The sequence below is a fragment of the Pseudomonas sp. WPR_5_2 genome (assembly GCF_003634475.1).
GTDB classification, from domain to species: Bacteria; Pseudomonadota; Gammaproteobacteria; order Pseudomonadales; family Pseudomonadaceae; genus Aquipseudomonas; species Aquipseudomonas izuensis.
Map to the genome: position 1 here is coordinate 1 of NZ_RBLA01000004.1, position 461,373 is coordinate 461,373.

Sequence of the window (461,373 nt, forward strand, 5' to 3'; positions counted from 1 at the left end):
GAGTAACTTGTGATGCTGATAATCTGTTGACTAGCAGTCTGATACCACAAGCACCCACACGAATTGCTTGATTCAGTTGTTAAAGAGCGGTTGGTTAAGATCTTTCATCTCAACCGAGGCGCGCATTCTACAGCAGCCTCATTTGCTGTCAAGTGATTTGTTTCAGAAGTTTTCAAGGAATCCTTAACAACTTCAACCACTTGCGCTGCCGATCTCTCGTCAGCGGGAGGCGAATTCTACAGCGTTACTCGCTGCTGTCAACACCTCTTTTTCAACTTCCTTTCGGCTTCGATGACCTGAAGCAACTTGCTGTCGAAACTGCGTAACTCATTGTTTACCAAGGAGTTTTCCGTTTCGACTGCGCCGGAAGTGGGGCGAATTATAGGCTTCCAGAATCTGCCGTCAACACCTATTTTCATAATTCTGTCATACAGGTCAAAAAAGCTCCGAAAACAAAAAGGCCGACCCAATGGGTCGGCCTTCTACACCCTTCTACTTACAAGCTAGGGAACGCGAATTGGGAAGCTTCATGGCTCGCACGCTGCGGCCAGCGCTGCGTGATGGCCTTGCGGCGGGTGTAGAAACGTACACCATCCGGACCATAGGCATGCAGGTCGCCAAACAGCGAGCGCTTCCAGCCGCCAAAGCTGTGGTAAGCCACCGGCACCGGCAACGGCACGTTGACGCCAACCATACCAACTTCGATTTCATCGCAGAACAACCGCGCCGCTTCCCCGTCACGGGTGAAGATACAGGTGCCGTTGCCATACTCGTGATCGTTGATCAGTTGCATCGCCTCTTCCAGGCTGTTGACGCGAACGACGCACAACACCGGCCCGAAAATCTCTTCTTTATAGATGCGCATCTCTGGCGTGACGTTGTCGAACAGGCAACCACCCAGGAAGAAGCCTTGCTCGTGACCGGCCACGGTCAGACCACGGCCGTCCACGACCAGCGTCGCGCCGGCAGCTACGCCGTCTTCTACATAACCGCTAACTTTGTCGCGGGCTTGGCCCGTGACCAGAGGCCCCATGTCCAGACCGCAAGAAGTACCGGCGCCGATTTTCAGCGCCTGGATTTGCGGTACCAGTTTGGCCACCAGCGCATCCGCCACCTGATCGCCCACGCACACTGCCACCGAGATCGCCATGCAACGCTCGCCGCAAGAACCGTAAGCTGCACCCATCAGCGCGCTGACGGCGTTGTCCAGGTCTGCATCCGGCATCAGCACCGCGTGGTTCTTCGCCCCGCCCAGTGCCTGAACGCGTTTGCCACGCTTGGTACCTTCGGAATAGATGTATTCGGCAATCGGGGTCGAACCCACGAAGCTCAGCGCTTTGACTTCCGGCGCTTCGATCAGCGCGTCCACGGCTACCTTGTCACCGTGTACAACACTCAGCACGCCTTTAGGCAGACCTGCTTCCAGCAGCAATTGCGCGATCAGCAGCGTCGAGCTCGGGTCACGCTCGGATGGTTTGAGGATGAAGCAGTTACCGCAGACGATCGCCAGTGGGTACATCCACAGCGGCACCATCGCCGGGAAGTTGAACGGAGTGATACCCGCCACCACACCCAGCGGTTGGAAATCCGACCACGCATCGATATTCGGGCCAACGTTACGGCTGTATTCGCCCTTGAGGATTTCCGGTGCGGCACAGGCGAACTCGACGTTCTCAATACCGCGCTTCAATTCACCGGCAGCATCTTCCAGAGTCTTGCCGTGTTCTTCGCTGATCAGTTGGGCAATACGCGCCTCGTTCTGCTCCAGCAGTTGCTTGAAGCGGAACATCACTTGAGCACGCTTGGCCGCAGGCGTGTTACGCCAGGCCGGGAATGCGGCCTTGGCTGCGTCGATGGCGTGTTGAATGGTTTCGCGGCTGGCCAGTGGCAGCTTGTGGATTGCCTGGCCGGTGGACGGGTTGAATACGTCGGTGCTGCGACCGGTTTCGGTGACCAGCTCACCATTGATCAAATGCGGAATAACGCTCATGGAAGCTCCTGAAAAATTGTCCACAGGCACCCGTCAACGGGTGCTGTTATATAGAAGGAGAAATCAGTCGATCTTGCTCAGCACTTCGCCGACCGCGTCGAACAGACGATCCAGGTCCTGCGGTTTGCTGTTGAAGGTTGGGCCGAACTGCAGGGTGTCGCCGCCGAAGCGCACGTAGAACCCCGCTTTCCACAGCGCCATGCCCGCTTCGAATGGACGCACGATAGCGTCGCCGTCACGCGGCGCGATCTGGATGGCACCGGCCAGGCCGAAGTTACGGATGTCGATGATGTTTTTTGTGCCCTTGAGGCCATGCAGCGCATTTTCGAAATGCGGTGCGACTTCGGCCACGCTCTGCACCAGGTTTTCCTTTTGCAGCAGGTCGAGTGCTGCAAGGCCCGCGGCGCACGCCACCGGGTGGGCGGAATAGGTGTAGCCGTGGGGGAATTCCACGGCGTATTCAGGCGTGGCCTGGTTCATGAAGGTCTGATAGATCTCGGAACTGGCAATCACCGCGCCCATCGGAATAGCGCCGTTGGTGACTTGCTTGGCGATGCACATCAAGTCCGGGGTCACACCGAAGGTGGTGGCGCCGAACATGGTGCCGGTACGGCCGAAACCGGTGATCACTTCGTCGAACACCAGCAGAATGTTGTGCTGGTCGCAGATCTCGCGCAGACGCTTGAGGTAACCCTGTGGCGGAACCAGCACGCCAGCAGAACCGGCCAATGGCTCGACAAACACGGCGGCAATGTTCGAGGCATCGTGCAGTTCGATCAGCTTCAGCAGTTCATCGGCGAGGGCAATACCGCCCTGCTCTGGCATGCCGCGCGAGTAAGCATTGCTCGCCAGCAGCGTGTGCGGCAGGTGATCGACGTCCATCATCGCCTGGCCGAACAGCTTGCGGTTACCGTTGACGCCGCCGAGGCTGGTGCCGGCGATGTTCACACCGTGATAGCCACGGGCACGACCGATCATCTTGGTCTTGGTCGACTGGCCTTTGAGGCGCCAGTAGGCACGCACCATCTTCACCGCAGTATCGGCGCACTCGGAGCCGGAGTCGGTGAAGAACACGTGGTTCAGGTTGCCCGGGGTCAGATCGGTGATTTTTTCAGCCAACTGGAACGACAGCGGGTGACCGTACTGGAAACCTGGCGAGTAATCGAGAGTACCCAGCTGCTTGGCCACCGCTTCTTGAATTTCCTTGCGGGTATGCCCGGCGCCGCAGGTCCACAGACCCGACAGCGAGTCATAGACCTTACGGCCCTTGTCATCGATCAGCCAGCTGCCTTCGGCACCCACGATCAAGCGCGGATCGCGCTGGAAGTTGCGGTTGGCGGTGTAGGGCATCCAGTGCGCGTCGAGCTTGAGCTGGCTGGCCAGAGAAGTCGGGGCGTTTTCAGGCAAGTTCATCGAGAAAACCTCGCAAGGCAATAAGCGGCATAAGAATGTAAAACCGGCGATTGAACACCGTTGTTGCAGCTAAGTTGCCACGGGGATAAAGTCGGTGAAATCCAACTTTTCTAACCTTCAGTCAGCACCTGACTAAACTATTGGGTAAGAAACATGAGCAGCCGCCGCCCAGATCCATTGGCGCAAGTCAGCGACTTCGACATACGCCTGTTGCGGATCTTTCGTAGCGTGGTCGAATGCGGTGGTTTTTCCGCAGCCGAAAGCGTACTCGGCATTGGTCGGTCGGCGATTAGCCAACAGATGAGCGATCTGGAGCTGCGCCTCGGCCTGCGCCTGTGCCAACGTGGCCGCGCCGGCTTTTCACTGACTGAAGAAGGCCGAGAGGTTTATCAATCGGCGCTGCAGTTATTAAGTGCGCTGGAAAGCTTCCGCACCGAGGTCAATGGTCTGCACCAGCACTTGCGGGGCGAACTGACCATCGGCCTGACCGATAACCTGGTCACCCTGCCCCACATGCGCATTACCCATGCCCTGGCACAATTGAAGGAGCGCGGGCCGGACGTGCAGATCCAGATCCGCATGATCGCGCCCAACGAAGTGGAGCAAGGCGTGCTCGACGGTCGCTTGCACGTCGGCGTAGTTCCGCAGGCAAGTGCACTGTCCGGTCTGGAATATCAACCGCTCTACAGTGAACGTTCACTGCTGTACTGCGCAGTTGGCCACCCCCTTTTTTATGTCGATGACAAGCAACTGGATGACGGCCGCCTCAACAGCCAGGACGCCATTGCGCCGACCTTCCGCCTACCGGCGGAAATTCAGGCCCACTACCAGGTACTCAATTGCACCGCCAGTGCCTCGGACCGCGAAGGCATGGCATTCCTGATCCTGACCGGGCGCTACATCGGTTATCTGCCGGATCATTACGCCAGCCTTTGGGTGCAACAGGGTCGATTACGTGCGCTGAAACCCAAAGCGCGCTTCTATGACTTGAGCCTCGCCTCGGTTACGCGCAAGGGGCGACGACCTCATTTGGTGCTGGAGAGCTTTCTGGAAAGCCTGGCGGCGACACGTTGATCGCCACTGTCCTTGTAGGAGCTGAGCTTGCTCGCGATGGCGTCAGTTCAGTCAACATTAATGTTGAATGTGACGCAGCCATCGCGAGCAAGCTCGGCTCCTACAGGGATTGCGGTGTTCCTGGAATTATCACCTCGGGACTTGTCTGTAGCTTGTGGGTGCGCTATCAACGCTCTGGCCGCACTCATCCACTTTTTCGGAAGCGCCCATGACCTTTGAAGTCCCAGCTCACGGCAGCAAGCCTGCCAGCCGCATTCGTCAGAAGAACGAAGAGACCATCATCAAAGCCGCCGAAGACGAGTTCGCCCGTCACGGGTTCAAAGGCACCAGCATGAACACCATCGCCCTGAATGCCGGGTTGCCAAAAGCAAACCTGCATTACTACTTCGCCAATAAACTGGGCTTGTACGTGGCGGTGTTGAGCAACATCCTCCAGTTGTGGGACAGCACCTTCAACACCCTGACCGCCGAGGACGATCCCGCCGAAGCCTTGACCCGCTATATCCGCGCCAAGATGGAGTTTTCCCGACGCCAACCACAAGCCTCGCGCATCTTCGCCATGGAGGTCATCAGCGGTGGCGAATGCCTGACCGAGTATTTCAACCAGGACTACCGCACCTGGTTCCAGGGCCGGGCCGCGGTGTTTCAAGCGTGGATCGACGCAGGCAAAATGGACCCGGTCGATCCGGTCAACCTGATCTTCCTGCTGTGGGGCAGCACCCAGCATTACGCCGACTTCGCCACGCAGATCTGCCGTGTCAGCGGACGCAGCAAGTTGACCAAACAGGACATGGAAGATGCCGGCAACAACCTGATCCGCATCATTCTCAAGGGCTGCGGCCTGACGCCAACCATTTAAGACACTTATGCCTTTTACCCTCAGCGGCTTTTGCGAATACCGCGAAGAGATTCGAAAAAGTCGCTTCATTACTTACGCCGCGCCGATCAGCAGCCCCGCTGAAGCCCAGGCATTCATCGAGCAACACAGCGACCTGAATGCCACGCACAATTGCTGGGCGTGGAAACTGGGTGATCAGTACCGCAGCACCGATGACGGCGAGCCGGGCGGCACCGCTGGCCGGCCGATTCTGGCGGCGATCGACGCACAGGATTGCGATCAGGTCGCGGTGCTGGTAATCCGCTGGTATGGCGGCATCCAACTGGGCACCGGCGGACTCGCCCGAGCCTATGGCGGCGGCGCCAACAAATGCCTTCAGGCAGCGCCGAAGATCGAGTTGATCAGTCGGGTACCGCTACGTTGTGCCTGCGCGTTTGGCGAGCTTGCGTTGGTGAAGCTGCGGGTCGTGGAGCTGGGGGGCCTAGTGGTCGAGGAAACCTTTACCGCCAATGGCGTGGAATTGCAGTTGGCAGTCGGTGCCGGGCAGATCGATGCACTGCAAAGACAACTCGCCGATTTGAGCCGCGGGCGCATTCTATTGCAGCGTTGAGCTGCAATCTTTTGGGGCGATCCGACTTTCGATTGCACCCGACAGTTGCCCACATCTGCTGTGCACCCGGCTGTGGATAACCTGAGCACACTCCGCTGTAACCCTTCTGTCATGCGGCTTTGCGGGCTTTGTTCACTTTTCGTCCAATATGCCATCACAAAACAAAAATTCACGTTAAAACATACACTTAGGATGGTTTATCACCTTTAGAAGATAGCCGCCCCGCGCTTATGCCCGCCCCCTGCGCTTGCACACAAATACTGTGGAGCAATCTGTGGATAACCCGTTCATTCCTGTCGCGGCCCCATGACGGGCATGGCTCTCGCCAAACTGCTCGTTTTTTGATCAACTCGTGCAGGGCAACGGCATGGCCTGACCAGAGGCTTTGCCCTGAAGTGGTGCCAATCCCGTTTCGAAACGCCAACAATGGACTCGACGCAACGTATTGGACGTTGCAGCATAAACTCGGCCAATGATGTCCACTGACTCCCTGCCCCTCATTTATCAAGGAAGCTACTCATGTCTACGGCAAAAACCGCACTCATCATCGGCGCCTCCCGCGGGTTGGGCCTCGGGCTGGTGAAAACCCTGCTGGCCGACGGCTGGCAAGTCACCGCCACCGTGCGCAATCCGCAAAATGCCGATGCCTTGCAGGCCCTGGGCAAGGTGCGGATCGAGAAACTCGACATGGACGATCAGCAGGCGGTGATCGCCTTGAGCCAGCGACTCAAGGACGAAGTGTTCGATCTGCTCTTCGTGAATGCCGGGGTCAAAGGGCCGGATGTGCAGACGCCAGGTGGCGCGACGCTGGCCGAAGTCGGTCAGCTGTTTTTCACCAATGCCGTGGCGCCCATCAACCTGGCCCAGCGGTTCGTCGGCCAGATTCGCCCGGATACCGGCGTGTTGGCGTTCATGAGTTCGGTGCTCGGCAGCGTGACCATGCCCGACGCACCGGAACTGGCACTGTACAAGGCCAGCAAAGCCGCACTGAATTCCATGACCAACAGCTTCGTCACGCAGCTCAACGAACAATCGGGCGAGCAAAAACTCACCGTGCTGTCGCTGCATCCCGGCTGGGTGAAAACCGACATGGGCGGTGAAGGCGCCGATATCGATGTGGACACCAGTACCCGCGGGTTGGTCGATCAAGTGAATGCGTATGTCGGCAAGGGTGGGCATCATTTTGTGAATTACCGGGGTGAAACCATTCCCTGGTAACCACATTCCCCTGTAGGAGCTGGCTTGCCAGCGATGGTGTATCAGCTACGTCGATGTCGACTGACACACCTTCGCTGGCAAGCCAGTTCCTACAGGGGGTTGAATCGTCTGGTCGGGCAGGACTTGCCCGCATCGCACTTTTGTTCGACACTTCGCACCTCGCCTCCCCGGCGACCCTGGATCAGCAGACAGGGCAACACTGAGCTGGCAACCCTGAACCCAACTTTCAGAGGAGCCGGCCAACATGCCTGCGACCCGTACCTGGTTAAAAAATCCCCTCGCCATTTTCACGGCCAACGGTCTCGATGCCCGTGGCGGTCTGGTGCTGCAAGACGGTGTGATCGTCGAAGTGCTGAGCCTCGGCCAGCAGCCCTCCACACCATGCAATGATGTATTCGACGCCCGCGAGCATGTGATCCTGCCAGGGCTGATCAACACCCATCATCACTTCTATCAAACCCTCACCCGTGCCTGGGCGCCGGTGGTCAACCAGCCGTTATTCCCTTGGCTGAAAACCCTGTATCCGGTGTGGGCGCGACTTACCCCGGAAAAACTCGCCCTGGCCAGCAAGGTCGCGCTGGCCGAGTTGTTGCTGTCCGGTTGCACCACGGCCGCCGACCACCATTATCTGTTTCCGCAAGGTCTGGAAAATGCCATCGACGTGCAAGTCGAGAGTGTTCGCGAACTGGGCATACGCGCCATGTTGACTCGCGGTTCGATGAGTCTCGGTGAAAAGGACGGTGGGCTGCCACCGCAGCAAACCGTGCAGGAAGGCCAGGTAATCCTCGACGACAGTCAGCGTCTGATCGCCGAGTACCACGAACGCGGTGACGGCGCGCAAATCCAGATCGCCTTGGCGCCCTGCTCACCGTTCTCGGTGACCCCCGAAATCATGTCCGCCAGTGCCGAGCTGGCGAACAAACTCGATGTGCGCCTGCACACCCACCTGGCAGAAACCCTCGACGAAGAAGACTTCTGCCTGCAACGCTTCGGCCTGCGCACCGTGGATTACCTGGACAGCGTCGGCTGGCTCGGCCCACGCACCTGGCTGGCCCACGGCATCCACTTCAATCCGGATGAAATTACCCGCCTCGGTGCCGCCGGTACCGGCATCTGCCATTGCCCAAGTTCGAACATGCGCCTGGCTTCCGGCATCTGCCCGAGCATCGAATTGACCGACGCCGGGGCGCCGTTGGGTCTGGGCGTTGACGGATCGGCCTCCAACGACGCATCGAACATGATCCTCGAAGCGCGTCAGGCACTGTATATCCAGCGGCTGCGCTACGGCGCCGAGAAAATCACCCCGGAACGTGTGTTGGGCTGGGCTACCAAGGGTTCGGCCCAGTTGCTCGGTCGCAGCGACATCGGTGAACTGGCAGTGGGCAAGCAGGCTGACCTGGCACTGTTCAAGCTCGATGAGCTGCGTTTTTCCGGCAGCCATGACCCGGTGTCGGCCCTGCTGCTGTGCGGCGCGGACCGGGCGGACCGGGTGATGGTCGGTGGCAAATGGCGGGTGATCGACGGGCAGGTCGAAGGGCTGGATCTGAAGGGGTTGATTGCCGATCACAGCCAGGCGGCTCGGCAGCTAATCGCCGGCACCTGACACAACACCCATCAAACCTGTGGGAGCGAGCCTGCTCGCGATGACGGAGTGTCAGGCAACATACAAGACAACTGACACTACGCCTTCGCGAGCAGGCTCGCTCCCACAGGGGGTTGCGTTGTTTTTCAAAGACCCAGCAACGACAACATGATGAAGGTCGCAAACAGTACAAAGTGAGTCATCCCTTCGATGGCATTGGTTTCGCCATCGTTGAGGTTGATCGCGCTGACGATCAACGTGATGAAGACCATCACCGTCTGCACCGGGGTCATGGCCATCTGGAATGGCTGGCCGGTGTAGAGCGCCATCGCCTCCATCACCGGCACTGTCAGAATCACCGTCGACAGCGATGCACCCAAGGCGATGTTGACCACCGATTGCATGCGGTTGGCCAGCGCCGCGCGCAACGCGGTCAGAATCTCCGGCGCTGCAGAGATCGCCGCGACCAGGATCGCCGTGATCACCGGCGGTGCACCCGTGCCTTCCAGCCCCAGATCCAGGGTCTTGGACATCACTTCGGCCAATGCGCCGATCACCACCACGCCGAACACCAGAATGCCGACGGACAGCGTCAGGCTGATCGGTGCCGGCTCCACGTCCTGCGGTTCTTTCTTGCGGCGCTTGTCGGGATAGCTGTAGCTGAAAAAGTAACTGTGTGGCCCGACCTGCATGCGCAGGAACAAGGCATAAAGCACCACCATCGCACCAATGGTGAACGCCGAATAAAGCTTCCAGTTGGATTCGGGAATGAACTCGGGCACCACCATCGACACACCCATGGCGGTGAGGATCATCACACTGTAGCTGCGTGCCGAGTCATCGTTGTAGGACTGTTCGCCATGCTTGAGCCCACCCATCAACGCCGCCAGGCCAAGGATGCCGTTGATGTCGAGCATCACCGCCGAATAGATCGTGTCGCGTACCAGGGTCGCGGAGGCCTCGTTGCTCATCATGATCGCCAGGATCACCACTTCCACCAGCACTGCGGCCAGGGTCAGGATCATCGTGCCGTAAGGATCACCGACCTTTTCCGCCAGCAGTTCGGCCTGATGGGCGACGCGCATCGAGGCGGCGACGATGAACGCAACCAGCACCAGCCCGGCGATCAACGCAACGGCCTGGCCACTGTGCAGCAGCCAGTGTTCCAGCGGGAAAGCAACGATGGCGGCGATAAGGGCCAGCAGCAGAAAGGTTTCTTGCTTGAGGATCGTGAGCATGGCGCACCTTTTGCCATGGAGAAACAGATAAGCGACTGACTACGGCACGGCACTAACGTTTCGTTACACCTTAGCGCACCGGTCAATACATCCCGCCCGGCGCAATGAACCTTTCGGTCAGGTTCTGCCAATTGTTTCTGCAAGCACCTGTAGAATGCCCGTCATCTGCACCTGATGAGAAACGAATATGTACGACTGGCTGAACGCCCTGCCCAAGGCAGAATTGCACTTGCACCTGGAGGGTTCGCTGGAACCCGAGCTGCTGTTCGCCCTCGCCGAGCGCAACAAGATCGCCCTGCCATGGAGCGATGTCGACACCCTGCGCAAGGCTTACGCCTTCAATAACCTGCAAGAGTTCCTCGACCTGTATTACCAGGGCGCCGACGTGCTGCGTACCTCTCAGGATTTCTACGACCTGACCTGGGCTTACCTGTTGCGCTGCAAAGAACAGAACGTGATTCACACCGAACCGTTCTTTGACCCGCAGACCCACACCGATCGTGGCATCCCGTTCGAAGTGGTGCTGAACGGCATCGCCGCGGCACTGAAGGACGGTGAGCAGCAACTGGGCATCACCAGCGGTTTGATCCTGAGTTTCCTGCGCCACTTGAGCGAAGAACAGGCACAGAAGACCCTCGACCAGGCGCTGCCGTTCCGGGATGCGTTTGTCGCGGTCGGCCTCGACAGCTCCGAAATGGGTCACCCGCCGAGCAAGTTCCAGCGGGTGTTCGATCGTGCGCGCGGCGAAGGTTTCCTGACCGTCGCCCACGCCGGTGAAGAAGGCCCACCCGAGTACATCTGGGAAGCCCTCGACCTGCTGAAAATCCAGCGCATCGACCATGGCGTACGCGCTATCGAAGACGAGCGCTTGATGCAGCGCATTATTGACGAGCAGATCCCGCTCACCGTGTGCCCTCTGTCCAACACCAAACTCTGCGTGTTCGAGCACATGTCGCAGCACAACATTCTCGACATGCTCGAACGTGGCGTGAAAGTGACGGTGAATTCCGATGACCCGGCGTACTTCGGCGGTTACGTGACCGAAAACTTCCATGCACTGCACACACATCTGGGCATGACCCAGGATCAGGCCCGACGCCTGGCGCAGAACAGCCTGGATGCGCGGTTGGTAAAACCGTAAACAAGGGCACCATAAACCCAATGTGGGAGCGAGCCTGCTCGCGAAGGCGTTGTGTCAGTCACTGATGATGTTGACTGCAATGCAGCTTTCGCGAGCAGGCTCGCTCCCACAGGTTCAGAGGTAACACGCCAGCCATCAAAAGGTTCTAGAGCGCCATTTCCAGCTCGGTTTCCCTTGCGAACCGGTGAATTTCACGCTGCCCTGCAACGGTCACCTGCAAGGCCCGCGAATCGTTGGGCAGGCACAGCCAGCCGGACTGCATGAACAACTGCAACAACGCCGCTCCCAGTGATCCGCCCATGTGCGGGCGTCGTTCACTCCAGTCGGGACACGCGCACGCGGACTTGCCATTGCGATGGGCCAACGCCTGGATGAATACACCACGTGCCGCCAACGCATTGGCCCCCTTGAGCGTTATCGTGACCCGTTGATCGAACTGTTCGATCCAGCCCGCTTCCAGCAAACGCTGATACAGGTCGGCGGCCAGGGTGCCGCCCAGATGATCGTCGCAAAGCCGCGCGCGCAACAAAGACGAGCGCCTGGCTTGAGGCTTGGCGAGGGGTATGGTGTGTTTGAAGATATCCGGAGTTTCCCGGGGCGTGCTGGCCAGCGTCGCGCTTGCCAGGGCTTCGATCGCGGCCCCGACTTCGGGGGTGCTCAAACGGAAAAAGCGCTTGCGTCCCCGGGTTTCGACATTCAACAAACCTCCCGCGGACAAACGCCCCAAATGGGCGCTGGCCGACGATGGCGACAGACCGGCCAACAGAGCCAGCTCTTCGGCCTGGCGCGCCGATCCGTCCATCAAGGCCCACATCATCGCGCTGCGCTTTGGGTCAGCCAGTAAGGTGGCTATCTGGCTGATGCAAGGTGCATGTTCCATGAATTCACTCCCTGTTGAATCGTTCGTCTACTGCTCTGAGACATCTTGACCAGTCATGCGCCGTCGGCCAAGACGTGGAAATCGCCATACACCAGACAAAGTCATCGCTAACGTGAGCCAACACCGGACAAAGGTCGCCGGGGCCCGGCGATAGAGCACTGGACAAGGCTGGATCCAGCGTGGCTTCGCGCTTGCGAATGACGGTGCGGAGATGAGGCGATCGCTAGTATAGGCGGGTTGACCGTCGGTTCCTGCCCCCCGCAAACCGCTGGTGGTGATAGTTCCTGAGGGAAATTTCGCTTTTTTCCTGCGACTAATGACCGATTCTCGAGAACCCCGGAAAATGACTGCTCAACCGGGCGCATCGACTGGCAAGCATTTCCCGTAACAGGTTCACCGGCTTACTCAATTGTGCGCGATGGGCGCACAACAGATTCAGCGGTGCGCGCTCACAAAGCAGTTCAGGCATCAGCACTTTCAATCGACCGGCGAGCACATCGGCAGCCACATCAAGCCAGGACTTGTAAGCAATACCGGCTCCCGCCACGGCCCATAGCCGCACGACATCGGCATCGTCGCTGAAACGATCACCGCTGACCGTCAGGCCGACCTCGCGTTTACCGTCGTGGAAACTCCAGTGATCGTGGACCCGGCTGCCGAGCATGAACAGCAGGCAATTGTGTTGAGCCAATTGCTCCAGTTGCCGTGGCTCGCCGTGTCGGGCCAGATAGCTTGGCGCCGCACAGAGCACACGCCGGTTATGCGGGGCGATGGGCAAAGCCACGAGGCTGGAGTCTTCCGGTTCGCCGTAGCGCAGGGCAATGTCCACCGGTTGGCGGAACAGATCGGCGATACGGTCACCCAGCAACAAACGTACGGTGAGCTTGGGGTGCTCGCGTTGAAACTCGTCCAGCCAGGGCAGCAATAAGTTACGACCGAAATCCGACGGCGCCGACAACTGCAACACACCGCTGACTTGATCCTGGCTGCTGGCCAATAAACGCCGGCCCTCGTCGAGATTGCTCAAAGCCGCCCGGGCATACTCAAGAAAGCCTTCACCCTCGGCGGTCAGGCGCAGGCTGCGGGTCGAACGGGCGAGCAAACGGGCGCCCAAGTGCTGTTCGATGCGTTTCAATGCCGCACTGGCCACCGCCGCCGACATGTCCATGCCCCGTGCGGCCGCCGACAGACTGCCCAGGTCTGCCGCCCGAACGAACAGCTGCAAGTCATCGAAACGCAGCATTCAAAGTCCCTATTATCAAAAAAATATTGAAAGAGACTGCTCTTTTAACGGGTTTTATCCTCTGGAGAAATAGCCAATCATCTGCCCCATCGATTCTTTCTTTCAGTACCGTCCGGAGCTCCCATGAAAGCCATTGCCTATTACGCGTCCCTGCCGATCAGCGACGAAAAATCCCTGCAAGATATCGAACTGCCGGAACCGGTCGCCGGACCTCGGGACTTGCTGGTGGAGGTCAAGGCCATTTCGGTCAACCCGGTGGACACCAAGGTCCGTCAGAACGTCCAGCCCGAAGGTGGCACCGCAAAAGTGCTGGGTTGGGATGTGGCCGGCATCGTCAAGGCGGTCGGCAGTGACGTGACCCTGTTCAAAGCCGGCGACAAGGTGTTCTACGCCGGGTCCATCGCCCGCGCCGGCGGTAACAGCGAACTGCACGTGGTGGATGAGCGGATCGTAGGCCATATGCCGAAAACCCTCGGTTTCGCCGAAGCCGCCGCTCTGCCGTTGACCGCCATTACCGCGTGGGAATTGCTCTTCGAACGCCTGCAAGTGCGAGAAGGCAGCGTTGATGAAGGCCAGCGCCTGCTGATCGTCGGTGCCGCCGGTGGCGTCGGCTCGATCCTGACGCAGCTGGCGAAACAACTCACCGGGCTGAACGTCATCGGCACCGCTTCGCGTCCACAGACCCATAGCTGGGTGAAAGAGCTCGGCGCCGATCAGGTGATCGATCACAGCCAGCCGCTGAGCGAGGAACTCAAGCGTGCAGGCATCCATCAGGTGACCCACGTCGCCAGCCTGACCCAGACCGATCATCACCTGGATCAATTGGTCGAGGCGCTGGCACCACAGGGCAAACTCGCGCTGATCGATGACCCTAAATCCCTGGACGTGACCAAGCTCAAGCGCAAGAGCCTGTCGCTGCATTGGGAGTTCATGTACACCCGCTCGCTGTTTGAAACCGCGGACATGATCGAACAGCACAAGCTGCTCAATCGCGTGGCCCAGCTGATCGATGCCGGCACCTTGAAGACCACGGTCGGCGAGCACTTCGGCAGCATCAACGCGAGCAATCTGCGCCGTGCCCATGCGCTGCTGGAAAGCGGAAAATCCAAGGGCAAGATCGTGCTGGAAGGGTTTTAAGCCATTAGGAGCCGGCTTGCTGGCGATAGGGCCCTTGGATGGTTCAAGGACGCCATCGCTGGCAAGCGGATTGGTGCTGGCGGATACAACTGCGATCTTATGCCGTCAGTCCGACAGTTGACCCTTGTCACAATGGTGATCGTATTCAGGACTACAATCGAAATCTCTGCGAGACAATCTTTTACATGAGGAGGTCAGTAATGAAGATCCTGATAAAAGAATTGGCAAAATCCCAGTGGCAGGTCCGCCTGGACCAACATGCTGTAACGTTCCGCAGCGAAGCCGAAGCCCGAGCTTTCACCAATACCCTCGAAGCGCGACTGCAAGCTCCCCATCAGATTCCCGACCGCCAACAACGTGCTGCCGTTGGCTGAGCCCGTCCTCAGACCTGGGCTTGCGCCAGTGCCCGGGCATTCTGCAAACGCCGGGTGAGCATCGCCACGCTCACCACCAGAACTCCGCACAGGCTGATGACCATGGCCATCGGCATGGCGCTGCCATCGTGCAAAACACCCACCAGCGCGGCGGCGCCGGCGGCCACACTGAATTGCAGGCAACCGAGCATCGCCGAAGCACTGCCGGCCCGTGCACCTTGGCCATTCATCGCACAGGCCGAAGCGTTGGGAAGGATGCAGCCAAGGCTGGCGATGCAGATGAACAACGGCACCAGCAACGGCCACAGTTGCGCGGTGTGCAAGGCGCTGACGGCAAGCAGGGTCAGACCCGCGCCGAGGTAAACCCACACGGCGCGTGCCAACAGGAATGCAGGTCCGCGCCTGGCCAGTAACCGCGCGTTGACCTGGGCCACCAGTATGAAACCCGCCGCATTGGCACCGAAGAACCAGCCAAAATGTTCGGCCGGGATGCCATAGAGTTTGATGATGACGAATGGTGACCCGGCGATGTAGGAAAACATCCCGGCGATGGCGATGCCACCGGTCAGCGCATGGCCGAGGTACACCGGATCCTTCAACAGCCGTCCGTACTGACGCAACGCCCCCGACAAGGGTTGGCGTGGTATATGGGCCGGCAGGCTTTCCGGCAAACCGAAGGCAACGGCCAATCCCGCCAATGCACTGAAACCGGTCAACGCCAGGAAAATCGACTGCCAACCGGTGGTGTTGACCAGCAACCCGCCCAGCATCGGCGCGAGAATCGGTGCCAGTCCCATCACCAGCATCAATTGCGAAAAGACCTTGGCCGAACCCACCGCATCGCATTTATCGCTGACCACGGCCCGCGAGATCACCATCCCTGCGCAACCGCCCAACGCCTGGATAAACCGCGCGCCGATCAGCCATTCCAGGTTCGGTGCATAGGCGCACGCCAATGAGGCCGCCGTAAACAGCCCGACCCCGGTCAATAACGGGATGCGGCGCCCGAAACGATCAGCCACCGGACCGTAAGCCAACTGGCCAATGGACAAACCGAGAAAATACGCCGCCAATGTCAGCTGAACATGCTTTTCGTCCGTGCCGAAGGCGAGTGCCATGGCGGGGAACGCCGGCAAATAGAAATCGATCGCCAGCGGACCGAAAGCGCTCAAGGCGCCAAGAATGAGAATGGTACGGAAGTTCATCAGGCATCCAGTTGGACAGAAGTCGGCAGCCCGACAGTCTAGCCGCGCATGGACGCCTTGAACATTCCGATAGCTCGCTAACTATTAAAAAGATCAGGCCAGCTTCACGCCGTAACCTTCATCGCTGATCAGTGCGATCACTTGATCGGCGCTCAATGCCGACTCGACGCCGACTTCTTTCGCCGCCAGATCGACACGCACGCTGGCCGCCGGATCCTTGGCCTGGACGGCTTGAGTGATGGCTCTGACGCAATGACCGCAAGACATGCCTTCAACATTGAACACTTGCATGGGGACGACTCCTTTAATGAAGCTTTCGAGTGAGGTTGCCCCCAGTGTCGAGCTTGCCACCATGGCAAGGTCAAGTTCTGAAGTGTTCTGCCGGGCTGGCAATCGGCCGCGTGCTCGGCCAAGCTGCGTCCATCAATGACTCGACTTCGGGAGATTCAGCCATGCGCTGGTCAGCTTTCAGCCTGTTTGGCTTCCTCAGCCTTTTCGCCGCCCTGCCTGCGGCCCATGCCGCCGGGGAGGACTATGGCGTGTTGATCATTTCCCGCGAGCGGCTGGAAGTGGCGACGAGCTGCGAGATCGGCGTGTACATCCATGATCAGCTGTCGGCGCGGTTGTTCCAGGAGCAAAGCACTTCGTTCAACCTGCCACCGGGCAACGTTTCCCTGCGTCTCAAACTGCTGCCGGGCCAGGCGCCGGGTTGCAATCCGGGCATGCTGGCGCCGGGCTCGCAGAACATCACGCTGCGTGCCGGGGAAGTGCAAAAGTACCGGATAGCGATGACGCAGGAAGGGATGTACCTCAAGCGCGCGGGCCTCGGTTACTGACACAAATCCCTTGTGGGAGCGAGCCTGCTCGCGAAGGCGGCGTGTCAGTAAACGATGATGTTGATAGGACGACCGCTTTCGCGAGCAGGCTCGCTCCCACAGGGGAACGGCGGCAATTTGCGGATTGGCGCTTGACCTTGCCAGCATGGCAAGGTTGATCCTGTAGACATCTTCTACAGGGAGCGTGCCCCATGTCCGAATCCACCACTTTCGATCTGCCGATTGCCGGCATGACCTGCGCCAGTTGCGCCGGACGTGTCGAGCGAGCCTTGAGCAACGTCATCGGCGCCAGCGCCGTCAGTGTCAACCTGGCCACCGAGCAGGCGCGGGTTCAAGCGCCAATGGGCAGTCTTCCGGCCTTGATGGAAGCCGTGGAAAACGCCGGTTACAGCGTGCCGCAGCAGAGCCTGGAATTGAGCATCGACGGCATGACCTGCGCTTCCTGCGTCGGCCGTGTCGAGCGGGCACTGAACAAAGTGCCTGGGGTAAGGAGCGTCAGTGTGAACCTGGCCAACGAACGCGCCCATCTGGACCTGCTCGGGCAGGTCGATGCGCAAACCCTGATCGCCGCCGTGACCAAGGCCGGTTATACCGCCAGCGTCCGGGAAGCCGAACATCCGGCCACCGATACCCAACAGACCCGCCTGCACCGCGAACGCTGGGCCTTGATCGCGGCCATCGTCCTCGCCTTGCCGCTGGTGCTGCCGATGTTGTTGCAACCGTTCGGCGTGCACTGGATGCTCCCGGCCTGGGCGCAATTCGTGTTGGCCACGCCGGTGCAGTTCATCTTCGGCGCGCGGTTTTACGTCGCTGCATGGAAAGCCGTGCGCGCCGGTGCCGGCAACATGGACTTGCTGGTCGCCCTGGGCACCAGCGCCGGGTATGGCCTGAGTGTCTACGAATGGGCCACCGCCGACGGGCGCATGCCGCACCTGTATTTCGAAGCCTCGGCCGTGGTGATCGCCCTGGTGCTGTTGGGCAAATACCTTGAAAGCCGCGCCAAGCGCCAGACCGCCAGCGCCATTCGCGCCCTTGAGGCGTTGCGCCCGGAGCGGGCGATTCAGGTGATAGACGGACATGAGCAGGACGTCGCGATCAGCGACCTGCGCCTCAATGATCTGGTGCTGGTCAAACCCGGCGAACGCTTCCCGGTGGACGGTGAAGTGGTCGACGGCCAGAGCCATGCCGACGAAGCATTGATCAGCGGCGAAAGCCTGCCAGTACCCAAACAACCTGGCGATCACGTCACGGGCGGCGCGATCAATGGTGAAGGTCGATTGCTGGTTCGCACTCAGGCACTCGGCGCGGAAACCGTACTGGCTCGGATTATTCGCCTGGTTGAAGACGCTCAGGCGGCGAAGGCACCCATTCAGAAGCTGGTGGATAAAGTCAGCCAGGTATTCGTGCCGGTGGTTCTGTTGCTGGCCCTGGCCACCTTGATCGGCTGGTGGTTGTACGGCGCGCCCCTGGAAACCGCGCTGATCAATGCCGTCGCGGTCCTGGTGATCGCATGCCCATGCGCGCTGGGGTTGGCCACACCGACGGCGATCATGGCCGGCACCGGGGTGGCGGCGCGCTACGGCATTCTGATCAAGGACGCCGAAGCGCTGGAACGTGCCCATGAAGTCAGTTCGGTGGTGTTCGACAAGACCGGCACCCTGACCTCGGGCACCCCACGCATCGCCCACTTAAGTGCCGTCGACGGTGACGAAGCCAGCCTGTTGCAAGTGGCCGGTGCCCTGCAACGCGGCAGTGAGCATCCACTGGCCAAGGCGGTGCTGGACGAATGCGCGCAACGCGGCCTGATCGTGGCCGATGTCAACGACAGCCAGTCCCTGACCGGACGCGGCATAGCCGGTAGCCTCGATGGGCGACGGTTAGCCTTGGGCAATCGGCGTCTACTGGAAGAAAGCGGTTTGAGCGCAGGCGATTTGGCCGGCGTGGCCACCGCGTGGGAGACCGAAGGGCGGACCCTGTCCTGGCTGATCGAGCAACAGCCGCGGCTCCGAGTCCTGGGGCTGTTCGCTTTCGGCGACACGCTCAAGCCCGGCGCTCAGCACGCGGTGCAACAACTCAAGGCACGAAACATCAGCAGTCACCTGTTGACCGGCGACAATCGTGGCAGCGCCAAAGTGGTTGCCGATGCGCTGGGCATCACCAACGTGCACGCTGAAGTGCTGCCGGCGGACAAAGCCGCCGAGGTCGCGGCCCTGAAGAAAACCGGTGTGGTGGCGATGGTCGGTGACGGTATCAATGATGCGCCGGCACTGGCCGCCGCCGACATCGGCATCGCCATGGGCGGCGGCACCGACGTGGCCATGCACGCTGCCGGGATTACCCTGATGCGCGGCGATCCGCGCCTGGTGCCGGCGGCGCTGGAGATCAGCCGCAAGACCTACGCGAAGATCCGGCAAAACCTGTTCTGGGCCTTCGTCTATAACCTGATCGGCATTCCCCTGGCGGCCTTCGGCTTTCTCAACCCGGTGCTGGCCGGCGCGGCCATGGCGTTGTCGAGCGTCAGCGTGGTGAGCAATGCGCTACTGTTGAAAACTTGGAAACCCACGGATCTGGAGGACAATCGATGAACATCGGCCAAGCGGCTCGCCACAGCGGCCTGAGCGCGAAGATGATCCGTTATTACGAGTCGATCGGCCTGCTCCAGGCGGCTCATCGCACTGACAGCGGTTACCGGGTGTATGGCGATGAGGACCTGCACACCCTGGCCTTCATCAAGCGTTCCCGGGACCTGGGGTTTTCCCTGGAGGAGGTCGGCAAACTGCTAACCCTCTGGCAAGACCGCCAGCGTGCCAGCGCCGATGTGAAAGCCTTGGCCCGCCAGCACATCGACGAGCTGAACCAGAAGATCCGCGAATTGGGCCAATTGCGCGATACCTTGCAGGACCTGGTGGAGCATTGTCAGGGGGATCACCGGCCTGATTGTCCGATTCTCAAGGAGCTGGAATCGGGGTGTTGCGCTGAACCGGTGCGTGCCTGATTGAAAAACTAACCCTTGTGGGAGCGAGCCTGCTCGCGATGAGGCCAGCACATTCAACATCTCGAGTTACTGACACACCGCTTTCGCGAGCAGGCTCGCTCCTACAGGGTGCAGGTGTCGGGCACAAAAAAACCGGCCGAAGCCGGTTTTTTCGTTCAACCGATCACTGCATCCACGGCGGAGGCGGCTCTTCGGTTTTGCCCGGTGGCGCATCGTCCGCGGCGCGGGCCGCTTGCTTGCGTTCTTCATCCAGGCGCGCGGCCTCGATCTCGCGCATGATGCCGCCGACATCGGCCAACTCTTCCGGTTCGTCGAATTCGCCAGTCAGGACGCTGGCCGGGTGCAACGTACCGGCCTCGTACAAGGCCCACATTTCCTTGGCATACCGGGTCTTTTTCAACTCCGGCGCAAAACGCCCGAAGTAGGACGCCATGTTGCCCACGTCCCGCTCCAGCATGCTGAACGCGTGGTTATTACCCGCCGCGTCCACCGCTTGCGGCAAGTCGATGATCACCGGGCCGGTCGGAGTCAGCAAAACGTTGAACTCGGACAGGTCGCCGTGCACCAGGCCGGTACACAACATCAGCACGATCTGCGAAATCAGGTACGCGTGGTACTCGCGCGCCTGATCCGGCTCCAGGACCACGTCGTTCAGACGCGGCGCGGCATCACCGTACTCATCGGCCACCAACTCCATCAGCAGCACGCCTTCGAGGAAGTCATACGGCTTGGGCACTCGCACACCGGCATTGGCCAGGCGAAACAGCGCAGCCACTTCGGCGTTCTGCCAGGCGTCTTCGGTTTCCTTGCGGCCAAACTTGGAACCCTTGGCCATGGCCCGGGCCTGACGGCTGTTGCGTACCTTGCGGCCTTCCTGATACTCGGCCGCCTGACGAAAACTGCGTTTGTTCGCCTCCTTGTAGACCTTCGCGCAACGTAACTGGTTACCGCAGCGCACCACATAAACAGCTGCTTCTTTACCACTCATGAGTGGGCGCAGCACTTCGTCGACCAGACCGTCCTCGATCAGGGGTTCAATGCGTTTTGGAGTCTTCATCAGCTTTTATTGTGGGTCCTTTATTACCAAACACGCGAAAGTCATTCGTTATACGGCAATCCATCCATTCGGGGGAGGGGGTGCCGACGTACCGTTCGCAGGATTTTTCACATCAACCCTCAATTTCCGGAGGCAACAGCCGAAGCCCTGAGTGACAAACTGATTTGTCCGACAATCGTTTCCATAACAATAACGATGCCGCACTCACGGATCCGGGTTGATCAAGAACGTTTACGGCTGCCAATAAACCGCGAGTCATCTGCACTGCGTGGGCCTACAAGAAAATCTGGAGCGCGGATGAACATCAAACAGAAGTTGACCTGGGCGTTTGCAATCATCGCCTGCCTGCCCGTGGTGCTGGTCGCCACCCTCGTAGTGCTGAACTTGCGCAGTGATGCCAAGGACGAATTCGTCGACAACAGCGGTCGCGAAATCCGTCAGGTCAGTAATGCCATGCAACTGTTCTTCGACGGCATCAGCCAGAACGTCGAATACCTGGCCAGGCAATCGGTTATCAAGAACTCCGATGACAGCCTCAAGACTTACATGGACGCCAACGCCGCCAGCATTCCCCAGGGCGAGATGGACAAGAAAGTCTTCGCCTTCCTGCAGGAGCTGGGCAACGCCCATCCTTCCTACGCCTACGCCATCCTCGGCACCGCCGCCGGCGGTTACGTGTCGTGGCCGGACGATGCCAAGCTGGCCAACTACGACCCGCGTCAGCGCCCTTGGTACAAGGCAGCCCAGGCCAAACCAGGCAAGCCGTTCCGTACCGAGGCCTATTACTGGGCCGAAAACGATACGTCCTACGTCAGCACCGTACGCACCATCGACAACAAGCTGGGCACCAACGGCGGCGTGGTCAGCATCGACGTGTCGCTCAAACAGCTCACCGAACTGGTCAAACAGATCAAGCTCGGCGAAACCGGCTACCTGATGCTGCTGGAAAACTCCGGCACCGTACTGGTCGACCCGAAGCAACCGGAACACAACTTCAAGGCCCTGGGCAGCCTCGGCGAGGGTTATGCGCAACTGGCCAAGGCCGGCAAAGGCCTGGTTGAAGTGGAACTCAATGGCGAGCGCTACATGGCCAACGTCTGGCCGTCCGAGCAATTGGGCTGGACCTTCATCGGCCTGATCAAGCAAAGCGACGTGATGAGCACCGCGACCCAGCTGACCTGGTTGATCGCGATCATCGCCGCCGTACTCGCAGTGGTCTTCGCCATCGTCGGCGCCAGTTTCGCCAGTGTCATCGTGCGTCCGATCCGCAGCGTGGCCGATGGCCTGGAAGGCATTGCCCAAGGTGAAGGCGACCTGACCAAGAACCTGCAAATCCGTGGCAGCGACGAAACCGCGCAACTGGCCAACTGGTTCAACCAATTCCTGGCCGCGATTCGCAACCTGATCCAGAACATCGGCGGCGCCGCGAGCAAGATCCTGGCCACGTCCAAAAGCTCGACCCAGGTCTCCAGCGACATGGCGGAAGCCGCCGGGCGCCAGCGTGAAGCGGTGGACATGGTGTCCACGGCGTTCCACGAAATGGTCGCTACCGCCAACGAAGTGGCGCGCTCGTGCAGCCAGGCCGCCGAGTCTGCCGACAGCGGCCAGCGTCAGGCCCGCGAAGGCCAGCAACAGATCGATGCCGCCGTGAGCAGCGTGGATCGCCTGAGCCAGGAAATCGAACAGTCGGCCCAGTCGATGCAACAACTGGAGCGCGACAGCAATGACATTCAGTCGATCCTCGGCACCATTCGCTCGATCGCCGAACAGACCAACCTGTTGGCGCTGAACGCCGCCATCGAAGCGGCGCGGGCCGGTGAGCAAGGTCGTGGTTTTGCGGTGGTGGCGGATGAAGTTCGGGCGCTGGCCAAGCGTACGGCCGACTCCACGGCGGAAATCGACGGGCTGCTGGGCAACCTGGCCAAACGCACCAGCCAGGTGACGCAGCAAATGCATGCCAGCCTGGAGGTATCGCAGCAGTCGGTGACGCGCATCGGCGAAGCACGCAGTAGCTTCGGGCAGATTCGCGAGTCGGTGGACGTGATTCGCGACATGAACACCCAGATCGCCACGGCGGCGGAACAACAGCACCAGGTGGCCGAAGACATCAACCGGCACATCAGCCAGATCCACGGCGACGCGCAACTGGTGGCCGAACTGGCGAACTCGGCACGCCTGGACTCCCAGAGCCTGGCCGGGCTGTCGAATGAGCTGGATGGGTTGGTGCGCCGCTTCCGGACCTGATCAGGGGCCGCTTTGCGGCCAATCGCGGGCAAGCCCGCTCCCACAGGGTCCGCATTGTCCTTGTGGGAGCTGGCTTGCCAGCGATGGGGTCGTCACTGCCGAAACAACTCCCCCGGGGTAAACCCGAACAGACTCTTGAACGCCGCAATAAACGCCGACGTCGAGTCATACCCGCAGGCCAGCGCGGCATTGGTCACGCTGTCTCCCTCCTCCAGCAAACTCAGCGACGACAGCAACCGCATGCGCTGGCGCCAGCCGCGAAAGCTCAACCCGGTTTCGCGCTGAAACAGGCGCATAAGGGTTTTTTCCGACGTGCCCAAACGCTCTGCCCACGCTTGCAGAGTCACATTGCGCTCCGGATTTTCGATCAACTCGTTGCACAACCCCAACAACCGCTCATGGCGGGGTAACGGCAAGGAGAACCCGACTTCCGGCAACGCTGCCAGTTGATCCAGCAACACACTCACCAGTCGTGCTTCCGGGCTATCGCCCTGTGGATACTCCACGGGCAGCAGGCAAAAACTCTTGATCAGCTCCCGGGCCAGCGGCGTCACTTCCAACACCCGACAGCGCCCGTCCGCCCACTGGCAATCCTCGCGGCGCACATACAGGCTGCGCATCTCGGCGCGCATCGAGGTCACCACCTGGTGCTCAAGATCCGCCGGAATCCAGATGCCCCACTGCGGCGGCGCGAAGAAACTGCCTTCGGCGGTGTGCACGCCGAGAACGCCGCTGATGGCGTAGGAAAACTGCACCCAATCGTGGCGATGGGACGGCGTCCACGAACCGGCGTTGAGGCTCTCCACCCGTGCATACAGAGGGCGCGGTAGTGCAGTGAGTGGCGGGATGCTGCGTTCGAGTGACACTTGTCCGTTGGTCGGCATTGACGGGCCTTGTGTTGCGGGACGGCTGATGGGGCGACGCTAAGCCATGTCACAAATCTATTCAACACCGACAGTTCCCCCCTGTGGGAGCGGGCTTGCTCGCGAAGACGGAGTGTCAGTCGACAATGATGTTGGCTGACCCACCGCTTTCGCGAGCAGGCTCGCTCCCACAGGGATTCATTTCATATCGGGCAATCAACGTTCGATGATGGCGGTCACCCCCTGCCCACCCGCCGCGCAGATTGAGACAAGTCCCCGCCCTTTCCCCGCCGCATCCAGCAGCTTCGCCAGATTGGCAACAATCCGCCCGCCCGTGGCGGCAAACGGATGCCCCGCCGCCAGCGAGCTGCCTTTGACGTTGAGTCGGCTGCGATCGATCGAGCCCAACGGTGCATCGAGCCCGAGGCGGGTTTTGCAGTAGTCCGCATCCTCCCAGGCCTTCAACGTGCATAGCACTTGCGCGGCGAAGGCTTCGTGGATTTCGTAATAATCGAAGTCCTGCAGGGTCAGGCCATTGCGGGCCAACAGACGCGGCACCGCATACACCGGAGCCATCAACAAACCTTCGGCTCCGTTGACGAAATCCACCGCTGCCGCCTCGCCATCACGCAGGTAAGCGAGAATCGGCAGGCCACGCTCCTTCGCCCACGCCTCACTGCCCAGCAGTACCAGCGACGCGCCATCGGTCAGCGGCGTGGAGTTGCCCGCAGTCAGGGTGCCCTTGGCGCTTTTCTCGTAGGCCGGTTTGAGGGCGGCGAGCTTTTCCAGTGTCGAGTCCGGGCGCAGGTTGTTGTCGCGGGTGAGGCCCAGGTAGGGTGTGATCAAATCGTTGTGCCAGCCCTCGGCATAGGACGCGGCCAATTTCTGATGACTCTCCAGGGCCAGTTGATCCTGCGCTTCACGGGAAATGCTCCAGGTCTGCGCCATCAACTCGCAATGCTGCCCCATGGATAAACCGGTGCGCGGCTCGCCGTTGCGCGGGAACTCGGGGACCAGGTGACGGAGGCGCAATTGCAGGAAGGTTTTGAGTTTGTCGCCGGTACTCTTCGCGCGGTTGGCTTGTAGCAGAATCTTGCGCAACCCTTCGCTGACACTGATCGGCGCATCGGAGGTGGTGTCGACGCCACCGGCAATGCCACACTCGATCTGGCCCAGGGCAATCTTGTTCGCCACCAGCAGTGCCGCTTCCAGCCCGGTGCCGCAGGCTTGCTGAATGTCATAGGCGGGTGTCGAGGGCGAGAGCCGCGAACCGAGCACGCACTCGCGCGTCAGGTTCATGTCCCGTGACAGCTTGAGCACCGCCCCGGCGACCACCTCGCCGATGCGCAGGCCATGCAGGTTGTAACGCTCGATCAGACCTTCAAGCGCGGCGGTGAGCATGGCCTGGTTACTGGCGGTTGCGTACGGTCCATTGGAGCGGGCGAAGGGGATGCGGTTACCGCCGATGATCGCGACACGACGCAGTTGAGTCATGAAAAGCTCCTGATGAAATACCCGAAAGTTGAGCCAATTCCTTGTAGGAGCAAAGCTTGCTCGCGATGACGGTGGGTCAGCTACATTCATGTCAACTGACACACCATCATCGCGAGCAAGCTTTGCTCCTACAGGGATTGCGTTGCCATAACCTGAGCGTAGGCCTTATCTCGCGGATCGAACGACCGATCGCCATTGATGGTCCACACTTTGTATCCCAGCTACCGGAGCGCGTTCCATGTCTGACCGCTATATCGACTTCGCCAATTCGTCTATCGGCCATCGCCTTGTCGGGGCCATCGGCCTGCCTTCGCCGGTGCGCCTGGAACGCTGGCAGGCCGGCCGCCTGCGTCCGGTCGAGGGTGCGTTGCTGATCGGTGGCGGGCCGTTGGCGGAGAAAGTCAGCGCGTTCGCCAACCGCCTGACCGACGCGATCTACAGCTACGGCACCGACCCTTCGATGGCCACGGCATGGATCCCCGGCCACGGCCCGAAACTCAAAGCGGTGGTGTTCGACGCCAGCGACCTGGTGCAGACCGACCAGCTCAAACAACTGCGCGAGTTCTTCCAGCCCCTGATGAAAAACCTCGATCATTGCGCGCATCTGGTGATCCTGGGGCGTGACCCGCAGACCTTGAGCGACCCCTTCGCAGCCAGTACCCAGCGTGCCCTGGAAGGTTTCAGTCGTTCGCTGGCCAAGGAACTGCGCAGCGGCGGCACCCTGCAACTGATCCTCGTCGGCGAAGGTGCCGAAGACCAACTCGAAGGCCCGCTGCGGTTTTTCCTCTCACCGAAAAGCGCGTTCGTCTCCGGGCAAGTGGTCCGCCTGAACGCCTGCGCCACTCAGGTGACGGACTGGACCCGCCCGTTGGCCGGACGCAAGGCACTGGTCACCGGTGCCGCACGGGGTATCGGCGCTTCCATTGCCGAAACCCTGGCCCGCGATGGTGCCGAGGTCATCCTGCTGGACGTGCCACCGGCGAAAAACGATCTCGAAGCCCTGGCCGCGCGCCTCGGCGGGCGCAGCGTCACCCTGGACATCTGCGCTGAAGACGCCGCCACGCAGTTGATCGAACAGTTGCCCGACGGCGTCGATATCGTGGTGCACAACGCCGGTATCACCCGGGATAAAACCCTGGCCAACATGACCCCGGATTTCTGGGACGCGGTGCTCGCGGTCAACCTCAATGCCCCGCAGGTGCTGACCAAGGCCCTGCTCGACAAGGGCACGCTGCATGACAACGGCCGGGTGATTCTGCTGGCCTCGATCAGCGGCATCGCCGGCAATCGCGGACAAACCAATTACGCGGCGAGCAAGGCCGGACTGATCGGCCTGGCGCAAGCCTGGGCGCCGTTGTTGCAGGCACGGGGCATCAGCATCAATGCGGTGGCGCCCGGTTTTATCGAAACCCAGATGACCGCGCGCGTTCCGTTCGGTCTGCGCGAGGCCGGGCGGCGCATGAGTTCCCTGGGCCAGGGTGGCCTGCCGCAGGATGTGGCCGAAGCGGTGGCGTGGCTGGCGCAACCGGGCACCGGCGCCTTCACCGGACAGGCGCTGCGCGTCTGCGGACAAAGTGTTCTGGGGGCCTGAAGCATGACGACTGACTGGCACATGCTCACACGCGAACCCGGCCTGCCGGCGTTGTACGCAAAAGCCGCGACGCGGCGCAAGATCACCGGCACCTCCCTGCCCGACTCGGGACTGCGCTGCTGGGTCGATGTCGAACCGCAGCGGCTGGCGGCCTATCGCAACGTCTGCGGTTTCGACGACAACAGCCTGCTGCCACCGACCTACCCCCACATCCTCGCCTTCGCCCTGCAGATGCAGTTACTCACCGCCCGGGAGTTTCCGTTCCCGTTGCTGGGGTTGATTCACCTGGGCAATCGCATTCGAGTGTTACGCCCCATGGGTGGGCTCCATCGGGCGCGGATCGGCGTGAAAGTGCAGAACCTGCAACCTCATGCCAAGGGCGCGACGTTCGAGCTGGTGACGACCCTGGATGATCAGTTGGGGACGCTGTGGGAAGCCGAAAGCCAGATGCTCTGTCGCGGCGTCAAGCTGGAGGGCGAGCCTGTCGAAGAAGCGCTGGCTTCGACGCTGGCACTGACCCAGATCGCCCAGTGGAAAGCACCCTCGGACATCGGCCGGCAGTACGCCAGGGTCTCTGGCGACTACAACCCGATTCACCTCAGTGCGGCCAGTGCCAGACTGTTCGGATTTCCTTGTGCCATCGCCCACGGACTGTGGAACAAGGCGCGCACGCTCGCCGCGCTGGCGGATCATTTGCCGGCGGCGAACATCGAGATCACGGTGCAGTTCAAGAAACCGGTGCGCCTGCCCAGCCAAGTGGCGTTACTGACCAGCGCGGCGGGGTCCAGTGGTGAACTGCAGTTGATCGGGGACGTGGATCTGGAGCACATGGTGGGGCATTGGCAGCCGGTGACCTGATTCCCGACAAAACCTGTAGGAGCCGGCTTGCCGGCGAAGGCGTTCTAATGGTCAGCGCAAGCCTCAAGGACGCCTTCGCTGCGATGCGGCGCCCCGACAAGCCAGCGCCTACAGGGATGGAGGGATCACCCCTTGACCAGAAAAACCTGCGGCTGCGGAAACAGATTGTTCAGCGTCTCCAGCAACCGCACGTGATAGATCGGTTTGCGAAACAGATCCAGCACCTGCAAGCGCAACATGTCACTGACATCGTCCATGTCCGCGTGCCCGGACATCACAATCACCGGCAGATGCTGGCGCGACGTGTGCTCGCGCAGCCGTTTGATCAACGACATGCCGCTCTCCTCGGGCATGCGCAAGTCGGTGATCACCAGGGCGATATCCGGATGGCGCGTCAGATGATGCAATGCCAGCTTGACCGAGGTTGCCGTGAAACAGTTGAACCCTTCCCCCTCCAGCAACTCCGCCAGCTCAAGCAATGCGTCCTCTTCGTCATCGACCAGAAGAAGCTGCTGGCGCGGGGAAGCTGGAGCGATCATGGGCACCACCTGTGTGGGACTGGGCACTGACGTTGGAACCATGGCGAAAAATCAGCGGGCCACCGCCATCATGGCGCTGGCACGAGTTGATCCTTGATGATGGTGAAAATGCCCTTCACCGCCGTGGCAATGGGAGACATGAACGTCGCCAGAATCACCGCCGCCATTCCCGCGACGATCGCGTACTCGATACCCGAAGCACCCTCGGTGTCCTTGGCCAGACCTTTGTAAAAAGCGATTTCGGATTTGACCTTCTGAACCAGCTTGGAAAAAGACATGACGTATCTCCTGGAGCACCCGGGTGTTGCACAAACGCAACATGATTCCCCTATGCCAGCACCAGCATTGTCGGCATTCCCCCGACCAACAACTGTAAATACGCATTAACACGAAAGTATTAACCGTTTCGTTGACGTCAAAAAACCGTGTTACTTCATCTATCCCGCCCTGCTCGTTAGTTATTTTTGGTCAGCTAATGGCATTTTGCTCTACCTGCGCTACGGTCAAATAGCCAAATGATTTCATGTTCATAGCTGCCTGATTGCGAATATTTCTCGTTGTTTGAACGAGTGCTTGTAGCAGCAGGAAAGGGAGAGCCGTCATGAACAGTCGTGTCACCCTGGGCCTTGCCGGGTTGTTGCTGGTGGGCGCCCTTGTCGCCGGTTACTGGGGCCTGATGCTGAGCCGTCAACCCGCCGCCGAGCCCATCGTTCAACCTACTGTCACTGCACCTGCCGCACCCGCCCCGGCGCCTGCAACGGTGGAAGACTCCACGCGCCAGCCGGTGGTCGTGCTGGTCAATGACGTGGCGCCGTACACACCCATCACCGCCGCCGACGTCACCCTGGAAAAACTGCGTACCGCACCGGCCGGTAGCCTGAGCCGACTCGATCAAGCGATTGGTCGTACACCCTGGCGCGCCCTGGCCGCCGGCACCTGGCTCAATGACGAAAGCTTCGAGGCGGGCAGTAGCCTGGCGCGGATGATCCGTCCCGATGAGCGCGCCCTCGCGGTCGCCGTGGACGAAGTGATCAATGCCGGTGGCCAACTGACGCCGGGGGATTATGTCGATGTGCTGCTGTTTCTGCGCATGGACAGCAACAACCTTCAGCCATCGGCGCAGCTTGTGGTTCCGGCATTGCGGGTTCTCGGGGTGGGTGAACAATTGGGTTTGACCAATGATGGCCAGCCCTCGAGCCCCGCCCGCACCATCGAAGAAAAACTCAGGCAGGAGCAATTGCGCGCCAGCGCTCGCAGCGTTCTGCTCGCGGTGCCGGAGCAACTGGTGAGTCGCCTCATGCTCGCGACCCAGGCTGGCGTCCTGCGCCTGGCAGTACGCAGTGCCGATGAGAAACGCCTGTCACGTTATTGGGCGGGTGAAAGCGGTTCCGCAGCCAGCCTCGACAATGCCAATCGCCAGTTGCTGCAGTTCAGCCAACTGGCCATGACCCCGCCCCCCAAACCCGTCAGTGCCGTGGCAGCACCGCATAAGCGGGGGGTGGAAATCATCCGTGGCAACGAACTCACTCAACAAACCCCCTGAATCAAGCAAGGACGCTTCTCCCATGCACAGACGTTTTATGCCGCTGTTCAACGGCTTGATCTGCGCCACCTTGCTATGCGGTATGCCCGTCAACTCAGTCTCGGCGGCGGCCGGAAACTGCGCCGCGCTCGGTCCGTTGCCGGCGGTGCTGGAAGTCGGCGAAGGCCTGCAACAGGAACTGCAATCGCCAGTGGCGATCACCCGCCTGGCGGTGGGCGATCCGAAAATCGCCGATGTGCGGATCAACGGCAACCAGGCCTTGCTGCTCACCGGCATGGCCCCCGGCGCTACCAGCCTGATGGTCTGGACCGCCTGCGCCACTGCGCCGCGCCAGAGCATGGTATTTGTTCAGGGGCGAGCGACCGCCGCCATGACCCGCAACGCCAGGTTGCCATCCGATGACCCGTTACTGCCGTCGCAAGTACAGACCGATATCCGCTTCGTCGAGGTCAGCCGGACCAAACTCAAAGAAGCCAGCACCTCGATTTTCGGCAAGAGCTCGAACTTCCTGTTCGGCTCCCCCGGCACGGTCCCCAACACGGCCGTGACACCTCGCGTGTTTCCGCTGCGCAACATCGATCCACGCATTGCCGTGCCCAGCATTCCGCTGGCCAACGACATGTACAACATCGTCGCCGGTGGCGGCAATTTCCTGGCCATCATCAATGCCATGGAGAGCAGCGGCTTCGCCTATACCCTGGCCCGCCCCAGCCTGGTCGCACTCAGCGGACAGAGCGCCAGTTTCCTCGCCGGCGGTGAAATCCCGATCCCGGTGCCCAGCGCCAACAGCAACAGCTACTCCATCGAATACAAGGAATTCGGCATCCGCCTGACCCTGACACCGACCGTGATCAGCAATGACCAGATCACCCTCAAGGTGGCGCCGGAGGTCAGCGAACTGGACTTCAACAATGGCGTCACCATCGGCGGCACCAACGTTCCGGCATTCACCATTCGCCGCACCGATACCAGCATTTCCCTGGCCGATGGCGAGAGTTTTGTCATCAGCGGTTTGATCAGCACGCAAAACACGTCGCAAGTCAGCAAGTTTCCCGGGCTGGGTGATATCCCGATCCTTGGCGCGTTCTTTCGCAGCTCGTCGATCAACCGCGAAGAACGGGAGCTGTTGATGATCGTCACGCCGCACCTGGTGCAGCCATTGGCGGCCAACGCGCAGCTACCGTCGTTGCCCGGTGAAAAACTGCGTAACTACGACCCGAACTGGTATCGCCTGTACTTCCTCGAAAACGGCGACTTCGACAAACGCAGCGGGCTATCGCAATGAGTCAGAACCTGAGCCAGACCTTCCTCGCGATCACGCGCAACAGCACCGACCTCGAGTGGCTGCAAGGTGCCCTTGCTCCTTTGGGCCAGGTGGTCAGTGCCGGCGGCGGCAGCCTCGACGAATTGTTGGCGTTGGTGGACGTGACCTTCGCCAGCCTGGTGTTCGTCGGCCTTGACCGTGAACACGTCGTCACCCAAAGCGCACTGATCGAAGGTGCGCTGGAAGCCAAACCGATGCTGGCCATCGTCGCGTTGGGCGATGGCATGGACAACCAGCTTGTACTCAACGCAATGCGCGCCGGTGCCCGGGACTTCGTAGCCTATGGTTCACGTTCCAGTGAAGTGGCCGGCCTGGTGCGGCGCTTGAGCAAACGCCTGCCGCCCGTGGCACCGAACACGCATCTGGGTGGCCTGACCGTGCTCTATGGTGCGCAGAGCAATGCCGACGGTGCGCTGTTGGCCACTCACATGGCGCAAGTGGTGCAAAACAGCGGTCAGCACACGCTGCTGCTTGACCTCGGATTGCCGCGCGGTGACAGCCTGGCTTTGCTCGGTCTCGAGAGTTCGTTTCATTTCGGCGATGCGTTGCGGCACGTGCGACGCCTCGACGCGACGCTGATCGACAGCGCCTTCACCTGTTGCGACATGGGGCTGCGCATCCTGGCCTACGCCAGCAGCGACGAACCGCTGGAACACACCAGCGCCGCCGAGTTGTACATGCTGCTCAGTGCATTGCGCCAACACTTCCAGCACATCGTGGTGAACCTCACCGGCCAGCCGGACAGCGAAGCCTTGCGCACGTTCGTCAGCCATTGCGACAAGCTGCTGTGGTACACCGATCAGAACGTGCTCGACTGCCGGCGCAACCTGACGGTGCTCAACCTGTGGCGCGAAAAAGGCCTGAAACTCGATCACGCCAGGCTGCTGGTGGACCGTTACCTGCGCAGCGTCGCACCGGACTCCGACACCCTGGGTAAAAGCTTCGGCATGGAGGTCATCGCCACGCTCACCTACAGCCCGGAAGTGCGACTCAACGCCAAGAACCAGGGCGTGACCCTGTTTGAGCTGGCACCGCGCGAAGGCCTTACCCAAAGCTTGCGGGCCCTGGGCGAACGCCTGGCCAAACGCTCCGAAGGCCTGGCCAAACCCAGGATCGGCTGGTTCAACCGCTTGAGGGGTGCGCAATGAACGGCGAAAAACTGTTCGGCGCCCCCCAGCGCGCCGTGATCGGCAACACCGACCACGAAGGCCTGAAACTGGTGCTGCATCGCTACATCATCGACGCCATCGAAGAGTCCGGCAAAAACCTGCTGGAAGGTTCGCGGCAAGTGCTGGCGCAGTTCGTCATCGACAAGGTGGCCGAATACATCGCCCGATTGCACCTGGCGATATCCCGCTATGAAATGGAGCGCCTGGCCGAGGAAATCGTCGATGAGCTCACCGGCTTCGGCCCCTTGGAAGTGCTGCTGCGCGACACCGCGGTGACCGAAATCCTGGTCAACGGCCCGCACCGGGTCTTTGTCGAGCGCGATGGCGTCCTGCATCAAAGCGACTTGCGCTTCATCGACGCCCACCACGTCGAGCGCGTCATGCAGCGCATTCTCGCGCCCCTGGGGCGTCGCCTCGATGAATCATCACCAATGGTCGATGCGCGCCTGCCGGACGGCAGCCGGGTCAATGCGATCATTCCACCGATCGCCCTCGACGGCCCGTGCCTGTCGATTCGAAAATTTCGCCAGGACATGCTCAAAAGCAGCGACCTGATTGCAATGCAAACCATCGATCAGGCGGTCTTCGAGTTCATCCAGCAAGCCGTGGGCAGCCGTTGCAACATCCTGATCAGTGGCGGCACCGGCACCGGCAAAACCACGCTGCTCAATATCCTCAGTCAGTTGATCAACCCTCACGAACGGCTGGTGACCATCGAAGATGTCGCCGAATTGCAACTGGGCCACCCCCATGTCGTGCGCCTGGAAACCCGCCCGCCGAATGCCGAAGGCCATGGTGAAGTGAAGGCCAGCGACCTGATTCGCAACGCCCTGCGGATGCGCCCGGACCGGATCATTCTTGGCGAGATCCGGGGCGTCGAAGTGGTCGATGTGCTCACCGCCATGAACACCGGCCACGACGGTTCCATGAGCACCGTGCACGCCAACAACGCTCAGGATGCATTGCTGCGCCTGGAAACCCTGGTCGGCCTGACGGGCCGCACCATCGCCGACCGCACCTTGCGGCAGATGATCTGTGCAGCGCTGGACGTAGTCATCCAGTTGACGCGCATGCCCGACGGCCGCCGCTGCGTCAGTGAAGTGGTGGAGGTCATTGGTGTGCGCGATGACGTGTACGTCACCAACACCCTGTTCCGGCTCGACCGCCGTACCGGCTTCGGTTTCATGCGCGAGGCGGTCAACCCCGCCGGCGACAAACTGCGCCGCGAGTCGGCGCTCTCCCCATCGGCGTATTGAGGCCAGCGCATGCTCAAACCGCTGCTGCTCATCCTCGTTTGCCTGGCCCTGTTGGGGGTATCGGTGCGGCTGTTCTACAACGGGCTGCGCCAGAGCGGCACCGAGCGGATTCTGGGCCGCCTTAACCAGGGGCAGCCGCAACGGGTGGTGCAGAAAACCTCGTGGACAGGACTTGATCGCGCCTTCCTGCGGGCGGGTCTCGGACGGCCCACCGAACGGCTGGGCGCATGGCTGGCATTCTGGTCCCTCGCAGTGCTGATGGGGCTGGCCGTGGGTGGCTGGGTCGGCGCGCTGCTGTTGCTGTTGATACCACCGCTGGTGATGCGCCTGTATGTCGGCTGGCGTTATCAGCGCCGGCTCACGCGCATGATTGAACAACTGCCGTCCCTGCTCGATCACGCCGTGCGCAGCCTGAAGGCCGGGCGGACACTGGCCGATGCCTTACTGGGCGCCATCGACGCAGTCGAGGACCCGTTGAAAAATGCCATGGGCCGGGTTCAACGCAATGTGCAGTTGGGTGTCAGCCTGGCGGACGCCGTCTCTGACTTCGCCGAGCTGTATGAAAAAGATGAACTGCGTTTGTTCGCTCTCGGGCTGAAGGTCAACCACCGCTACGGCGGCAATGCCAGTGAGGTGCTGGAAAACCTGATCAAAGTGATTCGCGAACGCGAGCAAGCCGCTCGTCAATTGAAAGCCATGACGGGGGAAACCCGGGTCACGGCGGTGGTCCTGGCACTGTTGCCGGTGACACTCGCCGGGTACTTCCTGATCTCCAATCCGACCTACCTGCTCGCCATGTGGGACACCCACTCCGGCCAGACGATGCTGGCCACCGCCTTCGGTTTGCAGGCGGTGGGATGCCTGACGCTGTGGCGCATGTTGCGCAGCCTATGAAGATGCCATTGCTGATCAGTGCCCTGCTGTTTCTCGGCGCCGCACTCTTGCTTCTGGGCAGCCTGCTGGAACAGCGCTGGCGGGCCCGCCAGATCGTCCAGCGCCTGGATGGCAAAGTCTCTGGCGACCACCGTTTCAGCCAATGGCTGCAAGCGTTGGGCGCCAGCCGCATCGGACAGCAGACGGTCAACCTCGACAATGAAACCCAGACCCTGCTCAATCGCCTGGGCTGGCGCAGTGCACGGCAACGCACGCTGTTCGCCGCACTTCAGGTGGGCATACCGGTGCTGGCCCTGGCCTTGAGCCTGCTGATTCAGGGCCTGTTTTACCCGGTGGTGGAAAATCACTGGATCGCCCCGGCATTCGCCACCGGCATCGGCTACCTGTTGCCCAAACGTCTGCTGGCCGCCGCCGCACAACGCCGGCAAAGACAACTGGCCAGCGAGACCCCAACGTTCATTGCGTTACTGCGCATCCTGTTCGAATCGGGCATGGCCGTGGAGCAATCGCTGCGGGTCTTGAGCATTGAAGGCAAACAGCTGCTGCCCAACCTGACCCATGAACTGCGCCTGGTACTGGCCCGGGTCGATTCCGGCCTGGAGCTGGGCGAAGAACTGAACAAGACCACCCGTTTGCTGGGCGTAGACGAATTCACCGACACCTGCGTGATCCTGCAACAGTTGATCCATCAGGGTGGCGGCGCACTGAAATCCCTGCTGTCACTCAAGCAATTGCTCGACGACCGGCGCCTCACGCGCCTGCAGGAATACATCTCCAAAATGTCCGCCAAAATGTCCGTCGTGATGATGCTGTTCCTCTTCCCGGCGTTGATGATCGTACTGGCCGGCCCGGGCTTCACGGCCCTGGCACGAGCCTTTGCTTCCTAGAGGGAACCTGATGAAAGCATTGATTGCCGGTTTGAGCCTGATATTGCTGGGCGGTTGTGCGAGCACCGGCCAGACGCCCTGGGAAACCCTGACCCATACCGCCAGTTGCGGCAAATTGAATTCAGATGAACAACTGGCCATGAACCTCGCCGATGACATGGCCAGGGACGGCAAACTGCACGCCAGCCTGGCCAACCTGCAAAACCTGCCGGACAACCTGGCCGACGTGCGCCTGCGCAAGGCCAAGGTCTATCGACTGCTGGGCCGCAGCGAAGCCGAACCGCTGTACCGCAGCCTGCTGGGCAGTTGCATGGCCGCCGAAGCCGAACATGGCCTCGGACAACTCGCCGCCGCCAAAGGCGACAACGGCCAGGCACAGGCCCATCTGCTACGGGCCGCGCGCCTGGCGCCCACCGATGAAAAAATCCGCAACGACCTGGGGGTGGTGTACCTCAACCAACTGCGGGTCGAAGACGCCCGGTTCGAGTTCCTCACCGCCATCGAACTCAAGCAAAGCGATCAATTGGCCGCGGTGAATTTGGTGACCCTGCTGATCTACCAGGACGACTGGAGCCGCGCCGCCGAGCTGGTCAGCCGCCTCGGCCTGAGCCCCGCGCAGGTCACCGAAGCCCAGGCCCGCGCCGAGAAACTCAAGACCCCGGGCAGACCGGGCCCGAGCATGGCGGCCCAGGTCGCCGTCGTCACCCCGTCGGCGCTTCAATAGGGAGAACACAGGATGAAACCGACCACCCTCTACTGCCTCGGCCTGCTGGCCCTGCCCCTCACCAGCCACGCCATCGACGCCGGCCCGGCCTCACCTCAACAGCAGGAAACCGAAGGCTGGCTGCAACTGCAATCACATAACACGGTCGCCTCCCCAAAAACCCAGACCGCCACCGCGACTGAGCGTGAACTGGCGATGCAACGCTGGTTGAAGAGCTACCAGCATGAGATCCCGCAATACTTTGATCAGTATGAGGGGGGGAAGGTGGATACGGGGTCGCAGTAACGGGTTTGGATTTTACTGCGCCTGTCAGACCGCTTTCGTCGGAACGCCGCCCGGAGCCGGCTCGCTCCCACAGTTGAAATGCATTCCTCTGTGGGAGCGAGCCTGCTCGCGAAAAACGATAACGCGGTCTATCAGGCTGCATGCTGTTATGGCGGATCGAGATTATCCAACGCCCGATTCACCGCCAGCTCACCCAGCATGATCACCTGCGCAATCCCCAGCAGGGTGCTGCGTTGCGAGCCTTCCAGAAACGTCGCGAAATCACTGGCCATGACACTTGCCGAAGCAAGGGATTCGCAGGCGTGAGCCAACAGGGTTTCGGTATCGATATCGGGGGCGATGACGAACATCGTGCTGGGTTTGCGCACGACAGGAACGTTGTCGGTTTCGGGGGGATTTGGGGTTGGTTTGATCATGGTGAAGCTCCATTCGCAAGTAGGAGTTCGCCATCACTGCGACCAAGCAGAAGGGTGGCGAACTGTACGCAGGTTGGTCGACCAGGGAATGGAAACCCGGCAGGGCCTGAGCCCTCCCACGCACAGCTCGCCATTAAGCAAGCACAAAAAAACCGCTCGCGCGGCACTGTGCGCCATTCTAAACCCGGGCGACCAAACCCGATCACTGATTTTTTCAGTGACGGACAAAGGCTAGGGATCAGGCTTCCGACGGACAACCTGAAAAACGTGTGGGAAGGTTCTGGGGGTTTTATGGGTCGCTAAACATCTTCACCTGTTCCGCCGTCTTCGCTGGCAAGCCAGCTCCTACAGGGGACTGGGTACATCCGCACAAATCAGGTCGGCCGACAGGCCGCCTTCGCTGCGATGCGGCGCCCCGACAAGCCAGCTCCTACAAAAGCATGTACACCCGCTCCTCACCACTCATCAGGCCGAGCGTTAGCTCGCCTTCAGCTTTTGATTTTGATCCACCCGCCCCTTCGGGAGGCTGAGTGGAGGTGTTCATCCGGGGAGTGGCGCGCAGCGCCGTTCGACGCAGTCGAACACGCTGCATGTAGGTGCAGCGAAGCCAACCGGAGGGCAGTGTCCCCGGATGGATACCGGAGCGAAGGAACCCCGAGCCTTGGCGAGGGGCCGGACGCCGGGGCGAGACTTTTTGGTTCCTTTTGTGTCGTTTGACAAAAGGGACTCGCCGTAAGGGCGAAACCATAAGCAGCCGTTACCGCAGGAATGGATATGTACTCAGGCCGGCTTCGCTGGCAAGCCAGCTCCTACAGAAGCAAAGGCAAGTCAGTGCGCCGTGACTCTCTGCCGCAACCCGGTACTGCTGGGCGTAAGCGCCAACGCCAACTGCGTCCGATTATGCATATGCGTCAACCGCAACACCTGCGACACATACAACTTCACCGTGTTCTCGGTAATCCCCAACTCACAGGCAATCTGATAGTTGGTCTGCCCCTTGCCCACCAACCGCGCCACCTCCAGCTGCCGCGGCGAAAGCTGATTGAAAATCGCCGGGATCTCCATCCCATCCACATCGCGGGTATCGCCGTCATCCGATTCCGTCGATGGCGATGGATTCGGCGAACGCCGAACCTTGTCCAGGTCTTGATACAGGTCATCAATCGACTCGGACAGGTACTGCAGCTTTTGATGCAGATGCCCCAGTTGCAACGCCTTATGCCGCTCGTGCAAGGCCACTTCCTGGCGTTGCAGACCTTCGAGCAACTCATTCAGATCAATCGGTTTCTGGTAGTAATCGGCAATCCCGGCGCGCAGTGCCTTGATCACATCCTGCTTGTCCGCGCGACCGGTGAGCATGATCGCTTCGAACGCCCGGTGTTTTCCGGACAGGCGTTGCAGTTCCTGGACCAGTTGAATCCCGTCCAGGCCGGGCATGTGCAAATCGCAGAGCACCAGGCCGATGTCGGTGTCTTCATTGAAGCGTTCGATGGCTTGATGGCCGGAGTCGCAGGGGACACAACGGTAGCCGTTGCGCTCAAGAAATTCGCAGAGTTCTTCAACGATCAATGGCTGGTCATCGACCACAAGGACTTTTACTGCCGAGGTACGCTTGTTCACGTGCAACTCCCTGCCTGGTCAAAAACTGACCGTTCCCATACTCACAGCCATAAGCTGTACAACTCACTAAGAAAGTAGTCGCAGTTCCCGACTCTGTACACCTAGCCGAGCCAGGCAAATGTCAGCAACAACCCCACCAGCAGGAAGGGCGCAAAGGGTTGTTTTTTTGACATTCCCGGCTCCAGATAACGAACATGCGATCTAAACCCTTGACCGATATGAAGCCAGACGCTTGGCGCCAGCACCAGCCAGCACACACTGGCCAAAGCCGCGCCGATAAACACGCCCAGCACATGCCGACCGTCGGTCGCCAGACCCAGTGCGGTCATGAGTTTCACATCTGCCGCGCCCAGCCTGCCCTTCGCATAACCCGGCAATGTGAAGGCCAGCGCCAGCAGCGCAGCCCAGCCACCCTGCTCTGCCGTCGCGCCAAGCCACGTGGTGCCACTCCACAGCAACCAGGCCAGGGCCAGCACCCCGGCACCCAACGTCAGGCCATTGGCGATGTGCCGTTGCCGGGCATCCTGCGCTGCGCAAAGCGTCAGCCAGGTCAGTAGGACAAAACTCTGCATCGGGTAAAAAACGTCCTTTTTGGCTGAATGATTCTATGCTGACATTACGCAGTGATGGTCAGGGTAGACGCACTCATGAAAATCCACCTCCCCCACAAACAAAAAGGCGCCGCGGCCATTGAATTCGCCCTGGTGTTCATCGTTTTTTTCGCCGTGTTCTATGGCATTGTCAGTTACAGCTTGCCGCTGCTGTTGATGCAGTCGTTCAACCAGTCGACCGCCGAAGCCGTACGCCGAAGCGTGGCGCTGGACCCGAACATGCCGGGTTACGAAGCGGCGCTCAAAAACCGCGCCACCGCAGAGCTGACCCGGCAATTGGCCTGGATCCCCGCGGCACTGAACTTCAACGTCGCCACCGATGCCACCACGACTTATGTGGGTGGCGAGTTGAAGGTCGCCATTCATTACCCTACGAATAAAATCAGCGCCGTCATCCCGTTTCTGAACCTGCCGGGGGTCGGCCAGGTACCCAACCTGCCGGCGACGCTCACGGCCAGTTCGAGCCTGCAATTTTGAGTGCCGGAGATAAACTGTTCGGGCGCCTGCTCAACCGTCATCCACCGCCCACGCCGGTGCTGCCGGAGCATGTGCGCACGCACGGTTTCGGTTTGCAGTTACAGCTCGATGCCCAGGGCAATGTCGTTCACCTGACAGGGCCGCTGCGCCACTTGCTGGCCCAGCAGATTCCCGGCGCGCAAGCCCCTCATCTGCTCGACTTCGTTCTGCCCCACAGCAGTCTGAGCCTCGAGGGCGCGCCGGCCGACTGGCAGGGACAACAGCTCGATCTGGATTTCTACAGCCTCAATGGTACCCCGTTGCACCTACGCGGCTGGGTTCAACCCTTGGCTGACGCCTGGCTGTTGCAACTGCTGGACATCGGCGACTTGCTGCTGGAACGCCGCCAAGCGCGCAACCGTGAACAATGCCAGTTGCTCGCGATGCAGATGGCCGAACAGTTGCGCCTGTGCAGCCTGATGCGCCTGCCCGATGTGCTGGCGGAACAATTGCAGTCTCTGGCGCAGCGCTTTCAGATCCCGTGCGTGGCCCTGGCATTGCTCGATGAACAGGAGCAGGGTTGGCAGATTCACCAACACTATGCGGCTTTGGACGCACCACAGCTGTGGCGCAACGGTCAGCGCCTGGGCACGGGTCTGGACAGTTTGAGCGGTTCCGTACCGCAGCACCTGTCACTGCGTGAGCATCCACGCCTGCAAGCCACTTTCGGCAATGCCGATGGGTTCGCCGTGCCCTATCACGATGCTCAAGGCGTGGTCGCCTGGTTGCTGTGCGGTTTTTACCCTGTGCAGCAACGCCCGCCCGACATCAGTGAGCGCGACTGGCTGCAAGTCGTCGCCGCGCTCGCCGGCCCCTTGCTGGAGCGCCTGCGCGAGCACCGACATCACCTGCAACTGGAACGGCTGGAGTCGCTGCAAGCGATACTCGGCACGGGTTGGTGGGAAGTGTTCAGTGACAGCGCCGAGGTGCAGCTGGCACCCTCGCTGGCCTCTGCCCTGAACCTTGTCAGTGCGCGCCTGCCGTTGTCCGACTGGCTCGACCAGGTGCATCCTGCCGACCGCGAAGAGCTGCGCAGTCGTCTGCAAGCCTTGCAGGATGAAAGTCAGGCGCTCCTGTTGTGTGTGCGCTTGCACCGCCCCGACGATGCACTCGCGCCGGTCTGGTATCGCCTGCAAGGCCAGGCCTTGGGCGTCGGCAAGAACCGGCGCCTGGTAGGCTTCATGCTCGACATCAGCGACATCAAGAACCACGAACAACAGGCCGAAGTGGCCCATGCGCGGCTGGACAATCTGATCGCCCGTTCACCTGCCGTCATCTACGTGCAACGCTATGTCGAAGGCGCGCTGCAACCAACGTTTTTCAGTGACAGCCTGCTGCCGTTGCTCGGCTGGACACTCGCCGATTGCAGTGGCGCCGCGTTGGTCGAACGGGTTCATCCCGATGACCGCAACGGCTATTTCGAACGCACCCGCCAGCTGTTGCGCGAAGGTTCGGTGAGCGCCCGCTATCGGCTGCGCGACAGTCGCGGCGATTACCACTGGTTGCTCGACGAAGCCAGGTTGCTGCGCGATGACCTCGGCCTGCCGGTCGAGGCCGTAGGCTTGTGGCTGGATATCACCGAAGCGACCCTGGCGACCGAACAGGTCAAACAGAGCGAAGAGCGTTACCGGATTCTGGTGGAAGATTCGCCGGCGATGATTTGCCGATACCGCCCGGACCTGACCCTGACGTTCGGCAACAAGCCGCTGGCCTCTTACCTCGAATGTCCACCGGAGCAATTGCCGGGGGTCAACCTGGGCAGCTGGATGTCCGCGGAACAGCGCGACGCCTTCACCCGGCGCCTGAACCAGTTGAGCCCGGAATTTCCGGTCAGCACCGCCGAAATCAACCTGCAACTGCCCGGCCGGGAACATGCCTGGTGGGTCTGGTCGGATCGCGGGGTGTTCGATCAGCAGGGCCGGTTGCTGGAAATTCAAGCCGTAGGCCGCGACAACACTGAAGTCCGGCGTTCCCAGCAGCAGCTCACGCAAAGCGCGAAAATGGCCACCCTCGGCGAAATGGCCACGGGACTGGCCCATGAAATCAACCAGCCGCTGAACGTGATGCGCATGGCCATCGTCAACGTGCTCAAGCGCCTGGAAAAAGGCGATGCACAAATCGACTACCTGACCGACAAGCTCACCCGGATCGATACCCAGGTACAGCGCGCCGCTCGGGTGGTGGATCACATGCGGGTGTTCGGCCGTCGCTCGGAGATCGAACAGCATCCGTTCAACCCGGCCCAGGCTATCGAAGGCACGCTTTCGCTGCTGGCCGAGGGCATGCGCGGCAAAGGGGTGGATTTGCGTGTCGGCGAACCGGGGTTTGAGGTGCAGGTGCGTGGTCATGTCGATCAACTTGAACAGGTGCTGATCAACCTGATGGTCAACGCCCGGGATGCGCTGCTCGGCAAGCGCGAAACCGATCCGGCATTCAAACCGTGGATTTCGCTGTACGTCGAACGGGATGAACAGTCGGTGCGACTGTGGGTCGAGGACAACGGCGGCGGCATCGATCCACGTCTGCTGGAGCGGATTTTCGAGCCGTTCTTCACCACCAAACCGGTGGGTGTCGGCACCGGTCTGGGGCTGTCGGTGAGTTACGGCATCGTCGAGAACATGGGCGGCAGACTGAGCGTCAGGAACTCGGTCGAGGGCGCGCGGTTCTGCATCGAACTGCCCATTGTGCAGGTGGACTAGATGGTGAGGGCCGGGCGTCCGGGCGGCTTGCAGCTCAAGTTTGCGCCCACGTCGACCTTGTTCAGCGTTATCCCGAGGTTGGCCAGCAAGCCGTCGAGGATGGGGTCAACCAGGGGACCGAGCAATCCCTGGATCGCCAGTCCCAACGTCGTGTTGACGGCATTGAGCGTACCGGCGGCAGTGACGAGCAAGCCGCCCAGCAAGCTTGAGCCGGTGGGTTTGTAGGCCTCCACCTGAACGCCGCTCAAGGTTCCTTTCAGACTATTGACTATGCCTTGCGTTCCCACGCTGTAGTACATCGGCGGCTTCTTGATTTCCGGCGGCTGGTTGTAGACATGCGTGCTTTGGGTGCTGGCCACCGAAGTGTCGACTTTCACGCCGAGCCCACCGCCATAAAAGGGGACGCGGGTACTCGCGATACAGTTCCAGAGAACACATTTGATCTTGCCGATATCAATCAAAGCCAAGGGCTGCAAGGTCACATCGGCCGAGGAGGCAAAGGCATTGGCGGTATCGACTTTGCCGACTTTCAGCTTTACCAATGACGTGTTGGTCTGCGTGGTCAGTGTTTTTGTGGCATCGCTGGCGCAGGTGTATCCGGTGACGTGGCTATCGGCAGCGCCCACCTCCAGGGCGATGTCGATGGTCGGTGTGGGCAGGATTTGCAGATCGGTTTTGTCGCAGGTACCCAACAGGCAAAACACCGAGCCCAATGTACCGCCCAGATCAAGATTCAAAACACTGTTCAAGGTACTGGTGAGCCCGCTCACCAAGGCATTGTTGGTAATGGCGCTGGCCAGACCGCTGATACCGGACAACACCGGCAAGTTGAGCGACAGGACCGTGCGCACTTGGGCCGTGCGCACGAAAATCCGGTTGGGATCATTGAGCTGGCCATTGACCAACGCCGGATTGCCGATGGCCGACAATTGCGGCGGCTCGATGACTTTGACCTTGACCGTCCCATTGACCAGGCCCGGGATGTTCAACGGTATATTGGCGACCGCGGCATTGCGGCTGTTGGCCAGTTGCACGAATGCTTCCACCAACTGGAACACCTGCACATTGGTATTGAGTGCCGAAGAAGAGACGCCTGTCTGCAATTGCAATAACTGCCCCAGTACGATTGACGTGCTGCCTGCCGCGGCCTTGAGATTGGTCAGGCCGGTGACTGCCACGCTGGTGGTCGGGCCAGCGGCCTGGAGTACCGTGACGGCCGTATCCAGCACTTGAGTGAGCACGATGTTTTTGCTGAGCAGTTCGGTGTAGTTCCCTGCACTGACGTGCACGTCGACGGCCAGCTGGTTGAGGTAGCCGAGCAGGTTGATCTGGCTATCAACCAGCCCTTGCCACCCGGCAACGCTCAGGTTCAGGCTGCCACCGAGCATTTGCCCCAATAGCAGATTCAAGGCGGCCGACTTGCTGGCATCTACCACCAGCGTCGTACTGCCGATGGTCAACGACGCGAGCGGGGGAAGCACCGCCGGGGCGCTGACCGCTGTCGCTGTGAGCCGAGTGGTAAGCGCGGCAGGGCCAGGGCCCAACAGTGCGCCTATGCCCGCGGCGACGCTGGTCCGCACCGTATGGGTCACGATCACGCGAACAGCTTCTTTTTTGCTGGCATCGGCCACGAAGTATCGAAGGTTGTCGGCCCCCGTCTGCATCGATCCGCAGGCCGTTTGCAGCGTGCCGTCGCCGGCGCTGTAACCGTTGCGGGTCGCACTGGCGAGGGCGTAATCCGAGGCGCTTGATCCCGGCGGCAGGCAATTGCCGTCACGGGTGACCGCCTCCAGGGCCGCGACATCGGCCACCCGCTGCAACTTGCGCTGCTCCAGATAAAGCCTGCCGGTATCGACCACCAGCAACATGAATCCCAGTGCCAGCGTCAGGGTCAATGCCGCCATCAAGCCTATCGCCCCCCGTTGCCGGGCCGGGCCGCGAAACTGCATGCGAGGCGACATCGCGCACTCCTTTGCCGGCGCGCTGCCAAGCGCTACCTCCGTTGGTGTGAAGCAGTGTAGACAAGGGCAGACGAGACTGCTGGCATCTAGCCAGCTCATGCAACAAAAAACCCTGTAGGAGCGAGCTTGCTCGCGATGGAGGTCAACGATAACGCGCGCTTTCAGGCCGCACGCGTCGTCCTTGCGTCCATCGCGAGCAAGCTCGCTCCTACAGGGTGTTGTGGTGTTTATCTGGGTGGATAGTTGGCCAATATCCGGGCGACGGTTTCGCGTATCGCATTGCTGCGATCGGAGGGATTCGGTGTGCGGCTGAGCATCTGTTCGTCACTGCCACGCCACACCAGCTTGCCGTCCTTGCTGTCGAGCAGATCGATCTGGATGGTAGCCACTTTGTAGCTGACGTTGCGGGTTTCGTTGTACATCGGCGCGCCCCAGTAGCCGTTCCATGGGTTACCCCAACCTCCGCCGTAATTGGTCGTCACCTGTTGCTGGCGCTCTTCGACAATCAGGTAGGTCTGCACATTCAAATCACCCTTGGCGGCCGGGCGCAGGCCACGCTGGTCCAGTTGATCGGCCACCGACTGGCGCACCCTTTGCTCGGTCAGGTCGCTCTTGATCCGGGGATCATCGGGACGATATTGCAGGGCCGGTTCTTTCCAGCTCCAGCTGCGATAAGCGGTGAAATCGCGGCTGGCGTCGAAGTCATGATTGACCTGGTTGGCGGCGCAGGCACTGAGCAGCGCAGCCACTGCCAGTAAAGCGAAACGGCGGAACATGATTTTTCTCCGATTGAGAACATGAACCTGCGAAATGCTTCTTAACTACAGAAGCTAACTGGGAGGATACGCCGACATCGCCTTTTCCACAGCCTTGCGTATGGCATCCGCCTGCTCGGACTGGGTGCCCCGGTGGCTGGTTTCAGCACTGGAACTCCATACCGGTTGGCCGCTTTGCGCATCGAACATATCTACTTGCACGACCACGACTTGCTCCTGATAAGTCCGGATGATCGGCGCGCTGCCGTACATGCCATAACCCGGGCCATATCCATAGCGGTTGTAGCCACCATAACCGCCATAACCGTAGTCGTCCTGAACCTGGCGCAAGCGGGTTTCCAGACGCAGGTCGGCACTGACAAACAGGTCTGCCGGGCGATTATCGTGCAACGGTCGCAAGCCCCGTTGATCGAGGGCGTTGCTGACGGCTTCGGCGACCTGCGCCGAGTCCGCCCACGCGTTGCCCGGTGGCAGATGCCCATTGAGCCAGGTCCAACTTCGATAACGCCCGTAATCACGGGTCGGCGCCGGGTAGGCGCTGCGGTCGAAGGTGTTGGCCGCCTGTGGTGGCGCCGGGGGAATGGGATTGGAGGACGCCACATACGGGTTGCTGCCCTGACAGGCAGACAAACCCAGGCAGATCACCAGCAACCCCGAACGACTTTTCATTTCACGCTCCGATCAGACAGGCCGGCAGATCCAGTGCAGGTACCGCCCAAGCCCGGCAAAGCTTGGGTGACGGCGGTGCGCCAGTTCCATTTCGAGCAAGTCCGGCAACTCGGCGCGGGCCTGGAATTCCACGGGCATGTAGTCGTGAAAAACCCGTACCCCGCTCTGTATTTCGACCCGCCAAAGCCCCTCAAGTTGCGCCGCCAATTCCCGTGGATCCAGGGGTTGTTGCGGGGTCAGGCTCTGCTTCTCGCCGGCCATGTCGTTCTTGCGCATCTTGCGGAAATGGCCCTTGAGCAGGTTGCGATAAATCAGTGCATCGCGGTTGTAGAACGCCAGGGACAGCCAGCCATCCGCCTTCGTCAGTTGGTGCAGCACCGGCAGGATCGCGTGGGGTTCGGCCAGCCACTCCAGCACGGCATGGCACAGCACCAGATCGTAGGGTTCGGTGAGTTGGCCGAGCAGTTCCTGCCATGGCGCCTGGATGAACGTTGCCGTTTGCCCGGCCTCGGCGAAACGCTGGCGGGCACCTTCGAGCATGGGCTCGGCGGGCTCGGCCAGGGTCACCTGATGCCCGCGCTCGGCTAACCACAACGACATGTGGCCAAGACCGGCACCGATATCCAGTACCCGCAGCGGTCGGTCCGGCAGGGACTCGGCCAGGTCGGCCTGCAGCACTGCCAGGCGGATCGCGCCTTTGGCACCGCCGTAGATTTTTTCCGCGAAACGCGTCGCCAGTTGATCGAAATGACGGTCGCTCATCAGCTGAACCTCCGTTCACTGTCGGCCAGCTTGCTGCGCACTACGTCATTCATATCCAGACCCAGCTCACTGCACAGCAACAGCAGATAAAGCACGATATCGCCGATTTCCTGCCCGGCGTGGGCCAGTTTGTCCGCCGGCAACTGCCGCGACTGGTCTTCGGTCAGCCACTGGAAGATTTCCACCAGTTCGGCCATTTCGACACTCGCGGCCATGGCCAGGTTTTTCGGGCTGTGAAAGGGCTGCCAGTCATTGCGGTCACGGATGGCGTGCAGGCGTTCGGTCAGTTCAACAAGGTTCATCGGGCTCTCCTGAAGATGTATAGCTTCGGGGGGATGACGAGTGAAGGCAAGTGACAAAGCTTGAGCGGCCGGCCCTGTTTTTTGTGGGAGCGAGCCTGCTCGCGAAGGCGGTGGGTCAGACACCTCAATTTTGACTGCACCGCCGCCTTCGCGAGCAGGCTCGCTCCCACAGTTACGGTGCAACGCTCTATGCTTGTGTGGAACTCGCCACCGCGATTGACGGCCCAACTCCGTCAACCACGCTTCTTTTTGATCAGGACGCTCATTCCATGCAGGTAGAAGGTTTTTTCGAATGGCTCGGCCAAGCGCTAGGCACAGTCATCCGCTTCATCGTTGACGCCCTCAGTGGCCTGTTCCAGATGGTGAGCCGCGCCAGCAGCAACTTTGTCGATGGCCTGTCCCGTGCACTGGGCATGGACACCTCGATCATCAGCATCGCTGTCTTGATTATCGGCTTGGTGTTGCTATGGTCGGCCATCCGCGCATTCATGAATGCGGCGTTCATCATGGGAATCATCTGGTTGATGCTGGGGTTGTGGTTGCTGAGCTGGATCATGCACTGACACCACCAAACACTGTGGGAGCCAGCCTGCTCGCGATGGCGTCGGCACAACCTGCATTTTCCGGACTGACACACCGCTATCGCGAGCAGGCTCGCTCCCACGGAGATCTCATTGTTTTACAGGTTGAGTTCACCGCTACAATGCCCGCTCCCCCAAGGAGCCTGCATGTCCAACCTGATTGCCGACTGGCGCGACCGCCCTACCCATCGCCGGGTCTGGGCACTGGCTGCGCCGATGATTCTTTCGAACATTTCCGTACCGCTGGTGGCGCTGGTCGATAGTACCGTCATCGGTCACCTGCCCCATGCCCATCAACTCGGTGCCGTCGCGGTCGGGGCCAGCCTGTATACCTTTCTGGCCTGGGCCATGGGGTTTCTGCGCATGGGTTCCACCGGGTTTGCCGCCCAGGCCGCCGGCCGTGGAGATGGCGCGGCGTTGCGGCAGATTTTGTTGCAGGGCCTGCTGTTGGCCATGGGGCTGGCCATTGTGCTGGGTGCGGCGGGCGTGCCGTTGAGCGGGGTCGCCCTGCATTTCATGCAGCCGTCCGCGGAACTGGACCAGATGACCCGCGAGTTCTTCCATACACGGCTGTTCGGCCTGCCCGCGGCGCTGGCCAGTTATGCGCTGGTTGGCTGGTTCCTCGGCACGCAAAACGCCCGCGCGCCGCTGGTGATTCTGCTGAGTACCAACCTGGTGAACATCGCCCTGAACCTGTGGTTTGTCCTCGGTCTGGAATGGGGCGTGGTCGGCGCGGCCAGGGCCTCGGTGATCGCCGAGTGGACCGGCGCCCTGTTCGGCCTGCTGATGACCCGCCAGGCCCTGCGCGCTTACCCTGGCCACATCGCCTGGGCTGCCTTGAGGCTGTGGCAGAGCTGGCGCCCACTGCTGGCGGTCAACCGCGACATCTTCCTGCGCAGCCTGGCGCTGCAATCGGTGTTTTTCCTGATCACCGTCCAGGGTGCACGATTGGGCGATGCCACCGTCGCTGCCAACGCCCTTCTACTCAATGGATTGTTGTTGACCGCCCACGCGCTCGATGGTCTGGCCCACGCCGTGGAGGCTCTGTGCGGGCATGCCATCGGCGCTCGTGACCGTGATGCCTTGCGCCGCTCCCTGGTGGTGGCCTGCGGCTGGTCGTTGCTGGCGAGCCTGGGGTTTGCCGTGTTGTTTCTGTTTGCCGGGCACCTGTTCATCGAGATGCAGACCGACATTGCCAGCGTGCGCGACACCGCGTTCATCTACCTGCCCTACCTCGCCGCGCTGCCGCTGATTGCAGTCTGGAGCTACCTGCTCGACGGGCTGTTCATCGGCGCCACCCGCGCCCGGGAAATGCGCAACGGCATGCTGCTGACGGTACTGTTGCTGGCACCGTTCGCTTGGGCGTTGCAAGGCCTGGGCAACCATGGCCTGTGGATAACCTTCCTGCTGTTCATGCTGCTGCGTAGCATGACCCTCGGCGCCATTGCCTGGCGCCTGCGTCGCAACGACGGCTGGTTCGTCCGCGCGCACTGAACGGCGGGCGTTCAAGGTTGATTGTTCTGCCAGCGGTTGCGAAGGCAGTCGAGCCGTTCCTGCTGGGTTCTCCCCGACAGTGGCGGCACAGGCACAGCGTCGGGGTGCTGCAGGCGCAACCACAACCAGCCATCCAGCACCGGGCGCTCACTGAAGCCCAGCGCCAACCCCTCCTGCAAATGAGCCCACAGGCGGGCGTAATCCGTCGCCGTGGTCCGGCTCCAGTGCCAGGCGTGCTGTTCCATCAGGCAGGTTTGCAGCTTTTCCCGCTGGCGGGGCGTGAGGTCTTCTTCGACGGCCAGAGGGCGGACGGCAAGCCCGGGATTGATCAGTTGCTGCCAGCCCTGGCTGCCGATCGCCCGGTCGGCCCAGGTGCCGCCAAACCAGCGCAACTGGCTGATCGGCCCCAACCAGCGACTCAGCTCCCCGGCATCGCAGGCATCGAAAAAGTAGCTCGCGGTGTGCGGGTTGTAGTAACTCAGCAAGGCACGGTGGTGCAAACCGAAACTGACCGTGAGCATGCGCCGCAAGTGCGCCAGCAATGTTGACGTCGACGCCTCGCTGAACAGCAACAGGCCAGGCCAGAGCCGAGTATCGCGCTGGCTCGCTTCGGCCAGCAGCGGGCAGGTCCGCAGGTCGATCAGCGTCGGGCCTTGCTCGCGCAATACATGCCATTCGGTGCCTTCGAACAGCGGCAAGCACCTGGCCTGGGCAAAACCGTGTTTGAGCATCGCTCTCGCCTGGGGTGTACGCGGTACATCCAGCAACAACCATTGCGGGATCACTTCGGCCGGGTGCACGGCGATCATGCCGCACCGCTCTGGCCAAGCCGCACGGCCGCACGGCAGGTGCACAGCGCCTGCGCGCAATGATTGAAGCTGCCGCCACCGGGCAACAGACACAACAACATCAAGGGCTCCCCTGAACGCAACCAGTCCTGCACCCCTTCAGGCGGGCATTGGTCGGTACACGCCACGTTCGCCTTATCGCCCTCTTCAACAGGTGTTGGCAGATAAAGAATTCCGGTAATCAATGGCCGGTCCGGATCGCCTTCGATAAAGCTCACCACCACTTCCGCGCCTTCGGCCAACGAAGCGTCGCTCGCCGCTTGCAGCTGCGGCGCCAATGGCAGCCAACAGTGACCGGGCGTTGCCCCCTCGCCCTGATACGACCAGTCAAACTGCACGGCCACCGGCCGCGAAGGATCCGGTCGGGGCTCATCGACACTCACCACCCACGCCCGTTGCAGGCTGTGCATCCTGGGCTTCACCCAACAATGGCGAGGCTCGAACGACGCGGGCCAATGTATTGCGCGCGCCTTATTGCTGTAAGGGATGAGCGGATCCTGGCCGCCTTGATGATCGACATGGGTCAGCAACCACAGCTGATTCCAGTCGGCCACCGGGTGGTCGGCCAACGGCATCAGTTGACCACTGCGTAACGTCGCCAGATCCGTATGACATTGAGCACTGTCCTGCACACTGTCGACGCACCGTTGCACTTCGAAACGGCGCACCGCCGGTTGTTCGCCGTCACGGCTGAAAACCGCCGTTTCGCCCACACGAAAATGCCGCTGCCCATCGGCAAATACCATGCAATGCCCCTGCGCCCGGTGTTCAAAGTGGTAGTGCAGCCGTTCCTGGGCACACAGGCGCTGAAGAAACTGCAGGTCCGATTCGCGGTACTGCGTGCAGAAATCCCGCAGCGGATAGTTACCGTCCAGTTCGAAGCGCCGGTCCTGGCCGACAATTCCGTGCTCCCTGAGCACCTGGTCGATGATTTGAGGCACCGAGCGGGCACTGAAGATGCGCTGGCTGAAGCGCTGGGCAAGGCATGCCATTTTCGGCCCCAGACGCACGTGACAAAGCCTGACCGTCGAGCCATGGTCGCGCTGCACCAGTTCATGCAGTTGTCCATGGATGCTGCTTCCCGCTGGCCCGAAATGCAGGGAAGCCGGGCGGTACAGCAGGCTGGCGAGGTCGAGTGCGGGGTCATCGATCAGCAGATCCATATCAAACACGAATGGTTCGCTGATGGCTTCACTACCGGTAAAGGCCAGGACCTCGAAGGTGTCGGACAGACCTGCTACGTCCAGACGAAATGCGGGCTCGTTGACTGGATCGAACATCGGCGATTCTCTACAGGAGGGGCGGCCGTGGATTTTCGCCGAGAGAAATGGCCGAGTAGAGAGGCGAAATACAACTTAGGAAATGACCTACGCGAAAAGAAGACCAATGACTTGAAAAGCCGAAGACGTAGGTTGTTTCGCTTTGAAAAAGTGAGGTCGTCGCACCAGGTCATCCGAAATTTCCGCAGCTAGCGGAACATTTTCAGACAACCTGATGAGAGCGAGGCTTACGTCAAGAAGACAGGTAAGACGATCGGGTCAGGCCCAGACGCAAGGCGTCGAGGAACTGGGTGCGCTCGGTGGCACTGATTCGGGCACTGGCGCACTTGTCGCGGTAGTGGGTCATCAGCTCTTCCGGCGACAAGTGCACATAACGCAGCATGTCTTCGATGGTGTCGTGGGTTTCGATACCCGCGTGGTACACGCTGCCGTCGGCGTTCTGGTAGATGTTCACCGAGTCGGTGTCACCGAACAGGTTGTGCATGTCGCCGAGGATTTCCTGATAGGCACCGACCAGGAACACGCCCAGCAGGTAGTCTTCACCCTCATTCAATGCGTGCACCGGCAGGCTGGTTTCGATGCTCTGCTCGTCGACGTACTGATTGATCTTGCCGTCGGAGTCGCAGGTCAGGTCTTGCAGCACCGCACGGCGCAGCGGCTCTTCGTCAAGGCGATGCAGCGGGATGATCGGCAGTACCTGGTCGATGGCCCAGGTGTCCGGCAGGCTCTGGAACACCGAGAAGTTGCAGATGTACTTGTCGGCCAGCTTGTCGTTGAGTTCGTCGAGCACCTGACGGTGGGAACGCTGACGTGCCTTCAACGAGTTGTGCAGGCGACGGCACACGGCGAAATAGCATTGCTCGGCCAGGGCTTTTTCGGCCAGGGTCAGCTTGCCATCGGCGTATTGGGAGGCGACATCGCTCATGTAGTGCGTGGCGCGCCAGTAGGTTTCGGTGACCATCTCGATATCGGTCGGCCCCAACAGGTCAACCAGCCACTGCACGGTTTCCGGCAATGCTTCCTTGTTCTCGATCTGCGGCACGTCGTCGTTGTGTTTCTCGACGTCGGTCACCTGCACCACCAGCATGGCATGGTGGGCGGTCAGGGAACGGCCGCTTTCGGAGAAGATGTTCGGGTGCGGCAGGCTCTGCGCGTCGCAGAATTCCTTGAGCATCCCGACCACGACACCGGCGTAATCGTCCATGTCGTAGTTGATCGAACTGGCGTTACGCGAGTGCGTGCCGTCGTAGTCCACGCCCAAACCGCCGCCGACGTCGATGTGGTCCACCGGCAGGCCGAGGTTGCGCAATTCGCCGTAGTAGCGAATCGCTTCCTTGAAACCATGCTGGTAGTCCGCCAGGTTGGCGATCTGCGAGCCCATGTGGAAGTGCAGCAGGCGGATGCCCTGATCCAGGCCCGCGGTGCGGAAACGCTCGACCACCGACAGCAGTTGCGCCGCCGACAGACCGAACTTGGATTTCTCGCCACCGGTGTCGGCCCACTTGCTCGATGCCAGGGACGACAGGCGCACGCGCAGGCCGACCTGTGGCTTGACCTTGAGCGAGGCGGCCTCTTCGATCACCAGCCCGACTTCGGACTCTTTCTCGATCACGATGAACACGTTGTGGCCGAGTTTCTGGCCCATCAGCGCCAGGCGGATGAACTCGCGGTCCTTGTAGCCGTTGCAGACGATGGTGCCGCCCTTCGGCGCCAGTGCCAGCACCGCCAGCAGTTCAGGCTTGGAGCCGGCCTCCAGGCCGATGGACACGTTCTGGGTCGCGATGATGTTCTCGATCACCGCTTCCTGCTGGTTCACCTTGATCGGGTACAGCGCGGTGTACTTGCTCTGGTATTCCAGGCGCTCGATGTTGGCGTCGAAGGCGCCGGTCAACTGACGCACGCGGTCTTGCAGGATATCCGGGAAGCGCACCAGCAACGGCAACGACAGGCCGCTCTTGCGCAACTGGTCGACCTGCTCGAAGAGGTCGATGGGCGAACTGCTCGGGCCGTTCGGACGAACTTCGACGCGACCGGCGTCATTGATCGCGAAATACCCGGCCCCCCAATGGCGAATCCCGTAAACACTGCGGCTGTCCGCAACTGTCCATTGGCTGCCATCGTCTTTGCGTGTGCGTCGTACGGACATCGAAGTCCCCTATAAAGAAGTCATGGTGCGTCGCCTGGATTCAGGCCGGCGCAGTCTAAAGAATGAAAATGACGGTTCGTCAACGAGGGGGTAGACCCCGCCAACCGCAACGAGTTTAGAAACCGGTCATGAACAGGCTCTGTGAAAACCATGGTGACGACGCCAGGCCTGAAGGTTATCAGGGCTGGATCAAGCCGCAGGTGGTTTTCACAGAGGCTGCTAGCCGCCGGACTTCTTCGCCTTGAAACCGTGTTTGATCAACTCAGCCAAGAGTAGCTCGACATGATCGCCCTGGATTTCAATGACGCCGTCTTTCAACGCCCCACCGGTGCCACAACGTTTCTTCAACGTGGTCGCCAGTTCCTTGAGCGCGTCCTCGGGCAATGGCACGCCGGTGATGGTGGTCACCGTTTTGCCGCCACGACCCTTGCTTTCGCGACGCACGCGAGCGATGCCGTCGCCGGCCGGGATAACGGTCTGTTTGCAGATGCAGGCGTCCACCGGTTTACTGCATTCCGGGCAATGACGACCTGCGTCGGTGGAAAATACCAGGCCACCAAGGGCGGCGAAGGATGCGGCTTTTTTGGCCACCGGCAATCCTCTTGGGAGGACAAAGACTGGTCGCGGCAACCTGGGGCAGGTGCCATCGACCGCGAAGCCCCACTCAGGCAGGGGCAGCGCTACTGAAACGGGTGGATCTCCCTGTAGGAGTGAGCGTGCTCGCGATGGACGTCAACGATAACGCGGGCATCCAGTATGAACGCGTCGCCCTTGAATTCATCGCGAGCAAGCTCGCTCCTACAGAAGAAACAGCAATACCGGTTCAGTTTGAAAAGGTCGCGCAGTGTAACGGCAAAAACGCCGATTGCTAAGAGCCAATCGGCGCCAATTTATAGCTCTTTTGCGACGTCGGTTTGTCGGGACCGAAGATACCGCTTCAACGCCGCCAAGGAGTCCGGGCAATAAGGCTTTTCCTCGATTTCCCGCAACACTTGGTCTATGGGTAAAAAGCGCGCTTCGAGTACCTCTTCCGGCTGAAGGATCAACGGACCGTCCCACACCGCCGAAAACGCCGAACACCAGAGCCGATTGCCGGTGTCTTCGAAGAAAAAGTGGTCATGGGCGGTCAACTCGACCCCGCGCACACCCAATTCTTCTTCCAGCTCCCGCGCCGCCGACTCGGCATAGCTTTCGGTGGCGAGCACCATGCCGCCCGCCGCCACGTCCCAATATCCCGGATAAATAGCCTTGCTCAGGGTACGCCGGTGCACGCAGAGTTCGCCGGCGGAGTTGAACAACATAATGTAGGTGCCGCGTCCGATCAGCCCGCGCTCGCGCAGGTCGGAACGGACCAGGGCGCCCAGCAGGTTGTCCTGCTCGTCGACCCAGGCAATTTGCTCGGCGTCCGAGGCCGCCCGGTGGGCGGCCTCGCGCAGGTTATCGTTGGAACTATCGGCCATGGCTCAGCCCTGATTCAGCAGTTGACGCAAATCGATCACCGCCGCGTTGGCCCGGGAAATGTAATTGGCCATGACCAGCGAGTGGTTGGCCAGCACACCAAAGCCGCTGCCATTGAGGATCATCGGACTCCACACCGGCTCCTGCGAGGCTTCCAGCTCACGAATGATCTGGCGCACGCTGACCGTGGCGTTCTTCTTGGCCAGCACATCGGCGAAGTCGACTTCGATGGCGCGCAGCAAATGCGACAAGGCCCAGGCCTGGCCACGGGCTTCGTAGAACACGTTGTCGATCTGCAGCCATGGGGTTTCGACGATTTCCTCGTCAACCTGAGGCACCTGGCCCGGCGCGACGACCTCGGTCTTCAATGCGGTATTGAGTTTGACCCGACCCACGCTGGCGGACAGGCGTTGCGACAGCGATCCCAAGCGAGTGCCTACGTCACCCAGCCAGTTGTTCAGGTTGTCGGCACGGGCAAAAAACAGCGCGGTCTTCTGATTTGGGTCGGACAGGCGCGCCTGATAGCGGCTCAGGGAATTGATGCCTTCCTGGTACTCGGATTCGCTGGATGGCAGCACCCAGCTTTTGTTGTCGAAGTTGAAACGCGGCTCGGCCTTGGCCAGGTCGGCGTCTTCGGTAGACTGCGATTGCGAGCGGGCGAAGTCTTTACGCATGGCGCGGGTCAGGTCACGCACCTGGACCAGCACGCCATATTCCCAGCTCGGCGTGTTATCCATCCACAGGCCTGGCGGGAAACGGTCGTTGGAAATATAGCCGCCCGGCTTGTTCAGCAAGGTGCCGACAACCGTCTTGAGGGTCTCGACCGTGGTGTAGCCGACCACCATCTGCTTGCCTTCCTTCTCGGCAGCCATTTGCGCGTTTTGCTGAACCGGGAACAGTGCAGGCTCCTCGCTCCAGTACCAGCCCAGGGCAATGGTCACCAGCAGGTAGATGCCGACCAGCGTGGCCAGCGCCCGGCTGAACAACAAGCCGCCCAGATAACTGCGGGTAGCCGATTTCGGTTCAGCGGCACGTTCAGGCGCGCTACCGGCGCGGTTCTTCCAGTCCAGCATGGCGATATCCTTTCAATCACTTGGGTTCATCGGTTCGACCATAACCATACAACAACGTGCCTTGGCCCGGCACCCGCCGTTGGCTTTATCGCGCAAATTACCGCTCAAGCGCAGCAAAGGTTGTGACCCATGAAATCAAATGTCCATGCCAGCGCTAAACGCCGATGACCTTCATTGAAATCTGCCTTGTCTGCGGTGATGTAAAAAGATGGGCGATACCCTCGCCATCGGTTCTGCGCTCGGCAGCCTGCCCATCCACGGTCGCGATGTAACGCCGCTGCGCCAGGGGCTCGCCCGTTACGCTGTCGACGAGGCGGAAAATCCTCGGCGTTCGAGAGGGCTGCACCGGTGGATTTTTCATCAATTCAATGACCCTCTGATTGAAGGCCCGCTCCTGCACCGCCCAGTCGCCGTATTCGGCTTCAGCCTTGAGCAGGCACCACTCGCCTCGTTCAAGTTGATCCAGCACCTCGCTGTCGGCATCGAACAGCAGGCCGGCGCGCAATTCATCCAGGCCTTCGATGGGTTGTCGATCCTGCAAAGCCTGGCGGACAGGCTCCAGTGCTTGTTCACCGGAAAATGCATGCTGGCGTTCCCTCGCGGAGAGATACAGCGCCCTGACCAGTTTCATGCCTCGTGCTCCCCACTCCACTCGTCGGAGCCCATGGTCCGACTGATTTCATGCCGCCAGTAAATGCGCCGATAAGAGAAGTAAACCTTCTCCAGCTGGGTAAGGTGCGCACTCACGGAATCCTGGCAATGGGGCATGAGCACCTCTGCACCGATGATCAGCGCGTCCTCCAGCTCCATCGTATAGAAATGCTCCTGTGTGCCTTTAGCCGAAGTGCGATACCACTCGACGCGGCACTTGCTGAGCAACTCCCCGGAACACAAGGCGATGTTGATCAGCGGCGACGACTTGTCGATGGTCTTGGTGATGATCAAGGGCTTGTGCATCCGCCGCCCCACACCCGAACCTCTGGGTACAAAAATGCCATGGCTCAGGGCTTGCACCATGATCTGGTCTTCTCGGCCCAGTTGGTAGATGTTGCCCACTGACGCCTCGGTGAAGGCGCCTTTGCTGATGAGGCCTTGTCGTTGGCCATGGAGGGTCATGAACGCGGGGGTTGGCATGGTGGGGCTCCGTTGGTTTTTGTTGGGAACAAGGGGGTAACCGGGTTGGATTGATCCAACTCGATAAGCGCTTCTTCATCTCCGTCTTCCTCGAAAGGCGTCCACGGCTTGCCGATCGACAGGGTGATCAGGTAGCGCTCCTCGTCGGGTCGCTTGTCGTATTGGAAACGGTTCATAAACATCGTGACCTGGTATTTTTCGCCAGCCTTCCAGTAAACCGTTCCGCCTTTATTCACGTCTCGCAACCGAGCTCGCCATTCAGGTGTATCGACAAAGGGTGGATAGCTCGTCCTCCCGGCCACCCTCCATCCGCCCTGGAGCCACTGCTCTTGCAAATCCAGAGCGACTTTCAGGGCGTCATCGAGCAGCAACGGTTCAAGCTGTGGGGACATGCGGATGCTGCTAACGACAGTGTCGTCAAAAACAACAGTAAAAAAGCGCGCTCTTGGCGTGAGGAACTCGTACTGAGGATCGATGAGCCGAAGTCGCGCATCCGTCTTGGGCAGCCCCATCCAGACATGTCCGCGTACCATCGGGCTGAAGGGGACTGAAGAATACTTGCGCAAGGTTTCATAGGTGCCGCCCACTTCCAATGCAATTATCGGTTCCTGCGACAGGGACTCCACTATCTGATGAGTGCCCAATATCAGGACAATCAGAAGCAGCAAACCTGACCCAAACCGCCAGCGGCCGATACCTTGCCGCCAACTCATCCTGTTCCCTCCCCTGATGCGATCTCGGTGATCGACTGTTCAAGCACACTACGGTTCGTGTCGTTGAGCATCTGATCAAAGCGTGCGGCAGCCCGAAGTACGAACGGCATTCGCTGCTTGATATCCGATAAGTCCGCCAGCGGGTTATTACTAAAACCAATGGTGCGCCCATCATCAACACGCTGGCATTGGCTGGAAAGCGTCAACTCAATTGCTTGAGCTACGCCAGAAGGAAACCCGGTCACATAGGAAACATGGTTGCCACGCAGTAAAGCCACCAACTGCTGGTCCTGATAAATCGTGGGCTGAAGAATATTTTGCTGCTCATGCCACGCCAGATGTTCCACACTGCCGGCAACATTCCCGGCTTCAATCGCCTCAAACGCCCGAAAAATTTCGATGTGGTCCAGCCCGAATGTCAGCTTTTCCCGCCCCACCGGCCAAAGCACCGGAAACTTCGGATGCCCATAAATACGTTTCCGCACCTCCAGACACTTCTTCAACTCATCCAACCCACGCTTCGCATAAAACTCATGCAGCGGATAAACATCCAGAAACAGCGTGGTATTGCCCAACGCCATCATGTCGTGCACATGCCGGAATTGCTGTTGCACCAACGACAAGTCCTCCCCTGCCGGATGGAAATCCACAGAGGGCACAGGATTACGTGCATCCGCTTCTTTATATGCACGCAATGCCTCTGCCTGTTCGGGCATCCTGTCTGGCGTCAACAACCCATGTTCACTTCGGCTGTCCCGCAGTCGCTGCCTGGCCTCACGCTCTTCGCGGATGCGCTCGACACTGTCCGCCGCATGCAGCAATCCGCAACCGACCTGCTTGGACGCAAACGCCGCCAGCCCGGCCCACTGGAAACGCCGGTCGTGTAGCCACAATCGGGCGTAAGCGGCATTGATCGCGCGGTTTCGCGCTACCGGATCGGCAATCAACACACCCTCAGGGGCGACAATTTCTTCAGCTTCGCGCTGGTAGGTGCGCCAGAGGCATGCGCAGGTCAGTACCGGCACTTCGGTGACCATGGTCATGGCGCCATAGAGCCGTTCTTCTTTGCATTCACAGTCAGCGACGGGGGTGCTGTTGTGGTTCAGCCGCTGCTGATCGCCTGGATGATTTTTAAAACATGAAGTCATGAGACGGTGAGGGTCCTAGGGGAATCCCTGAACCCTATCAGCCGGAAACAGGCTCCGAATCAGGACGGCGAAAAATCAGAATCCCCTGACAGATGCGGCTTGCCATTACGTCGGAAGAGACCGAACCCTGCGTATGAAATCGCCTGAACCCCAGCGTTCACGGGCACTCATCCAGAACCATCAGCCAATTAAAGACCGAGCAGTCACAAACTGAATACCTGTGCGTTGCAGATTATTGACGTACAACACTCATGCAATCGAAAAGAGGTGCTAGCATAGAGCCACCACTCGTCCTCAGCGTGCCCCCTAATTAGTAGTCAGGATATGACCGAGCCAGAAGATCCCAGCCGAGAGCGCCTCAAGCATCACTTTGCCCAGCGGGTCATTCATCAGGCACGTCAGATTCTTGAGATATGGCAGCGCCTGCAACGCAGCGAGTGGTCCACCAACGACCTGTCGGAGCTGAGCGAAGCCAATTTGCGCCTGTTGCGGTTCGCCGAGCGTTTCGAGCAGCCGGAACACACGCAACTGGCACGCCATATCGGCCAGTCGCTGGAGGCTGTCGACGCCAATCGCGGGCGCCTGAGCAGTGGCCTGATCACCGATCTCAACCGTTTGATGCAGCGCCTGTCCCGCACTGGTTTGCGCCATGGCGATCAGCTCGATCAAACGTTCCTGCCGCCCCTGCGCAAGCCGATCTACGTGATGCTGCAGGATCACGACCGTGCCGAACGCCTGGCCAAGCAACTGGAATTCTTCGGGCTCACGGCCCAATCCCTGGACAGCGTGCCGGCATTTCGCTCCTCGATGGTCGAGCGTCTGCCGGCAGCCATTGTCATGGATGTGGATTTCAGCGGTCCCGGTGTTGGCCTGAAACTGGCCGCCGAAGCTCAGGAAGGCCTCGACCATCGTTTGCCGCTACTGTTCTTCAGCCTGCACGAGACAGACACCCCCACCCGCCTGGCCGCCGTGCGCGCCGGTGGCCAGGAGTTCCTTACCGGCACGCTCGAAGCCTCGAGCCTGCTGGAGAAAATCGAAGTCCTGACCTGCGTCGCCCAGTACGAACCTTATAAAGTGCTGATCATCGATGACTCCCGCGCCCAGGCCTTGCACACCGAGCGCCTGCTCAACAGTGCGGGGATCGTGACCCGGACCTTGATCGAGCCAATCCAGGCCATGGCCGAGCTGGCGGATTTTCAACCGGACCTGATCATCCTCGACATGTACATGCCGGCCTGCACCGGTACTGAACTGGCCAAAGTGATCCGCCACAACGATCGCTATGTCAGCGTGCCGATCATTTATCTTTCGGCCGAAGACGATCTGGACAAGCAACTCGACGCCATGAGCGAGGGTGGCGATGACTTCCTGACCAAACCGATCAAGCCCCGGCACCTGATCACCACCGTGCGTAACCGTGCGGCGCGGGCGCGTAACCTGAAGGCGCGAATGGTCCGCGACAGCCTCACGGGTTTGTACAACCACACCCACATTCTGCAATTGCTCGAAGACTGCTCGTTCCGCGCCCGTCGCGAAAATAAGCCGCTGAGCTTTGCCATGCTCGACATCGACCACTTCAAGCGGGTCAATGACAGTCACGGCCACCCCATGGGCGACCGGGTGATCAAGAGCCTGGCGTTGTTCCTCAAACAGCGGCTGCGCAAAACCGACTTCATCGGCCGCTACGGCGGCGAAGAATTCGCCATCGTCATGCCCGATACCGATCTCGAAGCCGCCTGGAAAGTGCTGGATGAAATCCGCCAGCGTTTTGCCGAAATCCACTACCCGGCCCAGCCGCAGGATCTGTGGTGCACCTTCAGCGCCGGGGTGGTCGAACTGTGCGAGGACTCTGACGGCCTGTTGATGGCCAGCCAGGCAGACGAGGCGCTGTATCGCGCAAAGGGCGCCGGACGCAACCGTGTTCAAGCCGCGCGGACGTAAAAGCAAAGTGCCACTTTTTCCTCTCGATCGAGCCCTTCCGTCATAACCCTGTAACAGAAACGCAATAACTTCAGGCACTTACCATTCTGCCGTTGGTAGTCCCGCGATGCGCCTGAAGCTGCTGACCAATCTCAACACCCTCCTATTAGTCGCCGTGTGCGTGGCCCTTGGCGCCACACTCTGGTGGTCGCAAAAAGCCCTGGAACGCCCTTATCTATTAATGGAGCGCTACCTGGGTTTGTCCCAGCAATTTCAAAACGAAGTGGCGCGTAATATCGAGGACTACCTGGCCAACGGCGATGCCCTGCGTTTGAGCAGCGCCGCCCAGGCCATCGACAACCTGCAAAAGGAACTCGCAGAATTGCCACCGGCCCTGGCTGAAACCCTGCGCCCCAGCCTGTCGAACCTGAACGAGTTCAGCAAAACCGACTTGCTCGCCGCCGGCAAACTCGCAGGCGACCCGCAGGCCCTGCTGCTGCAAGCCGAGCGCGAACTGGGCGCAAGCCTGGATCAACTCAGCCAGTACGCCAGCGGCAACGCGGCGTACCTGACACCATTGCTTGCCGCTTCCCAGCATCTGGGCAAACTGTCGCTGGCCCGGGACAAACTGGTCAGCAGCGGTCGCAGTGAACTGGCCGCCGATGTCGAGCGAGAAGTCACCAGTATCCGCACCCAGGCCGGACTACTGGACGCCCTGCCGTTGCTCGGCGTGGCAGCCAGCAGCGAATCGAACACCGATGATTACGCCGCGATGATGGGCCTGGAGAACACCGAAAAAGCCGTCACCGAAGATGCTGGCGTCGGTTACAAACGCGAGCTGAACAGCCTGCTCGGCCGCTACCCGGCGGAACTGGCACGCACCCGTGACCAGATCCAGAAACGCGCCGACCTCAGCACCGCGACCCACCTTAAAATCGCCGATGTACAACAGGCCATTGCCGGTCTGGAGCCTGTGGTACGCGCCCAGCATGGACAGATCCAGAGTGAAGTACGGCTGATGCAAGGGGTGATGATCGGCCTGATCCTGCTGATCGCCTTGCTCATCGACACCCTGCAACGGCGCCTGGCCCGGACACTGACCAACCTCGCGCCCGCGCTCTCGACCTGGGCCGAGGGCGACTTCAGCCAGGACATCCAGTTGGGCAAGACCAACCGCGAACTGCATGACATTGAAGCGTCCCTCAATCGCTTGCGCGCTTATCTGGTGGACTTGGTGGGTACCATCCTCCTCAACGCCGAGCAGGTGGCGGGCAGCAGCCGCACCCTGGCCGAACTGAGCAATGACCTGCACAGCGGCGCCGAACATCAGGCCGGCGACACGGCGTTGATCCGCGATTCCCTGGGTGAACTGGAAGCGACCATCCAGCAAGTCGCCGGCGATGCCAGCCAGGCTGCCGACGCCAGCCGTCATGCCGGACTGGCGGTGGAACACGGGCAGAAAGTCATCGGCTTGAGTCTGACGGGCCTGCATGCGCTGGTGGATGAAGTGCAAGGCAATGCGCAGATGATCGAACATCTGGCCGAAGAGTCCGCGACCATCGGCGGCGTGTTGACGGTGATCCGCTCGATCGCTGACCAGACCAACCTGCTGGCGCTGAACGCAGCCATTGAAGCGGCACGGGCCGGGGAAATGGGCCGTGGCTTTGCCGTGGTGGCAGAGGAGGTCCGCTCGCTGGCGCAACGCACCGCCGGCGCCACGGCCGAAATCCAGACATTGATTGCCGGCCTGCAAACCGCTGCGCGGCAATCGGTCGAAGGCATGCGCGCCCAGGTCGAGCATGCCGAAGCCACGGCCAACCAGGCCCAGGCGGCTGACGGCGCACTGGATAAAATCGTCGGCGCGATCCAGACCATTTCCGACACGGCCGTACGCATCGCCGATGTCACCGCCCAGCAAAGCGGCGCCGTCAGCGAGATCCGCGATCACAGCGAGCGGATTCACCAATTGGGCGGGGATAACTTGCTGCGCATCGGCGAAGGGCGCGAGCAAGGTGAAAATCTGCTGGTGTTGGGTGGGCGATTGCATACAGCCGTTCAGGCTTTCCGCGTCTGACAGATTGCTTTCGCGAGCAGGCTCGCTCCCACAGTGAATTTCCGCTGCTCACGGATCCAATGTGGGAGCGAGCCTGCTCGCGAAGGCGTCAGAACAACCACCACAAAACTCCCTGCCCTGCACACCCGCCCGCTGTCCGCTATCATGCCCCCAACTCCGATACGCGAGACCGACATGCGCCGTTTGCTCTGCCTTCTGCTTTTAATGCTCGCCCTGCCGGCCACCGCCGCTGGGTTGCTGGAGAGCCGCCCCAGTTCGACCCTGGGTTCAGTGAACAACAGCGCCGACTTCCTGCCGGTGCGCGAAGCCTTTCAATTGAGCCTGGTTGAAAGCACGCCGCTATCGATCAAACTGCGCTTCGTTGCCACCGAGGGGTATTACCTCTACCGCCATCGCTTCCAGTTCCGCGCCGACCCTGCCGATGTGCCCCTCGGCACCGCGCAACTGCCCAAGGGCGAACAGAAACACGACGAGTATTTCGGCGACGTGGAGGTTTACCACGGCATTCTCGATGTCGAACTGCCGCGTACCGATCAGCGCGCATTCACTCTGGCTGTGACCTATCAAGGCTGCGCAGACAAAGGCCTGTGCTATCCACCTGAAACCGAGCGCCTGAGCATCAATGGCGATGGCGCCACCCCCCATGCCTGGGGCTGGCGCGAGCTGGCGCTGTTCTTCCTCGCGGGCCTGGGCCTGACCTTTACGCCTTGCGTGCTGCCGATGTTGCCGATCCTTTCTGGCGTGGTGTTACGCGGCCAGGTCGGTGGCTGGCGCGGTTTCAACCTGTCGCTGGCCTATGTACTGCCAATGGCCGCCTGTTTCGCCCTGCTCGGCGCACTCATGGGGATGTTCGGCGCGCAGCTCAATTTGCAGGCACGGCTGCAATCGGCCTGGGTGCTGGTGCCGTTTGCGCTGTTCTTCGCGGTCTTTGCTCTGGCGATGTTTGGCGTCTTCGAACTGAAGTTGCCGCATGCCATCAGCAGTCGACTTGACCGGATTGCCGGCCGCACCGAAGGCGGTTCGTTGTGGGGCGCGGCAGTGCTGGGCGTGGTGTCCAGCCTGCTGGTTTCGCCCTGCGTTTCGGCGCCACTGGCCGGCGCGCTGCTGTACATCAGCGCCAGCGGTGATGCCTTGGGCGGCGGTTTGAAACTGTTCATGCTGGGGCTCGGCATGGGCGCCCCGCTGCTGCTGGTGGCCACAGGCGGTGCAGCCTGGCTGCCGAAAAGCGGGCCGTGGCTGATCTACGTGAAAAACGCCATTGGCGTGTTGCTGCTGGGGCTGGCCGTCGGCTTGCTCAGTCGGGTACTACCCGGCCAGATCACTTTGCTACTGATCGGTTTGCTGGCCGGTGGCGTCGGTTTGTTCATGGGCGCGCTGGAGTTCGTCTATAAACCGCCGAGGAAACGCCTGGGTCAATTGCTCGGCATGTTCCTGCTGTTTTATGCACTGGCCTGCTGGTACGGCGGATTCAGCGGCCAGAGCGACCCATTCAATCCGATCGGCCAGTCGCGCACGGTGGTCGCTACCGAGCAAGCCACTAACACCAGCGCCTGGCAAACCGTCAGTACCCCGGCGGAACTCGACCGCGTACTGGCCCAAGCCCGCGCATCCGGCACCCCGCTGCTGCTCGACTGGTACGCCGACTGGTGCATCAGCTGCAAAGTCATTGAACACCAGGTACTCAATGACGCCACCGTCGTCGAACGCCTCAAGGGCTATCGGCTGGTCCGCTTCGACATCACCGCCAGCACTGCCGAGCAGCGGACCCTGCTCGACCGCTACAAACTCTTCGGCCCTCCGGCACTGATGTTTTTCGGCAAGGATGGCGTCGAACGCGCCGATGTGCGGGTGATCGGCGAGATCGACGCCACGGACTTCGCCGAACGCGTCGCCAGGGCAAATGACCGGATTTAATCAAGCAGTCATATATTTCGCGCAAACATCGGACATCGTGCGGGCTTTTGCAGAGAACTGGACAGTCACAAAGGCTTTGCGGCATAGTCGCCGGGTTCTGACACTTGCACACTGATAACAAGGGAACAGCCGATGGCGACGCTACTGGTTCTGCACGGACCCAACCTGAACATGCTCGGCACCCGTGAACCGGGCACCTATGGCGCCACGACACTGGCGCAGATCAACCAGGACCTGGAACGCCGTGCCCGTGAAGCCGGCCACCATTTGCTGCACCTGCAAAGCAACGCCGAGTACGAATTGATCGACCGCATCCACGCTGCTCGCAGCGAAGGTGTGGACTTCATTCTGATCAACCCAGCAGCTTTTACACATACAAGTGTCGCATTACGTGACGCGCTGCTGGCGGTGAGCATCCCATTCATCGAAGTGCATTTGTCTAACGTGCACAAACGCGAACCTTTCCGCCATCACTCTTACTTCTCCGACGTAGCGGTGGGAGTGATCTGCGGCCTTGGCGCCAGCGGTTATCGACTGGCCCTGGAGGCCGCGCTAGAGCAGCTTGAACAACAGGCAACAGCTTGAACAACAAGTTAACCGCCCCCTGACCGACCCCTGGGAGTTGATGATTCATGGATATCCGTAAAGTTAAGAAACTGATCGAATTGCTGGAAGAGTCCGGCATCGACGAGCTCGAGATCAAGGAAGGCGAAGAGTCCGTACGCATCAGTCGTCACAGCAAGACCCCGGCTCAGCAGTACTACGCGCCGGCTCCAATGCCTGCTCCAGCTGCCGCGCCTGTCGCTGCCGCCGCTCCGGCTGCCGCTGCCGCCCCTGCTGCCGCAGCCGCACCAGCACTGAACGGCGCCGTAGCCCGTTCGCCGATGGTCGGTACGTTCTATCGCAAGTCTTCGCCAACTTCGCCGTCCTTCGTTGAAGTCGGCCAGACCGTGAAGAAAGGCGACACCCTGTGCATCGTTGAAGCCATGAAGATGATGAACCACATCGAAGCTGAAACCAGCGGTGTGATCGAATCCATCCTCGTCGAAGACGGCCAGCCGGTTGAGTACGACCAACCGCTGTTCACCATCGTTTGAACCGCGGAGAGCCTTTGATGACTGCGAAGTTGGAAAAAGTTCTGATCGCCAACCGCGGTGAGATCGCACTGCGGATTCTGCGCGCCTGCAAAGAGATGGGCATCAAGACCGTCGCCGTTTATTCCAAGGCTGACAAGGAACTGATGCACCTGGGCCTGGCAGACGAATCCGTCTGCATCGGCCCGGCATCGGCCGCCCACTCCTACCTGCACATCCCGGCAATCATCGCCGCGGCCGAAGTGACCGGCGCCACCGCCATTCACCCAGGCTACGGTTTCCTCGCGGAAAACGCCGACTTCGCCGAACAGGTCGAGAACTCCGGCTTCGCCTTCATCGGCCCGAAAGCTGAAACCATCCGCCTGATGGGTGACAAGGTTTCGGCCAAGCACGCGATGATCGCCGCTGGCGTACCCACCGTTCCAGGTTCCGACGGCCCGCTGCCGGAAGACGAAGAAACTGCTCTGCGCATCGGCCGTGAAGTCGGTTACCCGGTGATCATCAAAGCCGCTGGCGGCGGCGGTGGTCGCGGCATGCGCGTCGTGCACAAGGAAGAAGACCTGATTTCCTCGGCGAAACTGACCCGCTCCGAAGCGGGCGCAGCGTTCGGCAACCCGATGGTCTATCTGGAAAAATTCCTGACCAATCCGCGTCACGTGGAAGTCCAGGTACTTTCCGATGGCCAGGGCCACGCCATCCATCTGGGCGACCGCGACTGCTCGTTGCAACGTCGCCACCAGAAGGTTCTCGAAGAAGCGCCGGCACCGGGCATCGACGAAAACGCGCGAGAGGAAGTCCTCGCCCGCTGCGTCAAGGCGTGCATCGACATCGGTTACCGTGGCGCAGGCACTTTCGAGTTCCTGTACGAAAACGGTCGCTTCTACTTCATCGAGATGAACACTCGTGTCCAGGTAGAGCACCCGGTTTCGGAAATGGTCACCGGCATCGACATCGTCAAGGAGATGCTCAGCATCGCCGCCGGCAACAAACTGTCGTTCACCCAGGATGACGTGGTCATCCGCGGTCACGCGCTGGAATGCCGGATCAACGCCGAAGACCCGAAAACCTTCATGCCGAGCCCGGGCACGGTCAAGCATTTCCACGCTCCAGGCGGCAACGGCGTTCGCGTCGATTCGCACCTGTACAGTGGCTATGCCGTTCCGCCGAACTACGATTCGTTGATCGGCAAGCTGATCACTTACGGCGCAACCCGTGACGAAGCCATGGCGCGCATGCGCAATGCGCTGGACGAAATCGTGGTCGACGGGATCAAGACCAACATCCCGCTGCACCGCGACCTGACCCGCGACGAAGGCTTCTGCAAAGGGGGCGTGAACATTCACTACCTCGAGCACAAGCTGGCTGGCGAGAAGCACTAAGCTTCAACCGGCACATGACAAAGCCGCCTTCGGGCGGTTTTGTTGTTTCCGAGGGCTTCACAACCCCTTTGTGGGAGCGAGCCTGCTCGCGAAGAGGCCGCTACATTCAACATTGATGCCGGCTGACACACCGCTTTCGCGAGCAGGCTCGCTCCCACAGGTTTGGCGCCCGTCTCAAGCCACTCCCACAAACCCTCCGCGCTCGCGTAAACTTGCGCGCTTCTCGCAGCCCGCTAGGCTGCAATCAATATTTTTCAAAGGTGCCCGCCATGCCTTGGCTGCAAGTCCGTCTCGCCATCAGCCCAGAACAAGCCGAAACCTACGAAGACGCTTTCCTTGAAGTGGGCGCCGTGTCGGTGACCTTCATGGACGCCGAAGACCAGCCGATCTTCGAACCGGAACTCAATACCACGCCACTGTGGTCGCACACCCACTTGCTGGCCCTGTTCGAAGGCGGTACCGAGCCCGGCCCGGTACTGGCCCATCTGGAGCTGTTGACCGGCAGCCCGCTGCCCGAGCACCACAGCGAAGTGATCGAAGACCAGGACTGGGAACGCAGCTGGATGGACAACTTCCAGCCGATGCGTTTCGGTCAGCGCCTGTGGATCGTGCCGAGCTGGCACGCCGCCCCCGAGCCTGACGCCGTGAACCTGCTGCTCGACCCGGGCCTGGCGTTCGGCACCGGTACCCATCCGACCACCGCACTGTGCCTGGAATGGCTCGACGGCCAGGACCTGAAGGACTGCAACGTGCTGGACTTCGGCTGCGGTTCGGGGATCCTGGCGATCGCCGCTCTGCTACTGGGTGCCAAGCAGGCCGTAGGCACCGACATCGACGTGCAGGCGCTGGAAGCCTCCCGCGACAACGCCGGGCGCAACAACATTGCCGAAGAGCTGTTCCCGCTCTATCTGCCGGAAGATCTGCCGCAGGTTCAGGCTGACGTACTGGTGGCCAACATCCTCGCCGGCCCGCTGGTTTCCCTGGCACCGCAGCTATCAGGCCTGGTCAAATCCGGCGGTCGCCTGGCGCTGTCGGGCATCCTCGCCGAGCAAGGTGAAGAAGTGGCCGCCGCCTATGCCAAAGACTTCGATCTGGATCCGATCGCCAATCGCGATGGCTGGGTGCGCATTACCGGCCGTCGGCGCTAGAATGAGCATCTGCATAAACCGGATCGCCGCATGACCGACAGCTTCGTCACCCAGTGCCCGCATTGTCACACCAGCTTCCGCGTCAGCCACGCCCAGTTGAGCGTGGCGCGTGGCGTCGTTCGCTGTGGCTCTTGCCTGCAGGTGTTCAACGCTGCCAAGCAATTGCTTGAGCAGGCCGGCAAGGAGCCGGTCGCGCCGGTCGCGCCAACTGTCGCCGAAACGCCAGCACCCGCCGAGCCCAGGGCCATCAGCCAAAAACAATGGACCGCCGCTGAGCTGGATCTGGACAGCCTCGACCTCGACGAGGAACTCGCCCGGCTCGAACAGCGGGAAATCCAGCCGACCACCGAATTCGGCCGGCACCGGGAAGACACCCTTAGCGCGCGTCGTGATAGCCCCGAAAACGACGAAGAACCCTGGACGTCCGACAGCCTGTTCAGCGAACCGGCGACCGACCGCGCGCAAGCGATCACGGATCTTGATGACCTCGATACGCTCGACGCACTCGAAGCTTCGGACACCCCGGAGCCGATAAACGAGACAGGCATACTCGCGCGCACCGAACCGTCGCTCTCGCTGGAACCGGTAGACCTGGACGACGAATCACAGCCGCCACAACTTCGCCTGCACGATCCGCTGGACGCACCGCTTCATCACGGGCGCCTGTCGGCAACGGCAACCGATGAAATCGATGCCGACCTGCCCTCGGCCGAGCCACTTCGCAAACGCCGCGAACGCAACGAGCCAGGGGTTCGCGCCGACGTGCTGCAGGACCTGACCGATGACCCACTGCAACTGGACTGGCAAAAGCGCCGTTCGCCATGGGGTCGCCGGTTCTTCTGGCTGCTGCTGATCCTGCTCGGCGCTGGCGCACTTGTCGGCCAGTATGTCGCTTATCACTTCGACGAATTGGCGCGCCAGGACCAGTACCGACCATGGTTCCAGCAGTTGTGTCCGCAAATCGGTTGCACCGTGCCATCGAAGGTCGATATCGCAAAAATCAAAAGCAGCAACCTGGTGGTTCGCAGCCACCCGGAATTCAGCGGCGCACTGGTGGTCGATGCGATCATCTACAACCGCGCGCCCTTCTCCCAGCCATTCCCGTTGCTGGAACTACGCTTTGCCGACCTCAATGGCCATCTGATCGCCAGCCGTCGCTTCAAGCCTGGCGAATACCTCAACGGCGACCTCGAGGGCATGGTGGAAATGCCTCCGCAAACGCCGATCCACATCGCACTGGACATCCTCGATCCAGGCGCCAAAGCGGTGAACTACAGCCTGAGCTTCCACTCGCCAGAGTGAAACGATTCACTGATCTCAAATTGACGACGGCATTCCGACTTCGCCCACCCGGACCAAACCGCTGGCAATAACAGAATAACTGTTCAGATTTTGTTCAATTCAGCCTTTATCCAGTCATCGAGAGCGGGTATCATGCCAACCCTTTTTCGAACTCTCATGATCCGGCCCCACAACAGGGAAGCCCTATGTCGGCGGTACGCATCGGTCCATACACATTACACAACGGCTTGATTCTCGCCCCCATGGCGGGTGTCACCGACCAACCCTTTCGTCAGCTGTGCAAGCGATTGGGCGCGGGGCTAGTAGTCTCAGAAATGGTCACCAGCGACATGAGCCTGTGGAACACCCGCAAGTCGCGGATGCGCATGATCCACGAAGGCGATCCCGAGCCACGCTCGGTACAGATCGCCGGTGGCGACGCGCAGATGCTGGCGGATGCGGCCCGGGCCAACGTCGAATCGGGCGCGCAGATTATCGATATCAACATGGGCTGCCCGGCGAAGAAGGTCTGTAACAAGGCGGCCGGTTCCGCACTGTTGAAGGATGAAGCACTGGTAACCGAGATCCTGCAGGCCGTCGTGGCTGCGGTCGATGTGCCGGTTACCCTGAAGATCCGTACCGGCTGGGACCGGGACAACAAGAATGGCTTGACGGTGGCGAAGATCGCCGAGCAGGCAGGGATCACGGCGCTGGCGGTCCATGGCCGCACCCGTGCCGACCTGTACACCGGGGAAGCCGAGTACGACACCATCGCCGCGATCAAACAGGCGGTGTCGATGCCGGTCTTCGCCAATGGCGATATCGATTCGCCGGAAAAGGCCCGATACGTGCTCGACGCGACCGGTGCCGACGGCCTGCTGATTGGCCGGGCTGCCCAAGGGCGGCCATGGATTTTTCGTGAGATCGACCATTTCCTGCGGACCGGCGAGAAGCTCCCGGCGCTGGACCTGATCGAAGTGGAACGCATACTGCTAGAGCATCTGGCTGCGCTGCACGCCTTCTATGGCGACGTGATGGGCGTACGCATTGCTCGAAAGCATGTGGGCTGGTATCTCGCAACCTTGCCGGGCGCCAGGGAGTTTCGCGCCCACTTCAATCGTTTGGAAGATACGGAAGCACAATGCGCCAACGTTCAGGACTTCTTCACCGAACGTTACAAGAGCCTGACAGGGGACGGAGAGGGGGTGGCCGCATGACGATGATGACCGAGACTTTAGTGAGTGGAACGACACCCGTGAGCGACAACGTGAATTTGAAACAGCACCTCAATACCCCAAGCGAAGAAGGCCAGACCCTTCGCGGGAGTGTCGAGAAAGCGCTGCACAATTATTTCGCCCACCTTGAGGGCGCTGCCGTCACGGATGTGTACAACCTCGTGCTCTCCGAAGTCGAGGCTCCCCTGCTCGAGTGCGTGATGAACTACGTCAAGGGCAACCAGACCAAGGCCAGCGAGATGCTCGGACTGAACCGGGGCACGCTGCGCAAGAAACTCAAGCAGTACGATTTGCTGTAAGCATTCAATCAAACCAGAAAGGCGCCCGCGTAAAACCGGTCGCCTTTTTTGCTGACTCCTTTGCTTTTGATGGAAATTGAGATGACCGACCAGACTACCCGCCTGCCGATCCGCCGCGCCTTGATCAGTGTTTCCGACAAGACCGGGATCCTCGAATTCGCCAAAGAGCTTGAAGCCCTGGGCGTCGAGATCCTCTCCACCGGCGGAACATTCAAGCTGCTGCAGGACAACGGCGTTGCCGCCGTGGAAGTCGCTGATTACACCGGCTTCGCGGAAATGATGGACGGTCGGGTGAAAACCCTGCACCCGAAAATCCACGGCGGGATCCTCGGTCGTCGCGGTATCGACGACGCCATCATGAACGAGCACGGCATCAAGCCGATCGACCTGGTAGCGGTCAACCTCTACCCGTTCGAAGCCACCATCAACAAGCCAGGCTGCGACCTGCCGACTGCGATCGAGAACATCGACATCGGTGGCCCGACCATGGTCCGCTCGGCTGCCAAGAACCACAAGGACGTGGCCATCGTGGTCAATGCCGGCGATTACGCCAACGTCCTGGAAAATCTAAAGGCCGGCGGCCTGACCTACGCTCAGCGTTTCGACCTGATGCTCAAGGCATTCGAACATACCGCTGCCTACGACGGCATGATCGCCAACTACATGGGCACCGTGAACCAGGCCGCTGACACCCTCAGCACTGAAGGTCGCAGCGAATTCCCGCGCACTTTCAACAGCCAGTTCATCAAGGCCCAGGAAATGCGCTACGGCGAGAACCCGCACCAGAGCGCGGCGTTCTACGTGGAAGCCAAGCCGGCCGAAGTCGGCATCGCCACCGCGACCCAACTGCAAGGCAAGGAACTGTCGTACAACAACGTGGCCGACACCGACGCCGCGCTGGAATGCGTGAAGAGCTTCGTCAAGCCGGCCTGCGTGATCGTCAAGCACGCCAACCCGTGCGGCGTGGCCGTGAGCCCGGATGCCGAAGGCGGTATCCGCAAGGCCTACGACCTGGCCTACGCCACCGATACCGAATCCGCATTCGGCGGCATCATCGCCTTCAACCGCGAACTGGACGCTGAAACCGCCAAGGCCATCGTCGACCGTCAGTTCGTCGAAGTGATCATTGCCCCAAGCGTCAGCGAAGAAGCCCGCGCCATCGTGGCGGCCAAAGCCAACGTACGCCTGCTGGCCTGCGGCGAGTGGTCGGCGGATCGCGCCGCTGCCTGGGACTACAAACGCGTCAATGGCGGCCTGCTGGTACAGAGCCGCGACATCGGCATGATCGGCAGCGAAGACCTGAAGGTTGTGACCAAGCGTGCACCAACCGAGCAAGAGATCAACGACCTGATCTTCGCCTGGAAAGTCGCCAAATACGTCAAATCCAACGCCATCGTCTACGCCAAGAACCGTCAGACCATCGGTGTCGGCGCTGGCCAGATGAGCCGCGTGAACTCTGCGCGCATTGCTGCGATCAAGGCTGAACATGCTGGCTTGCAGGTCGCCGGTTCGGTGATGGCTTCCGACGCATTCTTCCCGTTCCGCGATGGTCTGGACAATGCGGCCAAGGCGGGCGTGACTGCTGTGATCCAACCAGGCGGCTCGATGCGTGATGCCGAAGTGATTGCAGCCGCTGACGAAGCCGGCATTGCCATGGTCTTCACCGGCATGCGCCACTTCCGTCACTGACACATAGATCAACTGTGGGAGCGAGCCTGCTCGCGAAGACGGCGGCACATTAAACTTTGATGTGACTGACACACCACCTTCGCGAGCAGGCTCGCTCCCACATAAAAGCATCCCCGCGGTGCTATCAAGAATTAGCGTCATCCGAGGTTTTTGAAATGAATGTTTTGATCATTGGCAGCGGTGGCCGTGAACACGCCCTGGCCTGGAAAGTGGCTCAGGATCCGCGCGTGCAGAAAGTGTTCGTGGCGCCCGGTAATGCCGGCACTGCCATTGAAGCCAAGTGCGAGAACGTCGCTATCGACGTGCTGGCCCTGGAGCAGTTGGCAGACTTCGCCGAGAAAAATGTTTCCCTGACCATCGTCGGCCCGGAAGTGCCGCTGGTCGCCGGTGTGGTTGACCTGTTCCGCTCCCGTGGCCTGGATTGCTTCGGCCCGACCGCTGGCGCTGCTCAACTGGAAGGCTCGAAAGCGTTCACCAAGGATTTCCTGGCTCGCCACAAGATCCCGACCGCCGACTACCAGAACTTCACCGAGATCGAGCCCGCACTGGCTTACCTGCGTGAGAAAGGCGCCCCAATCGTGATCAAGGCCGACGGCCTTGCAGCGGGTAAAGGCGTGATTGTCGCCATGACCCTGGCCGAAGCCGAAGATGCCGTGCGCGACATGCTGGCAGGCAATGCCTTCGGCGATGCCGGTTCGCGCGTCGTGATCGAAGAGTTCCTGGACGGCGAAGAGGCCAGCTTCATCGTTATGGTCGATGGCAAGAACGTATTGCCAATGGCCACCAGCCAGGACCACAAACGCGTCGGCGACGGCGACACCGGTCCGAACACCGGCGGCATGGGGGCCTACTCCCCTGCCCCGGTTGTCACCAGTGAAGTGCACAAGCGTGTCATGGACCTGGTGATCTGGCCGACGGTTCGCGGCATGGCCGACGAAGGTAACGTCTACACTGGCTTCCTGTACGCGGGCCTGATGATTGACAAGGCCGGTAACCCAAAAGTTATCGAATTCAACTGCCGTTTCGGCGACCCTGAGACCCAACCGGTCATGCTGCGCTTGCAGTCGAGCCTGGTCCTGCTGGTCGAAGCGGCCCTGGCACAGGCGCTGGACAAGGTCGAGGCACAATGGGATCCACGTCCGAGCGTCGGCATCGTGTTGGCGGCGGGAGGCTATCCTGGTGACTATGCCAAAGGCGTGGCCATCCAGGGTCTGGATGCAGCGGCGGCGCTGGAAGGCAAAGTATTCCACGCCGGCACTGCCCTCAAGGACGGCCAGGTGGTGACAGCCGGCGGTCGAGTGCTCTGCGCCACGGCCATGGGCACCAGCGTCGATGCGGCTCAACAGCAGGCTTACAAACTGGCGGCCAGTATTGATTGGGAAGGTTGTTTCTATCGCAAGGACATTGGCTACCGTGCCATTGCCCGCGAGCGTGGCGAAAATCAGGAATAAGCTACCCATTCGGCCGGGCAAGGGCTTCGAGCCCTTGCCTGACTATTCCGGCGCCGCGCATAGTTATATTCTGGCATCAACCTACGAAGGGATTTCGCCGTGCGCTGGCTCAGGATTGCCATAGGCTTCACCGTCACCTTGCTGACACTGCTCTGCATGCTCCCGGCCCAAGCCGGGCAAGGCAGTGGCTTGGCTGTATTGCTTGACGAACAGGGCGACCTGCAACTGAGCGATATCCGTTCCGCCCGCTATACCAACCAATTCAGTCCCATCGATCTGGAACGCGTCAAGGCAGCCGAGCCCGATGGCGCACTCTGGCTACGCTTTCGCCTCGCACCCGGCAAGCATGAACAAGTGCTGAGGGTGTTCGCACCCGACCTGCTGCAACTCAACATGTATGTGCTGGACGGCGACAAGCTGATAGAGCAGTCGACCACCGGTAACAAACAGCCCCTGGCGGACCGGCCACTGCCCAGCAGCGACTTCATGCTGCCGCTACCGCAAAACGAAAAGCCCCTCGACGTTTACCTGCGCCTGGTTTCCGAACATCAGCTGCGCCCCTATATCACCCTGGAATCGGCGGTCATGACCGCGGCCAGCCAGAACCAGTCGCTGATTTACGGCCTGTTGCTGGGCTGCATCGGCATGCTGATCCTGCACAACCTCATCCGCTACGCCTACACTCGCTCGCGCAGCAGTGTCTGGCTGGCAGCTTGTGAAGCCTTGTTGGGGCTCAGCCTTGTACTGTTGCTGAATCTGGCTGGGCCCTGGCTGCCGAATTGGCAAGCGGTGCAAACGCCGGGGGCATACCTCGCCCTGTTATTGACGGCCCCCTGTGGACTGATGTTCGCCTATCGCTTCTTCGCCCCCCTCGGTCCGCATCCGCTGAACAAGCTGATTCTGGGCGACATCGTATTCATCATGATCTGCGGCCTGCTGCTGCTCTTCGTCAACACACTGCCGCTGAATATCATCACCTACGGTCTGGTCGCCCTGGCAGGCTTGAGCATGCTGTTTGTCAGCGCCTATCACTGGCAGAAAGGCTATCGTCCGGCGCGGCTGTTCGTGGCGGCCATGGTGGTGTTCAACCTCGGCACTCTGATCATCCTGCCCGCCCTGCTCGGCCTGACCCTGATCGAGCCCCATGGCCTGATCACCACCCTGCTGGCATTCATCTGCATCAGCGGCCTGTTGATGAGCATTGCCTTGAGCGAGCGCCAGCGCCGTATCACTGAAGACCGTTTCAGCATCAGCCGCGACCTCGCGGCCAGCAACGCCGAGATCAACGCCAAGGCCGAATTCCTGGCGAAGATCAGCCATGAGATCCGCACACCGATGAATGGCGTGCTGGGCATGACCGAGCTGTTGCTGGGTACGCCACTCTCGGTCAAGCAGCGCGACTATGTGCAGACCATCCATAGCGCCGGCAACGAACTGCTCACGCTGATCAACGAAATCCTCGACATCTCCAAACTCGAATCCGGGCAAATCGAACTCGACGACGTGCAGTTCGATCTCAACGCACTGATCGAAGACTGCCTGAGCATCTTCCGCGCCAAGGCCGAACAGCAGAACGTCGAGTTGATCAGCTTCATTCAGCCGCAAGTTCCGCGGGTCATCAGTGGCGACCCGACACGCCTGCGCCAGACCTTGTTGAGCCTGCTTGAAAATGCCCTGAAGAAAACCGACGAAGGCGAAATCCTGATCGTCGTCGCGCTCGACGAACGCAGTGCCAAACCTCGCCTGCGCATTGCCGTGCAGGACAGTGGCGAACCCATGGACGCCGAAGAGCGCGATGCGCTGATGCACGCCGAACTGCACAGCAAGCACTTCCTCTCGGCCAACCGTCTGGGCGGCAATCTGGGGCTGGTGATCGCCCGACAGCTGATCCGCCTGATGCAAGGCGAGTTCGGCATCAAGAGCGGCAGCAATCAGGGCAGCACCTTATGGCTGACTTTGCCGCTGGACCCTGATCGCCTCGAGCACCCGACCTCCGACCTTGATGGACCGCTGCAAGGCGCCCGGGTTCTGGTGGTGGATGACAACGACACCTGTCGCAAGGTTCTGGTGCAACAGTGCAGCGCCTGGGGCCTGAACGTCAGCGCCGTTCCGTCCGGCAAGGAAGCACTGGCGTTGCTGCGCACCAAGGCGCACTTGCGCGACTACTTCGACGTCGTCCTGCTGGACCAGAATATGCCTGGCATGACCGGCATGCATCTGGCCGCCAAGATCAAGGAAGATCCGAGCCTGAACCACGATATCTTGCTGATCATGCTCACCGGCATCAGCAATGCGCCGAGCAAAATCATCGCGCGCAACTCGGGGATCAAACGCATCCTCGCCAAACCGGTGGCCGGCTACACCCTCAAAACGACCCTGGCCGACGAGCTGACCCAACGCAACAAGGGCCTCGCAGTCATGCACCAACCGCCGTCCGGCGGCCCCCTGCCGGTCAAGGTGCCCAGCGATTTCCGCATTCTGGTGGCCGAAGACAACAGCATCTCGACCAAGGTTATCCGCGGCATGCTGGGCAAGCTCAATCTGCAACCTGACACGGCCAGCAATGGTGAAGAAGCCTTGCAGGCCATGAAGGCGCAACGTTACGACCTGGTGTTGATGGACTGCGAGATGCCCATCCTCGACGGTTTCTCGGCTACCCAGCAATTGCGCGCCTGGGAAGTGGGCAACCAGCGCACCCGTACTCCAGTGGTTGCGTTGACCGCACACATCCTTGCCGAGCATAAGGAGCGCGCGCGCCAGGCGGGCATGGATGGGCACATGGCCAAGCCGGTCGAGCTTTCGCAATTGCGCGAACTGATCGAACACTGGGTTGCCCAACGCGATCTGCAGAACCGCACGGCGACACCCACGTCCTGAGCCGACAGACCCGGCAACGCCTGATAGACTCCCCCCTCGACCTCCCTCGCCAGTGAGCCTGCACCATGCTCCATGTGTTGTTCAGCGTTTACCTGAAGATGCTGGTGCTTTATAGCCCGTTCTTCGTATTGTCCTGCTTCATCAGTCTGACCCGCGGATACTCGCGCAAGGAACAACGTCGGCTGGCCTGGAAAGTGGCGATCGCCACCCTGGTCTCAAGTGTCTTGTTGTACCTGTTTGGCCGGGTGATTTTCAGCGTTTTCGGTATCACCGTGGACGCGTTCCGCATTGGCGCCGGCAGCGTGCTGTTCATCTCGGCGCTGGGCATGGCTCAGGGCAAGTCGGCGGTGCAGACCGACAACGTGCAGCAGGATGTGACCATCGTCCCGCTGACCATCCCTCTGACGGTCGGCCCCGGCACTATTGGTGCCTTGCTAGTGATGGGCGTGAGCCAGCCGCATTGGGATGACAAGCTCACGGCCATTCTCAGTATTGCCCTGGCCAGTTTCACTGTCGGTGTGGTGCTGTACCTGTCCAACCGCATCGAACGTATTCTCGGCGATCAGGGATTGCAGATTGTCAGTCGGTTGATGGGGTTGTTCGTGTGTGCGTTGGCGGCGCAGATTATTTTTACCGGGGTCAAAGGTTATCTGGTGCCCTGACCTGCCGAAACATGACAGTTACGAAAAGGCCTTGTCATTAAGACAAGGCCTTTGTTTTTTACCAGGGCAGATATTCAGAGCTTGAGTTTGTGCACAAGTAATCTTTCAGAGTAAGCCTCGATTTTTTCGTGCACCTGCGCACGGTGATCCTCAAATACTTTTCGCTTGAAGGCATACACACCACCGTCCGGGACAATCAGCACCCTTTTGTCAAACTCCTTCCAGAAGAAAAAATCCTGCTCTGTCACAGTAGTACTGACACGCATGCCAAAAAGACAGACAACCGTTTTGCCCGATGCCAGGCGCTCGCAAGGCGCACATTTGAGAATGCCCAGACCGCCGTGCATGACGTTACCGTGGAAAAACTCCCAAGCGAATTTGTCTAACTCCAACGCCCTGTAGGTATATTCGAAAAGCTCTCCCATGCGCTTGGAGCCAAGCCGAACAATGACCTCATGGCCAGTCCTCAGTAACTGGGGAACACTCGTCACCCGGAACGGTTCGGTGTGAACCATAGCTTCCAGGGTGAAACCGACTTCCAGCAATTGATTCTTGTAGCAATCGAACCAAACTTTCTGTGACGTGTGCTGTGGGTATTTATCGTTCGCCGTCAATTCGGAATATAGCAAACAGTCCTGTATATCCTGCTGGTCTTGCAAGTCGACTCTTGAATCAAAAGCAAGCAAACAACCACCCACCACAGCAGCATCTGCATGTACCGGCATATAAATACCTCGCCAGCCAAACCTTAATAACAACACAACAACTGATAACGTTACTGTAGGCCGTTAGCCCGCCAGCTTCTTGAATAGCCCATCACCAAACTGGTCAATATAACTGTACACCTGCTGGCGCTTGCGATCGAAAGCTCGCTTATTGAACTTTCGAATTCCAGCCGCCTGAAAAAGATGCACACCCTGAGTATTGAAGGTAAAGAACAAAAAGTCACCATTGTAATGCTTACTATAGACATCAAGCCCTCCCATGACCATCGCCATTCCACCACCTGGAGCAACGATGCAAGGGACTGCCTTGAAGCTGACGACTTGACTGTTCTTGCTTCCCGACTCGATTACCTTTAGGGCTGCCTGGTCTCCCTTCAGCTTTTCGAAGCCGCTGGCCACCAGATTCAGCACATTACCCGAACCAGCACTGATGACGGTCTGCAGCACCTGCAACAGTGCTTCATTCATAGTCAGCGTCAGTGTTTTGGAGTCATGAGTCTTGCGGGTATAGCTTTCGGTAACCCAGCCGAGCGCAGTCAATGCCTCGTTGTACGCGGCGTAGCGTTGCTCCTGGGAGCTATTGGCAGGCAATTTACGAACGACGGCTTCGGCAAAGGCCTGGCTATCCAATGCATCCTGCTTGTCGTCCTCGGAAAGACGCTCTTCGAACACTACGAGTGATTGACCAACAATGGATGCATCATGCTCTTGCTCTGTACGAGAAAACGCAAAATCGAAATCCCCACTGAAACCTCTGACGCGTGGTTGAGAAGAAGCCTCGGCCAACTGAGTTTCAATTCCTTCGAAATATTCATCTTGGGACAAGGGATCAAACAACAAGTCCGTGAAAATAAAATTATCCATCATTACTCCTTAGTTAGTATCAAGTCGCCTCATGCGACAAATCCAAACTAAAGCATTCACCCACAAGACTCAATTAACAATAAATAGAAACTCATACAACAAATTGCCAATTCAGACACAACAACAACAAGACACCAAACACAAGATGAGTGTCCACATTATTATCTGGGTAAAACGGCCCCGGAACGAGGCCGTAATCATCAACAGCCCGGTTTAGTACCGTACCAGCGCGGCGTATAAACCCATTCTCCGCCGTCGGCACGGGGAAAAGTGCATGTCGTGGAAGAACCGATCAACACCATGGTGCGCATGTCGACCTGATCCGGGGTCAACTGACCGAGGGTGATGACCCGCAAGGTCTGGCCTGGGCGGCCGATGTCCCGTCCCAACACGACCGGGGTCTGGGGCTCGCGATGGCGGGAAACGATATCCAGCGCCTGCCCAAGTTGCCAAGGACGTGAACGCGAGATCGGGTTGTAGAACGCCAGGGCCAGGTCCGCTTGAGCTGCCAGATCCAGACGTTTCTCAATGATCGACCAAGGCTTGAGGTTGTCCGACAGCGATATCACGCAGAAGTCATGCCCCAAGGGCGCGCCAGCCTGGGCAGCCGTCGCCAGTGACGCGGACACGCCCGGCAGGATTTCCAGATCAACGCGGTGCCACGCTGGATCGCTGGACTCATGCAACGCTTCAAGCACGGCGGCCGCCATGGCAAACACGCCCGGGTCGCCAGACGACACCACCACCACCGAACGCCCTTGAGCCGCCAGTTCAAACGCATGGCGTGCCCGCTGCATCTCTTCGCGGTTGTCGGTGCAATGCAGCACCTGGTCATCACGGAACGGTCCGGCCATCCGCACGTAGGTTTCATAACCCAGCACATCATTGGCGCGAGCCAGTTCGGACTTCACCGCTGGCACCATCAGTTCGGCGGCACCGGGGCCCAACCCTATCACCGCCAGACGTCCGCGAGGCCGACCAATCTGCAACGGATCCAGCGGTTGTTCAGCGACCACAATGGCAATGCTGTCATCACCCAGAACGGATACAGGCTGACTGATGGCATTGCTGACCAGCTCACCAACACCTGCTCCCCCGTTGGTAAAACGCAACGGCACACCCAACTCAAGGGCTGCTTCACGTAGCGCCGGGCTGGCCATATCGGTATCGGCCGCCAACAGGCAGGCCACCGATTGCACCGCGATGCGAGACTGATGCAAAGCCTCGCGCACCGCGTTCGGCAAATCTGTAATGCCGCCACTGACCGCCACCAACACACTGCGTGGATAGATCAGCAATTCATTGGCCGTGGGCACACGCTCGACGGGACTGACATGCAGCGCCAGTCGCGCCTGAGCATCCTCCGGCAACTGTGCTTGCGCCAGCCAGGGTGCCGCGCCTTCGATGCGCACCGTTTCACCGGCCAGCAAGTCGGAGACAAATCGCTTGCCCAGTTCCAGATCACCAAGGGCGTAGCCACTTGGAGGATTGAGCAGGCAAGTACCGAAGCGCAACTCACCGCTGGTGGTAATGGCGGGCGCCACGTTCAAGCCTGCGGCAATCTCCCGCGCCAGCACGTTCACACCGCCCAGGCCACCCAGCAATGGCACCACCGCACTGCCGTCTTCGGCTACCGCCAGTACGGGCGGCTCAGCGCCCTTTTCCAGCAGCAGCGGCGCGAGAGTACGGATCACGATCCCGGCAGCGCACAGGGCGATGATCGGCGTGTCCTGTTGATAAAGCTCGCGCAGGGTAGCGCCGAACTCGTGATAGACACGGTCCGCGCCCTCGACCCGTTCGGCCAGGCCGTGGATCAATGCACCGGGATACAGCTTCGCAATAGTACGTGCGGTAGCGAGGCTGCCATTACCGAGAATGACAATTGCCGGAACTGGACGAGTCATCAGCCTTGCCACCTTTCGCCCGGAACGATGATCAGCGAGAAGTACGGCGAGGACATCGGCTCGACTTGATCCAGCGGCACGATTTTCTGGTTGGCCATGGTCGCGCGCTCGACGTAAAGCGCGCGCTCGGCCAGCCCGAGTTCTTCCAGCACCTGGCGAACCTTGGGAAAGTTGCGCCCCAACTTCATGATTACCGCGGCATCGGCATCGGCCAGGCGGCGTTTGAGCTCATCATGGGGCAACACGCCGGACAATACCGACAGACTCTGATTGCGATACACCAGCGGCGCTCCGAGTACCGAAGCCCCACCCAGCATCGAGCAGACGCCCGGCACGACTTCGGCCTGATAGCGCTCGGCGAGCCGGTCGTGCAGGTACATGTAGGAACCGTAGAAGAACGGATCACCTTCGCAGATCACTGCCACGTCGCGACCCGCATCCAGGTGCACGGCCAGTTGCTCACCGGCGGCATCGTAGAAATCACTGATCACTTGTTCATAAGACAACGGTGCCGGCAGCGCCTCGGTGGTCACCGGGTAAACCAGCGGCAACAAGGTCTGGGCACCCTGCAAATGCGCCTCGATGATGCCGAAAGCATTGCCCTTTTTGCCCTTGGCGACGAAGTACGCCACAACCGGTGATTCACGCAACAGGCGCAAGGCTTTGACAGTAATCAGTTCAGGATCACCGGGACCGACGCCAAGGCCGATCAAACGTCCAGGTTGTTGCATCATTCGATCTCCGTGGCGAGGGCATTGACGGCGGCGGCGGCCATGGCGCTACCGCCCAGGCGACCTTGCATGATGACGAAAGGCACGCCACGGCTGTCCGCCGCGAGCATTGCCTTGGACTCGGCTGCACCGACGAAGCCCACCGGGAAGCCAAGGATCAGCGCCGGTTTCGGCGCACCGGCATCAAGCATTTCCAGCAAATAGAACAGCGCCGTCGGCGCATTGCCGATCACCACCACGCTGCCTTCCAGGTGCGGACGCCACAATTCCAGTGCGGCGGCGGAACGGGTGTTGCCCAGTTCACGAGCCAGCTCCGGCACGCTTTCATCACGCAAGGTGCAGATGACTGGATTGTTCGCCGGCAAACGCGCTCGGGTGATGCCCTCGGAAACCATCCGTGCATCGCACAGAATCGGCGCACCGGCCGCCAGCGCATCGCGCCCGGCCTTGCCCGCGCCTTCGGAAAATTGCAAACCGTCGATGGCGTCGACCATGCCACAGGCGTGAATCACCCGAACCGCGAGTTTTTCCAGATCGGTCGGGATTCGCGCGAGGTTGGCCTCGGTGCGAATGATCGCGAAGGAATTGCGATAGATCTCCTGACCGTCGCGGATGTAATCAAGCATCAAGGGGGCTCCGTGAGCGGGCGTCGAGCAAGGCTGCGACCGCTTCAATAGTAAGGTTGCGTGCATGCAGCGCGCCGAAACCGGACTGCGCTGCATCGCGAAAATAGAGGTCGTAGTGACCGGGGGCGACGGCCAGCAACGTCACCGGCGCCGTATGAGCGGCAGCGCAGGAACGCGGGCAACCGCTCAGATGAACGCTCAGGGCGTGGCGTTGTAGTAGTGCAGCCAGTTGCCGGGCATCGCCCTTGGTCTCGGCCAGGCTTTTGCCACAACCGTTTGAACCGGTGCACGCAATCATCCGGGTCAACGACTGATCGGCGTTGCATAGCAAGCCCAGTCGCTCCAGACCTCGAATGACTTCAGTGCCGTGTTCGTTGCGAATGTTGGGCAACAGCAGGCCTTGCCAAGGTGTGAACCGCAGGCTGCCATCGCCGAACGCGTCCGCCAGCTGTGCAGCTCCGCGCAATGTTGCGGGATCCAGTCGCCCCAGCGGTGGCACTGCCCCGACGTAGATAACCCCGGTCTCGGCCTGCGGATGAGCGCCAATGTGCAGAACACTCGAGTCCGCGGTGCGCCGCCCATCGGTCACGCCCTGGACGGAGACACGCTCGGCCAGTCGAACCAGAAAGTCTTCGATTGAATACTCGGCCAACAAATGACGCATCCGCGTTTGCTCGGGACGCGCCAGTTCCAGAAACAACTCAAGCACCGCCACCACCAGGTCATGGCCATCGTCGAGTGCAACCGAGCCTGTGGGCTGATCCGTGGGGCAACCGGCCAGACCAAACGCCAGCCGCAGCTCGCCGTCTCGCTCAAAGGCCGAGAGCCACAGGTCGTGGGGATGCTCGAGCATCGCCAAGGCCTCGCCGCCATCAAGCTGCACGGCAAACTTGGCGCTGAGGTCGTGGAAACGTTCGTGCCGTTGCACCGTGGCGAGAATCTGATCCGCCAGCGGTCGAGTGTCGAACAGCATCTGCCGATCGATCCCGGCAGCAGGGCTGAGCATCAGATTGCGCACGTCATCACCCGCCGCATCGCTTGGCCCCAACCCGGCGGCCAGCAGGCTGTCGATCAACGACGCCTGTTCGCGGCCTATCCCGCGGATCTGCAGGTTGGCGCGGTTGGTCGCCTCGATCACCCCACCGGCGTATCGCTCGGCTGCGTCAGCCACGGCAACCGCCTGCTGTGAGCGGATGGAGCCGCCGTTGAGTTTGATCCGGCAGATACCGCCGTCCAGAGCCTGGACGATACGCAACAACCCCGGGCAGGCCGAGGGGCGTAAGGCAGTGGTCAGCGGGCGTTCGTTCAAAGGAGAGACCGGGAATGTTGGAAAGGCGATTCGCAAGCAAAGGCGCGGTATTATGCCTGCTTTGTTCGACGGCATGAAAAGTCTGCCCGTCGGATCAGTGCGTTTGAGGAATATAGATGTCGCCCTGGCTGACGGTAGTGGGAATTGGTGAGAACGGCTTCAATGGCCTGGGCAAAAATGCCCGGCACGCCCTGTTGAACGCTTCGCGGATCATTGGCGGCCAGCGGCAACTGGATTTGTTACCCGCCTGCATCCGTGGCGAACGGCAATTGTGGCCCAGTCCTTTTACCCTTGACCCGGTCCTGGCCAGGCGCGGCGAGCCGGTCTGCGTCCTGGCCAGCGGCGATCCGATGTTTTTCGGAGTGGGCGCCAGTCTCGTCCGACAAGTCCCCGCCGATGAAATGCTGATACTGCCCACCCCCTCCTCCTGCTCCCTCGCCGCCGCCCGGATGGGTTGGCCATTGCAGGACGTGGTCACACTGTCGGTGGTTGCCCGCCCAGTCGCCGCACTCAGCGTCCAATTGTTCAGCGGCGCGCGCCTGCTGGTGCTGAGCAACGATGGCCGCAGCCCGGCCGCCATCGCCACGCTGTTGCGCGAGCGTGGTTTCGGCCCCAGCCGCCTTACCGTGCTGGAGCACCTGGGCGGTGAAGCCGAGCGGCGTATCGATGGCATTGCCAGCGACTGGACCGATTGCGCCATCGCCGACTTGAACCTGATCGCCATCGACTGCATTGCCGAGCCAAATACACCACGCCTGTCGCGCCTGGCCGGGCTGCCCGACTCGGCGTTCAAGCATGACGGCCAACTGACCAAACGCGACGTGCGCGCGATTACCCTGGCCCGCCTGGCTCCAGTGCCCGGCGAACTGTTGTGGGATGTCGGCGCCGGCAGCGGTTCGATCGGCATCGAATGGATGCGCGCCCACCCGAGTTGCCGGGCGCTGGCCATCGAGGCCGATAACGGGCGGCAGCTGTTGATCGAGCACAACCGCGATGCCCTCGGCGTGCCTGGCCTGCAACTGGTTCGCGGCCGAGCACCGCACGCCCTCGACGGGCTCGAACGTCCAGACGCCATCTTCATCGGTGGCGGTGTCACCCGCGAAGGCGTATTGGACAGCTGCTGGGCCGCGCTAAAACCGGGGGGCCGACTGATTGCCAACGCGGTCACGCTGCAAAGTGAAATGACCCTGATGGCATGGCGTGAACAGCATGGCGGGGAGCTGACGCGCATCCATATCGCTCAGGCGCAACCGCTGGGCGACTTCGATACCTGGCGCCAGGCATTGCCGATCACCCTGCTGGATATGACGAAACCACTCGATGCGTGACGAAACCGCCGAACAACCCGCGCCGCTGCGCAGTGGCTTGACCACGGGCAGCTGCGCCACTGCAACCTGCCTCGCCGCGGCTCGCCTGCTGCTCGCCGGTACCCCGGCGGACGCGGTGCAAATCGTCTTGCCCAAGGGCAAGCAGGTGCAGATGCGCCTGGAATTCTGTCGGCTGACGGACGACAGCGCCGAGGCCGGAACGATCAAGGATGCCGGCGACGATCCCGATGTCACCCATGGTGCCCTGCTCTATTCCCAGGTCCGCCTGCGCGCCGAGCCGGGCATTGGTTTCAATGCGGGACGCGGAGTCGGCACAGTGACTCGCCCCGGGCTGGTGCTGGGCGTCGGCGAACCGGCGATCAACCCGGTGCCGCGCAAAATGATCACCGATCACCTGACCCGACTAGCCGGCGAACTGGGCTATGGCGGTGGTTTCGAGGTCACGGTCAACGTCGAAAACGGCGAGGCCCTGGCGCTGAAAACCATGAATCCGCGCCTGGGAATCCTCGGTGGCCTGTCGATCCTCGGGACCAGTGGCATCGTCCGGCCGTTCTCGTGCGCGGCCTACATTGCCTCGATCCACCAGGGCATCGATGTGGCGAAGACCAACGGCTACCTGCACATCGCCGCGTGCACCGGCAACGCCAGCGAAGACACCATGCGCCGGGTCTACAACCTGCCGGAAATTGCCCTGATCGAAATGGGTGACTTCGTTGGCGCGGTGCTCAAACACCTGCGCAAGGTGCCGGTGGACAGACTCAGTATTTGTGGTGGCTTCGGCAAGATCAGCAAACTGGCGGCCGGGCACATGGACTTGCACAGTCGGCATTCGAGCATCGACCTGCCGCAACTGGCCGAATGGGCCGCGGCGGTCGGTGCCGATACAGCGTTGCAGCAAGGCATCCGCGAGGCCAACACCAGTCAGCAAGCCCTGGCCATGGCCAGCGCCGCCGGCGTTGCCCTCGGTGATGCGGTGTGCCGGCATGCCCTGGACTTTGCCCGCAGTGTGGTGCCGCCGCAGGTTCAGGTCGAAGTGTTTGCCATCGATCGCCAGGGCGGGATCGTTGGCCATGCCGGAGCTTTTCAATGAAACGCATTCTGTTGCTGGGCGGTGTCACCGAAGCCCTGGCCATCGCCCGCACCCTCGGCCCCGAACACATCTACAGCCTGGCCGGTATCGGTCGGGTGCCAACGGACCTGACCTGTCAGGTTCGCGTCGGCGGCTATGGCGGTGCCGAAGGTCTGGCGCAGTTCATCCGCGATGAACGAATTGACCTGTTGCTGGATGCCACGCATCCCTATGCGGCCAAAATCAGCCAGAGCGCCGCCAGCGCTGCGCACCTGAGTGGTATTGCCTGCTGGGCACTGCGGCGGCCGGCGTGGCAGCCACAAGCCGGGGACGACTGGCGCGAAGTCAGCGATTGGGCCGAACTGATCGAAGCGCTGAAGCCTTTTCGGCGACCACTGTTCACCCTGGGCCGCGAGCCCTTGCAACACCTGAACGAAATTCCCGAGGAACAATTCTGGACCTTGCGCGCACTGGACGTGTATCCGGGCAACGAGCGCTGCGAAGTGATCGGCGCACGTGGACCGTTCCTGATCGACGATGAACGTGAACTGTTCGAACGAAGGCAGATCGACGTGCTGATCAGCAAGAACAGCGGCAGCACCGCGACCGAACCGAAGCTGGAAGTGGCGCGTGAGCGTGGGGTGCCGGTGTTGGTGTTGAAGCGGCCGGCGTTGCCGGGGGTTGAGCGGGAGTTCGAATCAGTGACGGAGTTGTTGCGGGTAATGACAGAACAGCTATCAACTTGAGTATTGCGAACGCTTTAGCACGCCATCGCGGGCAAGCCCGCTCCCCCAGTTGATTTGATCGGGCAGAAAATTTGAGCCAGGCAATAAACCTGTGGGAGCGGGCTTGCCCGCGATGACGTCATGGGCAGCGATACAAAAGGATAACGATCATGAATGAAATTCCGAAGAATGCTTAAGCGACACTGGCATTTCGCTATTCGCGTCTATTCTGAAGTCTATGAAATCGCTGCGACACCAAACCGCACGCCGCTTTTTTACTTATCGGCATTGATCAGGCTAAATAGCCGCGCCTGATCGCCCACCCAATGGATCTGTCCCATGTCCCGACAACGGCTCGCAATTGCCTGGATAGCCTGCTTCGCAGTGCTGTTCAACCTGCTCGCCATGCCGATGTCCGGAGCGATGGCGCAGTCGGCTAAGTTGCCTGCCGAGCAATTGTTGTGGGGCAGTTTCTGCTCGTCCAGCGGCACCAGGATGGTGGCGGTTTCTCTCGGTGATATCGAGCAGAAAGCCCCGCAAAGTGATGTTCATTCCAACATGCAGCATTGCTGGTGTTGCTCCGGCTCGGCGCCGGTGGTGGCGTTGCCGGGGCACGTGCCCCAGTTGTATTTCGCGCAATTCGAATCCAATCGAAGCCTGCCGGCTGCCTCGCTCAGTACACCGACACCGCGCCAGCAATGGCCGAGCCTCAATCCCCGCGCATCCCCTCTGGTGTGATTCCATCTCGCAATTGAACTGCGTCCTGAATCGTTCTGGAGAACCACCATGTTGAACAAACTCATCGTTGTGGCAGCGTTGCTGCTGCCTGCCTGCTTTGCCAATGCCCACGAATACAAGGTCGGGGAGCTGGAAATCGCTCATCCCTGGTCACAGGAGTTGCCGCCCAACGCGCCAAACGTTGCTGCCTATTTCGTGATCAACAACGAAGGCAAATCAGCTGACCGATTGCTCAGTGTCGACTCGCCCATTGCAGGCGAAGCGCAACTGCACGAGCACGTGATGCAAAACGACGTGATGAAAATGCAGCACGTACCAAACGTGGAAATCCCCGCCGGTGGCGAAGTCACGTTTGCACCCATGGCCTATCACGTGATGCTGCTCAACCTGAAAGACCGGAGCCTGCTGAGCGACGGCAAGCGCTTCCCGATGACCCTGCACTTCGAGAAATCCGGTGACGTGACGGTCGAAGTGGCGGTGCAGAAGCAGGCGCCTGAAGACGGGCAAAAGCACGCGCACGCCCAATAACCGCTTGAGCTGAAAACGCCCATGCGCCCGTTTAGCGCCAGGCGATCCAGACCCCGTCGTCAGCCATCGAGCCTGACACGCGGCAGCTGGATCAGCCTGTTCGCCATGTTGATGATCTTTATCGGCCCACTGGTTTCCCAGTCGATGCCGATGGACTCGCACGCGTCCATGAGCGTGAGCATGTCGATGGGCCTGTCCATGGACATGCCGGCAATGGATCATGCCGGGCATGGTGCACAACCGGGCGCCGAACACAGCCCGCTCCCTTCGGGGCATCATGCGCTGTGGGAAAAGTGCGGCTATTGCAGCCTGTTGTTCAACTGCCCGGCGCTCACCGGTGGTGTGTCACTTACCGCGTTCGACACCCCGCCCACCAGTACTTTCACCTCCCCTTCCCCGCGCCTGGGCCATGCCCGGCAGACCTTTTTCCCCGGTGCCCGCACCCGCGCCCCGCCCATCATCACGTAGACCCGCAAACCCATAACTAAAAGATCCGAGCCACGCGGAGCACACGTGATGAAACAGCCCAAAGTGAACTTCTACAACCTGGCATGGCGCTGGCATTTTTATGCCGGATTGTTCGTTGCGCCATTCATGGTGATGCTGGCCCTCACCGGCACCCTTTACCTGTTCAAGCCACAACTCGACTCGCTGATGTACAGCAGTTTGCTCAACGTCCCCGCCGGCCATCACACCATCCCGGCCGACAACCTGCTCAACCGGGTGAAAGAAGCCTACCCACAAGGCACGATCAAACAATATCTGCCACCGGTGAACGCCGAACGCAGTGCCCAGTTTGTTGTGCTCGACAGCGGCAAAGAGCTGAACGTATTCGTCGATCCGTACCACGGCGACATCCTCGGCGAACAAGACGCCAAGAAAAACCTGCAAGCCATCGCGCGGGCGATTCACGGCGAACTGATGATCGGCACCGTGGGCGACCGACTGGTGGAATTGGCCGCCGGCTGGGGTGTGGTGCTGGTAGTGTCCGGGGTATTCCTGTGGTGGCCGCGGGGTCAGGCCGCCGGCATTCTGTGGCCACGCCTGAGTAGCCGCGGCCGGGTGCTGTGGCGCGACTTGCATGCCGTCACCGGGTTCTGGGGCGCCTCGCTGCTGCTGGTGATGCTGCTCAGCGGCATGACCTGGACAGGTTTCTGGGGCCAGCAATACGCAGCGGTGTGGAACGTCTTCCCGGCGGCGATGTGGGACAACGTGCCCAAATCCGATGTTGAAGCGCGCAGCCTCAACGAGGCTCATCGCCAAACCGTGCCATGGGCCATGGAAAACACGCCGATGCCAATGTCCGGTGACCACGCCGAACACATGGCCCACGACGGCGCTCACGCAGGTCCCGCGGCGCCGACCATCAGCCTGCAAGACGTGCAAAACATCGCGGCGCAAAGCAAGGTCGAGCCCGGTTACAGCATCACCCTGCCGAAGTCCGCGACCGGCGTGTTCACCATCTCGGTATTCGCCGATGATCCGCGCAACGACGCGACCCTGCATGTCGATCAATACAGCGGCAAAGTTCTGGCCGATGTGCGCTTCGAGCAGTACGGCACCGTCGCCCGCGCCACGGAAATCGGCGTGATGCTGCATGAAGGCAAAATGTTCGGCGTGTTCAATCAGATCGTCGTGCTGTTGATCTGCCTGATGATCCTGCTCAGCGCCGTCAGCGGCGTGGTGATCTGGTGGAAGCGTCGCCCGCAAGGCAAGTTCGGCGTGCCGCCGCTGCGCCACGACCTGCCAAAATGGAAAACCGCAATGGTTATCATGTTTGCCCTGGCGGTGGCGTTCCCGTTGGTGGGGGCTTCGCTGGTGGCGGTCTGGCTGCTCGACAAGCTACTGCTGTCGCGCTTGATCCGACAAACTGAAAGCGCCTCAACTTCATCATGAAACAGGCGAGATGCGCGGGGTTTAAGGGACTGTAAACTCCCCCGCGCGTCACTCTGACATTTCAGGGTTTCCTTTGCGGCCCTTTCGCTGGCAAGCCAGCTCCTACAGGATTTTCACGTCCCCTGTAGGAGCTGGCTTGCCAGCGGAGAGGCCATCAGCAACACCCCAAGAGCAACTGCATGACCTCGCTGAACCTCACAAACCTCACCTGGTCGCCACTGGGCCACGGCCACTGCCATCACCAATTTCAGCTGCGCAGTGCTTCGCTGCACGTGGCCGCCGGCGAGTTCGTCGGTTTGATCGGCCCCAACGGCAGTGGCAAGACCAGCCTGTTGCGTTGCGCCTGGCGCTTCAACAAACCGGAAAGCGGCGAGGCCAGGCTCGACCATCACAACGTCTGGACGCAATCTTCGCGCTGGTGCGCGCAACGTATCGCCGTGGTGTTGCAGGAGTTTCCCGATGCGTTTGGCCTGACCGTCAGCGAGGTCGTTGCCATGGGGCGCACGCCGCACAAGGGGCTGTTCGACGGCGACACCGTCGAAGATCGAAACCTTGCGACAAAGGCGATTGAATCCGTCGGGCTCAAAGGCTTCGAAGACCACGCATTCTCCACCCTTTCCGGCGGCGAAAAGCAGCGCGTGATCCTCGCCCGCGCCCTGGCCCAGCAACCTCAATTGCTGATCCTCGACGAGCCGACCAACCACCTCGACCCGCGCTACCAGCTTGAGCTGCTGCGGTTGGTCAAGCGCCTGAAAATCGGCACCCTGGCGAGCATCCATGACCTCAATCTGGCTGCCGCCTTCTGCGATCGGCTCTACGTGATCAACCACGGTCGCATCGTCGCCAGCGGCGCGCCGAAAGAAGTACTGACCGCCGCGCTGCTGCGCAACGTGTTTGGTGTCGAAGCGTTAATCGATGAACACCCCTTGCACGGCTACCCACGAATCACCTGGATAACCCGGCCATGATTTTGCGTTCCCTGCTGTACGTTTCCCTGTTGCTGGGCAGCGCCCAGGCACTTGCCGAGGCCACGCACTACCCGTTGACGATTCAGAGCTGCAACCGCGAGGTGACCTTCCAGCAAGCGCCAAAGCACGCGGTCAGTCACGACATCAACATGACCCAGATGATGCTTGCCCTTGGCCTCAAGCCACAGATGGCGGGATACAGCGGTGTGTCCGGCTGGAAGTCGGTGACGCCGCAAATGCACAGCATCCTCGAGGGATTGCCGGAACTGGCGGCCAAGTACCCGTCGGTGGAAACCCTGCTCGACGCCAATGTCGATTTCTTCTTCGCCGGTTGGGACTATGGCATGCGCGTGGGCGGCGATCTCACGCCACAGACCCTGCAGCCACTGGGCATCAATGTGTATGAGTTGACCGAGTCCTGCGCCTTTGTGATGAAGCGTCCACCGGCGACGCTGGAAGACACTTATAACGACCTGCGCAACCTCGGAAAAATTTTCGACGTACAGGATCGCGCCAACACCTTGATCAGCGAGATGCAGGCGCAGGTCGCCGGAGTCCGCAAAGGTCTGCCTGCCGAAAGACCCCGGGTGTTTCTCTATGACAGTGGCGAAGACCGGGCCATGACCTCGGGTCGCCTGGGCATGCCGCAAGCGCTGATCGATGCGGCGGGCGGACGCAATGTGCTCGACGACGTCGAAGCGAGCTGGACCCGGGTCAACTGGGAGAACGTGGTCGAGCGCAATCCGCAGGTGATCGTGATCGTCGATTACGGCGAAGTCACTGCCGAACAAAAAATGCAGTTCCTGCTGGATAACAAGGCACTGCAATCTGTCGATGCGATCAAGCACCAACGCTTCATCGTCATCCCCTACGTGCAGGCCACGCCGGGGATCGATAACGTGCTGGCGGTGCAAACCCTGGCCAAAGGCTTCCACGGCGGATGATCAATCGTCGCTACGCCTTGTTGCTGATCGCCCTCGGTGCGTTGTTGCTGGTGTCCTGCGTGGTGTCGCTGGGTTTCGGCCCGGCGCGGGTGCCGGTGGACGTAGTGTGGCGGATTCTGCTGCACAAGCTGTTTGGTTTCGGCGTGCCCGACTGGAGCGCCGGGCAGGAACACATCGTCTGGCTGATCCGCGTACCGCGCATGTTGCTGGGTGCATTGGTGGGTGCCGGATTGGCGCTGATCGGCGCGGTGCTGCAAGCGGTGACGCGCAACCCGCTGGCCGACCCGCATTTGCTCGGGGTCACGTCCGGCGCGACGTTGGGCGCGGTCATCGTAGTGCTGCATGTCGGCGAAATCGTCGGCCTGCTGACCCTGCCCATCGCCGCTTTCATCGGTGCATTGTCGAGCATGCTGGTGGTGCTGATGATCGCCAGCCGGCACGGTCGCCTGGACAGTGATCGTCTGCTGCTGTGTGGCGTGGCGGTGTCGTTCGTGATGATGGCGATTGCCAACCTGCTGCTGTTTCTCGGCGATCACCGCGCCAGTTCCGCAGTGATGTTCTGGATGCTCGGCGGGCTCGGGTTGGCGCGTTGGGAATTGCTGGCAGTGCCTGCTGCCAGCGTACTGCTCGGACTGGTCATGCTGCTGGGTATGGCGCGTTCGCTGAATGCCTTGATGGCGGGTGAGCAGACCGCCGTGACGCTGGGATTGAACGCACGGACAGTGCGGTCGTGGGTGTTTGTCATTGCCTCGCTGATGACCGGAGTACTGGTCTCCATCAGCGGTTCAATTGGTTTCGTCGGGCTGATGATGCCGCACATTGCGCGGCGATTGGTCGGGGCCGAGCATCGTCGGTTGTTGCTGGTGTGTGTGTTGATCGGCAGCGTTTTCCTGGTGTGGGTGGACGTTGCGGCACGGACAATGATCGCCCCAGAAGACCTGCCCATCGGCGTTGCCACCGCTGCCATCGGCGGCCTGTTCTTCATCGGCCTCATGCGCCGCCGCTGATACCACAAAACACCACGGAACCTGTGGGAGCTGGCTTGCCAGCGATGACGGCGGCACATTCAACATTTCTGTGCCTGTTCTACCGCTATCGCGGGCAAGCCCGCTCCCACAGAGGGCGGCGCTAATTGACATTCCTGCGCCCCGTTCTGGCGCAGAGGAACGCACCAACGCGCCAGGTGCGTCCCTTCATGGTGCGCCACCAACTCCGGCAACCGCTCTAAACCGACATTTCCCTGCCTTTTCCCGACCGGGCACAGCCCTTGCTAAAGACCCTTCAGTCGTCCGCATCTGCCAACCAGAAAAATTAAACGTTCATGGAGATCGCACAATGAAGCGTCGCAGTTTGATCAAGGCTTTCACACTCACGGCAAGCATTGCCGCGATGGGCATGACCTGGACTGTCCAGGCTGCCGAGACCATCAAGGTCGGGATTCTGCATTCGTTGTCCGGGACCATGGCGATCTCCGAAACGTCGCTCAAGGACATGGCCTTGATGACCATCGACGAGATCAACGCCAAGGGCGGCGTGAATGGCAAGATGCTGGAGCCGGTGGTGGTGGACCCGGCGTCGAACTGGCCGCTGTTCGCGGAAAAGGGCCGGCAGCTGCTGACCCAGGACAAGGTCGCGGTGGTGTTCGGTTGCTGGACGTCCGTATCGCGTAAATCGGTGTTGCCGGTGTTCGAAGAACTCAACGGCCTGCTGTTCTATCCGGTGCAATACGAAGGCGAAGAAATGTCGCCAAACGTGTTCTACACCGGCGCCGCGCCAAACCAGCAAGCGATCCCCGCCGTCGAGTACCTGATGAGCGAAGAAGGCGGTAGTGCCAAGCGCTACTTCCTGCTCGGCACCGACTACGTCTACCCACGCACCACCAACAAGATCCTGCGTTCGTTCCTGCACGCCAAAGGCGTGGCCGACAAGGACATCGAAGAGGTCTACACCCCGTTCGGCCACAGCGACTATCAAACCATCGTGGCCAACATCAAAAAATTCTCGGCCGGTGGCAAGACCGCCGTCATCTCCACCGTCAACGGCGACTCCAACGTGCCGTTCTATAAAGAACTGGCCAACCAGGGTCTGAAAGCCACCGACGTTCCGGTCGTGGCGTTCTCGGTCGGTGAAGAGGAATTGCGCGGTATCGACACCAAGCCGCTGGTGGGCAACCTCGCGGCGTGGAACTACTTCGAGTCGGTGGAGAACCCGGTGAACAAGAAGTTCGTCGATGACTGGAAAGCCTACGCGAAGAAGCACAACTTGCCGGGCGCCGACAAAGCCGTAACCAACGACCCGATGGAAGCCACCTACGTCGGCATACACATGTGGGCCCAGGCAGCGGAAAAAGCCAAGTCCACCGACGTCGACAAAGTCCGCGAAGCCCTTGGCGGCCAGACGTTTGCCGCGCCGTCCGGCTACACCCTGACCATGGACAAGACCAACCACCACCTGCACAAGCCGGTGATGATCGGCGAGATTCAGGCCGATGGACAGTTCAACGTCGTGTGGCAGACCGAAGGGCCGATCCGTGCCCAGCCGTGGAGCCCGTTCATTCCGGGCAACGACAAGAAGCCTGAGTATGCGGTGAAGAGCAACTGAGCCATTGGATGTCGGGTGTGAACACCGTGCTCATGCCCGACACAATTCCCTGTGGGAGCTGGCTTGCCAGCGATGGCATCACCTCGGTACATCAGACACACCGAGTCGCCTGCATCGCTGGCAAGCCAGCTCCCACAATGTCCGCGTCAAGGCGATCATCTATGCCCAGTGCCTTTTACCGACTTGTTCTTGCCATCGCATTTCTTTTGCCAATGGCCACTTTCGCCAGCGACGCCGAAGACTTCGTCGCCGCCAACCCCACACAGCAAGCCAAGCTGCTGGAGTCCTGGGCCGCGCAGCCCGACCCGGCGCGTATCGAACTGATCAACGCCCTGCAACAAGGCGAGTTGACCGTCGATGGCCAGCCGAAAACCTTGCGCCTGAACAACCGCCTTCGGGCTCTGATCGATACCGCGCTGGCAAGCCACCAATTACTCGCCACCGATACCAAACTCCGTCTGGCTGCCGCGCAACAACTGCAGAAAAGCGCCAAACCCGCGCAGCTGAAATTCCTCGATCAGCAACTGTCTGGTGAGAAAGATGAAAGCGTCCACGCCGCCCTGAGTCTGGCCCTGGCCAACCTGCAACTGGTAGACAACGACCCCGCCGTTCGCCTCGCCGCCGTGCGCCTGCTCGGCGAAACCGGCGATCCGCTGGCCCGCACCCGCCTCGAAAGCCTGTTGCAACCCGGCGTGGAAACCGACACCAACGTGCGCACCGCCGCCGAAACCAGCCTCGCTCAAGTCAAACGCAAACTGCTGATCGGCGAGCTGCTCGGCCAGGCCTTCAGCGGCATGTCCCTCGGTTCGATCCTGCTGCTCGCGGCGCTGGGCCTGGCGATCACCTTCGGCCTGCTCGGGGTGATCAACATGGCCCACGGCGAGATGCTGATGCTCGGCGCTTACTCGACTTACGTGGTGCAGCTGATGTTTCAGCGCTTGGCGCCGCAGGCCATCGAGTTCTATCCATTGGTCGCATTGCCGGTGGCGTTTTTCGTCACCGCCGGGATCGGCATGGCGCTGGAGCGTACGGTAATTCGTCACCTCTACGGCCGTCCTCTGGAAACCCTGCTCGCCACCTGGGGCATCAGCCTGATGCTGATCCAGTTGGTGCGTCTGGTGTTTGGCGCGCAGAACGTCGAAGTGGCCAACCCGGCCTGGCTGTCAGGCGGGATTCAGGTGCTGCCCAATCTGGTATTGCCGTACAGCCGCATCGTGATCATCGCCTTCGCGCTGTTTGTGGTCGTCCTCACTTGGCTGCTGCTGAACAAGACACGTCTGGGCTTGAACGTTCGCGCGGTCACCCAGAACCGCAACATGGCGGCGTGCTGCGGTGTGCCGACCGGCCGTGTCGACATGCTTGCCTTCGGCCTTGGCTCGGGCATAGCGGGCCTCGGTGGCGTGGCGCTGAGCCAGATCGGCAACGTCGGTCCGGACCTCGGCCAAAGCTACATCATCGACTCGTTCCTGGTGGTGGTGCTCGGTGGTGTCGGGCAACTGGCCGGTAGCGTATTCGCCGCTTTTGGTCTGGGCATTGCCAACAAGATCCTCGAACCGCAGATCGGTGCCGTGCTCGGCAAAATCCTCATCCTCGCGCTGATCATTCTGTTCATCCAGAAACGTCCGCAAGGTCTCTTCGCACTGAAAGGACGGGTGATCGACTGATGAACCAGCCCCTGCTCGTTACCGCGACACAGAAAGCCGGCCCCAAAGCCACGATTGCCGTCGGTGTTGTAGCCCTCGTTTTACTGCTGGCGCTACCGCTGCTGTCGTTGTTGTCTCCCGATAGCACGCTGCATGTCTCGGCCTACACGCTGACCTTGGTGGGCAAAATCCTCTGCTACGCCATCGTCGCCCTGGCGCTGGATCTGGTCTGGGGCTACGCCGGCCTCTTGTCCCTCGGCCACGGCCTGTTCTTCGCCCTCGGCGGTTACGCTATGGGCATGTACCTGATGCGCCAGGCTTCGGGCGATGGCCTGCCGGCGTTCATGACCTTCCTGTCCTGGACCGAATTGCCCTGGTACTGGACCGGCACCCAAAGCTTCCTCTGGGCCCTATGCCTGGTGGTGCTGGCGCCGGGATTGCTGGCGTTGGTGTTCGGCTTCTTCGCCTTCCGCTCGCGGATCAAGGGCGTGTATTTCTCGATCATGACACAGGCCCTGACTTTCGCCGGGATGCTGCTGTTCTTCCGCAACGAGACCGGGTTTGGCGGTAACAACGGCTTCACCAATTTCCGCACGATTCTCGGTTTCGGCATCACTGAACCGGGCACGCGTGCGGTGCTGTTTTTCGCCACGGTGCTGTTGCTGGTAGCGAGCCTGCTCATCGGCTGGCGCCTGGCCCGAAGCAAATTCGGTCGCGTGCTGACCGCCCTGCGCGATGCGGAAAACCGGCTGATGTTCTGCGGCTACGATCCGCGTGGTTTCAAGCTGTTTGTCTGGGTATTGAGTGCGGTGTTGTGCGGCTTGGCCGGTGCGCTGTACGTACCGCAAGTCGGGATCATCAACCCGAGTGAAATGTCCCCGACCAACTCCATCGAAGCCGCCGTGTGGGTTGCCCTGGGTGGTCGAGGAACCTTGATCGGCCCGTTGCTCGGCGCCGGTGTGGTCAACGGCATGAAGAGCTGGTTCACCGTGGCATTCCCCGAATACTGGCTGTTCTTCCTTGGCGCGCTGTTCATCGTCGTGACCCTGTACCTGCCCAAAGGCGTGATCGGTCTGCTGAAGAAACGGCCTTATGAAAAGAGAGATGAATCATGAGAGTCACTGCCACGGCTGAGTTCATGCTCGAACCGGCATTTTTTCCGCCCCTGGAGCCCAACCGCGATGCCGGTACCAGCCGCGATACGATCGGCCTCGGCCAGCGCGCCGGCAAAGGCCTGAACACCCGCCACGGCACCCTCCTGACCCTGGAGGACATCAGCGTCAGCTTCGATGGCTTCAAGGCACTGAACAATCTGAATCTGTACATCGGCGTGGGTGAATTGCGCTGCATCATCGGTCCCAACGGCGCGGGCAAGACCACGTTGATGGACGTCATCACCGGCAAGACCCGCCCCAGCCACGGCAAGGCCTGGTTCGGTGAAACCCTGGATCTGACGCAAATGAGCGAAGTGCAGATCGCCCAGGCCGGCATCGGCCGCAAGTTCCAGAAGCCGACGGTGTTCGAAGCCTTGAGCGTGTTCGAGAACCTGGAATTGGCGCAAAAAACCGACAAGTCGGTGTGGGCCAGCCTGCGAGCACGGCTCAACGGCGAACAACGGGATCGCATCGCCGAGGTGCTGCACACCATTCGCCTGACCTCTTCGGCCAATCGCCCGGCCGGCCTGCTGTCCCATGGTCAAAAGCAGTTTCTGGAGATCGGCATGTTGCTGATGCAGGACCCGCAACTGTTGCTGCTCGACGAACCGGTGGCGGGCATGACCGACGCCGAGACCGAGTTCACCGCTGAACTGTTCAAGAGCCTGGCTGGCAAGCATTCGCTGATGGTGGTGGAACACGACATGGGCTTCGTCGGCTCGATTGCCGACCACGTCACCGTGTTGCACCAGGGTAGCGTGCTGGCGGAGGGGTCGCTGGAGCAGGTACAGGACAACGAGCGGGTGATCGAGGTGTACCTCGGTCGCTGAGTCTGCGAACACCATCACTGTGGGAGCTGGCTTGCCAGCTCCCACAGGGTTCTGTGTGAAGCACAAGGAATTTGAACATGCTGCAAGTCGACAAGCTGCACCAATACTACGGCGGTAGCCACATCCTGCGCGGCCTGACGTTTGACGTGAAGGTCGGTGAAGTCACCTGCCTGCTCGGGCGCAACGGCGTGGGCAAGACCACTCTGCTCAAGTGCCTGATGGGTCTGTTGCCGGCGAAAGAAGGCGCGGTGAACTGGGAGGGCAAACCGATCACCACGTTCAAGCCGCATCAGCGGGTGCATGCCGGGATCGCCTATGTGCCGCAGGGCCGGGAAATCTTTGGCCGGCTGACCGTGGAAGAAAACCTGCTGATGGGCCTGTCGCGGTTTCCCGGCTCCGAGGCCAGGGAAGTCCCGGCGTTCATCTACGAGCTGTTCCCGGTGTTGCTGCAAATGAAACAACGGCGTGGCGGCGACTTGTCCGGCGGCCAGCAACAACAGCTGGCGATCGGCCGCGCACTGGCCAGCCGCCCACGCCTGTTGATCCTCGACGAGCCCACCGAAGGCATCCAGCCGTCGGTGATCAAGGAGATCGGCGCGGTGATCAAGAAACTCGCGGCCCGTGGCGACATGGCGATTCTGCTGGTTGAACAGTTCTATGACTTCGCCGCCGAACTGGCTGACCAGTACCTGGTGATGTCCCGTGGCGAGATCGTGCAGCAGGGTCGCGGTAAAAATATGGAAGCCGAGGGTGTGCGCGGTCTGGTTACGATTTAATCTGTAGCAACCTAACGATAATTAAAAACCATGAATTCACCTGCCTCCACAACGCTGTTCACCCCCAGCTGGCACGCCGAACTGGAACTCGGCTACGCCCGCTTCGGCGACACCACGCGCCCGGTCCAGCGCCGTCACCTCGGGCCCTTGCGCGTGCAGAAGCATTTGTATGCCGAGGGCCCCGAAGTCTGCCAGCACATCATCGTTCATCCGCCTGGCGGGATTGCGGGTGGTGATCGCCTGGACATATCGGCCAGTGTCGGCCGTGACGCCTGGGCACAGATCACCAGTCCCGGCGCAGCCAAGTGGTATCGCGCCGCGGGCCCCGCTTATCAGCACTTGAAATTGAAGGTGGCGGCCGGTGCGAGACTGGAATGGTTGCCCCAGGAGACGATCGTTTTCAGCGCGGCACAGGCGCAACTCAGCACCTCTATCGACCTTGAAGGCGATGCCCGGCTGTTCTACTGGGACGTGGTGGCACTGGGTAGACCGGCCAGCGGCGAGCGCTTCGACCTCGGGCATTTTCAGGCGCACCTGGATATCAGCCGTGATGGCCGGTTGCTCTGGCATGAGCGCCAGCGCATCGTCGGCGATGACGGCTTGCTGGACTCGCCGATCGGGCTGGATGGGCAGCCGGTGTTTGCGACGCTGTTGGTGACAGGCGAGATTGATAGTGAACTGCTGGAACAGTGTCGTTCGCTACCCCATGACGTGCGTGGGGATTTGACGCAGTTGCCGGGGTTGCTGGTTGCCCGATGCCTGGCCGGCGAAGCGCTGTTGGCGCGCGGCTGGTTGATTGAATTATGGCGATTGCTCAGGCCTGCACTGCTCGGCCGAGAAGCAGTCCCTCCCAGAATATGGAGCACCTGACACCGATCCCCTGTAGGAGCTGGCTTGCCAGCGAAGGCGTCAGTACAGACGCCAAAAAGCTTCGCTGGCAAGCCAGCTCCTACAGGTCATGTGTTCACACATTGAATGATTTTTTAACTGCCGAAACTGGATTTCTACGATGGACCTGACCCCTCGCGAAAAAGACAAGCTGCTGATCTTCACCGCCGGCCTCGTGGCCGAGCGGCGTCTGGCACGCGGCGTGAAACTCAATTACCCGGAAGCCATGGCCTACATCAGCGCCGCGCTGCTCGAAGGTGCCCGTGACGGCCAGACCGTTGCGCAACTGATGCACTACGGCACCACCCTGCTCAGCCGTGAACAAGTGATGGAAGGCATCCCGGAAATGATCCCGGAGATCCAGGTGGAAGCGACTTTTCCTGACGGCACCAAACTGGTCACCGTCCACCAACCGATCGCCTGAGGCCACGCCATGACTTACACCATTCGCGACGCAGTACATGCCGACCTGCCGGCAATCCGTGACATCTACAACGACGCCGTGCTCAACACCACGGCGATCTGGAACGAACAGGCTGTCGACCTCGGTAACCGCCAGGCCTGGTTCAGCGCACGGCAGTCCCAGCGCTATCCGATCCTGGTAATCACCGACGATGAGAACAACGTGCTGGGCTACGCTTCATTCGGCGACTGGCGGCCCTTCGATGGTTTCCGCCATACCGTCGAGCATTCGGTCTACGTGCGCAGCGACCAGCGCGGCAATGGCTTGGGCCCGAAACTGATGGATGCCCTGATCGAGCGTGCCAGGGACTGTGGCAAGCACGTGATGGTCGCCGCCATCGAAAGCGGCAATGCAGCTTCCATTCATTTGCACGAGCGCATCGGTTTCGTGACAACCGGACAAATGCCCCAGGTGGGCACCAAATTCGGCCGCTGGCTGGACCTGACCTTCATGCAACTGACCCTCAATCCGGGTGCCGAGCCACCGACCGCCAACAAGGAGTGATCGCCGATGAACCCCGCCCAACTGCGTCGCGTCAACGTTGAAAGCTTTGCGCACTACCGTCAGGGACTGATTGACCTGCTGCTCGATGCCGTCGGCTACGGCGCCAGCGTGGGCTTCATGGCGGACCTCGATGCAACCCAGGCCCGCGCGTACTTCGATGAAGTCCAGGAGAACCTGAACAAGGGCAACGTGTTGCTGTGGGTGGTGGTCAAGGATGAACAGGTGCAGGCCAGCGTGCAGCTCGGCTTGTGCCAGAAAGCCAATGGCCTGAACCGCGCCGAGGTGCAGAAACTACTGGTGCGCGAGCACGCGCGGCGTCGCGGGCTGGGCCAACAATTGATGACAGCGCTGGAGCAGGCCGCCCTGCAACACAAGCGCGGCATGCTCTACCTCGACACCGAGGCCGGCTCCCCCGCCGAAGACTTCTACAAAGCGCTGGGTTATACCCGCGTCGGTGAGATTCCCGATTACGCCTGCGACCCGAGCGGCCGCTACAAACCGACCGCCCTCTATTACAAGATTCTCCAAGGAGCCCATTGATGATTCCCGGTGAATACCAGATCCAGCCCGGCGACATCGAGCTCAACGCCGGCCGACGAACCCTCAGCCTGAAAGTAGCCAACAGCGGCGATCGACCCATCCAGGTCGGTTCGCACTATCACTTTTTCGAAACCAACGACGCCCTGACGTTCGACCGCGCCGCCAGCCGCGGCATGCGCCTGAATATTCCTGCCGGGACTGCCGTGCGTTTTGAACCGGGGCAGAGTCGCGAGGTCGAGCTGGTGGATCTGGCCGGGCATCGCCGGGTATTCGGCTTTGCCGGGCGGGTCATGGGTGACCTGTAAGTTTCACAGTGTATGTTCCGGCCCCTTCGCGAGCGGGCTCGCTCCCAAAGTTGATCGCATTTCCCTGTGGGAGCGAGCCTGCTCGCGAAAGTGAGCGCAGCGAACGATTTCAAATTCAATTGAACCCCAAGGCAAGCCCATGAGAATCTCAAGACAAGCCTACGCCGACATGTACGGCCCCACCGTCGGTGACAAGGTTCGCCTGGCCGATACCGAACTGTGGATCGAGGTCGAAAAGGACTTCACCACCTACGGCGAAGAAGTGAAGTTCGGCGGCGGAAAAGTCATCCGCGACGGCCAGGGCCAGAGCCAGCTGCTTGCCGCGCAAGTCGTCGACACCTTGATCACCAACGCGCTGATCGTCGACCACTGGGGCATCGTCAAGGCCGACGTCGGCCTCAAGGACGGACGCATCGCCGCCATCGGCAAGGCCGGCAACCCGGACGTCCAGCCCGACGTGAACATTGCCATCGGCGCCAGCACCGAAGTCATCGCCGGCGAAGGCATGATCCTTACCGCCGGCGGCATCGACACCCACATCCATTTCATCTGCCCGCAGCAGATCGAAGAAGCATTGATGAGCGGCGTCACCACCATGATCGGCGGCGGCACCGGCCCGGCCACCGGGACCAATGCCACCACCTGCACCTCGGGCCCCTGGCATCTGGCGCGCATGCTCCAGGCCGCTGATGCTTTCCCGATGAACATCGGCCTCACGGGCAAGGGCAACGCCAGCCTGCCGGAGCCGCTGATCGAGCAGGTCAAGGCCGGCGCCATCGGTCTAAAGTTGCACGAAGACTGGGGCACCACCCCGGCGAGCATCGACAACTGCCTGAGCGTGGCCGATCAGTACGACGTTCAAGTGGCGATCCACACCGACACCCTTAACGAGTCCGGCTTCGTCGAAACCACCCTCGCCGCCTTCAAGGGCCGCACCATCCATACCTACCACACCGAAGGCGCGGGCGGCGGCCATGCACCGGACATCATCAAGGCCTGCGGTTTTGCCAACGTGCTGCCGAGTTCGACCAACCCGACCCGACCTTTCACCCGCAACACCATCGACGAACACCTCGACATGCTGATGGTCTGCCACCACCTGGACCCGAGCATTGCCGAAGACGTAGCCTTCGCCGAAAGCCGCATTCGCCGCGAGACGATCGCCGCCGAAGACATCCTCCACGACCTCGGCGCGTTCTCGATGATCAGCTCCGACAGCCAGGCCATGGGCCGGGTCGGCGAAGTCATCACCCGCACCTGGCAGACCGCCGACAAGATGAAAAAGCAGCGCGGTGCACTACCGGGCGACGGCGCAGGCAACGACAACTTCCGCGCCAAACGCTACATCGCCAAGTACACCATCAACCCGGCGATCACCCATGGCATCAGCCATGAAGTGGGTTCGATTGAAGTTGGAAAGTGGGCGGATCTGGTGCTGTGGCGCCCGGCGTTTTTTGGGGTCAAGCCAACGCTGATTCTCAAGGGAGGGGCCATTGCGGCCAGCCTGATGGGCGATGCCAATGCATCGATTCCAACCCCGCAACCGGTGCATTACCGTCCGATGTTCGCCAGTTACGGCGGCTCCCTGCATGCCACCAGCCTGACGTTCATCAGCCAGGCGGCGCATGAAGCGGGCTTGCCGGAAGCCTTGGGATTGAAGAAGAGAATCGCCGTGGTCAAAGGCTGTCGAGACGTGCAGAAAACCGATTTGATCCACAACGATTATCTGCCGAACATCGATGTCGATCCGCAGACCTATCAAGTCAAGGCCGACGGCGTGCTGCTGTGGTGCGAACCGGCAGAAAGCCTGCCGATGGCGCAACGTTATTTCCTGTTCTAGGCAATCTGCCTGGCGCCAACCGTAGCGGCGGGCGCCAGGTTTCGATCAAGGTCGAGAGGCAGGACTCTCCTCGACCTTGAACGGAGTTTCGGCACGCGGCAATCTGGCGCGCTGCATGGCTTCGGTGGTCAACCTGCGGATCAGTGCCTGCTCTTGCCCTGCGATGGCTTCCATCTCAGCGTAGTACTGCGCGTCACTCATGACCGTGCCAGGCCTGATCTCACTGTCCGGCTTGCCGAGCAGTTTCGCCAACCGTACGACCTCCGAGCGCCAGTGAATCCTGTGCACCGCTGAATCGCTGTCGACCCACGCCTGTTGCGCGGCCTGCAAGTCCAGTGCGATCTCGCCCTTGTCGCGCAGCGCTTTGAAAAGCTCCGGGCTCGATCGCCTGAGGTAGTCAACCCAGAAGGGTTGCTCGATGATTCGCTGCTGCAACTGCGCACCCTGTTCCTTTTGCAGTACCCGATCATGCGCGCGCTCAATCATCTCGGAGGTGACCTCGGGAACCTGGAACCTCATCTCCCGGGACTGCCACGGCAGATCCAGACGCTGCGCCAATCGCGTGGGGTAGATCATATGGATCTCCACCTCATCGATATTCGAAACGGGCTGCCCCTGATTATCGAAACGAGGTATTGCCATACCTTGCTCATCATATTGGGGAAATTCGTGCCCCTCACTCAACAGCACGCCAATACGCTCGCGCGCAATCCTGCCCAGTTCGTCCAGGCGCGACTTGCCCTGGGCCAATTCCAGTAATGCGGTTTCAATCAGATCGTGTGCGTACAGCCGATACGCCTGATAAATCAAGACTTCCAGGCCCATGGCGTTGAACAGTTGCGCGCCGGCATCGACACAGGTCGTCGGAGCCGTGGCCATGCGAAAGAGTACTGTGCGAAGCGTGCTGTTTTCGGCAGCCGACTCGATCATTGTCCAGACCTTGTGGCACAGCTCCGCTTTTGCTGCTTCTTCAGGACTGAGGGCGTCTGCGGACTGTGCGAGTTTCCTCAGTTCCCTGAAGAACGGCTCGGACCCTGACTCATCTTCGAGACTGTCCCACACATTCTGTTTGTCCAGCCATTGCTCGTCAGTCAGGCCTGCTTTCCAATGAATACTGTCGAGCATGCCTCGGGGTGGATAGGGCCGATCCGGTTCCAGCCCGATTGACTGGCGATAGTCCCTGATGATTTGCAGATTCTGTTCGGAAACATAGCGAGGTTCGGGACTGATGACCGTGCGCGCCACCAACTCGGCCTCATCCGATCCGGATGCCACTTGCGGGATCTGCTCAAGCCTGTTGGCACTCAAATCCAGGACAAACGTCCGGCCCCGAGGCTGATCGAATATTCCTTCAGGCCAGGCATTCAGTCCGGTATCGCCCAACAACAGCATACTCAGGTCCGGCATCTGTCCTACATCAGGCGACAATCCCAAGGGATTGCCTTCAAGCCCGAGGAACTGCAGACGTGTCAGTCCGCGCAATCGGGCAACTGCCGGCAGGTCCAGTTCGATCAGGTTGTCGGACAGATCCAGTTCGGTCAGGTTGCTCATACGATCCACGGGTTCAGGCAACTCGAACAAACCATTGTTGCTCAGGTTCAACCGGCGCAGGCGCCGGAAATGGCGTAAAAACCCGTCCACCTCAACGTCTATACCCGCACCTGACAAATCCAGGTGGGTCACATGATCGAAATTGGCTGTCAACGGCGGCAGCTCAGCGAGCTGGCCCTCAAGATCCACATTGGATAAATCCAAGAATTGGCCCAGGGGCTGGCCGTGGATATCGAAGTCCAGCTCTCCCGTGCGTTGCCAGGCTTGCTTGAGAGCCTTGATGATCGCCAACCGTGCGTGTCGCTCCCGGGCAAAATCCTCTGTCCGGCGCTCTTCGGCAGACACCCCGTCCATCTGCGCTCGCTGCCAGTTTTGCAAGGTGTGATTGAGTTGCTTGAATTCACGTTCGCGGTTCCTCAGGATCGTTTCCTGCCGGTCCCCCATGCTCTCGATAAATGCCGTGACCTCCGCGGATGACATCACCGGATAAAGTGTCCGGACCCGCTCCTCGGCGATCTGCTCCCACTGACTCGTCCGGGGGTGATCGCTCAAGGGGTACCCGATGCGCTCGCCGGACAGACGCGTCGGTGGTTTGAAAAACAGTTGCCGGCGCGGTTGCATCTTCAGCAGCGGTCGAAGTTGATCAGGGGGTAACTGATGTTCAATGACTGTCGCCTTTAACAGTGCGCCCTGGGAAACCTCGGGCAGTCCGATGGACAAACGATGCCGATCGGGCAAGGCATGCTGAATCGAACCAAAGAGATCGTCGGTACCGTGCAGGTGTTCGTCCCGGTCATTGCGTGCCTCATAGCGACCGTCACCCACCCGCACCAACACCTTGCGCTCGGGAGCATCCTCGGCACCGTAACTGGCGCGCAGCTCACCCTCCAGCCCGCCTTCCCGTACTTCGAGACGGATACCGTTCACCCAGCCAGGCAGATTTTTCAATGAATTGAGCGCCAGGATTTCGCTGTCCTTGTCCACCAGTGCATCGAGGTGTAGCCCTTCGTAGGCCTGGGTCAGACGCAGTTGCTGCTGCAGCCGGCGCGCCCCCTCGGCCAGGCGTAACGGAATGCGCCTGTCGGTGTTCAGGGTCGCCAGCTCGGCGGGGGTGGCGTCGACCATCAATTCCTTGACCATCGCTGCGGACAAGCGACTGAATGCACGTTGTACAACAGCCACCGCCGTGTCTGCAGATGACTGCTCTTCGGTGTAGAGGCTGCGTGTCAATCGCCCCCTGGCGCTGACAGCCTGCTCTTGCAACTGCTTTTGCAAGGCGCTGATACGTTCCACCGGCGTTCTGGGCGTGTAGTTGGGCTGCAGCTGCTTGATATCTGCCTCATTCAGGAACCCGATGACGTGTTGAGGCAATCGGCCGCGCATCAGGTCCGAGCGAGAGACTTTGAGGGTGTCTTGCGGCTTGGCATCGGGGTTACCGTACTTGACCGAATCCCCGCTCAACGTTTCACCCGCAAAAGCTTCTATCGCCTTACCCGGTGGCCAGCCCGGCAATTCCACGGCCATGCTCCCCAGCAGGTGCATGGGCAGGCCATCAAGCCTCAGCATCTGCGGGCTGACAATACCGGGAACGTCCACCCCGACCGGTCCGGTCCTTTGCCAGCATTGCCTGATCGCCTTGTAAATCAGCTCTTTGGATCGCAGCTGCGCCATGCCCACCGGGCTCATCCGGGAAGCCAGGGACGGCGTATCCATCCAGACCCTGAACTTGTAGTTCAGCTCATTGAACTGCTCTTGCAGTTCAGTCACTCGTTGTTCGGCCGTCTCGCCAAATTCAGTCAGCAGCGTGGCGACTTGCTCCTCGGTGAACCCCGGATAGAGCGAGCTGAGCTGTCGGTGCAACATCGATTCTTCTACCCGTTGGCGATAGCCCTGCATGCCTCCGCGCAGTCGCATAAGCTGCGGGTCGTAAAACGGCTTGCGAATGGGATGTTTATCCAGCATCGATTCGAACTGCCCATGACTCAGCGGCGAACGTTGTATTGCCTGCCTCAGCCGTCCCCCTTCATAAATGTCATACCCAAGGGCCTTTCGCTCGCTGTCCGGCAAGGCGTGCAATACCGACGCATAGAAATCGTCAGTGCCATGCAGGTGCTGATCCTGTTCGTCCCGCGCCTCATACCGGCCCCTCTCATCGCACACCAGCACTTTGCGCACAGGCGCATTTTCCGGGCCGATGCTGGCTTGCAACTCACCACTGAACGAATACAAGCGAATCTCTATGCGCACATTGTCCGACCAGCCCGGCAAAGCAGCCACCGATGCCAGCTCTAGCCTGCGGGTGTCGTTGGTTGCCAACCGCTCAAAGTAAAGACCCTCATACGCCCGGCTCGATCGCACCTGTGCCAGGGCTTTTTCCGTCTGTTCCCGCAGCCGTAAAGGAAGGCTCTGTTTTTCTGTCAGGTGCCGCATATCCTCAGGCTCGGCGTTGAGCACCAGATCTTCGGCGACGCTGGCTGGCAATTGTGAATACTCTCCGATCAGTTGGTTGGCCCGCTGATCGGCGCTGACGTTGCCTTGTCTGTAGAGCGTATCGAACCGGCTGACGTCGCCGGTCTCGGTCCACAGCTTGAATCGCTTGAGGGTGTCAACCAGCATCGCCGGAGGCACTTCGTGCTCGACATGCAGACGGCGCAATGCATTTTCCGGTACGCCGCTGACGGTCATTACTTGCTCAAGGCTTTCATCGGACAAGCCCTGGGCCAATGGCCCCAGGCGGCGCAGCAGCCGGATCCTGTCCCATTCAAGCGGTTGGTCGAGTTCGGTTTTCCAGCTACCGGCACCGTTGTGCTCAAGCGCAGGCTGATAGGTTTCTGGCCGGGTGGGATGCTGAAGGCGGTATCGTCCGGTTTCCGGGTCTTGCGCAACGACATGGTGTTGGTCATCCAGGCGCAGCACCTGCCCGCTCTCGTGCGAGTAAAGCCCCAGGTCATTTGCCTGCGAGGCTTCGGGCAGGGTGATCGAATGCCGGTAAGGCGTCAGATCAGGGTTCCAGAGTCGCTCTTTGCCCTCGAATTGCACAGGTTTGAGATTTTCCACAAAGGGCGAAACCTTGACCGGCACCACGGTTCCCTTGGGCAACACGTGGCCTGCGCCCATCAAGGCCAATTGTGCGAAGTTGATCAATACCCCGTTGATGTGGGCTGACGCCTCTTCCCTGTCGCCCTTGCTCCAGTCCTCTAAACCCTCGACCAACTCCGCCAGCATTTGTGCGGCCATGATGCCCAGCACCACTTCGCCCACGCCGGGAACCAGCATCGCGGCGAAACTGAACACATTCCAGCCAATGTCCAGGTAGCTGGTCAGGCGTTTCCAGCGGGTGGCAGCATCTTCGTCATTGGTTGGCACGGCGATCTGCCGGGCGTCGGCCAGGGCTTTGTCCCGACGTTCCCGGAACAACGTGATCCACAAGTCGCCCTCGATGAGGTTGGTGACAGGTTCCGCGTTGGGGTTTTCGATGGCGGTCTCGCGCCACCACGGCCCCATGTCGAGCGGTTCTCGTTGTTGCCATCTGATGGTTTTCAAGCGTTCATTGACCCGCGCGAAAAATCGCCCCTTGTCCTTCTGCGCCACGAACCGGCTGAAAAAGGCCTGATATTGCGGGTCGCGCAGCTGGCCTATGAGGGTTTTCATGAAATCGGCCAGAGAGGCATATTCCCTCAGCGGATGATCCGGATCGTCGGGGATGTAGGCGATCAACGGGCCGCTCAAGCGGCTCTGTTGATAAATATCGTCATTGCGCAGCCATTCTTCCTTCACCCCCTCGGGCCCATTGGCAAAGAACGCCTGGAGGTATTTGAATTGCTCGTACTGCTGGCCCGGCAGAACGGGAATGCGTCGTGACCAGTCGATCCAGAACTTTAAAGTGTCAGGGGTCAGGCCATCGATGGCCTCTTTCACGATCGATGGCTCGCTCACCGCACTGAAAAGAACCACACCTGTCAGCCTGAATCCCATCAGGGACAGACGATGGTTGTGCAGGGGACGTCCATTTAGCGTGATACCGGATTGGCCATCCACCACTTCTCGAAGTCGGGCATAGGCGCGGGCACTGACTTCGCCTTTCAAGCGGGCGATAAACGCAGACAACTTGAAGGCGGCTTTTTCACTGACAACCGAACGTTCCTGCAAGGCGAGCCGCTGCTTTGTGTTTGACGGCGCCAATCGCGCCTTTAAATAAGTTTGATATTGCCCACCGATATCCAGCTTGCGGCACACACTGGCGAACTTATCCGGCGTAATGACACTGACGCATACCGGAGCTCCTTGAGCGTCATTTTTGTACACACCGGATCCGCTGCGAAACGCTCCAGCCAGGGTTTCCGCTTCTTCAAAATTATGCAGGGCCGCCGCAAGCAAAGAACTGCGGCGGACACGGCTGACGCCGGTGTCTATACCGAACACAAGGTTATCCGGCACATAAAGTTGCAGCGATAGATCCTCCGTTTTTTCGCCAATGTTGAAGTTTTCCTTCATTGCATTGGTGAGCAATGGCTTGGCAAAAACCTCAATCTCACGCTGCAGGTTACCCAGCAGCTCATCGAGTTCACCTTGTACACGCCAGCGTTCATCAATCAACGCTTTAAGATGCTGCCGATTCACCTCCCGTGTGTTCATGTACCAATCCGGCATCGCGGGATTCAAATTCAGCATGGACTCGAGCGTGGCATTCGATGCCTGTCTTATTGCATTGGGGATGACACTGGCCACTCGATGCGCGTGAATGCTTTTATTGACTGCTGGCACAGGTAAAGCGGTCGTCGAAGTGCTTCCTTGCAAATCGGCCATGGTTAAAACCTTTGTATGAAAAATGGAGTCATTAGCGTATTCGCGCGGCCCCAAAACAAAAGTCCAAATACCTGCTGGTTACAGGCAGAAAATCACCGCCTATCGTTCGAAAAGCAGGTTTACACATACATCTATGCACCACCTCGGCAAGCCCACATTGTGCTGCCTGTCTGCGTCGCTTTAATTCCAGCCCAAAGAAGCTAATATTTCGACTCGACCCGCCTTCACATGCTCAGGACTCCGCCATGCGCTTACCCGATTTCATCACGCAACAGGCGGACCGTATCGTCGATGAATGGGAGCAGTTCGCCAAAACCATCACTCCCTCGGCCGAATACATGGATCGGGTGGCCCTGCGCGACCACGCCAAGGCCATTTTGCTGGCGGCCGCGCAGGACATGACCAAGCCGCAGAGCGCCAATGAGCAAATGGCTAAAGCCAGGGGTGATGGGCCGGAGAAAACCCCGAGCCTCGACGAAGCCGGGGCCAGCCATGGCGAACTGCGGCATACCGTGGGGTTCGACCTGGTACAGATGACCAGCGAGTTCCGCCACCTGCGCGCCTGTGTGATTCGCTTGTGGGTCGAGAGCCTGGAATCACCGGACATGGCGTACTTCCAGGACATGATCCGTTTCAACGAAGCCATCGACGAAGCTCTCGCCGAGTCCACCGCGGCCTATGCCGAACAGGTCAATCGTTCGCGGGACATTTTCCTGGCGATTCTCGGCCATGACCTGCGCGCGCCCTTGCAAGCGGTGAGCATGTCCACCGAATTACTGATGCGCAAAGCACAGTTGGAGGGCGATGCACTGACCTGTGCCAACAACATCAAACGTGGCACGCGGCACATGGCGGCGATGGTCAATGATTTGCTGGAACTGGTGCGCAGTCGTCTGGGCAAAAGCCTGCCCATAGACCCGGCGCCCATGGACCTGGCTGCCGTGGCGCATGAAGCGATTGCCCAGGCCTGCGCGGGAAACCCGGAGTGCGATCCGACGCTGAACGTCGCGGGTGACATGCAAGGCAACTGGGATGCCGCGCGGTTGAGTCAGTTGTTGCAAAATCTTATCGGCAATGCCTTGCAGCATGGCTCGACCAAAGGCGATGTAACGCTGACACTTACCGGTGAGCCCGACACCGTTCGCCTCACGGTGCACAACTACGGCACTCCGATCGCCGAGCAGGACATCGGCACGATCTTCGACCCGCTGATACGCAGCGCCGACGAAGAACTAGGCCGGCCATCCACCAGCCTCGGGCTGGGGTTGTTCATCGTCAAGGAAGTGGTCGATGCGCACGGCGGGACGGTGGAGGTCAGTTCCAGCGAATTGGAGGGGACGCTATTTACCGTGGTGTTGCCGCGCAAGAACGGGTAGGACTTGCAGGAGCTGTGTAGGAGCTCCTACATGTCTCACTATCAGTTCTGCTAGTTCCCAGCCCTTTCTGGTCGAGTCAAACTGAGGGTGTTGCTCCGGGTTCCCTTACCAAGGAAGACGTCGCCATGCCCAACCTGCCCTCTGTTACCCAGCCACGCGCGATACTGCTGGCGCCCGACGACAAAAACTCGATACACGCCGAACTCGCAGGGGCCCAGCATAATTCCATCGCTTATTCCCCCTACGGTCGGCAGTCCGCGCAGCAGAAGATTGCCTCGCATCTGGGGTTCAATGGTGAATTGTGCGAAAGGGCTATTGGTTGGTATTTCCTCGGTAAAGGCTACCGCGTTTACAACCCAATATTGATGCGATTCCATAGTCCGGACAGTTGGAGCCCGTTTGGGAAGGGAGGGGGGAATGCATATGCGTATTGTGCGGGGGATCCGAGGAACTTTACGGATCCGACGGGGCACATGTTACGTGCACTGAAGCATTTTGGAAAAACGAGGAAAACTATAGCTGGAGCATCCAGTACGTCTAGCTTAAGTCCCCTTATCTCCGATGTCGCTGAAGTGGTCTCCACAGTTCCGTCCAAAACGAAATCCAAAACCATACCGGCACTCACCAGGGAAACTCTCACTGAGACTGTTGTGTCCGAACGCCACTTCATCGACTACGGATCTTGGCGTGATACGCCTCTTTCAATTCCGCCAAAACAAAGGCCCCCTGTTCCCCGTATAAATGACACCGGAGGTCAGGTAATTGACTCCACCTGGAGTTCAACCAACATCTGGAATAAAGAGACATTTCGATTCCCTACTGTGCCTCTACCTCCGATAAGAACACTGCCAAACGGTATCGAGTACCGTTATTCTTTGAATAACGTAAATGAAAGCTATCCCACTCTTAGTAGGCGTGAACTGATTGATTTGCACAAACAAGGGAGGGCAATCAGAACCGAAAAAAGTAGGCACTAGAAGTGTGACTCATCACGATAGCGGTCGAATGGTCCAGCTCATAGGTGAGCCTTACTCCGACAGGTTGATGACACCTGAAGATGCCTACTCCACCACCAACCGCCCCAACCGCTGCTTGAGCATCCGGTTCTCCGCCCGCAGCTGCTGAACCTCTTCAAGCAGGTCCAACGCCAGGGCAACCCCTTCCCAGTCCAGCTCCAGGTCATGGCGCAGCTTGGCGGCCCGTTTGGCCAGGGTCAGTTCGTAATCGGTGAAACGCCAGTCCTTGGGCACGGCGCCCTGAGGTTCGAGGATGCCGTGCTCGACAATCTCGATCACGTAGACGTCCGACAGCTCGGTCGCCTCACAGAATTCTGCCAGGTCCAGTTGAACGATCAGGGGACTGCTCATAGTCAGTAGCTCCTTGGTTCCAAATCAGAAGTGCTCTCTGGGGTCGAACGCGGCTTTCTTCGCCAGTTCCTGCCACAAGGCCTTGATGTCATCGTCGGATTTTTTCGGCATGACAGCCTTCAGTTGCACGAACAGGTAACCCCGCTCACCGGCCTTGTTCATCAAACCGTGCCCCTTGGCGCGCATGCGCTGGCCATTCTGGCTGCCGGCCGGGACCTTGAGGTTGATCTTGCCGGTCAGGGTCGGCACGGCGACTTCGGTGCCCAGCGCCAGCTCCCACGGTGCCAGCGGCAGCGTGATGATCAGGTTTTCGCCTTCGACGTCGAATTTCGGATGCGGCGCGAAACGAATCGTCAGGTACAGATCGCCGTTGACGCCACCGCCGACGCCCGGTGCACCCTGGCCCTTGAGGCGGATGCGCTCGCCGTCGGTCACGCCGGCGGGGATTTTCACGTTCAGGCTTTTAGGGGTGTTGCTCACGTGCTGGCCGGCCGCGTTGTATTGCGGCACCTGGAAGGTGACTTTTTTCGACTCGTTGGACAGGGTTTCTTCGAGAAAAACCCCCAGCTCCATTTCCACGTCCTGCCCTCGACGTCCGGTGCTGCGACGCGACTGCCCACCACCGAAACCCGGGCCACGGTTACCGAAGATCGAACTGAAGAAGTCCGAAAAATCGCCGGTGTCCTGGCCACCGCCGCCGAAACCGCCACGGCTCTGCCAGCCCGGTGGTCCCTGGAATGGCTGACCGTGCTGGCCATAGCGGCGCAAGTCATCGTATTCGGCGCGTTTGTCGGCGCTTTTCAGCGCTTCATAGGCTTCGGACGCATCCTTGAACTTGGACTCGGCGTCCTTTTCCTTGCTGACGTCGGGGTGGTATTTGCGCGCAAGCTTGCGATAGGCCGCCTTGATCGCCTTGTCGTCAGCCGTCGGCTCCACACCGAGAATCTTGTAATAGTCTTTGAAGTCCATCGCGGGAATCACCATCCGTTATCGAAGTCGCGCCACCTGCCACAGCATGCGCTCGTTTGCAGCGCAGAGGTTGACCGATCTCAAGGTTGTGACCGGGCAGCGCATCAGAAGTTTATCGGCAGCGGGCGGGGCGACTTGTGCTCGCCCCGGGGCTGTCCGGTTGATGCAGGGTAGTTTGGGGGTGATGGCGCGTCTTTCAAGCGGTGAACGGCAAGATTTAGCGGATAACCGGCCTTCGATTCTGTGCCGCTCTGGCATACACTGCGCGGCCGTTTTTTAACCGGAACTCGAAAGACATGAAAAACGCATCTCCAGCCCGTGCCGTGGGCATCGACTTTGGCACGTCCAACTCCACCGTCGGCTGGCTGCGCCCCGGCGTGGAAACGCTGATCGCGCTGGAGGACGACAAGATCACCCTGCCCTCGGTGGTCTTTTTCAACCTGGAAGAACGCCGCCCGGTGTACGGCCGGTTGGCGCTGCACGAGTACCTGGAAGGTTACGAAGGCCGCCTGATGCGCTCGCTCAAGAGCCTGCTGGGTTCCAAGCTGATCAAGCACGACACCAGCGTCCTGGGCACGGCCATGCCGTTCAAGGACCTGCTCGGACTGTTCATCGGTCAGCTGAAGCAGCGCGCCGAAGCCGCCGCCGGTCGGGAATTCGAAGAGGTGGTACTGGGTCGGCCGGTGTTTTTTGTCGACGACGACCCGATGGCGGACAAGGAAGCCGAAGACACGCTGGTGGATGTCGCGCGCAAAATCGGTTTCAAGGAAGTCTCGTTCCAGTTCGAACCGATCGCCGCGGCGTTCGACTATGAGTCGACCATCGAGAAAGAAGAGCTGGTGCTGATCGTCGACATCGGCGGGGGTACATCGGACTTCTCGCTGGTACGCCTGTCTCCCGAGCGTCGGGGTGTGGATAACCGTCACGAAGACATCCTGGCCACCGGCGGTGTGCACATCGGCGGGACCGATTTCGACAAGCAACTGAGCCTGCAGGGCCTCATGCCGCTGTTCGGCTACGGCAGCCGGATGAAGAGTGGCGCCTACATGCCCACCAGCCACCACATGAACCTGGCGACCTGGCACACCATCAACTCGGTGTACTCGCAAAAGTCGCAACTGGCGCTGGGCAGCATGCGCTACGACATCGAAGACACCGGCGGCATCGATCGCCTGTTCAAGCTGATCGAACAGCGTGCCGGGCACTGGCTGGCCATGCTGACAGAAGAAACCAAGATTGAGCTGACCCACGTCGATAGCCGTATCGTCCCTCTGGACCGCATCGAACCGGGTTTAAGCGTGGAACTGAGCCGTGCGCTGTTCGAATCAGCCATCGACAATTTGCTGGAACGCGTGCGCAACAGCGTCAGCCAATTGCTGGCGGATGCCGATGTGCGAGTCGATCAGGTGGATACGGTGTTCTTCACAGGCGGTTCGAGCGGTATTCCGGCACTGCGCAACAGTGTCTCGGCGATGCTGCCGAATGCGCGGCATGTGGAAGGCAATATCTTTGGCAGCATCGGCAGTGGTTTGGCCATTGAAGCGGCCAAGCGCTACGGCACCATGGACTGATCCGAAACCGAGGCGCGCCCTTCGCGAGCAGGCTCGCTCCCACAATGGAATGCAGTTCCCTGTGGGAGCGAGCCTACTCGCGAATAGGCCCCATCAGGCGCTACAAAGGCTTTATCAAACCATCCCCACCAGCTTCAACTCACTCTTCAAATACGCGTAATAAATCGGCCCCGCCACCACCCCCGGCAGGCCGAACGCGGCTTCGAACACCAGCATCGCCAGCAGCAACTCCCACGACTTGGCACTGATCTGCCCGCCGACGATGCGCGCGTTGAGGAAGTATTCCAGCTTGTGGATAAAAATCAGGTAACCCAGCGCCGCCACGGCCACCCAGATCGATAGCGACAGGCCGACGATGGTGATCAGGGTGTTCGACATCAGGTTGCCGATCACCGGTAACAGGCCGAGCAGGAAGGTCAGGACGATCAGCGTCTTGGTCAGCGGCAACTTGATGCCGAACAGCGGCAGGATTACGGCCAGGAAAATCCCGGTGAAGACAGTGTTGAGCAGGGAAATCTTGATCTGCGCGAAGACGATATTGCGAAAGGCCTGGACCAGCAGGTGCAGGCGATCGAACAGCGCGGCGGCCAAAGGCATGCGTTTGGTCAGGTCCGGCACGCGCTGCAAGGCAATGATCGCGCCGAGCACCATACCGATCAGCAACGTCACGAACATGTGCGCCGCGTCCTTGCCCACCAGTTGCAGGTCGCTGAGGTGTTTGCTCATCCACTCGCCAATTGCCACGCGAAACTCCGCAGCGCTGGCCGGCAGGTAGGCGTCGATGAACGGCGGTAGTTGCCCGCGGGCGCGATCGACCACGTGCATGAATTTATCGAGGGAAGCGCCGGGGTTTTCCGCCTCGTGCAGCAGAAAGCTGATGGCGCCGGCAAAGATCAGCGTCAACACGCTGACCACCAACGTCCCCAGCAACGCCACCGCCAGCCAGCGCGCACGCCGACCTTCAATCAGCCGCTGCAATTGCGGGGTGAGCATGTTGACCAGTTCGAACACCAGCAACCCGGCCAGCAGGCTGGGTAGCAACCGCAGTGGGATGACCAGCAGCAGCCCGCCAAAAATGATGACCCAGCTGATGACCAGCAATACATGACGCTGAGAAAACGTTGGCATACAGCCTCAAAACGAACGGCGTAAAAGGATTGGCAGTCTGCCAGCGATCCGGTGTGAGCACTAGGGATTGTGTGGGGCGACCTTGGTCGGGGTTACGATCAAGATTTGCAGCGTCCTTATCGGCCCCTTCGCGAGCAGGCTCGCTCCCACAGTGGAATTGTGTACACAGTACAAATGTGGGAGCGAGCCTGCTCGCGAAGAGGCCCTCACAACCACCACAGAACCCCGATCAATGCCTATTTTTTCTTCAGGCAATCACTCATGAACGCCTTGCGCGCATCCCCCTTCAGGGCTTTGGTCGCCGCATCGGCATTGCAGGTCTTCATCTTCTCTTGCTGCGGAGTCAAGGCTTTGCCGGCATCGTTCGCTGCCGGTGCCGCCTTGAGGCAAGTGCTCATGAAGGCTTTGCGCTCATCGCCCTTGAGGCTTTTTGCGGTGGCGTCGGCGTTGCAGGTGGTCATCTTGTTCTGTTGTTCAGTGGCGGCGAAACTCTGGGAGCAGAGCAGCAAACCGATCATCAACAAAGGGACACGCAACATCTTCATGGAGTTTTCTCCTTGTTGCCGCACCGAGGGGAACGGCCTCGCCATGGAGTGTAGACAACAGCTGTTACACCTTCCTGTTCTCCAGATGGCTACGTCGGTACTGCTCCGGCGTGCACCCGGCCTGGCGCTGGAACATCGCTATAAACGCAGAGCCGGTGCTATAGCCCATGTCGAAGGCGATTTCCTGAATGCTGCGATGGCTGTCCAGCGCTTCGATGGCCGCGAGAAACCGCAGGCGCTGGCGCCACTCGCCAAAACTCATGCCCAACTCACGGACAAACTGCCGCGCCAGGGTGCGCTCGCTGACATGAATGTGCGCCGCCCAACCCGCCAATGGCCGGTTATCCCCTGGCTCATTCTGCAGGGCTTCGAGAATGCCGAGCAGCCCCGCGCTGCTGGCGTAGGGCAGGTAGCACTCGTGTACCGGCGCCAGTTGCAGTTGATCCACCAACACCTGGGCCAGGCGCCGGTCCGCGTCCTGCTCGGGAATCTTCACGTCCCGGGCGGCGAAATCCTTGAGGATGGCCTTGAGGATGTCGCTGATGGCCAGGGTGCAGGCTTGTGGCGGCAATTCATGGCAAAGCGTCGGCGCGAGACAGACCGCGCGGTAGTTGATCGGCTGGTTGCTGTAGAAACTGTGCTCGGTCTGGGGCGGTACCCACACGGCGTATTGCGGCGGTGACATGAAGCGGCTGCCGCCGATCTCCATGTGCAACACGCCATGGGCCGAATATTCCAGCGTGCCCCATGGATGCCGGTGCGCCGAAGCAAAGCGGTGGGCATCGAAATCGGCATAACGAAAGTACACCGGGGCCGGCAGTTCGCTGAAATCCAGCAAGTCGATGTGTTTATGGGTCATGCTGTCCGGAATCAGGGGCGGGTTGTCTGGATCGAAGTATAGGCCTGTATCCAGACAGGGGATAATCGCCCCTCATTAACGTTATGGTTTTCCCCGATGCAATACGCTTATCCCCTGCTGGCCATTTTTATCTGGGCCGGCAACACCGTGATCACAAAAATGTCGGCCGGGGCGATCTTCCCCGCCGAGATCGGCTTTTACCGCTGGCTGCTTGCCGGACTATTGTTCACGCCCTTCCTGCTCAAACCGGTGATCGCCCACTGGCCGGCGATTCGCCCGAATCTTGGCAAGATTTTCATCCTCGGCGTGCTCGGCATGGCGGTCTATCAGAGTCTGGCGTACTTTGCTGCGGCCCTGACCTCGGCCACCAATATGGGCATTATCCTGTCGCTGATGCCCTTGATGTCCCTGGCCATGGCGATCATCAGCCTCGGCCAGCGCCTGACCGCCGGGGCACTGGCCGGTGCGGTCCTGTCGTTCGCCGGAGTTCTGGTGGTCGTTTCCTCCGGCAGCCTCGACGTGTTGCTGGAGCACGGGGTGAACCTGGGTGATGCGATGATGCTGGTCGCCACGCTGGCCTATGCGATCTACAGCACACTGTTGAAAAAATGGCAGCTGAAGTTGCCACCGCTGGTGTTGTTGTATTTGCAGGTGCTGGTGGCGGTGGTGGTGCTGTTTCCATTGTTCCTCGCCTCACCGAAAATCGGCCCGACCCTGCAGAACATTCCGCTGGTGCTGTATGCCTGCCTGCTGGCCTCGATGCTGGCGCCCCTGGCCTGGATGCAGGCCGTGGTGCGCCTGGGGCCGAGCCGGACCACGTTGTTCTTCAATTTGCTGCCGGTGATGACTGCGCTGATTGCGGCGGGGGTGCTGCATGAACAATTGGCGATGTATCACCTGGTGGGTGGGGTGTTGACGCTGGGTGGGGTGGTTCTTTCGGAGCGTTGGACGACGGTGTTGAGCAGAAGGGTCAGTATTGCCTGATCTGGCCCTTTCGCGAGCAGGCTCGCTCCCACATTTGAAATGCATTCCCCTGTGGGAGCGAACCTGCTCGCGAAGAAAATCACGCGGTCTAAAGCCCTGCTGCTTTTAACCGCGCCGCATGCTCGACAAACAACCGCACCGGCTCGCCCCCCTTGCCCACCCATCCCAGCGACTGATTGACGATGTCGAAGTGGTCCAGTGGATACTCATCGCCAATCACCGTCCCCAAGTGTGAGCTGTAGCGTCCGACCATCCCGTCGCAATGGCCGGCCTCGCGCACGAAGCTTCTGGCAAACAATCGGCAAGTGCGGTTGGTGCCGTCGAGGAGGTTGCGTCCGCGATCGGTCTTGCCTGGCTGCAAGGTGCCGGACCAAGAGTAATAACGCACGCCGTTCACCTCTTCTGCGCCCTGTCCGCCCCAGGTTTCGGGCACCCCCTGTGGATAACGCTGATTGAACAGCGCCACACCTTCAGTGGTGAGCGAGTGATGGGCCTTATGGATATCCACCGGAAGCTTTGGCCCGCGATAACCGGTTTCCAGCAGGCTCATCAACGCCCCGACCAGGCGCAGCAAAAAGCTCAGCAGCCTGCAACGGACACTGTCATGGGGATAGTGGTGATGCAGATAGTCCGCCAGCTCCGAGCCATGATTCGGCCCCGCCACCGACGTCACCGACGCCACCCGATCCGGTCGCTTGGCGGCAGCGTACCGAGCGGCCAACGCGCCCTGGCTGTGGCCAATCAAGTTGACCTTTTCGGCACCGGTTTCGCGCAGAATCTCTTCGATCCGCGCGAGCAATTGTTCGCCCCGCACTTCGTTGGAGTTGATCGGCGACACTTGCACCGCAAACACCACGGCACCGCCCTGGCGCAACGCCGAAACGATCCCGTACCAGTACGGATAGAGCAGCAACCGCACGTACCCGAGCATTCCCGGGACCAGCACCAAGGGGTAACGCGGAGCAAAACCTTGCGGCATGGGCGGACGTCCTGATGATCGGGGGTGACGCAAGGCGAGAGACAATTCACCCGCCAAGCATCGCCAGCGAATATGACAACTCGACGACCAGTCTATGACATCCGCCCTATTTCAACCCCACTACACCCGCCACGATCAGCCCGACCGACACCAATTTCACCGCAGTCAGGCTTTCACCCAGCAACGCAAAACCGAGAAACACCGTGCCCAGCGAACCGATGGCGGTCCAGATCGGGTAGGCGATACTCACCGGCAACTCACGCATCGCCAGGGTCAGGAAATACACCCCGCCCACTGCCGCCACCACGGTGATCAGCGACGGCCACAACCGGGTGAAGCCCTCGGCGTACTTCATGCCCATGGCAAAGGTGACTTCGAACCCGGCAGCGATCAGCAAAAACCACCAGGCCATCTAGAACTCCCTGGCCAGCGCGAGCAAGCGCTGCTCGGCCTCGGCTGCGGAGACTTCGAAGGTGCGGGCCTCGGACTCTTCACCCTCGGCGGCAACCACTGTGACATCGGTGATGCCGATAAAACCCAATACCGTACGCAGCAAGGGATCGGCATGGTTCATGGCTTCCAGCTCGCCGCCCGGACCAAAACCGAATCCGCCGCGACTGGTGACAATCAGCGCCTTTTTGCCTGGTACCAACGGCTCGTACTGGGCCACGCCGTTGTCCAGCGTGTGATTGAAGGTCAGCCCGAGCCGCACGATCTGATCGATCCAGGCTTTCAAACCGCTGGGTACGCTGAAGTTGTGCATCGGCGTGGAAATCACCAGCAAGTCATGGCCCAGCAACTCGCCAACCAGTTCATCGCTGAACGCCAGGTCGGCCTGCATCGTCAGCGGTCGGGCGTCGGGTTCGGGGTAAAACGCCGCGGCCACGAAAGCCTCGTTGACCGGCGGAATCAACGCCCGGCCGACTTCGCGGCGGGTCAGTTGCGCATGGGGATTGCGCGCCTGCCAGGCTGACAAAAACACTTCGGCCAAACGTCGGGAATGCGAGCGCTCACCACGTGGACTGGCATGTATCGCAAGAATTGTGCTCATCTGAATCTCCTTGGGACTAAACTCGAACAACGTGTGGCTTGCAGCTTCAAGCTTGCAGCTGCCCCTGTTCAACTGAGCAAAAATCAGTCTGGATGAATCTATTTCATCCATGGAGCACTCAATGTTCGCTTCCTTGCCGTTGACCGCCCTGCGCGCCTTCGAATCCGCTTCTCGCCTGCTGAGTTTCAAGGCCGCCGCCGAAGAACTTTCTGTGACCCCGACGGCGGTGTCCCATCAGATCCGCTCGCTGGAAACCTGGCTCGGCGTGCCGCTGTTCGAGCGCCTGCCACGCCAGGTACGCCTGACCGACTGCGGCGAACGGTTGTTCCACAGCCTGCACGGCGCTTTTCTGGAAGTGGCGCAAAGCGTCGATACCCTGCGCCCGCAACGCAGCGGCACGAGCCTGACGATCTCCACCACCGCCGCCTTCGCCGCACTGTGGCTGGTGCCACGCCTGGGTCGCTTCTACGCCCGCCATCCGAATATCAGCCTGCGCCTCGACACCCATTGCGAGGTCATCGATCTGCATCAGGACGCCAGTGTCGACCTGGTGCTGCGCTACAGCCTCGGTGACTATCCAAGCCTGTATGGTTTGTGCCTGTTCGACGAAACTTTCGGTGTCTATGGCTCACCGGAACAAGTGGCCCTGGCGGCAGCTCGCACCCCAGCGCTGATCAGCGTTCGCTGGCACAACTCCAGGCTCTACGCCCACGGCTGGGAGGCCTGGTGCGCGCAGTCCGGCGAGACCTGGCTGACGGGCCAGCCGGCCGTGCGTGAATACGACGAAGAGCATTACGCCTTGCAAGCCGCGATTGCCGGTCAAGGCGTGGTGCTGGCGAGCAATATTCTGGTGTCCGAGAGCGTGGCCAGCGGTGTGCTGGTGCCTTATCGGGGCGACGTGCAGGTGGAGGGCGCCGGTTACAGCGCACTGTGTGTGCCGGGACGGGAGCGACACCCGCCGGTTCGGGCCTTTTTTGCGTGGTTGCGCGAGGAGGCGTTGGCATCAGGACAGCGCTTGCACTCAAGTAATACCCAATGACTAACCATACTAAAACCGCATCAAAACCTTAATTTCCACTTATCACTTTTACGCACTTGAAGTTACAAACCCCACATAGACTTTTTTCAGGATGAAATTATTCTAGCAACCACAACCGACCGGTTGCCAAAACAATCAAGTAAAGGAATACATTTATGCTTCTTGAACAACGACTCGAATTCATCGACTCCCTGCCAGCGTTACCACCCATCATAATGCCACGAGCATTCGCTGCTTATCCAGACAACCAGCCCCCTCACGACGTCAGCAACTCCACTGCAAGTGTAATGCCTGACACGATAAATGCGTTTCTCCCAGGGGTTCCACAACAAATCATTGATGACGTCAATCTATGCAAGTTGGTCATGCAGCATGCCGCGACTAAAAAGTACCCTGAAGAGAGGCAGCTGTTTGAATGGTATAAAGAATATATTACTGGCCTGTCAAATATAGGCTGGACTTTCCAAAACAAGGATATTCAAGAGACGACCATCAGGAGAGTCGGCCTGACGATGGACCAGGTTGCCTTTGAGGTTGCCAGTAGCCTGCTCACCCCAGGTGCTGCGGCAGTCCTGTCAAAGGTCTCGAATCAAGCGGTAGAGTCCGTAAAAAACAACCCCAGGGCAATCGAAATTTTCAATCGTGATTCTAAACTCGGCACTCAGGCCAAGTTCGACATCGCGCCGGTTTGGGTCGATAGTCATGGTCAGGCAAACATGGTCCTTAACTGCATTTCCCTCGATGCGCGGGAAAGCACCCGTGGCATCCTGTTCTGGAAATCCACAAGACAATCCACCACCATCAAAACCGGCGCAGTGCGCATGTATCTAAGCAATCACACCTTCTCAGGAATACGCGCCAAGCTGATAAGCAAATACACCGATGCGGCCAATAAATATATTGACAACCTGCCTGACTTTTAAAATCACAGAATATTTGAATTGGCAAATCTGCCGATTCAAAAAAACTTCACCTGCGTATTTCGGGCCACCACACCATGGAAACATCAACGCATGACACTTACCTAATAAATGGCAATATCACCGTCTTTTGCGGACAACACGAAAAAGAATTTAAAAATGATATTTTAAACTCCAGCCTTCTCGCCGAACTCGTATCAACTTCGAAACACCAGGGCAGTCGGGAGCAGCTATTTTCAGAGTATGTAGCTACTGTGAATAGATTGGGCTGGATTGAAAAAAGTCGAGAGTTCCGACACTACGTTTTTTCAACGAAAAGCCTTTTGAACGTTATCGAATCAGGTACGGGATCTTCCCTGACAAAAGAGGAGAAACAAGCTGTACTTAACGCTTTTCTGCAGTTGAAAAAGCCGCCCACGCAATCACCGGTCATTCCGCTCATTCTCGATAAACTTCAGGCCAATACGTTTACATCAGGAATCGAGATTGATTGTTCCCACTCGATGAAAAAACCGGTTGCCACTTCAACCCGACTGACCATTGTTCGAAACAATGCAAGCATCATCACACTGCAGGTTGCATTCAAAGCAACCAATGGAATCAGCATCGACATCCTGGATCAACCCGTCCTCAACTCCATCCAGGATGGAAAGTCCAATGTGTGGTTGTGGGTCAGTTCGCTGGACGCGCGCGAATACGACAAGTTCAGAGCTACCGTGATAAAGAAAATCGGCAATCACATCAACACCGACTTAGTACATGCCCCAACACCCAACCGGGTGATTTGAAAAAATCGATGCCGTTTAGGTACGGCAACTGTAGGAGCGAGCATGCTCGCTCCTACAGAACATGAAATTCATGCATCAGTTCTTCACGGTCTTCGGCGCCTTGCCCGCCTTCATCTGCTCCAGTAAGGGCGCGCACTGATTCGTCTCGCCGCTGCTCGGCGCCACCAATGCCAGCAACCCCGCCGCCGGTGCGGCGATCACACCCAGTGCCACCATCCCCGCCCCGCGCAACATCAGGGGTACTGCTTTCACCCCGGCTTCGGGCTTGATGAACTTGCCCCGCACGTACAGCGGCGAACGCAATGAAATCAAGCGCCAGCCCTTGGACTCCGGGGTAATGGTCAAGTCCAGTTGCTCGGTCGCCATGTTCGCCGTGCCATCGATATAGACAATCGCGTTCTCGGTATCGAAAACGAACAGCCGAGTAGTAGCCAGACCCGTCTTGATGTCGAAGTCGGCAGCCGCGCAGTTGATCTTCACTTCCTTGTCACCAAAGATCTTGCCCACCACGTAGTTGCCGACGTTCAACCCGGCCAGCTCCATCAACTCGCGACTGATTGCGCCGTCGTTGATCAGCATTTTCAGATTGCCGTTGGCACTGCCCAGCAATGTGGCCACCGAGTTGCCGCGACCGGTGATATCGGCATCGCCATTGAGCTCACCGAAACTGGTTTTCATCGGTTCGAAAGTCGGAAACAACTGCTTGAGTTTGAAACCGCGCGCAGTGAGTTTTGCATTGCCCTCCAAGGGTTCAGTGCGACCGTTCAGGCGGATTTGCGCATCCAGCTTGCCGCCCGCCACGCTGAATCGCAGCGGTTCGAGGCTGAGCACGCCATCGGTGAGCACCAGGTGGGTGTAGAGGTCGTTGAACGGCAGTTTTTCGCTGTGGACGATGCGCTTGCCGGAGAACTCAACATCGGCGTCCATGTCGCGCCAGCGCTCGGTCTTGAACTCTTCAACCGGCAGTACCTTGTCCGCCGGCTGTTTGCTCTCGCCGCCACGGGCCTTTTGCTTGGCATTGGAATCAGCACCGATCAGCGGGGCCAGGTCGGCAAACAGCAGTTGATTGGAGAGCAATGACCCGCTGAGTTTCGGCCGCGGCTGGCTGGCGACGTAACTCAAGTCGCCATGGATATCGCTGGCGCCGATCTTGCCGTTGAACTCTTCATAGCGAAACACCGCGCCCCCCGGCTCATGCAGCTTGGCCATCAGGTGACCGTCGGTGGCATAGGGCGGTGTATCCGGCAGGGTCACACCGGTCAGAGGATAGAGATTGCCCAGGCTGGTACCGGCCAGCTTCAAGCGCAGATCCAGAGCGCCGAGGTTCATCGGGTCGGTCAGTGTGCCGGCCAGTTCGATGCTGGTGTCGGCAATCTTCACCTGAGCCTGCAACGGAAACGGTCGAGCCGCATCCTGTAAGGCCAGCAGCCCTCCGACTTTGCCCTCGGCCGTGAGTTTCTGACCGTGGTACTGGCCTTTGACCTTCAGGGCAAACGCATAGTCTTGCGGGGCCGCCCCCTTCTCCTGCGCGGCTTTCGCGGTTTTTTCACCGACGATGTCGCTGAATGGAATCGGTTTGCCCAGCGGGTCGATCAATAGATCGAGCTGCGTCTTCAGGTTCTGATCGTCGAGGGTGGCGTGGCCTTTATCGAAGCCGATCGCACCAATATCCACCACCCAGCTCGAGGGTTTGGCATTCGGGTCTTTCGGATCGAACTTGAAGGTCCAGTTGGCACGTCCGTCCGCCAGGCGTTGCAGCTCGGCATTGGGTTCGGTGAGGTCGATGCGCGGGATCACCACCCGTTGCGCCAGCAAGGCCAGGGGCGAAATGCGCAGTTCCACGCGCTTGAGGCTGGCCATCTGTGGCGTTTTCGACCAGTCCGGGTTGCCCAGGCTCAAATCTTCGGCCACCACATGCGGCCACGGCACCCACGCGCGCCAGCCCCCCTCTTCAAGCTCGCGCCGCCAGATCACCGCCAGGTTGCCGTTGATCGCGAACGGGCGGTGCAACTCCTCGGAAACCTTGGCATTGAGGGGTGGTTTGATCCGGTTCCAATCGAAGAACACGATGACCAGTACCAGCACCGCCAGCAGTACAACCAGGCTGGCGAAGGTCCAGGCGAAAATTTTACGAGTGCGCGTCATTGCACAGAGCTCCTGATACGACTGAGCGCCGGACTGCGACGCACATGAGAAACGCAGCGCCAGAACCGGCCCGCTATGAAATCTACGACTGAAAAACGGCGCGCAGGTTTAATCGAAAAACCGATTTTGCCGCAAACGACGGCCCGATTGCCGCCGTTCCTTCCTCCGGCGTTACCACACCCGCACTTTTGTGGGGTGCAAGTGAGTCGAAAATACCCACCTCAGCGCACCGCGAAGGCCCGGTTTACAAGGGCTGCAGCGAACAATCAATTCCGTTGATTATTAACATTGCGTTTATGAACTTTTATATCGACTTATCGAGAGTAGCATTGCCCTTGTACCCAATTTATCGCCGCCCCACGGAGCACCCAATCATGAAACGCCAACTACTGCTTAGCCTTACCCTCTCTATGTTGGCCAGCACTGCTTTCGCACTGCCGGCCGCTGACCAGGCTACTCCGCAAGTCAAAGACAACCACTCGGCATTCAGCCAAACCCTGGCCGAAGGCGGTAACGATCGCCTGAAAGAAAAAGGCCTGATTACTCAGGATGGCTACGACAAGACTCCACAAGGCCAAACCATTGCCGCTGATGGCTACGACAAGACCCCACAAGGCCAAACCGTTGCTGCTGATGGCTATGACAAGACCCCACAAGGTCAAACCGTTGCCGCTGACGGCTACGACAAGACTCCACAAGGCCAAACCGTTGCCGCTGATGGCTATGACAAGACTCCACAAGGTCAAACCGTTGCCGCTGATGGTGGTGACCGTGTCATCGAACGCAACAGCGCTATGAGCTAAGCCCATGGCGGCCCTGAAAAGAAGCCCAATCACCGGATTGGGCTTTTGACTTTCTGGCCACTCACCTTACAACGCCGTACCTTCTGCACTGGATCTCCCTTTCGTCGTTCGACGCCGGCAAAGCCGATTTGCTAGAGTGCGCCGCTCCCCTTCTCCAGAAAACGCCCTTGCGATGTTGCCCCGCGCCGAACAGAAACAACAAACCCGCAACGCCCTGATGGACGCTGCCCGCCACCTGATGGAAGGCGGCCGAGGATTCGGCAGTCTGAGCCTGCGCGAAGTGGCGAAAACCGCCGGCATCGTCCCGACCGGTTTCTACCGGCATTTCGCCGATATGGATGAACTGGGCCTGGTGCTGGTCAGCGAGGTCGGCCAGACCTTCCGCGAAACCATCCGGTTGGTGCGACATAACGAATTCGTCATGGGCGGTATCATCGATGCGTCGGTGCGGATCTTTCTCGATGTGGTTTCGGCCAACCGTTCGCAATTTCTGTTTCTTGCCCGCGAGCAATACGGCGGTTCACTCCCGGTGCGCCTGGCCATTGGCCGATTGCGCGAAGATATCAGCTCGGACCTGGCTGCCGACCTGTCATTGATGCCAAAGCTGCAACACCTGGACATTGCCGGTCTGAGCGTGATGGCGGACCTGATCGTTAAAAGTGTATTCGCCACCTTGCCCGACATCATCGACCCGCCGGCCGAGGCATTGCCCGAGCATCTGACGCCCCAGGCAAAGATCACCCAGCAGCTGCGGTTCATCTTTATCGGATTGAAGCACTGGCAAGGCCTCGGCAGCACCGAATAACCCTTGTGGGAGCGAGCCTGCTCGCGAAGCGGTCGTCCTCTCATATCAATGTGGCTGACTAGCCCCATTCGCGAGCAGGCTCGCTCCCACAAAAAAGCAAATCGCCTCAAGTTGGTGCAATACAAAAAATCTCGCACCATCGTCACTCACAACTCCTGTCCGAATCAGCTCCGCCCTACGCATCCCACAGGCATTTCCTACACACTCCCCCGATTGGCAAGCCCCTTGCTCTAGCCTGAGCATTGTCCATTGCTGGAAGCTTTCCGATGCTGGTGATTCATCGCAGAATCGACCCTCAACCCGTCTGGGTCGCCGAGTTGCACCTGACTTTCGAAGCGCGGAGCAAAAGCCGTTTGCGCTGTTTCAGTGCCGAGGGCGAAGACGTCGGGTTGTTTTTGGCGCGCGGTCAATCGCCACTGTATGACGGCGAATGCCTGCAAGCCGAAGACGGGCGCATCGTCCGTGTTTGCGCCCGTGCGGAACAGCTGCTGCACGTCACCTGCGCCAACGCATTCGAACTGACCCGTGCCGCCTATCACTTGGGCAATCGCCACGTCGCCCTGCAGGTTGGCGACGGCTGGTTACGCCTGCTCGACGATTACGTGCTCAAGGCCATGCTCGAACAATTGGGCGCCACCCCCTCGCACATCGAAGCGCCGTTCCAGCCGGAACACGGTGCGTACGGCGGCGGTCATCACCATTCGCGTCACGGCGACGAAGACTTCAACTACCCACCCAAACTGCACCAGTTCGGCGTACGCCCATGAACGCCGCCTGGGCGCTGCTGCGTCTGGCCAGTCCGCAATTACCGATTGGCGGCTACAGCTACTCCCAAGGCCTGGAAATGGCAGTGGAGAACAGCCGCGTGAACGATCCCGACAGCGCACGACGCTGGATCAGCGATCAATTGCTGCTCAATCTCGCCCGCTTCGAAGCCCCGCTGCTGCTCGCTCATTGCGTGGCCGCCTTCGAGGAAAACTGGGGCGAACTGCTGCAACGCTGCGAAGAACACCGCGCCAGCCGGGAAACCCGCGAGTTGCATCAAGAGAGCCGGCAGATGGGCTACTCCTTGCAGCAATTGCTCAACGGCTTGCCGGAGCTGGATACAACGGCCCGCGCTTTCCTTGAACAGCGCCCCGAACCGCACCTGGCCCTGGGTTGGGCACTGGCCGCTCGTGCCTGGCAGATCAGCCCCCAGGATGCATTGGCTGCATGGCTCTGGAGCTGGCTGGAAAACCAGTTGGCGGTGCTGATGAAAACCCTGCCGCTGGGCCAGCAGGCCGCTCAGCGCCTGACCAGCGAATTGCTACCGCTGCTGCAGCAAGCCCAGCACAACGCCACCGGCATCACCCCGGAACACTACGGCAGTGCCACGTTTGGCCTGTCCCTGGCGTGTATGGCCCATGAGCGCCAATACAGCCGCCTGTTTCGTTCCTAGCCCCTTATTTTGGCCGCCCTATATTGGAGAACCACATGAACACACAACCCCTGCGCGTCGGCATCGGCGGCCCGGTCGGCTCCGGCAAAACCGCCCTGACCCTGGCCCTGTGCCTGGCTCTGCGCGACCGGTACAACCTGGCCGTCGTGACCAACGACATCTACACCCGTGAAGACGCCGACTTTCTGGTGCGCAACCAGGCCTTGGCGCCGGAACGCATCATCGGCGTGGAAACCGGTGGCTGCCCGCATACGGCGATCCGCGAAGACGCCTCGATCAACCTCGAGGCCGTGGATCAGCTCAATCGCCGCTTTCCGGGTCTGGACCTGATTCTGGTGGAATCCGGGGGTGACAACCTCTCGGCAACTTTCAGCCCGGAACTGTCGGACCTGACCATTTACGTGATCGACGTCTCGGCCGGCGACAAACTGCCTCGCAAGGGAGGCCCGGGGATCTGCAAATCCGATCTGCTGGTGATCAACAAAATCGATCTTGCACCGCTGGTGGGGGCATCACTGACCCTGATGGACAGCGACACCACGCGCATGCGCAACGGCAAGCCGTTCGTCTTCAGCAACCAGAAAACCGGTCAGGGCCTGGAAGAAATCATCGCCTTCATTGAACGCCAGGGCCTGCTGACCGCGGCTTGACCTCCACTGATCAACAAGGAAGCTTACCCATGACACTCAAACGCATTCTGGGGGCCCTGGCCCTGCTGCTGTCCCCGGCCCTCGCCTTTGCCCACCCGGGGCATGGCGACAACGGCTTGATCGCCGGCATCAGCCATCCGATCGGCGGCCTCGACCACTTGCTGGCGATGCTCGCGGTCGGTCTGTGGGCAGCGCAACAAAAAGGTGTCGCGCGCTGGGCGCTGCCATGCACCTTTGTCGGCACCTTGTTGCTCGGCGGGTTGCTGGGGTTTGAAGGGCTGGAACTGCCGGCGCTGGAAAGCGGGATTGCCGCGTCGGTGCTGGCGCTGGGTCTGGCGGTGGCTCTGGCAGTACGTCCGCCATTAAGTGTGGCGGTGGGCGCGACGGCGCTGTTTGCACTGTTCCATGGTGTGGCGCATGGGTTGGAGCTGCCGGTTATGTCGAGCCCCTGGGCTTATGCAGCAGGGTTTGTGGCGGCGACGGCGGCGTTGCATGGCGCAGGTTATGCGCTGGTACGGGTGTTGCCTCAGGCGGCTGCACCATTGGTTCGGCTGGCCGGTGCAGTTTCGGCGGGGGCTGGGGTCTGGTTGTTGGCGGGTTGATTTTGTATTAATTGAACCGGCCTCTTCGCGAGCAGGCTCGCTCCCACATTTGGAATGCGTTCCCCTGTGGGAGCGAGCCTGCTCGCGAAGGCGGCCTGAAAAACACCACACCTCTCAGGCCTGCTAACATGTCGCGCAATCAACCCTGCCGTGACGACGCCAGCCAATGCCGCCTGTTTCCCGCTCCGCCTCCCAGCCCGATCTGACCGCTCTGTTCACTTCGGTGCAACAGCACTTCCTGAACGTGATCGTGCCTCTCTGGCAAGGCCCCGGCTGGAATGTCGACATGGCGTTGCCTTATGAAGCGCTGGATGCCGGGCACCAGCCGCTGCCCCCCCAGCGCTACCGGGCCATGGCCTGCGCACGACAGCTGTATCTGTTTGCCAGTCTGATCGGCCAGGTGCCAAAGGCCGAAGAGCGCGCCGCGGCACTGTTCCGCTCCTTGCAGCGGCATTTTCACGATGCCGAGCACGGCGGCTGGTTCTACAGCATCGACCCGCACGGAGCGCCGCTGGATCAGCGCAAAGACCTCTACACCCACGCCTTCATCCTGTTTGCCTGCGCCCATTACTGGAACAAAGTCCGCGAGCCGCTGGTGGAGTCCGTGCTCAATGCTGCCCTGGAAGTGATCGCACGGCGATTCGCGACCGGCGACGGCCTCTACGAAGCGTGCCTGGATCGCGACTGGGCAACCCTGAAAACCGGCCCTCTGCAAAACCCATTGATGCATCTGGCGGAAGCCTTCCTCGCCACGTTGTCAGTGCGCGAAGACCTCGCTGTGCAACGAGCGCTCGTCGAGTTATGCACAGCCATGCAGAAGCGTTTCATCGATCCGCAACACAGTGTGCTGATGGAGAAACCGCTGGGCGCTGTGGATAACTGGTTTGAACCGGGGCATCAGTTCGAATGGTATTTCCTGCTGGAGTCCTCCGACCTGCTACGCGGTTCGAAATTGCACGCTTCGCTGGAGCGCGCGTTTGCGTTCACAGAGCAATTGGGTGTCGACCAACAGACGGGGGCCGTGCGGGCCATGCTCGATCTTGGGCCGGATGGAGGCTTGCGGGACGCCACCCAGCGAATCTGGGCTCAAGCCGAGTACCTGCGTGCACTGACGCTACGCCCCAACAGCGAGGCCCCGGTGCTGCGCCAATTGCAGGCGCTGCAACAACGATCGCTGCACGCGGGCGGTTGGTATGAATGCCGTGACGAGCACGGTGAAGTGAGCCGCCTGGACATGCCATCGACCACGCCTTATCACTTGGCGACCTGCTATGCCGGGTTGGCTGAATATCTGCGTTAATGTTCAGATCGCTTTCGCGAGCAGGCTCGCTCCTACAGTTGATCTCATTCCTCTGTGGGAGCGAGCCGGCCGGGCGGCGATCCAACGATTGACCTCGAGGAGGTCAACGGCCTTCACTCAATCCACTTGCGATCCCCGGTAAAGCTGATCGTCAGCCATCGCGCGGCGTCCGGCTCGCCAAGTTTTGTGGAAATTTCCTCTCGCAAACTGTCCAGTTGACCCACACCGTCCAGCCAATAATCCTTCGGCAACACGACGTGAATCTCGATAAAACACGCACGACCGTGCTTCTGCACGTAGGAAATGTAGTCGTCGAAACCGTGCTCGATCTTGGCCTCTTCCATCACTTGGCGCACCTTGTCGTCCAATTGGTCCGGGGCAATTCCCAACACATCGCGCAACGCCGGACCGAGGATTTGGAATGCTGGAGGGAGCATGCCCAGGGCCAGCAGAATCAGAATCATCGGGTCGACATACAACGCCCATTTGTCGTAGCCCTGAGTCTTGAGCAGCAGCGCGATAAGGAAACTCACCAGCAGGCCGGCCGTGAGCATCGCGTCCACCAGCCAACTGATGTTGTCGAACTTGATCAGCGATGATTTGAGCGTGCGATTGCGATGGCGGACGTAGAAAAAATAGATGAGCTCGACGATGGTGAACACCGACGCGTAAAGGATCACCAGGCCGAGCTCGACCTCGCGGCCACCGCTGATGATGCCGAACACGCCGTTGAGAAAGGCATAAATGGCCACCAGCAACAGGAAACTGCCTTCGATCACCAGCACCATGGGTTCCAGGTGCCAGGAGCCGAACTGGAAGCGTTGATTGCTTTCCTTGGCGATCAGCTTTGCGGTGATCAGCATCAGGACCTTGATGAAGGCTGCCACCAGCGAGAAGAAGCCATCGAACAGGATGGATTGGGAACCCGAGACAAACCCGGTGATGATCCCGGCAAATGTCACCACCAGCATCAGGAAGGTCGATTGCTTGAGCAGCGCCTGCTCGCCTCGATTGCTCACTCGCTCTCCTCGATCAACCTTGAAACCGCCGGGTGCGGCAGGTTACTTGAGGGAGGAGTCTAGCTGATGTCCTGCGGCGTCTGTTCCGCCCCCTTCGCGGGCTAGCTCTCCCCCACAGGTTCAGCGCAATCCTTGTGGGAGCGAGCCTGCTCGCGAATGGCCGTTACGCGGTCTTAAGCCTTGCCACCACTGCGATCAATCGCAAACCCGGCCCAGGTCTGGCTCACTGGCATCAGCTCCAGGGTGTTGATATTGATGTGCGCCGGGGCATTGAGGACCCAGAAAATGGTCTCGGCAATGTCCTGCGGCTGGATCGGGTCGGCACCGGCATAAGTGGCGTTGTAACGCTCCTGATCACCGGCGAAGCGCACCAGCGAGAACTCGCTCTCGCACAGGCCCGGTTCGATGTTGCTGACCCGTACGCCAGTCCCTTGCAGATCGCAGCGCAGGCTCAGGGAGAACTGCTGGACGAAGGCTTTGGTTCCGCCATACACATGGCTGCCCGGATACGGGTAACTGCCGGCAACGGAACCCAGGTTGACGATACCGGCGCCACGACCGTGGGCAATCAGGCGCGGCAGCAGCAGGCGGGTGCTGTACATCAGGCCCTTGATGTTGGTATCGACCATGGTGTCCCAGTCGTCCAGACTGCACTTGGGCGCCGGATCAGCGCCAAGGGCCAGCCCCGCATTGTTGATAAGCCCGCGCAACTTGGCGAACGAAGGCGGCAAGTTGGCGATGGCTTCTTCCATGGCCTTGCGATCGCGCACATCCAGTACCAGGCCATGCACCTCGGTCTGCTTCGATAGCTCGGCGCACAGGGCGTTGAGGCGTTCTTCACGACGGCCGGTCAGCACCAGTTTCCAGCCGGCTTCGGCAAAACGACGGGCACAGGCTTCACCAAAACCGGAGGTCGCGCCGGTAATAAACAGGGTGTTGGACATCGTGTTCTCCTTGCTTCGGCCGATGGTCAGCCATTGGAATAGAAAATCAGCTGGCAGCATGCCCGGCCTTGCACGCACCGGCAACCACCGCACAAGCTGTACAAAAAACGATCAATCCTGGCAATGCCTTACGCACCGTGACCTGCAGCCATGTGCACGCACCTTATCCACAGCCCCATCCACACATTCCGGGGGCAAGTCGAAATGCTGCAAGCCGCTCTCCACAAGGCTTTGCGAGGGATTTGAAAACTTTTTCGCTTGACCCTCACAGGCCCGCCGTGTAGCCCATGGCCAATTTCTCGACCAGGCAGTCAACTCGACGATGGCCGCAAGCCAGTAACTACGGCCTTCAGCCGAGTCTTTCCAGAGTTTAATCACAGACTTATCCACAGGCTTGCATACCCCGATCCGGCGCACTTTCGTCATCAAGAAAAAAGTTGACAAAGCCACCCAGAGGCCTTGCAAAAACACCTGAGCAAAAAACAACCACAGCGCTGAAAGCCACGAATTCAAAGGCTCTCAGCCAGCTACACCCACGTTATTCACAGCCAGTTCCACAGTAAACGGGGACAAGTCAAAACCGTGACAAAACAACTATTTGCAGCGGCTTTATGTCGCGGTTACGGAGCTTGGGAATATTGTTTTCCACAATTTCATCGAATGCTGCAACCGAACCTGTGGGAGCTGGCTTGCCAGCGATGGCGATTTAAGATTCAGCACTAATGTTGATAGTGCCGGCCTCATCGCGGGCAAGCCCGCTCCCACAGGGTTTGGCGGTGTACTGGAGATATAAAAAAGCCCCGGAGCTTTCGCGCCGGGGCTTGTGCATAACAACGAAAACTCAGTGCCCGCCGAGATAGGCGTTACGCACATCTTCGTTGACCAGTAACTCCTTGCCTGTGCCGCTCATGCGGATCTCGCCGTTAACCATCACGTACGCCCGGTCCGACAGCCTCAGGGCGTGGTTGGCGTTCTGCTCTACCAGGAAGATGGTCATACCGGTCTTGGCCAGTTCCCGCAGGGTGGCGAAGATCTGCTTCACCACGATCGGGGCCAGGCCCAGGCTCGGCTCGTCGAGCAACAGCAGCTTCGGCCGGCTCATCAACGCCCGGGCGATGGCGAGCATTTGCTGCTCGCCACCGGACATGGTCATGGCCCGCTGGTTGCGCCGCTCTTCGAGCCGCGGGAACAGCTCGAACATGCGCTGCATGTCTTCCTTGGCGTATTTGTCGCCGATCGGAATGGTGCCCATCAGCAGGTTTTCCTCGACGGTCATGTCAGGGAACACCCGCCGCCCTTCCGGCGACTGCGCGATGCCGTTGGACGCGATGTAGTGCGACGATTTGTGGGTGATGTCCACACCCTGGTAGAGGATCTGCCCGTCCGCCGCCCGGGGCTGACCGAAGATCGACATCAACAGGGTCGACTTGCCGGCGCCGTTGGAGCCGATGAGGCTGACGGTTTCACCTTCGTTGATGTGCAGCGAGACTTTCTTCAGGGCCTGGATCGGCCCGTAAAACACGTCCAGCGCCTTGAGTTCGAGGATGGATTTACTCATACCACCTCCTCTTCGTCGGCGCCCAGGTACGCGGCAATCACTTTCGGGTCGTGGCGGATGTCATCGGGACCGCCCTCGGCGATGACGATGCCGTGGTCCAGCACCACGATGTGGTCGGAAATACTCATTACCATGCCCATGTCGTGTTCGATCAGCACCACGGTCAGATCGTGCTCGTCGCGCAGCAGCCGGATCATCGCGCTCAGCGCTTCGGTTTCCTGAGGGTTGAGGCCGGCGGCCGGTTCGTCGAGGCAGATGATCTGCGGGCGCGTGCACATGGCCCGGGCAATCTCCAGGCGACGTTGCTGGCCGTAGGACAGTTCACCGGCCAGACGGTTGGCACAATCCACCAGGTCCACCACTTCCAGCCAGTAGAACGCATGGTCCAGGGCATCGCTTTCAGCCTTGCGATAACCCTTGGTGTTGAGAATGCCGGCCAGCATGCTGCGGTTGACCCACATGTGCTGGGCCACCAGCAGGTTTTCCAGCACCGACATTTCCTTGAACAGGCGAATGTTCTGGAATGTCCGCGCCAACCCGGCACGGTTCACCAGATGGGTGCCGCCGAATGCCTTGTAGAACAACCGACTGGCAAAGGCTTTCGGCGAGACGAAATCGGTCGGCTTGAACGATTCGCCCAACAACTTGATGACGTTGGTTTGCTGGCCGCGCACGTTGAGTTCGATCTTGCCGCCAGAGGCCTTGTAGAAGCCGGTCAGGCAGTTGAACACCGTGGTCTTGCCGGCGCCATTGGGGCCGATCAGGGCGAAGATCGAGTTGCGCTTGACCTTCAGGCTGACATCGCTCAAGGCCTTGATGCCGCCGAAGTGCATCATCAGTTTTTCGACACTGAGTACGACTTCGCTCATGGCGCTACTCCTTTACGCGGGGTCACACCGGTACGGCTGATCCGAATCAGGCCGCGCGGTCGCCAAATCATCATCAACACCATCAGGATGCCGAACAGCAGGACGCGGTATTCGGCAAAGCCACGCAGCAATTCCGGAGCCACTGTCAGTACGAAGGCCGCGATCACCACGCCGATGGTCGAGCCCATGCCGCCAAGTACCACGATGGCAAGGATCAAGGCCGATTCAAAGAAGGTGAACGAGGTCGGGTTGACGAAACCCTGGTAGGTGGCGAAGAACACACCGGCCAGACCCGCTGTCGAAGCACCGATGGTGAACGCCGAGAGCTTGACCAGCACGTGGTTCAGACCCATCGAGCGGCAAGCGATTTCATCTTCACGCAAGGCTTCCCAGGCACGACCGACCGGCATGCGGGTCAAGCGATGCTTGATGTACAGCACGGCCAGAACCACCAGGAACAACACCGTGTAGATGAAGTAGTACTTCACGTCGGGGTTGTAGGCAATGCCGAAGAACTCATGGAACGGCACGCCGCCATCTTTCGCACGCTTGCCGAACTCGAGGCCGAAGAAGGTCGGCAACGGCGCCGGCATGCCGTTCGGGCCGCCGGTCAGGGACAGCCAGTTATTGAGGATCAGACGGATGATTTCACCGAAGCCCAGGGTCACGATCGCCAGGTAGTCGCCGTGCAGGCGCAGCACCGGGAAGCCAAGGATGCAACCTGCCAGGCCCGCGGTAATCGCCGCCAGCGGCAGCACCGTCCAGAACCCCAGTCCCAGGTACTGATAACCGAGCGCCAGACCGTAGGCACCAATGGCATAGAACGCCACATAGCCAAGGTCGAGCAGACCGGCCAGGCCGACCACGATGTTCAGGCCAAGCCCCAGCAGCACGTAGATCAGCCCGAGGATGACCACGCCCAGCAGATAGGAGTTGGAGAAGAACGGAAACACCACGGCGATGACGATCATCAACGGGATGATCCAGCGCAAACGTGATTTGTAATCGGGCGCCAGTACATGCACTCCGGAGCCGGTGGTTTCAAATCCTTCTAGGATTTTCAAGCCCTTTGGGGTTTGCAGGAATGTGCTCAAGGCAAAGCGGCCGGCCATGACGATGGCAACAATCCATGCCACCCGCTTGGTTTCCAGGTTGAAGCCGTAGCCATCGAGCACGATGCCGACAATCGGCCCGAACACGATCAGGGCGATGAGGCCGGCAAGAATCGCATCAACCAGACTTTTTTTGAGATCAATGGTTTTTTTAGTGGTTGAAGACATCGCTTACACCTTCGACACAAGAGGACGGCCGAGCAGGCCTTGAGGCCGAAAGACCAGAACGAGAACCAGCAGCGAGAAGCTGAAGACGTCTTTGTAGTCCGAGTTCACCAGGCCGGAGAACAGCGACTCGGAAATCCCGAGGATGATCCCGCCGAGCATGGCGCCAGGTAAAGAACCGATCCCGCCAAGTACCGCGGCAGTGAAGGCCTTGATGCCGATGACGAAGCCTGCGTAGAAGTCGAACGTGCCGTAGTTCATCGTGATCAGCACGCCGGCCAGCGCCGCCATGGCTGCACCGATGATGAACACGTAGGAGATCACGCGGTCGGTGTTGATCCCGAGGATCGAGGCCATCTTGCGGTCTTGCTGGGTCGCACGGCACATGCGGCCGAGCTTGGTGTACTTGATGACGTAGGTCAGCAGGCCCATCCCGACGAACGCTGCGACCAGAATGAAGATCTTGGTGTAGGTGAGCTGAACGAAGCCAGTGCCTACGTCAACGCGCCATGCACCGGTCAACAGTGTCGGAACACCCTGTTGGCGGGCACCCTGGGCGATCTGTGCATAGTTTTGCAGGATCAGCGAGATACCGATGGCGCTGATCAGCGGAGCCAGCCGGGTGGAGTTACGCAGGGGTTTGTAGGCGACGCGCTCGATGACCCAACCGTACACCGCCGTGACGACGATGGTGAAGATCAGGGTGCCGAGCATCAGCAGAGGGAAGGATTCAATACCGAAGTAAGCCAGCAGAGCCAGACTGATTGCCGCGAGGTAAGCGGAAATCATGTAAACCTCGCCGTGGGCGAAGTTGATCATGCCGATGATGCCATAGACCATTGTGTAGCCGATGGCGATCAGGCCATAGACCGACCCGAGGGTCAGGCCATTGACCAGTTGCTGCAGGAAAATACCATCCATAACGCAATCTCACGCATTTGAGAGACTGCACAGAAGCCGCTGGCGTCGGACCGGGGTTCAGCCGCCGGCACCATGCGGTTGTGTGCAGCTCTACGAGAAAAGACAGACGTGCCTTCTGGCCAATGCCAGTCAGTTAACGGCGAACACAAACTGTGTGGCGAGGGAGCTTGCTCCCGCCGGGTCGCGCGGCGCCCCCAACATCAGGACTGCTACGCAGTCCAACGGGAGCAAGCTCCCTCGCCACAGATCGGTCACACCCTCAAATCACTTCTGTTTTTCCAGTTGGTGGTATTTGCCGTCCTTGTCCCACTGGTAAACCACGTAGTCGGAGATTTTCAGGTCGCCCTTGCTGTCCCAGGTCTTCTCGCCCATGACGGTTTTGACCGGGTTCTTCTTCAGCCACGCAGCAGCGTCTTCGCCCTTGTTGGACTTGGCGCCATTGAAGGCGGCAGCCAGGGTCTGGACCGAAGCGTAAGCGTACAGGGTGTAGCCTTCAGGCTCGGTGCCGGCCTTGCGGAAAGCGTCTACCACGGTCTTGCTGTCTGGCAGCAGGCGTGGGTCGGCGCCGAAGGTCATCAGTACGCCGTCGACGTATTGCGGGCCGCCAGCGGTGGTCACCAGTTCGTCGGTCACGATGCCGTCGTCGGACATGAATTTCACGTCTTTCAGGCCTTCGGTACGCAGTTGTTTAACCAGTGGACCGGCTTCCGGATGCAGGCCGCCGAAGTAGACCACGTCGGCACCGGCCGCACGGATCTTGGTGACAACGGCGCTGAAATCTTTCTCGCCGCGGGTCAGGCCTTCGTACAGCACCGGCTTCACGCCGCGTTTTTCCAGCTGGGCCTTGGTGGCGTCAGCCAGGCCTTGGCCGTAGGTGTCCTTGTCGTGCAGCACGACAACCTTCTTGCCCTTGAGCACGTCGACGATGTAGTCGCCGGCCACGATGCCCTGCTGGTCGTCACGACCGCACATACGGAACATGGCGCTCAGGCCACGCTCGGTAACGGCCGGGTTGGTGGAGCCCGGGGTGATGGCGATGATGCCCGCTTCGTCGTAGATCTCGGAGGCCGGGATGGTCGACGAGGAGCAGAAGTGACCGACCACGCCAGCGACTTTCTGGTTGGTCAGGTCCTTGGCGACCGTCACAGCCTGTTTCGGTTCGCAGGCGTCGTCGCCCTTGACCAGCACGATTTTTTCCCCGTTCACGCCGCCCGATGCGTTGACCGCATCGGCCGCTGCCTGTGCACCCTTCATGTACTGCTCGCCAAATGCTGCGTTGGCGCCCGTCATTGGACCCGCTACGCCGATCTTGATGTCAGCCTGAGCAAACGCAGAAACACCCAACGCAGTTGCCACTGCGAGGGCCAAAAAGCCTTTTTTGTAAAACGTCTGGGACATGAGGTGGTGCTCCAAGGTTTTTTTTTAATTGGCACTGCGACTTCACTGAATGCTCAGAGCAAGGGCCGTGCCATCGGTTTTTTATTCTTAAAAAAGTCGCTGCTTTATTCTTATTTCGACTGTTTCGGTCCCATTTTCATTGGGTGTGCAACCGTCTAAACCGCGGAAGGTGAAACCATTTATTTTTCGAGGCGCAACCCTCCTGCGCCATCATTGCAACCGCGGCACCAAACGGTGTGCAACCAGCCTGTAACAACGTGCGTCACCTAACTGCACACTGCTGGTGCGGGACTGCTACAACCCGCACCATCACAGGCTAGTCGCTGCGCGAAAAAGCGCCGCTCCCAGCAACAAATTTCAACAATCAGATCACGATCCGCAAGCACTGGCCTGCGTGATACAGCGAGAATCCCGCCTCATACAGGCAACTGCGAAGGCCCACACCGGCCAATGGCTGCATGGGGGCGAACGGAATGGGTAGCGCTTGAGGATTTCCGTTACACAGGTAATCGGCAAAGGCCTTGCCGACCACCGTCCCCGTGGTCACGCCCCGACCGTTGTAACCGGTGACTGCCACTATTCCGGGCGCCGGTTCGAACAGGCGCATCAAATGGTCGGGCGTAAACGCGATGCGCCCGGTCCAGGTGCACTCCCACTCCACGGGTTTCAGGTAGGGGAAATAATGCTGCTGCACGCGATCGGCCCAGGCCTTGAGGAACCAGGCCGGTTTCTGATTGCCGTTGCCCAAACTGCCGAGCAGCAGGCGACCGTCTTTATCCCGACGGATACTGCTGAGCACCTGGCGGGTGTCCCAGGAGCCCTGGCCACCGGGCAGGATTTGCCGGGCGGCCTCTTCGGTCAGCGGTACTGAAGCCACTTGATAGTAATAACCGGGGAAGAAATTGCGCCGTAACTCGGTCCAGTCACCCTCGGTGTAAGCGTTGGAGGCGATCACCACTTGCTCGGCAAGCACCGAACCCTGGGCAGTCTGCACTGACCAGCGCGAGCCCTGACGCTCAAGTCGGGTGACCGGGGAATGGTCGAACAACTGACCACCCAGACCGATGGCCGCTTTCGCCAACCCCGTGGTGTAGGCCATCGGGTTGAGGGTACCGGCACGCCGATCGAGCAGCGCAGCAGCGATCTTTTTGGTGCCTGTCGCTTGCTCGCAAGCTTGCCCGGTCAGCAGCTCCACTGGCGCGCCGCGACGCTTCCATTGTTCTTCACGACTGCGCAGATCGGCTTCGCCACGGGCGTTGTGCGCCATGTGCAACGTGCCTTCGCGACGCAGCTGACAATCGATGTTGTATTTGTCGACCAGGCTGAACACCAGCGCTGGCGCCGCGCCCAGCATGCGGTTGAGCTGACTGCCGACCGCCTCGCCAAAACCGGCCTCGATTTCGTCGGGCGCAATCCACATACCGGCGTTGACCAGCCCGACGTTACGTCCGGAACCGCCATGACCGGCGCGATGGGCCTCCAGCACACACACTGTCTTGCCCTGCTCCAGCAGATGCACCGCCGCCGACAGCCCGGTAAAACCGGCGCCGATCACGCAGACATCCGCCTTCACCTCACCGTTGAGCGCCGAATGGTCGGGCCTTTGCGGTGTCAGTTTTTCCCATAGACATTCTTCGCGTAACGGCATTGCCAGACTCCAATCAGAAACCTAACCAACCCACACAAATCATTGTGGGAGCGAGCCTGCTCGCGAAAGCGGTATATCAGCCATTATTGATGTCGGCTGACAGATTGCATTCGCGAGCAGGCTCGCTCCCACAGGGATCACTGCTTGCCTGAAATATCAGTCAAACGTAATACCCTGGGCCAACGGCAATTCCAGCGAGTAGTTCACGGTATTGGTCTGACGGCGCATGTAACCGCGCCATGCGTCGGAGCCGGACTCGCGACCGCCGCCGGTTTCTTTTTCGCCACCGAACGCGCCACCGATTTCGGCACCGCTTGGGCCGATGTTGACGTTGGCAATGCCGCAATCGCTACCTACAGCCGACATGAACTGCTCGGCCTCGCGCACGTCGGTGGTGAAGATGCAGGACGACAAGCCTTGCGGCACAGCGTTGTTCAACCGCAGCGCTTCGTTGAAATCGCTGTAACCCACCACGTAGAGGATCGGCGCGAAGGTTTCGTGGCAGACCACATCGCTCTGCTCCGGCATTTCGACGATGGCCGGCGAAACGTAGTAAGCGTTAGGGAATTTGTCTTGCAACTGACGCTCACCGCCAAACACCCGGCCGCCTTCGCTCAACGCCTGCTCCAGCGCATCCTGCATGTTGTCGAAGCTTTGCTTGTCGATCAGCGGGCCGACCAGGTTGCCTTCCAGCGGATGGCCGATACGCACTTTTGAGTACGCGGCTTTCAGGCGGGTGACGATTTCTTCCTTGACCGATTCGTGGGCAATCAGGCGACGCAATGTGGTGCAACGCTGACCGGCGGTACCGACGGCGCTGAACAGGATGGCGCGAACGGCCATGTCCAGGTCGGCGCTTGGGCCGAGGATCATCGCGTTGTTGCCGCCCAGTTCCAGGATGCTGCGGGCGAAACGTGCAGCGATTTTCGGCGCCACTTCGCGGCCCATGCGGGTGCTGCCGGTGGCGCTGACCAGTGCGACACGCGGGTCATCGACCAGGGCTTCGCCGGCATCGCGGCCGCCAATGATCACCTGGCTCAGGTGTGCGGGTGCATCACTGAAGTTTTTCAGCACGCGATCAAACAGCGCCTGGCAGGCCAGTGCGGTCAGCGGGGTTTTTTCCGACGGTTTCCAGATCACCGGGTTGCCGCAAACCAGCGCCAGCGTGGCGTTCCAGGCCCAGACCGCCACCGGGAAGTTGAAGGCACTGATCACGCCGACGACGCCCAGCGGGTGCCAGGTTTCACGCATGTGGTGGCCAGGGCGCTCGGAGGCGATGGTCAAACCGTACAACTGGCGGGACAGGCCGACGGCGAAATCGCAGATGTCGATCATTTCCTGAACTTCACCCAAGCCTTCCTGGGTGATCTTGCCGGCTTCCCAGGACACCAGCTCGCCGAGGTCGGCCTTGTATTCACGCAGGATATCGCCCAGTTGACGCACCAGCTCGCCACGGCGCGGCGCCGGAACCTTGCGCCACAGTTCGAACGCATGATCTGCGCGACTGATGTGCTGCTCGACTTCAGCGGCACCTTCCCAGTTCACGGCGGCGATGCGACTGCCGTCGATGGGCGAATGCACTGGCACTTTGCCGTTCTGGTACAGGGCCGGGTTCACACCAAGACGATCAAGCAATGCGGCAACCATGGGTCACTCCTCAAGCAAAAAACGGTACGTGTGCAGCCGCGTGATCACGGCTGATCAGACCTGTAGTTTTAGCGCCCCGGAGGTTACTCAACAAACGACCTTTAAGAGAGATATCATTCCGTTTATTCATGCTGTGCATTGCTGGCAATAAAGAGACAAGAACAAAGGACCGCCCATGCTGAACAAACGCTATTTGCCATCGATCGCTGCCTTGCAGTGTTTCGAAGCCGTGACCCGGCATCTGAGCTTCACCCGGGCTGCCGAAGAGTTGAACCTGACCCAGAGTGCTGTCAGCAAACAGGTCGCGCAACTCGAAGAGCTGTTACAGCATCTATTGTTTCGCCGGGTACGCCGACGCCTGCAAATGACACCGGCGGGCGATCTATACCTGGTCGAGGTACGAAAAATCCTCACGCAGGTCGAGATGTCGACCCATTACCTGCGTTCCTACGGCGGCGAAACAGAAGTCCTGCGCGTCTCCACGCCTCCGACTTTCGGCGCGCGCTGGCTGGTACCACGGCTAAAAGGCTGGCGCCTGCGCCATCCGTCAATTCATCTGGACCTGTGCAGCGAGCAGGAAGCCGATGATCTGCTGCAAGGTCGCAGTGACCTGGCGTTCTACTTCGGCCAGGGCTCACGTCCCGGCACGGAATGCCTGAAGCTGTTCGGTGAGGAGCTGGTACCGGTCTGCGCCCCCGGCAGCCTGCCCGCCGAACCCTTCACCGACCCTACGCAACTCACCGACCTGGTCCTGTTGCAAAACGCCTCCCGTCCCCAGGCCTGGCATGACTGGTTCGACAACCAGGGCTACCACACCGAACACAGCTACCACGGACCGCGCTTCGAAACCTTCTATATGTGCATCCGCGCCGCGCAAGTCGGCTGTGGCGTGGCGTTGCTGCCACGGTTTCTGGTGGAAGAGGAATTGGCGGACGGCAAGCTGGTCATTCCCTGGCAGCATGCAATGCCCAGCACCGATGCGTATTACCTGGCGTACCCTGAGCATTCGGCGGAAGTGCCAAAAGTGCGGGATTTTGTGAAGTGGATGCTGGAGCAGGTCGACAGCCCTGCAGCGACCTGATGGGTACCTTCGCTCTGTAGGAGCTGGCTTGCCAGCGAATAGGCCAGCACATTCAACATCCAGGTTGACTGGCCTGACGCCTTCGCTGGCAAGCCAGCTCCTACAGAGGCCCGGTGTAGTCTAAAAAATGCTGGTAATCCCTGTCCCTGATATGCGCCACTAGCGCCATTGATCAATACCGCTGCAACGCCGGAGATTCCCGTTATGAGCGAGAGTGTGTTTGCCGATCGCATCGTGCAGAACCTGCTCGACACCGACTTCTACAAACTGACGATGATGCAGGCGGTGCTGCACAACTACCCGAACGTGGAAGTCGAATGGGAGTTTCGTTGCCGCAACAGCGAGGATTTGCGTCCGTACCTGGCGGAGATCCGTTTCCAGATCGAGCGCCTGGCCGAGTTGAGCCTGAGTGCGGACCAGTTGAGCTTTCTGGAGCGCATCACCTTCCTGAAGCCGGACTTCCTGCGCTTTCTCGGGCTGTTCCGCTTCAACCTGCGCTACATCCACACCGGCATCGAAAACGGTGATTTGTTTATCCGCCTGCGGGGCCCCTGGTTGCACGTGATCCTGTTCGAAGTGCCGATACTGGCGATCGTCAGCGAAGTGCGTAACCGCTATCGCTACCGGGAAATCGTCCTGGAACAGGCCCGCGAACAGCTGTATCGCAAGTTTGACTGGCTGACTGCCAACGCCTCGGCCGACGAACTATCAGAGTTGCAGGTCGCCGATTTTGGTACCCGCCGTCGTTTCTCGTACCGCGTGCAGGAAGAAGTGGTGAACGTGCTCAAGCACGATTTCCCCGGGCGCTTCGTCGGCACCAGCAACGTGCACCTGTCCCGGGAACTGGACATGAAACCGCTGGGCACCATGGCCCACGAGTGGATCATGGCTCATCAGCAACTCGGTCCACGGCTGATCGACAGCCAGATCGCCGCCCTCGACTGCTGGGTCCGCGAATATCGCGGCCTGCTGGGAATCGCCCTGACCGATTGCATCACCATCGATGCCTTCCTCGGCGATTTCGACCTGTTTTTCGCCAAGCTCTTCGACGGTCTGCGCCATGACTCCGGTGATCCAGTGCTGTGGGCGGAAAAAGCCATCGCGCACTATCACAAGCTCGGCATCGATCCGATGAGCAAGACGCTGACCTTCTCTGACAGCCTGACCCTGCCCAAAGCCCTGGAAATATTCCGGGCGTTGCGGGGTCGGATCAATGTGAGTTTCGGCATCGGCACCAACCTGACCTGTGACATTCCGGGTGTCGAACCGATGAGCATCGTGCTTAAAATGACCGCCTGCAACGGTGCGCCGGTGGCGAAGATCTCCGACGAGCCTGGCAAGACTCACTGCAAAGACCCGAATTTCGTCGCCTATTTGCGACACGTTTTCCAAGTACCTGCCCCATCAAGCCAACCTGGCAAGGAGTAAATTCATGCAAGCCGTACAGCGTGAGATTGCTGAGCAGCTCAAGGTCCAACCGCCGTTTGCCGATGAGGCCGCCCTCGAGGCAGAGGTCGCCCGGCGGATTACCTTCATTCAGGACTGCCTGGTCAATTCCGGGTTCAAGACCCTGGTGCTGGGCATCAGCGGTGGCGTCGATTCCCTGACCGCCGGCCTGCTGGCCCAGCGTGCCATGCGCGAACTGCGTGAGCGCACGGGTGACGACAGCTACAAATTCATCGCTGTGCGCCTGCCGTACGAGACCCAGTTCGATGAACACGATGCCCAGGCGTCGGTGGATTTCATCAAGCCGGACGAACGTCACACGGTGAATATCGGTCCGGCGGTCAAGTCGCTGGCCAACGAAGTGGCGGCGTTCGAAGGCAAGCATGCGGTCTCGGTGGATTTCGTGCTCGGCAACACCAAGGCGCGGATGCGCATGGTCGCCCAGTACACCATCGCCGGTGCGGCCCACGGGCTGGTGATCGGCACCGACCACGCCGCTGAAGCGGTGATGGGTTTCTTCACCAAGTTCGGTGATGGCGCTTGCGACCTGGCACCGCTCAGCGGCCTGGTGAAAAACCAGGTCCGCGCCATTGCCCGCAGTTTCGGCGCGCCGGAATCGCTGGTGGAAAAAGTCCCGACCGCCGACCTTGAAGACCTGTCTCCCGGCAAACCGGACGAAGCGTCCCACGGCGTCACCTACGCCGAGATCGACGCCTTCCTGCACGGCAACCCGGTGCGAGAGGAAGCGTTCAAGATCATTTGCAACACGTACAACAAGACCCACCACAAACGTGTGATGCCGTTTACGCCTTGAGGCGTGAGCGAATGAAAAAAGCCCGCTGAGGAGTGATTCTCAGCGGGCTTTTCTTTGACCATTGCATTCATTGATGCTGATGGCCCCTTCGCGAGCAGGCTCGCTCCCACATTGACGGCGCTAAACCTGTGGGAGCGAGCCTGCTCGCGAAGAACGATAACGCGGTGAGCCTGCTTACTTCAGGGTCACAGTGCCTTTCATCATCGAGATGTGGCCCGGGAACGAGCAGAAGAAGCCATATTTCTCGGCAGCATCAAGCTTCGACACATCGAAGGTCACCGAGTCGGTTTCGTTGGCGCCGATGACCTTGGTGTGCGCGATGATGCGAGCATCGCCTTCTTTCAAGTAGTTCTTGTCGATACCGGCACTCAGGCCGTCGGTGGCGATTGGCTGCATGTCGGCTTCTTTGCTCAGCACCCAGTTATGGCCCATGACGTTCTTCGGCAAGCTGCCGGAGTGGGTCAGTTCGACGGTGAACGTCTTGCAGCTCTTGTCGATTTCAATGGCCTTGGTGTTGAAGGACATTTGGTCTGTGGAGTCAACGGTGACTTTGCACTCCGCAGCCATCAATTGGCTGCTGGCCAGCGTCAACAGGGATACCGCAACAAGTTTGGCAAACATGGTGAATCTCCAAGGCAGGGTTAGTGAAAAATGCGAATGGACAGAAGACTGCCTGAAAACTTCGCAAGTTCATATGACTTGAATCAAAAATTGTATACAACTTTTGGGCTATGACACTGATCGAAACAATCTACCAGCCAAGCGTCTGGCCCGGGCCTATGATCGATCCATCATTACTTAATGGAGCGTCTGACATGTCCCTCAATAGCCTGTTGTGCAGCTTGCTTGCCGCCTATGCCTGCGGCGCCAGTGGTACGTACGAAACGTCCAAGCGGGAAGTTTAGCCCTTGGAGCGTTGCGCGCCTGCCTTTACTCTGTGGTCCTGATCGACCATGGAGGAAGGCATGTCTTTAGCATCCGTATGTGTATTTTGTGGTGCCAGCACCGGCACCCACCCGGCTTATCGCGAAGCAGCCGTGGCCCTCGGCCGGGCATTGGCCGAGCGCAAGTTGACGCTGGTCTATGGCGGCGGTGCCGTAGGCCTGATGGGCATCGTGGCCGACGCCGCCCTGGCAGCCGGCGGTGAAGTGATCGGCATCATTCCGCAAAGCCTCAAGGACAAGGAAATCGGCCACAGCGGCCTGACTCGCCTGGAAGTGGTCGACGGCATGCATGCACGCAAGGCGCGGATGGCCGAACTCAGCGATGCCTTCATCGCCCTGCCCGGCGGCTTGGGCACGCTGGAAGAACTGTTTGAAGTCTGGACCTGGGGCCAATTGGGCTACCACGGCAAACCGCTGGGATTGTTGGAAGTGAACGGTTTCTACAGCAAACTCACCGGTTTTCTCGATCACATCGTCGGCGAAGGCTTCGTTCGCGGGGCACACCGTGACATGCTGCAAATGAGCGAATCGCCACAGACGCTGCTCGACGCCCTCGATAGCTGGCAACCGACCGTACCGCCAAAGTGGGTCGAGCAAAAACCCGACTAACGACTCGGCACCGATACAGGGCAGAATACGCGCCGCTCAACCTCACCTTCGACCCCAGAGGATCGCCCATGGCTAAACCCAATTATTCCTTCGCCAAACGTCAGCGTGACTTGGCCAAGGAGCAGAAGAAAGAGGAAAAGCTTCAGCGCAAGAAAGCGATGGCTGAAGACGCGACACTGAACCCTGACGGTGACGTCGCGACAGAAGATGATGTTGAAGCACCGAAAGACCAGGCGCCCGACGCCTGAGACCCTCCGGGCCGGATGATTCAATTTCAGGCCCACCGGATCTGTGTCCAGGGTTGGCAGCCTTGCTGCCGGCCCTCACAGGTCGATCTGAAATACCTTTCCAGAAAATACCTGATATCCCTTTGTGGGAGCGAGCCTGCTCGCGAAGACGGCAGCACATCCAATCCTTTCCGTGACTGACGGACCGCTTTCGCGAGCAGGCTCGCTCCCACAGGGGTTCACCGCTAATCCAGTGGCATGACGGTGACGCGAACTTCGGGGACATGATTGCCGCCCCCCAGAATCACCCCGCGCAGCGGCGACACATCAGAAAAATCCCGCCCCCAGGCCAAGGTAATGTGCTCCAGTGCCGGCTGCACGTTGTTGGTCGGATCGAAATCTACCCAACCCAGCACAGGGCAATACACCGACACCCAGGCATGGGAAGCATCGGCGCCAATCAGGCGTGGCTGCCCGGGTGGTGGCTGAGTCAGCAAATAGCCGCTGATGTAGCGGGCGGCCAGGCCCCGGGATCGCACGCAAGCAAGCATCAGGTGGGCGAAGTCCTGACAGACCCCGCGCCGACGCTCCAGCACTTCCACCAGCGGCGTTGCCACCTGGGTCGCTTCGGCGTCGAAGGTGAATTCGCTGAAGATTTTCTCCATCAGTGCCTGCACACCCCGCAGCAGCGGACGGCCTGCCGGAAAGCAGCTGTCTGAAAACTCGACGAAATTGCGCTTCAAGTGCACGTAGGGCGATTGAAACCGATAACGGCAAGCTTCGAGCAACTCAGGCGAAAGTGGCTGGCTGCTGTAAGTCAGCGCGTTGCGGGTTTCCTCCCAGGCTGGCGACAGATTGAAATCCAGCGCAGGCCGGGGCAGCACTTCTATCGTGAGGCTGGCGTTGACCAGCAATTCATCATGAGGGCGCTCGAATGCCAGCCGGGTCAGCGGATTACCGAAAACATCCAGTTCATCACGGCGCGACGTCGGGTCCGGACTGATCTGCAACTGCTGCTCGGTACAACGCTGCCAACCGCAGACCCGCGGCCACAGGTGCGCCAGTTGCTGGGCCAGGGACACAGGGCTGTCGTAGTGATAGTGGGTGTCGTGGAAAATCTGGTATCGCGCATTCATCAGACGGACACCGTGCGCTGGCTGACATCATCGACATGGGCAAAATGACGCAAGGCCAGGCGATCGGACACGTGCCCGCTGGCATCGGCGATTTCTTGCAATAGGTCGGCCAGCCCTTCGAGCGCCGCGCGTACGCTGGCCTCACCGAACAGCGGGTTCTCCAGACAACCCAGATCGAAACACGCCAGTCGCTCCACCCATTGCGCCAACCCCGCTTCTCGCGGGGCAGCAAAGTCGTCGTTCAGGCGCTTGAGGGTACGGTTCACCAGTTTCAATTGAAACAGCACGGCGTGAGGGTTCTGCTCATCGAGCAACAACAGGTCGAGCACCGGGATCAACTGCGCCACCGCCAGATAACGCGAACGGTAGGTGATGCTGCTGTTGCCCAGTTCCAGCAACCATTCGAGACCGGCCTGATCGAACGCCCCGGCGCCCCGCAAAAACGCCGCCAGGCTGCCACTGAGAAATTGCAGGCGCTCGATTCGCCGACCGATCATCAGGAAGCGCCAGCCTTCGTCCCGGGTCATGTCGTCCAATGCAAAACCGGACAAAGCCGCCAGGGACATCACCAGACGGTTGAGAAAATCCAGCAGCTCGCCGAAGTCCGGCTCATCGGTTTCCAGTTCCATGGCTTCGCGCTGCAACTCCACCAGCGCCTGCCAGTTTTCCCGCGAGAGCTTGCCGCGCACCTGCGAAGCCGCCCACTGCAACCGCTGCAGGTTGGAACGCAGGCTGAACGGCCAATCATCGCCGAGTATTGCTGCCAGCAAACGCTCCGGCAGCTCACCTTCATCGGGCAACAGCATCAGCCGTTCACCAAGATCGACGGCCGCCTGCAGGGCCTGCGGGTCATCGCCGTCCACGTATCGCGCCAGCATGATGCGCAACAATCGCGCACTGTCATCGCAACGCTCGCAGTAACGACCGAACCAGAACAGGTTTTCCACCACCCGTGACGGCAGATAGGGATCGCGTCGCACCAGATCATGCACGCCGATATTGCGCTGGGTTTTCCATTGTTCGCCGCTGGGCGGGCGATCGCCCAGTACCCAGGTGTCCTTGCTCGCACCGCCACGCTGCATCGACACCACTTCGGCATCGGCCTCGGCGGCCACCCGGGTCAATCCGCCGGGCAATACCCGATAACCCTCGCGGCTGGCCACCGCATACACGCGCAGGCCGATGGCCCGGGGTTGTAACTGACCGCCATCGGCCTGCCAGATTGGCGCTTGGGACAACTGCGCCAATTCTTGCGCAACATAGGCGTAAGGCCGTGCCTGCATGCGCTCGACAAGCTGATGGCGCTGTTTTTCACTCAAGTCACGGCCAAACACCGGGGTAAAACTCTGGGACGGGAACGCCGGTTTGATTAGCAACTCCGGCAGTTTCTCCAACGCCTGCGCGAGCACCGGAGCTTCGCCGCACCACCAGGTGGCGATGGACGGCAGAATCAGGTCTTCACCGAACAGGAACTGACTGATCTTCGGCAGGAAACCCAGCAAGCCTGGGGATTCGAGCACGCCACTGCCGAGGGCATTGGCCACCAGGACCCGCCCTTGTCGCACGGCTTCAAGCAAGCCCGGTACGCCCAATGCCGAATCGGTACGCAGCTCCAGCGGGTCACAGAAATCGTCGTCGAGACGGCGCATGATCGCGTGCACCCGGCGCAGGCCACTCAGGGTTTTCAGGTAAACCGTGGCATCGCGCACTGTCAGGTCGCCGCCTTCGACCAGCGGATAACCGAGTTGGCGAGCAAGGTACAGGTGTTCGAAATAACTCTCGTTGAACCGTCCCGGCGTCAACAACACAACCAATGGCACCTCTTCATCGCTGGGCGCCTGGCGGGACAGGGTTTCCTGAAGCGTGCGGAAGAAGCCGGCCAGATGCTGCACTTTCAGATCGCGGTACAACTCGGGGAACGCCCGGGACACGATGGTGCGGTTTTCCAGCGCATAGCCTGCACCGGACGGCGCTTGAGTCCGGTCCGCCGTAACCCACCAACGGCCATCGGGGGTGCGCGCCAGATCCACGGCATACAGATGCAGAAAGGCGCCGTCAGGCGGTTTGATGCCCTGGCAGGGCCAGAGAAAGTTGTTGTGGCCGAACACCAGTTCGGCCGGTAGCAATCCTTCGGCAATCAGGCGTTGCGGCCCGTACAGGTCGGCCAGCACGGCATTGAGCAATCGGGCGCGCTGGGCGATGCCCGCCGACAGCTGTTGCCACTCGTCAGCGGCAATCACATGGGGTAGCAGGTCCAGTTCCCATGGCCGATCGGCGCCCTTGGGATCCGCGTAAACGTTATAGGTGACGCCGTTTTCCTGAATCTGCCGGGTGAGCAGTGCCTGACGCTGCGCCAGTTGCGCTGGCGTGCTGCGCTGCAATTGGTCGAACAATCGGCGCCAGTGCGGACGTACCGCCCCGCTGTCATCGAGCAGTTCGTGATAGGTGCCCGCCGTCAGCGGGTAGCGGTCTAGCAAGTCAGGCATGGAAAGCTCGGCAGACAGCATGGAACGGTCAGACTAACGCAGGCTCATGACGCCCGGATAGACGAAAGACCCGGGCGTCGCGTACGGTTTAGAAACGTCGTAAATCGAGTGTCATCGGCAGCTCGTCATTGATTTCCAGAGTCGGTATGGGAAGTTTCCCCGGCGTGTGTCCGATGCGGAAGAAACGCGCCATGCGCCGGCTCTCGGCTTCATTGGCATTGACCGGCAAGGTCTCGTAGTTGCGCCCGCCCGGGTGTGCGACGTGATACTGGCAACCGCCCAGCGACCGCTCCATCCAGGTGTCGAGCAGATCGAACACCAGTGGCGCATGGACCGGGATGGTCGGGTGCAGACAGTTCGCCGGTTGCCAGGCGCGGAATCGCACGCCTGCGACGAATTCACCTACACGCCCGGTAGGCTGCAATGGCACCGGAATGCCGTTGCAGGTCAGCACATAACGCTGGGGCGGCAGACCGGTGAGCTTGACCTGCAGGCGTTCCAGGGATGAATCCACGTAGCGCACCGTACCACCGACCGCGCCCTCCTCGCCCAGCACATGCCACGGTTCGAGTGCCTGGCGCAACTCAAGGGCGATGCCACTGACGGCGTAGTCGCCGACCTTGGGAAAGCGGAACTCCAGATGCGCCGCAAACCATTCGGCCCGTAGCGGATAACCGGCGGCATTGAGGTCGACGATGACGTCGGCAAAATCCTGCTCGATAAAGTGCGGCAACAAGAACCGGTCATGCAGCTCTGTGCCCCAGCGCGCCAGTTTTGGCGGTGCGTAAGGTTCGCGCCAGAACCGTGCGACTAACGCTCGCAGCAGTAATTGTTGGGCCAGGCTCATGCGCGCATGGGGTGGCATTTCAAAAGCACGCAACTCCAGCAAACCGAGGCGCCCCGTCGCGCCGTCTGGTGAATACAGTTTGTCGATGCAGAATTCCGCACGGTGCGTGTTGCCAGTGACGTCGATCAGCAGGTTACGCAACAGTCGGTCAACCAGCCACGGCGCGCACTCCTCGCCCGGTTCCGGCATCTGCGCAAAGGCGACTTCCAGCTCGTATAAAGCATCGTTGCGCGCCTCATCGACACGAGGCGCTTGCGATGTCGGGCCGATGAACAATCCGGAAAACAGGTAGGACAGTGACGGGTGGTTATGCCAGTAGCTGATCAGACTGCGTAGCAAATCCGGGCGACGCAGAAAAGGTGAGTCAGCCGGTGTCGCGCCACCCAGTACGAAATGGTTACCACCTCCGGTGCCAGTGTGTCGGCCATCGATCATGAATTTCTCGGTGGTGAGGCGAGTCTGTCGTGCTTCTTCGTAGAGAAATTCAGTGCGCTCGACCAATTCATCCCAAGTCGCGGACGGCTGCACGTTGACCTCGATCACACCGGGATCTGGGGTGATGCGAAAGTTGCACAAACGCGGATCGTTCGGAGGTTCATAACCTTCCAGTAGCACCGGGCAATGCAATTCCTCGGCAGTGGCTTCGATGGCGGCCACCAGCTCCAGGTAATCCTCGACCCGCTCCAGCGGTGGCATGAACAGGTACAACCGGCCTTCCCGCGCCTCGGCGCAGAACGCCGTACGCGTCAGCCAGTCGGCGGACTCGTCGATTTTCGGCGTGCGCTCTTGCGCCTCGGCAGGCTCACCATGGCTGTTCAACTGCGCGGTGTCGGGTAGCGACGCAAACGCCTGATTCGGGTCCTGCGTATGAATGAACGGGTACTCTGCCGCTTTCACCCAAGGTTGCGAACCGAGGGGCAGGCGATAGCCCAACGGGGAATCCCCCGGCACCAGACGGCAATGTTCGTCACGCAGATACCAGCGCCCGCTTTGCCACTGGTCGCCCTTGGCGGTGCGCGCCAGCGGCAGTACCTGGCCGATGACCTTGTCCAGTCCCTGACTGAAGACTTTGCGCAACCGCGCGCGCTCCAGCGGCTCGTCAAGACGCGAGTCTTCGGCGGTGACGTTCTGCGGTAAAGTGCCTTCGCGCCAGAGGTAATAGAAATTGTCTTCGTAGGCCGGAAACACAAAGCGTGTCGGAATTTTCAGGCGTTCGGCCACACTCGCCAGGAAACGCCCGGCCAATTCGCCATTGGCGCCGTAGTCTTGCTGTTCGTCGGCGATCAACGCGTTGTTATGCCAGATCGGCACACCGTCGCGACGCCAATAGCAATTGAGCGACCAGCGCGGCAATTGCTCACCGGGATACCACTTGCCCTGACCGAAATGCACCAACCCCTGAGGCGCGTAGCGTTTACGCATGCGCTGGAACAGTTCGGCGGACAGCCGACGCTTGTTTGGTCCCAGTGCCGCCGTATTCCACTCGGCGCCGTCCGGGTCATCAATGGAGACGAAGGTCGGCTCACCGCCCATGGTCAAGCGAACGTCACCTTCCAGCAGATCGGCGTCGATCTGTCGCCCCAAGGCCTGAATCGCCAGCCACTGCTCTTCGGTGTAGGGCTTTGTGACCCGTGGCGCCTCCCAAATCCGCTCCACCGACATTTCATGGCTGAATTCGCACTCGCACGGTTCCACCAGGCCACTGATCGGTGCCGCGGAAGACGGATCTGGACTACAGGCCAATGGGATATGCCCTTCACCCGCAAACAGCCCGGAGGTTGCATCCAGACCGATCCAGCCCGCACCGGGCAAGTACACCTCGCACCAGGCGTGCAGGTCGGTGAAATCCACTTCAGTGCCTGAAGGGCCATCGAGACTTTTCACATCGGCGGTCAACTGGATCAGGTAGCCCGAGACAAAGCGAGCGGCCAGCCCGAGGTTGCGCAGGAGTTGCACCAGCAGCCACGCAGAATCGCGGCACGAACCGGAGGCCTGTTCGAGCGTGTATTCGGGGGTTTGCACCCCCGGCTCCATGCGAATCAGGTAGTCGACGTCTTCGCTCAGGCGCTGGTTGAGGGCGACGAGGAAATCCACGGCGGGCAGAGGCGTACGGCCAATGTTGTCCAGATAGGCCTTGAACTTCGGCGTCAGGGGCAAGGTTTCCAGGTACGGCGCCAACTCCTTGCGCTCGTCCGCAGCGTAGTCGAACGGGATTTTTTCTGCGTAGGGTTCGAGGAAAAAATCGAAGGGATTGAAGATCGCCATTTCTGCCAGCAGATCGACTTCGATGCGCAACTCATCGGTTTTCTCCGGAAACACCAACCGCGCCAGGTAATTGCCCTGCGGGTCTTGTTGCCAGTTGATGAAATGCTGCTCGGGCGAGACTTTCAACGCATAGGACAGTATCCGCGTGCGGCTGTGGGCGGCCGGGCGCAGGCGAACGATCTGCGGACCGAGCTCGACGGCGCGGTCATAGCGGTAATGCGTGACATGGTGCAATGCGACATGAATCGACACGGCGTGCCTCCTGCGAGCCTTAAGCGTATTCGAAAGCGCGCAAGACTTATGCCATCCAGCGGTGCTGGCGCTTTCTCCGGTTACTGGAGGCAGTACAGCACCAAAATCGGGCGATGCAGGAAAATGGTTGGAGAGAGTTGCACGGATTTGTGGCGGCCGAGACTGCCAGCCTGACTTGCAGCGCCTGCACCGGCCTCATCGCGAGCAGGCTCGCTCCCACAGTTTGTTCGAGTCGTTCGCGAAACTTGTAATCGACAATGGCCCCTGTGGGAGCGAGCCTGCTCGCGATGAGGCCAGTCGCCCTAGCAAACCTTTAAAGCCTGAAATGCAAAACGCCAACCCGAAGGTTGGCGTTCTGTTCAGCTCAAGCGAGGCTTAGCGCGGTACGACCGGCTTGCGCGCAGGCTTGGGCCCCTTGCCCTTGGCCGCTTCCTTGCGCTCCTTGGCGGCCTGCTGGTTGCGGGCGAATGCCGCAGCCTTGGCCTGTTCACGTTTGTCCCACGGATTACCGCCATCGCTGGCGCGCGGTGGCAGGCCAGTGTGCTGGGTGAGGATCTTGGTGGTCTTTTCCCCTGCCACCTTGTGGCTGCCGGCCGGCGTCGAGTTCTTGCGACGGGCACTCTGGTAGCTGTCGGTGGACGGCTGGTGCAGCGGAATCAACTGGTTCTTCCCCGGCCCGATCAGGTCGGCGCGGCCCATGCGGGTCAGTGCCTCACGCAGCATCGGCCAGCCTTTCGGGTCGTGATAACGCAAGAACGCCTTGTGCAGACGACGCTGCTCTTCGCTCTTGACGATGGTCACCGCGTCACTCTTGTAGGTGACCTTGCGCAGCGGGTTCTTGCCCGAGTGGTACATCGCGGTAGCGGTGGCCATCGGCGACGGGTAGAACGCCTGCACCTGGTCGGCACGGAAGCCGTTGCCCTTGAGCCACAGGGCCAGGTTCATCATGTCTTCGTCGGTGGTGCCCGGGTGGGCGGCGATGAAGTACGGAATCAGGTACTGCTCTTTCCCGGCTTCCTTGGAGTACTTCTCGAACATGCGCTTGAACTTGTCATAGCTGCCAATGCCCGGTTTCATCATCTGGTTGAGCGGACCTTCCTCGGTGTGTTCCGGGGCGATCTTCAGGTAGCCACCGACGTGGTGGGTCACCAGTTCCTTGACGTATTCCGGCGACTCGACTGCAAGGTCGTAGCGCAGGCCGGAAGCGATCAGGATCTTCTTCACACCCGGCAAGGCACGGGCGCTTCGATACAACTGGATCAGCGACGAGTGGTCGGTGTTCAGGTTCGGACAGATGCCAGGGAACACGCAGGACGGCTTGCGGCACGCGGATTCGATTTCCGGGCTCTTGCAGGCGATGCGGTACATGTTCGCGGTCGGGCCGCCGAGGTCGGAAATGACGCCGGTAAACCCTGGGACCTTGTCGCGAATTTCTTCGATCTCGCGAATGATCGACTCTTCGGAACGGTTCTGGATGATGCGGCCTTCGTGCTCGGTGATCGAGCAGAAGGTGCAACCGCCGAAGCAGCCACGCATGATGTTCACCGAGAAGCGGATCATCTCATAGGCCGGGATTTTCTCCTTGCCGTACGCCGGGTGCGGAATGCGCTGATAAGGCATGCCGAACACGTAGTCCATTTCTTCGGTGGTCATGGGAATCGGTGGCGGGTTGAACCAGACGTCCACTTCGCCGTGTTTCTGCACCAGCGCACGGGCGTTGCCGGGGTTGGTTTCCAGGTGCAACACGCGGTTGGCGTGGGCATACAGAACGGCGTCGCCACGGACTTTTTCAACCGATGGCAGACGGATCACGGTCTTGTCGCGGGTCATCTTCGGACTGGCAAGAATCTGCACGACCTTGGCTTCTTGCGGATCCTCGACCGGACCCTTTTCCTGCTCGATGGCGCAGGCTTGAGTGTCCTGGGTATTCACGTACGGGTTGATGATCTTGTCGATCTTGCCCGGACGGTCGATGCGCGTGGAATCGACTTCGTACCAGTCTTTCGGCGTGTCGCGGCGGATGAACGCGGTGCCGCGCACATCGGTGATGTCTTCGATCTTGTGACCGTAGGACAGGCGCTGGGCGACTTCGACAATGGCACGCTCGGCGTTGCCGTAGAGCAGGATGTCGGCGCTGGCGTCGATCAGGATCGAATTACGAACCCGGTCCTGCCAGTAATCGTAGTGGGCGATGCGGCGCAGGGACGCTTCGATGCCGCCAAGTACGATCGGCACGTGCTTGTAGGCTTCCTTGCAGCGCTGGCTGTAGACCAGGCTCGCACGGTCCGGACGCTTGCCCGCCAGGCCACCTGGCGTGTAGGCATCATCGGAACGGATTTTCTTATCGGCGGTGTAGCGGTTGATCATCGAATCCATGTTGCCGGCCGCGACGCCGAAGAACAGGTTCGGCTCGCCCAGCTTCATGAAATCGTCTTTGGACTGCCAGTTCGGCTGGGCAATGATCCCGACGCGGAAGCCCTGGGACTCCAGCAGCCGGCCGATGATCGCCATGCCGAACGACGGGTGATCGACGTAGGCATCACCGGTGACGATGATGATGTCGCAGGAATCCCAGCCGAGCTGATCCATCTCCTCCCTGCTCATTGGCAGGAATGGCGCTGGCCCGAAACATTCGGCCCAGTACTTGGGATAGTCAAATAACGGCTTGGCTGCTTGCATGTCGATAACCGGTGTTGGCTTTCATTGAATTTCGCGGGCGCGGAATATAGCACAAATTTTGACCAATTCCGACGGCTGTGGTCGGAAATTAGAGGGTGTCTGCTATACCGCGTAATCGTTCATCGCGAGCAAGCATTGCTCCTACAGAGGTCTGCGTGCGACCTGTGGGAGCAAAGCTTGCTCGCGATGAGGCCCTGACAGGCGCTACATAAACTTACTCGTCGTCATCGAAGTTGTAGCTACCCGGCGCCAGGTTCTCGAATCGGGTGTATTTACCGATGAACGCCAACCGGATAAAGCCGATCGGGCCGTTCCGCTGCTTGCCGATGATGATCTCGGCAATGCCCTTGTGCTCGGTTTCCGGGTGATACACCTCGTCGCGGTAAACGAACATGATCACGTCGGCGTCCTGCTCGATCGCTCCGGATTCCCGCAAGTCGGAGTTCACCGGGCGTTTGTTCGGCCGCTGCTCCAGGGAACGGTTGAGCTGGGACAGCGCCACCACCGGGCAGTTGAATTCCTTGGCCAGGGCTTTCAGGGACCGGGAGATCTCGGAAATCTCGTTGGTCCGGTTGTCGCCGCTGGAACCCGGAATCTGCATCAGTTGCAGGTAGTCGATCATGATCAGGCCGACGTCGCCATGCTCACGCACCAGACGCCGGGTCCGGGCGCGCATTTCCGACGGGCTGATGCCGGCCGTATCGTCGATGAACAGTTTGCGGTCGTTGAGCAGGTTGACCGCCGAAGTCAGGCGCGGCCAGTCGTCGTCTTCCAGCTGACCGGAACGGACCTTGGTCTGGTCGATGCGCCCCAGGGACGACAACATACGCATGATCAGCGATTCGCCTGGCATCTCGAGGGAGTAAACCAGGACAGCCTTCTCACTGCGCAACACGGCGTTTTCCACCAGGTTCATCGCAAAAGTGGTCTTACCCATGGACGGACGGCCGGCGACGATGATCAGGTCGGCCGGTTGCAGGCCGCTGGTCTTCTCGTCGAGGTCGGTGTAGCCGGTGGACAGGCCGGTGATGGCGTTGTCGGTGTTGAACAGGGTATCGATACGGTCGATGGCCTTGGTCAGCAGTTCATTCACACCCACCGGGCCGCCGGTTTTTGGCCGGGCCTCGGCGATCTGGAAGATCTGCCGCTCTGCTTCATCGAGGATTTCTTCAGCGGTGCGACCTTCCGGGTTGAAGGCACTGTCGGCAATTTCAGTGCTGATGCCGATCAATTGGCGCAGGGTCGCGCGCTGGCGAACAATCTGCGCATAGGCCTTGATGTTGGCGACGGACGGCGTGTTTTTCGCCAGCTCGCCGAGATAACCGAGGCCACCGACTTGCGAGGTCTGACCTTCCTTGTCCAGTTGCTCGGCAAGGGTCACGACGTCGATCGGGGAGTTCTGATCGGCCAGTTTGGCGATCGCACGGAAAATCAGGCGGTGGTCATGTCGATAGAAATCACCGTCGGAAACTTGATCGAGCACGCGTTCCCAGGCGTTGTTGTCCAGCATCAGACCACCGAGCACAGCCTGTTCGGCTTCGATGGAATGCGGCGGCACCTTCAGCGCGGCGGTTTGCAGATCGTATTGCTCGGGAGCGGAGATTTCGTTCATGGCCACTTGGTTTTTTAGTAAAAGCAGGGGTTGAAAAACGGGCGTTACCAGAAAGACAAAGGGCACGACCTGTAAACAGGATCGTGCCCGATGTTACCGGCAAGCACCCGAGGGTGCCAGCCGACAAGTACTGCTTAAGCTGCTACCACGACAACGCGTACGGTGGCTTCAACTTCAGCGTGCAGGTGCACGGCTACGTCGAATTCACCTACGTTGCGGATAGTGCCGTTCGGCAGACGAACTTCGCTTTTTGCCACTTCAACGCCAGAGGCGGTCAGTGCATCAGCGATGTCGTGGGTGCCGATCGAACCGAACAGCTTGCCTTCGTCACCAGCGGTGGCAGTGATGGTCACTTCCAGCTCAGCCAGTTGGGCGGCACGGCTTTCAGCCGACGATTTACGGTCTGCTGCAGCTTTTTCCAGCTCAGCGCGACGCTCTTCGAACGCAGCCAGGTTGGCTGGGGTCGCGGCGGTAGCTTTGCCGTAAGGCAGCAGGTAGTTACGACCGTAACCAGCCTTAACGTTCACTTTGTCACCCAGGTTGCCCAGGTTGGTGACTTTTTCCAGAAGGATCAGTTGCATGTGAAAATCCTCTTAACTTTTAACCTTCACCGTTCGCGTTATCGGCGTCTTTCGACGCCAGACGACCGCGAAAATCAATCAGGCTGTCGACGATGGCCAGGACCACCAGCAACGGATAGATCAGCTGCATGAACAGCAACAGCGTGACGTACAACCCCACCAGCCAGAATTTGGCCAGTCGCTTTTGCGCCACCAGCCCGTGAATCAGGGCCAGCCCGGCGAAAACCAGCGGTACGCTGCACAACGGCACAAGCATGGACATCTGGGCACCGAAATTCGGTGTCACAACCATGCCCGCCAGCAGCAACATCGCGGGACCCAGCGGGATTCGGACGGCGCGAAACTCGCGACCGAAACCACCGGGGTTGTACAACAACGCCTGCCAGTAGCGCCCGACAATCAGGCTCAGCACACTGACGATTTGCAACAAGGCCGCAATCAGGCCGGTCAGGATTGGTGCAATCAGGGACGCGAAGCGCGCTTGCTCGTCTACCGACATCTTCTGGTAGACCTCACCGAGTAGCGACGGCATGACTTTGATCAAAGCCTGCGCCAGCATCTCGATCTGGGGACCAAAAGCCGTCCCCAGCACCACTGAAAACACCACTCCCATCGCTATGCTGACCAGCAGCACGCGGTTCCAGGACTCGCTTGCGCGCAAAACCAACGCAAGGCTCGCAGACCCCAGCAGCACCAGAAGCGCCCGTGGGTCGTCGGAGAAAAGCCACCAGATCAACGCCGGCAGCAGTCCCAGAGCAAGAACGCCCAAGGCGTCCTTCAATCCGCGCCGCAGGAGCACAAGGCATCCGGCGGCAGCACCCAACCAATACAACAACGGCAATGCCGCGCATCCAGCCACTACCAGAGTGGCCTGCATACGGCCCCGCATGATGAACTCAGCTAAGGCACGCATACATTCAATCCTTTGCTACGTGTCGACTGCCCGGTCTCAGCGGCCGTGGCTGTCGGTGTAGGCCAGCAGGGCCAGGAAGCGGGCGCGCTTGATAGCGGTGGCCAGCTGACGCTGATAACGAGCTTTGGTACCGGTGATGCGGCTTGGAACGATTTTGCCGGTCTCGGATACGTAGGCTTTCAGAGTGTTGAGATCTTTGTAATCGATCTCTTTCACGTCTTCAGCGGTGAAGCGGCAGAATTTACGACGACGGAAGAAACGTGCCATTTGATAGGCTCCTTAAAAGGTCCGTGGATTACTCGTCAGCGTTATCGCTGTTGTCGCTGTCATCACTGTCAACGCCTTCAGCGTCGGAGTGCTCAGGACGGTCGCGACGCTCACGGCGCTCACTGCGGTTTTCTTCAGCCTTGAGCATCTCGGATTGGCCGGTAACGGCTTCTTCGCGACGGATGACCAGGTTACGGATCACTGCATCGTTGTAGCGGAAGTTGTCTTCCAGCTCGGCCAGGGCCTTGCCGGTGCACTCAACGTTCAGCATCACGTAGTGAGCCTTGTGAACATTGTTGATTGCGTAGGCCAGTTGACGACGGCCCCAATCTTCCAGACGGTGGATTTTGCCGCCGTCTTCTTCGATCAGCTTGGTGTAACGCTCAACCATGCCGCCGACTTGCTCGCTTTGATCCGGGTGGACCAAAAAGATGATTTCGTAATGACGCATGAATGCTCCTTACGGGTTGTAGCCTGCCGCTCAAAAGCGGTCAGACAAGGAGTGAATGACACTTATGGACTTGCGTGGGTAAGGCACATGCGTGCCTGCCGTCACAGCAAGGGGCGCAATTGTAGAGAAGGGATGTGGGAGGCGCAAGGTAATTGGTGATTATTTGAACAACCACCAATCTTTGCCCATGCACAAAACATTGTGGGAGCGCGCCTGCTCGCGAAGGGGCATAACATTCGACATTGATGCTGAATGTTACTCCGCATTCGCGAGCAGGCTCGCTCCCACAGGGATTACAACTGGCTTAAGATTTTTTGGTCGCCGCTTTTGCGCCACGCTGACGCAAGGCCTCGAACAGGCATACGCCGGTCGCCACGGAAACGTTCAGACTGCTGACGCTACCGGCCATCGGCAGGCGCACCAGGTAATCGCAAAGGTCGCGGGTCAGGCGACGCATGCCGCTGCCCTCTGCACCCATGATCAGGATGGTCGGTCCGGTCAGGTCCTGGTCGTAAAGGCTGACATCCGCCTCACCCGCCGTACCGACAACCCACAAGCCGCGCTGCTTGAGCTTTTCGAGGGTGCGCGCCAGGTTGGTCACGGCGACCAGCGGAATCACTTCCGCCGCACCGCAGGCAACCTTTCGCACGACCGGCGTCAGGGTCGCGGATTTGTCCTTCGGCACGATCACCGCCAGCGCACCCGCCGCATCGGCAGAACGCAGGCAGGCGCCGAGGTTGTGCGGATCGGTCACGCCGTCGAGCACCAACAGCAGCGGTGCGCCCTCGGTGCGATCGAGCAGCTCGTCGAGCATCGCCTCGCCCCAGACCTGGCTTGGACTTACGTCCGCGACCACGCCCTGATGCACGCCTTCGACCCAGGCATCCATTTCCCGGCGCTCGGCCTGACCAACCTGGACACGGTTTTCGTTGGCCAACTCGATCAAAGTCTGCACCCGAGGATCACCGCGACCTTCGGCCAGCCAGATTTGCTTGACGCGCTTGGGGTGGTGACGCAGCAATGCTTCAACTGCGTGCACACCGTAGATTTTTTCCAACTGACTCATGGCTTGGCCTTAGGTTTACGCGCCCCGCCACTTTTGGCTGGGGCCGAGCCCGCTTTTGGCGGACCTTTACGATGTTTGCTCGGTTTGGCTGGCTTGCCGCCGACAGCCTTGTCAGGCGCCGACCGTCCGGTCTTTCCCCCAGACGCCGCTTTACCGCCGCTTTTCGCGTCGGCCAGCAAGGCCTTTTTCATTTCACGGCTTTTGCGCACTTCGGCGTTTTTCGCCGCTGCATCGCTCGGACGATAGGCTTCGACAGCCTTTTCTTTGGCAGGACGACGACCGGTTTTCGCCGGAGCCGGTTCTGCGACTGTTTTTGTAGAGAGGGCCGCAGGTGCTGCCGCTTCCGTTCCACGCTTTTTGCGACCGATCGGCGCGCTGATGGTTTTTTCGGCCATCTCGAAGTCAATCTTGCGCTCGTCGAGGTCGACACGCATGACACGCACTTCAACAGTATCGCCAAGACGGAAGCTGCGACCGGTGCGCTCACCGGCCAGGCGATGGTGCACAGGGTCGAAGTGGTAGTAGTCACCCGGCAGCGCGGTGACGTGCACCAGGCCTTCGACATAAATGTCGGTCAGCTCGACGAACAGACCAAAACCGGTAACAGCCGTGATCACGCCCGGGAACGACTCGCCGACGCGGTCTTTCATGAACTCGCACTTGAGCCAGTTCACCACGTCGCGGGTCGCTTCGTCGGCACGACGCTCGCTCATCGAGCACTGCTCGCCGAGCTGCTCCAGGGCCGCTTCGTCGTACGGATAGATGCGCGCCTTCGGAATGGTCATCGCACCGGCACGGCGAACGTGCGGAGTATCCTGCTTCGAATGGATGACGCTGCGGATCGCCCGGTGCGTAAGCAAGTCCGGGTAGCGGCGAATCGGCGAAGTGAAGTGCGTGTACGCCTCGTAATTCAGGCCGAAGTGACCCTGGTTATCGGCGCTGTACACCGCCTGGCTCAAAGAACGCAGCATGACGGTCTGGATCAGGTGGAAATCCGGACGATCCTTGATACCGGCCAGCAGTGCCTGGTAGTCCTTCGGCGACGGGCCATCCTTGCCTTTGTGCAGGGACAGGCCGAGCTCACCAAGGAAGGCACGCAATTTTTCCAGACGTTCCGGTGGCGGACCGTCATGAACACGGTACAGCGCCGGAATCTCGTGCTTTTTCAGGAATTCGGCAGTGGCCACGTTGGCCGCCAGCATGCATTCCTCGATCAGCTTGTGCGCATCGTTGCGCACGGTCGGCCGGATTTCGGCGATCTTGCGCTCGGAGCCGAAGATGATCCGGGTTTCCTGGGTTTCGAAATCGATCGCGCCACGCACATGACGGGCGGCCAGCAACACCTTGTACAGCGCATACAACTGCTTGAGGTGCGGCACGACGTCGGTGTACTCGCCGCGCAGCTTGCGGGCTTCAGTCGCTTTCGGCGTTTCGAGCATGGCACTGACCTTGTTGTAGGTCAGGCGCGCATGGGAGTGAATCACCGCTTCGTAGAAGCAGTAATCGGTCATTTCGCCGGATTTTGAGATGGTCATCTCGCAAACCATGGCCAGGCGATCGACTTGCGGGTTCAGCGAGCACAAACCGTTAGACAGTTGCTCAGGCAACATCGGAATCACGCGCTCGGGGAAGTACACCGAGTTGCCGCGAACCTGAGCCTCGGCATCCAGTGCCGAACCGAGTTTCACGTAGCTGGAGACGTCGGCAATCGCCACGTACAACTTCCAGCCACCGGAGAACAGGCGCAGCTTGCCTGGCCGGGCCTCGCAGTAGACCGCGTCATCGAAGTCGCGGGCGTCTTCACCGTCGATGGTGACGAACGGCAAATGACGCAGGTCGATGCGCTTCTCTTTGTCTTTCTCTTCGACTTCCGGCTTGAGCTTGCCAGCTTCCTTGAGCACGGCATCAGGCCAGACGTGAGGAATGTCGTAGGTGCGCAGGGCAACATCGATTTCCATGCCCGGCGCCATGTAGTTACCCACAACCTCAACCACATCGCCTTGCGGCTGGAAGCGGGGTGTCGGCCAGTGGGTAATCTTCACTTCGACGAACTGGCCGATCTGGGCGTTGGCGTTACGGCCCGGCGTCACCAGCACTTCCTGCTGGATCTTCGGATTGTCGGCAACGACGAAACCGATACCGCCTTCTTCGAAATAACGACCGACGATGCTCTCGTGAGCGCGGGACACGACTTCGACAATCATGCCTTCACGGCGACCGCGACGGTCCAGGCCGGAAACACGGGCCAGGGCACGGTCACCGTCGAACACCAGGCGCATTTGCGCCGGGCTCATGAACAGGTCGTCACTGCCGTCATCCGGCACCAGGAAGCCGAAACCGTCACGGTGACCGCTGATGCGACCCAGGATCAGGTCGAGCTTGTCCACCGGTGCATACGTGCCACGACGGGTATAGATGAGCTGAGCATCGCGCTCCATGGCGCGCAGGCGGCGGCGCAGGGCTTCGATCTGGTCTTCTGTGGTCAGGCCGAACTCTTCGACCAATTGTTCGCGGTTAGCAGGCGAACCCCGATCAGCAAGATGCTGAAGGATCAGTTCGCGGCTAGGAATGGGGTTTTCATATTTTTCCGCTTCACGAGCGGCCTCGGGATCGAGGGACTGCCAATCGGCCATTAGAGAGTTTTCACCTTGTCTATATGCGGGTTAGTTTGGCATAGGCGTAATGAAACGGGAAATTTCAGGCTAAGACGCCCCTTCTAAAGCCCTGTATCGACACTTCAAAGCTGATTTGCAGACCGCCGGTGAAATTTTTCAGGTTTTTTTGATGCCGGGGGTTTACAGTTAAAAAGACGCTCCGTATAGTGCGCGCCATCGACGACGGACAACGTTGCCGATACTGCCCAGATGGTGAAATTGGTAGACACGCCAGCTTCAGGTGCTGGTGACCTTACGGTCGTGGAAGTTCGAGTCTTCTTCTGGGCACCAATTTCGAGCTTGAGATTAGATCAATTTCAAGGCTCACACAAAAACCCGCGAAAGCGGGTTTTTTGCATTCTGGATGTCTGATTTATTAAATTTAAATCAGGGGTTTACAGATAAAAATACTCTCCGTATAGTGCGCCACATCAACAGCGGCAACGCTGAAGATGAATGCCCAGATGGTGAAATTGGTAGACACGCCAGCTTCAGGTGCTGGTGGCCTTACGGCCGTGGAAGTTCGAGTCTTCTTCTGGGCACCAATTCAAATTCACGGTCACGACCTTGAATTTCACAGAAACCCGCGAAAGCGGGTTTTTGCGTTTCTGGCATTTGAAAACCGCAACGACGAAACCTTTGTGGCGAGGGAGCTTGCTCCCGCTTGAGTGCGCAGCACTCACAAAATCTGTATCGCGCGAGAATCTTGGGGTCGCTTCGCAACCCAACGGGAGCAGGCTCCCTCGCCACATTGACACCCGCCTATCAAAACCCAACTCAACCCACAAGGCGCATTTGAGAAACAATATCGTTTATCATTGTTGCAAGTTTTTGCAATGCGACAGTGAGGAACCCTGCGAATGATGTTTCGAAATACCCTGCGCCGCGGCCTGACCTTTACCCTGCTAGGCCTGGCACTCGCCACTCCCCTCACCCAAGCCGCCGACACGGTTTCCCTGACCCTCTACAACGGCCAACACAAGGAAGTCGGTGACGCTGTCGCCAAAGCTTTCGAAGCCAAGACTGGCATTCACGTCAACGTACGCAAAGGCAGCAGCAACCAACTTGCCAGCCAGATCGTCGAAGAAGGTGATCGCTCCCCTGCCGACGTGATTTACACCGAAGAATCGCCGCCTCTGAACAAGCTTGGCGAACAGGGACTTCTGGCCAAGGCCGATGACGCAACGTTGGCGGTGCTACCCAGGGAATATGTCGCCGGCAATGGCACCTGGATCGGCGTGACCGCCCGGGTGCGCGTCGTAGCGTTCAACCCCAAGCTGATCGATGAAAAAGACCTGCCGAAATCGGTGATGGATTTCTCCGACCCCAAATGGCAAGGCAAGGTCGGCTTCGTGCCCACCAGCGGCGCCTTCCAGGAACAGGCCGTGGCAATCATCAAGGTCCACGGGATGGACGCTGCCGAAGAATGGCTGACCGGTTTGCGCGCATTCGGCAAGACCTACAGCAACAACATGGTTGCGCTCAAAGCTGTTGAAAATGGTGAAGTGGCCACCGTCCTGGTGAACAACTACTACTGGTTCGCCCTGCAGCGGGAAAAAGGTCAGCTCGATTCGAAACTGCATTACTTCACCGGTGGCGACGTCGGCGGGCTGATCACGGTTTCCAGCGCGGCCGTATTGAAATCCAGCAAACATCCTAAAGAAGCCCAACAATTGCTCGCCTACATGGCGAGCGAAGAGGGTCAGCGCGTGATCACCCAGACCACCGCCGAATACCCACTGCACAAAGGCATGGAATCGGATCGCGGCCTCAAGCCGTTCAGTGAACTGGAAGCGCCGAAAGTCACTCCAGCCGACCTCGGCAACGCCGAACAAGCCCTGGACCTGGAACGCGACGTTGGCCTGAACTAATGAGCACATCACTCCCCGCCTCCGCTCACGGCAACTACGTGCCACGGCGCAGGCAGCCATCGATCTGGTTGTTAATGCCGGTTTTAGCGCTGGTTGTACTCAGCCTGTTGCCGCTGGCCTATGTCGGACTCAAGGCCTGGCAAGCTGGCTGGGCCGAAGCACTGCACCTGCTGTGGCGACCCTATGTGCTTGGCTTGCTGCGCAACACCCTGTCGCTGATGATCGGCGTCACAGTGGCTTGCGGCGTGATCGGCCTGTCACTGGCGTGGTTGCTGGAACGCAGCAATCTGCGCGGGCGGCGGTTGTGGGGCGTGATTCTATGCTTGCCGTTCGCCGTACCGGCGTTTGTCAGTAGCTTCACCTGGGTTTCGCTCAGTGCACAATTCGAAGGACTGGGCGGGGCGATTCTGGTGATGACCCTGTCCAAATACCCGCTGATTTTCCTGCCGGTGGCGGCGACCCTGCGCAATCTTGACCCATCGCTGGAAGAGTCCGCACGTACGCTGGGACACAATCGCTGGGGCGTGTTCTTCAAGGTCACCCTGCCCCTGCTTTGGCCCTCACTGCTCGCAGGCTCACTTCTGATTGCCCTGCACATGCTGGTGGAATTCGGCGCGCTATCGATCATCGGCCTGCAAACCTTCACCACCGCGATCTATCAACAGTTCGAGCTGGAATTCAGCAACGCCAATGCGGCGATGCTTTCGGCTGTGCTACTGGTGATGTGTCTGATACTGCTGTGGCTGGAACTGCGCGTTCGCGGCAAGGGCCGGCATGTGCGCACCGGCCAGGGCGCGGCGCGACGGGCGGAGCAGGTGCGATTGGGGCCGTGGGCGGCTGCCGGGCAACTGTACTGCCTGTTGCTGGCGATCATTGGCAGCGGCATTCCACTGGGGATGCTGGCTTATTGGCTCGCTGCAGGTTCGTCGGCCGCCTTTCCGGTTGCCGCCATCAGCGAGGCATTGCTGTCATCCTTGGCGCTGTCGCTGGGCGGCGCGGCCTTGTGCCTGGTGCTCGCAGTTCCGGTAGGACTGCTGGTGGTGCGTTACAAGGGCCGACTGGCAATCTGGGCCGAACGCCTGCCGTATCTGCTGCATGCACTGCCAGGCCTGGTGATCGCCCTGACCCTGGTGTATTTCGCCCTTCACTATGTGCCGATGCTGTACCAGACGTCGGCGCTGCTGCTGATCGCCTATGCATTGCTGTTTCTGCCATTGGCCCAGGCGCCGATTCGCACGGCGCTAACCAAGGCGGCCCCACAACTGGAAGAGGCTGCGCGCACACTGGGAGCATCATCGCTCACCGCGTTCTGCCGGGTGACATTGCCGATCATCTTCCCGGCGCTGGGGGCGGCGTTTGCGCTGGTGTTTCTGGACGCGATGAAAGAACTGACGGCGACATTGCTCCTGAGTCCGACCGGGCTGAATACCTTGGCGACGGAAGTCTGGGCGCATACCGCGAATGTGGAGTTTGCGGCGGCGGCGCCCTATGCGGCGCTGTTGATCTTGGTGTCGGGATTGCCGGTCTATCTGCTGACGACGCGGATGTATCTGAGCCGCTGATAACGCTTTCGCGAGCAGGCTCGCTCCCACAAGAGAACGCATTCCATTGTGGGAGCGAGCCTGCTCGCGAAGGGGCCCGCTCAATCAAAGAAAATCTTAAGCCCTGAACTGCCCCAGGCTCGCCTTCAACTGCGCCGCCAACCCATCCAGCACCTTGCCGCTGGCCGTGGTTTCCACCACCGCCTGAGCCGCCTTCTCGGCCTGTGCATGAATCGTTTCTACGCGCCCCCGCACTGCCTGAGCCCCCTGCGCCTGGTGCGCTGCTGCCTGGGTCGCCAGACCAATCGCCGTATGTACCTGCTCAACCGATGCCTGCACCGATTGCTGCAAACGCGCACTGTCGCGTAACACCAGCAAACCTTCGCTGGCCTGACGCCCGGCCTGCCCGATCGCCGCCACCGCTTCACGTGCGCCTTGCTGCAACGCCACGATGTGCGCCTGGATATCGCCAGTGGAGCTTTGGGTCTTGCTGGCCAACGCCCGCACCTCATCAGCCACCACTGCGAATCCGCGCCCGGTCTCACCGGCTCGCGCCGCCTCGATGGCGGCATTCAATGCCAACAAGTTGGTCTGTTCGGCAATCCCGTGAATCACCGTCAACACCACTTCAATCTGTTCACTTTGCTGCGCCAGCCGCTCGATCACTTGCGCACCGGTCTCGACCTGACCGGCCAGAGCCTCGATAAGACTGCCGACTTTCGCCGAGGTCCGGGTGTTTTCATCGGTGGCCTGACGAATATCCACCACCTGCTTCAACGCCGCCTGCATGGCCTGGCTCTCGGACTGGGCCTCATCCGCCATTTGCGACAAGGCTCGCAGGCTCTCTGCCACTTCATCGCGCTGCATGCCCGCAGCCGCATCGGCTCCGGCATTGCGCAAGGTCATGGCGCCAATTTCCACGCCGGTGCGCTGGGCAACATCACCCGCCTCGCGCACGATCGGTTGCAACTTATCCACAAAGCGATTGACCGCCGAGGCCATGTCGCCGATTTCGTCCTTGCTGTTGATCTGTACACGCTTGGTCAAATCACCTTCACCGGCCGCCAGGTCATCCATGGCAGCAATCAGCATTTTCAGACGATTGACCACTCGACGCCCCAGCACCACCGCGAGCAACAGCAGAACACCTGCGCCGACTAGCGCCAGGCCCATGCCGATGCGCCAGCGCAAAGTCGCCGCCGCTTCCTGCACAGTGCTGGTGGTGTTGGCTTTCATTTCAGACGCCGTGGATTGTGCTGATTGCAGCCGTGTACGCATGGCTGTGGCGCTGTCGGCTGCCGCCCCCTTGAGACTGTCGCCTACCAGTTGGTCACTGTTGGCGATCAGGGCCGAGAAGCGCTTGTCGAGGGCTGCCAGGTCGGTTTCCACCGAAGCTGTCGAGATGCCCATCAAAACCTTGCCGATTTCCACACCATTGGGGTTGATCGAGGCTTCGAGGTAATAGACCGACGAATCGTTCTTCGCCGCGTCCAGCACCTTGTCCAGCGCCCGCTCGCCCTGGCCCTTTTCCAGCAGCGCCTTGTTGATCGGATTTTCCCGGTTGAGGTAGCGCGTCAAGTGTTGGCCCGTTGCGTCGTCGTAGACCACGAACAGCACATTAGGATTACGCTGCGCCCGGCGGGCGAATTCGGAGAGGGTTGGAACGTCGCTGTCCCACATGGCGCGAGGGGCGACCGAAGCGAGAAGCTGCGCCATATCATTGGCGGAGTCCTTCAGGTCCTTTTCCAGGGTCGCACGCAGTTGCGCCTGCTCCTCTTCCAATCGTGAGGACAACCCGGCGGTAAGACGCTGACGCGTGCTGGTGGAGAGGCTGTCGAGGCTCGACGTGACTTCACGCCCCGCCTGCTCGAGCTCGCCGGAAAGCTTTTGACTGTCCGCTCCCAGCCGCACACCCAAATCGGCTTCCAGCGCGGTCACTGTGCTCCTGGTCAGTGCAACAGCGACCAGCACCTGCACCAAAAGGGCGATACCGAGAGTAACGAACACAGGCCGTAAGAGACGGCTTTGTAACAGTGAGAGAACGGCCGACACTGGAAATCCCTCTGCTTTGGCGCCATTAAATTGATAGCACGCCAGAAGCAATGCTTTTTTAATGTTAGTAGCAAAGGTCGTGCCGTCCGACAGGCATAAACGACAAAGGCCCCGATGAAGGGGCCTTTGTTTTTTACATCAACGACTTATCAAGCGAACGGGTGACGCAGAACGATGGTTTCGTTGCGATCCGGACCCGTCGAAATAATGTCGATCGGCGCACCGACCAACTCTTCGACGCGTTTGATGTAGTTGCGTGCAGCCTGTGGCAGCTCTTCCAGCGTCTTGGCACCGAGGGTGGACTCTTTCCAGCCCGGCATCTCTTCGTACACTGGCTCCAGGCCGATGTAGCTGTCGGCGTCGGTCGGCGCGTCGATCACTGCACCGTCCTGGTTCTTGTAGCCAACGCAGATGTTGATGGTTTCCAGGCCGTCCAGTACGTCCAGCTTGGTCAGGCACAGGCCCGAGATGCTGTTGACGTCGATGGCGCGACGCAGGATGACAGCGTCGAACCAGCCGCAACGGCGGGCGCGGCCGGTGGTCGCGCCGAACTCGTGGCCACGCTTGGCCAGGAACGCGCCAACGTCGTCGAACAGTTCAGTCGGGAACGGACCCGAACCGACGCGAGTGGTGTACGCCTTGGTGATGCCGAGGATGTAATCCAGGAACATCGGGCCAACACCCGAACCGGTAGCGATGCCGCCAGCGGTGGTGTTGGAGCTGGTGACGTACGGGTAAGTACCGTGGTCGATGTCCAGCAAGGAGCCTTGGGCGCCTTCGAACATGATGTCCTTGCCAGCGCGACGCAGCTGGTGCAGCTCGGCGGTGACGTCGAGCATCATCGGCTTCAGCAGCTCGGCGTACTCCATGCATTCGTCCAGGGTTTTCTGGAAGTCGATCGCAGGCTCTTTGTAGTAATTGACCAGTACGAAGTTGTGGTAATCCAGCAACTCGCCCAGCTTGGCGGCGAAACGCTCGCGGTGGAACAGATCACCGATGCGCAGACCGCGACGTGCGACCTTGTCTTCGTAGGCCGGGCCGATGCCACGACCGGTGGTGCCGATCTTCAGCTCGCCACGGGCCTTTTCACGAGCCTGGTCCAGCGCTACGTGGTAGGACAGGATCAGCGGGCAGGACGGGCTGATGCGCAGGCGCTCGCGCACTGGCACGCCTTTCTCTTCCAGCTTGTTGATTTCCCGCAGCAGGGCGTCAGGTGCAACCACCACGCCGTTGCCGATCAGGCACTGCACGCCTTCGCGCAGCACGCCCGACGGGATCAGGTGCAAGACGGTTTTTTCACCGTCGATCACCAGGGTGTGGCCAGCGTTGTGGCCACCCTGGTAGCGCACTACGGCGGCAGCATGTTCGGTCAGCAGATCAACGATCTTGCCTTTGCCCTCATCACCCCATTGGGTGCCCAGGACTACGACATTCTTACCCATAACACTTGTCCTCATTCGCGCAAACTTGGTGCCGGCGGTAGCCGGCAGGAAAACTCAAGAAGCCAGTGGCGATACTTGCCAAAGCCCGTTCTGCTGAATCAATTGCCGGTCGCAGTCCGCTTCACGGGCGGCGGCCAAAGGTTGTCCAGGCAAGGCCTGAACGACACGCTGACCCTCACTGCGCAACTGGCAAACCTGCTGCCAGAGTGCCGCATCCGTACTGTCAGGCATCCAGATACCGCCAGACGGTAGCTCGATTTCAGCACGCCCCAGGGTCACCAGGGTTTTCAAATCGGTAGAGAAACCGGTTGCCGGACGGGCACGACCGAAGTCGGCGCCGATATCGTCGTAACGACCGCCCTGGGCAATGGACTGGCCAACACCCGGTACGAACACGGCAAACACTACACCGGTGTGGTAGTGATAACCGCGCAACTCGCCCAGGTCGAAATACAGCGGCAGTTCCGGGAACCGCGCGGACAAACGCTCGGCAATCGCCAGCAGGTCGTCCAGCGCCGCCGTCACCTGCGCCGGAGCCTTGGCCAGACGTTCGCGGGCAGCCACCAGCACTTCACGACCGCCACACAGATCGACCAACGCCCGCAGCATGTGCGACAGATCGGTCGGCAGACCTTCGGTCAAGGTAATGACCTCGTCGATGGCTTTACGTTGCAATGCGTCAAACAACTGCTGCTCGACTTCACCGGACAATCCGGCGGCGCGCGCCAGCCCGCGGTAGATGCCCACATGCCCCAGGTCCATGTGCACGTCAGGCACATCGGCCAGTTGCAGCATGGCCAGCATCAGGCTGATGACTTCAACGTCACTGCTCGGGCTGGCATCGCCGTACAACTCGGCGCCCAACTGGATCGGACTGCGCGAGGACGACAAGGCACGTGGCTGGGCATGCAGCACGCTGCCGGCATAGCACAGACGGTTCGGGCCTTCGCGACGCAGGGTATGCGCATCGATGCGCGCCACCTGCGGTGTGATGTCGGCCCGGAAACCCATCTGCCGACCCGACTGCGGGTCGATGACCTTGAAGGTCCGCAGATCCAGGTCCTGGCCCGCGCCGGTCAGCAGGGATTCCAGGTACTCGATATGGGGAGTCACGACAAACTCGTAACCCCAGCTCTGGAACAGATCCAACACCTGACGACGCGCGACTTCTATGCGCGCCGCTTCCGGTGGCAGTACTTCTTCGATGCCATCTGGCAGCAGCCAGCGGTCTACCGTTGCCATTACGCCATTCCCCTATGATCCGGGCGACAAGCCTTTGGGCGAGCCTTGAGTGAAGCAGAAAATGATTGGCTCAGCACAAACCACGCGCATGAGCGACGAAGCGAAAAGCCTGAAATGGGCTTCGCCAAGCACTTTCCTCGTAAAACCTGTCGAGCTTTTCAGCTCTCGCACCTGCACAAAAACAGCAATCAAACGTGCAGACGCAAAAAAGCCGGGAATTTCCCGGCTGCCGCATCATACACACGTTTTCCCAAAGGATCACCCCGCCAGAGGTTTTAGCCGCCCGGCGGGATGATTCGGGTCAACGTCGTATCAAGGCTTGGCTTTTTCCAGGTAGTGGAAGAAGTCACTGCTTGGGTCGAGGACCATGACGTCGGATTTGTTCGCGAAGCTTTCACGGTAGGCACGCAGGCTTCGGTAGAACGCGTAGAACTCCTGATCCTGACCGTAGGCCTTGGAGTAGATCGAAGCAGCCTGGGCGTCGCCGTCACCGCGAATCTCTTCGGATTCACGATAGGCTTCAGCCAGCAGCACGCGGCGTTGACGATCGGCGTCGGCACGGATGCCTTCTGCCAGCTCGTTACCCTTGGCGCGGTGCTCGCGAGCTTCACGCTCACGCTCGGTGCTCATACGCTCGAACACGCTGCGGTTCACTTCCTTCGGCAGGTCGATGGTCTTGACCCGGACATCGACAACTTCGATGCCCAACTCTTTTTCAGCCATCTTGTTCAGCGAAGACGTGATATCCGCCATCAGCGCATCACGCTCACCCGACACCACTTCGTGCAGGGTGCGCTTACCGAACTGGTCACGCAGGCCCGATTCCAGGCGACGGGACAGACGCTCGTCGGCAATCTGCTTGAGGCCGGAAGTCGCGGTGTAGAAACGCTCGGCGTCCTTCACGCGCCACTTGGCGAAGGCATCGACCATCACGGCTTTCTTTTCCAGCGTCAGGAAGCGTTGTGTCGGTGCATCCAGCGTCATCAGGCGTGCGTCGAATTTGCGCACCTGGTTAACGTAAGGCACTTTCACATGCAGGCCTGGCTGAACATCGGCCTGGACCACGCGACCGAACTGCAGCAACACCGCACGCTCGGTCTGAGCCACGATGTAGAAGCAGTTCCAGGCAGCGATCGCCACGACGACGCCGACAATAAGGGCGATCAGCGATTTATTGCTCATCAGCGACTCTCCCTGGTACGTGCCGGCTGTTGCTGCAGATCAGCTGCGGCACGTGCATTCGCTTCATTGCTGGTGGCTGCCGCACTGCTCATCGGCGTGCTGGTGCTGCGGCCACTGCTGTCGATCATCTTGTCCAGCGGCAGGTACAGCAGGTTGCTCTGGCCATTCTTGTTGCCGGTCACGAGAACCTTGCTGGTATTGCTGAAGACTTCCTGCATGGTGTCCAGGTACAGACGCTGACGAGTGACTTCAGGCGCCTTGCGGTACTCGGCGACCAGCTTGGTGAAGCGATCAGCCTCACCCTTGGCACGCGAGACGGTCTCGTCACGGTAACCATTGGCATCTTCGAGAATGCGCTGGGCCTGACCACGGGCTTCCGGCACGACGCCGTTGGCATAGGTTTCAGCCTGGTTGCGCGAACGCTGCTCGTCTTCACGGGCACGGATCACGTCATCGAAGGCTTCCTGCACTTCACGCGGTGCCGCTGCGCTTTGTACGTTGACCTGGGTAACGGTGATACCGGTGCGATAAGTATCCATGAAGCGTTGCAGGCGCTCCTTGATTTCGCTGGCCATCAATTCACGGCCTTCGGTCAGTACCTGGTCCATGGCGGTGGAACCCACCACATGGCGCAAGGCGCTGTCGGTCGCGTGCTGCAGGCTGATTTCCGGCTGATCGACGCTCAACACGAAGTCCTGCAGGTTGCTGATCTTGTACTGCACGGTCAGCGGCACTTCGACGATGTTTTCGTCTTCAGTCAGCATCTGGCCTTGCTTGGTGTACGCACGCTCACGCGTGACGTTTTCCATGTACTTCTTGTCGATCGGCGGGAAATAGATGTTCAGGCCCGGGCCGACGGTTTCGTAGTACTTGCCGAAGCGCAGCACCACGGCTTGCTCCTGCTCATCGACTACATAGACCGCGCTGTACAGCCACACGGCTGCCAACACGACCAGGCCAATGCCGAGCAGGCCGCCGAAGCCGCCACTCCTGCCCGGACCACCGCCGTCATCACCCCGTTTCTTACCACCACCGAACAACCCGTTCAGGCTTTCCTGCAGCTTTCGGAAGGCCTCGTCGAGATCTGGCGGCCCCTTGCGATCGCCGTTATTACGGCGCTTGCCACCCCAAGGATCCTGATTATTCGAGTTGCCACCCGGCTCATTCCAAGCCATAGCGCTCTCCATCTGATAAAGCAAAGACGCGCCCACGGCGCGCCGACCAATGCTACAGAATGCCTGTCACCACGACACAACCGCTTTCTCAGGCTTTTATTGCAAAGTGTGTTGCTCGATGAAGTCCAGCGGCTGCAAACCTTCGCGGCTTACCAGTCGATTCAATTCGACTCGCGGCAAACGAACGGCAAGCAAGCTGATGCCTTCTTCGTCGTGTTCTTCTTTCTGTACCGCACCGACTTCGAAAAACTGCGCACGCAGTCGAGCAAAACGTTGCGGCAAGCGCAAGGTACCCACAAACAAATCATCGCCGAGCAGTTCAGCAACGGCCTGCTTGAGAAGGTCAAGACCCGTACCGTCCTTGGCCGACAACCAGACCCGCTGCGGCTTGCCATCGGCATCACGCTGGATCTGCGGCTCGACACCCTCGAGCAAATCGAGTTTGTTGTATACCTCCAGGATCGGCAAGTCCTGCGCCCCGATCTCCCCGAGCACCACCATGACCTGCTCAATCTGGGCCATGCGCTCGGGCTCGTGGGAGTCGATGACATGCAGCAGCAGGTCGGAGTTGCTCGACTCTTCGAGCGTAGCCCGAAATGCCTCGACCAGTTTGTGCGGCAAGTGGCGAATGAAACCCACGGTGTCGGCCAGCACAATCGGCCCGAGGTCGTCGAGTTCAAGTCGGCGCAAGGTCGGATCGAGGGTCGCGAACAGCTGGTCAGCGGCAAAGACGTCGGATTCGGTCACCGAGTTGAACAGCGTCGACTTGCCGGCGTTGGTGTAGCCCACCAGTGAAACCGTCGGGATGTCAGCGCGCTTGCGGCCACGACGCGACTGTTCGCGCTGGCTGCGGACCTTTTCCAGGCGCCCTTTGATCTGCCGCAGGCGAACCCGCAACAGACGCCGGTCGGTTTCCAGCTGTGTTTCACCCGGACCGCGCAGACCGATACCGCCCTTCTGCCGTTCAAGGTGAGTCCAGCCACGAACCAGCCGCGTGCTCATGTGCTCAAGCTGAGCCAGTTCGACCTGGAGCTTGCCTTCATGGGTGCGGGCGCGTTGGGCGAAGATATCGAGAATCAGGCCCGTGCGGTCGATCACGCGACACTCGAAAATCCGTTCGAGGTTACGTTCCTGACTGGGCGTGAGGATGTGATTGAAAATCACCAGATCTACCTGCTCGGCTTTGACCAGGTCGCGTAACTCCTCGACCTTGCCGCTGCCAATCAGGTATTTGGCGGTTGGCCGATTACGCGGCACGTTGAAAAACGCGACGGTCTCGGCGCCAGCCGACATTGCCAATTCCTGAAACTCCTGCGGATCTTCGCGCGCCTCAGGGTCCTGACCATCCAAGTGAACGAGAATGGCTCGCTCACCACCACCGTGGCGCTCAAAGAACAAAGGAGACTCCTATCAGGCGTTACCTGGCTCAGCATCACCTGCTTCGGATTCGGTTGCGCTAGGCAGACGAATTGGACGAACCGGCACTACTGTAGAGATAGCGTGTTTGTAAACCATTTGGCTGACGGTGTTTTTCAGCAGGATAACGAACTGGTCGAAAGACTCGATCGTGCCTTGCAGTTTGATGCCGTTGACCAGGTAGATGGACACCCCAACTTTCTCTTTACGCAAAGTATTCAAGTAAGGGTCTTGTAGCGAATGCCCTTTTGACATGTGCCGCACTCCTTTAAGGATTCAATATAAAAAAATAGGTAAACAGATGGCTTGTGGCCGTCACACCCCCAAGGATAGACGGCAATTGCAAGGACTCAGCTCAATATGGAGATGGTCCCCAGGTATTTCAAGGCGCGCGGCAGATTGTCGCAATCCAGGCTGTCCAGCCAGTGTAAATCATCCCAACTGCGCAACCAGGTGAACTGACGCTTTGCCAATTGGCGCGTGGCAATGATTCCACGCTCCTGCATCTCGGCTAATGTCAGCTTGCCATCCAGGTAGTCCCAGACTTGTCGGTAGCCTACTGCACGTATAGACGGCAACCCGGCATGCAGGTCACTTCGCTTACGCAGGGCTACGACCTCGTCGATGAATCCCTGTTCCAACATTAAAGTGAATCTTTGTTTAATTCGCTCATGCAGTACCTGACGATTTGCCGGAGCAATTGCCAAGTTCGCGACAGTATAGGGCAATTGTTGCCGTCCCGAAGCGGCTGCTTCAGTACTTTGCGCAGATTGTTGCAGTCGTAGCTCAGTCATGCTTTGACCACTGACGCGATAAACTTCCAGCGCTCGACTGAGCCGCTGCGGATCGTTCGGATGAATACGCGCGGCAGAAACCGGATCGATCACCGCCAATTGTTCGTGCAAGGCTTGCCAGCCAAGGCGTGCAGCTTCTTCTTCGATCTGCGCACGCACATCCGGGTCGGCAGCCGGCATGTCGGCCAGGCCTTCGAGCAAAGCCTTGTAGTAGAGCATTGTGCCGCCTACCAGCAGCGGAATTTTTCCGCGCGCGGTGATGTCGGCCATGGCTTCGAGGGCATCACGGCGGAAATCTGCGGCCGAATAACTCTCCGCCGGATCAAGGATGTCGATCAACCGATGCGGAAACTGCGCCAAAAGCTCTTTCGAGGGCTTGGCGGTGCCGATGTCCATGCCACGGTAGACCAGCGCCGAATCGACACTGATCAGTTCGCAGGGCAGGACTTTGGTGAGTTCGATGGCCAAGTCGGTCTTGCCGGCGGCGGTCGGGCCCATCAGGAAAATTGCAGGTGGGAACTGGCTCATCAACGACCGCGCAAGAACAGTTTGTCCAGATCGTCCAGGCCCAACTGGGTCCAGGTCGGTCGGCCATGGTTGCATTGACCGCTGCGCTCGGTGTTTTCCATGTCGCGCAGCAGACCGTTCATTTCCGGCAGGGCCAGGCGCCGATTCGCCCGTACCGCGCCGTGGCAGGCCATGGTGCCAAGCAGTTCGTTCAGGTGTGCCTGAATGCGATCGCTGGTGCCGTACTCCATCAGGTCGGCCAACACATCGCCAACCAGTCGATTGGCTTCAGCCTGCTTGAGCAGCGCCGGAATCTGCCGGATGGCCAGGGTTTCCGGACCGAGGCGCTGCAACTCGAAGCCCAGGCGCTGGAACCAGGCGACGTGCTCCTCGGCGCAATCGGCTTCGCGCTGGCTGACCGCCAGGGACTCCGGCACCAGTAGCGGCTGCCCGCTCAGGCCTTCACTGGCCATGGCGACCTTCAGGCGTTCGTACATGATCCGCTCGTGAGCGGCGTGCATGTCCACCAGCACCAGACCCTGGGCGTTTTCCGAAAGAATATAAATACCCTTGAGCTGCGCCAGCGCATAGCCCAGCGGCGGGATGTCGCCTTGTCCGGCCGGCAGCGCGGCCGCATTGGCCTCGGGCAACGGCGCGAAGAATTCACGATAGGCGGCTTGCGCTTCAGCGGCGGGAACAGCGGACTGAGGACGCGGGGTGTATTGATACTGATACCCCGCTCCGGCGCCGGAGCCGGCGGGCGGGCTGAATGTCGGTTGCGCCTGGGGCTGCTCCAACAGTGCGTTCGCGGCCAGGCGCATCTCACCCTGAGGACCGAACTCGCCTGCTTCGAGGCCCGTAGGCCGCACAACGGCTGTCTCGACCGGTGCGGCAAGATGATCTTCCGGCCGCACATCGCCCAGGGCCCGGTGCAGCGTGCCATATAGGAAATCGTGGACCATGCGCCCGTCGCGGAAACGCACTTCGTGCTTGGTCGGGTGCACGTTGACGTCAACACCCGCCGGATCGACTTCGAAAAACAGCACGAATGTCGGGTGCCGGCCATTGAACAGCACATCGCGATAAGCCTGGCGTACCGCGTGAGCCACCAGCTTGTCGCGCACGGCACGGCCGTTGACGAAGAAATACTGCAAATCCGCCTGACTGCGGTTGAACGTCGGCAACCCGACCCAACCCCAAAGATGCAGGCCGTTGCGCTCGATTTCGATCGGCAGCGCCTGTTCCAGGAAACCGGGACCGCAAATCGCCGCCACGCGCCGGGCACGGGCCGCATCATCGTGGGCCTCATGCAGGCTGAGGATGGTCTTGCCGTTGTGGCGCAGATGGAACGCCACGTCGAAACGCGCCAGGGCCAGACGCCTGATCACTTCTTGCAGATGATCGAATTCGGTTTTCTCGGTCTTGAGAAACTTGCGTCGCGCCGGGGTATTGAAAAACAGGTCGCGAACTTCGACAGAGGTACCCACCGGATGCGCTGCCGGTTGCACGCGAGGCGCCATGTCACGGCCTTCGGTCTCGACCTGCCAGGCCTGATCGGCATCGCGGGTGCGGGAGGTCAGGGTCAGGCGCGCCACGGAACTGATCGACGCCAATGCCTCACCGCGAAAACCCAGGCTCATGACCTGTTCCAGGTCTTCCAGGTTGCGGATTTTACTGGTGGCATGTCGCGCCAGGGCCAGTGGCAGGTCATCGGCGGAAATGCCGCTGCCATCGTCGCGCACCCGCAGCAACTTGACGCCGCCCTGCTCGACATCGACATCGATGCGCCTGGCGCCGGAGTCGAGGCTGTTCTCCAGCAACTCCTTGATCACCGAAGCCGGACGTTCAACCACCTCACCGGCGGCAATCTGGTTCGCCAGCCGCGGGCTGAGCAGCTCGATGCGGGCAGCGTTGGTCAGCACCTGGTTCATTCCTTGGCCGCCAGTTCAGTGCCAGGGATGGTCAAGTGCTGACCGACCTTGAGCTCGTCGCTCGCCAGGTTGTTGGCACTGCGCAACGTGGCCGGTGATACCTGATAACGCACGGCGATCATCGCCAGCGTCTCGCCCGGGCTTACCCGGTGATCACGCGGACCTTGGGCGATCTTCCCGGAGTCCCGCAGCCACGCAATGTAGGTGCCCGGTGGCGGGTTTTGCTGGAAGAACTGGCGCACGCCACTGCTGATGGAGCGTGCCAGCGCCTGCTGGTGGCTCGACGCGGCAAGTTTGGACGCTTCATTGGCATTGGAGATGAACCCGGTTTCCACCAGGATCGACGGGATGTCCGGCGACTTCAGCACCATGAACCCGGCCTGTTCAACCCGTTGCTTGTGCAGCGGCGTGACCCGGCCGATGTTACTCAACACTTTCTGACCGACGTTCAGGCTGGAAGTCAGGGAAGCGGTCATCGACAGGTCGAGCAGCACACCCGCGAGCATGCGGTCCTTGTCGTCGAGGCTGACGTTGCCGGCACCACCGATCAGGTCGGAGCGGTTTTCACTGTCGGCCAGCCAGCGTGCGGTCTCCGATGTGGCGCCACGATCGGACAGGGCGAACACCGAAGCACCGAAAGCAGCGGCTGAAGGCGCGGCGTCGGCGTGAATAGAGACGAACAGGTCGGCGCCTTTCTTGCGGGCGATTTCGGTACGCCCACGCAACGGAATGAAGTAGTCGCCGGTGCGGGTCAGTTCGGCGCGGAAACCTTTCATGCCGTTGACCTGGCGCTGCAATTCCCGGGCGATGGCCAGCACCACGTCTTTTTCGCGCTGACCGCGAGAGCCGGAGGCGCCCGGATCTTCACCGCCGTGACCGGCGTCGATCACCACAATGATGTCGCGCTTGCCCGCCGGTGCCGGCGGTAATTTGATTGCAGGTTCCGTCGGCGTGACCGGCACGGCAGGCACCGTGGCCACCGACGGCGTCGGCGCAGGTGGTGGTGCGGCGTCGGACGGGTTATCGAACAGGTCGACCACCAGTCGGTTGCCGTACTGGGCATTGGGGGCCAGCGAGAAGCTTTTCGGAGTAACGGCCTTTTTCAGGTCGATAACCACCCTCAGGTCAGTCGGCGTGCGTTGGGCCGAGCGCATGGCAGTGATCGGGGTATTGGCGCTGTTTACATTCAATGGCGCTCCCAGGGTAGCGCCATTGATGTCGATAACCAGGCGATCCGGCGCCGTCAGGGTAAAGACGCTGTGCTGCACGGGGCCGGTCAGGTCAAACACCAGCCGCGTGTTGTCCGGCGCCCGCCACAGGCGAACACTGTTGACCTTTGTCTCGGCCACAGCGTCGACGGTCACCGCCAGAAACAGCACCCCTACGGCAGCAACCAACGCGCGAAAGCGCATACCTAACCCCATCATTTATTTGGATTCCAATGCCAAAGCGGCACACCACGACTCGCCACGCGAGCCCTGGGACAAAATTTTCAGCGAACGCCCGCTGCCTTGCGGGCTAATGGTAATGGTCAGGTCGGGCTTTGGCAAAAAGCCTGCACCTTTATCCGGCCATTCGATCAGACACAGGGCGTCGTCTTCGAAATAGTCGCGGATACCGAGGAATTCCAGCTCCTCCGGATCGACCAGGCGATACAGGTCAAAATGGAAAGCGCGAATATCGCCAATCTCGTAGGGTTCGACCAGGGTGAATGTCGGACTTTTTACCGCTCCGATGTGCCCCAGCCCCCGAATGATGCCCCGGGACAATGTGGTTTTGCCCATTCCCAGGTTGCCTTCGAGAAAGATCAGGCCGTGCCCTTTTGTGGTTTGGGCGATGCGAGCGCCAAACGCGGTCATCGCCTCTTCATCAGCCAGGTACAGGGTTACTTCAGACACGGTGCTTGCTCCTCCAACAACTGACGAATGGCTGGAATCAGATCACTGGCCGCCAGCCCACGGCCGAATTTGCCTTGTTGCTCACCCGCGTTGGCATGCAGCCAGACCGCCAGGCAGGCCGCATTGAACGCGTCCATCCCCTGGGCCAGCAGAGCGCCGACCAGACCGGCCAGCACATCGCCCAAACCCGCGGTGGCCATGGCCGGATGACCCTGATGACATACGGCCAGCCGCCCGTCGGGACTGGCGATCAGGCTGCCGGCGCCCTTGAGCACCACGACTGCTGCATATTTTTTACTCAGCGCATGAGCCGCCGCGGGGCGATCAGCCTGAATCTCGGCAGTGCTCATGCCCAGCAACCGCGCCGCTTCGCCCGGATGCGGCGTAATGACACAATCCTTGGGCAAGTTCACACGTTCCTCGGCCAGCATGTTCAGCGCGTCGGCATCCCAGACTTGCGGCAGGGGTGCGTTGGCGGCAGCGGACAACAAGCTGCGCCCCCAGGCGGACTGCCCCAGCCCCGGGCCGATCACCAGCACGGACACCTTTTGCAGCAATTCCATCAACTGATTGGCCGATGACGTGCCCAGCACCATCGCTTCGGGGATTCTGGCCAGCGCGGCGGGCACATGTTCGCTGCGCGTCGCCACTGACACCATGCCGGCGCCGCTGCGCAGCGCACTTTGCGCGCTCAGCAGGATCGCGCCACCCAGGCCGCGATCGCCGCCCACCAGCAGCACATGACCGAATTTGCCTTTATGGGAAGTCGGCGTCCGAGCGGGAAGACATGGCAGGTTGCCGGCCATCAGGCGAAGGGCACTGGTCGGCGCGCCTTCGAGCAGCTGCGGATCGGCATGCAGGTCGTTGAAAACCAGTTCGCCCACCACGTCCGCCGCGTCACCGGTGAACAATCCCAGTTTCAAGCCAATGAAGGTGACCGTCAGATCGGCTCGAACGGCACGGCCGAGGATATGACCGGTATCGGCGCAGAGCCCGGAAGGGATATCCACAGCCACCACTGGCCGTCCACTGGCATTGATTGCACCAATGACGCCGGCGTACGGTTCGCGTACGTCACCGGTCAAGCCGGTGCCGAGCAAGGCGTCCAGTACTATCCCACGACATTCCGATTGCCCGCTCCACGCTTCGATGCGGACGTTTTCGGATACCGCCTCGGCATGGGCCGACGCCGCATCACCGCGCAGTTGCAGCGGATCGCCTACCGCCAGCACCCGGACCCACCAACCGGCGCGCCTGGCCAATACGGCCACCAGGTAACCGTCACCGGCGTTATTGCCGTGGCCGGCAACCACTGTCAATTCACTTGCCGCCGGCCATTGGCGGACCAGCGCGCGCCAGGTTGCCCGCGCCGCCCGCTGCATCAGTTCGAAGCCCGGGGTGCCGGCCGCGATCAGGCTCGCATCGAGCCCTCGGACCTGCGCGGCGCTGTACAGCGCGTCGGGTAAATCATCTTTAGTGTGCGGCATGCGTCTTCAGGCTCCGATGTCTGGCAGAATTATACGCACCTCAGCTCCGGTTTCTCTCGCCTCATGCCCGCTATTACCACGGACCTGCCCGCCCTCGCCCAATCCATCAAGGACTGGGGCCGCGAGCTGGGCTTCCAGCAAGTCGGCATCAGCGGCCTCGACCTCGGGGAGCATGAGCAGCACCTGCAGCGCTGGCTCGATGCCGGTTACCACGGCGAAATGGACTACATGGGCGCCCATGGCAGCAAACGCTCGCACCCGGATGAGCTGGTGCCGGGCACTTTGCGCGTGGTTTCGCTGCGCATGGACTACCTGTCGGGCGACACCAAAATGGCGCAATTGCTGGCTCAACCGGAAAAAGCCTACGTCTCGCGTTATGCCTTGGGCCGCGATTACCACAAGTTGATCCGTAAACGCGTGCAACAACTGGCGGAAAAAATTCAGGCGGTCATTGGTCCGTTCGGTTACCGCGCCTTCGTGGACAGTGCCCCGGTGCTGGAAAAAGCCATCGCGGAAAAGGCCGGCCTTGGATGGATCGGCAAAAACACGCTGGTCTTGAATCGCAAGGCCGGCAGTTATTTCTTCCTCGCCGAATTGTTCGTCGATTTGCCGCTACCCGTGGACCCGCCACACGCCACCGAGCATTGCGGCCGCTGCAGCGCCTGCCTGGACATCTGTCCGACCAATGCCTTCGTCGGCCCCTATGTACTGGATGCCCGGCGCTGCATTTCCTATCTGACCATCGAACTCAAAGGCGCCATACCTGTAGATCTGCGACCGCTGATCGGCAACCGGGTGTTCGGCTGCGATGACTGCCAGATCGTCTGCCCCTGGAACCGATTCGCCAGCCCATCCGGCGAAGGCGACTTCAAGCCACGGCACAACCTGGACAACGCCAGCCTGGCCGAACTGTTCATGTGGGACGAAGACAAATTTTTAAGCAGCACTGAAGGATCGCCGCTAAGACGTGCAGGCTACGAAAGCTGGTTGCGCAATCTGGCCGTCGGGCTGGGCAACGCGCCTTCAACGATTCCGGTATTGGAAGCGTTGAAGGCGCGGCGAGAATATCCATCCGAGATGGTGCGTGAGCATGTCGAGTGGGCATTGCAGCAACATGCCGAACGTCAGGCTTCGTCGTTATAAACGAACTTGGGCATTTCCCAATGGAAACGGATCGCCAGCAAGCGCAACAGAAAGCCGCCAAATAGCGTGATCAGAATCGCCTGCTCACCCGGCACGTTCAGATACAGGCAAAACATGTAACACCACGCTGCCGCAAACGAGACGCTGGCATAAAGTTCGCGGCGGAAGATCAACGGGATGTCGTTGCAGAAAATGTCCCGCAGGATACCGCCGAAAACCCCGGTGATCACGCCGCTGACCGACGCAACCAACATGCCATGGCCCATTTCCAGGGCGGTCATGCAGCCAATCAGGGTGAATGCCACCAGACCGACGGCATCGAGCACCAGAAACAGCGAGCGCAGATGGCGCATCCAGCGGGCGGTGAACACCGTGAACATGGCTGCGATGGTTGTCAGGACCAGGTATTCCGGGTGTTTGACCCAGGTCAGCGGGTAGTGGCCCAGCAACACATCACGCACCGAACCGCCGCCCAATGCCGTAACACACGCAATCAGTACCACGCCAAACCAATCCATTCCTCGACGGCCCGCAGACAGGGCACCGGTCATGGCTTCGGCGGTGATGGCGATCAGGTAAAGCATCAACAACATGGTGGCGGTCCTTGCAGAAAGGCGCGCAGTCTAGCCATATAAGGTCAGCACCAAAAGAGGGCACCCGCACCTTTAGGAGCCGGCTTGCCGGCGAAGGCGTCCTCAAGGGCCTCTTCGCTGGCAAGCCAGCTCCTACAGGTCGCTGGTCAGGCTCAAGACTTGATGAAATGCTGGCGGTAGTGCTGCAACTCGGCGATGGATTCGCGGATGTCGTCCAGGGCCAGGTGGGTGCTGCCTTTCTTGAAGCTGTCGCGCACGTCCGGCGCCCAGCGCGCGGCCAGTTCCTTGAGGGTCGAGACGTCGAGGTTGCGGTAGTGGAAATAGCTTTCCAGGGATTTCATGTGGGTATAAAGGAAGCGACGGTCCTGGCAGATGCTGTTGCCGCAGATCGGCGACTTGCCTTTCGGCACCCACTTTTCCAGGAAGGCGATGGTCTCGGCTTCCGCTTCAGCCATGCTGATACGGCTTTCTCGCACGCGCTGAGTCAGACCCGAATTGCCGTGGGTGCGGGTGTTCCACTCGTCCATGCGAGCGAGGACTTCGTCGCTGTGGTGGATAGCGATCACCGGGCCTTCGGCCAGGGTGTTCAGGTCGCTGTCGGTCACGATGGTGGCCATTTCGATAATGACGTCGTTATCCGGGTCCAGACCGGTCATTTCCAGGTCGATCCAGATCAGGTTCTGCGAATTTTGCATGTGTCGGCTCCTAGGCAATGCTGCGCAGTTTAGCCTAGGCCGGTGGCCGGGCGTGCTAAACTCGCGGCCGTTTTACCTAATCGCTGCATTATTACTACGGAACACCCATGGCCAAACGCCAACTCAATCGTCGTCAAAACTGGCGCATCGAAAAGATTCAGGGCGAACGCGCTGCCCGCGCCGCCAAACGTGAGTCCTCGGCTGTCGAGGCACTCGAAGGTGGCGACCTGGGCCCGGAACAGCACGGCCTGGTGATCGCGCACTTCGGCGTGCAGGTCGAGGTCGAGGCCCGCGACGGCGAGCTGGCCGGCCAGGTGTTCCGTTGCCACCTGCGCGCCAACCTGCCGGCGCTGGTCACCGGCGATCAGGTGGTCTGGCGTGCCGGCAACCAGGGCATCGGCGTGATCGTGGCGCAACTGCCGCGCAACACCGAACTGTGCCGACCGGACAGCCGTGGCCAGCTCAAGCCGGTGGCGGCGAACGTCGACATGATTGTCATCGTTTTCGCACCACTGCCAGAACCTCATGCCAACCTGATCGACCGCTACCTTGTAGCTGCCGAACACGCGGGCATCAAGCCGCTGCTGTTGCTGAACAAGTTCGACCTGATCGACGAGCAAAACGCCCCGGCGTTGAATGCCCTGTTGGGTGTTTATCGCACGCTTGGATATCCGGTCCTGGAAGTGTCGGCGCATCACGGCAACGGCATGGAGCAACTGCAGAAGCAACTCGACGGGCGCATCAGCGTGTTCGTCGGTCAGTCCGGCGTCGGCAAGTCATCGCTGGTCAACAGCCTGCTGCCGGATGTCGAGACCCGTGTCGGCCCGCTGTCCGAGCTGTCCGGCCAGGGCACTCACACCACCACCACCGCACGCTTGTTCCACTTCCCCGGTGGCGGTGAGCTGATCGACTCCCCGGGTATCCGCGAATTCGGCCTGGGCCACGTCAGCCGCGCTGACGTCGAAGCCGGCTTCATCGAATTCAACGACCTGCTCGGCACCTGCCGCTTCCGTGACTGCAAGCACGATCGCGAACCGGGTTGCGCCCTGCTCAAGGCCCTGGAAGATGGCCGTGTGCAGCAGCAACGGATGAACAGCTACCGCTCGATCATCGCCAGCCTGCCGGAAAACGGTTACTGAGCCGTTTCGGGCAGACATGAAAAAGCCGCGATCATCTCGCGGCTTTTTTTCGCCTGGGCTTTTGTTGTGACTCGAACATTGCCTTCGCGAGCAGGCTCGCTCCCACAGTAGTGCGCGTTGCCCTTGTGGGAGCGAGCCTGCTCGCGAAGAGGGTGGGTCAGCCACCCCTCATTTATCTAAATCACTGCTTGGGCGCTTCACCCGGTTTCGGTGCCGGGTCATCGAACAGGTTTAGCCGTTCGCGCAGTTCGTGGGCCGGCAACGGCTCCTTGTCTGCCGGCAACGCATTCGGGTCGGCAGGCACTTCGCCCGGACCGCCCTGCCCTTGCGTTGGTTCCGGCGCCGGTTCCGCACCTTGCGAACCTTCGATGGCGCGCTGGGCTTTCTTGGTCAGTACGATGATGTCGATACGGCGGTTGACCGGATTGAATGGATGTTCGCGGTCAAACAAGGCCGACGAGGCATAACCGACCACCCGCGCCACTTGTGCATCCGGATAGCTACCTGCGACCAGCGCCCGGCGAGCGGCGTTGGCACGGTTGGCCGAAAGCTCCCAGTTGCCGAAATCACCCTGGCCGCTGTATGGCTTGGCATCGGTGTGGCCGCTGATGCTGATCTTGTTCGGCACGGCCTTGATGGTGTCGGCCATGGCCAGCAGGATGTCTTCGAAATACGGCTTCAGACGGGCACTGCCGGAGTCGAACATCGGCCGATTCTCGGCATCCACGATCTGAATGCGCAAACCGTCCGGCGTGATCTCGAACATGATCTGGTCTTTGAATTTCTGCAGCTGCGGATTTTCTTCGACCTTGTTTTGCAACTCTTGCAGCAACAGTTCGAGGCGCTCCTTCTCCACCATCTCGGCCATGCCTTCGACCTGTTCGGCGTCGACAGTCACCTTGTCCGGCTGCGGCTGGGATTTCACCTCGGGGTTGAGGGTTTTTTCCGGCGCCAACTCTGGCGTACCGCCCAGATCAATGATGTACGGCGTGCCGCTTTCGGTGAAGCCGATCGGGTCCTTGAAGTAACCGGCGATGGCAAGCTTCTGTTCCGGTGTCGCCGTGGACAACAGCCACAACACCAGAAAGAACGCCATCATCGCCGTGGCGAAGTCGGCGAAGGCGATTTTCCAGGCGCCCCCGTGATGCCCGCCGGCGTAGCGCTTGACGCGCTTGATGATTATCGGCTGATTATTTTCCATGACTTAACGGCCGCGAACCGCTTGTTCCAGCTCAGCAAAGCTAGGACGGTGCGCCGGGTACAGAACCTTGCGTCCGAACTCCACGGCCAGCGATGGCGGCATGCCGGAAGCCGAGGCAACCAGCGAGGCCTTGATGGCTTCATAGATATTCAGTTCTTCCTTGGCGTCGTGAGCCAGGGAATGGGCCAGCGGACCGAAGAAGCCGTAGGCGGCGAGAATACCGAAGAAGGTACCGACCAGTGCCGCACCCACGTGCAGGCCGATGGATTTCTGGTCGCCGTCACCCAGCGAGGCCATGGTCACCACGATCCCCAGTACCGCGGCGACGATACCGAAACCGGGCATGCCATCGGCAATGCCGTTGACGGCATGGGAAGGGTGTTCCAGTTCCTCCTTGAGGCTATAGAGTTCCATGTCGAACAGGCCTTCAAGCTCATGGGGGGCCATGTTGCCGGAGGACATGATGCGCAGGTAATCGCAGATGAACGCGGTCATGCGCTCGTCCTTGAGGACCGACGGGTACTTGGCGAAGATCGGGCTCGCGGCAGCATCTTCGATATCGCCTTCGATGGCCATCATGCCTTCGCGGCGACTCTTGTTGAGGATCTCGTAAATCAGGCCCAGGACTTCAAGGTAGTAGCCATTGTTGAAACGCGAACCGAACATGCTCAGGGACTTCTTGAGCACGTGCATCGTCATGTGGCCGGGGTTGGCCTGCAGGAATGCGCCGAGGGCCGCACCCCCGATAATCATGACCTCGAAAGGCTGGATCAGGGCGGCAATTTTGCCGTGGGAAAGCACGTATCCGCCGAGCACGCTCGCGAATACGACGATGATGCCGATTATTTTAGCCATAGGTAGGAGAGCACTTACTGAGTCGGGTTCAAGGTCATATTCGGAAGTTAAAAAATCTCTTCTTCTACTTATCGGCAAAACTGCGCCAGACTATAGCCAGTTCAGGCGAAAAGCTAATTTGACCCACTCCGGGCATAGGTAATCCAGACGATGATCGCCTCCAGACATGGCTAACGAAACGAACGTCCCGGCTCCAAAACCAACCACGCTCGAAGGCTGGGTCAAGCTTCTCGATGGCGTGCGCCTACCCATTCCGCAAGCCAGTCACGACCTTGTCTGCCGGGCGATCCGCGACAGTCGCAGCTCGCTGCGCGACATCGCCGAATTGATGCAGGACAGCCCGGCCCTGGCGCTGAGCGTGATTCGCGAAGCCAATCGACACACGCATGGCAGCATGAGCGAACCCGCGGAAAACCTTGAGGTCGCGCTCAATCGCCTCGGCCTGAAGCGCACCGAAGAATTGCTCGAGCGCCTGCCGGCCGAACCCATGGCCGAGATTCCAAAGGCGCTGCGTCAATTGCAGATGATCAGCCAGCACGCCACTCAACAGGCCAACGGTTTTTTTGCCAGCCGCCTCGCGCGCCTGTGGCAGGACATTCATTGGGGCAGCCTGCTGTTCCTCTCTCCACTGTGGCCCCTGGCACTGACCCACCCGCAATTGCTCGAAGACTGGGAACTGCGAGTCATCCATAAAGGCGAGTCGGCGCGCAAAGTCGAAAAGCAATTGTTCGGCGCTCGCCTGCTGGAAATCGGCCTGGCGCTGGTGGACATCTGGCGCCTGCCGATCTGGGTGCAACAGGGTTATAAACTGCTACTCACCGAGCAACGGGAACTGGTGAAAGTCCTGCGCATTGCCCGCGACAGCGAACATCCATTACGCCAGCAAAACCGCCTCGATGACGACCCGACCCTGCGCCGTTGGCTTAATCAGCCGGCCAACACAGTGCTGCTGGCCAACGGCCTGGCACTTTCGGCGCAACAGGCCTGGGACAGCCCGCACAGTGAACGCTGGCAGTACCTGACCAGTCTTTACCTGCAAATGCCAGTGGACGAGGTGCAACAACAGTTACACCAACAGGCGGCTAACAGCGGACGCCATCATGCGATGCCAGACCTCTGGCACCCTGCCGTTGCACTGATCTGGCCGTGGGGCACGAACCGTGTCCACGCCGGCCTGCTGCCAGCCCCGGCGCCAACCGCCGAAGACCTGGCCAAGTGGCGCAGACAATGCACCGAGCTGCTGATCGAACCGAGTCGTTTCACCAACGCCATGCACCTGACCACCTCCGCCCGTGACGCACTGGTCGCGTGCGGCATGCGCCGGGTCATGATCCTGATGGCCGACCGCACCCACGCCAATCTGCGGGTGCATCAGACTGCAGGACTACCGAAAGAGGTGGCCGGGCTGAATTTCACGGTCAGCCAGAGCACCGTGCTGCAACGCTTGCTCGCGCAACAGGCCCAGGTGCGCCTGACCCCGGATAACAACGCGCAATTCTCCGCCCTGCTGCCCAACAGCCTGCGTTCGCAGTTCAGCGGTGAACACTTGTTGCTACGATCACTGGTCAACAATGGCCGGGTGATCATGATCGTCGTGGCGGATCAGGGCGGCGGACCGTTTTCAGAGATCACCCTGCAAGCCTTCGGCAAAACCGCGCAGTGCATTGAGAAAGCCCTGCACAGTTTTAGCCGACGCGGCCAACAATAAGCTGCGCTACAATCCTCCCTTTTGTGCCCTGGAGACCTCACATGCCTGACTTCTCTGGCTTGCCGCTGGTGATCGAACCGAGCGACTTGCTCTCTCGTCTCGACGCCCGCGAACTGATCCTGGTGGACCTGACCAGCAGCGCGCGCTATGCCGCTGGGCATATCCCCGGCGCACGCTTTGTCGATCCGAAACGCACGCAACTCGGCCAGGCGCCAGCGCCTGGGCTGATGCCGCCGCAAGCGGCACTCGAAGCACTGTTCGGTGAGTTGGGACATAACCCTGACGCGGTCTACGTGGTTTATGACGACGAAGGCGGCGGTTGGGCCGGACGCTTTATCTGGCTGCTGGATGTCATCGGCCACAGCAAGTACCACTATGTCGACGGTGGCCTGACCGCCTGGCTGGCAGAAGGTTTTCCCATGTCGATCCAGATCCCGCCTGCGGTTGGCGGTCCGGTGGCATTGACCCTGCACGACGAGCCCACCGCCACCCGCGAGTATCTGCAAAGCCGTCTCGGTGCAACCGACCTGGCGATCTGGGACGCGCGCGGACCGCTGGAGTTTTCCGGTGAAAAAGTACTTGCGGCCAAGGGTGGGCACATTCCCGGGGCGGTCAATTTCGAATGGACCGCGGGCATGGACAAGGCGCGCAACTTGCGCATCCGTACCGACATGCCGCAGATCCTCGAACAACTCGGGATCAGCAAAGACAAAGAAGTGATTACCCACTGCCAGACTCACCATCGCTCTGGCTTCACCTATCTGGTGGCCAAGTCCCTCGGTTACCCGCGGGTCAAAGGCTACGCCGGCTCCTGGGGCGAATGGGGCAACCATCCCGATACCCCCGTAGAGAATCAAGGTTTTTAAGGACAGTTAATGAACAAGCGTCTGTTTATCGTCAGCCAGTACCTGCTGCCCCACAACCTGCTCTCGCGAATGGCCGGCTGCATCGCCGAATGCCGCGTGCGCTGGTTCAAGAATGCCTTCACCGCCTGGTTCGCCCAGCGTTACCAGGTGAACATGTCCGAAGCCCTGGTCGAAGACCTCACCGCCTACGAACACTTCAACGCCTTCTTTACCCGCGCCTTGAAAGACGGCGCGCGCCCACTGGACCAAACACCGGGCGCGATCCTCAGCCCGGCCGACGGCGCGGTCAGCCAACTCGGCCCGATCGAACACGGTCGCGTGTTCCAGGCCAAGGGCCACAGTTTCAGCGTACTGGAACTGCTGGGTGGCGATGCGGCGAATGCCGCGCCGTTCATGGGCGGTGATTTCGCGACCATTTACCTGTCGCCAAAGGACTACCACCGCGTGCACATGCCGCTGGCCGGCACCTTGCGCGAGATGATCTACATTCCGGGCCGTCTGTTCTCGGTCAACCAGACCACCGCTGAAAACGTGCCGGAACTGTTCGCACGCAATGAGCGTGTGGCGTGCATTTTCGACACCGAGCGCGGGCCGATGGCCGTGGTGCTGGTGGGCGCAATGATCGTGGCCTCGATCGAAACCGTGTGGGCCGGGCTGGTCACACCGCCGAAACGCGAACTGAAAACCTTCCGTTACGACGAAGCCGCCCGCGCGCCGATCCACCTGGAAAAAGGTGCGGAACTGGGCCGCTTCAAGCTGGGCTCGACCGCTGTCGTGCTGTTCGGGCCGGATCAGGTGAAATGGGCTGAAGAACTGGCTGCGGGTTCACCGGTGCAGATGGGCCAAGGCATGGGCTCACCAAAAGCCTGATCTGAAAACAATGGTGATCAATGTGGGAGCTGGCTTGCCAGCGATAGCGGTACATCAGTCGACATCAATGTTGAATGCCAGTAAGCCATCGCTGGCAAGCCAGCTCCCACAGGACCCGGTTTTCACACCGGGTTTTGCGGTATTACAGCTGTCCGTCCCGATCACGGAAGCCCAGCAGGTACAGCACGCCATCCAGCCCAAGGGTTGAAATCGCCTGCTTCGCCGACTGCTTGACCAGCGGCTTGGCGCGGAACGCCACGCCCAACCCGGCAATCGCCAGCATCGGCAAGTCGTTGGCACCGTCGCCGACCGCAATGGTCTGCTCCAGACGCAAACCTTCCTTGTGTGCCAGCTCTTTCAGCAGATCGGCCTTGCGCTGCGCATCGACAATCGGCTCGACCGCCACGCCGGTCACCTTGCCATCAACCACTTCCAGCTCATTGGCGAACACGTAGTCGATGCCCAGTTTCGCCTGCAATTGCTTGGCGAAGTAGGTGAAACCGCCCGACAGAATGGCCGTCTTGTAGCCCAGGCGCTTGAGTTCGGCGAACAGGGTTTCGGCGCCTTCGGTCAGGCGCAGCGAGGCGCCGATCGAGTCCAGCACGCCGACATCCAGCCCCTTGAGCAACGCCAGGCGTTCTTTGAAGCTGGCGCGGAAATCCAGCTCACCGGCCATCGCCCGCTCGGTAATTTCCGACACCTTGTCGCCCACGCCAGCCGCCTTGGCCAATTCGTCGATGACTTCGGCTTCGATCAGGGTCGAGTCCATGTCGAACACCGCCAGGCGACGGTTGCGACGGAACAGCGAATCTTCCTGGAAAGCGATGTCGACGTTCAGCTCCTGGGCCACGCTGAGGAATTCGGCCCGCAACGCTTGCGGATCGGCCGCTTCGCCGCGCACGGAAAACTCGATGCAGCCCTTGCCCTTGTCAGCCGGGGTATCCAGCGGCATGCGCCCGGACAGGCGATCGATATGGTCGATGTTCAGGCCATACTTGGCGGTGATCGAACTCACCGCCTGCAATTGCCCGGCAGTCACTTTGCGGGTCAACAAGGTCACGATGTGGCGTTTTTTACCCTGGTTACCGACCCATTGCTGGTAGTCCTCTTCGGACACCGGCGTGAAACGCACCTGCTGATCGAGCTCATAGCCCTTGAACAGGATGTCCTTGAGGACCGACTTGCCTTGTTGGGTATCAGGAATTTCAACCAGGATGCCGAACGACAGGGTGTCGTGGATCACCGCCTGACCAATGTCGAGAATGTTCACACCACCCTGGGCCAGAACGCCGGTAATGGCCGCAGTCAGACCCGGACGGTCGACTCCCGTGATGTTTATCAGGACGATTTCGCGCAAGGCGCACCCCCGCAGGTGGAAAAAAACCGCATTCTACCCACATTCAGTGACCATCGGGCACCGTGAGCGCTTTGCCGGCCTAGGGCCTGTCGCTATACTGCGCGTCAACTTCACGGACAAAAGAGCCGAGCTCAAGTGAACCGGCCCACGCCAGTAAAAACCGATAACTTCTTTCTGCTGATCTTCCGGGCACTGCGCCATCGCCGTGTACCGATTGCATTGCGCATCGCCAGCCATAACGTGATCCTGGTCGCCCTGGCCCTGGTGATCTATGCCGGTGTGATGGGTTTGCAGTTCAAGCAGGCCATGCACGAGCAGGCGGATGCGCTGGGTGAAAGCCTGACCACGCAGACCGCGACCTCAGCCACCGAACTGCTGGTGTCCAACGACATCCTCAGCCTCAACGTGCTGCTCAACAACCTGACCAAGAACAAGCTGGTGGCCCACGCCGCCATCTACAGCATGGATAACCGCATCCTTGCCGAAGCGGGTCAGCGTCCCAAGCACGGCTTGCTGGGCGAGGCCGAAGGCATCTATCAGAGCAAGATCACCTTCCAGGACGTGACCGCCGGCCAGTTGCGCATCAGCCTGGACATGGACCAGTTCCAGCAGCCAATGACCATCAGCCTGCAGAGCATGGGCATCCTGAGTGCGATTCTGCTGGCGCTGTCCCTGGCCTTGAGCCTGCGCCTGGGCCGGCACATCACTACGCCACTCCTGCAATTGCGGGTATGGCTGCGCCGCATCGACGAGCACACCCCGGGCATCGAGCGCCAGGACGAGATCGGCGACCTGGCGCGCCAGTTGCACGCCGACTTCGCGCCGGAACCGGCCGAACCCGAGCCCGTGCCGGAACCCGAGTTCGACGACGATGACGAAGCTGCCGAGCCGGGCTTCGAAGTGCGTAACCTGCGCGATCCGAGCTTTGATGAAAGCCGCCCGATGCCCGCGATGAAGGCTGCGCCACGACGCGCTGTCAGTACCGTCGAAGACGATGACGAAGATGCATTCGCGGACCTGCTCGACGATGCGCCAGACAGCGCCTCGAAACCGCTGGCCAAACCCGTGGCACCCAGCGCTCCTGTGCACAGCGCCGTACTCGCCGTACAGCTGGGTTCCCAGGAGCAACTACGTCGCCTGCCCCGTGCACGCCTGGAAGAACTGCTCAAACGCTACCGCGACTGCCTCGACCAGGCCGCCTCGCTCTACCAGAGCGAACTGCACACACTCAATGATGGCAGCACGCTGATGCTGTTCCATACCGAAGACAGCGGCGATGACTACCTGACCAACGCTATCTGCTGCGGCGAACTGCTGAGGGCATTAGGCCATCAGTTGCAGATCGAAGTCGCCGACAGCGGCATTACCCTGCAATTGCAACTGGGCCTGACCCTGGGCGACGAGTTGTTCGGCCTGAGCCAGATCGACCTGCTGCTGACCGACCCCGCCCAGGACGCCCTGGCACTGTCGCAACACAGCCGCAACCTGCTGCTGGTGGAGCGTAAGATCAGTGACGATGCGCTGATCCGCCAACGTGCACGTATCAGGCCGATTGCCAGCCCTGAAGGCGCGTGCTGCGTAGAGCGCTTGATGGAGCCTTACCCGTCAATGCTGGAGCGGCAACTGGCGCGGATGCATGAGCGTCGGTCGTAACAACCTCGTTATGAAAAGCCCGCACACGAGTGATCGTCTGCGGGCTTTTTGTTGCCTGTTCTGACCTCATCGCGGGTAAGCCTTGCTCCCGCAGGTTTTGTGTCGTTCATTTGACATGAGTGCGACACAAAACCTGCGGGAGCAAGGCTTGCCCGCGATGAGGTCATCAGCAGCACTGAAAATTCCATCCTGCAGGAACAACAAGGCCCGCATCAATGCGGGCCTTGTTCTGTACCAGTCCGGGCTTAGAAGCGAAACACTTCCATATCCGTGCGAATCGGCGCAGCCATCGGGATCTTCGGCTGCTTTTCAGCCTCTGCCGCAGGCGCCACAGGTTTCGCTGCCGGCTTTTTTGGGACCTCGGCAATCGGTGGCTGGTTGGCCAGTGGCTTGAGCGCGGTCGACAGCTGTTCGGCAAGTTTCTGCAACAACGCTCCCTGAGCCTGAACCTGGGCAGCCGTGGAGCCTGTGTGCTGTTCTTGCAGATGAATGATGCGGTTGTCGCGCACCTGGCCACGGCGGTCGATCAGGCGCCATTGCGCATCGAGGATCGCCGGTTGCTTCTCACCCGAGTCAAGACGGGTGATGGTCAGCAACACCTGAACATCCGGTGTGAAGCCAACGGTGGCCGGCGCCAGCACCACGCGCTGGCTATCCAGGTGGCCGGCGACCTGACGCAGCAACAGCTGATCGATGTCCGAGGACAGGCTACCGGCCCAACGACCGTCGGACGAGGCTTGCAGGCTGCCATCAGGCTGACGCTGCAACAGGGTTTCGCGCTGCAGATAGTCAGCAACGGTTACCGGGCCCAGCAAAACTGCCATGCCCGCGCTTTGCGCAGGCGGAACGGGACTTCCACTGTCCAGTTGATACAGCGACACCGGCTGGTGAACGCTGCAACCTGCCAGGCCAAGAACGCCGGCAAGCATCAAAATAAAAGGAAGGCGCAGAGCAGTCATCGTCCCATCCAGGTGATCGCCACAAGGCTGATCACAGTGAAAATACTCAATAAATATGAAGAACGCTCGGCCACGCCGGCGCTTGAAAGGCCATATCATCCGTGAATATGCGTTCCGACTCCAGTGCGAATGCGCCGATCTACGCGTTAAATCGTAGATCGGGCGCTCTAGGACGCCTAATTGAGGTTTTCGACGAGCAGTGCATCTACCCTCTGGAAGCCACGTGGCAACTTGTTACCACGACGCCCACGCTCACCCTTGTAGTGTTCGAGGTCGTCTGCTTTCAGTGACAAGGTACGTTTTCCAGCCTGAAGCACCAATGTGGCGCCATCCGGGATGACGGCAATGTCCGTGACATATTCTTCGCGACTGGCCACACGCTCTCCGGAGATCCCGATGATCTTGTTGCCTTTGCCTTTACCTAATTGTGGCAGATCGCTGATCTTGAAGATCAACAGGCGACCTTCGGTGGTGACCGAAGCCAGCCAGTTGTGCTCTCGATCAACCACCGGACGCGGCAGGATCACCTTGGCGTTGTTCGGCAGGCTCAACAGCGCCTTGCCCGCCTTGTTCTTGGCCTGCAGGTCTTCACCCTTGACCACGAAACCGTAACCGGCGTCGGACGCGATGACGTACAACGCATCGTCTTCCGGCATCAGCACGCATTCGAAGCTCGCGCCCGGCGGCGGTGTCAGGCGGCCGGTCAGCGGCTCGCCCTGGCCTCGGGCCGATGGCAATGTATGCGCCGCCACCGAATAGCTGCGACCGGTGGAGTCGATGAATACCGCAAACTGGTTGGAACGTCCGGCCGCCAGGGCCTTGAAACCGTCCCCTGCCTTATAGGAAAGCCCGGTAGCGTCGATCTCGTGCCCCTTGGCGGAACGAACCCAGCCTTTTTCCGACAAGACAACAGTCACTTTCTCGTTCGGCAGCAGATCGTGTTCGGTCAGCGCCTTGGCTTCAGCGCGCTCGACGATTGGCGAGCGACGGTCATCGCCGTAGGTTTCGGCGTCCTTGATCAATTCGGAGCGCACCAGCTTTTTCAGCTTGGCTTCGCTGGCGAGCAAGGCTTGCAGCTTGGCTTGTTCTTTGAGCAGCTCGTCTTGTTCGGCACGCAGCTTCATCTCTTCCAGGCGCGCCAACTGACGCAAGCGAGTATCGAGGATGTAGTCGGCCTGGATTTCGCTGAGGGCGAAACGCTCGATCAGCGCGGCTTTGGGATGTTCCTCGGTACGGATGATATGAATCACTTCATCCAGGTTGAGGTAGGCAATCAGCAAGCCGTCCAACAGATGCAGGCGACGCTCGACCTTGTCGAGGCGGAATTGCAGGCGGCGACGTACGGTCTGCACGCGGAATTCCAGCCACTCGACCAGTAAGGCCCGCAGGTTCTTCAGCTGCGGCTTGCCGTCCAGGCCGATGATGTTGACGTTGACCCGGTAGCTCGACTCCAGCTCCGTGCTGGCGAACAGGTGCTGCATCAGCGCATCGTGGTCAAAGTTCTTGCGTGCGCCCGGAATGATCACGATCCGGCACGGGTTTTCGTGGTCCGATTCATCGCGCAGATCGGCGATTTGCGGTGCCTTGGATGGCTTGGCCTGCATCATCGCGGCGATCTGTTCCAGCACCTTGGCCCCGGACACCTGATGCGGCAGCGCGGTAACAATGATGTCCCCGTCTTCGATGTGATACACGGCACGCATGCGCACCGAACCACGACCGGTTTCGTAGATTTTCAGCAGGTCGGCGCGCGGCGTGATGATTTCCGCCTCGGTCGGGTAGTCCGGGCCCTGGATATGTTCGCAGAGCTGTTCGACCGTGGCCTTGGGCTCATCGAGCAAACGCACGCACGCGCTCGCGACCTCGCGCAAGTTGTGCGGCGGTACGTCGGTGGCCATGCCCACGGCGATACCCGTGGTGCCGTTGAGGAGGATATTCGGCAAACGTGCTGGCAATACCAGCGGTTCGTCGAGAGTGCCGTCGAAGTTCGGTCCCCAGTCCGCAGTACCCTGGCCCAGTTCGCTGAGCAGTACTTCCGAATAACGCGACAGGCGCGCTTCGGTGTATCGCATGGCGGCGAAGGATTTGGGATCGTCCGGCGCACCCCAGTTGCCCTGGCCGTCCACCAGCGTGTAGCGGTAGCTGAATGGCTGGGCCATCAACACCATGGCTTCGTAGCAGGCCGAGTCGCCATGGGGGTGAAATTTACCCAGCACGTCACCGACGGTACGCGCCGATTTCTTGTGCTTGGAGTCGGCGTCCAGCCCCAACTCGCTCATCGCGTAAATGATGCGCCGCTGTACGGGCTTCAAGCCGTCGCCGATGTGCGGCAGGGCACGGTCCATGATCACGTACATGGAGTAGTTGAGGTAGGCATTTTCGGTGAAGTCAGCCAGCGATCGGCGTTCTACGCCATCTAAGCTGTCTGCAAGGATGTCGCTCATGCGGGCCTCATCGGTTCGTTGTCTGGCGCAGCAGCATGGTGCCACCGCGCTGGGTAAATTCAAGTTTGTTCAGTGCGCTCATACCGAGCAGCACCTGATCGCCATGCAGGCCGGGCGCCACCAGTGCGCGGACGTCCCGCAGTACGATGTCGCCCAGTTGCAGGCGTTCGATACGGGTGCGATAGCCCTGGCTCAGGCCATTGGCCGTGCTCAGGGTCACACCGAAACCTTCTTCGAGCTTCAAGCGTTCAGCCAGTTGCGCCGGGATCGCCACATCGGTCGCCCCGGTGTCGAGCATGAAGTCCACCGGCTGCCCGTTGATCAGGCCGCTGGCGACAAAATGCCCTTGGGCATTGCCGAGCAGTTTCACTTCGACGAAGCCTTCGCCCTGCTGTGAACTGACCACGGCGTTGGGATTTTGCTGCCGTTGTTCCCATTGACCAAAAAAACGCGTCGCCAGAAACAGCGCAGCGCACCAGGCCAGCACCATCAACACCCGACCCGCACGCTTGCCTGGCGTTTGCCGGCTCACGGCTTGGCGCCCCAGCCACCGTCAGGTGCAGCAAAGCGCCAGACGATCGGACGTACCTCGCCATCGGCGCGGGCGCCGTTGTTGTTGTCGACGCCGATCCAGGCGCCCTCGGCGTCCACCACCAGCGCTTCTGCCAGTCCAAAGGGTTGTGGATAACGACGATTTTCCTGCAAAGCCTCATCCGCGAACGACCAGCAGCGCTCGACCTTGGCCGTCACCGCATCGCGCCGGCAAATTTGGTAGACATTGCGCTCCAGTGTGAACAACTTGCCGTTGAACAGTGCCAGATCGGCGAAATCCCGTGGTCTCGCCCTGGCGCCAGGAAATTGTGCCGGTTGCATTTCCATGCCCGCTTCGCTCAGCAACACACAACCGCCGTCACAGTCCCAGACTGTTTGCTTGCGCTTGATCATCAGCAGACCGCGACCCTCGCGCTCAGCTGCCAGCCATAGCTGATCACCGGCCGGATTGATCGCCAGGCCTTCAAACACTGCATTGAAATGCAAAAGCAGGCCGCTGGCCCTTGCTTCGCGTACCAGCAGTGGAGAAATTTTCAACCACGATGCAGGGCCGGCAGGCGGGATTTGCAGCACCGCCGCGTGGGCCTCGCTGACAACGTAGCGGTTGCCAGCGTTGTCGCAGGTGATGCCTTCGAAATCCAGGTCACCGCCACGGATGAACGATGCCGCCCAGACCCGAACGCGTATGCCCCATGGCAATCCACTGTCTGGCACTGGAGGAACGTCGATCCCCACCGCTTGCGCGCGCCAAGTGCCATCGCCGGTTTCGAGGCGGTAGATTTGGTCATCGTCGCGGTCGGAAACCGTCCACAACTCCTTGCCGCACTGGGCCAACCCGGACAGGTTGCCACCGCGCATGCCATCGACGGCATGCTCGGACAACATCCGCAACTGCGGGATCGGCTCGGCGGACACCGTGATCGAGGTCAGCAGCAACGCACACGCCAGGGCAAAGCCCAGACGCATCAGCCCAGTACCTCGGCCAGGTTGCCCTTGGACTCCAGCCAGGTCTTGCGGTCGCCGGCGCGTTTTTTCGCCAGCAGCATGTCCATGATTTCCGACGTTGCTTCGAAATCATCCAGCGTCAGTTGCACCAACCGTCGGGTGTTTGGGTCCATGGTGGTTTCACGCAGCTGCGGCGGGTTCATTTCACCCAGGCCTTTGAATCGTGTGACCTGCGGCTTGCCGCGTTTCTTCTCGGCCACCAGGCGATCGAGGATCCCGTCGCGCTCGGCTTCATCCAGGGCATAGTAGATCTCTTTGCCGAGGTCGATGCGGTACAGCGGCGGCATGGCGACATAAACGTGACCGGCATCGACCAGTGCACGGAAATGCTGGACGAACAGGGCACAGAGCAAGGTTGCAATGTGCAGACCGTCGGAGTCGGCGTCGGCGAGGATGCAGATCTTGCCGTAGCGCAACTGGCTCATGTCCGCAGCACCCGGATCGACACCGATCGCCACGGCAATGTTGTGCACTTCCTGACTGGCCAGCACTTCGCTGCCGTCGACTTCCCAGGTATTGAGGATCTTGCCGCGCAACGGCAGGATCGCCTGGAACTCTTTATCCCGCGCCTGCTTGGCCGAGCCGCCGGCGGAGTCACCTTCGACCAGGAATAGCTCGGAGCGCATAGGGTCCTGCCCGGCGCAATCGGCAAGCTTGCCCGGCAACGCCGGCCCCTGGGTAATGCGCTTGCGCTCGACCTTCTTGCTGGCCTTCAAACGCCGGCCGGCGTTGTTGATCGCCAGTTCGGCCAGCAGCAGGCCGGTTTCAGGATTGGCGTTGAGCCACAGGCTGAAGGCATCCTTGACCACACCGGAGACGAACGCCGCCGCCTCGCGGGACGACAGGCGCTCCTTGGTCTGGCCGGAGAATTGCGGCTCCTGCATCTTCATCGACAGCACGAAGGCGACACGCTCCCAGACGTCTTCCGGCGCCAGCTTCACACCGCGCGGCAACAGGCTGCGGAATTCGCAGAATTCGCGCATGGCGTCGAGCAATCCCTGACGCAGGCCGTTGACGTGAGTACCGCCCTGGGCGGTCGGGATCAGGTTGACGTAGCTTTCCTGCACCGCGTCGCCACCTTCCGGCAGCCACAGCAGCGCCCAGTCCACCGCTTCCTTGTTACCGGCCAGGCTGCCGCAGAACGGTTCGTCCGGCAGACGCTCGAACTCGCTGACGGCGTCGACCAGATAGGAGCGCAAGCCGTCTTCGTAATGCCACTCGACTTTCTCGCCGGTGGCCTTGTCTTCAAAACTGACCAGCAGCCCCGGGCACAATACGGCCTTGGCCTTGAGCACGTGCTTGAGGCGGCTGATGGAGAATTTCGGCGAATCAAAGTATTTCGGGTCCGGGGCAAAGAACACGCTGGTGCCGGTGTTGCGCTTGCCAACCGTACCGACGATTTCCAGCTCGGTGGCCTTGTAACCATCCTTGAAGGTCATCTGGTATTCGTTGCCGTCACGCTTTACGCGCACCCGGACTTCAGTCGACAGGGCGTTAACCACGGAAATACCCACCCCGTGCAGACCGCCGGAGAACTGGTAGTTCTTGTTGGAAAACTTGCCACCGGCATGAAGCTTGGTAAGGATCAGTTCGACGCCCGAAACGCCTTCTTCGGGGTGAATGTCCACCGGCATGCCGCGGCCATCATCGCTGACTTCCAGCGAGTGATCGGCGTGCAGGATGACCTGCACCGATTTGGCATGCCCGGCCAAGGCTTCGTCGACGCTGTTGTCGATGACTTCCTGGGCCAGGTGGTTCGGCCGGCTGGTGTCGGTGTACATGCCGGGGCGCTTGCGCACCGGGTCGAGGCCCGAGAGGACTTCGATGGCGTCGGCGTTATAAGAGCTAGCGCTGGGAGTGGCCATGGGGTCTCGTCGTCCTTCAGTGAAAAGCTGTTCAGTAAAAAGGTTCAGTACAAAGGGGCCATGCGGCCCTGAAATCAGAGCGCCGCGAAATCAATCGCCTGATACACATCTGCGCCAATGCCGGCAAAGCTCAGCATGGCGGGAAGCTGTGTGGCGAACCCTTGATATCCATGGTCGCCACCGGCCTGGATACGCAAGGCGCAAGCCCGGTAATACTGCTGGGCGAGGCGATAGTCCAGCGTTTCGTCCCCGGTCTGCAACCACACCTGATAGCGATGCGGGTCCTGTGGCGCCGGCACTTCCAGCTCGGCCAGGGCCGTCACGTGGTCGTGGGTCAGCTCCCAGGTCTCATCGGTATACAGGTTTTTCTGCGTTCCCAGAAATCCGTCGAACATCCGGTGCGGGCTGACGGCAGGGTTGATCAACAGGGCTTTCAGGCCATGGCGCTCAGCCAAGTGAGTCGCATAGTAGCCGCCGAGCGAGCTGCCGACCAGTAATGGCCGACCGAGCCCGGCAATCGCCTGTTCCAGCTGACCGATGGCCTCACGGGGATGGTGATGCAAAGCGGGCACCCGCAGATGCTCGCTCAAGCCCAGCCGCTCCATCACTTCGCTCAACTGAGTGGCCTTTTGCGATGCAGGCGCACTGTTGAAACCGTGGATATAAAGGATCGAGCCGGACATTTGGACTCCCTGGGCGGCGGGTAAGGAAGGCAGAGTTTACAGGGTGTGGAAGGAGATGGGAGGCTTCTGTAGGAGCGAGCTTGCTCGCGATGGTCGTCAACGATAACGCTGGCAGCCTGATGCTCCGCGGCGTCCTTGCGTTTTTCGCGAGCGAGCTCGCTCCTACAGTAAAGCAGAGTGGTGTCAGTAGCCGTTGGAGCCGTAATCGACCTGGAAGTCGAACCCGGTGACGCGCTCCACGCCGGTTTCGAGCCGGCCATCGGGCAACAGCCGCAGCCAGCGATACCCCGGCGCCTGCTCGCCGACCTTGAAATCGTCGCTGCCCGGCTCGAACTGAATGCAGGTCGAAGGCGAAGCCATCAGACGCACATCGTTACGCATTTGATCGATTTCCTGGTGCACATGCCCCCAAAGCACTGCGCGCACCTGTGGAAAACGATCCAGTACCGCAAACAATGCTTCAGGATTGCGCAGCCCGATAGGCTCCATCCACGCACAGCCGATCGACACCGGGTGATGGTGAAAACACACCAGGTGATGCCGCTCAGGCGCCTCGCTCAAGGAGCGGGCCAGCAACTGCAACTGCTCGTCCTCCAAATACCCCGGTACCGAGCCCGGCACCGCCGAATCGAGCAGCGTGACCCGCCAGTTGCCGATATCCACTACCGGTTCCAGCAATGCACTTTGCACCGCGGCTTCGGCCATGATCCGCGGCTCGTCGTGATTACCGGGAATCCAGCGTGTCGGCGCGTCAAGCTGTCGGGTCAGCTCTCGAAACTGTTGATAGGACTCCAGCGTACCGTCCTGGGACAGATCCCCGGTCGCCAGAATCAGATCGATACGGGGTTGCTGCGCGCGTACCCGTTCGATGACTTTTTGCAGGCTGTCGCGGGTATTCATGCCCAGCAGCGTGCCGTCTGCCTCTGCAAACAGGTGGCTGTCGGACAGTTGCACCAGCAGCGCCGGATCGGCGGTGGTCAATGCGGATACGCTCGACAAGTCGTTCTCCCAGGGCGCGATCACGAGAATGAAGGAATGGCGCAATTATGCTGGGGGATGCTCGAAAGGGGAAATCGGCGAACCTGACGCAGTTCACAACTAACGTACGACTTCGTACTCATGCCCCAGCGCCAGGCAATGGCTCAGCCATTCGCCCAGAAACATGTTCAGCTGGGCTTTTTCGTCGGGCTGGTGCATCGAGGCGTTCGGGTAAGGATAGATCCCGCGAAAGCGTCGTGCATGCTCGGCACTGACTACTTCGGCCATGCAGGCGTCGTGATAGACCTGAACTTCCAGTTGAGGCACCGGCAGCCAGGGCAGGCTGTGTTCCTGGCGCACTTGCAGGGTCGTGGTGTACGGACAGACTTGCAGCACCTCCAGCGCCAGCACGCCTAGCATCTGCTCGCCGTGGGTCACGGCGATGCGCCGCGCCGCCGGCTCGCTGCGCATGTCCGGCAGCAGTCGCATCAGGCGCGCGTAGTTCGCCTCGCAGGACGCTTGCAGCCCCACCAGATCCACCCGATAGCGATCGCGCAGCTTGTTTACGACCATAACCCCCTCACTTCAACGCGATTCAAAGCCAGCCACTGCAAGGCAATGATGCTGGCCGCGTTGGAAATACGTCCGTCGCGTACGGCTTGCAGGGCATCTTCAAAAGCCCACACCGTGACGCGGATATCTTCTGCCTCTTCCTCCAGCCCATGCAGGCCGCCGACCCCGGTTGTCTCGCAACGCCCCAGGTACAAATGCACGAACTCATTACTGCCGCCCGGCGATGGAAAATACTTGGTCATCGGCCATAGCGCCCCGAATACAAGCCCAGCTTCCTCCTGCCCTTCGCGGTGAGCAACTTCTTCCGGCACTTCTTCCCTATCGATCAGACCAGCGACCAGTTCGATCAGCCACGGATTGTCGGTCTTGCCCATGGCGCCCACGCGAAACTGCTCGATCAACACCACTTCGTCGCGCTGCGGATCGTAGGGCAGCACACACACTGCATCGTGACGGACAAACAATTCACGATGGATTTCACGACTCATGCCCCCGGCGAACAATTCGTGACGCAAGTGCAAACGATCGAGCTTGTAGAAGCCCTCGAAACACTTTTCGCGCCGAACGATATCGATAGCGGTCGGAATGGCGTTGGCAAAATCGGTCATGACAATCCTCGTTACTTCACATCCGTTACGAGGCTCCAGCCTCGACTTCGCGCCATCCTAACGCGCCCGTGACGTTTGATGCAGCCCCTTTCCCGTCAGCGGGATAGACGGTGAGGACGAAACCCACTCTAATTAGCTTAGTGGCGAACTGACTGCTCCGTTAAGAGTCGAAGCGGGTAACTTTTTGCCTTTCCCTGTTTTATGAAGGACACCCATGTCGCTTTTTAAAATCGCTTCCATGGCCGCCATCGCCCTGACCCTGGGTGCCTGCCAGAGCCTGTTCCAGCCCAACTATCGAGCTCCGCTGGAAACCACCCGCGACGCTTCCGAACAGCTCAAGCCTGGCTGCACGGACCAGGATTGCCCGCTGGTGAACATCGACACCGTGCACTTCCCCGCCGAGCCTGCGCTTGACGGCATCATCGAAAAACGCCTGCTGCAAATGACCCGCACCTCGCCCGACACCCCGGCGGCGCCGACGCTGGCGGCCTATCGAGAGCAGTTCTTGCGCAACGCGGGCCCGCGCAATAGCAGCTACTTGCAAGCGAAGGTACGTGAACAGCATGACGGCTTGGTGATTGTGGAGTTGTCCAGTTACCTGGACACCGGCGGTGCCCATGGCACGCCGGGTCGAGGCTTCATCAACTATTCACGCCAACAGCATAAGGTGCTGACGCTGTCGGACATGCTGGTGCCGGGCCAGGAAGACGCTTTCTGGAAAGCGGCGCAGGTGGCGCACAACAGTTGGCTGATCAGCACCAAGCTCGATCAGGAACCGGAGTTCGTGAAGAGCTGGCCATTCCAGAAAACCCAGAACGTGGCGCTGACCTACGGTGGGGTGATCCTCAAGTACGAAACCAGCAGCATTGCGCCTTACGCGCTGGGCCATGTCGAATTGAAGATCCCCTACCCTCGCCTGAACGGCATCCTCAAGCCCGAGCTGTTTCCCGGCCGTAACTGAAGGCCCGACCCAACACCAGCTGTAGCATCCCTGCCAGGACCAGTGCCGGCAGGGTGGCGCCGACATCCGGATACAGGTTGGCCAACAGATGATAGGTGCTGATCCCGCCCAGCCAGGCAAGCAGTGCCGGCCAGCGCAGTGCAGCTGAGGCAACCTGGCCACTGCGCTTGCGCAAGATGAAGTGATCCACCAGCACCACGCCGAACAGCGGCGCGAACACTGAACCGATCAACAACAGGAAGTTCTGGTACTGAGCCAGGGGCGCCAGCAAGGCGATCAGGGTGCAGACCACACCGATGGCCAGGGCCAGGTGCTCGACCTTCAAGCGCAACAGAATCCCGCTGGAGACTGCCGCCGAGTGAATATCGGCAAAGGCGTTTTCCGATTCATCCAGCAAAATGAGCAGCAGCGGAATCCCCAGCCCGGCACCCGCCAGCGCCAACAGCAAGGCATTGACTTCACCGCTCGGCGCAAACGCCAGGGTGTAGGCCACGCCCAGGCTCATCAACCAGAAATTACCGATGAAGAAGCCGATCGCGGTGCCACCGAAGACGTTTGTCGCGCGCTTGCCGAAACGCGAGTAGTCGGCGATCAGCGGCAACCACGACAGCGGCATGGCAATGGCAATGTCAAAGCCCACGGCGAACGGCATCGAACCGTCACCGGCTTGCGCCCATAACGCCGCGAGATCAGCCTTGGCGAACAGGTTCCAGGTCAGCCAGGTGCAAGCGGCCAGCAACAGCCAGATGCCCCACTTGCGCAGGATCTGCCGCACGAAGGTCAGCGGGCCGCTGACGGCCAGCAGGGTCGCCAGTGCGCCGAAGAACAGCGTCCACAGCACCGGATTGGACAACAGGCTGCCTTCGCTGAAGGCGCGGGCGCCGAGCAGACTGGCGGCATCGCGCATGACGATGATTTCGAACGAGCCCCAACCGATCAATTGCAGCAGGTTCAGCACCGCCGGCAGACTCGCGCCCCTGGCACCAAGGCTGAGCTTGAGCGCGGCCATCGACGACAGGCCGGTGTCGCTGCCGATCACGCCGACCGAAGCCAGCAGCAGGACGCCGACCAGCGTACCGAGAAAAATCGCCAGCAACGAGCCGGACAGGCCAAGACCGGGTGCGAGCAAGGCACCGGTCTGCAGGACCATCAGGCCGATGCCGAGGGAAAACCACAGGGAAAACAGATCACGGCCGCCGAACACACGCTTGTCGGTCGGCACCGCGATATCGGGGGAGTAAGTGCTGGGTTGAATGCTCAAGGGTGTTATCTCAGAGGAACATTTGTTGTTGTGTTGATCGCCTTCGCGAGCAGGCTCGCTCCCACATTGGTTTGCGTCATTCACAAATCCCCTGTGGGAGCGAGCCTGCTCGCGAAGACGGCGGTGCAGGCACCGCCGAACTCACGTCAGATCAAACTTTCTGGTACAGCTGACTGCCTTCCTGCTTGAAGCGCTCGGCCTGTTCGGCCATGCCTTGGGCGACGTCCACGTCGACCGCTTCGATCCGTTGGTTGGCCGCGTATTCGCGCACTTCCTGGGTGATTTTCATCGAGCAGAATTTCGGCCCGCACATGGAGCAGAAGTGCGCGACCTTGGCCGAATCCTTCGGCAGGGTTTCATCGTGATACGAGCGAGCGGTGTCCGGATCGAGGCCCAGGTTGAACTGGTCTTCCCAACGGAACTCGAAGCGCGCCTTGCTCAGGGCATTGTCGCGGATCTGCGCGCCCGGATGCCCCTTCGCCAGATCGGCGGCATGCGCGGCGATCTTGTAGGTGATGATCCCGGTCTTCACGTCATCCTTGTTCGGCAGGCCCAGGTGCTCCTTCGGCGTCACATAGCAGAGCATGGCGCAGCCAAACCAGCCGATCATCGCTGCACCGATACCGGAGGTGATGTGGTCGTAGCCTGGCGCGATGTCGGTGGTCAGCGGGCCGAGGGTGTAGAACGGCGCCTCGTCGCAGCATTCCAGCTGCTTGTCCATGTTCTCCTTGATCAATTGCATCGGCACATGGCCAGGGCCTTCGATCATGCACTGCACGTCGTGTTTCCAGGCAATCTTGGTCAGCTCGCCGAGGGTTTCCAGCTCGCCAAACTGCGCTTCGTCGTTGGCGTCGGCAATCGACCCCGGACGCAGGCCATCGCCCAGCGAGAAGCTGACGTCGTAGGCCTTCATGATTTCGCAGATATCTTCGAAATGCGTGTAGAGGAAGTTCTCTTTGTGATGCGCCAGGCACCACTTGGCCATGATCGAGCCGCCACGGGAAACGATGCCCGTCACGCGCTTGGCGGTCATCGGCACGTAGCGCAGCAGCACGCCGGCATGGATGGTGAAGTAGTCGACGCCCTGCTCGGCCTGCTCGATCAACGTGTCACGGAACAGCTCCCATGTCAGGTCTTCGGCAACACCGCCGACTTTTTCCAGGGCCTGATAGATCGGCACCGTACCGATCGGCACTGGCGAGTTGCGGATGATCCACTCGCGGGTTTCGTGAATGTGCTTGCCGGTGGACAGGTCCATGACCGTGTCCGAACCCCAGCGAATACCCCAGGTCAATTTCGCCACTTCTTCTTCGATGGACGAACCCAGTGCGCTGTTGCCGATGTTGCCGTTGATCTTCACCAGGAAGTTACGGCCGATGATCATCGGTTCCAGTTCGGTGTGGTTGATGTTGGCCGGAATGATCGCGCGACCGCGGGCGATCTCGTCACGGACGAATTCGGGGGTGATGATTTTCGGCACGCTGGCGCCGAAGCTGTGGCCGGCGTGTTGCTGGTCCAGCAGGCCGGCGGCGCGGGCCACTTCCAGCTTCATGTTTTCGCGGATGGCGACGTATTCCATCTCGGCGGTAATGATGCCTTTGCGCGCGTAGTGCATCTGGCTGACGTTGGCCCCCTGCTTGGCGCGGCGCGGGTTGTTGACGTGAGCGAAGCGCAACTTGGTCAGCTCCGGATCGGCCAGGCGCTCCTGGCCAAAATTCGAGCTCAAACCGCTCAGGCGTTCGGTGTCGCCACGGGACTCGATCCAGGGCGAGCGCACGTCAGCCAGGCCTTTGCGCACATCGATGATGACATTGGGGTCGGTGTACGGGCCCGAGGTGTCGTACACCACCACCGGCGCGTTGACTTCACCGCCGAAGTCGGTCGGTGTCACATCCAGGCTGATTTCGCGCATCGGCACGAGGATGTCCGGGCGGGTGCCCTGAACATAGATTTTTTGCGAGCGGGTAAACGGCTGAACCGATTGCTGATCGACCTTGGCCGAGTCACTCAGGTTGGTGGCGATTTTTGCTTTTGTGGTCATCACGGGCTCTCCAGACAGCATCCAGGCAGTGGAATTTTGTCGGAGCGAACCTGTAACGAATGGACGCACGTGAACTGGGAAAACCAGCCGTGCTGTGCTCAGTGCTCGAGGGGTGTTCGATTGTCGAACAACATCCCGGACGAAGCACAAGAGGACTCGCCGGGTGACGAGAAATCTTGTTCCCTACGCAGGCGCTAACCTGATCAGGTTCAACGGGATCCGAAATTATTCGATCTCAGCCTCATAGCAAGGCACCCCGACAAGAACGTGGCCAGTCTAGACATAACTGGCAAAGAACGCCAACACCGCTGCAAACACCATGATGAATGGCGCAATTACCGGGAACGGCAGGATTGTTGCCGAACGAACGCACCACTACACTCGCAACGGCCATGCTGCACGTTGACGCTGCCTGTGCCGCGCCGTAGCCTTGGCGCTCAAATTATCAGTGTAATTTTCTAGGGATCGCCTCATGCTGCGCAAACTCTCACTGGCCGTTGCCGTGTCTTGTGCGTCCAATGGAATGGCCTGGGCAGCAGAAGCGCCCTTATCGACCAAAACCGACCTGGTCAGCGTCTACCAGGAAGCGGTGGACAATAACGCCGACCTGGCCGCCGCCGTTGCCCAATACGGCGCCCAGAAGGAAGTCGTGCCCCAGGCCCGCGCCGGGTTGCTGCCCAATCTGTCCGGTGGCGCCAATGTAGCCAGCGTGCGCACTGCGGTCGACCAGCCTTCGCTGACCACCAACCGTGATGCCCATTCGTATCAGGCGACTCTGGCACAGCCACTGTTCCGCGCGGACCGCTGGTTCCAGTTCCAGGCGGCCAAGGATGTGAATGAACAGGCGGCCCTGCAACTCTCGGCAACCGAGCAAAACCTGATCCTGCAAACCGCCAACAGCTATTTCAACGTGCTGCGCAGCCAGGACAACCTGGCCTCGACCAAGGCCGAGGAAGCCGCGTTCAAGCGCCAGCTCGATCAGTCCAACGAACGCTTCGATGTCGGCCTCTCGGACAAGACTGACGTACTGAACTCCCAGGCCAGCTACGACACCGCGCGGGCCAACCGCATCGTTGCGCAGCGTCAGGTGGATGATGCCTTCGAAGCCCTGGTCACCCTGACCAACCGGCGATACAACTCGATCCAGGGTATCAGCCACAATTTGCCGATCCTGCCGCCGGCGCCGAACGACGCCAAGGCCTGGGTCGAAACGGCGGCCAGGCAGAACCTCAATCTGTTGGCCAGCAACTACGCGGTCAGTGCCGCCGAGCAAACCCTCAAGCAACGCAAGGCCGGCCACGCACCGACCCTCGATGCGGTGGCGAAATACGAGAAAGGCGACAACGACGCACTGGGTTTCAGCAACCCGAACAACCTTCCCCAGGCGTATGGCGGCAACGTCGAGCAAACCACCGTGGGCCTGCAACTGAGCATCCCGATCTACAGCGGCGGCCTGATCAATTCCCAGGTGCGTCAGTCGTACGCCCAACTGGACCAGACCGAGCAGCAACGCGAATCCCTGCGTCGGTCGATCGTGGAAAATACCCGCGACCTGCACCGCGCGGTAAACACCGATGTCGAGCAGGTGCAGGCGCGCAAACAATCGATCATTTCCAACCAGAGTGCGGTGGAAGCGACGGAAATCGGCTATCAGGTGGGGACACGAAACATCGTCGACGTGCTGGATGCGCAGCGTTCGCTGTACACCTCGGTGCGTGACTACAACAATACCCGTTACGACTACATCCTCGACAATCTGCGCTTGAAGCAACAGGCCGGTACGTTGAACCCGGGAGACTTGCAGGACCTGGCACGCTGGTTGAAGCCTGACTACAACCCGGACAAGGACTTCCTGCCACCGGACCTGGCCAAGGCGGCGGCTGAACAACTCAAGGCCAGACCCTAAAAGAACCTGTAGGAGCAAAGCTTGCTCGCGATGGCGTCCTTGAGATCGCTATCGCGAGCGAGCTTTGCTCCTATGGGATTTGCGTACACCGCATTGTCGAGGCTTGATGCAAACCCCGTGGGAGCAAGGCTTGCCCGCGATGGCGTCCTCGAGGTCGCCATCGCGAGCAAGCTTTGCTCCCACAGGGTTAACGGTCGATCAACCGTCCTAATCCGTCGAGCAATCGCTGCAATGCGCCCTGATTGGTGCGCATGACCTTCAGCCCGGCCTCCGCCATGCGCTGCGCATCCCTCGGCAACTCAAACAGGCGCTGCACCGCCAACGCCAGGCCTTCCGCGTCTTCCACTTCCTGCAACGCCCCGGCGCTGCGCAGCTGTCCGGCGATTTCGAGGAAGTTGAACAGGTGCGGGCCACTGAGTACCGGTTTGGCCAGTGCCGCCGGTTCCAGCAGGTTATGCCCGCCATTGGGCACCAGGCTGCCGCCGACGAACGCGCTGTCAGCCAGGGCATAGAGGAACAGCAACTCGCCCATGGTGTCGCCCAGCAGCACTGAAGTGGCGGCGCTGACCGGCTCGCCGCTGGAGCGACGGACCGTGGCAAAACCCTGCTGTCGGCACAGCTCGAACACCGGATTGAAACGCTCCGGATGGCGCGGCACCAGAATCAGCAAGGTATCGGGATGGCTCGCCAGCAACCGGCGATGGGCCGCGAGCACCACCTCGTCTTCGCCCTCATGGGTACTGGCGGCGATCCACACCGGGCGATCCTGCGCTTGCCATTGTCCACGCAACTCGGCGGCGCGCCGCAACAGTTGCGGGTCGATGGTCAGGTCGAACTTGATCGAGCCGGTGACCTCGACGGTTTCATCCCGCGCGCCCAACTCACGAAAACGCAGGGCTTCAGCCTCGGTCTGCACCGCAAACAGGCTCATCTCGGCGAGCATCGGTCCGGTCAGTTTACCGAAGCGTCCATAGCCCCTGGCCGAGCGCTCGGACAGGCGTGCATTGGCCAGGGCCACGGGAATCCCGCGTTTGGCGCATTGATGGATATGGTTGGGCCACAGTTCGGTTTCCATGATCACCGCCAGTGTTGGCCGGACCCGATCAAGAAAACGCTTTGCCGCGCACGGCAAGTCGTAGGGCAGGTAGCAGTGCTGGATGCGCGGTTCATTAGCAAACAATGCCTGGATACGTTCGGACCCGGTCGGCGTCATGCAGGTCACGGTGATCGGAAGCGCCGGATAACGTTGCAGCAGGGCGCGAATCATCGGCGCGGCAGCAATACTTTCGCCTACCGACACCGCGTGCACCCAGATACCACCGGGCTTCATCGCCGGCATTCCGTAGGAGAAGCGCTCGCCGATACGTTTGGCATAAGCCGGCGCCTTGCGCGCCCGCAGCCACAGCCGAATCGCCACCAATGGCAGCCCCAGGTAAAACAGCGCGGTGTAGAGAGTTCTATTCATGGCGGCGGAGTTTATCGGTTTTTTCGCCGATCGCCTGCAAGTGCACGGCAAAACGTTCCGCCAGCCAGCGCGCCGCCGGCCCCAGTGGCTCATCGCGCCGCCAGACCAGCTCTACCACCAGGGCCGGCGGCGTCCATTCGCTGCTCAGCTCGACCATTTGGCCGTGATAGGTCGGGTACTGCACCACATGCCGCGGTAGCCAGGCCCAACCGAGGCCGCGCACCAGCCATTCAGCCATCACGTAAAAACTGTCGGCTCGCCAGACTTGCGGGCTGGCCGGCTCGCTGCCGGGGTATACGCTGGACTGGGTCGACATCAGCAATTGACGATGCTGCGCCAGTTGCTGGCAATCGACCTGCGTCTGCCCGGCCAACGGATGGTCGATACCGCACACGGTAACCATTTCCACACTGCCGAGTACGCGCCGCTCCAGCGCTTCGGGGATCTGGTCGTGGAAGAACAGCAAGCCCAGGTCGGCACGGCGCTCCACCAGTTTACGTGCGACCTCCCCCTGGGCGGCGCTGGTCAATTGCACTTCAAGGCTGGGAAAGCGTTCGGCCAGTGCTTCGAAGCTTTCGATGATCGGTTGATAGGGCATCGCCTCGTCCTGGGCCAGGCGCAGGCGAGCCTCCTGGCCACGCATCATCGCCAACGCCCGACCATTGAGGCGCTCGCACTGGCGCAGCACTTCACGCGCCTCTTCCAGCAAGGCATTGCCGGCTTCGGTGAGTTTCGGCTGACGGCCGCTGCTGCGGTCGAACAGGCTCACGCCCAGGTCTTCCTCCAGCAGTGCAATCGCACTGCTGACCGCCGATTGCGCCTTGCGCTGGTCCCGTGCCACGGCAGAAAACGAACGTTGTTCCGCGACACTGACAAACAAACGCAACTGCTCCAGATTCCATTGCATGTTCATGGCTCAACCCATCTTCCTGGCAGATAGGTAATGACTTTACCGCATCTGGAGAATCACTAGAATGCCGACCTCAGAGAGCAACACTTCATAGAGGATTGACCCATGACCGCTTACTACTACCTGGCCATAGCCATCTGCGCCGAAGTGATTGCCACTGTTTCGATGAAAGCGGTCAAAGGCCTGAGCACCCCACTGCCACTGCTATTGGTCATTGTCGGTTACGGCATTGCCTTCTGGATGTTGACCCTGGTGGTGCGCAGCGTGCCGGTGGGCGTGGCTTACGCTGTCTGGGCCGGCATGGGGATCGTGATGGTCAGCGTTGCAGCGCTGTTTATCTACGGGCAGAAGCTGGATGTGCCGGCGATGATGGGGATGGCGCTGATCGTTTTGGGTGTCGTAGTGATCCAGCTCTTCTCCAAAACTGCGGGACATTAAGAACCGAACCGCCATCCCCTGTGGGAGCGAGCCTGCTCGCGAAAGCGGTGTGTCAGCGACATTGATATCACCTGACACGCCCCCTTCGCGAGCAGGCTCGCTCCCACAGGTACAACAGCCTCTCCAATCTTTGAGTCTGTATACTGCGCCCTCGTCTTGAACACTGAGGTCGCTGCATGCCATCCGTTATTTCCACCGACGTTTTGATTGTCGGCGCTGGTGTCGCCGGCCTCTGGTTGAATGCGCGCCTGCGCCGCCAAGGCTTTTCGACTGTTTTGGTGGAAAATGCCAGTCTCGGCGGCGGCCAGAGCGTGAAGTCCCAGGGCATCATCCACGGCGGTGCGAAATACGCACTGCACGGCGCCCTGACCGGCGCTTCGGAAGCCATCGCCGACATGCCGCGGCGCTGGCGTGAGGCCCTGGCCGGGGACGGCGAGCTGGACTTGTCCGGTGTGCGCTTGCTGTCCGAAGCCCATTACCTTTGGTCCCCGGGCACGATCGCCGGCAACCTCACCAGCTTCTTCGCCAGCAAAGCCGTGCGCGGTCGCGTCGATCAGGTCAAGGGCGACCAACTGCCGCCCGCGCTGCAAGACAAGCGCTTCAAGGGCAAGGTCTATCGCCTGGCGGAACTGGTGATCGACGTACCGAGCCTGATCCAGCGCCTGGCCGACCTGGCCGGTGACGGCTTGCTTGCCGGACAGAAGATCGAACCGCTGCTGGACGGTGGCGTGCTGGTCGGCCTCAAGGTGGACGACCGCGAGATCCGCGCCCAACGCATCGTCTTGAGCGCGGGCGCCGGGACGGCGGCACTGCTCGAAGCACTGGGCCTGAGCCAGCCGGCCATGCAACGCCGCCCGCTGCACATGATCATCGCCAAGGGCCCTAGTCTCAAACCGCTGTACGCCCACTGCCTGGGCGGCGGCACCAAACCGCGCATTACCGTGACCACCCACCCGGCCGCCGACGGCCAGTGGGTCTGGTATCTGGGCGGCGATATCGCCGAAACCGAAGGCGTTGCCCGTGAGCCCGCCGAGCAAATCGCCACCGCGCAGAAAGAACTTGGCCAATTGTTGCCCTGGATCGACCTGAGCACCGTGCAATGGGCGACCTTGCGCGTGGATCGCGCCGAACCGCTGCAATCAGGGCTTACCCGTCCCGACAACGCATTTCTGGCCGAGGAAGGTCGGCTGCTGGTGGGCTGGCCAACCAAACTGGCATTGGCCCCTGACTTTGCCGACCGGGTAATCGCCAACCTGGCCCGCGATGGCATCCAACCCGGCCCGGCAGTGGCATTGCCACCCCTGCCAAAACCGCCGATGGGCGTCCCTGCCTGGGAGCAACTGCTGCCATGAGCCAGCCCACCCTGCACGACCTGCATCGCCCCTTGGGCAGCACCGGCCTGTTGGTATCTCCCCTGGGCCTGGGCACGGTCAAACTCGGCCGCGATCAAGGGGTGAAATACCCTAATGGCTTCAAGATCCCCGACGATGATGAAGCCCGAATGCTGCTCCAGCTCACGCGCGACCTGGGCATCAACCTGATCGATACCGCTCCGGCCTATGGTCGCAGCGAAGAACGCCTCGGCCCATTGCTGCGCGGACAGCGCCAGGATTGGGTGATTGTCAGCAAGGTCGGCGAAGAGTTTGCCGATGGTCAATCCCGCCACGATTTCACGGCGGTGCACACCCGACTGTCAGTTGAACGCAGCCTGCAACGCCTGGAAACGGACTTCATCGATCTGGTGCTGGTGCACTCCGATGGCAACGATCTGGCGATCCTCAATGACTGCGAGGTCTATGCGACCCTCGCCACGCTCAAGGCCGAAGGCAAGATCCGCGGCTTCGGTTTTTCCGGAAAAACCGTCGAAGGCGGCTTGAAGGCTCTGGAACAGGGTGATTGCGCAATGGTCACCTACAATCTGAACGAACAGACCGAAAAGCCCGTCATTGACTATGCTGCTGCTCACGGCAAAGCCATTCTGGTGAAGAAAGCCCTCGCCAGCGGTCATGTGTGCCTCAGTCCGGGGGTGGACCCGGTGCGCGCCAGTTTCGAGCTGTTGTTCGAACATCCGGGTGTTGCCAGTGCTATTGTCGGGACCATCAATCCGCTGCACCTCGCCCACAATGTCGCGACCGTTGCCCAGGTCCTACGTAGCAACTGATGCCGCCTCACGCGGCCTAAAGCAGGAGCCGACATGCCGCGTACGCTCATAAGAAAGAACCCGAGCAACTTCAAGACCCTACCGTTATTTGTCGAAGCGACTCCCGAAGGCCTCAGTTATCAAAGCGTCGGGAGGCCACTCAATTTCTCCCAGATCCTGCAACGACGCCGGCCGGTGACAGTCGCCGACACTGAGCGGTTCGCCCTGGAGCTGGCCAACCTCGGGGTGTCGGTGCGCCTGACGCTGCATTGGCAGAATCGCGATTACTGGGTATTGGTGCGCCAGCGCCGGCAGGACCGTGGCGACGTGGTGCTCAAATTGATCTCCGGCTATGTGCCGGCCCATGAATTGAACCTGCCGCTGCACACGGCGATACAGGAGATCGCCGAGGAATGCCTGCTGGAAACCCCGGAGGGCTGGCTCGGCGGACGCTTCCACGACACCTGGCTACCGGCTCCCTACTCGTCGGCCCTGCACTACCGTGAAGCCCTGCCGTTTCGCCTTACGTCACTGTCCGGTTCGGCACGGCCGGTGCGTTGCGCCAAACTGCCGCTGATCGAACGGCCACGGGCCTATGTGCACCTGCCGACGGCTTCCCTGCAGCTGATTTATGATTTGCGACTGGACGTGCCCAAGGAAGCCAAATCCCTGAGCCTGTTTCATGTCGACGAACGCCTGGAAGGTGATCAACTGGTGGCCCGCCTGGATCGCAAGCGCCCCGATCTGTACTTGATGCCCTTGCAGGATGGTCATCCTTTGGCCGAGCTCTACACCTTGAAGAAGGATCAACTGTACCCGGCAAGCACGCGCGGACTTTACCTGGCCGAAAGTTTTGCCCGGCAGGAGGGGTGGCTGGTGAAGGATGAACGGATTCGCTGGAAGGATTGGGTGAGGCAGCAGGGTTTGACCCCGCCGGGGAAGGATTCGGGCCTGGCGCTGCTACGCGGGAAGGCGAGGCAACTGCTGAAGAAGATCGTGCCGCGTAAGAAGGTCAGCTCCTGAAGGTGTACACATAACCCATTGGAGGAGCTGGCTTGCCAGCGATGGTCGTTAACGATGACGCGTATCTTCTGATTGAACGCGGCGTCACTGACTCCATCGCTGGCGAGCCAGCTCCTACAGAGGGTTGTGTCATTCAGACTTGCGGATCTTCTCGACAATCGCGGTCGTAGAGCTGTTTTCCACCAGCCCCAACACTTTCACCGTCCCGCCATACGCCGTCACGATGTCCGCGCCGACCACCTGATCGATCCCGTAGTCCCCGCCCTTGACCAGTACATCCGGCTTGACTTCGCGCAGCAGGTTTTCCGGAGTGCCTTCCGGGAAGCTGATTACCCAGTCCACCGCACCCAAGCCTGCCAGCACGGCCATCCGCCGGTCGACACTGTTGATCGGTCGACCCGGCCCTTTCAAGCGGCTGACCGAAGCATCGTCATTGACCGCAACGATCAACCGGTCGCCCTGCGCGCGCGCCTGCTCGAGGTACGTCACGTGGCCGGCATGCAGGATGTCGAAACAGCCGTTGGTGAAGACGATTTTCTCGTTGTGCGCACGGGCATCGTCGACGGCCAGTAGCAGTTGTTCCAGGCCCAGCACTCCGCGCTCCGAACCTTCTTCGCGCTGAATGGCACGACGCAATTCCGGCGCGCTGATGGCCGCCGTACCGAGTTTGCCGACCACGATGCCTGCCGCCAGGTTGGCCAGGCCGACCGCGTGAGGCAGTTCTTCGCCTGCGGCAATAGCCGCCGCCAGGGTGGAAATCACCGTGTCACCGGCACCGGTCACGTCGAACACTTCACGGGCGCGCGCCGGCAGGTGCAATGCCGGATGATCCGGACGCAGCAGGGTCATGCCGTGTTCGCCACGGGTCACCAGCAACGCGCCGAGTTCCAGGTCTTGCATCAACTGCGCGCCCTTGCTCACCAGTTCGTGCTCGTCGGCGCAACCACCGACGATGGTTTCGAATTCGCTGAGGTTCGGCGTGATCAGGCTCGCACCGCGGTAGATCGAAAAATCCTTGCCCTTGGGATCGGCCAATACCGGAATGCCACGGGTACGGGCGGCCTGGATCAACACCTGGTGATTTTTCAGCGCGCCTTTGCCGTAATCGGACAGCACAAGCACCTTGATGCCTTCCAGCAATTCGTCCACTTGCACGGACAATGCCAGGGCGTCGGTCGCGAACGGTTCTTCGAAGTCGATACGCAGCAGTTGCTGGTGACGGCTCATGACTCGCAGCTTGACGATGGTCGGCTGGTGCGCAACGCGCTGGAACAACGCCCGCACGCCGGCGCCCTTGAGACTGTTGGCCAGGCTGTCGGCGGCTTCATCGTCGCCGGTCACGCCGACCAGCGAGGCCGGCGCGCCGAGGGCGGCAATGTTCAACGCAACGTTGGCGGCACCGCCCGGGCGGTCCTCGATGTGATCGACCTTGACTACCGGTACCGGCGCCTCAGGGGAAATCCGTGAGGTACCACCATGCCAGTAACGGTCGAGCATGACATCGCCGACCACCAAGACAGGGGCTTGATCGAATCGCGGCATGGACAACTTCATGGAGCAACCCACATACAAAATGAACAGGGGCGCGATATTAACACAGGGTAGGCCCCCGCTTGTGCGAGCGCTGCAACAGGATGATCCGGCGGGATTTGTTGCTCATTTAATAGCCAACAAATCTGACAGACGCTGGCAGGCATCCGTGATGCCCAGCGCCCGTGTATCAATTTCGCACTCGGCGTTCAGCGGTGCTTCGTACGGGCTATCGACACCCGTAAAGTTCTTGATCCGTCCTTGCCGGGCCGCCAGGTACAAACCTTTGGGGTCGCGCTGCGCGCAAACCTCGAACGGCGTGCTCACATACACTTCGATGAAATCGCCCTCGGCGAACAGCCGGCGCGCCGCTTCACGCTCGACCCGGAACGGCGAGATCGCCGCCACAATCACAATCAGGCCGGCATCCACCATCAGTCGCGCCACCTCGGCCATGCGCCGGATGTTCTCCCGTCGACAGTCGGCACCCATTCCCAGATCACGGCAAAGACCGGTGCGCAGGTTATCGCCATCGATTAAAAAGGTGTGCAACCGGCGTTGATTAAGTTGCAACTCCAGGGCATTGGCCAGGGTCGATTTTCCCGCCCCGGACAATCCTGTCAGCCAAAGACAACGCGGCCGTTGCGACTTGAGTGCGGCACGGTCAGCGCTCGACAGCGATAGCGCATAAGGTCTGATCCCCGGGGTCGGTATCGACAGCACCTCATTCATAACCGAGCAACTCGTAATCGCGCTGGTACGCCCGGCGAACCAGACGACGCGTCCGCGCCGAGCAGAAATCACGGGCCGGCACAGGGCGTCGCTGCTGCGAACTGTTGACGTGGGGCAACGACGCCTCGTGCCCCAATTGCTCGCAGACCAGCCGGAAATCCCGCTCCAGATGTTCCTGATAGCCGATGAAGTCCAGTGCCAGGTGCCCCAGGGAGTCGGTGAGAAAATCCGTCTGCGCGGCAAAATGCAGTTGCCGCTGAATGGTCTCGGGGTGCAGCCAGCGTGCGACGAAATCGTCGAAGTCGCGGTAATGGCTGACCAGCTTCTGCGCTGGCTGATCGCGGCGGCCCAATGTGTTGCCCCGCAAATAGGCATAAGCGGAATACGCCCGCTCCAGCGGATCGCGGACAAAGGCAAACTTGAAACTGTCGGCAAACTGTTCGGGAAATTGCTGTTCGTACCAATACAACGGCAAGTGGCCTGGGGTCCAGCCGTCGAACAACGCGACACAGACACTACTGCCGGCGCATTTGGGAACGTGGATAAACAGGCAGGAACGTTGCGCAAATGGCCTGGGGTAACGCAAATTTGCCGACATCGACTTGTTGACCACCTGGCGATCCACGATCGACAGTCGATCCAGCAAGAAATGCCGTTGCGCCTTGGGCAACAGCTTCCAGAGATAACGTTGCAACATTGCAGCACCCGCGAGAAAGGGGTGACCCTCTCGATTGAAGTTAAAGTTCGCTCAAGAACCTTAACAAGCGCGCTGCCGGGATTTATTCAGGTTTGGTCAAGAAACGTAAGGAGATGGATACAAATCTGCGAGCGCATTGCACGCCCGAAGAGCAACAGGGTGAGCGAGGCCCACCCTGTGGCCGGGGTCAGGCGATGTTTTCGGCCGGAGCGTCCAGGCCCATCGCATGCAGGCGCGAGTAGTAGCCGTTTTGCGCCAGCAGCTGTGCGTGAGTGCCTCGTTCGACGATTTGGCCCTGGTCCATCACCAGAATCAGGTCGGCCTTTTCGATCGTCGACAAACGGTGAGCAATGACCAACGTGGTACGACCTTTCATGACCTGATCCAGCGCCGCCTGAATGTGGCGCTCGGATTCGGTGTCGAGGGCCGACGTCGCCTCGTCGAGGATCAGCAGCGGTGCATTCTTCAACAGCGCCCGCGCAATAGCCAAACGCTGACGCTGCCCGCCGGAGAGCAACACGCCATTTTCGCCGACCTGGGTATCCAGACCTGCAGGCATCTGCGAGATGAAGTCCATCGCGTAGGCATCGGTAGCGGCTTTTTCGATGTCCTCGCGGGGGGCGCCAGCCAGGTCACCATAGGCAATGTTATTGGCAATGGTGTCGTTGAACAGGGTCACGTGCTGCGTGACTTGCGCCACGTGCCGACGCAGATTGCGCAAGCGATAGTCTTCGATCTCAACGTCGTCGAGCAGTATTTCGCCGATGTCGTGATGATAGAAACGCGGAAGCAGACTGGCCAGGGTCGACTTGCCGCTACCGGAGCGACCGACGAGGGCGATCATCTGACCCGGCGCCGCCGTGAAGCTGATGTTCTTCAGCACTTCACGCTCGGTTCCCGGGTAGGTAAAGCTGAGGTTGCGCACCTCCAGATTGCCTTTGACCCGATCACGCTCGACCGTGCCATTATCGACTTCAGGTTCGACGTCCAACTGCTCGAAAATGCTTTCGGCACCGGCAACGCCCTTCTGGATGGTCGAACTGACTTCCGACAACTGCCGGATTGGCTTGGGCAACAGCCCCGCGGCGGTAATGTAGGCCACCAGATCACCAGCAGTGGCGTCACCGCGCAGGAACAGCACCAGGAACATCAATGCCGCCATGGCGGTGTAGATCACCAATTGCAGCATGGGCGTATAGACCGCACCGGTCTTGGTCATGCGCAACTGTTTGTCGGTGTTGCTCTGACTGGCGGCGGCAAAACGCTGCTCTTCATAGCCCTCGCCACCGAAGCTGCGTACCACGCGATAGCCCTGGATGGTTTCGGACGCCACATGGGTCACATCGCCCATGGCCACCTGGATCTTCTTGCTCTGCTTGCGGAATTTTTTGCTGGTATTACCCACCATGAAGGCAATCATTGGAAGGATTGCCAACATCACAAGGGTCAGCTTCCAGTTCATCCAGATCAGATAGGCAAACAGGAACACCACGGTGAGGCCTTCGCGGATCACCACTTTGATGGCATCGGTGGCCGCACCGGTCACCATGGTCACGTTGAATGTGATGCGCGAGATCAAATGCCCGGAATTGTGGGTGTCGAAATAGCGATTGGGCAGCACCAGCAGCTTGTTGAACAACTCGATGCGCAGGTCATGCACCAGCCCCAATGAAACCTTCGCCAGGTAATAGTTGCCAAGAAACGAGCCAAGCCCTTGCCATGCAGCGATCAAAATGATCAGCAATGGCACGGCCATCAGCAACTGCAAGTCCTTCAGATAAGGAACATTGGGAAAGAGCACCGCTTCCGGGTTGCTCAGGCCATCGACGAAATACTTGAGTATTCCTGCCAGCATCGGCTGGGTGGAGGCAAAGATCACGAAGCCCACGATACTCAGCAGGAACAGGCCGACATAGGGTTTTACATACCCCAACAGCCGAAAATAGATTTTCAGGCTGGAATCCTGTCCCGCGTCAGGCGGTGCATCACTCATCGTAGGGCTCACTGGTTAGGAAGAACGCGAAATTTTATCACAGGCGCCGGGATTGGCCCGCGCCCATACCAAAACACTGGCCAGACCAATGGGCAACCAGCTTACAAACCACTCAGGTCTCGGGCTTCCTGCCATGCTGGCGGCGTCGAATTGCATTGCCAGTGTTGAGAACAGCCAGACCCCAATGACCCCTCTCGCATAGAAAGTTTCCCGAACTTTCCAGGCCTCGCGCAGTACTGCAAGCCAAACCGTACACCACAATAGCAGCCCTGGCAGGCCCAGCCCGATGGCTACGTGGGTGAACAGGTTATGGGCATGATCAAAATACTGATCAGAGGCGAACACCCTATAGTCACTACCGAGTCCCAGGCCGCGCCACGGGTGTTCAGCGATCATTTGCAGGCTGGCCATCAGAATCTGTGGCCGATAGGACACTCCACGCGCCATGACCAGGGGTTCGAACAACAGGAAAGCCAGCATGGCGATGATCAATGCCGCCGCCGCGATCACACGACTACGCCGGTCTCCGCACCAGATTGGCATGGCGAGCAACGTGAGGAATAACGCCAAACCGGCTCCACGGCTCTGGCTGAGCAGTACGAATACACCCAGCAAACCCAGAGCAACCACCCAAACCGCTTGCATCCGGCCCGTTTGCGGAGTCCATATTGCCAGCCACACGGCTGCCAGGCCGATGACATAGCCCCCCAGGATCGGATGAGACAACTCACCCAGCCCCTCAAGACGCTCACCCAAGGCATTGCCATCGAGACCATAAAATTTGACGATGGCCACGACCGCGGTCACTGCCAGCCCAATCCCGCCCCACTGCATGATGCGAATCACACGCTCGGGCCGGCCATTGGCAAAAATCGGAAAAAATAGCAGGAACACCACGATATAAAGCAAACGCTTGGCTTCGCGGCTGATGTCCGGGGCGCTCGTCCAGGAAAGGCTGATCAGCGCCCAGGTCACGAGCCCCAGCAGCGGCAGATAGACCCAGCGTTGCTCACGAAACAATTCTGCGAGCCGAGCCCGCGCGGACCAGGAAAAAACCAAGGCCGGCAACCAGAGAAATGCGACCAATCCTTGCTGATAGATCTTGTTGGTAGGTGCAACCGCGATGGCAAACAAAAACCAAAAAAGACCGATAGACATCCACGCTTGCGCCCAACGTGTTTCCTGCATCAAATTGCTCCTGAGAGAGTTCACCCACCCAACCCGGCATGGTTAAAGCTGAAACTTTTCGGCATCATTGCCCGCTACAGTGCCACTGTTCTTCCCACAAGGCCTTCTTACGATGCAATGTTCTCGGCTGCCGCAAGCCGCTCTAAATCAAATGATCAACGGTGCCAGAGTGCTGGAGGCCGACAGTTACGGGCCGAAAGTCTACCTGTTGCAGGATGGGAATATTCTTAAACTATTTCGTCGCAAACGTTTTTTTTCATCTGCACTGGTCCGCCCGTATTCGAAACGCTTCATCGACAACGCCGTCGAACTGCAAAAGCTCGGTGTTCCGACCTTGCAGGTCCTGCAATTCTATCGACTGCAAGCTCCAGGCATGACGGCGGTGCTTTACCAGCCACTGCCAGGAGAAACCCTGCGCCAGATTGCCAATAAGGAAGGTTTCAGCTGGCCACAAGCCCTGCCCGACCTGGCCAACCTGATACGCAACCTGCATGATTCGGGGATCTATTTCAGGTCGCTGCATCTGGGCAACATCGTGATTACGCCCGATAACCGCATGGGCCTGATTGATGTGGCAGACATGCGATTCTTGCGTGCGCCATTGCCCCGGCATTTGGTCAAACGCAACCTTCAGCATTTCGCCCGCTATATTGCGCGCGAGAACCTGAACGAGACCTTTCCGATGCAAGCACTCGAACAGGCAGTACTGCCATCATGAGAGTAATGCGCGGGCGGTCTGGCTAAAGCTTAGCCATGATTGATCGGGGGCCAACGCCTGATATTGCTCCGCCGCGATGGTTTCAGGGGAGACGCTGAATGCTCGCGCGATGATATCCCGCCAGACGTCCACATTTTCTATAGGGGCATACCAGCCGGCATCCGCCAACTGCTCGCGAAACACATCCAGCTCACTGGACAGAACCGGAACACCTGCCATTACCGCCTCTTGCAAGATAAGCCCCAGGCCTTCGTTCAGCGACGGCATCGCAACCCAGTCGAATGCACGGTAGAGCTGCGCCACATCATCCATATGGCCCGGCAGCAAGACCTTGCCGCGCAACTGCAATTCATCGATCCGAGCTTCCAGTGCCGCACGGGCCGTTCCTTCACCCACAATCACCAGTTTCAGATCGGGCTTTTCAGGTAATGCTCCGGCAAAGGCATCGAGAAGACAGGCAAAACCTTTTCCCGCGACCAGACGCCCCACCGCCCCCAGCACCGGCGTTTTATCCAGCGGCAGGCCCAACCGGGTACGCGCTTGCTCTCGAGGAAGTAGTGCGGAGCGAAAAGCCGCCGGATCGAAGGCGCTGCGCAACGTCATGACCGGCACTTGCAGGTCTTCGCTCAGCGAAGCCGCGAGGGTTTTCGACACCGCAACCAAGGTCAGCCGAGAGGCCGGGAAACGCCCAAAGACCACTCGATCGACGGGATGAAGTCGCGTCGATCCATGAAAAATCACCACTGCACGGATGTGCGGCAAGGTTTCGAGTATCGGTAAGAACGCACGTGCCACTCCCAGGCCATCAAGCAGCAAGAGATGTGCATCGCTGTATTTGAGAGCGCTTCGAAACCTGGCTTGCATCCAGGGCTTGGTCAGCCGCCAGAAATGCCGTCCTTTCAGCCGGGAGGAGGACAACCCCCACTCCCGTACACCACCGACGCTCACCCCGCATTCCGACGCGTGCCCCTGAAGCAACCAGGTTTCAACCGGTACTGAGGGCGAGGCCTGGGACAATATCTGTTGATGCACCTTATGAGTTGAGGCGAACGGACCGCCGCTGGCCCACATGACATTAATAATACTCATAGGGCAAAAAGCCAGGACAAGGGTTTGCGGAAATGTGCGGCGGTGTCGAGCCGGTCGGCACTCTCGAAAGTAGCCCTGAACAGATCCAGCCGGCCACAACAGGTGACCATCAAGGTGATTTCACTTTCCTGGGAAAATTGCACCGAAGTCTCAATAAAGTAGTAGTCGCCAGCAATATCAATTGCTCTGCAACGCTTGTCAAATGCCCAACTTCAGGCGGATTTTTTCCATAAAGCCCAGAGGCGCTCGCGTACGCAATGCGGGCTCCAGCGCCTCGACGATCCGCTGGCCAATGCGCGCAAAACTGAACTGGCTAACCACCAGTTCGCGGCCATTATGCGCGATACGCTGCGCCAGTTCCGGATCACCGCGCAGTACGGCCAGTTTTGCCTGAAGCTGCGCTATGTCCTGATAGAACACAATGTTGTGCATATCCTTCAGGCCCAAAGCCTGACTTTCCCTCACACCCTGATCAAAAGCCAGCAAGACACAACCACAGGCCATAGCCTCGAAATTCTTGATCATGAACTCGCCCATTCCGACATCGGCACTGACGAAAAAGCGAATACGATTGAGCGTGTCGCAATACTCCTCACCGGAGTTTGTGCGAGTGACCACCAACGACTCGACGCGCCCCAGTTCATCGAGCAGGGCCTTGCGCCCGCTATAGGCAACGCTGTTGGTACTGCCGACGAACGCCAGTTCGATATCTCGTTCGCAGTGCCGGTCCTCAAGCTGGGTCTGGTCGTAGCCCTTGGGCACGAACACCGCGTCGAAACCCTCCTCGCGCAAGCGTTCGGTGACGACGAAACCGGAACTGATCACCCGTGCCCAGGGCAAGCGACGGTAATGCGCGCTGAACTTACCGGTATATTTGCAGGGGATGTAATTCTGGTAGGCATCGTGCTCGAGAATCACGAGGTTGGGTATCGTGCGGATAAATCCAACCTGACGAATCTCCTGCTTGAAACGCAGAAAAAACATGATACGGTCATACCGTGTCACATCGACTTCGCGCCGGAAATAGCTACGCAGGTTGCGCTGATCATTGCTGCTCAGCCACCGCAGGTCGCATTCGCAATGAGCTGCCACACCGTCGTACAAACGATCCAGAATGGCCCGCTGATCTTTCTGCACCAGAAATAGAACTTTCATCGTCTTCCTTGCCACAACAGCCAATCCGCCGAGCCACACCTGAACCCTGCCAGCCCGCAGGCAGGGGTACGCCAGGCCCGAAACACCTTACAGACGCCAGAACAGTTCATGGCGTCGTACAGCCTTGCGAAAGAATTCGTTTTCGCCATAGGGCGAACCGGAACGGCGTGCCAACAATCGTTGCAACAAGCGGCGTAAACGTCGTTTGAACGGGGCCCGGGGTTGCAAATCGTGCATCATTCCCAAGGCCATGGCTTTATCGCGCTGCTGCGCCGCAGAAAGCAAAAGGCAATAAGGATGGAGCTCCCGAGCCGAATCGAATACCGGAGGAAGTGCGATACCAGCGCCAGTGTCCCCCATCGGCCAGCGATCATTGTCATGCAGGTGATTGGCGTAACCCAGCAATGTCGGCTGCCATTCAAGCCCCTTCAGTGCTTCGAGAACGGCTTCCTGAGCACAAACATGATCGGGGTGGGGATCAAGTGTCGGGTGCGGCAGCACGATCACTTCAGGTCGCGCCCGCAGCAATAGCTCTCGCAGATCCGCCAGTAAATTGTTCCAGCTCGGTACACCGTCAACATCGCCCGGCAGGGTAAACGGGTTCATCTGGCGGAACAGTCGAGTGTCGCTCAAGTCTGCTTCACGCGACCCCACCGACTGCGCGGGGGAAGCTTGCATGGCTGCCAGTTGAAGGCAGAAATAGCCCAGTTGCGCGCAACGCGCCTCCGGCACCCCGGCCCAGCGCGGCACGGCAATACTGTCCCACGCTCGCAAACGGCCCTTGAGTCGCGCCGCCTCAACCTTGCTCAAACCCATCTGCTGATAGTGTTCGGCTTCGATTTCACCGGCGGTGAGCGTAACGATCCAGGTTTCGTCTGCCTGGCTGTACAAACCGTAAGCCGCCAGCTCGGCATCATCGGCATGGGGGGCGATCACCATTACCCGTTGCCGACGGTAATCCGGATGTTCCAGCGCCCACAGCACGGGCTCACCCAGCAATCGGCAGAAACGCCCGCGCAACCGCAGCTCGCCACGCGACAATACCTGCGCCTGACCACTGAGGTTGAGGTAACGCAGGCCATTCACCCCTCGCTCGAAGGTTTGTCGATCCGGGTTATCGCCTCCGGACAGCTCCACCACCGGGTCGAGGAAACGCCCCAGCCACGTGCTCTTGATTCGTAACGCCAACACCAGCGTTGCGTCGTCGACCAGCATGACGCCCTCGTCCAGCCGCAAGCGATCGCCGCTCAGATGAACCTTGGGTTGTGGCGTATAGGGTGGAAAACTGTATTGGTAATCATCTTTTGGCGAATAGAACAAATGGTCGGCAAACCAGGCCTCGTGCGCAATCCAGCCCAGAACAGCCAACACCAGCGGCAACCACCAGGCCACCCATACGCCGCAAACTATCAACACCCCCAGTGCGACCAACAGACCGATACGCTTGTTGCGTCGATGACGCTTGAGCAGTTGCTGTTTACGGCTCATGGGCTCACTCATACGGTGTAGACCGGCACAGGGTTGCACCAGCGATCCTTGTATTCCCGGTCGGCTCGACCGAAGGAAAAGCGCAAGGGCTTGTCCAGCGTCCGGGCATGTTCCCAGGCACTTTGGGTGTTGAGAAAACTCAGCACGCTACCGGGGCTGAATTCGCGGGTTTCAGGGTCGACGCCGCCATTGATGTACTCGACACTGATCCACTGCGGCGTCACGACGCGATACACCAGCTGAATGGCAATCGGTGCATCATTGAGGAAAATCACCGAGCCAATCAGTAAATCGCGCAGCAGCTCGATGACCTCGGCCATGCGTTCTGCGCCCGTCGCCGGGAAACCCCAGCGGCGCTGGAACAGGTCGCAGTAAATCGCTGCCAGCTCCGCACTGGAGAATTCGGACACCGGGCGCACCACGCCACCCGCCTCTTCCAGCAACCGGAGTTCACGGCGCTGGTTATAGCGGAATTTCTTCGACAGCTCTTCAGGTGTGCGAGCCATGGCCAGTTGTTCGGCCTGCAACTTGATTCCGGTGAAACGGCTTTCGTTCAGCGCCGACAAATAACGACCGCGATGACGCAAAGGGGCCTGGGCATCGTCGGCGGCCGGCAGGATAATCTCGGCATTGCCAAGGTCGAACAGGCCCTTTTTGCCGCAGCGCTTGAGAACGTCCTTGGACAAAGCAAGGTCGCGACCCCAGGTCGGGATCGCCGCCTTGACTTCCCCACGTTGCTCCCAGACCAGGTAACGCACCGGAATATCGGCCAGATGCGCCAGGCGTTCGACCACCATCGGATGAGTTGCGACGCTGCCGCCGTAACGTTGCCAGGCCTCGGCATAGGTCGAGGCATCGGCTACCGACCAGCCACGTTCGCGCCAGCCTTGAAATCGGTTGAGCATCAGCCCCTCGGTGCCAGTTCGATAACGTGTGGCAAATGCCAGAAAGCATCGCGTACCGCACGGTCGGAGAAGCGCTCACGCAAACGATCGAGCATCAGCTCGGCGCATTGGTGACGTTGCTGCTCGTCCATCGCGGCCAGATGCTGCAGCCCTTGCGCCAGGTGTTCGGCATCGCCCAGCGGGAACAGAATGCCCACGCCTTCGACCACTTCCTTCGCCCCGCCACACGCAGTGGCGAGCAACGGCACACCGGCAGCCATGGCTTCAAGCAGCACCATGCCGAACGGTTCGTGGTCGGAACTCAGGGCAAATACGTCGAAGGCACGGAAATAACGCCGCGCTTCGGGCACCTGGCCGAGGAACAGCACGCGATCGCCAATCCCCAGCTCGCGGGCCTGGGCCTTGAGATCCTGTTCGAGACGACCGCTACCGAGGATCACCAACTGACTGTTGGCCGGCAAACCCGGTAACGCCGCGGCAAAACCGTCCAGCAGCGTGGCCTGGTCCTTGTCCGGATGCAGGCGCCCGACGTTACCGACGATCCAGGCATCCGCCGCCAGACCGAGCACTTCTCGTGCCTCGCGCGCCGACAGCTGACTGTCTTGCAAGGCTTGCACATCGATACGGTTATAGAGTGTTCGAATCCGCGCCGCTGGCCATTTCGGCAGGCAACTGCGCATATCATCGCGCACTGCATCGGACACGCCGAGCAGGCTCAGGCGCTTGCGGAAGATGTGTGCGAACAGTTTGCGCGTGCCCCGTTTGTAATCGTCAAACGCGTGATGCACGCCAATGACCGGCAACGAGGTGCCGAGCAAGGCGATGTAGATCGGCTTGAAGCGATGGGCGATGCAGAAACTGAAATTGCGTGAAGCGGCGATCTTGCGCAGATCGCCAATGGCGCCCAGTTTCAGGCCACGAATGGCCCTGGAGCTGTATTCCATGAACAAGACTTCATCGGAGGCACAACCCGCGGCGACCTCGGCATCGGCAACCCCGGTGAGAAACACCGTGGTCACGCGATAGCCGGTCCCCGCGAACAGGCTGGCGTACTGCCGGGCGCAGTCCAGAAACGGCCCGTCATAGCCGTGGCAGAACTGCAGCACATGACGCTCAGCCGAGCGTGTCATAGGCGTTCGCGCCCTCTTTGACCACTAGGATGTCTTCCATGATCAGATACTGTAGATCGGAACCGAAGAACATGTTCAAGGCGTCTGTCGGCGAACAGATCATCGGCTCGCCACGACGGTTGAGGGAGGTGTTGAGCGACACGCCGTTGCCGGTCAGGACTTCCAGCGCCTTCATCATGTCGTAGTAGCGCGGGTTGTATTCGCGCTTGAGTACCTGGGCACGGGACGTGCCGTCTTCGTGGACGACTTCCGGCACACGGGTTTTCCACTCTTCAGCCACTTCGAAGGTGAACGTCATGAACGGCGCCGGGTGATCGATCTTGATCATCTGCGGAGCCACGGTGTCGAGCATCGACGGGCAGAAAGGCCTCCAGCGCTCGCGGAACTTGATCTGGTGGTTGATGCGATCGGCCACACCGGCCACGCTCGGGCAACCAATGATCGAACGACCGCCCAACGCGCGCGGACCGAACTCCATGCGGCCCTGGAACCAGGCCACCGGGTTGCCATCGACCATGATCTTGGCAATCTGCTCCGGCATGTTGTCGAGCTTGCGCCAGGTTGGCTTGTTCTCGTGACGGGCGCAGGCGGCAATCACATCCTCGTTGCTGTACGACGGGCCGAGGTAGACGTGTTCCATCTTCTCGACCGGTACGCCACGGGCGTGGGACACATAGGCTGCGGCGCCGACTGCAGTACCGGCATCACCGGACGCAGGCTGCACGAACAGTTCCTTGACGTCGTCGCGGGCGATGATTTTCTGGTTGAGCTTGACGTTCAACGCACAGCCACCGGCATAGGCCAGCTTGCCGGTTTGCTTGAGCACGTCACCCAGGTAGTAGTCGATCATCTGCAGCGCAATTTTTTCGAACAGCGCTTGAATGCTCGCGGCGTAGTGGATGTAAGGCTCGTCGGCGATGTCGCCTTCGCGCTTGGGACCCAGCCACTCAATCAGCTTCGGCGAGAAGTAGTAACCCTTGCCCTTCTCTTTATAGCGACGCAGGCCGATGACGTTGGCGTAGTCGGTGTTGATCACCAGCTCGCCATTTTCGAACGAAGCCAGGCGCGAGAAATCGTATTTGCTGGCGTCGCCGTACGGCGCCATGCCCATGACCTTGAACTCACCGTCGAGCATATCGAAACCGAGGAACTCGGTGATCGCGCCGTACAGGCCGCCGAGGGAGTCCGGATCGAAGAATTCCTTGATCTTGTGGATCTTGCCGTTTTCGCCATAACCGAAGAAGGTCGTGGCGTACTCGCCCTTGCCGTCGATGCCCAGGATCGCGGTTTTCTCTTTGAAGCCGGAGCAGTGATAAGCGCTGGAGGCGTGGGCCAGGTGGTGTTCGACCGGCTCGATCTTGATCTTCTTCGGATCAAAACCCAGTTGCTCCAGGCACCAGACGATCTTGTTGCGATAGCGCTTGTAGCGACGGTTGCCCATCAGGATCGCGTCGAGTGCACGGTCCGGGGCGTACCAGTAACGCTTGGCGTACTGCCAGCGGGCCTTGCCGAACAGGCTGATCGGGGCGAACGGGATTGCTACCACGTCAACGTCGGACGGCTTGATACCGGCCTGTTCCAGACAGAACTTCGCCGATTCGTAGGGCATGCGGTTCTTTGCATGTTTATCGCGTACGAAGCGCTCTTCCTCAGCCGCCGCGACCAGCTTGCCGTCGATGTACAAGGCTGCGGAAGGATCATGGCTAAGGGCGCCGGACAGGCCAAGAATCGTCAATGCCACAGGGGTCTAGCCTCTTTAGTCTGCATGCAGGCGCAGTGGCGCCTCAAAAAATGATGTGCCTTCGCAAGGAGCGCGAGGCAGCTAAAGGGCGGGATTATAGCTTAAAAGCAGCTTCAAACCTCTAGCGGCAAGCGGCAAGTGCACGCAGCTGCGATCCTGCCATTGTTTACCCGCGCGCAGGTCGCCAGTAGATGAGGATGTTGCCATCCACGGCCTGGCGGTAAACGGTGTACGGCAAGACAACCGTATCCAGTGTGCCGGACAAGGCCAGGTCCAGCAAAACGAACGGCACGAGTATTCCCGTGGGATCGGGTGGCGCGTTCAATACACAGAAATCGTAGGCCAGGCCGCTGTAGACCCGAGGGATGGACTGACAATAGGTTTTTTGCCTGCGAAGTCCCTGGGCCGCGTCGGCATCATCCTGCAACACTGTTGCGACGGTACCGCACCCGGTCAGGGCGAGTGAGATGACACCTGATGTGACTGCCATTTTTATTGTCAAAGTCTGCCCTCCGGGAACGTCAGGCAAACTAGCATCGTGGTCATTCAAGCCACAGTTCATGGCTTCTGAAGATCATGTAGGACGGATCACAAGACCTTGTCCCTATTTCCCGATTGGCTGTTCCGGGCTCTTCGCGAGCAGGCTTGCTCCCACACTGGATCTATGTCGAACACAAATCAATTGTGGGAGCGAGCCTGCTCGCGACAGGACCGAAGGTCCGATTCAGGCAGCGCCAGTGATGTCTTTGGGCAAACGCTGATCAATGACCTGATACAGCGCACTACTCTGCGGCCAATTGCGCATGAATCGCGCCCGATCCCGTGCATAAGCCGGGGCAAAGCTGCCGGGAGAGCTGTGCTGACACATCGAGTCCAGATCGATCAGCGCCCAGCGATCATCCTGCCAGAACAGGTTGTGTCCCTTGAAATCGCCATGGCTGATACGTTCGCGAATCAGTTCGGCAAACAGCTGATCCAGCGCCGCCAATTCCGCCTCGGGCGCATCGCCGCTTTCAACATAGGGGGCAAAGCGTTCGATGATGTCCGGCCCTTGCAGGTGCTCGGTAATCAGATAAGCGCGACTGCGCAGCCATAGAAAACGCTTTTCCAGCAATGCCAGGGGTTTTGGCGTGGCAATACCGAGGAATGCCAGGCGATTGCCTTCGCACCAGGAATGCCAGGCACGGCTCGGACGCCAGAAACGTTTGAGCCAGTGGGCGAAGCCCTTGATGTTGTAGCGCTTGATCACCAAGGTACGACCGTCCACTTCAACCTTGCCGACGCTCGCCGCGCCGCCGGTCTTGTACAAGTGACCCTGATCCAGCAAGGCGTCGGCCTGCTCCAATACCGGCAGCATCGCCGCCTCTTCCTCGCGGCGAATCGCCCGCAAGGCGAATGCGCCGCGCTGGACGCTGAACAACGTGCATTCGCGACCGACCTTGATCAGAAAATCCTTCAGGCGCCAGCTGCGCACCTTATCGATCTGTTTCTGCAACGCTTCCATGGGCAAGGCGTGCTCGCCGTTGCTCAGCAGGTAGTAAACCAGCAACTCTTCGGTGAACGGCTCCAGCGCCTTGGGCAACTGGGCAAAAAACACACCGAGATTTTCCAGGGATTTCTGCCGCGACAACGGCTGGCCAGGCGTTTCGGCGCGAATCCCGGCACCGTCGATCAAATACAGTCGACTGCCCTGGCGCAGCAGGTTGTCCAGATGCAGGTCTTCCTGCCACAGACCCTTGCGATGCATTTGCCCGATTGCGCCCAGAGCCTCCGCCAGAACTGTCGATTGTTCATCGGCCAGCACCGGCAAGTGTTCGACCTGTTGCCAGGCATCACCCAGGCTGGCGGCGCCTTCCAGAAATTCGAACAGCAGCCAGCCGCCCTCGCCGTCCTTGAGCCCGTCGGCCAACAGCAGCGGTGTGGTCAAGCCTTGCGCCGCCAGCAGGTGCACGCCATCCAGCTCCCGCTGAAAATGCCGTGCCGCTTTGCTGCCAACCAGCAATTTCGCCAGCACCGGGCGACCCCGCCAGACACCGGCTCCGACATAACGCTGCCCGGGCAACACCCGCAACAGGCTCAGCAGCTGCAAATCGGCCGGCCCGGCGGCATCGGCCAGCGACAGGCTCAGCGGCAGCGTCGGACTGCGGCCAGCGTTTTTCAGTTCGGACAAACGCATCAGCGTTTCTCCTTGTGGCTGCGCCGCACAGCCTGACACTTGAGGTAGATACCGTGACCTTCCAGGTCCAGTCGAGCGGCCAGAAAATCAGTCATTCACGTCCCTCGAAAAATCTCACCACATGCCGGATCCGTTTTTTGTCGCCGACTGTAAGCCGGTTCCGTTGACGGTATTGCAGGTAAAAGCGCAGGCGCTGGGTGGCCGACAGTTGATACTTGGCGACCTTGTCCAGGCACGCCAGGTCCTTGGTGATGCGGTATTTGAGCCAGAAGCCGCGCCAAAAATCACCGTTGGGGCAGTCGATCAGGAACAGTTTGGCCTGATCGTCGATCAACAGGTTGCGCCACTTCAAATCGTTGTGGGTAAAGCGGTGGTCGTGCATGGTCCGGGTATAGCCGGCCAACTGACGGCTGACGGTGTCGACCCAGGCGCGGTCCGCCAGCTTCGGATCGTGACGTGCGGCCAGCACCGACAGGTCTACGGTATGTGGCAGTTCACGGGTGATCATTGCCCCGCGATCGTAGGCCGCGCCACGCCGCTCCAGGCCCCAGGCCACCACTTCGGCGGTAGGAATGCCCCATTTGGCGAAGCGCTTGAGATTCTGCCATTCCATTTTCACCCGAGGCTTGCCCAGGTAGCGACGCAGGCCCTTGCCCGCGCCAACGTAGCGTTTGACGTAGTAGTTCACGCCATTGCGCTGAACGCGGATAACCTCGGACAGCAGGTCGTGGGTCAGGCGTTCGCCCTGAAGCGCGAATACAGCATCAAGACTGCCGAAGTCTGCGGCCAGATCGCTGTAAGCAGGTTCCAGCTTCCAACCCGCCATCAGAGCGCATCCCCGTATCGCTGTTTGCGGTCGTAGAGTTTGCCGGCCTTGCCTTCCAGCCAATTCAACAGCTCGGCTTCTTCACCAAGAATCTGCCGTAGCGGTTGTTGGAAATAGCCTTTGAGGAAACGCAGTTTGTCACGGCGGGTCAAGCCGATATCCAGGGCCGAAAAATACAGCGCCGCCAGATCCTTGTTACGCCAGCGGCGGGTGATGGCCGGGCGGGTCTGGGCGCGGTGCAGATCGATCACCGAGAGTTTGAAATCGTCCGCGGTCACCGGCTTGTCGGTGTGCAGCAGGAAGTGGCAGATGTAGCAATCACGATGGTTGACCCCGGCGCGGTGCATCATGCCGGTCATGCGCGCCACTTCGGCGATCAGTGCGCGCTTGAGTCTTGGCTCGGGCGGCTGCCTGACCCAGTTGATGCTGAAATCTTCGAGGCTGACGGTCGGCGCCAGCTCCTCGGTGACGATGAAGGAATGCTGGTCCGCCGGGTTGCTGCCCTTTTCGCCATAAGCAACGGCGGTCATGGTCGGCACGCCGACCTCTTGCAGACGCTGGATGGCCGTCCACTCCTGGCCCGCGCCGAGTACCGGCAATTTGGCGGTGAGCAGGTTCTTGAAGATCTCGCCCCAACCGATGCCGCGGTGGATCTTCACGAAAAACCCGTTGCCGTTCACCTCGGTGCGCAGGGTGCGGCGAGCTTCAAGTTCGCGGTACACCTCACCCTGCAAGTCCTCGACTTCGGCGAACGGATCACGTCCGGCCCAGAGGCTCTTGAACGGTTCAGCCAGCATCAACTTCATTTAAGCGTGCTCCGCCAGAATCACATCGGCCGCGTGCTGCGGCATGCTATAGAGGTCGGCCGTCTCGGCGAAGGCCAGACCATTGCGGCTCCAGGCCGCCCGTGCTTGAGCGTCGTTCAACATGCCGGTCAGGTACTGTGTCAGTTGGGCCTGCTCGAATGGCTCGTCCAGTACCAGGCCAGCATCGGCCTCGGCAATGTAATGGGCATAGCCACAGACCGCACTCACCAGCACCGGCAACCCCGCCACCAGAGCTTCAAGCAGCACGGTGCCGGTGTTTTCGTTGTACGCCGGGTGGATCAATAGATCGGCCCCCAACAGGAAACGCGGGATATCGCTGCGACCCTTGAGGAACGTCACGTTATCGCCAAGCCCCAATGTGGCGCTCTGCATCTGGAATAACTTGGGGTCATCCTGGCCAATTACAAACAGCCGGGTGCGCTTCTTCAGGTCGGCGGGCAGTGCCGCCAATGCCTTGAGGCTGCGATCGACGCCCTTGGTCTTGAACCCGGAGCCGATCTGCACCAACAGCAACTCATCGTCCTTGAGATTGAATTCGGCACGGAACCCGGCACGGATCTCGTCCGCATCCGCGGGCCGGCGGCGGTCCTGGGCGATGCCCGGCGGCAGCAAATGGAAACGCTTGAGCGGCGTGTCGTAATGCTTGATGAACAGCGGCTGCTGCACTTCGGAAATCATCAACACTTCGGTCTTTGCATCTTTGGCGAACACCGCGCGCTCGTACTCGGCGAAGTGGCGGTAGCGACCCCAGCGACGGTACAACGAATTTCGCAGGTTCTGCGCCTTGTCTTCGAAGCACCCGTCGGCGGCGTAGTAGACATCCAGGCCGGGCATCTTGTTGAAGCCGATCAGACGGTCTACCGGGCGCCTGGCCAGGTCCGCCTCCATCCACGCGCTGAGTTTTTCGTTGCGACGATGGTTGAAGAACGCCTTGACCGGTGCCACCAGCACCTCAAACCCGGGCGGTACGTCACCTTCCCAGATCAGCGTGTAGACACGGATCTGGTGGCCGCGCTTCTGGCACTCGAGGGCAATGCGCATGAAGTCACGCTGCAAGCCACCGAAGGGAAAATACTTGTACAGGACAAATGCCAATTGCATCAGCGCAGCTCCTCAGCCAGTAACAACGTGCTCAGTCTGCTGGCGACACGCTCGGGATTCAGACGCGTGAAGCACAGTGGCCACTCGCGCTTCAGGTCAAACAGACGGGCATCTTCGGCCGTCGGTTGATAGGTGCATTTCTTTTGCAGGCACGGCGCACAGGGGAAATCGCTCGCCAGGTGAATCTGCGACTTGCCGTAGGCACCGGTCAGGCCAGGGTTGGTCGGGCCGAACAGCGACAGCGTCGGCACGTCCAGCGCCGCGGCCAGGTGGCCCAGGCCGGTGTCCACCGCCACGCAAGCCTGCGCGCCGGCCAACACTTTGCCGACACCGGCCAGGTTCAGTTTGGGCAGCACTTCGACGTGCTTCATGTCCCTGGCGATGCGCTCGGCGCGGGCCTTCTCGATGGCGTTACCCCAGGGCAGCTTGACCCCGACCCCCAGATAACCAACGCGCTCGGCCAACTCGCGCCAGTAGGCTTCGGGCCAATGCTTGGTGTCCCAGGTGGTACCGTGCAGGAACAGCACGTATGGATTCTTGCGTGGCAATTCCACCAGGCGCTCGACGTTCAGGCCATAGTCGCCAAGGCCTTTGGGCAAGTCATAACCCAGGGCCACGGCAAACAGCTGACGCACCCGCTCCACCGCATGCTGCCCACGGGCCACGGCCAGGCGTCGGGAATAGAAGCGTGCGGCAATCGGTTCACGGGCGGAGTCTTTATCGAGCCCGGCGACAGGGGCTTTGACATAGCGGGTCAGCAACGCACTTTTCAGCAGGCCCTGGGCATCGATGACCAGATCGTATTTCGTGGCGCGAAGGCTTTGCTTGAAGCGCTTCCACTCACCGCTCTTGATGGTTTGCCAGATGTTCTTGCGCCAGCGACGGATCGCCACCGGAATCACCTTGCCCACCGCCGGGTGCCAAGTGGGGATTTCGGCGAAGCCTTCCTCCACCACCCAATCGAAGGTGATGCCGGGAATGGCCCGCGCCGCGTCGGTCAGCGCCGGCAACGCGTGAATCACGTCGCCCAGCGATGAAGTCTTGATCAACAGTACCCGCAAGCTATTTGACCTCGACCACAGTGCCCTGCAAACGCTGCAAGGCTTCGTTCACCGCTTGCGGCATCAGCTGGCGCAGGCAGTTGTAATGACCGAAACGGCACGTACGATCGAAGCACGGGCTGCATTCAATGCCCAGTCGCACGATCTCGACATGCTCGGCCAGTGGCGGCGTGAAGCCTGGCGATGTCGAACCGTAGATCGCCACTAACGGGCGGTTCAGCGCGGCGGCAACGTGCATCAGGCCGGAGTCGTTGGACACCACCGAATCGGCGCAGGACATCAGATCGATCGCCTCGGCCAGCGAGGTACCGCCACTGAGATTCACCGACTCTTCACGCAAACCGGGAATAAGCCGCGAACGGATGTCTTCGCCCACCGCGTGATCATTTTTCGATCCGAACAGCCAGACCTGCCAGCCCTCGCGAATCTTCGCCTCGGCGACCTTGGCGTAGTGCTCGGACGGCCAGCGCTTGGACTCGCCGAACTCGGCGCCGGGGCATAGCGCCAACACCGGGCGATCCAGCGCCAGACCAAACTTGGCCAGTGCCGCTTCGCGTGTCACCGGGTCGATCCGCAGGCTCGGTCGCGGATAAGGTTTGGGCAGTTCCAGGCCAGGCTCGTAAGCCAGGGCCATGAAGCGCTCGATCATCAGCGGATAACGTTCTTTGTCCAGCGTGCGCACATCGTTGAGCAGGCCGTAACGGAACTCGCCACGCCAACCGGTGCGTTTCGGGATGGCGGCAAAAAACGGTACCAGCGCCGATTTCAGCGAGTTGGGCAACAGAATTGCCTGGTCGTACTGTCCGGCCAGGGATTTACCGATGCGCCGACGCGTAGCCAACTCCAGCACGCCGTGACCGAGCGGGAAGCTCAAGGCCTGGCGCACTTCGGGCATGCGCTCAAGAATCGGCCGGCTCCACTCGGGGGCCAGCACGTCGATTTCGCATTGCGGGTGGCGCTGCTTGAGACACTGAAACAGTGTCTGCGCCATCACCATGTCACCGACCCAACTGGGCCCAACGATCAGAATTTTCATGTGGTTTCCAAAAACGAACCGGGGAGGCCTACGCCTCCCCGCCTCGAGAATTCTACAAACACTGCAGATCTACTGTGGGAGCGAGCCTGCTCGCGATGGCGGCGTGACAGTCAACATAAATGTTGTATATGACGACCTCATCGCGAGCAGGCTCGCTCCCACATTGGGTATTGGGTGTTTCTAATATCCCGATTCAGCTTAGCCCCAGCTCGCGCCAGATCCGCATGACCTGTCGCCGTTCGTCTGCGAACTGGTCGCCGGTTATCACCCCGGGGTCCTTCTGCAAGGCCTGCCGGTGGGCGGCGGAGCGGTAGGCCTTATAGGCTTCACGCAACAGGCTGGCATCTTCGGCGGGCATCAGCCCTTCGTGTTCCAGCTCTTCCAGAATGCGGATATTGTCAGTCCAGCGCAGCAATGGCGGGTGTGTTTCGGACCACGCCAGGGCCGCGTATTGCACCATAAATTCGATATCGACGATACCTCCGGCGTCCTGCTTGAGATCGAAGGGCGCCGTGGCCTCGAAGGCATTTGCCCCGGTGCCGGCCGCGGTGCTCTTGCTGCCCAGGTTATCGCGCATCTTCGCCCGCATCTCGCTGACGTCCTGGCGCAAGGCCGGCAGGTCCCGCGCTTTGCCCAGGATCGCCGCGCGAACCTGCTCGAACGCCCGACCGACGTCCTCGCTGCCCACCAACACCCGTGCCCGTACCAGTGCCTGATGTTCCCAAGTCCAGGCTTCGTTCTCCTGATAACGGGCAAACGCCCCCAGCGAACTCACCAGCAACCCCGACGCACCGGACGGTCGCAGGCGCATGTCCACTTCATAGAGCTGACCGGAGTTGGTCTGGGCCGTGAGCAAGTGAATGATCCGCTGCCCGAGCCGGGTGAAGAATTGCGCGCCATCAATCGGTTTGGGCCCGTCAGTCTCCGCCTGCGGATCGCCGTCGTGGATGAACACCAGGTCCAGGTCCGAACCATGCCCCAATTCCAGACCGCCGACTTTCCCATAACCGACAATAATGAAACCGGGATCGCACAAGGTGCCGTCGGTGCGCAACGGCGTACCGTATTTGGCCACCGTCTGGCGCCAGGCCAGGGCCAGCACTTGTTCCAGAATCGCCTCGGCGAGCCAGGTCAGGTAATCACTGACTTTCATCAACGGCAGGCTGCCGGCGATTTCCGAGGCCGCCACCCGCAAGCGGTGCGCCAGCTTGAAATGGCGCAAGGCTTCCATTTGTTGTTCAAGGTCGTCTTCGGGAATTCGTGTCAGGCGCTCACGCAACTCGGCGGCCAGTTCCGGGGCCAGAGGCGGCTTGAACAGCCGGCCTTCGTTGAGCAATTCGTCGAGTAGCAGCGGGAAGCGGGTGATCTGCTCGGCGATCCAAGGACTCGCCGCGCACAAGGTCAGCAAGCGTCGCAGCGCGCCGGGGTTTTCAGTCAGCAGCACCAGATAAGCTGAACGGCGCGCCACGGCTTCCACCAGTGGCAACACCCGCTCCAGCACCAGATCCGGATTGGCATGCTCCACCGCCTGAGCGAGCAAGCGCGGAATAAAGGCATCGAGGCGTTCGCGCCCCAGACGCTGCATCGCACGCAACTGCGGACTGCTACGCAGACTGGCCAGTGCTTTCAGCGCTTTGGGGGCGTCGGCGAAACCGCCCTCCTGCAACTGACGGCAGGCCGCCTCTTCATCCTGGGCCTCCTCCCACAATGGCAGCCACTCGCCACCGACCACCACTTCGCTTTCGACGCCCTGCTCCTCGTCGGGATCGGCGATCACCTGACCGAAGTGCCAGGCAACACGGCCGCGCCAAAACATCAGTTGTGCATGGAAGGCCGGCCAATCGGCGAAGCCCAGCATAAAGGCAATGCGCGCCTGATCCTGAGCGCCGTCCGGGAGCATCTGGGTCTGGCGGTCGGCAATCGCCTGGATCGCGTGTTCGGTGTAACGCAGGAATTCATAACCTTCGCGCAATTCGCTGATCACCGCCGGCGGCAGATAACCCTGGCCTTCCAGCGTACTCAATACCTTCAGCAGTGGACGTTGTTGCAGGCTCAGGTCACGACCGCCGTGAATCAGCTGGAAAGCCTGGGCGATAAATTCCACTTCGCGGATGCCGCCGGAGCCGAGCTTGATGTTGTCGGCCATGCCCTTGCGCCGCACTTCCTGCTGGATCAGCTGCTTCATGGTGCGCAGCGCTTCGATCGCGGAGAAATCCAGATAACGCCGGTAAACGAACGGCCGCAGCATGTCTTGCAGTTGCGCGCCGGCCACCTGGTCGCCGGCTACCACCCGCGATTTGATCATCGCGTAGCGTTCCCAGTCGCGACCCTGATCCTGGTAATACTGCTCCAGCGCGTTGAAACTCAGGACCAGCGCACCCGACGATCCATAGGGTCGCAGGCGCATGTCGACACGGAATACGAAACCGTCGACGGTCATCGGGTCCAGGGCCTTGATCAGGCGCTGGCCGAGGCGGATGAAAAATTCCTGGTTATCCAGCGGACGTTTCACACCGACGGTTTCGCCGCCCTCCGGGTAGGCGAAAATCAGGTCGATATCCGACGACAGATTGAGCTCCACCGCGCCCAGCTTGCCCATGCCAAGGACGACCATTTGTTGTGGTTCGCCGCTGCGCCGCCCCGTGGGTACGCCGAACTGCTGGCAATGCCGCGAGTACAGCCATTGATAGGCTTGATCGATGCTGGCATCGGCCATGTCCGACAGGTCACGGCAGGTCTGGACCAGATCGGCCTGGCGGGTCAGGTCGCGCCAGATGATGCGCACTTGATGACGCGCGCGCTGGCGGCGCAAGGCGCGACCCAGTCCGTCATCGGTTTCGGCCGCGCTCGCCGCCGCGGCAATCTGTGCGCACAACTCGCCCGGGGCAAAAACGCGGTCCAGTTCACCGGATCGCACCAGGTCGAGCAACATCAAAGGGTCACGAACACTCTGTTCAATCACGAAATCGCTGGCGGCGGTCACGCGGGCAAATTGTGCCCAGCGCTCAGCCGTCCAGGCAGACAAGCCATGGTCGTCATCCAAAGCAGCAACGGCGGCACGGAACGACTGCTCGGCACGGGTGACAAACGGCAGCAGAATGGCGGGCAGTTCGGCAAGCGAAGGAAGGCTCATGGTCTATCCTTGATCGGCGTGTATTGGCCCGAATGTAGTGAATTGTAGGAATGCACTACCTGGAGGAGTGTCGAACAAAAGTTAGAAATAGCTGAAATTTCTTCATTTTTGGCAGCCAGCATCAAACTTTCACCTTTTCGGATTGGTAAAAGACCAACCTTAACGATTATTCTCACAACGCAGCCGGGGGCCACAAGCCGCTCATCTGTAGTTTTACTACTCGTATATACATTAGTAAGGCTGAAATGCCGGAAGATTTGTAGTAAAACTACACACCGCCGGAACAACCTATCGGCAATCCAAGAATTCATAACGTCTGCCCACAAGGCCAGTCGCTAACTCAGGCAACCGATTCTGGTAGCCTTTCCGCCCTGGAGCAAGCCATGCAAGACCTCGATCCCGTCGAAACCCAGGAATGGCTGGACGCCCTGGAATCGGTTCTCGACAAAGAAGGCGAAGACCGTGCTCACTATCTGATGACCCGTATGGGCGAACTCGCGACCCGCAGCGGCTCGCAATTGCCTTACGCCATCACCACGCCTTACCGCAACACCATCCCGGTTACCCACGAAGCACGCATGCCTGGCGATCTGTTCATGGAACGCCGCATTCGCTCGCTGGTACGCTGGAACGCGATGGCCATGGTAATGCGTACGAACCTGAAAGATTCTGACCTGGGTGGTCACATCTCCAGCTTCGCCTCCAGTGCGACCCTGTATGACATCGGCTTCAACTACTTCTTCCAGGCCCCGACCGACGAACACGGCGGCGACCTGATCTACTTCCAGGGCCACACCTCGCCAGGCGTCTACGCCCGTGCATTCATGGAAGGCCGCATCACCGAAGACCAGATGAACAACTTCCGCCAGGAAGTGGACGGTCAGGGCCTGTCGTCCTACCCGCACCCTTGGCTGATGCCTGATTTCTGGCAGTTCCCGACCGTATCCATGGGTCTGGGCCCGATCCAGGCGATCTACCAGGCACGCTTCATGAAGTACCTGGAAGCCCGCGGCTTCATTCCGGAAGGCAAGCAGAAAGTCTGGTGCTTCCTGGGCGACGGCGAGTGCGACGAGCCGGAATCCCTGGGCGCGATCTCGCTGGCTGGCCGCGAGAAGCTCGACAACCTGATCTTCGTCATCAACTGCAACCTGCAGCGCCTCGATGGCCCGGTTCGCGGCAACGGCAAGATCATCCAGGAACTCGAAGGTGTGTTCCGCGGTGCTCACTGGAACGTGACCAAAGTCATCTGGGGCCGTTTCTGGGACCCACTGCTGGCCAAGGACGTCGACGGCATCCTGCAACGCCGGATGGACGAAGTCATCGACGGCGAGTACCAGAACTACAAAGCCAAAGACGGCGCGTTCGTGCGTGAACACTTCTTCAACTCGCCAGAACTCAAGGCGATGGTTGCAGACCTGTCCGACGACGAGATCTGGAAGCTCAACCGTGGCGGCCACGACCCGTACAAGGTCTACGCGGCGTACCACGAAGCGGTCAACCACAAAGAACAACCTACCGTCATCCTGGCCAAGACCATCAAGGGTTATGGCACCGGTGCCGGCGAAGCGAAAAACACCGCGCACAACACCAAGAAGGTTGATGTTGAAAGCCTGAAGCTGTTCCGCGATCGTTTCGACATCCCGGTCAAGGATTCCGAGCTGGAAAACCTGCCGTTCTTCAAGCCGGAACCGAACAGCGCCGAAGCCCGCTACCTGAGCGAGCGCCGCACTGCACTGGGCGGTTTCGTGCCACAGCGTCGCGCACAGAGCTTCAGCGTACCGACCCCATCGCTGGACACGCTCAAGGCGATCCTCGACGGTTCCGGCGACCGTGAAATCTCCACCACCATGGCGTTCGTGCGGATCCTCGCGCAACTGGTCAAGGACAAGGAAATCGGTCCGCGCATCGTCCCGATCATTCCGGACGAAGCCCGTACCTTCGGTATGGAAGGCATGTTCCGTCAGTTGGGCATCTACTCGTCCGTCGGCCAGCTCTACGAGCCAGTCGATAAAGACCAAGTGATGTTCTACAAGGAAGACAAGAAAGGCCAGATCCTCGAAGAAGGCATCAACGAAGCGGGCGCCATGAGCTCCTTCATCGCTGCCGGTACTTCGTACTCCAGCCACAACCAGCCGATGCTGCCGTTCTACATCTTCTACTCGATGTTCGGCTTCCAGCGTATCGGCGACCTGGCCTGGGCCGCTGGCGACAGCCGTACCCGTGGCTTCCTGATCGGCGGCACCGCCGGCCGTACCACCCTGAACGGTGAAGGCCTGCAACACGAAGACGGTCACAGCCACCTGCTGGCTGCCACCATCCCGAACTGCCGCACCTACGATCCAACCTACGGCTACGAGCTGGCGGTGATCATTCAGGACGGCATGAAGAAGATGACCGAAGAGCAACAGGACGTCTTCTACTACATCACCGTGATGAACGAGTCCTACCAGCAGCCAGCCATGCCGGCCGGTGCCGAAGAAGGCATCAAGAAAGGCATGTACCTGCTCGAAGAAGACACCCGCGAAGCGGCGCACCATGTTCAACTGATGGGCTCCGGCACCATCCTGCGTGAAGTCCGCGAAGCGGCGAAGATCCTGCGTGAAGAGTTCAACGTCGGCGCCGACGTGTGGAGCGTTACCAGCTTCAACGAACTGCGTCGCGACGGCCTGGCCGTTGAGCGCGCCAACCGTCTGCACCCTGGCCAGAAGCCTAAGCTGAGCTACGTTGAAGAGTGCCTGAACGGCCGCAAGGGTCCGGTCATCGCCTCTACCGACTACATGAAACTGTTCGCCGAGCAGATCCGTCAGTGGGTACCGTCCAAGGAATTCAAAGTCCTGGGCACCGACGGTTTCGGTCGCAGCGACACCCGCAAGAAACTGCGTCATTTCTTCGAAGTCGACCGTCATTTCGTGGTGTTGGCAGCCCTGGAAGCACTGGCTGACCGTGGTGACATCGAACCCAAGGTGGTCTCTGAAGCCATCGCCAAGTTCGGTATCAACCCGGAAAAACGCAACCCACTGGACTGCTGAGGAGAGATTCTGTGAGCGAACTCATTCGCGTACCTGACATCGGCAGCGGTGAAGGTGAAGTAATTGAACTGTTTGTGAAGGTCGGCGACCGTATCGAAGCCGACCAGAGCATCCTGACGCTGGAATCGGACAAGGCGAGCATGGAAGTGCCCGCGCCGAAGGCCGGTATCATCAAGAGCCTGAAAGTGAAGCTGGGCGATCGCCTGAAAGAAGGCGATGAACTGCTGGAGCTGGAAGTCGAAGGTGCTGCCGCTGCGGCCCCTGCGGCTGCCGCTGCGCCAGCGGCCAAGGCAGAGGCCAAACCGGCTGCTGCTCCAGCGCCGGCCGCCCCTGCTGCTGCGCCCGCTGCCGCTTCGGTTCAGCAAGTACACGTGCCGGACATCGGCTCGTCGGGCAAGGCCCAGATCATCGAGATCCAGGTCAAGGTCGGCGACAAAGTCGAGGCTGATCAGTCGCTGATCACCCTGGAATCCGACAAGGCGAGCATGGAAATCCCGTCGCCTGCCGCTGGCGTGGTCAAGGCCATCAGCGTCAAGCTCAACGACGAAGTCGGCACCGGCGACCTGATCCTGGACCTGGAAGTGGCGGGCGCTGCTGCGCCAGCTGCGGCTCCGGCCCAGGCTGCTGCTCCAGCTGCCGCCGCACCTGCTCCTGCTCCTGCGGCTGCTCCGGCTGCCCCAGTGGCTGACAGCGTTCAAGACATCCACGTTCCGGATATCGGTTCGGCGGGCAAGGCCAAGATCATCGAAGTCCTGGTCAAGGCCGGCGATACCGTTGAAGCCGACCAGTCGCTGATCACCCTGGAATCCGACAAGGCGAGCATGGAAATCCCGTCGCCTGCCGCCGGCGTGGTGGAAAGCGTTTCCGTCAAGCTGGACGACGAAGTCGGTACCGGCGACCTGATCCTGAAACTGAAAGTCAAAGGCGCGGCCCCGGCTGCTGCTCCGGCACCTGCCGCTGCTGCTCCGAGCGCTCCTGCTGCTGCAGCGCCTGCTGCCGCACCGGCTCCGGCTGCACCTGTTGCCGCCCCGACTGCTGCTCCTGCCAAGCCAGGCGCCAAGGTTCACGCAGGCCCGGCTGTACGCCAATTGGCCCGTGAGTTCGGCGTCGAGCTGAGCGCCGTTGGCGCCAGCGGTCCGCACGGTCGCATCCTGAAGGAAGACGTGCAGGTTTACGTCAAAGCCATGATGCAGAAGGCCAAGGAAGCGCCAGCCGCTGCTGCCGGCGCAACCGGTGGCGCGGGCATCCCGCCGATCCCGGTCGTGGACTTCAGCCGCTTCGGTGAAATCGAAGAAGTGCCGATGACCCGCCTGATGCAGGTCGGCGCTGCCAACCTGCACCGCAGCTGGCTGAATGTGCCGCACGTAACGCAATTCGACTCGGCGGATATCACCGAGCTGGAAGCGTTCCGTAACGCCCAGAAAGCCGTTGCAGAGAAGGCCGGCGTCAAGCTGACCATCCTGCCGTTGCTGCTCAAGTCCTGCGCGCACCTGCTCAAGGAACTGCCGGACTTCAACAGCTCGCTGGCTCCAAGCGGCAAGGCGATCATCCGCAAGAAGTACGTGAACATCGGCTTCGCCGTCGACACCCCGGATGGCCTGCTGGTACCGGTCATCAAGAACGTCGACCAGAAGAGCCTGTTGCAACTGGCCGCCGAGGCCGCTTCCCTGGCTGAAAAGGCCCGGACCAAGAAGCTCTCGTCGGACGAGATGCAAGGCGCCTGCTTCACCATTTCCAGCCTCGGCCACATTGGCGGCACCGGCTTCACGCCGATCGTCAACGCGCCGGAAGTGGCGATCCTCGGTGTTTCCAAGGCAACCATCCAGCCAGTCTGGGACGGTAAAGCCTTCCAGCCGAAACTGATGCTGCCCCTGTCGTTGTCCTACGATCACCGTGTGATCAACGGCGCCGCTGCTGCACGCTTCACCAAGCGCCTGAGCGACCTGCTGGCGGACATCCGCACCATCCTGCTGTAATCCCGACCGGCCCTCCCTCTCCCGGAGGGCCTGTTGCGTTTCACGTTTTCCGAGCGCCACGCTCGTACCTCAACCCCGCCAGTTTGGCGGGGCTTTTTTTGCCTGACGTTTCCCCAAAAGAATCCCTTCCTACATTTGTGGCTGATATCGCCCACAACTCATGTCCATTACGTCTCGATATTTTTTCGGACTCGGTAACTAGCCTTGGTTTAAGTCTGCGCAAAAACAGGCAATCACCTGCTTGCTCAGCTTCAACTAAATAGCGAATGGACTCGACTATGTTAAAACCAACTATTGGCCCTATTATCGGCCACACAACCACGCATCAGGCCCGTATCTTTTTACGCGGAAAAACGCAAAAGGATACGTTGGCATTTGCCGGCGTTCGCTTTCGGCGGTTCGGTGAAGAACACTGGAATAAAGGCGTTTTTACGCAACTGATCGACTCACGCGACATGTCCGGCGTCATCCTCCTCAATGACCTTGCCGCCGACACCCAATACGAATACCAGGCCGGCTGGTTCAGTCCGATGAACCCGATGCACACCGTGGAAACCGTTCAGGAACTGCCACTGCAATGGCCACGGGACATCTACCGCCTGCACACGCAGTCGAGTAAATCCATGCCTCGGGCCTATATCGTCGGTTCCTGCCGCTACCTGCGCATGACCGGCGGCGCACCCTCGAACCCGCACTGGGGCGACCGGATCTTCGCCTCGATCAACCACCTGGCGCAGCATGCGACACCGCCGATCAGCGCCATGCTGATGAGCGGCGATCAGGTTTATGTCGATGACTTGAACTTCATCGCTCCCGATCGGGAGTATCAGGAGATACTCGCCAAATACCGCGCCGCTTTCTCCCAACCGCATATCCGTCAGTTAATGTCCGGCATGCCTACTTATATGATCCTCGACGACCATGAAATCGAAGACAACTGGCCCGCCAATAAAAGCACCAATGATGAGCATTTATACAAGAACGCCATGACGGCCTATGAGTTGTATCAGGCCAGCCACAGCCCGGCTCATGAGTTGAATATTCATGGGCAACTCAATCAGCAGCTGAATCACTATTGGTATCAGTTTACCAACGGCGATATCGAGTGGTTTGTCACCGACAGCCGCACCCGGCGCAGTCTCGCGGCCAGCGACCGGCGCATTCTTGATATTGAACAGGAACAGGCGTTGTGCGACTGGCTCATCCATAGCCCGGCACGGGTCAAATTCGTGGTCACCAGCGTCATGTTCTACCCTGACCGCAAACGCCTGGGCGATGACGCCTGGAAAGCCTTTCCCGAACAACGACTGCGGCTGCTGGAGACCATTCGCATTCACAAAATCAAGAACGTCATCTTCGTTTCCGGCGATGTCCACGGCTCCTTGACCAGCCGCCTGACTCACAGCGAGGACCCGGACTTCGAAGTCCATACCATCGTCTCGTCCCCCCTGTGCAACAGCAAACTGCTGCCCTATGCCAAAGACTCCACCTTTATCCTTGACCAGCCTCTGGCTCGAACCGCCGCTGGCGATTATCGACATGAACTCACCGGTAAAGTGATCAGCCAGGACAACTTCGCGCATCTGATTGTGGATACGGAGCAGATTCGTGTGCGCTATCACGATCGGGATGGGAACCTGTTGCAATCGACACGGATTGAATTGCGAACCGGGGCTGAATTCCGTCAATAGCATGACTTTTTGCTATTAACTGGAGAAATCTTCGTGGCTGCCGACATATTCTTATAGCACTTGGCCTTCATGTCTCTTGTCAGTCGGTGTCGCAATGATGCAACCTTGCCGCAGGCAACAGTAAAGAGGGCGAGAGCCCGGCGCGTTCAGCAAATACGAAGCGAGTTTCCCTCCCTATGAAAAGCCAACCCGATGCCGCCAGCCGTATGGTGGCCGAGGTAGTGACGCAGTTGCCTGTGCCCTCGCGGCTCGGCATGCTGCGTTTCGAACGGCTGAATGAACCAAGCTGGGCGCTGCTGTTTCTCGATCCCAATTGCGAACGTCAATTCGGCTTGCCGGCCGTGGAGCTGTGCGCTCTGGTCGGCTCGCCCTACGCCAGCCTGATGGAGCCGGAGGCGCGTTATCAACTGCATGATGCGATCCAGCAACAACTGAGCGAAGGCTCGCATTACCTGATCCGCTACAGGCTGCACACCGCCACAGGCTCGCTGAACCTGCTGGAGTTGGGCGAAGCCTACAAACAACACAATCGACACCTGTTGCGCGGTTACCTGCTGGTCATCGACGGCCTGTTCGAAGATGACCCCCTGCTGCCGGCACTGGACCTGGAAACCCAGAACTCGCGCCTGCAAATCGCCCTGGAGCTCAACCAGCGCGCCCAGCTGGAACAACTGCAGCACCTGGACCGGGTGCGCGCGCAGCAGGACCTGATTCTGCTGCTGACCCGCCAGCGCTACAGCAGCAACAACTCCCTGCAAGAAGCCGCCGAACTGATCACCCGCAGTGCCTGCGAGATCTACGAGATCGACTGCGCCAGCCTGTGGCACCTGGAAGGCTCGATGCTGGCGCCGATTTCGGCCTTTCACCGCGCCAACCAGGAATACCTGTTGCCGCAGTCGATCGACGTCAGCAACTTTCCCGACTACCTCGACGCCCTGCACACGGGCCGCGCCATTGATGCCCACAACGCCATGCGCGACCCGCGCACCCGGGATATGGCCGAAAGCCTGCGCCCGCGTGATGTCAACGCGATGCTCGACGCCAGCATCCGCGTCGACGGTCAGGTGGTGGGTGTGCTGTGCCTTGAGCAGACCGGCGCCACCCGCGCCTGGCAGTCGGATGAAATCGCCTTCGCCGGCGAGCTGGCGGACCAGTTCGCCCAAGTCATCAGCAACCATAACCGGCGCACCGCCACCAGCGCCCTGCACCTGTTCCAGCGAGCGGTCGAGCAAAGCGCCAACGCCTTTCTGCTGGTCAATTGCGACGGTGTGGTGGAGTACGTCAACCCGAGCTTCACCGCGATCACCCAGTACAGCACCGAAGAAGTCCACGGCCAGCGCTTGGCGGAACTGCCGGCACTGGAAAACCTCAGCGAACTGTTGTTCGACGCGCCTTCTGCGCTGGCCAAAAGCAACAGCTGGCAGGGCGAGTTCAAGAGCCGCCGCAAAAACCTCGAACCCTACTGGGGCCAATTGTCGATCTCCAAGGTCTATGGCGACAACCGCGAACTGACCCATTACATCGGCATCTACGAGGACATCACCCAGACCAAGCTCGCCCAGCAGCGCATCGAGCGACTGGCCTACACCGATAACCTGACCAACCTCGGCAACCGCCCGGCCTTCATCCGCAACCTCGATGAACGCTTCGCCCGAGACAGCGATACCCCCATCAGCCTGCTGCTGGTGGACATCGACAACTTCAAGCGAATCAACGACAGCCTGGGCCACCAGACCGGCGACAAACTGCTGATCAGCCTGGCCCGGCGCCTGCGCAACAGCCTGAGCCCCAGCGGCAGCCTGGCGCGGTTCGCCAGTAACGAATTCGCAGTACTGCTGGACAACACTGACCTGCACACCGGCCAACAGATCGCCAGCCAGCTGCTGACCACCCTCGACAAACCGATGTTCGTCGATAACCAGTTGATCAGCGTGACCGGTTCCGTGGGCCTGGCTTGCGCCCCCCTGCACGGCCGTGACCCGCAAACCCTGATGCGCAACGCCGGGTTGGCGCTGCACAAGGCCAAGGCCAACGGTAAACATCAGGTGCAGGTATTCACCGAAGCACTGAACGCCGAGGCCAGTTACAAACTGTTCGTCGAGAACAACCTGCGCCGTGCCCTGACCCAGAACGAACTGGACGTGTTCTATCAACCCAAGCTATGCCTGCGCAGCGGTCGCCTGCTGGGCATGGAAGCATTGTTGCGCTGGGATCACCCGGAAAAAGGCATGATCCGCCCCGACCAGTTCATCAGCGTCGCGGAGGAAACCGGCCTGATCATTCCGATCGGCAAGTGGATCGCCCGCCAGGCCTGCCGCATGAGCAAAGAGCTGACCGCCGCCGGGCTGGGCAATCTTCAGGTAGCGATCAACCTGTCACCCAAACAGTTTTCCGATCCGGACCTGGTGGCGTCCATCGCCAACATCCTCAAGGAAGAAGCGCTGCCGGCGAACCTGCTGGAGCTTGAGCTGACGGAGGGCCTGCTACTGGAAGCCACCGAAGACACCCACCTGCAACTCGACCAGCTCAAACGCCTGGGCCTGACACTGGCCATGGACGATTTCGGCACCGGTTACTCGTCGCTCAGTTACTTGAAAAAATTCCCCATCGACATCATTAAGATCGATCGAAGCTTTATCCACGAAATCCCGGACAACCAGGACGACATGGAGATCACCTCCGCTGTGATCGCCATGGCCCACAACCTGAAACTCAAGGTCGTGGCTGAAGGCATCGAGACTGCCGAGCAGTTGTCTTTCCTGCGTCGCCATCGCTGCGACGTGGGTCAAGGCTATCTGTTCGATCGACCGATCCCGGGCTCCGAGCTGATCGAGAAGCTCAAACGCTACCCGCGCGGCCCGATCGCCTGACAGCGACTCAACACTCAGGCAAACTGCATTTCTAATTTTTTCAACCTGACTGAGAGGACTGATGATGGTTCTGCGCTCGGAAATTCTGGTGAACAAAAACGTGCTCCCTACCAAAGAACAAGCTCTGCCTGGCCGCGAAACCCCGATCAAGGTGCCGGACGAACATTTCGTCAATAAAAACCCGCTGCTGGGTCCATTCCCGGGCAATGTGGAATTCGCGATTTTCGGCCTGGGTTGTTTCTGGGGTGCAGAACGTCGCTTCTGGCAGCGTGAAGGCGTGTTCAGCACATCCGTGGGCTACGCTGGCGGCTTCACGCCAAACCCGACCTATGAAGAAGTCTGTTCGGGCCTGACCGGCCACAGCGAAGTGGTGCTGGTGGTGTACGAACCGGAGAAAGTCAGCTACGAAGAGCTGCTGAAGATGTTCTGGGAACTGCACAACCCGACCCAGGGCATGCGCCAGGGCAACGACATCGGCACTCAATACCGCTCGGTGATCTACGCCACCAACCCGGCACAGCTGGAAGCGGCGAAGAAGAGCGCGCAGGTGTTCCAGGCCGAACTGACCAAGGCCGGCCAAGGCATCATCACCACCGACATCGACGAAGCCCCGACCTTCTACTACGCCGAGGCTTATCACCAGCAGTATCTGGCGAAAAATCCGGAAGGCTATTGCGGCATTGGTGGCACCGGCGTCACCTGCCCGATCTAAATTTCGGACACTGAAAAGCTTCGCGGGCAAGCCTCGCTCCTACGGTCACACCGACCTGTAGAAGCGAGGCTTGCCCGCGAAGGCGTCCGATCAGACGCCAATAATGCAGCAGATCAACTCTCGGCAATCAACCAATCCATCTTCCACCCACCCTGGGTCTGCCCCAATTTCTCGGACAGCCACGGCAGCAACTCACGCAACTCTTCCTCCAGCCCCCACGGCGGATTGGCAATCGCCAGGCCGGAACCGTTCAGACTGTTGGGCGTATCCAACGGATGCACCAGCAACTCCACGCGCAACAATTTCGGTGCACCGGTGCCGGCCAGGTCCTGATAGAAGCGGCGCAATGCACGCTGATCCTTCACCGGGTACCAGATCGCCGCCACGGTTTGCCGCATCCGGCCAATCGCCTCTTTCAACGACGCCGCGCAGCGCTGCATCTCGTCGAGTTTTTCGAACGGCGGGTCGATCAGCATCACCGCCCGCTTCTCCGGCACCGGCAGCAACGCACGCGACACATGCCAGCCTTCGCCCAGGTGAACCTTGACCCGGCGATCACCGGCCATGTTGTCCTTGAGCAGCACGCCGTCTTCCGGGTGCTTCTCGTTGAGCAGCACGCGATCCTGCGGGCGGGTCAGGCGCCGCGCCAACTCCGGCGAGCCGGGGTAATAGCGCAACTGGCCATCCGGGTTCATCTCGTGCAGCACTTGCATGTAATCAGCGGTCAGGATCGGCAGATCCGGCTGATCCCACAAACGCGCGATGCCTTCCAGGTACTCACCGGTACGGCTGGCCTGATCGCCCTGAAGGTCATACAGGCCAATGCCGGCGTGCGTATCGAGATAGGCAAACGGCTGCTCCTTGCGCGACATCAGGGCGATGAGGCGGGTCAAGGTCAGGTGTTTGAACACGTCGGCGTGATTGCCGGCATGGAAGGCGTGACGATAATTCATGGCTGCTCCTGCGAAGGCCGTGAAGTTTACCTTTTACCGGCCTGCAAGTCAGGGGTTCGCGGCCGAGCGGCTGGCAATGAAGACGCAACCCTGTAGGAGCCGGCTCAGTCCAGCTCCTCCATCAGATAAGCCAACAATTCAGTTTTCGGTATGGACGGCAGGTCAGGCCCCGCGAGAAAATTCGCGACTTTACAGCGCAACACGCTCTCGGAAAACGCCTCGAAAACGTCCGGTTGCTCTTCGCCCAGCCACTGCAGCAGGTTGCTGATCCTGGTTGAATCATCTCCATCACTAAACCGTTGCAGTAGCGTTTCAGGCACCTCCCACCAGGGGAAAACCTTCGTTGCGCCTTGCCCGCCTCCACCGATCTCGACGGCCTGGCCATTGATCCAACACCGCCCGATCACTGGCAGCAGTTGCGCACAATCGACCTCGCCACACTGCAGCATCGGCAGCACATACCGCCCATCCCAGAAGCGAAAAAACGCCCTGCTGCCATTGGGCAACGTCACCTGCGTGAGGCTGCGCAAGTGTTCGACCAGCGCCTGTTGGCTCGCCGAAGAAACCGCCAGCCACCCCCAGTCACGAGACGCCGTGGTCGCCACCCATTGCAAAAACTCACTGTCCATAGCGACGGTTGCGACATAGGGCATCACCGCTACCCATCCGGCATAGGCAGTTTCGGACCAGATCGGGCTCGCCATTCTTGCGGGGGTCAAACGGCGCCAGGCTTCGAAAGGTTCGGGGGCACTGGCACTGCTGAAGATCGCGAACAGTTGTTCCGACGGTTTCGGCGGCTGGCGTTCCAGCCAGGCATGAGGTGACAGAAAATCAGACTGCACAGGCACCGTCCTCGCAACATACCTGGCAAAAAGGCGCAGCCCTTTTCAGGTTTAACATCTGCGCCATGCTCAGTGCCACGCCTTGCACAGGTGTGCTCGATGTACCCAGGGCCGGCATCAATGCCCCGCCAACCTCAATGGGTACGCTACTGAAAATCCCTTCAGGCCCAATATTGATCCAGTGCCCGCCCGCCTGAATGGTCGCGTGAACGCCACCGTCGATCACGATCTGGCTACCGGCATTGATGCGTATCTGCCCGCTTGCCTTGACGGTCTGGTTACTGACGCGGATATGCCGGTCACCTTCAACGTACAAGTACTCGTTTTGCCCGACTTGCACGTGCATATCGTGCAGGACCTGCTGATTCCAGTTGCGCTGGGCACGCAGGGAGATTTCCTCGGCGCCTTTGCGATCCTCGATGCGCAATTCGTTGTATCCACCGCCACCGGGGCTGCTCTGGCTGCGGAAAATACTACGGGTTTTGTCCGCGGGCAGGTCCAGCGGCACCGGGGTTGATGCATTGGGCAAGCACCCCATCACCAACGGCTTGTCGGCATCGGCATCGACGAAACCTACCAGTACTTCCATGCCGACCCGCGGAATCAACGCGGCACCGTAACGATCATGCGCCCAGCCAGTGGCAACTCGCAGCCAGCAACTGGAATGTTCGTTCAATGCACCGTCGCGATCCCACATCAACCGGACCTTGACCCGACCGTATTCGTCGCAATGGATTTCACTGTTCTTCGGGCCGGTGACCACGGCGGATTGATAACCGGCTACACGCGGTTTCCTGATCAGCGGTGGGCGGAAGAAAACATCCCACGGCGTTGCCAGAAAGGTATTGCGATAACCCTGGAATTCATTCGGATCGCCACTACCTGCCGACTCTTCAAGTACCTGCGGCTGCCGACCATGGTGTTCGATTTCCGTGAGCAGCCACAGGTCGTTCCATTCCCGTCGGGGGTGCCCGTCGAGTTGCAGCAAGTACCCGCTTATCAATGCGGATTGATCACTGCACCCCTGCACCCGACGGCAATCCATACGGCGACTTTCCAATGCTCGTTGCGCCAGATGCCTGCCGACTTCGGGATCGTTGAATTGCCCGGGAAAACCATAATCCTCCAGCACTGGCAGCTGCTTGCTGTCGAAACGGCTTTCCAGTTCAAGGCGAGGTTTACTGAAGTCATAGTCGCGACGGACTACCGCTGTGGTCCGGGCTTGCAGGGCGACATCGAAACGATTGATCACCGGTGTATCCCCCGCCATACCACTGCCGGGCAAATACAGTATCGACTCCTTCAGATGCAGGAAAACGGTCTGGTCATCGCCAAATACCAGCAGATGACCGTCAGGGCTGTGTCGAAAGTGGTAGTGAATGCCGATCTCTGCGCATAGCCGCTCGATGAACGCCAGGTCGCTTTCCGCGTATTGCACGCAGTATTCGCGCTCAGGGTAATCCGTGCCGAGCTGAAACTTGAAGACATCGCCGAGGATGCCGTGGTCCTTGAGGATTTGCGTGATGATCGCCGGCACGCTTTGGTGTTGGAAAATCCGCTGATTGATGCGCTGGCTCAGATAAGCCAGGCGTGGCACCAGGCTGATCTGGTAGCGCGTCAGGCGCTTGCCGCAATCGCCTTGGCCAATGCGAAATATCTGGCCATGAATACCCGAGCCTTGTGCATCAAAACTCAGAAACGCCTGACGGTGCAGGAGACTTTCGAGTTCGATGTCCGGCCGCTCGCTGACCAGTTCCAGATCAAAACGGTACGGCTGGCTGATGGCCTCCTTGCCCGTGAACTCAAGCACCTTGAGGTCATGGTCGGAACCTTCGACAGTCAGCGTAAAGCGGGGTTGATTAGCAGGAGCGAACATCCGGTGTGACTCTGCAGATTGGAAGCGGGCGATTCTGCATGAGACGCATGGGGGATGAACGAGGGGCTGGAAAAACAGAAATGCCCTACTCCACTTGAAGTTTTAACCTTCAAAAAACGACTCTTCCGGCTACAGACATTCCCTTCAGTAATGATGTGGTGAGGCGGATGACGCCTTCGCGGGCAAGCCTCGCTCCTACAGGATTGGGTGTGCTCCCGCGACGTTCGGAACGACACAAAACCTGTAGGAGCGAGGCTTGCCCGCGAAGACGGCAGCACAAACACTGGAACACTCACGCCAAACGCAAAAACGGCCCGCCTCCAACAGGAGGCGGGCCGTTTTCGGTCAAGCGCTGGCTTCGAGCAATTCGCTCAACCCATCACTTGTTCAGGCGGTAATCACCTTCAGCCGCGGCGAAGCGCTGCAGCATGCCGGACGTCGGGGCGCCCAGTTTGCTGACGATGTAGATCGCCAGGCTGGCAAAAATGAAACCCGGGATGATTTCGTACAGGCCCAGCAGTTGGAAGTGTTTCCAGACGATCACGGTGATCGCGCCGACCAGGATACCGGCCAGTGCGCCGTTGCGGGTCATGTCTTTCCAGATCACGGAGATCAGCACCACCGGACCGAAGGCGGCACCGAAACCGGCCCAGGCGTAGCTGACCAGACCCAACACGCGGTTTTCCGGGTTGGCAGCCATCGCGATGGCGATCAGGGCAACCAGCAGCACCATGGCTCGGCCGACCCAGACCAGCTCTACTTGGGAAGCCGATTTGCGCAGGAAGGTTTTGTAGAAGTCTTCGGTCAGGGCGCTCGAGCACACCAGCAGTTGGCAGCTCAGGGTGCTCATCACGGCAGCCAGGATGGCCGACAGCAAAACACCGGCGATCCATGGGTTGAACAGGATTTTCGCCAGTTCGATGAACACACGCTCGTGGTTCTCGCTCACCGGCATGGCCACGGCAGGATTGGCCGAGAAATAGGCAATGCCGAAGAAACCGACAGCGACGGTGCCGCCCAGGCACAGGATCATCCAGGTCATGGAGATGCGACGGGCATTGGCAATCGACTTCACCGAATCCGCCGCCATGAAACGCGCCAGGATGTGCGGCTGACCAAAGTAGCCCAAGCCCCAACCCATCAGCGAAATGATGCCGATGAAGGTCGTGCCTTTGAGCATGTCGAAGTTGCCTGGATCCTGTGCTTCGATGGCCAGGAACGTGGTGTCGACGCCACCGGTAGCCAGCAGCACGATGATCGGCGTGAGGATCAGGGCGAAAATCATCAGGGTGGCCTGTACGGTGTCAGTCCAGCTCACCGCCAGGAAACCGCCGACGAAGGTGTAGGCAATCGTTGCCGCGGCACCGGCCCACAGTGCCGTCTCGTAGGACATGCCGAAGGTGCTTTCGAACAGACGGGCACCGGCCACGATGCCCGAGGCGCAGTAGATGGTGAAGAACACCAGGATCACCACCGCAGAGATGATCCGCAGCAGGCCGCTTTTGTCTTCGAAACGGCTGGCGAAGTAGTCCGGCAGCGTCAGGGCATCACCGTTGTGCTCGGTCTGCACGCGCAGGCGGCCGGCGACGAACAGCCAGTTCAGGTACGCACCGACGATCAGGCCGATGGCAATCCAGCTTTCGGAAAGACCGGACATGTAGATCGCGCCCGGCAGGCCCATCAACAACCAGCCGCTCATGTCGGAAGCGCCGGCGGACAGCGCGGTGACGACGCTGCCCAGGCTGCGACCACCCAGGATGTAATCGGAAAGATTGTTGGTGGAGCGATAGGCCATGAAGCCAATCAGCACCATGGCTGCGATGTAGATCACGAACGTGATCAGGGTTGGATTCGTTACGCTCATTAAGTGACGCCCTGGCTTTGTTTTTATGTAGCGGCGCTGTTGAACCGGCCACAAACGATGACGTTTGACAGACGATTCGGGATCGCGCGCATTTATGACTGATGTTTCCCCAGGAAAGCCATCAGCCGGCTCAACCACGTCCTAGACGGGTTGCACCTTGTGGCGCGAATGCTAGTCAACAAAGCAAATAAGGTGCAACCCATTTCTTGAGAATCAGTTGCACCCGGATCACTTTCCCGTAACCAGATGTTTTTTACTCCCTTTTAGCGCAGTCCAGACGCTTTTCTAGAAGTAAAAGCGCCAAGCACTGGCGGCACACTCGTACCAGAATTCAATTCCCGACGAGGTGAAGATTATTCCTACAAAAAAAGGGTTGCACCCGGTTGCACCTCCTTCAGCGCACAGCTAATCTTGCCGCCAGCTGATGCCACGCAGTCGTGGCAAACATGAGGATAAAAACATGGCTACCACCACCCTTGGGGTCAAACTCGACGACCCGACCCGCGAACGCCTCAAGGCTGCCGCGACCTCGATTGATCGCACGCCGCACTGGCTGATCAAGCAGGCAATTTTCAATTACCTGGAAAAACTCGAGGGTGGTGCAACCCTGACCGAGCTGAACGGTTTGACCACCGCTGTCGCTGACGACGCAGGTGACGTCCACGTCGATCACGCTCACCAGTGCTTCCTTGAGTTCGCCGAAAGCATCCTGCCGCAATCGGTACTGCGCGCCTCGATCACCGCTGCTTACCGTCGCCCGGAACCGGAAGTGGTGCCGATGCTGATCGAGCAGGCACGCCTGCCGGCATTGATGGCCGAAGCCACCAACAAACTCGCCGCATCCATCGCGGAAAAACTGCGCAACCAGAAGAGCGCCGGCGGCCGTGCCGGTATCGTTCAGGGCCTGTTGCAGGAATTCTCCCTGTCGTCCCAGGAAGGTGTGGCACTGATGTGTCTGGCCGAAGCGCTGTTGCGCATCCCGGACAAAGGCACCCGCGACGCGCTGATCCGCGACAAGATCAGCACCGGCAACTGGCAACCGCACCTGGGCAACAGCCCGTCGCTGTTCGTCAATGCTGCCACGTGGGGCCTGCTGCTTACCGGCAAGCTTGTGTCTACGCACAATGAAGCCGGCCTGACTTCTTCCCTGAGCCGCATCATCGGCAAGAGCGGCGAGCCGATGATCCGCAAGGGCGTCGACATGGCCATGCGCCTGATGGGCGAGCAGTTCGTCACCGGCGAAACCATCGCCGAAGCCCTGGCCAATGCCAGCAAGTTCGAAGCCAAGGGCTTCCGTTATTCCTACGACATGCTCGGTGAAGCCGCACTCACCGAACATGACGCGCAGAAGTACCTGGCCTCGTACGAACAAGCCATCCACTCGATCGGCAAAGCCTCCCACGGCCGTGGGATTTATGAAGGCCCGGGCATCTCCATCAAGCTGTCCGCCTTGCACCCGCGCTACAGCCGCGCCCAGTACGAGCGCGTGATGGACGAGCTGTACCCGCGCCTGCTGTCGCTGACCCTGCTGGCCAAGCAATACGACATCGGCCTGAACATCGACGCCGAAGAAGCCGACCGCCTCGAACTGTCGCTGGATCTGCTGGAGCGCCTGTGCTTCGAGCCGCAACTGACCGGCTGGAACGGCATCGGTTTCGTGATCCAGGCCTACCAGAAGCGTTGCCCGTACGTGATCGACTACGTGATCGACCTGGCTCGCCGCAGCCGTCATCGCCTGATGATCCGCCTGGTGAAAGGCGCGTACTGGGACAGCGAAATCAAGCGCGCCCAGGTCGAAGGCCTGGAAGGCTACCCGGTCTACACCCGCAAGGTGTACACCGACGTTTCCTACATCGCTTGCGCCCGCAAACTGTTGTCGGTACCAGAAGTCATTTATCCGCAGTTCGCCACGCACAACGCCCATACCCTGTCGGCCATTTACCACATCGCCGGTCAGAACTATTACCCGGGTCAGTACGAATTCCAGTGCCTACACGGCATGGGTGAACCGCTGTACGAGCAGGTTGTAGGCAAAGTCTCCGAGGGCAAGCTGAACCGTCCGTGCCGCGTGTACGCACCGGTCGGCACCCACGAAACCCTGCTGGCGTACCTGGTGCGTCGCTTGCTGGAAAACGGCGCCAACACGTCGTTCGTCAACCGTATCGCCGACCAGTCGATCTCGATTCAGGAACTGGTCGCCGATCCGGTGGCCAGCATCGAGCAAATGGCGACGCTGGAAGGCGGCTTCGGCCTGCCACACCCGCGCATCCCGTTGCCGCGTGACCTGTACGGCTCCGAGCGCGCCAACTCCAGCGGCATCGACATGGCGAACGAGCATCGCCTGGCATCGCTGTCCTGCGCCCTGCTGGCCACCGCGCACAACCACTGGAAAGCCGCGCCGATGCTCGGTTGCGCCTCCAGCACCGAAACGCCGGCACCGGTCTTGAACCCGTCCGATCTGCGTGACGTGGTCGGCCATGTGCAGGAGGCCACCGTCGAAGACGTCGACAACGCCATTCAATGCGCCCTGAACGCCGCACCGATCTGGCAGGCCACCCCGCCAGCCGAGCGGGCCGCGATCCTGGAGCGTGCCGCCGACTTGATGGAAGGCGAGATCCAGCCGCTGATGGGCCTGCTGGCCCGCGAAGCCGGCAAGACATTCGCCAACGCCATTGCCGAAGTGCGTGAAGCTGTCGACTTCCTGCGTTATTACGCAGTGCAGGCGCGCAACGATTTCACCAACGACGCTCACCGCCCGCTGGGTCCGGTGGTGTGCATCAGCCCGTGGAACTTCCCGCTGGCAATCTTCAGCGGCCAGGTCGCCGCTGCTCTTGCCGCCGGTAACCCGGTGCTGGCCAAGCCTGCGGAACAGACGCCGCTGGTGGCTGCCCAGGCCGTGCGCCTGCTGCTTGAGGCCGGTATTCCGGAAGGCGTGCTGCAACTGCTGCCGGGCCGTGGCGAAACCGTCGGTGCCGGCCTGGTCGGCGACGATCGCGTCAAAGGCGTGATGTTCACCGGCTCCACCGAAGTCGCACGCCTGCTGCAACGCAACATCGCCGGTCGCCTGGACAGCCAGGGTCGTCCGATTCCGCTGATCGCCGAAACCGGCGGCCAGAACGCGATGATCGTTGACTCCTCGGCCCTGACCGAACAAGTGGTCATCGACGTCGTATCGTCGGCCTTCGACAGCGCCGGTCAGCGTTGCTCGGCCTTGCGCGTGCTGTGCTTGCAGGAAGATTCCGCCGACCGCGTCATCGAAATGCTCAAGGGCGCGATGGCTGAAAGCCGTCTCGGCAACCCGGAGCGCCTGTCCGTGGACATCGGCCCGGTAATCGACGCCGAAGCCAAGGCCGGCATCGAGAAGCACATCCAGGCCATGCGCGACAAAGGTCGCAACGTGTACCAGGTGGCCATCGCCGACGCCGAAGAAGTCAAACGCGGCACCTTCGTGATGCCGACTTTGATCGAACTGGAAAGCTTCGATGAACTGCAACGGGAAATCTTCGGCCCGGTGCTGCACGTGGTTCGCTACAAGCGCAAGGACATCGATCAACTGATCGCTCAGATCAACGCATCCGGTTACGGCCTGACCCTGGGCGTACACACCCGCATCGACGAGACCATCGCCAAGGTGATCGACACCGTCAACGCCGGTAACGTCTACGTCAACCGCAACATCGTCGGTGCCGTGGTCGGTGTGCAACCGTTCGGCGGCGAAGGCCTGTCGGGTACGGGTCCGAAGGCCGGAGGCCCGCTGTACCTGTACCGCCTGTTGTCGACGCGTCCTACCGATGCCATCGAACAATCCTTCGCTCGCGGTGATGCTGCCGTGGCACCGGACGTGCGCCTGCGTGACGCCATGAGCAAGCCGCTCAACGCTCTGAAAGCCTGGGCCGACAACAACAAGTTCGCCGACCTGAGCACCCTGTGCGTGCAGTTCGCCGCGCAATCGCAAAGCGGTGTGACTCGCGTACTGGCCGGCCCGACCGGCGAGCGCAACAGCTATGCGATCCTGCCGCGCGAGCACGTACTGTGCCTGGCGGAAGTCGAAGGTGACCTGCTGACCCAGCTGGCGGCGGTACTGGCTGTTGGGGGTTCGGCGGTCTGGCCGGAAGCTGAACTGAGCAAGGCGCTGTTCGCACGCCTGCCGAAGGAGATTCAGACACGCATCAAGCTGGTGTCCGACTGGAACAAGGACGAGGTGGTGTTTGATGCCGTGCTGCATCACGGCCATTCCGACCAGTTGCGCGCGGTCTGCCAGCAAGTGGCCAAGCGTGCCGGCGCGATCGTGGGTGTGCAGGGTCTGTCACAAGGTGAATCCAACATTGCGCTGGAACGCCTGGTGATTGAGCGCGCGCTGAGCGTTAACACGGCGGCGGCGGGTGGTAATGCGAGCTTGATGACCATCGGTTAAACCGCAATAAGAACGGGCAACCGCAATGGCTGCCCGGTCTGCAATATCCCCTGTGGGAGCGAGCCTGCTCGCGAAAGCGGTTCATCATCCAACATTAATTTTGGATGTGCCGGCCTCTTCGCGAGCAGGCTCGCTCCCACATTTGATTAGCGCTAGCCGCACCCTACCATCACCCTCATCAATCATCCTGTTCAGCCTCTATTCCCACGCCTAGACTCGGCCCATTCCAATAAAAGGTAGGCCGCCATGTCCGAGACGCTGCTCAGTTCCCGCAATCTGGCTTTCGAGCTGTATGAAGTCCTTGATGCCGAAGGCCTGACCCAGCGTGAGCGGTTTGCCGAGCACAACCGCGAAACCTTCGATGCCGCCATCGGCACCGCCCGCAGCATCGCCGAGAAATTTTTCGCGCCGCATAACCGCAAGGGTGACGAGAACGAACCGCGCTATGAGGACGGTCAGGCGATTCTGATTCCGGAAGTGAAACCGGCGGTGGACGCCTTCCTCGAAGCCGGTTTCCTCAATGCCGCGCGCAGTTTCGATGCCGGTGGCATGCAGCTCCCTACATTGCTGTCCCAAGCCTGCTTCGCGCATTTTCAATCGGCCAACGCGGCGTCGACCTCTTACCCGTTCCTGACCATGGGCGCTGCGAACCTGATCGAAAGCTTCGGCACCGAGGAGCAGAAACGTCGCTTCCTGCAACCGATGATCGACGGGCGTTTCTTCGGCACCATGGCCCTGACCGAACCCCACGCGGGTTCATCGTTGTCGGATATTCGTACCCGCGCCGAGCCTGCGTCCGACGGCACTTATCGACTCAAGGGCAACAAGATTTTCATCTCCGGCGGCGATCACCCACTGTCGGAAAACATCGTGCACATGGTCCTGGCCAAGTTGCCGGATGCACCAGCCGGGGTGAAGGGCATTTCGCTGTTTATCGTGCCCAAGTTCCTGGTCAACGATGACGGCAGCCTCGGCAAGCGCAACGATGTCCTGCTGGCCGGTCTGTTCCACAAGATGGGCTGGCGCGGCACCACGTCCACCGCGCTGAACTTCGGCGATAACGGTGAATGCGTCGGCTATCTGGTGGGCAAGGCACACCATGGCTTGAGCTACATGTTCCAGATGATGAACGAGGCGCGGATCGGCGTCGGCATGGGCGCGGTGATGCTCGGTTACGCAGGCTATCTGTACTCGCTGGAATACGCACGTTTACGTCCGCAAGGTCGTGTGCCGGACAGCAAGGACCCGAACACCGCACCGGTGGCGATCATCCAGCACGCCGACGTCAAACGCATGCTGCTGACCCAGAAAGCCTACGTCGAAGGCTCGTTCGACCTGGGGCTGTATGCCGCGCGACTGTTCGACGATACCACCACCCTCGGGACCGAAGCCGAACGCAAGCAGGCCCACGAGCTGCTGGATCTGCTGACGCCGATCGTCAAATCCTGGCCGTCGGAGTTCTGCCTGAAGGCCAACGAACTGGCGATCCAGATCCTCGGCGGCCACGGTTACACCCGCGAGTATCCGGTGGAGCAGTACTACCGCGACAATCGCCTGAACCCGATCCACGAAGGCACCCACGGCATTCAGTCCCTGGACCTGCTGGGTCGCAAATTGGCGCAGAACGGTGGCGCAGGTCTCAAGCAACTCATCCGCCTGATCGCCGACACCGCCGAGCGTGCCCAGGCCCACGATTCGCTGTCCGCCCTGCGTGAACCACTGGAAAAACTGGTGGCGCGCCTGCAAACCGTGACCATTGGTCTGCTGACCGATCTGGCTCAAGGCAAGGTCAACAGCAGTCTGGCGAATTCTGCGCTGTACCTGAAAGTCTTCGGCCACACGGTGATTGGCTGGCGCTGGCTGGAACAGGCGATCCGAGCCGAGGAAGGATTGGCCAAGGGCAATGCGGCGGATGTGGGTTTCTATAAAGGCAAGTTGCAGGCGGCGCGTTATTTCCTGACCTGGGAAATTCCGGGATGCCACCATGAACTGGCGATTCTTGAGGCGCGGGATGATGTTTGCCTGGGCATGCAGGATGAGTGGTTCTGACCATAGCCTTTCGGTGCTGCTGAAAACCAATCGCGGGCAAGCCCGCTCCCACAGTGATCTCAGTTGCTCACAATAATGTGTTCAACACACAAACCCTGTGGGAGCGGGTGCCCGCGATGAGGCCGGCACAGACAACGCATCAACTCAGCTTGAACCCACCCACCTGCCGCGCCAGGTCATCGGCCAACCGCTGCAACGTCTGACAGTCATCCCGACAAGCCCTGATCTCCCCCACCGTCGCCCGCGCCAGATCGGAAATCCCCTGCACATTGCGGTTGATCTCCTCGGTCACCGCCGATTGCTCTTCTGTCGCCGTTGCGACCTGTTGGTTCATGTCGCTGATGTGCTCGACCTGCCCGGTTATCGCCGTCAACGACGCTCCTGTCCTCTGGCTCGACTCAACACCGGTGCCCGTTGCCGCCTGCCCGGCATGCATCGATGACACCGCATTCTCGGCGCCCTGCTTGAGGCTGGCGATCATCTGCTGGATTTCATCGGTAGAGATCTGCGTGCGTCGAGCCAACGTGCGAACTTCATCGGCGACCACGGCAAACCCGCGTCCCATATCCCCGGCCCGCGCCGCTTCGATGGCCGCATTCAAGGCCAACAAGTTGGTCTGCTCGGAAATCCCGCGAATCACCGCCAGCACCTGATCGATCGACGCCACCTGATCGGCCAGCTCGCCCACGGCGCTGGCGGCGACACCGATTTCGTCGGACATGCTTTCGATATGGCGAATCGAGCCGCCCACCACCTCCCTCGCCTGCATGGCCTCATCACGAGCCGTCTGCGAAGCGAGCGCTGCATGGCCGGCGTTCTGCGCGATGTCCTGCACGGTCAGGCCCATTTCGTGGACCGCCGTGGCAACCATGTCGGTCATCTCCTGCTGACGACCGGAACGCTCGGCGGTGTTATCCACCACCCGCGCCACCTGGCCGACCGCCGTGCGCAAGCGCTCGCTGGTGGTCAGAACTTCGCCGATCATGTCGCGCTGGCTGTCGAGGAATCGATTGAAGCCGCGAGCCAGGTCACCCAACTCATCGGCGCGACTGGAATCCAGCCGCTGGGTCAAATCTCCACCACCGCTACCAATGGCGACCAGCGCGGCTGTTACCTGACGAATCGGCCGCACCAGCCCTCGGGCCAGCAACACCACCAGCAACAGGCATACCAGTGCCACCGCCAGGCCGATACCGCTACTCATCCACATGGCACGGCGTGCTTCGGCATAGATTTGCGACTGCGGCACTTCGGCCACCAGTGTCCAGCCCAGATCCCGCAGCGGCAGGCTTAGCGCCAGATAATCTTCGCCCTCGCGCACAAAGCTGCTGCTGGTGGCGGAAAGTTGACCCATGACCGCACGCGCCGCCGGCTCGCTGATTTGCTCGGCCAAAGTACGTTTGCCGCTGAATTGTGCTTCGGGGTGAACCTGGATCAAACCGTCGGAGCGCACGAGATAGACCTTGCCGCGCTTTCCGAAACTGAAGTTGTGGATCAGCTCCGACAGCTCTTTCATGCTCAGTCCGAGCCCGGCGACGCCCACGACTTTGCCGGCCTGTTCGACCTTGATGTCGATGAACAGCGCCAATTCTCCGGTAGCCGTGTCGTTGTCGATATTGAGGGTACGTGGCTGGCTGCTGTCGAGGAACGAGTAGAACCAGGCGTCTTTGGGATTGGAACGACTCAGGGTCCGGTCCAGACCTTTTTCGGTGATGTAATGGCTGGAAGCAGTCCCGATAATCAGCGCGGTAAAGGCCTTGTGCCCGGCGCGAATGCCTTCCAGATACTGTGCAAATGTGGAGGTCTGGCTACTGTTCTCACCCCCGGCCAACCAGTCGCGCACCATGCTATTGCTGGCGATGTCCTTGGCGGCGGTAAGCGGTTGAACGAGGATGCGCTCGATGTCGTTGCGCATCGCCTCGATGCTCGATGGCAGCGCTTGTTCGACCAGATAGCGCTGGGCGAGGCGGTTGACCACGAGGGTATAAATGCCAACCACGATCAGCACGCTGACCAGCAAGGCGGTGCCCATGCTCAAGATCAACTGCCATTGAATACTGCGTCGCCAGAACTGCATGGAGCACCCCCAAAGAATAAGAGGCTGAAACACTGCAACAGCCGTGCCGATTGTATACAACTAAACCGACAATCTATTCTTTGGTTGTGCGCAAAGCCGATCAGGCCTGATTGATCGTCTTGGAGATCACTTCAACCGTGGCGCTGACTTGCTCTTGGTAACGGTCGAGTTCGAGCTTGTGCTGCTTTTGCATTTCAATCTGCTGGGAACACAGATTCATCGCGGCCAGCACCAGCAGTCGATCACCGATCAGGGTCGGGTATTTCTTTTTGGTCTCTGCCAGGGCAGCCTTCAACATCAATGCAGCATCCAGCAGGGTCTGCTCTTCCCCGGCCGGTGCCTTGATCGAATAGTCCTCCCCCAGGATCGAGACGACTTTTACCCCTGGGCCGTAACTCATGCGCTGACTGGGCCAGCGCTGACGCGCTCAACCAGGGCCTGGATGCGTGCGGCGGTGGCGCCTTGTTTCTCTTCCTGTTCCATCAGGCTCAGTTGCAGGCTCTCGTTTTCATCCTTGGCCTGGGCCAGTTCGGCGCTCAGGGCTTGGTTGGTGCCGAGCAGGGTTTGGTTCTGTTGTACCAGGTCGCTGACCAGCTGTTCCAATTGGCTTAGGGATGCTTCCAACATTTTGATTTTCCAGGCATTTTCAAAGGGCGCGTACGATAAAGAAAAGTCACCGCGGATGCCAGGGTTAAACAGGCGCAAGGCCTTGATTTTCCTGACCGGTGACCTTCTCGCGAACTTTAAAGACTGTGATTGGCCGATCTGGTTCCTGCACTTCGTCGCCCGCCCCTTTTCCTTTTGCAGGAGCGAGCACGCTCGCGATGGACGTTAACGTTTACGCGGGCAGTCTGGATAAGCGCGTTATCGTTAACGTCCATCGCGAGCAAGCTTTGCTCCCACGAGGCTCAAGACTTCAGTCGCATGACCGATAAGTCGTTCATACGTCAGCCCCGGCACCGCTCAGGTGCGTTCCATTCGGTAAATACCATGTCCCTTCGTAATATGAATATCGCCCCTCGAGCGTTCCTCAGCTTCGCGCTGATCGGTGGCTTGATGATGGTTCTGGGAGTGTTTGCCTTGAACCAGATGAGCAAGATCCGTGGCGCCGCCGAAGACATCACCAACAACAGTGTGCCGAGCATCAAGAGCCTCGACGACTTCACCCAGCTGACCCTGCGTTTGCGTGTGCTCTCTTATCGTTTGCTGGTGAACCGTGAACCGGATGTTCAGCAAAAAACCATGGAACTGTTCGAACTGCGTAATCAGCAGATTCGCACGGCCCAGGCCACTTACGAAAAACTGATCGCCAGCCCGCAGGAACGTGCGGCCTACGATCAGTACGTGCAGCTGCTGGGACAATACCGCCAGATCGAAGACCGGATGAAGACCCTGTCACGCAATAATCAGGTCGACGAACTGCGCAGCCTGCTCAACACCGATTTGCTGAACAACTCCGAAGCGATCAACACGGTGCTGAACACACTGCTGGAGATCAACACCCGGCAGACCCTCGACACCAACCAGCAAGCCGCCGATCAGTACTCTTCGGCATTCAATCTGGTGATCACCCTGCTGGTGATCGCCACCGGCCTGACCCTTCTGTTCGCCTGGCTGCTCACCAACAGCATCACCAAACCGATCGCCAACGCCCTGAATGCCGCCGAGCAAATCGCCGAAGGCAACCTGACGCGCCCAATCACCGTCGATGGCGAGGACGAGGCCGGCCGCCTGCTGCAGGCGATGTCCAGGATGCAGGACAAGCTGCGCGACACCCTGCAACGGATTTCCGGCTCGGCCACACAGTTGGCCTCTGCCGCCGAAGAACTCAACAGCGTGACCGACGAAAGCGCCCGCGGCCTGACCCAACAGAACAACGAAATCGAACAGGCCGCCACGGCGGTCAACGAAATGACCAGCGCCGTGGAAGAGGTCGCACGCAATGCCGTCAGCACGTCCGAAGCCTCGAAGAACGCCACCACCTCCGCCGGTGACGGCCGTGACCTGGTGCAGGAAACCGTCAGCGCCATCGAACGCATGAGTGCTGACGTGCAGAGCACGGCCACGCTGATCAGCGATCTGGCCAATGAATCGCGCGATATCGGCAAGGTACTGGACGTGATTCGCGGCCTGGCCGACCAGACCAACCTGCTGGCCCTCAACGCGGCCATCGAAGCGGCGCGCGCCGGTGAGGCCGGTCGCGGCTTTGCGGTAGTGGCGGATGAAGTGCGGGCCCTGGCGCACCGCACCCAACAGTCGACCAGCGAAATCGAACGCATGATCGGCAGCATCCAGAGCGGCACCGAGCACGCGGTGGATTCGATGCGCAATAGCACCGAGCGCGCCGAGTCGACCCTGAACATCGCCCGCGGTGCCGGCATGTCGCTCGACACCATCAACAGTGCCATCGTGGAAATCAACGAGCGCAACCTGGTGATCGCCAGCGCCACCGAAGAACAGGCGCAAGTGGCCCGCGAAGTGGACCGCAATCTGGTGAACATTCGCGATCTGTCGGTGCAGTCGGCCACCGGTGCCAACCAGACCAGCGCGGCCAGTAGCGAGCTGTCGCGATTGGCACTGGATCTGAACAATATGGTCGGGCGATTCAGCCTGTAATAAAGGGTAGTCACCATCCCGTAGGAGCTGGCTTGCCAGCGAAGGCGACCTCAAGAACATCGCAATATTTGAGGGCCTCTTCGCTGGCAAGCCAGCTCCTACAAGGGGTCGGCTGTATTTGCAGATTGGGTTTTATTGATCTGCAAAACCTTTTTGACAGCATCACATTTCAACAGGTTAGAATCGCTGGCACGCAGACTGCATGGTCAGTTTGTGCCCGCCTTTCAGCTTTCTGGAGTACTGCCTTTGAATGCGACGACCATCAACAGCCTGTTCTTGATCGGCGCGTTGCTGGTAGGTGCGAGCATTCTGGTGAGTTCACTTTCTTCGCGCCTCGGCATTCCGATTCTGGTCATCATCCTGGCCGTGGGCATGGCCGCCGGGGTCGATGGCGGCGGCATCATTTTCGATAACTACCCCACAGCTTATCTGGTCGGCAACCTGGCACTGGCGGTGATCCTGCTGGATGGCGGTTTACGCACCCGGGTGTCGAGTTTCCGCGTGGCGTTATGGCCAGCCTTGTCGCTGGCAACGGTCGGCGTGTTGATCACCACCGGGCTGACCGGCATGGCCGCTGCCTGGCTGTTCAATCTGAACCTGATTCAAGGCCTGCTGATCGGCGCTATTGTCGGTTCCACCGACGCCGCGGCGGTGTTCTCATTGCTCGGTGGCAAAGGCCTGAACGAGCGGGTGACCGCCAGCCTTGAGATCGAATCCGGCAGCAACGACCCGATGGCGGTGTTCCTCACCGTGACCCTGATCGACATGCTCGCCAGCGGCCAGACCGGCCTGCACTGGAGCCTGCTGACCCACCTGCTGCGCGAGTTCGGTATCGGTGCCGTTATCGGCCTGGGCGGTGGCTGGCTCATGCTGCAATTGGTCAACCGTATCAACCTGGCCACCGGCCTTTATCCGATTCTGGTCATCGCCGGCGGCCTGGTGGTGTTTGCCCTGACCAACGCCCTGCATGGCAGCGGTTTCCTGGCGGTGTACCTGTGCGGCCTGGTGATCGGCAATCGGCCGGTGCGCAGTCGCCATGGCATTCTGCACATGCTCGACGGCATGGCCTGGCTGGCGCAGATCGGCATGTTCCTGGTGCTGGGGCTGCTGGTCACCCCCCACGACTTGCTGCCCATTGCATTGCCGGCATTGGGCCTGGCGCTGTGGATGATCCTGTTCGCCCGGCCACTGTCGGTAGTGGTCGGCCTGCTGCCGTTCAAGGCCTTCCATGGGCGCGAAAAGGCGTTCATTTCCTGGGTCGGCTTACGCGGCGCAGTGCCGATCATTCTGGCGGTGTTCCCGCTGATGGCGGGCCTGCCCAACGCCCAGCTCTACTTCAACCTCGCTTTCTTTATCGTACTGGTGTCGCTGCTGGTTCAGGGCACGAGCCTGCCGTGGATCGCCAAACTGCTGAAGGTGACGGTACCACCGGAGCCCGCGCCGATTTCGCGCTCCGCGCTGGAAGTCCATGTCACCAGCGAATGGGAGCTGTTCGTTTATCGTCTCGGCGCCGAAAAATGGTGCATCGGCTCGCACCTTCGTGAACTGAAAATGCCCGAAGGCACCCGCATCGCAGCCCTGTTTCGGGGTGAACAACTGCTCCATCCGTCGGGTAGTACGGTGCTCGAAGTCGACGATTTGCTCTGCGTAATCGGCCACGAACACAACCTTCCCGCCCTCGGAAAGCTGTTCAGCCAAGCGCCACAACGGGGCCTCGATTTGCGCTTCTTCGGCGACTTCGTGCTCGAAGGAGACGCCCAGCTGGCGGCGGTTGCTGCCCTGTACGGGTTGAAGGTCGAAGGCATCGATCCGGACATGTCCCTGGGCCACTTCATTGCCCAGAAAGTGGGCGGCGCACCGGTGGTCGGCGACCAGGTGGAATGGAACAACACCATCTGGACCGTCGCGGTCATGGAGGGGAACAAGATCGGCAAAGTGGGCGTCAGATTCCCCGAAGGAAGTCGCCCGGGTCCCGGCTTGTTCCTCTAAACTCCAATCTTCGTCCTGTTTTTTAATCGGTCTTTATGTCAAGCCTGCGCACTTTTTTCGTCCTGGTCCTGTTGGGCCTGAGTCTCTCCGTCGGCACGCTGCAAGCCGCCGAACCACCCACCCGCGAAACCGTGCAGGCGAGCCTGGACAAGATCGCCGACCGCAAACTGCCGGAGGCGGATCAAAAGGCCCTGCAATCGGTCCTGCAAGCCACGCTGACACAGCTCAACAACCGGCGTGATTACGAGCAAAAGCTCAGCGACCTCAAGCAGCGCCTGGCCACAGCCCCCAAGCAAACCGTCGAGAACCAGCGCGAGCTGACGCGTCTCAAGGCCAGCAGCGAGGTGCCGGTCGCGCAACGCTTCACCAAAGAGTCGATTCAGCAGCTTGAGCAAATGCTCACCGAGCGCTCGACCCAGCAAAGCGATCTGCAAAAGGCCCTGGCCGACGCCAATAGCCTGATCATTACCGCCCAGACCCGCCCGGAGCGCGCCCAGGCGGAAATCTCCACCAGCCAGACGCGCATCCAGCAGATCAACAATATCCTCAAGGCCGGCAAGGACAGCGGCAAGACCTTGAGCGCCGAGCAGCGCGACCAGCTCAACGCCGAACTGTCGGCCCTCAACGCCCTGATCCCGCTGCGTCGCCAGGAACTGGCCGGCAACACCCAGTTGCAAGACCTGGGCAACAGTCAGCATGACTTGTTAACGGAAAAGTCCGATCGCCTGGACCGTGAAATCCAGGAAATGCAAAACCTGATCAACCAGAAACGCCTGGCTCAATCCCAGGAGACGGTGACGCAGCAGTCCATCGAAGCGCAAAAAGCCGGCGGCAGCAGCCTGCTGGCCACTGAAAGCGCGGCCAACCTGAAACTCTCTGACTATCTGCTCAAAAGCACTGACCGCCTCAACGAGGTCACCCAGCAGAACCTGCAGACCAAGCAACAACTGGACAGTGTGACCCAGAGTGATGCGGCCCTGGACGAGCAGATCAATGTGCTCAAGGGCAGCCTGCTGCTCTCGAAGATTCTCTACAAACAGAAACAGGCCTTGCCGCGCCTCAGGGTCGACCGAGACCTGGCCGACCAGATCGCCGACATCCGCCTGTATCAGTTCGAAGTCAGCCAGCAACGGGAGCTGCTCAGCAACCCCGCCACCTATGTCGACAACCTGCTGTCGGCACAACCGCCCGAGCAAGTCACCCCGCAACTGCGCAAAAGCCTGCTGGAACTGGCCACCACCCGGGCGGATCTGCTGGAGCGGTTGAACCGCGAACTGAGTGCCGTACTCAACGAGTCCATCACCCTGCAACTGAACCAGAAGCAACTGCTCAGTACCGCGCAAAGCCTGCGGGCAACGCTCGACGAACAAATGTTCTGGATTCCCAGCAACAAGCCGCTGGATCTGGAATGGATACGCGGCACACCGGATCGCCTGAAACGTCAGATCGATGCGCTTCCCCTGGCCTCCAGTCTGAGCGAACTGATCGATGGCCTGACCCAGCGACCGCTGCTGTTCCTGCCGCTGGCGCTGCTGATCGGTGCCCTGCTGTGGCGTCGCAAGAACCTGTATGCACGACTGAACAAGGTTCACCAGGACATCGGCCACTTCAAGCGCGACAGCCAGTTGCACACCCCGCAGGCGATCTTGATCAACATTCTGCTGGCGATGCCGGTGTCGCTGGGCCTGGCGTTATGCGGCCTGGCCCTGCAAATCGACGCCCGAGGGCAGAACGCCTACATGGGCTCGGCCTTGCTGCAAATGGCCCAGGCGTGGCTGGTGTTCTACACCGCCTATCGGGTCCTGGCACCGGGCGGCGTGGCAGAGCTGCATTTCCGCTGGGAAAAACCTCAGGTCGAATTCCTGCGCGGTTGGGTCCGCCGGCTCGGCATGGTGGTGATGGCGCTGGTGGCGGTGGTGGCGGTTGCCGAGCTGCAACCGGCGGCCCTGGCTGACGACGTGATGGGTATGCCGGTGGTCCTCACCTGCTACGCCTTGATGACCTGGCTGCTCAGCCGCCTGCTGATCAGCAGCCCGACCCACGAACACGCCTCGCTGTTCCGCAAGTCCGTGGCCATCATGTTCACCGCCCTGCCGGTGGCCCTGTTCGTCGCCGTGTGCTTTGGCTACTACTACACCGCGCTGAAACTCAGCGACCGGTTGATCAACACCCTGTACCTGCTGATGTTCTGGCTGGTGATCGAAGCCACCTTCGTGCGCGGCCTCAGCGTGGCGGCACGACGCCTGGCTTACCAACGCGCGTTGGCCAAGCGCCAGGCCGCGAAGGAAGCCGGCGACGGCGAAGCGGTGATCGAAGAACCGACCCTGGATATCGAAAAGGTCAACGAACAGTCCCTGCGCCTGATCCGCCTGGCCCTGCTGGGCGGCTTCATGGCAGCGCTGTACTGGGTCTGGGCCGACCTGATCACGGTGTTCTCGTACCTGGACAACATCACCCTCTACGAATACACCAGTGGCACCGGCGCCAACATGAGCATGGTGCCGATCAGCATCGGCGACATGCTGGGTGCGCTGATCATCATCGGCATCACCTTTGCCCTGGCGCGCAACCTGCCGGGTCTGCTCGAAGTCTTTGTGCTGTCGAAGCTGAACCTGGCCCAGGGCAGTGCCTACGCCACCACCACGCTGCTGTCCTACGTGATCGCCGGGGTCGGCTTTGTCTCGACGCTCTCGACCCTCGGCGTCAGCTGGGACAAGTTACAGTGGCTGGTGGCAGCCCTCTCCGTGGGACTTGGCTTCGGCATGCAGGAGATTTTCGCCAACTTCATCTCAGGCATCATGATCCTGTTCGAACGCCCGGTGCGGATCGGCGACACCATCACCATCGGCAACCTGTCGGGCACGGTCAGCAAGATCCGTATCCGTGCCACGACCATCACCGACTTCGACCGCAAGGACATCATTGTCCCGAACAAGACGTTCATTACCGGACAACTGATCAACTGGTCCCTGACCGACACCATCACCCGCGTGACGCTCAAGCTCGGGGTCGATTACGGCTCGGACCTGGACCTGGTGAAGGAACTGCTGCTCAAGGCCGCCCGTGATAACCCGCGCGTCCTGAAAGACCCGGAACCTCACGTGTATTTCCTGAACTTCGGCGAAAGCACCCTCGACCACGAGCTGCGCATGCACGTGCGTGACCTCGGTGACCGTAACCCCGTGCTCGATGAGGTCAACCGCTTCATCAACCGCGAGTTCAAGAAGCAGCACATCAACATCTCGTTCCGGCAGATGGAGGTCTACCTCAAGAACCTTCATGGCCAGGAATACAAGATGGTGCCGATCGAGCCGGAAACCAAAACCATCGTGCCACTCAACGATGACAAGCAACCGCCGCTGGCACCGCCTGCCGCCAAACTCGACTAACCGGGCATTCCCCAGCAGAATGCTCGGACATTCTGCTGGAGACGGCCTTTGAAAGCCCTCGACGAACTGACCTTCGATAATCGCTTCGACCGCCTGGGCGATGCGTTTTCCGCCCATGTGCTGCCCGAGCCGATCGACAATCCGCGCCTGGTCGTGGCCAGCCCCGCCGCCATGGCGCTGCTGGATCTCGACCCGGCCGTGGCCGAAACCCCGGAGTTCGCCGAGCTGTTCAGCGGCCACAAGCTCTGGGCCGACGCGATCCCGAGGGCAATGGTCTATTCCGGTCATCAGTTCGGTTTCTATAACCCGCAACTGGGCGACGGTCGCGGCCTGTTGCTGGGCGAGGTGTACAACGAGGCCGGCGAGCATTGGGACCTGCACCTCAAGGGCGCCGGGCAGACACCCTTTTCGCGCATGGGTGACGGACGGGCGGTGCTGCGCTCCTCGATCCGCGAATTCCTCGCCTCCGAAGCCCTGCAGGCGTTGAACATCCCGACCACCCGGGCGTTGTGCGTGATCGGCTCCGACACGCCGGTCTGGCGCGAGAAACAAGAGCGCGCGGCCATGGTCCTGCGCCTGGCACCGAGCCATGTGCGCTTCGGCCATTTCGAATATTTCTACTACACCAAACGCCCCGAACAGCAGAAAGAACTCGGCGACCACGTCCTCGCCATGCATTTTCCAGAGTGCCTTGAACAACCGGAACCCTACCTGGCAATGTTCCGCGAGATCGTCGAGCGCAATGCCGAGCTGATCGCCAAGTGGCAGGCCTATGGTTTCTGCCACGGGGTGATGAATACCGATAACATGTCGATCCTCGGTATTACTTTCGACTTCGGCCCGTTCGCCTTCCTCGACGACTTCGACGCCAATTTCATCTGTAACCACTCCGACGATCAGGGCCGCTACTCCTTCAGCAACCAGGTGCCGATCGGCCAATGGAACCTCAGCGCCCTGGCCCAGGCCCTGACGCCCTTCATCAGCGTCGAGGCCCTGCGCGAAACCCTTGGCCTGTACCTGCCGCTGTTCCAGGCCCATTACCTGGACCTGATGCGCCGCCGCCTGGGTCTCACCACCGCTGAAGACGACGACCAGAAACTATTGGAGCAACTGCTGCAACTGATGCAGAACAGCGGCGTCGACTACAGCCTGTTCTTCCGCCGCCTGGGTGAAGAATCACCCGAAGCGGCTGTCCATCGTCTGCGCGATGACTTCGTCGACATCAAGGGCTTCGATGCCTGGGGCGAACTTTACGTAGCCCGGATTGCCCGTGAAGGCGAACTGGATCAGGAACAGCGTCGCCAACGGATGCATGCCGTGAACCCGCTGTATATCTTGCGCAACTACCTGGCGCAGAAGGCTATCGATGCGGCAGAAAAGGGCGATTACTCCGAAGTTCGCCGGCTGCACGCGGTACTGGGCAATCCATTCGAGGAACAGCCGGGGATGGAAAGCTACGCCGAACGGCCGCCGGAGTGGGGCAAGCATCTGGAGATCAGTTGTTCGTCGTGAGGCTGGCTAGATAAAGGTTTCCACCGACGTTCCGAAGCGCTCAGCCAGCCAGCGGATCTGCCGCAGGTTGAGCTGGCGCTTGCCGCTAAGAATCTCTGAAACAACTGATTGGGTACCCACACCGGGCAGGTCACTCTGAGTCAGCCCGTGTTCTCGCATCAGGTAGCCCAGAACATCAACACCACTGGCTTCTGCCATAGGGTGATGCTTGTGATCCCATTCCTCGATCCAGTCTCCAATGATGTCTACAAGACTCATCAGAGGATGTGATTCGTCATCGCCGGTTATCTCCAACAACTCATCCAGCGCAAGGGCCAGCCTGTCGTAGTCGTCTTCGCTCTTCGGTTTGCGTAGCAATGGCGCGACAAACTCCCAGTGCTCAGCGGCCTGTTTGATCAATGCACTCATTGTTTTCCCTCCTTCCATTTTCCTCGGTCATATTCGCGATGATCCAGCACGTCCTTGATGTACAGTTTCTGGGTTCTATACCGGACAAATGCGATCAACCGTAGCTTGTTTCCGCCGATATCGAATACATGAAACTCCCCGACCTTGTCGGTCGCAGCAAACAACGATTTCATGGCAGCAAAATCACAAGGACTATTGCGCTTGATTAGTCGAAACCAGTGATCGATCGCAGTCGCGGCATGTGGCCATTTTTCCTTTGATTCCCGAATTCGCTTTTCAGTGAACACACGCATGCAATTTCCTTATCGCATTTTGCTATGGAGGAGTTAAACACAGAGCGGAAATATCGCAAGTTGCGATATTTTTTACCGACCAATGGTTCATCGGCGCTCTTCCAGCCTAGACACGCTGTGCACTGCCGAACGATTGAAATATGAGCAAACGTCTCCAAGTAGGTGTTATCAGCTTCCAATTGGACATCGCTCATGACCGACCCACTCCTCATCCCCTGCCCCCACTGCAACGGCCTCAACCGCATCCCTGCCGAGCGCCTGAACGACCATCCCAAATGCGGTCGCTGCAAGTCCGAAGTCCTGCTGAATAAACCCTTCGAACTGAAGCAAGGCGATTACGCCAGCCAGATCAAGGGCGATCTGCCGCTGCTGGTGGACGTGTGGGCGGACTGGTGTGGGCCGTGCAAGTCGTTTGCTCCGGTGTTCGAGCAGGCGGCCGTGCAGTTGGCGGGCAAGTGCCGGCTGGCCAAGCTGGATAGCGAGGCTAATCAGCAGCTGTCAGCGCAATTGGGGATTCGTTCGATTCCTAGCCTGATTCTGTTCAAGAACGGCCGGGAAGTTGCGCGCCAGAGCGGGGCTTTTCCTTTGCCGCAGTTGATGAGTTGGTTGCGTAGCCAGGGGATCTGACAACCGCGTCGATCAAAATGTGGGAGCGAGCCTGCTCGCGATGAGGGCCTCATATTCAACATTTCTGTTGATCGGTCTACCGCTTTCGCGAGCAGGCTCGCTCCCACATTGATGGATCGTGCTAGTAGCAGGAATCAGGCGTTTTCCAGCAGGTTATGCAGCTCGACGAACTGTTGCGTCAGCTTGTGCCGCGGGTCGAGGTGGATCAGCGGCGTGTTGGCCTGGTGGGATTCGCGCATGCGTACCGAACTGCCCAGGTACACCGGCAGCACCGGCAAGCCTTCGGCAATCAATTCGTCGAGCATCTGCTGGGGCAGGCTGGCGCGGGCCTGGAACTGGTTGACTACGATGCCTTCGACTTCCAGCCCTTCGTTGTGGTCGTCCTTCAATTCGTCGATTTCCGCCAACAGGCCATAAAGCGCCTGGCGCGAGAAACTGTCGCAATCAAAAGGAATCAGCACGCGATCGGCAGCGATCAGCGCCGAAACCGCATAAAAATTCAGTGCTGGCGGCGTATCGAGGTAGATCCGGTCGTAATCTGCGTCAAGCTCTTCCAACAACTTACGCAGTTTGTTGATCTTGTGCTTGGCTTCAAGCTTGGGCTGCAAGTCCGCCAGTTCGGCCGTGGCGGTGATGACATGGAGGTTGTCGAACGGGGTTTCGTAAATATCGACCTTGCTCTTCTTCGCAAATGGCCCGGAAGACAAGGTCTGCTTGAAGAAATCGGCAATACCCATCGGAATGTCATTGCCGGTGAGTCCCGTCAGGTACTGAGTGGAGTTGGCCTGGGCATCGAGATCCACCAACAGGGTGCGATAACCCTCAGTGGCGCTGACCGCCGCCAGATTGCAGGCAATACTGGACTTGCCCACACCACCTTTCTGATTGAACACCACACGCCGCATGTCAAAACCTCCGTGTATCAATGAATGACCGAGTGTAGTGGTCCACGGCATGGCTTAGCTACCTCCCTGACACAGGGACTACGCGGTCATCGGCAATCTCCCACAAGAAAAGCGGCAAACGCGGGTGTGAACAGCCACCAGAGCCGACAGACGGGGCGCTAGCATTGTGAATAATTTTCAAACGCGCAGTTTTCACGAACTAACCGGCCCATCGCGCTGTGCAAAATGTAACCAGCATTTGCTACACGTTCGCGGCACCGGGATAATGCGCACCACTCGGCGCCAGGCGCCACGTAGAGTGAGTCGTGGTTTTCTACCACTCACCGCGTCAAGAAGCCCGCAGGGGCGGGATGAATGTCTGTGATCAACTTCAACATCGCCCAGTGGCGCGCATGGGCCCCGGGGCTCGAAAGCGTGGACGATTGGCAGGCCTGGAGCCGACGACCGGTCGTGCTGCCGGTCAGCGATGCCGCTCCCGACGTGTCGTTCCTGCCCGCCATGCAACGCCGACGCCTCAGTCGCCTGGCGCGAATGGCGTTCAGTGTCGGCTGGCCTCTGGCCGAAGGTCGTCAGGACTTGCCGCTGGTGTTTGTTTCCCGTCACGGTGAAACGCCACGCACCTTCGACATTCTCAGCGATCTGGCCGCCGATCAGCCGCTGTCGCCGACACAGTTCAGCCTGTCGGTGCATAACGCCATCATCGGCCTGTGGTCGATCATGCGCGGTGAAACCAGCGAAATGACGGCGCTCGCCGCTGCCGGTGACGGTCTGGAACACGGCATGCTGGAAGCGGCGGCCCTGCTCGATGAAGGTGCGCCCGCGGTATTGCTGGTGGTGACCGAGGACCAGCCGCCCGAGGCTTACTCGGCCTGGATCGACGATGTACCTTTTCCTTATGCCGTCGGCCTGCTGATCACACCCGGCAATGACTGGCAGCTGTCGCTGAACAGCCCCGCGGATGCGTTGTCCAAATCCCGCTGGCCGCACGCGCTGAATCTGTTGCGTGTGTTGCTTGGCCAGCAAACCACCTGCCAACATGCCTGGAAAAATCGTGTATGGACCTGGCAACGCAACCCGTGACCGAAAAGAATCGCGACGCCTATTACTGGCGCCTGCTGGCCACCGCCACGAGCTTCGCCCTGTTCGGGCTGGGCGGGCTGTGCCTGCGCCTGGTGGTTTTCCCTTTGTTGGGTTGCCTGCCGGGCGATGCCCAGACCCATCGGCTGCGCGCGCGGCAAACCGTCAGTCGCTGCTTCTGGTTTTTTGTCCGGTTCATGGCACGCGCCGGTGTGCTGACCTACGACATCCAGGGCGCGGAAAAACTTGGACGGCCCGGCCAGATGATCGTCGCCAATCACCCGTCGCTGATCGATGTGGTGTTTCTGATCGGCCTGGTGCGCCACGCCAACTGCGTGGTCAAGCAAAGCCTCTGGGAAAACCCGTTCACCCGCGCGCCCCTGCGCCGTACCGAATACATCAGCAACGACGGCAGCATGGACATGCTCGATGCCGCCGCCGATGCACTGAAAAGCGGCCAGACCCTGATCATCTTTCCGGAAGGCACCCGCACCCATCCGGGCCAGGCGCCAGCCTTTCATCGGGGGGGTGCGGCAATTGCCGTGCGGGGTGCGAAAATCCTCACCCCGGTGGTCATCAAGGTCAGCCCGACGACATTGACCAAGGCCGAGCCCTGGTATCGGATCCCCAAACGCCGCGTGCACTTCAGTTTCCGTGTCGGCGCCGATATAGACCCACAGGCGTTCGCCGTGCTGGGCCCGGCGCCTCAGGCCTCGCGCAAGCTCAACGATCATTTGCATTCTTACTTCATCAAGGAGCTCGCCGAAGATGAGCGATCTGAACACCGATAGCCTGAACCGGGACATCAAAGAGTTGATCATCGAAGCCCTCGGCCTCGAAGACATCAGCGCCGAAGACATCGGCGACCAACAGACGCTGTTCGGCGAAGGCCTGGGCCTGGACTCGGTCGACGCGCTGGAACTCGGCCTGGCCATTCAGAAAAAGTACGGCATCAAAATCGACGCCGACGCCAAGGACACTCGTAATCACTTCAGCAACGTGGCGAGCCTTGCGGCGTTCGTCACTGCAAAACAGGCAGCTTGAGACCGGACCATGCAAACTCGTGACGACATTTTCAACACTCTGCGCGATGCCCTGGTCGAGCTGTTCGAACTGGACCCCGAACGGGTGAGCCTCGAATCCAACCTGTACCAGGACCTGGAAATCGACAGCATAGATGCGGTCGATCTGATCGATCACATCAAACGTCAGACCGGCAAGAAAATCGCCGCCGAGGAATTCAAATCGGTGCGCACTGTCAGTGACGTGGTCGAGGCGGTCTATCGCCTGGTTCAACCGGCCGCATGAGCCGACTGATCGGCCTCGGCCTGCTGCTGGCAGGCCTGCTGTACCCCTTCGCGGTGTATTTCGGCATGGAACATTTTGCGCCATGGCAGTTCGGTTTGCTGCTGGGCAGTCTGTGGCTGGCGCGGGCGCTGACCGGACGGCGGCGACCGGGCAGCCTGTGGATGGCCACGGTGGCCATCGTGTTCTGCCTGTTGCTGGCGCTGTTCGACAGCCCGGCGTTATTGCGCTGGTACCCGGTACTGATCAGCGGGTTCATGCTGGTGCTGTTCGGGTCGAGTCTGATTTACGGTCCACCGATCGTTGAGCGCCTGGCCCAACTGCGTGAGGGGCATCTACCCGTCGAAGGCATTCGCTACACCCGCCAGGTCACCATCGCCTGGAGCGTTTTTTTTCTCTGCAACGGTTTGTGCGCCGCCGCCCTGACGCTTTGGGCGCCGCTGAGCTGGTGGACGTTGTACACCGGCCTGATTTCCTACGGATTGATAGGTCTGATGTTTGCCATTGAATGGCTCATACGACAACGGGTACGAGGCCACTCATGAATTGGATAAAACTTGAGCACCTGTTGCTCAAGGCTCAGCCGGAGCGTGCTGTAACGGCCGACCCGGCATTGAATCACGCGCAGTGGTGCGAACAGGCCCTGAGCCTGGCCGCCGGCCTGCAAGCCCTGGGCGTGCAACGCATCGCCGTGCACCTGGCAGACGCCGCCGACCTGGCGATTGCCCTGTTCGGCGCCTGGCGCGCCGGGGTCAGCGTTTTGTTGCCGGCCGACCTGCAAGCCCAGACTCGTCAGCGCTGGTCGGGCGAAGTCGACCTGTGGTTGACCGATCAGCCCAATGACGCCCATCTGAACGATTTCAGCCACCCGCCTCTCAATGCTGCGGCGCTGGATCTGGATCACTGCTCCCTGAGCCTGTGCACGTCCGGTTCCAGTGGTGAGTCCAAGCGCATCGAAAAAAGCCTGCGCCAGCTGGTCAATGAAGTCGAAGCCCTGGAACGGCTGTGGGGTGCCGACCTGGGCCCCGCCTGCATTATTGGCAGCGTCGCCACCCAACACATTTATGGCCTGCTGTTTCGGGTGTTGTGGCCGCTGTGCGCCGGGCGCCCATTCGTACGCCTGCAACTGGCCTTTCCGGAAGACCTGCAACGCACCAGTCGCGAACACCCGGCCTTCGCCTGGGTCACCAGCCCGGCACTGCTCAAACGAATGGGCGACAATCTCGACTGGCCAGCCTTGAGCGCAGTGCGTCGGGTATTTTCTTCAGGTGGTGCATTACCGGCCGAGGCGGCGCAGAGCCTGAACGAACGCCTGCATCAATGGCCGACCGAAATTTTCGGCAGTTCGGAAACCGGGGGCATCGCCTGGCGCCAGGGACTCGATCTGTGGCAGCCCTTCGCGGATGTCGCACTGAGCCAGGACAGTGACGGCGCATTGCTCATCACCTCGCCCTACTTGCCCGCCGGCCACGTCGAACACACCGCCGATGCCGCGCGAATCGCGGCGGATGGCCGTTTCGAACTGCTCGGGCGACTGGACAGGATCGTCAAACTGGAAGAAAAACGGGTCTCGCTGCCAATGCTGGAACAGGCGCTGGCGGCCCATGATTGGGTCTCTGAAGCGCGGCTGGGTGTTGTCCAGGAAAACCGGGCTTCACTGGGAGTGCTGTTGGTTCTCAGCGAAGCCGGGTTGCACGCCTTGCGCAATCAAGGCCGACGCAGCCTCACCGAGGAATTGCGCCAACACCTGAGCCAGCATTGTGAAGCTCTGGCCCTGCCACGGCGCTGGCGCTTGCTGCGGCAACTACCGCTGAACCCTCAAGGCAAACTGCCCCAGGCCGACGTCGAAGCCCTGCTGCTGGCACCGCGCCCCAAGGTGCCGCAGGTGCTGGAACAGATTGAAACCGAGGGCGAATGGAGCCTGCAACTGGCCGTGCCACCGGACCTGGCCTATTTCAGCGGCCACTTTCCCCGGGCGCCTGTGCTGCCGGGAGTGGTACAAGTGGAGTGGGCGCTGAACCTGGGCCAGCACTTGATGAACCTGCCGGCAAAATTCGCCGGCATGGAAGTGCTGAAGTTCCAGCAACTGGTGCGTCCGGGGGATGAAGTCCAGCTGCACCTGCGCTTCGACCCAACCCGCAGCAAACTCTATTTCACCTATCGCAATGAAACTGCCACCTGCTCCAGCGGGCGGATATTGCTGGAGGCAGAGCATGCTTAAGATTGGTGAGTGCTGCGCACTCATTCGCGAGCAGGCTCGCTCCCACACTGAGCGGGTGAGCACCACAGCCCCCCTGTGGGAGCGAGCCTGCTCGCGATGCAGACACCTCGATCCCTCAGGTGTACCCAAAGATGCATAACCCCTGCGCCGTCATCCCGGTCTACAACCACGAAACCGCGATCACCACCGTGGTCGACGCGCTGCTGGCCAGCGGCCTGCCGTGCATCCTGGTGGACGACGCCAGCGACAAGCCCTGCGCCACTGTTCTGGACCAACTGGCCCGGCGTGACAACATTCACCTGATCCGCCTCGCCACCAATCAGGGCAAGGGCGGTGCGGTGATGACCGGCCTGCGTGAAGCGGCGCGCCTGGGCTTCAGTCACGCCTTGCAGGTGGACGCCGACGGCCAGCACGACCTGCAGGACGTCCAACGCTTCATCGAACACTCACGCACCTATCCCGAGGCCGTGATTTGCGGCTATCCGCAGTACGACGCCAGCGTGCCGAAAGGTCGCTTGTACGCCCGCTACCTGACTCACGTCATGGTCTGGATCAATACCCTGTCATTGCAGATCCGCGATTCCATGTGCGGTTTCCGCGTCTATCCGTTGCCACCGGCCCTGGCACTGATCGACACCGCGAAGATCGGCAAGCGCATGGATTTCGACTCGGACATTCTGGTGCGCCTGGCCTGGCGCAATCAGCCGATGAAGTGGCTGAAAACCAAAGTCCATTACCCCCTGGACGGCGTTTCGCACTTCCGGATGTTCCACGACAACGTATTGATCTCGAGCATGCACACCCGGCTGTTTTTCGGCATGTTGCTGCGCTCGCCCCTGATTCTCTGGCGGCGGTGGCGAGCATGAACGCCGACAAGCAACACTGGGCCGATCGCGAGGAGCGCGGCAGCTTCTGGCTGATGAAATTCACCGCGTGCGCCGCCAGACTGCTCGGTCGCCGGCTGTTGAGCCCGCTGCTGTACGGCATCGTGTTGTACTTTTTCCTGTTCGGTCGCAGCGCCCGCCACAGCGCCTGGCAATACCAGCGGCGGCTCGCCGATTGGAGCGGTCGCAGCGAACTGCGCCCGACCCAGTGGCGAGTGTTCGGCCAGTTCATGGCCTTCGCCGACTCCATGCTCGACAAGCTCGACGTATGGAACGGCAAGCTGAGCATCGAGCAGATCGAAATCATCGACCCGGCGCTGCTGCGCAACAAACTGCGCGGCAGACGCGGGCAGATGCTGGTGGGTGCGCATTTGGGCAATCTCGAAGTCTGCCGCGCGCTGGCGGAGATTGGTGAGAAGGTCACGATGAACGTGCTGGTGCACACCAAGCACGCCGCACAGTTCAACCGGTTGCTGGGCGAAGCCGGTGCGACCAATCTGCGTCTGATCCAAGTCAGCGAACTGGACCCGGTGATCATGCTGCAACTGCACGAACGCCTGGAACGCGGCGAGTGGCTGGCGATTGCCGGCGACCGTGTACCTTTGCATGGCGGGCGCAGCGTGACCGTGGACTTCCTCGGCCACCCGGCAAAATTCCCGCAAGGCCCCTGGCTGCTGGCCGGCCTGTTGAAATGCCCGATCAACCTGCTGCTGTGCCTGAAAAAGCCCGACGGCGACTATCGACTGACCATTGAACCTTTCGCTGACGCCATCACCTGGAACCGCAGCGAGCGCGAGCAGGTCATTCATCAGTGGGCTTCCCGCTATGCCCAGCGCCTGGGTCACTATTGCCTCGAAGCACCTCAACAATGGTTCAACTTTTACCCTTTCTGGAAAACCGATGACGACGCCAACGCTTGAGCCGGTAACCTTCGGCGAACTCCCTTTGCGCATCGAAGACGTGTTGGCCCTGGCCAACCGCCAGGCGCCGACACAGTTGCAGGGTGATCCCGCGTACCGCGAGCGTATCGCCAAGGGCGCGCGCTTTCTCGATTCCCTGCTGGACAAGGAAGGCGTGATCTATGGCGTGACCACCGGTTACGGCGATTCCTGCGTGGTGGCGGTTCCGTTGCATCACGTCGAGGCGTTGCCCCGTCATTTGTACACGTTCCACGGCTGCGGGCTGGGCAAGTTGCTCGACGCCCAGGCCACCCGGGCGGTGCTGGCGGCGCGGTTACAGTCGCTGTGCCACGGCGTGTCCGGGGTGCGCGTGGAACTGCTGGAGCGCCTGCAAGCCTTCCTCGAACACGACATCCTGCCGCTGATCCCGGAAGAAGGCTCGGTAGGCGCCAGCGGCGATCTGACGCCACTGTCCTATGTCGCTGCCACCCTGTCCGGCGAGCGCGAAGTGATGTTCCGTGGCGAACGCCGTCAGGCGACCGATGTGCACCGTGAACTCGGCTGGCAGCCGCTGGTGCTGCGTCCCAAGGAAGCGCTGGCCCTGATGAACGGCACAGCGGTGATGACGGGGCTCGCTTGCCTGGCCTACGCCCGCGCCGATTACCTGCTGCAACTGGCGACCCGCATCACCGCGCTGAACGTGGTCGCCCTGCAAGGCAATCCGGAGCACTTCGACGAACGCCTGTTCGCCACCAAACCGCACCCGGGGCAGATGCAAGTCGCCGCGTGGTTGCGCAAGGATCTGGCGATCGACGCACCGACCGCGCCGCTGCATCGCCTGCAGGACCGCTATTCCCTGCGTTGTGCGCCCCACGTGCTCGGCGTGCTGGCCGACAGCCTGAACTGGTTGCGTTCGTTCATCGAGATCGAACTCAACAGTGCCAACGACAACCCGATCATCGACGCCGAGGCCGAACGCGTGCTGCACGGTGGGCACTTCTATGGCGGCCATATCGCCTTTGCCATGGACAGCCTGAAAAACCTGGTGGCCAACGTCGCCGATCTGCTGGATCGCCAGCTCGCGCTGCTGGTGGACGAACGCTATAACCATGGACTGCCGAGCAATTTGTCCGGTGCCAGCGCCGAGCGCGCGATGCTCAACCACGGTTTCAAGGCCGTGCAGATCGGCGCCAGTGCCTGGACCGCCGAAGCGCTGAAAAACACCATGCCAGCCAGCGTGTTTTCCCGTTCCACCGAGTGCCACAATCAGGACAAGGTGAGCATGGGCACCATCGCCGCCCGTGATGCGATTCGCGTGCTGGAACTGACCGAACAGGTCGCCGCCGCCACGCTGTTGGCTGCCAATCAGGGCGTGTGGCTGCGCGAACAGGCGGACGATGCACGACCGCTGCCACCCGCCCTGGCCGCCATGCACGAGGAATTGTCCAGGGACTTCCCGCCGGTCATCGAAGACCGCGCGCTGGAAGGCGAGTTGCGCCTGTGCCTGCAACGAATCGCCGAACAACACTGGAGGCTGCATGCGTAGCAAGGGAGTGCTCCACACCGATACGGAAATCCTCGTGCCGTTCTTTGACGTCGACAGCATGAACGTTGTCTGGCACGGCCATTACATCAAATACCTGGAAATCGCCCGCTGCGCGTTGCTGGACAAGATCGGCCATAACTACACGGCCATGTCCGAAACGGGCTACGCGTGGCCGGTGATCGACCTGCAACTGCGTTATGTGCGCGGCGCGGTGTTTGGGCAGCGGCTGAATGTGCGCGCCAATCTGGTGGAGTGGGAGAACCGCTTGAAGATCAATTACCTGATCAGCGATCTGGAAACCGGTGAACGCCTGACCCGCGCCGTTTCCGTGCAGGTAGCCGTCGATATGAGCAACCGCGAGATGCAACTGGCCTCGCCGAAGGTTTTCACCGACGCTGTCGAGAGGGCCCTGCCATGATTTTCTGCCACCCCCGCTCCCCTGTAGGAGCGAGCTTGCTCGCGATGGTGGTTAACGATGACGCTGGGCACCTGACACTCCGTGGCGCTCTCAGGTTTTTCGCGAGCAAGCTCGCTCCTACAGTTTTCTGTGTGTTGCTGGGTGTTCCTGGGCTGGCTCATGCCTTCGATCTGCAACAGCTCAGCGATCAACTGGCCAAACCCGACGTCATCCACGGCAACTTCGTCCAGGAAAAACACCTGCGCGCCCTGCCTCAGCCGCTGACCAGCAAGGGCACCTTCGTCCTGGCGAAAAACCACGGATTGCTGTGGCTGCTCAAAACCCCGCTGCAGCAGGATTACCGCATCACCGCCAAGGGCATCGCCCGACGTGATGCCGGCGGCTGGCAAATGCTGCCGGGCAAGAGCGCCGGTGCCGAGCAGAACCGCTTGTTTCTCGCCGTGCTGCAGGGCGACAGCAGTGGACTGCAACGGGATTTCGAGTTGTCCCTGAACGGCGACGCACAGCACTGGAAGCTGACGCTGGTGCCACGCTCGATGCTGCTCAAGCAGGTGTTCAATCAGATCAACATCACCGGTGGCGAACTGGTGCATAGCATCGAGCTGCTGGAAACCCAGGGCGACAGCACCCTGTTGCGCATGCAGGACAGCACCAGCAGCCAACCGTTGAGCGACGCGGAGCAACATGACTTTGCCGAGTGAGCGCAGTCTGCCGCGGTTGTTCCTGATCCTGCTGCTGGCAGTGCTGGCGCTCGCCGGTTGGCAATGGCGCGACGGTGCGCCGGTATCGGCCAACCTGATGGAACTGGTGCCCGGCACCGCGCCGGACGCCCTGGAACTGCGCGCCGAACAACGCATGCAAGAACCGCTGAATCGCGAAATGCTGGTGCTGGTTGGCCATGAACATCGCGAACAAGCCATCGCCATGGCGCAAAGACTGGGTGATCAATGGCAAGCCAGCGGCCTGTTCGAAAAGGTCCAGTGGAACCTGCAAGCCGACTTACCGGCGCTGCGCACGCAACTGCTGCAAGGCCGACTGGCGATGCTCTCGGCCGATGACCGGCAGCAACTGATCGAGCACCCGGACGCGTTTATCCAGCAACGGGTGCAGGCGCTGTTCGACCCCTTCACCGGTTTCAGCCTGGTGCCCAGCCAGGACGACTGGCTGGGCCTGACCGGGCGCATCCAGAACAGCCAGCCACAACACGGTTCGGTGCAACTGGACATCGGCAGCGGTGCATTGATTGCCGATGCCAACGGCAAAAGCTGGGTATTGCTGCGCGCGCGGAGCACCGGCAACGCCTTTGACATGAACCTGCCGCTGCAAGTGGCCAACCTGCTCCAACACAGCCGCGAGGAAGCCGCCGAGTCCGGTGTGCAACTGCTGGCGGCCAGTGGCCTGCTTTACGCCGCCAACGGTCAGAAGCAAGCCAGCCGTGAGATCACCTGGGTCGGCGGCGGTGCCACGTTCGGGATCCTGTTGCTGCTGTTGCTGGCATTCCGCAATTGGCGTGTGTTGCTGGCTTTCGTCCCCGTGCTGGTGGGCATGCTGTTCGGTGCAGTAGCCTGCGTGGCGCTGTTTGGCCATCTGCATGTGATGACTCTGGTGCTGGGTTCGAGCCTGATCGGCGTCGCGGTCGATTACCCGCTGCATTACCTGTCCAAAGGCTGGAGCCTGAAACCCTGGCACAGCTGGCCGGCCCTGCGCCTGACCTTGCCGGGCTTGACCCTGAGCCTGATCACCAGCGCCATCGGTTACCTTGCGCTGGCCTGGACCCCGTTCCCGGCACTGACCCAGATCGCGGTGTTCTCCGCCGCGGGCCTGCTGGGTGCCTATTTGTCCGCCGTGTGCCTGCTCCCGGCACTGCTCAAGGGTGTGGAGCTGCGGCCGGCACAGTGGCCATTGCGGGTGTCCGCGTTTTTGCTGGGACTGCGTGAAGCATTGCTCAAGCGCTTGCACACGCCGGTGCTGCTGGCGCTGTTGATTGCCTTCTGCGCCGGCGGCCTGTTGCAGCTCGAAACGAAAAATGACATCCGCCAATGGGTCGGTGCGCCGCAGCAATTGACCGACGAAGCACAAACCATCGCACGGATTACCGGCTATCAACCCACCAGCCAGTTCTTTCTGGTACAGGCGGCCGACCAACAGCAATTGCTCGAGCGCCAGGCCGCGCTCAGCGAACGCCTGGATCAACTGGTCAACCTGGAAAAGCTCCAGGGTTACCTGTCGCTCAATAAACTGGTCAGTCCGCCGAGCGAACAGCGTCAGGTGCGCGATGCATTGAACAGACTGCCGCAGTTCTGGCAGCCGTTGCTCGATGTCGGCGTGCCGGTGGAGGCGCTGCAAGCGGAGTTGACGACATTGCAGGCGCTGCCTGTCGAAGACATTGACGCTGCGTTGTCCGGGCCCCTGGCCGAGCCTTATCGCCTGTTGTGGCTTGGGCCGACCGCTGATGGCGTGGCCGCGATGGTCAGCCTGCAAGGCCTGAACAACCCTTCCCTGCTGCGGGTCCAGGCCAAAGATTTGCCGGGGGTGACGCTGGTGGATCGGCTGGGTGAATTGAACAACGTCTTCGCGGCGACCCAGATCAGTGCCGCCGAACTGAAGCTTGCTTCCTGCGTGTTGATCGTACTGGTGCTGATCCTGCCGTTCGGCTTCGGCGGCGCACTGCGCATCGTCTCCCTGCCGCTGCTGGCCGCGCTGTGCAGCCTCGCCAGCCTCGGTTGGCTGGGGCAGCCGCTCACCTTGTTCAGTCTTTTCGGACTGCTGCTGGTGACGGCAATCAGTGTCGACTACGCGATCCTCATGCGCGAGCAAGTCGGCGGCGCCGCCGTCAGCCTGCTGGGCACCTTGCTGGCGGCGTTGACCACCTGGCTGTCCTTCGGCCTGCTGGCGGTGTCGAGCACGCCGGCAGTGAGTAATTTCGGCCTGTCGGTCAGCCTGGGTCTGATGTTCAGTTTCATGCTCGCCCCCTGGGCCGGTCGCCAGGTGCAGGCGGCCACGGTCGCGGAGCCGACAGCATGATGATTGCACTGTTTTGGGCAATGGCCCTGACGCTGTTCGCCGTGGCGACCCGAATCGGTCGCCACTTCGGCTTGATTCCGATCGTCAGTCAGTTGCTGTTGGCGACCGTTGGCCTGCCGTTGCTGATGTACTTCTGGATCGAGCCGCAATGGCAATTGAGCGGCGCGGCGCTGGTGTCGCCGGTCTGGCTGAAAAACCTGTATAGCCTCAGTTTCGCACTGTTGCTGGGCTATATCCTCAGCGACGTGATCGACCTGCACCTGGACCGCCAGAGCCTGAAAATCGCCTTGCCGAGCTTCTGTATTCCGTTTGCCTGCGGCCTCGCCACGGCGGTCTGGCTGTTGCCGGCGCAACCCTGGATCAGCTCACTGGCGGTTGGCCTGTTGTTCGCGATAACCGCGATCCCGGTGCTGTACCTGTACCTGCGGCATATCGATTACCCCACCGCCGCCACCCGACGGCTGGTGCAGACCGCGATCCTCATCGACCTCACCTGCTGGACCCTGTTTGCCATCGCCCAGGGTACCCTGCACCTGAGCAGCCTTTTGCTGCCGTTGGCCGGCGCCTGCCTGCCCGTGCTGCTGAGACTGCTGGGGTTGCGCCAACTCTGGCTGTACAGCCTGAGCTTTTTCGCCCTGCTGGTGGTGGCCGAACACTACAAGCTCAATGCGCTGATTTTCGGCATTGGCTATGTGTTGATCATGGCCGCGTTGAAAGCGCCGCTGGTACTGCCGCTGCCGGCGATCTGGATGAGCCGCTTGCAGACCTACATGGCCATTCCGCTGATCCTTACCTTCGGCATCGTGCAAATCAACGTGCACAGCGCGTTGGACAGTCTCGGCTGGGTGCAACTGGCGGCGCTGCTGCTGTTGCCGATTGCCAGCAAACTGCTGGGCAACTGGCTCGGTCTCGGCTGGGCCGGCGCCTCGTTCCAGGGTGCCAGCCGCTGGCGGGAAAGCGTGCTGCTGAACATTCGCGGCTTGAGTGAGATCGTGTTTCTCAACCTGCTGCTGCAACAACAGCTCATCAGCCCGGCGCTGTACTTTGCGCTCATGCTGATGGGCTTGGTCGCGACCCTGCTGCCGGCATTGGCCGGCATGCACCGGATTCCCTTGAACGCTGCCGCTCCGGCAAGGAGGCCTCATGCCAACCGTTGAAACGGAACATCGCCAGATCGTGGTTATCGGCGCAGGCCCTTCGGGTGCCATCGCCGCCGCGCTGCTCAAGCGCAAGGGACATGATGTATTGGTGATCGAGCGCCAGCATTTCCCACGGTTTTCCATCGGCGAAAGCCTGTTATGCCACTGCCTGGATTTCGTCGAAGAAGCGGGCATGCTCGACGCCGTCAACGCTGCCGGTTTTCAGCTGAAAACCGGCGCCGCGTTTGCCTGGGGCGAGCAGTACAGCACCTTCGATTTCAGCGAAAGCTTCACCCATGGCAAACCGACGACCTTCCAGGTCCAGCGCGCCGATTTCGACCAGTTGCTGGCCGATCAGGCGGCGCTGCAAGGGGTGGAAATCCGTTACGGCGAAGCCATCGTCAGCGTCACTGTCGATCACGGCAAACCAGAGCTTGGCGTGCGTCGCGAGGACGGCAGCGAATACCGCATCGAGGCTGATTTCCTGCTTGACGCAAGCGGTTACGGGCGCGTCCTGCCACGCCTGCTCGACCTCGAAGCACCGTCGAACTTCCCGGTGCGCCAGGCGGTGTTCACCCACGTCGAAGACTTTATCGACAGCCCGGCTTTCGATCGCACCAAGATCCTCATCACCACCCACCCGACCCAGCGCGATATCTGGTTCTGGACCATCCCGTTCAGCAACGGACGCTGCTCGGTGGGCGTGGTGGCGGCCGCCGAGCACTTCGAGGGCCGCACCGACAATCTGGACGACTGCCTGCGCGGTTTCATTGCCCAAACACCAGGTCTGGCCAGCGTGCTGAACAATGCCGTATGGGACACGCCTGCGCGCACCATCGGCGGTTACTCGGCCAATGTCAAAACCCTGCATGGACCTGGATTTGCGCTGCTGGGCAACGCCGCGGAATTCCTCGACCCGGTGTTCTCCTCTGGCGTCACCATCGCCATGCGCTCGGCGAGCATGGCCGCCGGGGTGCTGCACCGCCAGTTACAGGGCGAGGCGGTGGACTGGCAAAAAGAATTCGCCGAACCGCTCAAGCGCGGCGTCGATACCTTCCGTTGCTACGTCGAAGGCTGGTACTCGGGGACTTTCCAGGATGTGATTTTCCATGAGGGCAGTTCGCCGGAAATCCGCCGCATGATCAGCTCGATCCTGGCCGGTTACGCCTGGGACGAACGCAATCCGTTCGTCAGCGAGGCCAAGCGTCGGTTGAAGGTCATATCCGAACTGTGCGCAAGGAATGCGACATGAGCTATTTGAGCGACAACTACGTCGAAGAAACCCGATTCGGCCTTTGGTTCCTGCGCAGCCATGCCTGGCAGCACTATGTGCTGCGCGTGGCGGTCAACGACTTGCGCAGCCTGTTCAGCGAAGCCCCACCAAGCCATCCGGTGCTGCTGGATGCCGGTTGCGGCCAGGGCAAGTCATTCCAGTACCTGCGCCAGACCTTCATGCCCGGGCGCTTGATCGGCGTGGACGCCGACCCGCACAGCCTGAACCGCAGCCGTGAAGAAGCGGTCAATCAGGGTATGACGGTGGAGTTGATCGGCAGCGACTGCGCCAGTATCAATGTACCGGACGCCAGCGTTGACCTGCTGTTCTGCCACCAGACCTTTCATCATCTGGTGGAGCAGGAGCAGGCACTGGCCGAGTTCTACCGTGTGCTCAAGCCAGGCGGCTATCTGCTGTTCGCCGAATCCACCGAGGCTTACATTGATACCTGGGTGATCCGCTGGCTGTTCCGCCACCCGATGCACGTGCAGAAAAGCGCCGCGCAGTACCTGGAGATGATTCGCCGGCAGGGTTTCGAATTTGGCCCGCGAAACGTGTCTTATCCGTACCTGTGGTGGAGCCGCGCCAAGGATTTTGGCCTGTTGGAATGTTTGGGCCTGAGCAAACCGAAGCCCTTTGGCCAGCGGGAAGAAACCCTGGTCAACGTGGTTGCGCGCAAACCCCTTGAAGGTGCTGTGTGATGTTCAACTTCAATCCCTGTGGGAGCGAGCCTGCTCGCGAAAGCGGTACATCCGCCAATAGATATGTTGGATGTGATGCCCTCTTCGCGAGCAGGCTCGCTCCCACAGGGGTCGAGAGTATTCTGCGATTTTTGTTGTTGGGTTTTGTTCTGCTGCTGAGTGCTTGCGCCAGCCGGGCACCGCTGCCCGAGCAAACCCCCAACCTGTCGCTGCCACTGCAATTGCACATCCAGCGGCTGCAAGCCGAACAGCGTCAGGACTGGGTGCTGGTGATCCAGCGTGAAGGCCCGGCCATTCGCTGGTCGATGATGGACTTGCTGGGCATTCCCCAGGCTCGTCAGAAACTGGTGGACGGCGAGTGGCGTGCTGATGGTCTGCTACCGCCCAATCCGGAAGCCCGTGAGCTGTTCGCTGCGTTGTTGTTTGCGCTCACGCCCAAGGACGAACTGTCCGGCAACTATCCAGCCGCCTGGCAACATGGCGCTCAACGCGCCTTGCCGGAGCGTTGGGACGTCCGCTATTCACAACCGATGAGCTTTGAATTGAACCTGCCCAAAGGTCCGAAATACCAAGTCACGCCACTGAGTGGGGAGGCACCATGACCGCCTACTTGAACGCCCTGGGGGTCATCTGCTCCCTGGGCCGTGACAAGCATGAAATTGCGCGCAACCTGTTTGCCGGCGATTGTTCCGGCATGCGCAGCGAAGCCGGCTGGGTGCCGCAGCGGTCCTTGCCGGTGGGTGCGGTGCGGGGCGAACTGACGGCGATTCCCGCCGGACTGTCCCGGCAAAACACCCGCAACAATCAGTTGCTAATGGAAGCCGCCCTGCAAATTCGCCAGGACATCGATCACGCGATCCAGACGTATGGCCGCGACCGTATCGGCGTCGTGCTTGGCACGAGCACGTCGGGCATCGACGAAGCCAGCCAGGGCCTGGCCCATTACATCCGCGAGCACCAATTCCCGGCGGAATACGACTACCAGCAACAGGAGCTCGGCGCGCCGGCCAGCTTTCTCGCTGACTGGCTGCAACTGAGCGGCCTCGCTTATGTGATTTCCACCGCTTGCACCTCCAGCGCCAGGGCGCTGATGAGCGCCCAGCGCCTGCTCGACCTCGGGGTCTGCGACGTGGTGTTGTGCGGTGGCGTCGACAGCCTGTGCAAACTGACCCTCAATGGTTTCTCGGCGCTGGAAGCGGTGTCCGATCAGCGCTGCAACCCGTTCTCGGTCAACCGCAACGGCATCAACATCGGCGAAGCGGCCGCGCTGTTCCTGATGAGCAAGCAGGCGGGTGGCAACCCATCGATTGCCCTGCTCGGCAGCGGCGCCAGCTCCGATGCGCACCACATTTCCGCGCCGGAACCTGCTGGGCGAGGCGCTTTGCAAGCGATGCACAAGGCGTTGAACCGCGCCGGCCTGCAACCGCAACAGATCAATTACCTGAACCTGCACGGCACCGCCACCCAGCACAACGACGCCATGGAAAGCCGGGCGGTGGCCACACTGTTCCCTGTCGGCGTGCCCTGCTCCTCGACCAAACCCATGACCGGCCACACCCTTGGCGCGGCCGGCGCGCTGGAAGCGGCGTTCTGCTGGTTGAGCCTGAGCGCAGACAATCATGAACACGCCCTGGCGCCGCATGTCTGGGACGGTCAACCGGATCCTGAGCTACCCGCCCTGAATTGGGTGACCCCGACCGATCGCCTGGCGTCCACAGGTCCTCGCTACCTGATGAGCAATTCCTTCGCCTTCGGTGGTAACAACGTCAGCCTGATTATCGGAGACGCCCCATGATTGACTGGCCGCTCGCCGAACTGCTGCCCCACGCTGGCGACATGATCCTCATCGACCGGATCCTGGCGTTCGACGAGGAGCAGATTCATACCCGCCTCACGGTCAAGTCCGACGGGCTGTTCAACCGCCCCGACGGCAGTCTGCCGGCTTGGGTCGGCATTGAGCTGATGGCCCAGAGCGTCGCGCTCTTCGCCGGTTGCCATGCACGCCAGCGTGGGGATGCGGTGGAGCTCGGCTTCCTGCTGGGCAGTCGCAAGTTCGAATGCAACGTCGAGAGTTTTCCAGCGGGGACCGAACTGACCATCCACGGCATTCGCTCGCTGGAAGACGACAATGGCATGGGCGTGTTCGAATGCCACATCAACGCACCGGACATTCACGCCACCGCCCGTCTGAACGTGTACCGCCCGCCTCAGCCGGCTCAATATCTTGATGAACCCCAAGGAACCCAATCATGACTGAATCCGTACTGGTCACCGGTTCCAGCCGTGGCATCGGCCGCGCCATCGCCCTGCGCCTGGCCCAGGCCGGACATGACATCGTGCTGCATTGCCGCAGCGGCCTGACGGACGCCATTGCGGTGCAGGGCGAAATCGAGGCCTTGGGGCGCAAGGCGCGCATCCTGCAATTCGACGTGTCGGACCGCACCGCTTGTAAGACCATCCTTGAAGCCGACGTGGAAACCCACGGTGCCTATTACGGTGTGGTGCTCAACGCCGGACTGACCCGCGACGGTGCTTTTCCGGCGCTGAGCGAGGATGATTGGGATGTGGTGATGCGCACTAACCTCGACGGTTTCTACAACGTACTGCACCCGGTGATGATGCCGATGATCCGTCGTCGCGCCGCCGGGCGAATTGTTTGCATCACCTCGGTGTCCGGGTTGATCGGCAACCGCGGCCAGGTCAACTACAGTGCCTCCAAGGCCGGTTTGATCGGGGCGGCGAAGGCGTTGGCGATCGAACTGGGCAAGCGCAAGATTACCGTCAACTGTGTCGCGCCCGGCCTGATCGACACCGCGATGCTCGATGAAAACGTGCCGGTGGAAGAACTGATGAAAATGATCCCCGCACAACGCATGGGCACCCCCGAAGAGGTGGCCGGCGCGGTGAATTTCCTGATGTCGGCGGAAGCCTCGTACATCACCCGGCAGGTTCTGGCCGTCAATGGAGGCCTGTGTTGATGAAACGCGTCGTCGTCACCGGCATGGCCGGCATCACCTCACTGGGCAGCGACTGGGACACCATTGTCGGCAACTTCGCGGCCAACCGCAGCGGCATACGCCGGATGGACGAATGGGATCGCTTCACCGAACTCAACACCCGCCTGGCCGGGCCCATCGATGATTTCAAGGTGCCGGGGCACTGGACCCGCAAACAGCTGCGCAGCATGGGCCGGGTATCACGGCTGGCGGTCGGCGCGGCGGAACAGGCGCTGGCCGACGCCGGATTGCTGGGCGACGAATCGATCAAGGACGGGCGCATGGGCGTCGCGTGCGGCTCGTCCACCGGCAGCACCGACGAGATCAAGGCATTCGGCAACATGCTGCTCAACTCAGTGGCCGAAGGCCTGAACGCCAACTCCTACGTGCGCATGATGCCGCACACCACGGCGGCCAATATCAGCATTTTCTTCGGCCTTACCGGCCGGCTGATCCCGACGTCCAGCGCCTGCACCAGTGGCAGCCAGGGCATCGGTTATGCCTACGAAGCCATCAAGTTCGGACGCCTGCCGCTGATGCTCGCCGGTGGCGCCGAAGAGCTGTGCCCGACCGAGGCCATGGTCTTCGACGCGCTCTATGCCACCAGCCTGAAAAACGACACCCCGCAGTTGTCGCCCCGTCCCTACGACAGTGCTCGCGACGGCCTGGTGATCGGTGAAGGCGGCGGCATGCTGGTGCTGGAAGAACTGGAACACGCCCTCGCCCGGGGTGCGCACATCCATGCCGAGATCGTCGGCTTCGGCAGCAACGCCGACGGCCAGCACACCACCCGTCCGGAGCAAGTCACCATGCGCCGAGCCATGGAACTGGCGTTGGAAGACGCTGGGCTCAAACCGTCGGACATCGGCTACGTAAACGGTCACGGCACGGCGACAGAGCAAGGCGACATCGCCGAAACCCTGGCCACCAGCAGCCTGTTCGGCGAACACATGCCCATCAGTTCGCAGAAAAGCTTCCTCGGCCACACCCTCGGCGCCTGCGGCGCACTGGAATCCTGGTTCAGCATCGAAATGCTCAACCGCGACCTGTACGTGCACACCCTCAACCTCGACGAGGTCGACCCGCACTGCGGCAAACTTGATTACCTGCGCGGCGAGTTCCGGCAGATGAGCAACCAGTTTGTGATGAACAATAATTTTGCGTTTGGTGGGGTGAATACGTCGTTGATTTTCAAGCGCTGGTCGTAAACAAACATCTCCCTTGTGGGAGCGAGCCTGCTCGCGAAAGCGGTAGGTCAGTCAACAGAAATGTCGCCTGTATTGCCGCCTTCGCGAGCAGGCTCGCTCCCACAAAGGTCCCGCCGGCCCAGACAATCAGGGTTGATCAAGGTTATCCAACACACGGTTCACTGCCAGCTCTCCGAGCATGATCGACTGCTGAATCCCCAACAGCGTGTGGCCCTGCGAGCCCTTCAGGTCTCTGGCGAAGTCACTCGCCATGACATTTGCCGAGGCCAGCGATACGCAGGCGTATTCCAGCAGGGTGTGGTTGTCGATGTCGGGGGCAATGAGGAAGATCGGACTGGGTTGGCGTGGCGCGTCCGGATCGGAGTCCGGTGGATTTGGCGTATGGGTCATGAGTCAGCGTCCTGAAAAAGAAGGGTGGCAGCTGTACGCAGGTTAGTAGACCGGTCCACATCAATCCGGCGCACCCGAAGGCGCCCTGCGCACAGCTACCGTCAAGGGCAGGTATGGACATACCTGCCTATCAGGAGCGCCAATGCGCTAGATATGAAAACGGGCTACTAAACCCGATCACTGACCATCAGTGACGCGAATCAAGTTAGCGACGGCCCTCAAAGCGCACAAGCCGGCGGATTCTGGAGTAGGTGTAGGCAGCGCCGCAAGGCGCTGTAGCCTGTCTGAGAGACTTCAGATATGTCCCACGGTCAGCGGTGAAGTTTCTGATAGATCACTGCTTTGCCTGAGGCGGGACATCGACGTTTTTTGGCGTTCTCGCGGACGCCATCGCGGGCAAGCCTTGCTCCCACAGGGGACAGCGGTGTGGACACGATTGTGGTCATGCCACAAAACCCTGTGGGAGCAAGGCTTGTCGGATCGCCGCATCGCCGCGATTGACTGCGAAGCAGTCACGGTTTCAACGGCTCAACCTTCCTCGTCAACAACTCCACAAACGCCTTGGCCATCGCCGACTTCTGATCCTTGCGCTGTACCAGCCACACCGCCGACACCGCTGCCGGATCCAGCAACGGCCGATACACCACGCCATCAATGCGCATCCGCTGATAAGACGCCGGCAGTACCGACACACCCAACCCCGCCGCCACCAACCCAATGATCGTCATCGCCTCCCCTGCCTCCTGGGCGAAGTGCGGGCTGAACCCGGCGTCCCGCGCCAGGCTGAGCAGTTGCGCGTACAGGCCACTGCCGTAGCTGCGCGGGAAAAACACGAAAGGCTCAAGAGCCAGGGCAGACAGGAACAAGCCTTCTTCACTGTCCTCGACCAGCGGATGCTTGGAGCTGAGCACCGCCACCAGAGGCTCGCGCATCAACTCGACCACACTGAGCGAATCGGGCAGCCCCAGCGGACGCATGATCCCGACTTCGATGGATTCATCTACCAGTGCATCGGCTACCTGGGTGCTGCTCATTTCCCGCAGGTTCAGGTGCACCGCCGGGAAGCGCTGGCGAAACGAGAAGATCGCCTGGGGGATCGTCGAGTTGAACGGCGCTGAAGAGGTGAAGCCGATTTTCAGTTCGCCCAATTCCCCCAACTGCGCCCGCCGCGCAACGTCTGCCGCTTTGTCGACCTGCGCCAGCACCAGCCGCGCCTCTTCGAGAAACAGCCGACCGGCCTCGCTCAGCTCGACCCGACGATTGGTACGCTCGAACAAACGCGCACCGACCTCCTGTTCCAGCGCCTGAATCTGCTGGCTCAACGGCGGCTGGGAGATGCCCAGCACCTGTGCAGCGCGGCCGAAGTGCAGTTCCTCGGCGACGGCAATGAAGTAGCGCAAATGACGCAATTCCATGGAAACCCCATTAGGTCGTTTAAGCTATCAAACAGGTCGAACAATATATTGGATTGAATCATTAGCCAGCTATATGCTTTTTTCATTGCCTGACCGGCTGCGCTCCTCCGAGGTCTACCGTGAAAACTGCTGTCGCTCCACTCACCCATGAAGTTTCTCCTGCCGCACAGGACGACGTGGTCGCTGAACTCAAAGAGATCTATATCGAAAAAGGCACGCCGGCGTTCATGCGCACGGTGCTGGCATTGTTCTGTGGCGGCTTCGCGACGTTCGCCCTGCTCTACTGCGTGCAGCCAATGATGCCGCTGCTGTCCCACGAATATTCCATCAACGCAGCGCAAAGCAGCCTGATTCTCTCGGTGGCCACGGGCATGCTCGCCATTGGCCTGCTGATCACCGGCCCGATCTCCGATCGCATCGGACGCAAACCGGTGATGGTCGCGGCGCTGTTCGCCGCGGCGCTGTTCACCATGGCCAGCGCAATGATGCCGAGCTGGCACGGCGTGCTGGTGATGCGCGCGCTGATCGGATTGTCGTTGAGCGGCCTGGCGGCGGTCGCCATGACGTATCTGAGCGAAGAAATTCACCCTCACCACATTGGCCTGGCGATGGGCCTGTACATCGGCGGCAATGCCATCGGCGGGATGAGCGGGCGATTGATTACCGGCGTGTTGATCGACTTCGTCAGTTGGCACACGGCAATGCTGGTGATTGGCGGCCTGGCCATGATCGCGGCGGCGGTGTTCTGGAAAATCCTCCCGGAGTCGCGAAACTTCCGCGCCCGTTCGCTGCATCCGCGCAGCTTGCTCGACGGCTTTACCATGCACTTTCGCGATGCCGGCCTGCCGCTGCTGTTCCTCGAAGCCTTTGTGCTGATGGGCGCGTTCGTCACGCTGTTCAACTACATCGGCTACCGCTTGCTGGCCGAGCCTTATCACATGGAGCAGGCGTTCGTCGGGCTGCTGTCGGTGGTGTACCTGTCGGGGATCTACAGCTCGGCGAAAATCGGCGCGCTGGCGGACAAACTCGGTCGTCGCAAAGTGCTCTGGAGCACCATCGCGCTGATGATCGCCGGCCTCGCCCTGACGATGTTCACGCCGCTGCCGCTGGTGATTTTCGGCATGCTGGTCTTCACCTTCGGCTTCTTCGGCGCCCATTCGGTGGCCAGCAGCTGGATCGGCCGCCGCGCCACCAGGGCCAAGGGTCAGGCGTCGTCGTTGTACCTGTTCTGCTATTACGCCGGTGGCAGCATCGCCGGTACCGCAGGCGGCTATTTCTGGCATCTGGGCGGCTGGAACGGCATCGGCATGTTTATCGGCGGGTTGCTGGTGGTCGCGTTGCTGGTGGCGTTGAAACTGGCAAAGCTGCCGCCGCTAGGCGGTGTAAAGGCCTGATACAAATCCCTGTGGGAGCGGGCTTGCCCGCTCCCACAGGGACCGAGTACGACCTGGTATCTCATACAAAAACGCCCGGCATGAGCCGGGCGTTTTTATTGGGCAGCAATCACTCGTGATACTGCGCCGACAACTCATGTACGGCCCGCAAGAAGGCGCCTGCATGTTCCGGGTCGACTTCCGGCGTGATGCCGTGTCCCAGGTTGAACACGTGGCCACTGCCCTTGCCATAGCTGGCGAGGATGCGACCGACTTCGGCGCGGATGGCTTCAGGCTTGGCGTAGAGCACGGTCGGATCCATGTTGCCTTGCAGGGCGACTTTGCTGCCGACGCGTTCACGAGCGTTGCCGATGTCGCAGGTCCAGTCCAGGCCCAGGGCATCCGCGCCAGCGTCGGCAATGCTTTCCAGCCACAGGCCGCCGTTCTTGGTGAACAGGATGACCGGCACTTTGCGACCTTCGTGCTCGCGGATCAGGCCGCTGACGATTTTGCGCATGTAGGCCAGGGAGAACTCCTGGTACGCCGCCGCCGACAGGTTGCCGCCCCAGGTGTCAAAGATCTGCACCGCTTGTGCACCGGCCAGGATCTGGCCGTTGAGGTAGCTGGTGACCGACTGCGCGAGTTTATCCAGCAGCAGGTGCATGGCTTGCGGGTTGTCGTAGAGCATGGCCTTGGTCTTGCGGAAGTCTTTCGACGAGCCGCCTTCGACCATGTAGGTGGCCAGTGTCCACGGGCTGCCGGAGAAGCCGATCAGCGGCACGCGACCATTGAGTTCGCGGCGGATGGTGCTGACTGCGTCCATGACGTAGCCCAGGTCTTTCTGCGGATCGGGAATCGGCAGGGCTTCGATGTCGGCCAGGGTGCTGACGACTTTCTTGAAGCGTGGGCCTTCACCGGTTTCGAAGTACAGGCCTTGGCCCATGGCATCGGGAATGGTGAGGATGTCGGAAAAGAGGATCGCCGCGTCCAGCTGTGGATAACGGTCGAGGGGTTGCATAGTGACTTCGCAAGCGAACGCCGGGTTCATGCACAGGCTCATGAAATCACCGGCCTTGGCACGGCTGGCGCGGTATTCAGGCAGGTAGCGACCGGCCTGACGCATCATCCACACAGGGGTGACGTCTACGGGTTGCTTGAGCAGGGCGCGCAGGAAACGGTCGTTCTTCAGGGCAGTCATGTCGGCATCCGGAAAAAAAGTGCGGGCATTTTCTCAGAGCCGGGCGCAAAAGGCACGGATGCAGGTCAGCCTTTTGTCTATCGGGTCAATTTGTCGCAATGGAATGCGGTTTTCGTCACACCACAAAACACTGTGGGAGCTGGCTCGCCAGCGATGCAAACACCTCGGTTTGTCAGGCAGACCAAGGTGATGCTATCGCTGGCGAGCCAGCTCCCACAGGTATCGCGGTGCAGCTTAGAACGGGGTTAAACGCCCAGGTAGTCGAGGATCCCTTCCGCCGCATTGCGGCCTTCGAAAATCGCCGTCACCACCAGGTCGGAACCGCGCACCATGTCGCCACCGGCGAAGATTTTCGGGTTGCTGGTCTGGTGCTTGTACTGGCCTTGTTCCGGCGCCACGACGCGGCCCTGGCTGTCGGTCTGGATCTCGAACTGCTCGAACCACGGTGCCGGGCTCGGGCGGAAACCGAAAGCGATGACCACGGCGTCGGCCGGGATGATCTCTTCGGAACCCGGGATCGGCTCGGGGCTGCGACGGCCACGGGCATCCGGTTCGCCGAGACGGGTCTCGACCACCTTCACGCCTTCGACCCTGTCTTCACCAACGATGGCGATCGGCTGGCGGTTGTAGAGGAATTTCACGCCTTCTTCTTTGGCGTTCTTCACCTCTTTGCGCGAGCCCGGCATGTTCGCTTCGTCACGACGATAGGCGCAGGTCACCGACTTGGCGCCCTGGCGAATCGAAGTACGGTTGCAGTCCATCGCCGTGTCGCCACCACCCAGCACCACGACCTTCTTGCCCTTCATGTCGACGAAATCGTCCGGCGACTTTTCAAAGCCCAGGTTGCGGTTGACGTTGGCGATCAGGAAGTCGAGGGCATCGTACACGCCCGGCAGGTCCTCACCGGCGAAACCGCCCTTCATGTAGGTGTAGGTGCCCATGCCCATGAATACCGCATCGTATTCGGCGAGCAGTTGCTCCATGGTGACATCCTTGCCCACCTCGGTGTTGAGGCGGAACTCGATGCCCATGCCGGTGAAGACTTCGCGGCGATTGCTCAGCACGGTCTTTTCCAGCTTGAACTCGGGGATACCGAAGGTCAGCAGACCGCCGATTTCCGGGTTCTTGTCGAACACCACCGGGGTCACGCCGCCACGCACCAGCACGTCGGCACAGCCCAGGCCCGCAGGCCCTGCGCCGATGATCGCAACACGCTTGCCGGTCGGCTTGACCCTGGACATGTCCGGGCGCCAGCCCATGGCGAACGCGGTGTCGGTGATGTACTTCTCCACCGAACCGATGGTCACCGCGCCGAAGCCGTCGTTGAGGGTGCAGGCACCCTCGCACAGACGGTCCTGCGGGCATACCCGGCCGCAGACTTCCGGCAGGGTGTTGGTCTGGTGCGACAGCTCGGCGGCGGCGAGGATGTTGCCCTCGGCCACCAGTTTCAGCCAGTTGGGAATGAAGTTGTGCACGGGGCACTTCCATTCGCAATACGGGTTACCGCAACCCAGGCAGCGGTGGGCCTGGTCGGCCGACTGCTGGGGTTTGAAGGGCTCGTAGATTTCCACGAACTCTTTCTTGCGTTGACGCAACAGTTTCTTCTTCGGATCCTTGCGCCCGACCTCGATGAACTGGAAGTCATTATTCAGACGTTCAGCCATTGTTAAAACCTCATCAAACTCTTCAGGCGCATATCACTGCGGGTTGGCACGGGTGCTGGAAAGCAACGATTTCAGGTTGGCAGCCTTGGGCTTGACCAGCCAGAAACGGCGCACGTAATCATCGAGGTTTTCGGCGAGTTCACGACCCCACTCGCTGTCGGTTTCCTCGACGTACTCGTTCAGCACGCGTTGCAAATGGCTACGGTAGGCTTCCATCGCCTCGCCGCTGATCCGCTGGATTTCCACCAGTTCGTGGTTGACCCGGTCAACGAAGGTGTTGTCCTGGTCGAGCACGTAGGCGAAACCACCGGTCATGCCAGAGCCGAAGTTGTAACCGGTCTTGCCCAGTACGCAGACGAAACCACCGGTCATGTACTCGCAGCAGTGATCACCGGTGCCTTCCACTACGGTGTGGGCTCCGGAGTTACGTACGGCGAAACGCTCACCCGCGGTGCCGGCGGCGAACAGCTTGCCGCCAGTGGCGCCGTACAGGCAGGTGTTGCCGATAATGGCACTGTCCTGGGTCTTGTAGACGCTGCCCTTCGGCGGAACGATGACCAGCTTGCCACCGGTCATGCCTTTGCCGACGTAATCGTTGGCGTCGCCTTCCAGGTACATGTTCAGACCACCGGCGTTCCACACACCAAAGCTCTGACCGGCAGTGCCTTTGAAGCGGAAGGTGATAGGCGCATTGGCCATGCCCTGGTTGCCGTGTTTGCGGGCGATTTCGCCGGAGATCCGCGCGCCGATGGAACGGTCGCAGTTGCAGATATCCAGGGCGAACTCGGCGCCGCTCAGGTCGTTGATCGCCGAAGTGGCCATCTCGACCATTTTCTCGGCCAGCAGGCCCTTGTCGAACGGCGGGTTGCGCTCAACACCACAGAATTGCGGCTTGTCTGCCGGCACGTGATCGCTGCCCAGCAACGGGGTCAGGTCCAGGTGATGCTGCTTGGCGGTCTGGCCTTCGAGGACTTCCAGCAGATCGGTACGGCCGATCAGCTCTTCGAGGGAGCGCACGCCCAGCTTGGCCAGCCACTCACGGGTTTCTTCGGCGACGTAGGTGAAGAAGTTCACCACCATGTCGACGGTACCGATGTAGTGATCCTTGCGCAGCTTCTCGTTCTGAGTCGCGACGCCGGTGGCGCAGTTGTTCAGGTGGCAGATACGCAGGTATTTGCAACCCAAAGCAATCATAGGCGCCGTACCGAAGCCGAAGCTTTCAGCGCCGAGGATGGCAGCCTTGATCACGTCGAGGCCGGTTTTCAGGCCGCCGTCGGTCTGCACCCGAACCTTGCCGCGCAAGTCGTTGCCACGCAGGGTCTGGTGGGTTTCGGCCAGGCCGAGCTCCCACGGTGCGCCCGCGTATTTGATCGAGGTCAGTGGCGATGCGCCGGTGCCGCCGTCGTAACCGGAAATGGTGATCAAGTCCGCGTAGGCCTTGGCCACACCGGCGGCGATGGTGCCGACGCCCGCTTCCGCTACCAGCTTCACCGAGACCAGCGCCTTCGGGTTGACTTGTTTCAAGTCGAAAATCAGCTGCGACAAGTCTTCGATCGAGTAGATGTCGTGGTGCGGCGGTGGCGAAATCAGGGTCACGCCCGGCACTGCGTAACGCAGCTTGGCGATCAGACCGTTGACCTTGCCGCCTGGCAGTTGACCGCCCTCGCCCGGCTTGGCGCCCTGGGCGACCTTGATCTGCAGCACTTCGGCGTTGACCAGGTATTCCGGGGTCACACCGAAACGACCGGTGGCCACTTGCTTGATTTTCGAGCTCTTGATGGTGCCGTAGCGCGCCGGGTCTTCACCGCCTTCACCGGAGTTGGAACGCGCACCGAGGCGGTTCATGGCTTCGGCCAGGGCTTCGTGAGCTTCCGGCGACAGGGCGCCCAGCGAGATACCGGCGGAGTCGAAGCGCTTGAGCACCGATTCCAGCGGCTCGACTTCGCTCATATCCAATGGAGTGTCGAGGGTTTTGACTTTCAGCAGGTCGCGGATCATCGACACCGGACGGTTGTCCACCAGCGACGTGTATTCCTTGAACTTGCTGTAGTCGCCCTGCTGCACGGCGGCTTGCAGGGTGTTGACCACGTCCGGGTTGTACGCGTGATATTCGCCACCGTGGACGAATTTCAGCAGGCCGCCTTGCTGGATCGGCTTGCGCGGGCTCCAGGCTTCGGTGGCCAGGGCTTTCTGCTCGGCTTCGATGTCGACGAAACGCGCGCCCTTGATGCGGCTCGGCACGCCCTTGAAGCTCAGGTTGCAGACTTCCTCGGACAGGCCGATCGCTTCGAACAGTTGCGCCCCGCGATAGGAGGTGATGGTCGAGATACCCATCTTCGACAGGATCTTGAGCAGGCCCTTGGTGATGCCTTTACGGTAGTTCTTGAACACCTCGTAGAGGTCGCCCAGCACTTCACCGGTACGGATCAGGTCGCCCAGCACTTCATAAGCCAGGAACGGATAAACGGCGGAGGCGCCGAAACCGATCAGTACGGCGAAATGGTGCGGATCGCGCGCGGTGGCGGTTTCCACCAGGATGTTGGAGTCGCAACGCAGGCCTTTTTCGGTCAGGCGGTGGTGCACCGCGCCGGTGGCCAGGGAGGCGTGGATCGGCAGCTTGCCCGGAGCAATATGACGGTCGCTCAGTACAACCTGGGTACGCCCGGCGCGCACGGCTTCTTCAGCCTGATCGGCGACGTTGCGGATCGCCGCTTCGAGGCCGACGCTTTCGTCGTAGTTGAGGTCGATGATCGCGCGCTCGAAGCCCGGACGATCGAGGTTCATCAGCGAACGCCACTTGGCCGGGGAAATGACCGGCGAACTGAGGATCACGCGCGAGGCGTGTTCCGGCGATTCCTGGAAGATGTTGCGCTCGGCACCGAGGCAGATCTCCAGCGACATGACGATGGCTTCGCGCAGTGGGTCGATCGGCGGGTTGGTGACCTGCGCGAACTGCTGGCGGAAATAATCGTACGGCGTGCGCACGCGCTGGGACAGCACGGCCATCGGCGTATCGTCGCCCATCGAACCCACGGCTTCGTAGCCTTGTTCGCCAAGCGGACGCAGCACCTGGTCGCGCTCTTCGAACGTGACCTGGTACATCTTCATGTATTGCTTGAGCTGATCGACGTCGTAGAACGCCGAACCGTGGTCGTTGTCTTCCATGGTCGCCTGGATGCGCAGGGCATTCTTGCGCAGCCATTGCTTGTACGGATGACGGGACTTCAGACGGTTGTCGATGGCGTCGGTGTCGAGGATCTGACCGGTTTCGGTGTCCACGGCAAAGATCTGGCCCGGACCAACGCGACCTTTGGCAATCACATCTTCAGGCTGGTAGTTCCAGACGCCGATTTCCGATGCCAGGGTGATGAAACCGTTCTTGGTGGTGACCCAACGCGCCGGACGCAGACCGTTTCGGTCGAGCAGGCACACCGCGTAGCGACCGTCGGTCATGACCACGCCCGCCGGACCGTCCCACGGTTCCATGTGCATCGAGTTGTACTCGTAGAACGCACGCAGATCCGGGTCCATGGTTTCGACGTTCTGCCACGCAGGCGGAATGATCATCCGCACGCCACGGAACAGGTCAATGCCACCGGTGACCATCAGCTCGAGCATGTTGTCCATGCTGGAGGAGTCGGAGCCAACACGGTTGACCAGCGGGCCGAGTTCTTCCAGGTCCATCAAGTCGTTGGTGAACTTGGTGCGACGGGCCACGGCCCAGTTGCGGTTGCCGGTGATGGTGTTGATCTCGCCGTTGTGCGCCAGGAAGCGGAACGGTTGGGCCAGCGGCCATTTCGGCAGGGTGTTGGTGGAGAAGCGCTGGTGGAACACGCAAATCGAAGTTTGCAGGCGCTCATCGCTCAGGTCTGGATAGAAGGCGGTCAAATCCGCCGGCATCATCAGGCCTTTGTAAATGATGGTCTTATGGGAAAAGCTGCACACGTAGTGGTCGGTGTCGGCGGCGTTGGCCACGGACGAGCGACGACGGGAGGTGAACAGCTTGACGGCCATGTCCTGATCGCTCAGGCCTTCGCCACCGATGTACACCTGCTCGATCTGTGGCAGGCGCTCAAGGGCCAGGCGGCCGAGGACGCTGGTGTCGATCGGCACTTTGCGCCAGCCGACCAACTGCAGGCCGGCGGCCAGGATCTCGCGGTTCATGTTCTCGCGAGCAGCTTCGGCTTTGACCGGGTCCTGGTTGAAGAAGACCATGCCCACGGCGTATTGCTTGGGCAGTGCGACGCCGAACGTTTCCTGGGCGATGGCTCGCAGGAACGCGTCCGGCTTTTGAATCAGCAGACCGCAACCGTCACCGGTCTTGCCGTCGGCATTAATCCCACCGCGGTGGGTCATGCAGGTCAGGGCCTCGATGGCCGTTTGCAAAAGGGTATGACTGGGCTCGCCCTGCATATGGGCTATCAGGCCGAAACCGCAGTTATCCTTGAATTCATCTGGTTGGTACAGACCTGCTTTCATAGACACTTTCTCACCAGGCTGCCTCTTCTCGAGGCAAATTTCTTTTCAATTCAACCACTTACCATCCGCGCCGAACGTACGCCAGCTTTGCGGGGGCAAAAGGGAGGTCATTGTACACACCGACACTTGGCCTCACAAATTTGACGACGAAATGTCGCAAATCTATGTCGCATTTGTGAAAGGTTTAAAGCGATCTGCTGTGCTAGTCAAAACTTTTTTAATTTTGACCGCAACGACTCAAAGACTACTGTGACGCAGACACCACAAAGCACGCGGCCTTGAGGGCGGCATGCCTTGCAGAAATTTTGAGGTGCCGGGAGAGGCGGCCTGGGTAAGGCCGCCGAATCTTCAGCGAGCTGTTGCCAGTTCCTGTTGGACGCTGGCGACAGAGCGAGGCCAAGGTTTACCAGCCTGAACCTTCGCTGGCAAGGCCTTGATGGCGGTAACGGCTGCATCGCGGTTGGCGAAGTTACCGTAGGTGATGACGTAAAGCGGTTTGCCGTTGAGGACTTTCTTGAAATAACGGTACTCGCCGCCCTGCTCCTTGACGAAGTTTTGCGCGGTCGCTTCGGAGCTGGTGCCGAGGATTTGCACGACGTAGTTGCCCGGTGCCTGACCGGCGTACCAGGTACCGCCAGCAGCCTTGGCCGCAGGGGCCGGCTTCTCGGCAGGTTTCTCGACAGGCTTGGCAGCAGCGGCAACGGCCGGTTTGGCGGGCGCTGGAGCAGGCTTGGCGGCTGGCGCTGGAGCCGGTGCCGGCTTGGCGGTAGCAACCTGAGTCGGTGCAGGTACCGGCTTGGCCGCTGGCGTCGGTGCAGGGCCGGCAGGGACGCCGGCAGGCGGTGCGATCGTGGTCACGGTCGGTGGTGTGGCGCTGGAACCTTCCACCGGCACACCATCATCGCCTTCGGTGATGCCACCAGCCGCTTCGGCGAGCGGTTTGCGCATGACCGGCTGTGAATTACCGACCAACGGCAGTGGCATCGGCTGAGTGTTACCTGCGAATTCGACGGCCGGAGCACCGCCGTTCGTCGAACCCTGGCCGAGCGGCAATTGCGCCTGCTCGTTGGCTGGTGCACCTGCGGTCGGTGCTTTACTGCGACCCGGCATCAACCAGGCGGCGGCCACCGCGACCACAACGACGGCGGAAATCGCCAATACGTGTTTCTTCGGCATATTGAACCCCATACTTGGACGCTTCACCGCTGAACGGCTTGCAATCATGGCTTCGATCATCGCATCGCGGGCGACCTGATTGATGTTGCCAGGCCAACCGTCGGAGCTTTCGTGAATATCAGAGATCTGATCCGCGGTGAAAAGTTCGATACCCCGGCCCGCCCCCTCAAGACGCTGGTCCAGATATTCGCGGGTTTCTTCTTCGGTGTAAGGCTGCAACTCGATGACGTGGAAGCGCTCTTCCTCGAGCTGCAAAGCCTCAAGCTGGGCAATCAGCGACGTCTCGCCGAACAGGAACACATGCGGGCGACCTTCCGGTGCACCGGCGGCCAGCGTCATCAAGGCCTCGAGCGCAGACTCATCGAGCTGCTCGGCGTCATCCACCAGCAGATAGACTTCCTGCCCGGTGAGTGCCAACTGCACCACCTGATCCAGAATGGCACCGGTCTCGGCCTGGGCAATGTCCAGCGCCTGGGCGACCTGGCGCAGCAGGCCGGCAGAGTCGCCAGCGCCCCGGGCGGAAACCACCACGCTCTGCACTGACTGCTTGTTGGTGCTGGCCACCAAGGCCTGACGCAAGAGGGTCTTGCCACTGCCTTGCGGGCCGGTGACCACCAGCAGCAACTGGCTGTAGCGCGCCAGGTGGTGCAACTGCCCCAGCACCGGTTTGCGCTGGGCCGGGAAAAACTTGAAGCCAGGCACCCGTGGAGCAAAAGGGTCGTGACTCAACTGGAAATGGCCGAGGAAAGCCTCGTCGGCATGCAAACTAGTCATCGCGTTCTTATTAACCTTTAAGCTGAGCCAGGGCGCGGTAATCCGCTCCCAGCGTGGCCTGTAGAACCTCTTTCGGATAATCGTCGGTCACCACCGCTTCGCCCATGCGGCGCAGCAGCACCAGGCGCAAACGACCGTCGATCACTTTTTTATCAATTGCCATGTGTTCGAGGAAATCGGCTTCGGTCATCTCTTCAGGTGGAATGACCGGCAGGCCGGCGCGCTGGAACAGACGAATGCCGCGGTCGCGGTCCTGTTCGCTGATCCAGCCCAGGCGTGCGGACATTTCCAACGCCATTACAGTGCCAGCAGCGACCGCTTCGCCATGCAGCCAGACACCGTACCCCATATGGGTTTCGATGGCGTGGCCAAAGGTATGGCCCAGGTTGAGCGTAGCCCGCACGCCAGTCTCTTTTTCGTCAGCCCCGACGACTGCGGCCTTGGCCGCACAAGAGCGTTCGATGGCATAGGTCAGGGCTTGCTGATCCAGACTGCGCAGGCGGTCGACGTTGTCTTCGAGCCAGCTCAGGAACGGCTCGTCGCAGATCAGCCCGTACTTGATGACTTCGGCCAGACCGGCGGACAGCTCGCGGGCCGGCAGGGTGTTGAGGGAGGCAGTGTCGATCAGCACAACGTTCGGCTGATAGAAGGCGCCGACCATGTTCTTGCCCAGCGGGTGGTTGATACCGGTCTTGCCGCCCACCGAAGAGTCGACTTGCGACAGCAACGTGGTCGGGACCTGGATGAAATCGACGCCGCGCTGGTAGCAGGCCGCCGCAAAACCGGCCATATCGCCAATCACACCGCCACCAAGGGCGATCACTGTGGTGCGACGATCATGCCGCGCGGTCAGCAGACCATCGAAAATCAGTTGCAGGGTTTCCCAGGTCTTGAAGGCTTCGCCGTCGGGCAGCACCACGGAAATCACCGAAAACTGCGCAAGGCTGCGGGTCAGACGTTCGAGATAGAGCGGCGCCACGGTTTCGTTGGAGATGATCGCCACTTGCCGACCGCGAATATGCGGGGCCAGCAGCTCAGGCTGATCCAACAGACCTTCGCCAATATGAATCGGGTAGCTGCGCTCGCCTAGATCGACCTTGAGTGTCTGCATGTGTCCCCACAGTGAAGATGGAATCAGGATTCCTGCCTTGAGTTAACGATCCACGGCCCCTGCTGGTGTGACGCCGTTTGATAGCCGTTCGCCACAACCTTGAGCGGTTGTGGCAGACGCCGAGGATAGCGCATTTCGCGCCGCGCATTAACGGGGAGGCAGCTGCTGCAAGCGTTCGAGAATATCGAGCACGACCATTCGCGGCGGCCGCTCATCGGTTTCCACCACCAGATCGGCAATTTCCCGATACAGCGGATCACGGATCGCCAGCAGGTCACGAAGGGTCTTGGCCGGATCGGCAGTGCGCAACAAGGGCCGATTGCGGTCGCGGGAGGTACGACCGACCTGCTGCTCGACGGACGCATGCAGATAAACCACCCGCCCACCGGCATGCAGCGCCCGACGATTGGCTTCGCGCATGACTGCGCCACCACCGGTCGCCAGCACCACACCGTCGTAATCGCACAGCTCGGCAATCATTGCCTGCTCACGGTCACGAAAGCCCGGTTCGCCTTCCTTGTCGAAGATCCATGGGATATTGGCGCCCGTGCGTAATTCAATTTCCTTATCGGAATCTTTGAATGGCAAGCGCAGCTCTTTGGCCAGCAACCGGCCGATGGTGCTTTTTCCAGCGCCCATCGGTCCTACAAGAATCAAATTTCGCACAGAATCAACGACTCACAGCAATCGCCTGGTTATTCATGATACGCGGAGTGAGAAACACCAACAGCTCGGATTTTTTCTCCGAAACCACGTCACGCCGGAAAAGGCGGCCAAGATACGGCACATCGCCAAGAAATGGCACCTTATCTACAACCTTGCTTTGAGTATTTGAGAAAACGCCACCAATGACGATGGTCTCGCCATCGTTCACCAGCACCTTTGCATTGACCTCGTTTTTCTTGATTGGCGGCACATCCTGCACCTTGTTCAGGTAGTCCGGCTCGTCCTTGGTGACCTTGACCTCCATGATGATCCGGTTGTCCGGGGTGATTTGCGGCGTCACTTCCAGCGACAGCGAAGCCTCCTTGAACGAGACCGAAGTAGCGCCGCTGGAGCTGGCTTCCTGATAGGGAATCTCGGTGCCCTTGAGGATTTTTGCGGTTTCCTTGTCGGACGTGACCACCTTGGGTTGCGAGACGATTTCGCCGTTGCCGGTTTTCTCCATGGCCGTCAGCTCCAGGTCAAGCAAGACGTTATCGGTGATGAACGCGATGCCGATCCCTGAGGTATTGGCCGCGGCCCCCATATCGACGAACGGTGTATTGGTGCTGGTGCTTCCCGGCGTGCCGATGGTGGACGACCCGTTGACGCCGTTGCTCACGCCTGACGTGTTCCAGTTGCCCTTGTTCTGGATCGAACCGCCCCAGCGCACGCCGAGGCTCTTGTCGTAATCGACATTGGCTTCGACGATCCGTGCTTCGATCATCACCTGGCGCACCGGGATATCCAGTTGCGCCACGATTCGCCGCAGCTCGTCGAGTCGGTCCTGGGTCTGGTAGGCAATGATGTTGTTGGTGCGCTCATCGACGGTGATCGAACCCCGTTCGTCGACTTTCGCCTCGGCACTGGTCACCGACTGGAACAACTTGGCGATATCGGCTGCCTTGGCGTAATTGACCTGCAGCAGCTCCCGGCGCAGCGGGGCCAGCTCGGCAATCTGTTTCTGCGACTCCAGCTCCTGGCGTTCCCGGGCGGCGATTTCATCGGCCGGCGCCACCAACAGCACATTGCCGATCTTGCGTTTGTCCAGCCCCTTGGTTTTCAACACCAGGTCCAGCGCCTGATCCCAGGGCACGTTTTGCAAACGCAACGTGATGCCACCCTGCACGGTGTCACTGGCCACCAGATTGAGATTGGTGAAATCGGCGATCAGTTGCAGTACCGAACGCACATCGATGTCCTGGAAATTCAGCGAGAGCTTTTCACCGCTGTAGGCGTAGCGGTCGGCGTTACGCTTCTGCAGGTCATCTACCGTCATCGGGCGAATGCTCACGGTCAGCTTGTTGTCGGTCTGATAGGTCGAATAATCGAAGGCACCGCTGGGCTCGATCGTGATCGTGGCCTTGTCGCCTGTGGCGCTGGCATTGACGAATTGCACCGGTGTGGCGAAGTCCTTGACGTCCAGGCGCACGCGCAGCGGCTCGGGCAATCGGGTCTTGGTGAAACCGAGAACGATCTTGCCCTCGCGCTCCTGAATGTCTGGCGCGATGGACGGATCCGACAAATCGATTACCACATTGCCTTCACCCTGAGTGCCGCGCTGAAAATCCACCGCGCGGATAGCCTTCGTCGTTGTTGCAGGTGCACGCGCCGGGGCCGGGGTCGGAGTTGGAACTACAGCGGCCGGCTGCCTGGGTGCTGCGCTTTTGGCGCCCTGGCCCACCACCACAAACAGGTTATTGCCTTCGACCCGTGTGTCGTAAGGGGTCAACTGGGTCAGATTGATGATCAACCTCGTGCGGTCCTTGACCTCGACCACCGTCGCGCTTCGGGCATTGCCACTGCCAAGGTCGCGAGTCTTGTTCGCCAGCTGACTGACGACACCCGGCAAGTCCAGTGCGATCCGTGCCGGGGACTCTGTCGTATACCCATGGGGCCTCGGAGGTTGCCCATCAAACGCCAGCTTCAACTCGACGCGGTCCCCCGGCAGCGCAGCGACATCCAGCGCCTTGAGGTTGGCCGCTTGTACCATCGGCGAAAGCAGCGCTATCCATAGCGACATACCGAGGGTGGAGAAAATCCTGTTCATTATTCGAGTTCCACTATGAGTGTTCTTTCAAAGAGAGGGTCCGCGGCCTCTCCAGCCAGGCCCCCTGGCCATCAGGGACGATTTCCACCACATCGACTTGCGAGGCGTTGATAGCGACGATCCGGCCATCGTTACGCCCCAGATAATCTCCGACTTTAAGCCGGTGTACCCCGCCGGCACCCCGTAGCAGCGCAAAGGAGCCGGACGCATTGGAAATCGTGCCGACCATTTCAAACTGCTCGATGTTGAAGCCCTCGAGGTACTGCTTGACCCTGTTGGGGTCCGGCTTGACGTTGCGCGAGCCGCGCGGCTGACCGGCCAGGTCGATCCTGACCTGCCGGGAAAACGGACTGCGCAGGTTGGCGGCGCTGTAAGTGAATGTCGGGTAAGACCGGAATGTCGGCGTTGGTTCAATCTTGCCCGGCGCCCGCAGGCGCATTTCGTTCATGTAGGCGTCCAGATCACTGAAGTCATTACCGCTACCACAGCCCGTCAGCTGGACTAACACCACGACCATGGAAAAAACACGAATCGGGCTCATGGGTGCAGCCCCTCGTCGTTGTAGCGATAGGTCCTGGCCAAAATGCTCATGCGCAATTTGGGGCCGCCGTCGGAACTGACCGGTGCCAGGTCGAAATCATGCAGGGTGACAATGCGTGGCAGTCCGGCCACACCGCTGACGAAGGTGGCCAGGTCGTGATAGGCGCCGGTGACGGTAATCTGGATTGGTAACTCGATGTAGAACGGCTGGGTGACCTCCGGTAGCAGCTTGATCTCTTCAAACTCCAGGCCGCTGCCCAGGCCGGTGCGGGTGATGTCTTCCAGCAGGCCGGGCACTTCGGTATCACTGGGCAGTTGCCGCAGCAGTACGCCAAAGGAGTTCTCCATTTCCTTCATTTGCTGGGTGTACAGCTCCAGATTCGCCGCCATATGAGCCTTGGTCGCGAATTGCTCCTTGAGGGTCGACTCTTCCTCGCGCTTGAGAGTGAGCTGGTTCTCGAGTTCACCTGTGGAAAAGCTGTAACCGAGCGCCAGCACCAGCACCATGACCAGTACACCCACCACAACCTTGATCGTCGGCGGCCAGGAACCGATGTTATGGGTGTCCAGATCGTTGATATCGATCTTGCGCAGGCCTTCGAACCATTCGGACAGACTCATTTCCCGCCCTCGACCGCTGCAGGCTGGGTCTGACGAACGGTCAGTTGAAAGACATTCGCCTGATCCAGCTGGCCGGCGGTGGTCGCCTTGACTTCCGTCAGGCTGGGCGCATCGAACCAGTCGGAGGCATCCAGATTGCGCATCAGGTCGGAAACACGGTTGTTGGATTCCGCCGCGCCAGTGATGGACAAGGTCTTGCCGACCATTTTCACTTCGCTGAAATAGACCCCGTCAGGCAGCGTCCGGGCCAGCTGATCAAAAATTCGCCCGCTGATAGGCCGATTGCCTTGCAGGTCCTGAATGATGCGCATGCGCTCGATCAATTGCTGGCGACGAGCCTTGAGGTCACTGATCTGCTTGATCCGCTCGTCGACCACGACGATCTGCTGGCCGATGTAATCGTTACGCGCAACCTGCCGGTCAATGGCGTTACTGATGACCTGGTTTGCGATCAAAACCGCACCGGTCGCCCCCACCAACACGCCGACCAGCGTCAACAAAAAGCGCTTGCGGCGCTCTTCGCGAAGCTCTTCGCGCCAGGGTAAAAGATTGATCCGCGCCATCAGTCGAAACTCCTGAGGGCCAGCCCGCAGGCGATCATCAGGGCGGGCGCGTCGCTGGCCAGCGCCATGGCGTTGACCTTGCTGCTCAGCGTCATGTTGGAAAACGGGTTGGCCACCTGCGTCGGCGTGCGTAATTGCTGCTCGATCAGTCGATCCAGACCGGAGACTGACGCAGTGCCACCCGCCAACAGAATGTGATCGACCGCGTGGTACTGGCCGGAGGCAAAGAAAAACTGCAGTGAACGCGAGACCTGCTGCACCAATGCCTCGCGAAACGGCTGCAATACCTCGCTGACGTAATCGTCCGGCAAACCGCCCTGCTTCTTCGCCAGCCCCGCCTGCTCGGTCGTCAGGCCGTACCGACGCTGGATCTCTTCGGTCAGTTGACGACCACCGAACAACTGTTCACGGGTGTAGATGATCCGCCCGCCAAGCAGCACGCTCAGCGTCGTCATGGTTGCGCCGATGTCGACCACCGCCACCAGGCGCCCCTCGGAGATTGCCGAGTGATTTTCCAGCAAGCCGAATGATCGCTCCAGGGCATAAGCCTCCACGTCGACCACGCGAGCGGTCAGGCCGGCCAGCGTCAGGGCGGCTTCCCGAACTTCGACGTTTTCCTTGCGGCAGGCCGCGAGCAACACATTGACCCGCTCGGGGTTGCGCGTTGACACACCCTGGACTTCGAAGTCGATGGCAACCTCGTCCAGTGGATAGGGGATGTACTGATCGGCCTCGATTTTCAGCTGGCTTTCCATCTCGTCGTCGGAAAGACCGGCATCCATCTCGATGGTCTTGGTGATCACCGCCGAACCGGCTACGGCCACGGCCACGTTCCTGAGGCTGGTTTTGGCCTTGGTCAGCACACGAGCGAGCGCCTGACCCACACCTTCGAGTTCGGCGATGTTCTTCTCGATAACCGCGCTGGCGGGCAGTGGCTCGACTGCATAGGCCTCGACCCGATAGCGCTCGCCCTGGCGGCTCAGTTCCAGCAGTTTTACCGATGTGGAGCTGATGTCGATGCCCAAAAGCGTATTGGCTTTTTTATTGAAGAGTCCTGGCACTAGCAATTCCCTATGACTATCCGTGAGTTACGGACTCTGTAATGTGTGTTGCGTTCCATCCGCCCGTCTTGACAGCAGCCGCCAATGACGCCTGCGACAGAAAAATGCTTATAATGCCGAGCGTTTTTTTCCGCTTTTTCTCAAGCGCGGGTTGTTTGCCTTTAGCCTGAACCCTGATGCCTAATTCATTTTTTGCCCTGGATATCCAAAAGCCTTGATTCGTCTGCTGAAATTTCTCGGTTGGTCCATCGTCGCGGTTTTCTGCGGACTGCTTTTGGGTCTGAGCGGGGCGTTTCTTTACCTTAGCCCCGGATTGCCATCCGTGGAGGCGCTGAGAAGCATCCAGTTGCAGATTCCGCTGCGGGTCTACAGCAGCGACAACAAACTGATTGCAGAGTTTGGCGAAATGCGCCGCACTCCCATCCGTTTCGCCGACATTCCCCCCAATTTCATCAATGCGTTACTAAGTGCTGAAGACGATAACTTCGCCAATCACTACGGGGTCGATCCCAGCAGCCTGATGCGCGCCGCCAGCCAACTGGTCAAAAGCGGCCACATCCAGTCCGGCGGCAGCACCATCACCATGCAGGTGGCGAAGAACTTCTTCCTGACCAGCGAGCGCAGTTTTTCTCGCAAAACCACTGAAATCCTTCTGGCCCTGCAAATCGAACGGCAGCTGACCAAGGACGAAATCCTTGAGCTGTACGTCAACAAGATCTATCTGGGCAACCGTGCCTACGGCATCGAAGCGGCAGCTCAGGTTTACTATGGCAAGTCGATTCGTGACGTCAGCCTGGCGCAGATGGCGATGATCGCCGGCTTGCCGAAAGCCCCGTCACGCTTTAACCCGCTCGCCAACCCGGCACGCAGCAAGGAACGTCGCGACTGGATCCTGGGGCGCATGTACAAGCTCGGCAAAATCACCGAAGCCGATTACACCGCCGCGATCAACGAGCCGCTGAACGCCAGCTATCACGTGCCGACACCGGAAGTGAATGCCCCTTACATCGCCGAAATGGCCCGCGCCGAAATGGTCGGCCGCTATGGCAGCGACGCCTACACCGAAGGTTTCCGCGTCACCACTACGGTGCCGAGCAATCTGCAGGAAATGGCCAATACCGCCGTCCACGAAGGCCTGATGACCTACGACCAGCGTCACGGTTATCGCGGCCCTGAATCACGCCTGCCGGGCAAGACCCGCGAGGCGTGGGCGACCGAACTGACCAAACAGCGCACCATCAGCAGCCTTGAGCCGGCCATCGTCACCCAGGTCGACAAGAACGGCCTGCAGGTCCTCACCCGCACGGGCAGCGAGCACGTAGGCTGGGACAGCATGAAATGGGCTCGCCCGTTCCTGAACACCAACAGCGTGGGTGCCAATCCCAAGCAGCCGTCGGACGTGGCGCAGGTCGGCGACCTGATTCGCGTGCAGCGCCAACCGGACGATTCGCTGAAATTCAGCCAGATCCCGCAAGCCCAAGGTGCGCTGGTGTCCCTCGACCCGCAAAACGGTGCGATCCGTGCACTGGTGGGCGGCTTCGCCTTCGAACAGAGTAACTACAACCGCGCATTGCAGGCCAAGCGCCAACCGGGCTCGAGCTTCAAGCCATTCGTCTACAGCGCCGCGCTGGATAACGGCTACACCGCCGCCAGCCTGGTGAACGATGCTCCAATCGTGTTCGTCGACGAGTACCTGGACAAGGTCTGGCGTCCGAAAAACGACACCAATACCTTCCTCGGCCCGATCCGCCTGCGCGAAGCGCTGTACAAGTCGCGCAACCTGGTGTCGATCCGCCTGCTGCAGGCGATGGGCGTTGGCAAAACCATCGACTACATCACCCGCTTTGGCTTCAACAAGCAGGACCTGCCGCCCAACCTGTCCCTGGCGTTGGGCACCGCGACCTTGACTCCAATGGAGATCGCTACCGGCTGGAGCACTTTTGCCAACGGCGGCTACAAGATCACCCCGTACATCATCGACAAGGTCGAAAGCCGTAATGGCGATACATTGTTTGTCGCCAACCCGCCGAGCGTTCCCAAGGGCGATGCCGCCAGCGACGGTATCGCCGCGCCAGTCGCCGGGGCCTTTACGGTCAACGCCACGCCGGGCGAAGCACTGACCGTCCAACCGGCACCACAGGCTCCGGCAGTGGCTGAGCGCATTGTCGATGGCCGCACCACCTATATCCTCAACAGCATGCTCGAGGACGTGATCAAACTTGGCACCGGACGTCGCGCCCTGGCCCTGGGCCGCGGCGATATCGCCGGCAAGACCGGCACCACCAACGAATCCAAGGATGCCTGGTTCTCTGGCTACAACGCCGATTACGTGACCACCGTCTGGACCGGCTTCGACCAGCCTGAAAGCCTGGGCCGCAAGGAGTTCGGCGGCACCGTCGCACTGCCGATCTGGATGAACTACATGGGTGCGGCACTCAAAGGCCTGCCGCCGCACACGCAACCAGAGCCGGAAGGCATCCTGAGCCTGCGCGTCGATCCGGTCAGCGGCCGCGCAGCGACTCCAGGCACGCCTGGGGCTTACTTCGAACTGTTCAAGGCCGAAGACACGCCACCGTCGGTCAATGAGCTGGGCAACGGCAACGCGCCGGGCAGCCCGCTACCAGCGGACGAAGCGGCGCCGATCGATTTGTTCTGATCCCATCGCGCAATGCAAAAAGCCCCGCTCTTCTCTGGAAGGCGGGGCTTTTTAGCACCCAGGTTTCCTGTGACACCGCCTTCGCGAGCAGGCTCGCTCCCACAATGGATCAGCGGTGCATATGAGATCCGCGAACAACACTAAACCCTGTGGGAGCGAGCCTGCTCGCGAAGGCAGCCGGACAGACACCACATAACCTGCAGACAACAAAAAGCCCCGACTCACCAGAGCCGGGGCTTTCGGTTGAAGCGCTACAACGACTTAGCCGTTGAACACGTCATCCACGCTTTTCAGCGGGTAGTGCTTCGGATACGGCAGGGTCGCCACGCCGGTCTCGATCGCTGCCTTGGCAACGGCGTCGGAGATCAGGGTGATCAGACGGGCATCCATTGGTTTCGGAATGATGTACTCACGACCGAATTCCAGCTTGATGCCGCCATAGGCGTCGCACACTTCCTGAGGAACCGGCAGCTTGGCCAGTTCGCGCAGGGCATTGGCCGCGGCCACTTTCATTTCTTCGTTGATGCGCTTGGCGCGTACGTCCAGGGCACCGCGGAAGATGAACGGGAAGCCCAGTACGTTGTTGACCTGGTTCGGGTAGTCCGAACGGCCGGTAGCCATGATCACGTCGCTACGGGTAGCGTGTGCCAGTTCCGGGGAGATCTCCGGATCCGGGTTCGAGCATGCGAAGACGATCGGGTTGGCCGCCATGCGCTTGAGTTGCTCGGCGCTCAGCAGGTTAGGGCCCGACAGGCCTACGAACACGTCGGCGCCTTCGATGGCGTCATCCAGCGTGCGCTTCTCGGTGGCGTGGGCGAATACGGCCTTGTACTGGTTCAGGTCGTCACGGCCAGCATGGATCACACCGGTACGGTCGATCATGAAGATGTTCTCGACCTTGGCACCCATGCTCACCAGCAATTTCATGCAGGAGATGGCGGCAGCACCGGCACCCAGGCAGACAATCTTGGCTTCCGGCAGGGTTTTGCCGGCGATTTCCAGGGCGTTGATCATGCCGGCCGCGGTCACGATGGCGGTACCGTGCTGGTCATCGTGGAACACCGGAATGTCGCACTGTTCGATCAGGGCGCGTTCGATCTCAAAGCACTCTGGCGCCTTGATATCTTCCAGGTTGATGCCACCGAAAGTGATGGAGATGCGTTTGACGGTGTCGATGAAGGCTTGCGGGCTTTCGGAATCGACTTCGATGTCGAAAACGTCGATGCCGGCGAAGCGCTTGAACAGCACGCCTTTACCTTCCATTACTGGCTTGGAAGCCAATGGGCCGAGGTTACCCAGGCCCAGAATCGCGGTGCCATCGGAAATGACTGCAACCAGGTTGCCTTTACCGGTGTATTTGTAGGCCAGTTCAGGATCGCGGGCGATTTCGCGAACTGGTTCGGCTACGCCGGGGCTGTAGGCCAGCGACAGGTCGCGGGCGGTAGCGGTGGCCTTGGTGAGCTCGACGCTCAGCTTCCCTGGACGAGGATTGGCATGATATTCGAGAGCGGCAGTTTTCAGATCAGACATTTTGGCATTCCGCTTTTACTGTTGGACAGACTGGTCAGCGAGGATACGCGCCTCGTAAAATCCCCACAAGACTGACCGGTCACCCCTGTCAACCGCCCTGCCCTACGACTTTTGGCCAAGAGCCGCGGAACACAAGGGATAGACTGTTCACAATCCACAGAAAAAATGTCTACAATTTTTTATCAGCGCGCCACTTCCAGCATTGCCGGATCCGTCAGCGGCAACATCCAGCGCGCCTGACCGTCCTTGAGTCCGCCGCGACGCGAGCGATCCAGTACCCAGCCACGCGCCTCGATCTGCTTGCCCTTGAGCCTTTCGAGCGAAGCCGCATCGAAGCGGGCGAGCACATTGGGTGCAACACGCAATACAACCGAATCCTGCAACTCGATCCAAACCCCGCCACGATTGCGCTGAACCTTGCTCACACGGCCGCTGAGCACGGCGAAACCGGACGCACTGATCTGATCCGCTTTCAGTACAGGTGACTGGCGCCACACGCCAAGCCCGGCCTGGCGGGCACTGCGTTCGGCGGCTTGCTGACAATCAACCAGATCGACATTCGGTGGGACCGCCACCAGAAATCCGAGGCCCTCGGCGAGCATCTGCGCTTCGAGGTTGTTGCCATCAGCGCTGTAGACGTGGGCGAGGGTCCGGCCGTAGTGGTCCTGGCTTTCTTTACCAGGCAGCAAACCAACCCGCCCGTCGCTCGCCGCCACCAAGGCTTCGAGGCGTTTGCGCGCAGCCACGGCGAACGGCTCGTCGGAACGACCTTTCTTGCCCAACTCCGGGGTATTCAAGCCGATCATGCGTACGCTGCGGCCATCGACCAGGCGCAGTGTGTCGCCGTCCACCACCCGCTGCACCGCGACGGAAGTCAGAGCGCCCGGCGCCGGGCAGAAGGCCTGGGCAGCGGATAGCCAAATCGCGGACACAAAAAAGGCGCCCACAAGGGACGCCTTTTTCATCAGCATGGAAAAACCGTAGCGGCTTCCCAAGTTGATCGGCCTTAGGCCTTTTTCGCGCCGAAAGCACCGAAACGGTCGGCGAAGCGCTGAACGCGGCCGCCAGTGTCCAGAGTCTTTTGCTTACCGGTGTAGAACGGGTGGCATTCGTTGCAAACGTCGATCGCCAGGGCTTTGCCGAAGGTCGAACGGGTTTCGAACTTGTTGCCGCAGCTGCAGGTAACAGCAACTGCTGGGTATTCTGGATGGATATCAGCTTTCATGGTGTCTTCCTCAGGCTAGCGTGCCGCCACCCAACACTATTGTTGAATACCGCACGTAATTAGGCCGCGGATTCTACCAGACAATCCTGATCACGCAAGCTGTCACTGAGACCGACCGTCTGCTAGGCTCCCGACCCTGTGGGAGCGAGCCTGCTCGCGAATGCGCTGTGTCAGACGACGTCAATGCTGCTGATACTCCCTCTTCGCGAGCAGGCTCGCTCCCACAGGGAATGTGATTCACCCCGTCTTCTGTTGCCGCTAATCGAGAATCCCCCGCGTGCCCGACGCCATTCTGCGCCTCGCCCTGCCTTCGCCCCTGCGCCGCCTGTTCGACTACCGTGCGCCGGCCGGTGTACTGCGCGCCCGACTGCACCCCGGCATGCGCCTGCGGGTACCTTTTGGCCGGCGGGAGATGATCGGGATTCTGGTGGAAGTCGCCGATACCAGCGAAGTCCCGGCGGAAAAACTCAAGCGGGCCCTGGCACTGCTCGACGCCACGCCACCGCTGCCACCGGCGTTGTTCAAGCTGTGCCTGTGGACCTCCCAGTATTACCAGCACAGCCTCGGTGACACCCTGAGCTGGGCACTGCCGGTGTTGCTGCGCCAGGGCGAACTGGCCGAAGCACGCCAGGAACGTTTCTGGTCCGCCGCCCCCGGCGCCAGCCTCGATGATCCGCGTATCGCCCGCGCCCCGCGCCAGCGAGAAGCCCTGGCGACACTGGCCCAACATCCCCACGGTGTCGCCCATCAGTTGCTGAGCAAATTGATGCTGAGCAAAGACAGCCTTGATCTGTTGCTGGCCAAGGAACTGGTGCAAGTCGAAGTCCGCAAGCACGCTCCCGGCGCGCGCCATGAACACTGGCTGGCCCAACCGGAGTTGCCGCTCAACCCGGAGCAGCGTGCAGCCTATGAGGCCATTCGCGCCGGCTTCGACAGCTATCACGCGTTCCTGCTGGCCGGTGTCACCGGCAGCGGCAAGACCGAAGTGTATTTGCAATTGATCCGCGAAACCCTGGAGGCCGGCAAACAGGCGCTGGTGCTGATCCCGGAAATCAACCTGGGCCCGCAAACCCTGGCGCGCTTCGAACAACGCTTCAATGCGCGCATCGCGCTGATTCACTCGGCAGTCAATGATCGCGAACGTCTCGATGCCTGGCTCGCCGCCCGCGACGGTGAGGCCGACATCATTATCGGCACCCGCTCGGCGCTGTTCACGCCGATGAGAAATCCGGGACTGATCATCATCGATGAAGAGCACGACGGCTCATATAAGCAGCAGGAAGGCCTGCGCTATCACGCTCGCGATCTCGCACTGGTGCGTGCCCGGCAGGAAAACATTCCGATTGTGCTCGGTTCGGCCACACCCTCTCTGGAAAGCCTGCACAATGCCTACACCGGCCGTTACGGCCTGCTACGCCTGAATGAGCGCGCCGGCGGCGCCAAACAACCGCGTTTCCTGCGCCTGGACGTGAAAAGCCGCCCGCTGGACAGCGGCATTTCCGGGCCGATGCAACAAGCCATCGGCCAGACCCTGGCGGCTGGCCAGCAAGTATTGGTATTCCTTAACCGCCGTGGTTTCGCCCCGACCCTGCTCTGCCACGACTGCGGCTGGATGTCTGAATGCCAGCGCTGCGATGCGCGCATGACCGTGCATCAGCGCCATGGCGAACTGCGTTGCCACCATTGCGGCTATGTCGAGCGCGTGCCGCGCCAGTGCCCGAAGTGCAACAAGGTCGATTTGCGTCCTGTGGGGGCCGGCACCGAACGGGCCGAGGAGCGCTTGGGCATTCTGTTCCCGGACTACCCGGTATTGCGGGTCGATCGCGACAGCACGTCACGCAAGGACGCGATGAATCAATTGTTCGCGACCATTCAGAAGGGCCAGCCATGTATCCTGGTGGGCACGCAAATGCTCGCCAAGGGCCACCACTTTCCAAGGGTGACTCTGGTGTCGATTCTCGATGCCGATGGCGGCCTGTTCTCCGGTGATTTCCGCGCCAGCGAGCGCATGGCGCAACTGATCGTGCAGGTCGCCGGACGCGCCGGCCGGGCGGAAGAACCGGGCAAAGTGATCATCCAGACGCACCTGGCCGACCATCCGCTGCTGGTGCAATTGACCGAACAAGGCTATTTCGCCTTTGCCGAGCAAGCCTTGAGCGAACGTCGCGCAGCGGGTTTGCCGCCGTTCGCGCACCTGGCGCTGTTGCGGGCCGAAGCGCACAAACCGGGTCAGGCCGAAGGCTTCCTCGATGAGGCGTGCAGCGAGGCCGAGCGTTTGCTGGCCGAACAGCATCTGACCGGCATTGAACTCCTGGGCCCGGTGCCGGCGCCGATGGAGCGCCGGGCCGGACGCTATCGTGCACAGCTATTGTTGCAGGCGACAGCCCGGGCGCCTTTGCATCGGTTGCTTGCCAGTTGGTTGCTGGTGCTGGAGCAGATGCCGAGTGGGCGGGCGGTGCGCTGGTCTTTGGATGTCGATCCCGTCGATTTGTATTGATTTTGAAACCGCCATCGCGGGCAAGCCCGGCTCCCAGAGGGATCGAGGCGTACACATATTCGGCGTCCTGCCACTAAACCTGTGGGAGCTGGCTTGCCAGCGAAGGCGATCTATTTGTCACCACATATCCATAACCTGCCCGCTATAGTTGGCAAGCCCGCCTTCGCCACGGATAATGCCCAGTTTTTCCACCAGCGCATCGAAGCGCCGCCGCGCCTGCGGTTGAAAGAGAAGACCATGAAAGACACCATTCGCCAGCTGATCCAACAAGCCATCACCCAACTCGTCAACGAAGGTGTGTTGCCTGAAGGCCTGTCGCCGGCGATCCAGGTGGAAAACTCCCGCGACAAGAAGAACGGCGACTTCGCCAGCAACATCGCCATGATGCTGGCCAAGCCTGCGGGCATGAAGCCACGCGACCTGGCGGAGAAAATCATCGCCGCGCTGCCGGCTGACGAAAACGTCTCCAAGGCCGAAATCGCCGGCCCGGGCTTCCTGAACTTCTTCCAGAACACCCAGGCCCTGGCCACACGCCTGGACGCCGCCCTCGCCGATGAACACATCGGCGTACGTAAGGCCGGCCCAGTGCAGCGCACCGTGGTTGACCTGTCCGCGCCGAACCTGGCCAAGGAGATGCACGTCGGCCATTTGCGCTCGACCATCATCGGCGACGGCGTCGCTCGCGTACTCGAGTTCCTCGGCGACGAAGTGATCCGCCAGAACCACGTCGGCGACTGGGGCACCCAGTTCGGCATGCTGATGGCTTACCTGCAGGAAAACCCGATCACCAGCGACGAGCTGTCGGACCTGGAAAACTTCTACCGCGCCGCCAAGCAACGCTTCGACGAATCCGAAGAATTCGCCGACCGCGCCCGTGGCCTGGTGGTCAAGCTGCAGGCCGGCGATGCCGATTGCCTGGCGCTGTGGACCAAGTTCAAGGACATCTCGCTGTCCCACTGCCAGAAAATCTACGAACTGCTGAACGTCAAGCTGACCATGGCCGACGTGATGGGCGAAAGCGCCTACAACGACGACCTGATCAACGTGGTCAACGACCTCAAGGCCGCCGGCATGCTGGTCGAAAGCAACGGCGCCCAGTGCGTGTTCCTCGACGAATTCAAAAACGCCGACGGCGACCCGCTGCCAGTGATCATCGTCAAGGCTGACGGCGGCTACCTCTACGCCACCACCGACCTGGCCGCCGTGCGCTACCGCAGCGGCAAGCTCAAGGCCGATCGCGCGCTGTACTTCGTCGACCAGCGTCAGGCCCTGCACTTCCAGCAAGTGTTCGCCGTGGCCCGCAAAGCCGGCTTCGTGACGCACCCGATGGAAATGGAACACATGGGCTTCGGCACCATGAACGGCGCTGACGGTCGTCCGTTCAAGACCCGTGACGGCGGCACCGTGAAGCTGATCGACCTGCTGACCGAAGCCCGGGAACGCGCCTACACCCTGGTGAAGGACAAGAACCCGGAACTGGCCGAGGCAGACCTGCGCAACATCGCCAAGGTCGTGGGCATCGGCGCGGTGAAATACGCCGACCTGTCCAAGCACCGCACCAGCGACTACAGCTTCAACTTCGACCTGATGCTGAATTTCGAAGGCAACACCGCGCCGTACCTGCTGTACGCCTACACCCGTGTGGCCGGTGTGTTCCGCAAACTGGGCAAGGATTTCAGCGAAGTCGAAGGCCAAATCGTTCTGGAAGCACCGCACGAGCACGAACTGGCCGCAAAACTCGCACAGTTCGGCGAAGTGCTGAACAACGTATCCGAGAAGGGCACACCGCATATCCTCTGCACTTACCTGTACGACGTCGCCGGTCTGTTCTCCAGTTTCTACGAGAACTGCCCGATCCTCGCCGCCGACACCCCGGAACAAATGCAGAGCCGCCTGCGCCTCGCCGCGCTGACCGGTCGCACCCTCAAGCAAGGCCTGGAACTCTTGGGTCTGGAAACTCTGGAGCGCATGTAAGTTGGCTGCCAAGAAAAAACCTGCACCCAAGCGTGGCGCCAGCCGTTACCAAGCTCCAGCGAAGCAACCGATCCCGGGCTGGCTATGGATGGCCATCGGCCTGACGGTCGGTGCCTTCATCGTGTTCCTGATGAAGCTGGAGCCGGGCAAAGGCAGCGATACGGTCAAGCGCGAGAAGGTCGAGCAGCAACAGAAAGCCACCAAGATCGCCGAGGCCAACAAGACCCCGCCGAGCCCTACGCAACCGGTGAAGCCGAAGTACGACTTCTACACCCTGCTGCCGGAGTCGGAAGTCATCGTACCGCCGGATGCCGTACCGGAAAAAACCCTGCCGACACCACAGGTGCCGGCCATACCGACCACGCCGGTCACCCCGGCGGAAGCAGCGAAGATCGACACTGCCCGCGCCCAGGCCGCCCTCGCCGGGATCACGCCGCCCCCAGCGCCGCCCGTCTCCAAGGCTGCGCCGGTGACCAAGTTCTTCCTGCAGGCCGGTTCGTTCCGCAAGCAAACTGACGCGGACAAGGTTCGGGCACAGATCATTCTGCTTGGCCAGGCTGTGGCGGTTGAGTCCGGCACGGTCAAGGATGAGACCTGGTATCGGGTCCTGGTGGGGCCTTTCAGCAACCGCGAACAACTGACCACCGCGCAGAAACAACTGTCTGGCGCCGGGTTCAGCAATCTGTTGTTACAACAACGCCAGAGCCGCTGACTCCACCAGAAAGTCCGCGTCATCGTTCATCGCGGGCAAGCCTTGCTCCCACAGGGATCACGCAAATCCTGTAGGAGCAAGGCTTGCCCGCGATGGCGCCAGAACAGACAACACAGCATTCCCCGTCCAACACCGCTCGTCCCCTCTCCCTCCCCGCAGTTGAAATCTTCTCCACCACCCCCATATGTATCGCCATAAGGCATTTTCGCCCCGCTGCGTGGAGACTCTTCCCTTGACCACCATCGTTTCAGTTCGCCGCCAAGGCAAAGTCGTCATGGGCGGCGACGGCCAGGTATCTCTCGGCAATACCGTGATGAAAGGCAACGCAAAAAAAGTTCGTCGCCTGTACCACGGTGAAGTCCTCGCCGGTTTTGCCGGTGCCACGGCTGACGCCTTTACCCTTTTCGAGCGTTTCGAGGGTCAGCTGGAGAAACACCAGGGCCATTTGGTTCGCGCCGCTGTCGAACTCGCCAAGGAATGGCGCACCGACCGCTCCCTGAGCCGCCTCGAAGCCATGCTCGCGGTCGCCAACAAGGACGCCTCCCTGATCATCACCGGCAACGGCGATGTGGTAGAGCCTGAAAACGGCCTGATCGCCATGGGCTCCGGTGGCGCCTATGCCCAGGCTGCCGCCAGCGCACTGCTGAAAAAAACCGACCTGTCGGCCCGGGAAATCGTCGAGACCGCCCTTGGCATCGCCGGCGATATCTGCGTATTCACCAACCACACCCAGACCATTGAGGAGCAGGACTGCGCCGAGTAAGCCCGTGCAGGCGCTATTGCGCCACGGCTCATTCTTGCTTGAGGTCCGCCAAATACTATGTCCATGACTCCCCGTGAAATCGTCCACGAACTCAATCGCCATATCATCGGCCAGGACGATGCCAAGCGCGCCGTCGCCATTGCCCTGCGCAATCGCTGGCGCCGGATGCAGCTGCCCGAAGAGCTGCGCGTTGAAGTCACCCCGAAAAACATCCTGATGATCGGCCCGACCGGCGTCGGTAAAACCGAAATCGCCCGTCGCCTGGCCAAACTGGCCAACGCACCGTTCATCAAGGTCGAAGCGACCAAGTTCACCGAAGTCGGCTATGTCGGACGTGACGTCGAATCGATCATTCGTGATCTGGCCGATGCCGCGATCAAGCTGTTGCGCGAACAGGAAATCACCAAGGTTCGCCACCGCGCCGAAGACGCCGCCGAAGAGCGCATCCTGGATGCGCTGCTGCCGCCGGCACGCATGGGTTTCAGCAACGATGACGCGCCGACGTCCGATTCCAATACCCGTCAGCTGTTCCGCAAGCGCTTGCGCGAAGGTCAGCTGGATGACAAGGAGATCGAAATCGAAGTCGCCGAAATGTCCGGCGTCGATATCTCCGCGCCACCGGGCATGGAAGAAATGACCAACCAGTTGCAAAGCCTGTTCGCCAACATGGGCAAAGGCAAACGCAAGAGCCGCAAGCTCAAGGTCAAGGAAGCGCTGAAACTGGTGCGTGACGAAGAGGCCAGCCGCCTGGTCAATGATGAAGAGTTGAAGGCCAAGGCGCTGGAAGCGGTCGAGCAGCATGGGATCGTGTTCATCGACGAAATCGACAAGGTCGCCAAGCGCGGCAACGTCGGCGGCGCCGATGTATCCCGTGAAGGCGTACAGCGTGACCTGCTGCCGCTGATCGAAGGCTGCACCGTCAACACCAAACTGGGCATGGTCAAGACCGACCACATCCTGTTCATCGCTTCCGGTGCGTTCCACCTGAGCAAGCCGAGTGATCTGGTGCCGGAGCTACAGGGTCGCCTGCCGATCCGCGTTGAACTCAAGGCGCTGTCGCCGCAAGACTTCGAGCGCATTCTGAGCGAACCGCACGCATCGCTCACCGAGCAATATTGCGCACTGCTGAAAACCGAGGGTCTGACCATCGAGTTCCAGCCGGACGGCATCAAGCGCATTGCGGAAATCGCCTGGCAGGTCAACGAGAAAACCGAGAACATCGGTGCCCGTCGCCTGCACACCCTGCTTGAGCGTCTGCTTGAAGAGGTGTCGTTCAGCGCCGGCGACCTGGCCAGCACCCACGATGACAAGGCGATCCAGATCGACGCCGACTACGTCAACAACCACTTGGGCGAATTGGCGCAGAACGAAGACCTGTCCCGTTATATCCTGTAAGCCATACCTGTAGGAGCGAAGCTTGCTCGCGAAGGTGTGTCAGCCACATTGATGTCGACTGATACACCTTCGCGAGCAAGCTTCGCTCCTACAGGGTTCCATCCATAAGGAACTTTGGCCATGACCCAGCTCCCCACCGACATCAAGCTGCACAAAGCCTCGAAAACCCTGACACTCAAATACGCGTCCGGCGAGGAATACACCCTGCCCGCCGAGTTCCTGCGCGTGCACTCTCCTTCCGCCGAGGTCCAGGGCCACGGCAAACCCATCCTGCAATTTGGCAAGATCAACGTAGGCCTGACCAAGGTAGAACCGGCCGGTCAGTACGCACTGAAATTGACCTTCGACGACGGCCACGACAGCGGCCTGTTCACTTGGGAATACCTCTATGAGCTGGGGCGACGTTATGACGCACTCTGGGAGGATTATCTGGCCGAGCTCAAAGCCGCCGGTAAAACCCGCGATCCGAACGAATCCATCGTCAAGCTGATGCTCTAGCCCAAGCCTCTCGCTCATTAGAGGGCATTTTCTAATTCCATCTGTTTGAATGCTCGGCTTCAGAGTCGGCGATTGGCCCGCTTGCGAAAAAAATTAAACTCGGGTAACCAATGGAACTGGCAAGTTCCCTGCAGTGCTCTCTGCGAACAAAAAGCAGCGATGCAGTATTAACGGTCACCTGGGCAGAAGTACCTGGTATTGGCTGTGTGACTGCACAGCAGGACCCCGGGTACTCGTGTCAGGACAATGGAGCGTCGTAGATGAGTAACAAGAATAACGATGACTTGAAGTATCAGGCCTCGGAAAACACCTTGGGACTGAATCCTGTCGTTGGGCTGCGTGGAAAGGATCTACTGGCTTCTGCTCGAATGGTGCTCAGGCAGGCCATCAAACAACCTGTGCACAGCGCCAAACATGTCGCGCATTTCGGCCTTGAACTCAAGAACGTGCTGTTCGGCAAGTCCGGGCTGCAACCGACCAGCGACGATCGCCGTTTCGCCGATCCGGCCTGGAGCCAGAACCCGCTCTACAAACGTTATCTGCAAACCTACCTGGCGTGGCGCAAGGAACTCCACGACTGGATCGACGACAGCAACCTCCCGGCCAAGGACGTGGCTCGCGGGCACTTCGTGATCAACCTCATGACCGAAGCCATGGCCCCGACCAATACGGCGGCCAACCCGGCAGCGGTCAAACGCTTCTTCGAAACCGGCGGCAAAAGCCTGCTCGACGGTCTCTCGCATCTGGCCAAGGACATGGTGCACAACGGCGGCATGCCGAGCCAGGTCAACATGGGTGCGTTCGAGGTCGGCAAGACCCTGGGCGTGACGGAAGGCGCGGTGGTGTTCCGCAACGACGTGCTGGAGCTGATCCAGTACAAGCCGACCACCGAGCAGGTCCATGAGCGCCCGTTGCTGGTAGTGCCGCCGCAGATCAACAAGTTCTACGTTTTCGACCTCAGCCCGGACAAGAGCCTGGCGCGATTCTGCCTGCGCAACAACGTGCAGACCTTCATCGTCAGCTGGCGCAACCCGACCAAGGAACAGCGCGAGTGGGGCCTGTCGACCTACATCGAGGCGCTCAAGGAAGCGGTCGATGTGGTCACCGCCATCACCGGCAGCAAAGACGTGAACATGCTCGGCGCCTGCTCCGGCGGCATCACCTGCACCGCGCTGCTGGGCCACTACGCCGCAATCGGTGAAAACAAGGTCAACGCCCTCACCCTGCTGGTGAGCGTGCTCGACACCACCCTGGACAGCGACGTCGCCCTGTTCGTCAACGAGCAAACCCTCGAAGCCGCCAAGCGCCACTCGTACCAGGCCGGCGTGCTGGAAGGTCGCGACATGGCCAAGGTCTTCGCCTGGATGCGCCCCAACGACCTGATCTGGAACTACTGGGTCAACAACTACCTGCTGGGCAACGAGCCACCGGTTTTCGACATCCTGTTCTGGAACAACGACACCACGCGGTTGCCGGCCGCATTCCATGGCGACCTGATCGAGTTGTTCAAAAACAACCCACTGATTCGCCCCAATGCACTGGAAGTGTGCGGTACAGCCATTGACCTCAAGCAGGTGACGGCCGACATCTTTTCCCTGGCCGGCACCAACGACCACATCACCCCGTGGAAGTCCTGCTACAAATCGGCGCAGCTGTTCGGCGGCAATGTTGAATTCGTGTTGTCCAGCAGTGGCCACATCCAGAGCATCCTGAACCCGCCGGGCAACCCCAAATCCCGTTACATGACCAGCACCGAGATGGCGGACAGTGCTGATGAGTGGCAGGAAAACGCCAGCAAGCACACCGATTCCTGGTGGCTGCACTGGCAGGCCTGGCAGGCCGAGCGCTCGGGCGAGCTGAAAAAAGCACCGTTGAAACTGGGCAACAAGGCTTATCCGGCGGGCGAAGCGTCGCCGGGTACATACGTACATGAGCGGTAACTGACACACCCCGCCTCCTCCTGTGGGAGCGAGCCTGCTCGCGAAAGCGGTCAAACATTCAACATTGAAGTTGACTGACCCGACGCATTCGCGAGCAGGCTCGCTCCCACAAAGGATTCGGGGATGAATTCATAAACAGGGCTGAAGCATGCCGCAACCGTTCATATTCCGTACCGTCGACCTGGATGGCCAGACCCTCCGCACGGCAGTACGCCCCGGCAAGCCTCACTTGACGCCCTTGCTGATTTTCAACGGCATCGGCGCCAACCTGGAGCTGGTGTTTCCGTTCGTCGCCGCACTGGACCCGGACCTGGAAGTCATCGCCTTCGACGTTCCCGGTGTCGGCGGTTCGTCGACGCCAAATCTTCCGTACCGCTTTCCCAGCCTGGCGAAACTCACGGCACGCATGCTCGATTACCTCGATTACGGACAGGTCAATGTGATCGGCGTGTCCTGGGGTGGCGCCCTGGCGCAGCAGTTCGCCTATGACTATCCGGAGCGCTGCAAGAAGCTGGTGCTGGCCGCCACGGCGGCGGGCGCGGTAATGGTGCCAGGCAAGCCGAAAGTGCTGTGGATGATGGCCAGCCCACGACGTTACATCCAGCCGTCGCACGTGATCCGCATCGCGCCGATGATCTACGGCGGCTCGTTCCGCCGCGACCCGACGCTGGCCGCAAGCCATGCGGCCAAGGTGCGTTCGGCGGGCAAGCTGGGTTACTACTGGCAGTTGTTCGCCGGTCTCGGCTGGACCAGCATTCACTGGCTGCACAAGATCAACCAGCCGACCCTGGTACTGGCCGGCGACGACGATCCATTGATCCCGTTGGTCAACATGCGTTTGCTGGCCTGGCGGATTCCCAACGCCCAGTTGCACATCATCGATGACGGGCATTTGTTCCTGATTACCCGGGCCGAAGCCGTGGCGCCGATCATCATGAAGTTTCTCGAGGAGGAGCGGCAGCGTGCGGTGATGCACCCGCACCCGTCGCCACTGGGCGGTTAATCCGCCGCGCTTTTCTCAAGAAAAGTGGACGGCAGGATGCCGCGCCGCGCAACAACCCGTTACAGCGTCTATGGTGTTCTGGTTCGGTGTGTTTGTATTTGGCCTGAAGACGAAGGAGTGTTGAGTCATGCGCGACAAACCAGCGAGGGAATCTCTACCGACTCCCGCCGCGTTCATCAATGCACAGAGTGCGATTACCGGCCTGAGAGGTCGGGATCTGTTTTCAACCCTGCGCAGCGTTGCCGCACATGGTTTGCGCAACCCGGTGCACAGCGCCCGGCACGCCCTGAAACTGGGCGGTCAATTGGGTCGGGTGCTGCTGGGCGAAACCCTGCACCCGACCAACCCGCAAGACAGCCGTTTCACCGATCCGGCCTGGAGCCTCAACCCGTTTTATCGTCGCAGCCTGCAGGCCTACCTGAGTTGGCAGAAGCAGGTCAAAAGCTGGATCGACGAGAGCAACATGAGCCCGGACGATCGTGCCCGCGCGCACTTCGCGTTTGCCCTGCTCAATGATGCCGTGTCGCCGTCCAACAGCCTGCTCAATCCGCTGGCAATCAAGGAAATATTCAACTCCGGCGGCAATAGCCTGATCCGCGGGATCAGTCACCTGGTAGACGATTTCCTGCACAACGATGGTCTGCCCCGGCAGGTTACCAAGCAGGCTTTCGAAGTCGGCAAGACCGTGGCGACCACCACCGGCGCCGTGGTGTTCCGCAATGAACTGCTGGAACTGATCCAGTACAAGCCGATGAGCGAAAAGCAGTATTCCAAACCGCTGCTGGTGGTACCGCCACAGATCAACAAGTACTACATTTTCGACCTGAGCCCCCACAACAGCTTCGTCCAGTTCGCGCTCAAGAATGGCCTGCAAACCTTCGTGATCAGTTGGCGCAACCCCGATGTGCGCCATCGCGAATGGGGTCTGTCGAGCTACGTTGAAGCGGTGGAAGAAGCCATGAATGTCTGCCGGGCGATCACCGGCGCGCGCGAAGTCAACCTGATGGGCGCCTGCGCCGGCGGCTTGACCATTGCCGCGCTGCAAGGTCACTTGCAGGCCAAACGGCAGTTGCGGCGGGTGTCCAGTGCGACGTACCTGGTCAGCCTGCTCGATAGCCAGCTGGATTCGCCGGCAACCCTCTTCGCCGACGAGCAGACCCTGGAAGCCGCCAAGCGCCGCTCCTATCAAAAAGGCGTGCTCGACGGTCGGGACATGGCCAAGGTCTTCGCCTGGATGCGCCCCAACGATCTGATCTGGAGTTACTTCGTCAATAACTACTTGCTGGGCAAGGAGCCACCGGCGTTCGACATCCTCTACTGGAACAACGACAACACGCGTCTGCCGGCAGCGCTGCATGGCGATTTGCTGGATTTCTTCAAGCACAACCCGCTGAGCCATCCGGGCGGCCTCGAAGTGTGCGGCACGCCGATCGACTTGCAGAAAGTCACCGTCGACAGCTTCAGCGTTGCCGGCATCAACGACCACATCACGCCGTGGGATGCGGTGTATCGCTCGACGCTGCTGCTGGGGGGCGAGCGCCGCTTCGTACTGTCCAATAGCGGCCATGTGCAGAGCATTCTCAACCCGCCGAGCAACCCGAAAGCCAACTACGTCGAGGGTGCCAAACTGAGCAGCGACCCACGGGCCTGGTATTACGACGCCAAGCAAGTCGACGGCAGCTGGTGGACGCAATGGCTGGGCTGGATTCAGGAGCGCTCGGGCGCACAAAAGGAAACCCTCATGACCCTGGGTAACCAGAACTATCCACCGATGGAGGCAGCGCCCGGGACTTACGTGCGCGTGCGCTGAAACTCAACACTCCACAGCCGGCACCCATCCCTGTAGGAGCGAGCTTGCTCGCGAAAAACGTTTGGGCAACGCGTTTATCCAGACAGCACGCGTTATCGTTAACGTCCATCGCGAGCAAGCTCGCTCCTACAGAGTTGGGGTTCGCTTGACATGATCATTAAGAAGACTGGATGAAAACCCGCGACCGCATCCTCGAATGTGCCCTGCAGTTGTTCAATCAGAAGGGCGAACCGAACGTCTCCACCATGGAAGTTGCCAACGAAATGGGCATCAGCCCCGGCAACCTCTACTACCACTTCCACGGCAAGGAGCCGTTGATACTCGGGCTGTTCGAACGCTTTCAGGCCGAGCTGGCGCCCTTGCTCGATCCACCCGCCGACGTCGAACTGGGCCCCGAGGATTACTGGCTGTTCCTGCACCTGATCGTCGAACGCCTGGCCCACTATCGTTTTCTGTTCCAGGACCTGTCGAACCTGGCCGGGCGCTTGCCGAAACTGGCAAAGGGCATTCGAAACCTGCTCAACGGCCTGAAGCGCACGCTGGCCTCATTGCTGGCGCAATTGAAGGCCCAGGGGCAATTGGTCAGCGAAACCCAGGCCCTGGGGCAACTGGTGGAACAGATCACCATGACCCTGCTGTTCTCGCTGGACTATCAGCGGATTCTCGACCGTGAAGGTGAAGTGCGATTGGTGGTTTACCAGATCATGATGCTGGTGGCCCCGCATCTGTTGCCGCCGATCAAAATAGCGACGGAGCGATTGGCGCTTCAATACCTGGAAGAACACGAATAATCCTGACCACAACATTCCCTGTGGGAGCGAGCCTGCTCGCGAAAGCGGTGTGACAGTCGCCAGGAATGCTGAATGGCATATCGCATTCGCGAGCAGGCTCGCTCCCACAGGGGGACTGCGGTGCTCTTGGGATTGTGCACAAACAAAAACGCCCGACCTTGGCAGGCCGGGCGTTTTCTTGAACCCTGAAGAATCAGGACTGACTGGTTGGCGTCGATGGAGCTGGCGCGACAGTCGGGGTTACAGCAGGGGTCGGTGCGGCAGCGGAGTTCGATGCGCTGACCGGAGCAGCCGGGGTTGCCGGCTTGGCGGCTGCCACTGCTGGTTTGGCTGCGGCGGCTTTAGGAGCGGCCGGTTTTTTCACTGCGGGCTTCTTCGCGGCAGCTGGTTTGGCTGCTGCGGTTTTTGCTGCAGGTTTAGCCGCAGCTTTCGCTGCGACCGGTTTGGCCGCCGGCTTGGCAGCGGCAGGTTTTGCAGCGGCAGTTTTGGCAGCAGGTTTAGCCGCCGCTTTGGCCAGCGGTTTGGCTGCGGTCTTGGCGGCCGGTTTGGCTGCCGCGGTTTTTGCCGCAACAGGCGCAACCTTGGCACCGGTCAGTTTTTCGATTTGCTTGGTCAGGGTATCGACCTTGCTGTGCAGTGCCTTGACCTCATTGCGGCTCGGTACGCCCAGACGCGAAATAGCGCTGTTCAGGCGCTTGTCGAAAGCCCCTTCCAGCTCATCCCACTTGCCCAGTGCGCGGTCTTTCACGCCGCTGATGCGCGACTTGGCCGAAGAAGCGGAGTCCTTCGCGGTATCCTTGGCAGTGTCGACTTTCTTGCCAATCGCCTTCTCGGCCTTCTCGCCGTCTTTAACCAATGCATCGAAGATTTTGCTGCCGTCAGTGTCGATCTTCGAGTACACGCCTAAACCAGCCAGCCAGATTTTTCGGGAGTAGTCTTCGACTTTCCCGATCCACGAGCTGCTTTCTTTTTCGGTGTTCTTTTTAACAGCCATCCCGTTCTCCTTAAGATTTACGCGCGACGCGTTCGAGCAGTGCCGTCAGCTCATCGAGTTTGACAGAGAGTGTCTCAACGTCATGTTTAGACGGAATGCCGATACGATTCAAGGCACTTGCGACACGCGAGTCGAACGCCTTCTCGACCTTGTCGAGTTGCAGTTCGACCCGGCCCTTGAAAGTGCTCACTTCAGTCTTGGCTTCGTCGATCTCGGCATTGGCTGCCTCGAGTTTCTCGGCGACTGCCTTTTTGCTTTTGTTTTCAACAGTTTGACCAGCCTTGATCAGCTCTTGAAAGTACTCGCTGCCCTCTTGGCCAACCTTGGCGTAGGCCCCCAGGCCTGCCAGCCAGATCTTGCGGGCATAGGATTTGACGTCGCTGAGAGCGGCGGTCGAAGCGTCGATTTTTTTCTTCAAAATAACTTTGGCCATGGTGCACCTCACGCGCAGAAGGTTTGAGGAACTGCCCGCGAAAGTGTCGGGCTCCGGCACAAAGTAGGGAGAAAAATTAGAAACGGCACCCTAACAACTGACATAAACAGCAGGTGCCGCAAACCTGTAGGAGCAAAGCTTGCTCGCGATGGCATCAACCCGGTGTAACTGAAAAACCGAGGTGCCTGCATCGCGAGCAAGCTTTGCTCCTACAGAAAAGCGCGAGCTACACCAACGCTTTATCCAGCCCCTTTTCGATTTCCGCCTTGATCATGCTGCTCATGGCCGACATCATCAGGCCCAACTCCACATCGACCCTGATCGAATCTTCGCTCACATGCACTGCACCTTTCACACCCGGACGCTTGAGGTTCAGGGTGTCACCGGACCATTGCGGCTCCAGGCCATATTGGTCGCAGAGTTTCTGCGCCAGCTTGTCGGCCTTCTCGCGCGCCGCTTCCTTACCCAGGCCGTGGACACGCTCAACACTAATACGGGCCATTGATTGACTCCTGCTTTTTGAATACAGCCATGAATGCTTGTTCGGTGATTCCTGACCGCTGCTGCGGCAAAACGTCCCGAGGTTGATCCATCTTACCTTCAGCCTTGCCAAGACAAAGCATCCCTTGGGGATTAGAATGTCGCGCATTCTCTTTTGGTGACAGCGATATGACTGATCAGCGCAAAGGCAGCGATGCCGAACCCACCACTCACTTCGGCTTCAAAAACGTTCCGGAAAGCCAGAAAGCGGAAAAAGTCGCTGAGGTTTTCCATTCGGTAGCCGCCAAGTACGACCTGATGAACGACCTTCTGTCGGGTGGCATGCACCGTCTATGGAAGCGTTTCGCGATCGAGCTGTCGGGTGTTCGCACCGGCAACCGCGTGCTGGACATCGCCGGCGGCACTGGCGACCTGACCCGCAAGTTCTCGCATCTCGTAGGCCCGACCGGTCAGGTAGTGCTGGCCGACATCAACGAATCCATGCTCAAGGTCGGTCGTGACCGCCTGCTGGACCTCGGTGTGGCCGGCAATGTCGAATTCGTCCAGGCCGACGCGGAAAAACTGCCGTTCCCGGACAACCATTTCGACTGCGTGACCATCGCGTTCGGCCTGCGCAACGTCACGCACAAGGAAGACGCCCTGCGCTCCATGCTGCGTGTACTCAAGCCGGGCGGCCGCCTGCTGGTGCTGGAGTTCTCCAAGCCGACCAACGCGCTGATGTCCAAGGCCTACGACGCCTACTCGTTCGCCTTCATGCCGTTGATGGGCAAGCTGATCACCAATGACTCGGAAAGCTATCGCTACCTGGCCGAGTCGATCCGCATGCACCCGAACCAGGAAACCCTGAAGTCGATGATGGTCGAGGCCGGTTTCGACCGCGTGACCTATCACAACATGACCGCAGGCATCGTCGCCCTGCACCGCGGCATCAAGCCCTGATGCTGCTCGCCGGCCTGCTCGCCAGCGTTGAACTCGGCCTGAACCGGGTGTTGCGTCTCGACAGCACGGCGCTGCCGCGGCTGGCGCACTTGAGCGGCAAGGTGATTGCCGTCGATTGCCGCAGCCCGGCACTGAAAATGTTCATCCTTCCCAGCGATGAAGGCCTGATGCTCGCCTCCCAATGGGAAACCGGCGCCGACTGCACTTTGCGCGCGCCGGCCTCCAGCCTGTTGAAACTGGCGATGAGCAAGGACAAGACGTCGGTGCTGCATGCGCCGCAAGTCGAGCTCGACGGCGATAGCGGGGTGCTGCTGGAACTGGCGGCCATCCTGCAGGACCTTGAGCTGGACTGGGAGTACGAACTCTCGCGCTGGCTCGGCCCCGTTGCCACGCAACTGGTCGGCGGCCACCTGCGCAGCCGCGCTCGCTGGTATCAGCAAGGTTTCGCCAGCCTGGGCCAAAATCTGGGCGAATACCTGGCAGAAGAATCACGCACCCTCGTCGGTCAACGCGAAGCCGAAGCCCGATTCAGTGAATTGGACCAGATCAAACTTGATCTGGAACGTCTCGAGGCGCGTTTCGAGCGCCTTTCCCGATCCCTCGACCCAAGCGATAACGCATGAAGCTGCTTGCCGTCCGCCGACTGTTGCGCATCCAGCGCGTCGTAATCCGCTACCGCCTCGATGACCTGCTGTTCGCCCTGCCGCTGCCCTGGTTCTTGCGGGCGCTGCGCTATGCCTTGCCGTGGCGCTGGTTCCCGCGCAAGACCCTCGACCTGAGCCGTGGCGCGCGATTGCGCCTGGCGTTGCAGGACCTTGGGCCGATTTTCATCAAGTTCGGGCAGATTTTGTCCACCCGGCGCGACCTGCTGCCCGAAGACATCGCCGATGAGCTGATGATGTTGCAGGACCGCGTGCCGCCGTTCGATTCGCAAGTGTCGATCAAGCTGATCGAAGACCAGCTCGGCAAGAAGATCAGCGAAGTGTTCAGCCGCTTCGACGTCGAACCCCTGGCCTCGGCCTCGGTGGCGCAGGTGCATGCCGCGCAACTGAAAACCGGTGAAGAAGTCGTCGTCAAGGTGATCCGCCCGGGCCTCAAGCCGGTGATCAAGCAGGATCTGGCGTGGCTGTTCATCCTCGCCCGCGCCGCCGAAAAAGTCTCTGCCGATGCGCGCCTGCTGCACCCGGTGGACGTGGTCAGCGACTACGAAAAAACCATCTACGATGAACTCGACCTGCTGCGCGAGGCGGCCAACGCCAGCCAGTTGAAGCGCAACTTCGACGGCTCGCCGCTGCTGTACGTGCCGCAAGTCTACTGGGACTGGTGCCGGCCGAAAGTGCTGGTGATGGAGCGCATCTACGGCATTCAGGTCACCGACCTGGCCACCCTGGCCGACCAGCGCACCGACATGAAAATGCTCGCCGAACGTGGTGTGGAAATATTCTTCACCCAGGTGTTCCGCGATAGCTTCTTCCATGCCGACATGCACCCCGGCAACATTTTCGTCAGCACCGTGAACCCGTGGAGTCCGCAGTACATTGCGATCGACTGCGGCATCGTCGGCAGCCTGACCCCCGAGGACCAGGATTACCTGGCGCGCAACCTGTTCGCCTTCTTCAAGCGTGATTATCGGCGCGTGGCGCAGTTGCACATCGACTCAGGCTGGGTGCCGGCCGAGACCAAACTCAACGAATTCGAAGCGGCGATCCGTACGGTGTGCGAGCCGATCTTCGAAAAACCGTTAAAGGATATTTCCTTCGGTCAGGTGCTGATGCGCCTGTTCCAGACGGCGCGGCGCTTCAACATGGAAGTGCAGCCGCAACTCGTGCTGCTGCAAAAAACCCTGTTGAACATCGAAGGCCTGGGCCGCCAGCTGTACCCGGAACTCGACCTGTGGAACACCGCGCAGCCGTTCCTCGAGCGCTGGATGCGCGAACGTGTCAGCCCAAAGGCCTTGTTCGGCAACGTGCAGAGCCAGATCGAGCAGATCCCGCACCTGGCCAACATGACCCGCGACTTGCTCGAACGCCTGTCCCAGCCCCACGCCAGCGATCCGCCGCCATCATGGCACCGACGCCGGGACGACTGGTTCCTGCGCCTGCTGGGCACCGCCCACCTGGCCGGCGGCGCCATCCTCGCCGCCGGAGGCCCGCTGAATCAGTTGGCCTATTGGCCAGCTGGCATCATGATGGCCGTCGGCTTGTATCTGGTCGTTCGCCGATAGCCAGTCGCGTCGCACGCTGGCACACTGTTTGAACGCCCTGATTTGTAATTTAGGCCACGGCTAAAGAAGTGCGGGCCGCATCGGAGTCGAAGATGAAAAACTGGCTGGACGAGATCAAGTGGGACGCTGACGGCCTGGTGCCCGCCATTGCCCAGGATCACAAGACCGGGCGCGTCCTGATGATGGCCTGGATGAACCGTGAGGCACTGGAACTGACCGCTGCCGAGAACCGTGCGATCTACTGGTCGCGCTCCCGTGGCAAGCTGTGGCGCAAGGGCGAAGAATCCGGCCATGTGCAGACCTTGCACGAGATGCGCCTGGACTGTGATGCCGATGTCATCATCCTGATGGTCGAGCAGATCGGCGATATCGCCTGCCATACCGGCCGCCAGAGCTGCTTCTACCGTGTCTACGAAAACGGCGACTGGACAACCGTCGACCCGGTCCTCAAGGATCCGCATGCCATCTATTCCGCAGGACACAAACATGAGTGACACTCTGACCCGTCTGGCACAAGTACTGGAAGAGCGCAAAGGCGCCGCCGCCGACAGCTCGTATGTCGCCAGCCTGTACCACAAGGGCTTGAACAAGATTCTGGAAAAAGTCGGCGAAGAGTCGGTCGAAACCATCATTGCCGCCAAGGATGCCGCCGTCAGCGGCGACTGCAGCGATGTGATCTACGAAACCGCCGATTTGTGGTTCCACAGCATGGTCATGCTCGCCCAATTGGGGCAGCATCCACAGGCTGTACTCGATGAACTGGACCGTCGCTTCGGTCTGTCCGGACACGCCGAGAAAGCCTCGCGTCCGTCCGCATGAATAACTATTAGAGAGGAGCAGCAACATGGGCATTTTTGACTGGAAACACTGGATCGTCATCCTGGTTGTTGTCGTGCTGGTTTTCGGCACCAAGAAACTGAAAAACCTCGGTACTGACGTCGGCGAATCGATCAAGGGCTTCAAGAAAGCCATGAACGACGACGAAAAACCGGCCGACCCGACAGCGAACCCGGCCCAACCGGTGCCACCTGTTCAGCCGCAGGCTTCGGTGAACCAGCCGCACACCATCGACGTGCAGGCACAAAAAGTCGAAGAGCCGATCCGCAAAGACGTGTGAGCACAGACTTATGTTTGGTATCAGCTTCTCTGAACTGCTGCTCGTCGGCCTCGTTGCCCTGCTGGTCCTGGGCCCCGAGCGTCTGCCGGGCGCTGCGCGCACCGCCGGCCTGTGGGTCGGACGCCTGAAGCGCAGCTTCAACGCGATCAAACAGGAAGTTGAACGTGAAATCGGTGCCGACGAAATTCGTCGGCAACTGCACAACGAGCACATTCTGTCCCTGGAGCAGGAGGCACGGAAGATCTTCACGCCGACCCAACAGGAGCCGACGCCGGTTACGCCTGAGGCGACGCCGACGACTCAGGCTCCTGCCGTCGAACCTGCACCTGCTGAACCGACGCCCGTTGTTGCAGCGACACCGGTTGAACCCGTTACACCTGCGGCTGCGCCTGTCGTGCCGGCCCCTCAAGACCCAACATTGCCGCCGCGAGCCCCATGAGCGATCTTCCTGAAAACGACCAGCACATGCCGCTGGTTTCGCACCTCACCGAGTTGCGTACCCGTCTGCTGCGCTGTGTAGCGGCGATCTTCATCATTTTCGCCGGGTTGTTCGCCTTCACCCAGCAGATCTACACCTTCGTCTCCACACCGCTGCGCCAGTACCTGCCAGTGGGCGCGACGATGATCGCCACCGATGTGTCGTCGCCGTTCCTGACGCCACTGAAGCTGACGATGATGGTCTCGCTGTTCCTCGCCATCCCGGTGATCCTGCACCAGATCTGGGGCTTCATCGCGCCGGGCCTGTACAAGCATGAGAAACGCATTGCCGTGCCCTTGCTGGTATCGAGCATCCTGCTGTTCTACGCCGGCATGGCGTTCGCCTACTTCCTGGTGTTCCCGCTGATCTTCAAGTTCTTTGCCGCCGCCACCCCGGCCGGTGTGGAAATGATGACCGACATCACCAGCTACCTCGATTTCGTCATGACGCTGTTCTTCGCCTTCGGCGTGGCGTTCGAAATTCCGGTGGCCGTGGTGCTGCTGGTGTGGATCGGCGTGGTCGACGTCAAATACCTGAAGAAAATCCGTCCATACGTCGTCATCGGCTGCTTCGTGGTCGGCATGATCCTGACGCCGCCGGACATCTTCTCGCAGACGCTTCTGGCTGTCCCGATGTGGCTGTTGTTTGAAATTGGCGTGCTGTTCGGCGGCCTGATCAGCAAACGCGGCGAACATCCTGACGACCAACCGGCTGACGATCACAACGACCAACCGCCAGCGACCCAGCCGTGAACCTGCTGCTCCTCGAAGACGCCGACTTCATTGCGGCCGACCGGGTGATCCTGCGCGATCGCCGCCTGACCCACATGCAGGAAGTCCATCGCTGCGAAGTCGGTGACAGCATGCGCGTCGGGCGTCTTGGCGGGCTGATGGGCTCGGCCGAAGTACTGCGCCTGGACGCCGCTGAAGCGGAGTTGCGCGTCATCCTCGACCAGCCACCACCGGCCAAGCTGCCATTGACCCTGGTACTGGCCCTGCCACGCCCCAAAATGCTGCGCAGGGTGTTCCAGACCGTGGCCGCCATGGGTGTGCCACGCGTCGTGCTGGTGAACAGCTATCGTGTCGAGAAGAGCTTCTGGCAGACCCCATTCCTGGAGCCGGAAGCGATTCGCGAGCAATTGATCCTCGGCCTCGAACAGGCCCGGGACAGCGTGCTGCCACAGGTCACCATCGAGAAGCGCTTCAAGCCGTTCGTCGAAGACCGCCTGCCTGGCATCACCGACGGCACCCTCGGCCTGGTTGGCCATCCAGGAAACTACCCACCCTGCCCGCGCGCACTGAATGAACCGGTGACATTGGCCATCGGCCCGGAGGGCGGCTGGATTCCTTACGAAATCGATTTGCTCGGCAAGTCCGGCCTGCAACCGGTGCAGCTGGGCGAGCGCATCCTGCGGGTTGAAACCGCTGTCACTGCGCTGCTGGCACGACTCTTCTAACTTCCAACACCATCCATTGTGGGAGCGAGCCTGCTCGCGAATAGGGACTATCAGTCGACATTGAAGTGGCTGACCTACCGCTTTCGCGAGCAGGCTCGCTCCCACAGGTCATCATTTGCTCTCCGCCCGTACATCGGACGCTTCCTACAGAACCCCACTCCCCTGCCGATACAACCTCCATAAAACCAATGTATGGTCCGGGGGAGATGCAGCATGTACCAATGGCTGGCCGATAAACTGGGGAACGTAAGCGTCAATCGCAAACTGGGCATCGGCTTCGGTCTTGTGTTGCTGCTGACTTTGCTGATCACCGTCACCGGCTGGAGCGGCCTGGGCGATGTGACCAGTCGCGGCGATAAGCTGGGGTTCATTTCCGATATCAACGGCCTGACCAAAGACCTGCGTATTGCCCGTCTGGACTACGAAATGCGCCGCGGCGAACAAGGCCCGGGCGCCGTCAACGACCTGCTTGGCAAGCTCGACAGCAGCCTGCAGGCCGCTCGCCGGATGATCGAGCAACCCGCCGATGTGGCCATGATCGACCAGCAACTGGCCGCCGTCAGTCAGTACAAGCAAGCCTTCGCCGCCATGACCCAGGCCGGCGCCAACCGCGAATACGCCCGCAGCAAACTGGGCGCGACCGCCGACAATGCCGTGGCCAAGGTTGCCGAAGTCGAAAAATCCATGCTGCAAGGCGACAGCGTTGTGCAGTTCAACAGCGTGATCGACCTGAGCAAACTGATCCAGCAGGCACGCTTTCAGGTGCGCGGCTACACCTACAGCGGCAAGACCGAAGCCGAGCAGCCCGCACTGGACGCCATCGACAATGCCCTGAAATACCTGGAAAGCCTGCCGTCGAAACTGCCGGAACAGCACATCGCCAACCTGCAGCAAGCGACCGACTCGCTCAAGGCCTACCGCGCGGCGGTCAGTCAGTACCGTGATTCCCAGGTCGCCAGTGCCGAAGCGCTCAAACGCATGGGCACCCAGGGCGAAATCCTGCTCGATGTGAGCAACAAGCTCACCCTGTCGCAAACCCTCGTGCGTGACACCGATGTGGCGCACGCCCGGAACATGCTGCTGCTGGCAACTGCCCTGGCCCTGGTCTTCGGCCTGTTCGCCGCCTGGGCCATCACCCGGCAGATCGTGGTCCCGCTGAACCAGACCCTCAAAGTGGCCGAACGCATCGCCGCCGGTGACCTGACCCACGACCTGACCTCCAAGCGCCAGGACGAGTTGGGCCAGCTGCAACGGGCTATTCAAGGTATGACCCAGGGCCTGCGCGCATTGATTGGCGGTATCAGCGATGGCGTTACCCAGATCGCCAGCGCCGCCGAAGAGTTGTCGGCGGTCACCGAGCAGACCAGCGCCGGGGTCAACAGCCAGAAGGTCGAAACCGACCAGGTGGCCACCGCCATGAACGAAATGACCGCCACCGTGCAGGAAGTCGCGCGCAACGCCGAAGAAGCCTCCGAAGCCGCGGTCGCTGCCGACCAGCAGGCCCGCGAAGGTGACAAGGTGGTCGGCGAAGCCATCGCGCAGATTGAGCGCCTGGCCAAGGAAGTCGGCAACTCCACCGAAGCCATGGGCGAGCTCAAGCGCGAAAGCGACAAGATCGGCAGCGTGCTCGACGTGATCAAGTCCGTGGCCCAGCAAACCAACCTGCTGGCGCTCAACGCCGCCATCGAAGCCGCCCGTGCCGGTGAAGCCGGGCGCGGTTTTGCCGTGGTCGCCGATGAAGTCCGCAGCCTGGCCCAGCGCACCCAGAAATCCACCGAAGAGATTGAAGAACTGATCGTCGGCCTGCAAAACGGCACACAACAAGTGGCGACCATCATGGACAACAGCCGCAGCCTGACCGACAGCAGCGTCGAACTGACCCGCCGCGCCGGCAGCTCACTGGAAAGCATCACTCGCACGGTGTCAGCGATCCAGGCGATGAACCAGCAAATCGCCGCCGCTGCCGAGCAGCAAACCGCCGTGGCCGAAGAGATCAACCGTAGCGTACTGAATGTGCGGGATGTGTCGGACCAGACGTCGGCAGCGAGCGAAGAGACCGCGGCGTCCAGCGTTGAGCTGGCGCGGTTGGGGACGCATTTGCAGATGTTGGTGGGCAAGTTCAGGGTTTGAGGTGATTCATGGACTTCGGTTCGCTCTGGACCGAGGTGATGCAATCGCGGACAAGCCCGCTCCCACAGGTTTGAGGGTGAACACAAATTCTGTGAACAACTCGAATCACTGTGGGAGCGGGCTTGCCCGCGATGGCGGCCTGACAGGCGCTTAGGTTAGAGAACCTGCCGCAAGAAGGCCTGCGCCCGCGGATCCTTTGGCGCCTCAAAGAACTCCGCCGGCGAAGCATCTTCCAGCAACTTGCCGTGATCGAAGAACAGCACCCGATCCGCCACTTCCCGCGCAAAGCCCATTTCATGGGTCACGCAGACCATGGTCATGCCTTCCACGGCCAGGTTTTTCATGACGTCCAGCACCTCGCCGACCATTTCCGGGTCGAGTGCCGAGGTCGGTTCGTCGAACAGCATGACTTTCGGCTCCATCGCCAGCGCCCGGGCAATCGCCACGCGCTGTTGCTGGCCACCAGACAGGCGCGACGGAAACTCGTGGGCCTTCTGCGCAATCCCGACTTTTTCCAATAGCGCCATGGCCTTGGCTTCACGCTCTTTCTTGCCGCGCTTGCGCACGACTTTCTGCGCCAGGCACAGGTTTTCCAGCACGGTCATGTGCGGGAACAGGTTGAAATGCTGGAACACCATGCCGACTTCGCGGCGATAGGCGTTCACGTCGGTTTTCGGGTCGGCCAGTTGCAGGCCGTCGATGCTCACCGAGCCGGAGTCGAATTCTTCCAGGCCATTGAGGCAGCGCAGGAAGGTCGACTTACCGGAGCCGGACGGGCCGATCACCACCAGCACTTCACCCTTGGCGACGTTAGTGGAAACGTTATCCACCGCGCGGACCACCTGGCCACGGGTATCGAAGACTTTTACCAGATCGCGGACTTCAATCACTTTGCGCGAGCCTCCGCTCAAGCCGGCCGGCGATTTTCGACAGCGGCAGGTTGATCAACAAATACAGACCGGCAACGCAGAACAGGATTTCGAACGGCGAAAACGAGGTGGTGATGACTTCACGACCGCTTTTTAGCAATTCGGTAATCGCAATGACCGACACCAGCGACGTGTCTTTCACCAGGCTGATGAACTGACCGGCCAGCGGCGGCAGCACGCGTTTGAACGCTTGCGGCAGGACCACGTGACGCATCGACTGGCCAGCGCTCAAGCCCAGGGAGCGCGCCGCTTCGTTCTGGCCACGGGCAATCGACTGCACGCCGGAACGAATGATTTCCGCCACGTAGGCGCCGGTGAACAGCGACAGCGCGGCGACCCCGGCGAACTCCCGGGACAGGTTCATCACCGTACCGATGAAGAAGTAGAAAATGAAGATCTGCACCAGCAGCGGCGTGCCGCGCACCAGTTCGACGTAAATGGTCGAGAGGTCGCGCAAGGTCGGGTTGTTCGACAGCCGGCACAGGCCTGTCGCGAGGCCGATCAGCAACCCGAGAACGCCAGATACCACGGACAGCCACAAGGTGGTCCAGAGCCCCCACATCAGCGGTCCGGCGGCCCAGTGACGGGTCACGCCGACGACATCGCCTTCGGCCACATCATCGCCCTGGGCGACTTGCAGGCTGTTTTCGTCGACGCTCAAGTGTTGCTCATCACCGGCGTCGTTGCGCAGGGTGACTTCAGCCTTGTCGCCCTTGCGCACCAGTTCGCTGACGGTGGAGATGTCAGCGGCGCGCTGGGTCTCTTCGGCATGGTAGGCGAAGTACTGCGGCACACGATTCCAGCGCCATTCGTAGGACATCAGCGAGGTGGCGTAATACAACGCGCCGGCCAGGCCGATCAGCACCAGCACGGTCAGCACGTGCCAGGGCCATTGGGCTTTTTTCTGTTTCATTTGCTCTGAGGATTCCGAATTCTGTGTCGCGAAGGAGGCCGTCTTCGCGAGCAGGCTCGCTCCCACAGGAGATAAGCGGTCAACTGTGGGAGCGAGCCTGCTCGCGAATGGGGCGGCGCGGTCTATCTGACCGGGCCTTATTCCATGTCCTTGAGCCACTCGGAGCTCTTGAACCACTTGTCATGGATGCGATCGTAGGTGCCGTCTTCGTGGATCTGGTGCAGGAAGTTGTTGATGAAGTTGATGCTGTCGTAGTCACCCTTCTTCAAACCGAAGGCCAGCGGCTCGTAGGTGAACGGCTTGTCGAGGAATACCAGTTTGCCGTTGCCGACCTTATTCAGCGCCACGACGTTGTAGGGCGCGTCGTAGATGAAGGCGTCAGCCTTGCCGTTGACCACGTCGAGCACCGCTTCCTGCTCATTGTCGTAGCCATGGTACTTGGCTTTGGAGATCAACTTTTTGGCGACCATTTCGCCAGTGGTGCCGAGCTTGGAGGTGATGCGGTAGTCAGCGGTGTTCAGGTCTTTATAGGACTTGATGGTGCCTTCCAGGTCCTTGCGGATCAGCAGGGTCTGGCCGACCACGATGAAGGGTTCGCTGAAGTTCAGGCGCAGGTTGCGCTCCTGGGTCAGGGTCATGCCGCTGCCGATCATGTCGAACTTGTCGGTCAGCAACGCCGGGATGATGCCGTCGTAACCGGTGGACACCAGCTCCAGCTTGACGCCCATGGCCTTGGTCATGGCTTTGAGGATGTCGACTTCGAAACCGATGATCTCGCCGCGCTTGTTGGTCATTTCGAACGGCATGTAGGTCGGATCCATGCCGACCTTCAACGTGCCGCGCTTGACCGCGTCATCGATGGCACCGGCCTGCACCGCACCGACTGCAACCAATGCCGTGACGCCGACCAGCAGCATCGACAGATACTTCTTCATCTTCAAGTCCCCAAAACCATTGCGTTGTGAGGCGCGCAAAAATGGCGGCTCCCCAGGAGGAAACGCACCAATACGGACAAAAATTATCCGGGCACACCAATTCGGGGACGGATCCTAAACTACTCGCCCGTTTGCACAAGGGTTTGGGAACGATCAGGCAAAAAAAAGCCCCGCTGGCTAGCGGGGCTCTTCATCAGGCCAGTTGCGCCTGGACGCTCAACGGTTTGAGCGGCAGCAGCGGTGCATGGGGGTCGGCCTTGACCGACTTGCGCCATGCGCCCAGCCACTCGGCGTGGCCTTCGCTCCAGACCTGCTCATGCAGGCGGGCCAAGGCGACCGGGTCACTCAGCAGTTGCACGCGCTCGTTGTTGCTCAAGCCTTCCGGTCCGACTTTCATCGCGTGCCGTACCCGCTCGACCCGCAGCCATTCGATCGGCTCGGCCTGACGGTGACGGGAGGTCGCCAGCGAGCATGCCAGGGCATTCTGCTGTGGATCGACCACCGAACGGACGAAGCCGTCGTTCAGCGCGTGATAACGGTTTTCGTGGGTGTACTGGTCGGTTGCCAGCAACGCCTGTGGCGGATTGTATTCCTCGGGAATCAGGAACAGGCTCTCGTCACGGGACTTGAGGCCCAGGCCGACGCGGCTGGAAATCACCGACACCGGAATCGACAGCATCAACGAACCGACGATCGGCACCAGCCACCACAGGAAGCTCGGATTCAGCCAGATCACCAGCAAGGCCCAGAAGAAGCCCAGCACGGTTTGCGGACCATGGCGCTTGACCGCCTCGCTCCATGGCGTGGAGTCGTCGTCACGCTGCGGCGAATTCCAGGTCGCCGCCCAGCCGAGGAACGCGGCGAGCACGAAACGGGTGTGGAAAATCATCCGCACCGGCGCCAGCAGCATGGAGAACAACATCTCCAGCAGCATCGACAACGTCACCTTGAACTTGCCACCGAACTCTTTCGCGCCCTTGGCCCAGATCAGGATGATGCTCAACAGCTTAGGCAGGAACAGCAGCACGATAGTGGTCGAGAACAGCGCAATCGCCTTGTCCGGATGCCATTGTGGCCACAGCGGATAGAGCTGGCGCGGCTCGAGGAAGTATTGCGGCTCCATCAAGGTGTTGACCGCCAGCAGCGCCGTCGACAGCACGAGGAAGAAGAACCACAGCGGCGCCGACAGGTAGGACATCACGCCGGTCAGGAATACCGCGCGGTGCACCGGGTGCATGCCCTTGACCAGGAACAGGCGGAAGTTCATCAGGTTACCGTGGCACCAGCGACGGTCACGCTTGAGTTCGTCCAGCAGGTTCGGCGGCAGTTCTTCATAACTGCCCGGCAAGTCGTAGGCAATCCACACGCCCCAACCGGCACGACGCATCAATGCGGCTTCAACGAAGTCGTGGGACAGGATCGCTCCGGCGAACGCGCCTTTACCGGGCAACGGCGCCAGGGCGCAGTGCTCGATGAACGGCTTCATGCGGATGATTGCGTTGTGGCCCCAGTAGTGCGATTCGCCCAACTGCCAGAAGTGCAGGCCGGCGGTGAACAGCGGACCGTATACACGGGTCGCAAACTGCTGCATGCGCGCATACAGGGTGTCCATGCCCGACGCACGTGGCGCGGTCTGGATGATCCCGGCGTCCGGCGTGGCTTCCATCAGGCGCACCAGGCTGGTCAGGCACTCGCCGCTCATCACGGAGTCGGCGTCGAGTACGACCATGTACTTGTAGTCACCGCCCCAGCGACGGCAGAAGTCGTCGAGGTTGCCGCTCTTGCGTTTTACGCGACGGCGGCGGCGGCGATAGAAGATCTTGCCGAAGCCACCGGCTTCGCGGCAGACATCCAGCCAGGCCTGCTGCTCGGCGACACAGATATCGGCATCGTTACTGTCGCTGAGGACGAAGAAGTCGAAACGGTCCAGGTCTCCCGTGGCCGCAACAGACTCGAACGTCGCGCGCAGACCGGCGAATACCCGAGGCACGTCTTCGTTGCAGATCGGCATCACCAGTGCGGTGCGCGCGTCTTTCGGAATCGGCTCGTTGCCGGCGCTGGCACCGGAAATGCGGTATTTGTCGTGACCGGTGAGCAACTCGAGGAAGCCCATCAGCGCGGTCCAGAAACCGGCCGAAACCCAGCAGAACAGAATCCCGAACAGAATCAGGATGCTGGTCTGCAGTGCATACGGCAGCACTTGGGTGGCGGTTTGCAGCAGCGGCTGATGCAGGACTTCTTCGAGGTCGACGAACGACCAGCCCTGGTACGGCATGATGCCTTTCATGTACCAGCCGGCGACGATGGTCTGGCCGAGCATCAGCACCAGCAGAATGTAGCGTCGGATCGAACCAACGGTACGCCAGCGCGCCGCCGGCAGCACGTTCTCGTCTTTCGGCGGCTGCGGCGGATTGGTGCGACCGGTCAGACGCCGCCAGCCACGCACCAGGATGTTGGTGCGCCACGGTTCAGGCACGACTTTGGTCCGACGAATCGGTGGGGTCGCCTTCAGGCAGACCCGACCGCTGGCGTCGAGCACCAGCATTTCGGCGTCCTGCAGTTCTTCGGCGGTGCTCAGGGTCAGGCGCTTGCCGACCGAAGCCTGGGCGGCTTCGGTCGGTGCGTCGAACGCCTTCGACGACAGACGCTCATGCAATTCGCTGAAGGACTTGCAGCCCGCGAGTTCCGCGCGCTGCTGGTCGGTCATCGGCAGATGTGCCAGATACTCGGAAAGCGTCTCTGGCTGTACTTGAGAATTACTCATCGGCAGGCAACTGATAGCTCCAGGTCTCGGTCAGGACTTCTTCAGTCGGTGCCGATTCTGGTGTGGCTGGGGCGGCGTTGGCAGCGGCAGGCTGCTTGGCGTCGTTGTTCGCCTTGTCCTTGGCATCTGCGACTGGCTTGGCTTCAGCCTGCTTGGCTTCAGCGGCTTTCGCTTCCTTGTCCGCTTTCTCGGCTTGCTTGGCGGCAACCTTGTCAGCCTTGGCAACGGAAGAAGTGGACGCCGGGATCGAAGTCTTGGCCAGATCGGCAGGCACGATGTTCTGCACCAGTGCAGCACGCATCTCGGTGGACTTGCTCGCGTCCTTGATCTTCATGCGCAGGGTCAGGCGCCAGCCCTTGGTTTCAGGGTTGTAGCGCACGCTGTTCTCGACCAGTTCGGCGTTTTCGCCGACGCTGACCTGACTGCGCACGTCCGCTTCCGGTGGCAGTGCCGCCAGGGATGGGCCTTCAAAATCCACCAGATAGGCGACGCTTCCGTCCGGCTGACGAATCAGGTTGGACTGTTTGACGTCACCGGTGGATTTCAGGGTCTGACTGACCCAGGCGCTGTCCGGCGCGTGCAGCGCCGCCTCGTCCATGGTCCAGTGCATGCGATAGGCGAAGTCCAGCGGCTGGCCCGGCTCCGGCATCTTTTCCGGGCTCCAGAAAGCCACGATATTGTCGTTGGTTTCGTCGGCGGTCGGAATCTCGACCAGATCGACGGTGCCCTTGCCCCAGTCGCCTTTCGGTTCGATCCAGGCGCTTGGACGCTTGTCGTAGCGGTCGTCGAGGTCTTCGTAGTGGCTGAAGTCGCGGCCACGCTGCAGCAAGCCGAAGCCACGCGGGTTCTCGACCGAGAAGTTGCTCACCGCCAGGTGTTTCGGGTTGTTCAGCGGACGCCAGATCCACTCGCCGTTGCCGGCATGGATCGCCAGGCCGCTGGAATCGTGCAGCTCACGACGGTAGTTGAGGACTTTCGACGGCTGGTTGGCGCCGAACAGGTACATGCTGGTCAGTGGCGCGATGCCCAGTTTGCCGACCTTGTCACGCAGGAACATCTGCGCCTTGACGTCGACAATGGTATCGCTGCCCGGACGCAGAGTCAGGCGATAGGCACCGGTCGCCCGTGGCGAATCCAGCAGCGCGAAGATCACCAAGTGCTTGTCGCCCGGTTTCGGCTGTTGAATCCAGAACTCGCGAAAACGCGGGAATTCTTCGCCGGACGGCAAGGCGGTATCGATTGCCATGCCGCGAGCGGACAAGCCGTAGACATGGCCCTTGCCGACAACGCGGAAGTAGCTCGCGCCGAGCATGGTCATGATTTCGTCTTGCTTGTCGGCCTTGTTGACCGGGTACAGCACGCGGAATCCGGCGTAGCCCAGTTGCTCAGTGGCCTTGGGGTCGAACTTGACGTCGCCGAAATCGAAACGACTCGGGTCGTATTTGATCTCTTCGACGGTGTTCGCGGTGATTTCGTTGATTTTCACCGGCGTATCGAAGTGCATGCCCTGGTGATAGAACGACAGCTTGAATGGGGTCTTCTGGTCCGCCCATTCGGCTTTTTCCGTCAGGAAACGAATTTTCTGATAGTCGGCGAATTTCATTTCGCGGAATTCAGTCGGCAGGTTACTGCGCGGCGCTTCGTACTTCTGACCGGCCAGCTCTTTTGCCTTGGCCGATACATCATCCAGATTGAATGCCCAAAGCTGGCCGGCGCTGAGCAGGCAGAGCAGTGCCGAACCCGCTACAAGAGCGCTACGTAACCGTTTGGCAGACAATTTTGGTGCGTTACAGGGACTAACAATCACGAGCAACCCTCGCCGAAAACAGATCAAAAAACCAACGGCCAGTTGAAGGGTCTGTACGGTATCCGGTACGAAAAAACCGGCCTTGCAGACCACTCTTGCCAAGTTGGCGAGCATTGTTCCGACTCCGATGGGGCTAAATGATTCCCCAAACGGTCCAGGACAAGTCTCTACCTAAGTCAAAATGGACCAACGAACGCTGATCCCCGTAGCGCGCGATTATCTAGTAGGCCGCGTTACAACGCATCAGGGGTAACAAAGTATTTATCGGGAAAAACGCCTGTTTTCAGTCGAAAAGCGCTTAAAAAGATGTTTCAAGCGCTTTCAGGTCTGTAACAGGAAGGTTACCGGGCCATCATTGACCAGGTGCACCTGCATATCCGCGCCGAATCTACCTGATGCCACAGTGCCATGCACCTGTTTCGCTTTGCCTAATAGATAGTCGAAAAGCTCTTCGCCCAGGGCCGGAGGGGCCGCGGTCGAGAAACTCGGGCGCAACCCGCTCTTGGTGTCGGCGGCCAGGGTGAACTGCGAGACCAGCAGCAACCCGCCGCCCACATCCGCCAGGGACAAATTCATCTTGCCCTCAGCGTCGCTGAACACTCGATAGTTAAGCAGCTTATTGAGAAGTTTGTCGGCGCTGGCACGAGTGTCCTCGGGCTCGACGGCAACCAGCACCAGCAACCCCTGGTCGACCGCGCCAACGACCTCCCCCGCTACCTCGACTCGCGCGCCACGCACCCGTTGCAGCAGGCCCTTCATGCTTCTTCGGGGGCCAGGTCGAGCAGACGTCGTGCCATCCGATCGGCAGCACGCACCAACGCATCGGTAATCCCTGGTTCGGCGGCGGCATGACCCGCGTCACGGATTATTTGCAGTTCGCTGTTCGGCCAGGCCTGGTGCAGTTCCCAGGCGTTATCCAGCGGGCAGATCACGTCATAGCGACCATGGATGATCACGCCGGGCAAATGGGCGATTTTGCCCATGTCGCGGATCAACTGGTCAGGTTCAAGGAAGGCGTTGTTGGTGAAGTAGTGGCATTCGATGCGAGCGATGGACAGCGCGCGCTGAGGCTCGGAGAAACGATCGACCACCAGCGGGTTCGGACGCAGGGTTGCGGTCCGGCCTTCCCAGGTGGACCAGGCCTTGGCCGCGTGCATCTGGGCGATCTGATCGTTGCCGGTCAGGCGTTTGTGGAATGCGCTGAGCAAATCGCCACGCTCGTCCTGCGGGATCGGCGCGATGTAGTCCTGCCAGTAATCGGGAAACAGACGGCTGGCACCGGCCTGGTAGAACCACTCGATTTCCTGCGGGCGGCAGAGAAATATGCCACGCAGGATCAGACCGTGCACACGTTCGGGGTGGGTTTGCGCGTAGGCGAGCGCCAGGGTCGAGCCCCAGGAGCCACCGAACAACACCCACTTGTCGATGCCCAGGTGCTCACGGATTCGCTCGAGGTCGGCGACCAGATCCCAGGTGGTGTTGTTTTCCAGGCTGGCGTGGGGGGTGGAGCGACCGCAACCACGCTGGTCGAAGGTCACGATGCGGTACAGATTTGGATCGAAATAGCAGCGACTCGCCGCATCGCACCCGGCGCCGGGACCGCCGTGAATGAACACCACCGGCAATCCTTCCGGTGAACCGCTTTCGTCGACATACAGCGTGTGGGTCTCGTCGACGGCCAGATCGTGCCGGGCGTGGGGTTTGATCTGCGGGTACAAAGTCTGCATTGCGCGCTCCGTAAGGGGTCGAGGTCATCCCTGGGGGGACTTCTATTATTCTGCCGTCCGGCATCATAAACCCGAATTACGCGAATGAGCATGCCCTTGCAGAGTCAGAGTTTTGCCGCCAGTTTTTCAGCCAGATAGCCGAGCAGGGTTTCATACAGTGCATCGACCTCGACAGCCTGCCCCCGCGCCCGTAAACAACCGTGAACCAAGCCTTCGCCGTAATACAGTGTCGATGCCACGCCAGCGGCGTTGAGTCGCTCGGCATACTGCACGCCGTCATCGCACAGCGGGTCGAACTGCGCCACGGCAATCCATGCCGGCGGCAATCCGCGGAAATTCCCGGCCAGCAACGGCATCGCATAAGCGCCCGGTTTTGCCGTCGCGCGCAAATACAACGCCTGATAACAGTCCAGGTCACTGCTGCTGAGCAACGGGGCGTCAGCGCATTCGCTGCGCGACGGTAACCGGTGATCCCCACCAAGCCCCGGATAAATCAGAACCTGCGCGCCAGGCACCGGCTCACCGGCATCGCGCAGCACCAGACATAAGGCGGCGGCAAGATTGCCGCCGGCGCTGTCACCGACCACCAGCGTGCGCTCAGGGTCCAACCGAAACGGTCCGGTGCGCAATGCCCTCCAGACAGTCAGGCAGTCATCGAGCGCGGCCGGAAACGGATGCTCCGGCGCCAGGCGGTAATCGACCGCGATCACCAACACTCCGAGTGTCGAAGCCAGTTCGGCGCAAATGAAGTCGTGCGAGTCCAGGTTTCCCACCACCCAACCACCGCCGTGCATATAAACGATGCACGGCACACCTGTGGCAGAGGGCAAAACCGGTGGCTGGTACGAGCGAACGGGGACCCCCGCCAACTCGAAATCGACCACGTACAGCCCCACGGGACGTGGCGGGGTAAATGCCCGGCACATCTCGCTGTAAGCCTGGCGCAATCCGTCCAGGCTGCTTTCGGTGCTGTTGAAGCTGACGGTTTTCTCGACAAAAGCCTGCATCTGTACAGACAGAGGGTAAGGAGCCATGAGCCTGGTGCCCGTTTAGGGAAGATATATTGGGCCTAACCCTGTGGGAGCGAGCCTGCTCGCGAAAAGGGCGTATCAGCCAACATTGATATTGCCTGACACACCGTCTTTGCGAGCAGGCTCGCTCCCACAGGTATTGCGGTTGCCATCAGTTTTTCAGACTGGCCTGAACCGTGGCCACGCCATCCTTGCCATCAACGCTGCTCACGCCCGCCAGCCAGCGTTGCAAGTCCTGCGGATGCTCGCGCAGCCATTTCCTGGCGACATCCTGAGGCGTCTGGCGCTCCATGATCGGCACCATCAACTGGCTTTCCTGGGCGGCGGTGAACGTCAGGTTTTCCAGCAGGCGATAAACGTTCGGGCAACGTTCGGCGTAATCGGGCGCGGTCACGGAGGAAACGGTTGCCGCCCCTTCGTTCGGCCCGTAGACGTCTTCACTGCCGGTCAGGTAGGCGATGTTCATGTTGATGTTCATCGGGTGCGGGGTCCAGCCGACGAACACCACGAACTCCTTGCGGTTCACGGCCCGTTGCACCGCCGCCAGCATGCCGGCCTCGCCGGACTCGATCAGCTTGAAGTCCTTCAGGCCGAAGTGATTGGTTTCGATCATGGTCTTGATCGTGGTGTTGGCGCCGCTGCCCGGTTCGATGCCGTAGATCTTGCCGCCGAGCTGATCCTTGAATCTGGCGATGTCGGCGAAGGTTTTCAGGCCGGCAGCCGCCACGTAATCAGGCACCGCCAGGGTCGCCTGGGCATCGGCCAGGCTTGGCTGGTCCATGACCTTGACCTGATTGGCCGCCAGGAACGGTGCGATGTTCTTGTCCATCGCCGGTTTCCAGTAACCGAGGAAGATGTCCAGGCGCTTGTCGCGAATGCCGGCGAAAATGATTTGCTGCACGGCGCTGGTTTGCTTGCTTTGGTAACCGAGGCCATTGAGCAGTACGTCGGCCATGCCACTGGTGGCGATCACGTCGGTCCAGTTGACCACGCCCATGCGCACGGTTTTACAGGAGGGGTCGTCAGCGGCCAGGACACTGGTGCTCAGAAGAGCAGAACCGCAGAGGATTGAGAGACAGCGGATGAACAAACCTTTGATGCTTGTCATAGGGAGCATTCTCGTGCGGCAGCGGATTATTGTCGGACCGGTGTCTTTGTGCACCGTGAGCGAAACATTACGCAGCAGACGAGCGGTAAAAGCGACCTGTGGCGACCGTGTTTTGCACGGTGGCGACTGTCAGCACGCACACGAATCTGTGGCGAGACAAAATACCTGTGGGAGCGAGCCTGCTCGCGAAGGCGCAATATCAGCCAACTGAGATGTTGACCGATACATAGCTTTCGCGAGAAGGCTCGCTCCCACAGGGTTATTCGCCAGGTTCTAGCGGTTGTAGTGCTTTTTGCCCCAGGCCAGCAAGCCTTGCAGCAGCTCCTTCAAGACCACCCGCGTCGGCTCCGCCAGATCCGCCCGATAGCGGAACGGCTCGAACTCTTCCATGTACGTGCACTGGCCCAGCTCCAGTTGCACCGCATGAATGTTTTGCGCCGGATTGCCGTAATGACGGGTGATGTGCCCGCCCTTGAAGCGCCCGTTCAGCACATGGCTGTAGTTCGGGTGCCCGGCGCAGATCGCTTCCAGCTGCGAAGCCAGCTGCGGATCGCAACTGGCACCGTTGAAGGTGCCGAGGTTGAAGTCCGGCAGTTTGCCGTCGAACAGGTGCGGGATCAGCGAACGAATCGAATGCGCGTCGAACAGCAGCGCATAGCCGAACTCGGCCTTGAGTCGCGCCAGTTCCTGCTGCAGGGTGCTGTGGTACGGCGTCCAGATCTGCTCCAGATACGTCGCGCGTTCTTCTTTCGAAGGCTCCAGCCCTTCGCGGAACAACGGCACGCCGTCGAACAGCGTCGCCGGATACAGGCCCGTGGTGGCGCCCACGTACAAAGGTTTGTCGTCAGACGGACGGTTCAGGTCAATGACGAACCGCGAATACTCGGCGGCCAGGGTGCTGGCCCCCAGCTCGGCGGCGAAGTCGTAAAGCTGCGGGATGTGCCAGTCGGTATCCGGCAGGCTCTTCGCCTGGGGGATCAATCCGGCTTCGACCGCCGGGGTCAGGCGCACACCGGCGTGGGGCATGCTGATCAGCAGCGGCACGCGGCCTTGTTTGAAGTTCAGAACCTTATCCACAACTGCTCTCCTACAGGCTCGTTTCAACGCCGTGACGCACGACGCGTTTTTCCAGATCACCGCCCAGCCAGTACGACAGGTCGGCCGGACGATCGATTTGCCAGGCGACGAAATCCGCGACCTTGCCTGCCTCGATCGAACCGTGGGTGTCGGCCATGCCCAGCGCCGTAGCCGCATGAATCGTCGCGCCCGCCAGGGCTTCTTCCGGGGTCATGCGGAAACAGGTGCAGGCCATGTTCAGCATCAGGCGCAGCGACAGCCCCGGCGAGGTGCCTGGGTTGAGGTCGCTGGCGATGGCGATTTTCACGCCGTGCTTGCGCAGGGCTTCCATCGGCGGCAATTGGGTTTCACGCAGGAAGTAAAAGGCGCCGGGCAGCAACACGGCGACGGTGCCGGACGCGGCCATGGCAATGGCGTCTTCTTCGGTCATGAATTCCAGATGATCGGCGGACAGCGCATGGTAACGCGCCGCGAGGCTGGAACCGTGCAGGGACGACAACTGCTCGGCGTGCAGCTTCACCGGCAAGCCAAGTTTCTGTGCGGTGATAAACACTCGCTCGACTTGCGCCGGGGAAAACGCCAGGTATTCGCAGAACGCATCAACCGCATCCACCAGCCCCTCGGCGGCCAGGGCCGGAAGCATTTCGGCGCAGATGTGATCGATGTAGTCGTCGGCGCGATCCTTGTATTCCGGCGGCAGGGCATGAGCAGCCAGGCAGGTGCTGCGCACGCTGATCGGCAGTTCCGCGCCGAGGCGACGGGCAACCCGCAGCATCTTGCGTTCGTTGGCCAGGTCGAGACCGTAGCCGGACTTGATTTCGATGCTGGTGACACCGTCACGCATCAGGCTTTTCAGACGCTTGGCGGCGCTGGCGAACAATTCGTCTTCGGTCGCGGAGCGGGTGGCGCGCACGGTACTGGCAATGCCGCCGCCGCTGGCGGCAATTTCGGCGTAGCTGACACCTTGCAGGCGCTGCTCGAACTCACCGCTGCGGTTGCCGCCAAACACTGTGTGGGTGTGGCAGTCGATCAGGCCCGGTGTGACCCAGGCCCCGTTCAAATCATTGACTGCCGGGTATTCGCCGGACGGCAGCTCACTGCGCGGGCCGACCCACTCAATGTGCGCACCGGACGTCACGATGGCCGCATCCTCGATGACCGAGTAGACGCCTTGCGCCATGGTTGCGACGTGACAGTGTTGCCAGAGCGTTTTCATCCGTGGCCTCCGTTAGTTTATCGATGAGAAAAAGAAGGTTCCTGCTCTACCGGCACCGCCTTGCCTGCCGCCGGTTTCACCCACGTCAGGTAGGCCAGCACCAGCAATGCAATCCAGACCACGCCAACGATCAGAGCCGCCTGGGTGTCCGGGAAATAACCCAGCACGCCGAAGATGAACAGCATGAAGGCAATCGCCGCCATCGGCGCATAGGGCCAGAACGGCACCGGGAATTTCAATTGTTTGACCTGCTCGGCACTCATGGAGCGACGCATGGCCACCTGGGTCACCAGAATCATCAGCCAGACCCACACCGTGGCGAAGGTTGCGATGGAGGCGATCAGCAAAAAGACGTTTTCCGGAATCAGGTAGTTGAGCAACACGCCCAGCAGCAGTGCACCGCTCATCACCACGACGGTCAGCCACGGCACGCCGTTGCGCGACAAGCGGGCGAAGCCTTTGGGTGCGTGTCCCTGCTGAGCCAGGCCATACATCATGCGGCCCGCGCCGAAGATGTCACTGTTGATGGCCGACACTGCCGCCGAGATCACCACGATATTGAGGATGGTTGCCGCCGAACTGATCCCCAGATTGTCAAAAATCTGCACGAACGGGCTGCCTTGGCTGCCGATCTGCCGCCACGGGAAGATCGACATCAGCACCAGCATCGTCAGCACGTAGAACAGCAGGATACGCATCGGTACGGCGTTGATCGCCCGGGGGAGCACATGCTGCGGATCCTTGGCTTCACCGGCCGTAACGCCGATGATTTCAATGCCGCCAAAGGCGAACATCACCACCGCAAACGAAGCGATCAAGCCGCCCACGCCATTGGGCATGAAGCCGCCCTGGGACCAGAGGTTGCTGATATCGGTGGCCTGGGCGCCGGGGGCGGTGCTGATGCCAAACAACATGATGCCGAAGCCGCCAAGAATCATCGCCACGATGGCCCCGACCTTGAGCAGCGACAACCAGAACTCCATTTCACCGAAAACCTTGACGTTGCACAGGTTCAAGCCACCCACCACGGAAACGATGCCCAGCACCCAGATCCAGCGGGAGACCTCAGGAAACCAGAAGCCCATGTAAATGCCGAACGCGGTCACATCGGCCATACCGACGATGACCATTTCAAACGCATAGGTCCAGCCGAGGATAAAGCCTGCCATCGGTCCCAGATAAGTGCTGGCGTATTGGCCGAATGAGCCGGCCACCGGGTTATGCACAGCCATCTCGCCGAGGGCGCGCATGACCATGAACACCGCTGCACCGCCGATCAGGTAAGCGAGCAGGACCGCAGGACCGGCCATTTGAATGGCCGAGGCAGAACCGTAAAACAGCCCGGTGCCGATCGCCGACCCCAGTGCCATGAAGCGAATATGTCGGGCAGAAAGCCCGCGTTTGAGCCCTTTTGTTTGCGCTTGCATTGCTCGTCCTTAATTATTCTTATCGACGCGAAATCGATTCGCGAGCAGGCTCGCTCCCACAGGGATTGGATGAATACTGAAGATCCAATGTGGGAGCGAGCCTGCTCGCGAAGGGGCCCTTACAGGCTAGGCAGCAACTTCGCCGTCACCAGCTCATTCAGGCAACGCGAAGCCAACAACTCGCTCGCCGCGTTGATGTCCGGCGCAAAGAAACGGTCTTTCTCATAGAAAGGCACTTCGTTACGCAGGATCGCCCGAGCCTTTTCCAGCTTCGGCGAGGTCTTCAGACCGTCACGCAGATCCAGGCCCTGGGCCGCCGCCAGCCATTCCACCGCGAGAATGCCACGGGTGTTCTCGGCCATTTCCCACAGACGCTTGCCGGCAGCCGGCGCCATGGACACGTGGTCTTCCTGGTTCGCCGACGTTGGCAGACTGTCCACCGAATGCGGATGAGACAGCGCCTTGTTTTCGCTGGCCAGAGCGGCCGCGGTCACCTGGGCGATCATGAAACCGGAGTTCACGCCACCGTTGGCCACCAGGAACGGCGGCAGTTGCGACATGTGCTTGTCCATCATCAGCGAGATGCGACGCTCGCTCAGGGAGCCGATTTCAGCGATGGCCAGCGCCATGTTGTCAGCCGCCATGGCCACGGGTTCAGCGTGGAAGTTGCCGCCGGAAATCACGTCGCCTTCAGCGGCGAATACCAGCGGGTTGTCGGAGACGGCGTTGGCTTCGATGGCCAGCACTTCGGCAGCCTGGCGGAACTGGGTCAGGCAGGCGCCCATGACTTGCGGCTGGCAGCGCAGGGAGTACGGGTCCTGGACCTTTTCGCAGTTCTCGTGGGAGTCGGAGACTTCACTGCGCTCACCCAGCAGATCGCGGTAAGCGGCGGCGGCGTCGATCTGGCCTTTCTGGCCACGAGCAGCGTGGATACGGGCGTCGAACGGCGAGCGCGAACCCAGCACGGCCTCAACGGTCAGGCCACCCAGGGCCAGGGCGCCGGCGAACAGGTCTTCACCTTCGAACAGACCGCGCAGGGCGAAAGCGGTAGACACCTGTGTGCCGTTGAGCAGTGCCAGGCCTTCTTTCGCGGCCAGGGTCAACGGCTTCAGGCCAGCGACTTTCAGCGCTTCGGTGGCTTCCATCCACTCGCCTTTGTAGCGAGCCTTGCCTTCGCCCAGCAGCACCAGCGACATGTGCGCCAAAGGCGCCAGGTCACCGGAAGCACCCACCGAGCCTTTCAGTGGAATGTGCGGGTAAACCTCGGCATTGATCAGGGCGATCAGCGCGTCGATCACTACGCGGCGAATACCGGAGAAACCACGGCTCAGGCTGTTGACCTTGAGCACCATGATCAACCGCACCAGCTCGTCGCTGATCGGCTGGCCGACACCGGCGGCGTGGGACAGCACCAGCGAGCGCTGCAGGTTTTCCAGGTCTTCGCTGGCGATGCGGGTCGAGGCCAGCAGACCGAAACCGGTGTTGATGCCATAAGCAGTGCGGTTTTCGACGAGAATCTGTTCTACGCACGCGACGCTGGCTTCGATCTGGGCCGAGGCACTGTGGTCGAGGGTCAGTTTCACCGGCTGCTGATAGACATCACGCAGTTGGGCAAGGGTCAGTTGGCCGGGAATCAGGTTAAGCGCAGTCATTTCATGCTCCTTTTGAGAGTGTGTTGGTAACTACCAGACGCTCCGGAAATATCCGTTGTCCGTCGCTTCCCTCTTTGTTGAGAGGGCTGGCGCCTTGGCACGCTGGTTTTGTATGGAAATCAGTTCAGATTCGGTAAGGTTTTTTGTAGCAAGGCCGGGTCTTTCAAAACGCCCGCGGCCGCGGCGATGTCCGGTGCCAGCCAGCGATCCTGATCGTAGGCCGGTACACGTTCACGCAGCAGACGCCAGGCGGCATCCGTGCCGGCGCCGAAGCGCTGCTCTTTCAAGAATTCAAACGCCTGGGCCGCCAACAGGTACTCGATAGCGAGGATCTGCGTGCAGTTTTCCAGCGCGCGATGCAGCTTCAACGCGGCGTTGGTGCCCATGCTCAGGTGGTCTTCCTGCAGACCCGAGGTGACGTAGTTATCGAGCACCGCCGGTTGCGCCAACTGGCGGTTTTCCGCACACAACGAAGCGGCGACGTACTGCACGATCATCATCCCGGAGTTCACCCCGGGGTTGGCCACCAGGAACGCCGGCAGACCGCTGACGTGCGGGTTGATCAATCGGTCCAGGCGTCGTTCGGCGATGGAGCCGATTTCCGCCATGGCGATGGCCAGCAGGTCCGCCGCCAGTGCTACCGACTGACCGTGCGGATTGGCCTGGGACATGACGCGGAAATTGTCCGGCGTGCCCAGCAACAGCGGGTTGTCGGTGCAGCCGTTGAGTTCGGTTTCGATCTGCTTGATCGCATGATCGAGTTGATCGCGAGCCGCGCCGTGCACCTGGGGAATCGAACGGATACTCAGCGCATCCTGAGTACGAATGCCTTTGCTCTGCGCGATCACTTCACTGCCATCGAGCAGCGCCCGCAGGTTGATCCCGACCTGTTGCATGCCCGGATGCGGCTTGAGCGCGATGATCTCGGCGTCGAACGCGGCGATCTGGCCACGCTGGGCCTCGAAGCTCATGGCGCTGATCACGTCGGCCCATTGCAGCAGGCGCGTGGCATCGGCAATCGCCAGGCAGCTGAGGCCGGACATGCACGGCGTACCGTTGACCAGGCACAGACCGTCCTTGGCGCCGAGTTGAACCGGTTGCAGGCCTTCTTCGGCCAATGCCTGTTGTGCCGAGACGATCTGCCCGCGATAGCTGACATTGCCGACACCCAGCAGCGCGATGCCGATATGGGCCATGTGGGTCAGGTAACCGACCGAACCCTGGGACGGCACTTGCGGGGTGATGCCGCGGTTAAGCAGCGCCAGCAGGGCTTCGACCACTTGGCGATGAATGCCGGATTTGCCATGGCTGTAATTGCGGATCGCGGCGCACATGATGGCGCGGGTCTGTTCATCGGCCAACACCGGGCCGACGCCGCAGGCGTGACTGAGCAGGGTATTGCGCGACAGTTGGCTAAGTTGTTCGTCTTTGAGCGAGACGTTGGACAAACCGCCCAGGCCGGTGTTGACGCCATAGGCGCGTTCGCCGCTGATGACGATGCGCTGGACAATCGCCTGGGCATTTTCGATGCGTGCCCAGGTCTGCGCCGACAGCTCCAGCTGTGCGCCATGGCGGGCGACCGCAACCACATCCTGCCAACGCAACGGGGCATCGGCGATAACGATTTTTTCAGCCTGGGACATCTTCAACCTCAACGTACATCCTGAATATTGATGCGGCTTCACCGCCGCCTTCGCTGGCAAGCCAGCTCCCACAGTGGTCTTTGGGTGTGCACACAATTTGTGTAACAACGCTAATCCCTGTGGGAGCGGGCTTGCCCGCGATAGGGCCGGCACAAACGCCGCAAATCGCTTAAACCACCGCCGCCCGCCGCTGCACGAACCGGTCGACGTACTCATCCGCCGGCGAGTGCAGGATCTCTTTCGGCGTGCCGACCTGGATAAGGCGGCCATCCTTGAGGATCGCGATGCGGTTGCCGATGCGCACGGCCTCGTCGAGGTCGTGGGTGATGAAGACGATGGTCTTGTGCAGGGTCTTTTGCAGCTCCAGCAACTGGTCCTGCATCTCGGCGCGGATCAGCGGGTCGAGGGCACTGAACGCTTCGTCCATCAGGATGATGTCGGTGTCCGCCGCCAAGGCGCGGGCCAGGCCCACACGTTGACGCATGCCGCCGGAGAGCTGGTGCGGGTATTTGTTTTCGTAGCCCTTGAGGCCCACGGTGTTGATCCAGTGCAGCGCACGCTCGGTGCACATCTGCTTGCTCTCGCCGCGCACTTTCAAGCCGTAGGCGACGTTATCCACCACGGTCTTGTGGGGCAGCAGGCCGAAGCTCTGGAACACCATGCTGATCTTGCGCCGACGAAATTCGCGCAGGGCTTCCATGTCGTATTGCAGGATGTCCACGCCGTCCACCAGGATCGCGCCGCTGGTCGGATCGATCAGGCGATTGAAGTGACGCACCAGAGTCGACTTGCCGGAACCCGACAGACCCATGATCACGAAGATCTCACCGCTGCCAATGCTCAACGACAGGTCGTTGACGCCGACCACGCAGCCGGTTTCGGCCAGCACCTGGTCCTTGGTCTTTTTCTGGCGAATCATTTCCAGCGCGTCTTTGGAACGGCTGCCGAAAATCTTGAAGACGTTTTTGACTTCGATTTTGCTGATGGCTTGGTTGCTCATTTGCTCACCTCATGCCGTGCGCGACCGTACGCTTGTGTAATGCGGTCGATCACCACTGCCAGAATCACGATCGCCAGACCGGCTTCCAGGCCGCGTCCGACGTTGAGGGTCTGAATCCCCACCAACACGTCTTCACCCAGGCCACGGGCACCGATCATCGAGGCAATCACTACCATCGACAGGGCCATCATGGTGGTCTGGTTGATCCCGGCCATGATGCTCGGCAGGGCCAGCGGCAGTTGCACGCCGAACAGTTGCTGCCAGCGGTTGGCACCGAAGGCGTTGATCGCTTCCATCACTTCACCGTCAACCTGGCGAATACCCAGGTCGGTCAGGCGGATCAGCGGTGGCGCGGCGTAGATCACGGTGGCGAAAATCGCCGGGACCTTGCCCAGGCCGAACAGCATCAGCACCGGGATCAGGTACACGAAGCTCGGCATGGTCTGCATGATGTCCAGCAGCGGCATCAGCACCGAACGCAAGCGATTGCTGCGCGCCGAGAGAATGCCCAGCGGAATGCCGATCAGCACCGAGATGACTGTCGCCACCATCATCAGCGCCAGGGTCTGCATCAGCTTGTCCCAGAGGCCGACCGCACCCACCAGGAACAGCAAACCGACGATGACCGCCGTGGTCACCACTTTACGTGTCGCGTGCCAGGCCACGCCGGCCACGATGGCCAGCATCAGCCACCAGGGCGCCGCGCGCAGCAGCCCTTCAAGATTGACGATGGCCCACAACAGGGTGTCGGAGATGTGCCGGAACACGTCGCCGTAGTTGGTGACCAGCGAATCGACCCAACTGTTGACCCAGTCGGCGATGGAAAAGGTAAAGCTTTCGGGAAACATAAGAGACTCTCAATCAAGGGGTTGCGATCAAGCATCCGACTGCCGCCACCGGCAGCCGGAGAGGCCCAACCTACAAGGCCGCGTCGATTTTCTTGGCTGCGTCGTCGCTCACCCATGCGTGCCAGACTTCAGGATGTTCCTTCAGGAAGATCTTGGCCAGTTTTGGCGACTCGATCCGCTCTTTGGTCATCCGGCCCAGGTTCTGGTTCAGCAGGTCGATCGGCAGGTTGACCTTTTCCAGCACGGCCACCAGCTCCGGGGCCTCTTCGTGGAAAGTCTTGGACAGGCCGACCTTGATGGTCACGGTCTTATCCACGCCTGGTTTCTCTTCGAGTTTCACCACGTCGACCTGACCCATCAGCGGTGTTGGCGACCAGTAGTAGAACAGGATCGGCTCGCCACGCTTGTAGCTCGAGAGGACGGCGGCATCCAGTGCCGGACCGGTGCCCGGACGGAAGTTGGTGTAGGTGCTTTCCAGGCCGTAGCTCTTCAGCATTTCGCTATTATCGAGCTCACAGGTCCAACCCGCCGGGCAGTTGTAGAAACGGCCCTTGGAAGGCTCTTCGGCGTCCTTGAAAATCGCCGAGTACTTGCCCAGGTCAGCAATGTTTTTCAGGTCAGGCGCCTTGGGTTCCAGCTTACGCTTGGCGTCGCCTTCGATCACGTAGCGCGGCACGTACCAGCCTTCGACGGCACCGACCACCGGAGCGCCGACACCAACGACCTTGCCGGCCTTCTCAGCCTTGTTCCAGACCTCGCTGCGGCCGACCCACTCTTCGGCAAACACCTGGATGTCGTTGCTGCTCAGGGCGTTCTCCATGGTGATGGAGTTGCCCGGCAGGCTGTCGGTCTTGCAGTCGTAGCCTTTCTCCAACACGACTTGCAACACGTCGGTCAGCAGCATGGCGCTTTCCCAGTTCAGGCCGGCGAACTTCACCGGTTTACCCGACTCGCACCAACCCGCCGCCTGAGTGGCGCCGGCGCTGGCCAGCAGGCCCATGGAAAGCAATGTGGTCAGCAGGGTCTTGTTCGATTTCATTATTGTGACGCTCCTAATCATGAATTGGCTTACGGCAGTCAAGAGGCATCCTGCCCTGTCCACGTCCAATCAGGCCTGCGCCGCAGCGCGACCGACACTTAGCTTTTGTTCGGTGACCACGTCCTGCTCGACCGGCAGGATCAGTTGATCGGGCACTGTGCCGTGCCATTTTTTCGCACACACGTAATACAGCGCTGCGGGAATCACCAGGCCGATGATCCAGGAAATATCCACATCACCCAGAGCGGCCACCAGCGGACCGGTATAGAACTTGGTGGAAATGAACGGCAGCTGCACCAGCACACCGAACACATAGACGCTGATACCGAGGATATTCCAGCGGCCATAGCGACCGTTCGGATCGGCCAGCGCCGGCACGTCATAACGCTCGCGAGTGATGCAGTAGTAGTCCACCAGGTTGATCGCACTCCATGGCGTAAAGAACGCCAGCAGGAACAGGATGAAGGACTTGAACGCACCGAGGAACGAGTGCTGGCCGAGCAAAGCCATCAGGGTCGCAGCACCGACGATGACCAGCACGAAGACCAGACGCTGCAAGCGCGAGACCTTCAGTTCACCACGGAAACCGCTGATGATGGTCGCAATGCACATGAAGCTGCCGTAGGAGTTCAGTGTGGAGATGGTGACCTTGCCGAACGCGATGCTGAAGTACAGCAGCGCCGCGGTGGCACCCGTACCGCCCAGACCCACGATGTAGGCCACTTCGTGACCGGCGAATTGCCCGTTGGCCGAAGCGGCGGCAAACACGCCGAGGATCATCGCCACCTGGGCGCCAATGACCGAACCCGCACCAGCGGCGAAAAAGGTTTTCACCGAGGACGTCTTGCTCGGCAGGTAACGCGAATAGTCAGCCACATAAGGGCCGAAGGCGATCTGCCAGGATGCCGCGAGCGACACCGCGAGCAGGAAGCTGCTCCAGCTGAAGTGACGGATTTGCAGGAGTGCGCCAACGTCAACTTGGCTCATCAGACGGCTGAACAGATAAACAAAGGCAATCACGCCAATGACACTGGCAACACGACCGATCCAATGGATCACCCGATAACCAAGCACCGTGACCAGCACGATGACACTGGCGAAAAGGAGGATGCCGACGGTGTCGCTGACGCCAAACAACTGGCCCAGCGCCTGGCCGGACAGCACGGTACCCGTTGCGGTGAAGCCCAGGTACATCAGGCAGACCAGCACGATCGGGATGGCCGCACCATAGACGCCGAACTGGACCCGGCTGGAGATCATCTGCGGCAGGCCGAGTTTGGGTCCTTGCGCGGCATGCAGCGCCATGACGCCGCCGCCGAGCAGTTGACCGATCAACAGGCCGATCAACGACCAGAACACGTCACCGCCCAGCACCACGGCCAAAGCCCCGGTGACAATCGCGGTGATTTGCAGGTTGGCACCCATCCACAGGGTGAACTGGCTAAACAGACGACCGTGTCTTTCCGCTTCCGGGATGTAGTCGATCGAGCGTTTCTCGATCAACGGTTTGTTGCCTGCACGCTCGCTGTCAGCAGCCATGGTTCAACCTCTGTGGATTGTTTTAATTGTTCTATCGGGTCACTCGGTCCCTGTGGGAGCGGGCTTGCCAGCTCCCACAGGTTTTTTTATTTGCCGGTAATCATCGGCAGGTTCAGCCCTTGTTCCTTGGCGCAGTCGATCGCGATCTGGTAACCCGCATCGGCGTGACGCATAACGCCGGTCGCCGGGTCGTTGTGCAGCACGCGAGCGATACGCTCGGCCGCTTCGTCAGTACCGTCGCAGACAATCACCATGCCCGAGTGCTGGGAGAAGCCCATGCCGACGCCGCCGCCGTGGTGCAGGGAGACCCAGGTCGCGCCGCTCGCGGTGTTGAGCAAGGCGTTGAGCAGTGGCCAGTCGGACACGGCATCGGAACCGTCCTGCATCGATTCGGTTTCACGGTTCGGGCTCGATACCGAACCGGAGTCCAGGTGGTCGCGACCGATCACGATAGGTGCAGACAGCTCGCCGCTACGGACCATTTCGTTGAACGCCAGACCCAGCTTGGCGCGCAGACCCAGGCCAACCCAGCAGATACGTGCCGGCAGACCCTGGAAGCTGATGCGCTCGCGCGCCATGTCCAGCCAGTTGTGCAGGTGAGCGTCGTCCGGGATCAGTTCCTTGACCTTGGCGTCGGTCTTGTAGATGTCTTCTGCGTTACCCGACAGTGCAGCCCAACGGAACGGGCCGATGCCACGGCAGAACAGTGGACGGATGTAAGCCGGTACGAAGCCTGGGAAGTCGAATGCGTTTTCCACGCCTTCTTCTTGCGCCATCTGACGGATGTTGTTGCCGTAGTCGAAGGTCGGCACGCCCATTTTCTGGAAGTCCAACATCGCTTTAACGTGCACGGCCATCGATTGCTTGGCGGCCTTGATTACAGCGGCAGGTTCGGTCTTGGCGCGAGCGCGGTACTGGTCCCAGGTCCAGCCAGCAGGCAGGTAGCCGTTGAGCGGGTCGTGGGCGCTGGTCTGGTCGGTAACCATGTCCGGGCGTACGCCGCGCTTGACCAGTTCCGGCAGGATTTCAGCCGCGTTGCCCAGCAGCGCGATGGAGATCGCTTTGCCTTCTTTGGTGTACTTGGCGATGCGAGCCAGAGCGTCGTCGAGGTCTTTGGCCTGCTCATCGACATAGCGGCTTTTCAGGCGGAAATCGATGCTGACCTGCTGGCATTCGATGTTCAGCGAGCAAGCGCCGGCCAGGGTTGCAGCCAGAGGCTGGGCGCCACCCATGCCGCCCAGGCCAGCGGTCAGTACCCACTTGCCTTTCAGGTCATCGTTGTAGTGTTGGCGACCGGCTTCGACGAAGGTTTCGTAGGTGCCCTGGACGATGCCCTGGCTGCCGATGTAGATCCAGCTGCCCGCGGTCATCTGGCCGTACATGGCCAGGCCTTTGGCGTCGAGTTCGTTGAAGTGTTCCCAGCTTGCCCAGTGTGGCACCAGGTTGGAGTTGGCGATCAGCACGCGCGGGGCGTTGGCGTGGGTCTTGAACACGCCGACCGGCTTGCCGGATTGCACCAGCAGGGTCTCGTCGTCGTTCAGGTTGGTCAGGCTTTCAACGATCTTGTCGTAGCATTCCCAGTTACGTGCCGCACGACCGATACCACCGTAAACCACCAGCTCCTTTGGGTTCTCGGCGACTTCAGGGTCGAGGTTGTTCATCAGCATGCGCAGCGGCGCTTCGGTCAGCCAGCTCTTGGCGGTCAGCTTGTTACCGCGGGCAGCACGGATTTCAACGTCACGAAACTTAGTAGGTTTATTGTCAGTCACGAAAAGAACTCCTCAGCAATCAATCCAAACCAACCCAGGCAGTGGGCGAGCAAGCCAATGGGCATCAGTGCACACCGGCGAATCAGTGGACGATGGTTGAGTCCTCGTGACTCATACGCATACGTCTTTACTTGTACATACAAGCATATGCAATCAAGCGGCCAACTTGTTGGATGGGCATTCAAGAAAAATCGTTGAAGGGCTGCAGAGCGCCTGAATCAAGGGTTCCAGCGTAGATGAATTATTTCGAGAGGATTTTTTGGAGGATGGGCGGGTTGTTACTTGAGCGTAGTTTTGCGCCACACTGGGGCGTTCGGTAACAAAGTGGTGCGCGGAGGGAAACGGATTTGCAGTGACAAAAAGCATCGCGGGCAAGCCCGCTCCCACAGGATCTTCATAGGACCTGTGGGAGCGGGCTTGCCCGCGATAATGTCGTTTGAGTTTTGGATCAGTGTGCAGTCAGTTCGATCACGCAGCAGGCGGCATTGCTGGTGACTTCCAGCAGGCCAGTGTTACCAACAAGTTGCAGGCAATCATGGCGACCCAGTTGTGAAGCACTGTTACCGACCTTCACCTCAAGCGCATCGCTGACACTGAACACCAGCACAGTCCCGGCCTCGCTGAAAAACCGCTGCTCACCGCTCAACCATTGCAGCCGTGCGCTGTAACGCTGTGGCGCGTAGATCAGGTTGAAATCGCGGATCGGCCCACCCAGCAAGGTGCAGGACACCTGGCTTTCACCGCTGAAGGCAAACGGATCGATGGGTAACAATGGCCGCGTAACCTGTCCATCCACGGACAAGGTCATGCCATCGCCCTGCAGCACGGTGATGATCCGCTCGTAACCGGCGAAGGTGGAAAAGCCACCCGACTCACCGATGTCGGCAATCGACAGACGCCAGCCGAAACCATCCAGGCCGGTACCGGAGTCACGGGTGATTTCTTCAGTGCTGCCGCCGCCGTTCTTCCACGGCATGCGCGGGTAATCAACTGCGCGTAAAACCTTTGTATCAATCATTTATGAAACCGACCTTCCAGACGATGACGGGAACCGGGATGGATCAAACGGGCGGCGGTCACGGGCTGGCGACCGGACCAGGTACGCCGGCGAATCAGCAGGCACGGCTCGCCCTTTTCAATCTGCAGCAACTTGCATTCGGAGGGCTCGGCCAGGATGGCCTCAACCACGTGCTCGCCTTCGGTCAACGGCGCGACCTGGTTCAGATAGGCGTAAGGGGTTTGCAGGGTGAAATCCTGCTTGAGGTATTCCGGCGCCACCAGGGCGTTGACGAAACGGTCTTCGATTTGCACCGGAATATCGTTTTCGAAATGCACGATCAGCGAGTGGAACACCTTCTGTCCTTCACGCATGTCCAGGGCCAGGGCGCGCTCGGAGCCCGCGGCCTCTTCTTCGAGGGTGATGACCTTGCACGTGTGGCGATGACCACGGGAGGCGATTTCGTCGGCGATGTTGTGCACTTCAAACAGCGCTGACTGGCTTTTCGGCTCGGCGACGAAGGTGCCGACGCCCTGCATGCGCACCAACAGACCATCAGCGGTCATCTCGCGCAGGGCGCGGTTGATGGTCATGCGGCTGAAACCCAACTGGCTGACCAGCTCGCTTTCCGACGGAACGCGGTAGTGCGGCGGCCAGTTTCCACTGTCGATTTGCTGGGTGATCATTTGTTTGACGCGGGCGTACAAGGGCGCCGGACTGTCGCCCATGTTCGCGGCCAACGGAGAGACTGGAGGCGGAGTCGGCACGGTTAATCCTTGGTCGTTTAGGTGATGTTGCTAGCTTGCCGGAGTTTACCGGGCAGGCAAACGTCTGTATATGTATATACAAATAACACACGATGGGGTGCTGAACCATGTCCGCCTTCTTTGCCGAACGCGCGCTGCTGCCTAGTGGATGGGCCAACAATGTACGTCTTGAGGTCAGCGCCGATGGCGTATTGACCCATATCCAGGCCGATTCCCATGCAGATGGCGCCGAGCGGTTGAGCGGCCCGCTACTGCCGGGCATGCCGAATCTGCACTCCCACGCCTTCCAGCGGGCCATGGCCGGGCTGGCAGAAGTGGCGGGCAATCCGAACGACAGTTTCTGGACCTGGCGCGACTTGATGTATCGCCTCGTCGGAAAAATCAGCCCGGAACAACTGGGCGTCATCGCCCGTCAGCTGTACATCGAAATGCTCAAGGCCGGTTACACCTCGGTGGCGGAATTTCATTACGTACACCACGACAGTAATGGCCAACCCTACGCCGACCCGGCCGAACTGGCCTTGCGCATCAGCCAGGCCGCCAGCGCCGCCGGCATCGGCCTGACCCTGCTGCCAGTGCTCTACAGCCACTCCGGTTTCGGCGGCCAGACCCCGAACGACGGTCAACGTCGCTTTATCAACAGCACCGAGAACTACCTGAAGCTGCAATCGCGCCTGCAACCCCTGCTCGCTCAGCAGAAGGCCCAGTCGCTGGGCCTGTGCTTCCACTCGCTGCGCGCGGTAACACCGCAGCAGATCAGCGAAGTGCTGGCGGCCAGCGACAAGCAATGCCCCGTGCACATTCACATCGCCGAACAACAGAAAGAAGTCGACGACTGCCTGACCTGGAGCGGCCGCCGCCCGCTGCAATGGCTGTATGAAAACACCGAGGTCGACCAGCGCTGGTGCCTGGTCCACGCCACCCACGCCAACCCGGAAGAAGTCACGCTGATGGCCAAGAGTCGCGCCATCGCCGGCCTGTGCCTGACCACCGAGGCCAACTTGGGCGACGGGATTTTCCCGGCGGTGGACTTCCTCGCCCAGGGTGGGCGCATGGGCATCGGTTCCGACAGCCATGTGTCATTGAGCGTGGTGGAGGAACTGCGTTGGCTGGAGTACGGCCAACGTCTGCGCGATCAGCGGCGCAATCGCTTGTATGGTGCGGATCAGCCAATGGTCGGCCGTACCTTGTTCGACGCGGCGCTGGATGGCGGAGCCCAGGCGCTGGGTCAGCCGATTGGTGCGCTGGAGGTTGGCAAGCGTGCGGACTGGCTGGTGCTGGATGGCAACGATCCGTATCTGGCGACGGCGAGCGGTGACGGGATCCTGAACCGGTGGTTGTTTGCCGGTGGTGATCGTCAGGTGCGCGATGTTCTGGTCAATGGCCAGTGGGTCGTGCGTGACGGACGGCATGCTGGCGAGGAAGAAAGCAACCGGGCTTTCACCCAGGTCCTGCGCGAACTTTTAGGCTGACACAAAAACAACTGTAGGAGCGAGCCTGCTCGCGATGGAGTATCAGTGACATAAATGTGTCTGACACACCATCGCGAGCAGGCTCGCTCCTACAGGGATTTTTGCAATCAGTTCGAGGTCTTGGCCATCTGCGTATCCGACGCCCGCCAGATCAGCCGCGTGGTGTCATAGCCCTGCTGACGCGCCTTGCTCAGCAATTCTTCACGCACGACACCGTTGACGGTCGGGGTGCGTGACAGCAACCACAGGTACCGACGGCTCGGGTCGCCGACGATAGCGGTCTTGTAGTCATCGCTGACATACAACACCCAGTATTCGCCTTTCGCCGTACCCGGAATCAGCCGGGAGAACCAGGTATCGAACTCGACCCACAACTTATCGGACTTACCCGGCACTTGTGGATAAGCCGTGCCCTTGACCTCTTCCCACTCCCACTGCGGCGTCAGGCAACGGTTCAATACCGCCACGTTGCCATCGGGCTTGAGTGTGTAATGAGCTTCGGATTGCGCGCAATCGCGCTGGAAGTACATTGGCATACGGGCCAACTCGTACCAGGTACCCTGGTAGCGCTTGAGGTTGACGCTGTTGACGGTTTTGGGCGCCAACGGATCCTGGCCAGAAGTGGCACAGCCAGCCAATACCAGGCTGGCAAAAAGCATCATCAATAACCGCTTCATTGTTTTTCTCCCGTGGGCGCGTGGCCCCGGTTTACTTCAGGCCTTGGCCGGAAAACATCAGCACTTTGTCACCGGCATACTGCACGCTGATAAAGCTGTTCTTGTCGCCCCAGGTGCAACTGGACATGCCGAGCGCACCCGAACAGTCGGCCGGTTTGCCCAGCAAGGTTTCAACCTCGGTCTTGGTCATGCCGGAAGAGAGTTTCGAGTAGTTTTCCTGATTGATCTTGCTGCACGCAGCCAACAACACGCAGAACGAAAGCAAGGCGATGGATCGCAGCGACATGGTGTAACTCCAGGGGCGAAGGGGATTGGCATGGCTGCCAAGCAGAACCTTAGAAGAGCAAACCCGTTTCTGGTTCCCTGGATTGCAGGGTATTTATAGGGCCGCTCGTCTGCCTTCCCGCTAATAATCAACCACTTTGTAAGGCTATTGGACATTTCGTCGGGTTTCGTCAAAAACGCCTAATCTTTGGCGCCATTCAGTCGAAATAAAAGGCAGCGCAATGCTCTATTCCGTGGCATTGCCCCCCTTTTGTCGACACGCCTTTTCGCGGTAGCTCACTTAATGACCAGAAACATGAAGTTCAGCCACAAAATCCTGTTGGCTGCCGCCCTCGTGGTGGTTGTCGCATTCGCTTGTTTCATCCTGTTCAACGACTATCGCCAGCGCGAGACGTTGCGTAGCAGCACCGAAGCCTCGATGCAGGAACTGGGCAGCCTGACCACCAGCAACATTCAGACCTGGCTGGAAAGCCGCATCCAGTTGCTGCAATCACTGTCCCAGCAGATCGCTGTGGATGGCAGCGCCCCGGCCAGCCTGAAACGCGCCATCGACCTGCCCGCCTATACCGGCAACTTCCAGCTGAGCTACTTCGGCGGCACCGATGGCGTGATGTTTTCGGTCCCGGCGGGCAACCGCGCGGCGGACTATGACCCGCGCGCCCGTGGCTGGTACAAGGCGGCCAACAGCGCGCAGCAGACCATCGTCACGGAACCGTACATCGCTGCTTCCTCCGGCAAACTGGTGATCACTGTCGCCACGCCAGTGAAGCAACAGGGCCAGATGATCGGCGTTTCCGGCGCCGACATTGACCTGTCCAGCGTCAGCGCGATCATCAACTCGCTGAATTTCGGTGGTCACGGCCATGCCTTCATTGTAGGCGCCGATGGCAAGATCCTGATCCACCCTGACAGCAAACTGGTGCTCAAGAACCTGACCGATGCCTACCCCAACGGTGCACCCAAAGTCAGCCCAGGCATGAAGGAAGTCGAGATCGACGGCAAACGCCAGTTCATTTCCTTCACCCACGTCAATGGCGTGCCGTCGGCGGATTGGTATGTGGCACTGGTGCTGGACCAGGACACCGCCTTCTCGATGCTCAGCGAATTCCGCACCTCGGCGATCATTGCCATGGTCATTGCGGTGGTGATCATCATCGCCCTGCTGGGCATGCTGATCAGTTTCCTGATGCAGCCATTGCTGACCATGGGCCGTGCCATGCACGACATTGCCGAAGGCGAAGGCGACCTGACCAAACGCCTGACCATTCACGGTCACGACGAATTCGGTGCACTGGGGCTGTCATTCAACCGTTTCGTAGAACGCATTCACACCTCGATTCGCGAGGTCTCCTCGGCCACCGGTCAGGTCAACGAAGTGGCGCTGCGTGTAGTGGCGGCGTCCAACTCGTCGATGTTCAACTCCGACCAGCAAGCCTCACGCACCAGTAGCGTCGCCGCGGCCATCAACCAGCTCGGCGCCGCCGCCCAGGAAATCGCCCAGAACGCCGCCCTCGCCTCCCAGCATTCGAGCGATGCCCGCGCCCTGGCCGAAGAGGGTCAACAGGTGGTGGATAACACCATCTCGGCGATGCACCAGCTATCGGCGAAGATCAGCGACTCGTGCGGCAATATCGAAACGCTCAACAGCAACACCGTCAACATCGGGCAGATTCTGGAAGTGATCACCAGCATCTCCCAGCAGACCAACCTGCTGGCCCTCAACGCCGCCATCGAAGCCGCGCGTGCAGGTGAAGCCGGGCGCGGGTTTGCGGTGGTTGCCGATGAAGTGCGCAACCTCGCTCACCGCACCCAGGATTCGGCGCAGCAAGTGCAGAAGATGATTGAGGAGCTGCAAATCGGCGCCCGCGAAGCCGTGGGCACCATGACCGAGAGCCAGCGTCACAGTGAAAGCAGCGTCGGTATCGCCAACCAGGCCGGTGAACGCCTGGGCAGCGTGACCCAGCGCATCAGCGAAATCGACGGCATGAACCAATCCGTGGCGACGGCGACGGAAGAACAGACGGCCGTGGTGGAATCGATCAACGTCGACATTACCGAGATCAACACCCTGAACCAGGAAGGCGTGGAGAACCTGCAATCAACCTTGCGCGCGTGTGCCGACCTTGAGCAGCAGGCGGCGCGGTTGAAGCATCTGGTGGGTAGTTTCCGAATCTAGAGCGCGGTCGCCGGCCTCTTCGCTGGCAAGCCAGCTCCCACAGGGTTTTTAGTCGTACATAGAATCCGTGTACGACAACAATCACTGTGGGAGCGGGCTTGCCCGCGAAGGCGACATCAGCAAGAACAAAAAACTAGAAGCGAGACCCTGGCTTCGAAAGAAACTCCAGCTCCTGCGCCGTACTCTCCCGCCCCAACACCGCATTGCGATGCGGAAACCGCCCAAACTGCGCGATCACCTTCTGATGCTTTTCGGCATAGTCCAGATAATCGGCAAACAGCGCCCTGTCACTTTCCGGCTGCTGCTCCAGCAGTTCGATGTAGCGAGAGATGCATTCGTTTTGCACTTCGAGGTTTTCGCAGTGCTCGAACACCAGCAGGATGAACACCCGCTGGATCGGCTGCAGTTGCCGATCGAAATCCGCGGCAATGCCTTGAGCAACCAGTGCCTGGGCCCTGGTGTCACCGGAAAAGGCTTTGGGGGTATCGCGAAAGAGCATGCGCGGCAGTTGATCGAGTAACAGCACCAGGGCCAGCCAACCTTCGGGACATTGCGCCCACTCGGTCAAACCGCCGGCCAGTGCTTGCTCGACCTGGCCCCCGAAGCGCTCACGCGCTTCGAGGTCCTGGCTGTCACGCTTGCCGAACCATAACCTGCCCTTCTGCGCCGCCACTTCTTTTGCTGATTCGGCATTTCCGAACCACCATTCGAGCAACGGCTGCCAGGGCGGGTTCATGGTTTACTCCTTGTGGTAAGCCGTGACGCGTGCAACTTCTTCTTTCGAGCCGAGGAACACCGCTACGCGCTGGTGCAGACCTTCAGGCTGGATGTCGAGGATGCGCTGGTGGCCGTCGGTGGACGCGCCGCCCGCTTGTTCGACGAGGAACGACATCGGGTTGGCTTCGTACATCAGGCGCAGCTTGCCCGGCTTGGACGGCTCGCGGCTGTCGCGTGGGTACATGAACAGGCCACCACGGGTCAGGATGCGGTGCACGTCCGCGACCATCGCCGCAACCCAGCGCATGTTGTAGTTCTTTTTCAGCGGGCCTGCGTCGCCTGCCAGCAGTTCGCTGACGTAACGCTGTACCGGTGCCTCCCAGTGACGCTGGTTGGAGGCGTTGATCGCGAATTCCTGGGTGGATTCAGGAATGGTGATGTCTTCGTGGGTCAGTACGAAGCTGCCCATTTCACGGTCCAGGGTGAAGCCTTTGACACCGTCGCCCAGGGTCAGCACCAGCATGGTCTGAGGGCCATAGATGGCATAACCGGCGGCAACCTGCTGGGTGCCTGGCTGCAGGAAGGCTTTTTCATTCAGCGCTTCGTTCTGGCTCAGGTGTTCGTTCGGGCAGCGCAGCACCGAGAAGATAGTGCCGACCGGGGCGTTGATATCGATGTTCGACGAACCGTCCAGCGGGTCGAATACCAGCAGGTAGGCGCCTTTCGGGTATTTGCCCGGGATCTGGTAGGCATTGTCCATTTCTTCGGACGCCATGCCGGCCAGGTGACCGCCCCATTCGTTGGCTTCAAGCAGGATTTCGTTAGAGAGTACGTCGAGCTTCTTCTGCACTTCGCCCTGAACGTTTTCAGTACCCATGCTGCCCAGAACACCGCCCAGGGCGCCTTTGGAAACGGCGTGGCTGATCTCCTTGCAAGCACGCGCCACCACTTCGATCAGGAAGCGCAGATCGGCAGGAGTGTTGTTGCTGCGGGTCTGCTCAATCAAATAGCGACTCAAGGTAACGCGGGACATGGAAGGCTCCGGAGAAATGGGGGGGCTAAAAACCCGCGCAGTTTAGCGCGAGTCGGTGCGCATTTCCTCCTATCAGACGTGATCGGTCGAAGAGAGTTCATGCGCGGGGATGAGCGTAGTTCGAAATGGGTTTTTTTACCGACTGATAGTCCGCTTTCGCGAGCAGGCTCGCTCCCACAGGATTATGCATTCCAATGTGGGAGCGAGCCTGCTCACGATTGGGCGCGAAGCGCCCTGTTTTCAGGGTTTGACCGGTGGCTTGCGCAGCAAATTGAACGCCATCGCCGCCAGGAACAGCACACCGAGCAGCAACACCGCCCACAGGCCAAACTTCTTCCAGTCGGTGCCAACCTGCGCCGGTACCGGCGCAACAACCGGGGTCACCATCGCCCCGCCACCGACCGAAGCCTTGCCCAACGTCGCCAGTTTCGCCGGGCTGTAATCCGGGACCAGCGTCGACAATGGCAGGCTTGCCGCCTTGACCGTCGCATTGCCCAGCACCAACGTATATGGCCCTGGCCCCCGCGCCAGAAACACCAGTTGCGTGGCGCGCACGGCAAATTTCAGCGTGGGTGCCTGCGCCCCCAGGCCACCGCCACGTTCGTCCACGGTTAACTTAAGCTGCTGCACGGTTTGTCCCGAGAGTTGTAACTCGTTCTGCACCACGTCCTGGCCGTTCTGGGTCAGGCGATACAGCAATCCACTGCTCAACGGTTGCCACGGCAAGCTGCTTTCCCGGCGCCCGGACAAGTCTACGGGTGCCAGGCTGTTGGGCTGGTCCAACGTGACTTGAACGCGCTCGACATTCAGCCCCATCGGCAATTGCCAGATGTACTCGCCAGCCTTCACGGTGCTACCCGCCAACGCTTGCGACCAGACTAACGGCAGCGGCAGGCTGCGCGGGCTGGCGCTTTGCAGTTGCGCCGATGTCAGGATCGGCGCCGCCTGCGGTGTGTTCCACAGCAGTCGCAGATAACGCGCCGTCTGCCCCGGCAGGCCGACTTCATGTTGCTCGACCCGTTCGTCAGCCAAGGTCAACCGCGCCACTTGTCCTTCGCCCCAGGGCTGCCAATGCTGCAAATCGTCGCTGGCCTCGATGCTGAACCGCTGGAACCCGTCACGTTCACTGGTCCAGTCGAGAACCAGCTGCTGCAATGGCGCCTTGATACCGCTGGCGTCGAGCAGCCAGCCACGCAACTCTTCTTCGCCCACTTCCAGCTGAGTGGATGGCTGAACTTCAACCAACGTGCCATTGGCGCTCGATTGCACCCGTATGCTCGGAGCGCGCTCGGTGTCGTCCACCGAGTTGTACAGCGGAAACCATTTGACGTCGGTAAGCGTGCGATTTTCGTCGATCCGGGCGCTCTCCCGGGCCAGCGCGTAGGCCTGCACATCGCCGACAGCGTTGAACACGCGAACATCACTGAGGTCGGTCTGCCGCGCATTCAGTTGCACCGCCAGGGGCAACTCAAGGCGATACCAGGGGCCTTCCCCGCTCACCGACAACGGTACCTGCGTGGTGAAATCCGCCGGTTTTTCCTGAGCGCCGACTGCCAGCGCCATGCCCATCGCAACAGCGCCCAACCAGCCCAGGTTCAGCTTCTGATTCAAGACGACACTCCTTCGGTTTTCGGGGCCGGTTTTTCAGCGCCCGGCACAACCTCAATGCGTTTGGGCGGCAGCGGGGCAAAATAACCCACCACCAGCAACAACACGCCAACGCCAATAAACGACACGATCCGCGCCAGCCCGCCACGGTTGCTCAATTCGACAAAGAACAGTTTGGCCACGACCACGCCGATCAGCGCGGCACCCATCAACCAGACCTCGCGACGGCCACGCAGATGACCGCCGATCATCAGACTCAGGGCCATCAAGGTCCAGACGATAGACAGGCCAGCCTGCACCCGCATGGATTCAAGTAGCGGATCGAGCTCAAACGGCACACCACTCCACTGGTGCGCCGTGCGCATGACCAATGCCGTGAAGAACGCGAACAGCGAGACACCCGTGATCGCTGGTATGGCTTTAGCTGCAAATTCCCTGCCCACCCCAAGCTGGGTCACGGCACTGCGAGACCAGACATAGACACCGAACAACGCAAACATCAGCCCCAATTCCAGGGGGTTGACCAGCGGCACGTAAGGCAACGGTTCGGCGGCGCCGTTACTGAAGGCATTCGCCAACCAGAACCAGACGAGCATCAACAACGCCAGAGGCGCAGCGGCGTACACGCGGTATTCGCGGGCACAAGACGACACCGGCCACGGCCAGGCGCGGGGTGCGGCCATCAGCACCAGATACAGGCTTGGCAGAATGGCCCAGCCCAACCAACGCCAGGCGTTGTATTGCTCGGACAACTGCAACAAGCCGTAACGCAACTCCAGGGCCAGCACCCCGATCAACAGCCAGCAGCCAAGTACATGAGCAACACTCAATGCCAGCGTCGGCAACATCGACGCCAGGCGCCGCAGGGAGACGAAATGCACCCCGAACAGCGCCGGCCAGACCAGCCAGCCAAATTGGGCGGCCGGGTGATAACGCGAATGCCAGGCCCCCAGCAACACCAGTGCGCCAGCGGGTATCAGCACCGTGCACAGCAACCCCAGCGACGACCATTTCAAACGCAGCGCCAATACTGTCCACAGCGCAACACTCACGGCCGCGACAACCAGCAGCAGCGTCGCTTGCAGCGGCAACGGCGCAAAGCGCAGCACTTCACTGGCCCACGCCAGCGCCCACCAGACCGCACCCCACACCAGCGACATCCAGGACAAATGCTGCACACTCAAACGGCCAAACCCCGAGGCAGGATTGCCGATTTGCAAACGCCAGGCGCCCACCAACGCAGTCAGCCCCAGCATCAGCGGTGCCCAGAACGCGCCATGGGCCAATGGTCGCAGCGCTTCACTGGACAGCGGCCACGATGCGAGGAACAACGCGCCACCCAACAATTGCACGGCAAGGGCGCAGAACAACACGGCCCGCGACTCGAGACGCAGGCTGACGAACAACGTCACCATCCCGGCCAAGGCCCAACTGATCACCGTGCCGTGGCTAAAGAAAAACAGGGGTGCCAGCAAATAGAGGAACGCCAGGCCCAGACAGGCCAAAACCGGGATGCCTCGGCGCTCCCACGGTTTGGTTTGCTCAGGCAACGCTTTGTGCAATTGGTAGAAACTGAACAACAGTGCGACACCCAGCATCAGCGCGCCCAACGAAGTCCCGTTCAGCAGGCTGCCCTCGCCGCTGCGCAGCTCGCTGAGAAACGCCAGCGCCGAACCCAGTTGCAGCAACAGGGCAAAGGCCCGGGCCAACGGCCGTTGCTGCCGCAGGCCGAGCCAGAAAATCCCTGCGCCTTCCACTGCCCATGCGGCGGTCGTCCAGCGCGCATCCAGTCCCAGCGGGATCGCCAGGCTGGTGAAAATCACCCCCAAGGCCAGGCAGGTTTCCCCCAGCAGCATTGCGCGGCCACCCATCAGCAAACGGGCCAGCCCCATGTAGATCATGCCCAGCGCCAAGGCACTGAACGCAGCAGCGAACTCCAGATGCTGCACCAGGGCGAACTGCAACCCGAAACCCGCCAACGGCGGACCGAACAGCAGCGTGCCGTCGACGTAATCACCTTGGCGCGCCGACCAGCGCAACAGCGCTTCGCGGCTGTCACCCTCGGGCGCATTGCTCGTCTCCAGCAGCTTGCGCCGGGAGAACAGCAGGCCGATGGCCAGGTACATCAGGAAGAACAGGATCAGGAACGGTTCGGTGCTCCACAGCAGCTCCGGTGCATAGGAACGCAAGCCCCAGGCGAAGCCGATGCCGAAGGTGCCGACAAAGCCGATGACATTCAGCAAGCGCCACGCCTTGAACCAGGCAATGGCCAGGATGCCGGCGTTGAGCAGGGCGAAGTAACTGAACAGTGCGACGTGACTGCCGCTGCCAGTGGAGGCGAGTATCGGTGCGGCGAATCCACCCAATGCGGCAGCGGCCGCCAACCCGATGGCATCCTGGGTCACGGCGAGAATCGCCGAGAACACTGTGATCGCCACCAGAATGCCAAACGCCGCCGAAGGGTCGAGCAACGGATGCAGGCGCATCGCTGCAAACACCGTCAGGTACAACACGGCGACCCCGGCGCCTTGCAGTATCAAGGCGTAGTTGTTGTTGCGTGCCCGCAACCACCAACCCAGCCCGAGTAGCCCCAGCGCCGCCGCCGCGACACCGGCGTATCGCAACTCAATCGGCACCACCATGCCTTCGGTGGCGTAGCGCAGCAGGAAGGCCAGGCCAAGAAACAACAACACCACGCCGACCCGCAATACAGTGTTACCGCCAAACAGCCACGCGCGGGCAGCGCTGATGGCACGCTCGAAGACATTCGGACCGAGTGGGATGGCGGGTTCGCGAGCAACCGGCTGCGGTTTCCAGGGATCGATGGGGAGCGGACGGCGGGTTTCGGCGGCGGAGTCGAGTTCGGGCGGGAGTTCCCAGATCAACTCTGCGGGTTCGACAGAGGGTTGCGCGACAACAGCGTCCGGAACTACCACGGTTTCGCTGACAACAGGTTCACTGGCTTCAGGAACGGTGACGCCCGACGTTTCCAGAAGCGCCAACCGTTGCTCGACCCCCTGCAGCGCCACCTGCGCCTGCTCCAGCAGACGGTGTTGCTCACCGGCCTGCGATGCCAACCGGCCGATGCGAATGGCCTGGCCAATCGCCAGACCGAGCAGCGCACCCAGCAGCGCATCGCTGAACGACTCATCGAGTATCCAGCCCAGCACCAGGCCAATCAGCATGAACATCCATTGCATGGTCGATATCCCTAAGCGCCCCATGGCGGGGCGAGTCCTTATAGCGTCTGACTTGAGTCTAGTGACCGGACGCCCGGAATCCAGTGTGAAAACAGATAGTTCCTGCTTCACAAATCCAATGTGGGAGCGGGCTTGCTCGCGAAGAGGGAGTGTCAGTCGACATGGATGCTGTCTGACACACCGCCTTCGCGAGCAAGCCCGCTCCCACAAGGATCAAGTTGCCGCTTAGTATATCGACCAGGCCCTACAAACGCTGGGCCTTGTTCGCAATTGTTGCTAATCGTCAGCCCAACGCCTTCCAGATATCCGTGGCGTACTCGCGAATCGTCCTGTCTGACGAGAACCACCCCATCCGCGCCGTGTTCAACACCGCTGAACGCCACCATTCCTTGGAATCATGCCAATGGGCCTCGACCCGCATCTGCGCGTTCCAGTAGGAATCGAAGTCGGCACAAACCAGGAAGCGGTCGTAGTCCACCAGTGAATCGATCAGCCCGGTGTAACGTGACGGATCATCCGGCGAGAACACCCCGCTGCGAATCGCCTGCAGCACGTCATTGAGCCGATGGGATGCAGCGATGTCCGGCACCGCGTTGAACTCGTGGTTCTGCTTGCGTGCTTCAACCTGCTGGGCGCTGAGACCAAAGATGAACATGTGCTCGGCGCCGATGCGCTCGCACATTTCCACGTTGGCACCGTCCAGCGTACCGATGGTCAACGCACCGTTGAGACCGAACTTCATGTTACTGGTCCCTGACGCTTCGAAGCCGGCGGTTGAAATCTGTTCGGACAAATCCGCCGCCGGAATGATGCTCTCCGCCAGGCTGACGTTGTAATTGGGCAGGAACACCACTTTGAGCAGGCCGCGCACGGTCGGGTCGTTATTCACCACCCGGGCGATGTCGTTGGTCAGTTTGATGATCAATTTGGCCTGGTGATAACTGGCCGCTGCCTTGCCGGCAAAGATTTTCACCCGCGGCACCCAGTCGATTTCCGGCTCGGCGCGGATCGCCTGGTACAACGCCACGGTGTGCATCAGGTTGAGCAACTGGCGTTTGTACTCGTGGATCCGCTTGACCTGCACGTCGAACATTGCCGCTGGGTTAACTGCCACTCCCAGTCGTTCGTGAATAATGTGTGCCAAGGCTTTTTTGCTGTGCAGCCGCTGTTCCGAGAACGCCTTGCGGAACGCAGTCTTCTCGGCGAAGGGCTCCAGGGCGAGCAAGCGTTCCTCCGGGTTATCCAGCACTTCCGGGCCGAGGGCATCGACCAACATTGAAGTCAGCTCGGAGTTGGCCTGGTACAGCCAGCGGCGGAAGGTGATGCCGTTGGTCTTGTTGTTGATACGTTCCGGGTAAAGCTTGTGGAGTTCGGAGAACACCGTTTTGCGCATCAGTTGCGTATGCAATCCGGATACGCCGTTGACGCTGTGAGAACCGAGGAACGCCAGGTTCCCCATGCGCACACGACGGCCATTGTCCTCCTCGATCAGCGACACCGCGCGCAGCACGTCGAAGTCATGGATGCCTTTGGCCCGCAGCGAATCGATGTGCTGTGCGTTGATCAGGTAAATGATCTGCATGTGCCGGGGCAACATGCGCTCCATCAAGCCGACCGGCCAGGTTTCCAGCGCTTCGGGCAGCAGCGTGTGGTTGGTGTAGGACAGCGTATCGACTGTGATCTGCCACGCCGCGTCCCAGGCCACGTCATAGACGTCGACCAATTGACGCATCAGCTCGGCCACGGCAATCGAGGGGTGGGTGTCGTTGAGTTGGATTGCTGCGTGATCGCCCAGGGTCAGCACCGAGGTGTGCATGTTGCGATGGCGGCGCAGCAAGTCCTGCAGGGATGCGGCGACGAAGAAATATTCCTGGCGCAGGCGCAGTTCCTGGCCGGCCTCTGTGCTGTCTGCCGGGTACAGAACCCGCGAGATACTTTCGGCCCGGGCCACTTCGGCGACCGCCCCCAGGTGGTCACCCGCGTTGAAACGTTCCAGGTGCAAGTCTTCCATGGCCCGCGCACGCCACAGACGCAACGTATTCACGCTCGCCCCGCGCCAACCGACCACCGGCGTGTCATAGGCGATGGCCCTGACGGTTTCCGCCGGGTGCCAGACTTGCTTGGACTTGCCGGCGTCATCGGTCACGGTCTCGACACTGCCGCCAAAGCAGATCCGGTAAGCCACCTCCGGTCGCTCGAACTCCCAGGGATTGCCGAAATCCAGCCAGTGTTCGGTCTGCTCCTGCTGCCAACCATCGACGATGGCCTGGCGGAACAAGCCATGCTCGTAACGAATCCCGTAACCGTGACCGGCGATACCCAGGGTCGACATACTTTCCAAAAAGCAGGCCGCCAGACGACCGAGACCACCATTACCCAGCGCCGCGTCGGGCTCCAGCAGGCGAATACGCTCGATGTCGACACCGAGCTCCGTCATGGCCTCGCGCGCCACATCAAGCAGGCCGAGGTTACTCAGGCTGTCGTAGAGCAGCCGGCCGATGAGGAATTCCAGGGAGAGGTAATAAACCCGCTTCTGACCTTTGCGGTAGATCTGCCGCGTGTGGTCCATCCAGTGCTCGACCATGTGATCACGCGCGGCCAGCGCAATGGCTTCGAACCAGTCATGGTCGAAAGCGTGATCCGGGTCTTTGCCCACCGCATAGGTGAGTTTGGTCAGGACGGCGTCGCGGAATGCGGCCACCTCTGCTTCGCGAACAAGTGGTTCTTGAGTCATCGATAGGACCTCGAGCGAGCTTGGAGTTGTCTGAGCCTAGACGGTCTGACAGGCGGTAGAGGCTCTGGTTCGGCAGTTTTTCCAGTTATGCGAATCGGGTCGGCAATTCATTGTCGGTTACATCAATCAATGCAGGGGCCGTGCCGGATTAGCGGTTCGTTGGGCGATGCAGAAAAAATCTGGCGAAAGGTTGTTCAAAAATCCACCAGTCCCGGTATGATCGCGCGCCCTGATGCATACGCCTGGTAAAACCCTCGATGATGAAGCCCAACCTGATTGCCGCAGCCGAGATCGACCGTCTCGATACCTGGGCCAAGTATTCGGCCCCTATGTGCGGCTCGTGCATCTCCAGCTGCTGCACGCTGCCGGTGGAAGTAAAGATCAAGGATCTGGTCCGTATCGGCGTGGTCGACGAATTCGAGCTGGGCGATCCACCGAAGAACATCGCCAAGCGCCTGCAGAAAGAAGGGTTGGTCGAACGCTTCAACCAGAAATCGGGCATCTTCACCCTCCAGCGCATGAGCAACAACGATTGCTACTACCTGGATCGTAAGAGCCGTCTGTGCACTATTTATGAAAAGCGCCCGGACACCTGCCGCAATCACCCGAAAATCGGGCCGCGTCCGGGGTATTGTGCGTACAAGCCGAAGGAAGTGGAGCGTGAGCGCAATTCACGCTCCATCGAGCGGTTCTGATATCTCCTGACTTCTGCGCCGACTGATCGGCCGCCTTCGCGAGCAGGCTCGCTCCCACAGGGGATCTCTGGTGTACACAAATCAGGTGTTCACTGAAGATCCAATGTGGGAGCGAGCCTGCTCGCGAAGGGGCCGGCACAAACACCACACAAATCGCAGACAAACAAAAACGCCCCCGGTCTCTCGACCGGGGGCGTTTTTTTAAGCCTGGCTAAATCTTACGCCTTGGCTTTCTTGGCAGCGCGGGTACGCTCGCTTTCGTCCAGGATCTTCTTGCGAAGACGGATGGACTTAGGCGTCACTTCACACAGCTCGTCGTCCTGGATGAATTCCAGAGCCTGTTCCAGGGTGAAGCGAACAGGTGGAACCAGAGCGATGGTTTCGTCTTTACCCGAAGCACGCATGTTGTCGAGCTTCTTGCCCTTGGTAGGGTTAACGCCCAGGTCGTTGTCACGGCTGTTCAGACCAACGATCTGACCGTTGTAGATTTCCTGACCGTGTTCAACGAACAGCTTGCCACGCGCCTGCAGGGTTTCCAGGGAGTAGGTCAGTGCCTTGCCGGTTTCAACCGAAACCAGAACGCCGTTCTGACGGCCGGACATGTCGCCGGACTTCATCACGTCGTAACGGTCGAAGATCGAGGTCAGGATGCCAGCACCGTTGGTCAGGGTCAGGAACTGGTTACGGAAACCGATCAGACCACGAGCAGGGATGTTGTATTCCAGACGTACACGGCCCTTGCCATCCGGCACCATGTTGGTCAGGTCGCCCTTACGCAGGCCCATCTCTTCCATCACCTTGCCCTGGGATTCTTCCGGCAGGTCGATGGTGACGTTTTCGTACGGTTCGTGCTTCACGCCGTCAACCAGACGGATGATCACTTCCGGACGGCCTACAGCCATTTCGAAGCCTTCGCGACGCATGGTTTCGATCAGTACCGAGAGGTGCAGCTCACCACGGCCGGAAACCTTGAACTTGTCAGCCGAGTCGCCTTCTTCAACGCGCAGTGCAACGTTGTACAGCAGCTCTTTGTCCAGACGTTCCTTGATGTTACGGGAGGTCACGAACTTGCCTTCTTTACCGCAGAAAGGCGAGTCGTTTACCTGGAAGGTCATGGAAACGGTTGGCTCGTCAACGGTCAGAGGCTTCATCGCCTCCGGGGTGTCCTGCTGGCACAGGGTGTCGGAGATGAACAGCTCGTCCATACCGCTGATGCACACGATGTCGCCTGCTGCAGCTTCTTCAACGTCTACACGGTGCAGACCGTGGTGACCCATCAGCTTCAGGATACGACCGTTGCGCTTCTTGCCGTCGGCGCTGATAGCAACAACCGGGGTGTTCGGCTTGACGCGACCACGAGCGATACGGCCAACGCCGATAACACCCAGGAAGCTGTTGTAGTCCAGTGCGGAAATCTGCATCTGGAACGGACCGTCACGGTCAACAGCCGGCGCCGGTACGTTGTCGACGATCGACTGGTACAGCGGGGTCATGTCGTCAGCCATTTCGTTGTGGTCCAGACCGGCAATACCGTTCAGGGCCGAGGCGTAGACGACTTTGAAGTCCAGCTGTTCTTCGGTGGCACCCAGGTTGTCGAACAGGTCGAAGATCTGGTCCAGAACCCAGTCCGGACGCGCGCCTGGACGGTCAACCTTGTTGATGCACACGATCGGACGCAGGCCGGCTTCGAACGCCTTCTTGGTCACGAAACGGGTTTGCGGCATAGGGCCGTCTTGAGCGTCAACCAGCAGCAGAACGGAGTCGACCATCGACATTACGCGTTCAACTTCGCCGCCGAAGTCGGCGTGGCCCGGGGTGTCCACGATGTTGATGTGGTAGCCGTTCCAGTTGATGGCGGTGTTTTTCGCCAGAATGGTAATACCGCGCTCTTTTTCCTGGTCGTTGGAGTCCATCACGCGCTCGTCGTTGAGCTCGTTGCGCTCCAGGGTGCCGGATTGACGCAGGAGTTTGTCTACCAGGGTGGTTTTACCATGGTCAACGTGGGCAATGATGGCGATGTTGCGTAGATTTTCGATCACTTGTGTATCTCGATCAGAGGATTCGGTGTGCTGACAAGTCTTGGCAGCGATTAACAGTAGCGTCCGTGAAAGCCGTTACAGCTTGACGGTGGCATCGGGGGGCCGGTGACGCAGGCCACAGGCAAACAGCCCCGGGCACTTAGCTCGGTCGATAAACGCGCACATTGGCATGCCCCTCACTGAGCAAATGGTGGGCATGCAGGCGACTCATCACGCCTTTGTCGCAATACAGCAGGTACTGGCGAGTAGGGTCCAGTTCCTTGAAACGAGCGTTCAGTGCATAAAACGGCATCGTTTGTACCTCGATACCAGCGAGCTCCAGCGGGTCATCCTCGGCGGCATCCGGGTGGCGGATGTCGATGACGATCTGACCGGCCAGCGCGTCGCTGACTTCTTCAATCTGCAAGTCCTGGCCCAATTCATCGATCACGCGATCGATCGGCACCAGCTTGGCGTTCTCGAGCGCACGCTCAAGGACGGCCATGTCGAATTCTTTCTCTTCGTGCTCCACGCGATAGCGCTTGGCAGCGGTTTTCGGATTGACCGAAATGACCCCGCAGTACTCCGGCATGTGCCGGGCGAAATCAGCAGTGCCGATTTCGTTGGCCGTGTCGATGATGTCCTGCTTGTGGCTGGCGATCAGCGGGCGCAAGACCAGCTTGTCGGTCACGCAGTCGATCACGGACAGGTTCGGCAACGTCTGGCTCGACACCTGGGAGATCGCCTCACCGGTCACCAGCGCTTCGATGTGCAGTCGATCGGCAATCTGGGAGGAAGCGCGCAACATCATACGCTTCAATACTACGCCCATATGACTGTTATCGACTTTGCCGAGAATTTCTCCCAGCACTTCTTCGAAAGGCACACTGACAAATAACACGCGTTGCGAGCTGCCGTACTTCTTCCAGATGAAATGCGCGACTTCCATGACGCCCAGTTCGTGGGCACGCCCGCCCAGGTTGAAGAAGCAGAAGTGCGCCATCAGGCCGCGACGCATGATCTGGTAGGCCGCAACGGTGGAGTCGAAGCCGCCGGACATCAGCACCAGCGTCTGCTCCAGCGCGCCCAGCGGATAACCGCCGATGCCATTGTGCTGGCTGTGGATCACGAACAACCGTTGGTCGCGAACTTCGATGCGGACTTCGATTTCAGGCTTTTTCAGGTCAATCCCGGCGGCACCGCACTGACGGCGCAACTGGCTGCCGACATATTTCTCGATATCGATCGAGCTGAATGTGTGCTTGCCGGCGCGCTTGCAACGCACCGAGAAGATCTTCCCGGCCAGTGCATCACCGTAGTGCTGCTTGCACTTCTCGACGATGTCGTCGAAATCGCCCAGCGGGTATTCGTCGATTTGCAGGAAATGCGCGATGCCCGGCATGCAGCTCAGGCGCTCGCCCATCTCCTTCAGGGCCTTGGGATCGCTGACGCGGGTTTCCAGCTCGAGGTTGTCCCATACGCCATTCACCACCACAGCCGGGTCCAGATCGCGGAGCACGGCACGGATGTTCTTGGCCAACTGGCGGATGAAACGCATCCGTACCGGGCGGCTCTTGATGGTGATCTCTGGGAAGACTTTTACGATTAATTTCATGGAAACAGCGCGCGCGAGGCCTGCCGAAAAAGGGGGGCGCGGATTATAGCGGAAATTGCTCAAGGTTTAACCAGTTAATGTACAGAAGGTTTTGCACGCACCAAAACAGGTCATTTTTCGATTTCGACGCTACATTAAGGGGCGAGTTTTTCGGCTTTAAGACGCTTTGCACCTCTATAAGCGTGAAATTGGGGCAAAAAACCCATGCTGGGGCACTGGCATGCAATTTGCTCCCTTGTGAGGCAGGTTGCCTTGGCAGAGTATTCGCGCCGGCATCACAAACATTTAAGGGCATCCACTACCAGCCCTAATCCACCCGGAGGACACTATGTCGAAGTCGGTTCAACTCATCAAAGATCATGACGTCAAGTGGATTGATCTGCGCTTCACGGACACCAAAGGCACTCAGCACCACGTGACCATGCCGGCTCGCGACGCGCTGGATGACGATTTCTTCGAAATCGGCAAAATGTTCGACGGTTCCTCCATCGCTGGCTGGAAAGGCATCGAAGCCTCCGACATGATCCTGATGCCGGACGACTCCACTGCCGTCCTGGACCCGTTCACTGAAGAGCCGACCCTGATCCTGGTCTGCGACATCATCGAACCTTCGAGCATGCAAGGCTACGACCGCGACCCACGTGCGATCGCCAAGCGTGCCGAAGAGCACCTGAAAGCCACCGGTATCGGTGACACCGTATTCGCCGGTCCAGAGCCGGAATTCTTCATCTTCGACCAGGTGAAGTTCAAGTCCGACATCTCCGGCTCCATGTTCAAGATCTACTCTGAACAAGGTTCGTGGATGTCCGACCAGGACGTGGAAGGCGGCAACAAAGGCCACCGTCCAGGCGTCAAAGGTGGCTACTTCCCGGTTCCGCCGTTCGACCACGACCACGAAATCCGTACCTCCATGTGCAACGCACTGGAAGAAATGGGCCTGACCGTTGAAGTTCACCACCACGAAGTGGCAACTGCCGGCCAGAACGAAATCGGCGTCAAGTTCAACACCCTGGTGAAGAAAGCCGACGAAACCCAGACCCTGAAGTACGTCGTGCACAACGTTGCCGATGCCTACGGCCGTACCGCTACCTTCATGCCTAAGCCTCTGTACGGCGACAACGGCTCGGGCATGCACGTACACATGTCGATCTGGAAAGAAGGCAAGAACACCTTCGCAGGCGAAGGCTATGCCGGCCTGTCCGATACCGCCCTGTACTTCATCGGCGGCATCATCAAGCACGGTAAGGCCCTGAACGGCTTCACCAACCCGGCGACCAACTCCTACAAGCGTCTGGTTCCAGGCTTCGAAGCACCAGTAATGCTGGCCTACTCGGCCCGTAACCGCTCCGCTTCGATCCGTATTCCTTACGTGTCGAGCCCGAAAGCCCGCCGTATCGAAGCACGCTTCCCGGATCCGGCTGCCAACCCGTACCTGTGCTTCGCAGCACTGCTGATGGCTGGCCTGGACGGCATCCAGAACAAGATCCACCCTGGCGACGCTGCTGACAAAAACCTGTACGACCTGCCGCCTGAAGAGGCGAAAGAGATCCCACAAGTTTGCGGCAGCCTGAAAGAAGCCCTGGAAGAGCTGGACAAAGGTCGTGCGTTCCTGACCAAAGGCGGCGTGTTCTCCGACGACTTCATCGACGCTTACATCGCTCTGAAAAGCGAAGAAGAAATCAAGGTACGTACCTTCGTACACCCACTGGAATACGAGCTGTACTACAGCTGCTGATCCGGTAGCGCCTGCGCAAGCGGCGTGACAAAAAGAGGCCTCCTTCGGGAGGCCTTTTTTGTGCCCGTGATTCAACAACCACCGAAGCCCCCTGTGGGAGCGAGCCTGCTCGCGAAGAGGCCAGCACATTCAAAACGGGTGTCGCCTGTGAGTGCACCTTCGCGAGCAGGCTCGCTCCCACAGGGGTAATGAGGTGAGCCCGGAAATCCATGCCCAATTGTTAACAAGCTGGGACAACCACCCTCCCTGACCTATGCTGCCCCCCAATGCTTTTTCATTTCCGGTCGATTTTATGGGTCGTGGCTTTCTCTTCATCCTGCTGCTGATCGCCCTGCCCGCCGCAGCGCAGATCTACAAGTACACCGACGCCGACGGCAACACCGCCTACAGCAACCAGCCGCCGGATGGCGTAAAGGCTCAGCCGGTCGAATTGCCGCCACTCAACAGTGTCGAAACGCAGCCAACCGGCAAACCTGCGCCAGCCGAAGCACGCGAACAGCCCCGCAGCGCCTACGAGGTGCTGGAACTCACTGGCCTGCCCACCACTGAAGCCCTGCGCGCCAACAACGGCACGTTCACCGTCAATGTGTTGATCAAGCCACGCCTGCAAGGCCCGCATCTATTCAGGCTGCTCCTGGACGAACAGCCCTATGGCCAACCCGGCAACGTACCGATCCTGCAATTGGTGAACATTGACCGCGGCCTGCACAGTCTCGCCGTGCAAGTGATCGATGGCGAAACCGTGATCCAGCAAAGCCCCACCGTGACCTTCACCGTGCAACGGGTGCACAAGCCTTGAAGGCCTGGCTGCTGTTTGCCTGTCTGTTCGCATTTCCCGTGTCAGCGGAGGTCTTCACTTATGTCGACGCTCAAGGCAATCGGGTGTTCACCGACCAGCCAAAACCCGGCAACGCCAAACGCGTACCGCTGTCGACAGGCAATCGAATGCCCGCAACCGATATTGCCCCCGCCCCCTCGACAGCAAGAAAACCCGAGAAGAAACCGCTGCCCCGCTACGACCTGCTGCGCATCCTGGTGCCGGAACCAGACGCCACCGTGCGCAGCACGGCCGGCGAGATCATCGTCAGCGTCACCAGCGAGCCAGGCCTGCAACGGGGTCATCGCTATCGATTGCTGCTTGATGGCCAACCCACTGCCGAACCCGGCCGAAGCCCGGTCTTTGCGCTGAACAACATCGACCGTGGCAGCCATCAGCTGTCCGTGGAGATCCTCGATGACCAGGGACGAACCGTCGAGCGCACCGCTAATCAGCCCTTCCACATGCAGCGCATATCCCTGGCCCAGAAACGCAAGGCCAATCCATGCGCCCTCAGCGACTACGGCCAACGGCCGGAATGCCCGCTCATCGACAAGCCCGCCGAAGAAAAAAACCATTTCCTGCCGTTCTTCTAACCTTGTTCAGCTTTGCGCACTATATTGGTGCGAATAGTTGCACCGTGCTCGAATTCCAACCCATTTTGGTTCGAAAGTACCCGCCAACGCTGACCGTACGCCACGCAATCGAGCGTCAAACGCCCGTTTCAGGCGTTGAGCGCTTCTTTTCGGAGCCTTGGTTTGGTTTTTGCAGTTTCCTCGCATCAGCTCTTTATTCATGCGCCAAAAGAGGTCCTGAATGACCATCAGCGACGCACTGCATCGTTTGCTACTCGACAACCTGACGACCGCCACCATTCTGCTCGACGCCGAATTGCGCCTGGAGTACATGAACCCGGCGGCGGAGATGCTGCTGGCCATCAGCGGCCAGCGTAGCCATGGCCAATTCATCAGCGAGTTGTTCACCGAATCCGCCGAAGCCCTCAATTCCCTGCGCCAGGCGGTTCAGCAGGCCCATCCGTTCACCAAGCGCGAAGCGATGCTGACCGCCCTCACCGGCCAGACCCTGACGGTGGATTACGCGGTCACGCCGATCCTGAGCAATGGCGACACGCTACTGCTGCTCGAAGTCCACCCCCGCGACCGCTTGCTGCGGATCACCAAGGAAGAAGCGCAGCTGTCGAAACAGGAAACCAGCAAGATGCTGGTGCGCGGTCTTGCCCACGAAATCAAGAACCCGCTGGGCGGCATTCGCGGCGCGGCGCAATTGCTGGCCCGCGAGCTGCCGGAAGCAAGCCTGCGCGACTACACCAACGTGATCATTGAAGAAGCCGACCGCCTGCGTAATCTGGTGGATCGCATGCTCGGCTCCAACAAGCTGCCGTCGCTGGCCATGTGCAACGTCCACGAAGTGCTGGAGCGCGTTTGCCATCTGGTCGAGGCCGAAAGCCAGGGCTGCATCACCTTGGTGCGCGACTATGACCCGAGCATTCCCGACGTTTTGATCGATCGTGAACAGATGATCCAGGCCGTGCTGAACATCGTGCGCAACGCGATGCAAGCCATCAGCAGCCAGAACGAGCTGCGCCTGGGCCGCATCAGCCTGCGCACCCGCGCCATGCGCCAGTTCACCATCGGTCATGTGCGTCATCGCCTGGTGACCAAGATCGAAATCATCGACAACGGTCCTGGCATTCCTGCGGAACTCCAGGAAACCATTTTCTTTCCCATGGTCAGCGGTCGTCCGGACGGTACCGGGCTGGGCCTGGCCATTACCCAGAACATCATCAGCCAGCACCAGGGCCTGATCGAATGTGACAGCCACCCCGGCCACACCACCTTCTCGATCTTTCTGCCACTGGAACAAGGAGCCACATCGACATGAGCCGTAGTGAAACCGTGTGGATCGTCGATGACGACCGTTCTATCCGTTGGGTCCTGGAAAAAGCCTTGCAACAGGAAGGCATGACCACGCAAAGCTTCGACAGCGCCGATGGCGTGATGAGCCGCCTGGCGCGCCAGCAGCCGGACGTGATCATCTCTGACATCCGCATGCCCGGTGCCAGCGGCCTAGACCTTCTGGCGCGGATTCGCGAACAACACCCACGGCTGCCAGTGATCATCATGACGGCGCATTCCGATCTGGACAGCGCTGTCGCGTCCTATCAGGGCGGTGCGTTTGAATACCTGCCCAAGCCGTTCGATGTCGACGAAGCGGTCTCGCTGGTCAAGCGCGCCAACCAGCACGCCCAGGAACAACAAGGCCTGGAGGTCGTCCCGACCCTGACCCGCACGCCGGAAATCATCGGCGAAGCACCGGCAATGCAGGAAGTGTTTCGCGCCATCGGGCGCTTGAGCCACTCCAACATCACCGTGCTGATCAACGGTGAATCGGGCACTGGTAAAGAATTGGTGGCCCATGCCCTACACCGCCATAGCCCGCGTGCGGCTTCTCCATTCATCGCGCTGAACATGGCGGCGATCCCGAAAGATCTGATGGAGTCCGAGCTGTTCGGCCATGAGAAAGGCGCGTTCACCGGTGCCGCCAACTTGCGTCGCGGGCGCTTTGAGCAAGCCGATGGAGGCACGCTGTTCCTCGATGAAATCGGCGACATGCCCGCCGATACCCAGACCCGTCTGTTGCGGGTGCTGGCCGATGGCGAGTTCTATCGGGTTGGCGGGCACGTGCCGGTGAAGGTGGATGTACGGATCATCGCCGCGACCCACCAGAATCTGGAAACCCTGGTGCACGCCGGAAAATTCCGCGAGGACTTGTTCCACCGCCTCAACGTCATCCGTATTCACATCCCGCGCCTGTCGGACCGCCGCGAAGACATTCCGACACTGGCCAAGCACTTCCTCAGCCGTGCCGCGCAGGAACTGGCCGTCGAGCCAAAACTGTTGAAAAACGAAACCGAGGAGTACCTGAAGAACCTGCCTTGGCCGGGGAACGTACGCCAGCTGGAGAACACTTGCCGCTGGATCACGGTGATGGCTTCGGGTCGCGAAGTGCACATCGGCGACCTGCCACCTGAGTTGCTGAACCTGCCGCAGGATTCGGCGCCGGTCACCAACTGGGAACAGGCACTGCGCCAGTGGGCTGACCAGGCGCTGGCCCGTGGTCAGTCGAACCTGCTGGACAGCGCGGTGCCGGCGTTTGAGCGGATCATGATTGAAACCGCCCTCAAGCACACCGCAGGTCGTCGGCGCGACGCTGCGGTATTGCTGGGCTGGGGGCGAAACACCCTGACGCGCAAGATCAAGGAATTGGGAATGAAGGTGGATGGTGGGGATGATGAAGAGGGGGATGAGGGCTAAACAGCCTTAGAGTTATCGTCGTACTTCAGATCCAATCGCGGGCAAGTCTTGCTCCCACAGGTGATACGCCAATTTTGAAATGGCGCCTCACCTGTGGAAGCAAGGCTTGCCCGCGATGCTTTTAAGCATCCAGTGCACCGCCGCAAGGCACCGTGAACCGCAATCGCGCACGGAAACTGATCCGAAATGCCATCCGGATTCGCAATCGAACCCCTATCGAAAAAACACGAAAGCCCCGAATAACGGGGCCTTCAACGTATATACGCGACTTTTTGTTTCAGGTTGTTAAAACCTGGCACGCCCCCTGCAATAGCCTCATCAGTGATTCAGTTCACTACCCGGTTTCGGGGACCTTGGTACAGGCAGGCCGGGGATTCCCCTCTTTACATCGGGCTCGCACCGCACAAGCGACGAGCCCTGCCGTTTTGGGGTCCTTGGTACAGGCAGGCCGGGGATACCCTCTTTTATTGCTCCCGGAGATGGATCTCCAGCCGCCAGCGGTCATCGACCTCGCTGCCGGCCCAGTCGCCCTGCAGGGGCCGGGCCGCCACCACCGTCAGCAACAAGCCCCCATCACTCAACCGCACTCGCCAGTTCACGCTCTTGTCGTTGAGCTTGAGTTGACCCTGCTGCGCCTTGCCTTGCGCCTCGAACAGCAACGCGACGCTGCCGTCGACGATCTCGCCATGGGTCTTGGGTTCGTTGTTGAACCACACCACCAGCCCGTCCTTCGTCACCTCGACCTGCTGCAATTCGCTGGGGTCGGGCGTGGTCAGGCGACCGATCATCATCCCCACCATCACCCCGACAATCGCCAGCGAAGCCATCACTCGCGGGAATAGTTTCGAACGATTGTCGGGTTGCGGCGTAGAATGCCGCACATCTTTACCTTCGGAGCCGTGCATGTTTCACGTCATCCTTTTCCAACCGGAAATTCCACCGAATACCGGCAACGTTATCAGGCTGTGCGCCAACAGTGGCTGCCACCTGCATTTGATCGAACCGCTGGGCTTCGAGATGGACGACAAGCGCCTGCGCCGGGCCGGCCTCGACTATCACGAGTATGCCACCCTGCAGCGCCACGCGGACCTGGCCAGCTGCCTGGAAAGCCTGGGCAACCCGCGGGTGTTCGCCTTCACCACCAAGGGTTCGCGGCCGTTCCACGACGCCAGTTTTGTGGAGGGCGATGCGTTCCTGTTCGGCCCGGAAAGCCGTGGCCTGCCTGCCGAAGTCCTGGACGCCCTGCCCGCCGACCAACGCCTGCGCCTGCCGATGCGTGAAGGCTGCCGCAGCCTGAACCTGTCCAACACCGTGGCGGTCGCCGTTTACGAAGCCTGGCGGCAAAACGGCTTCAAATAGTCCGAAATCATTTTCGCCTGACAGAAACAATCGCGGGCAAGCCCGCTCCCACAGGTTTTGCACAATCCTGTGGGAGCGGGCTTGCCCGCGATTTTCAGCAGCGCAGATTATTGAACGGTCGGAGTCTCGCCTGCCGCCTGCATGCGCTGCAGCTCTTGCGCGTACAGCGCGTCGAAGTTCACCGGAGCCAGCATCAGTGCCGGGAACGAACCACGGGTCACCAGGCTGTCCAGCGCTTCGCGCGCGTATGGGAACAGGATGTTCGGGCAGAACGCGCCCAGGGTGTGGCTCATCGAAGCGTCGTCCAGGTTCTTGATCAGGAAGATCCCGGCCTGTTGCACTTCAGCGATGAATGCCACTTCTTCACCGTTCTTCACGGTGACCGACAGGGTCAGGACGACTTCGTGGAAGTCGTTTTCCAACGCCTTTTGACGGGTGTTCAGATCCAGACCGACACTCGGCTCCCACTGCTGGCGGAAGATCGCCGGGCTTTTCGGGGCTTCGAAGGACAGGTCACGCACATAAATGCGCTGCAAGGAGAATTGCGGTGCAGTTTCTTCTTCGTTCGCAGCAGTGTTCTGTTGGTCAGTCATCGCAGATCCTTCTTGATCCAGGGGTCTTTTAGGTTTGCTTATTTTGGGTAAGGCAGTCAGGCCTTGAGCAACGCATCGAGCTTGCCGGCGCGCTCAAGGGCGAACAAATCATCACAACCACCTACATGGGTGCTGCCGATCCAGATCTGCGGCACGGACGTACGTCCGGCTTTCTGAGCCATTGCGGCGCGCACCTGTGGCTTGCCATCGACCTTGATCTCTTCGAAGGCCACGCCTTTGCTTGCAAGCAGGTGTTTGGCTCGCGAGCAATAACCGCAGTAATCGCTGGAATAGACGACGACGCTGCTCATATCACTTCACCAGCGGCAGATTGTCGGCTTTCCAGCTGGAAACGCCACCGGACAGTTTGGCGGCGGTGAAGCCGGACTTCATCAGTTCGCGAGCGTGGGTGCCGGCGGTCTGGCCCAGGGCGTCGACCAGAATGATGGTCTTGGCCTTGTGTTTTTCCAGTTCGCCGATGCGAGCGGCCAGTTTGTCCTGGGGAATGTTCACCGCACCGACGATGTGACCGGCGGCGTAATCCTTGCTCGGACGGATGTCCACCACCACACCGGCGTCTTTGTTGACCAGAGCGGTCAGCTCGGCGGTGCTCAGGCTGCGGCCGCCGCCCTGCATCTGATAGGCAATCAGCAGGGCCAGCAGTACGACGAAGATACCGACGAGAATGTAGTGGTTAGTGGCAAATTCAATCAGGTGAGCAACCATCGAAGGAGGTTCCAGGGCGTTAAAATGTCGGCCAGTATACACAGCCCCCATGGTGGGCCAAACCCCGTCTGGCGGTGACGTGGCCGGAACTTCGCTTTAAACTGCGACTCCCTTTTTCCATCGCCCCTTTTTAATTCAGCCACGAGTGGATTCCATGACTACCACGCCTAAACCTTTGGTCCTGATGATTCTCGACGGCTTCGGTCACAGTGAAAGCCAGGAAGCCAACGCCATCTACGCGGCCAAGAAGCCCGTACTGGACCGCCTGTGGGCCACCGTGCCGAACGGCCTGATCTCGGGCAGCGGCATGGACGTCGGCCTGCCGGATGGCCAGATGGGCAACTCCGAAGTCGGCCACATGAACCTCGGCGCCGGCCGCGTGGTGTATCAAGACTTCACTCGCGTGACCAAATCGATCCGTGACGGCGAGTTTTTCGAGAACCCGACCATCTGCGCCGCGGTGGATAAAGCCGTCGCTGCCGGCAAAGCCGTGCACTTCATGGGCCTGTTGTCCGATGGCGGCGTACACAGCCATCAGGATCACCTGGTCGCCATGGCCGAACTGGCGGCCAAGCGCGGCGCGGAAAACATCTACCTGCACGCCTTCCTCGACGGCCGCGATACGCCGCCGAAAAGCGCGCAATCGTCGATCGAACTGCTCGATGCCACCTTCCAGGCGCTGGGGAAAGGCCGCATCGCCAGCCTCATTGGCCGTTACTACGCAATGGACCGTGATAACCGTTGGGACCGTGTGTCCCAGGCATTCAGCCTGATCGTCGACGGCAACGGCGAATTCAACGCCGCCACCGCCCAGGAAGGCCTGCAAGCCGCGTACGAGCGTGGCGAAAGCGACGAGTTCGTCAAAGCCACTTCCATCGGCGAACCGGTGAAAGTCGAAGACGGCGACGCCGTGGTGTTCATGAACTTCCGCGCCGACCGCGCCCGCGAGCTGACCCGCGTCTTCGTCGAAGACGATTTCAACGAGTTCGAGCGCAGCCGTCAGCCAAAACTGGCCGGCTTCGTGATGCTGACCCAATACGCCGCCAGCATTCCCGCGCCGTCGGCCTTCGCCGCCGGCAGCCTGGAAAACGTGCTGGGCGATTACCTGGCGAAGAACGGCAAGACCCAGCTGCGCATCGCTGAAACCGAAAAATACGCTCACGTGACTTTCTTCTTCTCCGGCGGCCGCGAAGAACCGTTCCCGGGCGAAGAGCGCATCCTGATCCCGTCGCCCAAAGTCGCCACCTACGACTTGCAGCCGGAGATGAGTGCGCCGGAAGTGACCGACCGCATCGTCGATGCCATTGAAAACCAGCGTTACGACGTGATTGTCGTCAACTACGCCAATGGCGACATGGTTGGCCATAGCGGCGTGTTCGAAGCGGCGGTGAAGGCCGTCGAGTGCCTGGACCAGTGCGTCGGCCGCATCGTCGACGCCCTGGAAAAAGTCGGTGGCGAAGCGCTGATCACCGCCGACCACGGCAACGTCGAGCAAATGTCCGACGAAACCACTGGCCAGGCACACACCGCGCACACCACCGAACCCGTGCCATTCATTTATGTCGGCAAACGTGACCTCAAGGTTCGCGAAGGCGGCGTACTGGCTGACGTGGCGCCGACCATGTTGAAACTGCTGGGCCTGGAAAAACCGGCGGAAATGACCGGGACTTCGATCTTGGTGTAATCGCCCGTCAAGACACTGCAAACCCTGTGGGAGCTGGCTTGCCAGCGATAGCAATCTAACATCCAACATCTATGTTGAATGATCAGACGCCATCGCGGGCAAGCCCGCTCCCACATTGGTTTTGCGTGGTTTTTTTGGCCAGTTATCACACAGCCCCAATTGGGCATTTTTTTTGCTGCGTGGGGCGGGCATACTAGGCTGTCCCTTTCCCTGGTGTCGCCCGCCTCTATGCTTCGCGTCCTGATAGCCCTTGCTCTGACTTGCCTGCTCCAACCGGCCTTCGCTGACGAGCGCGCGCAAACCCAACAACAGTTGGACGCCACGCGTCAGGACATTGCCGAGCTGAAGAAACTGCTGGGCAAGTTGCAGGAAGAGAAGTCCGGCGTGCAGAAGGACCTCAAGGGCACCGAGACCGAGATGGGCAAGCTCGAGAAACAGGTCGAAGCCCTGCAGAAAGAGCTGAAGAAGAGCGAATCCGAGTTGCAGCGACTCGATGCCGAGAAAAAAAAACTCCAGAGCGCACGCACTGAACAGCAAAGACTGATCGCCATCCAGGCCCGGGCCGCCTACCAGAACGGTCGCCAGGAATACCTGAAGCTGCTGCTCAACCAGCAGAATCCCGAAAAATTCGCCCGCACCCTCACCTATTACGACTACCTGAGCCAGGCCCGCCTGGAACAGCTGAAGAACTTCAACGAAACCCTGCGCCAACTGGCCAACGTCGAGCAGGACATCGCCAGGCAACAGGCGCAGTTGCTGGTGCAGAAAAGCAGCCTCGACAGCCAGCGTGACGAGCTCGACAAAGTCCGCCAGGAACGCCAGCAAGTCCTGGCCAAGCTCAATGACGACGTGAAGGCCCGCGACCAGAAACTGGCAGCCCGCGAGCAGGATCAGGCAGACCTGTCTAAAGTCCTTAAAACCATTGAAGAAACCCTGGCCCGACAGGCTCGTGAGGCAGAAGAAGCGCGGCAAAAAGCGCTGATAGCCCAGCAGGAAGCCGAAAAAAAGCGTTTACGTGAGGCCCAGGCGCAGGCAGATGCCAGCGACGATGCCCCACGCAAACCGGTTAAATCGACACCTGGCGCATTGGTTTCAAGCTCCGGCGAGACCTTTGGCGGACCTTTTGCGTCAACCCGCGGCAAACTTCCATGGCCTGTCGACGGTCGACTGTTGGCACGCTTCGGTGAAAGCCGTGGCGACGATGCCCGGACCAAGTGGGACGGTGTGATGATCGGCGCATCGGCCGGCAGTGCGGTGCATGCGGTGCACGGCGGTCGCGTGGTCTTCGCCGACTGGTTGCGTGGTGCGGGGCTGCTGGTGATTCTCGACCACGGCAACGGTTTTTTGAGTCTTTACGGTCACAACCAGACGCTGCTCAAGTCTGCGGGTGACGTGGTAAAAGCCGGTGAGTCCATCTCCACTGTCGGTAACAGTGGCGGGCAGGACACACCAGCGCTGTATTTTGCGATTCGTCAGCAGGGTCACCCGAGTGATCCGGCGCAATGGTGTCGCGCGCAAGGATAAGCGTGCCGCCTAATTCAGGAGTTCGTTCGACATGCTGCATTTGTCCCGCCTTACCTCGCTGGCCCTGACGATCGCCCTGGTGATCGGCGCGCCTCTGGCGTTTGCCGCTCAACCGGCCCCGACTGTCGCGCCTGCGGGCACTGCTGCGACCACCAAGGCACCATTGCCTCTGGAAGAGTTGCGCACTTTTGCCGAGGTCATGGATCGGATCAAAGCGGCCTATGTCGAGCCGGTGGACGACAAGACCCTGCTGGAAAACGCCATCAAGGGCATGCTCAGCAACCTTGATCCGCACTCAGCCTATCTGGGACCGGAAGATTTCGCCGAATTGCAGGAAAGCACCAGTGGCGAATTCGGTGGCCTGGGCATCGAAGTCGGCGCCGAGGACGGGTTCATCAAGGTGGTATCGCCAATCGATGACACCCCTGCCTCCAAGGCGGGCATCCAGGCGGGCGACTTTATCGTCAAGATCAACGGCCAGCCAACCCGCGGCCAGAGCATGACCGAAGCCGTAGACAAGATGCGCGGCAAGATCGGCCAGAAAATCACCCTGACCCTGGTACGCGACGGCGGCACGCCTTTCGACGTGACCCTGGCCCGCGCGATCATTCAAGTGAAAAGCGTGAAGAGCCAGTTGCTGGAGTCCGGCTACGGCTACATCCGCATCACCCAGTTCCAGGTCAAGACCGGTGAAGAGGTTTCGAAGGCCCTGGCGAAACTGCGCAAGGACAACGGCAAGAAGCTCAACGGCATCATCCTCGACCTGCGCAACAACCCGGGCGGTGTACTGCAAGCGGCGGTGGAAGTGGTCGACCATTTCATCACCAAAGGCCTGATCGTTTACACCAAGGGCCGGATCGCCAACTCCGAACTGCGCTTCTCGGCCACCGGCAAGGACGAAAGCGAAGCCGTGCCGATGGTTGCATTGATCAACGGCGGCAGCGCCTCGGCCTCGGAAATTGTCGCCGGCGCCCTGCAGGACCACAAACGCGCAGTCGTCATGGGCACCACCAGTTTCGGCAAGGGCTCGGTACAAACCGTGCTGCCGCTGAACAACGAGCGCGCATTGAAAATCACCACGGCGCTGTATTACACGCCGAACGGCCGCTCGATCCAGGCCCAGGGCATCGTCCCGGACATCGAAGTACGCAAGGCCAAGATCACCAGCGAGCAGGACGGCGACTACTTCAAGGAAGCCGATCTGCAAGGCCACCTGGGCAATGGCAACGGCGGCGCCGACAAACCGACAGGTTCCGGCGGCAAAGCCAAGGCAATGCCGCAGGATGACGATTACCAACTGGCCCAGGCCCTGAGCCTGCTGAAAGGGCTGAGCATTACCTCCGGCCGCTGAGGATGGGTCTGCGCTTCATCCTCGTCCTGTTGTGCTGCCTGGCGGGTTCGGTTCACGCCGAACCCGCCGTGTCGACGCCTCGCAAGGCCTACCTGAGCCTGATCATCGATGACCTGGGACAGAACCTGCCCCGGGATCGCCGCGTGCTGGCCCTGCCTGGCCCGGTGACCACGGCGATCATGCCCGACACACCCCACGCCACCGAATTCGCCCGCGAAGCTCACCGCGCCGGCAAAATCGTCATCCTGCACATGCCCATGGACCCGGCCACCGGCCCGTTCGCCTGGCATCCGGAACTTTCCATCGAAGAGCTTGAGAAACGCCTCAACGCTGCGTTCAAAATGGTGCCCTACACCGCCGGCATCAATAACCACATGGGCAGCCGCATGACCGCCCAGCCGGTCGCCATGGCGTGGCTGATGGCCGAGTTGCAGCGGCGCCACAAATTTTTTGTCGACAGCCGAACCAGTGCGCAGACCGTGGCCGCACAACAGGCGCAGAAGATAGATCTGGCAAGTGTTTCTCGAGATGTTTTTCTCGACGATGAGCGAACTGAAGCAGCGATCTTCAACCAGTTGCAGACAGCGATCAGCCTTGCGCACAAGCAAGGTTCGGCAGTGATGATCGGGCACCCGTATCCACAGACGCTAGCGGTGCTGGAACGCGAATTACCCAAGCTCAAGTCTCAGGGGATCGACTGGATCGACATCAAGCAGATGATCAGCGTACGCGGCAATCGGGCGACAGCCGCACATGGCAAGGATGGGGTATATCGCTAATCCGCTGTGCTACTAAACCACTGTGGGAGCGAGCCTGCTCGCGAAGGCGTCTTAATTCAACATCTTCGCTGACGGTCAGGCCGCTTTCGCGAGCAGGCTCGCTCCCACATTGAATTGTGCCTGGCACAACATTTTGCAATTGGCGTTAGAGATACTGCGCCATGATCTCGTCCACCCGCCCTTCCTTGCGCATCTGATCCAGCGCTGCCTGGAGCTTGGCCACCGTTTCGTCTGGCACATCCTTGTTCAGTGCCAGGTACAGTTCGGCACTGTTGAAGCGCAGTACGGTTTTCAACCCGTTAACCCCTTCCTGGCGTGCCAGATAGCGCCCGGCGGGATCACCGGTGGCCCACAGGTCGATCTGGCCGTTGACCAGCTTCTTCGCATTGTCCTGATCGCGCAGCACCACCACCGGGTTCAAGCCTTGCTTGGTCAACGTCTCGGCGATCGCATCGCCCTTGTAGGCGCCAATCTTGTATTTGCGTGCGTCATTCAGGGTTTCGAGAGTGATCTTGCTATCGGCCTTGGCCAGCATGATCCAGTCGTCCGGGCCGATGGGGCCGACCCATTTGAAAAGCTTTTCGCGATCCGGAAGCCGCGCCATGACGAATACGCCGTAACCGGGTTTTTCCAGGGTGAGTTTGTAGATTCGCTCCCAGGGGAAACGCAGTGTCAGGCTGTAGCTAATGTCGGCGCGCTTGAAGATTTCACGGACGATATCGGTGGCGATGCCATTGATGTTCTCGTCCTGAGCGAAGTTCTTGCCGTTCTTCGCCATGTTGTACGGCGGGAAGTTTTCCGTCAGCAACACCATCTCGGTGTCGGGATTGTCTGCAGCTTGCACTCCACTGACGAACAACAGGGAAGCACTGGCGAGGGCTAGAAGAAGGCGTCTAAGCATGTCTGGCTACCGAAATCCATGGCGTACCCAAGAGTGCCTTGAGCCCGCCATGATGTCCACTGGCCTGTATCGGTTTGTTTAACGCATCACGATGCCGCGGTGAGCCATATAAGCCTTTGCTTCCTGCACGGTGTATTCGCCGAAGTGGAAAATACTGGCCGCCAGCACCGCACTGGCGTGGCCTTCGAGAATGCCATCGGCCAAATGCTGCAGATTGCCGACACCGCCGGAAGCGATCACCGGAATCCCCAGTGCATCGCTGATCGCACGGGTGACGCCAAGGTCGAAGCCGTTTTTCATGCCGTCCTGGTCCATACTGGTCAGCAGGATTTCACCAGCACCCAGGCCTTCCATTTTTTTCGCCCACTCGACAGCGTCCAGGCCGGTCGGCTTGCGGCCGCCGTGAGTGAAAATTTCCCAGCGCGGGGTTTCGCCCGGACCGGAAACCTTCTTGGCGTCGATGGCAACGACGATGCACTGCGAACCGAAATGCTGCGCCGCTTCGCCGACGAACTCCGGGTTGAACACCGCGGCGGTATTGATAGAAACCTTATCCGCACCGGCGTTGAGCAGGTTGCGAATGTCCTGCACCGTGCGCACACCACCGCCGACGGTCAGCGGAATGAACACCTGGCTGGCCATGCGTTCGACGGTATGCAACGTGGTGTCGCGGCCGTCGACGCTGGCAGTGATGTCGAGAAAGGTAATCTCGTCGGCACCCTGCTCGTCATAGCGACGAGCGATTTCCACCGGGTCTCCGGCGTCGCGGATGTTTTCGAATTTCACACCCTTGACAACCCGGCCGTTGTCCACGTCCAGGCAAGGGATGATGCGTTTGGCCAGCGCCATGGTCAGTCCTCAGCCTTTGTACGAATCGCAGAAAGCTTGCGCTTCGGCGACGTCGAGGGTGCCTTCGTAGATCGCGCGCCCGGTAATGGCGCCGATGATGCCTGGCGCCTTGGCGTCGAGCAGGGTCTTGATGTCACCCAGGTTGTGGATGCCGCCGGAAGCGATCACCGGAATCGAAGTGGCAGCAGCCAGCGCGGCAGTGAACGGTACGTTGCAGCCCTGCATCATGCCGTCTTTGGCGATGTCGGTATAAACGATGGCGGACACGCCGTCGGCTTCGAACTGTTTAGCCAGATCGATCACCTGAATGGTGCTGATTTCAGCCCAGCCGTCGGTGGCGACAAAACCGTCCTTGGCATCCAGGCCAACGATCACCTTGCCCGGGAACGCGCGGCAGGCTTCGGCGACGAAGGCTGGATCTTTCACGGCCTTGGTGCCGATGATCACGTAGCTCACGCCCGCTTTCACGTAGTGCTCGATGGTTTCCAGGGAACGGATGCCGCCGCCGATCTGGATCGGCAGGTTCGGGTAGCGCTTGGCGATGGCGGTGACCACTTCGCCGTTCACCGGCTGGCCTTCGAATGCGCCGTTCAGATCGACCAGATGCAGACGACGGCAACCGCCCTCCACCCACTTGGCAGCCATGCTCACCGGGTCATCGGAGAACACTGTGGAATCTTCCATGCGGCCCTGGCGCAGACGAACACAGGCACCGTCTTTAAGATCGATAGCGGGAATAATCAGCATCTGGCAAACCTTCAAAATTGAATGTTCAGCTTGGCTCGGAAATCAGTTTTTCTCGAGCGCCCACAGGTCGCTTTCGATGCTTTCGAACCTCTCTTTGAGGTGCGTCTGCACATCGAAAATCGCCCTGTTGTAATAGTGCGGAGCAATTTCGCGGGTAAACAGCTCAAGAATTTCCGCCGCTTCGAACGAACCCAGGTCCAGTTCGAAGCGCTCCTCCATGAAGCGTTTGATCTTGTGATTGGCCTCGCTCTCTTGTTCAGGAGTGAGGGTCAGGATCGGCGGCTTGGATTTCTTGGCGGCCATTTACCAGCGACCGTCCCACGCAGCGAAGTTCTGCAAGAGTTGCAGGCCATGGGTATGGCTCTTCTCCGGGTGGAACTGCACGGCGAAACGCGAGCCATCGGCCAGCGCTGCGGCGAAATCAACACCGTAGTGACCGCCACCCACCACCTGGCGCGCGTTGGCGGCGGCGATGTAGTAGCTGTGCACGAAGTAGAATCGGGCCATGTCCGGAATGTCGTGCCACAGAGGGTGATTGACCGTCTGCTTCACCTCGTTCCAGCCCATGTGCGGAACCTTGAGGTGCTCGCCGTCTTCACGCAGATCCTTGCCGAAGAACTTCACCGCGCCGGGAAACAGGCCGATGCAGTCGACGCCGTCGTTCTCTTCGCTGGTATCGAGCAAGGCTTGCATGCCGACGCAGATACCAAGGAATGGGCGGTCCTGGCTGACCTCACGCACCAGCGAGTCGAAGCCCAGGCGACGGATTTCCGCCATGCAATCGCGAATCGCGCCGACGCCGGGGAAAACCACCCGGTCGGCTTCGCGAATCACATTGGCATCGCTGGTAATCAGCACCTTGCCGGCACCGACGTGCTCGAGGGCCTTGGCCACCGAGTGCAGGTTGCCCATGCCGTAATCGATAACCGCAACTGTCTGCATTACAGGACGCCCTTGGTCGATGGCATCTGACCGGCCATGCGGTCATCCAGCTCCACAGCCATGCGCAGCGCGCGGCCGAAAGCCTTGAACACGGTTTCGATCTGGTGGTGGGTGTTGTGGCCACGCAGGTTGTCGATGTGCAGGGTGACGTTGGCGTGGTTCACGAAGCCCTGGAAGAACTCCTCGAACAGGTCAACGTCGAAGCCGCCGACCGTGGCACGGGTATACGGAACGTGCATCTGCAGGCCGGGACGGCCGGAGAAGTCGATCACCACACGCGACAGCGCTTCATCGAGCGGCACGTAGGCATGGCCGTAACGACGGATGCCTTTCTTGTCGCCGATGGCTTGGGTGAATGCCTGACCCAGGGTGATACCGACATCTTCCACCGTGTGGTGGTCATCGATATGCAAGTCGCCTTTGCTGACGATATCCAGGTCGATCAGCCCGTGACGGGCGATCTGGTCGAGCATGTGCTCAAGAAAAGGAACGCCGATATCAAATCGGGCCTTTCCGGTGCCATCCAGGTTGATCGAGGCTTTGATCTGGGTTTCCAGAGTGTCGCGCTCGACTGACGCCTTACGTTCGGCCATCACCAGCTCCGCAAAATCATTGGGCGAAAAAGGCAGCCATTATAGGGGCGCGGACGCCAAACAGAAACACGGGAGGTGATATCACTGACGGATAGAACCCCGTGCCGTCGGGGATAGACATGTCCATACAACCCATTTGGAGCCTGCTCAAAACGAATGTGGGAGCGAGCCTGCTCGCGAAGGGGCCATCACATTCAACATCTCTGTCGACTGTCAGGCCGCATTCGCGAGCAGGCTCGCTCCCACAGGGGGCGTGCGTTGCTTAGTGGAAGAGGACTGCTGTTTTCTGCAGGGTCACCCAGACACCCCATGCCAACGGAATACCCACCACCAGCCAGGCGGCCACCGCCAATGGCTTGGTGCCCGCAGCGGCTTTCCACTCCAGCACGGTGCTGCTGTCAGCCCCCTTGTCGTGCCCCAGCGCCTGTTCGGCAGCCAGTTCAGCGTCGGTCATGAAGTACTTGTCGGCCACCGGGCGCACCAGCAGGTTGCAAATGAAGCCCAACACCAGCAGACCTGCCAGGATGTACAACGTGATGTCGTAAGCCGCGGCACGTTCAACGCCGATGCTCAACTGATACTCACGCAGGTAGTTCACCAACACCGGGCCCAACACACCCGCCGCCGCCCATGCCGTCAGCAGGCGACCGTGGATCGCGCCGACCATTTGCGTACCGAACAGGTCAGCCAGGTAAGCCGGAACGGTGGCAAAACCGCCGCCGTACATTGACAGGATGACGCAGAACGCCGCCACGAACAGCGCGATGTGGCCCAAATGACCAAGGTTCGGAATCAGCGCATACAGTGCGAAGCCCAAGGCGAAGAACGCGAAGTAGGTGTTTTTACGTCCCAGGTAATCCGAGAACGAGGCCCAGAAAAACCGGCCACCGATGTTGAACAGACTCAGCAAACCGGTGAAGCCGGCAGCGATCGCGGCGATCGAAGCCAGTTGCGCGGCATCCAGTTGGCCGAACGCCAGGTCATTACCCAGCAACTTGCCACCGAAGACTTCCTGCAATAACGGTGAAGCCATGCCGAGGATGCCGATACCGGCCGAGACGTTCAGGCACAGCACCAGCCATACCAGGCGGAACTGCGGCGTTTTCCACGCAACATTCACGTGCACGTGGCGGTTGGTCATCATCGCGTTCGAGGCTTTTTTCGCCGTAGCGGTCCAGCCTTCAGGCTTCCAGCCGGTTGGCGGAACCCGATAGGACAGCGCGCCACCGATCATGAACACGAAGTAGATCGCCGCCATTGCAACGAAGCTTTGCCACACGCCAACGCCTTCCGGCGAGCCAAAGTGGCTCATCAACGCCGTTGCCAAAGGTGCACCGACCATTGCGCCACCGCCGAAGCCCATGATCGCCATGCCGGTCGCCATGCCGCGTTTATCCGGAAACCACTTAATCAGGGTCGACACCGGCGAGATATAACCCAGGCCCAGGCCGATACCGCCGATGACCCCGGAGCCGATCCACATCAGCCAGATCTGGTGGGTATAGATACCCAGCGCCGAAATCAGCAGGCCGCCACACCAGCACAGTGCCGACACGACGCCAGCCTTGCGCGGCCCCGCATGTTCCAGCCAGCCACCCCAGATGGCTGCCGAGCAACCCAGAAAAATGAAGAACAGGGTGTAGATCCAGCCGAGCATCGAGATCGGCCAGTCGCATTGCGACGAAAAAACTTGAGCGATGAAGCTCATGTCCGGCGCGCAGGTTACCGGTTTAGTGATGCCCAGCGCTTTGGACAGTGGCAGCCAGAACACCGAGAAACCGTAGGCCATGCCGATGCACAGATGGATGGCCAGCGCGGCTGGCGGCACCAGCCAACGGTTAAAACCGGGCCTGGCGATGATCCGCTCCTTGGACAGGAACGAGGGCTGGCCGGCATAGCCGTCCACCGCGATACTCGTGGTCATTGTTTATCCCCCAATTATTAGTATGGTTCGCCAGCCATTCCTCACCCCCCAGCCTTGATACACGCAGGCATGACCGTTTTTTTCAGGGTGAAGCTTCATTTTGGTGCGACAGAAAGTCGCAGAATCGACCGACGAACGGGCGAAGATTAGCATTTGCACGTGACATAAAAACCAAACTGACATCACGTTTTGTACGTTATCTGATCTCTTATCCTGTAGGAGCTGCCAAAGGCTGCGATCTTTTAGACGATCAAAAGATCGCAGCCTTTGGCAGCTCCCACACAAACTCACAGGAATCTCCATGCCCATCGTTGTCGAGTTGTTGAACGAAGCGAGTGTTCAAGATCAGCAGGATCTGCAGAAAATCTACCGGGACGCACCCCAGTGGCTGTTCGAGCCGTTTACAGGAGACGCACAATTGATTGAAACCTGCCTGCTGGAAGGTTCGTTGATTGCCGGACGTTTCAATGATCGACTCCTGGGTGCGGCCCGCCTGGAACGGCACCCGGACGCTTGGCATTTGTCTCAATTGTGTGTGCGAAAAATCACTCGGCGTCGTGGCGTCGCGGAACGCCTGGTGCGAGAAGCACAAACCATGGCTGCACAATCCGGCGCCACCCTGCGCCTGTTGGCACCCGCCGGGCACCTGGAGGCCCAGGCCTTGGCGGCGAAGTTGAAGGTGCCACTGGATCCGCTGCCCGAGTGATCGCTGACCGGTCGTCCGTTTTGGAGCGCTATACTCCTCGGCTAAATTTCGAATTCGACTAACTACAAGGACTCGCCCATGAAAGCGTTCGGCAAAATCCTGGGTCTGGTACTTCTCGGGTTGTTGCTGATCATCGTGGCGTTGGGCTTTGCCCTGACCCACCTCTTCGATCCCAACGACTACAAAGACGAGATCCGCCAGATTGCCCGCGACAAAGCCCACATCGAGCTGACGCTCAATGGCGATATCGGCTGGAGCCTGTTCCCGTGGCTGGGCCTGGAGCTGCACGACGCCGCTGTGGCGACCCTGGCCAAACCCGCCGAGCCGTTCGCCGATTTGCAGATGCTCGGCCTGTCGGTGCGCGTGCTGCCGCTGCTGCGCCGGGAAGTGCAGATGAGCGACGTGCGCGTCGAAGGCCTGAACCTGCGCCTGAACCGCGACAAGGACGGTCATGGCAACTGGGAGGACATCGGCAAGGTGCCCACCGCCTCGAACACTACCGGCACACCTCCCGCCACCACCGGCACGCCTGAAACGCAACCCACCGCTCAAGCAGAGAAACCGGCTCAGCCGGTTCGCCTGGACATCGACAGCCTGACCGTCAACAACGCCCGCGTCGAATACAGCGACGAGAAAACCGGCCGGCAGTTCAGCGCCGAAAGCATCCAGTTGAGCACTGGCCCGGTGCATGACTCCACTAACATTCCAGTCAAGCTCACTGCATTTCTGGGCACCAACCAACCGGTCCTGCGGGTGCGCACCGAACTCAACGGCGAGCTGCGTTTCGAGCGCGCGTTGCAGCGCTACAAGCTCGAAGACATGAAGCTGTCCGGTGAGGTCGCCGGCGATCCGCTGCAAGGCAAGACCATGACCTTCGCCGCCCAGGGCCAATTGCTGCTGGACAAGGCCGCCAATGTCGCTGAATGGACCGGCATCAAGATCTCTGCCAACCAACTGCGTGCATTGGGCGAGCTGAAGGTCAATGACCTCGACAAGACCCCGCAAGTCAGCGGTGGCCTGTCGATTGCCCAGTTCGATCTGGCGAAATTCGTCGACAGCATCGGCCAGAAGCTCCCGGCGATGGGCGAAGGCAGCCTGAGCAAGGTCGAACTGGTCAGCCGCGTCGCAGCTAGCCCCACCAGCCTCACGCTGGATGACATCAACCTGAAGGTCGACGACAGCACCTTCAGCGGCCGAATCGCCGTGGAGGACTTCGCCAAGCAATCGCTGCGTGCAACCCTCAAGGCGGACACTTTCAACGTTGACCGCTACCTGCCGCCAAAGTCGGCCGAAGCCAACAGTGCGAAACAGGTGCGCCAGGCCGAAGTCGCCAGCACCGAAGCCAATGCCTTGGCGGGCGCCGGCAGCACACCGCTGCCGCCAGCGCCAACCAAAGAGGCGTGGAGCAACGAACGCCTGTTGCCGGTGGAGCGCCTGAGCAAACTGGATGTGGACGCCGACCTGACTTTCGGCCAGTTGACCCTGGAAAAACTGCCGATCCACAACGCCGCGCTCAAAGCCAACGGCCAAGGGGGCTTGCTGACGCTGACGAACCTGCGCGGCGATCTGTACGAAGGCAACTTCGAAGCCAAGGGCACCCTCGATGTGCGCCAGCAGGCGCCCGTGCTGAACATGCAGACGCAGATCAGCCGGGTACCGGCGGAGAAAATCCTCGAAAGCCAGGGCAAAAATCCACCGGTCAAAGGCCTCGTCACACTCAACAGCACCTTGACCGGCAGTGGCAACAGCCAGAAAGCACTGATCGAAACCCTCAACGGCACCACCAGTTTCGTCATCAATAATGGCGTGCTGCTCAATGCCAACCTCGAGCAACAACTGTGCAAAGGCATCGCCACGCTCAACCGCAAAACCCTCAGCAGTGAGCCCCGGGGCAAAGACACACCCTTTGAGGAACTCAAGGGCAACCTGAGTTTCCGTAACGGTGTGGCGAGCAACCCGGACCTGAAAGTGCGCATCCCGGGCATGACCGTCAATGGCGACGGTGATGTCGATCTGCGGGTACTGGGCATGGACTACCGCGTAGGCATCATCGTCGAAGGCGACAAGAGCGACATGCCCGACCCGGCCTGCCAGGTGGGCGAGAAATTCGTCGGCATCGAGTGGCCGCTACGTTGCCGCGGCCCCCTGGAACTGGGCGCCAAGGCCTGCCGACTGGATAACGAACGCATGGGTCAGGTCGCGAGCAAACTGGCTGGCGAGCGGATCAGCGAGAAAATCGACGAAAAGCTTGGCGACAAAGTCAGCCCGGAACTCAAAGATGCACTCAAGGGGCTTTTCAAGCGATGAGATCCGAGCAGTTTTCAACGGCGGTGCTGGACTGGTTCGACCGCCACGGCCGTCACGATTTGCCCTGGCAGCAGGACATCAACCCCTATCGGGTCTGGGTCTCGGAAATCATGTTGCAGCAAACCCAGGTCAGCACCGTGCTGAATTACTTCGACCGTTTCATGGCCTCGCTGCCGACGGTCGAAGCCCTGGCTGCTGCGCCAGAAGATGAAGTGCTGCACCTGTGGACGGGGCTGGGTTACTACACCCGCGCGCGCAATCTGCAGAAGACTGCGAAGATCGTCGTCGAGCAGTACGGCGGCGAATTTCCCCGGGACGTGGAAAAGCTCACCGACCTGCCGGGCATCGGCCTGTCCACTGCCGGCGCCATTGCCAGTATCAGCATGGGCCTGCGCGCGCCGATCCTCGACGGCAACGTCAAACGGGTGCTGGCGCGCTTTACCGCGCAAGAGGGCTACCCCGGCGAGCCGAAGGTCGCCAAACAGCTGTGGGCCAACGCTGAGCGCTTCACGCCACATGATCGGGTCAACGCCTACACCCAGGCGATGATGGACCTGGGCGCGACGCTCTGCACCCGCAGCAAGCCGAGCTGCCTGCTCTGCCCGCTGGAAAAGGGCTGCGAAGCGCACATGCTGGGTATGGAAACCCGTTACCCGATCCCCAAGCCGCGCAAAGCCATCCCGCAGAAGCGCACGCTGATGCCGATGCTCGCCAACGGGGAAGGTGCGATCCTGCTCTACCGTCGCCCTTCCACGGGCCTGTGGGGCGGCCTGTGGAGCTTGCCGGAACTCGACGACCTCGACGACCTGCAACATCTGGCTTCGCAGCATTCGCTGGAACTGGGCGCACAGCAGGCGCTGCCGGGCCTGGTGCACACCTTCAGCCATTTTCAGTTGTCCATCGAACCATGGCTGGTTCAGGTCCAGGAGGTTGGCCATCACGTGGCCGAGGCCGACTGGCTCTGGTATAACCTCGCCACCCCGCCGCGCCTGGGCCTCGCCGCCCCGGTCAAAACCTTGCTCGAACGCGCGGCCGTCGTATTGAACGCAGGAGAGTCGTCATGACCCGCACCATCATGTGCCGCAAGTACAAAGAAGAATTGCCTGCCCTGGAGCGCGCGCCTTTCCCGGGCGCCAAAGGCCAGGACATTTTTGACCACGTCTCCGCCAAGGCATGGGCCGATTGGCAAAAACACCAAACCCTGCTGATCAACGAAAAGCGCTTGAACATGATGAACGCCGAAGACCGTAAATATCTTCAGGGCGAAATGGACAAGTTCTTCTCCGGCGAAGAATACGCCAAGGCCGAAGGCTACGTTCCGCCTGCCGAGTAAGCCCGTGAATTCGGGGGTCGGATCGTAAGCGACGGTAATAATTAAATTTTTTTTGAAAACTTGCTTGACGACCCCCTGAAAAACCCGTTTAATGCGCCCCGTTGCCCAGATAGCTCAGTCGGTAGAGCAGGGGATTGAAAATCCCCGTGTCGGCGGTTCGATTCCGTCTCTGGGCACCAAATACCGAAAACCCTGAATCGAAAGATTCAGGGTTTTTTTATGCCCGCAGTTTAATGGTGACCACTTCTTCCGGCCTTAGCTGTTCCAGTGGAACACCAGATTACGGGCTGCGCCGCTGCCAATATCGGCAACATCGTGCCGTACCTCTCCATTGCGCGTCGCGGTGACGGTGTATTTGCCGGCTGGCAGTTGCACATAAACCAGCGGACCGGCGTTATTCAGCGTCAGTACGGGCTGCCCTTTAGCCTTCTCGATAACCAGGGTCACATCGGGTATGTATTCATTCAGAGACCCGACAGAGAAGGTCATGTGCAGGTTGTAGCCCGTGGTTTGCTGGATCGCTTTGGACTCATCCTCACCGATACCGCCGGACAAGTAAGCAATCCCGTTCTGTTCCTGCCTCTGAACCTGCACGCCAGCGGTGTCGACAGGATCAAGACTGGCGGCTTGCAACATGGCTGGAAACATCAACACGCCGACCGTGGCGAGGGGCAACATCAGTGAACTAAAACGCTTCATGATGACGACTCCCGGGCTCCACAGAACCCAATCGTTACATAATTTTGATTTCGGGCGCCGTGGTCGTGTTTTAGATCGATTTGTACTTGGGTCCAGTACGAAACGTACTACGTGATTTGATCCATATACCTCACCTGCCATCAGGTTGGTCCTGCCAACAAGTCCGGCATTTCCTTCCGGTTTTCAGGCTGCGCCCTGCATCTTTGACACGTGCGCTCTTGGCATCCTTTTCTGCCTGTTCAATCACTCGCGGAAGATCTAATGAGCGCCATAACGCCCGAAAACACAGAAGATCAAAATATCGCGTCGCTGCTGGGCGACCTTGGCAATTTGATCCGCCAGGCGCGGCTGACAGTTCAGCGAGCCGTCGATACCGCCCAGGTACAAACCTACTGGCAGATCGGGCGGCACATAGTGGAATTTGAACAAGGGGGCGCTAGGCGTGCGGTATACGGCAAGCAATTGCTGGCATCGCTTGCAAAGGTACTGACAGTGGAGTTCGGAAAGGGGTTTGACGAGACCAATTTGCGAAAAATGCGACTGTTCTATCAAGCGTTTCCAATTCGAGACGCACTGCGTCTCGAATTGAGCTGGACGCATTACCGCAGGCTTCTGCGAGTGGACAGTGAAAAGGCACGCAAGTGGTACATGGACGAAGCCGCCACCCAGAACTGGTCAAGCCGCAGCCTGGAGCGCCAGATCAACACGCTCTATTACGAGCGACTGCTGATGAGCCGTGACAAGCCTGCTGTCATGGAAGAAGCCGCCACCAACATCCATGCAATGAACAAAGACCCCAGGGATTTCATCCGGGACCCCGTGATGCTGGAGTTTCTTGGCCTGCCCAATACTGGAGTTGTTTTGGAAACCAGGCTCGAACAAGCCCTGATCGAACAGCTTCAGGGTTTCCTGCTTGAGTTGGGCAAAGGGTTCGCTTTCATCGCCCGTCAACAGCGTATCAGTACCGAAGGACGAGACTTCTACATTGACCTGGTGTTCTATAACTATCTGCTCAATTGTTTCGTCATCTTCGATCTCAAGCGCGGTGAATTGACACATCAGGATGTCGGACAGATGGACATGTATGTGCGTATGTACGACGACCTCAAACGCAGAGAGAAGGACGGGCCCACCGTCGGCATTATTCTTTGCGCGCAAAAAAACGACTCTGTGGTGCGCTACTCGGTACTGCAGGGCAATGAACAACTCTTCGCCAGCAAGTATAAGTTGGTACTCCCGAGCGAGGATGAACTGCGGGCGGAACTGGATCGGGAACGAGCGCTGATCGAGGAGCGCCTGCTCAATCAGATGCCCGAATAGAAAGGGCGGATTGTTCATCCACAACACAAAGACTATCGTTGGCAGCTACCCGCAAAGGTCTGAAGACGATGAATTTGCAGGACATGCCTCCACTGGCCCCCACTCAAATCGAGTTGCCACTGGCAACAGACACCGTTGCCGAGCCCTTCAGGCAACCCGCCGCCGATGGCTTCACTCTCGGCGGCTTCATGTGGCGGCATGCCGATACGGACCTCACTCGCCCAGTGGTGATCATTAACGCCGCTACCTCGGTCCGCTGTCGACACTACTCGCGTTTCGCCGATTACCTGTTCGCCAACGGCTTCGATGTGATCACCTACGACTACCGTGGCATCGGCGAATCGCGCCCCGCTTCGCTCAAAGGGCTTCAGGCCTCGTGGACCGATTGGGGCGCGCTGGATTTTGAAGCGATGCTCAAGCGCGCACAGCGCGAGTTTCCCGGGCAGCCGATCGATGTCGTCGGTCACAGCTTTGGCGGCTGTGCAGCGGGGCTGGGGGCGTCAGGGGCGCTGATCCGGCACCTGGTGACCGTTGGCGCACAATTCGCTTACTGGCGCGACTACGCGCCCGCTCACCGCTGGCGGATGTTCGCCAAATGGCATGTGGTGATGCCTATAGTGACGATGATCTGCGGATTCTTTCCCGGCAAGCGCCTCGGCTGGCTCGAAGACACGCCCGCCGGCGTGGTGCGTGACTGGAGCACGCCCACTGCCCGCTACGAAACGCGCCCCAGCGGCCGTGCAGCCCACGCAACCAGCGGTCGCCTCCCCTTCGCCACCGTCAATGCGAAAATCCTGGCGATCAGCATCAGCGATGACCCCTACGGTACCGTCCCGGCCATCGAACGCCTGCTTGGTTACTTCACTGGCAGCCTCAATACCCACCTGCGCATTGCGCCCGAAGACATCGGCGAAGCAGAAGTCGGACATTTCGCCTTTTTTCGCAGCGCATACCAAGCCACACTATGGCCCATTGCATTGTCCTGGCTGCAAAACGGCGAGCTGGCCCCCGGTACACCCGGGCGGACAGTGCCACGCAACTGAGTCACTGCCCTTTCCACGAATTACGGAACGACGCTCATGGCCTCCGCCAACAAGCAGCAAAAACGCGCCTCGCGCGCCAAGGCCAAGGCCAAGCAGAACCGCACTCAACGCGCCGCCACGCCGGTCGAACTGGACCCGAATGACGACCGCATTGATTTCGAATCGGTGGACCTGACCGAACTGTTCAAGAAAATGATCGACGCCGAAAAGATCAGCCAGCAAGCCATGTGCACGGCCTTCCTCGAAGACCCGCTGCTGGAACTGGTGTACGAGCAGGAAGGCGAAGAAGGCGCGATGGACTTTATCCTCGCCGCGCTGATCGAGTATCGCCAATGGTCCACCGAAACCGACGAAGCCGGCGCCCTGGCGTGGATCGAATCACCGGCCTTCCAGGCTGACTACGTGGCGGCGTCCGACGCCATTGCCGCGCAAACCCAACAGAAACCGAACTGAGCTCCCATGGCCTCCCTGAACAAGCAACAGAAACGCGCCAAACGCGCAAAAGCCAAAGCCAAGCAAATCAATATCCACGGCAGAAAACCCGCCGCGCTGGACGATGATCTGGGTGAAATCGGCGAGCCGATCCCGGACTACACCCTGGCGATGTTCAGCAAAATGCGCGACGCAGAAGCTATCAGCCGCAGCGAAATGCTCTCCGTACTGCTGACGAATCTCGCCTTTATCATCATCGACCATCCAGAACTGCTGGACATGGAAAACGCCGATGACGAAGGCATGGCCGCCACCCACCTGGCCGCCGACATGCTGATCGACTACCGCATGTGGGCCGACGGCATGGACCGCGATGCCGCCCAGGCCTGGCTGAGTGAGCCGCAGTTCATTGCCGACTTCGGCGATGCGCTGGACGTCTACCGCCAGACGCTGGATACGCCGGAAGAGAAAGCCGAGTAAGGGTTACAACTCACGCCGATCCGCCAAAACAAAACGGCCGCTTGTCATCACTGACAGCGGCCGTTTTTTTTAGCCTGAGCAAAACACCCTTCCGTCCGGGACTACGTATATCCCATTGACATATCCCACCTGAAATCTATCCTTTGTTCCATAGCGCTAGATGCAGGAGACCACAATGGAACACACCACCATTTTCATGAGCAATCGAAGCCAGGCAGTTCGTCTACCCAAGGCTGTAGCAATGCCCAGTGAGGTAACACGGGTGAGCGTCATTGCCGTTGGCAGAGCCCGCATCATTACCCCTGCCGGTGAAACCTGGGATAGCTGGTTCGACGGCGAAAGCGTTAGCCCAGACTTCATGACCGACCGCGAGCAACCCGCCGATCAGGAGCGCGAGTCGTTCTGATGATCAAATACATGCTGGACACCAACATCTGCATCTACACCATCAAAAACAAGCCACAGATCGTACGCGAAGCGTTCAATCGCCATCATGACCAGCTGTGCATTAGCACTGTCACTCTGATGGAGTTGATTTACGGTGCGGAGAAATCCGCAGCACCCGAGAAAAACCTGGCACTCATCGAGGGATTTGCTGCTCGTCTCGAAGTTTTTTCTTTCGACAAAGAGGCGGCTGCGCATACGGGAATGATTCGATCTGAATTGGCAAAGATCGGCACGCCAATCGGCCCCTTTGACCAAATGATTGCCGGTCACGCGCGCTCTCGCGGCTTCATCGTGGTAACGAACAACACTCGGGAGTTCGAGCGAGTACCGGGGTTGCGGGTAGAAGACTGGGTTAGCCCGCGCTAAATCGAGCCATGCCCACGAAAACAAAAACGGCCGCTTGTCATCACTGACAGCGGCCGTTTTTCATTTCAACAATCCAGCTTGAGCCAGAAGGCTCAGCGTGCGACTGCCGCAACCACCTGCTCGTCGCGACGACGGCGGGCAACCAGCAAGCCGGCAGCAACCACCAGAGCGCTGAGCAGACCGGTCGCGAGGATTTCCACGCGATGGGCTTCCTGGAACAGCATGATGGTCAGGGCACCGACGATGAATACGATCACCGCGTAAGTCAGGCCCGGGAACAGCCACATGCTGAAGACGATTTTCTCGCCGCGCGCCATACGCTGTTTACGCATGCGCAGTTGCGAGATCGCGATCACCAGGTACACCAGCAGTGCGATGGCACCGGAGCTGGCCAGCAGGAATTCGAACACCGCAGCCGGGGCCACGTAGTTGGCGAAGGTTGCCAGGAACGCTGCGCCAGTGGACAGCATGACAGCCCAGTAAGGCGTGCCGCTTTTGTTGGTGCGCGTGGACATAGCCGGTGCATCACCACGCTTGCCCAGGGAGAACAGCATGCGCGACGACGTGTAGAGTGCCGAGTTCAGGCAGCTGGTCACAGCAACCAATACTACGATGTCGACGATCATCTTGGCGTTAGGGATACCCATGCGCTCAAGCACTGTCTGGTAGGAACCCAGGCTGGCCAGTACCGGATCGTTCCATGGCACCAGGGCCACGACGATGAAGATCGATACGAGGTAGAACAAGCCGATACGCCAGATCACCGAATTGGTGGCCTTGGAGATTTGCTTGCCAGGGTTCTTCGATTCCGCGGCCGCGATGGTCACGATCTCGGTGCCCATGAAGGAGAACATGGTGGTCAGGATGGCACCCAATACCGCGCCCATGCCGTTTGGCAGGAAGCCCTGGGTGTCGAACAGGTGGGAAACACCGCTGACCTGGCTGCCCGGCAGGAAGCCGAAGATAGCCATGACGCCCACAACGATGAAGCCGATGATCGCCAGGACCTTGATCAGGGCGAACCAGAACTCGAACTCGCCGTAGTTCTTCACGCTGAACAGGTTGGTCACGGTCAACAGCATGGTGATCACCAGGGCGAAGGCCCAGATGTCCACGCCAGGGAACCAGGCATGCAGGATGGTTGCGGCGGCGTTGGCCTCCAGCGGGATGACGAGAACCCAGAACCACCAGTACAGCCAGCCGATGGTGAAACCGGCCCAGTGACCGATCGCGCGATCGGCGTAGGTGGAGAAAGAGCCGGTGTCTGGCGAAGCAACTGCCATTTCACCCAGCATGCGCATCACCAACACCACCAGCATACCGGCGGCGGCATAGGCCAACAGCACGGCCGGGCCTGCAGCAGCGATAGCGTGGCCCGAGCCTACGAACAGGCCGGCGCCGATAACCCCGGCGATCGACAGCATGGTCACATGACGCGGTTTAAGCCCCTGTTCGAGGCCATTAGAGCTTTGGGTACTGCTCATTGAAACTACCTTTGTAAGGAAAAGCGAATGCGTGCGTCCCGCCTGAATTTCCCTTCTGTAAAAAGAAACCAACGGAGCGTTCCGGAATCTGCACGCAATAATTGCGCCAAAATGTTTCAAAAGCGTCTACCCCGGCGATTTCGACCGGACCGGACAGTCATCGCAAGTCATTGAAAGTAATGGCACTTTGCCAAAGCGTTACCCTGCGACCCACTTCGGGAACGAATCTGCGCACCGGAAACACATCTAAAAACGACATGACGCACAATAAAAGTGCAGATCTGGAACGTTCGGCCGGTTAGCGCTTCCAACACCCCGTCAAAGCTGGCAACATCGCGCCCTTTTTTACGCGACAGCACCGCGCTTTTACCCGCTTGCAGGGTTCAAACGGCTGTTCGGTTGTTGATGGGGCGACAGTCTGCTGTGCCGATGCGACAACCTGCCACATGCCACCCGTTTACTGCCCGTAGCGCTGTTGGCTGCCTTTGAAACGCTATGCTAGCTTGGCCGCCTCGCCAGGAAGGCCACCAACAGCAGGAGCGCAACATATATGAGGAACGACATGGCTGAGGCCACGCCCGCGCTTGAAATCCGCAACTTGCACAAACGCTACGGTTCGCTGGAGGTGCTCAAAGGCATCTCGCTGACCGCCCGCGACGGCGATGTGATCTCGATCCTGGGTTCGTCCGGTTCCGGCAAGTCCACGTTCCTGCGTTGCATCAACCTGCTGGAAAACCCGCACCAGGGCCAGATTCTGGTGGCCGGCGAAGAACTCAAGCTCAAAGCCGCAAAGAACGGCGAACTGGTCGCTGCCGATGGCAAGCAGATCAACCGTCTGCGTAGCGAAATAGGCTTTGTGTTTCAAAACTTTAATCTGTGGCCGCACATGAGCGTGCTCGACAACATCATCGAGGCGCCGCGCCGCGTACTCGGCCAGAGCAAGGCCGAAGCCATCGAAGTGGCCGAGGCCTTGCTGGCCAAGGTCGGCATCGCCGACAAGCGCCACGCCTACCCTGCGCAACTGTCCGGCGGCCAGCAACAACGCGCGGCCATCGCCCGCACCCTGGCCATGCAACCCAAGGTCATCCTGTTCGACGAGCCCACCTCCGCGCTTGACCCGGAAATGGTCCAGGAAGTACTTAATGTCATCCGCGCACTGGCCGAAGAAGGCCGCACCATGCTGCTGGTCACCCATGAAATGGGCTTTGCCCGTCAGGTCTCCAGCGAAGTGGTGTTTCTCCACCAGGGCCTGGTAGAAGAGCAAGGATCGCCACAGCAGGTGTTTGAAAACCCGCTTTCGGCACGCTGCAAACAATTCATGTCCAGCAACCGCTAACGGAGCTACCCACATGCAGAACTACAAAAAGGTCTTCCTGGCTGCGGCCGTCACCCTGGCCTTCAGCGCCGGCGCCATGGCTGAAACCCTGAAGATGGGCATCGAAGCAGCCTATCCTCCGTTCAACAACAAAGATGCCAGTGGCAATGTCGTCGGCTTCGACAAGGAAATCGGCGACGCCCTGTGCGCCAAGATGAAAGTCGAATGCACCGTGGTCACCTCCGACTGGGACGGCATCATCCCGGCCCTGAACGCCAAGAAATTCGACTTCCTGATCTCGTCGATGTCGATTACCGACGAGCGCAAGCAAGCGGTGGACTTCACCGACCCGTACTACTCCAACAAACTGCAATTCATCGCGCCTAAAAACGTCGACTTCAAAACCGACAAGGACTCGCTCAAAGGCAAGGTGATCGGCGCCCAGCGTGCGACCCTGGCCGGTACCTTCCTGGAAGATCACTTCGGTGACGACATCACCGTCAAGCTCTACGACACCCAGGAAAACGCTTACCTCGACCTGACTTCCGGTCGCCTGGACGCCATCCTCGCCGACAAGTACGTCAACTATGAATGGCTGAAAAGCGACGCCGGCAAATCCTACGAATTCAAGGGCGACCCGGTGGAAGAAAGCGACAAGATCGGTATCGCCGTGCGTAAAAACGACCCGATCCGCGACAAGCTGAACACTGCGCTGAAAGAAATCGTCGCTGACGGCACCTACAAGAAGATCAACGACAAGTACTTCCCGTTCAGCATCTATTGATACTGACCTGCCGGACCGGCGGCGCCCTGTGACGGCGCCGGTCCCGGCCTTGCCTGCCGCGATTTGAAAAGAAATCCATGATTATCGACCTCTACGGATTCGGCCCGGCGCTTGCCGCCGGCGCGCTGATGACTGTGAAACTGGCACTCTCGGCCCTGAGCCTGGGGCTGGTACTCGGTTTGCTCGGCGCCCTGGCCAAGACCTCCCCGTACAAGCCACTGCAATGGCTTGGCGGCACTTATTCGACCCTGGTTCGCGGTATTCCGGAATTGCTCTGGGTGCTGCTGATCTACTTCGGCACGGTCAACCTGATGCGTGCCCTGGGCGAGTTCTTCGGCAACCCCGACCTGGAACTCAATGCCTTCGCCGCCGGCGTAATTGCGCTGGGCTTGTGCTTCGGCGCCTACGCCACGGAAGTGTTTCGTGGCGCGATCCTCGCCATTCCCAAAGGCCATCGTGAGGCCGGCGTGGCCCTGGGCTTGTCGAAATGGCGCATCTTCACCAAGTTGATCATGCCTCAGATGTGGCGCATCGCCCTGCCCGGCCTGGGCAATCTGTTCATGATCCTCATGAAAGACACCGCGCTGGTATCGGTAATCGGCCTTGAAGAAATCATGCGCCATGCACAAATCGGCGTGACCGTGTCCAAGCAACCGTTCACCTTCTATATGGTGGCCGCGTTCATGTACCTGGGTCTGACGATTCTCGCCATGACCGGCATGCATCTACTGGAAAAACGCGCCGCTCGCGGCTTCGCGAGGAGTGCTCAATGAACTGGGAAGTCATTATCAAGTGGCTGCCGAAACTGACCCAGGGAGCAACCCTGACCCTGGAATTGGTGGCCATTGCCGTGATTGCCGGCCTGTTGCTGGCGATCCCCTTGGGTATCGCCCGCTCGTCGCGCCTGTGGTGGGTGCGGGCTTTTCCCTACGGCTATATCTTCTTTTTCCGTGGTACGCCGCTGCTGGTTCAACTGTTCCTCGTCTACTACGGCCTGGCGCAGTTTGACGTGATCCGTAACAGTTCCATGTGGCCGTACCTGCGTGATCCGTTCTGGTGCGCCACGGCCACCATGACCCTGCACACCGCGGCCTATATCGCCGAGATCCTGCGTGGCGCCATCCAGGCGATTCCACCGGGTGAGATCGAAGCGGCACGGGCGCTGGGCATGTCCAAGGCCAAGGCACTTATCTACATTATCCTGCCTCGGGCGGCACGCATCGGCCTGCCGGCCTACAGCAACGAAGTGATCCTGATGCTCAAGGCCAGCGCCCTGGCCAGCACCGTGACCCTGCTGGAACTGACCGGCATGGCCAGGACCATCATTGCCCGGACCTACCTGCCGGTGGAGATCTTCTTCGCTGCGGGCATGTTCTACCTGTTGATGGCTTATGTGCTGGTGCGCGGCTTCAAGCTGTTGGAGCGCTGGTTGCGCGTCGATGCCTGCCAAGGCCGTTGATGCCCATGTGTTGACGGGCGAGGCTCTGCTCGCCCGTTTCACCGCGCTGGATGCTTATCTGACAACGCATCAGGCGCTGTGGAAACCACGGCCGTTCACCCATCTGCAACTGCCTTGGGAAACTTCCTACCCCGAGTTGGCCGCCTGGCTACGCGGCAGATCGCTGGAAGACGCGGAAAAATCGCACAACGAACCCGCCCTCATGGATGCGCCAGAACCGTTTGCGACCTTGGCGGCGATGTCTCTCGCGCTGAGTGCTGTGGATGAATTGCCCGCCCATGCGCTGGAAGCAGCAGGCCATCGACTGAATGTTGATGTGCCGGGTCGCAAGTGGCAGCAGATCGAAGCCTTCGCCAGTCGATTGCAGTTTGCCGATGCGCCGACGCATTGGTTGGACTGGTGCTCGGGTAAAGGTCACTTGGGGCGAAGACTGCTGCAAACCGGCCAACAGCTGACTTGCCTGGAATACGATCCGGCGCTGGTCGCCAGTGGTCACGCCCTCACCCAGCGCCATCAACTGCATGCGCTGCATGTCGAGCAGGATGTTCTGGCGACCAACGCGGCTTCTTTATTGAAAGCTGAACACACCCCCGTCGCGCTTCACGCCTGCGGTGACTTGCATGTGCGCTTGATTGAGCTCGCCAGTGCCGCAGGCTGCAAGCAACTCGCCATCGCCCCTTGCTGCTACAACCGGATCAGTCTTCCCCGGTACTCGCCGCTTTCCTCGGCTGCACACGCCTCTGACCTACAGTTGTCCCTCGACGATCTCGCGCTACCAATGAGCGAAACCGTCACCGCCGGGGCTCGCGTCCGACGCCAGCGTGACACCTCAATGGCCCGGCGCCTGGCTTTCGACCTGCTGCAACGTCAGTTGCGGGGCGTTGACGAATACCTGCCGACCCCGTCCCTGCCCAGCGCCTGGCTGGACAAACCCTTCGCTGACTATTGCCATCATTTGGCCCAACTCAAGGAGTTATCCACAGTAGGGCCGCAGGATTGGTCAGCACGGGAAGCCGCCGGTTGGCAGCGCCTGGCGCAAGTGCGCAATCTGGAGTTACTGCGCGGACTTTTCCGACGCCCACTGGAGCTTTGGTTGGTGCTCGACCGAGCGCTTTTCCTGCATGAGCAGGGTTATACGGTTCACCTCGGCACCTTCTGCAAAACCCCGCTCACCCCGCGCAATTTCCTGATCCTGGCGGAACGCCCTCAGAGCCCCAAAGCCTGTGGATAACTCTGTTGATTAAATTATAACGGATCCAATATTTACAGCTGTTTCAGGGGTGAAACGACACTGTTCAGTTTTCGTACACTTGAATAAAAAACCCGAAAAACAGTGATTTGCGCACAAATGGGAACGGATCCACAGTTTTGCTCTTGACTGTATGTGCCTGATTTCCCCGTTGTGCATAAGCGTTAAGCCAAAAGAACATAATCGCCGCTGAGAACCTCAACTATCTTTGCCGAGCGTCAGAATTCTCTGACGCCAGTACAGCAAGGAGCTGGGAAAACATGAGCACATTGAACAGTGCGCAGGAAGCTGTCGATACCGTCGCCAACCAAGCCATTTACGCTGCCCTGCAGCAAACCTTCGCCGTGGGCGGCGCCATCATCAACAACGCAACCGGCGAGGTCATCGCTGCGCTGCACAACAACGTGCTGATGCCATTTCCCGGCAGCGGCACCACTTACTTCCTGCCCCATGACCCGACCGCCCACGGTGAACGACAACTGGTGGACTGGTACTACGAAAATGTCGCGCCACTGAACCTGCCACCGCCCAACCAACTGACCGTCGTGACCACGCTTGACCCATGCGCCATGTGCGCCGGTTCGCTACTGACAGCAGGATTCAATGTGGCCGTCAGTGCGATTGATGACTACGCAGGCATCAACTACAACAGCCAGTTCACCTTTCCATCACTGCCGCCGCAGATCCGCCAGCAGGCGCAAGCTACCTGGGGTTATTACGCGATTGCAGCGCCGGTCAGCCGCGCCTATCAAGGCTCCACCAGCCCGGTGTTCGGCGGCCAGACGATCGATTCGGCGGCGTACTTCCTCTGCAGCTCGATCTTCTCCGCCAGCGTCAACACGGTGCGCGAGGCCAGTAACAACAGCGGCCTGCCGCCGGATCAACTGCAAAACCCGGCCACCCTGCCAGCCAACAGCAAAGTGCGTCAGGCACTGACGGCCCTCAGCCCGTTCGCGTTGACCGTGAAATCAACCAATCCCCGTGATCCCGGCGCTGAACTCGCCCCGCCATTGCTCAAGACCGCGCAGCAAAGCGCGGTATTCAACTCGGTAGCGCTGATCGATCCGTTCGGTAACCTGCTGGTGTGTCTGGGAGGCGCGGAGAATCAGTCACCGATTCGTACAGCATTCATGGAAACTACCCGCAACTATGCGGTCATGCGCTGGACCCTGATGAACGACCCAGACCCGGCGTTCGCGCACAGGCCGAGCAATACCTGACGCATCCGAAGTACGGCACCTTCGTCTTCCTCTATGCCCCCGACCCCACCACGCCACAAGCCGTGATGACGTTTGGCGCCTACGGTTCGACCATGGAAGGCCCCGTGCCCCAGAGCTATCCGTCCAACCTGCAATACGTGCTGCTGCCGGGCAATACCACCGCGCAAGCATTGTCGACACTGGCCCAGAACCTGCCGCCGTTCTACACCCAAAGCGTGCAAGTCGCGCCTGCACAGGTGCTGAGCCAGGACCTGATCAACGCCGTCAAAAGCGGCGTGTAACCCTGTAAAACACTCACCCCGGCCAGTCCCGTACAAGACGTCGCGGGACTGGCCTTTCACCCGCGCAAAAATAGTCAGAATTCAGGGGTTTACAGAACCTGCCCAATCGCTATAATCGTCGCCCTGACACGCCGGTATAGCTCAGATGGTAGAGCAACTGACTTGTAATCAGTAGGTCCCGGGTTCGATTCCTGGTGCCGGCACCATACAAAACAAAGCCCCTGCAGAAATGCAGGGGCTTTGTTGTTTCTGGCGTTTGAAAACCCAGGTCTTAGTGACCCGCGCTCTGACCACCGTCGACGTGCAGGATTTCGCCAGTGACAAACTTGGCGCCGTCCAGGTACACGACTGCGTTGGCAATGTCTTCGATCTCGCCCATGTGCCCGACCGGGTGCAGCGCGCCCAATGCGGCGTGGGTTTCTTCGCCGTGCATCGGGGTTTTGATGATGCCAGGCGAAACCGCGTTGACCCGAATGCCGCGCTTGGCGTATTCGATCGCCAGGGATTTGGTCGCCGCGTTCAGGCCGCCTTTGGTCAGCGAGGCCAGTACCGATGGCACGCCGTCGATGGCGTGATCGACCAGGCTGGTGGTGATGCTGACGACGTGACCGCTGCCCTGTTTTTCCATCTCGGCGATGGCCAGTTGGGTGATGTAGAAGAAGCCGTTGACGTTCACCGACAGCACATTGGCATAGTCTTCAGCGGTGTAGGCGGTAAACGGTTTGGCGATGAAGATCCCGGCGTTGTTGACCAGGGTGTCGATACGGCCGAAACGGGCGATGGCTTCACGAATCACACGCTGGGCGGTTGCCGGTTCGCCGATGTCGCCAGCCACGGTGAGGATGTCCGGGTCAGTGGACGGCTTGATCGAACGCGAAGTGGCGACGATCTGGTAACCGAGTTCACGGAAGGCCTTGACCATGCCGTCGCCGAGACCTTGGGATGCGCCAGTGATGACGATGACTTTTTTCGAATTGCTCATGATGAATACCTCTGACAATAGTGGGATTTGAAATTCGATGAATCAGGCTTCGGCGGAGGCCGTCGCCATTTGTCTCAACATTTGTTCGTAGTACTCGACCGACTGCGAACCGGACACCAGGTGACGGCCGTTCAACACCATGGCCGGGACCGAATTGATGCCGCGCTGGCGGTAAAACTCCTCAAGCTCACGCACTTCGTCGGCAAACGCACCGGACTCCAACACGTTGCGTGCCTGGGCCTCATCCAAGCCGGCTTCACCCGCCAACCGCACCAGCGTCTGCTGATCACTCGGGTTCTGGCCTTCGCTGAAATAAGCGCGAAGCAGGATCTTCTTCAGCGCCACCTGACGCCCTTCCTCCAGCGCCCAGAGCAACAACCGGTGAGCGTCAAAGGTGTTGTAGAAGTGGCTGCGCTTCTCCAGGTCGAACTTGAAGCCGATGGCCGCACCGCGTTCGATCTGCATCTTTTTGCCGGAAGCGACGTCTTCGGCAGTGCGCCCGTACTTGCGCATCAAATGCTCGACGGCTTTCTCGCCTTCGGGCGGCATGTTCGGGTTCAGTTCAAAGGGCTTGTAGGTCAGCTCCACCGACACCTCGCCCGCCACGTTCTCGATCGCCTGCTCCAGCGCGGTCGCGCCCAGTGCACACCAGGGACACACCACATCGGAGACGAAATCGATGGTCACCGACGCCGTCATGACTGCCCCTCTTCCGCCAGTTGCTTGCGGTACTGGGTGGTGGTGATCCCGGCGTAACCCCAGTTATCGGTGTCGACTTCCTCGATCACGATGTGGGTCAGGTCAGGGCGTTTATTGAGGACGCGTTCCAGTGTTTCAGTGATTTCGGCGATCACCTGAGCTTTCTGCTCAGTGGTAACCCCGTCGCGGGTGATGCGGACACTTACGAAAGGCATTGAGGAATCTCCAGTGACCTTCCCGTCGGGATGATGGGAGAGGCGTTGGAGCTCAATGTAGGGTGTTCACTGAAGGGGATAAAGGTGGGGACGGGAACATCATTAGTTACGTGGTGTAATGAGCAACCAAGTAAACAATGAGGAACATGTCGCCGCAGGCGACACGTGTTACCAAAATCGAGTTTCGGTGACAGGAGAATTTCAACAGCACGAAAAAGCCCCGAATCATTCGGGGCTTTTGTTGTTTCGGCTCAAGCATATAAACGCTTTTCGTAGGAGCCCGGCTTGCCGGCGATAGCGTTCTTGAAGACGCTATCGCCGGCAAGCCGGGCTCCTTAGTCGTTATCGACGATCACGGTTTCCACCGTGATTTGCGCAATGGCACGAAACGGCGCGAGCGCAGCTTCATCAGCAGTGGCACCGGTGATCAATCGCCACTCCCGCTCAATCGGCGTCCAATGCTGCTGCCGCGCACGACCCAATTTGTCGGTATCGGCCAACACAACGATCTGCGCAGCCCGCTTGATGATGCATTCCTTGAGATACGCCTGCTGTGCACTCGCCTCACACAAGCCGAACTCCGCGACGACGCCGTCCGCACCGAGGAAGGCTTTGTCAACGCTCAAACGGCTCAGCGTCAATTCCGCCAATGGCCCTAACGTGCTCATGCTCGAACCGCGCAGATCGCCGCCGATCAAGGTCAGGCGCACGCCGGGTGCGTTGGCCAGGGTCATCACGGCGAGCAGGTTGTTGGTGACCACGTGCACGTCTTGGCGCGAGCACAGGTGATGAGCCAGCGCCGCGCAGGTGGTGCCGCCGTCGAGCAGGACGGTGTCGCCATCCTGGACATGGGCTGCGGCGGCTTGGGCGATGGCGTCTTTCTGTTCCCACTGGCTGGTCTTGCGTTCTTCCAGCGACGCTTCCGGCTCATGTACGCCCACCACGGCAGTGGCGCCGCCATAGGTGCGCACCAGATGCCGCTGCTTGGCGAGCATGGTCAGGTCGCGCCGCACGGTCGCTTCCGAAACCCCGAGCGCCGCGCTCAATTGCTCGACGTTGGCATCGCCGATGCGCACGAGTTCGAGTATGGCGCGGTGGCGTTCGGACACTTTCATGGCGGGTCTCGTTGTTTGGACGGTGGTCGATCTTACACGACAGCGCCGCTGCACCTCATCCCCGTCGCGTGGCCAGTTCCGCGCCCTGGCGCAATGCTTCGAGCAAGCTGCGCTCATCGGCGATGCCCTTGCCGGCGATATCGAAAGCGGTGCCGTGATCGACCGAGGTGCGGATCACTTCCAGGCCGACGGTCACGTTCACCCCGGCTTCGAGGCCCAGCACTTTGACCGGGCCGTGACCCTGGTCGTGATACATCGCCACCACCAGATCGAAGTCGCCGCGACCGGCGCGGAAGAACAGCGTGTCGGCCGGCAACGGGCCGGTCACATCGAGGCCGCGCTCCTGCAACAGCTTCACCGCCGGGATGATTTTTTCTTCCTCTTCGCCATAACCGAACAGGCCGTTTTCACCGGCATGCGGGTTGATCCCGCACACGCCAATCCGCGGGCGGGCGATGCCTGCCTTGATCAACGTGGCGTTGCCGCGTTCGATGGTGCGCTGGACCAGGCCCGGCTCGATCTTGCGGATCGCGTCGATGATGCCGATGTGGGTCGTGACGTGAATCACCCGCAGCTGCGGCGCCACCAGCATCATCGACACCTCGTCGACGTGGGTCAGGTGCGCGAGCATTTCGGTGTGACCGGGGTACTTGTGGCCGCCGGCGTGCAGCGCTTCCTTGTTCAGCGGCGCGGTGCAGATTGCATCGATCTGCTTGGCCTCGGCCAGCTCCACGGCGCGGGCGATGTATTGATAAGCGGCGTCACCGGCAATGGGCGACAGCTCGCCGAACGGCAGGTCGTCGGGGATCAGATCGAGGTCGATGCAATCGATGATGCCGGCCTCGTAAAGCGCTTGGGAGGCATCTTCGATACGGCGCACTTTGGCATTGCCGCCGACGATCACGTTGGCTTGTTCCAGACGTCGCGCATCCCCGATCACCAGTGGCCGGCATTGTTGGTAGACGATGTCGTGGGTCAGGCTCTTGACGATGATTTCCGGACCGACACCCGAAGCGTCGCCCATGGTGATGCCAATGATGGGGAGGTAGTTGCTCATAGTGTTCATTCGAGTCCCTGGATTCGTGGGCGTTTGGGCTGGGAGCGATCGTTGGTTTCGCTCAGGTGTTGCCATGCCGCATACAAGGCGCGGTCGGTGCCGAACGCGCCCGCCTTGGTAATGATTGCCGGGCGATAGCCATGGCGGGAGGCGGAGGGTCGACCGAAGGCCACCCCGGCTTCGACTTCCGTCAGCAGTTGCAGGCTGTCGATGCCGACCGTGGTCAAGATGGCTCGCGCCGTTTCGCCGCCCGTGACGATCAAGCCACCGACCTTGACGAAGTGCGGTTCGACCAGCGCGGCCAACATGGTCGAGAGGTGCGCACCTTCATGCGGATCGAACGTTTCATCGCGGCCAATGCGCAGCAGCAGGTCGCTCCAGCCGTCGAGCTGTTCGCCAATACGTGCCTGCCAGGTCGCCCAGTCTTGATGGCTGATGCCTTGGCGCAGAACCGCGGGCGGAACGATCAATTCGCTCAGCCCACCCTGCTCCTTCAGTACCGTGCATTGACGTTCGCAGACACCGGAGAGACTGCCAACCAACACGAGAATCGGCGCCTGATTGTATTCACCCTCGGTGGTTTCTACATGCTGGGGTGGCGTGTCGAAAAAGTCGGACAGCCGGGCGATTTCCCGGGCAAGGCCGCCCGAGCCAATCCAGAACAGCGCCTGGTCCAGCGTCGCGGTCAATCGCGCGAGGGTCAGCAAATCGTTTTCCGTTTGCGCATCGACAATCACTGCCTGCGTACCACTGCGGGCGAGTTCAGCGAAATGTTGCACGAGCACATCCGGATTGCCGCGCAAGGTGTCGAGGTCGAGCTTGGCTGTGCTCAGGCCGGCGGTGATAAGCATGGACTCGACATCCGCCGGACGATCGGCGTTTTCCAGCTTCCAGGTATCGGTGGTTTCCAGCGGCTGGCCGTTCACAAATACCCGGCCACCGCGCAATGTACGCCCGGTAGCAGGAAACGCCGGGGCGACGATGGCCAGACCTGCCAACGGTTGCAGGGCGGCGACTTCAGCTGCCCAATTACCGCGCAAGGTCGAATCGATTTTTTTGTACAGCCGCTGCCCGGGTTTATGCAGGGCCTTGAACGCCGCGACGGTACGCTCGGCGGCCTGTTCGGGAGACAGGCGTCGCGTGTCGGTGTCGGCGGCAATCACCTGCGCATCGGGCTGATCATTCAAGGCGTCGAGCGTCACCACCGTCTGCAGTCCGGCACTGGCAAAGCCGATGGCGCAATCCGCCGCGCCGGACAGATCGTCTGCGATGATCAGAATACTCATCGCAAGGCTTCCCGCTTTTGCGGTTCGATACTCGGCTCGGGTATGACGACAGGGTTGCGCTGTTGCACGCGTTTGGCGACTGCTGCCGTGAGCACCGGGGCGAGAATTGCGGTTACCACAACGCAGGCTGCCACCAGTATGGTCGCGCTCTTGGCGGCCTCGGCATACACCGGATTGGCCGCCGCGATCAGCGCAGGCACGGCGGCGGCATTCCCGGCGGTGGTGGCCGCCGCAACACCGGCGACGCCGGTGCCGCCAGTCAAACGATCGGCGAAGAACAATGGGATACCGGTCAACACGACAACCGCCACACCCATACCCAGACCCAACAAACCGGCCTGCCAGACGTTATGCAAATCCAGGCTGGCACCGAGGGCCAAGGCGAAGAACGGGATCATCACTGGCACGGCTTTGGCCAGGAAGTCGCGCATGTCACGGTCGAGGTTACCCAGCAACATGCCAAGAGCCAGCGGCAGAATGCTGCCGACCAGCGTCGGCCAAGGGAAGGCCGACAGACCGGCGATGCCGAGAGTCACCATGGTCAGAAAAGGCCCTGACTCCAACGACATCACCGAGTACGCACCGACGTCTTCCGAACGACCGTACTGCCCCATCAACGCCATGTACAAGCCGCCGTTGGTGTCGTTCATCGCCGCGACCACTGCCAATGTAGAGACGCCGGCGAAGAGCCCCGAGGAAATCGGCTGCTCACCCAAAAAGTGCCCAAGCACAATGCCGATGAGTACGGCGATGCCGACTTTGGTCGCCAGCAGCGTGCCGCCTTTTTTCAGCAGGTAAGGCGTGGATTTGATGTTGATGCTTGCGCCCATGCACACATAGAACACCGCCAGAATGGGCAATGCACCGGTGAACAGCGCGTTGGTGAATGAACCGAAAAACTTGGGGGTGTCAGGCAGGAAGGTTGCCACCAGCGAACCGATGAGCAGAGGCACGATCATCATGCCGCCGGGGATGCGTTCAATGGTGCGCTTGATTGGGATCTGGGCCACGAGGGTCTCCTTTTATAATTGTTTGGCAAGACGTGCATCACCTCGAAACTGACTGAACCGATCAAATCATGATTGATTCAGTCAAATTTATCTTAGGTCATCGCTTTTATTTGCGCAAATCAATCATTCCAGATGATCAATTCAATCATTTTTGATGGAAAACTCGTTCAACCAGCGGACTCAAGTCCCTCCCGCGGTGCGGGCCAGAGCCTTGCAACACGCAAAAAAAGCCCCGAACCAGTCGGGGCTTCTTCTTTCTCAGCCTTTGAATCAGGCCTCAACACCACAACCGATCATCAGAAAATGTTGATCGGATAATCCACAAACACACGCACTTCATTACCGCTGACGTTGTACTCGCTCGACTTCTGCGACACGCGCAGGATCGAACTGCGCAGTTTCACGCTCAGGTCTTTGGCCGGGCCGCTTTGCACGACGTATTTGAACTGGTTGAAGATTTCGCGCTCGGTGCCGCCATCGCTGGTGGAGGTTGTAATGTTGTCACCGCGTACATAGGCGAAGTTGTAGCTCAGCCCCGGAACACCGAAGGTGCTGAAGTCCAGGCCGTAGCCCAGTTGCCAGCTGCGTTCGTCTTCGGCGTTGAAGTCGGACCAGTAGGAGTTGGCCAGGTAGATGGTGTTGCCACCGTCGCCGACGCGGTTCTGGTCTTTCTGGTAGCCGCCGTACGGATAGCCCAGGTTGCTGTCGCCGGTGCTGCGCTGGTAGCCGAGGGTGAACGAGTGCGGACCCGTGGCGTAGACAGCTGCCAGGCTCCAGATGTTGTTGTCGTCGCCGGTAGCACCGACTTCGCGAACATAGGAATCGTCCAGCTTGGTGCGATAGCCGTTGAAGTCCAGGGTCAGGGACTGATCCTTGGCCAGCGGGAACACGTAGTTGGCGTTCACGTATTGCTTCTTCAGCACGTCTTCGACGTCGGACGCGTACAGGGCAGCCTTGAACTGTTCGGTGAACTGGTAGCTGCCGCCCAACACGTTGATCGACTTCAGGCCACCGCTGTCTCGGCCTTCGGCGCTTTTACGCGATTCGGCGGTGAAACGTCCGGCGTTCAGCTCCAGGCCCTTGATCTCCTTGGAGGTGATCAGGGTACCGGTGTAGCTTTCCGGCAACAGACGCCCGTTGTCGTAGCTCAACACCGGCAGGGCCGGCATCTGGTCGCCGTAGGTCAGCGTGGTGCTGGACAGACGGAATTTGACGGCCGCACCACCTTTGGACAGGTCATCAGCTGGCTCGCCGCTATCACCTCTTTTGAAAAAGTCGATCCCTTGCGCGCCGCTGCGACTCTCGTTGCGCTCCAGATTGAGTGCGTACAGGCCGAAGGCATCCACGCCCACCCCGATGGTGCCTTGGGTGAAGCCGGACGAGAACGTGCCGATGGCCGCTTGGCCCCACTCGGACTTATCGGCGTTGCCGTCTTTGAAGTCACGGTTCATGTAGGCGTTGCGCAGCAGCACTTTGAGGCTGCTGTCTTCGACAAATCCCTTGGATTCGGCCTGGTCGTTAGCCATGGCCTGTGAAGCGCTCAAAATCCCCAGAGCGATCAGGCTGATTCGCTTGTTCAACATTTTGTTTTCCTTATTACGAAGTTGAAACGCGCTGTGTCGAACGACTGAAATGGCACTATCGCGCTCTTTTTTCACTCCGCAATCAAAAAGGCCCGCCCACGATCACTCGCGGCGGGCCTTTTTATAATTTTTGGGTCATGGCGGTCTGCCACAGGCGTTGGCGCGAATCGTAGCCGCGCCCTTAAGGATGTGTCAATTTCATGAATCGTCTGTAATCAGGCGAAAAACGTCTAAGAAAACACTTTACGTGGCAGGAATAATCAATTGGCGCAGCCAGTGAGCCCACACATTTGCGCGGAAGCGGATGAGGTTTGAGCAGGCATCGACTGACTTAACCACGCCGCAAAATCTTGCGGCTTGCCGAGCCACGGGCCGATGTCGATCAAGGTGAATTGGCCATCATGCTCCAGGGCAAAGGTCGGGAAACCCTGCCCGCCCAATTTACCCAGGAGTGTTCGGCTGTCCTTGATATGCGCCGCCGTGTCAACGGCGTTATAAGCAGCTTCGAAGGCCTGAGGTTGCAGGCCGATACCGTAGGCGAGTTCAAACAGGACCGCTTCGTCAGCGATGCGCCGACCTTCCACATAGTGGGCCGCCTGCAAACGCCCCAGCAATTCCAGTCCGCGCCCGGCCATTTGCTCGGCGGCCAACACGGCAGCAATGGGCGGTGTCGAATCGAATACCGCCGTGTGGTCGCGCAGCAATCCTTCGAAGTACGCCACGCCAAATGGCTGGCCGGTGTATTCGGCAATGCGTCGGTCGTGGGGCATGACGTAATCGCGCAGTTGTGCAGAAACGTTTTGCCGATTGGCGCCACTCATCATGCCACCGCCATGGGCGACCACTGGCAATACCGCTCGAGCGGCCTGCACCAACGGTTCTGCGCCGTAGCACCAGCCGCACAACGGGTCGTAGAGGTAATGAAGGATCATGGAAAGCTCCGGCAGGATCGGGTAACTGGATGCCGGCAGCGTAGTCCTATGCTCGTTTTCGAAAAATACCGTAATGGCTTTCAGTTTGTTCCGTGAATCGGTCGAATGAGCTGGAACAATCTTCTGTAACAAACTCGACACAATTAGAAACAATCAATCGAGGGAACTCTTCAAGAATAATTAACTGAAGCAAATGTAAAGCATTACCATTCGCGACTTTGAATTTCCCACCCTCTCGGATGCGTTTTTAAATGCCTGCCCCCTTGCGTCTCACACCCGTCACACTTGGGCTTTCTGCTGTCCTGTCTGCCGGTTTCGCTTGCGCTGCACCTACCACATTACCCGCCACGGCCATCAGCGCTGAAGCTGAGGCGGATGATCCGCGTGTACAAGAAACCAACACCGCAACCCGCACCAACACGCCGGTGCGCTACGTTCCCCAAGCCATCGATTCGATCAAAACCACGAACGTGGTCGATTACGGCACCAACGATCTGGGTACTGCGTTGAGTGGCATTCCCAACGTCAGCAGCAGCGCCGACACCCGCTTCGACAGCCTGCGTATCCGCGGCTTCGACGCCAGCAACGATTTCTACCTCGACGGCATCCGTGACGACAGCCAGTACGTTCGCGATTTGCACAACATAGAACGCATCGACGTGCTCAAGGGCCCGGCTGCGGTGTTGTATGGCCGTGGCAGCCAGGGCGGCATCGTCAATCGGGTGAGCAAGTTGCCGGAGTTCGGTCGCCGTTCGACAATCGAAGCCCAGGGTGGCAGCGACGATCTGCGCAGCCTGTATGCCGACCTCAGTACCGATCCCTCCGAGAACATCAGCCTGCGTCTGAACATGGGCAACATGGACCAGAACAGCTTCCGCGATGGCGTGAGCGGCAATCGCCAATTGTTCGCGCCGTCGATGAGCTGGCAACTGACCCCTGACCTGAACTGGTTGGTGCAGTACGAATACAGCCGTTACAGCCGTACGCCGGATCGCGGCATCCCCGGGGTAAACGGACGACCGGCGGACGTGGGGCGCGATACGACCTACGGTAGCGAGCACGATTTCATCGACGACAAGTCGCAATCCCTGCGCTCGAAACTCACTTATGAGCTCAGCGACAACTGGCAACTGCGTCAGACTCTGGGCGTGTTCAAGCTCAACAGCGACTTCGACAACACCTACCTGACCGGCTACACCCCGGCAACCAACCAGGTCACGCGTCAGCACTGGCAACAGGACCTGACCACCCGCAACATCTACAACAATGTTGAGCTGGAAGGCGGTTTCGATACCTTCAGCCTGGAACATCGCCTGCTGACCGGGATCGAAATCGGCAGCCAACGGCGCGATCCGACCTTGTACACCGCCGCCACTTCCGGGCCGGGCAGCTCCCCCGTACCGTCGCTGGACCTCAATAGTCCAAACCGCGACTTGCGCCACACCGGGCGCATGCAGGTCAGCAGCAGCTCCCACACCGAAGTCGAAAGCCGTGCGGTGTATGTGCAGGATCAACTGCAACTGAACGATCAATGGCAACTGCTCGCCGGTTTGCGTTACGACACCTTCGACATCGAGTCGACCAACAAGCTGCGGGATATTTCCGAAGACCGTGACAGCCATAGCACCAGTCCACGTGTAGGTCTGGTCTGGACGCCACTGCAGAATCATTCCTTCTACGCCTCCTGGTCGAAGACGTTTTCACCGGTCGGCGGTGGCTTGATCGGTATTACCCCGGGTGCGGCCGGTAACACCAATGACCTGAGCCCCGAGCTGACCAAGCAGAAAGAAATCGGCGTGAAGAGTGACTGGCTGGACGATCGCCTGAGCACCACGCTGGCGATCTACGAACTGGAACTCTACAACCGCCGCACCAGCGATCCGAACAACCCCACCGTCACCTTGCTCACCGGCCAGCAACGTTCCCGCGGGATCGAGTTGACCGCCAGCGGCAAGATCACCGGCAACTGGTACGTGCGCGGCGGTGTGGGCGTACAGGACGCAACGGTCGAAAAGGACAACAACGGCTTTGAAGGCAAGCGCATCAGTAACGTGGCCAAGCACAACGGCAGCCTGTTCCTGACCTGGAAACCGGAAATGGGCTGGTACGCCGAGACCGGTTTGACCCTGGTGGGTGATCGTTATGCCGATAACCTCAACACTACCGTGTTGCCAGGATATGGCCGTTGGGACGCCCTGGCCGGGTTCCGGCAGAAGGATTGGAATTTGCGTGCGGCGTTGAACAACATCAGTGACAAAACCTACTACTCGTCGGCCACCAGTGCGGCGCAGATCCAGCCGGGTGAACCACGGAGCGTGGTAGTAACTGGAACTTACAGTTTCTAAGCACACCACCAAAACCTGTGTGCGAGCCTGCTCGCGAAGAGGCCATCACATTCAACATCGATATTGACTGTCCGTCCGTCTTCGCGAGCAGGCTCGCTCCCACAGGTGATCTCCATTGATCGTCCATAAAAAAAGCGCTGCCATCCTGGCAGCGCTTTTGTTGATCAATCCGTTGTTTTTCTTCTTATCCTTCCATCACATCCCACAACGCATCCAGCTCCGCTTCGCTGAATAAACCAGCGGGGTAGCGCTCGATCATCGTCCGGCGCGGATCAGTCTCGCTGATCTGACGCGTTCCATTGGACTTGAACCAGTGCGCCAGGATCTGGAGCGATTCGCCATTGACTGCCAGGGGATGCAACGCCCGCTCGCTCACAACATTCACTTCGGCGTTCATTTCAGCGCTCTCTCCTGGTTTGTGAGCGGCTAACTTATCCAAGGTTTATGACAGAACGACTAAGTTCTCCCCCTCCCTGTTTTGCAGCCTGAGCAATACAAGAGCTATGCCAACCTGCCTGAACTGTCGACCAGCGGATACAAAAAAGCCCGCAGTCCTGTTGGGCTGCGGGCTCTGTGCGAGCAAATCAGTGAAAACGTTTGCCTGAATGATTTCGCAATCAACTCAAGCTGTTACGAGCTCACTCACTCTTTGTGCGGCGCTGGTTGCTGTTGGGTAAGGCAGTGAATATTTCCGCCGCCCAGTAACAGTTCGCGACCGGGCACCATCACCACTTCGTGCTGCGGGAACAGCGCCTGCAAGATCTCCTTGGCGGGACCATCCAGCGGGTCATCGAAGCTCGGGGCGATGATACCGCCGTTGACGATCAGGAAGTTCACGTAGGAACCGGCCAGGCGCACCGACGGGTTACGCTCCTGGGTGCCATCTACCGGATCGACACCGGCGCACTCTTCCTCGGTCGCGTACAGCGGCCCCGGAATGGGCATCTTGTGCACCGTGAACGGGCGCCCCTTGGCGTCGGTGCTGCCTTGCAGCACTTTCATTGCCGCCTGGCAGCGCGGGTAGTTCGGGTCCTGCGGGTCGTCGGTCCACGCCAGCAGCACTTCACCCGGACGCACGTAGCAGCAGAAGTTATCCACATGGCCGTCGGTTTCGTCGTTGAACAAACCGTCCGGCAGCCAGATGACTTTATCCACAGCCAGATTGTCCTTCAGCACCGCTTCGATTTCCGCACGGTTCAGGTGCGGATTGCGATTGCGGTTGAGCAGGCATTCTTCGGTGGTGATCAGCGTGCCTTCGCCATCGACGTGGATCGAACCGCCTTCGAGCACAAAGCCCTCGGTACGGTAGCGCGGGCTGCGTTCGATCTCGAGTATCTTGCCACCCACTTGCGAGTCGCGGTTCCACGGCGAGTACAGGCCACCGTCGAAGCCGCCCCAGGAATTGAAGTCCCAGTTCACGCCACGGACTTCGCCGCTGTTATTGATGACGAACGTCGGGCCGGTGTCCCGCACCCAGGCGTCATCACTGGACATCTCCACCACGCGGATGTTCGGTACGTCCAGGCGGGCACGGGCGTTTTCGTACTGGCCGGCGGACACTGCCACGGTAACCGGTTCGAAACGGGCAATGGCCTTGGCCACCGCCACATGCGCGGCTTGCGCCGGTTTGCCGCCCAGGCGCCAGTTGTCCGGACGCTCGGGCCAGATCATCCAGGTCTGGGTCTGGGGTGCCCATTCGGCCGGCATGTAAAAGCCGTCGGCGCGAGGGGTGCTATTCAAAGTGGTCATGTCGATCAGGACTCCAGGGTACCGTCGAGGGTTTTCAGCGCGCCGTACAGGTTCGGACGACGGTCGCGGAACGAGCCCCACGCGCTGCGGATGTGTTCCAGTTGGTCGAGGTCGAAGGTGTGAACCAGGATGCCTTCTTCGGTTTCGTTGAGTTCCTGCACCTTCTCGCCGAACTGGTTGGCGATGAACGACGAACCATAAAAGGTAATGTCGTAGCCGTCTTGTTCTTCGTTGCCGATGCGGTTACTGGCGATCAGCGGCATCAGGTTAGCGCCGGCGTGGCCTTGTTGCACGCGTTGCCAGTGATCACGGGACGAAATGGTCTTGTCGTGCGGCTCGCTGCCGATGGCGGTCGGGTAGAACAGGATTTCCGCGCCTTGCAGCGCCATGCTGCGTGCGGCTTCCGGGAACCACTGGTCCCAGCAGATACCCACGCCGATTTTCGCGTAGCGGGTATTCCATACCTTGAAGCCGGTATCGCCCGGGTTGAAGTAGTACTTCTCGTGGTAGCCAGGGCCGTCCGGGATGTGGCTTTTCCGATAAATCCCGAGATTGCTGCCGTCGGCGTCGATGATCGCAATGCTGTTGAAACGTGCACGGCCCGCCAGTTCGTAGAAGCTGATCGGCAGCACCACTTGCAGTTCTTTTGCGACTTTCTGGAAGTGCTTGATAGCGACGTTGTTTTCTACCGTCGTGGCCAGTTGCAGGTAATCCGGGTTCGGCTTCTGGCAGAAGTACGGCGCCTCGAACAACTCCTGGATCAGGATGATCTGCGCGCCTTTGGCGGCGGCTTCACGGACCAGTCTTTCAGCGACCTCGATATTGCCTTCGAGGTCCCAGGAACAGGCCATCTGGGTGGCGGCAACGGTAACGATACGGCTCATGGATCATCTCCGGGCAAGTGCTTGACGGTCGGGCATGGATCATCCACGCCCTGGCATTGGCGACTTTATAGCCGATATATATCGGCTTTTGAAGCAGTCAACTTGCCTTTCGTCTTAAAATACGCACAAAAACCCGATAACAATCGAATTAACACCCCCAACCTCTGTGGGAGCGAGCCTGCTCGCGAAAGCGGTGTATCAGTCAACATCAATGCCGACTAATCGACCGCCTTCACGAGCAGACTCGCTCCCACAAGGGGCGTCTGTTTACAGGTCTTCCGCAAGCACCTTCGACAGCATGTCCACGAAGAAATCCACGCTCCGACGCGACGTCACCATCGGCGGCTTGATCTTGAGCACGTTCAGGTAATCGCCCGTCGGTTGCATGAAGATGCCCAGGTCCCGCAGGCGATTGCACAGTGCCGTGGTTTCCTCGGTGGCCGGCTCCAGGGTTTCACGGTTGCGGATCAACTCCACCCCCAGATAGAAACCGGAACCATGCACCGCACCCACCAGCGGATGGACATCGATCAGTGCTTCAAGGCGCTCCTTGAAATACCCACCCACGACCTGGGCGTTTTCCCAGAGATTTTCTTCTTCCATCACATCCAGCACCGCCATGCCGACCTGGCAGCTGACCGGGCTACCGCCAGCCGACGAGAAGAAATAACCCTCGGCTTCCAGCGCTTCGGCGATTTCCCGGCGAGTGATCACCGCGCCCAATGGCTGGCCATTGCCCATGCCCTTGGCCATGGTGATGATGTCCGGCACCACACCCTGCTCTTCAAAGCCCCAGAAAAAATGGCCCATGCGACCGTAGCCCACCTGCACTTCGTCGGCGATGCACACGCCACCCTGGGCGCGCACCTTGGCATAGACCTCTTTCAGATAACCCGGTGGCAGCGAGATACCGCCGGCATTGCCGTACACCGGCTCGCAGATGAACCCTGCCAGCTGGCGTTTCTGTTCGGCAATTTTCGCCAGGTTGTGCTCGACGCTGCGCACATAGTCCGGCGCACTGTCCGGGCCACGGAATTCGCCTCGATAGGTGTTCGGCGCGGTGACGGGATGCACCCAGTCCGGGCGGCTTTCCAACGCCCTGGGGTTGTCGGCAATCGAGGTCGATACCGCATCGGCGCCCACGGTCCAGCCGTGATAGGCCTCGAGCACGCTGATGATGTCGCGCCCGCCGCTGTAGGCCCAAGCCAGCCGGATCGCCAGGTCGTTGGCCTCGCTACCGCTGTTGACCAGGAACACACGGTCCATCGAGTCCGGCGCCAGCTTCAGCAAGCGCTCGGAAAATTCGGCCACGGCAGCGTAGTTGAACCGTGAGTTGGTGTTGAGCAACGACCACTGCCGGCTGGCGACCGCGGCCATGCGCGGATGACCGTGGCCGAGCACCGCGACGTTGTTGAGCATGTCGAGGTACGAGCGGCCTTGCATGTCGATCAGATGGTTGCGCCAGCCCCGCTCGATGCGCGGCGGATCGACGTAATAGTGTTTTTGCGTGCGGGCGAAACTGGCGTCGCGACGGGCCAGCAACGTCGTCGAATCGAGTTCCTGTTCAGCATCGCAAGCCAAACCCAGCAGCGCCGCTGGCGAGGGGCACAACGCTTGCCAGGCTGGCGCGCGGGTCGGTGTGCAAAACAACGGCGCGGTGAACGACCTGCCCCGGCACAGTTGCACGATCAGCGGTCCGCCGACCGAGCCCAGCACCTGGCCTTTGACCAGTGCGGCGCCGACATGCAGCGATGGCATCACGCCCCAGAGACGCACGCTCAGTTGCGGGCCATCCAGTTGCAGCACACCCGGCAACGGCTGATGCAGCACCCCGGCAAACGGTGCCTCGACCGTCGTGCCAAGGGGCACACGCAATTCGACGTGCAACGGGCAGGTGTCTGGCTCGGCCGCGCTGTCCGGGCGGGTTTGGGACAAACGGTATTGCCCGTAACGGCTGGCGGCCAGACCGTGAACCACGGCGGCTTCGTCCAGCAGCCGCTGATCGATACCCTCCTGTTCCCAGTTACCTGCCTCGAAGTGCGGGCTGAGCACACCGAGGTCGATCAAGGCAAATTCGCGCCCCACCAGGCTCGGCAGCAACGGTGCAAAACCGTCGCTGGAAATGTCCGGCAGGTGCTGGCCGACCGATTCCAGAATCGCGGCCTCCATCAACGCCAACGGCACCGAGGTCGCTACGCGGAAAATCTCCCACTCGTGGGTCAGGTTGTCACGGCTATACGCGTTGCCCGGATCGATACTGACCTGCTGTTCACCGCTGAGCACCAACACCGCCGCACGGGCGACGATCAGCGGCCACAGCGCCAGCAGTTCTTCGCGCTGCAAGGGATTGACCGTGTGATACGCCTGCACCGCCGGCAAAATGCAGAATGGATCGCCATCGGCGTGGTGCAGCAAGGCCGCGCACGTCACCGACAGATCGGTGATACGCCAGGTACGGACCAGGTCGCCGAAATCGATCACGCCTTGCAACTGCCATTGGCGCTCTGAATCGCGCTGCCACACCACGTTATCGTCGGTGATGTCCATGTGGATGGCCTGGATCGGCAACTTGTCTTCCAAGGGCTGCAAGTGACGCTCGGCTTGCTCCGCCGCTTCAGCGATCAGTTTGCGCTGGGTGTCATCCTGGATGACCGGCAGCAGATGCGCGATCAGTGCCTGGGCATGGCGCGCGTCCCACTGCAGCGTGCGCACCAGCCCCGGGTGGTCGAATGCCTCCAGCGCGAGGTCCATTTCGCCACACAAGCGACCGAAACCGGCCACCACTGTGCGGTTGAAATGATCCAGGTGCGTCAGGGACTGGCCTTCGATGTAATCCAGCAGGCGCACGTGCACCGCCTGACCGCCGACGTCCAGGGACAGCAGGTCCGCACCGTTTTTCGCGGGAATCACTCGCGGCACATGCACCTGCGGGTGTTCGCTCAAGTGCTTGAGCCCGGCATGTTGGGCCTGCAACTCCAGCGCCGAATAATCGCCCCGGCAGATTTTCAGGACGAAACGGCCCTGATCGCTGTCGACGCGATAATTCAGATCCTGTTGGCTGCCCAAGGCCTGCAAACTGCCGCCAAGCCCGTAATGCTCCTGCAACAGCTCAAGCGCTTGCTCCGCAGAGACTTGCGGGCTGGGCAAACTGGCGCGATGAATCAACGTGGCGAGCGGCATGGAACGGACCTCTTCTATGAAGGTGTTAAATTTATTAGGCGCCTATATCGCCACTGCGCGAGTCGATACGCAACCCCCCGTTCACTCGCCTGATGAACAACCGGGGCGTATCAACGGTTCGCAGACTGCGCCCACAAGCCTAGGCATAATGTGCCCGTACCCACAGGCGCTCGATGCTCATGACTCCGACCCTCCCCCGCAGACCCCGCTGGCGCAGCCTGGCCCTGCTCGCCCTGTGCCTGGCACCGTTGCTGTGGCCGCTGGAGCATCTGGCCGAGCGCTATTACCGCAGCGAACTGGCCGGGCAGAACCGTCAGACCCTCGACCTTTATGTCGCCAACCTGCTGGGGACCCTGCATCGCTATGAAGTGTTGCCGCAGATCCTCGGCGACCTCCCGGCCCTGCGCGCCGTGCTTGGCGCGCCGGACGATGGCGTGACCCAGGGCAATGCCAATCGCCTGCTGAAAAACATCAGCACCCAGACCGGCGCCGAAGTCATTTACCTGATGGACACCACGGGCAAGACGCTGGCGGCGTCCAACTGGGACAAGCACGACAGTTTTGTCGGACGCAATTTTTCGTTCAGGCCGTATTTCAGCGAAGCCATGGCCGGACGGCTGGGGCGGTTTTTCGGACTCGGCACCACATCCGCCAAACGTGGTTACTTCTTCGCCGCTGCCGTGCGTGACGGCGAAAAAGTCAAAGGCGTGCTGGTGGTCAAAGTCGACCTGGACCACACCGAAAGCCTCTGGGGCAAAACCCCTGAACAACTGCTGCTGACCGATCACAACGGCGTGGTCATCCTGACCTCGCGACCTGAATGGCGCTTTCGCTCGACCCGCCCCCTAAGTGAAGAAGAGGGCCGGGCTATCAGCGCGATCCAGCCCTATCCAACCCGCGAACCGAAGCCGTTGAAGCTCAATCCCAATGCCTGGCTAACCCAGACCCAGCAGATCGCGGAAACCGGCTGGAACGTCAGCATCCTGGCCCCACGCACCCTGATCGATCGCCCGGTGCGCACCGTGGTCGCCATCGGTGGTGCGACGCTATTGGTGGTAATGCTGTTGCTCGGTCTGATGATGCAGCGCCGCCGCCACTACCTGGAACGGATCGCCTTCGAAGCCAAGGCCCGGCGCGAGCTGGAAGGCCGGGTCGCCGAGCGCACCAGCGACCTGGAAGGCCTCAACCGTCGCCTCAAACAGGAAGTGCTGGAGCGCGAGCAGGCCCAGCAAGAGCTGGTGCGCGCCCAGGATGATCTGGTGCAGGCCGGCAAACTGTCGGCGCTGGGGACGATGTCGGCGAGCATCAGCCACGAACTCAACCAGCCACTGGCCGCCATCCGCAGCTACGCGGAAAACGCGGAGGTGTTGCTCGACCACCAGCGCACCGACGATGCCCGCGGCAATCTGAAGTTGATCAGTGAACTGACCGGGCGCATGGCCTCGATCATCGCCCATTTGCGGGCCTTTGCCCGGCGCGATCGCCATGCGCCCGAAAGCGTTGCCCTGCAACCGGCGCTGGACGACGCCCTGGCCTTGCTGGCCAAGCGGCGGCGCAGCATGGACGTCGAACTGATCCGCGATTTGCCCGCCGCCACCTTGTGGGTCGAGGCCGGGGAAACCCGACTGCGCCAGGTGCTCGGCAACCTGCTGGCCAACGCCCTGGACGCCCTGACCGAAAAAGGCCCGCCGCGTAAACTCTGGCTGAGTGCCCAGGCCAGCGCCGATGGCGTCAACCTGTACATTCGCGACAACGGCCCCGGCTTCTGCATGGAGGCCCTTGGCCGCGCCAGCGAGCCTTTCTACACCACCAAGACCCGCACTCAAGGGCTTGGCTTGGGGTTGGCCATCTGCGAGACCCTGATGCGCGCCTTCGGCGGTGAACTGTCGTTCGCCAACCACAAGGAGGGTGGCGCCCTGATTACCCTGAAACTGCGCGCAGGCGCACCGGGCGTGAGCCTGCAACCGTCCGAGGACCGAAGTGCATGACCATCGACAATCGCATCCAGGTTGTGTTGATCGACGACGATCCCCACTTGCGTCAGGCCCTGGGGCAGACCCTCGATCTGGCTGGCCTGAAAATTCTGCCGTTGGCCGAGGCCAAGGGCCTCGCCGCGCAACTGGAACGTGATTGGCCAGGGGTGGTGGTCAGCGACATTCGCATGCCCGGCATGGACGGTCTCGAACTTCTGACGGAACTCCACGCTCAAGACCCGGATCTGCCGGTGTTGCTGATCACCGGTCACGGCGACGTGCCGTTGGCGGTGCAAGCCATGCGCGCGGGCGCTTATGACTTTCTGGAAAAACCCTTCGCCAGCGATGCCCTGCTCGACAGCGTCCGTCGCGCCCTGGCCTTGCGCCGATTGGTATTGGATAACCGCAGCCTGCGCCTGGCCCTGAGTGATCGCAATGAGTTGAGCGCCCGTCTGGTCGGGCAATCGCCATCAATGCTGCGCCTGCGCGAACAAATCGGTGCCTTGGCGGCGACCAAGGCCGATGTGTTGATTCTCGGTGAAACCGGCGCCGGCAAAGAAGTGGTGGCGCGGGCGCTGCATGATTTGTCGAGCCGCCGCAACGGTCCGTTCGTGGCGATCAACGCCGGGGCGCTGGCCGAGTCGGTGGTCGAGAGCGAGCTGTTCGGTCATGAGCCGGGCGCCTTCACGGGCGCGCAGAAGCGACGCATCGGCAAGTTCGAATTCGCCAACGGCGGCACGCTGTTCCTCGATGAAATCGAAAGCATGAGCCTGGACGTGCAAGTGAAGCTGCTGCGTTTGCTGCAAGAGCGGGTGGTTGAACGCCTGGGCGGCAATCAGTTGATCCCGCTGGACATCCGCATCATTGCCGCGACCAAGGAAGACCTGCGCCAGGCTGCTGATCAGGGGCGTTTCCGCGCCGACTTGTACTACCGGCTGAACGTCGCGCCACTGCGCATTCCACCGTTGCGTGAACGAGGCGAAGATGCGCTGGTGCTGTTCCAGCATTTTGCCGATGAGGCCAGTGCCCGCCACGGCTTGCCACCCCATGAATTGCAACCGGGCCAACGTGCCCTGCTGCTGCGCCACACCTGGCCCGGCAACGTGCGCGAACTGCAAAACGCCGCCGAACGCTTTGCCCTCGGCCTGGAACTGGCGCTGGACAACAGTGAGGCGCAAAGTGCCGCCGGCATCGGGGTGGACATGGTCAGCGGCGGACTGAGCGAGCAAGTGGAAAACTTCGAAAAAACCCTGATTGCCGCCGAACTGGCACGCTCCCACAGCTCGGTGCGCAGCGTCGCCGAAGCCCTTGGCATTCCACGCAAGACCTTGCACGACAAATTGCGCAAACATGGCCTGAGCTTCGCCGACAGCGGTGCCACCAGCCACACTGACGAACTCGATTAAGCTAACGTCAACCATCCACCACACAAGAGGCCGCTGAATGAGCCGCGACAGTCGTCAACTGGAATCCGTCCTCCACCACGACATTCCCCTCACCCGGGACATGGGCCTCAAAGTGCTCGACTGGCACGATCATCAACTGCGCCTGCATATGCCGCTGGAGGCCAACGTCAACCACAAGAGCACCATGTTCGGCGGCAGCCTTTATTGCGGCGCGGTGCTGGCCGGTTGGGGCTGGCTGTATTTGCGCCTGAAAGAAGAAGGCATTACGGACGGGCACATCGTGATTCAGGAAGGGCAGATCCACTATCCGCTGCCGGTGACGGGCGATGCACACGCCATTTGCCAGGCACCGAGCGCACAGGTGTGGAAGAAATTCCTGGCCATGTACCAGCGTTACGGCCGTGCTCGCCTGAGCCTGCCTACGCGGGTGGTGAATGCAGGCAGCGATGAGGATGCGGTGAAGTTTATCGGGCAGTACGTCCTCCACCGCTAAACATCAGAACCTACACGAAACCTGTGGCGAGGGAGCTTGCTCCCTCGCCACAAAATGATGCAGGGCTCAGGAACGCGCCAGCTCCAGAAGTTTTTCGCGCCAAGCCGCCTTCGCCGGCAATGCCAGGAAAAACTCATTCAACAGCGACTCCCGCGCCGGATAACTGAATGGCGCACCGCTCAGATCCAGCACCTCACCGCCCGCCCCTTCCAGCACACCCTGCGCCGCCGCCGTGTCCCACTGTGAAGTCGGCGCCAGGCGCGGATAACAATCGGCCGCGCCTTCGGCCAGCAGGCAAAACTTCAGCGAACTGCCGATATTCGCCAGTTCCAGCTCGCCCAGGCTGGCGCTCAATCCGGCCAATAGACGTTCCTGTTCCGGGCTGGAATGGCGGCGACTGGCGACCACCGTAAACGCTGCACCCGTCGGCGGCACCTCGCGAACCTGAATCGGCAGCGGCTCGGCGCCCTTGTCGCCACGCCACGCGCCCAACCCGCAACCCCCTACATAAAAACGCCCGTTGGTCGGCATCGAAACGACGCCAAATACCACGCGTCCCTGCTCGATAAGCGCGATGTTGACGGTGAACTCTTCGCTGCCGGAGATGAATTCCTTGGTGCCGTCCAGCGGGTCAACCAGCCACCAACGCTGCCACCCGGCGCGTACGCCCTGAGGAATGTTGGCGTCTTCTTCGGACAGCACCGGGATACTCGGGTCCAGCGCTGTCAGCCCGGCCAGAATCAGGTGATGGGCGGCCAGGTCGGCGGCGGTGACAGGCGAGTCGTCAGCCTTGGCGGTGACGGCGGTACCCGTGCGCCAGAACGGTAAAATCGCTTCACCCGCCTTTAAGGCCAGCTCGACCACCGGGGTCATCAAGGGGTGCGGAAAATTCATGGCAGAAACACCCCGCGCTGGGTCAGCAGATCGCGGGCCAGATACAACGCCGCCAAGGCACGGCCTTCGGTGAATTGCGGGTTTTGCGCCAGCGCCGACAGCTCGCGCAGGTTGACCTTGCCCTGACCCATCGGCTCCGGCTCGTCACCCTCCAGGCGCTCTTCGTACAGATCGGTGGCCAGCACCACCTGGATTTTCTGGCTCATGTAGCCGGGGGACAACGACAGTTCCGTCAAGTGTTCAAGCTGCCGTGCGCCAAACCCGGCCTCTTCCTTGAGCTCACGCTCCGCCGCTGCCAGCACGTCTTCGCCGGGCTCGATCAGGCCTTTGGGCAGCGACAGTTCGTATTCATCGGTTCCGCCGCAATATTCCTCGACCAGCACCGCATGATCCGCATCGAGCATCGCCACGATCATCACCGCGCCATACCCGGCGCCTTTGCCGACCAACCGCTCATAGGTGCGCTCCACGCCATTGGAAAAACGCAATTTCAGCTCCTCCACGCAGAATAAACGGCTGGTGGCGACGATCTCGCGGGCGAGGATGGTGGGTTTCTGGCGCATGAAAGAGGCTCCTGGGCGTTAGCGGGTTACTATACCCGGCCTATCCTGAATGTTTACCTCGGATACCTTTTTTACCGCTGGAGAAGTTTTTTATGTCCCCGCTGCCCTGGCACGACATCGACACCGTTCTGCTGGACATGGACGGCACGCTGTTGGATCTGCACTTCGACAACCATTTCTGGCTGGAGCACTTGCCCCAGCGCTATGCCGAACTGCATGGGGTCAGCCGGGTCATGGCCGAGCTGGAGTTGAAGCCGTTGTTCGAGCGCCACGCCGGGCAGTTGCAGTGGTACTGCCTGGATTTCTGGAGTGCCGAACTGAATCTGCCCGTGCGTGAACTGAAACTGGAAACCGCCCACCTGATCGCCCTGCGTCCGGACGCAGATACCTTTCTGGCGGCGATCAAGCGAGCCGGTAAACGCGTGGTGCTGATCACCAACGCTCACCGTGATTCATTGTCGTTGAAGCTGGAAAAAGTCGAACTGGCGCCCTACTTCGAGCGCTTGATCAGCTCCCACGACTACGGTTTCCCCAAGGAAAACCCGCAATTCTGGGACGCATTGCACGCCGACATCGACTTCAACCCGGCGCGTAGCCTGTTTATCGATGACACCTTGCCGATCCTGCGCAGTGCACGGAATTTTGGCGTGGCGCACCTGTTGGCCGTGAGCGAACCGGACAGCCGGCAGGGGCCGAAGGACACGGCGGAGTTTGCGGCGGTGAGGGATTATCGGGATTTGATTGCCGGGCTATGAGACCGAGGCGCCTGCATCGCGGGCAAGCCGCGCTCCCACAGGATCTGTGCCGTCTTCGCGAACGACATTGACCCTGTGGGAGCGTGGCTTGCCCGCGAAGGCCATCACACGGTTTGGAGTCTTATTCAGGAATGCGCAACGACTGCCCCGGATAAATCTTGTTCACATCCTTGAGCATCGGTTTGTTGGCCTCGAAGATTTTGTTGTACAGATTGGCATTGCCATACACACGCAGGGAAATGGCGCTGAGGGTGTCGCCCTTCTCAACGACGACAAATTTCGCGGCCACGACCACCGGGCCGGTCACGGTGATTTGATCATCCACGCTACCAACCCCGGCAATGTTGCCCACGGCCAGCAGGATCTTTTCTTTTTCTTCCTGGCTTGCCACTTCACCCGTCACGGTGACTTTGTCGCCATCGACCGTCGCCTGCACATTCGGATTACCCAGGCCGACCTTGCTGATGTGTTCCTTCAACTGTTCGCTGGCATTCGCGTTTCCCGGCGTCAGCAAATCCAGCAGTTTTTCGCCTGCTTCTTTCACAAAGCTCAAAAGACTCATGGTGCATTCTCCTTGGGTTTCAGGTTCCAGACGCAAAAGCCTAGACCACGGAGGCCTAACGCGGCTCGAACCCGACCAATGACGCCGCTTCCCTCCGAACGATAGAATCCGCACATTTCCGCACCCTGGAGCGAAGATGGACATCAAGCAGCTGAAATTCCTCATCGCTCTCGATGAAACCCGGCATTTCGGCCAGGCCGCCGCGCGCTGCCACATTACCCAGCCGACCCTGTCCATGCGCCTGCGTAACCTCGAAGAAGAACTCGATCTGCCGCTGGTCAATCGTGGACAACGCTTCGAGGGCTTCACCGCGCCGGGGGAACGGGTACTGGCCTGGGCCCGCACCGTGCTGGCAGCCTATGACGGCTTGTACGCCGAGGCGGCGGCCTGTCGCGGCAATCTGGTCGGCACCTTGCGCTTGGGCGTGGTGCCGCTGTCGAGCTTCGACCCACTGCCGCTGTTGCAGCGCCTGCACGCAGAGCACCCCAACCTGCGCTTCGAATTGTCGGCGCTGAGCTCGGAGCAGATCCTTGAACAATTGGCGAACAATCGCCTGGATCTCGGCGTGTCGTACCTCGAACGTCTGGATGCCGAACGCTTCGACTCACTCACCTTCAACGAAACCCGCATGGGCCTGCTTTACGATCAGCGCTTCTTCACCTTTGGCGACGCGCCGCTGAGTTGGGAATCGTTGATCGAGCTGCCGCTGGGCATGCTCACCAGCGGCATGCATTTCCGCCAATCCATCGACCATAACTTTCACAGCCGTGGCCTCACCCCAGAGCCGTTGTTGCAGACCGATGCGGTGCATCAACTTCTACAAGCCGTGCACGGCGGCTTGTGCTGCGCCGTGATGCCACTGGAGGGTGGTCTGGAAAGCCTGACTGATCATTTGCGCCTGCAGCCGATCGAAAACGCCCAGACCCTTGGCCGGCTGGGGCTGATCATGCGTCGCAGCGCGCCACGTTCGGCGCTGGCAGAGGCGTGCTTCGCGATTTTTCAACAATCGTTGGCGGGCAATTGATCGACGGCATCTATCGGTAGATCAGTATTAGCGATTAGACGCGACAAGTTGACGCGCCTAGTCTTAAAGCTGATCAATCCGTCGGTGATGCCATGAACGCCAAGCGCCCTGCCTGCGAGGCGCCTGCCCTCGAAACGCCTGCGCCTGCTGCCAGCCAGACCTACAGCTACAGCAACCTTGAATGCTCCGAATCGGACAGCACTGCGCTGGCCGAGGAAGTGGCGTTGGCGATTGCCTATAACGGCATCAGCCAGGCAGTCATGCTGATCACACCCACGGACCTGGAAGACTTTATCGTCGGATTCAGCCTGGGCAGCGGCATTATCCAGGACGCCACTGATATCTATGACCTGCAACTCAGCGGTTCGGGGTCGGCGCAATATGCGCAAGTGACCATCGCCAACCGTGCGTTCTGGAACCTCAAGCAGCAGCGTCGGCAACTGGCTGGCACCAGCGGTTGCGGGCTCTGCGGCGTGGAAGCGGTCGAGCAAGCGTTGCCGGACCTCAAGGTGTTGCCCGGGGCGCCACTGCCGCCTGCCGAGTGGCTCGACGGCCTGCGCCAGCGTATCGGCGCGTTCCAGCCGCTGGGCCAGTACAGCGGCGCGGTGCACGCGGCGGTGTTCATGAACGACAAAGGTGAGTTGTTGCTGGGTCGTGAAGACATCGGCCGGCACAACGCCCTCGATAAGCTGATCGGCGGACTGATCCGTCGCAACATCCCGACCACTGGCGGACTGGTGATCGTCACCAGCCGTTGCAGCCTCGAACTGATCCAGAAAGTCTTACGCGCCGGCATCCAGACCCTTGTCAGCCTGTCGTCGCCCACGGGCCTTGCCGTGCAATGGGCCCGTCGTCACAACCTCAATCTCATCCATCTGCCACAAAAGAATGCGCCGCGGGTCTACAGCCCGGCTTTGGAGAATCAAGCGTGAGTCAACATCGTCAAGCCGACCAGACACCCGTCCCCCGCTACAAGCCCTACAAAGGCGCAGCCGGTGGCTGGGGCGCCCTGATCAGTGTCGCCCACGCCTGGTTGACCAGTGACAACGCGCTGAAGAACCTGCGCATGATGCTCAAGACCAACAAGAACGGCGGCTTCGACTGCCCGGGTTGCGCCTGGGGCGATTCGCTGGAAGGCGGCATGGTGGCGTTCTGCGAGAACGGCGCCAAAGCGGTGAACTGGGAAGCGACCAAACGGCGTGTCGATGCGGCATTCTTTGCCAGACATAGCGTCACCTCCTTGCTGGAACAGAGCGACTACTGGCTCGAATATCAGGGCCGGATCACCGAGCCCATGAGCTATGACGCCGAAACCGATCGCTACAAGCCGATCAGCTGGGACGCAGCATTCTCTTTGATCGCCAAACATTTGCAGGGTCTGTCGAGCCCGGATCAGGCCGAGTTCTACACCTCGGGACGGGCCAGCAACGAAGCGGCGTTCCTCTATCAATTGTTCGTGCGCGCCTATGGCACCAACAACTTCCCCGACTGCTCGAACATGTGCCACGAGGCCAGCGGTGTTGCGTTGTCGCAGAGTGTTGGGGTTGGCAAAGGCACCGTGACCTTCGATGACTTCGAACACGCCGATGCGATTTTCGTCTGGGGCCAGAACCCCGGCACCAACCACCCACGGATGCTCGAGCCGCTGCGTGAAGCCGTCAAACGCGGCGCGCAAGTGGTGTGCATCAACCCGCTCAAAGAACGTGGCCTGGAACGTTTCCAGCACCCGCAGCACCCGATCGAAATGCTCACCAACGGCGACAAGCCAACCAACACCGCCTACTTCCGTCCTGCACTGGGGGGTGACATGGCGGTGATGCGCGGCATGGCCAAGTTCCTGCTGCAATGGGAGCGTGACGCGCAGAAGGCAGGCGCCCCGGCGGTGTTCGATCACGCCTTCCTTAACGAACACAGTGTCAACGTGCTCGACTATCTGGCCGTGATCGACCAGACCTCGTGGGAGCAGATCGTCGAGCAATCGGGCCTGACCCTGGTCGAGATCGAGCAAGCGGCAAGCATGTACGCCAAGAGCAAGAACGTCATCATGTGCTGGGCCATGGGCATCACCCAGCATCGCCACTCGGTGGCGACCATCCAGGAAATCGCCAACCTGCAACTGCTGCGCGGCAACATCGGCCGGCCGGGCGCGGGCCTGTGCCCGGTACGTGGTCACAGTAACGTGCAGGGCGACCGAACCATGGGCATCAACGAACGTCCGCCGGTGGCGTTCCTCGATGCGCTGGAGCGTCGCTTCCAGTTCAAGGTCCCCCGTGAAAACGGTCACAACGTGGTCGAGGCGATCCACGCCATGGCCGAAGGTCGGGCAAAAGTGTTCATCGCCCTCGGCGGCAACTTCGCCCAAGCCACCCCTGATAGCCCACGAACCTTCCAGGCCCTGAGCAATTGCGACCTGACAGTGCAGATCAGCACCAAGCTCAACCGCAGCCATCTGGCCCACGGTAAGGACGCCCTGATCCTGCCATGCCTGGGCCGGACCGATATCGACCGGCAAACCGAAGGCCCTCAAGCGGTGACCGTCGAAGACTCGTTCAGCATGGTCCACGCCTCCAACGGCCAGTTGGAGCCGCTGTCGAACCAGATGCGCTCGGAGCCTGCGATTCTTGCCGGTATCGCCGCAGCCACCCTGGGCAGCCACCCGGTCGACTGGAACTGGCTGGTGGCCGACTACCGCCGCATCCGCGACCTGATTGCCGACACCATTCCCGGCTTCAAGGACTTCAACCAAAAGCTCAAGAACCCGGGCGGTTTTTACCTGGGCAACAGTGCCGGCGCTCGCCAGTGGAACACCGCGTCAGGCCGGGCCAATTTCCGCCCGAACTCACTGCCCAAGGACCTGGTGCACGAACGCACTCGCGCCACCGGTGTGCTGCCGGATCTGATCATGCAATCGATGCGCTCCCACGATCAGTACAACACCACCATCTATGGTCTCAACGATCGTTATCGTGGGGTGAAAGGTCAGCGTGATGTGATATTCGTCAATGAAGCCGACATCATTCGCCTGGGCTTCAAGCCGGGGCAGAAGGCTGACATCGTGTCGATCTGGGACGATGGCGTCGAGCGTCGGGTGAAAGGCTTCACACTGCTGGCGTTTGATATCCCGGCCGGGCAAGCAGCCGCGTACTATCCGGAAGTGAATCCGCTGATACCCCTGGAAAGCACCGGGGATGGCAGCCATACACCGACCTCGAAGTTCGTGGCGATCCGACTGGAAGCGGCGAGTGAGAGTGGGTTGATCCTCGCTAAATCGGCTTAACGCGGCATCCGGTTTGGCCTCTTCGCGAGCAGGCTCGCTCCCACATTAGTTCTTCAGTGAACACAGTATTTGTGTTCGACTAAGATCCACTGTGGGGGCGAGCCTGCTCGCGATGGCGTCGGACGAAACACCTCAGGTAGTGGCACTGTCAAAGCATTTTCAAACGCCCACAAAAAAGGCCGTTTTTTCACAAAAACGGCCAATCCGAAGTAGCTAAAGACCGGCGAAAAACACTTAAGTTCCGCCCAAAAAACAGCAACTTATAGAAATGTGCTCAAGTCGTGTTACTCGTCGGATTTCGATTGTCACGCCCATCCCAGAGCCTCAGGATCGCGCCGTCATCCCCTTGAGGTTCCCCCATGAAGTTCTCCTCGATTCTCTTGTTGTCCCTTGGCCTGGTCAGTGGCATGGCGTCCGCTGGCGGCAACACCGAAGCAGGTGTGGGCGGCGCATTGGGCGGGGTTTTAGGCTCAGTCGTCGGCCAGTCACTTGGCGGCAATACCGGTTCAACCATCGGCGCAGCCCTGGGTGGTGCGGGTGGTAGCGCAGTCGGCGCAAACAAACACAGCCGTGGCGAAGCCGCCATTGGTGGTGCACTAGGCGCAGCAGGCGGTAACGTGGTCGGCCGCAGCATGGGCGGCACCACCGGCAGCCTGATCGGCTCCGCGGCAGGCGGCGGCGCCGGTGGCGCGCTGGGTAACTACATGGGCACCAAGGCCGATGATGAAGACGACAATGATGGTCGTCGTGGGGACCGTCGCTACTACCGTGACGACTATCGTCATGACCGTGGTCACCACTATGGCCACCACAAGCACCACAAATACTGGCGCCACCGCGACTAACCATAACGGTGTCGCGCGCAGGTAAAAAATCGCAGCCCTCGGGCTGCGATTTTTTTTGCCCGGTCTAAACCACCAAACGTTCCAAAGCCCCACGCAACCCGCTCGGAATCGCCACCGGCTGATTCGACGCACGGTCAACAAACACATGCACGAAACGCCCCGCTGCACAGGCCTCGTCTTCGCCCTGCTTGAACACCGCCAATTCATACTGCACTGAGCTGTTGCCCAGCTTGCCCACCCGCAGCCCGATTTCGATCCGATCCGGGAACGCGATGGAAGCGAAGTAATCGCACGCCGAACTCACCACGAACCCCACCACCTCACCATCATGGATATCCAGGCCGCCGACTTCGATCAGGTAGGTGTTCACTGCCGTGTCGAAAAAGCTGTAGTAGGTAACGTTGTTGACGTGACCGTAGGCGTCGTTGTCATGCCAACGGGTGGTGATGGGTTGGAAATGCGGGTAGTCGGTGCGTAGGGGCATCGGGTTGGACATCAGTGTCGGTTCCTGAGATTGAATGGCCAGTTTATTGCGCAAACCGCGTTGCGCCCATCGCGAGCAAGCTCGCTCCTACATTGATCGGGTTTCAGCCCGCTAAATGCTGTTCGGCCCACGCGCGCACCTTGGCATACGGATAATCCTCCAACGACGCATACCCGGAAATCGTCCGCACCTTGAGCCTGGTGAACAGCGGCACGCTGATCCCGCACAGAAACCGTGTCACGCGCTCGGCTGAAGGCACGCTGCCGGTGTGCTGCTCATGCCTGTGGATAAAATTACCGCACAACGCCTCGAAATTCTTATCCACAAGGGCCTGTAATGCCGGAGGCTCTGGCAGTCGCGCCACTTGCCCATGGCATACCGAACAATGCCCACACTGTCGGGGCGCATTTTCGTCGCCGAAGTACTCGGCCAGGCGATAGCCCAGGCAATGGTCGGTGGCGAACAGATCGAGCATGGCGTGGATTCGTGCGATTTCGGTTTGCTCATGACGAACAAAGTAAGCATGCAGTTCCCCGCTCAGTGCGGCGCCGTCAAAGTCCGATTGCAGCAGGCTGTAGACCTCTGTCATCAGCTTGCTTTCAAGCTCCACCCACCCCTTCTCCTGGAAGTAATCCAGCGCCTTGACCACCCGGTTGCGCTCAGCCTGATGCTGCTCGTACAACGCCTCGAAATTCACCGTGGCCCAGGTCCGCGCACGGCTGGAGGTCTGGATGATGGCCGCGACGAAGTCCCTGCGCTCGCCTTCGAAACGGGCCAGCAGTTCCTCCGGCTCCAGCAAATATTTGAAACGGTACTCAGCGTAGTAGGCATAACGCGGGGCGATGATTGCGCGCAACTCCAGCTGCACCAGCAAGGTTTTGAGCGGGAGTTGCCGAATATTGCTGTTGTCCGCCAGCGGCCCCAGCAGAAACTCCCACTGCCCTTCAGGCGCACAAGCTTGCAGCTCATCGAGCACACGGCGTATGCCATCGCGCTCAGGCGTATCGCCGTAGACGAAGTTTTCCAGCACGTTGAGGCTGTCGCGATTGGCCAGTACCAGGCAGTCGGACGGTTGCCCGTCACGCCCGGCACGACCGATTTCCTGGCTGTAATTTTCGATGGACTTGGGCAGGTCGAAATGCACCACGTTACGGATGTCGCTCTTGTCGATGCCCATGCCGAACGCGATAGTGGCAACAATGCAATTGGACTGCCCGGCCATGAAGCGTTTCTGGATGCCGTCGCGCTGATCGTGGGGTAAGCCGGCGTGATAGGCCTCGGCCTGAATACCATTGCGGCTCAAGTGCTCGGCGATCTGTTCGGCGGTTTTTTGCAGGGTGACGTAGACGATGCTCGGCTGGCCGGGGCGCTCGCCCATCCATTCGACGAGGCGTCGACGTTTGTCCTGCCCACGCACGGGCTCGACCCATAGATTGAGGTTCGGCCGGTAGAAACCGGTGGTCACCACATCTTCGGCAGCGATGGAGAATTTGGCCTGCATGTCGGCAATGACTTTTGGCGTCGCGGTGGCCGTTAGCAGTAGAACCTGAGGGATGTTGAACTCGCGCTGGTAGTCCGGAAGCTTGAGGTAATCCGGGCGGAAGTTGTGGCCCCACTCCGAAATGCAGTGCGCCTCGTCCACCACCAGCAGCGAGATCGGCACCTGCTGCAAAAAATTGCGGAAGCGTTCGTTCTTCAGGCGCTCCACGGAAATCATCAAAATCTTCAATTCGCCGGACCTGGCACGGGCCATGACATCACTGGCGTCATCGCGGCTCTGCGCCGAATCGATACTGCCCGCCGCAATGCCGTGGCGCTGCAGGAACGCCAACTGGTCCTGCATCAACGCCAACAGCGGCGAAACCACCAGCGTCAGGTGCGGCAGCATCACCGCCGGTAGCTGATAGCACAGGGATTTACCGGAGCCGGTGGGGAAAATCGCCGCCGCCGAACGCCCGGCCAGCACCGCGCTGACTGCTCTCTCCTGACCGGGTCGAAACTGTGGATAACCGAAAACCTGTTCCAGGGTGTTGTGCATAAGCTGTCACTCCGTTGACCGCTGCGATGGGCAAAGCCTAGTTGGCGATGGCAGCGAGTCGAGAAAAGGTCGGGGCAAAAAACGATACGGGATGATACAGCGGATGGCTTGGAGGGATGGCAAGGCTTGGGAGATTGGCTAACCGGCAGACCGCTTTCGCGAGCAGGCTCGCTCCCACAGATAGTCCTCACCAAATACAAAAATTGTGTACGACGCAAACCCACTGTGGGAGCGAGCCTGCTCGCGAAGAGGCCTGCGCATTCGCCGCAAAAATCGAAATGCCCTACCACTTCTGAAGCCCCTGCAAGCGAGAATCACTGCGCGCAACCTGACAATCCCGTAGGTATTTTTACCATCGGCACCTACACGACAAAAAACCTCCACCGACGTGTAGTCCCCTTCCTCAATCAGCAACAAAAGCCCTACAAAACCTGTCCATCACCGCCGTCTTGTCGCGCAACAACACACCCTTCTATAGTCTCCGGCGCGGCTGAAAGCAGTGTCTCGGCCTGCCGGGAAGACTCGCCGAATTCGCACAGGACCCAACCAATGAACAACCCCGACCCATTGACCGACCGCTACCGCCCGCTCAAAACCAGCTACAGCGAAACCGCCGTGCTGGTCATCGATACCGAGGCCGACCCCTTCGAGATCCTCGACGCCGCCCGCCAACGCATCCGCGCCGCCAGCGACCTGCTCGAAACCTTGTACTGCCTGTGCTTCAAACAGGCCGACAGCAGCGACATCCCCAACATCGTCAGCGCGCTGTATCTGCTGACCCAGGACGGCAACGACCTGCTCGACATCGCCCGGCAGCGCTTGCCCAAAACCACCGGCTGACCATATTCCCCTGTGGGAGCGAGCCTGCTCGCGAAGAACGATAACGCGGTCGACCTGATGAAAAACAATAAGCCCGACGCTCAACAACTTCTCGAACAAGCAGCCTACGACGCATGGTTCAGAGAACAAGTGCAAGCCAGCCTGAACGACCCTCGTCCAAGCATTCCAGATGAAGAAGCCAAACGATTGATGGCAATCAAACGCGAGAATCTTCGGAAGAGATAAGTCCGTCAGCAACGCCCTATCAAAGCTTCGGCACGGTCCTACAAAAGAAGACACCTTGTCGCCTTTCCGCAGCCAGCAGACTCACGCCTATAGTCCTGGCTGTCGCTGCAAAATCAGCGACTCGGGTTTGGTCACCTGAAAAACAGAGATAACTGGCGCATGCCCTTGTATGCTGCCGACATATTTTTGTGTCGGCACGCTTTATGGCGGCTGTGTTTGGGACGCCTCGGCGTGCCGGGTTATCTCTGCCGGTTTGACCAACCTGAACACAGTCCGCCTCCACCGCTTGGTCACGGTAGTGGTGGTTCATGCCGATACATTCAGAGATAACCAACAATGAACAGATGGAATCCGTTCACCAACGAACGTTACCTGCCACTCCAAACCAACCTCACCGACACTTCCCCCCTGATCATCGACACAGCAGCCAACCCCCAAGACATCCTCGAAGCCGCCCTCCAGCGCGTCCGGGCCTCCAGCGACCTCCTCCAAACCTTGCACTGCCAAAACTTCAAGGACGGTGGCGTCGAAGATATTCCCCACATCACCCACGCACTCTATCTCCTGACCCAGGACGGCTGTGACCTGCTCAAAGTTGCCCAACAACGCATGATTAACTGGAAAGCCCCAGCCTGACATCAATGGAAGATCGTTCCCATTCTTTGCTTGGGAACGATCAGGCAACGAAAACGGCCCCCGATAAACGCAACGAATCGAAAACCGTCATCAAGCACTGGAGATAACCATGAGCAAGTTTTTTGATGAGCTAATGGAAAGCGTGCAAGAGGTGAATGAGATTTTACGAGGGGAACGCCGGCCTTCCACTCATGACCGACGACCAATAAGCTCTACCCCAGCCTCCTCTGGACACCCCGCAATGCACCTCGCCCCCAACTTCCCCAACGACTCCACCATGCAGCTGCTCATCCAGTTGCTACACGAAGAAATCGGCCTGCCCGAACGCAAAACCATCCACCTCACCACCTCGATCAATTTCGACCTCGGCTGCAACGGCGCCGATGCGCAACACTTGATCGAAACCCTGGAAGACCAGTTCGCCATCGATTTCGTGGATTACGACAGTTATCGCTATTTCCAGCCCGAAGGCTACGATGTGTTCCTGAAGCGCAAAGCCAAGGGTCGTGGCGAGAAGGAACCATTGACCATCGGCATGCTCTACCGGGCTATCAAGGCTCAACGCTGGGACACCCGGGAGCTTGAAGGCCTTTAACGTCCCCGGCGTATAACAATAAGGATATTACGTGGACGTTCTGATGGGTTTGCTGGCTGCCCTGCTTTGGGGCGGCACGGATTTTCTGGTGGGTTTGAATGCCCGCGCCGTGGGCGTCAAGCGCGCCGTTTTCTTCGGCCAGGCGCTGGGCTTCAGCATCATGAGCCTGTTGCTGATCGCCTTCCCCGTCGTCATTCTCCGGTCGATGGCCGCGCCGCTCGAAACCTGGCTGATCGGTGTCGCCGCCGCGGTATTGACCGTGTCTGGCGCCCTGGCGCTGTCCAAGGCCTTCGCCCTCGGCAAAGCCTCGATTGTGGCGCCGCTGGTGACCTCTTACGGCGTGGTGACGACATTGCTGTCCTGGGCAGGCGGAGAACAGATCAGCCCGCTCCAGTGGCTGTGTATCGCGTTGTGCGTGATCGGCGTGATCCTCTCCAGCATTCACTCCGATCCGAAAGTGCCACACACCACTCAAGCGAGCAGTTCCATTGCCTACGCGCTGCTGGCGGCAGTGTTTTACGGCACCAGTTTCTGGCTACAAGGCCGCTTCGTCCTGCCGATACTCGGGCCGGTGACGATGCTTTGGCTGGCTTATCTGGTGGGTCTGATTGTGTTGGTGGTGATCGTCCTCAGGATCGACGACGGTCTGAAAATCCCGCCGTTGAAAAATTGCCTGACGTTGACCGGCGCGAGCCTGATGAACCTCGGTGGTTTCTCGTCATTCGCCTGGGGCGCGGTGGCGGGTTCGGTTTCGGTGGTGACGGTGATCAGTACGTTGTCGGGCGGGATTGCGGCGATTCTGGGGTATGTATTTTTCAAGGAACGGCTGGGGAGAGTACAGGTGCTGGGGGTTGTGCTGGTGTTGGTCGGAGCGTTTGTGCTGCACCTCAAAACCTGAAACGTCGCGCACAAAAAAGCCGCCCCGAAGGGCGGCTTTTTCATTGTTTCAAACCAACACTTACAACTTTGGACCCGCAGCCTTGATCGCGTCGCTCACTTCGAACTTCTTGAAGTTCTCGATGAACAGGCCGGCCAGTGCTTTGGCGGCTTCGTCGTAGGCGGCTTTGTCGGCCCAGGTGTTACGTGGGTTCAGCAGGCCAGTCTCAACGCCCGGTACGGCCAGTGGCACGTCGAGGTTGATGGTGTCCAGGTGCTCGGTCTCGGCACCGATCAGGGCACCGCTCTGGATCGCTGCGATCACGGAACGGGTGGTCGGGATGTTGAAGCGCTTGCCGACGCCGTAGCCACCGCCGGTCCAGCCGGTGTTGACCAGGTAAACCTTGGAGCCGAAGCCACGGATACGCTTGATCAGCAGTTCAGCGTATTCGCCAGCCGGACGCGGGAAGAACGGTGCGCCGAAGCAGGTGGAGAAGGTCGACTTGATACCGCTGCCCGAACCCATTTCAGTCGAGCCCACCAGTGCGGTGTAGCCGGACAGGAAGTGGTAGGCCGCTTGTTCTTCGTTGAGGATCGACACTGGCGGCAGCACGCCGGTCAGGTCGCAAGTCAGGAAGATCACGGCGTTTGGCTCGCCACCGAGGTTCTTCTCGGAACGCTTGGCAACGTGCTCCAGCGGGTAGGCGGCGCGGCTGTTCTGGGTCAGGCTGACATCAGCGTAGTCGGCGTGCTTGGCGTCATCGATAACGACGTTTTCCAGGACCGCGCCGTGCTTGATGGCTTTCCA

Annotated in this window: 399 protein-coding genes, 4 tRNA genes, 8 pseudogenes and 1 riboswitch (1 of these 412 only partly in view); of the genes and pseudogenes, 202 read left to right on the forward strand and 209 right to left on the reverse strand. The window is 60.3% G+C overall.

Annotated features, from left to right (window positions below; all coding sequences use genetic code 11):
- Positions 1 to 496: 496 nt before the first annotated feature.
- Complete coding sequence (locus BJ917_RS15670) at positions 497 to 1,990, reverse strand: CoA-acylating methylmalonate-semialdehyde dehydrogenase (RefSeq protein WP_096513552.1); 1,494 nt, start codon at positions 1,988 to 1,990, stop codon at positions 497 to 499.
- Between the two features lie 63 nt (positions 1,991 to 2,053).
- Positions 2,054 to 3,403 carry an aspartate aminotransferase family protein gene (locus BJ917_RS15675; RefSeq protein WP_096513553.1) on the reverse strand — a complete coding sequence of 450 codons (1,350 nt, stop codon included), beginning with the start codon at positions 3,401 to 3,403 and terminating at the stop codon, positions 2,054 to 2,056.
- Between the two features lie 153 nt (positions 3,404 to 3,556).
- On the opposite strand from BJ917_RS15675, the gene BJ917_RS15680 reads away from it, so the two are divergent.
- The 5 genes from BJ917_RS15680 (at position 3,557) to BJ917_RS15700 (ending at position 8,746) form a co-directional block, all read left to right on the forward strand.
- Positions 3,557 to 4,477 (forward strand): LysR family transcriptional regulator, encoded by a 921-nt coding sequence (locus BJ917_RS15680; RefSeq protein ID WP_121103799.1) that lies wholly within the window; start codon positions 3,557 to 3,559, stop codon positions 4,475 to 4,477.
- 208 nt (positions 4,478 to 4,685) lie between these two features.
- Positions 4,686 to 5,336, forward strand: coding sequence for a TetR/AcrR family transcriptional regulator (locus BJ917_RS15685; protein ID WP_096513555.1), 651 nt, complete (start codon positions 4,686 to 4,688; stop codon positions 5,334 to 5,336).
- Between the two features lie 7 nt (positions 5,337 to 5,343).
- Positions 5,344 to 5,925 carry a YigZ family protein gene (locus BJ917_RS15690; RefSeq protein ID WP_096513556.1) on the forward strand — a complete coding sequence of 194 codons (582 nt, stop codon included), beginning with the start codon at positions 5,344 to 5,346 and terminating at the stop codon, positions 5,923 to 5,925.
- Between the two features lie 519 nt (positions 5,926 to 6,444).
- Positions 6,445 to 7,143: an SDR family oxidoreductase gene (locus BJ917_RS15695; protein WP_096513557.1), complete on the forward strand. Its 699-nt coding sequence runs from the start codon at positions 6,445 to 6,447 to the stop codon at positions 7,141 to 7,143.
- Positions 7,144 to 7,387: 244 nt separating this feature from the next.
- On the forward strand, positions 7,388 to 8,746 hold the full coding sequence (locus BJ917_RS15700; RefSeq protein WP_121103800.1) for an 8-oxoguanine deaminase: 1,359 nt from the start codon (positions 7,388 to 7,390) through the stop codon (positions 8,744 to 8,746).
- A 125-nt stretch (positions 8,747 to 8,871) separates the two neighbouring features.
- On the opposite strand, the gene BJ917_RS15705 is transcribed toward BJ917_RS15700, so the two are convergent.
- On the reverse strand, positions 8,872 to 9,963 hold the full coding sequence (locus BJ917_RS15705) for a calcium:proton antiporter (RefSeq protein WP_096513559.1): 1,092 nt from the start codon (positions 9,961 to 9,963) through the stop codon (positions 8,872 to 8,874).
- Between the two features lie 187 nt (positions 9,964 to 10,150).
- Between BJ917_RS15705 and BJ917_RS15710 the strand changes: the two genes are divergently transcribed.
- Entirely contained in the window at positions 10,151 to 11,104 is a 954-nt protein-coding gene (locus BJ917_RS15710) for an adenosine deaminase (RefSeq protein WP_121103801.1), read from the forward strand.
- 145 nt (positions 11,105 to 11,249) lie between these two features.
- Here BJ917_RS15710 and BJ917_RS15720 read toward each other — a convergent pair whose 3' ends face one another.
- Together BJ917_RS15720 and BJ917_RS15725 are read right to left on the reverse strand one after the other, a co-directional pair.
- The gene (locus BJ917_RS15720; protein WP_121103802.1) at positions 11,250 to 11,984 is read right to left on the reverse strand and encodes a helix-turn-helix transcriptional regulator; all 735 of its coding nucleotides are present in this window, start codon (positions 11,982 to 11,984) and stop codon (positions 11,250 to 11,252) included.
- A gap of 313 nt (positions 11,985 to 12,297) precedes the next feature.
- On the reverse strand, positions 12,298 to 13,227 hold the full coding sequence (locus BJ917_RS15725) for a LysR family transcriptional regulator (RefSeq protein ID WP_096513562.1): 930 nt from the start codon (positions 13,225 to 13,227) through the stop codon (positions 12,298 to 12,300).
- A 123-nt stretch (positions 13,228 to 13,350) separates the two neighbouring features.
- Between BJ917_RS15725 and BJ917_RS15730 the strand changes: the two genes are divergently transcribed.
- Complete coding sequence (locus BJ917_RS15730; protein WP_121103803.1) at positions 13,351 to 14,364, forward strand: zinc-binding alcohol dehydrogenase family protein; 1,014 nt, start codon at positions 13,351 to 13,353, stop codon at positions 14,362 to 14,364.
- Between the two features lie 200 nt (positions 14,365 to 14,564).
- Positions 14,565 to 14,738, forward strand: a complete 174-nt coding sequence (locus BJ917_RS32035; protein WP_172901633.1) for a hypothetical protein — start codon at positions 14,565 to 14,567, stop codon at positions 14,736 to 14,738.
- Positions 14,739 to 14,746: 8 nt separating this feature from the next.
- On the opposite strand, the gene BJ917_RS15735 is transcribed toward BJ917_RS32035, so the two are convergent.
- Both BJ917_RS15735 and BJ917_RS15740 read right to left on the reverse strand, forming a co-directional pair.
- Complete coding sequence (locus tag BJ917_RS15735) at positions 14,747 to 15,943, reverse strand: multidrug effflux MFS transporter (protein ID WP_121103804.1); 1,197 nt, start codon at positions 15,941 to 15,943, stop codon at positions 14,747 to 14,749.
- A 93-nt stretch (positions 15,944 to 16,036) separates the two neighbouring features.
- Complete coding sequence (locus tag BJ917_RS15740; RefSeq protein WP_121103805.1) at positions 16,037 to 16,234, reverse strand: heavy-metal-associated domain-containing protein; 198 nt, start codon at positions 16,232 to 16,234, stop codon at positions 16,037 to 16,039.
- 161 nt (positions 16,235 to 16,395) lie between these two features.
- On the opposite strand from BJ917_RS15740, the gene BJ917_RS15745 reads away from it, so the two are divergent.
- From BJ917_RS15745 to cueR, 3 genes are all read left to right on the forward strand, one after another.
- The gene (locus tag BJ917_RS15745; protein ID WP_096513566.1) at positions 16,396 to 16,779 is read left to right on the forward strand and encodes a hypothetical protein; all 384 of its coding nucleotides are present in this window, start codon (positions 16,396 to 16,398) and stop codon (positions 16,777 to 16,779) included.
- A gap of 191 nt (positions 16,780 to 16,970) precedes the next feature.
- Positions 16,971 to 19,364: a heavy metal translocating P-type ATPase gene (locus BJ917_RS15755; RefSeq protein WP_096513567.1), complete on the forward strand. Its 2,394-nt coding sequence runs from the start codon at positions 16,971 to 16,973 to the stop codon at positions 19,362 to 19,364.
- Positions 19,361 to 19,774, forward strand: a complete 414-nt coding sequence (gene cueR / locus BJ917_RS15760) for a Cu(I)-responsive transcriptional regulator (protein ID WP_096513568.1) — start codon at positions 19,361 to 19,363, stop codon at positions 19,772 to 19,774. Before BJ917_RS15755 ends, cueR begins: the two co-directional genes overlap by 4 nt.
- A gap of 163 nt (positions 19,775 to 19,937) precedes the next feature.
- Here cueR and BJ917_RS15765 read toward each other — a convergent pair whose 3' ends face one another.
- Complete coding sequence (locus BJ917_RS15765; RefSeq protein ID WP_096513569.1) at positions 19,938 to 20,831, reverse strand: PA4780 family RIO1-like protein kinase; 894 nt, start codon at positions 20,829 to 20,831, stop codon at positions 19,938 to 19,940.
- Positions 20,832 to 21,284: 453 nt separating this feature from the next.
- On the opposite strand from BJ917_RS15765, the pseudogene BJ917_RS32725 reads away from it, so the two are divergent.
- Positions 21,285 to 22,217 (forward strand): annotated as a pseudogene (locus BJ917_RS32725) (cache domain-containing protein); the annotation flags it as partial.
- Between the two features lie 129 nt (positions 22,218 to 22,346).
- Complete coding sequence (locus BJ917_RS32730; RefSeq protein ID WP_371917492.1) at positions 22,347 to 23,075, forward strand: methyl-accepting chemotaxis protein; 729 nt, start codon at positions 22,347 to 22,349, stop codon at positions 23,073 to 23,075.
- 92 nt (positions 23,076 to 23,167) lie between these two features.
- Here BJ917_RS32730 and BJ917_RS15775 read toward each other — a convergent pair whose 3' ends face one another.
- From BJ917_RS15775 to BJ917_RS15780, 3 genes and pseudogenes are all read right to left on the reverse strand, one after another.
- Positions 23,168 to 23,959 carry a helix-turn-helix transcriptional regulator gene (locus tag BJ917_RS15775; RefSeq protein WP_096513571.1) on the reverse strand — a complete coding sequence of 264 codons (792 nt, stop codon included), beginning with the start codon at positions 23,957 to 23,959 and terminating at the stop codon, positions 23,168 to 23,170.
- 81 nt (positions 23,960 to 24,040) lie between these two features.
- Positions 24,041 to 24,136, reverse strand: a pseudogene (locus BJ917_RS32555) (metal ABC transporter ATP-binding protein); the annotation flags it as partial.
- An 18-nt stretch (positions 24,137 to 24,154) separates the two neighbouring features.
- Positions 24,155 to 25,432 (reverse strand): acetyl-CoA C-acetyltransferase, encoded by a 1,278-nt coding sequence (locus BJ917_RS15780; protein WP_096513572.1) that lies wholly within the window; start codon positions 25,430 to 25,432, stop codon positions 24,155 to 24,157.
- Between the two features lie 238 nt (positions 25,433 to 25,670).
- Here BJ917_RS15780 and BJ917_RS15785 point away from each other — a divergent pair, with 238 nt between their 5' ends.
- Positions 25,671 to 27,023: a 3-oxoacyl-ACP reductase gene (locus BJ917_RS15785; protein WP_121103807.1), complete on the forward strand. Its 1,353-nt coding sequence runs from the start codon at positions 25,671 to 25,673 to the stop codon at positions 27,021 to 27,023.
- A 3-nt stretch (positions 27,024 to 27,026) separates the two neighbouring features.
- The gene (locus BJ917_RS15790) at positions 27,027 to 27,881 is read left to right on the forward strand and encodes a MaoC/PaaZ C-terminal domain-containing protein (RefSeq protein ID WP_121103808.1); all 855 of its coding nucleotides are present in this window, start codon (positions 27,027 to 27,029) and stop codon (positions 27,879 to 27,881) included.
- A 125-nt stretch (positions 27,882 to 28,006) separates the two neighbouring features.
- On the opposite strand, the gene BJ917_RS15795 is transcribed toward BJ917_RS15790, so the two are convergent.
- Positions 28,007 to 28,420, reverse strand: coding sequence for a response regulator (locus tag BJ917_RS15795; RefSeq protein WP_096513575.1), 414 nt, complete (start codon positions 28,418 to 28,420; stop codon positions 28,007 to 28,009).
- A 68-nt stretch (positions 28,421 to 28,488) separates the two neighbouring features.
- Positions 28,489 to 28,698, reverse strand: a complete 210-nt coding sequence (locus BJ917_RS15800; RefSeq protein WP_096513576.1) for a Flp family type IVb pilin — start codon at positions 28,696 to 28,698, stop codon at positions 28,489 to 28,491.
- Between the two features lie 323 nt (positions 28,699 to 29,021).
- Here BJ917_RS15800 and cpaB point away from each other — a divergent pair, with 323 nt between their 5' ends.
- From cpaB to BJ917_RS15840, 8 genes are read left to right on the forward strand one after another with little or no spacing between them, the layout of a single operon-like run.
- A complete protein-coding gene (gene cpaB / locus BJ917_RS15805) occupies positions 29,022 to 29,963 on the forward strand; it encodes a Flp pilus assembly protein CpaB (RefSeq protein ID WP_121103809.1) in 942 nt (313 codons plus the stop codon).
- 22 nt (positions 29,964 to 29,985) lie between these two features.
- Entirely contained in the window at positions 29,986 to 31,248 is a 1,263-nt protein-coding gene (locus BJ917_RS15810) for a type II and III secretion system protein family protein (protein WP_121103810.1), read from the forward strand.
- The gene (locus BJ917_RS15815; RefSeq protein ID WP_121103811.1) at positions 31,245 to 32,435 is read left to right on the forward strand and encodes a pilus assembly protein; all 1,191 of its coding nucleotides are present in this window, start codon (positions 31,245 to 31,247) and stop codon (positions 32,433 to 32,435) included. Before BJ917_RS15810 ends, BJ917_RS15815 begins: the two co-directional genes overlap by 4 nt.
- On the forward strand, positions 32,432 to 33,712 hold the full coding sequence (locus tag BJ917_RS15820) for a CpaF family protein (RefSeq protein ID WP_096513580.1): 1,281 nt from the start codon (positions 32,432 to 32,434) through the stop codon (positions 33,710 to 33,712). Before BJ917_RS15815 ends, BJ917_RS15820 begins: the two co-directional genes overlap by 4 nt.
- A 9-nt stretch (positions 33,713 to 33,721) precedes the next feature.
- Positions 33,722 to 34,606: a type II secretion system F family protein gene (locus tag BJ917_RS15825; protein ID WP_121103812.1), complete on the forward strand. Its 885-nt coding sequence runs from the start codon at positions 33,722 to 33,724 to the stop codon at positions 34,604 to 34,606.
- On the forward strand, positions 34,603 to 35,493 hold the full coding sequence (locus tag BJ917_RS15830; protein WP_121103813.1) for a type II secretion system F family protein: 891 nt from the start codon (positions 34,603 to 34,605) through the stop codon (positions 35,491 to 35,493). The genes BJ917_RS15825 and BJ917_RS15830 overlap by 4 nt, the downstream gene beginning before the upstream one ends.
- Positions 35,494 to 35,503: 10 nt before the next feature.
- Positions 35,504 to 36,217: a hypothetical protein gene (locus BJ917_RS15835; RefSeq protein WP_121103814.1), complete on the forward strand. Its 714-nt coding sequence runs from the start codon at positions 35,504 to 35,506 to the stop codon at positions 36,215 to 36,217.
- A 12-nt stretch (positions 36,218 to 36,229) separates the two neighbouring features.
- Positions 36,230 to 36,502, forward strand: coding sequence for a DUF3613 domain-containing protein (locus tag BJ917_RS15840; protein WP_096513584.1), 273 nt, complete (start codon positions 36,230 to 36,232; stop codon positions 36,500 to 36,502).
- Positions 36,503 to 36,648: 146 nt separating this feature from the next.
- On the opposite strand, the gene BJ917_RS15845 is transcribed toward BJ917_RS15840, so the two are convergent.
- From BJ917_RS15845 to BJ917_RS15855, 3 genes are all read right to left on the reverse strand, one after another.
- On the reverse strand, positions 36,649 to 36,918 hold the full coding sequence (locus tag BJ917_RS15845; protein WP_096513585.1) for a DUF6124 family protein: 270 nt from the start codon (positions 36,916 to 36,918) through the stop codon (positions 36,649 to 36,651).
- A gap of 828 nt (positions 36,919 to 37,746) precedes the next feature.
- Positions 37,747 to 38,538, reverse strand: a complete 792-nt coding sequence (locus tag BJ917_RS15850; protein WP_096513586.1) for a response regulator transcription factor — start codon at positions 38,536 to 38,538, stop codon at positions 37,747 to 37,749.
- Positions 38,539 to 38,639: 101 nt separating this feature from the next.
- Complete coding sequence (locus BJ917_RS15855) at positions 38,640 to 39,110, reverse strand: A24 family peptidase (RefSeq protein ID WP_121103815.1); 471 nt, start codon at positions 39,108 to 39,110, stop codon at positions 38,640 to 38,642.
- A gap of 75 nt (positions 39,111 to 39,185) precedes the next feature.
- Here BJ917_RS15855 and BJ917_RS15860 point away from each other — a divergent pair, with 75 nt between their 5' ends.
- On the forward strand, positions 39,186 to 39,626 hold the full coding sequence (locus BJ917_RS15860; protein ID WP_096513588.1) for a TadE/TadG family type IV pilus assembly protein: 441 nt from the start codon (positions 39,186 to 39,188) through the stop codon (positions 39,624 to 39,626).
- The gene (locus tag BJ917_RS15865) at positions 39,623 to 42,364 is read left to right on the forward strand and encodes an ATP-binding protein (protein ID WP_121103816.1); all 2,742 of its coding nucleotides are present in this window, start codon (positions 39,623 to 39,625) and stop codon (positions 42,362 to 42,364) included. The genes BJ917_RS15860 and BJ917_RS15865 overlap by 4 nt, the downstream gene beginning before the upstream one ends.
- Here the strand turns inward: BJ917_RS15865 and BJ917_RS15870 are convergent.
- From BJ917_RS15870 to BJ917_RS15890, 5 genes are all read right to left on the reverse strand, one after another.
- Positions 42,361 to 44,325, reverse strand: coding sequence for a pilus assembly protein TadG-related protein (locus BJ917_RS15870; RefSeq protein ID WP_121103817.1), 1,965 nt, complete (start codon positions 44,323 to 44,325; stop codon positions 42,361 to 42,363). The genes BJ917_RS15865 and BJ917_RS15870 overlap by 4 nt on opposite strands.
- Before the next feature lie 227 nt (positions 44,326 to 44,552).
- Positions 44,553 to 45,101, reverse strand: a complete 549-nt coding sequence (locus BJ917_RS15875; protein WP_096513591.1) for a DUF4136 domain-containing protein — start codon at positions 45,099 to 45,101, stop codon at positions 44,553 to 44,555.
- 54 nt (positions 45,102 to 45,155) lie between these two features.
- A complete protein-coding gene (locus tag BJ917_RS15880; protein ID WP_121103818.1) occupies positions 45,156 to 45,770 on the reverse strand; it encodes a DUF4136 domain-containing protein in 615 nt (204 codons plus the stop codon).
- Between the two features lie 12 nt (positions 45,771 to 45,782).
- Complete coding sequence (locus tag BJ917_RS15885; RefSeq protein ID WP_096513593.1) at positions 45,783 to 46,532, reverse strand: methyltransferase domain-containing protein; 750 nt, start codon at positions 46,530 to 46,532, stop codon at positions 45,783 to 45,785.
- The gene (locus BJ917_RS15890) at positions 46,532 to 46,834 is read right to left on the reverse strand and encodes a MazG-like family protein (protein ID WP_096513594.1); all 303 of its coding nucleotides are present in this window, start codon (positions 46,832 to 46,834) and stop codon (positions 46,532 to 46,534) included. Before BJ917_RS15890 ends, BJ917_RS15885 begins: the two co-directional genes overlap by 1 nt.
- 269 nt (positions 46,835 to 47,103) lie before the next feature.
- On the opposite strand from BJ917_RS15890, the gene BJ917_RS15895 reads away from it, so the two are divergent.
- Together BJ917_RS15895 and BJ917_RS15900 are read left to right on the forward strand one after the other, a co-directional pair.
- On the forward strand, positions 47,104 to 47,397 hold the full coding sequence (locus BJ917_RS15895; protein WP_096513595.1) for a hypothetical protein: 294 nt from the start codon (positions 47,104 to 47,106) through the stop codon (positions 47,395 to 47,397).
- A gap of 165 nt (positions 47,398 to 47,562) precedes the next feature.
- Positions 47,563 to 48,909, forward strand: coding sequence for an MATE family efflux transporter (locus BJ917_RS15900; protein ID WP_096513596.1), 1,347 nt, complete (start codon positions 47,563 to 47,565; stop codon positions 48,907 to 48,909).
- An 11-nt stretch (positions 48,910 to 48,920) separates the two neighbouring features.
- Here the strand turns inward: BJ917_RS15900 and BJ917_RS15905 are convergent, their stop codons facing one another.
- From BJ917_RS15905 to BJ917_RS15920, 4 genes are all read right to left on the reverse strand, one after another.
- Positions 48,921 to 49,718: a DUF4123 domain-containing protein gene (locus BJ917_RS15905; RefSeq protein WP_121103819.1), complete on the reverse strand. Its 798-nt coding sequence runs from the start codon at positions 49,716 to 49,718 to the stop codon at positions 48,921 to 48,923.
- Positions 49,715 to 51,037, reverse strand: coding sequence for a type VI secretion system Vgr family protein (locus BJ917_RS15910; RefSeq protein ID WP_121103820.1), 1,323 nt, complete (start codon positions 51,035 to 51,037; stop codon positions 49,715 to 49,717). Before BJ917_RS15910 ends, BJ917_RS15905 begins: the two co-directional genes overlap by 4 nt.
- Before the next feature lie 232 nt (positions 51,038 to 51,269).
- A complete protein-coding gene (speA, locus tag BJ917_RS15915; RefSeq protein WP_096513599.1) occupies positions 51,270 to 53,183 on the reverse strand; it encodes an arginine decarboxylase in 1,914 nt (637 codons plus the stop codon).
- Positions 53,184 to 53,402: 219 nt separating this feature from the next.
- Positions 53,403 to 53,774: a translation initiation factor Sui1 gene (locus BJ917_RS15920; RefSeq protein WP_096513600.1), complete on the reverse strand. Its 372-nt coding sequence runs from the start codon at positions 53,772 to 53,774 to the stop codon at positions 53,403 to 53,405.
- Positions 53,775 to 53,899: 125 nt separating this feature from the next.
- On the opposite strand from BJ917_RS15920, the gene BJ917_RS31905 reads away from it, so the two are divergent.
- Positions 53,900 to 54,055, forward strand: coding sequence for a hypothetical protein (locus BJ917_RS31905; RefSeq protein WP_157755747.1), 156 nt, complete (start codon positions 53,900 to 53,902; stop codon positions 54,053 to 54,055).
- Between the two features lie 18 nt (positions 54,056 to 54,073).
- Here the strand turns inward: BJ917_RS31905 and BJ917_RS15925 are convergent, their stop codons facing one another.
- The 6 genes from BJ917_RS15925 to BJ917_RS15950 form a co-directional block, all read right to left on the reverse strand.
- Complete coding sequence (locus tag BJ917_RS15925; protein ID WP_096513602.1) at positions 54,074 to 54,643, reverse strand: NUDIX hydrolase; 570 nt, start codon at positions 54,641 to 54,643, stop codon at positions 54,074 to 54,076.
- A 3-nt stretch (positions 54,644 to 54,646) separates the two neighbouring features.
- Positions 54,647 to 55,714: a DUF2333 family protein gene (locus tag BJ917_RS15930; RefSeq protein WP_096513603.1), complete on the reverse strand. Its 1,068-nt coding sequence runs from the start codon at positions 55,712 to 55,714 to the stop codon at positions 54,647 to 54,649.
- A gap of 154 nt (positions 55,715 to 55,868) precedes the next feature.
- Positions 55,869 to 56,345: a hypothetical protein gene (locus tag BJ917_RS15935; protein WP_096513604.1), complete on the reverse strand. Its 477-nt coding sequence runs from the start codon at positions 56,343 to 56,345 to the stop codon at positions 55,869 to 55,871.
- Positions 56,342 to 56,848: an Hcp family type VI secretion system effector gene (locus tag BJ917_RS15940; protein WP_121103821.1), complete on the reverse strand. Its 507-nt coding sequence runs from the start codon at positions 56,846 to 56,848 to the stop codon at positions 56,342 to 56,344. Before BJ917_RS15940 ends, BJ917_RS15935 begins: the two co-directional genes overlap by 4 nt.
- Positions 56,827 to 57,561, reverse strand: a complete 735-nt coding sequence (locus BJ917_RS15945; RefSeq protein ID WP_256658552.1) for a hypothetical protein — start codon at positions 57,559 to 57,561, stop codon at positions 56,827 to 56,829. Before BJ917_RS15945 ends, BJ917_RS15940 begins: the two co-directional genes overlap by 22 nt.
- A complete protein-coding gene (locus BJ917_RS15950) occupies positions 57,558 to 58,709 on the reverse strand; it encodes a DUF2515 family protein (protein WP_096513606.1) in 1,152 nt (383 codons plus the stop codon). The genes BJ917_RS15945 and BJ917_RS15950 overlap by 4 nt, the downstream gene beginning before the upstream one ends.
- Positions 58,710 to 59,033: 324 nt before the next feature.
- Between BJ917_RS15950 and gcbA the strand changes: the two genes are divergently transcribed.
- The 14 genes from gcbA (at position 59,034) to BJ917_RS16025 (ending at position 77,732) form a co-directional block, all read left to right on the forward strand.
- Positions 59,034 to 60,650, forward strand: a complete 1,617-nt coding sequence (gene gcbA / locus BJ917_RS15955) for a diguanylate cyclase GcbA (RefSeq protein ID WP_096513607.1) — start codon at positions 59,034 to 59,036, stop codon at positions 60,648 to 60,650.
- A gap of 1,009 nt (positions 60,651 to 61,659) precedes the next feature.
- Positions 61,660 to 62,703, forward strand: a complete 1,044-nt coding sequence (locus tag BJ917_RS32735; protein ID WP_372237729.1) for a methyl-accepting chemotaxis protein — start codon at positions 61,660 to 61,662, stop codon at positions 62,701 to 62,703.
- A 174-nt stretch (positions 62,704 to 62,877) separates the two neighbouring features.
- On the forward strand, positions 62,878 to 64,617 hold the full coding sequence (locus tag BJ917_RS15965; protein WP_121103823.1) for a protein-disulfide reductase DsbD: 1,740 nt from the start codon (positions 62,878 to 62,880) through the stop codon (positions 64,615 to 64,617).
- 132 nt (positions 64,618 to 64,749) lie between these two features.
- Entirely contained in the window at positions 64,750 to 65,202 is a 453-nt protein-coding gene (aroQ, locus tag BJ917_RS15970; protein ID WP_096513610.1) for a type II 3-dehydroquinate dehydratase, read from the forward strand.
- A gap of 47 nt (positions 65,203 to 65,249) precedes the next feature.
- Complete coding sequence (gene accB / locus BJ917_RS15975) at positions 65,250 to 65,714, forward strand: acetyl-CoA carboxylase biotin carboxyl carrier protein (protein WP_096513611.1); 465 nt, start codon at positions 65,250 to 65,252, stop codon at positions 65,712 to 65,714.
- 17 nt (positions 65,715 to 65,731) lie between these two features.
- Positions 65,732 to 67,090: an acetyl-CoA carboxylase biotin carboxylase subunit gene (accC, locus tag BJ917_RS15980; protein WP_096513612.1), complete on the forward strand. Its 1,359-nt coding sequence runs from the start codon at positions 65,732 to 65,734 to the stop codon at positions 67,088 to 67,090.
- A 269-nt stretch (positions 67,091 to 67,359) separates the two neighbouring features.
- The gene (prmA, locus tag BJ917_RS15990; protein ID WP_096513613.1) at positions 67,360 to 68,238 is read left to right on the forward strand and encodes a 50S ribosomal protein L11 methyltransferase; all 879 of its coding nucleotides are present in this window, start codon (positions 67,360 to 67,362) and stop codon (positions 68,236 to 68,238) included.
- A 30-nt stretch (positions 68,239 to 68,268) separates the two neighbouring features.
- Entirely contained in the window at positions 68,269 to 69,540 is a 1,272-nt protein-coding gene (locus tag BJ917_RS15995) for a DUF3426 domain-containing protein (protein ID WP_096513614.1), read from the forward strand.
- A gap of 185 nt (positions 69,541 to 69,725) precedes the next feature.
- On the forward strand, positions 69,726 to 70,736 hold the full coding sequence (gene dusB, locus BJ917_RS16000) for a tRNA dihydrouridine synthase DusB (protein ID WP_121103825.1): 1,011 nt from the start codon (positions 69,726 to 69,728) through the stop codon (positions 70,734 to 70,736).
- Positions 70,733 to 71,053 (forward strand): DNA-binding transcriptional regulator Fis, encoded by a 321-nt coding sequence (gene fis, locus BJ917_RS16005; protein ID WP_015093301.1) that lies wholly within the window; start codon positions 70,733 to 70,735, stop codon positions 71,051 to 71,053. Before dusB ends, fis begins: the two co-directional genes overlap by 4 nt.
- Before the next feature lie 81 nt (positions 71,054 to 71,134).
- The gene (purH, locus tag BJ917_RS16010) at positions 71,135 to 72,742 is read left to right on the forward strand and encodes a bifunctional phosphoribosylaminoimidazolecarboxamide formyltransferase/IMP cyclohydrolase (protein WP_096513616.1); all 1,608 of its coding nucleotides are present in this window, start codon (positions 71,135 to 71,137) and stop codon (positions 72,740 to 72,742) included.
- Positions 72,743 to 72,897: 155 nt separating this feature from the next.
- The gene (gene purD, locus BJ917_RS16015) at positions 72,898 to 74,193 is read left to right on the forward strand and encodes a phosphoribosylamine--glycine ligase (RefSeq protein ID WP_096513617.1); all 1,296 of its coding nucleotides are present in this window, start codon (positions 72,898 to 72,900) and stop codon (positions 74,191 to 74,193) included.
- A gap of 99 nt (positions 74,194 to 74,292) precedes the next feature.
- Positions 74,293 to 77,070 (forward strand): hybrid sensor histidine kinase/response regulator, encoded by a 2,778-nt coding sequence (locus BJ917_RS16020; protein WP_121103826.1) that lies wholly within the window; start codon positions 74,293 to 74,295, stop codon positions 77,068 to 77,070.
- Between the two features lie 65 nt (positions 77,071 to 77,135).
- Positions 77,136 to 77,732: a MarC family protein gene (locus BJ917_RS16025; RefSeq protein WP_096513619.1), complete on the forward strand. Its 597-nt coding sequence runs from the start codon at positions 77,136 to 77,138 to the stop codon at positions 77,730 to 77,732.
- 74 nt (positions 77,733 to 77,806) lie between these two features.
- Here BJ917_RS16025 and BJ917_RS16030 read toward each other — a convergent pair whose 3' ends face one another.
- The 6 genes from BJ917_RS16030 to cobG form a co-directional block, all read right to left on the reverse strand.
- The gene (locus BJ917_RS16030) at positions 77,807 to 78,457 is read right to left on the reverse strand and encodes a hypothetical protein (RefSeq protein WP_121103827.1); all 651 of its coding nucleotides are present in this window, start codon (positions 78,455 to 78,457) and stop codon (positions 77,807 to 77,809) included.
- Between the two features lie 63 nt (positions 78,458 to 78,520).
- A complete protein-coding gene (locus BJ917_RS16035; RefSeq protein WP_256658553.1) occupies positions 78,521 to 79,321 on the reverse strand; it encodes a hypothetical protein in 801 nt (266 codons plus the stop codon).
- Positions 79,322 to 79,521: 200 nt separating this feature from the next.
- On the reverse strand, positions 79,522 to 81,225 hold the full coding sequence (cobJ, locus tag BJ917_RS16040; protein ID WP_121103829.1) for a precorrin-3B C(17)-methyltransferase: 1,704 nt from the start codon (positions 81,223 to 81,225) through the stop codon (positions 79,522 to 79,524).
- Positions 81,225 to 81,956, reverse strand: coding sequence for a precorrin-2 C(20)-methyltransferase (locus tag BJ917_RS16045; RefSeq protein ID WP_096513623.1), 732 nt, complete (start codon positions 81,954 to 81,956; stop codon positions 81,225 to 81,227). Before BJ917_RS16045 ends, cobJ begins: the two co-directional genes overlap by 1 nt.
- Positions 81,956 to 82,582 (reverse strand): precorrin-8X methylmutase, encoded by a 627-nt coding sequence (locus BJ917_RS16050; protein ID WP_121103830.1) that lies wholly within the window; start codon positions 82,580 to 82,582, stop codon positions 81,956 to 81,958. The genes BJ917_RS16045 and BJ917_RS16050 overlap by 1 nt, the downstream gene beginning before the upstream one ends.
- Complete coding sequence (gene cobG, locus BJ917_RS16055; protein ID WP_121103831.1) at positions 82,575 to 83,966, reverse strand: precorrin-3B synthase; 1,392 nt, start codon at positions 83,964 to 83,966, stop codon at positions 82,575 to 82,577. The genes BJ917_RS16050 and cobG overlap by 8 nt, the downstream gene beginning before the upstream one ends.
- Positions 83,967 to 84,007: 41 nt before the next feature.
- Between cobG and cbiE the strand changes: the two genes are divergently transcribed.
- From cbiE to ureC, 21 genes are all read left to right on the forward strand, one after another.
- On the forward strand, positions 84,008 to 85,219 hold the full coding sequence (cbiE, locus tag BJ917_RS16060) for a precorrin-6y C5,15-methyltransferase (decarboxylating) subunit CbiE (RefSeq protein WP_121103832.1): 1,212 nt from the start codon (positions 84,008 to 84,010) through the stop codon (positions 85,217 to 85,219).
- On the forward strand, positions 85,212 to 86,309 hold the full coding sequence (locus BJ917_RS16065; RefSeq protein ID WP_121103833.1) for a cobalt-precorrin-5B (C(1))-methyltransferase: 1,098 nt from the start codon (positions 85,212 to 85,214) through the stop codon (positions 86,307 to 86,309). Before cbiE ends, BJ917_RS16065 begins: the two co-directional genes overlap by 8 nt.
- Positions 86,306 to 87,034, forward strand: a complete 729-nt coding sequence (locus BJ917_RS16070; RefSeq protein WP_121103834.1) for a cobalt-precorrin-6A reductase — start codon at positions 86,306 to 86,308, stop codon at positions 87,032 to 87,034. Before BJ917_RS16065 ends, BJ917_RS16070 begins: the two co-directional genes overlap by 4 nt.
- 318 nt (positions 87,035 to 87,352) lie before the next feature.
- Positions 87,353 to 87,751, forward strand: coding sequence for a DUF2946 domain-containing protein (locus BJ917_RS16075; protein WP_096513629.1), 399 nt, complete (start codon positions 87,353 to 87,355; stop codon positions 87,749 to 87,751).
- A gap of 48 nt (positions 87,752 to 87,799) precedes the next feature.
- Positions 87,800 to 88,279, forward strand: a complete 480-nt coding sequence (locus tag BJ917_RS16080; RefSeq protein WP_121103835.1) for a copper chaperone PCu(A)C — start codon at positions 87,800 to 87,802, stop codon at positions 88,277 to 88,279.
- 21 nt (positions 88,280 to 88,300) lie between these two features.
- Positions 88,301 to 88,747, forward strand: coding sequence for a DUF2946 domain-containing protein (locus tag BJ917_RS16085; RefSeq protein ID WP_096513631.1), 447 nt, complete (start codon positions 88,301 to 88,303; stop codon positions 88,745 to 88,747).
- Between the two features lie 48 nt (positions 88,748 to 88,795).
- Entirely contained in the window at positions 88,796 to 90,175 is a 1,380-nt protein-coding gene (locus tag BJ917_RS16090; protein ID WP_121103836.1) for a PepSY domain-containing protein, read from the forward strand.
- A 179-nt stretch (positions 90,176 to 90,354) separates the two neighbouring features.
- The gene (locus BJ917_RS16095) at positions 90,355 to 91,143 is read left to right on the forward strand and encodes an ABC transporter ATP-binding protein (RefSeq protein WP_121103837.1); all 789 of its coding nucleotides are present in this window, start codon (positions 90,355 to 90,357) and stop codon (positions 91,141 to 91,143) included.
- Positions 91,140 to 92,087, forward strand: a complete 948-nt coding sequence (locus BJ917_RS16100; protein WP_121103838.1) for an ABC transporter substrate-binding protein — start codon at positions 91,140 to 91,142, stop codon at positions 92,085 to 92,087. Before BJ917_RS16095 ends, BJ917_RS16100 begins: the two co-directional genes overlap by 4 nt.
- On the forward strand, positions 92,084 to 93,094 hold the full coding sequence (locus BJ917_RS16105) for an iron ABC transporter permease (RefSeq protein ID WP_121103839.1): 1,011 nt from the start codon (positions 92,084 to 92,086) through the stop codon (positions 93,092 to 93,094). The genes BJ917_RS16100 and BJ917_RS16105 overlap by 4 nt, the downstream gene beginning before the upstream one ends.
- Positions 93,095 to 93,422: 328 nt before the next feature.
- Positions 93,423 to 94,688: an urea ABC transporter substrate-binding protein gene (urtA, locus tag BJ917_RS16110; protein ID WP_096513636.1), complete on the forward strand. Its 1,266-nt coding sequence runs from the start codon at positions 93,423 to 93,425 to the stop codon at positions 94,686 to 94,688.
- Between the two features lie 161 nt (positions 94,689 to 94,849).
- Positions 94,850 to 96,352 (forward strand): urea ABC transporter permease subunit UrtB, encoded by a 1,503-nt coding sequence (gene urtB / locus BJ917_RS16115; protein ID WP_096513637.1) that lies wholly within the window; start codon positions 94,850 to 94,852, stop codon positions 96,350 to 96,352.
- A complete protein-coding gene (urtC, locus tag BJ917_RS16120; RefSeq protein ID WP_096513638.1) occupies positions 96,352 to 97,446 on the forward strand; it encodes an urea ABC transporter permease subunit UrtC in 1,095 nt (364 codons plus the stop codon). Before urtB ends, urtC begins: the two co-directional genes overlap by 1 nt.
- Positions 97,443 to 98,315 (forward strand): urea ABC transporter ATP-binding protein UrtD, encoded by an 873-nt coding sequence (gene urtD / locus BJ917_RS16125; RefSeq protein WP_096513639.1) that lies wholly within the window; start codon positions 97,443 to 97,445, stop codon positions 98,313 to 98,315. Before urtC ends, urtD begins: the two co-directional genes overlap by 4 nt.
- Before the next feature lie 77 nt (positions 98,316 to 98,392).
- On the forward strand, positions 98,393 to 99,091 hold the full coding sequence (gene urtE, locus BJ917_RS16130) for an urea ABC transporter ATP-binding subunit UrtE (RefSeq protein ID WP_096513640.1): 699 nt from the start codon (positions 98,393 to 98,395) through the stop codon (positions 99,089 to 99,091).
- 30 nt (positions 99,092 to 99,121) lie between these two features.
- Complete coding sequence (locus BJ917_RS16135; RefSeq protein ID WP_121103840.1) at positions 99,122 to 99,961, forward strand: urease accessory protein UreD; 840 nt, start codon at positions 99,122 to 99,124, stop codon at positions 99,959 to 99,961.
- 139 nt (positions 99,962 to 100,100) lie between these two features.
- Positions 100,101 to 100,403, forward strand: a complete 303-nt coding sequence (gene ureA / locus BJ917_RS16140; protein WP_096513642.1) for an urease subunit gamma — start codon at positions 100,101 to 100,103, stop codon at positions 100,401 to 100,403.
- Positions 100,404 to 100,412: 9 nt separating this feature from the next.
- Complete coding sequence (locus BJ917_RS16145; RefSeq protein ID WP_121103841.1) at positions 100,413 to 100,946, forward strand: GNAT family N-acetyltransferase; 534 nt, start codon at positions 100,413 to 100,415, stop codon at positions 100,944 to 100,946.
- A gap of 6 nt (positions 100,947 to 100,952) precedes the next feature.
- A complete protein-coding gene (locus tag BJ917_RS16150; RefSeq protein ID WP_096513644.1) occupies positions 100,953 to 101,486 on the forward strand; it encodes a GNAT family N-acetyltransferase in 534 nt (177 codons plus the stop codon).
- On the forward strand, positions 101,486 to 101,791 hold the full coding sequence (locus BJ917_RS16155; RefSeq protein WP_096513645.1) for an urease subunit beta: 306 nt from the start codon (positions 101,486 to 101,488) through the stop codon (positions 101,789 to 101,791). Before BJ917_RS16150 ends, BJ917_RS16155 begins: the two co-directional genes overlap by 1 nt.
- Positions 101,792 to 101,930: 139 nt before the next feature.
- Entirely contained in the window at positions 101,931 to 103,631 is a 1,701-nt protein-coding gene (gene ureC / locus BJ917_RS16160) for an urease subunit alpha (RefSeq protein WP_121103842.1), read from the forward strand.
- Between the two features lie 45 nt (positions 103,632 to 103,676).
- On the opposite strand, the gene BJ917_RS16165 is transcribed toward ureC, so the two are convergent.
- Complete coding sequence (locus BJ917_RS16165) at positions 103,677 to 109,988, reverse strand: dermonecrotic toxin domain-containing protein (RefSeq protein WP_147432574.1); 6,312 nt, start codon at positions 109,986 to 109,988, stop codon at positions 103,677 to 103,679.
- A 245-nt stretch (positions 109,989 to 110,233) separates the two neighbouring features.
- Between BJ917_RS16165 and BJ917_RS16170 the strand changes: the two genes are divergently transcribed.
- Positions 110,234 to 111,364 carry a sensor histidine kinase KdpD gene (locus tag BJ917_RS16170; protein WP_096513649.1) on the forward strand — a complete coding sequence of 377 codons (1,131 nt, stop codon included), beginning with the start codon at positions 110,234 to 110,236 and terminating at the stop codon, positions 111,362 to 111,364.
- 125 nt (positions 111,365 to 111,489) lie between these two features.
- Positions 111,490 to 112,341, forward strand: a complete 852-nt coding sequence (locus tag BJ917_RS16175; protein WP_121103844.1) for an RHS repeat-associated core domain-containing protein — start codon at positions 111,490 to 111,492, stop codon at positions 112,339 to 112,341.
- 84 nt (positions 112,342 to 112,425) lie between these two features.
- Here the strand turns inward: BJ917_RS16175 and BJ917_RS16180 are convergent, their stop codons facing one another.
- Both BJ917_RS16180 and BJ917_RS16185 read right to left on the reverse strand, forming a co-directional pair.
- Entirely contained in the window at positions 112,426 to 112,731 is a 306-nt protein-coding gene (locus tag BJ917_RS16180) for a chaperone modulator CbpM (protein WP_121103845.1), read from the reverse strand.
- Between the two features lie 24 nt (positions 112,732 to 112,755).
- Complete coding sequence (locus tag BJ917_RS16185; RefSeq protein ID WP_096513652.1) at positions 112,756 to 113,700, reverse strand: DnaJ C-terminal domain-containing protein; 945 nt, start codon at positions 113,698 to 113,700, stop codon at positions 112,756 to 112,758.
- 296 nt (positions 113,701 to 113,996) lie between these two features.
- Here BJ917_RS16185 and BJ917_RS16190 point away from each other — a divergent pair, with 296 nt between their 5' ends.
- Positions 113,997 to 115,271: an Hsp70 family protein gene (locus BJ917_RS16190; protein ID WP_096513653.1), complete on the forward strand. Its 1,275-nt coding sequence runs from the start codon at positions 113,997 to 113,999 to the stop codon at positions 115,269 to 115,271.
- Between the two features lie 114 nt (positions 115,272 to 115,385).
- On the opposite strand, the gene BJ917_RS16195 is transcribed toward BJ917_RS16190, so the two are convergent.
- From BJ917_RS16195 to BJ917_RS16205, 3 genes are all read right to left on the reverse strand, one after another.
- Positions 115,386 to 116,399 carry an AI-2E family transporter gene (locus BJ917_RS16195; protein WP_096513654.1) on the reverse strand — a complete coding sequence of 338 codons (1,014 nt, stop codon included), beginning with the start codon at positions 116,397 to 116,399 and terminating at the stop codon, positions 115,386 to 115,388.
- 236 nt (positions 116,400 to 116,635) lie between these two features.
- Positions 116,636 to 116,944: a PsiF family protein gene (locus BJ917_RS16200; protein WP_096513655.1), complete on the reverse strand. Its 309-nt coding sequence runs from the start codon at positions 116,942 to 116,944 to the stop codon at positions 116,636 to 116,638.
- 64 nt (positions 116,945 to 117,008) lie between these two features.
- Positions 117,009 to 117,803 (reverse strand): helix-turn-helix transcriptional regulator, encoded by a 795-nt coding sequence (locus BJ917_RS16205; RefSeq protein ID WP_121103846.1) that lies wholly within the window; start codon positions 117,801 to 117,803, stop codon positions 117,009 to 117,011.
- Between the two features lie 96 nt (positions 117,804 to 117,899).
- On the opposite strand from BJ917_RS16205, the gene BJ917_RS16210 reads away from it, so the two are divergent.
- Positions 117,900 to 118,787, forward strand: a complete 888-nt coding sequence (locus BJ917_RS16210) for a DMT family transporter (protein ID WP_096513657.1) — start codon at positions 117,900 to 117,902, stop codon at positions 118,785 to 118,787.
- Between the two features lie 88 nt (positions 118,788 to 118,875).
- On the opposite strand, the gene BJ917_RS16215 is transcribed toward BJ917_RS16210, so the two are convergent.
- From BJ917_RS16215 to BJ917_RS16225, 3 genes are all read right to left on the reverse strand, one after another.
- Positions 118,876 to 119,766 (reverse strand): triacylglycerol lipase, encoded by an 891-nt coding sequence (locus BJ917_RS16215; protein WP_096513658.1) that lies wholly within the window; start codon positions 119,764 to 119,766, stop codon positions 118,876 to 118,878.
- 106 nt (positions 119,767 to 119,872) lie between these two features.
- The gene (locus BJ917_RS16220; protein ID WP_096513659.1) at positions 119,873 to 120,178 is read right to left on the reverse strand and encodes a multidrug efflux SMR transporter; all 306 of its coding nucleotides are present in this window, start codon (positions 120,176 to 120,178) and stop codon (positions 119,873 to 119,875) included.
- Positions 120,179 to 120,817, reverse strand: coding sequence for an FMN-dependent NADH-azoreductase (locus BJ917_RS16225; protein ID WP_096513660.1), 639 nt, complete (start codon positions 120,815 to 120,817; stop codon positions 120,179 to 120,181).
- A gap of 109 nt (positions 120,818 to 120,926) precedes the next feature.
- Between BJ917_RS16225 and BJ917_RS16230 the strand changes: the two genes are divergently transcribed.
- The 3 genes from BJ917_RS16230 to BJ917_RS31795 all read left to right on the forward strand — a co-directional run bounded on the left by BJ917_RS16230 (position 120,927) and on the right by BJ917_RS31795 (position 123,564).
- The gene (locus BJ917_RS16230) at positions 120,927 to 121,856 is read left to right on the forward strand and encodes a LysR substrate-binding domain-containing protein (protein WP_177435595.1); all 930 of its coding nucleotides are present in this window, start codon (positions 120,927 to 120,929) and stop codon (positions 121,854 to 121,856) included.
- Positions 121,857 to 122,011: 155 nt separating this feature from the next.
- Positions 122,012 to 122,779, forward strand: a complete 768-nt coding sequence (locus BJ917_RS16235; protein ID WP_096513662.1) for a hypothetical protein — start codon at positions 122,012 to 122,014, stop codon at positions 122,777 to 122,779.
- Positions 122,780 to 122,853: 74 nt separating this feature from the next.
- Positions 122,854 to 123,564: a hypothetical protein gene (locus BJ917_RS31795; RefSeq protein ID WP_147432575.1), complete on the forward strand. Its 711-nt coding sequence runs from the start codon at positions 122,854 to 122,856 to the stop codon at positions 123,562 to 123,564.
- Between the two features lie 75 nt (positions 123,565 to 123,639).
- On the opposite strand, the gene BJ917_RS16245 is transcribed toward BJ917_RS31795, so the two are convergent.
- On the reverse strand, positions 123,640 to 125,709 hold the full coding sequence (locus BJ917_RS16245; protein ID WP_121103848.1) for an AsmA family protein: 2,070 nt from the start codon (positions 125,707 to 125,709) through the stop codon (positions 123,640 to 123,642).
- A gap of 374 nt (positions 125,710 to 126,083) precedes the next feature.
- Here BJ917_RS16245 and BJ917_RS16250 point away from each other — a divergent pair, with 374 nt between their 5' ends.
- The 7 genes from BJ917_RS16250 (at position 126,084) to BJ917_RS16285 (ending at position 131,307) form a co-directional block, all read left to right on the forward strand.
- On the forward strand, positions 126,084 to 126,512 hold the full coding sequence (locus BJ917_RS16250; protein ID WP_121103849.1) for a hypothetical protein: 429 nt from the start codon (positions 126,084 to 126,086) through the stop codon (positions 126,510 to 126,512).
- Between the two features lie 172 nt (positions 126,513 to 126,684).
- Positions 126,685 to 127,317 carry a TetR family transcriptional regulator gene (locus BJ917_RS16255; protein ID WP_096513666.1) on the forward strand — a complete coding sequence of 211 codons (633 nt, stop codon included), beginning with the start codon at positions 126,685 to 126,687 and terminating at the stop codon, positions 127,315 to 127,317.
- A 266-nt stretch (positions 127,318 to 127,583) separates the two neighbouring features.
- Positions 127,584 to 128,084, forward strand: coding sequence for an urease accessory protein UreE (gene ureE / locus BJ917_RS16260; RefSeq protein WP_121103850.1), 501 nt, complete (start codon positions 127,584 to 127,586; stop codon positions 128,082 to 128,084).
- Positions 128,081 to 128,755, forward strand: coding sequence for an urease accessory protein UreF (locus BJ917_RS16265; protein WP_096513668.1), 675 nt, complete (start codon positions 128,081 to 128,083; stop codon positions 128,753 to 128,755). The genes ureE and BJ917_RS16265 overlap by 4 nt, the downstream gene beginning before the upstream one ends.
- A gap of 35 nt (positions 128,756 to 128,790) precedes the next feature.
- Positions 128,791 to 129,405, forward strand: a complete 615-nt coding sequence (gene ureG, locus BJ917_RS16270; RefSeq protein WP_077045358.1) for an urease accessory protein UreG — start codon at positions 128,791 to 128,793, stop codon at positions 129,403 to 129,405.
- Positions 129,406 to 129,434: 29 nt separating this feature from the next.
- Positions 129,435 to 130,007: a HupE/UreJ family protein gene (locus BJ917_RS16275; RefSeq protein WP_096513669.1), complete on the forward strand. Its 573-nt coding sequence runs from the start codon at positions 129,435 to 129,437 to the stop codon at positions 130,005 to 130,007.
- Between the two features lie 166 nt (positions 130,008 to 130,173).
- Positions 130,174 to 131,307 (forward strand): AGE family epimerase/isomerase, encoded by a 1,134-nt coding sequence (locus BJ917_RS16285; protein ID WP_121103852.1) that lies wholly within the window; start codon positions 130,174 to 130,176, stop codon positions 131,305 to 131,307.
- A 113-nt stretch (positions 131,308 to 131,420) separates the two neighbouring features.
- Here BJ917_RS16285 and BJ917_RS16290 read toward each other — a convergent pair whose 3' ends face one another.
- From BJ917_RS16290 to BJ917_RS16335, 9 genes are all read right to left on the reverse strand, one after another.
- Positions 131,421 to 132,326 carry a cation diffusion facilitator family transporter gene (locus BJ917_RS16290; RefSeq protein WP_096513671.1) on the reverse strand — a complete coding sequence of 302 codons (906 nt, stop codon included), beginning with the start codon at positions 132,324 to 132,326 and terminating at the stop codon, positions 131,421 to 131,423.
- A 173-nt stretch (positions 132,327 to 132,499) separates the two neighbouring features.
- Positions 132,500 to 133,270, reverse strand: a complete 771-nt coding sequence (locus BJ917_RS16295) for an SDR family oxidoreductase (RefSeq protein WP_096513672.1) — start codon at positions 133,268 to 133,270, stop codon at positions 132,500 to 132,502.
- Between the two features lie 841 nt (positions 133,271 to 134,111).
- Positions 134,112 to 134,828, reverse strand: coding sequence for an ABC transporter ATP-binding protein (locus BJ917_RS16305; RefSeq protein ID WP_096513673.1), 717 nt, complete (start codon positions 134,826 to 134,828; stop codon positions 134,112 to 134,114).
- The gene (locus BJ917_RS16310) at positions 134,825 to 135,697 is read right to left on the reverse strand and encodes an ABC transporter ATP-binding protein (protein ID WP_096513674.1); all 873 of its coding nucleotides are present in this window, start codon (positions 135,695 to 135,697) and stop codon (positions 134,825 to 134,827) included. Before BJ917_RS16310 ends, BJ917_RS16305 begins: the two co-directional genes overlap by 4 nt.
- A complete protein-coding gene (gene livM, locus BJ917_RS16315; protein ID WP_096513675.1) occupies positions 135,694 to 136,977 on the reverse strand; it encodes a high-affinity branched-chain amino acid ABC transporter permease LivM in 1,284 nt (427 codons plus the stop codon). The genes BJ917_RS16310 and livM overlap by 4 nt, the downstream gene beginning before the upstream one ends.
- Positions 136,978 to 136,980: 3 nt before the next feature.
- Entirely contained in the window at positions 136,981 to 137,895 is a 915-nt protein-coding gene (locus BJ917_RS16320) for a branched-chain amino acid ABC transporter permease LivH (protein ID WP_096513676.1), read from the reverse strand.
- Between the two features lie 264 nt (positions 137,896 to 138,159).
- Entirely contained in the window at positions 138,160 to 139,293 is a 1,134-nt protein-coding gene (locus BJ917_RS16325) for an ABC transporter substrate-binding protein (protein ID WP_096513677.1), read from the reverse strand.
- A 364-nt stretch (positions 139,294 to 139,657) separates the two neighbouring features.
- A complete protein-coding gene (locus tag BJ917_RS16330) occupies positions 139,658 to 140,941 on the reverse strand; it encodes an FAD-binding oxidoreductase (protein ID WP_121103853.1) in 1,284 nt (427 codons plus the stop codon).
- Between the two features lie 156 nt (positions 140,942 to 141,097).
- Positions 141,098 to 142,588 carry an aldehyde dehydrogenase family protein gene (locus BJ917_RS16335; protein ID WP_096513679.1) on the reverse strand — a complete coding sequence of 497 codons (1,491 nt, stop codon included), beginning with the start codon at positions 142,586 to 142,588 and terminating at the stop codon, positions 141,098 to 141,100.
- Between the two features lie 175 nt (positions 142,589 to 142,763).
- On the opposite strand from BJ917_RS16335, the gene BJ917_RS16340 reads away from it, so the two are divergent.
- From BJ917_RS16340 to nadE, 3 genes are all read left to right on the forward strand, one after another.
- Positions 142,764 to 143,669, forward strand: a complete 906-nt coding sequence (locus BJ917_RS16340; protein ID WP_096513680.1) for a LysR family transcriptional regulator — start codon at positions 142,764 to 142,766, stop codon at positions 143,667 to 143,669.
- A 204-nt stretch (positions 143,670 to 143,873) separates the two neighbouring features.
- On the forward strand, positions 143,874 to 145,097 hold the full coding sequence (gene pncB / locus BJ917_RS16345) for a nicotinate phosphoribosyltransferase (RefSeq protein ID WP_096513681.1): 1,224 nt from the start codon (positions 143,874 to 143,876) through the stop codon (positions 145,095 to 145,097).
- A 4-nt stretch (positions 145,098 to 145,101) separates the two neighbouring features.
- Positions 145,102 to 145,929: an ammonia-dependent NAD(+) synthetase gene (gene nadE, locus BJ917_RS16350; RefSeq protein WP_121103854.1), complete on the forward strand. Its 828-nt coding sequence runs from the start codon at positions 145,102 to 145,104 to the stop codon at positions 145,927 to 145,929.
- 174 nt (positions 145,930 to 146,103) lie between these two features.
- Here the strand turns inward: nadE and azu are convergent, their stop codons facing one another.
- Positions 146,104 to 146,550 (reverse strand): azurin, encoded by a 447-nt coding sequence (gene azu, locus BJ917_RS16355; protein WP_096513683.1) that lies wholly within the window; start codon positions 146,548 to 146,550, stop codon positions 146,104 to 146,106.
- 344 nt (positions 146,551 to 146,894) lie between these two features.
- Between azu and BJ917_RS16360 the strand changes: the two genes are divergently transcribed.
- Positions 146,895 to 147,482 carry a TIGR00730 family Rossman fold protein gene (locus BJ917_RS16360; RefSeq protein WP_096513684.1) on the forward strand — a complete coding sequence of 196 codons (588 nt, stop codon included), beginning with the start codon at positions 146,895 to 146,897 and terminating at the stop codon, positions 147,480 to 147,482.
- Positions 147,483 to 147,550: 68 nt separating this feature from the next.
- Positions 147,551 to 147,730 carry a hypothetical protein gene (locus BJ917_RS16365; protein WP_095192115.1) on the forward strand — a complete coding sequence of 60 codons (180 nt, stop codon included), beginning with the start codon at positions 147,551 to 147,553 and terminating at the stop codon, positions 147,728 to 147,730.
- A gap of 224 nt (positions 147,731 to 147,954) precedes the next feature.
- Here BJ917_RS16365 and BJ917_RS16375 read toward each other — a convergent pair whose 3' ends face one another.
- The 11 genes from BJ917_RS16375 to rnr form a co-directional block, all read right to left on the reverse strand.
- Complete coding sequence (locus BJ917_RS16375) at positions 147,955 to 148,845, reverse strand: transglutaminase family protein (protein WP_096513685.1); 891 nt, start codon at positions 148,843 to 148,845, stop codon at positions 147,955 to 147,957.
- Complete coding sequence (locus tag BJ917_RS16380) at positions 148,845 to 151,331, reverse strand: circularly permuted type 2 ATP-grasp protein (RefSeq protein WP_096515584.1); 2,487 nt, start codon at positions 151,329 to 151,331, stop codon at positions 148,845 to 148,847. Before BJ917_RS16380 ends, BJ917_RS16375 begins: the two co-directional genes overlap by 1 nt.
- An 88-nt stretch (positions 151,332 to 151,419) precedes the next feature.
- The gene (locus tag BJ917_RS16385; protein ID WP_121103856.1) at positions 151,420 to 154,695 is read right to left on the reverse strand and encodes a DUF2126 domain-containing protein; all 3,276 of its coding nucleotides are present in this window, start codon (positions 154,693 to 154,695) and stop codon (positions 151,420 to 151,422) included.
- 375 nt (positions 154,696 to 155,070) lie between these two features.
- Positions 155,071 to 157,374: a YgiQ family radical SAM protein gene (locus BJ917_RS16390; RefSeq protein WP_096513687.1), complete on the reverse strand. Its 2,304-nt coding sequence runs from the start codon at positions 157,372 to 157,374 to the stop codon at positions 155,071 to 155,073.
- A 214-nt stretch (positions 157,375 to 157,588) separates the two neighbouring features.
- Positions 157,589 to 158,986: a replicative DNA helicase gene (dnaB, locus tag BJ917_RS16395; RefSeq protein ID WP_077045379.1), complete on the reverse strand. Its 1,398-nt coding sequence runs from the start codon at positions 158,984 to 158,986 to the stop codon at positions 157,589 to 157,591.
- A gap of 134 nt (positions 158,987 to 159,120) precedes the next feature.
- Positions 159,121 to 159,567 carry a 50S ribosomal protein L9 gene (gene rplI / locus BJ917_RS16400; RefSeq protein WP_008058981.1) on the reverse strand — a complete coding sequence of 149 codons (447 nt, stop codon included), beginning with the start codon at positions 159,565 to 159,567 and terminating at the stop codon, positions 159,121 to 159,123.
- 19 nt (positions 159,568 to 159,586) lie between these two features.
- Positions 159,587 to 160,480 (reverse strand): hypothetical protein, encoded by an 894-nt coding sequence (locus BJ917_RS16405; RefSeq protein WP_096513688.1) that lies wholly within the window; start codon positions 160,478 to 160,480, stop codon positions 159,587 to 159,589.
- Between the two features lie 36 nt (positions 160,481 to 160,516).
- The gene (gene rpsR, locus BJ917_RS16410; protein WP_002551829.1) at positions 160,517 to 160,747 is read right to left on the reverse strand and encodes a 30S ribosomal protein S18; all 231 of its coding nucleotides are present in this window, start codon (positions 160,745 to 160,747) and stop codon (positions 160,517 to 160,519) included.
- A 28-nt stretch (positions 160,748 to 160,775) separates the two neighbouring features.
- Positions 160,776 to 161,198: a 30S ribosomal protein S6 gene (rpsF, locus tag BJ917_RS16415; RefSeq protein WP_007939579.1), complete on the reverse strand. Its 423-nt coding sequence runs from the start codon at positions 161,196 to 161,198 to the stop codon at positions 160,776 to 160,778.
- A 304-nt stretch (positions 161,199 to 161,502) separates the two neighbouring features.
- Positions 161,503 to 162,264 (reverse strand): 23S rRNA (guanosine(2251)-2'-O)-methyltransferase RlmB, encoded by a 762-nt coding sequence (gene rlmB / locus BJ917_RS16420; RefSeq protein WP_096513689.1) that lies wholly within the window; start codon positions 162,262 to 162,264, stop codon positions 161,503 to 161,505.
- Positions 162,261 to 164,897 (reverse strand): ribonuclease R, encoded by a 2,637-nt coding sequence (gene rnr / locus BJ917_RS16425; protein WP_121103857.1) that lies wholly within the window; start codon positions 164,895 to 164,897, stop codon positions 162,261 to 162,263. Before rnr ends, rlmB begins: the two co-directional genes overlap by 4 nt.
- Before the next feature lie 225 nt (positions 164,898 to 165,122).
- On the opposite strand from rnr, the gene BJ917_RS16430 reads away from it, so the two are divergent.
- The 4 genes from BJ917_RS16430 (at position 165,123) to BJ917_RS16445 (ending at position 168,351) form a co-directional block, all read left to right on the forward strand.
- A tRNA-Leu gene (locus BJ917_RS16430) sits at positions 165,123 to 165,209 on the forward strand.
- Between the two features lie 167 nt (positions 165,210 to 165,376).
- Positions 165,377 to 165,463, forward strand: a tRNA-Leu gene (locus BJ917_RS16435).
- A 315-nt stretch (positions 165,464 to 165,778) separates the two neighbouring features.
- Complete coding sequence (locus BJ917_RS16440; protein ID WP_121103858.1) at positions 165,779 to 166,789, forward strand: iron ABC transporter substrate-binding protein; 1,011 nt, start codon at positions 165,779 to 165,781, stop codon at positions 166,787 to 166,789.
- The gene (locus BJ917_RS16445; protein WP_121103859.1) at positions 166,789 to 168,351 is read left to right on the forward strand and encodes an iron ABC transporter permease; all 1,563 of its coding nucleotides are present in this window, start codon (positions 166,789 to 166,791) and stop codon (positions 168,349 to 168,351) included. The genes BJ917_RS16440 and BJ917_RS16445 overlap by 1 nt, the downstream gene beginning before the upstream one ends.
- A 96-nt stretch (positions 168,352 to 168,447) precedes the next feature.
- Here BJ917_RS16445 and BJ917_RS16450 read toward each other — a convergent pair whose 3' ends face one another.
- The 3 genes from BJ917_RS16450 to BJ917_RS16460 form a co-directional block, all read right to left on the reverse strand.
- Entirely contained in the window at positions 168,448 to 170,382 is a 1,935-nt protein-coding gene (locus BJ917_RS16450; protein ID WP_096513693.1) for a methyl-accepting chemotaxis protein, read from the reverse strand.
- Between the two features lie 149 nt (positions 170,383 to 170,531).
- Positions 170,532 to 171,824: an adenylosuccinate synthase gene (locus BJ917_RS16455; RefSeq protein ID WP_095192127.1), complete on the reverse strand. Its 1,293-nt coding sequence runs from the start codon at positions 171,822 to 171,824 to the stop codon at positions 170,532 to 170,534.
- Between the two features lie 54 nt (positions 171,825 to 171,878).
- Positions 171,879 to 173,066, reverse strand: a complete 1,188-nt coding sequence (locus tag BJ917_RS16460; RefSeq protein ID WP_121103860.1) for an ATP phosphoribosyltransferase regulatory subunit — start codon at positions 173,064 to 173,066, stop codon at positions 171,879 to 171,881.
- Between the two features lie 49 nt (positions 173,067 to 173,115).
- On the opposite strand from BJ917_RS16460, the gene BJ917_RS31800 reads away from it, so the two are divergent.
- Positions 173,116 to 173,361 carry a hypothetical protein gene (locus BJ917_RS31800; RefSeq protein ID WP_147432576.1) on the forward strand — a complete coding sequence of 82 codons (246 nt, stop codon included), beginning with the start codon at positions 173,116 to 173,118 and terminating at the stop codon, positions 173,359 to 173,361.
- Positions 173,362 to 173,378: 17 nt separating this feature from the next.
- Here the strand turns inward: BJ917_RS31800 and hflC are convergent, their stop codons facing one another.
- The 9 genes from hflC to BJ917_RS16505 form a co-directional block, all read right to left on the reverse strand.
- A complete protein-coding gene (gene hflC / locus BJ917_RS16465; RefSeq protein ID WP_096513695.1) occupies positions 173,379 to 174,248 on the reverse strand; it encodes a protease modulator HflC in 870 nt (289 codons plus the stop codon).
- Entirely contained in the window at positions 174,248 to 175,423 is a 1,176-nt protein-coding gene (gene hflK / locus BJ917_RS16470; RefSeq protein WP_096513696.1) for an FtsH protease activity modulator HflK, read from the reverse strand. Before hflK ends, hflC begins: the two co-directional genes overlap by 1 nt.
- Positions 175,424 to 175,519: 96 nt before the next feature.
- Complete coding sequence (gene hflX / locus BJ917_RS16475) at positions 175,520 to 176,821, reverse strand: ribosome rescue GTPase HflX (protein ID WP_096513697.1); 1,302 nt, start codon at positions 176,819 to 176,821, stop codon at positions 175,520 to 175,522.
- Positions 176,822 to 176,833: 12 nt separating this feature from the next.
- Positions 176,834 to 177,094 (reverse strand): RNA chaperone Hfq, encoded by a 261-nt coding sequence (gene hfq, locus BJ917_RS16480; protein WP_007902656.1) that lies wholly within the window; start codon positions 177,092 to 177,094, stop codon positions 176,834 to 176,836.
- Between the two features lie 95 nt (positions 177,095 to 177,189).
- Positions 177,190 to 178,161 carry a tRNA (adenosine(37)-N6)-dimethylallyltransferase MiaA gene (miaA, locus tag BJ917_RS16485; RefSeq protein WP_121103861.1) on the reverse strand — a complete coding sequence of 324 codons (972 nt, stop codon included), beginning with the start codon at positions 178,159 to 178,161 and terminating at the stop codon, positions 177,190 to 177,192.
- Entirely contained in the window at positions 178,161 to 180,059 is a 1,899-nt protein-coding gene (gene mutL / locus BJ917_RS16490) for a DNA mismatch repair endonuclease MutL (protein WP_177435598.1), read from the reverse strand. Before mutL ends, miaA begins: the two co-directional genes overlap by 1 nt.
- Positions 180,060 to 180,067: 8 nt before the next feature.
- A complete protein-coding gene (locus BJ917_RS16495) occupies positions 180,068 to 181,498 on the reverse strand; it encodes an N-acetylmuramoyl-L-alanine amidase (RefSeq protein WP_096513700.1) in 1,431 nt (476 codons plus the stop codon).
- Positions 181,499 to 181,969, reverse strand: coding sequence for a tRNA (adenosine(37)-N6)-threonylcarbamoyltransferase complex ATPase subunit type 1 TsaE (tsaE, locus tag BJ917_RS16500; RefSeq protein WP_096513701.1), 471 nt, complete (start codon positions 181,967 to 181,969; stop codon positions 181,499 to 181,501).
- Entirely contained in the window at positions 181,957 to 183,456 is a 1,500-nt protein-coding gene (locus BJ917_RS16505; RefSeq protein ID WP_121103863.1) for an NAD(P)H-hydrate dehydratase, read from the reverse strand. Before BJ917_RS16505 ends, tsaE begins: the two co-directional genes overlap by 13 nt.
- 63 nt (positions 183,457 to 183,519) lie before the next feature.
- On the opposite strand from BJ917_RS16505, the gene queG reads away from it, so the two are divergent.
- On the forward strand, positions 183,520 to 184,599 hold the full coding sequence (queG, locus tag BJ917_RS16510) for a tRNA epoxyqueuosine(34) reductase QueG (protein WP_096513703.1): 1,080 nt from the start codon (positions 183,520 to 183,522) through the stop codon (positions 184,597 to 184,599).
- Here the strand turns inward: queG and BJ917_RS16515 are convergent.
- Together BJ917_RS16515 and orn are read right to left on the reverse strand one after the other, a co-directional pair.
- A complete protein-coding gene (locus tag BJ917_RS16515; RefSeq protein ID WP_096513704.1) occupies positions 184,581 to 185,192 on the reverse strand; it encodes a trimeric intracellular cation channel family protein in 612 nt (203 codons plus the stop codon). The two genes, queG and BJ917_RS16515, sit on opposite strands and share 19 nt — an antisense overlap.
- A gap of 152 nt (positions 185,193 to 185,344) precedes the next feature.
- Positions 185,345 to 185,887, reverse strand: coding sequence for an oligoribonuclease (orn, locus tag BJ917_RS16520; protein WP_096513705.1), 543 nt, complete (start codon positions 185,885 to 185,887; stop codon positions 185,345 to 185,347).
- Positions 185,888 to 185,994: 107 nt separating this feature from the next.
- Between orn and rsgA the strand changes: the two genes are divergently transcribed.
- Positions 185,995 to 187,026 (forward strand): small ribosomal subunit biogenesis GTPase RsgA, encoded by a 1,032-nt coding sequence (gene rsgA, locus BJ917_RS16525; protein WP_121103864.1) that lies wholly within the window; start codon positions 185,995 to 185,997, stop codon positions 187,024 to 187,026.
- A 181-nt stretch (positions 187,027 to 187,207) separates the two neighbouring features.
- Here the strand turns inward: rsgA and motB are convergent, their stop codons facing one another.
- Both motB and motA read right to left on the reverse strand, forming a co-directional pair.
- The gene (gene motB, locus BJ917_RS16530) at positions 187,208 to 188,227 is read right to left on the reverse strand and encodes a flagellar motor protein MotB (RefSeq protein ID WP_096513707.1); all 1,020 of its coding nucleotides are present in this window, start codon (positions 188,225 to 188,227) and stop codon (positions 187,208 to 187,210) included.
- A gap of 3 nt (positions 188,228 to 188,230) precedes the next feature.
- Positions 188,231 to 189,082, reverse strand: coding sequence for a flagellar motor stator protein MotA (motA, locus tag BJ917_RS16535; RefSeq protein ID WP_096513708.1), 852 nt, complete (start codon positions 189,080 to 189,082; stop codon positions 188,231 to 188,233).
- Between the two features lie 166 nt (positions 189,083 to 189,248).
- Here motA and BJ917_RS16540 point away from each other — a divergent pair, with 166 nt between their 5' ends.
- Genes BJ917_RS16540 through asd form a run of 3 tightly spaced genes read left to right on the forward strand, consistent with a single transcriptional unit; the run spans position 189,249 to position 192,526 of the window.
- Positions 189,249 to 190,790, forward strand: coding sequence for an HDOD domain-containing protein (locus BJ917_RS16540; protein ID WP_121103865.1), 1,542 nt, complete (start codon positions 189,249 to 189,251; stop codon positions 190,788 to 190,790).
- 41 nt (positions 190,791 to 190,831) lie between these two features.
- On the forward strand, positions 190,832 to 191,656 hold the full coding sequence (locus BJ917_RS16545) for a rhodanese-like domain-containing protein (protein ID WP_096513710.1): 825 nt from the start codon (positions 190,832 to 190,834) through the stop codon (positions 191,654 to 191,656).
- A gap of 9 nt (positions 191,657 to 191,665) precedes the next feature.
- Positions 191,666 to 192,526 carry an archaetidylserine decarboxylase gene (asd, locus tag BJ917_RS16550; protein WP_096513711.1) on the forward strand — a complete coding sequence of 287 codons (861 nt, stop codon included), beginning with the start codon at positions 191,666 to 191,668 and terminating at the stop codon, positions 192,524 to 192,526.
- A 142-nt stretch (positions 192,527 to 192,668) separates the two neighbouring features.
- On the opposite strand, the gene serB is transcribed toward asd, so the two are convergent.
- On the reverse strand, positions 192,669 to 193,883 hold the full coding sequence (gene serB / locus BJ917_RS16555) for a phosphoserine phosphatase SerB (RefSeq protein ID WP_121103866.1): 1,215 nt from the start codon (positions 193,881 to 193,883) through the stop codon (positions 192,669 to 192,671).
- A gap of 135 nt (positions 193,884 to 194,018) precedes the next feature.
- Between serB and BJ917_RS16560 the strand changes: the two genes are divergently transcribed.
- Positions 194,019 to 195,536 (forward strand): AhpA/YtjB family protein, encoded by a 1,518-nt coding sequence (locus BJ917_RS16560; protein WP_096513712.1) that lies wholly within the window; start codon positions 194,019 to 194,021, stop codon positions 195,534 to 195,536.
- A 245-nt stretch (positions 195,537 to 195,781) separates the two neighbouring features.
- Here the strand turns inward: BJ917_RS16560 and BJ917_RS16565 are convergent, their stop codons facing one another.
- From BJ917_RS16565 to BJ917_RS16605, 9 genes are all read right to left on the reverse strand, one after another.
- On the reverse strand, positions 195,782 to 196,495 hold the full coding sequence (locus tag BJ917_RS16565) for a membrane integrity-associated transporter subunit PqiC (protein ID WP_096513713.1): 714 nt from the start codon (positions 196,493 to 196,495) through the stop codon (positions 195,782 to 195,784).
- Between the two features lie 176 nt (positions 196,496 to 196,671).
- Positions 196,672 to 198,939 carry a DNA topoisomerase IV subunit A gene (gene parC / locus BJ917_RS16570; protein ID WP_096513714.1) on the reverse strand — a complete coding sequence of 756 codons (2,268 nt, stop codon included), beginning with the start codon at positions 198,937 to 198,939 and terminating at the stop codon, positions 196,672 to 196,674.
- 7 nt (positions 198,940 to 198,946) lie between these two features.
- Entirely contained in the window at positions 198,947 to 199,471 is a 525-nt protein-coding gene (locus tag BJ917_RS16575; protein WP_096513715.1) for a TIGR02281 family clan AA aspartic protease, read from the reverse strand.
- Positions 199,468 to 200,457 (reverse strand): esterase-like activity of phytase family protein, encoded by a 990-nt coding sequence (locus BJ917_RS16580; protein ID WP_096513716.1) that lies wholly within the window; start codon positions 200,455 to 200,457, stop codon positions 199,468 to 199,470. Before BJ917_RS16580 ends, BJ917_RS16575 begins: the two co-directional genes overlap by 4 nt.
- Entirely contained in the window at positions 200,457 to 202,361 is a 1,905-nt protein-coding gene (gene parE / locus BJ917_RS16585) for a DNA topoisomerase IV subunit B (protein ID WP_096513717.1), read from the reverse strand. Before parE ends, BJ917_RS16580 begins: the two co-directional genes overlap by 1 nt.
- A gap of 74 nt (positions 202,362 to 202,435) precedes the next feature.
- Positions 202,436 to 203,044: a YqiA/YcfP family alpha/beta fold hydrolase gene (locus BJ917_RS16590; protein WP_096513718.1), complete on the reverse strand. Its 609-nt coding sequence runs from the start codon at positions 203,042 to 203,044 to the stop codon at positions 202,436 to 202,438.
- Between the two features lie 183 nt (positions 203,045 to 203,227).
- The gene (gene cpdA / locus BJ917_RS16595) at positions 203,228 to 204,043 is read right to left on the reverse strand and encodes a 3',5'-cyclic-AMP phosphodiesterase (protein ID WP_096515585.1); all 816 of its coding nucleotides are present in this window, start codon (positions 204,041 to 204,043) and stop codon (positions 203,228 to 203,230) included.
- A 99-nt stretch (positions 204,044 to 204,142) separates the two neighbouring features.
- Complete coding sequence (locus tag BJ917_RS16600; RefSeq protein WP_034148716.1) at positions 204,143 to 204,595, reverse strand: DUF1249 domain-containing protein; 453 nt, start codon at positions 204,593 to 204,595, stop codon at positions 204,143 to 204,145.
- Positions 204,586 to 205,203, reverse strand: a complete 618-nt coding sequence (locus BJ917_RS16605; RefSeq protein WP_096513719.1) for an NUDIX domain-containing protein — start codon at positions 205,201 to 205,203, stop codon at positions 204,586 to 204,588. Before BJ917_RS16605 ends, BJ917_RS16600 begins: the two co-directional genes overlap by 10 nt.
- Positions 205,204 to 205,417: 214 nt before the next feature.
- On the opposite strand from BJ917_RS16605, the gene BJ917_RS16610 reads away from it, so the two are divergent.
- Positions 205,418 to 206,164: an RsiV family protein gene (locus tag BJ917_RS16610; RefSeq protein WP_096513720.1), complete on the forward strand. Its 747-nt coding sequence runs from the start codon at positions 205,418 to 205,420 to the stop codon at positions 206,162 to 206,164.
- On the opposite strand, the gene cytX is transcribed toward BJ917_RS16610, so the two are convergent.
- Both cytX and thiC read right to left on the reverse strand, forming a co-directional pair.
- Entirely contained in the window at positions 206,133 to 207,425 is a 1,293-nt protein-coding gene (gene cytX, locus BJ917_RS16615) for a putative hydroxymethylpyrimidine transporter CytX (RefSeq protein ID WP_121103867.1), read from the reverse strand. The two genes, BJ917_RS16610 and cytX, sit on opposite strands and share 32 nt — an antisense overlap.
- A gap of 151 nt (positions 207,426 to 207,576) precedes the next feature.
- Positions 207,577 to 209,466, reverse strand: coding sequence for a phosphomethylpyrimidine synthase ThiC (gene thiC / locus BJ917_RS16620; protein ID WP_121103868.1), 1,890 nt, complete (start codon positions 209,464 to 209,466; stop codon positions 207,577 to 207,579).
- A gap of 163 nt (positions 209,467 to 209,629) precedes the next feature.
- Positions 209,630 to 209,735: riboswitch (TPP riboswitch) on the reverse strand.
- A gap of 203 nt (positions 209,736 to 209,938) precedes the next feature.
- Between thiC and BJ917_RS16625 the strand changes: the two genes are divergently transcribed.
- Positions 209,939 to 211,372, forward strand: coding sequence for a TolC family outer membrane protein (locus BJ917_RS16625; protein WP_096513723.1), 1,434 nt, complete (start codon positions 209,939 to 209,941; stop codon positions 211,370 to 211,372).
- A 187-nt stretch (positions 211,373 to 211,559) separates the two neighbouring features.
- Here BJ917_RS16625 and waaA read toward each other — a convergent pair whose 3' ends face one another.
- Together waaA and BJ917_RS16635 are read right to left on the reverse strand one after the other, a co-directional pair.
- Complete coding sequence (waaA, locus tag BJ917_RS16630) at positions 211,560 to 212,837, reverse strand: lipid IV(A) 3-deoxy-D-manno-octulosonic acid transferase (RefSeq protein ID WP_121103869.1); 1,278 nt, start codon at positions 212,835 to 212,837, stop codon at positions 211,560 to 211,562.
- Entirely contained in the window at positions 212,830 to 213,750 is a 921-nt protein-coding gene (locus BJ917_RS16635; protein WP_096513725.1) for a LysR family transcriptional regulator, read from the reverse strand. Before BJ917_RS16635 ends, waaA begins: the two co-directional genes overlap by 8 nt.
- A 102-nt stretch (positions 213,751 to 213,852) precedes the next feature.
- On the opposite strand from BJ917_RS16635, the gene BJ917_RS16640 reads away from it, so the two are divergent.
- The 4 genes from BJ917_RS16640 to BJ917_RS16655 all read left to right on the forward strand — a co-directional run bounded on the left by BJ917_RS16640 (position 213,853) and on the right by BJ917_RS16655 (position 217,348).
- Entirely contained in the window at positions 213,853 to 214,185 is a 333-nt protein-coding gene (locus BJ917_RS16640) for a multidrug efflux SMR transporter (RefSeq protein ID WP_096513726.1), read from the forward strand.
- Between the two features lie 176 nt (positions 214,186 to 214,361).
- Entirely contained in the window at positions 214,362 to 215,537 is a 1,176-nt protein-coding gene (locus BJ917_RS16645) for an FAD-binding oxidoreductase (RefSeq protein WP_096513727.1), read from the forward strand.
- Positions 215,534 to 216,346 carry an aldo/keto reductase gene (locus BJ917_RS16650; protein ID WP_121103870.1) on the forward strand — a complete coding sequence of 271 codons (813 nt, stop codon included), beginning with the start codon at positions 215,534 to 215,536 and terminating at the stop codon, positions 216,344 to 216,346. The genes BJ917_RS16645 and BJ917_RS16650 overlap by 4 nt, the downstream gene beginning before the upstream one ends.
- 33 nt (positions 216,347 to 216,379) lie before the next feature.
- The gene (locus BJ917_RS16655) at positions 216,380 to 217,348 is read left to right on the forward strand and encodes a metal ABC transporter ATPase (RefSeq protein WP_096513729.1); all 969 of its coding nucleotides are present in this window, start codon (positions 216,380 to 216,382) and stop codon (positions 217,346 to 217,348) included.
- Between the two features lie 129 nt (positions 217,349 to 217,477).
- Here BJ917_RS16655 and hldE read toward each other — a convergent pair whose 3' ends face one another.
- From hldE to BJ917_RS16680, 5 genes are all read right to left on the reverse strand, one after another.
- Complete coding sequence (gene hldE / locus BJ917_RS16660) at positions 217,478 to 218,902, reverse strand: bifunctional D-glycero-beta-D-manno-heptose-7-phosphate kinase/D-glycero-beta-D-manno-heptose 1-phosphate adenylyltransferase HldE (protein ID WP_121103871.1); 1,425 nt, start codon at positions 218,900 to 218,902, stop codon at positions 217,478 to 217,480.
- Between the two features lie 102 nt (positions 218,903 to 219,004).
- Positions 219,005 to 219,610 (reverse strand): adenylyl-sulfate kinase, encoded by a 606-nt coding sequence (gene cysC, locus BJ917_RS16665; protein ID WP_096513731.1) that lies wholly within the window; start codon positions 219,608 to 219,610, stop codon positions 219,005 to 219,007.
- Entirely contained in the window at positions 219,603 to 220,307 is a 705-nt protein-coding gene (locus tag BJ917_RS16670) for a sulfotransferase family 2 domain-containing protein (protein WP_096513732.1), read from the reverse strand. The genes cysC and BJ917_RS16670 overlap by 8 nt, the downstream gene beginning before the upstream one ends.
- Positions 220,308 to 220,494: 187 nt before the next feature.
- On the reverse strand, positions 220,495 to 222,300 hold the full coding sequence (msbA, locus tag BJ917_RS16675) for a lipid A export permease/ATP-binding protein MsbA (protein WP_096513733.1): 1,806 nt from the start codon (positions 222,298 to 222,300) through the stop codon (positions 220,495 to 220,497).
- A 15-nt stretch (positions 222,301 to 222,315) separates the two neighbouring features.
- A complete protein-coding gene (locus tag BJ917_RS16680; protein WP_121103872.1) occupies positions 222,316 to 223,488 on the reverse strand; it encodes an O-antigen ligase in 1,173 nt (390 codons plus the stop codon).
- A gap of 112 nt (positions 223,489 to 223,600) precedes the next feature.
- Between BJ917_RS16680 and BJ917_RS16685 the strand changes: the two genes are divergently transcribed.
- Positions 223,601 to 224,206, forward strand: coding sequence for a serine/threonine-protein kinase (locus BJ917_RS16685; protein WP_096513735.1), 606 nt, complete (start codon positions 223,601 to 223,603; stop codon positions 224,204 to 224,206).
- Here BJ917_RS16685 and BJ917_RS16690 read toward each other — a convergent pair.
- The 14 genes from BJ917_RS16690 to glnE form a co-directional block, all read right to left on the reverse strand.
- Entirely contained in the window at positions 224,201 to 225,295 is a 1,095-nt protein-coding gene (locus BJ917_RS16690) for a glycosyltransferase (protein ID WP_096513736.1), read from the reverse strand. The two genes, BJ917_RS16685 and BJ917_RS16690, sit on opposite strands and share 6 nt — an antisense overlap.
- Positions 225,296 to 225,493: 198 nt before the next feature.
- Complete coding sequence (locus BJ917_RS16695; protein ID WP_121103873.1) at positions 225,494 to 226,450, reverse strand: glycosyltransferase; 957 nt, start codon at positions 226,448 to 226,450, stop codon at positions 225,494 to 225,496.
- An 87-nt stretch (positions 226,451 to 226,537) separates the two neighbouring features.
- Complete coding sequence (locus tag BJ917_RS16700) at positions 226,538 to 227,938, reverse strand: PIG-L deacetylase family protein (protein WP_121103874.1); 1,401 nt, start codon at positions 227,936 to 227,938, stop codon at positions 226,538 to 226,540.
- An 8-nt stretch (positions 227,939 to 227,946) separates the two neighbouring features.
- Positions 227,947 to 228,843 (reverse strand): antimicrobial resistance protein Mig-14, encoded by an 897-nt coding sequence (locus tag BJ917_RS16705; protein ID WP_096513739.1) that lies wholly within the window; start codon positions 228,841 to 228,843, stop codon positions 227,947 to 227,949.
- Positions 228,843 to 229,973, reverse strand: a complete 1,131-nt coding sequence (locus BJ917_RS16710) for a glycosyltransferase (RefSeq protein ID WP_121103875.1) — start codon at positions 229,971 to 229,973, stop codon at positions 228,843 to 228,845. The genes BJ917_RS16705 and BJ917_RS16710 overlap by 1 nt, the downstream gene beginning before the upstream one ends.
- Entirely contained in the window at positions 229,957 to 231,714 is a 1,758-nt protein-coding gene (locus BJ917_RS16715) for a carbamoyltransferase (RefSeq protein ID WP_121103876.1), read from the reverse strand. Before BJ917_RS16715 ends, BJ917_RS16710 begins: the two co-directional genes overlap by 17 nt.
- 166 nt (positions 231,715 to 231,880) lie before the next feature.
- A complete protein-coding gene (locus BJ917_RS16720) occupies positions 231,881 to 232,216 on the reverse strand; it encodes a YceK/YidQ family lipoprotein (RefSeq protein WP_096515586.1) in 336 nt (111 codons plus the stop codon).
- Between the two features lie 222 nt (positions 232,217 to 232,438).
- Positions 232,439 to 233,890 carry a lipopolysaccharide kinase InaA family protein gene (locus BJ917_RS16730; protein ID WP_096513742.1) on the reverse strand — a complete coding sequence of 484 codons (1,452 nt, stop codon included), beginning with the start codon at positions 233,888 to 233,890 and terminating at the stop codon, positions 232,439 to 232,441.
- Positions 233,891 to 233,981: 91 nt separating this feature from the next.
- Positions 233,982 to 234,716, reverse strand: a complete 735-nt coding sequence (locus BJ917_RS16735) for a lipopolysaccharide kinase InaA family protein (RefSeq protein ID WP_096513743.1) — start codon at positions 234,714 to 234,716, stop codon at positions 233,982 to 233,984.
- Positions 234,716 to 235,522, reverse strand: coding sequence for a lipopolysaccharide core heptose(I) kinase RfaP (rfaP, locus tag BJ917_RS16740; RefSeq protein WP_121103878.1), 807 nt, complete (start codon positions 235,520 to 235,522; stop codon positions 234,716 to 234,718). The genes BJ917_RS16735 and rfaP overlap by 1 nt, the downstream gene beginning before the upstream one ends.
- Positions 235,523 to 236,644, reverse strand: a complete 1,122-nt coding sequence (locus BJ917_RS16745; protein ID WP_096513745.1) for a glycosyltransferase family 4 protein — start codon at positions 236,642 to 236,644, stop codon at positions 235,523 to 235,525. It abuts the gene before it with no gap.
- Entirely contained in the window at positions 236,644 to 237,705 is a 1,062-nt protein-coding gene (waaC, locus tag BJ917_RS16750; protein WP_096513746.1) for a lipopolysaccharide heptosyltransferase I, read from the reverse strand. The genes BJ917_RS16745 and waaC overlap by 1 nt, the downstream gene beginning before the upstream one ends.
- Position 237,706: 1 nt before the next feature.
- Entirely contained in the window at positions 237,707 to 238,741 is a 1,035-nt protein-coding gene (gene waaF / locus BJ917_RS16755; RefSeq protein ID WP_096513747.1) for a lipopolysaccharide heptosyltransferase II, read from the reverse strand.
- 193 nt (positions 238,742 to 238,934) lie between these two features.
- Positions 238,935 to 241,874 carry a bifunctional [glutamate--ammonia ligase]-adenylyl-L-tyrosine phosphorylase/[glutamate--ammonia-ligase] adenylyltransferase gene (gene glnE, locus BJ917_RS16760; RefSeq protein WP_096513748.1) on the reverse strand — a complete coding sequence of 980 codons (2,940 nt, stop codon included), beginning with the start codon at positions 241,872 to 241,874 and terminating at the stop codon, positions 238,935 to 238,937.
- Positions 241,875 to 242,257: 383 nt separating this feature from the next.
- Here glnE and aceE point away from each other — a divergent pair, with 383 nt between their 5' ends.
- From aceE to msrA, 5 genes are all read left to right on the forward strand, one after another.
- The gene (aceE, locus tag BJ917_RS16765) at positions 242,258 to 244,903 is read left to right on the forward strand and encodes a pyruvate dehydrogenase (acetyl-transferring), homodimeric type (RefSeq protein WP_096513749.1); all 2,646 of its coding nucleotides are present in this window, start codon (positions 242,258 to 242,260) and stop codon (positions 244,901 to 244,903) included.
- Positions 244,904 to 244,914: 11 nt separating this feature from the next.
- Positions 244,915 to 246,879 (forward strand): dihydrolipoyllysine-residue acetyltransferase, encoded by a 1,965-nt coding sequence (gene aceF, locus BJ917_RS16770; protein ID WP_121103879.1) that lies wholly within the window; start codon positions 244,915 to 244,917, stop codon positions 246,877 to 246,879.
- A 278-nt stretch (positions 246,880 to 247,157) separates the two neighbouring features.
- Positions 247,158 to 248,570, forward strand: a complete 1,413-nt coding sequence (locus tag BJ917_RS16775) for an alkaline phosphatase D family protein (RefSeq protein WP_121103880.1) — start codon at positions 247,158 to 247,160, stop codon at positions 248,568 to 248,570.
- A 176-nt stretch (positions 248,571 to 248,746) separates the two neighbouring features.
- A complete protein-coding gene (locus BJ917_RS16780) occupies positions 248,747 to 251,440 on the forward strand; it encodes an EAL domain-containing protein (protein WP_121103881.1) in 2,694 nt (897 codons plus the stop codon).
- Positions 251,441 to 251,504: 64 nt separating this feature from the next.
- Positions 251,505 to 252,152: a peptide-methionine (S)-S-oxide reductase MsrA gene (gene msrA, locus BJ917_RS16785; protein WP_096515587.1), complete on the forward strand. Its 648-nt coding sequence runs from the start codon at positions 251,505 to 251,507 to the stop codon at positions 252,150 to 252,152.
- A 113-nt stretch (positions 252,153 to 252,265) separates the two neighbouring features.
- Here msrA and BJ917_RS16790 read toward each other — a convergent pair whose 3' ends face one another.
- The 4 genes from BJ917_RS16790 to putP form a co-directional block, all read right to left on the reverse strand.
- On the reverse strand, positions 252,266 to 253,105 hold the full coding sequence (locus BJ917_RS16790) for a 23S rRNA (adenine(2030)-N(6))-methyltransferase RlmJ (protein ID WP_096513753.1): 840 nt from the start codon (positions 253,103 to 253,105) through the stop codon (positions 252,266 to 252,268).
- Between the two features lie 104 nt (positions 253,106 to 253,209).
- Positions 253,210 to 253,947: a DUF4123 domain-containing protein gene (locus BJ917_RS16795; protein WP_121103882.1), complete on the reverse strand. Its 738-nt coding sequence runs from the start codon at positions 253,945 to 253,947 to the stop codon at positions 253,210 to 253,212.
- A complete protein-coding gene (locus BJ917_RS16800) occupies positions 253,937 to 255,823 on the reverse strand; it encodes a type VI secretion system tip protein VgrG (RefSeq protein ID WP_121103883.1) in 1,887 nt (628 codons plus the stop codon). The genes BJ917_RS16795 and BJ917_RS16800 overlap by 11 nt, the downstream gene beginning before the upstream one ends.
- A 379-nt stretch (positions 255,824 to 256,202) precedes the next feature.
- The gene (gene putP / locus BJ917_RS16805) at positions 256,203 to 257,687 is read right to left on the reverse strand and encodes a sodium/proline symporter PutP (protein ID WP_121103884.1); all 1,485 of its coding nucleotides are present in this window, start codon (positions 257,685 to 257,687) and stop codon (positions 256,203 to 256,205) included.
- A 460-nt stretch (positions 257,688 to 258,147) separates the two neighbouring features.
- Here putP and putA point away from each other — a divergent pair, with 460 nt between their 5' ends.
- Positions 258,148 to 262,101 (forward strand): trifunctional transcriptional regulator/proline dehydrogenase/L-glutamate gamma-semialdehyde dehydrogenase, encoded by a 3,954-nt coding sequence (putA, locus tag BJ917_RS16810; RefSeq protein ID WP_121103885.1) that lies wholly within the window; start codon positions 258,148 to 258,150, stop codon positions 262,099 to 262,101.
- A gap of 246 nt (positions 262,102 to 262,347) precedes the next feature.
- Positions 262,348 to 264,150 (forward strand): acyl-CoA dehydrogenase, encoded by a 1,803-nt coding sequence (locus tag BJ917_RS16820; RefSeq protein WP_121103886.1) that lies wholly within the window; start codon positions 262,348 to 262,350, stop codon positions 264,148 to 264,150.
- 139 nt (positions 264,151 to 264,289) lie between these two features.
- On the opposite strand, the gene BJ917_RS32740 is transcribed toward BJ917_RS16820, so the two are convergent.
- From BJ917_RS32740 to BJ917_RS16835, 4 genes and pseudogenes are all read right to left on the reverse strand, one after another.
- Positions 264,290 to 265,135, reverse strand: a complete 846-nt coding sequence (locus tag BJ917_RS32740) for a methyl-accepting chemotaxis protein (protein ID WP_372237730.1) — start codon at positions 265,133 to 265,135, stop codon at positions 264,290 to 264,292.
- 18 nt (positions 265,136 to 265,153) lie between these two features.
- A pseudogene (locus BJ917_RS32745) lies at positions 265,154 to 266,227 on the reverse strand (cache domain-containing protein); the annotation flags it as partial.
- A 100-nt stretch (positions 266,228 to 266,327) separates the two neighbouring features.
- On the reverse strand, positions 266,328 to 266,627 hold the full coding sequence (locus BJ917_RS16830) for a cell division protein ZapA (protein WP_096513760.1): 300 nt from the start codon (positions 266,625 to 266,627) through the stop codon (positions 266,328 to 266,330).
- Positions 266,624 to 266,854 carry a hypothetical protein gene (locus BJ917_RS16835; protein WP_056852308.1) on the reverse strand — a complete coding sequence of 77 codons (231 nt, stop codon included), beginning with the start codon at positions 266,852 to 266,854 and terminating at the stop codon, positions 266,624 to 266,626. The genes BJ917_RS16830 and BJ917_RS16835 overlap by 4 nt, the downstream gene beginning before the upstream one ends.
- A gap of 378 nt (positions 266,855 to 267,232) precedes the next feature.
- Here BJ917_RS16835 and BJ917_RS32750 point away from each other — a divergent pair.
- From BJ917_RS32750 to selO, 5 genes and pseudogenes are all read left to right on the forward strand, one after another.
- Positions 267,233 to 267,988, forward strand: a pseudogene (locus BJ917_RS32750) (MCP four helix bundle domain-containing protein); the annotation flags it as partial.
- On the forward strand, positions 267,980 to 268,843 hold the full coding sequence (locus BJ917_RS32755; protein ID WP_372237731.1) for a methyl-accepting chemotaxis protein: 864 nt from the start codon (positions 267,980 to 267,982) through the stop codon (positions 268,841 to 268,843). The pseudogene BJ917_RS32750 and the gene BJ917_RS32755, both read left to right, overlap by 9 nt.
- A 246-nt stretch (positions 268,844 to 269,089) precedes the next feature.
- Positions 269,090 to 270,832: a potassium/proton antiporter gene (locus tag BJ917_RS16845; protein ID WP_121103889.1), complete on the forward strand. Its 1,743-nt coding sequence runs from the start codon at positions 269,090 to 269,092 to the stop codon at positions 270,830 to 270,832.
- Between the two features lie 35 nt (positions 270,833 to 270,867).
- A complete protein-coding gene (gene mscK / locus BJ917_RS16850; protein ID WP_121103890.1) occupies positions 270,868 to 274,221 on the forward strand; it encodes a mechanosensitive channel MscK in 3,354 nt (1,117 codons plus the stop codon).
- Positions 274,222 to 274,269: 48 nt separating this feature from the next.
- Positions 274,270 to 275,733 carry a protein adenylyltransferase SelO gene (selO, locus tag BJ917_RS16855; RefSeq protein ID WP_121103891.1) on the forward strand — a complete coding sequence of 488 codons (1,464 nt, stop codon included), beginning with the start codon at positions 274,270 to 274,272 and terminating at the stop codon, positions 275,731 to 275,733.
- Positions 275,734 to 275,739: 6 nt separating this feature from the next.
- On the opposite strand, the gene BJ917_RS16860 is transcribed toward selO, so the two are convergent.
- Together BJ917_RS16860 and BJ917_RS16865 are read right to left on the reverse strand one after the other, a co-directional pair.
- On the reverse strand, positions 275,740 to 276,141 hold the full coding sequence (locus tag BJ917_RS16860; RefSeq protein WP_121103892.1) for a type II toxin-antitoxin system HigA family antitoxin: 402 nt from the start codon (positions 276,139 to 276,141) through the stop codon (positions 275,740 to 275,742).
- Complete coding sequence (locus tag BJ917_RS16865; protein ID WP_121103893.1) at positions 276,138 to 276,434, reverse strand: type II toxin-antitoxin system HigB family toxin; 297 nt, start codon at positions 276,432 to 276,434, stop codon at positions 276,138 to 276,140. The genes BJ917_RS16860 and BJ917_RS16865 overlap by 4 nt, the downstream gene beginning before the upstream one ends.
- 192 nt (positions 276,435 to 276,626) lie before the next feature.
- Between BJ917_RS16865 and trxC the strand changes: the two genes are divergently transcribed.
- A complete protein-coding gene (gene trxC / locus BJ917_RS16870) occupies positions 276,627 to 277,061 on the forward strand; it encodes a thioredoxin TrxC (RefSeq protein WP_096513765.1) in 435 nt (144 codons plus the stop codon).
- Between the two features lie 134 nt (positions 277,062 to 277,195).
- Here trxC and BJ917_RS16875 read toward each other — a convergent pair whose 3' ends face one another.
- Positions 277,196 to 277,966, reverse strand: coding sequence for a ParA family protein (locus BJ917_RS16875; protein WP_121103894.1), 771 nt, complete (start codon positions 277,964 to 277,966; stop codon positions 277,196 to 277,198).
- 354 nt (positions 277,967 to 278,320) lie between these two features.
- Between BJ917_RS16875 and BJ917_RS16880 the strand changes: the two genes are divergently transcribed.
- From BJ917_RS16880 to BJ917_RS16975, 20 genes are all read left to right on the forward strand, one after another.
- Complete coding sequence (locus BJ917_RS16880) at positions 278,321 to 279,046, forward strand: beta-ketoacyl synthase chain length factor (protein WP_121103895.1); 726 nt, start codon at positions 278,321 to 278,323, stop codon at positions 279,044 to 279,046.
- Positions 279,022 to 279,834, forward strand: coding sequence for a 1-acyl-sn-glycerol-3-phosphate acyltransferase (locus BJ917_RS16885; RefSeq protein ID WP_121103896.1), 813 nt, complete (start codon positions 279,022 to 279,024; stop codon positions 279,832 to 279,834). Before BJ917_RS16880 ends, BJ917_RS16885 begins: the two co-directional genes overlap by 25 nt.
- Positions 279,812 to 280,087: a phosphopantetheine-binding protein gene (locus BJ917_RS16890; protein WP_077045064.1), complete on the forward strand. Its 276-nt coding sequence runs from the start codon at positions 279,812 to 279,814 to the stop codon at positions 280,085 to 280,087. Before BJ917_RS16885 ends, BJ917_RS16890 begins: the two co-directional genes overlap by 23 nt.
- Positions 280,088 to 280,096: 9 nt before the next feature.
- On the forward strand, positions 280,097 to 280,351 hold the full coding sequence (locus BJ917_RS16895) for an acyl carrier protein (RefSeq protein ID WP_007992314.1): 255 nt from the start codon (positions 280,097 to 280,099) through the stop codon (positions 280,349 to 280,351).
- Positions 280,348 to 280,893: a hypothetical protein gene (locus tag BJ917_RS16900; protein ID WP_096513769.1), complete on the forward strand. Its 546-nt coding sequence runs from the start codon at positions 280,348 to 280,350 to the stop codon at positions 280,891 to 280,893. The genes BJ917_RS16895 and BJ917_RS16900 overlap by 4 nt, the downstream gene beginning before the upstream one ends.
- On the forward strand, positions 280,890 to 282,569 hold the full coding sequence (locus BJ917_RS16905; protein ID WP_121103897.1) for an acyl-CoA synthetase family protein: 1,680 nt from the start codon (positions 280,890 to 280,892) through the stop codon (positions 282,567 to 282,569). Before BJ917_RS16900 ends, BJ917_RS16905 begins: the two co-directional genes overlap by 4 nt.
- Before the next feature lie 131 nt (positions 282,570 to 282,700).
- On the forward strand, positions 282,701 to 283,435 hold the full coding sequence (locus BJ917_RS16910; protein WP_121103898.1) for a glycosyltransferase family 2 protein: 735 nt from the start codon (positions 282,701 to 282,703) through the stop codon (positions 283,433 to 283,435).
- Positions 283,432 to 284,373, forward strand: coding sequence for a glycosyl transferase (locus BJ917_RS16915; protein WP_121103899.1), 942 nt, complete (start codon positions 283,432 to 283,434; stop codon positions 284,371 to 284,373). Before BJ917_RS16910 ends, BJ917_RS16915 begins: the two co-directional genes overlap by 4 nt.
- Positions 284,354 to 285,898 (forward strand): histidine ammonia-lyase, encoded by a 1,545-nt coding sequence (hutH, locus tag BJ917_RS16920; protein WP_121103900.1) that lies wholly within the window; start codon positions 284,354 to 284,356, stop codon positions 285,896 to 285,898. The genes BJ917_RS16915 and hutH (BJ917_RS16920) overlap by 20 nt, the downstream gene beginning before the upstream one ends.
- The gene (locus BJ917_RS16925; protein ID WP_096513774.1) at positions 285,891 to 286,316 is read left to right on the forward strand and encodes a thioesterase family protein; all 426 of its coding nucleotides are present in this window, start codon (positions 285,891 to 285,893) and stop codon (positions 286,314 to 286,316) included. The genes hutH (BJ917_RS16920) and BJ917_RS16925 overlap by 8 nt, the downstream gene beginning before the upstream one ends.
- The gene (locus BJ917_RS16930; protein ID WP_121103901.1) at positions 286,313 to 287,017 is read left to right on the forward strand and encodes an outer membrane lipoprotein carrier protein LolA; all 705 of its coding nucleotides are present in this window, start codon (positions 286,313 to 286,315) and stop codon (positions 287,015 to 287,017) included. The genes BJ917_RS16925 and BJ917_RS16930 overlap by 4 nt, the downstream gene beginning before the upstream one ends.
- A complete protein-coding gene (locus tag BJ917_RS16935) occupies positions 287,001 to 289,340 on the forward strand; it encodes an MMPL family transporter (RefSeq protein WP_121103902.1) in 2,340 nt (779 codons plus the stop codon). The genes BJ917_RS16930 and BJ917_RS16935 overlap by 17 nt, the downstream gene beginning before the upstream one ends.
- On the forward strand, positions 289,337 to 290,497 hold the full coding sequence (locus BJ917_RS16940; RefSeq protein ID WP_121103903.1) for a sodium:proton antiporter: 1,161 nt from the start codon (positions 289,337 to 289,339) through the stop codon (positions 290,495 to 290,497). The genes BJ917_RS16935 and BJ917_RS16940 overlap by 4 nt, the downstream gene beginning before the upstream one ends.
- A complete protein-coding gene (locus BJ917_RS16945) occupies positions 290,484 to 291,731 on the forward strand; it encodes an NAD(P)/FAD-dependent oxidoreductase (protein ID WP_121103904.1) in 1,248 nt (415 codons plus the stop codon). Before BJ917_RS16940 ends, BJ917_RS16945 begins: the two co-directional genes overlap by 14 nt.
- Complete coding sequence (locus BJ917_RS16950; RefSeq protein WP_096513779.1) at positions 291,728 to 292,453, forward strand: class I SAM-dependent methyltransferase; 726 nt, start codon at positions 291,728 to 291,730, stop codon at positions 292,451 to 292,453. The genes BJ917_RS16945 and BJ917_RS16950 overlap by 4 nt, the downstream gene beginning before the upstream one ends.
- A 119-nt stretch (positions 292,454 to 292,572) precedes the next feature.
- The gene (locus tag BJ917_RS16955) at positions 292,573 to 293,055 is read left to right on the forward strand and encodes a hypothetical protein (RefSeq protein WP_096515589.1); all 483 of its coding nucleotides are present in this window, start codon (positions 292,573 to 292,575) and stop codon (positions 293,053 to 293,055) included.
- Positions 293,052 to 294,248 carry a beta-ketoacyl-[acyl-carrier-protein] synthase family protein gene (locus BJ917_RS16960; protein WP_121103905.1) on the forward strand — a complete coding sequence of 399 codons (1,197 nt, stop codon included), beginning with the start codon at positions 293,052 to 293,054 and terminating at the stop codon, positions 294,246 to 294,248. Before BJ917_RS16955 ends, BJ917_RS16960 begins: the two co-directional genes overlap by 4 nt.
- Positions 294,245 to 294,706: a hotdog family protein gene (locus BJ917_RS16965; RefSeq protein WP_096513781.1), complete on the forward strand. Its 462-nt coding sequence runs from the start codon at positions 294,245 to 294,247 to the stop codon at positions 294,704 to 294,706. Before BJ917_RS16960 ends, BJ917_RS16965 begins: the two co-directional genes overlap by 4 nt.
- Positions 294,703 to 295,431 carry a 3-oxoacyl-ACP reductase FabG gene (gene fabG, locus BJ917_RS16970; protein ID WP_096513782.1) on the forward strand — a complete coding sequence of 243 codons (729 nt, stop codon included), beginning with the start codon at positions 294,703 to 294,705 and terminating at the stop codon, positions 295,429 to 295,431. Before BJ917_RS16965 ends, fabG begins: the two co-directional genes overlap by 4 nt.
- Positions 295,431 to 296,657 (forward strand): beta-ketoacyl-ACP synthase, encoded by a 1,227-nt coding sequence (locus tag BJ917_RS16975; RefSeq protein WP_096513783.1) that lies wholly within the window; start codon positions 295,431 to 295,433, stop codon positions 296,655 to 296,657. Before fabG ends, BJ917_RS16975 begins: the two co-directional genes overlap by 1 nt.
- Before the next feature lie 126 nt (positions 296,658 to 296,783).
- Here the strand turns inward: BJ917_RS16975 and BJ917_RS16980 are convergent, their stop codons facing one another.
- Both BJ917_RS16980 and BJ917_RS16985 read right to left on the reverse strand, forming a co-directional pair.
- Positions 296,784 to 297,047 carry a DUF6124 family protein gene (locus tag BJ917_RS16980; protein ID WP_096513784.1) on the reverse strand — a complete coding sequence of 88 codons (264 nt, stop codon included), beginning with the start codon at positions 297,045 to 297,047 and terminating at the stop codon, positions 296,784 to 296,786.
- Between the two features lie 512 nt (positions 297,048 to 297,559).
- Complete coding sequence (locus BJ917_RS16985; RefSeq protein WP_121103906.1) at positions 297,560 to 298,462, reverse strand: LysR family transcriptional regulator; 903 nt, start codon at positions 298,460 to 298,462, stop codon at positions 297,560 to 297,562.
- A 176-nt stretch (positions 298,463 to 298,638) separates the two neighbouring features.
- Here BJ917_RS16985 and BJ917_RS16990 point away from each other — a divergent pair, with 176 nt between their 5' ends.
- Positions 298,639 to 299,856: an MFS transporter gene (locus BJ917_RS16990; protein WP_372237732.1), complete on the forward strand. Its 1,218-nt coding sequence runs from the start codon at positions 298,639 to 298,641 to the stop codon at positions 299,854 to 299,856.
- 109 nt (positions 299,857 to 299,965) lie between these two features.
- Here BJ917_RS16990 and hemE read toward each other — a convergent pair whose 3' ends face one another.
- The 11 genes from hemE to BJ917_RS17050 all read right to left on the reverse strand — a co-directional run bounded on the left by hemE (position 299,966) and on the right by BJ917_RS17050 (position 315,774).
- On the reverse strand, positions 299,966 to 301,033 hold the full coding sequence (gene hemE / locus BJ917_RS16995; RefSeq protein WP_096513788.1) for a uroporphyrinogen decarboxylase: 1,068 nt from the start codon (positions 301,031 to 301,033) through the stop codon (positions 299,966 to 299,968).
- 245 nt (positions 301,034 to 301,278) lie between these two features.
- A complete protein-coding gene (locus BJ917_RS17000) occupies positions 301,279 to 302,697 on the reverse strand; it encodes an FAD-dependent oxidoreductase (protein WP_121103907.1) in 1,419 nt (472 codons plus the stop codon).
- A gap of 33 nt (positions 302,698 to 302,730) precedes the next feature.
- A complete protein-coding gene (gene gltB, locus BJ917_RS17005; RefSeq protein ID WP_121103908.1) occupies positions 302,731 to 307,176 on the reverse strand; it encodes a glutamate synthase large subunit in 4,446 nt (1,481 codons plus the stop codon).
- Between the two features lie 348 nt (positions 307,177 to 307,524).
- Positions 307,525 to 309,126: an AAA family ATPase gene (locus BJ917_RS17015; protein ID WP_121103909.1), complete on the reverse strand. Its 1,602-nt coding sequence runs from the start codon at positions 309,124 to 309,126 to the stop codon at positions 307,525 to 307,527.
- 10 nt (positions 309,127 to 309,136) lie between these two features.
- Entirely contained in the window at positions 309,137 to 310,237 is a 1,101-nt protein-coding gene (gene aroB / locus BJ917_RS17020; protein ID WP_096513792.1) for a 3-dehydroquinate synthase, read from the reverse strand.
- A gap of 147 nt (positions 310,238 to 310,384) precedes the next feature.
- Positions 310,385 to 310,903: a shikimate kinase AroK gene (gene aroK, locus BJ917_RS17025; protein ID WP_056725695.1), complete on the reverse strand. Its 519-nt coding sequence runs from the start codon at positions 310,901 to 310,903 to the stop codon at positions 310,385 to 310,387.
- Positions 310,904 to 310,907: 4 nt separating this feature from the next.
- The gene (gene pilQ / locus BJ917_RS17030) at positions 310,908 to 312,989 is read right to left on the reverse strand and encodes a type IV pilus secretin PilQ (RefSeq protein ID WP_121103910.1); all 2,082 of its coding nucleotides are present in this window, start codon (positions 312,987 to 312,989) and stop codon (positions 310,908 to 310,910) included.
- A 13-nt stretch (positions 312,990 to 313,002) separates the two neighbouring features.
- Positions 313,003 to 313,530 (reverse strand): pilus assembly protein PilP, encoded by a 528-nt coding sequence (locus BJ917_RS17035; protein WP_121103911.1) that lies wholly within the window; start codon positions 313,528 to 313,530, stop codon positions 313,003 to 313,005.
- Positions 313,527 to 314,150 carry a type 4a pilus biogenesis protein PilO gene (gene pilO, locus BJ917_RS17040; RefSeq protein ID WP_121103912.1) on the reverse strand — a complete coding sequence of 208 codons (624 nt, stop codon included), beginning with the start codon at positions 314,148 to 314,150 and terminating at the stop codon, positions 313,527 to 313,529. Before pilO ends, BJ917_RS17035 begins: the two co-directional genes overlap by 4 nt.
- Positions 314,147 to 314,713 (reverse strand): PilN domain-containing protein, encoded by a 567-nt coding sequence (locus tag BJ917_RS17045; RefSeq protein WP_121103913.1) that lies wholly within the window; start codon positions 314,711 to 314,713, stop codon positions 314,147 to 314,149. The genes pilO and BJ917_RS17045 overlap by 4 nt, the downstream gene beginning before the upstream one ends.
- Entirely contained in the window at positions 314,713 to 315,774 is a 1,062-nt protein-coding gene (locus BJ917_RS17050) for a pilus assembly protein PilM (RefSeq protein ID WP_121103914.1), read from the reverse strand. The genes BJ917_RS17045 and BJ917_RS17050 overlap by 1 nt, the downstream gene beginning before the upstream one ends.
- Before the next feature lie 217 nt (positions 315,775 to 315,991).
- On the opposite strand from BJ917_RS17050, the gene BJ917_RS17055 reads away from it, so the two are divergent.
- Positions 315,992 to 318,430 (forward strand): penicillin-binding protein 1A, encoded by a 2,439-nt coding sequence (locus tag BJ917_RS17055; RefSeq protein WP_372237733.1) that lies wholly within the window; start codon positions 315,992 to 315,994, stop codon positions 318,428 to 318,430.
- A gap of 261 nt (positions 318,431 to 318,691) precedes the next feature.
- Here the strand turns inward: BJ917_RS17055 and BJ917_RS17060 are convergent, their stop codons facing one another.
- From BJ917_RS17060 to rpmE, 3 genes are all read right to left on the reverse strand, one after another.
- Positions 318,692 to 319,960, reverse strand: a complete 1,269-nt coding sequence (locus BJ917_RS17060) for a malic enzyme-like NAD(P)-binding protein (protein WP_096513799.1) — start codon at positions 319,958 to 319,960, stop codon at positions 318,692 to 318,694.
- A 182-nt stretch (positions 319,961 to 320,142) separates the two neighbouring features.
- Positions 320,143 to 320,931 (reverse strand): thermonuclease family protein, encoded by a 789-nt coding sequence (locus tag BJ917_RS17065; RefSeq protein WP_096513800.1) that lies wholly within the window; start codon positions 320,929 to 320,931, stop codon positions 320,143 to 320,145.
- 35 nt (positions 320,932 to 320,966) lie between these two features.
- Positions 320,967 to 321,185 (reverse strand): 50S ribosomal protein L31, encoded by a 219-nt coding sequence (gene rpmE / locus BJ917_RS17070; RefSeq protein ID WP_008047849.1) that lies wholly within the window; start codon positions 321,183 to 321,185, stop codon positions 320,967 to 320,969.
- A gap of 277 nt (positions 321,186 to 321,462) precedes the next feature.
- Between rpmE and BJ917_RS17075 the strand changes: the two genes are divergently transcribed.
- The 10 genes from BJ917_RS17075 (at position 321,463) to BJ917_RS17130 (ending at position 334,568) form a co-directional block, all read left to right on the forward strand.
- Positions 321,463 to 323,682: a primosomal protein N' gene (locus BJ917_RS17075; protein ID WP_121103916.1), complete on the forward strand. Its 2,220-nt coding sequence runs from the start codon at positions 321,463 to 321,465 to the stop codon at positions 323,680 to 323,682.
- Positions 323,683 to 323,919: 237 nt separating this feature from the next.
- Positions 323,920 to 325,656, forward strand: coding sequence for an arginine--tRNA ligase (gene argS / locus BJ917_RS17080; protein ID WP_121104022.1), 1,737 nt, complete (start codon positions 323,920 to 323,922; stop codon positions 325,654 to 325,656).
- A gap of 1 nt (position 325,657) precedes the next feature.
- Positions 325,658 to 326,368 carry an SPOR domain-containing protein gene (locus tag BJ917_RS17085; protein WP_096513803.1) on the forward strand — a complete coding sequence of 237 codons (711 nt, stop codon included), beginning with the start codon at positions 325,658 to 325,660 and terminating at the stop codon, positions 326,366 to 326,368.
- Between the two features lie 232 nt (positions 326,369 to 326,600).
- Entirely contained in the window at positions 326,601 to 327,131 is a 531-nt protein-coding gene (hslV, locus tag BJ917_RS17090) for an ATP-dependent protease subunit HslV (protein WP_096513804.1), read from the forward strand.
- A 57-nt stretch (positions 327,132 to 327,188) separates the two neighbouring features.
- Positions 327,189 to 328,526 carry an HslU--HslV peptidase ATPase subunit gene (hslU, locus tag BJ917_RS17095; RefSeq protein WP_096513805.1) on the forward strand — a complete coding sequence of 446 codons (1,338 nt, stop codon included), beginning with the start codon at positions 327,189 to 327,191 and terminating at the stop codon, positions 328,524 to 328,526.
- Positions 328,527 to 328,646: 120 nt separating this feature from the next.
- Positions 328,647 to 329,024, forward strand: coding sequence for a gamma-butyrobetaine hydroxylase-like domain-containing protein (locus BJ917_RS17100; RefSeq protein WP_096513806.1), 378 nt, complete (start codon positions 328,647 to 328,649; stop codon positions 329,022 to 329,024).
- A gap of 260 nt (positions 329,025 to 329,284) precedes the next feature.
- Positions 329,285 to 330,964: a class II poly(R)-hydroxyalkanoic acid synthase gene (phaC, locus tag BJ917_RS17105; protein ID WP_096513807.1), complete on the forward strand. Its 1,680-nt coding sequence runs from the start codon at positions 329,285 to 329,287 to the stop codon at positions 330,962 to 330,964.
- A gap of 148 nt (positions 330,965 to 331,112) precedes the next feature.
- Complete coding sequence (gene phaZ / locus BJ917_RS17115; RefSeq protein ID WP_096513808.1) at positions 331,113 to 331,967, forward strand: poly(3-hydroxyalkanoate) depolymerase; 855 nt, start codon at positions 331,113 to 331,115, stop codon at positions 331,965 to 331,967.
- A 127-nt stretch (positions 331,968 to 332,094) separates the two neighbouring features.
- Entirely contained in the window at positions 332,095 to 333,777 is a 1,683-nt protein-coding gene (gene phaC, locus BJ917_RS17120; RefSeq protein WP_096513809.1) for a class II poly(R)-hydroxyalkanoic acid synthase, read from the forward strand.
- A 170-nt stretch (positions 333,778 to 333,947) separates the two neighbouring features.
- Positions 333,948 to 334,568 (forward strand): TetR/AcrR family transcriptional regulator, encoded by a 621-nt coding sequence (locus BJ917_RS17130; RefSeq protein WP_096513811.1) that lies wholly within the window; start codon positions 333,948 to 333,950, stop codon positions 334,566 to 334,568.
- A gap of 193 nt (positions 334,569 to 334,761) precedes the next feature.
- Here the strand turns inward: BJ917_RS17130 and BJ917_RS17135 are convergent, their stop codons facing one another.
- From BJ917_RS17135 to BJ917_RS17145, 3 genes are all read right to left on the reverse strand, one after another.
- A complete protein-coding gene (locus tag BJ917_RS17135) occupies positions 334,762 to 335,562 on the reverse strand; it encodes a phasin family protein (protein ID WP_096513812.1) in 801 nt (266 codons plus the stop codon).
- 10 nt (positions 335,563 to 335,572) lie between these two features.
- Entirely contained in the window at positions 335,573 to 335,995 is a 423-nt protein-coding gene (locus BJ917_RS17140) for a phasin family protein (protein ID WP_096513813.1), read from the reverse strand.
- A 226-nt stretch (positions 335,996 to 336,221) separates the two neighbouring features.
- Entirely contained in the window at positions 336,222 to 336,497 is a 276-nt protein-coding gene (locus BJ917_RS17145) for a polyhydroxyalkanoic acid system family protein (RefSeq protein ID WP_096513814.1), read from the reverse strand.
- Positions 336,498 to 336,664: 167 nt separating this feature from the next.
- Here BJ917_RS17145 and ubiE point away from each other — a divergent pair, with 167 nt between their 5' ends.
- From ubiE to BJ917_RS32765, 11 genes and pseudogenes are all read left to right on the forward strand, one after another.
- Positions 336,665 to 337,435, forward strand: coding sequence for a bifunctional demethylmenaquinone methyltransferase/2-methoxy-6-polyprenyl-1,4-benzoquinol methylase UbiE (ubiE, locus tag BJ917_RS17150; protein WP_007989286.1), 771 nt, complete (start codon positions 336,665 to 336,667; stop codon positions 337,433 to 337,435).
- On the forward strand, positions 337,435 to 338,058 hold the full coding sequence (locus tag BJ917_RS17155) for an SCP2 domain-containing protein (protein WP_096513815.1): 624 nt from the start codon (positions 337,435 to 337,437) through the stop codon (positions 338,056 to 338,058). Before ubiE ends, BJ917_RS17155 begins: the two co-directional genes overlap by 1 nt.
- Positions 338,055 to 339,659 carry a ubiquinone biosynthesis regulatory protein kinase UbiB gene (gene ubiB / locus BJ917_RS17160; protein ID WP_121103918.1) on the forward strand — a complete coding sequence of 535 codons (1,605 nt, stop codon included), beginning with the start codon at positions 338,055 to 338,057 and terminating at the stop codon, positions 339,657 to 339,659. Before BJ917_RS17155 ends, ubiB begins: the two co-directional genes overlap by 4 nt.
- 92 nt (positions 339,660 to 339,751) lie before the next feature.
- A complete protein-coding gene (gene hisI, locus BJ917_RS17165) occupies positions 339,752 to 340,153 on the forward strand; it encodes a phosphoribosyl-AMP cyclohydrolase (protein ID WP_007989281.1) in 402 nt (133 codons plus the stop codon).
- The gene (locus BJ917_RS17170) at positions 340,146 to 340,478 is read left to right on the forward strand and encodes a phosphoribosyl-ATP diphosphatase (protein WP_046816939.1); all 333 of its coding nucleotides are present in this window, start codon (positions 340,146 to 340,148) and stop codon (positions 340,476 to 340,478) included. The genes hisI and BJ917_RS17170 overlap by 8 nt, the downstream gene beginning before the upstream one ends.
- A gap of 25 nt (positions 340,479 to 340,503) precedes the next feature.
- Positions 340,504 to 340,776: a twin-arginine translocase TatA/TatE family subunit gene (locus tag BJ917_RS17175; RefSeq protein WP_096513817.1), complete on the forward strand. Its 273-nt coding sequence runs from the start codon at positions 340,504 to 340,506 to the stop codon at positions 340,774 to 340,776.
- 10 nt (positions 340,777 to 340,786) lie between these two features.
- Positions 340,787 to 341,215 carry a Sec-independent protein translocase protein TatB gene (gene tatB, locus BJ917_RS17180; protein ID WP_096513818.1) on the forward strand — a complete coding sequence of 143 codons (429 nt, stop codon included), beginning with the start codon at positions 340,787 to 340,789 and terminating at the stop codon, positions 341,213 to 341,215.
- Positions 341,212 to 342,006, forward strand: a complete 795-nt coding sequence (gene tatC / locus BJ917_RS17185) for a twin-arginine translocase subunit TatC (protein WP_096513819.1) — start codon at positions 341,212 to 341,214, stop codon at positions 342,004 to 342,006. The genes tatB and tatC overlap by 4 nt, the downstream gene beginning before the upstream one ends.
- Complete coding sequence (locus tag BJ917_RS17190; RefSeq protein WP_121103919.1) at positions 342,003 to 342,710, forward strand: 16S rRNA (uracil(1498)-N(3))-methyltransferase; 708 nt, start codon at positions 342,003 to 342,005, stop codon at positions 342,708 to 342,710. The genes tatC and BJ917_RS17190 overlap by 4 nt, the downstream gene beginning before the upstream one ends.
- Before the next feature lie 213 nt (positions 342,711 to 342,923).
- Positions 342,924 to 343,985 (forward strand): annotated as a pseudogene (locus BJ917_RS32760) (methyl-accepting chemotaxis protein); the annotation flags it as partial.
- Between the two features lie 141 nt (positions 343,986 to 344,126).
- Positions 344,127 to 344,840, forward strand: coding sequence for a methyl-accepting chemotaxis protein (locus tag BJ917_RS32765; protein ID WP_372237734.1), 714 nt, complete (start codon positions 344,127 to 344,129; stop codon positions 344,838 to 344,840).
- 155 nt (positions 344,841 to 344,995) lie between these two features.
- Here the strand turns inward: BJ917_RS32765 and BJ917_RS17200 are convergent, their stop codons facing one another.
- The 21 genes and pseudogenes from BJ917_RS17200 to hutC all read right to left on the reverse strand — a co-directional run bounded on the left by BJ917_RS17200 (position 344,996) and on the right by hutC (position 370,989).
- Positions 344,996 to 345,730 (reverse strand): amino acid ABC transporter ATP-binding protein, encoded by a 735-nt coding sequence (locus tag BJ917_RS17200; protein ID WP_121103921.1) that lies wholly within the window; start codon positions 345,728 to 345,730, stop codon positions 344,996 to 344,998.
- Positions 345,723 to 346,682: an amino acid ABC transporter permease gene (locus BJ917_RS17205; RefSeq protein WP_121103922.1), complete on the reverse strand. Its 960-nt coding sequence runs from the start codon at positions 346,680 to 346,682 to the stop codon at positions 345,723 to 345,725. Before BJ917_RS17205 ends, BJ917_RS17200 begins: the two co-directional genes overlap by 8 nt.
- A gap of 137 nt (positions 346,683 to 346,819) precedes the next feature.
- Positions 346,820 to 347,617: a transporter substrate-binding domain-containing protein gene (locus tag BJ917_RS17210; RefSeq protein WP_096513824.1), complete on the reverse strand. Its 798-nt coding sequence runs from the start codon at positions 347,615 to 347,617 to the stop codon at positions 346,820 to 346,822.
- Positions 347,618 to 347,736: 119 nt separating this feature from the next.
- Positions 347,737 to 350,381: pseudogene (gene mdoH / locus BJ917_RS17215) on the reverse strand (glucans biosynthesis glucosyltransferase MdoH).
- Entirely contained in the window at positions 350,374 to 352,188 is a 1,815-nt protein-coding gene (locus BJ917_RS17220) for a glucan biosynthesis protein G (RefSeq protein ID WP_096515591.1), read from the reverse strand. Before BJ917_RS17220 ends, mdoH begins: the two are co-directional and overlap by 8 nt.
- 321 nt (positions 352,189 to 352,509) lie before the next feature.
- The gene (dtd, locus tag BJ917_RS17225) at positions 352,510 to 352,947 is read right to left on the reverse strand and encodes a D-aminoacyl-tRNA deacylase (protein ID WP_034148582.1); all 438 of its coding nucleotides are present in this window, start codon (positions 352,945 to 352,947) and stop codon (positions 352,510 to 352,512) included.
- Positions 352,944 to 353,915 carry a prolyl aminopeptidase gene (pip, locus tag BJ917_RS17230; RefSeq protein ID WP_096513826.1) on the reverse strand — a complete coding sequence of 324 codons (972 nt, stop codon included), beginning with the start codon at positions 353,913 to 353,915 and terminating at the stop codon, positions 352,944 to 352,946. The genes dtd and pip overlap by 4 nt, the downstream gene beginning before the upstream one ends.
- Positions 353,916 to 354,019: 104 nt before the next feature.
- Positions 354,020 to 354,949: an alpha/beta hydrolase gene (locus BJ917_RS17235; protein ID WP_121103923.1), complete on the reverse strand. Its 930-nt coding sequence runs from the start codon at positions 354,947 to 354,949 to the stop codon at positions 354,020 to 354,022.
- Positions 354,950 to 355,097: 148 nt separating this feature from the next.
- Complete coding sequence (locus tag BJ917_RS17240) at positions 355,098 to 356,045, reverse strand: choline ABC transporter substrate-binding protein (protein ID WP_096515593.1); 948 nt, start codon at positions 356,043 to 356,045, stop codon at positions 355,098 to 355,100.
- 282 nt (positions 356,046 to 356,327) lie between these two features.
- Complete coding sequence (gene hutG / locus BJ917_RS17245) at positions 356,328 to 357,131, reverse strand: N-formylglutamate deformylase (RefSeq protein WP_121103924.1); 804 nt, start codon at positions 357,129 to 357,131, stop codon at positions 356,328 to 356,330.
- Positions 357,132 to 357,141: 10 nt separating this feature from the next.
- Entirely contained in the window at positions 357,142 to 358,347 is a 1,206-nt protein-coding gene (gene hutI, locus BJ917_RS17250; RefSeq protein ID WP_096513829.1) for an imidazolonepropionase, read from the reverse strand.
- Positions 358,348 to 358,364: 17 nt separating this feature from the next.
- Complete coding sequence (locus tag BJ917_RS17255; RefSeq protein WP_121103925.1) at positions 358,365 to 359,774, reverse strand: amino acid permease; 1,410 nt, start codon at positions 359,772 to 359,774, stop codon at positions 358,365 to 358,367.
- Positions 359,775 to 359,893: 119 nt separating this feature from the next.
- Positions 359,894 to 361,426, reverse strand: a complete 1,533-nt coding sequence (gene hutH, locus BJ917_RS17260; RefSeq protein ID WP_096513831.1) for a histidine ammonia-lyase — start codon at positions 361,424 to 361,426, stop codon at positions 359,894 to 359,896.
- 119 nt (positions 361,427 to 361,545) lie between these two features.
- Entirely contained in the window at positions 361,546 to 363,069 is a 1,524-nt protein-coding gene (gene hutH, locus BJ917_RS17265; protein ID WP_121103926.1) for a histidine ammonia-lyase, read from the reverse strand.
- Between the two features lie 169 nt (positions 363,070 to 363,238).
- On the reverse strand, positions 363,239 to 364,069 hold the full coding sequence (locus BJ917_RS17270) for a glycine betaine/L-proline ABC transporter ATP-binding protein (protein WP_096513833.1): 831 nt from the start codon (positions 364,067 to 364,069) through the stop codon (positions 363,239 to 363,241).
- A complete protein-coding gene (locus tag BJ917_RS17275; protein WP_096513834.1) occupies positions 364,066 to 364,917 on the reverse strand; it encodes a proline/glycine betaine ABC transporter permease in 852 nt (283 codons plus the stop codon). Before BJ917_RS17275 ends, BJ917_RS17270 begins: the two co-directional genes overlap by 4 nt.
- Positions 364,918 to 364,987: 70 nt before the next feature.
- A complete protein-coding gene (locus tag BJ917_RS17280; RefSeq protein ID WP_096513835.1) occupies positions 364,988 to 365,956 on the reverse strand; it encodes an ABC transporter substrate-binding protein in 969 nt (322 codons plus the stop codon).
- A 69-nt stretch (positions 365,957 to 366,025) separates the two neighbouring features.
- Positions 366,026 to 367,495 (reverse strand): cytosine permease, encoded by a 1,470-nt coding sequence (locus BJ917_RS17285; RefSeq protein WP_121103927.1) that lies wholly within the window; start codon positions 367,493 to 367,495, stop codon positions 366,026 to 366,028.
- A gap of 86 nt (positions 367,496 to 367,581) precedes the next feature.
- A complete protein-coding gene (gene hutU, locus BJ917_RS17290; RefSeq protein ID WP_096513837.1) occupies positions 367,582 to 369,264 on the reverse strand; it encodes a urocanate hydratase in 1,683 nt (560 codons plus the stop codon).
- A 448-nt stretch (positions 369,265 to 369,712) separates the two neighbouring features.
- Positions 369,713 to 370,282, reverse strand: coding sequence for a HutD family protein (locus BJ917_RS17295; protein WP_096513838.1), 570 nt, complete (start codon positions 370,280 to 370,282; stop codon positions 369,713 to 369,715).
- Entirely contained in the window at positions 370,279 to 370,989 is a 711-nt protein-coding gene (gene hutC / locus BJ917_RS17300) for a histidine utilization repressor (protein ID WP_170948611.1), read from the reverse strand. The genes BJ917_RS17295 and hutC overlap by 4 nt, the downstream gene beginning before the upstream one ends.
- Before the next feature lie 146 nt (positions 370,990 to 371,135).
- Between hutC and BJ917_RS17305 the strand changes: the two genes are divergently transcribed.
- Positions 371,136 to 372,500, forward strand: coding sequence for a formimidoylglutamate deiminase (locus tag BJ917_RS17305; protein ID WP_096513839.1), 1,365 nt, complete (start codon positions 371,136 to 371,138; stop codon positions 372,498 to 372,500).
- A 107-nt stretch (positions 372,501 to 372,607) separates the two neighbouring features.
- Here the strand turns inward: BJ917_RS17305 and BJ917_RS17310 are convergent, their stop codons facing one another.
- Positions 372,608 to 373,177: a lipocalin family protein gene (locus BJ917_RS17310; RefSeq protein WP_096513840.1), complete on the reverse strand. Its 570-nt coding sequence runs from the start codon at positions 373,175 to 373,177 to the stop codon at positions 372,608 to 372,610.
- Between the two features lie 31 nt (positions 373,178 to 373,208).
- The gene (locus tag BJ917_RS17315; RefSeq protein WP_096513841.1) at positions 373,209 to 373,463 is read right to left on the reverse strand and encodes an outer membrane protein assembly factor BamE; all 255 of its coding nucleotides are present in this window, start codon (positions 373,461 to 373,463) and stop codon (positions 373,209 to 373,211) included.
- A 294-nt stretch (positions 373,464 to 373,757) separates the two neighbouring features.
- Here BJ917_RS17315 and BJ917_RS32770 point away from each other — a divergent pair.
- Positions 373,758 to 374,780, forward strand: a pseudogene (locus tag BJ917_RS32770) (cache domain-containing protein); the annotation flags it as partial.
- Positions 374,781 to 374,873: 93 nt separating this feature from the next.
- Positions 374,874 to 375,638 carry a methyl-accepting chemotaxis protein gene (locus tag BJ917_RS32775; protein WP_372237735.1) on the forward strand — a complete coding sequence of 255 codons (765 nt, stop codon included), beginning with the start codon at positions 374,874 to 374,876 and terminating at the stop codon, positions 375,636 to 375,638.
- A gap of 133 nt (positions 375,639 to 375,771) precedes the next feature.
- On the opposite strand, the gene BJ917_RS17325 is transcribed toward BJ917_RS32775, so the two are convergent.
- From BJ917_RS17325 to BJ917_RS17350, 5 genes are all read right to left on the reverse strand, one after another.
- The gene (locus BJ917_RS17325) at positions 375,772 to 376,374 is read right to left on the reverse strand and encodes a DUF924 family protein (RefSeq protein ID WP_121103928.1); all 603 of its coding nucleotides are present in this window, start codon (positions 376,372 to 376,374) and stop codon (positions 375,772 to 375,774) included.
- A 3-nt stretch (positions 376,375 to 376,377) separates the two neighbouring features.
- Positions 376,378 to 377,388 carry a class 1 fructose-bisphosphatase gene (locus BJ917_RS17330; protein WP_096513844.1) on the reverse strand — a complete coding sequence of 337 codons (1,011 nt, stop codon included), beginning with the start codon at positions 377,386 to 377,388 and terminating at the stop codon, positions 376,378 to 376,380.
- Between the two features lie 240 nt (positions 377,389 to 377,628).
- Positions 377,629 to 378,999: a DUF3999 domain-containing protein gene (locus BJ917_RS17335; protein WP_121103929.1), complete on the reverse strand. Its 1,371-nt coding sequence runs from the start codon at positions 378,997 to 378,999 to the stop codon at positions 377,629 to 377,631.
- Complete coding sequence (locus BJ917_RS17340; RefSeq protein WP_121103930.1) at positions 378,996 to 382,196, reverse strand: DUF2339 domain-containing protein; 3,201 nt, start codon at positions 382,194 to 382,196, stop codon at positions 378,996 to 378,998. The genes BJ917_RS17335 and BJ917_RS17340 overlap by 4 nt, the downstream gene beginning before the upstream one ends.
- Positions 382,197 to 382,479: 283 nt before the next feature.
- Complete coding sequence (locus tag BJ917_RS17350; RefSeq protein WP_096513847.1) at positions 382,480 to 384,930, reverse strand: glycogen/starch/alpha-glucan phosphorylase; 2,451 nt, start codon at positions 384,928 to 384,930, stop codon at positions 382,480 to 382,482.
- Between the two features lie 257 nt (positions 384,931 to 385,187).
- On the opposite strand from BJ917_RS17350, the gene BJ917_RS17355 reads away from it, so the two are divergent.
- Positions 385,188 to 385,625, forward strand: a complete 438-nt coding sequence (locus tag BJ917_RS17355) for a YkgJ family cysteine cluster protein (protein WP_096513848.1) — start codon at positions 385,188 to 385,190, stop codon at positions 385,623 to 385,625.
- Positions 385,626 to 385,843: 218 nt separating this feature from the next.
- Here the strand turns inward: BJ917_RS17355 and typA are convergent, their stop codons facing one another.
- Both typA and thiI read right to left on the reverse strand, forming a co-directional pair.
- Positions 385,844 to 387,664, reverse strand: a complete 1,821-nt coding sequence (gene typA, locus BJ917_RS17365) for a translational GTPase TypA (RefSeq protein ID WP_096513849.1) — start codon at positions 387,662 to 387,664, stop codon at positions 385,844 to 385,846.
- Between the two features lie 139 nt (positions 387,665 to 387,803).
- Complete coding sequence (gene thiI / locus BJ917_RS17370; protein ID WP_121103931.1) at positions 387,804 to 389,258, reverse strand: tRNA uracil 4-sulfurtransferase ThiI; 1,455 nt, start codon at positions 389,256 to 389,258, stop codon at positions 387,804 to 387,806.
- 328 nt (positions 389,259 to 389,586) lie between these two features.
- Here thiI and glnA point away from each other — a divergent pair, with 328 nt between their 5' ends.
- The 5 genes from glnA (at position 389,587) to ntrC (ending at position 395,145) form a co-directional block, all read left to right on the forward strand.
- Positions 389,587 to 390,993 (forward strand): glutamate--ammonia ligase, encoded by a 1,407-nt coding sequence (glnA, locus tag BJ917_RS17380; RefSeq protein ID WP_096513852.1) that lies wholly within the window; start codon positions 389,587 to 389,589, stop codon positions 390,991 to 390,993.
- Positions 390,994 to 391,285: 292 nt separating this feature from the next.
- Positions 391,286 to 391,792, forward strand: a complete 507-nt coding sequence (locus BJ917_RS17390; protein ID WP_121104023.1) for a DUF4124 domain-containing protein — start codon at positions 391,286 to 391,288, stop codon at positions 391,790 to 391,792.
- Positions 391,789 to 392,406, forward strand: a complete 618-nt coding sequence (locus BJ917_RS17395) for a DUF4124 domain-containing protein (protein ID WP_177435596.1) — start codon at positions 391,789 to 391,791, stop codon at positions 392,404 to 392,406. The genes BJ917_RS17390 and BJ917_RS17395 overlap by 4 nt, the downstream gene beginning before the upstream one ends.
- A 220-nt stretch (positions 392,407 to 392,626) precedes the next feature.
- On the forward strand, positions 392,627 to 393,712 hold the full coding sequence (gene glnL, locus BJ917_RS17400) for a nitrogen regulation protein NR(II) (RefSeq protein ID WP_096513854.1): 1,086 nt from the start codon (positions 392,627 to 392,629) through the stop codon (positions 393,710 to 393,712).
- Positions 393,709 to 395,145: a nitrogen regulation protein NR(I) gene (gene ntrC, locus BJ917_RS17405; RefSeq protein WP_121103933.1), complete on the forward strand. Its 1,437-nt coding sequence runs from the start codon at positions 393,709 to 393,711 to the stop codon at positions 395,143 to 395,145. The genes glnL and ntrC overlap by 4 nt, the downstream gene beginning before the upstream one ends.
- Before the next feature lie 464 nt (positions 395,146 to 395,609).
- Here ntrC and BJ917_RS17410 read toward each other — a convergent pair whose 3' ends face one another.
- Entirely contained in the window at positions 395,610 to 396,050 is a 441-nt protein-coding gene (locus BJ917_RS17410) for a hypothetical protein (RefSeq protein WP_121103934.1), read from the reverse strand.
- Here BJ917_RS17410 and trmL point away from each other — a divergent pair.
- Complete coding sequence (gene trmL, locus BJ917_RS17415; protein ID WP_096513857.1) at positions 396,049 to 396,504, forward strand: tRNA (uridine(34)/cytosine(34)/5-carboxymethylaminomethyluridine(34)-2'-O)-methyltransferase TrmL; 456 nt, start codon at positions 396,049 to 396,051, stop codon at positions 396,502 to 396,504. The two genes, BJ917_RS17410 and trmL, sit on opposite strands and share 2 nt — an antisense overlap.
- 107 nt (positions 396,505 to 396,611) lie before the next feature.
- Here the strand turns inward: trmL and secB are convergent, their stop codons facing one another.
- The 3 genes from secB to BJ917_RS17430 are packed head-to-tail and all read right to left on the reverse strand — an operon-like array spanning position 396,612 to position 397,823.
- Positions 396,612 to 397,097, reverse strand: coding sequence for a protein-export chaperone SecB (gene secB, locus BJ917_RS17420; RefSeq protein WP_096513858.1), 486 nt, complete (start codon positions 397,095 to 397,097; stop codon positions 396,612 to 396,614).
- Between the two features lie 56 nt (positions 397,098 to 397,153).
- Positions 397,154 to 397,408 carry a glutaredoxin 3 gene (grxC, locus tag BJ917_RS17425; protein ID WP_085725502.1) on the reverse strand — a complete coding sequence of 85 codons (255 nt, stop codon included), beginning with the start codon at positions 397,406 to 397,408 and terminating at the stop codon, positions 397,154 to 397,156.
- 1 nt (position 397,409) lies between these two features.
- The gene (locus BJ917_RS17430) at positions 397,410 to 397,823 is read right to left on the reverse strand and encodes a rhodanese-like domain-containing protein (RefSeq protein WP_096513859.1); all 414 of its coding nucleotides are present in this window, start codon (positions 397,821 to 397,823) and stop codon (positions 397,410 to 397,412) included.
- Positions 397,824 to 397,977: 154 nt separating this feature from the next.
- On the opposite strand from BJ917_RS17430, the gene gpmI reads away from it, so the two are divergent.
- From gpmI to BJ917_RS17450, 4 genes are all read left to right on the forward strand, one after another.
- Positions 397,978 to 399,507, forward strand: coding sequence for a 2,3-bisphosphoglycerate-independent phosphoglycerate mutase (gene gpmI, locus BJ917_RS17435; RefSeq protein WP_121103935.1), 1,530 nt, complete (start codon positions 397,978 to 397,980; stop codon positions 399,505 to 399,507).
- 228 nt (positions 399,508 to 399,735) lie between these two features.
- The gene (locus BJ917_RS17440) at positions 399,736 to 401,031 is read left to right on the forward strand and encodes a murein hydrolase activator EnvC (RefSeq protein ID WP_096513861.1); all 1,296 of its coding nucleotides are present in this window, start codon (positions 399,736 to 399,738) and stop codon (positions 401,029 to 401,031) included.
- A gap of 31 nt (positions 401,032 to 401,062) precedes the next feature.
- Entirely contained in the window at positions 401,063 to 402,382 is a 1,320-nt protein-coding gene (locus BJ917_RS17445; RefSeq protein ID WP_096513862.1) for a S41 family peptidase, read from the forward strand.
- A gap of 2 nt (positions 402,383 to 402,384) precedes the next feature.
- The gene (locus BJ917_RS17450; RefSeq protein ID WP_121103936.1) at positions 402,385 to 403,161 is read left to right on the forward strand and encodes a divergent polysaccharide deacetylase family protein; all 777 of its coding nucleotides are present in this window, start codon (positions 402,385 to 402,387) and stop codon (positions 403,159 to 403,161) included.
- A 145-nt stretch (positions 403,162 to 403,306) separates the two neighbouring features.
- Here BJ917_RS17450 and BJ917_RS17455 read toward each other — a convergent pair whose 3' ends face one another.
- The 7 genes from BJ917_RS17455 to BJ917_RS17485 form a co-directional block, all read right to left on the reverse strand.
- Complete coding sequence (locus BJ917_RS17455) at positions 403,307 to 404,062, reverse strand: ABC transporter substrate-binding protein (protein WP_096513864.1); 756 nt, start codon at positions 404,060 to 404,062, stop codon at positions 403,307 to 403,309.
- Between the two features lie 78 nt (positions 404,063 to 404,140).
- Positions 404,141 to 404,911: an imidazole glycerol phosphate synthase subunit HisF gene (gene hisF / locus BJ917_RS17460; RefSeq protein ID WP_007897430.1), complete on the reverse strand. Its 771-nt coding sequence runs from the start codon at positions 404,909 to 404,911 to the stop codon at positions 404,141 to 404,143.
- Positions 404,912 to 404,920: 9 nt separating this feature from the next.
- Entirely contained in the window at positions 404,921 to 405,658 is a 738-nt protein-coding gene (gene hisA, locus BJ917_RS17465; RefSeq protein WP_015093076.1) for a 1-(5-phosphoribosyl)-5-[(5-phosphoribosylamino)methylideneamino]imidazole-4-carboxamide isomerase, read from the reverse strand.
- Positions 405,659 to 405,700: 42 nt separating this feature from the next.
- Positions 405,701 to 405,961, reverse strand: coding sequence for a DUF2164 domain-containing protein (locus tag BJ917_RS17470; protein ID WP_096513865.1), 261 nt, complete (start codon positions 405,959 to 405,961; stop codon positions 405,701 to 405,703).
- Entirely contained in the window at positions 405,962 to 406,600 is a 639-nt protein-coding gene (hisH, locus tag BJ917_RS17475) for an imidazole glycerol phosphate synthase subunit HisH (RefSeq protein ID WP_096513866.1), read from the reverse strand.
- Entirely contained in the window at positions 406,600 to 407,193 is a 594-nt protein-coding gene (hisB, locus tag BJ917_RS17480; RefSeq protein ID WP_121103937.1) for an imidazoleglycerol-phosphate dehydratase HisB, read from the reverse strand. The genes hisH and hisB overlap by 1 nt, the downstream gene beginning before the upstream one ends.
- A gap of 262 nt (positions 407,194 to 407,455) precedes the next feature.
- The gene (locus tag BJ917_RS17485) at positions 407,456 to 409,117 is read right to left on the reverse strand and encodes an OFA family MFS transporter (RefSeq protein WP_121103938.1); all 1,662 of its coding nucleotides are present in this window, start codon (positions 409,115 to 409,117) and stop codon (positions 407,456 to 407,458) included.
- Positions 409,118 to 409,418: 301 nt separating this feature from the next.
- On the opposite strand from BJ917_RS17485, the gene BJ917_RS17490 reads away from it, so the two are divergent.
- From BJ917_RS17490 to BJ917_RS17510, 5 genes are all read left to right on the forward strand, one after another.
- Positions 409,419 to 409,823, forward strand: coding sequence for an acetyl-CoA sensor PanZ family protein (locus BJ917_RS17490; RefSeq protein WP_096513868.1), 405 nt, complete (start codon positions 409,419 to 409,421; stop codon positions 409,821 to 409,823).
- Positions 409,824 to 409,901: 78 nt separating this feature from the next.
- A complete protein-coding gene (locus BJ917_RS17495) occupies positions 409,902 to 412,130 on the forward strand; it encodes an AsmA family protein (protein ID WP_121103939.1) in 2,229 nt (742 codons plus the stop codon).
- A complete protein-coding gene (mutY, locus tag BJ917_RS17500) occupies positions 412,127 to 413,194 on the forward strand; it encodes an A/G-specific adenine glycosylase (RefSeq protein ID WP_121103940.1) in 1,068 nt (355 codons plus the stop codon). Before BJ917_RS17495 ends, mutY begins: the two co-directional genes overlap by 4 nt.
- Complete coding sequence (locus tag BJ917_RS17505; protein WP_007897448.1) at positions 413,191 to 413,463, forward strand: oxidative damage protection protein; 273 nt, start codon at positions 413,191 to 413,193, stop codon at positions 413,461 to 413,463. Before mutY ends, BJ917_RS17505 begins: the two co-directional genes overlap by 4 nt.
- A gap of 103 nt (positions 413,464 to 413,566) precedes the next feature.
- Positions 413,567 to 413,642, forward strand: a tRNA-Phe gene (locus BJ917_RS17510).
- Between the two features lie 76 nt (positions 413,643 to 413,718).
- Here BJ917_RS17510 and BJ917_RS17515 read toward each other — a convergent pair.
- Positions 413,719 to 414,162, reverse strand: a complete 444-nt coding sequence (locus tag BJ917_RS17515; protein WP_121103941.1) for a carboxypeptidase regulatory-like domain-containing protein — start codon at positions 414,160 to 414,162, stop codon at positions 413,719 to 413,721.
- Between the two features lie 261 nt (positions 414,163 to 414,423).
- On the opposite strand from BJ917_RS17515, the gene BJ917_RS17520 reads away from it, so the two are divergent.
- The 6 genes from BJ917_RS17520 to vapC all read left to right on the forward strand — a co-directional run bounded on the left by BJ917_RS17520 (position 414,424) and on the right by vapC (position 418,250).
- A complete protein-coding gene (locus BJ917_RS17520; protein ID WP_096513872.1) occupies positions 414,424 to 415,482 on the forward strand; it encodes a YhcG family protein in 1,059 nt (352 codons plus the stop codon).
- Positions 415,483 to 415,550: 68 nt separating this feature from the next.
- Positions 415,551 to 416,525 (forward strand): alpha/beta fold hydrolase, encoded by a 975-nt coding sequence (locus BJ917_RS17525; protein WP_121103942.1) that lies wholly within the window; start codon positions 415,551 to 415,553, stop codon positions 416,523 to 416,525.
- Between the two features lie 36 nt (positions 416,526 to 416,561).
- On the forward strand, positions 416,562 to 416,978 hold the full coding sequence (locus tag BJ917_RS17530) for a hypothetical protein (RefSeq protein WP_096513874.1): 417 nt from the start codon (positions 416,562 to 416,564) through the stop codon (positions 416,976 to 416,978).
- 6 nt (positions 416,979 to 416,984) lie between these two features.
- Positions 416,985 to 417,437 (forward strand): hypothetical protein, encoded by a 453-nt coding sequence (locus tag BJ917_RS17535; protein WP_121103943.1) that lies wholly within the window; start codon positions 416,985 to 416,987, stop codon positions 417,435 to 417,437.
- Positions 417,438 to 417,612: 175 nt separating this feature from the next.
- The gene (vapB, locus tag BJ917_RS17540; protein WP_096513876.1) at positions 417,613 to 417,843 is read left to right on the forward strand and encodes a type II toxin-antitoxin system VapB family antitoxin; all 231 of its coding nucleotides are present in this window, start codon (positions 417,613 to 417,615) and stop codon (positions 417,841 to 417,843) included.
- A complete protein-coding gene (gene vapC / locus BJ917_RS17545; RefSeq protein ID WP_096513877.1) occupies positions 417,843 to 418,250 on the forward strand; it encodes a tRNA(fMet)-specific endonuclease VapC in 408 nt (135 codons plus the stop codon). Before vapB ends, vapC begins: the two co-directional genes overlap by 1 nt.
- 92 nt (positions 418,251 to 418,342) lie before the next feature.
- Here vapC and gabP read toward each other — a convergent pair whose 3' ends face one another.
- Positions 418,343 to 419,734: a GABA permease gene (gabP, locus tag BJ917_RS17550; RefSeq protein ID WP_121103944.1), complete on the reverse strand. Its 1,392-nt coding sequence runs from the start codon at positions 419,732 to 419,734 to the stop codon at positions 418,343 to 418,345.
- Between the two features lie 562 nt (positions 419,735 to 420,296).
- On the opposite strand from gabP, the gene BJ917_RS17555 reads away from it, so the two are divergent.
- The 7 genes and pseudogenes from BJ917_RS17555 to BJ917_RS17585 all read left to right on the forward strand — a co-directional run bounded on the left by BJ917_RS17555 (position 420,297) and on the right by BJ917_RS17585 (position 426,248).
- On the forward strand, positions 420,297 to 421,070 hold the full coding sequence (locus BJ917_RS17555) for an ABC transporter ATP-binding protein (protein ID WP_007972784.1): 774 nt from the start codon (positions 420,297 to 420,299) through the stop codon (positions 421,068 to 421,070).
- Between the two features lie 13 nt (positions 421,071 to 421,083).
- Positions 421,084 to 421,833 (forward strand): ABC transporter substrate-binding protein, encoded by a 750-nt coding sequence (locus tag BJ917_RS17560; protein ID WP_096513879.1) that lies wholly within the window; start codon positions 421,084 to 421,086, stop codon positions 421,831 to 421,833.
- Between the two features lie 77 nt (positions 421,834 to 421,910).
- The gene (locus BJ917_RS17565; protein WP_096513880.1) at positions 421,911 to 422,606 is read left to right on the forward strand and encodes an ABC transporter permease; all 696 of its coding nucleotides are present in this window, start codon (positions 421,911 to 421,913) and stop codon (positions 422,604 to 422,606) included.
- Positions 422,603 to 423,292: an ABC transporter permease gene (locus BJ917_RS17570; RefSeq protein ID WP_096513881.1), complete on the forward strand. Its 690-nt coding sequence runs from the start codon at positions 422,603 to 422,605 to the stop codon at positions 423,290 to 423,292. The genes BJ917_RS17565 and BJ917_RS17570 overlap by 4 nt, the downstream gene beginning before the upstream one ends.
- Entirely contained in the window at positions 423,273 to 424,523 is a 1,251-nt protein-coding gene (locus tag BJ917_RS17575; protein ID WP_121103945.1) for a methyltransferase, read from the forward strand. The genes BJ917_RS17570 and BJ917_RS17575 overlap by 20 nt, the downstream gene beginning before the upstream one ends.
- Positions 424,524 to 424,801: 278 nt before the next feature.
- A pseudogene (locus tag BJ917_RS17580) lies at positions 424,802 to 426,042 on the forward strand (nucleoside deaminase).
- Between the two features lie 130 nt (positions 426,043 to 426,172).
- Positions 426,173 to 426,248, forward strand: a tRNA-Thr gene (locus BJ917_RS17585).
- A 65-nt stretch (positions 426,249 to 426,313) separates the two neighbouring features.
- Here the strand turns inward: BJ917_RS17585 and BJ917_RS17590 are convergent.
- The 9 genes from BJ917_RS17590 to BJ917_RS17630 form a co-directional block, all read right to left on the reverse strand.
- Positions 426,314 to 427,024, reverse strand: a complete 711-nt coding sequence (locus BJ917_RS17590) for an SDR family NAD(P)-dependent oxidoreductase (protein ID WP_096513884.1) — start codon at positions 427,022 to 427,024, stop codon at positions 426,314 to 426,316.
- Positions 427,025 to 427,066: 42 nt separating this feature from the next.
- Positions 427,067 to 427,723 (reverse strand): DsbA family oxidoreductase, encoded by a 657-nt coding sequence (locus BJ917_RS17595; protein WP_121103946.1) that lies wholly within the window; start codon positions 427,721 to 427,723, stop codon positions 427,067 to 427,069.
- Positions 427,720 to 427,938, reverse strand: a complete 219-nt coding sequence (locus tag BJ917_RS17600) for a 4-oxalocrotonate tautomerase family protein (protein WP_056852134.1) — start codon at positions 427,936 to 427,938, stop codon at positions 427,720 to 427,722. The genes BJ917_RS17595 and BJ917_RS17600 overlap by 4 nt, the downstream gene beginning before the upstream one ends.
- A 335-nt stretch (positions 427,939 to 428,273) precedes the next feature.
- On the reverse strand, positions 428,274 to 429,053 hold the full coding sequence (locus tag BJ917_RS17605; protein ID WP_121103947.1) for a DeoR/GlpR family DNA-binding transcription regulator: 780 nt from the start codon (positions 429,051 to 429,053) through the stop codon (positions 428,274 to 428,276).
- A gap of 55 nt (positions 429,054 to 429,108) precedes the next feature.
- A complete protein-coding gene (gene pdxA / locus BJ917_RS17610; RefSeq protein WP_096513887.1) occupies positions 429,109 to 430,110 on the reverse strand; it encodes a 4-hydroxythreonine-4-phosphate dehydrogenase PdxA in 1,002 nt (333 codons plus the stop codon).
- A gap of 5 nt (positions 430,111 to 430,115) precedes the next feature.
- Complete coding sequence (locus BJ917_RS17615) at positions 430,116 to 431,396, reverse strand: four-carbon acid sugar kinase family protein (protein WP_121103948.1); 1,281 nt, start codon at positions 431,394 to 431,396, stop codon at positions 430,116 to 430,118.
- A complete protein-coding gene (locus BJ917_RS17620; RefSeq protein WP_096513889.1) occupies positions 431,393 to 432,406 on the reverse strand; it encodes a 2-keto-3-deoxygluconate permease in 1,014 nt (337 codons plus the stop codon). The genes BJ917_RS17615 and BJ917_RS17620 overlap by 4 nt, the downstream gene beginning before the upstream one ends.
- 296 nt (positions 432,407 to 432,702) lie before the next feature.
- The gene (locus BJ917_RS17625) at positions 432,703 to 433,989 is read right to left on the reverse strand and encodes an OprD family porin (protein WP_096513890.1); all 1,287 of its coding nucleotides are present in this window, start codon (positions 433,987 to 433,989) and stop codon (positions 432,703 to 432,705) included.
- Positions 433,990 to 434,249: 260 nt separating this feature from the next.
- Positions 434,250 to 434,921: a DsbA family protein gene (locus tag BJ917_RS17630; protein WP_096513891.1), complete on the reverse strand. Its 672-nt coding sequence runs from the start codon at positions 434,919 to 434,921 to the stop codon at positions 434,250 to 434,252.
- Positions 434,922 to 435,172: 251 nt separating this feature from the next.
- Between BJ917_RS17630 and BJ917_RS17635 the strand changes: the two genes are divergently transcribed.
- Positions 435,173 to 437,266: a TonB-dependent siderophore receptor gene (locus tag BJ917_RS17635; protein ID WP_121103949.1), complete on the forward strand. Its 2,094-nt coding sequence runs from the start codon at positions 435,173 to 435,175 to the stop codon at positions 437,264 to 437,266.
- A gap of 184 nt (positions 437,267 to 437,450) precedes the next feature.
- Here the strand turns inward: BJ917_RS17635 and BJ917_RS17645 are convergent, their stop codons facing one another.
- The 4 genes from BJ917_RS17645 to BJ917_RS17660 all read right to left on the reverse strand — a co-directional run bounded on the left by BJ917_RS17645 (position 437,451) and on the right by BJ917_RS17660 (position 443,079).
- Positions 437,451 to 437,663, reverse strand: coding sequence for a hypothetical protein (locus BJ917_RS17645; RefSeq protein WP_096513893.1), 213 nt, complete (start codon positions 437,661 to 437,663; stop codon positions 437,451 to 437,453).
- A gap of 245 nt (positions 437,664 to 437,908) precedes the next feature.
- Positions 437,909 to 439,015, reverse strand: coding sequence for an agmatine deiminase (aguA, locus tag BJ917_RS17650; protein ID WP_121103951.1), 1,107 nt, complete (start codon positions 439,013 to 439,015; stop codon positions 437,909 to 437,911).
- A 5-nt stretch (positions 439,016 to 439,020) separates the two neighbouring features.
- The gene (gene aguB, locus BJ917_RS17655; RefSeq protein ID WP_096513895.1) at positions 439,021 to 439,899 is read right to left on the reverse strand and encodes an N-carbamoylputrescine amidase; all 879 of its coding nucleotides are present in this window, start codon (positions 439,897 to 439,899) and stop codon (positions 439,021 to 439,023) included.
- Between the two features lie 267 nt (positions 439,900 to 440,166).
- Positions 440,167 to 443,079 (reverse strand): aminotransferase, encoded by a 2,913-nt coding sequence (locus BJ917_RS17660; RefSeq protein ID WP_121103952.1) that lies wholly within the window; start codon positions 443,077 to 443,079, stop codon positions 440,167 to 440,169.
- A 179-nt stretch (positions 443,080 to 443,258) separates the two neighbouring features.
- Between BJ917_RS17660 and BJ917_RS17665 the strand changes: the two genes are divergently transcribed.
- From BJ917_RS17665 to BJ917_RS17675, 3 genes are read left to right on the forward strand one after another with little or no spacing between them, the layout of a single operon-like run.
- On the forward strand, positions 443,259 to 445,067 hold the full coding sequence (locus BJ917_RS17665) for an ATP-binding protein (RefSeq protein ID WP_121103953.1): 1,809 nt from the start codon (positions 443,259 to 443,261) through the stop codon (positions 445,065 to 445,067).
- Positions 445,064 to 446,458, forward strand: a complete 1,395-nt coding sequence (locus BJ917_RS17670; protein WP_121103954.1) for a sigma-54 dependent transcriptional regulator — start codon at positions 445,064 to 445,066, stop codon at positions 446,456 to 446,458. The genes BJ917_RS17665 and BJ917_RS17670 overlap by 4 nt, the downstream gene beginning before the upstream one ends.
- Positions 446,459 to 446,495: 37 nt before the next feature.
- Entirely contained in the window at positions 446,496 to 446,951 is a 456-nt protein-coding gene (locus BJ917_RS17675; RefSeq protein ID WP_096513899.1) for a thioesterase domain-containing protein, read from the forward strand.
- Between the two features lie 66 nt (positions 446,952 to 447,017).
- Here BJ917_RS17675 and cysQ read toward each other — a convergent pair whose 3' ends face one another.
- Positions 447,018 to 447,845 (reverse strand): 3'(2'),5'-bisphosphate nucleotidase CysQ, encoded by an 828-nt coding sequence (gene cysQ / locus BJ917_RS17680; protein WP_121103955.1) that lies wholly within the window; start codon positions 447,843 to 447,845, stop codon positions 447,018 to 447,020.
- A complete protein-coding gene (nudE, locus tag BJ917_RS17685) occupies positions 447,842 to 448,408 on the reverse strand; it encodes an ADP compounds hydrolase NudE (protein WP_096513901.1) in 567 nt (188 codons plus the stop codon). Before nudE ends, cysQ begins: the two co-directional genes overlap by 4 nt.
- Before the next feature lie 92 nt (positions 448,409 to 448,500).
- Between nudE and yrfG the strand changes: the two genes are divergently transcribed.
- On the forward strand, positions 448,501 to 449,163 hold the full coding sequence (gene yrfG / locus BJ917_RS17690) for a GMP/IMP nucleotidase (protein ID WP_121103956.1): 663 nt from the start codon (positions 448,501 to 448,503) through the stop codon (positions 449,161 to 449,163).
- A 121-nt stretch (positions 449,164 to 449,284) separates the two neighbouring features.
- On the opposite strand, the gene lysM is transcribed toward yrfG, so the two are convergent.
- On the reverse strand, positions 449,285 to 449,725 hold the full coding sequence (gene lysM / locus BJ917_RS17695) for a peptidoglycan-binding protein LysM (RefSeq protein WP_121103957.1): 441 nt from the start codon (positions 449,723 to 449,725) through the stop codon (positions 449,285 to 449,287).
- Between the two features lie 136 nt (positions 449,726 to 449,861).
- On the opposite strand from lysM, the gene BJ917_RS17700 reads away from it, so the two are divergent.
- The 4 genes from BJ917_RS17700 (at position 449,862) to BJ917_RS17715 (ending at position 454,871) form a co-directional block, all read left to right on the forward strand.
- The gene (locus BJ917_RS17700; protein WP_096513904.1) at positions 449,862 to 450,749 is read left to right on the forward strand and encodes a LysR family transcriptional regulator; all 888 of its coding nucleotides are present in this window, start codon (positions 449,862 to 449,864) and stop codon (positions 450,747 to 450,749) included.
- 92 nt (positions 450,750 to 450,841) lie between these two features.
- Entirely contained in the window at positions 450,842 to 451,681 is an 840-nt protein-coding gene (gene fdhD, locus BJ917_RS17705; RefSeq protein ID WP_096513905.1) for a formate dehydrogenase accessory sulfurtransferase FdhD, read from the forward strand.
- Positions 451,678 to 454,026 (forward strand): FdhF/YdeP family oxidoreductase, encoded by a 2,349-nt coding sequence (locus BJ917_RS17710; RefSeq protein WP_121103958.1) that lies wholly within the window; start codon positions 451,678 to 451,680, stop codon positions 454,024 to 454,026. The genes fdhD and BJ917_RS17710 overlap by 4 nt, the downstream gene beginning before the upstream one ends.
- 359 nt (positions 454,027 to 454,385) lie before the next feature.
- Positions 454,386 to 454,871 carry a glycine zipper domain-containing protein gene (locus tag BJ917_RS17715; RefSeq protein WP_096513907.1) on the forward strand — a complete coding sequence of 162 codons (486 nt, stop codon included), beginning with the start codon at positions 454,386 to 454,388 and terminating at the stop codon, positions 454,869 to 454,871.
- Positions 454,872 to 454,935: 64 nt separating this feature from the next.
- Here BJ917_RS17715 and BJ917_RS17720 read toward each other — a convergent pair whose 3' ends face one another.
- Both BJ917_RS17720 and BJ917_RS17725 read right to left on the reverse strand, forming a co-directional pair.
- Entirely contained in the window at positions 454,936 to 455,367 is a 432-nt protein-coding gene (locus BJ917_RS17720; protein WP_372237726.1) for an acyl-CoA thioesterase, read from the reverse strand.
- Between the two features lie 91 nt (positions 455,368 to 455,458).
- Positions 455,459 to 457,393 carry an ATP-dependent DNA helicase RecQ gene (locus BJ917_RS17725; RefSeq protein WP_121103959.1) on the reverse strand — a complete coding sequence of 645 codons (1,935 nt, stop codon included), beginning with the start codon at positions 457,391 to 457,393 and terminating at the stop codon, positions 455,459 to 455,461.
- A 549-nt stretch (positions 457,394 to 457,942) separates the two neighbouring features.
- On the opposite strand from BJ917_RS17725, the gene BJ917_RS17730 reads away from it, so the two are divergent.
- The 5 genes from BJ917_RS17730 (at position 457,943) to BJ917_RS17750 (ending at position 460,587) form a co-directional block, all read left to right on the forward strand.
- Complete coding sequence (locus tag BJ917_RS17730) at positions 457,943 to 458,233, forward strand: hypothetical protein (protein ID WP_121103960.1); 291 nt, start codon at positions 457,943 to 457,945, stop codon at positions 458,231 to 458,233.
- Between the two features lie 57 nt (positions 458,234 to 458,290).
- On the forward strand, positions 458,291 to 458,458 hold the full coding sequence (locus tag BJ917_RS17735; RefSeq protein WP_254007495.1) for a hypothetical protein: 168 nt from the start codon (positions 458,291 to 458,293) through the stop codon (positions 458,456 to 458,458).
- Between the two features lie 336 nt (positions 458,459 to 458,794).
- Positions 458,795 to 459,094, forward strand: a complete 300-nt coding sequence (locus tag BJ917_RS17740) for a hypothetical protein (RefSeq protein ID WP_121103961.1) — start codon at positions 458,795 to 458,797, stop codon at positions 459,092 to 459,094.
- A 241-nt stretch (positions 459,095 to 459,335) separates the two neighbouring features.
- The gene (locus BJ917_RS17745) at positions 459,336 to 459,689 is read left to right on the forward strand and encodes a DUF1493 family protein (RefSeq protein WP_121103962.1); all 354 of its coding nucleotides are present in this window, start codon (positions 459,336 to 459,338) and stop codon (positions 459,687 to 459,689) included.
- A 43-nt stretch (positions 459,690 to 459,732) separates the two neighbouring features.
- Positions 459,733 to 460,587, forward strand: a complete 855-nt coding sequence (locus BJ917_RS17750; protein WP_096515601.1) for an EamA family transporter — start codon at positions 459,733 to 459,735, stop codon at positions 460,585 to 460,587.
- 60 nt (positions 460,588 to 460,647) lie between these two features.
- On the opposite strand, the gene BJ917_RS17755 is transcribed toward BJ917_RS17750, so the two are convergent.
- Positions 460,648 to 461,373, reverse strand: the 3' end of a protein-coding gene (locus BJ917_RS17755) for a phosphoenolpyruvate carboxykinase (protein ID WP_096513911.1). Its footprint extends 816 nt past the window's final position; only the last 726 of its 1,542 coding nucleotides appear in the window; its start codon lies beyond the right edge, outside the window; its stop codon occupies positions 460,648 to 460,650.

Coding starts and splice junctions, on each gene's coding strand:
- gpmI (WP_121103935.1), top strand. CDS start 397,978: ATGACTACCACGCCTAAACCTTTGGTCCTGATGATTCTCGACGGCTTC.
- BJ917_RS16295 (WP_096513672.1), bottom strand. CDS start 133,270: ATGTCCAACACCCTGTTTATTACCGGCGCGACCTCCGGTTTTGGTGAA.
- BJ917_RS17490 (WP_096513868.1), top strand. CDS start 409,419: ATGCCCATCGTTGTCGAGTTGTTGAACGAAGCGAGTGTTCAAGATCAG.
- BJ917_RS17745 (WP_121103962.1), top strand. CDS start 459,336: ATGCACCTCGCCCCCAACTTCCCCAACGACTCCACCATGCAGCTGCTC.
- BJ917_RS15680 (WP_121103799.1), top strand. CDS start 3,557: ATGAGCAGCCGCCGCCCAGATCCATTGGCGCAAGTCAGCGACTTCGAC.
- BJ917_RS17675 (WP_096513899.1), top strand. CDS start 446,496: ATGAGCCGCGACAGTCGTCAACTGGAATCCGTCCTCCACCACGACATT.
- rfaP (WP_121103878.1), bottom strand. CDS start 235,522: ATGAAGTTGATGCTGGCTGAACCGTTCAAGAGCCTCTGGGCCGGACGT.
- BJ917_RS15685 (WP_096513555.1), top strand. CDS start 4,686: ATGACCTTTGAAGTCCCAGCTCACGGCAGCAAGCCTGCCAGCCGCATT.
- BJ917_RS17135 (WP_096513812.1), bottom strand. CDS start 335,562: ATGGCTGTTAAAAAGAACACCGAAAAAGAAAGCAGCTCGTGGATCGGG.
- BJ917_RS16700 (WP_121103874.1), bottom strand. CDS start 227,938: ATGAGCCGTAAACAGCAACTGCTCAAGCGTCATCGACGCAACAAGCGT.
- aguB (WP_096513895.1), bottom strand. CDS start 439,899: ATGAGCCGTATCGTTACCGTTGCCGCCACCCAGATGGCCTGTTCCTGG.
- BJ917_RS15730 (WP_121103803.1), top strand. CDS start 13,351: ATGAAAGCCATTGCCTATTACGCGTCCCTGCCGATCAGCGACGAAAAA.
- gabP (WP_121103944.1), bottom strand. CDS start 419,734: ATGAGCAGTACCCAAAGCTCTAATGGCCTCGAACAGGGGCTTAAACCG.
- fdhD (WP_096513905.1), top strand. CDS start 450,842: ATGAACGCCAAGCGCCCTGCCTGCGAGGCGCCTGCCCTCGAAACGCCT.
- BJ917_RS15855 (WP_121103815.1), bottom strand. CDS start 39,110: ATGCAGAGTTTTGTCCTACTGACCTGGCTGACGCTTTGCGCAGCGCAG.
- dnaB (WP_077045379.1), bottom strand. CDS start 158,986: ATGAACGAAATCTCCGCTCCCGAGCAATACGATCTGCAAACCGCCGCG.
- hfq (WP_007902656.1), bottom strand. CDS start 177,094: ATGTCAAAAGGGCATTCGCTACAAGACCCTTACTTGAATACTTTGCGT.
- BJ917_RS17700 (WP_096513904.1), top strand. CDS start 449,862: ATGGACATCAAGCAGCTGAAATTCCTCATCGCTCTCGATGAAACCCGG.
- hisA (WP_015093076.1), bottom strand. CDS start 405,658: ATGCTGATTATTCCCGCTATCGATCTTAAAGACGGTGCCTGTGTTCGT.
- BJ917_RS17065 (WP_096513800.1), bottom strand. CDS start 320,931: ATGCTGATGAAAAAGGCGTCCCTTGTGGGCGCCTTTTTTGTGTCCGCG.
- BJ917_RS16230 (WP_177435595.1), top strand. CDS start 120,927: ATGGAGCACTCAATGTTCGCTTCCTTGCCGTTGACCGCCCTGCGCGCC.
- BJ917_RS16215 (WP_096513658.1), bottom strand. CDS start 119,766: ATGCCGCAAGGTTTTGCTCCGCGTTACCCCTTGGTGCTGGTCCCGGGA.
- BJ917_RS16320 (WP_096513676.1), bottom strand. CDS start 137,895: ATGGATGGTATTTTCCTGCAGCAACTGGTCAATGGCCTGACCCTCGGG.
- BJ917_RS16325 (WP_096513677.1), bottom strand. CDS start 139,293: ATGTCCCAGACGTTTTACAAAAAAGGCTTTTTGGCCCTCGCAGTGGCA.
- BJ917_RS16175 (WP_121103844.1), top strand. CDS start 111,490: ATGCCCAACCTGCCCTCTGTTACCCAGCCACGCGCGATACTGCTGGCG.
- BJ917_RS16950 (WP_096513779.1), top strand. CDS start 291,728: ATGAGCTATTTGAGCGACAACTACGTCGAAGAAACCCGATTCGGCCTT.
- BJ917_RS17450 (WP_121103936.1), top strand. CDS start 402,385: ATGGGTCTGCGCTTCATCCTCGTCCTGTTGTGCTGCCTGGCGGGTTCG.
- BJ917_RS15830 (WP_121103813.1), top strand. CDS start 34,603: ATGAAGATGCCATTGCTGATCAGTGCCCTGCTGTTTCTCGGCGCCGCA.
- phaZ (WP_096513808.1), top strand. CDS start 331,113: ATGCCGCAACCGTTCATATTCCGTACCGTCGACCTGGATGGCCAGACC.
- BJ917_RS16145 (WP_121103841.1), top strand. CDS start 100,413: ATGACTTACACCATTCGCGACGCAGTACATGCCGACCTGCCGGCAATC.
- BJ917_RS17670 (WP_121103954.1), top strand. CDS start 445,064: ATGACCATCGACAATCGCATCCAGGTTGTGTTGATCGACGACGATCCC.
- BJ917_RS17140 (WP_096513813.1), bottom strand. CDS start 335,995: ATGGCCAAAGTTATTTTGAAGAAAAAAATCGACGCTTCGACCGCCGCT.
- msbA (WP_096513733.1), bottom strand. CDS start 222,300: ATGAGTGATGCACCGCCTGACGCGGGACAGGATTCCAGCCTGAAAATC.
- hflK (WP_096513696.1), bottom strand. CDS start 175,423: ATGGCTTGGAATGAGCCGGGTGGCAACTCGAATAATCAGGATCCTTGG.
- BJ917_RS32765 (WP_372237734.1), top strand. CDS start 344,127: ATGAACGAAATGACCGCCACCGTGCAGGAAGTCGCGCGCAACGCCGAA.
- BJ917_RS16705 (WP_096513739.1), bottom strand. CDS start 228,843: ATGCTCAACCGATTTCAAGGCTGGCGCGAACGTGGCTGGTCGGTAGCC.
- BJ917_RS15725 (WP_096513562.1), bottom strand. CDS start 13,227: ATGCTGCGTTTCGATGACTTGCAGCTGTTCGTTCGGGCGGCAGACCTG.
- gcbA (WP_096513607.1), top strand. CDS start 59,034: ATGACCGAGCCAGAAGATCCCAGCCGAGAGCGCCTCAAGCATCACTTT.
- glnA (WP_096513852.1), top strand. CDS start 389,587: ATGTCGAAGTCGGTTCAACTCATCAAAGATCATGACGTCAAGTGGATT.
- BJ917_RS16540 (WP_121103865.1), top strand. CDS start 189,249: ATGGCTAACGAAACGAACGTCCCGGCTCCAAAACCAACCACGCTCGAA.
- mutY (WP_121103940.1), top strand. CDS start 412,127: ATGAGATCCGAGCAGTTTTCAACGGCGGTGCTGGACTGGTTCGACCGC.
- ureG (WP_077045358.1), top strand. CDS start 128,791: ATGAACACACAACCCCTGCGCGTCGGCATCGGCGGCCCGGTCGGCTCC.
- BJ917_RS15700 (WP_121103800.1), top strand. CDS start 7,388: ATGCCTGCGACCCGTACCTGGTTAAAAAATCCCCTCGCCATTTTCACG.
- BJ917_RS17665 (WP_121103953.1), top strand. CDS start 443,259: ATGACTCCGACCCTCCCCCGCAGACCCCGCTGGCGCAGCCTGGCCCTG.
- BJ917_RS17285 (WP_121103927.1), bottom strand. CDS start 367,495: ATGGCTGCTGACAGCGAGCGTGCAGGCAACAAACCGTTGATCGAGAAA.
- BJ917_RS15875 (WP_096513591.1), bottom strand. CDS start 45,101: ATGTTCCGCCGTTTCGCTTTACTGGCAGTGGCTGCGCTGCTCAGTGCC.
- hisI (WP_007989281.1), top strand. CDS start 339,752: ATGAAAAACTGGCTGGACGAGATCAAGTGGGACGCTGACGGCCTGGTG.
- BJ917_RS17740 (WP_121103961.1), top strand. CDS start 458,795: ATGAACAGATGGAATCCGTTCACCAACGAACGTTACCTGCCACTCCAA.
- BJ917_RS16640 (WP_096513726.1), top strand. CDS start 213,853: ATGACCGCTTACTACTACCTGGCCATAGCCATCTGCGCCGAAGTGATT.
- BJ917_RS17210 (WP_096513824.1), bottom strand. CDS start 347,617: ATGAAGAAGTATCTGTCGATGCTGCTGGTCGGCGTCACGGCATTGGTT.
- livM (WP_096513675.1), bottom strand. CDS start 136,977: ATGTCTTCAACCACTAAAAAAACCATTGATCTCAAAAAAAGTCTGGTT.
- BJ917_RS15675 (WP_096513553.1), bottom strand. CDS start 3,403: ATGAACTTGCCTGAAAACGCCCCGACTTCTCTGGCCAGCCAGCTCAAG.
- msrA (WP_096515587.1), top strand. CDS start 251,505: ATGGTTCTGCGCTCGGAAATTCTGGTGAACAAAAACGTGCTCCCTACC.
- BJ917_RS16265 (WP_096513668.1), top strand. CDS start 128,081: ATGAACGCCGCCTGGGCGCTGCTGCGTCTGGCCAGTCCGCAATTACCG.
- BJ917_RS17130 (WP_096513811.1), top strand. CDS start 333,948: ATGAAAACCCGCGACCGCATCCTCGAATGTGCCCTGCAGTTGTTCAAT.
- BJ917_RS15885 (WP_096513593.1), bottom strand. CDS start 46,532: ATGAGCGACCGTCATTTCGATCAACTGGCGACGCGTTTCGCGGAAAAA.
- BJ917_RS16330 (WP_121103853.1), bottom strand. CDS start 140,941: ATGCCGTTACGCGAAGAATGTCTATGGGAAAAACTGACACCGCAAAGG.
- cysQ (WP_121103955.1), bottom strand. CDS start 447,845: ATGAATTTTCCGCACCCCTTGATGACCCCGGTGGTCGAGCTGGCCTTA.
- BJ917_RS16670 (WP_096513732.1), bottom strand. CDS start 220,307: ATGTTGCAACGTTATCTCTGGAAGCTGTTGCCCAAGGCGCAACGGCAT.
- BJ917_RS16305 (WP_096513673.1), bottom strand. CDS start 134,828: ATGAGTAAATCCATCCTCGAACTCAAGGCGCTGGACGTGTTTTACGGG.
- hutH (WP_096513831.1), bottom strand. CDS start 361,426: ATGACTGCGCTTAACCTGATTCCCGGCCAACTGACCCTTGCCCAACTG.
- BJ917_RS16880 (WP_121103895.1), top strand. CDS start 278,321: ATGTCTGTGATCAACTTCAACATCGCCCAGTGGCGCGCATGGGCCCCG.
- BJ917_RS15690 (WP_096513556.1), top strand. CDS start 5,344: ATGCCTTTTACCCTCAGCGGCTTTTGCGAATACCGCGAAGAGATTCGA.
- hldE (WP_121103871.1), bottom strand. CDS start 218,902: ATGAAGTTGTCCATGCCGCGATTCGATCAAGCCCCTGTCTTGGTGGTC.
- BJ917_RS16515 (WP_096513704.1), bottom strand. CDS start 185,192: ATGTTGTTGATGCTTTACCTGATCGCCATCACCGCCGAAGCCATGACC.
- BJ917_RS16375 (WP_096513685.1), bottom strand. CDS start 148,845: ATGAATGCGCGATACCAGATTTTCCACGACACCCACTATCACTACGAC.
- BJ917_RS16645 (WP_096513727.1), top strand. CDS start 214,362: ATGCCATCCGTTATTTCCACCGACGTTTTGATTGTCGGCGCTGGTGTC.
- BJ917_RS17565 (WP_096513880.1), top strand. CDS start 421,911: ATGATTATCGACCTCTACGGATTCGGCCCGGCGCTTGCCGCCGGCGCG.
- prmA (WP_096513613.1), top strand. CDS start 67,360: ATGCCTTGGCTGCAAGTCCGTCTCGCCATCAGCCCAGAACAAGCCGAA.
- BJ917_RS16210 (WP_096513657.1), top strand. CDS start 117,900: ATGCAATACGCTTATCCCCTGCTGGCCATTTTTATCTGGGCCGGCAAC.
- BJ917_RS15835 (WP_121103814.1), top strand. CDS start 35,504: ATGAAAGCATTGATTGCCGGTTTGAGCCTGATATTGCTGGGCGGTTGT.
- BJ917_RS16245 (WP_121103848.1), bottom strand. CDS start 125,709: ATGACGCGCACTCGTAAAATTTTCGCCTGGACCTTCGCCAGCCTGGTT.
- BJ917_RS16030 (WP_121103827.1), bottom strand. CDS start 78,457: ATGCCGGTACATGCAGATGCTGCTGTGGTGGGTGGTTGTTTGCTTGCT.
- BJ917_RS16860 (WP_121103892.1), bottom strand. CDS start 276,141: ATGAGTGCATTGATCAAACAGGCCGCTGAGCACTGGGAGTTTGTCGCG.
- cobG (WP_121103831.1), bottom strand. CDS start 83,966: ATGCCGTCGAACAAAGCAGGCATAATACCGCGCCTTTGCTTGCGAATC.
- BJ917_RS17750 (WP_096515601.1), top strand. CDS start 459,733: ATGGGTTTGCTGGCTGCCCTGCTTTGGGGCGGCACGGATTTTCTGGTG.
- secB (WP_096513858.1), bottom strand. CDS start 397,097: ATGACTGACCAACAGAACACTGCTGCGAACGAAGAAGAAACTGCACCG.
- BJ917_RS15780 (WP_096513572.1), bottom strand. CDS start 25,432: ATGACTCAACTGCGTCGTGTCGCGATCATCGGCGGTAACCGCATCCCC.
- BJ917_RS15745 (WP_096513566.1), top strand. CDS start 16,396: ATGCGCTGGTCAGCTTTCAGCCTGTTTGGCTTCCTCAGCCTTTTCGCC.
- hutI (WP_096513829.1), bottom strand. CDS start 358,347: ATGAAAACGCTCTGGCAACACTGTCACGTCGCAACCATGGCGCAAGGC.
- BJ917_RS17615 (WP_121103948.1), bottom strand. CDS start 431,396: ATGAGTATTCTGATCATCGCAGACGATCTGTCCGGCGCGGCGGATTGC.
- BJ917_RS16235 (WP_096513662.1), top strand. CDS start 122,012: ATGCTTCTTGAACAACGACTCGAATTCATCGACTCCCTGCCAGCGTTA.
- BJ917_RS16285 (WP_121103852.1), top strand. CDS start 130,174: ATGCCGCCTGTTTCCCGCTCCGCCTCCCAGCCCGATCTGACCGCTCTG.
- tatB (WP_096513818.1), top strand. CDS start 340,787: ATGTTTGGTATCAGCTTCTCTGAACTGCTGCTCGTCGGCCTCGTTGCC.
- BJ917_RS16250 (WP_121103849.1), top strand. CDS start 126,084: ATGAAACGCCAACTACTGCTTAGCCTTACCCTCTCTATGTTGGCCAGC.
- BJ917_RS16445 (WP_121103859.1), top strand. CDS start 166,789: ATGAGCACATCACTCCCCGCCTCCGCTCACGGCAACTACGTGCCACGG.
- BJ917_RS16820 (WP_121103886.1), top strand. CDS start 262,348: ATGTCCGAGACGCTGCTCAGTTCCCGCAATCTGGCTTTCGAGCTGTAT.
- BJ917_RS17170 (WP_046816939.1), top strand. CDS start 340,146: ATGAGTGACACTCTGACCCGTCTGGCACAAGTACTGGAAGAGCGCAAA.
- hutC (WP_170948611.1), bottom strand. CDS start 370,989: ATGGGCGACAGTCCGGCGCCCTTGTACGCCCGCGTCAAACAAATGATC.
- BJ917_RS16600 (WP_034148716.1), bottom strand. CDS start 204,595: ATGGTCGTAAACAAGCTGCGCGATCGCTATCGGGTGGATCTGGTGGGG.
- BJ917_RS16735 (WP_096513743.1), bottom strand. CDS start 234,716: ATGGCGGGTTGGAAGCTGGAACCTGCTTACAGCGATCTGGCCGCAGAC.
- BJ917_RS17015 (WP_121103909.1), bottom strand. CDS start 309,126: ATGACTAGTTTGCATGCCGACGAGGCTTTCCTCGGCCATTTCCAGTTG.
- BJ917_RS17735 (WP_254007495.1), top strand. CDS start 458,291: ATGAAAAACAATAAGCCCGACGCTCAACAACTTCTCGAACAAGCAGCC.
- hisH (WP_096513866.1), bottom strand. CDS start 406,600: ATGCAGACAGTTGCGGTTATCGATTACGGCATGGGCAACCTGCACTCG.
- BJ917_RS16225 (WP_096513660.1), bottom strand. CDS start 120,817: ATGAGCACAATTCTTGCGATACATGCCAGTCCACGTGGTGAGCGCTCG.
- BJ917_RS16900 (WP_096513769.1), top strand. CDS start 280,348: ATGAGCCGACTGATCGGCCTCGGCCTGCTGCTGGCAGGCCTGCTGTAC.
- BJ917_RS15895 (WP_096513595.1), top strand. CDS start 47,104: ATGCAGGTAGAAGGTTTTTTCGAATGGCTCGGCCAAGCGCTAGGCACA.
- BJ917_RS17535 (WP_121103943.1), top strand. CDS start 416,985: ATGGCCTCCCTGAACAAGCAACAGAAACGCGCCAAACGCGCAAAAGCC.
- BJ917_RS15910 (WP_121103820.1), bottom strand. CDS start 51,037: ATGTTCGATCCAGTCAACGAGCCCGCATTTCGTCTGGACGTAGCAGGT.
- BJ917_RS16495 (WP_096513700.1), bottom strand. CDS start 181,498: ATGATGGGGTTAGGTATGCGCTTTCGCGCGTTGGTTGCTGCCGTAGGG.
- BJ917_RS17440 (WP_096513861.1), top strand. CDS start 399,736: ATGCTTCGCGTCCTGATAGCCCTTGCTCTGACTTGCCTGCTCCAACCG.
- pip (WP_096513826.1), bottom strand. CDS start 353,915: ATGCAGACTTTGTACCCGCAGATCAAACCCCACGCCCGGCACGATCTG.
- BJ917_RS17635 (WP_121103949.1), top strand. CDS start 435,173: ATGCCTGCCCCCTTGCGTCTCACACCCGTCACACTTGGGCTTTCTGCT.
- BJ917_RS32035 (WP_172901633.1), top strand. CDS start 14,565: ATGAAGATCCTGATAAAAGAATTGGCAAAATCCCAGTGGCAGGTCCGC.
- BJ917_RS17430 (WP_096513859.1), bottom strand. CDS start 397,823: ATGGTTGCTCACCTGATTGAATTTGCCACTAACCACTACATTCTCGTC.
- BJ917_RS16590 (WP_096513718.1), bottom strand. CDS start 203,044: ATGTCCGGCTCGATCCTTTATATCCACGGTTTCAACAGTGCGCCTGCA.
- urtA (WP_096513636.1), top strand. CDS start 93,423: ATGAAGCGTCGCAGTTTGATCAAGGCTTTCACACTCACGGCAAGCATT.
- BJ917_RS17595 (WP_121103946.1), bottom strand. CDS start 427,723: ATGACGGCGTCGGTGACCATCGATTTCGTCTCCGATGTGGTGTGTCCC.
- trxC (WP_096513765.1), top strand. CDS start 276,627: ATGACCGACCCACTCCTCATCCCCTGCCCCCACTGCAACGGCCTCAAC.
- BJ917_RS16335 (WP_096513679.1), bottom strand. CDS start 142,588: ATGGTTGCCGCATTGCTTGATCGTCTTGGTGTGAACCCGGCCCTGTAC.
- BJ917_RS15925 (WP_096513602.1), bottom strand. CDS start 54,643: ATGGCCGATAGTTCCAACGATAACCTGCGCGAGGCCGCCCACCGGGCG.
- BJ917_RS15930 (WP_096513603.1), bottom strand. CDS start 55,714: ATGCTGGACTGGAAGAACCGCGCCGGTAGCGCGCCTGAACGTGCCGCT.
- BJ917_RS16365 (WP_095192115.1), top strand. CDS start 147,551: ATGGCTAAACCCAATTATTCCTTCGCCAAACGTCAGCGTGACTTGGCC.
- BJ917_RS15935 (WP_096513604.1), bottom strand. CDS start 56,345: ATGAAACTGGTCAGGGCGCTGTATCTCTCCGCGAGGGAACGCCAGCAT.
- BJ917_RS16565 (WP_096513713.1), bottom strand. CDS start 196,495: ATGACTGCTCTGCGCCTTCCTTTTATTTTGATGCTTGCCGGCGTTCTT.
- BJ917_RS16895 (WP_007992314.1), top strand. CDS start 280,097: ATGCAAACTCGTGACGACATTTTCAACACTCTGCGCGATGCCCTGGTC.
- BJ917_RS17255 (WP_121103925.1), bottom strand. CDS start 359,774: ATGCAAGCGCAAACAAAAGGGCTCAAACGCGGGCTTTCTGCCCGACAT.
- BJ917_RS16695 (WP_121103873.1), bottom strand. CDS start 226,450: ATGAAAGTTCTATTTCTGGTGCAGAAAGATCAGCGGGCCATTCTGGAT.
- BJ917_RS16100 (WP_121103838.1), top strand. CDS start 91,140: ATGATTTTGCGTTCCCTGCTGTACGTTTCCCTGTTGCTGGGCAGCGCC.
- BJ917_RS16775 (WP_121103880.1), top strand. CDS start 247,158: ATGTTAAAACCAACTATTGGCCCTATTATCGGCCACACAACCACGCAT.
- BJ917_RS17280 (WP_096513835.1), bottom strand. CDS start 365,956: ATGAAATCGAACAAGACCCTGCTGACCACATTGCTTTCCATGGGCCTG.
- purD (WP_096513617.1), top strand. CDS start 72,898: ATGAATGTTTTGATCATTGGCAGCGGTGGCCGTGAACACGCCCTGGCC.
- glnL (WP_096513854.1), top strand. CDS start 392,627: ATGACCATCAGCGACGCACTGCATCGTTTGCTACTCGACAACCTGACG.
- BJ917_RS17235 (WP_121103923.1), bottom strand. CDS start 354,949: ATGGCTCCTTACCCTCTGTCTGTACAGATGCAGGCTTTTGTCGAGAAA.
- BJ917_RS16780 (WP_121103881.1), top strand. CDS start 248,747: ATGAAAAGCCAACCCGATGCCGCCAGCCGTATGGTGGCCGAGGTAGTG.
- BJ917_RS15810 (WP_121103810.1), top strand. CDS start 29,986: ATGCACAGACGTTTTATGCCGCTGTTCAACGGCTTGATCTGCGCCACC.
- accB (WP_096513611.1), top strand. CDS start 65,250: ATGGATATCCGTAAAGTTAAGAAACTGATCGAATTGCTGGAAGAGTCC.
- BJ917_RS16405 (WP_096513688.1), bottom strand. CDS start 160,480: ATGCGTGCCTTAGCTGAGTTCATCATGCGGGGCCGTATGCAGGCCACT.
- BJ917_RS17045 (WP_121103913.1), bottom strand. CDS start 314,713: ATGGCGCGGATCAATCTTTTACCCTGGCGCGAAGAGCTTCGCGAAGAG.
- pilQ (WP_121103910.1), bottom strand. CDS start 312,989: ATGAACAGGATTTTCTCCACCCTCGGTATGTCGCTATGGATAGCGCTG.
- fabG (WP_096513782.1), top strand. CDS start 294,703: ATGACTGAATCCGTACTGGTCACCGGTTCCAGCCGTGGCATCGGCCGC.
- BJ917_RS16065 (WP_121103833.1), top strand. CDS start 85,212: ATGCGTGACGAAACCGCCGAACAACCCGCGCCGCTGCGCAGTGGCTTG.
- BJ917_RS16095 (WP_121103837.1), top strand. CDS start 90,355: ATGACCTCGCTGAACCTCACAAACCTCACCTGGTCGCCACTGGGCCAC.
- BJ917_RS16905 (WP_121103897.1), top strand. CDS start 280,890: ATGAATTGGATAAAACTTGAGCACCTGTTGCTCAAGGCTCAGCCGGAG.
- BJ917_RS15870 (WP_121103817.1), bottom strand. CDS start 44,325: ATGTCGCCTCGCATGCAGTTTCGCGGCCCGGCCCGGCAACGGGGGGCG.
- BJ917_RS17060 (WP_096513799.1), bottom strand. CDS start 319,960: ATGTCTGATCTGAAAACTGCCGCTCTCGAATATCATGCCAATCCTCGT.
- BJ917_RS17495 (WP_121103939.1), top strand. CDS start 409,902: ATGAAAGCGTTCGGCAAAATCCTGGGTCTGGTACTTCTCGGGTTGTTG.
- BJ917_RS16975 (WP_096513783.1), top strand. CDS start 295,431: ATGAAACGCGTCGTCGTCACCGGCATGGCCGGCATCACCTCACTGGGC.
- BJ917_RS16340 (WP_096513680.1), top strand. CDS start 142,764: ATGCTGAACAAACGCTATTTGCCATCGATCGCTGCCTTGCAGTGTTTC.
- BJ917_RS17590 (WP_096513884.1), bottom strand. CDS start 427,024: ATGAGCAATTCGAAAAAAGTCATCGTCATCACTGGCGCATCCCAAGGT.
- cysC (WP_096513731.1), bottom strand. CDS start 219,610: ATGAATGAGGTGCTGTCGATACCGACCCCGGGGATCAGACCTTATGCG.
- urtC (WP_096513638.1), top strand. CDS start 96,352: ATGAACCAGCCCCTGCTCGTTACCGCGACACAGAAAGCCGGCCCCAAA.
- BJ917_RS17330 (WP_096513844.1), bottom strand. CDS start 377,388: ATGTCCCGCGTTACCTTGAGTCGCTATTTGATTGAGCAGACCCGCAGC.
- BJ917_RS15775 (WP_096513571.1), bottom strand. CDS start 23,959: ATGCCGACCAACGGACAAGTGTCACTCGAACGCAGCATCCCGCCACTC.
- purH (WP_096513616.1), top strand. CDS start 71,135: ATGACCGACCAGACTACCCGCCTGCCGATCCGCCGCGCCTTGATCAGT.
- motA (WP_096513708.1), bottom strand. CDS start 189,082: ATGGCTAAAATAATCGGCATCATCGTCGTATTCGCGAGCGTGCTCGGC.
- orn (WP_096513705.1), bottom strand. CDS start 185,887: ATGCAAAATTCGCAGAACCTGATCTGGATCGACCTGGAAATGACCGGT.
- BJ917_RS32730 (WP_371917492.1), top strand. CDS start 22,347: ATGGTGTCCACGGCGTTCCACGAAATGGTCGCTACCGCCAACGAAGTG.
- BJ917_RS17720 (WP_372237726.1), bottom strand. CDS start 455,367: ATGTCCAACCCGATGCCCCTACGCACCGACTACCCGCATTTCCAACCC.
- BJ917_RS16075 (WP_096513629.1), top strand. CDS start 87,353: ATGTCCCGACAACGGCTCGCAATTGCCTGGATAGCCTGCTTCGCAGTG.
- BJ917_RS15815 (WP_121103811.1), top strand. CDS start 31,245: ATGAGTCAGAACCTGAGCCAGACCTTCCTCGCGATCACGCGCAACAGC.
- BJ917_RS17035 (WP_121103911.1), bottom strand. CDS start 313,530: ATGAGCCCGATTCGTGTTTTTTCCATGGTCGTGGTGTTAGTCCAGCTG.
- parE (WP_096513717.1), bottom strand. CDS start 202,361: ATGGCCACTCCCAGCGCTAGCTCTTATAACGCCGACGCCATCGAAGTC.
- BJ917_RS17470 (WP_096513865.1), bottom strand. CDS start 405,961: ATGGCCGCCAAGAAATCCAAGCCGCCGATCCTGACCCTCACTCCTGAA.
- pncB (WP_096513681.1), top strand. CDS start 143,874: ATGAGCGAGAGTGTGTTTGCCGATCGCATCGTGCAGAACCTGCTCGAC.
- BJ917_RS17000 (WP_121103907.1), bottom strand. CDS start 302,697: ATGGCTGAACGTCTGAATAATGACTTCCAGTTCATCGAGGTCGGGCGC.
- urtB (WP_096513637.1), top strand. CDS start 94,850: ATGCCCAGTGCCTTTTACCGACTTGTTCTTGCCATCGCATTTCTTTTG.
- BJ917_RS16150 (WP_096513644.1), top strand. CDS start 100,953: ATGAACCCCGCCCAACTGCGTCGCGTCAACGTTGAAAGCTTTGCGCAC.
- BJ917_RS15900 (WP_096513596.1), top strand. CDS start 47,563: ATGTCCAACCTGATTGCCGACTGGCGCGACCGCCCTACCCATCGCCGG.
- BJ917_RS17645 (WP_096513893.1), bottom strand. CDS start 437,663: ATGAACGCCGAAGTGAATGTTGTGAGCGAGCGGGCGTTGCATCCCCTG.
- waaA (WP_121103869.1), bottom strand. CDS start 212,837: ATGAATAGAACTCTCTACACCGCGCTGTTTTACCTGGGGCTGCCATTG.
- gltB (WP_121103908.1), bottom strand. CDS start 307,176: ATGAAAGCAGGTCTGTACCAACCAGATGAATTCAAGGATAACTGCGGT.
- azu (WP_096513683.1), bottom strand. CDS start 146,550: ATGTTTGCCAAACTTGTTGCGGTATCCCTGTTGACGCTGGCCAGCAGC.
- glnE (WP_096513748.1), bottom strand. CDS start 241,874: ATGAGCCTTCCTTCGCTTGCCGAACTGCCCGCCATTCTGCTGCCGTTT.
- hisB (WP_121103937.1), bottom strand. CDS start 407,193: ATGGCCGAACGTAAGGCGTCAGTCGAGCGCGACACTCTGGAAACCCAG.
- BJ917_RS16605 (WP_096513719.1), bottom strand. CDS start 205,203: ATGACCGATTTTGCCAACGCCATTCCGACCGCTATCGATATCGTTCGG.
- tatC (WP_096513819.1), top strand. CDS start 341,212: ATGAGCGATCTTCCTGAAAACGACCAGCACATGCCGCTGGTTTCGCAC.
- cpaB (WP_121103809.1), top strand. CDS start 29,022: ATGAACAGTCGTGTCACCCTGGGCCTTGCCGGGTTGTTGCTGGTGGGC.
- BJ917_RS16610 (WP_096513720.1), top strand. CDS start 205,418: ATGTCGCTTTTTAAAATCGCTTCCATGGCCGCCATCGCCCTGACCCTG.
- BJ917_RS17575 (WP_121103945.1), top strand. CDS start 423,273: ATGCCTGCCAAGGCCGTTGATGCCCATGTGTTGACGGGCGAGGCTCTG.
- BJ917_RS16045 (WP_096513623.1), bottom strand. CDS start 81,956: ATGCAACAACCTGGACGTTTGATCGGCCTTGGCGTCGGTCCCGGTGAT.
- BJ917_RS15860 (WP_096513588.1), top strand. CDS start 39,186: ATGAAAATCCACCTCCCCCACAAACAAAAAGGCGCCGCGGCCATTGAA.
- BJ917_RS15735 (WP_121103804.1), bottom strand. CDS start 15,943: ATGAACTTCCGTACCATTCTCATTCTTGGCGCCTTGAGCGCTTTCGGT.
- BJ917_RS16830 (WP_096513760.1), bottom strand. CDS start 266,627: ATGAGTTACGGCCCAGGGGTAAAAGTCGTCTCGATCCTGGGGGAGGAC.
- BJ917_RS17410 (WP_121103934.1), bottom strand. CDS start 396,050: ATGCACGGCTCCGAAGGTAAAGATGTGCGGCATTCTACGCCGCAACCC.
- BJ917_RS17270 (WP_096513833.1), bottom strand. CDS start 364,069: ATGAGCAACCAAGCCATCAGCAAAATCGAAGTCAAAAACGTCTTCAAG.
- BJ917_RS32755 (WP_372237731.1), top strand. CDS start 267,980: ATGCAGGACAAGCTGCGCGACACCCTGCAACGGATTTCCGGCTCGGCC.
- hutH (WP_121103900.1), top strand. CDS start 284,354: ATGACGACGCCAACGCTTGAGCCGGTAACCTTCGGCGAACTCCCTTTG.
- BJ917_RS16080 (WP_121103835.1), top strand. CDS start 87,800: ATGTTGAACAAACTCATCGTTGTGGCAGCGTTGCTGCTGCCTGCCTGC.
- putA (WP_121103885.1), top strand. CDS start 258,148: ATGGCTACCACCACCCTTGGGGTCAAACTCGACGACCCGACCCGCGAA.
- BJ917_RS17295 (WP_096513838.1), bottom strand. CDS start 370,282: ATGATTGATACAAAGGTTTTACGCGCAGTTGATTACCCGCGCATGCCG.
- parC (WP_096513714.1), bottom strand. CDS start 198,939: ATGAGCGACATCCTTGCAGACAGCTTAGATGGCGTAGAACGCCGATCG.
- phaC (WP_096513809.1), top strand. CDS start 332,095: ATGCGCGACAAACCAGCGAGGGAATCTCTACCGACTCCCGCCGCGTTC.
- BJ917_RS16885 (WP_121103896.1), top strand. CDS start 279,022: ATGGACCTGGCAACGCAACCCGTGACCGAAAAGAATCGCGACGCCTAT.
- BJ917_RS15755 (WP_096513567.1), top strand. CDS start 16,971: ATGTCCGAATCCACCACTTTCGATCTGCCGATTGCCGGCATGACCTGC.
- hslU (WP_096513805.1), top strand. CDS start 327,189: ATGTCCATGACTCCCCGTGAAATCGTCCACGAACTCAATCGCCATATC.
- waaF (WP_096513747.1), bottom strand. CDS start 238,741: ATGAAAATTCTGATCGTTGGGCCCAGTTGGGTCGGTGACATGGTGATG.
- putP (WP_121103884.1), bottom strand. CDS start 257,687: ATGAGCGTAACGAATCCAACCCTGATCACGTTCGTGATCTACATCGCA.
- rpmE (WP_008047849.1), bottom strand. CDS start 321,185: ATGAAAGCTGATATCCATCCAGAATACCCAGCAGTTGCTGTTACCTGC.
- BJ917_RS17530 (WP_096513874.1), top strand. CDS start 416,562: ATGGCCTCCGCCAACAAGCAGCAAAAACGCGCCTCGCGCGCCAAGGCC.
- BJ917_RS16935 (WP_121103902.1), top strand. CDS start 287,001: ATGACTTTGCCGAGTGAGCGCAGTCTGCCGCGGTTGTTCCTGATCCTG.
- BJ917_RS16025 (WP_096513619.1), top strand. CDS start 77,136: ATGCTCCATGTGTTGTTCAGCGTTTACCTGAAGATGCTGGTGCTTTAT.
- BJ917_RS32735 (WP_372237729.1), top strand. CDS start 61,660: ATGATCGGCCTGATCCTGCTGATCGCCTTGCTCATCGACACCCTGCAA.
- BJ917_RS16505 (WP_121103863.1), bottom strand. CDS start 183,456: ATGCCGCACACTAAAGATGATTTACCCGACGCGCTGTACAGCGCCGCG.
- BJ917_RS17155 (WP_096513815.1), top strand. CDS start 337,435: ATGCTGCTCGCCGGCCTGCTCGCCAGCGTTGAACTCGGCCTGAACCGG.
- hutH (WP_121103926.1), bottom strand. CDS start 363,069: ATGTCCCAGGCTGAAAAAATCGTTATCGCCGATGCCCCGTTGCGTTGG.
- BJ917_RS16655 (WP_096513729.1), top strand. CDS start 216,380: ATGCCGCGTACGCTCATAAGAAAGAACCCGAGCAACTTCAAGACCCTA.
- BJ917_RS16925 (WP_096513774.1), top strand. CDS start 285,891: ATGCGTAGCAAGGGAGTGCTCCACACCGATACGGAAATCCTCGTGCCG.
- rnr (WP_121103857.1), bottom strand. CDS start 164,897: ATGGCCGATTGGCAGTCCCTCGATCCCGAGGCCGCTCGTGAAGCGGAA.
- aroB (WP_096513792.1), bottom strand. CDS start 310,237: ATGCAGACACTCAAGGTCGATCTAGGCGAGCGCAGCTACCCGATTCAT.
- BJ917_RS15945 (WP_256658552.1), bottom strand. CDS start 57,561: ATGAGTTGGCGGCAAGGTATCGGCCGCTGGCGGTTTGGGTCAGGTTTG.
- BJ917_RS17275 (WP_096513834.1), bottom strand. CDS start 364,917: ATGTTTCCCGAAAGCTTTACCTTTTCCATCGCCGACTGGGTCAACAGT.
- thiC (WP_121103868.1), bottom strand. CDS start 209,466: ATGACCACAAAAGCAAAAATCGCCACCAACCTGAGTGACTCGGCCAAG.
- BJ917_RS16985 (WP_121103906.1), bottom strand. CDS start 298,462: ATGGAATTGCGTCATTTGCGCTACTTCATTGCCGTCGCCGAGGAACTG.
- BJ917_RS16940 (WP_121103903.1), top strand. CDS start 289,337: ATGATGATTGCACTGTTTTGGGCAATGGCCCTGACGCTGTTCGCCGTG.
- BJ917_RS15765 (WP_096513569.1), bottom strand. CDS start 20,831: ATGAAGACTCCAAAACGCATTGAACCCCTGATCGAGGACGGTCTGGTC.
- BJ917_RS17715 (WP_096513907.1), top strand. CDS start 454,386: ATGAAGTTCTCCTCGATTCTCTTGTTGTCCCTTGGCCTGGTCAGTGGC.
- BJ917_RS17445 (WP_096513862.1), top strand. CDS start 401,063: ATGCTGCATTTGTCCCGCCTTACCTCGCTGGCCCTGACGATCGCCCTG.
- BJ917_RS15840 (WP_096513584.1), top strand. CDS start 36,230: ATGAAACCGACCACCCTCTACTGCCTCGGCCTGCTGGCCCTGCCCCTC.
- grxC (WP_085725502.1), bottom strand. CDS start 397,408: ATGAGCAGCGTCGTCGTCTATTCCAGCGATTACTGCGGTTATTGCTCG.
- BJ917_RS16930 (WP_121103901.1), top strand. CDS start 286,313: ATGATTTTCTGCCACCCCCGCTCCCCTGTAGGAGCGAGCTTGCTCGCG.
- BJ917_RS15940 (WP_121103821.1), bottom strand. CDS start 56,848: ATGCCAACCCCCGCGTTCATGACCCTCCATGGCCAACGACAAGGCCTC.
- BJ917_RS16085 (WP_096513631.1), top strand. CDS start 88,301: ATGCGCCCGTTTAGCGCCAGGCGATCCAGACCCCGTCGTCAGCCATCG.
- urtE (WP_096513640.1), top strand. CDS start 98,393: ATGCTGCAAGTCGACAAGCTGCACCAATACTACGGCGGTAGCCACATC.
- aguA (WP_121103951.1), bottom strand. CDS start 439,015: ATGACCACTTTGAATAGCACCCCTCGCGCCGACGGCTTTTACATGCCG.
- ureC (WP_121103842.1), top strand. CDS start 101,931: ATGAGAATCTCAAGACAAGCCTACGCCGACATGTACGGCCCCACCGTC.
- BJ917_RS16390 (WP_096513687.1), bottom strand. CDS start 157,374: ATGCAAGCAGCCAAGCCGTTATTTGACTATCCCAAGTACTGGGCCGAA.
- cobJ (WP_121103829.1), bottom strand. CDS start 81,225: ATGACTCGTCCAGTTCCGGCAATTGTCATTCTCGGTAATGGCAGCCTC.
- phaC (WP_096513807.1), top strand. CDS start 329,285: ATGAGTAACAAGAATAACGATGACTTGAAGTATCAGGCCTCGGAAAAC.
- BJ917_RS31795 (WP_147432575.1), top strand. CDS start 122,854: ATGGAAACATCAACGCATGACACTTACCTAATAAATGGCAATATCACC.
- vapB (WP_096513876.1), top strand. CDS start 417,613: ATGGAACACACCACCATTTTCATGAGCAATCGAAGCCAGGCAGTTCGT.
- BJ917_RS17625 (WP_096513890.1), bottom strand. CDS start 433,989: ATGTTGAACAAGCGAATCAGCCTGATCGCTCTGGGGATTTTGAGCGCT.
- BJ917_RS17355 (WP_096513848.1), top strand. CDS start 385,188: ATGATGAAGCCCAACCTGATTGCCGCAGCCGAGATCGACCGTCTCGAT.
- BJ917_RS16745 (WP_096513745.1), bottom strand. CDS start 236,644: ATGCAATTGGCATTTGTCCTGTACAAGTATTTTCCCTTCGGTGGCTTG.
- BJ917_RS17310 (WP_096513840.1), bottom strand. CDS start 373,177: ATGAAGCGGTTATTGATGATGCTTTTTGCCAGCCTGGTATTGGCTGGC.
- BJ917_RS15795 (WP_096513575.1), bottom strand. CDS start 28,420: ATGATCGCTCCAGCTTCCCCGCGCCAGCAGCTTCTTCTGGTCGATGAC.
- aroQ (WP_096513610.1), top strand. CDS start 64,750: ATGGCGACGCTACTGGTTCTGCACGGACCCAACCTGAACATGCTCGGC.
- nadE (WP_121103854.1), top strand. CDS start 145,102: ATGCAAGCCGTACAGCGTGAGATTGCTGAGCAGCTCAAGGTCCAACCG.
- motB (WP_096513707.1), bottom strand. CDS start 188,227: ATGGAAAATAATCAGCCGATAATCATCAAGCGCGTCAAGCGCTACGCC.
- BJ917_RS16180 (WP_121103845.1), bottom strand. CDS start 112,731: ATGAGCAGTCCCCTGATCGTTCAACTGGACCTGGCAGAATTCTGTGAG.
- BJ917_RS16875 (WP_121103894.1), bottom strand. CDS start 277,966: ATGCGGCGTGTGGTGTTCAATCAGAAAGGTGGTGTGGGCAAGTCCAGT.
- BJ917_RS17560 (WP_096513879.1), top strand. CDS start 421,084: ATGCAGAACTACAAAAAGGTCTTCCTGGCTGCGGCCGTCACCCTGGCC.
- BJ917_RS16910 (WP_121103898.1), top strand. CDS start 282,701: ATGCATAACCCCTGCGCCGTCATCCCGGTCTACAACCACGAAACCGCG.
- BJ917_RS17570 (WP_096513881.1), top strand. CDS start 422,603: ATGAACTGGGAAGTCATTATCAAGTGGCTGCCGAAACTGACCCAGGGA.
- BJ917_RS16890 (WP_077045064.1), top strand. CDS start 279,812: ATGAGCGATCTGAACACCGATAGCCTGAACCGGGACATCAAAGAGTTG.
- BJ917_RS16835 (WP_056852308.1), bottom strand. CDS start 266,854: ATGTTGGAAGCATCCCTAAGCCAATTGGAACAGCTGGTCAGCGACCTG.
- pdxA (WP_096513887.1), bottom strand. CDS start 430,110: ATGAGCAACTACCTCCCCATCATTGGCATCACCATGGGCGACGCTTCG.
- ubiE (WP_007989286.1), top strand. CDS start 336,665: ATGACTGATCAGCGCAAAGGCAGCGATGCCGAACCCACCACTCACTTC.
- BJ917_RS17520 (WP_096513872.1), top strand. CDS start 414,424: ATGAGCGCCATAACGCCCGAAAACACAGAAGATCAAAATATCGCGTCG.
- BJ917_RS17630 (WP_096513891.1), bottom strand. CDS start 434,921: ATGATCCTTCATTACCTCTACGACCCGTTGTGCGGCTGGTGCTACGGC.
- dusB (WP_121103825.1), top strand. CDS start 69,726: ATGTCGGCGGTACGCATCGGTCCATACACATTACACAACGGCTTGATT.
- BJ917_RS16460 (WP_121103860.1), bottom strand. CDS start 173,066: ATGGCAACGGTAGACCGCTGGCTGCTGCCAGATGGCATCGAAGAAGTA.
- BJ917_RS17505 (WP_007897448.1), top strand. CDS start 413,191: ATGACCCGCACCATCATGTGCCGCAAGTACAAAGAAGAATTGCCTGCC.
- BJ917_RS17100 (WP_096513806.1), top strand. CDS start 328,647: ATGACCCAGCTCCCCACCGACATCAAGCTGCACAAAGCCTCGAAAACC.
- BJ917_RS15800 (WP_096513576.1), bottom strand. CDS start 28,698: ATGTCTTTTTCCAAGCTGGTTCAGAAGGTCAAATCCGAAATCGCTTTT.
- BJ917_RS17175 (WP_096513817.1), top strand. CDS start 340,504: ATGGGCATTTTTGACTGGAAACACTGGATCGTCATCCTGGTTGTTGTC.
- BJ917_RS17525 (WP_121103942.1), top strand. CDS start 415,551: ATGAATTTGCAGGACATGCCTCCACTGGCCCCCACTCAAATCGAGTTG.
- argS (WP_121104022.1), top strand. CDS start 323,920: ATGAAAGACACCATTCGCCAGCTGATCCAACAAGCCATCACCCAACTC.
- BJ917_RS17350 (WP_096513847.1), bottom strand. CDS start 384,930: ATGACTCAAGAACCACTTGTTCGCGAAGCAGAGGTGGCCGCATTCCGC.
- BJ917_RS16135 (WP_121103840.1), top strand. CDS start 99,122: ATGAATTCACCTGCCTCCACAACGCTGTTCACCCCCAGCTGGCACGCC.
- BJ917_RS15950 (WP_096513606.1), bottom strand. CDS start 58,709: ATGACTTCATGTTTTAAAAATCATCCAGGCGATCAGCAGCGGCTGAAC.
- BJ917_RS17390 (WP_121104023.1), top strand. CDS start 391,286: ATGGGTCGTGGCTTTCTCTTCATCCTGCTGCTGATCGCCCTGCCCGCC.
- BJ917_RS17205 (WP_121103922.1), bottom strand. CDS start 346,682: ATGAAACAGAAAAAAGCCCAATGGCCCTGGCACGTGCTGACCGTGCTG.
- BJ917_RS15880 (WP_121103818.1), bottom strand. CDS start 45,770: ATGAAAAGTCGTTCGGGGTTGCTGGTGATCTGCCTGGGTTTGTCTGCC.
- cueR (WP_096513568.1), top strand. CDS start 19,361: ATGAACATCGGCCAAGCGGCTCGCCACAGCGGCCTGAGCGCGAAGATG.
- ureA (WP_096513642.1), top strand. CDS start 100,101: ATGGACCTGACCCCTCGCGAAAAAGACAAGCTGCTGATCTTCACCGCC.
- BJ917_RS16625 (WP_096513723.1), top strand. CDS start 209,939: ATGCTGCGCAAACTCTCACTGGCCGTTGCCGTGTCTTGTGCGTCCAAT.
- miaA (WP_121103861.1), bottom strand. CDS start 178,161: ATGAGCCAGTTCCCACCTGCAATTTTCCTGATGGGCCCGACCGCCGCC.
- BJ917_RS16685 (WP_096513735.1), top strand. CDS start 223,601: ATGCAATGTTCTCGGCTGCCGCAAGCCGCTCTAAATCAAATGATCAAC.
- BJ917_RS16310 (WP_096513674.1), bottom strand. CDS start 135,697: ATGAGCGAAGTCGTACTCAGTGTCGAAAAACTGATGATGCACTTCGGC.
- cbiE (WP_121103832.1), top strand. CDS start 84,008: ATGTCGCCCTGGCTGACGGTAGTGGGAATTGGTGAGAACGGCTTCAAT.
- BJ917_RS16650 (WP_121103870.1), top strand. CDS start 215,534: ATGAGCCAGCCCACCCTGCACGACCTGCATCGCCCCTTGGGCAGCACC.
- BJ917_RS15710 (WP_121103801.1), top strand. CDS start 10,151: ATGTACGACTGGCTGAACGCCCTGCCCAAGGCAGAATTGCACTTGCAC.
- BJ917_RS15790 (WP_121103808.1), top strand. CDS start 27,027: ATGACGACTGACTGGCACATGCTCACACGCGAACCCGGCCTGCCGGCG.
- BJ917_RS15845 (WP_096513585.1), bottom strand. CDS start 36,918: ATGATCAAACCAACCCCAAATCCCCCCGAAACCGACAACGTTCCTGTC.
- BJ917_RS16170 (WP_096513649.1), top strand. CDS start 110,234: ATGCGCTTACCCGATTTCATCACGCAACAGGCGGACCGTATCGTCGAT.
- BJ917_RS16105 (WP_121103839.1), top strand. CDS start 92,084: ATGATCAATCGTCGCTACGCCTTGTTGCTGATCGCCCTCGGTGCGTTG.
- BJ917_RS16090 (WP_121103836.1), top strand. CDS start 88,796: ATGAAACAGCCCAAAGTGAACTTCTACAACCTGGCATGGCGCTGGCAT.
- BJ917_RS15825 (WP_121103812.1), top strand. CDS start 33,722: ATGCTCAAACCGCTGCTGCTCATCCTCGTTTGCCTGGCCCTGTTGGGG.
- BJ917_RS32740 (WP_372237730.1), bottom strand. CDS start 265,135: ATGATCGGCGAAGTTCTGACCACCAGCGAGCGCTTGCGCACGGCGGTC.
- BJ917_RS15820 (WP_096513580.1), top strand. CDS start 32,432: ATGAACGGCGAAAAACTGTTCGGCGCCCCCCAGCGCGCCGTGATCGGC.
- thiI (WP_121103931.1), bottom strand. CDS start 389,258: ATGAAATTAATCGTAAAAGTCTTCCCAGAGATCACCATCAAGAGCCGC.
- BJ917_RS16710 (WP_121103875.1), bottom strand. CDS start 229,973: ATGACACGCTCGGCTGAGCGTCATGTGCTGCAGTTCTGCCACGGCTAT.
- BJ917_RS16690 (WP_096513736.1), bottom strand. CDS start 225,295: ATGAGTATTATTAATGTCATGTGGGCCAGCGGCGGTCCGTTCGCCTCA.
- BJ917_RS16195 (WP_096513654.1), bottom strand. CDS start 116,399: ATGCCAACGTTTTCTCAGCGTCATGTATTGCTGGTCATCAGCTGGGTC.
- BJ917_RS16200 (WP_096513655.1), bottom strand. CDS start 116,944: ATGAAGATGTTGCGTGTCCCTTTGTTGATGATCGGTTTGCTGCTCTGC.
- BJ917_RS17340 (WP_121103930.1), bottom strand. CDS start 382,196: ATGCAATGGATGTTCATGCTGATTGGCCTGGTGCTGGGCTGGATACTC.
- BJ917_RS15905 (WP_121103819.1), bottom strand. CDS start 49,718: ATGATCGCCGTGCACCCGGCCGAAGTGATCCCGCAATGGTTGTTGCTG.
- rlmB (WP_096513689.1), bottom strand. CDS start 162,264: ATGAGTCAGTTGGAAAAAATCTACGGTGTGCACGCAGTTGAAGCATTG.
- BJ917_RS17730 (WP_121103960.1), top strand. CDS start 457,943: ATGAACAACCCCGACCCATTGACCGACCGCTACCGCCCGCTCAAAACC.
- BJ917_RS16220 (WP_096513659.1), bottom strand. CDS start 120,178: ATGGCCTGGTGGTTTTTGCTGATCGCTGCCGGGTTCGAAGTCACCTTT.
- BJ917_RS16440 (WP_121103858.1), top strand. CDS start 165,779: ATGATGTTTCGAAATACCCTGCGCCGCGGCCTGACCTTTACCCTGCTA.
- vapC (WP_096513877.1), top strand. CDS start 417,843: ATGATCAAATACATGCTGGACACCAACATCTGCATCTACACCATCAAA.
- rpsF (WP_007939579.1), bottom strand. CDS start 161,198: ATGCGTCATTACGAAATCATCTTTTTGGTCCACCCGGATCAAAGCGAG.
- BJ917_RS16680 (WP_121103872.1), bottom strand. CDS start 223,488: ATGCAGGAAACACGTTGGGCGCAAGCGTGGATGTCTATCGGTCTTTTT.
- BJ917_RS16070 (WP_121103834.1), top strand. CDS start 86,306: ATGAAACGCATTCTGTTGCTGGGCGGTGTCACCGAAGCCCTGGCCATC.
- ntrC (WP_121103933.1), top strand. CDS start 393,709: ATGAGCCGTAGTGAAACCGTGTGGATCGTCGATGACGACCGTTCTATC.
- BJ917_RS16205 (WP_121103846.1), bottom strand. CDS start 117,803: ATGACCCATAAACACATCGACTTGCTGGATTTCAGCGAACTGCCGGCC.
- nudE (WP_096513901.1), bottom strand. CDS start 448,408: ATGCGCCAGAAACCCACCATCCTCGCCCGCGAGATCGTCGCCACCAGC.
- BJ917_RS17555 (WP_007972784.1), top strand. CDS start 420,297: ATGGCTGAGGCCACGCCCGCGCTTGAAATCCGCAACTTGCACAAACGC.
- BJ917_RS15890 (WP_096513594.1), bottom strand. CDS start 46,834: ATGAACCTTGTTGAACTGACCGAACGCCTGCACGCCATCCGTGACCGC.
- BJ917_RS16380 (WP_096515584.1), bottom strand. CDS start 151,331: ATGCCTGACTTGCTAGACCGCTACCCGCTGACGGCGGGCACCTATCAC.
- BJ917_RS17660 (WP_121103952.1), bottom strand. CDS start 443,079: ATGCCGCTCGCCACGTTGATTCATCGCGCCAGTTTGCCCAGCCCGCAA.
- speA (WP_096513599.1), bottom strand. CDS start 53,183: ATGTCCGTACGACGCACACGCAAAGACGATGGCAGCCAATGGACAGTT.
- hisF (WP_007897430.1), bottom strand. CDS start 404,911: ATGGCGCTGGCCAAACGCATCATCCCTTGCCTGGACGTGGACAACGGC.
- BJ917_RS15995 (WP_096513614.1), top strand. CDS start 68,269: ATGACCGACAGCTTCGTCACCCAGTGCCCGCATTGTCACACCAGCTTC.
- yrfG (WP_121103956.1), top strand. CDS start 448,501: ATGTCCCCGCTGCCCTGGCACGACATCGACACCGTTCTGCTGGACATG.
- BJ917_RS15695 (WP_096513557.1), top strand. CDS start 6,445: ATGTCTACGGCAAAAACCGCACTCATCATCGGCGCCTCCCGCGGGTTG.
- BJ917_RS16945 (WP_121103904.1), top strand. CDS start 290,484: ATGCCAACCGTTGAAACGGAACATCGCCAGATCGTGGTTATCGGCGCA.
- hflC (WP_096513695.1), bottom strand. CDS start 174,248: ATGAGCAATAAATCGCTGATCGCCCTTATTGTCGGCGTCGTCGTGGCG.
- fis (WP_015093301.1), top strand. CDS start 70,733: ATGACGATGATGACCGAGACTTTAGTGAGTGGAACGACACCCGTGAGC.
- BJ917_RS17485 (WP_121103938.1), bottom strand. CDS start 409,117: ATGACCACGAGTATCGCGGTGGACGGCTATGCCGGCCAGCCCTCGTTC.
- BJ917_RS16980 (WP_096513784.1), bottom strand. CDS start 297,047: ATGACCCATACGCCAAATCCACCGGACTCCGATCCGGACGCGCCACGC.
- BJ917_RS15785 (WP_121103807.1), top strand. CDS start 25,671: ATGTCTGACCGCTATATCGACTTCGCCAATTCGTCTATCGGCCATCGC.
- BJ917_RS16865 (WP_121103893.1), bottom strand. CDS start 276,434: ATGCGTGTGTTCACTGAAAAGCGAATTCGGGAATCAAAGGAAAAATGG.
- BJ917_RS17725 (WP_121103959.1), bottom strand. CDS start 457,393: ATGCACAACACCCTGGAACAGGTTTTCGGTTATCCACAGTTTCGACCC.
- BJ917_RS15965 (WP_121103823.1), top strand. CDS start 62,878: ATGCGCCGTTTGCTCTGCCTTCTGCTTTTAATGCTCGCCCTGCCGGCC.
- BJ917_RS17455 (WP_096513864.1), bottom strand. CDS start 404,062: ATGCTTAGACGCCTTCTTCTAGCCCTCGCCAGTGCTTCCCTGTTGTTC.
- BJ917_RS16960 (WP_121103905.1), top strand. CDS start 293,052: ATGACCGCCTACTTGAACGCCCTGGGGGTCATCTGCTCCCTGGGCCGT.
- BJ917_RS16360 (WP_096513684.1), top strand. CDS start 146,895: ATGTCTTTAGCATCCGTATGTGTATTTTGTGGTGCCAGCACCGGCACC.
- BJ917_RS16730 (WP_096513742.1), bottom strand. CDS start 233,890: ATGCGTTTGTCCGAACTGAAAAACGCTGGCCGCAGTCCGACGCTGCCG.
- BJ917_RS15720 (WP_121103802.1), bottom strand. CDS start 11,984: ATGGAACATGCACCTTGCATCAGCCAGATAGCCACCTTACTGGCTGAC.
- BJ917_RS17315 (WP_096513841.1), bottom strand. CDS start 373,463: ATGTCGCTGCGATCCATCGCCTTGCTTTCGTTCTGCGTGTTGTTGGCT.
- mscK (WP_121103890.1), top strand. CDS start 270,868: ATGTCAAGCCTGCGCACTTTTTTCGTCCTGGTCCTGTTGGGCCTGAGT.
- trmL (WP_096513857.1), top strand. CDS start 396,049: ATGTTTCACGTCATCCTTTTCCAACCGGAAATTCCACCGAATACCGGC.
- BJ917_RS17600 (WP_056852134.1), bottom strand. CDS start 427,938: ATGCCTTTCGTAAGTGTCCGCATCACCCGCGACGGGGTTACCACTGAG.
- BJ917_RS16965 (WP_096513781.1), top strand. CDS start 294,245: ATGATTGACTGGCCGCTCGCCGAACTGCTGCCCCACGCTGGCGACATG.
- rpsR (WP_002551829.1), bottom strand. CDS start 160,747: ATGGCACGTTTCTTCCGTCGTCGTAAATTCTGCCGCTTCACCGCTGAA.
- BJ917_RS16050 (WP_121103830.1), bottom strand. CDS start 82,582: ATGCTTGATTACATCCGCGACGGTCAGGAGATCTATCGCAATTCCTTC.
- hemE (WP_096513788.1), bottom strand. CDS start 301,033: ATGACTGCCCTGAAGAACGACCGTTTCCTGCGCGCCCTGCTCAAGCAA.
- BJ917_RS16155 (WP_096513645.1), top strand. CDS start 101,486: ATGATTCCCGGTGAATACCAGATCCAGCCCGGCGACATCGAGCTCAAC.
- BJ917_RS16190 (WP_096513653.1), top strand. CDS start 113,997: ATGAAAAACGCATCTCCAGCCCGTGCCGTGGGCATCGACTTTGGCACG.
- BJ917_RS15740 (WP_121103805.1), bottom strand. CDS start 16,234: ATGCAAGTGTTCAATGTTGAAGGCATGTCTTGCGGTCATTGCGTCAGA.
- BJ917_RS16275 (WP_096513669.1), top strand. CDS start 129,435: ATGACACTCAAACGCATTCTGGGGGCCCTGGCCCTGCTGCTGTCCCCG.
- urtD (WP_096513639.1), top strand. CDS start 97,443: ATGAGAGTCACTGCCACGGCTGAGTTCATGCTCGAACCGGCATTTTTT.
- ubiB (WP_121103918.1), top strand. CDS start 338,055: ATGAAGCTGCTTGCCGTCCGCCGACTGTTGCGCATCCAGCGCGTCGTA.
- queG (WP_096513703.1), top strand. CDS start 183,520: ATGCCCGCTATTACCACGGACCTGCCCGCCCTCGCCCAATCCATCAAG.
- aceE (WP_096513749.1), top strand. CDS start 242,258: ATGCAAGACCTCGATCCCGTCGAAACCCAGGAATGGCTGGACGCCCTG.
- BJ917_RS16915 (WP_121103899.1), top strand. CDS start 283,432: ATGAACGCCGACAAGCAACACTGGGCCGATCGCGAGGAGCGCGGCAGC.
- BJ917_RS16635 (WP_096513725.1), bottom strand. CDS start 213,750: ATGAACATGCAATGGAATCTGGAGCAGTTGCGTTTGTTTGTCAGTGTC.
- BJ917_RS17515 (WP_121103941.1), bottom strand. CDS start 414,162: ATGAAGCGTTTTAGTTCACTGATGTTGCCCCTCGCCACGGTCGGCGTG.
- pilO (WP_121103912.1), bottom strand. CDS start 314,150: ATGAGTCTGTCCGAATGGTTCGAAGGCCTGCGCAAGATCGATATCAAC.
- BJ917_RS17325 (WP_121103928.1), bottom strand. CDS start 376,374: ATGAACCCGCCCTGGCAGCCGTTGCTCGAATGGTGGTTCGGAAATGCC.
- BJ917_RS15705 (WP_096513559.1), bottom strand. CDS start 9,963: ATGCTCACGATCCTCAAGCAAGAAACCTTTCTGCTGCTGGCCCTTATC.
- BJ917_RS32775 (WP_372237735.1), top strand. CDS start 374,874: ATGTTCAACTCCGACCAGCAAGCCTCACGCACCAGTAGCGTCGCCGCG.
- ureE (WP_121103850.1), top strand. CDS start 127,584: ATGCTGGTGATTCATCGCAGAATCGACCCTCAACCCGTCTGGGTCGCC.
- BJ917_RS16545 (WP_096513710.1), top strand. CDS start 190,832: ATGCCTGACTTCTCTGGCTTGCCGCTGGTGATCGAACCGAGCGACTTG.
- rplI (WP_008058981.1), bottom strand. CDS start 159,567: ATGCAACTGATCCTTCTGGAAAAAGTCACCAACCTGGGCAACCTGGGT.
- BJ917_RS16790 (WP_096513753.1), bottom strand. CDS start 253,105: ATGAATTATCGTCACGCCTTCCATGCCGGCAATCACGCCGACGTGTTC.
- accC (WP_096513612.1), top strand. CDS start 65,732: ATGACTGCGAAGTTGGAAAAAGTTCTGATCGCCAACCGCGGTGAGATC.
- BJ917_RS16800 (WP_121103883.1), bottom strand. CDS start 255,823: ATGTTCGCTCCTGCTAATCAACCCCGCTTTACGCTGACTGTCGAAGGT.
- BJ917_RS16255 (WP_096513666.1), top strand. CDS start 126,685: ATGTTGCCCCGCGCCGAACAGAAACAACAAACCCGCAACGCCCTGATG.
- dtd (WP_034148582.1), bottom strand. CDS start 352,947: ATGAAGGGCCTGCTGCAACGGGTGCGTGGCGCGCGAGTCGAGGTAGCG.
- BJ917_RS16580 (WP_096513716.1), bottom strand. CDS start 200,457: ATGCGTCTGGGCTTTGCCCTGGCGTGTGCGTTGCTGCTGACCTCGATC.
- asd (WP_096513711.1), top strand. CDS start 191,666: ATGAACAAGCGTCTGTTTATCGTCAGCCAGTACCTGCTGCCCCACAAC.
- BJ917_RS16035 (WP_256658553.1), bottom strand. CDS start 79,321: ATGGATAATTTTATTTTCACGGACTTGTTGTTTGATCCCTTGTCCCAA.
- BJ917_RS17145 (WP_096513814.1), bottom strand. CDS start 336,497: ATGGCCCGTATTAGTGTTGAGCGTGTCCACGGCCTGGGTAAGGAAGCG.
- BJ917_RS17605 (WP_121103947.1), bottom strand. CDS start 429,053: ATGAAAGTGTCCGAACGCCACCGCGCCATACTCGAACTCGTGCGCATC.
- BJ917_RS17305 (WP_096513839.1), top strand. CDS start 371,136: ATGTCCGCCTTCTTTGCCGAACGCGCGCTGCTGCCTAGTGGATGGGCC.
- BJ917_RS15670 (WP_096513552.1), bottom strand. CDS start 1,990: ATGAGCGTTATTCCGCATTTGATCAATGGTGAGCTGGTCACCGAAACC.
- rsgA (WP_121103864.1), top strand. CDS start 185,995: ATGGCCAAACGCCAACTCAATCGTCGTCAAAACTGGCGCATCGAAAAG.
- lysM (WP_121103957.1), bottom strand. CDS start 449,725: ATGAGTCTTTTGAGCTTTGTGAAAGAAGCAGGCGAAAAACTGCTGGAT.
- BJ917_RS16165 (WP_147432574.1), bottom strand. CDS start 109,988: ATGGCCGATTTGCAAGGAAGCACTTCGACGACCGCTTTACCTGTGCCA.
- BJ917_RS16185 (WP_096513652.1), bottom strand. CDS start 113,700: ATGGACTTCAAAGACTATTACAAGATTCTCGGTGTGGAGCCGACGGCT.
- BJ917_RS16455 (WP_095192127.1), bottom strand. CDS start 171,824: ATGGGTAAGAATGTCGTAGTCCTGGGCACCCAATGGGGTGATGAGGGC.